At 41.8% G+C, this 461,373-nt stretch carries 445 protein-coding genes, 9 tRNA genes, 2 other RNA genes, 2 pseudogenes and 1 other annotated feature; of the genes and pseudogenes, 168 read left to right on the forward strand and 290 right to left on the reverse strand.

What is annotated here, in order from left to right; translation table 11 throughout:
- Nucleotides 1–36: 36 nt before the first annotated feature.
- From Q91_RS07235 to Q91_RS07255, 5 genes are read left to right on the forward strand one after another with little or no spacing between them, the layout of a single operon-like run.
- On the forward strand, nucleotides 37–786 hold the full coding sequence (locus Q91_RS07235; RefSeq protein WP_238538321.1) for a citrate/2-methylcitrate synthase: 750 nt from the start codon (nucleotides 37–39) through the stop codon (nucleotides 784–786).
- Nucleotides 787–843: 57 nt separating this feature from the next.
- Nucleotides 844–2,916 carry a TonB-dependent siderophore receptor gene (locus Q91_RS07240; protein WP_015006232.1) on the forward strand — a complete coding sequence of 691 codons (2,073 nt, stop codon included), beginning with the start codon at nucleotides 844–846 and terminating at the stop codon, nucleotides 2,914–2,916.
- 56 nt (nucleotides 2,917–2,972) lie between these two features.
- Nucleotides 2,973–3,944, forward strand: a complete 972-nt coding sequence (locus Q91_RS07245) for an ABC transporter substrate binding protein (RefSeq protein ID WP_015006233.1) — start codon at nucleotides 2,973–2,975, stop codon at nucleotides 3,942–3,944.
- The gene (locus Q91_RS07250; protein WP_015006234.1) at nucleotides 3,937–8,400 is read left to right on the forward strand and encodes an EAL domain-containing protein; all 4,464 of its coding nucleotides are present in this window, start codon (nucleotides 3,937–3,939) and stop codon (nucleotides 8,398–8,400) included. The genes Q91_RS07245 and Q91_RS07250 overlap by 8 nt, the downstream gene beginning before the upstream one ends.
- A gap of 26 nt (nucleotides 8,401–8,426) precedes the next feature.
- On the forward strand, nucleotides 8,427–9,950 hold the full coding sequence (locus Q91_RS07255) for a fumarate hydratase (RefSeq protein ID WP_015006235.1): 1,524 nt from the start codon (nucleotides 8,427–8,429) through the stop codon (nucleotides 9,948–9,950).
- A gap of 68 nt (nucleotides 9,951–10,018) precedes the next feature.
- Here the strand turns inward: Q91_RS07255 and parC are convergent, their stop codons facing one another.
- A complete protein-coding gene (gene parC, locus Q91_RS07260) occupies nucleotides 10,019–12,262 on the reverse strand; it encodes a DNA topoisomerase IV subunit A (RefSeq protein WP_015006236.1) in 2,244 nt (747 codons plus the stop codon).
- A gap of 9 nt (nucleotides 12,263–12,271) precedes the next feature.
- Nucleotides 12,272–14,158, reverse strand: coding sequence for a DNA topoisomerase IV subunit B (parE, locus tag Q91_RS07265; protein WP_015006237.1), 1,887 nt, complete (start codon nucleotides 14,156–14,158; stop codon nucleotides 12,272–12,274).
- A 373-nt stretch (nucleotides 14,159–14,531) separates the two neighbouring features.
- Here parE and Q91_RS07270 point away from each other — a divergent pair, with 373 nt between their 5' ends.
- Nucleotides 14,532–16,961 (forward strand): bifunctional diguanylate cyclase/phosphodiesterase, encoded by a 2,430-nt coding sequence (locus Q91_RS07270; protein ID WP_015006238.1) that lies wholly within the window; start codon nucleotides 14,532–14,534, stop codon nucleotides 16,959–16,961.
- A gap of 16 nt (nucleotides 16,962–16,977) precedes the next feature.
- On the opposite strand, the gene Q91_RS07275 is transcribed toward Q91_RS07270, so the two are convergent.
- The 3 genes from Q91_RS07275 to Q91_RS07285 form a co-directional block, all read right to left on the reverse strand.
- Nucleotides 16,978–17,559: a DUF3501 family protein gene (locus Q91_RS07275; RefSeq protein ID WP_015006239.1), complete on the reverse strand. Its 582-nt coding sequence runs from the start codon at nucleotides 17,557–17,559 to the stop codon at nucleotides 16,978–16,980.
- A gap of 16 nt (nucleotides 17,560–17,575) precedes the next feature.
- Complete coding sequence (locus Q91_RS07280) at nucleotides 17,576–18,901, reverse strand: heterodisulfide reductase-related iron-sulfur binding cluster (protein WP_015006240.1); 1,326 nt, start codon at nucleotides 18,899–18,901, stop codon at nucleotides 17,576–17,578.
- 61 nt (nucleotides 18,902–18,962) lie between these two features.
- Complete coding sequence (locus Q91_RS07285; protein ID WP_015006241.1) at nucleotides 18,963–19,382, reverse strand: rubrerythrin family protein; 420 nt, start codon at nucleotides 19,380–19,382, stop codon at nucleotides 18,963–18,965.
- Nucleotides 19,383–19,586: 204 nt separating this feature from the next.
- Between Q91_RS07285 and Q91_RS07290 the strand changes: the two genes are divergently transcribed.
- The 8 genes from Q91_RS07290 (at nucleotide 19,587) to mobA (ending at nucleotide 30,255) form a co-directional block, all read left to right on the forward strand.
- Nucleotides 19,587–19,811: an exodeoxyribonuclease VII small subunit gene (locus Q91_RS07290; protein WP_015006242.1), complete on the forward strand. Its 225-nt coding sequence runs from the start codon at nucleotides 19,587–19,589 to the stop codon at nucleotides 19,809–19,811.
- A gap of 21 nt (nucleotides 19,812–19,832) precedes the next feature.
- Nucleotides 19,833–20,717 (forward strand): polyprenyl synthetase family protein, encoded by an 885-nt coding sequence (locus Q91_RS07295; RefSeq protein WP_015006243.1) that lies wholly within the window; start codon nucleotides 19,833–19,835, stop codon nucleotides 20,715–20,717.
- Nucleotides 20,718–20,807: 90 nt separating this feature from the next.
- Entirely contained in the window at nucleotides 20,808–22,679 is a 1,872-nt protein-coding gene (gene dxs, locus Q91_RS07300; protein WP_015006244.1) for a 1-deoxy-D-xylulose-5-phosphate synthase, read from the forward strand.
- Between the two features lie 24 nt (nucleotides 22,680–22,703).
- Nucleotides 22,704–23,486, forward strand: coding sequence for a GTP cyclohydrolase FolE2 (gene folE2, locus Q91_RS07305; protein ID WP_015006245.1), 783 nt, complete (start codon nucleotides 22,704–22,706; stop codon nucleotides 23,484–23,486).
- A gap of 19 nt (nucleotides 23,487–23,505) precedes the next feature.
- A complete protein-coding gene (gene pckA / locus Q91_RS07310) occupies nucleotides 23,506–25,110 on the forward strand; it encodes a phosphoenolpyruvate carboxykinase (ATP) (RefSeq protein WP_015006246.1) in 1,605 nt (534 codons plus the stop codon).
- A 55-nt stretch (nucleotides 25,111–25,165) separates the two neighbouring features.
- Complete coding sequence (locus tag Q91_RS07315; protein ID WP_238538322.1) at nucleotides 25,166–26,902, forward strand: NAD(P)H-dependent oxidoreductase subunit E; 1,737 nt, start codon at nucleotides 25,166–25,168, stop codon at nucleotides 26,900–26,902.
- On the forward strand, nucleotides 26,903–29,617 hold the full coding sequence (gene fdhF, locus Q91_RS07320) for a formate dehydrogenase subunit alpha (RefSeq protein ID WP_015006248.1): 2,715 nt from the start codon (nucleotides 26,903–26,905) through the stop codon (nucleotides 29,615–29,617).
- On the forward strand, nucleotides 29,617–30,255 hold the full coding sequence (gene mobA, locus Q91_RS07325; protein WP_015006249.1) for a molybdenum cofactor guanylyltransferase MobA: 639 nt from the start codon (nucleotides 29,617–29,619) through the stop codon (nucleotides 30,253–30,255). Before fdhF ends, mobA begins: the two co-directional genes overlap by 1 nt.
- A 2-nt stretch (nucleotides 30,256–30,257) precedes the next feature.
- Here mobA and Q91_RS07330 read toward each other — a convergent pair whose 3' ends face one another.
- The 10 genes and pseudogenes from Q91_RS07330 to rlmE form a co-directional block, all read right to left on the reverse strand.
- Entirely contained in the window at nucleotides 30,258–31,064 is an 807-nt protein-coding gene (locus tag Q91_RS07330; protein WP_015006250.1) for a formate dehydrogenase accessory sulfurtransferase FdhD, read from the reverse strand.
- Nucleotides 31,065–31,150: 86 nt separating this feature from the next.
- A complete protein-coding gene (locus Q91_RS07335; protein WP_015006251.1) occupies nucleotides 31,151–32,128 on the reverse strand; it encodes a malate dehydrogenase in 978 nt (325 codons plus the stop codon).
- Nucleotides 32,129–32,225: 97 nt separating this feature from the next.
- Nucleotides 32,226–32,546 carry a DUF2818 family protein gene (locus Q91_RS07340; protein ID WP_015006252.1) on the reverse strand — a complete coding sequence of 107 codons (321 nt, stop codon included), beginning with the start codon at nucleotides 32,544–32,546 and terminating at the stop codon, nucleotides 32,226–32,228.
- Nucleotides 32,547–32,572: 26 nt separating this feature from the next.
- Nucleotides 32,573–32,658: transfer RNA gene (locus Q91_RS07345), tRNA-Leu, on the reverse strand.
- Nucleotides 32,659–32,849: 191 nt separating this feature from the next.
- Nucleotides 32,850–33,069, reverse strand: a pseudogene (secG, locus tag Q91_RS11855) (preprotein translocase subunit SecG); the annotation flags it as partial.
- Between the two features lie 68 nt (nucleotides 33,070–33,137).
- Complete coding sequence (tpiA, locus tag Q91_RS07355; protein WP_015006254.1) at nucleotides 33,138–33,884, reverse strand: triose-phosphate isomerase; 747 nt, start codon at nucleotides 33,882–33,884, stop codon at nucleotides 33,138–33,140.
- Nucleotides 33,885–33,976: 92 nt separating this feature from the next.
- Entirely contained in the window at nucleotides 33,977–35,317 is a 1,341-nt protein-coding gene (glmM, locus tag Q91_RS07360; protein ID WP_015006255.1) for a phosphoglucosamine mutase, read from the reverse strand.
- A gap of 7 nt (nucleotides 35,318–35,324) precedes the next feature.
- The gene (gene folP, locus Q91_RS07365; protein WP_015006256.1) at nucleotides 35,325–36,104 is read right to left on the reverse strand and encodes a dihydropteroate synthase; all 780 of its coding nucleotides are present in this window, start codon (nucleotides 36,102–36,104) and stop codon (nucleotides 35,325–35,327) included.
- A gap of 52 nt (nucleotides 36,105–36,156) precedes the next feature.
- Entirely contained in the window at nucleotides 36,157–38,079 is a 1,923-nt protein-coding gene (gene ftsH, locus Q91_RS07370) for an ATP-dependent zinc metalloprotease FtsH (protein WP_020162380.1), read from the reverse strand.
- A gap of 95 nt (nucleotides 38,080–38,174) precedes the next feature.
- On the reverse strand, nucleotides 38,175–38,795 hold the full coding sequence (gene rlmE / locus Q91_RS07375) for a 23S rRNA (uridine(2552)-2'-O)-methyltransferase RlmE (protein ID WP_015006258.1): 621 nt from the start codon (nucleotides 38,793–38,795) through the stop codon (nucleotides 38,175–38,177).
- 123 nt (nucleotides 38,796–38,918) lie between these two features.
- Between rlmE and yhbY the strand changes: the two genes are divergently transcribed.
- Complete coding sequence (gene yhbY, locus Q91_RS07380; RefSeq protein ID WP_015006259.1) at nucleotides 38,919–39,206, forward strand: ribosome assembly RNA-binding protein YhbY; 288 nt, start codon at nucleotides 38,919–38,921, stop codon at nucleotides 39,204–39,206.
- On the opposite strand, the gene greA is transcribed toward yhbY, so the two are convergent.
- From greA to grpE, 8 genes are all read right to left on the reverse strand, one after another.
- Nucleotides 39,197–39,673, reverse strand: a complete 477-nt coding sequence (greA, locus tag Q91_RS07385) for a transcription elongation factor GreA (protein ID WP_015006260.1) — start codon at nucleotides 39,671–39,673, stop codon at nucleotides 39,197–39,199. The genes yhbY and greA overlap by 10 nt on opposite strands.
- A gap of 23 nt (nucleotides 39,674–39,696) precedes the next feature.
- On the reverse strand, nucleotides 39,697–42,912 hold the full coding sequence (carB, locus tag Q91_RS07390; RefSeq protein WP_015006261.1) for a carbamoyl-phosphate synthase large subunit: 3,216 nt from the start codon (nucleotides 42,910–42,912) through the stop codon (nucleotides 39,697–39,699).
- Nucleotides 42,913–42,992: 80 nt separating this feature from the next.
- Entirely contained in the window at nucleotides 42,993–44,126 is a 1,134-nt protein-coding gene (carA, locus tag Q91_RS07395; protein ID WP_015006262.1) for a glutamine-hydrolyzing carbamoyl-phosphate synthase small subunit, read from the reverse strand.
- A gap of 140 nt (nucleotides 44,127–44,266) precedes the next feature.
- Nucleotides 44,267–45,556, reverse strand: a complete 1,290-nt coding sequence (locus tag Q91_RS07400) for an NAD(P)/FAD-dependent oxidoreductase (RefSeq protein ID WP_015006263.1) — start codon at nucleotides 45,554–45,556, stop codon at nucleotides 44,267–44,269.
- Between the two features lie 164 nt (nucleotides 45,557–45,720).
- Nucleotides 45,721–46,527: a 4-hydroxy-tetrahydrodipicolinate reductase gene (gene dapB, locus Q91_RS07405; RefSeq protein WP_015006264.1), complete on the reverse strand. Its 807-nt coding sequence runs from the start codon at nucleotides 46,525–46,527 to the stop codon at nucleotides 45,721–45,723.
- A 78-nt stretch (nucleotides 46,528–46,605) separates the two neighbouring features.
- Nucleotides 46,606–47,736, reverse strand: a complete 1,131-nt coding sequence (dnaJ, locus tag Q91_RS07410) for a molecular chaperone DnaJ (RefSeq protein ID WP_015006265.1) — start codon at nucleotides 47,734–47,736, stop codon at nucleotides 46,606–46,608.
- Between the two features lie 103 nt (nucleotides 47,737–47,839).
- On the reverse strand, nucleotides 47,840–49,774 hold the full coding sequence (gene dnaK / locus Q91_RS07415; RefSeq protein ID WP_015006266.1) for a molecular chaperone DnaK: 1,935 nt from the start codon (nucleotides 49,772–49,774) through the stop codon (nucleotides 47,840–47,842).
- A 68-nt stretch (nucleotides 49,775–49,842) separates the two neighbouring features.
- Nucleotides 49,843–50,481 carry a nucleotide exchange factor GrpE gene (grpE, locus tag Q91_RS07420; RefSeq protein WP_015006267.1) on the reverse strand — a complete coding sequence of 213 codons (639 nt, stop codon included), beginning with the start codon at nucleotides 50,479–50,481 and terminating at the stop codon, nucleotides 49,843–49,845.
- A 422-nt stretch (nucleotides 50,482–50,903) separates the two neighbouring features.
- Between grpE and Q91_RS07425 the strand changes: the two genes are divergently transcribed.
- Both Q91_RS07425 and recN read left to right on the forward strand, forming a co-directional pair.
- On the forward strand, nucleotides 50,904–51,788 hold the full coding sequence (locus Q91_RS07425; protein ID WP_015006269.1) for an NAD(+) kinase: 885 nt from the start codon (nucleotides 50,904–50,906) through the stop codon (nucleotides 51,786–51,788).
- Between the two features lie 9 nt (nucleotides 51,789–51,797).
- Nucleotides 51,798–53,468, forward strand: a complete 1,671-nt coding sequence (gene recN, locus Q91_RS07430) for a DNA repair protein RecN (protein WP_015006270.1) — start codon at nucleotides 51,798–51,800, stop codon at nucleotides 53,466–53,468.
- Here recN and fur read toward each other — a convergent pair.
- A complete protein-coding gene (gene fur, locus Q91_RS07435; RefSeq protein WP_015006271.1) occupies nucleotides 53,461–53,871 on the reverse strand; it encodes a ferric iron uptake transcriptional regulator in 411 nt (136 codons plus the stop codon). The genes recN and fur overlap by 8 nt on opposite strands.
- A gap of 104 nt (nucleotides 53,872–53,975) precedes the next feature.
- Between fur and Q91_RS07440 the strand changes: the two genes are divergently transcribed.
- Genes Q91_RS07440 through Q91_RS07450 form a run of 3 tightly spaced genes read left to right on the forward strand, consistent with a single transcriptional unit; the run spans nucleotide 53,976 to nucleotide 55,324 of the window.
- Nucleotides 53,976–54,446 (forward strand): outer membrane protein assembly factor BamE, encoded by a 471-nt coding sequence (locus Q91_RS07440; RefSeq protein ID WP_015006272.1) that lies wholly within the window; start codon nucleotides 53,976–53,978, stop codon nucleotides 54,444–54,446.
- 1 nt (nucleotide 54,447) lies between these two features.
- On the forward strand, nucleotides 54,448–54,876 hold the full coding sequence (locus Q91_RS07445; protein WP_015006273.1) for a PaaI family thioesterase: 429 nt from the start codon (nucleotides 54,448–54,450) through the stop codon (nucleotides 54,874–54,876).
- Between the two features lies 1 nt (nucleotide 54,877).
- Entirely contained in the window at nucleotides 54,878–55,324 is a 447-nt protein-coding gene (locus Q91_RS07450) for a PaaI family thioesterase (protein ID WP_015006274.1), read from the forward strand.
- A gap of 63 nt (nucleotides 55,325–55,387) precedes the next feature.
- Here the strand turns inward: Q91_RS07450 and Q91_RS07455 are convergent, their stop codons facing one another.
- The 6 genes from Q91_RS07455 to Q91_RS07480 form a co-directional block, all read right to left on the reverse strand.
- A complete protein-coding gene (locus Q91_RS07455; protein WP_020932297.1) occupies nucleotides 55,388–56,641 on the reverse strand; it encodes an aromatic ring-hydroxylating dioxygenase subunit alpha in 1,254 nt (417 codons plus the stop codon).
- A 15-nt stretch (nucleotides 56,642–56,656) separates the two neighbouring features.
- Entirely contained in the window at nucleotides 56,657–57,142 is a 486-nt protein-coding gene (locus Q91_RS07460; protein ID WP_015006276.1) for an aromatic-ring-hydroxylating dioxygenase subunit beta, read from the reverse strand.
- 239 nt (nucleotides 57,143–57,381) lie between these two features.
- On the reverse strand, nucleotides 57,382–58,935 hold the full coding sequence (locus Q91_RS07465) for a 2-isopropylmalate synthase (RefSeq protein WP_015006277.1): 1,554 nt from the start codon (nucleotides 58,933–58,935) through the stop codon (nucleotides 57,382–57,384).
- 244 nt (nucleotides 58,936–59,179) lie between these two features.
- Nucleotides 59,180–59,488 carry an RnfH family protein gene (locus Q91_RS07470; RefSeq protein ID WP_015006279.1) on the reverse strand — a complete coding sequence of 103 codons (309 nt, stop codon included), beginning with the start codon at nucleotides 59,486–59,488 and terminating at the stop codon, nucleotides 59,180–59,182.
- Complete coding sequence (locus Q91_RS07475; RefSeq protein WP_016390047.1) at nucleotides 59,481–59,912, reverse strand: type II toxin-antitoxin system RatA family toxin; 432 nt, start codon at nucleotides 59,910–59,912, stop codon at nucleotides 59,481–59,483. Before Q91_RS07475 ends, Q91_RS07470 begins: the two co-directional genes overlap by 8 nt.
- A 4-nt stretch (nucleotides 59,913–59,916) precedes the next feature.
- Nucleotides 59,917–61,269 (reverse strand): sodium-dependent transporter, encoded by a 1,353-nt coding sequence (locus Q91_RS07480; protein WP_050999774.1) that lies wholly within the window; start codon nucleotides 61,267–61,269, stop codon nucleotides 59,917–59,919.
- A gap of 109 nt (nucleotides 61,270–61,378) precedes the next feature.
- Between Q91_RS07480 and smpB the strand changes: the two genes are divergently transcribed.
- Together smpB and ssrA are read left to right on the forward strand one after the other, a co-directional pair.
- Nucleotides 61,379–61,855: an SsrA-binding protein SmpB gene (gene smpB, locus Q91_RS07485; protein WP_015006282.1), complete on the forward strand. Its 477-nt coding sequence runs from the start codon at nucleotides 61,379–61,381 to the stop codon at nucleotides 61,853–61,855.
- Nucleotides 61,856–62,080: 225 nt separating this feature from the next.
- Nucleotides 62,081–62,456: a transfer-messenger RNA gene (ssrA, locus tag Q91_RS11495) on the forward strand.
- A gap of 97 nt (nucleotides 62,457–62,553) precedes the next feature.
- Here the strand turns inward: ssrA and Q91_RS07490 are convergent.
- The 6 genes from Q91_RS07490 to Q91_RS07515 all read right to left on the reverse strand — a co-directional run bounded on the left by Q91_RS07490 (nucleotide 62,554) and on the right by Q91_RS07515 (nucleotide 67,061).
- Entirely contained in the window at nucleotides 62,554–63,207 is a 654-nt protein-coding gene (locus tag Q91_RS07490) for a cupin domain-containing protein (protein ID WP_015006283.1), read from the reverse strand.
- Entirely contained in the window at nucleotides 63,204–63,410 is a 207-nt protein-coding gene (gene nrtS / locus Q91_RS07495; protein WP_015006284.1) for a nitrate/nitrite transporter NrtS, read from the reverse strand. The genes Q91_RS07490 and nrtS overlap by 4 nt, the downstream gene beginning before the upstream one ends.
- Nucleotides 63,411–63,456: 46 nt before the next feature.
- Nucleotides 63,457–65,235 carry an FAD-binding oxidoreductase gene (locus Q91_RS07500; RefSeq protein ID WP_202948160.1) on the reverse strand — a complete coding sequence of 593 codons (1,779 nt, stop codon included), beginning with the start codon at nucleotides 65,233–65,235 and terminating at the stop codon, nucleotides 63,457–63,459.
- 464 nt (nucleotides 65,236–65,699) lie between these two features.
- Nucleotides 65,700–66,089, reverse strand: a complete 390-nt coding sequence (locus Q91_RS11430) for an MAPEG family protein (RefSeq protein WP_015006286.1) — start codon at nucleotides 66,087–66,089, stop codon at nucleotides 65,700–65,702.
- A gap of 37 nt (nucleotides 66,090–66,126) precedes the next feature.
- Entirely contained in the window at nucleotides 66,127–66,750 is a 624-nt protein-coding gene (locus Q91_RS07510; RefSeq protein ID WP_015006287.1) for a glutathione S-transferase family protein, read from the reverse strand.
- A gap of 41 nt (nucleotides 66,751–66,791) precedes the next feature.
- On the reverse strand, nucleotides 66,792–67,061 hold the full coding sequence (locus Q91_RS07515) for a glutaredoxin domain-containing protein (RefSeq protein ID WP_015006288.1): 270 nt from the start codon (nucleotides 67,059–67,061) through the stop codon (nucleotides 66,792–66,794).
- A 128-nt stretch (nucleotides 67,062–67,189) separates the two neighbouring features.
- On the opposite strand from Q91_RS07515, the gene Q91_RS07520 reads away from it, so the two are divergent.
- The gene (locus Q91_RS07520) at nucleotides 67,190–68,074 is read left to right on the forward strand and encodes a LysR family transcriptional regulator (RefSeq protein WP_015006289.1); all 885 of its coding nucleotides are present in this window, start codon (nucleotides 67,190–67,192) and stop codon (nucleotides 68,072–68,074) included.
- A gap of 348 nt (nucleotides 68,075–68,422) precedes the next feature.
- Here the strand turns inward: Q91_RS07520 and Q91_RS07525 are convergent, their stop codons facing one another.
- Both Q91_RS07525 and Q91_RS07530 read right to left on the reverse strand, forming a co-directional pair.
- Nucleotides 68,423–68,719, reverse strand: a complete 297-nt coding sequence (locus Q91_RS07525; protein WP_015006290.1) for a type II toxin-antitoxin system RelE/ParE family toxin — start codon at nucleotides 68,717–68,719, stop codon at nucleotides 68,423–68,425.
- Nucleotides 68,716–68,961 carry a type II toxin-antitoxin system ParD family antitoxin gene (locus Q91_RS07530; protein ID WP_015006291.1) on the reverse strand — a complete coding sequence of 82 codons (246 nt, stop codon included), beginning with the start codon at nucleotides 68,959–68,961 and terminating at the stop codon, nucleotides 68,716–68,718. The genes Q91_RS07525 and Q91_RS07530 overlap by 4 nt, the downstream gene beginning before the upstream one ends.
- Before the next feature lie 307 nt (nucleotides 68,962–69,268).
- Here Q91_RS07530 and Q91_RS07535 point away from each other — a divergent pair, with 307 nt between their 5' ends.
- From Q91_RS07535 to dmpG, 7 genes are all read left to right on the forward strand, one after another.
- Nucleotides 69,269–70,648, forward strand: a complete 1,380-nt coding sequence (locus tag Q91_RS07535; protein ID WP_015006292.1) for a TolC family protein — start codon at nucleotides 69,269–69,271, stop codon at nucleotides 70,646–70,648.
- Nucleotides 70,638–71,957, forward strand: a complete 1,320-nt coding sequence (locus tag Q91_RS07540) for an efflux RND transporter periplasmic adaptor subunit (RefSeq protein WP_015006293.1) — start codon at nucleotides 70,638–70,640, stop codon at nucleotides 71,955–71,957. The genes Q91_RS07535 and Q91_RS07540 overlap by 11 nt, the downstream gene beginning before the upstream one ends.
- Nucleotides 71,950–75,111 (forward strand): efflux RND transporter permease subunit, encoded by a 3,162-nt coding sequence (locus Q91_RS07545; protein ID WP_015006294.1) that lies wholly within the window; start codon nucleotides 71,950–71,952, stop codon nucleotides 75,109–75,111. Before Q91_RS07540 ends, Q91_RS07545 begins: the two co-directional genes overlap by 8 nt.
- Before the next feature lie 26 nt (nucleotides 75,112–75,137).
- Nucleotides 75,138–75,878 carry a response regulator transcription factor gene (locus Q91_RS07550; protein WP_041230524.1) on the forward strand — a complete coding sequence of 247 codons (741 nt, stop codon included), beginning with the start codon at nucleotides 75,138–75,140 and terminating at the stop codon, nucleotides 75,876–75,878.
- Nucleotide 75,879: 1 nt separating this feature from the next.
- Nucleotides 75,880–77,160 carry a HAMP domain-containing sensor histidine kinase gene (locus Q91_RS07555; protein ID WP_015006296.1) on the forward strand — a complete coding sequence of 427 codons (1,281 nt, stop codon included), beginning with the start codon at nucleotides 75,880–75,882 and terminating at the stop codon, nucleotides 77,158–77,160.
- A 189-nt stretch (nucleotides 77,161–77,349) separates the two neighbouring features.
- The gene (locus tag Q91_RS07560; RefSeq protein ID WP_269493162.1) at nucleotides 77,350–78,267 is read left to right on the forward strand and encodes an acetaldehyde dehydrogenase (acetylating); all 918 of its coding nucleotides are present in this window, start codon (nucleotides 77,350–77,352) and stop codon (nucleotides 78,265–78,267) included.
- Entirely contained in the window at nucleotides 78,267–79,337 is a 1,071-nt protein-coding gene (gene dmpG / locus Q91_RS07565; protein WP_015006298.1) for a 4-hydroxy-2-oxovalerate aldolase, read from the forward strand. Before Q91_RS07560 ends, dmpG begins: the two co-directional genes overlap by 1 nt.
- A 90-nt stretch (nucleotides 79,338–79,427) precedes the next feature.
- Here dmpG and Q91_RS07570 read toward each other — a convergent pair whose 3' ends face one another.
- Entirely contained in the window at nucleotides 79,428–80,015 is a 588-nt protein-coding gene (locus tag Q91_RS07570) for a hypothetical protein (protein ID WP_015006299.1), read from the reverse strand.
- Nucleotides 80,016–80,255: 240 nt separating this feature from the next.
- Here Q91_RS07570 and Q91_RS07575 point away from each other — a divergent pair, with 240 nt between their 5' ends.
- From Q91_RS07575 to galE, 7 genes are all read left to right on the forward strand, one after another.
- Nucleotides 80,256–82,040, forward strand: a complete 1,785-nt coding sequence (locus Q91_RS07575) for a DEAD/DEAH box helicase (protein ID WP_015006300.1) — start codon at nucleotides 80,256–80,258, stop codon at nucleotides 82,038–82,040.
- 8 nt (nucleotides 82,041–82,048) lie between these two features.
- Nucleotides 82,049–82,255 (forward strand): SlyX family protein, encoded by a 207-nt coding sequence (locus Q91_RS07580; RefSeq protein WP_015006301.1) that lies wholly within the window; start codon nucleotides 82,049–82,051, stop codon nucleotides 82,253–82,255.
- Between the two features lie 36 nt (nucleotides 82,256–82,291).
- Nucleotides 82,292–83,212, forward strand: coding sequence for a ribosome biogenesis GTPase YlqF (gene ylqF, locus Q91_RS07585; protein WP_015006302.1), 921 nt, complete (start codon nucleotides 82,292–82,294; stop codon nucleotides 83,210–83,212).
- 283 nt (nucleotides 83,213–83,495) lie between these two features.
- On the forward strand, nucleotides 83,496–84,938 hold the full coding sequence (gene nhaD / locus Q91_RS07590; RefSeq protein ID WP_015006303.1) for a sodium:proton antiporter NhaD: 1,443 nt from the start codon (nucleotides 83,496–83,498) through the stop codon (nucleotides 84,936–84,938).
- Nucleotides 84,939–84,942: 4 nt separating this feature from the next.
- Entirely contained in the window at nucleotides 84,943–85,485 is a 543-nt protein-coding gene (gene mobB, locus Q91_RS07595; RefSeq protein ID WP_015006304.1) for a molybdopterin-guanine dinucleotide biosynthesis protein B, read from the forward strand.
- Nucleotides 85,482–86,708, forward strand: coding sequence for a gephyrin-like molybdotransferase Glp (gene glp, locus Q91_RS07600; RefSeq protein ID WP_015006305.1), 1,227 nt, complete (start codon nucleotides 85,482–85,484; stop codon nucleotides 86,706–86,708). Before mobB ends, glp (Q91_RS07600) begins: the two co-directional genes overlap by 4 nt.
- On the forward strand, nucleotides 86,705–87,697 hold the full coding sequence (gene galE / locus Q91_RS07605; protein WP_015006306.1) for a UDP-glucose 4-epimerase GalE: 993 nt from the start codon (nucleotides 86,705–86,707) through the stop codon (nucleotides 87,695–87,697). The genes glp (Q91_RS07600) and galE overlap by 4 nt, the downstream gene beginning before the upstream one ends.
- 39 nt (nucleotides 87,698–87,736) lie before the next feature.
- On the opposite strand, the gene Q91_RS07610 is transcribed toward galE, so the two are convergent.
- Nucleotides 87,737–88,912: an aminotransferase class I/II-fold pyridoxal phosphate-dependent enzyme gene (locus Q91_RS07610; RefSeq protein ID WP_015006307.1), complete on the reverse strand. Its 1,176-nt coding sequence runs from the start codon at nucleotides 88,910–88,912 to the stop codon at nucleotides 87,737–87,739.
- 157 nt (nucleotides 88,913–89,069) lie between these two features.
- Between Q91_RS07610 and dksA the strand changes: the two genes are divergently transcribed.
- The 4 genes from dksA (at nucleotide 89,070) to phaC (ending at nucleotide 92,311) form a co-directional block, all read left to right on the forward strand.
- Nucleotides 89,070–89,510: an RNA polymerase-binding protein DksA gene (gene dksA / locus Q91_RS07615; RefSeq protein WP_015006308.1), complete on the forward strand. Its 441-nt coding sequence runs from the start codon at nucleotides 89,070–89,072 to the stop codon at nucleotides 89,508–89,510.
- A gap of 23 nt (nucleotides 89,511–89,533) precedes the next feature.
- Nucleotides 89,534–90,436, forward strand: a complete 903-nt coding sequence (gene gluQRS, locus Q91_RS07620) for a tRNA glutamyl-Q(34) synthetase GluQRS (protein ID WP_015006309.1) — start codon at nucleotides 89,534–89,536, stop codon at nucleotides 90,434–90,436.
- Between the two features lie 71 nt (nucleotides 90,437–90,507).
- Nucleotides 90,508–91,245 carry a poly(R)-hydroxyalkanoic acid synthase subunit PhaE gene (locus Q91_RS07625; protein WP_015006310.1) on the forward strand — a complete coding sequence of 246 codons (738 nt, stop codon included), beginning with the start codon at nucleotides 90,508–90,510 and terminating at the stop codon, nucleotides 91,243–91,245.
- A 19-nt stretch (nucleotides 91,246–91,264) separates the two neighbouring features.
- Nucleotides 91,265–92,311: a class III poly(R)-hydroxyalkanoic acid synthase subunit PhaC gene (phaC, locus tag Q91_RS07630; protein WP_015006311.1), complete on the forward strand. Its 1,047-nt coding sequence runs from the start codon at nucleotides 91,265–91,267 to the stop codon at nucleotides 92,309–92,311.
- On the opposite strand, the gene Q91_RS07635 is transcribed toward phaC, so the two are convergent.
- The 3 genes from Q91_RS07635 to phbB form a co-directional block, all read right to left on the reverse strand.
- A complete protein-coding gene (locus Q91_RS07635; RefSeq protein ID WP_015006312.1) occupies nucleotides 92,308–92,580 on the reverse strand; it encodes a DUF6489 family protein in 273 nt (90 codons plus the stop codon). The two genes, phaC and Q91_RS07635, sit on opposite strands and share 4 nt — an antisense overlap.
- 63 nt (nucleotides 92,581–92,643) lie before the next feature.
- Nucleotides 92,644–93,303 (reverse strand): phasin family protein, encoded by a 660-nt coding sequence (locus Q91_RS07640; protein ID WP_015006313.1) that lies wholly within the window; start codon nucleotides 93,301–93,303, stop codon nucleotides 92,644–92,646.
- Nucleotides 93,304–93,432: 129 nt separating this feature from the next.
- Nucleotides 93,433–94,179, reverse strand: coding sequence for an acetoacetyl-CoA reductase (gene phbB / locus Q91_RS07645; RefSeq protein ID WP_015006314.1), 747 nt, complete (start codon nucleotides 94,177–94,179; stop codon nucleotides 93,433–93,435).
- Between the two features lie 242 nt (nucleotides 94,180–94,421).
- On the opposite strand from phbB, the gene yaaA reads away from it, so the two are divergent.
- Nucleotides 94,422–95,198, forward strand: coding sequence for a peroxide stress protein YaaA (yaaA, locus tag Q91_RS07650; RefSeq protein WP_041230525.1), 777 nt, complete (start codon nucleotides 94,422–94,424; stop codon nucleotides 95,196–95,198).
- A gap of 243 nt (nucleotides 95,199–95,441) precedes the next feature.
- Here the strand turns inward: yaaA and rapA are convergent, their stop codons facing one another.
- Together rapA and Q91_RS07660 are read right to left on the reverse strand one after the other, a co-directional pair.
- Nucleotides 95,442–98,288: an RNA polymerase-associated protein RapA gene (gene rapA / locus Q91_RS07655; protein ID WP_015006316.1), complete on the reverse strand. Its 2,847-nt coding sequence runs from the start codon at nucleotides 98,286–98,288 to the stop codon at nucleotides 95,442–95,444.
- A 127-nt stretch (nucleotides 98,289–98,415) separates the two neighbouring features.
- A complete protein-coding gene (locus tag Q91_RS07660; RefSeq protein ID WP_015006317.1) occupies nucleotides 98,416–99,237 on the reverse strand; it encodes a pyruvate, water dikinase regulatory protein in 822 nt (273 codons plus the stop codon).
- Between the two features lie 119 nt (nucleotides 99,238–99,356).
- Between Q91_RS07660 and ppsA the strand changes: the two genes are divergently transcribed.
- Genes ppsA through Q91_RS07680 form a run of 4 tightly spaced genes read left to right on the forward strand, consistent with a single transcriptional unit; the run spans nucleotide 99,357 to nucleotide 104,406 of the window.
- Nucleotides 99,357–101,726 carry a phosphoenolpyruvate synthase gene (ppsA, locus tag Q91_RS07665; protein WP_020932264.1) on the forward strand — a complete coding sequence of 790 codons (2,370 nt, stop codon included), beginning with the start codon at nucleotides 99,357–99,359 and terminating at the stop codon, nucleotides 101,724–101,726.
- 8 nt (nucleotides 101,727–101,734) lie between these two features.
- The gene (locus tag Q91_RS07670; RefSeq protein ID WP_015006319.1) at nucleotides 101,735–102,916 is read left to right on the forward strand and encodes an alanine--glyoxylate aminotransferase family protein; all 1,182 of its coding nucleotides are present in this window, start codon (nucleotides 101,735–101,737) and stop codon (nucleotides 102,914–102,916) included.
- Between the two features lie 11 nt (nucleotides 102,917–102,927).
- The gene (gene asd, locus Q91_RS07675; RefSeq protein ID WP_015006320.1) at nucleotides 102,928–103,776 is read left to right on the forward strand and encodes an archaetidylserine decarboxylase; all 849 of its coding nucleotides are present in this window, start codon (nucleotides 102,928–102,930) and stop codon (nucleotides 103,774–103,776) included.
- 9 nt (nucleotides 103,777–103,785) lie between these two features.
- Nucleotides 103,786–104,406 (forward strand): DUF2238 domain-containing protein, encoded by a 621-nt coding sequence (locus Q91_RS07680; RefSeq protein ID WP_020162436.1) that lies wholly within the window; start codon nucleotides 103,786–103,788, stop codon nucleotides 104,404–104,406.
- Here the strand turns inward: Q91_RS07680 and epmA are convergent.
- Entirely contained in the window at nucleotides 104,380–105,354 is a 975-nt protein-coding gene (gene epmA / locus Q91_RS07685) for an EF-P lysine aminoacylase EpmA (RefSeq protein ID WP_015006322.1), read from the reverse strand. The genes Q91_RS07680 and epmA overlap by 27 nt on opposite strands.
- A gap of 7 nt (nucleotides 105,355–105,361) precedes the next feature.
- Nucleotides 105,362–105,931, reverse strand: coding sequence for an elongation factor P (gene efp, locus Q91_RS07690; RefSeq protein ID WP_015006323.1), 570 nt, complete (start codon nucleotides 105,929–105,931; stop codon nucleotides 105,362–105,364).
- Between the two features lie 60 nt (nucleotides 105,932–105,991).
- Between efp and epmB the strand changes: the two genes are divergently transcribed.
- From epmB to Q91_RS07705, 3 genes are all read left to right on the forward strand, one after another.
- On the forward strand, nucleotides 105,992–107,023 hold the full coding sequence (gene epmB, locus Q91_RS07695; protein WP_015006324.1) for an EF-P beta-lysylation protein EpmB: 1,032 nt from the start codon (nucleotides 105,992–105,994) through the stop codon (nucleotides 107,021–107,023).
- 81 nt (nucleotides 107,024–107,104) lie between these two features.
- Nucleotides 107,105–108,865, forward strand: a complete 1,761-nt coding sequence (locus Q91_RS07700) for a hypothetical protein (protein ID WP_015006325.1) — start codon at nucleotides 107,105–107,107, stop codon at nucleotides 108,863–108,865.
- A gap of 19 nt (nucleotides 108,866–108,884) precedes the next feature.
- Nucleotides 108,885–110,960: an EAL domain-containing protein gene (locus Q91_RS07705; protein ID WP_015006326.1), complete on the forward strand. Its 2,076-nt coding sequence runs from the start codon at nucleotides 108,885–108,887 to the stop codon at nucleotides 110,958–110,960.
- Here the strand turns inward: Q91_RS07705 and Q91_RS07710 are convergent.
- The 4 genes from Q91_RS07710 to prmB form a co-directional block, all read right to left on the reverse strand.
- Nucleotides 110,957–111,856, reverse strand: a complete 900-nt coding sequence (locus tag Q91_RS07710) for a 5'-nucleotidase (protein ID WP_015006327.1) — start codon at nucleotides 111,854–111,856, stop codon at nucleotides 110,957–110,959. The two genes, Q91_RS07705 and Q91_RS07710, sit on opposite strands and share 4 nt — an antisense overlap.
- A 203-nt stretch (nucleotides 111,857–112,059) precedes the next feature.
- Nucleotides 112,060–113,250 carry an MFS transporter gene (locus Q91_RS07715; RefSeq protein ID WP_015006328.1) on the reverse strand — a complete coding sequence of 397 codons (1,191 nt, stop codon included), beginning with the start codon at nucleotides 113,248–113,250 and terminating at the stop codon, nucleotides 112,060–112,062.
- A gap of 34 nt (nucleotides 113,251–113,284) precedes the next feature.
- The gene (gene aroC, locus Q91_RS07720; protein ID WP_041230526.1) at nucleotides 113,285–114,391 is read right to left on the reverse strand and encodes a chorismate synthase; all 1,107 of its coding nucleotides are present in this window, start codon (nucleotides 114,389–114,391) and stop codon (nucleotides 113,285–113,287) included.
- A 24-nt stretch (nucleotides 114,392–114,415) separates the two neighbouring features.
- On the reverse strand, nucleotides 114,416–115,336 hold the full coding sequence (gene prmB / locus Q91_RS07725; RefSeq protein WP_015006330.1) for a 50S ribosomal protein L3 N(5)-glutamine methyltransferase: 921 nt from the start codon (nucleotides 115,334–115,336) through the stop codon (nucleotides 114,416–114,418).
- A 110-nt stretch (nucleotides 115,337–115,446) separates the two neighbouring features.
- Between prmB and Q91_RS07730 the strand changes: the two genes are divergently transcribed.
- The 3 genes from Q91_RS07730 to Q91_RS07740 are packed head-to-tail and all read left to right on the forward strand — an operon-like array spanning nucleotide 115,447 to nucleotide 118,311.
- A complete protein-coding gene (locus tag Q91_RS07730) occupies nucleotides 115,447–116,685 on the forward strand; it encodes an HDOD domain-containing protein (protein ID WP_015006331.1) in 1,239 nt (412 codons plus the stop codon).
- 16 nt (nucleotides 116,686–116,701) lie between these two features.
- Nucleotides 116,702–118,018 carry a flagellar hook-length control protein FliK gene (locus tag Q91_RS07735; protein WP_015006332.1) on the forward strand — a complete coding sequence of 439 codons (1,317 nt, stop codon included), beginning with the start codon at nucleotides 116,702–116,704 and terminating at the stop codon, nucleotides 118,016–118,018.
- Nucleotides 118,018–118,311, forward strand: coding sequence for an EscU/YscU/HrcU family type III secretion system export apparatus switch protein (locus tag Q91_RS07740; protein WP_015006333.1), 294 nt, complete (start codon nucleotides 118,018–118,020; stop codon nucleotides 118,309–118,311). Before Q91_RS07735 ends, Q91_RS07740 begins: the two co-directional genes overlap by 1 nt.
- Here Q91_RS07740 and Q91_RS07745 read toward each other — a convergent pair.
- The 31 genes and pseudogenes from Q91_RS07745 to Q91_RS07890 all read right to left on the reverse strand — a co-directional run bounded on the left by Q91_RS07745 (nucleotide 118,308) and on the right by Q91_RS07890 (nucleotide 149,843).
- Complete coding sequence (locus Q91_RS07745) at nucleotides 118,308–118,700, reverse strand: DUF2802 domain-containing protein (RefSeq protein ID WP_015006334.1); 393 nt, start codon at nucleotides 118,698–118,700, stop codon at nucleotides 118,308–118,310. The genes Q91_RS07740 and Q91_RS07745 overlap by 4 nt on opposite strands.
- A 178-nt stretch (nucleotides 118,701–118,878) precedes the next feature.
- Nucleotides 118,879–119,892 (reverse strand): flagellar motor protein MotD, encoded by a 1,014-nt coding sequence (gene motD, locus Q91_RS07750; protein ID WP_015006336.1) that lies wholly within the window; start codon nucleotides 119,890–119,892, stop codon nucleotides 118,879–118,881.
- A 3-nt stretch (nucleotides 119,893–119,895) separates the two neighbouring features.
- On the reverse strand, nucleotides 119,896–120,633 hold the full coding sequence (locus Q91_RS07755; protein WP_015006337.1) for a flagellar motor protein: 738 nt from the start codon (nucleotides 120,631–120,633) through the stop codon (nucleotides 119,896–119,898).
- Nucleotides 120,634–120,725: 92 nt separating this feature from the next.
- Nucleotides 120,726–121,421 carry an RNA polymerase sigma factor FliA gene (locus tag Q91_RS07760; RefSeq protein ID WP_198003986.1) on the reverse strand — a complete coding sequence of 232 codons (696 nt, stop codon included), beginning with the start codon at nucleotides 121,419–121,421 and terminating at the stop codon, nucleotides 120,726–120,728.
- 32 nt (nucleotides 121,422–121,453) lie between these two features.
- Nucleotides 121,454–122,311, reverse strand: coding sequence for a MinD/ParA family protein (locus Q91_RS07765; protein ID WP_015006339.1), 858 nt, complete (start codon nucleotides 122,309–122,311; stop codon nucleotides 121,454–121,456).
- The gene (flhF, locus tag Q91_RS07770) at nucleotides 122,304–123,608 is read right to left on the reverse strand and encodes a flagellar biosynthesis protein FlhF (protein ID WP_015006340.1); all 1,305 of its coding nucleotides are present in this window, start codon (nucleotides 123,606–123,608) and stop codon (nucleotides 122,304–122,306) included. The genes Q91_RS07765 and flhF overlap by 8 nt, the downstream gene beginning before the upstream one ends.
- 23 nt (nucleotides 123,609–123,631) lie before the next feature.
- A pseudogene (gene flhA, locus Q91_RS07775) lies at nucleotides 123,632–125,721 on the reverse strand (flagellar biosynthesis protein FlhA).
- A gap of 24 nt (nucleotides 125,722–125,745) precedes the next feature.
- On the reverse strand, nucleotides 125,746–126,891 hold the full coding sequence (flhB, locus tag Q91_RS07780; protein ID WP_015006342.1) for a flagellar biosynthesis protein FlhB: 1,146 nt from the start codon (nucleotides 126,889–126,891) through the stop codon (nucleotides 125,746–125,748).
- Between the two features lies 1 nt (nucleotide 126,892).
- Entirely contained in the window at nucleotides 126,893–127,600 is a 708-nt protein-coding gene (fliR, locus tag Q91_RS07785) for a flagellar biosynthetic protein FliR (protein WP_198003973.1), read from the reverse strand.
- Between the two features lie 87 nt (nucleotides 127,601–127,687).
- Nucleotides 127,688–127,957, reverse strand: a complete 270-nt coding sequence (gene fliQ / locus Q91_RS07790) for a flagellar biosynthesis protein FliQ (RefSeq protein ID WP_015006344.1) — start codon at nucleotides 127,955–127,957, stop codon at nucleotides 127,688–127,690.
- A gap of 12 nt (nucleotides 127,958–127,969) precedes the next feature.
- Nucleotides 127,970–128,701, reverse strand: a complete 732-nt coding sequence (gene fliP / locus Q91_RS07795) for a flagellar type III secretion system pore protein FliP (RefSeq protein ID WP_015006345.1) — start codon at nucleotides 128,699–128,701, stop codon at nucleotides 127,970–127,972.
- Nucleotides 128,698–129,132 carry a flagellar biosynthetic protein FliO gene (gene fliO, locus Q91_RS07800; protein WP_015006346.1) on the reverse strand — a complete coding sequence of 145 codons (435 nt, stop codon included), beginning with the start codon at nucleotides 129,130–129,132 and terminating at the stop codon, nucleotides 128,698–128,700. The genes fliP and fliO overlap by 4 nt, the downstream gene beginning before the upstream one ends.
- Nucleotides 129,132–129,563, reverse strand: a complete 432-nt coding sequence (gene fliN, locus Q91_RS07805; RefSeq protein ID WP_015006347.1) for a flagellar motor switch protein FliN — start codon at nucleotides 129,561–129,563, stop codon at nucleotides 129,132–129,134. The genes fliO and fliN overlap by 1 nt, the downstream gene beginning before the upstream one ends.
- Nucleotides 129,564–129,568: 5 nt before the next feature.
- The gene (gene fliM, locus Q91_RS07810) at nucleotides 129,569–130,576 is read right to left on the reverse strand and encodes a flagellar motor switch protein FliM (protein ID WP_015006348.1); all 1,008 of its coding nucleotides are present in this window, start codon (nucleotides 130,574–130,576) and stop codon (nucleotides 129,569–129,571) included.
- Complete coding sequence (gene fliL, locus Q91_RS07815) at nucleotides 130,577–131,116, reverse strand: flagellar basal body-associated protein FliL (protein WP_015006349.1); 540 nt, start codon at nucleotides 131,114–131,116, stop codon at nucleotides 130,577–130,579. It abuts the gene before it with no gap.
- A gap of 241 nt (nucleotides 131,117–131,357) precedes the next feature.
- A complete protein-coding gene (locus Q91_RS07820; protein ID WP_015006350.1) occupies nucleotides 131,358–132,620 on the reverse strand; it encodes a flagellar hook-length control protein FliK in 1,263 nt (420 codons plus the stop codon).
- Nucleotides 132,621–132,743: 123 nt separating this feature from the next.
- Nucleotides 132,744–136,016: a fused isobutyryl-CoA mutase/GTPase IcmF gene (icmF, locus tag Q91_RS07825; protein WP_015006351.1), complete on the reverse strand. Its 3,273-nt coding sequence runs from the start codon at nucleotides 136,014–136,016 to the stop codon at nucleotides 132,744–132,746.
- A gap of 10 nt (nucleotides 136,017–136,026) precedes the next feature.
- Nucleotides 136,027–136,947, reverse strand: a complete 921-nt coding sequence (locus Q91_RS11800; protein ID WP_255347072.1) for an AMP-binding protein — start codon at nucleotides 136,945–136,947, stop codon at nucleotides 136,027–136,029.
- Complete coding sequence (locus Q91_RS11805; protein ID WP_255347041.1) at nucleotides 136,833–137,645, reverse strand: AMP-binding protein; 813 nt, start codon at nucleotides 137,643–137,645, stop codon at nucleotides 136,833–136,835. The genes Q91_RS11800 and Q91_RS11805 overlap by 115 nt, the downstream gene beginning before the upstream one ends.
- Nucleotides 137,646–137,831: 186 nt before the next feature.
- Nucleotides 137,832–139,124, reverse strand: a complete 1,293-nt coding sequence (locus Q91_RS07835) for an adenylosuccinate synthase (protein WP_015006352.1) — start codon at nucleotides 139,122–139,124, stop codon at nucleotides 137,832–137,834.
- A gap of 45 nt (nucleotides 139,125–139,169) precedes the next feature.
- On the reverse strand, nucleotides 139,170–140,342 hold the full coding sequence (locus Q91_RS07840; RefSeq protein ID WP_015006353.1) for an ATP phosphoribosyltransferase regulatory subunit: 1,173 nt from the start codon (nucleotides 140,340–140,342) through the stop codon (nucleotides 139,170–139,172).
- Nucleotides 140,343–140,355: 13 nt separating this feature from the next.
- The gene (locus Q91_RS07845) at nucleotides 140,356–140,544 is read right to left on the reverse strand and encodes a DUF2065 domain-containing protein (protein ID WP_015006354.1); all 189 of its coding nucleotides are present in this window, start codon (nucleotides 140,542–140,544) and stop codon (nucleotides 140,356–140,358) included.
- 36 nt (nucleotides 140,545–140,580) lie between these two features.
- Nucleotides 140,581–141,438 carry a protease modulator HflC gene (gene hflC / locus Q91_RS07850; RefSeq protein ID WP_015006355.1) on the reverse strand — a complete coding sequence of 286 codons (858 nt, stop codon included), beginning with the start codon at nucleotides 141,436–141,438 and terminating at the stop codon, nucleotides 140,581–140,583.
- Nucleotides 141,438–142,643: an FtsH protease activity modulator HflK gene (gene hflK, locus Q91_RS07855; RefSeq protein WP_015006356.1), complete on the reverse strand. Its 1,206-nt coding sequence runs from the start codon at nucleotides 142,641–142,643 to the stop codon at nucleotides 141,438–141,440. Before hflK ends, hflC begins: the two co-directional genes overlap by 1 nt.
- A 103-nt stretch (nucleotides 142,644–142,746) precedes the next feature.
- On the reverse strand, nucleotides 142,747–144,006 hold the full coding sequence (hflX, locus tag Q91_RS07860) for a ribosome rescue GTPase HflX (protein ID WP_015006357.1): 1,260 nt from the start codon (nucleotides 144,004–144,006) through the stop codon (nucleotides 142,747–142,749).
- Between the two features lie 44 nt (nucleotides 144,007–144,050).
- Entirely contained in the window at nucleotides 144,051–144,284 is a 234-nt protein-coding gene (hfq, locus tag Q91_RS07865; protein ID WP_015006358.1) for an RNA chaperone Hfq, read from the reverse strand.
- A 161-nt stretch (nucleotides 144,285–144,445) separates the two neighbouring features.
- Nucleotides 144,446–145,384, reverse strand: a complete 939-nt coding sequence (miaA, locus tag Q91_RS07870) for a tRNA (adenosine(37)-N6)-dimethylallyltransferase MiaA (RefSeq protein ID WP_015006359.1) — start codon at nucleotides 145,382–145,384, stop codon at nucleotides 144,446–144,448.
- Nucleotides 145,385–145,388: 4 nt separating this feature from the next.
- Nucleotides 145,389–147,173: a DNA mismatch repair endonuclease MutL gene (gene mutL / locus Q91_RS07875; RefSeq protein WP_015006360.1), complete on the reverse strand. Its 1,785-nt coding sequence runs from the start codon at nucleotides 147,171–147,173 to the stop codon at nucleotides 145,389–145,391.
- Nucleotides 147,174–147,238: 65 nt separating this feature from the next.
- Nucleotides 147,239–148,582 (reverse strand): N-acetylmuramoyl-L-alanine amidase, encoded by a 1,344-nt coding sequence (locus Q91_RS07880; protein ID WP_148271139.1) that lies wholly within the window; start codon nucleotides 148,580–148,582, stop codon nucleotides 147,239–147,241.
- Between the two features lie 12 nt (nucleotides 148,583–148,594).
- Nucleotides 148,595–149,011 carry a tRNA (adenosine(37)-N6)-threonylcarbamoyltransferase complex ATPase subunit type 1 TsaE gene (gene tsaE, locus Q91_RS07885; protein ID WP_015006362.1) on the reverse strand — a complete coding sequence of 139 codons (417 nt, stop codon included), beginning with the start codon at nucleotides 149,009–149,011 and terminating at the stop codon, nucleotides 148,595–148,597.
- Nucleotides 149,001–149,843: an NAD(P)H-hydrate dehydratase gene (locus Q91_RS07890; protein WP_015006363.1), complete on the reverse strand. Its 843-nt coding sequence runs from the start codon at nucleotides 149,841–149,843 to the stop codon at nucleotides 149,001–149,003. Before Q91_RS07890 ends, tsaE begins: the two co-directional genes overlap by 11 nt.
- Nucleotides 149,844–149,903: 60 nt before the next feature.
- On the opposite strand from Q91_RS07890, the gene queG reads away from it, so the two are divergent.
- Nucleotides 149,904–150,986, forward strand: a complete 1,083-nt coding sequence (gene queG, locus Q91_RS07895) for a tRNA epoxyqueuosine(34) reductase QueG (protein ID WP_015006364.1) — start codon at nucleotides 149,904–149,906, stop codon at nucleotides 150,984–150,986.
- A 10-nt stretch (nucleotides 150,987–150,996) separates the two neighbouring features.
- On the opposite strand, the gene orn is transcribed toward queG, so the two are convergent.
- Nucleotides 150,997–151,545, reverse strand: a complete 549-nt coding sequence (gene orn / locus Q91_RS07900) for an oligoribonuclease (protein ID WP_015006365.1) — start codon at nucleotides 151,543–151,545, stop codon at nucleotides 150,997–150,999.
- 56 nt (nucleotides 151,546–151,601) lie between these two features.
- Here orn and Q91_RS07905 point away from each other — a divergent pair, with 56 nt between their 5' ends.
- Together Q91_RS07905 and rsgA are read left to right on the forward strand one after the other, a co-directional pair.
- The gene (locus Q91_RS07905; RefSeq protein WP_015006366.1) at nucleotides 151,602–152,855 is read left to right on the forward strand and encodes a M48 family metallopeptidase; all 1,254 of its coding nucleotides are present in this window, start codon (nucleotides 151,602–151,604) and stop codon (nucleotides 152,853–152,855) included.
- 130 nt (nucleotides 152,856–152,985) lie between these two features.
- Complete coding sequence (rsgA, locus tag Q91_RS07910; protein ID WP_015006367.1) at nucleotides 152,986–153,915, forward strand: ribosome small subunit-dependent GTPase A; 930 nt, start codon at nucleotides 152,986–152,988, stop codon at nucleotides 153,913–153,915.
- On the opposite strand, the gene Q91_RS07915 is transcribed toward rsgA, so the two are convergent.
- From Q91_RS07915 to Q91_RS07940, 7 genes are all read right to left on the reverse strand, one after another.
- Nucleotides 153,912–154,256: a histidine triad nucleotide-binding protein gene (locus Q91_RS07915; RefSeq protein WP_015006368.1), complete on the reverse strand. Its 345-nt coding sequence runs from the start codon at nucleotides 154,254–154,256 to the stop codon at nucleotides 153,912–153,914. The genes rsgA and Q91_RS07915 overlap by 4 nt on opposite strands.
- A gap of 11 nt (nucleotides 154,257–154,267) precedes the next feature.
- Nucleotides 154,268–154,864, reverse strand: a complete 597-nt coding sequence (recR, locus tag Q91_RS07920) for a recombination mediator RecR (RefSeq protein WP_015006369.1) — start codon at nucleotides 154,862–154,864, stop codon at nucleotides 154,268–154,270.
- A complete protein-coding gene (locus tag Q91_RS07925; RefSeq protein WP_015006370.1) occupies nucleotides 154,865–155,191 on the reverse strand; it encodes a YbaB/EbfC family nucleoid-associated protein in 327 nt (108 codons plus the stop codon).
- A 24-nt stretch (nucleotides 155,192–155,215) separates the two neighbouring features.
- Nucleotides 155,216–156,955: a DNA polymerase III subunit gamma/tau gene (gene dnaX, locus Q91_RS07930; protein ID WP_015006371.1), complete on the reverse strand. Its 1,740-nt coding sequence runs from the start codon at nucleotides 156,953–156,955 to the stop codon at nucleotides 155,216–155,218.
- A gap of 93 nt (nucleotides 156,956–157,048) precedes the next feature.
- Nucleotides 157,049–157,145: signal recognition particle sRNA small type (gene ffs, locus Q91_RS11500), an RNA gene on the reverse strand.
- A gap of 256 nt (nucleotides 157,146–157,401) precedes the next feature.
- Entirely contained in the window at nucleotides 157,402–157,941 is a 540-nt protein-coding gene (locus Q91_RS07935) for a response regulator transcription factor (protein WP_015006372.1), read from the reverse strand.
- Nucleotides 157,942–157,950: 9 nt separating this feature from the next.
- The gene (locus Q91_RS07940; protein WP_015006373.1) at nucleotides 157,951–159,231 is read right to left on the reverse strand and encodes a GerAB/ArcD/ProY family transporter; all 1,281 of its coding nucleotides are present in this window, start codon (nucleotides 159,229–159,231) and stop codon (nucleotides 157,951–157,953) included.
- 167 nt (nucleotides 159,232–159,398) lie between these two features.
- On the opposite strand from Q91_RS07940, the gene Q91_RS07945 reads away from it, so the two are divergent.
- Nucleotides 159,399–159,863, forward strand: coding sequence for a diguanylate cyclase domain-containing protein (locus Q91_RS07945; protein ID WP_015006374.1), 465 nt, complete (start codon nucleotides 159,399–159,401; stop codon nucleotides 159,861–159,863).
- An 89-nt stretch (nucleotides 159,864–159,952) separates the two neighbouring features.
- Here the strand turns inward: Q91_RS07945 and Q91_RS07950 are convergent, their stop codons facing one another.
- The 23 genes from Q91_RS07950 to glyA form a co-directional block, all read right to left on the reverse strand.
- Complete coding sequence (locus Q91_RS07950) at nucleotides 159,953–162,184, reverse strand: NADP-dependent isocitrate dehydrogenase (RefSeq protein WP_015006375.1); 2,232 nt, start codon at nucleotides 162,182–162,184, stop codon at nucleotides 159,953–159,955.
- Between the two features lie 225 nt (nucleotides 162,185–162,409).
- Nucleotides 162,410–162,483: transfer RNA gene (locus Q91_RS07955), tRNA-Cys, on the reverse strand.
- Nucleotides 162,484–162,531: 48 nt separating this feature from the next.
- A tRNA-Gly gene (locus Q91_RS07960) sits at nucleotides 162,532–162,606 on the reverse strand.
- 54 nt (nucleotides 162,607–162,660) lie between these two features.
- Nucleotides 162,661–163,215 (reverse strand): CDP-diacylglycerol--glycerol-3-phosphate 3-phosphatidyltransferase, encoded by a 555-nt coding sequence (gene pgsA / locus Q91_RS07965; protein WP_015006376.1) that lies wholly within the window; start codon nucleotides 163,213–163,215, stop codon nucleotides 162,661–162,663.
- 40 nt (nucleotides 163,216–163,255) lie between these two features.
- A complete protein-coding gene (gene uvrC / locus Q91_RS07970; RefSeq protein ID WP_015006377.1) occupies nucleotides 163,256–165,097 on the reverse strand; it encodes an excinuclease ABC subunit UvrC in 1,842 nt (613 codons plus the stop codon).
- Nucleotides 165,098–165,234: 137 nt separating this feature from the next.
- The gene (gene phaR / locus Q91_RS07975) at nucleotides 165,235–165,696 is read right to left on the reverse strand and encodes a polyhydroxyalkanoate synthesis repressor PhaR (protein WP_015006378.1); all 462 of its coding nucleotides are present in this window, start codon (nucleotides 165,694–165,696) and stop codon (nucleotides 165,235–165,237) included.
- A 27-nt stretch (nucleotides 165,697–165,723) separates the two neighbouring features.
- Nucleotides 165,724–167,790, reverse strand: a complete 2,067-nt coding sequence (pnp, locus tag Q91_RS07980) for a polyribonucleotide nucleotidyltransferase (RefSeq protein ID WP_015006379.1) — start codon at nucleotides 167,788–167,790, stop codon at nucleotides 165,724–165,726.
- Nucleotides 167,791–167,817: 27 nt separating this feature from the next.
- Complete coding sequence (gene rpsO, locus Q91_RS07985) at nucleotides 167,818–168,087, reverse strand: 30S ribosomal protein S15 (RefSeq protein ID WP_015006380.1); 270 nt, start codon at nucleotides 168,085–168,087, stop codon at nucleotides 167,818–167,820.
- Nucleotides 168,088–168,190: 103 nt separating this feature from the next.
- Nucleotides 168,191–169,099 (reverse strand): tRNA pseudouridine(55) synthase TruB, encoded by a 909-nt coding sequence (gene truB / locus Q91_RS07990; protein WP_015006381.1) that lies wholly within the window; start codon nucleotides 169,097–169,099, stop codon nucleotides 168,191–168,193.
- Between the two features lie 3 nt (nucleotides 169,100–169,102).
- Nucleotides 169,103–169,468 (reverse strand): 30S ribosome-binding factor RbfA, encoded by a 366-nt coding sequence (gene rbfA / locus Q91_RS07995; RefSeq protein ID WP_015006382.1) that lies wholly within the window; start codon nucleotides 169,466–169,468, stop codon nucleotides 169,103–169,105.
- 10 nt (nucleotides 169,469–169,478) lie between these two features.
- Entirely contained in the window at nucleotides 169,479–172,118 is a 2,640-nt protein-coding gene (gene infB, locus Q91_RS08000) for a translation initiation factor IF-2 (RefSeq protein WP_015006383.1), read from the reverse strand.
- Nucleotides 172,119–172,144: 26 nt separating this feature from the next.
- Nucleotides 172,145–173,647, reverse strand: a complete 1,503-nt coding sequence (gene nusA, locus Q91_RS08005) for a transcription termination factor NusA (protein ID WP_015006384.1) — start codon at nucleotides 173,645–173,647, stop codon at nucleotides 172,145–172,147.
- A gap of 20 nt (nucleotides 173,648–173,667) precedes the next feature.
- Entirely contained in the window at nucleotides 173,668–174,126 is a 459-nt protein-coding gene (rimP, locus tag Q91_RS08010) for a ribosome maturation factor RimP (RefSeq protein WP_015006385.1), read from the reverse strand.
- A 133-nt stretch (nucleotides 174,127–174,259) separates the two neighbouring features.
- Nucleotides 174,260–174,336: transfer RNA gene (locus Q91_RS08015), tRNA-Met, on the reverse strand.
- A gap of 85 nt (nucleotides 174,337–174,421) precedes the next feature.
- On the reverse strand, nucleotides 174,422–174,907 hold the full coding sequence (locus Q91_RS08020; protein WP_015006386.1) for a phosphatidylglycerophosphatase A: 486 nt from the start codon (nucleotides 174,905–174,907) through the stop codon (nucleotides 174,422–174,424).
- Nucleotides 174,897–175,853, reverse strand: coding sequence for a thiamine-phosphate kinase (gene thiL / locus Q91_RS08025; RefSeq protein WP_015006387.1), 957 nt, complete (start codon nucleotides 175,851–175,853; stop codon nucleotides 174,897–174,899). The genes Q91_RS08020 and thiL overlap by 11 nt, the downstream gene beginning before the upstream one ends.
- 9 nt (nucleotides 175,854–175,862) lie before the next feature.
- Nucleotides 175,863–176,312 (reverse strand): transcription antitermination factor NusB, encoded by a 450-nt coding sequence (gene nusB, locus Q91_RS08030; RefSeq protein WP_015006388.1) that lies wholly within the window; start codon nucleotides 176,310–176,312, stop codon nucleotides 175,863–175,865.
- Nucleotides 176,309–176,788: a 6,7-dimethyl-8-ribityllumazine synthase gene (gene ribE / locus Q91_RS08035; RefSeq protein ID WP_015006389.1), complete on the reverse strand. Its 480-nt coding sequence runs from the start codon at nucleotides 176,786–176,788 to the stop codon at nucleotides 176,309–176,311. Before ribE ends, nusB begins: the two co-directional genes overlap by 4 nt.
- Before the next feature lie 100 nt (nucleotides 176,789–176,888).
- Nucleotides 176,889–177,992, reverse strand: a complete 1,104-nt coding sequence (gene ribBA / locus Q91_RS08040) for a bifunctional 3,4-dihydroxy-2-butanone-4-phosphate synthase/GTP cyclohydrolase II (RefSeq protein WP_015006390.1) — start codon at nucleotides 177,990–177,992, stop codon at nucleotides 176,889–176,891.
- A gap of 61 nt (nucleotides 177,993–178,053) precedes the next feature.
- Nucleotides 178,054–178,707: a riboflavin synthase gene (locus tag Q91_RS08045; RefSeq protein ID WP_015006391.1), complete on the reverse strand. Its 654-nt coding sequence runs from the start codon at nucleotides 178,705–178,707 to the stop codon at nucleotides 178,054–178,056.
- The gene (gene ribD / locus Q91_RS08050) at nucleotides 178,708–179,820 is read right to left on the reverse strand and encodes a bifunctional diaminohydroxyphosphoribosylaminopyrimidine deaminase/5-amino-6-(5-phosphoribosylamino)uracil reductase RibD (protein WP_015006392.1); all 1,113 of its coding nucleotides are present in this window, start codon (nucleotides 179,818–179,820) and stop codon (nucleotides 178,708–178,710) included.
- A 9-nt stretch (nucleotides 179,821–179,829) separates the two neighbouring features.
- Entirely contained in the window at nucleotides 179,830–180,327 is a 498-nt protein-coding gene (gene nrdR, locus Q91_RS08055) for a transcriptional regulator NrdR (RefSeq protein WP_015006393.1), read from the reverse strand.
- A 12-nt stretch (nucleotides 180,328–180,339) separates the two neighbouring features.
- Nucleotides 180,340–181,596 carry a serine hydroxymethyltransferase gene (gene glyA, locus Q91_RS08060; RefSeq protein WP_015006394.1) on the reverse strand — a complete coding sequence of 419 codons (1,257 nt, stop codon included), beginning with the start codon at nucleotides 181,594–181,596 and terminating at the stop codon, nucleotides 180,340–180,342.
- Between the two features lie 206 nt (nucleotides 181,597–181,802).
- On the opposite strand from glyA, the gene Q91_RS08065 reads away from it, so the two are divergent.
- Nucleotides 181,803–182,735, forward strand: a complete 933-nt coding sequence (locus Q91_RS08065) for a histone deacetylase family protein (protein ID WP_015006395.1) — start codon at nucleotides 181,803–181,805, stop codon at nucleotides 182,733–182,735.
- Between the two features lies 1 nt (nucleotide 182,736).
- Here the strand turns inward: Q91_RS08065 and Q91_RS08070 are convergent, their stop codons facing one another.
- Together Q91_RS08070 and Q91_RS11660 are read right to left on the reverse strand one after the other, a co-directional pair.
- Nucleotides 182,737–184,821, reverse strand: a complete 2,085-nt coding sequence (locus tag Q91_RS08070) for a GNAT family N-acetyltransferase (RefSeq protein WP_202948163.1) — start codon at nucleotides 184,819–184,821, stop codon at nucleotides 182,737–182,739.
- A complete protein-coding gene (locus Q91_RS11660) occupies nucleotides 184,733–185,440 on the reverse strand; it encodes a CoA-binding protein (protein WP_050999776.1) in 708 nt (235 codons plus the stop codon). Before Q91_RS11660 ends, Q91_RS08070 begins: the two co-directional genes overlap by 89 nt.
- 270 nt (nucleotides 185,441–185,710) lie before the next feature.
- On the opposite strand from Q91_RS11660, the gene ettA reads away from it, so the two are divergent.
- The 5 genes from ettA to Q91_RS08095 all read left to right on the forward strand — a co-directional run bounded on the left by ettA (nucleotide 185,711) and on the right by Q91_RS08095 (nucleotide 189,833).
- Complete coding sequence (gene ettA, locus Q91_RS08075) at nucleotides 185,711–187,378, forward strand: energy-dependent translational throttle protein EttA (RefSeq protein WP_015006396.1); 1,668 nt, start codon at nucleotides 185,711–185,713, stop codon at nucleotides 187,376–187,378.
- Nucleotides 187,379–187,463: 85 nt separating this feature from the next.
- Nucleotides 187,464–187,811 carry a DUF2834 domain-containing protein gene (locus tag Q91_RS08080; RefSeq protein WP_015006397.1) on the forward strand — a complete coding sequence of 116 codons (348 nt, stop codon included), beginning with the start codon at nucleotides 187,464–187,466 and terminating at the stop codon, nucleotides 187,809–187,811.
- A gap of 301 nt (nucleotides 187,812–188,112) precedes the next feature.
- Nucleotides 188,113–188,901 carry a hypothetical protein gene (locus Q91_RS08085; protein ID WP_015006398.1) on the forward strand — a complete coding sequence of 263 codons (789 nt, stop codon included), beginning with the start codon at nucleotides 188,113–188,115 and terminating at the stop codon, nucleotides 188,899–188,901.
- Between the two features lie 429 nt (nucleotides 188,902–189,330).
- Nucleotides 189,331–189,573, forward strand: a complete 243-nt coding sequence (locus Q91_RS08090) for a type II toxin-antitoxin system Phd/YefM family antitoxin (protein WP_015006399.1) — start codon at nucleotides 189,331–189,333, stop codon at nucleotides 189,571–189,573.
- Complete coding sequence (locus Q91_RS08095; protein ID WP_015006400.1) at nucleotides 189,570–189,833, forward strand: Txe/YoeB family addiction module toxin; 264 nt, start codon at nucleotides 189,570–189,572, stop codon at nucleotides 189,831–189,833. The genes Q91_RS08090 and Q91_RS08095 overlap by 4 nt, the downstream gene beginning before the upstream one ends.
- A gap of 161 nt (nucleotides 189,834–189,994) precedes the next feature.
- Here Q91_RS08095 and Q91_RS08100 read toward each other — a convergent pair whose 3' ends face one another.
- On the reverse strand, nucleotides 189,995–190,549 hold the full coding sequence (locus tag Q91_RS08100; RefSeq protein WP_015006401.1) for a glutathione peroxidase: 555 nt from the start codon (nucleotides 190,547–190,549) through the stop codon (nucleotides 189,995–189,997).
- Between the two features lie 203 nt (nucleotides 190,550–190,752).
- On the opposite strand from Q91_RS08100, the gene Q91_RS08105 reads away from it, so the two are divergent.
- Complete coding sequence (locus tag Q91_RS08105) at nucleotides 190,753–191,028, forward strand: hypothetical protein (protein WP_015006402.1); 276 nt, start codon at nucleotides 190,753–190,755, stop codon at nucleotides 191,026–191,028.
- A 239-nt stretch (nucleotides 191,029–191,267) separates the two neighbouring features.
- Here the strand turns inward: Q91_RS08105 and Q91_RS08110 are convergent, their stop codons facing one another.
- Entirely contained in the window at nucleotides 191,268–192,227 is a 960-nt protein-coding gene (locus Q91_RS08110) for an SdiA-regulated domain-containing protein (RefSeq protein ID WP_041230589.1), read from the reverse strand.
- Nucleotides 192,228–192,448: 221 nt separating this feature from the next.
- Between Q91_RS08110 and ppk1 the strand changes: the two genes are divergently transcribed.
- Nucleotides 192,449–194,518, forward strand: coding sequence for a polyphosphate kinase 1 (ppk1, locus tag Q91_RS08115; RefSeq protein ID WP_015006405.1), 2,070 nt, complete (start codon nucleotides 192,449–192,451; stop codon nucleotides 194,516–194,518).
- Nucleotides 194,515–196,023, forward strand: a complete 1,509-nt coding sequence (locus tag Q91_RS08120; RefSeq protein WP_015006406.1) for a Ppx/GppA phosphatase family protein — start codon at nucleotides 194,515–194,517, stop codon at nucleotides 196,021–196,023. Before ppk1 ends, Q91_RS08120 begins: the two co-directional genes overlap by 4 nt.
- A gap of 154 nt (nucleotides 196,024–196,177) precedes the next feature.
- Here Q91_RS08120 and Q91_RS08125 read toward each other — a convergent pair whose 3' ends face one another.
- Entirely contained in the window at nucleotides 196,178–198,736 is a 2,559-nt protein-coding gene (locus Q91_RS08125) for an Ig-like domain-containing protein (protein WP_015006407.1), read from the reverse strand.
- Between the two features lie 271 nt (nucleotides 198,737–199,007).
- On the opposite strand from Q91_RS08125, the gene htpX reads away from it, so the two are divergent.
- Both htpX and Q91_RS08135 read left to right on the forward strand, forming a co-directional pair.
- A complete protein-coding gene (gene htpX / locus Q91_RS08130) occupies nucleotides 199,008–199,880 on the forward strand; it encodes a protease HtpX (protein WP_015006408.1) in 873 nt (290 codons plus the stop codon).
- 55 nt (nucleotides 199,881–199,935) lie between these two features.
- Nucleotides 199,936–200,364, forward strand: coding sequence for a ubiquinol-cytochrome c reductase iron-sulfur subunit (locus Q91_RS08135; RefSeq protein ID WP_015006409.1), 429 nt, complete (start codon nucleotides 199,936–199,938; stop codon nucleotides 200,362–200,364).
- Between the two features lie 9 nt (nucleotides 200,365–200,373).
- Here the strand turns inward: Q91_RS08135 and Q91_RS08140 are convergent, their stop codons facing one another.
- From Q91_RS08140 to Q91_RS08160, 5 genes are read right to left on the reverse strand one after another with little or no spacing between them, the layout of a single operon-like run.
- The gene (locus tag Q91_RS08140) at nucleotides 200,374–200,973 is read right to left on the reverse strand and encodes a DUF2490 domain-containing protein (RefSeq protein ID WP_238538323.1); all 600 of its coding nucleotides are present in this window, start codon (nucleotides 200,971–200,973) and stop codon (nucleotides 200,374–200,376) included.
- Between the two features lie 45 nt (nucleotides 200,974–201,018).
- The gene (locus tag Q91_RS08145) at nucleotides 201,019–201,549 is read right to left on the reverse strand and encodes a PepSY-associated TM helix domain-containing protein (RefSeq protein ID WP_015006411.1); all 531 of its coding nucleotides are present in this window, start codon (nucleotides 201,547–201,549) and stop codon (nucleotides 201,019–201,021) included.
- Nucleotides 201,524–201,994, reverse strand: coding sequence for a hypothetical protein (locus Q91_RS08150; RefSeq protein WP_015006412.1), 471 nt, complete (start codon nucleotides 201,992–201,994; stop codon nucleotides 201,524–201,526). The genes Q91_RS08145 and Q91_RS08150 overlap by 26 nt, the downstream gene beginning before the upstream one ends.
- Nucleotides 201,995–202,045: 51 nt before the next feature.
- The gene (locus Q91_RS08155) at nucleotides 202,046–202,576 is read right to left on the reverse strand and encodes an FMN-binding protein (RefSeq protein ID WP_015006413.1); all 531 of its coding nucleotides are present in this window, start codon (nucleotides 202,574–202,576) and stop codon (nucleotides 202,046–202,048) included.
- Nucleotides 202,576–203,499, reverse strand: coding sequence for a DUF6662 family protein (locus Q91_RS08160; RefSeq protein WP_015006414.1), 924 nt, complete (start codon nucleotides 203,497–203,499; stop codon nucleotides 202,576–202,578). Before Q91_RS08160 ends, Q91_RS08155 begins: the two co-directional genes overlap by 1 nt.
- Nucleotides 203,500–203,649: 150 nt before the next feature.
- On the opposite strand from Q91_RS08160, the gene Q91_RS08165 reads away from it, so the two are divergent.
- Together Q91_RS08165 and Q91_RS08170 are read left to right on the forward strand one after the other, a co-directional pair.
- Nucleotides 203,650–203,928, forward strand: a complete 279-nt coding sequence (locus tag Q91_RS08165; protein ID WP_015006415.1) for a hypothetical protein — start codon at nucleotides 203,650–203,652, stop codon at nucleotides 203,926–203,928.
- Nucleotides 203,929–204,163: 235 nt separating this feature from the next.
- The gene (locus Q91_RS08170) at nucleotides 204,164–204,634 is read left to right on the forward strand and encodes a VF530 family DNA-binding protein (protein ID WP_015006416.1); all 471 of its coding nucleotides are present in this window, start codon (nucleotides 204,164–204,166) and stop codon (nucleotides 204,632–204,634) included.
- 213 nt (nucleotides 204,635–204,847) lie between these two features.
- On the opposite strand, the gene Q91_RS08175 is transcribed toward Q91_RS08170, so the two are convergent.
- From Q91_RS08175 to Q91_RS08190, 4 genes are all read right to left on the reverse strand, one after another.
- Nucleotides 204,848–205,042 carry a hypothetical protein gene (locus tag Q91_RS08175; protein ID WP_016389980.1) on the reverse strand — a complete coding sequence of 65 codons (195 nt, stop codon included), beginning with the start codon at nucleotides 205,040–205,042 and terminating at the stop codon, nucleotides 204,848–204,850.
- A gap of 181 nt (nucleotides 205,043–205,223) precedes the next feature.
- Nucleotides 205,224–207,503: a peptidase U32 family protein gene (locus Q91_RS08180; protein ID WP_015006418.1), complete on the reverse strand. Its 2,280-nt coding sequence runs from the start codon at nucleotides 207,501–207,503 to the stop codon at nucleotides 205,224–205,226.
- Nucleotides 207,504–207,628: 125 nt separating this feature from the next.
- The gene (gene cysK / locus Q91_RS08185; RefSeq protein ID WP_015006419.1) at nucleotides 207,629–208,657 is read right to left on the reverse strand and encodes a cysteine synthase A; all 1,029 of its coding nucleotides are present in this window, start codon (nucleotides 208,655–208,657) and stop codon (nucleotides 207,629–207,631) included.
- Nucleotides 208,658–208,693: 36 nt separating this feature from the next.
- The gene (locus Q91_RS08190; RefSeq protein ID WP_015006420.1) at nucleotides 208,694–210,136 is read right to left on the reverse strand and encodes an aminotransferase class V-fold PLP-dependent enzyme; all 1,443 of its coding nucleotides are present in this window, start codon (nucleotides 210,134–210,136) and stop codon (nucleotides 208,694–208,696) included.
- 415 nt (nucleotides 210,137–210,551) lie between these two features.
- Between Q91_RS08190 and Q91_RS08195 the strand changes: the two genes are divergently transcribed.
- Nucleotides 210,552–211,658 carry a hypothetical protein gene (locus tag Q91_RS08195; protein ID WP_015006421.1) on the forward strand — a complete coding sequence of 369 codons (1,107 nt, stop codon included), beginning with the start codon at nucleotides 210,552–210,554 and terminating at the stop codon, nucleotides 211,656–211,658.
- A gap of 358 nt (nucleotides 211,659–212,016) precedes the next feature.
- Here Q91_RS08195 and Q91_RS08200 read toward each other — a convergent pair whose 3' ends face one another.
- The 4 genes from Q91_RS08200 to Q91_RS08215 form a co-directional block, all read right to left on the reverse strand.
- Nucleotides 212,017–214,704, reverse strand: a complete 2,688-nt coding sequence (locus Q91_RS08200; RefSeq protein WP_015006422.1) for an HAD-IC family P-type ATPase — start codon at nucleotides 214,702–214,704, stop codon at nucleotides 212,017–212,019.
- An 83-nt stretch (nucleotides 214,705–214,787) separates the two neighbouring features.
- On the reverse strand, nucleotides 214,788–215,513 hold the full coding sequence (locus Q91_RS08205; RefSeq protein ID WP_015006423.1) for a bifunctional 2-polyprenyl-6-hydroxyphenol methylase/3-demethylubiquinol 3-O-methyltransferase UbiG: 726 nt from the start codon (nucleotides 215,511–215,513) through the stop codon (nucleotides 214,788–214,790).
- Nucleotides 215,514–215,536: 23 nt separating this feature from the next.
- The gene (locus Q91_RS08210) at nucleotides 215,537–216,532 is read right to left on the reverse strand and encodes a rhodanese-related sulfurtransferase (protein ID WP_015006424.1); all 996 of its coding nucleotides are present in this window, start codon (nucleotides 216,530–216,532) and stop codon (nucleotides 215,537–215,539) included.
- A 104-nt stretch (nucleotides 216,533–216,636) separates the two neighbouring features.
- Nucleotides 216,637–217,161 (reverse strand): YaeQ family protein, encoded by a 525-nt coding sequence (locus tag Q91_RS08215; RefSeq protein WP_015006425.1) that lies wholly within the window; start codon nucleotides 217,159–217,161, stop codon nucleotides 216,637–216,639.
- Between the two features lie 185 nt (nucleotides 217,162–217,346).
- On the opposite strand from Q91_RS08215, the gene Q91_RS08220 reads away from it, so the two are divergent.
- Complete coding sequence (locus tag Q91_RS08220) at nucleotides 217,347–218,660, forward strand: APC family permease (RefSeq protein ID WP_015006426.1); 1,314 nt, start codon at nucleotides 217,347–217,349, stop codon at nucleotides 218,658–218,660.
- Here Q91_RS08220 and Q91_RS08225 read toward each other — a convergent pair whose 3' ends face one another.
- The 17 genes from Q91_RS08225 to Q91_RS08305 all read right to left on the reverse strand — a co-directional run bounded on the left by Q91_RS08225 (nucleotide 218,661) and on the right by Q91_RS08305 (nucleotide 234,075).
- Nucleotides 218,661–220,250: a YdiU family protein gene (locus tag Q91_RS08225; protein ID WP_015006427.1), complete on the reverse strand. Its 1,590-nt coding sequence runs from the start codon at nucleotides 220,248–220,250 to the stop codon at nucleotides 218,661–218,663.
- Nucleotides 220,247–220,927: an ATPase gene (locus tag Q91_RS08230; RefSeq protein ID WP_015006428.1), complete on the reverse strand. Its 681-nt coding sequence runs from the start codon at nucleotides 220,925–220,927 to the stop codon at nucleotides 220,247–220,249. The genes Q91_RS08225 and Q91_RS08230 overlap by 4 nt, the downstream gene beginning before the upstream one ends.
- A complete protein-coding gene (locus tag Q91_RS08235) occupies nucleotides 220,924–221,367 on the reverse strand; it encodes a thioesterase family protein (protein WP_015006429.1) in 444 nt (147 codons plus the stop codon). The genes Q91_RS08230 and Q91_RS08235 overlap by 4 nt, the downstream gene beginning before the upstream one ends.
- Before the next feature lie 163 nt (nucleotides 221,368–221,530).
- Entirely contained in the window at nucleotides 221,531–223,072 is a 1,542-nt protein-coding gene (locus Q91_RS08240; RefSeq protein WP_015006430.1) for a long-chain fatty acid--CoA ligase, read from the reverse strand.
- Between the two features lie 531 nt (nucleotides 223,073–223,603).
- Nucleotides 223,604–223,993, reverse strand: coding sequence for a ClpXP protease specificity-enhancing factor (locus tag Q91_RS08245; RefSeq protein WP_015006431.1), 390 nt, complete (start codon nucleotides 223,991–223,993; stop codon nucleotides 223,604–223,606).
- Nucleotides 223,994–223,999: 6 nt separating this feature from the next.
- A complete protein-coding gene (locus tag Q91_RS08250) occupies nucleotides 224,000–224,647 on the reverse strand; it encodes a glutathione S-transferase N-terminal domain-containing protein (RefSeq protein WP_015006432.1) in 648 nt (215 codons plus the stop codon).
- Nucleotides 224,648–224,726: 79 nt separating this feature from the next.
- Entirely contained in the window at nucleotides 224,727–225,464 is a 738-nt protein-coding gene (locus tag Q91_RS08255; protein ID WP_015006433.1) for a cytochrome c1, read from the reverse strand.
- A complete protein-coding gene (locus Q91_RS08260; protein WP_016389963.1) occupies nucleotides 225,461–226,678 on the reverse strand; it encodes a cytochrome bc complex cytochrome b subunit in 1,218 nt (405 codons plus the stop codon). The genes Q91_RS08255 and Q91_RS08260 overlap by 4 nt, the downstream gene beginning before the upstream one ends.
- Before the next feature lie 8 nt (nucleotides 226,679–226,686).
- The gene (gene petA / locus Q91_RS08265) at nucleotides 226,687–227,280 is read right to left on the reverse strand and encodes a ubiquinol-cytochrome c reductase iron-sulfur subunit (protein WP_015006435.1); all 594 of its coding nucleotides are present in this window, start codon (nucleotides 227,278–227,280) and stop codon (nucleotides 226,687–226,689) included.
- A gap of 145 nt (nucleotides 227,281–227,425) precedes the next feature.
- Nucleotides 227,426–228,511, reverse strand: coding sequence for a histidinol-phosphate transaminase (gene hisC, locus Q91_RS08270; RefSeq protein WP_015006436.1), 1,086 nt, complete (start codon nucleotides 228,509–228,511; stop codon nucleotides 227,426–227,428).
- A 4-nt stretch (nucleotides 228,512–228,515) separates the two neighbouring features.
- A complete protein-coding gene (gene hisD, locus Q91_RS08275) occupies nucleotides 228,516–229,814 on the reverse strand; it encodes a histidinol dehydrogenase (protein ID WP_015006437.1) in 1,299 nt (432 codons plus the stop codon).
- A 3-nt stretch (nucleotides 229,815–229,817) separates the two neighbouring features.
- The gene (gene hisG / locus Q91_RS08280; protein ID WP_015006438.1) at nucleotides 229,818–230,447 is read right to left on the reverse strand and encodes an ATP phosphoribosyltransferase; all 630 of its coding nucleotides are present in this window, start codon (nucleotides 230,445–230,447) and stop codon (nucleotides 229,818–229,820) included.
- A gap of 4 nt (nucleotides 230,448–230,451) precedes the next feature.
- Nucleotides 230,452–231,717, reverse strand: a complete 1,266-nt coding sequence (gene murA, locus Q91_RS08285) for a UDP-N-acetylglucosamine 1-carboxyvinyltransferase (protein ID WP_015006439.1) — start codon at nucleotides 231,715–231,717, stop codon at nucleotides 230,452–230,454.
- A 32-nt stretch (nucleotides 231,718–231,749) separates the two neighbouring features.
- A complete protein-coding gene (locus tag Q91_RS08290) occupies nucleotides 231,750–232,049 on the reverse strand; it encodes a lipid asymmetry maintenance protein MlaB (RefSeq protein WP_015006440.1) in 300 nt (99 codons plus the stop codon).
- Nucleotides 232,050–232,077: 28 nt separating this feature from the next.
- Complete coding sequence (mlaD, locus tag Q91_RS08295; protein ID WP_015006441.1) at nucleotides 232,078–232,542, reverse strand: outer membrane lipid asymmetry maintenance protein MlaD; 465 nt, start codon at nucleotides 232,540–232,542, stop codon at nucleotides 232,078–232,080.
- 2 nt (nucleotides 232,543–232,544) lie between these two features.
- Nucleotides 232,545–233,327 (reverse strand): lipid asymmetry maintenance ABC transporter permease subunit MlaE, encoded by a 783-nt coding sequence (gene mlaE, locus Q91_RS08300; RefSeq protein ID WP_015006442.1) that lies wholly within the window; start codon nucleotides 233,325–233,327, stop codon nucleotides 232,545–232,547.
- Nucleotides 233,328–233,346: 19 nt separating this feature from the next.
- Nucleotides 233,347–234,075, reverse strand: a complete 729-nt coding sequence (locus Q91_RS08305; protein ID WP_015006443.1) for an ABC transporter ATP-binding protein — start codon at nucleotides 234,073–234,075, stop codon at nucleotides 233,347–233,349.
- Nucleotides 234,076–234,374: 299 nt separating this feature from the next.
- Between Q91_RS08305 and Q91_RS08310 the strand changes: the two genes are divergently transcribed.
- The 10 genes from Q91_RS08310 to mgtE all read left to right on the forward strand — a co-directional run bounded on the left by Q91_RS08310 (nucleotide 234,375) and on the right by mgtE (nucleotide 242,896).
- Nucleotides 234,375–235,352 carry a calcium/sodium antiporter gene (locus Q91_RS08310; RefSeq protein WP_015006444.1) on the forward strand — a complete coding sequence of 326 codons (978 nt, stop codon included), beginning with the start codon at nucleotides 234,375–234,377 and terminating at the stop codon, nucleotides 235,350–235,352.
- 20 nt (nucleotides 235,353–235,372) lie between these two features.
- Nucleotides 235,373–236,353, forward strand: a complete 981-nt coding sequence (locus tag Q91_RS08315) for a KpsF/GutQ family sugar-phosphate isomerase (protein WP_015006445.1) — start codon at nucleotides 235,373–235,375, stop codon at nucleotides 236,351–236,353.
- On the forward strand, nucleotides 236,350–236,889 hold the full coding sequence (locus Q91_RS08320) for an HAD family hydrolase (protein ID WP_015006446.1): 540 nt from the start codon (nucleotides 236,350–236,352) through the stop codon (nucleotides 236,887–236,889). Before Q91_RS08315 ends, Q91_RS08320 begins: the two co-directional genes overlap by 4 nt.
- A gap of 7 nt (nucleotides 236,890–236,896) precedes the next feature.
- The gene (lptC, locus tag Q91_RS08325; protein ID WP_015006447.1) at nucleotides 236,897–237,454 is read left to right on the forward strand and encodes an LPS export ABC transporter periplasmic protein LptC; all 558 of its coding nucleotides are present in this window, start codon (nucleotides 236,897–236,899) and stop codon (nucleotides 237,452–237,454) included.
- Entirely contained in the window at nucleotides 237,441–237,944 is a 504-nt protein-coding gene (gene lptA / locus Q91_RS08330; protein WP_015006448.1) for a lipopolysaccharide transport periplasmic protein LptA, read from the forward strand. Before lptC ends, lptA begins: the two co-directional genes overlap by 14 nt.
- Nucleotides 237,944–238,669, forward strand: coding sequence for an LPS export ABC transporter ATP-binding protein (lptB, locus tag Q91_RS08335; protein WP_015006449.1), 726 nt, complete (start codon nucleotides 237,944–237,946; stop codon nucleotides 238,667–238,669). Before lptA ends, lptB begins: the two co-directional genes overlap by 1 nt.
- Before the next feature lie 99 nt (nucleotides 238,670–238,768).
- The gene (locus Q91_RS08340; RefSeq protein WP_015006450.1) at nucleotides 238,769–240,217 is read left to right on the forward strand and encodes an RNA polymerase factor sigma-54; all 1,449 of its coding nucleotides are present in this window, start codon (nucleotides 238,769–238,771) and stop codon (nucleotides 240,215–240,217) included.
- Nucleotides 240,218–240,245: 28 nt separating this feature from the next.
- Nucleotides 240,246–240,536, forward strand: coding sequence for a ribosome hibernation-promoting factor, HPF/YfiA family (hpf, locus tag Q91_RS08345; RefSeq protein ID WP_015006451.1), 291 nt, complete (start codon nucleotides 240,246–240,248; stop codon nucleotides 240,534–240,536).
- Between the two features lie 44 nt (nucleotides 240,537–240,580).
- Nucleotides 240,581–241,438, forward strand: coding sequence for an RNase adapter RapZ (rapZ, locus tag Q91_RS08350; protein WP_015006452.1), 858 nt, complete (start codon nucleotides 240,581–240,583; stop codon nucleotides 241,436–241,438).
- 99 nt (nucleotides 241,439–241,537) lie between these two features.
- A complete protein-coding gene (mgtE, locus tag Q91_RS08355) occupies nucleotides 241,538–242,896 on the forward strand; it encodes a magnesium transporter (RefSeq protein WP_015006453.1) in 1,359 nt (452 codons plus the stop codon).
- Nucleotides 242,897–242,914: 18 nt separating this feature from the next.
- Here the strand turns inward: mgtE and pmbA are convergent, their stop codons facing one another.
- From pmbA to leuS, 15 genes are all read right to left on the reverse strand, one after another.
- Complete coding sequence (pmbA, locus tag Q91_RS08360; RefSeq protein ID WP_015006454.1) at nucleotides 242,915–244,270, reverse strand: metalloprotease PmbA; 1,356 nt, start codon at nucleotides 244,268–244,270, stop codon at nucleotides 242,915–242,917.
- The gene (gene tldD, locus Q91_RS08365) at nucleotides 244,263–245,705 is read right to left on the reverse strand and encodes a metalloprotease TldD (protein ID WP_015006455.1); all 1,443 of its coding nucleotides are present in this window, start codon (nucleotides 245,703–245,705) and stop codon (nucleotides 244,263–244,265) included. The genes pmbA and tldD overlap by 8 nt, the downstream gene beginning before the upstream one ends.
- A 12-nt stretch (nucleotides 245,706–245,717) precedes the next feature.
- Nucleotides 245,718–246,554 carry a carbon-nitrogen hydrolase family protein gene (locus Q91_RS08370; protein ID WP_020162502.1) on the reverse strand — a complete coding sequence of 279 codons (837 nt, stop codon included), beginning with the start codon at nucleotides 246,552–246,554 and terminating at the stop codon, nucleotides 245,718–245,720.
- A complete protein-coding gene (locus tag Q91_RS08375) occupies nucleotides 246,544–250,431 on the reverse strand; it encodes a YhdP family protein (RefSeq protein ID WP_041230528.1) in 3,888 nt (1,295 codons plus the stop codon). The genes Q91_RS08370 and Q91_RS08375 overlap by 11 nt, the downstream gene beginning before the upstream one ends.
- Nucleotides 250,432–250,447: 16 nt before the next feature.
- The gene (gene rng, locus Q91_RS08380) at nucleotides 250,448–251,899 is read right to left on the reverse strand and encodes a ribonuclease G (RefSeq protein WP_015006458.1); all 1,452 of its coding nucleotides are present in this window, start codon (nucleotides 251,897–251,899) and stop codon (nucleotides 250,448–250,450) included.
- A 343-nt stretch (nucleotides 251,900–252,242) separates the two neighbouring features.
- The gene (locus Q91_RS08385) at nucleotides 252,243–252,830 is read right to left on the reverse strand and encodes a nucleoside triphosphate pyrophosphatase (protein WP_015006459.1); all 588 of its coding nucleotides are present in this window, start codon (nucleotides 252,828–252,830) and stop codon (nucleotides 252,243–252,245) included.
- The gene (rlmH, locus tag Q91_RS08390) at nucleotides 252,827–253,297 is read right to left on the reverse strand and encodes a 23S rRNA (pseudouridine(1915)-N(3))-methyltransferase RlmH (RefSeq protein WP_015006460.1); all 471 of its coding nucleotides are present in this window, start codon (nucleotides 253,295–253,297) and stop codon (nucleotides 252,827–252,829) included. Before rlmH ends, Q91_RS08385 begins: the two co-directional genes overlap by 4 nt.
- A 210-nt stretch (nucleotides 253,298–253,507) precedes the next feature.
- Complete coding sequence (locus tag Q91_RS08395) at nucleotides 253,508–254,134, reverse strand: hypothetical protein (protein ID WP_015006461.1); 627 nt, start codon at nucleotides 254,132–254,134, stop codon at nucleotides 253,508–253,510.
- A gap of 74 nt (nucleotides 254,135–254,208) precedes the next feature.
- On the reverse strand, nucleotides 254,209–254,868 hold the full coding sequence (locus Q91_RS08400) for an OmpA family protein (RefSeq protein WP_015006462.1): 660 nt from the start codon (nucleotides 254,866–254,868) through the stop codon (nucleotides 254,209–254,211).
- Between the two features lie 137 nt (nucleotides 254,869–255,005).
- A complete protein-coding gene (gene rsfS, locus Q91_RS08405) occupies nucleotides 255,006–255,335 on the reverse strand; it encodes a ribosome silencing factor (protein ID WP_015006463.1) in 330 nt (109 codons plus the stop codon).
- A gap of 31 nt (nucleotides 255,336–255,366) precedes the next feature.
- Entirely contained in the window at nucleotides 255,367–256,002 is a 636-nt protein-coding gene (gene nadD / locus Q91_RS08410; protein WP_015006464.1) for a nicotinate-nucleotide adenylyltransferase, read from the reverse strand.
- Nucleotides 256,003–256,054: 52 nt separating this feature from the next.
- Nucleotides 256,055–257,314 (reverse strand): glutamate-5-semialdehyde dehydrogenase, encoded by a 1,260-nt coding sequence (locus Q91_RS08415; RefSeq protein WP_015006465.1) that lies wholly within the window; start codon nucleotides 257,312–257,314, stop codon nucleotides 256,055–256,057.
- 40 nt (nucleotides 257,315–257,354) lie between these two features.
- Complete coding sequence (gene holA / locus Q91_RS08420) at nucleotides 257,355–258,380, reverse strand: DNA polymerase III subunit delta (protein ID WP_015006466.1); 1,026 nt, start codon at nucleotides 258,378–258,380, stop codon at nucleotides 257,355–257,357.
- A 33-nt stretch (nucleotides 258,381–258,413) separates the two neighbouring features.
- Nucleotides 258,414–258,944: an LPS assembly lipoprotein LptE gene (lptE, locus tag Q91_RS08425; protein WP_015006467.1), complete on the reverse strand. Its 531-nt coding sequence runs from the start codon at nucleotides 258,942–258,944 to the stop codon at nucleotides 258,414–258,416.
- A gap of 11 nt (nucleotides 258,945–258,955) precedes the next feature.
- Entirely contained in the window at nucleotides 258,956–261,406 is a 2,451-nt protein-coding gene (leuS, locus tag Q91_RS08430; protein WP_015006468.1) for a leucine--tRNA ligase, read from the reverse strand.
- Between the two features lie 168 nt (nucleotides 261,407–261,574).
- On the opposite strand from leuS, the gene Q91_RS08435 reads away from it, so the two are divergent.
- The 3 genes from Q91_RS08435 to Q91_RS08445 all read left to right on the forward strand — a co-directional run bounded on the left by Q91_RS08435 (nucleotide 261,575) and on the right by Q91_RS08445 (nucleotide 264,032).
- A complete protein-coding gene (locus Q91_RS08435) occupies nucleotides 261,575–262,099 on the forward strand; it encodes a zinc ribbon-containing protein (RefSeq protein WP_015006469.1) in 525 nt (174 codons plus the stop codon).
- Nucleotides 262,096–262,863, forward strand: a complete 768-nt coding sequence (locus Q91_RS08440) for a ParA family protein (RefSeq protein ID WP_015006470.1) — start codon at nucleotides 262,096–262,098, stop codon at nucleotides 262,861–262,863. Before Q91_RS08435 ends, Q91_RS08440 begins: the two co-directional genes overlap by 4 nt.
- Before the next feature lie 98 nt (nucleotides 262,864–262,961).
- A complete protein-coding gene (locus tag Q91_RS08445) occupies nucleotides 262,962–264,032 on the forward strand; it encodes an NADH:ubiquinone reductase (Na(+)-transporting) subunit F (protein ID WP_015006471.1) in 1,071 nt (356 codons plus the stop codon).
- An 86-nt stretch (nucleotides 264,033–264,118) separates the two neighbouring features.
- Here Q91_RS08445 and lnt read toward each other — a convergent pair whose 3' ends face one another.
- The 9 genes from lnt to Q91_RS08490 all read right to left on the reverse strand — a co-directional run bounded on the left by lnt (nucleotide 264,119) and on the right by Q91_RS08490 (nucleotide 273,042).
- Nucleotides 264,119–265,633: an apolipoprotein N-acyltransferase gene (lnt, locus tag Q91_RS08450; protein WP_238538324.1), complete on the reverse strand. Its 1,515-nt coding sequence runs from the start codon at nucleotides 265,631–265,633 to the stop codon at nucleotides 264,119–264,121.
- Between the two features lie 30 nt (nucleotides 265,634–265,663).
- Nucleotides 265,664–266,515, reverse strand: a complete 852-nt coding sequence (locus Q91_RS08455) for an HlyC/CorC family transporter (protein WP_015006473.1) — start codon at nucleotides 266,513–266,515, stop codon at nucleotides 265,664–265,666.
- 8 nt (nucleotides 266,516–266,523) lie between these two features.
- Nucleotides 266,524–266,982 (reverse strand): rRNA maturation RNase YbeY, encoded by a 459-nt coding sequence (gene ybeY, locus Q91_RS08460; protein ID WP_015006474.1) that lies wholly within the window; start codon nucleotides 266,980–266,982, stop codon nucleotides 266,524–266,526.
- Nucleotides 266,979–267,941 (reverse strand): PhoH family protein, encoded by a 963-nt coding sequence (locus tag Q91_RS08465; RefSeq protein ID WP_015006475.1) that lies wholly within the window; start codon nucleotides 267,939–267,941, stop codon nucleotides 266,979–266,981. The genes ybeY and Q91_RS08465 overlap by 4 nt, the downstream gene beginning before the upstream one ends.
- Nucleotide 267,942: 1 nt before the next feature.
- A complete protein-coding gene (gene miaB / locus Q91_RS08470; protein ID WP_015006476.1) occupies nucleotides 267,943–269,280 on the reverse strand; it encodes a tRNA (N6-isopentenyl adenosine(37)-C2)-methylthiotransferase MiaB in 1,338 nt (445 codons plus the stop codon).
- Nucleotides 269,281–269,355: 75 nt separating this feature from the next.
- The gene (locus Q91_RS08475) at nucleotides 269,356–270,165 is read right to left on the reverse strand and encodes an ABC transporter permease (protein WP_015006477.1); all 810 of its coding nucleotides are present in this window, start codon (nucleotides 270,163–270,165) and stop codon (nucleotides 269,356–269,358) included.
- Nucleotides 270,162–270,896 (reverse strand): ABC transporter ATP-binding protein, encoded by a 735-nt coding sequence (locus Q91_RS08480; RefSeq protein WP_015006478.1) that lies wholly within the window; start codon nucleotides 270,894–270,896, stop codon nucleotides 270,162–270,164. The genes Q91_RS08475 and Q91_RS08480 overlap by 4 nt, the downstream gene beginning before the upstream one ends.
- The gene (locus Q91_RS08485) at nucleotides 270,896–271,849 is read right to left on the reverse strand and encodes a PQQ-dependent catabolism-associated beta-propeller protein (protein WP_015006479.1); all 954 of its coding nucleotides are present in this window, start codon (nucleotides 271,847–271,849) and stop codon (nucleotides 270,896–270,898) included. The genes Q91_RS08480 and Q91_RS08485 overlap by 1 nt, the downstream gene beginning before the upstream one ends.
- 8 nt (nucleotides 271,850–271,857) lie before the next feature.
- Nucleotides 271,858–273,042 carry an ABC transporter substrate-binding protein gene (locus Q91_RS08490; protein WP_015006480.1) on the reverse strand — a complete coding sequence of 395 codons (1,185 nt, stop codon included), beginning with the start codon at nucleotides 273,040–273,042 and terminating at the stop codon, nucleotides 271,858–271,860.
- A gap of 354 nt (nucleotides 273,043–273,396) precedes the next feature.
- Here Q91_RS08490 and Q91_RS08495 point away from each other — a divergent pair, with 354 nt between their 5' ends.
- The gene (locus tag Q91_RS08495) at nucleotides 273,397–274,206 is read left to right on the forward strand and encodes an alpha/beta hydrolase (RefSeq protein WP_015006481.1); all 810 of its coding nucleotides are present in this window, start codon (nucleotides 273,397–273,399) and stop codon (nucleotides 274,204–274,206) included.
- Nucleotides 274,207–274,287: 81 nt separating this feature from the next.
- Here Q91_RS08495 and Q91_RS08500 read toward each other — a convergent pair whose 3' ends face one another.
- Nucleotides 274,288–279,126, reverse strand: coding sequence for an NAD-glutamate dehydrogenase (locus Q91_RS08500; protein WP_015006482.1), 4,839 nt, complete (start codon nucleotides 279,124–279,126; stop codon nucleotides 274,288–274,290).
- 100 nt (nucleotides 279,127–279,226) lie between these two features.
- Entirely contained in the window at nucleotides 279,227–279,589 is a 363-nt protein-coding gene (locus Q91_RS08505) for a PilZ domain-containing protein (protein ID WP_015006483.1), read from the reverse strand.
- Between the two features lie 306 nt (nucleotides 279,590–279,895).
- On the opposite strand from Q91_RS08505, the gene Q91_RS08510 reads away from it, so the two are divergent.
- The 4 genes from Q91_RS08510 to glp (Q91_RS08525) are packed head-to-tail and all read left to right on the forward strand — an operon-like array spanning nucleotide 279,896 to nucleotide 283,382.
- Nucleotides 279,896–280,717, forward strand: coding sequence for a substrate-binding domain-containing protein (locus Q91_RS08510; protein ID WP_015006484.1), 822 nt, complete (start codon nucleotides 279,896–279,898; stop codon nucleotides 280,715–280,717).
- Nucleotides 280,710–281,411 carry an ABC transporter permease gene (locus tag Q91_RS08515; RefSeq protein WP_015006485.1) on the forward strand — a complete coding sequence of 234 codons (702 nt, stop codon included), beginning with the start codon at nucleotides 280,710–280,712 and terminating at the stop codon, nucleotides 281,409–281,411. Before Q91_RS08510 ends, Q91_RS08515 begins: the two co-directional genes overlap by 8 nt.
- Entirely contained in the window at nucleotides 281,408–282,112 is a 705-nt protein-coding gene (locus tag Q91_RS08520) for an energy-coupling factor ABC transporter ATP-binding protein (protein ID WP_015006486.1), read from the forward strand. Before Q91_RS08515 ends, Q91_RS08520 begins: the two co-directional genes overlap by 4 nt.
- 1 nt (nucleotide 282,113) lies before the next feature.
- Nucleotides 282,114–283,382, forward strand: coding sequence for a gephyrin-like molybdotransferase Glp (gene glp / locus Q91_RS08525; protein ID WP_015006487.1), 1,269 nt, complete (start codon nucleotides 282,114–282,116; stop codon nucleotides 283,380–283,382).
- 24 nt (nucleotides 283,383–283,406) lie between these two features.
- On the opposite strand, the gene Q91_RS08530 is transcribed toward glp (Q91_RS08525), so the two are convergent.
- On the reverse strand, nucleotides 283,407–284,201 hold the full coding sequence (locus Q91_RS08530) for a thermonuclease family protein (protein WP_015006488.1): 795 nt from the start codon (nucleotides 284,199–284,201) through the stop codon (nucleotides 283,407–283,409).
- Nucleotides 284,202–284,291: 90 nt separating this feature from the next.
- On the opposite strand from Q91_RS08530, the gene gshA reads away from it, so the two are divergent.
- Entirely contained in the window at nucleotides 284,292–285,875 is a 1,584-nt protein-coding gene (gshA, locus tag Q91_RS08535; protein WP_015006489.1) for a glutamate--cysteine ligase, read from the forward strand.
- Nucleotides 285,876–285,987: 112 nt separating this feature from the next.
- Entirely contained in the window at nucleotides 285,988–286,704 is a 717-nt protein-coding gene (locus Q91_RS08540; protein ID WP_015006490.1) for a phosphoadenylyl-sulfate reductase, read from the forward strand.
- Between the two features lie 14 nt (nucleotides 286,705–286,718).
- On the opposite strand, the gene cysB is transcribed toward Q91_RS08540, so the two are convergent.
- Complete coding sequence (cysB, locus tag Q91_RS08545; protein WP_015006491.1) at nucleotides 286,719–287,693, reverse strand: HTH-type transcriptional regulator CysB; 975 nt, start codon at nucleotides 287,691–287,693, stop codon at nucleotides 286,719–286,721.
- A gap of 103 nt (nucleotides 287,694–287,796) precedes the next feature.
- On the opposite strand from cysB, the gene Q91_RS08550 reads away from it, so the two are divergent.
- Both Q91_RS08550 and fdxA read left to right on the forward strand, forming a co-directional pair.
- On the forward strand, nucleotides 287,797–288,558 hold the full coding sequence (locus Q91_RS08550) for a sulfite exporter TauE/SafE family protein (RefSeq protein WP_015006492.1): 762 nt from the start codon (nucleotides 287,797–287,799) through the stop codon (nucleotides 288,556–288,558).
- A gap of 95 nt (nucleotides 288,559–288,653) precedes the next feature.
- Nucleotides 288,654–288,977, forward strand: a complete 324-nt coding sequence (fdxA, locus tag Q91_RS08555) for a ferredoxin FdxA (RefSeq protein WP_015006493.1) — start codon at nucleotides 288,654–288,656, stop codon at nucleotides 288,975–288,977.
- Nucleotides 288,978–289,038: 61 nt separating this feature from the next.
- On the opposite strand, the gene rplQ is transcribed toward fdxA, so the two are convergent.
- The 52 genes from rplQ to Q91_RS08810 all read right to left on the reverse strand — a co-directional run bounded on the left by rplQ (nucleotide 289,039) and on the right by Q91_RS08810 (nucleotide 325,954).
- Nucleotides 289,039–289,431, reverse strand: a complete 393-nt coding sequence (gene rplQ / locus Q91_RS08560; protein WP_015006494.1) for a 50S ribosomal protein L17 — start codon at nucleotides 289,429–289,431, stop codon at nucleotides 289,039–289,041.
- 15 nt (nucleotides 289,432–289,446) lie between these two features.
- Nucleotides 289,447–290,451: a DNA-directed RNA polymerase subunit alpha gene (rpoA, locus tag Q91_RS08565; protein WP_020932178.1), complete on the reverse strand. Its 1,005-nt coding sequence runs from the start codon at nucleotides 290,449–290,451 to the stop codon at nucleotides 289,447–289,449.
- A gap of 19 nt (nucleotides 290,452–290,470) precedes the next feature.
- Nucleotides 290,471–291,097, reverse strand: a complete 627-nt coding sequence (gene rpsD / locus Q91_RS08570; protein WP_015006496.1) for a 30S ribosomal protein S4 — start codon at nucleotides 291,095–291,097, stop codon at nucleotides 290,471–290,473.
- 13 nt (nucleotides 291,098–291,110) lie between these two features.
- Nucleotides 291,111–291,497: a 30S ribosomal protein S11 gene (rpsK, locus tag Q91_RS08575; RefSeq protein WP_015006497.1), complete on the reverse strand. Its 387-nt coding sequence runs from the start codon at nucleotides 291,495–291,497 to the stop codon at nucleotides 291,111–291,113.
- A 25-nt stretch (nucleotides 291,498–291,522) separates the two neighbouring features.
- Nucleotides 291,523–291,879, reverse strand: a complete 357-nt coding sequence (rpsM, locus tag Q91_RS08580; protein ID WP_015006498.1) for a 30S ribosomal protein S13 — start codon at nucleotides 291,877–291,879, stop codon at nucleotides 291,523–291,525.
- 76 nt (nucleotides 291,880–291,955) lie between these two features.
- Nucleotides 291,956–292,069: a 50S ribosomal protein L36 gene (gene rpmJ / locus Q91_RS11505; protein ID WP_016389921.1), complete on the reverse strand. Its 114-nt coding sequence runs from the start codon at nucleotides 292,067–292,069 to the stop codon at nucleotides 291,956–291,958.
- 23 nt (nucleotides 292,070–292,092) lie between these two features.
- Entirely contained in the window at nucleotides 292,093–293,427 is a 1,335-nt protein-coding gene (secY, locus tag Q91_RS08585) for a preprotein translocase subunit SecY (protein ID WP_015006499.1), read from the reverse strand.
- A gap of 3 nt (nucleotides 293,428–293,430) precedes the next feature.
- Nucleotides 293,431–293,862: a 50S ribosomal protein L15 gene (rplO, locus tag Q91_RS08590; RefSeq protein WP_015006500.1), complete on the reverse strand. Its 432-nt coding sequence runs from the start codon at nucleotides 293,860–293,862 to the stop codon at nucleotides 293,431–293,433.
- 1 nt (nucleotide 293,863) lies between these two features.
- Nucleotides 293,864–294,049, reverse strand: a complete 186-nt coding sequence (rpmD, locus tag Q91_RS08595; RefSeq protein WP_015006501.1) for a 50S ribosomal protein L30 — start codon at nucleotides 294,047–294,049, stop codon at nucleotides 293,864–293,866.
- A 5-nt stretch (nucleotides 294,050–294,054) separates the two neighbouring features.
- Nucleotides 294,055–294,564, reverse strand: a complete 510-nt coding sequence (rpsE, locus tag Q91_RS08600) for a 30S ribosomal protein S5 (protein WP_015006502.1) — start codon at nucleotides 294,562–294,564, stop codon at nucleotides 294,055–294,057.
- Nucleotides 294,565–294,572: 8 nt separating this feature from the next.
- Nucleotides 294,573–294,926: a 50S ribosomal protein L18 gene (gene rplR / locus Q91_RS08605; protein WP_015006503.1), complete on the reverse strand. Its 354-nt coding sequence runs from the start codon at nucleotides 294,924–294,926 to the stop codon at nucleotides 294,573–294,575.
- An 8-nt stretch (nucleotides 294,927–294,934) separates the two neighbouring features.
- Nucleotides 294,935–295,468: a 50S ribosomal protein L6 gene (gene rplF / locus Q91_RS08610; RefSeq protein ID WP_015006504.1), complete on the reverse strand. Its 534-nt coding sequence runs from the start codon at nucleotides 295,466–295,468 to the stop codon at nucleotides 294,935–294,937.
- Between the two features lie 13 nt (nucleotides 295,469–295,481).
- On the reverse strand, nucleotides 295,482–295,880 hold the full coding sequence (gene rpsH / locus Q91_RS08615) for a 30S ribosomal protein S8 (protein ID WP_015006505.1): 399 nt from the start codon (nucleotides 295,878–295,880) through the stop codon (nucleotides 295,482–295,484).
- Between the two features lie 15 nt (nucleotides 295,881–295,895).
- Nucleotides 295,896–296,201 (reverse strand): 30S ribosomal protein S14, encoded by a 306-nt coding sequence (rpsN, locus tag Q91_RS08620; protein ID WP_015006506.1) that lies wholly within the window; start codon nucleotides 296,199–296,201, stop codon nucleotides 295,896–295,898.
- Between the two features lie 3 nt (nucleotides 296,202–296,204).
- A complete protein-coding gene (gene rplE / locus Q91_RS08625) occupies nucleotides 296,205–296,750 on the reverse strand; it encodes a 50S ribosomal protein L5 (RefSeq protein WP_015006507.1) in 546 nt (181 codons plus the stop codon).
- A gap of 15 nt (nucleotides 296,751–296,765) precedes the next feature.
- Nucleotides 296,766–297,083, reverse strand: coding sequence for a 50S ribosomal protein L24 (gene rplX / locus Q91_RS08630; RefSeq protein WP_015006508.1), 318 nt, complete (start codon nucleotides 297,081–297,083; stop codon nucleotides 296,766–296,768).
- A gap of 15 nt (nucleotides 297,084–297,098) precedes the next feature.
- The gene (gene rplN / locus Q91_RS08635; RefSeq protein ID WP_015006509.1) at nucleotides 297,099–297,467 is read right to left on the reverse strand and encodes a 50S ribosomal protein L14; all 369 of its coding nucleotides are present in this window, start codon (nucleotides 297,465–297,467) and stop codon (nucleotides 297,099–297,101) included.
- A 19-nt stretch (nucleotides 297,468–297,486) separates the two neighbouring features.
- Nucleotides 297,487–297,747: a 30S ribosomal protein S17 gene (gene rpsQ, locus Q91_RS08640; protein WP_015006510.1), complete on the reverse strand. Its 261-nt coding sequence runs from the start codon at nucleotides 297,745–297,747 to the stop codon at nucleotides 297,487–297,489.
- Nucleotides 297,744–297,941 carry a 50S ribosomal protein L29 gene (gene rpmC / locus Q91_RS08645; RefSeq protein WP_015006511.1) on the reverse strand — a complete coding sequence of 66 codons (198 nt, stop codon included), beginning with the start codon at nucleotides 297,939–297,941 and terminating at the stop codon, nucleotides 297,744–297,746. The genes rpsQ and rpmC overlap by 4 nt, the downstream gene beginning before the upstream one ends.
- Entirely contained in the window at nucleotides 297,941–298,354 is a 414-nt protein-coding gene (rplP, locus tag Q91_RS08650) for a 50S ribosomal protein L16 (protein ID WP_015006512.1), read from the reverse strand. The genes rpmC and rplP overlap by 1 nt, the downstream gene beginning before the upstream one ends.
- A gap of 9 nt (nucleotides 298,355–298,363) precedes the next feature.
- Nucleotides 298,364–299,041: a 30S ribosomal protein S3 gene (gene rpsC, locus Q91_RS08655; RefSeq protein WP_016389918.1), complete on the reverse strand. Its 678-nt coding sequence runs from the start codon at nucleotides 299,039–299,041 to the stop codon at nucleotides 298,364–298,366.
- A gap of 14 nt (nucleotides 299,042–299,055) precedes the next feature.
- Entirely contained in the window at nucleotides 299,056–299,391 is a 336-nt protein-coding gene (gene rplV, locus Q91_RS08660; RefSeq protein WP_015006514.1) for a 50S ribosomal protein L22, read from the reverse strand.
- Between the two features lie 14 nt (nucleotides 299,392–299,405).
- Nucleotides 299,406–299,678, reverse strand: a complete 273-nt coding sequence (gene rpsS, locus Q91_RS08665) for a 30S ribosomal protein S19 (RefSeq protein ID WP_015006515.1) — start codon at nucleotides 299,676–299,678, stop codon at nucleotides 299,406–299,408.
- Nucleotides 299,679–299,687: 9 nt separating this feature from the next.
- Nucleotides 299,688–300,515 (reverse strand): 50S ribosomal protein L2, encoded by an 828-nt coding sequence (gene rplB, locus Q91_RS08670; RefSeq protein WP_015006516.1) that lies wholly within the window; start codon nucleotides 300,513–300,515, stop codon nucleotides 299,688–299,690.
- A gap of 20 nt (nucleotides 300,516–300,535) precedes the next feature.
- Nucleotides 300,536–300,829, reverse strand: a complete 294-nt coding sequence (rplW, locus tag Q91_RS08675; RefSeq protein ID WP_015006517.1) for a 50S ribosomal protein L23 — start codon at nucleotides 300,827–300,829, stop codon at nucleotides 300,536–300,538.
- On the reverse strand, nucleotides 300,826–301,425 hold the full coding sequence (gene rplD / locus Q91_RS08680) for a 50S ribosomal protein L4 (RefSeq protein WP_015006518.1): 600 nt from the start codon (nucleotides 301,423–301,425) through the stop codon (nucleotides 300,826–300,828). The genes rplW and rplD overlap by 4 nt, the downstream gene beginning before the upstream one ends.
- An 8-nt stretch (nucleotides 301,426–301,433) precedes the next feature.
- Nucleotides 301,434–302,072 (reverse strand): 50S ribosomal protein L3, encoded by a 639-nt coding sequence (rplC, locus tag Q91_RS08685; RefSeq protein WP_015006519.1) that lies wholly within the window; start codon nucleotides 302,070–302,072, stop codon nucleotides 301,434–301,436.
- Nucleotides 302,073–302,106: 34 nt separating this feature from the next.
- Nucleotides 302,107–302,418 carry a 30S ribosomal protein S10 gene (rpsJ, locus tag Q91_RS08690; RefSeq protein WP_015006520.1) on the reverse strand — a complete coding sequence of 104 codons (312 nt, stop codon included), beginning with the start codon at nucleotides 302,416–302,418 and terminating at the stop codon, nucleotides 302,107–302,109.
- A 5-nt stretch (nucleotides 302,419–302,423) separates the two neighbouring features.
- Nucleotides 302,424–303,614 carry an elongation factor Tu gene (tuf, locus tag Q91_RS08695; RefSeq protein WP_015006521.1) on the reverse strand — a complete coding sequence of 397 codons (1,191 nt, stop codon included), beginning with the start codon at nucleotides 303,612–303,614 and terminating at the stop codon, nucleotides 302,424–302,426.
- A 25-nt stretch (nucleotides 303,615–303,639) separates the two neighbouring features.
- Nucleotides 303,640–305,736 carry an elongation factor G gene (gene fusA / locus Q91_RS08700; protein ID WP_015006522.1) on the reverse strand — a complete coding sequence of 699 codons (2,097 nt, stop codon included), beginning with the start codon at nucleotides 305,734–305,736 and terminating at the stop codon, nucleotides 303,640–303,642.
- 28 nt (nucleotides 305,737–305,764) lie between these two features.
- A complete protein-coding gene (gene rpsG / locus Q91_RS08705; RefSeq protein ID WP_015006523.1) occupies nucleotides 305,765–306,235 on the reverse strand; it encodes a 30S ribosomal protein S7 in 471 nt (156 codons plus the stop codon).
- A 19-nt stretch (nucleotides 306,236–306,254) separates the two neighbouring features.
- Nucleotides 306,255–306,629 carry a 30S ribosomal protein S12 gene (gene rpsL / locus Q91_RS08710; protein WP_016391041.1) on the reverse strand — a complete coding sequence of 125 codons (375 nt, stop codon included), beginning with the start codon at nucleotides 306,627–306,629 and terminating at the stop codon, nucleotides 306,255–306,257.
- 243 nt (nucleotides 306,630–306,872) lie between these two features.
- Nucleotides 306,873–311,093, reverse strand: coding sequence for a DNA-directed RNA polymerase subunit beta' (rpoC, locus tag Q91_RS08715; protein WP_015006525.1), 4,221 nt, complete (start codon nucleotides 311,091–311,093; stop codon nucleotides 306,873–306,875).
- Nucleotides 311,094–311,149: 56 nt separating this feature from the next.
- Entirely contained in the window at nucleotides 311,150–315,229 is a 4,080-nt protein-coding gene (rpoB, locus tag Q91_RS08720; protein ID WP_015006526.1) for a DNA-directed RNA polymerase subunit beta, read from the reverse strand.
- 150 nt (nucleotides 315,230–315,379) lie between these two features.
- Complete coding sequence (gene rplL, locus Q91_RS08725; RefSeq protein ID WP_015006527.1) at nucleotides 315,380–315,754, reverse strand: 50S ribosomal protein L7/L12; 375 nt, start codon at nucleotides 315,752–315,754, stop codon at nucleotides 315,380–315,382.
- 43 nt (nucleotides 315,755–315,797) lie between these two features.
- Nucleotides 315,798–316,325: a 50S ribosomal protein L10 gene (rplJ, locus tag Q91_RS08730; RefSeq protein ID WP_015006528.1), complete on the reverse strand. Its 528-nt coding sequence runs from the start codon at nucleotides 316,323–316,325 to the stop codon at nucleotides 315,798–315,800.
- Between the two features lie 46 nt (nucleotides 316,326–316,371).
- Nucleotides 316,372–316,496 (reverse strand) — a sequence feature (ribosomal protein L10 leader region).
- Nucleotides 316,497–316,529: 33 nt separating this feature from the next.
- Entirely contained in the window at nucleotides 316,530–317,228 is a 699-nt protein-coding gene (rplA, locus tag Q91_RS08735) for a 50S ribosomal protein L1 (protein ID WP_015006529.1), read from the reverse strand.
- Nucleotides 317,229–317,660 (reverse strand): 50S ribosomal protein L11, encoded by a 432-nt coding sequence (rplK, locus tag Q91_RS08740; protein WP_015006530.1) that lies wholly within the window; start codon nucleotides 317,658–317,660, stop codon nucleotides 317,229–317,231.
- 51 nt (nucleotides 317,661–317,711) lie between these two features.
- Complete coding sequence (nusG, locus tag Q91_RS08745) at nucleotides 317,712–318,245, reverse strand: transcription termination/antitermination protein NusG (protein ID WP_015006531.1); 534 nt, start codon at nucleotides 318,243–318,245, stop codon at nucleotides 317,712–317,714.
- A gap of 10 nt (nucleotides 318,246–318,255) precedes the next feature.
- Nucleotides 318,256–318,624, reverse strand: a complete 369-nt coding sequence (secE, locus tag Q91_RS08750; RefSeq protein ID WP_020932174.1) for a preprotein translocase subunit SecE — start codon at nucleotides 318,622–318,624, stop codon at nucleotides 318,256–318,258.
- A 49-nt stretch (nucleotides 318,625–318,673) separates the two neighbouring features.
- Nucleotides 318,674–318,749, reverse strand: a tRNA-Trp gene (locus tag Q91_RS08755).
- A 30-nt stretch (nucleotides 318,750–318,779) separates the two neighbouring features.
- The gene (gene tuf, locus Q91_RS08760) at nucleotides 318,780–319,970 is read right to left on the reverse strand and encodes an elongation factor Tu (protein ID WP_015006521.1); all 1,191 of its coding nucleotides are present in this window, start codon (nucleotides 319,968–319,970) and stop codon (nucleotides 318,780–318,782) included.
- Nucleotides 319,971–320,039: 69 nt separating this feature from the next.
- A tRNA-Thr gene (locus Q91_RS08765) sits at nucleotides 320,040–320,114 on the reverse strand.
- A 16-nt stretch (nucleotides 320,115–320,130) separates the two neighbouring features.
- Nucleotides 320,131–320,204 (reverse strand) — tRNA-Gly (locus Q91_RS08770).
- 23 nt (nucleotides 320,205–320,227) lie between these two features.
- Nucleotides 320,228–320,312, reverse strand: a tRNA-Tyr gene (locus Q91_RS08775).
- Between the two features lie 71 nt (nucleotides 320,313–320,383).
- Nucleotides 320,384–320,953: an aminoacyl-tRNA hydrolase gene (gene pth / locus Q91_RS08780; protein ID WP_015006533.1), complete on the reverse strand. Its 570-nt coding sequence runs from the start codon at nucleotides 320,951–320,953 to the stop codon at nucleotides 320,384–320,386.
- Between the two features lie 3 nt (nucleotides 320,954–320,956).
- Nucleotides 320,957–321,607, reverse strand: coding sequence for a 50S ribosomal protein L25/general stress protein Ctc (locus Q91_RS08785; protein WP_015006534.1), 651 nt, complete (start codon nucleotides 321,605–321,607; stop codon nucleotides 320,957–320,959).
- A gap of 59 nt (nucleotides 321,608–321,666) precedes the next feature.
- Entirely contained in the window at nucleotides 321,667–322,602 is a 936-nt protein-coding gene (locus Q91_RS08790) for a ribose-phosphate diphosphokinase (RefSeq protein ID WP_016390629.1), read from the reverse strand.
- Between the two features lie 61 nt (nucleotides 322,603–322,663).
- Nucleotides 322,664–322,738 (reverse strand) — tRNA-Gln (locus Q91_RS08795).
- A 17-nt stretch (nucleotides 322,739–322,755) separates the two neighbouring features.
- Entirely contained in the window at nucleotides 322,756–323,649 is an 894-nt protein-coding gene (gene ispE / locus Q91_RS08800; protein ID WP_015006536.1) for a 4-(cytidine 5'-diphospho)-2-C-methyl-D-erythritol kinase, read from the reverse strand.
- Entirely contained in the window at nucleotides 323,631–324,221 is a 591-nt protein-coding gene (lolB, locus tag Q91_RS08805) for a lipoprotein insertase outer membrane protein LolB (RefSeq protein WP_041230529.1), read from the reverse strand. Before lolB ends, ispE begins: the two co-directional genes overlap by 19 nt.
- Complete coding sequence (locus tag Q91_RS08810; protein WP_041230530.1) at nucleotides 324,218–325,954, reverse strand: tetratricopeptide repeat protein; 1,737 nt, start codon at nucleotides 325,952–325,954, stop codon at nucleotides 324,218–324,220. The genes lolB and Q91_RS08810 overlap by 4 nt, the downstream gene beginning before the upstream one ends.
- Before the next feature lie 167 nt (nucleotides 325,955–326,121).
- Here Q91_RS08810 and hemA point away from each other — a divergent pair, with 167 nt between their 5' ends.
- From hemA to Q91_RS08830, 4 genes are read left to right on the forward strand one after another with little or no spacing between them, the layout of a single operon-like run.
- A complete protein-coding gene (gene hemA / locus Q91_RS08815) occupies nucleotides 326,122–327,372 on the forward strand; it encodes a glutamyl-tRNA reductase (protein ID WP_015006539.1) in 1,251 nt (416 codons plus the stop codon).
- 1 nt (nucleotide 327,373) lies between these two features.
- Entirely contained in the window at nucleotides 327,374–328,462 is a 1,089-nt protein-coding gene (prfA, locus tag Q91_RS08820; RefSeq protein WP_015006540.1) for a peptide chain release factor 1, read from the forward strand.
- 21 nt (nucleotides 328,463–328,483) lie between these two features.
- Complete coding sequence (prmC, locus tag Q91_RS08825) at nucleotides 328,484–329,317, forward strand: peptide chain release factor N(5)-glutamine methyltransferase (RefSeq protein ID WP_015006541.1); 834 nt, start codon at nucleotides 328,484–328,486, stop codon at nucleotides 329,315–329,317.
- A gap of 15 nt (nucleotides 329,318–329,332) precedes the next feature.
- Nucleotides 329,333–329,755 (forward strand): Mov34/MPN/PAD-1 family protein, encoded by a 423-nt coding sequence (locus Q91_RS08830; protein WP_015006542.1) that lies wholly within the window; start codon nucleotides 329,333–329,335, stop codon nucleotides 329,753–329,755.
- 27 nt (nucleotides 329,756–329,782) lie between these two features.
- Here Q91_RS08830 and Q91_RS08835 read toward each other — a convergent pair whose 3' ends face one another.
- From Q91_RS08835 to gatC, 4 genes are all read right to left on the reverse strand, one after another.
- Entirely contained in the window at nucleotides 329,783–330,133 is a 351-nt protein-coding gene (locus Q91_RS08835; protein WP_015006543.1) for a hypothetical protein, read from the reverse strand.
- Between the two features lie 49 nt (nucleotides 330,134–330,182).
- Nucleotides 330,183–331,616, reverse strand: coding sequence for an Asp-tRNA(Asn)/Glu-tRNA(Gln) amidotransferase subunit GatB (gene gatB / locus Q91_RS08840; RefSeq protein ID WP_015006544.1), 1,434 nt, complete (start codon nucleotides 331,614–331,616; stop codon nucleotides 330,183–330,185).
- A 2-nt stretch (nucleotides 331,617–331,618) separates the two neighbouring features.
- Entirely contained in the window at nucleotides 331,619–333,082 is a 1,464-nt protein-coding gene (gene gatA, locus Q91_RS08845; RefSeq protein ID WP_015006545.1) for an Asp-tRNA(Asn)/Glu-tRNA(Gln) amidotransferase subunit GatA, read from the reverse strand.
- Nucleotides 333,083–333,170: 88 nt separating this feature from the next.
- Nucleotides 333,171–333,458 (reverse strand): Asp-tRNA(Asn)/Glu-tRNA(Gln) amidotransferase subunit GatC, encoded by a 288-nt coding sequence (gene gatC, locus Q91_RS08850; protein WP_015006546.1) that lies wholly within the window; start codon nucleotides 333,456–333,458, stop codon nucleotides 333,171–333,173.
- 123 nt (nucleotides 333,459–333,581) lie between these two features.
- Between gatC and Q91_RS08855 the strand changes: the two genes are divergently transcribed.
- From Q91_RS08855 to lipA, 12 genes are all read left to right on the forward strand, one after another.
- Nucleotides 333,582–334,625 (forward strand): rod shape-determining protein, encoded by a 1,044-nt coding sequence (locus Q91_RS08855; protein WP_015006547.1) that lies wholly within the window; start codon nucleotides 333,582–333,584, stop codon nucleotides 334,623–334,625.
- An 88-nt stretch (nucleotides 334,626–334,713) separates the two neighbouring features.
- Entirely contained in the window at nucleotides 334,714–335,529 is an 816-nt protein-coding gene (gene mreC / locus Q91_RS08860; protein WP_015006548.1) for a rod shape-determining protein MreC, read from the forward strand.
- On the forward strand, nucleotides 335,519–336,004 hold the full coding sequence (gene mreD / locus Q91_RS08865; protein WP_015006549.1) for a rod shape-determining protein MreD: 486 nt from the start codon (nucleotides 335,519–335,521) through the stop codon (nucleotides 336,002–336,004). Before mreC ends, mreD begins: the two co-directional genes overlap by 11 nt.
- A gap of 6 nt (nucleotides 336,005–336,010) precedes the next feature.
- Complete coding sequence (gene mrdA / locus Q91_RS08870) at nucleotides 336,011–337,840, forward strand: penicillin-binding protein 2 (RefSeq protein ID WP_041230531.1); 1,830 nt, start codon at nucleotides 336,011–336,013, stop codon at nucleotides 337,838–337,840.
- Nucleotides 337,837–338,973, forward strand: a complete 1,137-nt coding sequence (gene rodA / locus Q91_RS08875; protein WP_020162530.1) for a rod shape-determining protein RodA — start codon at nucleotides 337,837–337,839, stop codon at nucleotides 338,971–338,973. The genes mrdA and rodA overlap by 4 nt, the downstream gene beginning before the upstream one ends.
- Nucleotides 338,974–338,982: 9 nt before the next feature.
- Complete coding sequence (mltB, locus tag Q91_RS08880) at nucleotides 338,983–339,996, forward strand: lytic murein transglycosylase B (RefSeq protein WP_015006552.1); 1,014 nt, start codon at nucleotides 338,983–338,985, stop codon at nucleotides 339,994–339,996.
- On the forward strand, nucleotides 339,993–340,850 hold the full coding sequence (locus Q91_RS08885; protein ID WP_015006553.1) for a septal ring lytic transglycosylase RlpA family protein: 858 nt from the start codon (nucleotides 339,993–339,995) through the stop codon (nucleotides 340,848–340,850). The genes mltB and Q91_RS08885 overlap by 4 nt, the downstream gene beginning before the upstream one ends.
- Before the next feature lie 96 nt (nucleotides 340,851–340,946).
- Entirely contained in the window at nucleotides 340,947–342,071 is a 1,125-nt protein-coding gene (locus tag Q91_RS08890; RefSeq protein ID WP_015006554.1) for a D-alanyl-D-alanine carboxypeptidase family protein, read from the forward strand.
- 8 nt (nucleotides 342,072–342,079) lie between these two features.
- Nucleotides 342,080–342,946, forward strand: coding sequence for a D-amino acid aminotransferase (locus Q91_RS08895; protein ID WP_015006555.1), 867 nt, complete (start codon nucleotides 342,080–342,082; stop codon nucleotides 342,944–342,946).
- A 1-nt stretch (nucleotide 342,947) separates the two neighbouring features.
- The gene (locus Q91_RS08900; RefSeq protein WP_015006556.1) at nucleotides 342,948–343,229 is read left to right on the forward strand and encodes a YbeD family protein; all 282 of its coding nucleotides are present in this window, start codon (nucleotides 342,948–342,950) and stop codon (nucleotides 343,227–343,229) included.
- A complete protein-coding gene (gene lipB / locus Q91_RS08905) occupies nucleotides 343,226–343,897 on the forward strand; it encodes a lipoyl(octanoyl) transferase LipB (RefSeq protein WP_015006557.1) in 672 nt (223 codons plus the stop codon). Before Q91_RS08900 ends, lipB begins: the two co-directional genes overlap by 4 nt.
- A gap of 4 nt (nucleotides 343,898–343,901) precedes the next feature.
- A complete protein-coding gene (gene lipA / locus Q91_RS08910; protein WP_015006558.1) occupies nucleotides 343,902–344,876 on the forward strand; it encodes a lipoyl synthase in 975 nt (324 codons plus the stop codon).
- 18 nt (nucleotides 344,877–344,894) lie between these two features.
- Here the strand turns inward: lipA and murU are convergent, their stop codons facing one another.
- Together murU and Q91_RS08920 are read right to left on the reverse strand one after the other, a co-directional pair.
- Nucleotides 344,895–345,560, reverse strand: a complete 666-nt coding sequence (gene murU, locus Q91_RS08915; RefSeq protein WP_041230532.1) for an N-acetylmuramate alpha-1-phosphate uridylyltransferase MurU — start codon at nucleotides 345,558–345,560, stop codon at nucleotides 344,895–344,897.
- On the reverse strand, nucleotides 345,557–346,579 hold the full coding sequence (locus Q91_RS08920; RefSeq protein WP_015006560.1) for an aminoglycoside phosphotransferase family protein: 1,023 nt from the start codon (nucleotides 346,577–346,579) through the stop codon (nucleotides 345,557–345,559). Before Q91_RS08920 ends, murU begins: the two co-directional genes overlap by 4 nt.
- A gap of 97 nt (nucleotides 346,580–346,676) precedes the next feature.
- On the opposite strand from Q91_RS08920, the gene Q91_RS08925 reads away from it, so the two are divergent.
- The 4 genes from Q91_RS08925 to rsmA all read left to right on the forward strand — a co-directional run bounded on the left by Q91_RS08925 (nucleotide 346,677) and on the right by rsmA (nucleotide 352,608).
- A complete protein-coding gene (locus tag Q91_RS08925) occupies nucleotides 346,677–349,403 on the forward strand; it encodes an LPS-assembly protein LptD (RefSeq protein ID WP_015006561.1) in 2,727 nt (908 codons plus the stop codon).
- 108 nt (nucleotides 349,404–349,511) lie between these two features.
- Nucleotides 349,512–350,810 carry a peptidylprolyl isomerase gene (locus tag Q91_RS08930; RefSeq protein WP_020932163.1) on the forward strand — a complete coding sequence of 433 codons (1,299 nt, stop codon included), beginning with the start codon at nucleotides 349,512–349,514 and terminating at the stop codon, nucleotides 350,808–350,810.
- 30 nt (nucleotides 350,811–350,840) lie between these two features.
- A complete protein-coding gene (gene pdxA, locus Q91_RS08935) occupies nucleotides 350,841–351,839 on the forward strand; it encodes a 4-hydroxythreonine-4-phosphate dehydrogenase PdxA (protein WP_015006563.1) in 999 nt (332 codons plus the stop codon).
- A complete protein-coding gene (gene rsmA / locus Q91_RS08940) occupies nucleotides 351,823–352,608 on the forward strand; it encodes a 16S rRNA (adenine(1518)-N(6)/adenine(1519)-N(6))-dimethyltransferase RsmA (protein WP_015006564.1) in 786 nt (261 codons plus the stop codon). The genes pdxA and rsmA overlap by 17 nt, the downstream gene beginning before the upstream one ends.
- 6 nt (nucleotides 352,609–352,614) lie before the next feature.
- Here rsmA and Q91_RS08945 read toward each other — a convergent pair whose 3' ends face one another.
- Entirely contained in the window at nucleotides 352,615–353,157 is a 543-nt protein-coding gene (locus Q91_RS08945; RefSeq protein ID WP_015006565.1) for a hypothetical protein, read from the reverse strand.
- Nucleotides 353,158–353,212: 55 nt separating this feature from the next.
- Between Q91_RS08945 and Q91_RS08950 the strand changes: the two genes are divergently transcribed.
- Together Q91_RS08950 and Q91_RS08955 are read left to right on the forward strand one after the other, a co-directional pair.
- The gene (locus tag Q91_RS08950; protein ID WP_015006566.1) at nucleotides 353,213–353,419 is read left to right on the forward strand and encodes a YdcH family protein; all 207 of its coding nucleotides are present in this window, start codon (nucleotides 353,213–353,215) and stop codon (nucleotides 353,417–353,419) included.
- Nucleotides 353,419–354,090, forward strand: coding sequence for a lipopolysaccharide kinase InaA family protein (locus tag Q91_RS08955; protein ID WP_015006567.1), 672 nt, complete (start codon nucleotides 353,419–353,421; stop codon nucleotides 354,088–354,090). The genes Q91_RS08950 and Q91_RS08955 overlap by 1 nt, the downstream gene beginning before the upstream one ends.
- A gap of 25 nt (nucleotides 354,091–354,115) precedes the next feature.
- On the opposite strand, the gene Q91_RS08960 is transcribed toward Q91_RS08955, so the two are convergent.
- Together Q91_RS08960 and Q91_RS08965 are read right to left on the reverse strand one after the other, a co-directional pair.
- Nucleotides 354,116–355,849 (reverse strand): carbamoyltransferase, encoded by a 1,734-nt coding sequence (locus tag Q91_RS08960; RefSeq protein WP_015006568.1) that lies wholly within the window; start codon nucleotides 355,847–355,849, stop codon nucleotides 354,116–354,118.
- A gap of 130 nt (nucleotides 355,850–355,979) precedes the next feature.
- A complete protein-coding gene (locus Q91_RS08965; protein WP_015006569.1) occupies nucleotides 355,980–356,741 on the reverse strand; it encodes a lipopolysaccharide kinase InaA family protein in 762 nt (253 codons plus the stop codon).
- A gap of 23 nt (nucleotides 356,742–356,764) precedes the next feature.
- On the opposite strand from Q91_RS08965, the gene Q91_RS08970 reads away from it, so the two are divergent.
- On the forward strand, nucleotides 356,765–357,583 hold the full coding sequence (locus tag Q91_RS08970; RefSeq protein ID WP_015006570.1) for a lipopolysaccharide kinase InaA family protein: 819 nt from the start codon (nucleotides 356,765–356,767) through the stop codon (nucleotides 357,581–357,583).
- On the opposite strand, the gene rfaP is transcribed toward Q91_RS08970, so the two are convergent.
- The gene (gene rfaP / locus Q91_RS08975; protein WP_015006571.1) at nucleotides 357,580–358,383 is read right to left on the reverse strand and encodes a lipopolysaccharide core heptose(I) kinase RfaP; all 804 of its coding nucleotides are present in this window, start codon (nucleotides 358,381–358,383) and stop codon (nucleotides 357,580–357,582) included. The genes Q91_RS08970 and rfaP overlap by 4 nt on opposite strands.
- Complete coding sequence (locus Q91_RS08980; protein ID WP_015006572.1) at nucleotides 358,373–359,506, reverse strand: glycosyltransferase family 4 protein; 1,134 nt, start codon at nucleotides 359,504–359,506, stop codon at nucleotides 358,373–358,375. The genes rfaP and Q91_RS08980 overlap by 11 nt, the downstream gene beginning before the upstream one ends.
- Nucleotides 359,507–359,616: 110 nt before the next feature.
- On the opposite strand from Q91_RS08980, the gene msbA reads away from it, so the two are divergent.
- The 4 genes from msbA to Q91_RS09000 are packed head-to-tail and all read left to right on the forward strand — an operon-like array spanning nucleotide 359,617 to nucleotide 365,551.
- On the forward strand, nucleotides 359,617–361,371 hold the full coding sequence (gene msbA, locus Q91_RS08985) for a lipid A export permease/ATP-binding protein MsbA (protein WP_015006573.1): 1,755 nt from the start codon (nucleotides 359,617–359,619) through the stop codon (nucleotides 361,369–361,371).
- 4 nt (nucleotides 361,372–361,375) lie between these two features.
- On the forward strand, nucleotides 361,376–362,929 hold the full coding sequence (locus Q91_RS08990) for a hypothetical protein (protein ID WP_015006574.1): 1,554 nt from the start codon (nucleotides 361,376–361,378) through the stop codon (nucleotides 362,927–362,929).
- A gap of 59 nt (nucleotides 362,930–362,988) precedes the next feature.
- The gene (locus tag Q91_RS08995; protein WP_232228627.1) at nucleotides 362,989–364,392 is read left to right on the forward strand and encodes an MBOAT family protein; all 1,404 of its coding nucleotides are present in this window, start codon (nucleotides 362,989–362,991) and stop codon (nucleotides 364,390–364,392) included.
- Between the two features lies 1 nt (nucleotide 364,393).
- Nucleotides 364,394–365,551, forward strand: a complete 1,158-nt coding sequence (locus Q91_RS09000; protein WP_015006576.1) for a hypothetical protein — start codon at nucleotides 364,394–364,396, stop codon at nucleotides 365,549–365,551.
- A 21-nt stretch (nucleotides 365,552–365,572) separates the two neighbouring features.
- Here the strand turns inward: Q91_RS09000 and Q91_RS09005 are convergent, their stop codons facing one another.
- The 6 genes from Q91_RS09005 to glnE all read right to left on the reverse strand — a co-directional run bounded on the left by Q91_RS09005 (nucleotide 365,573) and on the right by glnE (nucleotide 373,590).
- The gene (locus Q91_RS09005; protein ID WP_238538325.1) at nucleotides 365,573–366,217 is read right to left on the reverse strand and encodes a sulfotransferase family protein; all 645 of its coding nucleotides are present in this window, start codon (nucleotides 366,215–366,217) and stop codon (nucleotides 365,573–365,575) included.
- A 77-nt stretch (nucleotides 366,218–366,294) separates the two neighbouring features.
- Nucleotides 366,295–367,731, reverse strand: coding sequence for a lipopolysaccharide kinase InaA family protein (locus Q91_RS09010; protein ID WP_015006578.1), 1,437 nt, complete (start codon nucleotides 367,729–367,731; stop codon nucleotides 366,295–366,297).
- Entirely contained in the window at nucleotides 367,728–368,807 is a 1,080-nt protein-coding gene (waaC, locus tag Q91_RS09015) for a lipopolysaccharide heptosyltransferase I (protein WP_238538326.1), read from the reverse strand. Before waaC ends, Q91_RS09010 begins: the two co-directional genes overlap by 4 nt.
- Nucleotides 368,744–369,715 (reverse strand): lipopolysaccharide heptosyltransferase II, encoded by a 972-nt coding sequence (waaF, locus tag Q91_RS09020; RefSeq protein WP_015006580.1) that lies wholly within the window; start codon nucleotides 369,713–369,715, stop codon nucleotides 368,744–368,746. Before waaF ends, waaC begins: the two co-directional genes overlap by 64 nt.
- Before the next feature lie 56 nt (nucleotides 369,716–369,771).
- On the reverse strand, nucleotides 369,772–370,692 hold the full coding sequence (locus Q91_RS09025; RefSeq protein ID WP_015006581.1) for a branched-chain amino acid transaminase: 921 nt from the start codon (nucleotides 370,690–370,692) through the stop codon (nucleotides 369,772–369,774).
- Nucleotides 370,693–370,734: 42 nt separating this feature from the next.
- Nucleotides 370,735–373,590 carry a bifunctional [glutamate--ammonia ligase]-adenylyl-L-tyrosine phosphorylase/[glutamate--ammonia-ligase] adenylyltransferase gene (gene glnE / locus Q91_RS09030; RefSeq protein ID WP_015006582.1) on the reverse strand — a complete coding sequence of 952 codons (2,856 nt, stop codon included), beginning with the start codon at nucleotides 373,588–373,590 and terminating at the stop codon, nucleotides 370,735–370,737.
- A 273-nt stretch (nucleotides 373,591–373,863) separates the two neighbouring features.
- On the opposite strand from glnE, the gene Q91_RS09035 reads away from it, so the two are divergent.
- Nucleotides 373,864–375,690 (forward strand): EAL domain-containing protein, encoded by a 1,827-nt coding sequence (locus Q91_RS09035; protein WP_238538327.1) that lies wholly within the window; start codon nucleotides 373,864–373,866, stop codon nucleotides 375,688–375,690.
- On the opposite strand, the gene Q91_RS09040 is transcribed toward Q91_RS09035, so the two are convergent.
- On the reverse strand, nucleotides 375,687–378,080 hold the full coding sequence (locus tag Q91_RS09040; RefSeq protein ID WP_148271140.1) for a heavy metal translocating P-type ATPase: 2,394 nt from the start codon (nucleotides 378,078–378,080) through the stop codon (nucleotides 375,687–375,689). The two genes, Q91_RS09035 and Q91_RS09040, sit on opposite strands and share 4 nt — an antisense overlap.
- A gap of 89 nt (nucleotides 378,081–378,169) precedes the next feature.
- Nucleotides 378,170–378,580 (reverse strand): BphX family protein, encoded by a 411-nt coding sequence (locus Q91_RS09045; RefSeq protein WP_015006585.1) that lies wholly within the window; start codon nucleotides 378,578–378,580, stop codon nucleotides 378,170–378,172.
- Between the two features lie 177 nt (nucleotides 378,581–378,757).
- Between Q91_RS09045 and gstA the strand changes: the two genes are divergently transcribed.
- Nucleotides 378,758–379,369 (forward strand): glutathione transferase GstA, encoded by a 612-nt coding sequence (gene gstA, locus Q91_RS09050; protein WP_015006586.1) that lies wholly within the window; start codon nucleotides 378,758–378,760, stop codon nucleotides 379,367–379,369.
- Between the two features lie 48 nt (nucleotides 379,370–379,417).
- Here the strand turns inward: gstA and Q91_RS09055 are convergent, their stop codons facing one another.
- On the reverse strand, nucleotides 379,418–380,878 hold the full coding sequence (locus Q91_RS09055; RefSeq protein WP_015006587.1) for a 2-hydroxymuconic semialdehyde dehydrogenase: 1,461 nt from the start codon (nucleotides 380,876–380,878) through the stop codon (nucleotides 379,418–379,420).
- 315 nt (nucleotides 380,879–381,193) lie between these two features.
- Here Q91_RS09055 and Q91_RS09060 point away from each other — a divergent pair, with 315 nt between their 5' ends.
- Both Q91_RS09060 and Q91_RS09065 read left to right on the forward strand, forming a co-directional pair.
- Nucleotides 381,194–382,525 (forward strand): SRPBCC family protein, encoded by a 1,332-nt coding sequence (locus Q91_RS09060; RefSeq protein ID WP_015006588.1) that lies wholly within the window; start codon nucleotides 381,194–381,196, stop codon nucleotides 382,523–382,525.
- A 45-nt stretch (nucleotides 382,526–382,570) separates the two neighbouring features.
- On the forward strand, nucleotides 382,571–383,146 hold the full coding sequence (locus tag Q91_RS09065) for an aromatic-ring-hydroxylating dioxygenase subunit beta (RefSeq protein WP_015006589.1): 576 nt from the start codon (nucleotides 382,571–382,573) through the stop codon (nucleotides 383,144–383,146).
- Between the two features lie 150 nt (nucleotides 383,147–383,296).
- Here the strand turns inward: Q91_RS09065 and Q91_RS09070 are convergent, their stop codons facing one another.
- From Q91_RS09070 to Q91_RS09095, 6 genes are all read right to left on the reverse strand, one after another.
- On the reverse strand, nucleotides 383,297–384,184 hold the full coding sequence (locus Q91_RS09070) for an EamA family transporter (protein ID WP_015006590.1): 888 nt from the start codon (nucleotides 384,182–384,184) through the stop codon (nucleotides 383,297–383,299).
- A gap of 348 nt (nucleotides 384,185–384,532) precedes the next feature.
- Nucleotides 384,533–385,309, reverse strand: coding sequence for an HpcH/HpaI aldolase/citrate lyase family protein (locus Q91_RS09075; protein ID WP_015006591.1), 777 nt, complete (start codon nucleotides 385,307–385,309; stop codon nucleotides 384,533–384,535).
- 25 nt (nucleotides 385,310–385,334) lie between these two features.
- Entirely contained in the window at nucleotides 385,335–386,138 is an 804-nt protein-coding gene (gene hpaH, locus Q91_RS09080) for a 2-oxo-hept-4-ene-1,7-dioate hydratase (RefSeq protein ID WP_015006592.1), read from the reverse strand.
- Nucleotides 386,132–386,995: an alpha/beta fold hydrolase gene (locus Q91_RS09085; RefSeq protein ID WP_015006593.1), complete on the reverse strand. Its 864-nt coding sequence runs from the start codon at nucleotides 386,993–386,995 to the stop codon at nucleotides 386,132–386,134. The genes hpaH and Q91_RS09085 overlap by 7 nt, the downstream gene beginning before the upstream one ends.
- A gap of 117 nt (nucleotides 386,996–387,112) precedes the next feature.
- The gene (locus Q91_RS09090) at nucleotides 387,113–387,505 is read right to left on the reverse strand and encodes a limonene-1,2-epoxide hydrolase family protein (protein WP_015006594.1); all 393 of its coding nucleotides are present in this window, start codon (nucleotides 387,503–387,505) and stop codon (nucleotides 387,113–387,115) included.
- 334 nt (nucleotides 387,506–387,839) lie between these two features.
- A complete protein-coding gene (locus Q91_RS09095) occupies nucleotides 387,840–389,789 on the reverse strand; it encodes a hydantoinase/oxoprolinase family protein (protein ID WP_015006595.1) in 1,950 nt (649 codons plus the stop codon).
- A 153-nt stretch (nucleotides 389,790–389,942) separates the two neighbouring features.
- Between Q91_RS09095 and Q91_RS09100 the strand changes: the two genes are divergently transcribed.
- The 9 genes from Q91_RS09100 to Q91_RS09140 all read left to right on the forward strand — a co-directional run bounded on the left by Q91_RS09100 (nucleotide 389,943) and on the right by Q91_RS09140 (nucleotide 397,015).
- Complete coding sequence (locus Q91_RS09100) at nucleotides 389,943–390,875, forward strand: ABC transporter ATP-binding protein (protein ID WP_015006596.1); 933 nt, start codon at nucleotides 389,943–389,945, stop codon at nucleotides 390,873–390,875.
- On the forward strand, nucleotides 390,868–391,611 hold the full coding sequence (locus Q91_RS09105) for an ABC transporter permease subunit (protein WP_015006597.1): 744 nt from the start codon (nucleotides 390,868–390,870) through the stop codon (nucleotides 391,609–391,611). Before Q91_RS09100 ends, Q91_RS09105 begins: the two co-directional genes overlap by 8 nt.
- Nucleotides 391,608–392,957: a GldG family protein gene (locus tag Q91_RS09110; RefSeq protein WP_015006598.1), complete on the forward strand. Its 1,350-nt coding sequence runs from the start codon at nucleotides 391,608–391,610 to the stop codon at nucleotides 392,955–392,957. Before Q91_RS09105 ends, Q91_RS09110 begins: the two co-directional genes overlap by 4 nt.
- A gap of 3 nt (nucleotides 392,958–392,960) precedes the next feature.
- Entirely contained in the window at nucleotides 392,961–393,818 is an 858-nt protein-coding gene (locus tag Q91_RS09115) for a DUF4340 domain-containing protein (RefSeq protein ID WP_041230535.1), read from the forward strand.
- Nucleotides 393,811–394,626, forward strand: a complete 816-nt coding sequence (gene mutM, locus Q91_RS09120) for a bifunctional DNA-formamidopyrimidine glycosylase/DNA-(apurinic or apyrimidinic site) lyase (RefSeq protein WP_015006600.1) — start codon at nucleotides 393,811–393,813, stop codon at nucleotides 394,624–394,626. The genes Q91_RS09115 and mutM overlap by 8 nt, the downstream gene beginning before the upstream one ends.
- 98 nt (nucleotides 394,627–394,724) lie before the next feature.
- Nucleotides 394,725–395,459 (forward strand): DUF1538 domain-containing protein, encoded by a 735-nt coding sequence (locus Q91_RS09125; protein ID WP_015006601.1) that lies wholly within the window; start codon nucleotides 394,725–394,727, stop codon nucleotides 395,457–395,459.
- Nucleotides 395,459–396,253, forward strand: coding sequence for a DUF1538 domain-containing protein (locus tag Q91_RS09130; protein ID WP_015006602.1), 795 nt, complete (start codon nucleotides 395,459–395,461; stop codon nucleotides 396,251–396,253). The genes Q91_RS09125 and Q91_RS09130 overlap by 1 nt, the downstream gene beginning before the upstream one ends.
- 1 nt (nucleotide 396,254) lies before the next feature.
- The gene (locus tag Q91_RS09135; RefSeq protein ID WP_015006603.1) at nucleotides 396,255–396,605 is read left to right on the forward strand and encodes a P-II family nitrogen regulator; all 351 of its coding nucleotides are present in this window, start codon (nucleotides 396,255–396,257) and stop codon (nucleotides 396,603–396,605) included.
- The gene (locus Q91_RS09140; protein WP_015006604.1) at nucleotides 396,602–397,015 is read left to right on the forward strand and encodes a CBS domain-containing protein; all 414 of its coding nucleotides are present in this window, start codon (nucleotides 396,602–396,604) and stop codon (nucleotides 397,013–397,015) included. The genes Q91_RS09135 and Q91_RS09140 overlap by 4 nt, the downstream gene beginning before the upstream one ends.
- Nucleotides 397,016–397,056: 41 nt before the next feature.
- On the opposite strand, the gene ggt is transcribed toward Q91_RS09140, so the two are convergent.
- Genes ggt through Q91_RS09170 form a run of 6 tightly spaced genes read right to left on the reverse strand, consistent with a single transcriptional unit; the run spans nucleotide 397,057 to nucleotide 402,726 of the window.
- A complete protein-coding gene (gene ggt, locus Q91_RS09145; RefSeq protein WP_232228632.1) occupies nucleotides 397,057–398,745 on the reverse strand; it encodes a gamma-glutamyltransferase in 1,689 nt (562 codons plus the stop codon).
- Between the two features lie 4 nt (nucleotides 398,746–398,749).
- Nucleotides 398,750–399,007, reverse strand: a complete 258-nt coding sequence (locus Q91_RS09150) for a YfhL family 4Fe-4S dicluster ferredoxin (protein ID WP_015006606.1) — start codon at nucleotides 399,005–399,007, stop codon at nucleotides 398,750–398,752.
- A 4-nt stretch (nucleotides 399,008–399,011) separates the two neighbouring features.
- Complete coding sequence (coaD, locus tag Q91_RS09155; protein WP_015006607.1) at nucleotides 399,012–399,491, reverse strand: pantetheine-phosphate adenylyltransferase; 480 nt, start codon at nucleotides 399,489–399,491, stop codon at nucleotides 399,012–399,014.
- A complete protein-coding gene (gene rsmD / locus Q91_RS09160) occupies nucleotides 399,484–400,065 on the reverse strand; it encodes a 16S rRNA (guanine(966)-N(2))-methyltransferase RsmD (RefSeq protein WP_015006608.1) in 582 nt (193 codons plus the stop codon). The genes coaD and rsmD overlap by 8 nt, the downstream gene beginning before the upstream one ends.
- Complete coding sequence (locus tag Q91_RS09165; RefSeq protein WP_015006609.1) at nucleotides 400,065–401,384, reverse strand: pitrilysin family protein; 1,320 nt, start codon at nucleotides 401,382–401,384, stop codon at nucleotides 400,065–400,067. Before Q91_RS09165 ends, rsmD begins: the two co-directional genes overlap by 1 nt.
- Nucleotides 401,374–402,726, reverse strand: a complete 1,353-nt coding sequence (locus Q91_RS09170) for a pitrilysin family protein (RefSeq protein ID WP_015006610.1) — start codon at nucleotides 402,724–402,726, stop codon at nucleotides 401,374–401,376. The genes Q91_RS09165 and Q91_RS09170 overlap by 11 nt, the downstream gene beginning before the upstream one ends.
- A gap of 76 nt (nucleotides 402,727–402,802) precedes the next feature.
- Here Q91_RS09170 and ftsY point away from each other — a divergent pair, with 76 nt between their 5' ends.
- The 4 genes from ftsY to rpoH all read left to right on the forward strand — a co-directional run bounded on the left by ftsY (nucleotide 402,803) and on the right by rpoH (nucleotide 406,396).
- Nucleotides 402,803–403,801, forward strand: coding sequence for a signal recognition particle-docking protein FtsY (gene ftsY, locus Q91_RS09175; RefSeq protein WP_015006611.1), 999 nt, complete (start codon nucleotides 402,803–402,805; stop codon nucleotides 403,799–403,801).
- Nucleotides 403,802–403,806: 5 nt separating this feature from the next.
- Nucleotides 403,807–404,469 (forward strand): cell division ATP-binding protein FtsE, encoded by a 663-nt coding sequence (gene ftsE / locus Q91_RS09180; protein WP_015006612.1) that lies wholly within the window; start codon nucleotides 403,807–403,809, stop codon nucleotides 404,467–404,469.
- Nucleotides 404,462–405,421: a permease-like cell division protein FtsX gene (ftsX, locus tag Q91_RS09185; protein ID WP_041230536.1), complete on the forward strand. Its 960-nt coding sequence runs from the start codon at nucleotides 404,462–404,464 to the stop codon at nucleotides 405,419–405,421. Before ftsE ends, ftsX begins: the two co-directional genes overlap by 8 nt.
- A gap of 105 nt (nucleotides 405,422–405,526) precedes the next feature.
- Nucleotides 405,527–406,396 carry an RNA polymerase sigma factor RpoH gene (gene rpoH, locus Q91_RS09190; protein WP_015006614.1) on the forward strand — a complete coding sequence of 290 codons (870 nt, stop codon included), beginning with the start codon at nucleotides 405,527–405,529 and terminating at the stop codon, nucleotides 406,394–406,396.
- Between the two features lie 22 nt (nucleotides 406,397–406,418).
- On the opposite strand, the gene Q91_RS09195 is transcribed toward rpoH, so the two are convergent.
- The 5 genes from Q91_RS09195 to Q91_RS09215 form a co-directional block, all read right to left on the reverse strand.
- Nucleotides 406,419–406,943, reverse strand: a complete 525-nt coding sequence (locus tag Q91_RS09195; RefSeq protein ID WP_041230537.1) for a TIGR02281 family clan AA aspartic protease — start codon at nucleotides 406,941–406,943, stop codon at nucleotides 406,419–406,421.
- A gap of 97 nt (nucleotides 406,944–407,040) precedes the next feature.
- Nucleotides 407,041–407,931 carry a heme o synthase gene (gene cyoE, locus Q91_RS09200; RefSeq protein WP_020932131.1) on the reverse strand — a complete coding sequence of 297 codons (891 nt, stop codon included), beginning with the start codon at nucleotides 407,929–407,931 and terminating at the stop codon, nucleotides 407,041–407,043.
- A 14-nt stretch (nucleotides 407,932–407,945) separates the two neighbouring features.
- On the reverse strand, nucleotides 407,946–408,920 hold the full coding sequence (locus tag Q91_RS09205; RefSeq protein ID WP_015006617.1) for a heme A synthase: 975 nt from the start codon (nucleotides 408,918–408,920) through the stop codon (nucleotides 407,946–407,948).
- Between the two features lie 4 nt (nucleotides 408,921–408,924).
- A complete protein-coding gene (locus Q91_RS09210) occupies nucleotides 408,925–409,503 on the reverse strand; it encodes a hypothetical protein (protein ID WP_015006618.1) in 579 nt (192 codons plus the stop codon).
- Complete coding sequence (locus Q91_RS09215; protein WP_236886361.1) at nucleotides 409,496–410,161, reverse strand: SURF1 family protein; 666 nt, start codon at nucleotides 410,159–410,161, stop codon at nucleotides 409,496–409,498. The genes Q91_RS09210 and Q91_RS09215 overlap by 8 nt, the downstream gene beginning before the upstream one ends.
- Before the next feature lie 124 nt (nucleotides 410,162–410,285).
- Between Q91_RS09215 and Q91_RS11860 the strand changes: the two genes are divergently transcribed.
- Entirely contained in the window at nucleotides 410,286–410,534 is a 249-nt protein-coding gene (locus Q91_RS11860; protein WP_020162565.1) for a DUF2909 domain-containing protein, read from the forward strand.
- Between the two features lie 51 nt (nucleotides 410,535–410,585).
- On the opposite strand, the gene Q91_RS09220 is transcribed toward Q91_RS11860, so the two are convergent.
- From Q91_RS09220 to bioB, 8 genes are all read right to left on the reverse strand, one after another.
- Complete coding sequence (locus tag Q91_RS09220) at nucleotides 410,586–411,449, reverse strand: cytochrome c oxidase subunit 3 (RefSeq protein ID WP_015006621.1); 864 nt, start codon at nucleotides 411,447–411,449, stop codon at nucleotides 410,586–410,588.
- A 161-nt stretch (nucleotides 411,450–411,610) separates the two neighbouring features.
- The gene (ctaD, locus tag Q91_RS09225; RefSeq protein WP_015006622.1) at nucleotides 411,611–413,191 is read right to left on the reverse strand and encodes a cytochrome c oxidase subunit I; all 1,581 of its coding nucleotides are present in this window, start codon (nucleotides 413,189–413,191) and stop codon (nucleotides 411,611–411,613) included.
- A gap of 12 nt (nucleotides 413,192–413,203) precedes the next feature.
- Nucleotides 413,204–414,055, reverse strand: coding sequence for a cytochrome c oxidase subunit II (coxB, locus tag Q91_RS09230; RefSeq protein ID WP_015006623.1), 852 nt, complete (start codon nucleotides 414,053–414,055; stop codon nucleotides 413,204–413,206).
- Between the two features lie 406 nt (nucleotides 414,056–414,461).
- Nucleotides 414,462–415,160: a dethiobiotin synthase gene (gene bioD, locus Q91_RS09235; protein ID WP_015006624.1), complete on the reverse strand. Its 699-nt coding sequence runs from the start codon at nucleotides 415,158–415,160 to the stop codon at nucleotides 414,462–414,464.
- A gap of 6 nt (nucleotides 415,161–415,166) precedes the next feature.
- Entirely contained in the window at nucleotides 415,167–415,982 is an 816-nt protein-coding gene (gene bioC, locus Q91_RS09240) for a malonyl-ACP O-methyltransferase BioC (protein WP_015006625.1), read from the reverse strand.
- Nucleotides 415,979–416,695, reverse strand: a complete 717-nt coding sequence (locus Q91_RS09245; RefSeq protein WP_015006626.1) for an alpha/beta fold hydrolase — start codon at nucleotides 416,693–416,695, stop codon at nucleotides 415,979–415,981. Before Q91_RS09245 ends, bioC begins: the two co-directional genes overlap by 4 nt.
- A 62-nt stretch (nucleotides 416,696–416,757) precedes the next feature.
- On the reverse strand, nucleotides 416,758–417,915 hold the full coding sequence (gene bioF, locus Q91_RS09250; protein WP_015006627.1) for an 8-amino-7-oxononanoate synthase: 1,158 nt from the start codon (nucleotides 417,913–417,915) through the stop codon (nucleotides 416,758–416,760).
- 8 nt (nucleotides 417,916–417,923) lie between these two features.
- On the reverse strand, nucleotides 417,924–418,919 hold the full coding sequence (bioB, locus tag Q91_RS09255; protein ID WP_015006628.1) for a biotin synthase BioB: 996 nt from the start codon (nucleotides 418,917–418,919) through the stop codon (nucleotides 417,924–417,926).
- A 56-nt stretch (nucleotides 418,920–418,975) separates the two neighbouring features.
- Between bioB and Q91_RS09260 the strand changes: the two genes are divergently transcribed.
- Nucleotides 418,976–419,689 carry a ComF family protein gene (locus tag Q91_RS09260; RefSeq protein ID WP_015006629.1) on the forward strand — a complete coding sequence of 238 codons (714 nt, stop codon included), beginning with the start codon at nucleotides 418,976–418,978 and terminating at the stop codon, nucleotides 419,687–419,689.
- Here the strand turns inward: Q91_RS09260 and ubiA are convergent.
- From ubiA to Q91_RS09300, 8 genes are all read right to left on the reverse strand, one after another.
- Entirely contained in the window at nucleotides 419,686–420,573 is an 888-nt protein-coding gene (gene ubiA, locus Q91_RS09265; RefSeq protein ID WP_015006630.1) for a 4-hydroxybenzoate octaprenyltransferase, read from the reverse strand. The genes Q91_RS09260 and ubiA overlap by 4 nt on opposite strands.
- Nucleotides 420,573–421,127, reverse strand: coding sequence for a chorismate lyase (locus Q91_RS09270; RefSeq protein ID WP_236610537.1), 555 nt, complete (start codon nucleotides 421,125–421,127; stop codon nucleotides 420,573–420,575). The genes ubiA and Q91_RS09270 overlap by 1 nt, the downstream gene beginning before the upstream one ends.
- 15 nt (nucleotides 421,128–421,142) lie before the next feature.
- On the reverse strand, nucleotides 421,143–423,227 hold the full coding sequence (recG, locus tag Q91_RS09275; protein ID WP_083856994.1) for an ATP-dependent DNA helicase RecG: 2,085 nt from the start codon (nucleotides 423,225–423,227) through the stop codon (nucleotides 421,143–421,145).
- Nucleotides 423,228–423,252: 25 nt separating this feature from the next.
- On the reverse strand, nucleotides 423,253–423,642 hold the full coding sequence (locus Q91_RS09280; RefSeq protein WP_015006633.1) for a RidA family protein: 390 nt from the start codon (nucleotides 423,640–423,642) through the stop codon (nucleotides 423,253–423,255).
- Between the two features lie 10 nt (nucleotides 423,643–423,652).
- Complete coding sequence (locus Q91_RS09285) at nucleotides 423,653–425,815, reverse strand: bifunctional (p)ppGpp synthetase/guanosine-3',5'-bis(diphosphate) 3'-pyrophosphohydrolase (RefSeq protein ID WP_015006634.1); 2,163 nt, start codon at nucleotides 425,813–425,815, stop codon at nucleotides 423,653–423,655.
- A gap of 119 nt (nucleotides 425,816–425,934) precedes the next feature.
- Complete coding sequence (gene rpoZ, locus Q91_RS09290; protein WP_015006635.1) at nucleotides 425,935–426,207, reverse strand: DNA-directed RNA polymerase subunit omega; 273 nt, start codon at nucleotides 426,205–426,207, stop codon at nucleotides 425,935–425,937.
- A 63-nt stretch (nucleotides 426,208–426,270) separates the two neighbouring features.
- Nucleotides 426,271–426,888, reverse strand: coding sequence for a guanylate kinase (gene gmk, locus Q91_RS09295; protein WP_015006636.1), 618 nt, complete (start codon nucleotides 426,886–426,888; stop codon nucleotides 426,271–426,273).
- A gap of 9 nt (nucleotides 426,889–426,897) precedes the next feature.
- The gene (locus Q91_RS09300; protein WP_015006637.1) at nucleotides 426,898–427,764 is read right to left on the reverse strand and encodes a YicC/YloC family endoribonuclease; all 867 of its coding nucleotides are present in this window, start codon (nucleotides 427,762–427,764) and stop codon (nucleotides 426,898–426,900) included.
- Between the two features lie 65 nt (nucleotides 427,765–427,829).
- On the opposite strand from Q91_RS09300, the gene Q91_RS09305 reads away from it, so the two are divergent.
- The 6 genes from Q91_RS09305 to pyrE all read left to right on the forward strand — a co-directional run bounded on the left by Q91_RS09305 (nucleotide 427,830) and on the right by pyrE (nucleotide 432,239).
- Entirely contained in the window at nucleotides 427,830–428,741 is a 912-nt protein-coding gene (locus Q91_RS09305; protein ID WP_015006638.1) for a serine/threonine-protein kinase, read from the forward strand.
- A 103-nt stretch (nucleotides 428,742–428,844) separates the two neighbouring features.
- Nucleotides 428,845–429,561: a ribonuclease PH gene (gene rph, locus Q91_RS09310; RefSeq protein ID WP_015006639.1), complete on the forward strand. Its 717-nt coding sequence runs from the start codon at nucleotides 428,845–428,847 to the stop codon at nucleotides 429,559–429,561.
- A complete protein-coding gene (locus Q91_RS09315) occupies nucleotides 429,558–430,169 on the forward strand; it encodes an XTP/dITP diphosphatase (protein WP_015006640.1) in 612 nt (203 codons plus the stop codon). The genes rph and Q91_RS09315 overlap by 4 nt, the downstream gene beginning before the upstream one ends.
- Nucleotides 430,166–431,317: a radical SAM family heme chaperone HemW gene (gene hemW / locus Q91_RS09320; protein ID WP_015006641.1), complete on the forward strand. Its 1,152-nt coding sequence runs from the start codon at nucleotides 430,166–430,168 to the stop codon at nucleotides 431,315–431,317. Before Q91_RS09315 ends, hemW begins: the two co-directional genes overlap by 4 nt.
- Nucleotides 431,314–431,511 carry a CPXCG motif-containing cysteine-rich protein gene (locus Q91_RS11515; protein WP_015006642.1) on the forward strand — a complete coding sequence of 66 codons (198 nt, stop codon included), beginning with the start codon at nucleotides 431,314–431,316 and terminating at the stop codon, nucleotides 431,509–431,511. The genes hemW and Q91_RS11515 overlap by 4 nt, the downstream gene beginning before the upstream one ends.
- Nucleotides 431,512–431,597: 86 nt before the next feature.
- Nucleotides 431,598–432,239 carry an orotate phosphoribosyltransferase gene (gene pyrE, locus Q91_RS09325; RefSeq protein ID WP_015006643.1) on the forward strand — a complete coding sequence of 214 codons (642 nt, stop codon included), beginning with the start codon at nucleotides 431,598–431,600 and terminating at the stop codon, nucleotides 432,237–432,239.
- Here the strand turns inward: pyrE and Q91_RS09330 are convergent.
- From Q91_RS09330 to moaA, 3 genes are all read right to left on the reverse strand, one after another.
- The gene (locus Q91_RS09330) at nucleotides 432,236–432,532 is read right to left on the reverse strand and encodes a hypothetical protein (protein WP_015006644.1); all 297 of its coding nucleotides are present in this window, start codon (nucleotides 432,530–432,532) and stop codon (nucleotides 432,236–432,238) included. The two genes, pyrE and Q91_RS09330, sit on opposite strands and share 4 nt — an antisense overlap.
- Before the next feature lie 202 nt (nucleotides 432,533–432,734).
- Nucleotides 432,735–433,202, reverse strand: coding sequence for a 4Fe-4S dicluster domain-containing protein (locus Q91_RS09335; RefSeq protein WP_015006645.1), 468 nt, complete (start codon nucleotides 433,200–433,202; stop codon nucleotides 432,735–432,737).
- Nucleotides 433,203–433,315: 113 nt separating this feature from the next.
- Nucleotides 433,316–434,332: a GTP 3',8-cyclase MoaA gene (gene moaA / locus Q91_RS09340; protein ID WP_015006646.1), complete on the reverse strand. Its 1,017-nt coding sequence runs from the start codon at nucleotides 434,330–434,332 to the stop codon at nucleotides 433,316–433,318.
- A 310-nt stretch (nucleotides 434,333–434,642) separates the two neighbouring features.
- Between moaA and Q91_RS09345 the strand changes: the two genes are divergently transcribed.
- From Q91_RS09345 to Q91_RS09355, 3 genes are read left to right on the forward strand one after another with little or no spacing between them, the layout of a single operon-like run.
- The gene (locus tag Q91_RS09345) at nucleotides 434,643–435,629 is read left to right on the forward strand and encodes an ABC transporter substrate-binding protein (protein WP_015006647.1); all 987 of its coding nucleotides are present in this window, start codon (nucleotides 434,643–434,645) and stop codon (nucleotides 435,627–435,629) included.
- A 12-nt stretch (nucleotides 435,630–435,641) separates the two neighbouring features.
- Nucleotides 435,642–436,388: an ABC transporter permease gene (locus Q91_RS09350; protein WP_015006648.1), complete on the forward strand. Its 747-nt coding sequence runs from the start codon at nucleotides 435,642–435,644 to the stop codon at nucleotides 436,386–436,388.
- A gap of 6 nt (nucleotides 436,389–436,394) precedes the next feature.
- Nucleotides 436,395–437,126, forward strand: coding sequence for an ABC transporter ATP-binding protein (locus Q91_RS09355; protein ID WP_015006649.1), 732 nt, complete (start codon nucleotides 436,395–436,397; stop codon nucleotides 437,124–437,126).
- Nucleotides 437,127–437,287: 161 nt separating this feature from the next.
- Here the strand turns inward: Q91_RS09355 and Q91_RS09360 are convergent, their stop codons facing one another.
- Entirely contained in the window at nucleotides 437,288–437,650 is a 363-nt protein-coding gene (locus Q91_RS09360) for a phasin family protein (protein ID WP_015006650.1), read from the reverse strand.
- Nucleotides 437,651–437,957: 307 nt separating this feature from the next.
- Here Q91_RS09360 and Q91_RS09365 point away from each other — a divergent pair, with 307 nt between their 5' ends.
- Complete coding sequence (locus Q91_RS09365) at nucleotides 437,958–438,260, forward strand: antibiotic biosynthesis monooxygenase (RefSeq protein WP_015006651.1); 303 nt, start codon at nucleotides 437,958–437,960, stop codon at nucleotides 438,258–438,260.
- Here the strand turns inward: Q91_RS09365 and Q91_RS09370 are convergent.
- Entirely contained in the window at nucleotides 438,255–438,758 is a 504-nt protein-coding gene (locus Q91_RS09370) for an FxsA family protein (RefSeq protein WP_015006652.1), read from the reverse strand. The two genes, Q91_RS09365 and Q91_RS09370, sit on opposite strands and share 6 nt — an antisense overlap.
- Nucleotides 438,759–438,997: 239 nt before the next feature.
- Between Q91_RS09370 and Q91_RS09375 the strand changes: the two genes are divergently transcribed.
- The 11 genes from Q91_RS09375 to purD all read left to right on the forward strand — a co-directional run bounded on the left by Q91_RS09375 (nucleotide 438,998) and on the right by purD (nucleotide 449,775).
- Nucleotides 438,998–440,866 carry a protein-disulfide reductase DsbD gene (locus Q91_RS09375; RefSeq protein ID WP_083856995.1) on the forward strand — a complete coding sequence of 623 codons (1,869 nt, stop codon included), beginning with the start codon at nucleotides 438,998–439,000 and terminating at the stop codon, nucleotides 440,864–440,866.
- Nucleotides 440,867–441,409 carry a TlpA family protein disulfide reductase gene (locus Q91_RS09380; protein ID WP_016390554.1) on the forward strand — a complete coding sequence of 181 codons (543 nt, stop codon included), beginning with the start codon at nucleotides 440,867–440,869 and terminating at the stop codon, nucleotides 441,407–441,409. It begins immediately after the preceding gene.
- 138 nt (nucleotides 441,410–441,547) lie between these two features.
- Entirely contained in the window at nucleotides 441,548–442,000 is a 453-nt protein-coding gene (gene aroQ, locus Q91_RS09385; protein ID WP_015006655.1) for a type II 3-dehydroquinate dehydratase, read from the forward strand.
- Between the two features lie 2 nt (nucleotides 442,001–442,002).
- Nucleotides 442,003–442,452, forward strand: coding sequence for an acetyl-CoA carboxylase biotin carboxyl carrier protein (gene accB, locus Q91_RS09390; protein ID WP_015006656.1), 450 nt, complete (start codon nucleotides 442,003–442,005; stop codon nucleotides 442,450–442,452).
- 22 nt (nucleotides 442,453–442,474) lie between these two features.
- Nucleotides 442,475–443,815, forward strand: a complete 1,341-nt coding sequence (gene accC / locus Q91_RS09395) for an acetyl-CoA carboxylase biotin carboxylase subunit (protein ID WP_015006657.1) — start codon at nucleotides 442,475–442,477, stop codon at nucleotides 443,813–443,815.
- A 5-nt stretch (nucleotides 443,816–443,820) separates the two neighbouring features.
- Complete coding sequence (gene prmA, locus Q91_RS09400; protein WP_015006658.1) at nucleotides 443,821–444,702, forward strand: 50S ribosomal protein L11 methyltransferase; 882 nt, start codon at nucleotides 443,821–443,823, stop codon at nucleotides 444,700–444,702.
- 3 nt (nucleotides 444,703–444,705) lie between these two features.
- The gene (locus Q91_RS09405; RefSeq protein WP_015006659.1) at nucleotides 444,706–445,440 is read left to right on the forward strand and encodes a zinc-ribbon and DUF3426 domain-containing protein; all 735 of its coding nucleotides are present in this window, start codon (nucleotides 444,706–444,708) and stop codon (nucleotides 445,438–445,440) included.
- 114 nt (nucleotides 445,441–445,554) lie between these two features.
- A complete protein-coding gene (gene dusB, locus Q91_RS09410; RefSeq protein WP_026362656.1) occupies nucleotides 445,555–446,544 on the forward strand; it encodes a tRNA dihydrouridine synthase DusB in 990 nt (329 codons plus the stop codon).
- The gene (fis, locus tag Q91_RS09415) at nucleotides 446,541–446,789 is read left to right on the forward strand and encodes a DNA-binding transcriptional regulator Fis (RefSeq protein WP_015006661.1); all 249 of its coding nucleotides are present in this window, start codon (nucleotides 446,541–446,543) and stop codon (nucleotides 446,787–446,789) included. Before dusB ends, fis begins: the two co-directional genes overlap by 4 nt.
- A gap of 121 nt (nucleotides 446,790–446,910) precedes the next feature.
- Nucleotides 446,911–448,473, forward strand: a complete 1,563-nt coding sequence (purH, locus tag Q91_RS09420) for a bifunctional phosphoribosylaminoimidazolecarboxamide formyltransferase/IMP cyclohydrolase (protein WP_015006662.1) — start codon at nucleotides 446,911–446,913, stop codon at nucleotides 448,471–448,473.
- 15 nt (nucleotides 448,474–448,488) lie between these two features.
- The gene (purD, locus tag Q91_RS09425) at nucleotides 448,489–449,775 is read left to right on the forward strand and encodes a phosphoribosylamine--glycine ligase (protein WP_015006663.1); all 1,287 of its coding nucleotides are present in this window, start codon (nucleotides 448,489–448,491) and stop codon (nucleotides 449,773–449,775) included.
- A gap of 77 nt (nucleotides 449,776–449,852) precedes the next feature.
- Here purD and rho read toward each other — a convergent pair whose 3' ends face one another.
- Together rho and trxA are read right to left on the reverse strand one after the other, a co-directional pair.
- Nucleotides 449,853–451,109, reverse strand: a complete 1,257-nt coding sequence (gene rho, locus Q91_RS09430; RefSeq protein WP_015006664.1) for a transcription termination factor Rho — start codon at nucleotides 451,107–451,109, stop codon at nucleotides 449,853–449,855.
- 181 nt (nucleotides 451,110–451,290) lie between these two features.
- Entirely contained in the window at nucleotides 451,291–451,617 is a 327-nt protein-coding gene (gene trxA, locus Q91_RS09435) for a thioredoxin TrxA (RefSeq protein ID WP_015006665.1), read from the reverse strand.
- Between the two features lie 140 nt (nucleotides 451,618–451,757).
- Between trxA and rhlB the strand changes: the two genes are divergently transcribed.
- Complete coding sequence (rhlB, locus tag Q91_RS09440; protein ID WP_015006666.1) at nucleotides 451,758–453,020, forward strand: ATP-dependent RNA helicase RhlB; 1,263 nt, start codon at nucleotides 451,758–451,760, stop codon at nucleotides 453,018–453,020.
- Nucleotides 453,021–453,029: 9 nt separating this feature from the next.
- On the opposite strand, the gene yrfG is transcribed toward rhlB, so the two are convergent.
- A complete protein-coding gene (yrfG, locus tag Q91_RS09445) occupies nucleotides 453,030–453,683 on the reverse strand; it encodes a GMP/IMP nucleotidase (protein ID WP_015006667.1) in 654 nt (217 codons plus the stop codon).
- A 200-nt stretch (nucleotides 453,684–453,883) separates the two neighbouring features.
- Here yrfG and nth point away from each other — a divergent pair, with 200 nt between their 5' ends.
- The 7 genes from nth (at nucleotide 453,884) to Q91_RS09480 (ending at nucleotide 459,124) form a co-directional block, all read left to right on the forward strand.
- Nucleotides 453,884–454,519 (forward strand): endonuclease III, encoded by a 636-nt coding sequence (gene nth, locus Q91_RS09450; RefSeq protein ID WP_015006668.1) that lies wholly within the window; start codon nucleotides 453,884–453,886, stop codon nucleotides 454,517–454,519.
- A 177-nt stretch (nucleotides 454,520–454,696) separates the two neighbouring features.
- Nucleotides 454,697–455,050, forward strand: a complete 354-nt coding sequence (locus Q91_RS09455; protein WP_015006669.1) for a hypothetical protein — start codon at nucleotides 454,697–454,699, stop codon at nucleotides 455,048–455,050.
- 12 nt (nucleotides 455,051–455,062) lie between these two features.
- Nucleotides 455,063–455,917, forward strand: coding sequence for a DUF692 domain-containing protein (locus Q91_RS09460; protein WP_015006670.1), 855 nt, complete (start codon nucleotides 455,063–455,065; stop codon nucleotides 455,915–455,917).
- Between the two features lie 13 nt (nucleotides 455,918–455,930).
- Entirely contained in the window at nucleotides 455,931–456,671 is a 741-nt protein-coding gene (locus Q91_RS09465; RefSeq protein WP_015006671.1) for a DUF2063 domain-containing protein, read from the forward strand.
- Between the two features lie 144 nt (nucleotides 456,672–456,815).
- Nucleotides 456,816–458,096 carry a glutamate-1-semialdehyde 2,1-aminomutase gene (hemL, locus tag Q91_RS09470; protein WP_016390543.1) on the forward strand — a complete coding sequence of 427 codons (1,281 nt, stop codon included), beginning with the start codon at nucleotides 456,816–456,818 and terminating at the stop codon, nucleotides 458,094–458,096.
- Nucleotides 458,093–458,506 carry a group II truncated hemoglobin gene (locus Q91_RS09475; protein WP_015006673.1) on the forward strand — a complete coding sequence of 138 codons (414 nt, stop codon included), beginning with the start codon at nucleotides 458,093–458,095 and terminating at the stop codon, nucleotides 458,504–458,506. Before hemL ends, Q91_RS09475 begins: the two co-directional genes overlap by 4 nt.
- Nucleotides 458,507–458,518: 12 nt before the next feature.
- On the forward strand, nucleotides 458,519–459,124 hold the full coding sequence (locus Q91_RS09480; RefSeq protein ID WP_015006674.1) for a DedA family protein: 606 nt from the start codon (nucleotides 458,519–458,521) through the stop codon (nucleotides 459,122–459,124).
- A 74-nt stretch (nucleotides 459,125–459,198) separates the two neighbouring features.
- Here Q91_RS09480 and Q91_RS09485 read toward each other — a convergent pair whose 3' ends face one another.
- Entirely contained in the window at nucleotides 459,199–461,259 is a 2,061-nt protein-coding gene (locus Q91_RS09485) for an EAL domain-containing protein (RefSeq protein ID WP_083856996.1), read from the reverse strand.
- Nucleotides 461,260–461,373 lie beyond the last annotated feature (114 nt).

Raw genomic sequence — 461,373 nt, forward strand, 5'->3', positions numbered from 1 at the left:
ACATTAAAACAGGCCGAAGATAATTGGCATACTAGCATGGGTGCTTTATTCAATGGCGAACGAGTCGTTTTACGCGGAAAAGATTTATTTACAGAACTAAATGAAGTTTCTTGGTTTAAATATTTGATGTTTGCAATAACGGGGGAATTTTTTTCAGACAAAGAAATTGATTTAATTGAAAAAGTATGGACGCTTACTGTCAGTTACCCTGAACCAAGAATTTGGAATAATAGAGTTGCATCTATTAGCGGTTCGGCCCGATCTACGGGTGCACTTGGCGTTGCAGCAGGTATAGCTGTATCAGAAGCAAGTATCTATGGTAACCAGATCAACATTTCAGCCATTGATTTTATTCAACGCGCTAAAATTGCTATTGATAACAATCAAGACTTAAACATTATTGTAAAAAAAGAATTAAAAACCAAACGCATCATCTCAGGATATGGCCGCCCCCTAATAACAACAGACGAACGTATCGCACCATTGACACACGCTGCTAACAAACTCCAATTAAGTGATGGCCCTCATTTTAAGGCCGCTAAAAAAGTTGAAGAAATCTTAGCAAAAGGTAGGTATCGGATGGTAATGAATGCTAGTGGTCTTGCGGCTGCACTTTTGGCTGATCTTGGGTTCACTAAGGAACAGTACTACTACTATTCAATAATTGCTTTCTCAGCCGGCATTATTCCTTGTCATATGGATGCTGTAAAAAAGGAAGAAAGTAGCTTCTTTCCTTTAAGCTGCCAACGATTAAATTACACTGGACAAGAGCTAAGAAACTGGTAAGTTTTTAATATAAACTAATATCAAAACAAAAAAATAAAAACATTTATTGCTTCACTTATGAAAAAAATAATTGCTTGGTTGCTCTTAACTTCCCTCTCATTTCTAGGAGAGCCCGTATATGCATCTGACGAAGATAACGATACTTTAAAAAATATCTACGGAGATGAAGACTACCTCTACATCGCTACAGGACGAAAACAAACCGTGTCTCAAGCACCCGCTGTTGCCAGTATTATCTCTGCCAAAACCATCCGCCAGACCGGTGCACGCGACATTGATGAATTATTAGAGACCATACCTGGCCTTCATGTCTCATACTCAGCTGGTGGCTATAATCCTATATATCAAATACGTGGCATTTCATCTAGCACTAACCCACAAGTACTCATGTTGATTAATGGTACACCTGTTACTAATATCTTTGCAGGAAACCGTTCACAAGTTTGGGGTGGTATGCCCGTTGAAAACATATCTCGTATTGAGGTAATACGTGGCCCCGGCTCTGCTATTTATGGTGCCGATGCATTTGCTGGAACCATAAATATTATTACTAAAAACTCAACAGAAATTGATGGAGTAGAAATAGGTGCATCAGCAGGTAGTTTCGATGAATACCGTGGTTGGTTACAGTACGGCGGCTCTATTGCTGGTTGGAATACAGCTTTCTCTGCTCAAGTTTTAGACACGCACGGACAACATGAGAAAATAAATAAAGACATGCAAACAGGACTTGATACATTTATCGGAACCTCTGCTTCTTTAGCACCTGGCAGTGTTAATGTCGGCAGAAAGTCTCTTGATACCCGCCTTGATATATCTAAAAATGAATGGCAAATTCAACTTGGTTATCAAGGCCGAGAACTAGATGCAGGGGCGGGCTTACTTCAAGCATTAGATACCCTTGGAGAAGCAAAGGCTGATCGTTATAATGCTGATATCACATACCAAAACACTACTTTTTCTGAAAACTGGGACTTTAAAGCTCAATATAGTTTTTTTAACAGCATCACTCGATCCGACTTAGTATTGCTCCCACCAGGTGCTAATACCACCGGACTTCCGAGCCATACGTTTCCAGATGGTGTTCTAGCGAAGCCCGACATATACGAGCGCCATAACCGCATCGACTTATCAAGCTTTTATACCGGCCTAAAAAACCATGATGTTCGTCTTGGTATCGGCTTTCACCATCAAGATCAATACAAGATTGAAGAAAAGAAAAACTATTTACCATTTGGCCCAGCCTTAATCCCTCTTGGCGAACTAGTTGACGTCAGCGATACGACCCCTTTCAACCAAGAAAAAACACGTAAAATTTACTATGGTTTTGTACAAGATGCATGGGACTTTGCTCCTGATTGGACTTTAACTGCTGGCCTACGCTATGACCATTATTCAGATTTTGGCGACACATTTAATCCACGACTGGCCTTAGTTTGGCAAACCAGTTATCGCTTAACCAGTAAACTTTTATATGGACGCTCTTTTCGTGCCCCTTCATTTGCTGAACAGTTTAATATTAATAACCCTGTTGCTTTGGGCAACCCAGATCTGGACCCTGAGATTATCGACACCTATGAGGTAGCTTTTGATTATTCTGCATCCCACAATCTAAAGCTCAGTATGAACCTCTTCTATTATGAAATGGACGATATTATTCGTTTCGCCCCTACAACAGCTAACAATACTGGCAAACAAACAGGGCACGGCTTAGAAATGGAAGCAAACTGGAATGTAACAAACAAGCTTTCCATCTATGGTAATTATGCTTACCAGTCTTCTGAGGATAAAGACACTAATAGCGACGCCGCAGACGCCCCTCAACAACAACTTTATCTGAGAGCCAATTATGACATATCGCCCATGTGGTCAATCAACTCTCAACTAAACCATGTCCGTGATAGGCAACGTGCTGCAAGCGATTTACGCCCAGACATAAGCAATTACACCACCATTGATTTAACTCTACGTGCAAAAGGACTTAACCCTGACATAGAACTTGCTTTATCGGCTAGAAATTTACTCGATGAAACAGTCAAAGAGCCATCCGAAGCACCTGGAAGCATCCCCGATGACCTGCCTCTTGCTGGCAGAGCTTTTTTTGTTGAACTGAGAAAATCTTTTCATTAAACCGATAAAGCTGTCGATAATGGCAAATAAACAATAATCAGGGATGATTAAACAACATGATATATTTTAAGATATTTTATAGTACCGCTCTACTTGCCATACTTTTTTATACAACGACAATACTTGCTGATGACACATTAGAAGCTAGCGCTACCTTCAACATCACTGTTGTTTACCCTGATGTTAGAAAACCTTATAGTACACTTTTTGAATCTATTATTAGTGGCATTAAGGAACAGCCTAAGCTAAACGTACAAACACAATTAATGGATAACTCAATGCTGGAGACAGATATCCTAAATTCTCTTAGACAAGAGAGCCCAGACGCTGTTATTTTATTAGGTGGCGGCAGGCGAGCACTACAAGAAAAAATAAACTCTCTTTATAAAACAACCTATGGTGCCTTATTTCTTTCTGACCATGATATCAACAATGGCCGTTATGGCATTTCTATGACCCCAGACCCCACTCTTCTCTTTTCTGAATTAAAAAAAATACAACCAACAGTCAAGGAAATTCATGTTGTTTTTGATCCAAAAACTAATGGTTGGTTAGTTCAAAGAGCCATTGAAAACACCCCGAACACAGGAATAACCGTCATTCCATACGAAGCCTCAAGTTTGCAACAAGCGGCCCTAATTTATAAAGAGATTGCTCGCAATAATGACCATACTAACAGTGCTTTATGGCTTATACACCATGATCCCACCTTTGATAGTAAAAGCTTATTACCACGAATTTTATCGGACGCTTGGAAATATCAACAAGTCGTCATATCCACTAACCCCTCACATGTACGAAGAGGGGCTTTATTATCACTGCTACCAGATAGTCAACAAATAGGAAGAGATTTAGCCACCACCACAGTTCGATTATTAAGTGGGCAAAAAGCATCACCCGTTACGCCAATGCAGTCATCCCTAGTTGTTGCGAACCTTAGAACAGCCAAACATCTTCCAAACACCATTCGTTTAGATCAAAAAACTAATTTTGCTTTGACCTACCCAAGAGCCTCAGCAAATGATTAAAACGTTTTACAAATTTTTAACACAACGTAGTTTTAAAAACCTCCTAACGACAACCTACTTTATTGGCATCATACTTTTAATATCCATTGCCACTTTAATCACCTCCAATTTATCGTCTAAAAGTGTTCATGACAGCCTTAATCAAACTGGACTCCAGCTTGTTGAGTCATTAGGAAATAACAGTCGCATCGCCCTTCTCTATCTCAGTCAGGATGAAGCTGAATTAGTCGTAGAATCAATCCTCTCCTTCCCGGATGTTAAAGCAGCAGGGATCTATGATGACAAAATGCAAGTAATCTACCAAAGTAGTGACCTGTTAAGTGCAGGCACTAACACCTTACCAGTAGAATCAACGTCTTTAGATTATGAAAATGAGCATGAGTGGAGCTATAGCTCACCTGTTTATAGTACGCTCGATGAAGAAACATTACTTTATTCAGATAGTGAATTTAAGCCAGAACTTCTAGGTTACGTGCGCCTAACGGTTGGAAAAAATGTACTCAGGTCGCTTAAAAGTGATTTTTATAAGTACAACTTAATGGTGATAGGTAGCTTAGCCCTATTATTATTGTGGGCTCTTTTATTCATCACAAAACGTATTAGCAAACCAATCGATAATTTAGCTAAAAATATGCTAAATGCTGCTCAAGGCAAGCGAACTGAACGCAAAGGTATCGGTAGCACAGAAGACATTATGCGCATGGAACAAGCCTTTACAGACATGATGCATATTTTGGAAAATCGTGAACAAGAACTCATTACTACGCGTGACATCGCTATTGAGGCAGCTAAAGTCAAAAGCGAGTTTGCCGCCAATGTCAGTCATGAACTGAGAACGCCTTTAAATGGTATTTCAGGCATGCTAGAACTATTATCTGATATGGACCTTAACGTCCAACAGAAAGAATACCTAAAGGTTGCCTCTAGCAGTGCAAATTCATTACTAAGCCTTATCGATGATGTTTTAGATTTTTCCAAATATAACCAACAAGATGTCGACTTACACGAAGAATCGTTTAATTTACGTAACACGTTGGAAAACTCCATTACCCTACTCAGCGCTCAAACTCAGCACAAAAACATTTCTATCGCCTATTTTTTAGATGCCGATGTACCTCTTCATCTAATTGCTGATGAGTTGAGGCTCCAACAAATCATACAAAATTTACTCGGTAACGCCATTAAATTCACTCCGGCTGGTGAGGTGAGCATTTCTATCTCAACCTCAGCATTGAATGAAAACAACCTAACCTTATTATTTGAAGTAAAAGACACCGGCGTTGGTATCCCTCAAGAAGTTCAAAATAAAATTTTCACTGCCTTCTCTCAAGCCGATAACTCTACTACTCGAGAATATGGTGGAACAGGCTTAGGGCTTGCCATCAGCCGACAGCTAGTCACTATTTTTGGCGGTGAAATGGGCGTAAAAAGCAAAGTTGGTAAAGGCAGCACTTTTTGGTTTACTGCTAATTTTACTGTCGACATGCAAGCCGAAGCCTTTGAACTATCAAGCGCTGAAATATCACCCACTCAACCTAATGTTTTAACGGTTAGCGATGATGATTTTTCTCACCGTTTTATCGTTCAACAATTTCAAGCATCACCTTTTCATGCCGACCATGTCACTGATGGGATGACAGCTATAAAGAAACTACGTCAACACGAAACTTTATCAAAGCCTTACGATTATATTTTAATTGATAATCTTCGTTCAAACATTAGCCAAACAGCCTTAATTCGTATGATTAACGCTGACCATACTTTAGCCAACACAAAGATAATTGTCCTCATCGCTAACCAGTCAAGTCAGCTTAATGCAACAAAAGAGCTCAACGTATTTGGGCATATTACTAAACCAATTAAACAATCTGATTTATTATTGCATTTACGCTCAACCGTTGAATCAAAACCAACATTATTACCTGAACAGCAAGCACTCAAAGAACCCCTACCAGACTATTCATTTAAGAAAATTCTTGTTGTTGAAGACAATAAAGCGAATCAACTGGTTGCTAAAGCCATGCTAGAACGCTTCCACTGTAATGTAACCTTGGCTAACGATGGTCTTGAGGCATTAGAGCTTTTTTCCAGCCAGTCCTTCGACCTTATTTTGATGGACTGTCAAATGCCAGAGATGGATGGTTATGAAGCAACATTCCAAATACGTGAACTTGAAACTGTCGACAAACACACACCTATCGTTGCACTAACAGCCAACAAACAAAACGCTGACCGAGAACAATGTATCGCGGCGGGAATGGATGACTTCATGTCAAAACCATTAACACTGCCCACATTAAAAACCACCTTACTGAAATGGGTTACGCAAGAAGCTGCACAAACCAACCCTATCGAGGACAGTGAAGACAAACCTCTCATACAAACAGTCTTGGATGAAAAAACATATTTAAAACGGCAACAAAACCTTGGAGCTGAGTTCAAAACTACTTTACAGTCTTTCCTTGAGCAAACCCCTCTCAGCTTATCCCGCTTAACAGATAGTGTCTCAAAGCTCGATAGGATTGCTATAAAACGTCTTGCAGAATCTGTTAAAAATAGCGCTTTCGATATTGCTGCACTACGCCTTTCACAAGCCTGCAAGAAATTAGAAAGTGCTTGTGATGATGGAGAAGCTAAATTTCTAGGCCTTCAACATAAAATAATTCTATTTGAGGCTGAGTTAGTTATCAAAGAAGTCTCTATAAGACTAAACAACAGTGAGACTGAAAACCCAGTCGTCAGTCAACACCTTAACCCTGCTAGGGTTTTATTAATAAACGCTGACAAAAGAGACCGCTTTTTAATCAAAAATGCCTTGGAAGATAGTGGCCACAATGTAGATGAAGTAATTAACAATTATCAGGGGATGCTTTATTGCGAACGAAATAAACCTGATATCGTTATTTTAAATCATGATTTATCTCATGATGACATTGAGCTTGTCAAAACGTGTGAGGTTTTTAATAGCAGCGGTATTCCTTTCACTATCACCTCAAACTTAGAGAGTGAAACCTCGATTAATAATGCATTTAAAATGGGAGCACTCGATTATTTTTCAACACCATTAAACTTGTCTCTTTTTATTCATCGGATTAATCGAATATTAGCCACCAAACAAACTGAAAAACAAATATTTAACTTAGCGCATAAAGATCATTTAACAGGCCTAATGAACAGGTCTTTATTTACTAAGAAAGTTTCTGAGCTGATCAACAAACACGAGCGCGAGCATAAAATAATGGCCGTTATTTTCCTCGATTTAGACCGTTTCAAATTAGTCAATGATTCCTATGGCCATGAAGCCGGCGATTTACTGCTTAAAATTGTTGCTGAGCGCCTCTCAAGAAGTGTTAGAGATGTCGATATCATTTCAAGGTTTGGTGGTGATGAATTTGTTGTCGTTTTAACCGATGTTAAATCACATCAAATAATCGAAACCCTAGCACGTAAAATACAAAACAACCTCTCAAGGCCCTTTGTTTTCTTAGAGAAAGAAATGCACGTTAGCGCCAGTCTTGGCATCAGTGTCTATCCAAGTAGCGGCAAGACGGTCAGTAACCTGATAAAGAACGCCGATATTGCCATGTATTTATCCAAGCAATCAAAAAGCCCTTACGTCTTCTTTGACGATACGATGTCCGAGAGCATTAACCAACGTTTAGTCATAGAAAATGAACTACGTAATGTTATTTTACGCGATGAATTAAAGGTTTTTTATCAGCCACAATTTAGCGCCACAAACGGCGAGCTTATCGGTATGGAAGCCCTCGTCCGCTGGCAACACCCTAAAAAAGGCCTAATTCCACCGAATAACTTTATCGGTTTAGCTGAAGAAACAGGGCAGATTCATATGATTGGCGAGTGGGTTATGGAAACAGCCTGCAAAACGTTAAAAAACTGGATTGACCGAGGGGCAAAACCAATTAGAGTTGCCGTTAATTTATCTACACTTCAGCTAGAAGATGACGGCATCGTAAACAAAATATCGTCTATTCTAGAAACCACTCGGCTTCCACATAAGCTTCTTGAATTAGAAATAACTGAAAGCTCCGTTATGAATAACGAACAACTGATGATTGAAAAGCTAAACACATTAAAAGAGTTAGGTATCAAACTTGCCATTGATGACTTTGGAACGGGCTACTCTTCTTTAAGTTACTTAAAACGTTTGCCAATTAATTTATTAAAAATTGACCGCTCATTTGTTAATAACTGCCTGCTTAACTCAATAGATTCTGACATTATACGGACGATTATTATTTTGGCTCACAGTATGGGTATCGATGTCATTGCAGAGGGAGTTGAAACAGAACAGCAAAGCACGCTTCTAAAAAGCCTCAATTGTGATTTCGTACAAGGCTATTTATTTGGCAAGCCAATGCCTAGTGAAGAGTTCGAAAAGCTTATTTTCAACAACGTAAGAGATAACGTATACCCGATCACTTTGTTACAATAAGTTTTTTAACCAAACAGGGTGTTTTAATGACCATTATCAAACAAAATGACCTTATTGAAAGTATCGCAGCTGCTTTTCAATTTATCTCTTATTATCACCCAAAGGACTACATTCAAGCGTTAGGCCAAGCGTATGAGTTAGAAGAGTCACCCGCTGCAAAGGATGCAATGGCACAAATTCTTCTTAATTCACGCATGTGTGCGATGGACCACCGGCCCATCTGTCAGGATACCGGTATAGCAAATATATTTTTGGAAATCGGCATGAATGTCCAATGGGACAGCAGCATGAGCGTCGAAGATATGTGTAATGAAGGAGTAAGACAAGCTTACCTCCACCCCGACAATGTATTAAGAGCCTCTATCGTCTCTGACCCATTAGGCGCAAGAAAAAACACAGGCGATAACACGCCCGCCGCTATTCACATGAAAGTAGTGCCGGGTGATACCGTCAGCATTCATGTTGCCGCTAAAGGCGGTGGCTCTGAGAATAAATCTAAATTTGTCATGCTGAACCCGAGTGACAGCCTAGTAGATTGGGTACTTAAAACGGTACCTACCATGGGGGCTGGCTGGTGCCCACCTGGCATTTTAGGTATTGGTGTTGGTGGCACTGCGGAAATGGCCATGAAACTAGCCAAAGAATCGTTAATGGAGCATGTTGACATTCAAGAGCTTAAAGACCGTGGCCCCAGCAATCGTGCCGAAGAACTTCGCCTAGAGCTATACGAAAAAGTTAATGCTCTCGGTATAGGTGCACAAGGCCTTGGTGGTTTAACAACAGTGTTAGACGTAAAAATCAACCATATGCCCACACATGCCGCGTCTCTACCTGTCGCAATGATTCCAAATTGCGCGGCAACTCGTCACGCACACTTTGTTCTCGACGGATCTGGCCCATCCTATATAGAACCACCCAAGCTTGAAGATTGGCCAGAAATTGCCTGGGCACCCGATGCAAAAACTAAACACGTTAATCTGGATACTGTCACTGAAGAAGAAACGCATACTTGGCAGCCTGGCGACCGTCTACTGTTAACTGGTCACATGTTAACCGGCCGCGATGCTGCACATAAGCGCATTGCTGACATGTTTGCCAAGGGTGAAAAGTTACCAGACGGTGTTGATTTCAAAAATCGTTTTATTTACTACGTTGGCCCAGTTGACCCTGTGAAAGATGAAGTTGTTGGTCCAGCAGGCCCAACAACAGCAACCCGTATGGATAAATTTACCGAGATGATGCTCGATAAAACCGGCTTACTGGGTATGATTGGAAAAGCTGAACGTGGTCCTGATGGTATTGCCGCCATTAAAAAACATAAAGCCACCTATTTAATGGCTGTTGGAGGCGCTGCTTATCTTGTCTCTAAAGCAATAAAAGAAGCTAAAGTTATCGCTTTTGATGACTTAGGAATGGAAGCTATCCGAGAGTTTTATGTTGAAGACATGCCCGTAACCGTAGCAGTCGACTCTACCGGTGAATCAGTACATAAAACAGGCCCTGCTTTATGGCAGTCGAAAATTGCTGGTATTCCGGTCGTTAGTGAATAAAAAGTTCGACACACAAAAAAGCCAAGCGTTATGCTTGGCTTTTTTGTGTTTTCTCTTTTTTCTATCACTTAATTCTTGTTAAGTAATTCAATGGAACCTGGGTTTTGAAAACCACGTGGTAATTTAACACCACGCTGGGCCCGTTTTCCTTTATAAGCATCTAAATCAGATAATTTCAAATTAATATGTCGTTTACCCGCATTAATACGAATAGCTTGCTGCTCATTGACCACACAAAAACCGATCACTTTATCATCCCCTGATTTTAAATCTTTAGTCGGGATTTGAATCAGCTTATTTCCTTTACCGCGGCTTAATACCGGCACTTCACTCACAGGGAATATTAATAACCGGCCTTGTTTACTGACAATCGCAACCCAGCCCTCTTCAGCCTCGTATAACGCTGGTGATAGTAGCTTTGCACCTTCTGGTATTGTTAATAAAGCCTTACCTGCTTTATTTTTAGTTTGTAAGTCATTCAGATTTGTAACAAAACCATAGCCAGCATCAGATGCCAGCATAATATGCTCATCTACACCTGCAATAACATCCGTAAACATAGAACCGGCAGGTGGTTTCAAACTACCGGTGATCGGCTCGCCTTGCCCACGTGCTGATGGCAACCCATGAACTGGTAAGTTATATACCCTGCCTGTTGAGTCTAAAAAGTAAACCCAGTGATTGCTGCGGCCTTTTGCCGATGCTAAGTATTCATCACCTGACCTAAACGTTAAACTCTTTGGGTCAATATCATGGCCCTTAGCGGCACGAACCCAGCCTTTTTGTGAAATAACAACCGTCATAGGCTCATTGGGAATAAGCGCTCGCTCATCTAACGCCTGTGCTGCTGACCGATTGACAATCGGCGAGCGCCGAACATCTCCATACAATTGAGCGTCTGCCTGAATTTCTTTTTTAACCAATGTCCGCAAACGTTGTTTTGAGCCTAGAATTTTTTCTAACTCATCACGTTCCTTCGTCAATTCTTCCTGTTCTGCACGAATTTTAAACTCTTCTAACTTTGCTAACTGACGCAATTTAATCTCAAGAATCGCATGTGCCTGAACATCAGTAATATTAAATTGCTGCATTAATGCATCTTTAGGATGATCCTCTTCTCGAATAACCCGAATGACTTCATCAATATTTAAATAGACAATCAATAACCCATCTAAAATATGTAAGCGATCATTTACTTTATCTAAACGATGCTCCAAACGTTTTCTAACAGTTTCAAGCCGATAAGTTAACCACTCTGCTAATAATACTTTCAAGTTTTTAACTTGCGGTTTTCCACTTAAGCCGATTACATTGAAATTGACACGGTAGGTTCGCTCTAAATCGGTTGTTGCGAAAAGGTGCGACATTAATTGCTCGACACCAACTCGTTTAGAGCGCGGCACAATAACTAATCGTGTTGGGTTTTCATGGTCTGACTCGTCTCGTAAATCTTCTACTATAGGTAGCTTTTTGGCACGCATCTGTGACGCAACTTGTTCCAGCACTTTCGCCCCAGATACTTGATATGGCAGCGCAGTCACAATAATTTGACCCTGCTCCATTTCATAACGCGCTCTTGCACGTAGACCACCTGAGCCTTTTTCATACATTGCACGAATCTCATCACGCGACGTGATTATTTCGGCCTCTGTCGGAAAGTCCGGTCCTTTTATATGTTCCATCAGCGTATCGATATCTGCCTTTGGTTCATCCAATAGGCGGATACAAGCGCTCGCCACTTCATTTAAATTATGTGGCGGTATATCTGTGGACATCCCTACGGCAATCCCTGTCACACCATTTAATAACAAATTGGGTAAGCGTGCAGGTAACAACTTAGGCTCTTGTAAAGTGCCATCAAAATTATCGGTCCACTCAACCGTGCCGTGCCCTAACTCGCTCAACAAACTGTTTGAATAAGGCGCTAAGCGTGATTCTGTATAACGCATCGCCGCAAAAGACTTTGGGTCATCTGGTGAGCCCCAGTTTCCTTGCCCATCTACCAATGGGTAACGGTAAGCAAACGGTTGCGCCATGTGCACCATCGCTTCATAGCAAGCGCTATCACCATGCGGATGGAATTTACCCAGTACATCACCCACTGTTCGCGCTGATTTTTTAAATTTTGCGTTATTAGATAGGCCTAATTCAGACATCGCATAGACGATACGGCGCTGAACAGGTTTAAGACCATCTGCGATATGTGGCAATGCACGGTCTAAAATAACGTACATAGAATAATCCAAATACGCTTTTTCAGTAAATGTTTTTAATGGCAGCGTTTCAATGTTTTCAAAAGATGTTGTCGTCATAATGTTCTCTTATATATCTGCCAAATTACCACTTTCTTCTAACCATGCTTTACGGTCTGAAGCACGTTTTTTTGCAAGTAACATATCCATTTTGGCATGGGTTTGATCACCCGATGTCATATCTAGTCTCACTAAGCGACGTGTATCCGGGTCAAGTGTAGTCACCCGAAGTTGAGCAGGGTTCATTTCACCTAAGCCTTTGAAACGCTGTACATTAATTTTGCCTTTTAATTTTTCAGCCGCAATACGATCTAACACACCTTCTTTCTCGGCTTCATCTAGGGCGTAAAACACCTGCTTACCCACATCAACTCGGTATAAAGGCGGCATCGCCACATAAATGTGCCCTGCTTCGACCAATGCCGAAAAATGCCGAACAAATAAAGCACATAACAGAGTGGCAATATGTAGCCCATCAGAGTCCGCATCGGCAAGAATGCAAATTTTATTGTAACGTAAGGATTTTAAATCTAAGGAGCCGGGCTCCACACCGATTGCTATTGAAATATTGTGTACTTCTTCCGAGGCTAAAACATCAGCAGGGTCTACTTCCCAGGTATTTAAAATCTTTCCTCGTAACGGCATAATAGCTTGAAACTCACGATCACGCGCCTGTTTAGCAGAGCCGCCTGCAGAGTCCCCCTCAACTAAAAATAGTTCAGAACGATCGGAGTCTTGGGATGAACAGTCTGCTAACTTTCCTGGCAAAGCTGGGCCGCTGGTCACTTTTTTACGAATAACTTTTTTACCCGCACGTTGCCTATTTTGTGCACGTTGAATAGCAATCTGGGCAATTTCTTCACCTATAGCGGGGTGTTGATTTAACCATAGACTAAAACTATCTTTAGCCGTTCCCGAGACAAAAGCTGCACATTCTCTAGATGTTAGCCTTTCTTTTGTTTGGCCTGAAAACTGTGGGTCTTCTAACTTGATAGATAGCACATAATGACAGCGCTCCCAGACATCATCTGGCGTAATTTTAACCCCGCGCGGGAGTAACGATTGGAATTCGCAGAACTCTCTAACCGCTTCGGTCAATCCTGTGCGCAAGCCATTAACATGCGTACCACCTTGTGATGTAGGCACCAAGTTTACATAACTTTCAGTAATTCCTTCACCGGCATCGGTTGACCAAGCAACCGCCCACTCAACCGATTCGCGTTCGCTACTCGCACCCGACACAAAGCCTTCTGGCGGCAATAAAGTTAAATGTTTTAATTCACCTAATAAATAATCGGTTAGGCCATTTTGATAAAACCACTCTAATTTTTCAGCATTGATTTCATCCTTCAAATAAATATGCAAACCAGGGCAAAGGACGGCTTTGGCTCGAAGTACATGTTTCAACTTAGATAACGAAATCACAGCCGAGTCAAAATAAACAGGGTCTGGCTTAAAATGAACAGATGTACCGGTGTTTCGCTGTCCTACTGTTCCAAGCTCTGTCAAATCTGCTACTTTGATACCATTCTCAAAAGCCATGTGCCAACGCTTACCAGTACGCTTAACTTCCACATCAACCCGAGATGACAACGCATTAACCACAGAAATGCCGACGCCGTGCAAACCACCAGAAAATTGATAGTTTTTATTTGAAAACTTTCCGCCAGCATGCAAACGGGACAGAATTAATTCGACACCTGGAACACCATGTTCTGGGTGAACATCCACTGGCATCCCTCGCCCATCATCGTCAATTTTGACCGAGCCATCTTTATATAAAGTTACGACTATTTCACTTGCAAAACCTGCAATTGCTTCATCGACACTATTATCAAGTACCTCTTGTACTAAATGATTAGGTCTCACCGTGTCGGTATACATCCCCGGTCTTTTTTTAACTGGGTCGAGCCCCGTTAGGACTTCAATGTCAGAAGCTTCGTATTGACTATTCATAAACTGGGTTAATGACTCGTTAAAGTATAAATGAAGGCCGGATTCTAACCATTAAGTCTAATTCTAACAAGCTCACATGCCGGCTTATAATCATAATTGCTGGCGCGAATGATCACACCTCTAATTGATTCAAATGTTCACTTGAATAATAAAGGTTTTGAACTAGTATACATTGATAAAAAAAATTATTAACGTTAGGGAGATAGTTGTTTTGAAGGATAGGGATGAACTTTTTAATAAAATCCATGACACTCTGAAGTTGCCTCTGTCCGGATATCATCAACTTACAAAGTCACTCGAGTTAGTTCTAGAGTACTTGGAGGTAGATCGTTGTTCATTACTCTATCCTTGTACAGCCAATGCTTCAACACATATGATTCCTATTGAAGTAACCACAGCCAACTACCCTGGTGCCAATAAATTAAAAACCGACCTCTCAACAACCTCACTTTTTAAGCATATTAGCCAAACTGTTGAAAATACAACCGAGCCGGTCTCCTTTGACCTTAAAAATATCGAGTCAACTCAATTATCAAAGGTATATAAAGACTTCTCTATAAAAGCACAAATCGTTAAGCTTATTGAACAGGCTAATGGTGAAAAGTGGGGTCTCTCACTTCATCAATGTAATTCAACACGGATTTGGGACGCTGAAACGAAAGATATAATAAATACAGTCGCCGAGATGATCCGCCCTATTCTTTCAACGCTTGTAGATATTCCAACACTCTTAAGTCTTGTTGAGTCTGCAACAGAGGCGATAGACAATTCCTCATTGCCGCAAGTGCTATACAACATGGATAGGGAAATTGCTTATGCTAATGAAGCCTATTGCCAATTGCATAAACGCGATTTAAATGATTTGCTACACCAGCATGGTAAACAATTTTTCTCCGAAGAAGAGCACGATAGGTACGATCAGCTTTTTGACGATATTTTAAAATACGGTAACGCAAACAATAATAGTACAAAAACCACAGGGGATGGTGAAACTATTCACACCGAATTTCACGGCTCCTTATTGAATTATAATGGTAGCCGACACTATCATGTTTCGCTCTATGACCAGACCGAAAAAATTAGAAACCAGCAACAACTCCAATCATACAGTGATATCCAACACGCTATTATGGAAGCCAGTGATGACGGTATGCTGGTCGAAGATACTGATAGAAAAGCTATCGCCATTAACCAGACTTTTTTTAATACCTTTGATATTCCACCCAGCTTACTAAAAGAAAAGAACAACCAAACACTAGAAATGTTAAAGGCTGGCATGGATAAAATGCAAGACGCTGAAAAGATCGCGCAAAATGTGTTGTCCTTAAGCCCTTCTTCAGAGGTTAAGACATCAACACTCATTTATTTAAAAAATGGCACGATATTAGATTTAGCGTCTTTCCCTTTAATTCACGACAAGACCATCAAAGGGCGTGTTTGGTACTTTAAAGACATCACAGAAAACACACTCCTTACACAAAAGCTAGGCTTCGAAGCAACACATGACCCCCTAACAAAACTCGTTAATCGTCGTGGTTTCGATGAAGAACTTAGTCGCTCTATTAATGACTTAAAAGACAGTAATGCCGTTCATGCTTTACTCTACCTTGATTTAGACCAATTCAAAATAATTAATGATAGTAGTGGCCATGCAGCAGGAGATATGGCACTTATTGAAGTCAGTCAATTACTCTTGAAACAAGTCCGCTCGGCCGACCTGCTCGCAAGAGTAGGTGGAGATGAGTTTTGTATTTTATTAAAGGACTGCCCACCCGATGTAGCTCATGCATTAGGTGAACAAATCAGACAAGATATCGAAGACTTTATTTTCATATCCGGCGATAAAGAATATAACCTAGGCGTCAGTATTGGCATTGTTACCATTGATCAGAGCTTTAATTCATATGAAGATGTTCTCAAACTGGCTGACACATCGTGTTACCTTGCTAAAGAGGCAGGGCGTAACCAAATTCACATCCACACGAATGCAGATCAAGCAGTTGCGTTACGATTACAACAAAATAATATAGTCAGTCAAATAAATGATGCACTTAAGGCCAATCGTTTCGAGTGTTATGTACAAAAAATACGCACTGTTTCTAACGAAGACTCCAATACCAAAAATACGCTCTCAAATTATGAAGTATTGGTTCGTATGCTCGATGCAGATGGCAGTATTATCGCACCCAATGTGTTTTTGCCTGCTGCAGAACGCTATAAGTTAATGTATAAAATTGATCATTGGGTTATAAAAAACTCGATTCAGGCAATGGCAACCATTCAAGAGCAAGTCGACTGGTTTAGCATCAATCTATCAGGGCAGACCATCGCCCACCAAGGTAGCTTTGAGCTCATCAAAAAGTGTATCGATGACGCCAACATCCCTCCCCAAAAGATTTGTTTCGAAATAACTGAAACAGCCGCGATTACTAACCCTGAGTTTGGAGTGAGTTTCCTAAATAAATTACAACAACTAGGTTGCTTAATTGCCTTGGATGACTTTGGCTCCGGTCTATCATCGTATGAGTACCTCAAGCGATTGCCCGCTGACATTCTTAAAATTGATGGTCAATTTATTCAAAATATGCTCTACAATCCTTTGGACCTTGCGATGGTGAAGTCTATTAACGAAATTTCACACATCATGGGGAAAAAGACTGTAGGAGAGTTTGTTGAAAACGAAGCAACGCTCAAAAAAATGAAAGATATTGGGATTGATTTTGCACAGGGCTTCTATCTTGATACCCCAAAGCCTCTTCGCACCATACTAGAAGCCCACCCCATGCAAATCACTCTAGAGTAAACGTAGCGTTTACTTATTAATCCAAATCACTCGCCAACGAGTTTCGTATATTATCAGGCACCGTCACCTCATGTTTATATGCTGGGTGATCAACACCTGCATTAATAATCGCACCGTTTTGCACCGCTTCCACCATCGGTTGCGTCAACTCAAAGCGTAAAAAATGAACGGAAGATGTTTTCTCATTCGTTTCACGTTCTAAGTCTTCATTAGCAATGGGGTAAACCTTATCAAAACCCGCTACTTGAACCCACGTCGCACGTTCAATACCAATCAATTTTTCCAGCGCCACTTTACGATCACCAGCATTATCAAACTGAATCATCATTGTTGCTTTCCAGTTTTGCCCGTCAGGAATCAATGGGTTATAGGTTTCAATTTCTTCGATAATGCCCGCCGAGTCAAAGATTTTTTCGGCACGTAACATTTCTTGAACCTGGTAGCGCATGGTTAAATAGTCTTCAAAATGTAGGCTGACATTCTCCCCGATTCGCACTATTCGATTAAGTTTATGAGCACGAACCTTTTGCCTATATTCATCACGTTTATTCGAATACTCTTCAAGACCATACAGTTCTTCTTTAACTAGCTTTTTCATTTTCAACCTCTAATGTTCAAATGCCGTACGCTTGCTTTAGCAAACTAATAGGGCTCTTTACGTTTGACTCATCTTCCAAGCCACTTGCAATGTGATCAGCTGCCATAGGGCAATCGCTTGAAAACACATCGGCTTCAGCCTTTTTCACTCGGTTTACAACCGGCTTTGCAATTTTTTTAGCTATATCATGGAACTCACTTTTTAGCGCATACGTTCCATCATGCCCAGAACACCGTTCTATCGCATTTACTGATGTATTTGGAATTAACTCTAATACCTCTTTCGTCTTTAATCCAATATTTTGAACCCGTAAATGACAAGCAACTTGATAAGAGACCTGCCCTAATTCACCTTTAAATTCTGTTTTTAATAAGTTCGATTTATGGCGAAGCATCAAATACTCAAATGGGTCGAAAATAGCATCACGCACTTTTGCTACATCTTCATCATCTGGAAACATTAACGGCAACTCTTGTTTAAACATCAACACACATGATGGCACAGGGGCAATTACATCCCAGCCCTCATCAATCAATTTAACAAGTTGCGGAATGTTATTGTTTTTTAAACGCTCTACCTCTTTAAGATCACCCAGTTCAAGCTTAGGCATACCACAACAGTTCTCTTTACTTGCCATCGTTACCGCAACATTATTATGCTCTAGCACATCAACCAAATCATTTACTAAATCTGGTCGATTATAGTTACCATAACAGGTGGTAAAAATAGCCACTTTTCCGGTTGTTTCTCCGCAAGCTTGCACCCCCGAAGCATCATGTTTTTGCTGGGCAAATTTTTTCCTTGCTGTTTCGGTATGATAGGCTGGGATAACCGCTTCGTTATGAATCCCTAATTGGCTGTCTAAAACTCGTCGAATTGTCTTGTTCTGGTTCGCTGCATTCACCACATTAACAACGATGGGGATAGACGCTAATTTACCAATTCTATCGGTAGATGTAATTAATTTATCGCGTTGTTTGACTTCATTTTTTTCAAACTTAACGGCCTTCGCACGAAGCATTAAGTGTGGAAAATCCAAGTCCCATTCATGAGGAGGCACATAAGGGCATTTTGACATAAAGCACATGTCACATAGATAGCAATTATCGACCACATCCCAATAGACTTTTTTATCGACGCTATCGAGTTCCATTGTTTCTGACTCATCAATGACATCAAACAATAATGGAAACGCATTACATAAATTAAAACAACGACGACAACCATGACAAATATCAAACACACGATCTAATTCGTTGAATAAATTAGCCTCATCGTAAAAACTAGCGCCTTTCCAATCTATTGGATGCCTTGTGGGGGCCTCTAAGCTACCTTCTCTCATTTATTTATCTCCAAAAAAAAGGAGAGCACATGCGTACCCTCCTTTTGATCTAAATCAACACTTAAGCGTTTAAGCTATCTAACGCTTTTTGGAAACGATTCGCGTGTGAACGCTCCGCTTTTGCCAGTGTTTCAAACCAATCAGCAATTTCATCGTGACCTTCGTCACGTGCTGTTTTTGCCATACCTGGGTACATATCAGTGTACTCATGCGTCTCACCGGCAATCGCTGCTTTTAAGTTATCTTCAGTTCCACCAATTGGCAGACCTGTTGCTGGATCACCTGTTTCTTCTAAATATTCTAAGTGACCGTGTGCATGGCCTGTTTCACCTTCTGCAGTTGAACGGAAAACAGTAGACACATCGTTGTATCCTTCGATGTCTGCTTTGTTTGCGAAGTATAGGTAACGACGGTTTGCTTGTGACTCACCAGCAAACGCATCTTTTAAATTCTGTTCTGTTTGAGAACCTTTAAGTGACATAGTAATTCCTCTTAATAAGTTGAATGATATCAATTCTACCTTTAGACTGGGTCTAATAGTAAGCTCAAGATACGTTACCATCTATTTGATGTCAATATGATTACTTCGTGCTAACTAACACGACAAGCATTTTAAAAAAATAGTGACCCTATCCAGTCTAGTTAAGGTAACGTATTTCCTTTTACAAAATCAACGACAAAACTAATGGCCAAAGCAAAAAAACTCGATTTAGAATCATCCCTTCAATCCTTAGAAGAACTTGTTGACCGTATGGAAAATGGAGACTTGAGTCTCGAAGAATCACTAAAAGAGTTTGAATTAGGCATCAAGTTAATTCAATCCTGTCAAAAGTCACTTACAGACGCTGAACAAAAAGTTGAAACTCTATTAAACAGCTCCGCCTTGGCAAAACCCGTCGATTTCGATTAAATATTTAATTTACCCACAGCCATGACTGCTTTTAAAGACTTCCAAAGCGCCAAAACACAACAAATAGAAACCGCGCTAGCGCGCTATCTTCCCGCGAGTCATATTGAACCCAAGCGATTGCACGAAGCCATGCGTTATTCAACTCTTAATGGTGGCAAACGTATTCGAGCGATGCTCGTCTATGCGACTGGGAACTTACTTGAAATACAACAACCTATATTAGACAGCATAGCTAGCTCAATTGAGCTTATTCACGCTTATTCACTCATTCATGACGACCTTCCATCGATGGACGACGACGATTTACGTCGTGGCAAACCGAGTTGTCATAAAGCCTTTGACGAAGCAACTGCTATTTTAACCGGAGACGCGTTACTAACACTCGCCTTCAACGTGCTGGCAAAGGCGGATTGCAGCAATGAACAAAAAATAACCTGTATTCAACTGTTATCACAAGCTGCCGGTTCAAGAGGCATGGTCGGCGGCCAAGCCATTGATCTGGCTAATGAAGGAAAGTCCATTTCCATTGCTGAAATTGAAAATATGCACCTACATAAAACAGGGGCCTTGATCTGTAGCTGTATCACTTTAGTCGCAAGTTTAAAGTTTCAAACAACAGATAGCCAGTATCGCCACCTAAAACATTATGCAGAATGTATCGGACTGGCGTTTCAAGTACAAGATGATATTCTTGATGAAACCTCATCCACTTCAACACTCGGCAAAACACAAGGTAAAGACCGGCAAGCTGAGAAGTCCACCTACCCTTCTATTTTAGGCTTAAGGGCTTCGAAACACTTAACCAAAGATTTATATGACGAGGCTATACAAAGTCTTTCTAATTTTGACCACCGCGCTAATTACCTTAGGGATATCGCACAGTTCACTATCTCACGGATATCTTAAGCACATGGTCCTTAGACCAGTATTCACTTGCATAGTCTTTGCTTGCAAACGATAATACGCAACCTTAACCTAACGTATTATGAGCATTACGTGACGCCACTGGCAAAATACCCTATTCTCGATAAAGTTGATATACCAAACGACCTTCGTAACCTTACGGAAGAGGAGCTTATTGGTTTATCACATGAGCTGCGTGAGTTTCTAATTTCCTCCGTCAGTAAATCAGGGGGACATTTATCAGCCGGGCTTGGTACCGTTGAACTGACCATTGCCTTACATTATGTTTTCGACACCCCTTCTGATAAATTAATTTGGGATGTTGGACACCAGGCTTACCCACACAAAATTTTAACTGGGCGTAAAGATAAGATTTCAACAATTCGTAAAAAACACGGCGTTACCCCTTTTGTAACACGTGCAGAAAGTGAATACGACGCATTTGGCGTTGGCCACTCGAGTACATCAATCAGTGCCGCTTTAGGTATGGCCATTGCCGCCGCTATAAATAACGATGAAAAACGCACAGTTGCTATTATTGGTGATGGTGGAATAACCGGTGGTATGGCTTTTGAAGCGCTAAATCACGCCGGTGCCTTAGATGCAAATTTACTGGTTATTTTAAACGACAACGACATGTCTATTTCGCCAAATGTCGGGGCGATGAAAAACTATTTAGCTAAAATCTTATCCGGAAAATTCTACACAACCGTAAAAGAAGGTAGCAAAAAGGTGATGGCTAACATGCCCAGTGTTTGGGAGTTGGCAAGACGAACTGAAGAACACGTAAAAGGCATGGTTATACCAGGGACATTATTTGAAGAGATGGGCTTCAACTATATTGGACCTATTGATGGTCACGACCTCCCCACTTTAGTTAAAACATTATCCAACCTAAAAGACTTACAAGGCCCACAATTCTTACACATTGTGACCCAAAAAGGTAAGGGCTACTCCCCTGCTGAAGCGGACCCGATTGGATACCACGGCGTTTCAACCTTTGACCCAAGTAAAGAAAAGTTACCAGAAAAGGCACCTAGTTCAGCCACTTATAGTGAAGTTTTTGGCCAATGGCTTTGCGATATGGCTAAAGAAAATGACAAACTCGTTGGCATTACCCCTGCTATGCGTGAAGGCTCTGGCATGGTGACATTTGAACAGCAATACCCAGAGCGTTTTTTTGATGTTGGTATAGCTGAACAACACGCTGTTACCTTAGCGGCGGGAATGGCTTGCGAAGGCTTACAGCCTGTTGTTGCTATTTATTCAACGTTTTTACAACGTGGATATGATCAACTTATTCACGACGTTGCCTTGCAAAAACTCCCTGTTCTTTTTGCTATTGACCGTGCAGGCTTAGTTGGCCCTGATGGCCCCACTCATGCTGGTTCGTACGACTTTAGCTACCTACGCTGCATCCCAAATATGGTTATTATGGCGCCCGCTGACGAAAACGAATGTCGACTTATGTTAACAACAGGGATTCAACATAAAGGCCCAGTTGCAGTACGTTATCCACGTGGTAAAGGTCCTGGGGTCACTATTAGTAATACACTTGATAGCATTCCAATTGGCAAAGCCGTTACTCTAAGGGAAGGCAAAGATATCGCCTTATTAGCATTTGGCTCATCGGTAACACAAGCACTTGAAGTAGCCGAGGAATTTAATGCAACGGTGATCAACATGCGCTTTATAAAACCCTTGGATGAAGACATGATCAAACATATTGCTAGCACTCACAACACGTTGGTGACACTGGAGGAAAATGTTATCAAAGGTGGCGCAGGCAGCGGTGTTAACGAGTTTATTAACCAAGCTTCAATCGATACCAAGGTCTTAAACATTGGCTTGCCAGACCTTAATCTTGAACACGGTTCAAGAGAAGAACTATTGCAAGAAGCAGGTCTCGACACTCAAAGCATAAAAAACTATATAAGCAGCCGCTTAAATAAAACAAACACCTGATACAACACAGCCTACTTACTAAATATGACCATCGAAGACGTACAAAACCACCCAGATTCTAGAAATATGCCCATTAATAAAGTCGGCATAAAGGATATCCGCCACCCATTTGTTTTTGTCGATAGGGACGGTCACCAACGAGCAACTGTTGGCACCTTTAACATGTCTGTCAACTTACCTCATCATCAAAAGGGCACTCATATGTCACGTTTTGTGGCCCTTTTGAATGAAGATTGCCAGCAATTATCTATTAAGGGGTTCAATGCATTATTAGAAAAAATGACCCACACCCTTGAAGCGGAAACAGGTTACCTAACCACAGAGTTCCTATATTTTGTTAACAAGTCTGCCCCTATTACTGGCGTTAAAAGCTTATTAGACTATCAAATAAAGCTTGACGGGCACTGGTCAAAAAGTGATCAAAAAATCAAAATTACAGTAGTCATCCCCGTTACCAGCTTATGCCCTTGTTCAAAGAAAATTTCTGAATATGGCGCGCATAACCAGCGTTCTCATATCACCGTTACCGCAGAAATTGGTGACAATATTTGCGCTGAAGACATTATCCAGCTGGTTGAAAAGCAGGCATCGAGTGAACTTTTCAGCCTGTTAAAAAGGCCTGATGAAAAATACGTAACAGAGCTCGCCTACGACAACCCTAAATTCGTAGAAGATGTCGTAAGGGATATTGCTAGTGTACTTAACGATGACCAGCGAATTTTAGCTTATACCCTAGAAGCTGAAAACTTTGAATCCATACACAATCATTCTGCCTACGCAGTAATCGAAAACAACAAATTAACTTAATAATACCGGAGCTCCAACAATGTCTAACACCATAGACCTCACCCAATACGGGATAACCAACCCTAGCGAAGTTATCTACAACCCTTCTTTCGACCTTTTATTTGAAGAAGAAACTCGAGACGATCTAACAGGCTATGAAAAGGGAACTGTAACTAACTTAGGTGCTGTTGCAGTCGATACCGGTATTTTCACTGGACGCTCACCAAAAGATAAATACATCGTGATGGATGACGTATCACGTGATACCGTTTGGTGGTCTACCCAAGGCAAAAATGATAATAAACCCTTATCAGAAGAAAACTGGGGACACCTTAAAAATATTGTCACTAAACAATTATCTGGTCAGCGATTATTTGTTGTGGACACCTACTGTGGTGCCAATAAAGATACCCGTTTGGCGGTACGCTTTATTGTTGAAGTCGCTTGGCAGGCACATTTTGTAAAAAATATGTTTATTCGCCCAACAGAAGAAGAATTGGTTGATTTTGAACCAGACTTCGTTGTTTTAAATGGTGCCAAAACAAATAACCCCGATTGGCAGGAGCACGGCCTTAACTCAGAAAACTTCATTGCTTTCAACCTAACCGAAAAAATGCAGCTTATCGGTGGCACTTGGTATGGTGGTGAAATGAAAAAGGGCATGTTCAGCATGATGAACTACCTGCTTCCACTGCGCGGTATAGCCTCAATGCATTGCTCTGCCAATGTTGGTAAAGATGGCGATGTTGCAGTGTTCTTCGGTTTGTCTGGAACAGGCAAAACAACACTATCCACCGATAAAGACCGTCAATTGATTGGTGATGATGAACATGGCTGGGATGATGATGGCGTGTTTAATTTTGAAGGTGGCTGCTATGCTAAAGTTATCAATTTAAGCGAAGAAGACGAACCTGAAATTTATGGTGCTATTCGTCGCGATGCTCTTTTAGAAAACGTTACTTTATCTGAAGATAACGTCATTCAATTTGCTGATAATTCTAAAACCGAAAACACGCGTGTTTCTTACCCAATTGATCATATTGACAATATTGTTAAGCCAGTTTCAAAAGGTGGCCATGCTAAAAAGGTTATTTTTTTAACCGCCGATGCGTTTGGCGTAACACCGCCGGTCTCAAAATTAACAGCCGCGCAAACTAAATATTATTTCCTATCTGGCTTTACTGCAAAGTTAGCCGGTACTGAACGAGGCATTACAGCGCCAACGCCAACATTCTCAGCGGCCTTCGGTGCAGCATTTTTATCATTACACCCCACCAAATACGCACAGGAATTAGTGAAACGTATGGAGGCTGTTAATGCCGAAGCCTACTTGGTTAATACTGGATGGAACGGCACGGGAAAACGAATTTCAATTAAAGATACCCGCGCTATCATTAATGCAATCCTTGATGGTTCAATTGAAGAAGCAGAAACAACACATATTCCCTACTTCAATTTAGAAATACCAACCGCGTTACCAGGCGTTAACACGGACATTCTTGACCCACGAAACACCTATGAAAATGAAGCTGATTGGGAAAAACGCGCCCATGAGCTTGCTCACTTATTTGAACTAAATTTCGAAAAGTACACAGATAACGAAGAAGGGAAATCTCTCGTAGCTGCTGGGCCGCAACTAAAATAATAACGTCAATCACAAACGTTAACCTCAAAGGCCATGCTCATGCATGGCCTTTTTTGTGGTATCTTTGATAGCTACGTCACCACTGATCTCATCATTATTTATGCCCAATGATCCAAGCCATATCGTCAGACCTGGTAATAAAAAAAAGCGTAAAGGGAAATTTACTGAGAAAGGACGTCAACTCGATGCCAACGCTCAACAAGCGATAAAGCAATTACTTGCTAACAAACCACATCGAAAAGACCTTCTTATTGAGTACTTACACCTTATACAAGATACTTGGTCCTATATCAGCGAACAGCACTTAATGGCCTTGGCAGATATACTAAAATTACCTCAAGCGGCGGCCTATGAAGTCGCCACTTTTTATCATCATTTTGATGTCATCAAAGAAAATGAGGCCGCACCACCGCCTATCACAATTCGTGTATGTCAGTCCTTAAGCTGCTGTCTGGCCGGTGCTGATAATTTAATACTTGAATTAACCAAGCAAAACCCAGAAAACATTCGAATAACATCCGCCCCATGCATGGGTTTATGCAACCAAGCACCCGCTGCTGCTGTCGGCAAAAATTATCTCGGTCAGGTAACCTCCAGCTCGCTCCTGTACGCTGCACAGAACAACCAGACACAGGCCAATGTGCCTACATACCAACGTTATGAACAATACATAAACGCAAACGGGTATCAATTACTCGCATCGCTGAGCAAACAAACTCTCAGCGTCACTGACGCTATTAACGAAATTGAAAAAAGCAATTTAAAAGGTTTAGGTGGGGCGGGGTTTCCTACTGCCAGTAAATTACGTCTTGTAAAAGCCGAGCCCGCTCCTAAGTATTTTTGTGTAAATGCCGATGAAGGCGAACCCGGCACATTTAAAGACAGACATTACTTGTCCACCGCGCCACATCAATTTTTAGAAGGCCTGCTCATCGCAGCATATATTATTGATGCTAATAAAATCTTTATTTATTTGCGCGACGAATACCCTGCTATCCATCAATTATTGCACAACGAAATTCAACTCCTCGTTAATCATAAGATCATTAAAGAAGATTATATCGAGATTAGGCGCGGCGCTGGCGCCTACATTTGCGGCGAAGAATCTGCAATGATTGAATCAATTGAAGGTAAACGTGGCATTCCCCGCCAACGCCCGCCTTATGTTGCTCATCACGGTTTATTTGGTCGGCCGACCTTAGTACAAAACGTTGAAACCTTGTACTGGATTCCCACAATTTTAACTGATGGCGGTGAGCACTTTGCACAACAAGGTAAAAATGGGGCCAGTGGCTTGCGCACATTTTCAGTATCAGGTCGTATCAACAAACCCGGTGTCATTGTTGCCCCCGCTGGCAGCAATATTCGCGAATTAATTCATTTAGCAGGCGGTATGCTTAAGGGACATTCATTTAAAGCTTACCTACCGGGCGGTGCCTCTGGTGGTATCTTGCCTTCATCCTTAGACAATATTCCGTTAGATTTTGGCAGCTTAACAGAGCACGGCTGCTTTATAGGTTCGCATGCCATTATTGTTTTATCAGACAAGGATAGCATCAAGGCAACGAGTCAAAACCTACTTGCATTTTTTAATGATGAAAGTTGCGGTCAATGCAGCCCCTGTAGAGTTGGCTGTGAAAAGGCCAGCTCCTTGTTATCCGAACAGCAGTGGAATAAACCACTATTAAAAGAGTTATGTACAACAATGGCTGACGCATCAATCTGCGGACTAGGCCAAGCCGCTCCAAACCCAATTTTATCGAGCATTAAATATTTCGGCGATGAGGTCTAAATGAGCAATTTAGTTTCATTTGTAATAGATGGCAAAAAGGTTTCTGCTGAACCTGAAGAATCAATTTGGCAAGTCGCTAAACGACTCGGCACCACTATTCCGCATTTATGTTTTAACAATAAGCCCGGTTATCGCTCCGATGGCAACTGCCGGGCCTGCATGGTTGAAATTGATGGCGAACGCACACTCGCCGCTTCGTGTTGCAGACACCCTAGCGATGATATGGTCGTTCACACACAGAGTAAACGTGCCACAGCAGCTCGTCGGCTTGTCATCGAATTATTAAGTACCGATGTAAATCAGCAGACGGTTGCGGGATCAACTTTCGATAATTTGGTGCAATCCATGGAGATTGGGCCTTCACGATTTCCAAAAAAAGTAACTAACACCCCCGACTTATCTCACCCAGCCATCTCTGTAAAGCTTGATGCCTGTATTCATTGTACGTTGTGCGTTCGTGCCTGCCGAGAAATTCAAGTTAATGGTGTGATTGGTCTAGCTGAGCGAGGTCATGATGAAAAAATAATTTTTGATTTTGACGACCCAATGGGGCAATCCACCTGCGTTGCTTGTGGTGAGTGCGTTCAAGCCTGCCCAACTAATGCACTCTCACCTGCTTCAGCCAAAGTCACTAAGACAGACAAACAAGTACAATCCGTTTGCCCCTATTGCGGTGTAGGTTGCCAAGTTAGCTTAAAGGTTAACGATAACAAAATCTGCTCTGTCGAAGGTGCTAATGGCCCCTCTAACCAAGGCCGCTTATGCGTAAAAGGCCGCTTTGGTTTTGATTACATTACATCTGAACAGCGACTTACCGAACCGCTAATCAGAAAAGAGGGTATCGAAAAAGGCGTTAATATCGACCCAGCTAACCCCTACTCGCATTTTAGAAAAGCCTCTTGGGAAGAAGCACTTAATCTTGCTGCGAAAGGTTTTTCAGACACTAAACAACAGCATGGTGCTGATTCTCTGGCTGGCTTTGGCTCTGCAAAGTGCTCTAATGAAGAAGCTTATATTTTCCAAAAACTAATTCGAGCCGGCTTTGGCACTAATAACGTCGATCACTGCACACGTTTATGTCATGCTTCCTCCGTTGCCGCACTCATGGAAACAATTGGTTCAGGGGCCGTTACCGCACCATTTATGGCAGTTGAAGACAGCGATTTGATCATCGTTATTGGCGCGAATCCAAGTGAAAACCACCCCGTTGCAGCAACCTTTTTTAAACAAGCTGTCGAGCGCGGTACCGAATTGGTTGTGATGGATCCTAGGGCTCAAGCGTTAAAACAACAAGCAACGCATATGCTACAGTTTACACCGAGCACAGATGTTGCCTTACTGAACGCCATCATGCACGTGATTGTTGATGAAAAACTTTATAATCAACATTATATTGATCAACACACCTCTGGTTTTAAGCTGTTTGCTACACACCTTAAAGACTATGCGCCTGAAAAAATGCAGAGTATTTGCGGTGTAACTGCCGACACCATCAAAACAGTTGCAAGGAAATATGCAACCGCCAAATCTGCCATTATTTTTTGGGGTATGGGTATCTCACAGCATACACACGGAACAGACAATGCGCGTTGCCTTATTTCATTAGCCTTAATGTGTGGTCATATAGGACGCCCCGGCACAGGCCTCCACCCTCTACGCGGCCAGAATAATGTTCAAGGCGCCTCGGATGCTGCTTTAATCCCAATGTTTTACCCCGACTACAAGCCAATAAGTGACTGTGAAACACAAACCTTTTTTGAATCCCTATGGGACACACCCTTGAACCCCAAAGAAGGCTTAACAGTCGTTGAAATTATGCATGCGATACATCGCAACAGCATTAAGTCCATGTACATCATGGGGGAAAATCCCGCCATGTCAGACCCTAATTTAAACCATGCCCGTGCAGCACTGGCTAAATTAGAGCACCTTGTTGTACAAGATATTTTTCTAACCGAAACAGCTATGTTTGCAGACGTTGTTTTACCTGCTACCGCCTGGCCGGAAAAAAATGGTACTGTAACAAACTCAAACAGACAGGTACAAATGGGGCGACAAGCTGTTGAACCACCAGGCAATGCAAAAGCTGACTGGTGGATTACACATCAGATCGCTCAGCGTTTAGGTTTAGAGTGGCCCTATTCAACACCAAAAGATATCTATCAAGAAATGCTGTTAGCCATGCCCTCATTAGCTAACATCAGCTGGGAACGTCTTGAGCAAGAGCATTCCGTCACCTACCCTTGCCCGTCCCCTAAGGAAGCTGGTCACGATATCGTTTTTGCCGATGGTTTCCCCACTGAAGACGGACGCGGAAAATTTATCCCTGCAAGCTTTTTGCCGGCTAATGACAAATTAGACACCGAATACGACTTTATTCTGACAACAGGCAGACTACTAGAACATTGGCACACTGGCGCAATAACTCGACGCAGTGAAGTACTCAACACACTCGAACCAGAAGCTTTTGTTGAAATGAGCCCCACCGATTGTTCAGCGCTTAAGGTACAAGCAGGCGACATGGTTTGCGTTTCAAGCCGCCGAGGATCTATTAACATCAAGGTTCGTGTTGACCATAAAGTACAAACTGGCCTCATATTCATCCCCTTTGCTTACGTCGAAGCAGCGGCTAATTTATTAACCAGTCATGATCTTGATCCCTTTGGAAAAATACCTGAATACAAGTTCTCAGCTGTCAAAGTAGAGCCAATTTAATGCCCAGCAACTCAAATAAAATTATCGGCGTCATCCTATCAGGTGGTCTCTCGAGAAGGATGAACAACCAAGACAAGGGCTTCATTCAACTCGCTCATAAGCCTCTTTTTGAACACGTATTAGAGCGATTGTCTCCTCAATGCGACTCAATTATTATTAGTAGCAACAAGGAGAGCCAGCAACTGTCTTCTTATGACTTACCTATTATTAAAGATTCATTAGAAGGGTTCTTAGGACCTTTAGCCGGGCTTTTAGCCTGCATGCAGTGGGTAAGAAAGCATCAACCCGGTGTACAATGGATTGCCTCTGTGCCCGTTGATACGCCTTTTATACCCCAAAATTTAGTCTCCAGGCTTTGTCAATCAATGCTTGAAAACACCGCCGATATTGCCTGCGCTACTTCAAATGGTCGCACACACCCCGTTATTGCCTTATGGCCAATTAGGCTACTTGATGACCTGGAAGCTGCACTAAGCAAGGAGAATATACGTAAAATTGATTTATGGACATCTCGCTACAAAGTCTCCCTCCCAGACTTCAGTGATAGCTTGCTTGACCCTTTCTATAACATTAATTGTCATGAGGATTTAGTGCACGCCGAAGCGTTGCTACGTAAGCCGAATGAAAATACAGCCTAAACTTAAGCTGTTACATCAAACACTATCTGCTCGGCCCCATTCAAAACTTGAAAATGTTGCCCTTTTGCTCGCGAAATTAATGTTACACCAAACTCACAGGCAAGCTCAAACCCCATCTTAGTGGCCCCAGAACGAGACAATAATATAGGCACACCCATTTGCGCGACCTTGATAACCATTTCAGAGGTTAAACGCCCTGTTGTGTAGAAAACACAGTCATCACCTTTAATACCCTTCAACCACATATGGCCAGCAATTGTATCAACGGCATTATGACGCCCCACATCTTCAACAAAGAACAATACCTCCTTACCTTTACAAAGCGCACAACCATGAACAGCACCCGCCTTTTTATAGACTTGGTTACGTTGCCCAAAATGATTAAGCAAATAATACAATACAGATTGTTCAATACTACGTTTGGCTAACACCTGCTCCTTTAAACTCTCAACAACATTACCAAACATCGTGCCTTGTCCACACCCTGAAGTAATTGTTCGACGTGCTTTTAATTTCTCAATATTAGGGTTCTTTTTACTCGATACAATCACTGCAGCATTGGTTTGCCAATCAACTTGAAGTACCTTTATATCTCCGATAGTCTCAAAGAAGGTTTGATTTTTAAGGTAACCCAACACCAACAATTCAGGAAAAGACCCCATCGTCATTAAGGTTACTATTTCTTTTTTATCGATATAGATGGTTAGCGCACGTTCTTCAACCAATTCAATTTCAATCGACTGCCCCTTCTCGTTGACGGCAAAAACACAAGATGAATCCTTAATTTTTGACGCTGTCATCTCGATCATTATGTTTTCTCTTTTAGAATTACCCCCTTATAACACGCAAAAAAAAAGCCATGCAAATGCATGGCCTTTTTAAACGCATAGAACAATTAAAGCAGGTGCTTTACACCATCACGTTCTTCTTTAAGCTCATTTTCCGTTGCGATCATTCTTTCACGACTGAAATCATTAATTTCAAGACCTTGAACGATTGAATAGTCACCGTCTTTAACAGTCACAGGGAATGAGTAAATTAAACCTTCTTCAATACCATAGCTTCCATCACTTGGAATTCCCATACTCACCCAATCGCCGTCTGCTGTTCCTTGCACCCAAGTACGCATATGGTCTAATGCAGAACTGGCAGCAGACGCTGCGCTTGACAAGCCACGTGCTTTAATAATGGCAGCGCCACGTTGTTGAACAGCAGGAATAAAGTCATCGGCATACCAGCTTGCATCGACCTTAGATAACGCATCTTCACCGTTGATTAAGCAATTGTGAAGGTCTGGGTATTGTGTTGCTGAGTGGTTGCCCCAGATTGTCATCTTAGTAACGTCCGTATTATGATTACCCGTTTTTTCGGCCAATAAGCTCATCGCACGATTATGGTCTAAACGTGTCATTGCTGTGAAGTTACGTGGGTCAAGGTCTGGTGCATTATTCATCGCAATCAATGCATTTGTATTTGCAGGGTTACCCACCACTAATACACGAACATCACGTTTAGCAACTTTATTTAAGGCTTTACCTTGTACCGAAAAGATGGCCGCATTTGCTTCCAACAAGTCTTTACGTTCCATACCAGGACCACGTGGACGAGCACCCACTAAGAATGCAAAATCGATATCTTTAAAGGCAACTTCAGCATCATCAGACATTGAAACACTTTGTAATAAAGGAAATGCACAATCGTTCAATTCCATAACCGCACCCTCAAGCGCACCTAAAGCAGGTGTGATTTCTAATAGGTGTAAACAAATTGGCTGATCTGGGCCTAAAAAGTCGCCAGATGCTATACGAAATAATAATGAGTACGAAATTTGACCAGCGGCGCCGGTAACGGCTACATGAACAGGTGCTTTCATTTCTAACAATCTCCTTAATAAAAAAGATGAATTATAGCTGATATTCGACTTTTTTTACTTAAAAACCATCATTCCTTATTAGCTAGGCGGTATTAAGCTATTCTTTTTCTCGAGATTTAAGAATTTTTTTTAAATCGTAATGATAGATAAAGCTCGGCAAAGCAAAGACAACAAATAAACATATTGTAACCACGTAGAACTCCCAGTTCTGCGCAGTATTTGTTCCCATTATTTTGTATTCCAAAGCAAAGCCAACACTGAACGTCAGCACATACCAACATAGCCATTCAAACCAGCGAAACCAGCCTGATTTATGCGCGATTTGTCTAATACAAAAAAGTTTATCGCTTAACCATGGCAAATTAGCCATAAGAATCGAAAAAATCAGAAAGATAACAATTGTTAATTGATTACTCATCAATGAATTTTAATGCTTATAATTATTGGTGCCGAGAGCGGGATTTGAACCCGCACGTCCATAGGACACTACCCCCTCAAGATAGCGTGTCTACCAATTCCACCACCTCGGCAAATCCATTCAGTTAATCAGGAATGGGCAGGTCATCAGCAGGCTTCATACCATTTTGCTTAGCCAGCCCATCTGTTGGTTCCACAAGGTTGTTGATTAAGTCCGCAGGCGTAGCTTCTGTTGATTTTGCTGGTTGTGAAACCGTCAAGCCATCAATAATATCATCAGGTGCTGCTCTATTGCCTCCTAGATAAGCAAGCGCTAGACTTGTTGAAAAAAACAATGCGGCCAAAATAGCTGTCGAACGACTTAAAAAAGAGCCGGAACCTTTAGCACCAAATACCGTACCGGATGCACCACTGCCAAATGCTGCGCCAGCATCAGCGCCTTTACCATGCTGAATCAAAATCAACCCTATCATCAATGCTGCAATAACCACATGCACTGATAAAACTATTCCAAACACACTCATTCTCTTATCCTTCTATACCTAAACGGTATGAGTTTTATTACGGCAGAACTTACCCACCAAGTTTATTTTTACGCTTTTTGGCAAATTGAAACAAACGCTTTTGCATCCAAGGATGCGCCACCTATCAAACCACCATCAATATCTTTTTGTCCAAACAATGACATTGCATTATCTGGTTTTACACTTCCGCCATATAAAATGCGAAGCATGTTAGCTGCATTTACATCTCTCTCGCTAACCAATGCTCTTATAAAAGCATGCACCTTTTGAGCTTCTTCAGGGGAGGCCGTTAACCCCGTTCCAATGGCCCAAACGGGTTCATAAGCCAGAACCAGTTGCGTCAAATCTACAGCGCTATTATTTAATAACGCCTCAACCTGATCGTTAATTACATCAAATGTAGCACCAGACTTGTATTCTTCCTGTGTTTCACCAACACAATAAACAGGAGTAACTCCAGTCATTTGGGCTGCCAGCACTTTCTTAACCAGCTGCGCATTTGCTTCATTAAATAGTGTTCGCCTTTCTGAGTGACCTATTAGTACCCAGCTACAGCCAACATCTTCCAACATATGCGCCGACACTTCACCGGTATATGCCCCAGACTGATACTCTGAAACAGTTTGAGCACCTATGGTTATCACTGTCGGTTTAGTTATTTCTTGTGCAGCCGCTATATAGACGAAAGGCACGCAGACTCCTATATCACACGTTATTTTATCATCAATTGTCGTTTCAATTGCACGTAAAATTTCACTTGTTGAGTCAAGTGAACCATTCATCTTCCAGTTTCCAATAACCAGTGATCGACGCATCAAACTTCTTACCTTAAAAAACGAGCAAGGTTAGCGGCTATTCAGCAATAAATCAATCTTAATTAAGCGAGCACTCACGCACAATTCACCCCTTAAGCGTCAAGTAGGCCTTCGACTGTTTTACTAAGGTCCATCGCCAGTTTTTCCACTAACTTCACATCTTCGCCTTCAACCATTACCCTAACTAATGGTTCTGTGCCAGAAGGCCTTAACAATACTCTTCCTGCGCCTTTTAAAACCTTCTCGATAGAAGCAACGGCTTTATTAATATCATCCGTCATCGCAAACTTTTTAGCACCACTTAGCTTCACATTAATCATACATTGAGGATACTTTTGAATATCACTTTTTAGTTCATTCAAAGAGGTGCTCTCGCGCATCATAATCTCAATCACTTGTAGAGCTGAAATAATTCCATCACCTGTTGTCGTTCTATCAGCACAAATTATATGCCCAGACCCTTCACCACCCAAGATTGACTCTGATTCGTTCATCAACTGAATAACATGCCGATCTCCTACTGCTGAGCGTAATAAGTCAATACCTAATCTATTGAGTGCATGCTCAACGCCTAGATTAGTCATCAATGTTCCTACAACAGATGAACCTGAATAACCATTTGATTGACGACCTTTGGCTAAAATATACAAAATATCATCACCATCCAACACTTCGCCTAAGTGGTCAACCATGATTAATCGATCGCCATCGCCATCTAATGCCACACCAAAGTCAGCATTATTGGATAAAACCGCCTCGGTTAACGCCTGAGGGTTAGTTGCTCCACAACCATCATTAATATTAATGCCGTTTGGCTCAGCACCTATTTTAATCACCTCCGCACCTAATTCACTAAACACATAAGGAGCAATATGATAGGTAGAGCCGTGTGCGCAATCGACAACCATTTTTAAAGAAGATAAGTCGATCATTGAAGAAATCGTGCTTTTACAAAACTCTATGTATCGACCCGCCGCATCATTAATACGGTTAGCTTTACCTAACCGAGACGATTCCACAACGATGAGTGGCTCGTCCATTTTTTGTTCTATCGCTTGCTCTATCTCATCGGCAAGCTTTTCACCTTCACTAGAAAAAAACTTTATACCATTATCATAATGAGGGTTATGTGAAGCACTAATGACTATTCCTGCATTGGCACGGAGCGTTCTCGTTAAATATGCAATTCCTGGGGTTGGCATAGGGCCTAATAACTGAACATTTGCGCCTGCTGCAACTAAACCAGCCTCTAATGCTGATTCAAACATATAACCAGAAATACGAGTATCTTTGCCAATTACAATTTTACAATGCCCTTGTTGCTCGAACACTCTCCCGGTCGCCCAACCCAGCTTTAAAATAAATTCGGGAGTAATGACCCCTTCCCCAACTAAGCCTCTAATACCATCGGTACCAAAATATTTTCTTGTCATAGTTTCCTCATTTGGCAGCCTGAACAGCCATATAGACTTTTAACGCATCAGCTGTTTCAGCAACATCATGCACACGAACAATAGACGCACCATTAGCCACTGCTAACAACGCGGCACTAACACTGCCAATTAATCTCTCATCGACTTTTTTATCTAATAACTGACCAAACATTGATTTTCTTGATAGGCCGGCCAATATTGGGCAGCCATGGCTCTCAAACTCTTTAAGTTTCGCCAATAATGTCAGGTTATGTTGTAAGGTTTTACCAAAGCCAAACCCTGGGTCTAATATAATCTTCCCTTTAGCAATACCAACTTGCTCACAGGCCGCTATACGCTGAGCAAAAAAATCATTCAGTTCTTCAACCACATTAAGGTAATATGGTTGATCTTGCATCGTGGTAGGGTCTGCTTGCATATGCATTAAACAGACAGGCACTCCTAAAGAAGCCGCCATATCCAGTGAACCCGGTCTCTGTAAGGCATACACATCATTGATAAAGTCCGCTCCGGCCTCTATGGCAGCCTTCATAACATCAGCTTTGCTGGTATCAATTGAAATGGCAATATCCGATTTAAGTCGAATCCCTTCAATAACAGGAACCACCCTTTGGATTTCCTCGTCTGTAGAAACAGGTAATGCATTAGGCCGTGTAGATTCACCGCCAATATCAATAATTGTGGCGCCTTGCTCAGCCATCTTCAAGGCATGTTGCACCGCTGATTCTATCTGTGTAAAAGAACCTCCGTCAGAAAAAGAATCCGGCGTAATATTAAGAACCCCCATAATTTGGGGGCTCTTTAGATCAAATATTTGGTCAAGACGACTCTTCACAGCATTAAGGTTGTTCAGCAGGGCCTCCAATAGTCGGCTTTGACTCCTTATCTGTAGCGTCTTTATCTTCTATCGTCGCTTTCCCTGAACCAGATTGATCATCATTTTCCCAATCTTTAGGTTCACTCACTGGCTGACGAGCCATTAATTGGTCTAATTGATCGCTATCAAGTGTTTCATACTTCATTAACGCTTCTGACATAGAGTGTAAAATATCAATATTTTCAGTCAATAAGCTCTTAGCACGCTCGTAGTTTCTATCAATAAACACTCGAACTTCTTTATTAATAAGCTCGGCTGTTTCATCCGAAATCATCTTAGTTTGACCACCAGAATGCCCCATTGCATTTTCATCTTCTCCGTAATTTAATGCGCCAAGTTTTTCTGAAAAACCCCATTGAGTCACCATATTTCTAGCAATAGCGGACGCTCTTTCAATATCATTTGATGCACCAGTTGTTACCGCTTCTTCACCAAAGATAATTTCCTCTGCTAAGCGACCACCATATAAGCTTGATAATTGGCTTTCTAACTTCTGTTTACTGATACTAATTTGATCTTGCTCAGGTAAGAACATTGTGACACCTAACGCTCGCCCACGTGGAATGATGGTCACCTTATAGACAGGATCGTGCTCAGGCACTAAGCGACCAACAATTGCATGACCTGATTCGTGATATGCCGTGCACCTTTTTTCGTCTTCACTCATCACCATAGAACGACGTTCTGCGCCCATTAACACCTTATCTTTAGCGTTCTCCATGTCGTTCATATCAACTAACTTCTTATCAGCTCTAGCCGCAAATAATGCCGCTTCGTTTACCAAGTTAGCCAAATCTGCACCTGAAAAGCCCGGTGTGCCTCGTGCAATCACATTAGGGTTAACACTGTCACCGAGAGGCACCTTTTTAAGGTGCACTTTTAAGATTTGCTCGCGCCCTCTAATATCTGGTAAAGGAACAACCACTTGTCGATCAAAACGACCTGGGCGTAATAAGGCCGGGTCTAAAACATCAGGACGGTTAGTCGCGGCAATAACAATCACCCCTTCATTACCAGAAAACCCGTCCATCTCAACCAATAATTGGTTCAAGGTTTGCTCACGCTCATCATTACCACCACCAATACCAATACCACGGGCACGGCCAACCGCATCAATCTCATCGATAAAAATAATACACGGTGCATTTTTCTTGGCTTGTTCAAACATGTCTCGAACACGTGAAGCCCCTACACCAACAAACATTTCAACAAAATCAGAACCCGATATGCTGAAAAAAGGCACTTTAGCTTCACCAGCAATCGCCTTCGCTAACAAGGTTTTACCTGTACCAGGCGAACCCGACATTAAAATTCCGCGTGGGATTAAACCACCTAATTTTCGAAACTTACTAGGGTCTGTTAAAAAATCAACAACCTCTCCAACCTCTTCTTTTGCTTCTTGAACACCCGCCACATCAGCAAACGTTACTTTTATTTCATCTTCACTTAATAGTTTCGCTTTGCTTTTACCAAAGGACATTGCTCCACGACCACCGGCACCGCCTCCGCCACCTTGCATTTGGCGCATAAAGAATATCCACACACCAATTAACAAGAGCATCGGGAACCATGATATTAAAATTGACATAAGCACCGATTGCTCTTCAGGTGGTTTGGCAATAATTTCAACACCATTTTTTAGTAAGTCATCAACAAGGTGAATATCACCAGGACTACGTGTTGTAAAACGCTCACCTAACGTAGTTTGACCACTAATATTAGGCCCATCTATGGACACTTTACTAACCTGGCCTGCATTAACAGCACTGATAAACTGCGAATAACTTAAATTACTAGTTGATGATTGTTTTGATCCACCAAAATTATTGAATACGGACATCAGCACGACGGCGATTACCACCCACATAATAATGTTCTTAACCATTTCGTTCAAAGTGTTACTCCCTCGTGATGTTTATGACAGTGCTCAATTAAACTGTTATTTTTAAAATTCATTCAGTAATTTATGGGGTTAGATTACTACAATTTCAAGCCCTTTGCCAAAAGGTAAACCTCTCGACTACGTGCGCGTGAAGCTTTGGGTTTGCGAATCAGTACTGTCGAGAAAACTTTTTTAGCCTCTTGAACATACTGGTCAAACCCTTCACCTTGAAACAGCTTTATCAAAAACGAGCCCCGGCTATTTAAACTGTTTTTTGCAAAATCTAATGCCAATTCTGCTAAATACATGGATTTTGGTTGATCAATCGCCTTACTACCACTCATATTAGGCGCGATATCAGACATCACTATATCGACTGTTTGATAACCGATTAAGTTTTGTAAGCGCTCAAAAACCTCGTCGTCACTAAAGTCACCTTTAATAAAGTCAACACCATCAATAGGATCAATATCTAATAAATCTAACGCGATGACTCGCCCATCGCCTGCGATTTTTTTTATGGCATATTCTGACCAACCACCCGGCGCGGCACCTAAGTCCACCACAATTTGTCCAGGCCTCAATAACCGGTCTTTTTTGTCAATTTCTTCTAATTTAAATACGGCGCGCGAACGAAGCCCCATTTGTTGAGCTTTTTTTACATACTCATCGTTAAAATGCTCATCCAGCCACTTTTGTTTGTTTTTATGCTTGGTCATACCTTTGCATTATTATTTGTTTACCCACTGTTAACATAGGTACATCTACAAAACAGACGCACCTTCTTGTATCTTTTAAGTGTAGAATGCGCGACCTAACTTAACAGAATTTAATGAAACACTATGGCATTATCAAATCAGCAAAAAAAGAAACTAAAGGCACACGCACACTCTTTAAAGCCTGTTGTTCGTCTAGGTCAGTCTGGCCTAACCAGTAATGTATTAGACGAGATTGAGTCTGCGATCACGCACCACGAGCTGATTAAGGTAAAAGTGTCTGCTGATGATCGAGATGACAAAAAAGCGATCATTCAAGAGATTGCTGATAAAACCGCCTCAGAACTCATTCAAAGCATTGGTTTTATGGCTGTTTTTTACAGAGAAAACCAAGATAAAAAAGCTTATTCGTAACGAACATCCAAAATTTCAAACTCTGTGACTCCACCAGGCGCTCTTACCTCAGCAACATCCCCTTCTTCCTTTCCTATCAATGCTTTTGCAAAAGGGGATGCATAGGAAATTAAGTTTTTCTTTATATCTGCTTCATCTTCGCCAACAATCGTATAGACAACCAACTCTTCTGTCTCGATATTTTCTAGCTCAACGGTACAACCAAAAATAACTTTGCCGTTAGCGTCCATGGTAGAAACGTCTATAATTTGTGCATTTCCTAATTTGCTTTCAATATCACGAACCCGTGCTTCTATTAAGCCCTGCTCTTCTCTGGCCGCATGATATTCAGCATTTTCTTTTAAATCACCGTGCGCGCGAGCATCAGCAATCGCTTCGGTCACTTTAGGACGCTTTACATTTTTTAGCTCGTCCAATTCTTTTTTAAGGCTTTCTGCGCCTTTTTTAGTTAATGGTACCTTACTCATAAATAATCCTTAATTTTTACAACTTAATGACGTGCTTGCAATGCGTGAAGCTCTCTGACTTCTTTCACAGTAATATCTGCTAATGCATCAATTGTCGCTTTAGCACCCGCCATAGTAGTGCAATATGTCACCTTATTTTGTAACGATTCACGACGGATTGAAAATGAATCAAGAATCGCTTGTTTACCTTCTGTGGTATTAACGATTAGCTGAATAGGTTCATTTTTAACCACATCTACAATATGAGGACGGCCTTCGTTAACCTTGTTGACTAGCTCACATTCAACCCCAGCTGCCTTTAAGGCATCTGCCGTCCCTTTTGTAGCCAGTATTTGCTTCCCGCGTGAAACCAATACTTTGGCTAAATTAATCATTTTATCTTTGTCAGCATCTCTAACGCTAAACAATACTTTATCTTTATTTGATAATTCAATACCAGCAGCACGCTGTGATTTACCGAATGCCTCTCCAAATGTATCCCCTACACCCATCACTTCACCTGTTGATTTCATCTCAGGGCCTAATAACGGATCTACATTAGGAAATTTAACAAAGGGGAAAACCGACTCTTTAACCGAGAAATACTTAGGAATGATTTCTTGAGTGGTGCCCTGATCTGCTAATGACTGCCCTGCCATACAACGAGCTGCAATTTTCGCTAACGGGTACCCCGTCACTTTCGATACAAAAGGAACTGAGCGTGATGCACGGGGGTTTACTTCTAAGATATAAATATCATCCCCTTTAATAGCGAATTGAATATTCATCAAACCGACAACGCCTAATTCACGAGCAAGGTCTTTAGCCTGTACACGCATTCTATCTTGCACCTGCTGACTCAAATCAAATGGAGGTAATGAGCAGGCCGAATCGCCCGAGTGAACACCCGCCTGCTCGATATGTTCCATAATGCCGCCGATTAACAACTCCTTACCATCGAAAATAGCATCTACATCGACTTCAACAGCATCATCTAAGAAACGGTCCAATAACACCGGTGAATCATTTGAAACACTAACTGCTTCTCGCATATATGTACGAAGTTCTGCTTCGTTATAAACGATTTCCATCGCACGACCACCCAATACATATGATGGCCTTACAACTAGCGGATAACCAATTTCTTCTGCATGAAGTACGGCTTGTTCTGGATTTCGCGCGGTTCTATTAGGTGGCTGTAAAAGCCCTAGCTTTTCAACTAATTGTTGGAAACGCTCACGATCTTCTGCCAGATCAATAGCTTCCGGTGATGTTCCAATAATTGGGACGCCTGCAGCTTCTAAATCTTCCGCTAGTTTTAGCGGTGTTTGACCCCCGTATTGAACAATCACGCCCTTTGGCTTTTCAAGGTGTACGACTTCAAGCACATCTTCCAGTGTTAACGATTCAAAGTACAAACGGTCTGAGGTATCAAAATCAGTTGATACCGTTTCAGGGTTACAGTTAACCATAATGGTTTCATACCCGTCTTCACGCATTGCCAACGCTGCATGGACACAACAATAATCAAACTCGATTCCCTGTCCTATACGGTTTGGGCCGCCACCCAATACCATAATCTTTTCACGGTCACTTGGCTGTGATTCACACTCTTCTTCATAAGTAGAATACATATAAGCTGTAGAAGACGAAAACTCACCTGCACAAGAATCAACCCGTTTATAAACAGGGCGAATATTCATCTCGTGTCGGGCTGCCCTTACGGCACTTTCTTTAGCGCCCAGTAAAGCAGCTAATCGCGCATCTGAGAAACCTTTTCGTTTCAATCGATACATTGTTAAATTATCAATTGAAGCAAGCTCACTGTTTGATAAAACAGCTTCTTCATTTAACAAATCTTCTATTTGAATCAAAAACCAGCGATCAATTTTTGTTTGCTCAAAAATACTTTCTAAACCAAAGCCTTTCCTAAACGCATCTGCCAAATACCAAATACGATCAGCACCTGGTTGTTGTATTTCACGCCTTAAAATAGCATCAACCCCTTCTTCGTTTAAATCAACGATTGGGTCTAATCCATTCTTACCTGTTTCAAGCCCGCGTAAGGCTTTTTGTAGTGACTCTTGAAATGTTCGCCCTACAGACATTACCTCACCGACAGATTTCATCTGCGTAGTAAGACGGTCATCTGCCATTGGAAATTTTTCAAAGGTAAAGCGAGGAATTTTCGTAACAACATAATCAATAGACGGCTCAAATGATGCGGGTGTTGCGCCCCCTGTTATTTCATTACTTAGTTCATCCAAGGTGTAACCGATCGCCAATTTTGCAGCCACTTTAGCAATAGGAAACCCCGTTGCTTTTGAGGCTAACGCTGATGAACGGGAAACTCGTGGGTTCATTTCAATCACAATCATCGCACCATTTTCTGGATTGATGGCAAATTGAACATTAGACCCGCCTGTATCCACACCAATTTCACGCAATACATCGATCGATGCATTACGCATAATTTGATATTCTTTATCGGTTAATGTCTGGGCGGGGGCAACCGTAATAGAATCCCCTGTATGCACTCCCATTGGGTCAAAATTTTCAATGGAACAAATAATAATACAGTTATCTTTACGATCACGTACCACTTCCATCTCGTATTCTTTCCAACCTAAGACGGACTCTTCAATCAACAACTCATTAGTGGGTGATAAGTCCAAACCTCGCTCACATATCTCTACGAACTCTTCTCGGTTATATGAAATACCGCCACCACTACCACCCATCGTAAAAGATGGACGAATAATTGTTGGAAAACCGATATCATCCAAGGCTTCAAATGCTTGCTCCATATTATGTGCAACAAATGAACGTGGCGTCGACAAACCGATTTTAGTCATCGCCTTTTTAAACAGATCCCTATCTTCTGCTTTATCTATTGCTTGTTTTGACGCGCCAATCATTTCAACATTATGTTTTGCAAGCACGCCATGCCTATCCAAATCTAGCGCACAATTAAGTGCCGTCTGCCCACCCATCGTTGGTAACAGCACATCTGGCTTTTCTTTTTCAATAATTTTTTCAACCGTCTGCCAATCAACCGGCTCGATATAAATTGCATCGGCTGTTTCGGGGTCCGTCATGATTGTCGCTGGATTTGAATTAACCAAAATCACGCGATAACCTTCTTCTCTTAGCGCCTTACAAGCCTGCGTTCCTGAATAATCAAACTCACAAGCCTGACCAATAACAATAGGGCCTGCACCTAATAGTAAAACGGATTTTATGTCGGTTCTTTTTGGCATAATTCTCTTTATAAATTTTTATGGCTAATTGCCAGGTGTACACAAAAGGGTGTCAACGTTTTCATTGACCGCTCGCTTAATTAAGCTTTATATGAGTCCATCATTGTCGTAAACCGGTCAAACAGATACACAATATCTTGCGGACCAGGGCTCGCTTCTGGGTGCCCTTGGAATCCAAATGCGGGGCAATCCGTTCGCTCTATCCCTTGTAGGCTCTTATCAAATAATGAAGTATGCGTTGCCTTTAAATTAGCTGGCAAAGAATCCGCATTCACAGCAAAGCCATGGTTTTGACTAGTGATCATAACCCGTTGCGTTACTAAGTCCTGTACCGGATGGTTAGCGCCATGGTGACCAAATTTCATTTTTACTGTTGAGGCACCACTGGCTAACGCCAACAATTGATAGCCTAAACAGATACCAAATACGGGGACTTTCTCTTTTAAAATAGTTTTGATGGCCTCAATGGCATAATCACATGGCTCTGGATCGCCGGGGCCATTTGATAAAAACACACCATCTGGTGACATTGCTAACACCTCTGAAGCTGGCGTTTTCGCTGGTACAACACAGACTTCGCAGCCCGACTCCACCAACAACCTAAGAATATTTCGCTTAACGCCAAAGTCATACGCGACAACCTTGTAGTTTGCTTTCTTCGTTGCAGTCTTGCTTGTTTGCCCTAACTGCCAAACTGGGCTTGTCCAGTCATAAGGTTTTTTGCAGGACACCAGCTGCGCAAGATCAAGCCCTTTAAGTGGCGTCACTTCTTTTGCTGATGCTAAGGCATGCGCCTCATCAACTTCCTCACCGGCTATGATACAGCCTCGTTGCGCGCCTTTTTCACGTAGAATTCTTGTCAACCTACGCGTATCAATATCAGCAATTGCAACGATATTATTTCTAGCTAAATATGCAGATAAGGACTCTTCTGAACGCCAATTACTATGCAGTAACGGTAAATCCCTAATAACCAAGCCCTGCACATGAACTGCGGCAGACTCTTCATCTTCAGCATTTGCGCCAACATTACCAATATGCGGGTACGTTAGCGTTACAATTTGATGTGAATAGGATGGGTCAGTGAGAATTTCTTGGTAACCCGTCATCGACGTATTAAAAACAACTTCGCCTGTTGTCAGGCCTTGAACGCCAATTGATTGGCCGTGAAACACACTACCGTCTTCGAGAACCAGTATCGCTTTGTCAGACAAATTACACCACCTTTAGATATACAAAACGGGAAGAACCTTTACTGGCACCACCCGTTTTGATTGTTAATATGTATGACCGCGAATTTTACTGGATTAAGTGCCTCATTGTCCATTCCAACACGAGCATATTTTTTAGCAAATTATTTTGCGACATCCAGCGATTTCGACAAATACGCATTCATTATTAGCGTGGGGTCTTCTTTTAACCTTTCTTTCCATTCCCCTAAAGGTATTTCCGATTGAATCAATCCTCGCATAACACCAATAAAATCCGTACGACCAACTGTGATAGCACCCACCAGCAAATCATCTTTAAAGTTTAAACGAATATATTTATAGTTATCTTTATCTAGCAAAACTGCACTGTCACCACCTTCTACTCCGCCCCAACTGCCAAATGAAGTTGATACTAAACCAGATGTATCAAGAACATTCATGCTTAAACTACCTTTATAGGTAGAGTTACCACCCATCATATTAACCGCAGCTATCCGCCCATGATCAACGGCTGTTGGCTGAATAGCGTGCACTGAATTTCCACCTGTTGAAAAGTCTGGCCCCTGAGCAACATCACCAGCAGCAAAAACATCTTCAACACTGGTATGCAGCCCCGCATCGACAAGAATACCGTTATCCGTTTCAATACCACTGCCTTCTAAAAACTCAATATTTGAATAAACCCCTGTTGCAACAATAATCAAATCGTATTCAGTTAAGCTGTCGTCATCACGCTTCAAAGCTGGGCCAGGCTCAATTGATTTAATACTACTGGGCAGGATCATCTCCACCCCTTTTGCTTCACACCAAGACTGAATCATTTTGCCTGCGGTTTCATCCATCATCCGGCTAACCATAAAGCCAGTACGCCCCAGCATAACAGTCAGATTAACGCCTTTTTTTAGCATTGCCTCAATAATAATAGAGGCAACAAAGCCAGCCCCTAATAAAGCTACTTTAGAGCCTGGTTTAATTGAATCAAGTATTCGTCGACCATCCGCTAATGTCCAACAATTCACCACACCATCTGTTTCCGATCCCGGGAAAGGGCAATTTGCAGGACGCGAACCAGTCGCAATCATCAACTTGTCATACTCAAAGACATCACCACTATCAATAACAACCTGATGGCTTTTAGTCTCTACCTTTTCAACCCTTGCAATAACATGGTTAATATTCAAATCATCGAAATGGCCCGCTGTTTTTCTAAGGTGCGTGCCCGTATCTTGTATCATTCCACTTAAGTAATATGGCAACGCCATACGGGAATATGGTGACTCTTTTTCTTGACCAATCATCGTGATTGAACAATTTGCATCGGCTTTTCTCAGCGTCTCTGCTGCCCTCACAGAGGCTGGCCCAGCACCAATCAGAACGTACTTTTTAATATTCGATGAAGCCTGCGCCGGCTCAACTGTTTTAACTTGTGACATTACTTTTCTCTCCTATGTGTCGGCATCCGGCTTTATACTTTTAATTACCAGCTCCCAACAGTATTGATGTCCTGCTTTATTACTGATTCTTATAACAGTATTTACATAAACCCTTACGTTATCTTTAAATATTAACAGAAAACTATCAATACAAAAGACGGCATTTAATCTTTCAGACCTAGTACGTCTTGCATGTCATATAAGCCAGGAGGTTGATCGGCAAGCCAACAAGCCGCCCTGATTGCACCAGTAGCAAAAGTCATTCGACTTGTTGCTTTATGACTGATTTCAATGCGCTCACCTTCATCGGCAAACATAACAGTGTGCTCACCTACAATATCCCCACCTCTGATGGTAGAAAAACCAATGGTTCCCTCTTCACGCTCACCAGTAATACCTTCGCGCGCATAAACTGCACACTCATCTAATGCCTTACCCATTGCATTTGCAACCACTTCGCCCATTTTTAAAGCAGTCCCGGATGGCGCATCCACTTTATGCTTATGGTGTGCTTCAATCACCTCAATATCAACAGATTGGCCGATTGCTTTTGCCGCCAACTCTAAAAGTTTTAACGTTACATTGACACCAATACCCATATTAGGCGCAAACACAATTGGGATATTTTTTGACGCTGACACTATCTGCGCTTTATCCGCCTCGCTAAATCCGGTCGTGCCAATTACGATTGCTTTTTTCTGTGACTGACAAAAAGACACCTTATCCAAACAAGCCTCAGGCCGAGTAAAGTCAACTAAAACATCAAAGTTAGGCGCTTGGTTTGAAAAATCTGAAACAACGTGAACTTGCTGCTGGCTCAACCCTGCCATTTCACCTGCATCTTTACCGATTGCAGGAGAGCCATCACGCTCAATAGCGACACCCAGTGTTGCCAACTTATTTTGTTGGCACGCTTTAATTAAGTTAAGTCCCATTCGGCCACTTGCGCCAGATACCGCTATTTTTGTCATCTTTTCCCCTTATCAACATCACCTAGGCTATACACATCACTACAGCCTTTATTTTACTTTATAGAAACTCTAAACCTGTTAAGACTTCATTTTGTCAAAAAAACTTTTAACACCACCTAACCACGAATGCTCTTGTGGATTGTGCTTAGTGCCACCCGTTTTAAATGATGCTTCTAACTGTTCAACCAACGCCTTTTGTTCAGCTGTTAAACTAACTGGCGTTTCAACATTAACGCGACACATTAAGTCCCCGACAGGTCCTCCTCTTACAGGCTTAACACCTTTACCGCGCAACCTAAATAACTTACCTGTTTGCGTTTCGGGCGGAACTTTTAATTTAACTTTTCCAGACAAGGTAGGCACCTCAAGTTCGCCACCAAGTGTTGCTGTTGCAAAGCTAATGGGCATATCGCAATACAAATTTGCACCATCACGTGTAAATATGGCATGTTCACGAACATTAACTTGAACATATAAATCACCAGCAGGCCCACCATGATCTCCTGCTTCTCCTTCACCACCCAAGCGGATACGATCGCCAGTATCAACACCGGCAGGAATTTTTACCGATAATGTTTTTTGCTCTTTAGTTTTCCCTGTACCCCGACATTTACCACAAGGGTCTGTAATTTGCGATCCTGACCCATGACACGTTGGACAAGTTTGTTGAACAGAAAACATCCCTTGTTGCATACGCACTTGACCATGACCAGCACATGATGAACAAACACCTGACTTACCACTTTTAGAACCGGTACCCTTACAAGTCGTACAACTAACAGAAGTAGGGATTTTTATTTTGGTTTCCATACCAAAAACAGCCTCTTCTAAAGACAAATCCAAGTTATAGCGTAAATCCGCACCACGAGTCACTTGGCTACGATGACCGCCTCCACCACCGCCAAATATATCGCCGAAAACGTCGCCAAATACATCACTAAATGAATCGCCACCAGAGTGTCCTCTGCCGCCACCCATAGAAGGATCCACGCCCGCATGACCGAATTGGTCATAAGCGGCGCGTTTTTGCTCATCACTTAAAATAGCGTATGCTTCTTGAATATCTTTAAATTTAGCCTCGGCATCTGGGTTATCAGTATTTCTATCCGGATGATACTTCATCGCCAAACGTCGATATGCTTTTTTTATTTCGCGCTCACTGGCATTTCGAGCAACGTCTAGTGTTTTGTAAAAATCTGCTTTTTCCATGACTCTCAAACCTTTAATACGTCAAAGCCACCGATAAATCGGCGGCCATGTCGTAGCCCAACACGGGCTATAGTTAAGTAACTTAAAACTAATGTTTTAAGGCTTATTTTTTATCGTCTTCTTTTACTTCTTCAAATTCAGCATCAACGACATCATCAGCATTTGCATCAGAGTCAGACTTTGCTTCAGCAGAAGCGCCTTCTGCCGCCCCTTCAGCGCCTGCATCAGCGTACATTTTTTCAGCTAACTTAGCAGACAATGTTGTTAAGGCTTCAGTTTTTTGCTCAATCGCTTCTTTGTCGTCACCTTTAATAGCTTCTTGAAGGTCCGCAATAGCCGCTTCAATATCTGCTTTTTCAGAGGCATCAACCTTATCACCCATTTCTTCAATGGATTGTTCAGTTGCGTGAATCATGCCATCCGCTTGGTTTCTAACAGTCACAAGCTCATGCAATTTTCTATCTTCTTCAGCATGCGCTTCAGCATCGTTAATCATTGCTTCGACTTCCTCATCAGATAAACCACTTGATGCTTTAATAACAACAGATTGTTCTTTACCTGTGGCCTTATCTTTAGCAGATACATTTAGAATACCGTTTGCATCAATATCAAAAGACACTTCAATTTGCGGCGTACCACGACGTGCAGGCGGTATATCTTGAAGGTCGAAACGGCCTAAAGATTTATTGCCTGATGACATTTCACGTTCACCCTGTAGAACATGAATAGTAACCGCTGTTTGGTTATCTTCTGCTGTTGAGAATGTTTGACTCGCCTTACTAGGAATAGTCGTGTTTTTCTCAATTAGCTTTGTCATTACGCCACCCATTGTCTCAATACCCAATGAAAGTGGTGTTACATCTAATAAAAGCACATCTTTAACATCGCCAGCTAAAACACCTGCTTGAATTGCAGCGCCCACGGCAACGGCTTCATCTGGATTAACATCTTTACGTGGTTCTTTACCAAAGAATTCAGCAACAACTTCTTGAACTTTTGGCATACGTGTTTGACCACCAACCAAGATCACGTCATCAATCTCAGAGGCTGATAAACCAGCATCTTTAACAGCTGTTGCACAAGGCGCGACCGTACGTTGAACTAGATCATTAACAAGAGACTCAAGTTTTGCACGTGTCAATTTAACATTCAAATGTTTAGGCCCTGACGCATCTGCCGTAATGTAAGGCAAGTTAACATCTGTTTGTTGATTAGATGATAGCTCGATTTTTGCTTTTTCAGCGGCTTCTTTTAAACGTTGAAGTGCTAATGGGTCGTTGTGTAAATCTACGCTGTTTTCTTTTTTAAACTCATCTGCAAGGAAGTCGATAATACGTAAATCGAAATCTTCACCACCTAAGAATGTATCACCATTGGTTGATAACACTTCAAATTGGTGCTCGCCATCAATTTCAGCAATTTCAATAATTGAAACGTCGAAGGTACCTCCACCCAAGTCATAAACAGCAACCGTACGATCACCACTTTTCTTATCCATGCCATAAGCTAACGCAGCCGCTGTTGGCTCGTTAATAATACGTTTAACGTCTAAACCGGCAATCTTACCTGCATCTTTCGTTGCTTGACGTTGCGAATCGTTAAAGTAAGCAGGCACAGTAATAACGGCTTCTGTTACCTCTTCACCCAAATATGCTTCAGCATCTTTTTTAAGCTTCATTAAAATACGCGCGGCTATTTCAGGCGGCGCCATTTTTTTACCCTGTGCTTCAATCCAAGCATCGCCATTATCGGCAGCTAGAATTTTATAAGGCACCATGCTGACGTCTTTTTGCACAACATCATCTGTAAATTTACGACCAATTAAGCGCTTGGTAGCAAATACTGTGTTTGATGGGTTTGTTACCGCTTGACGTTTTGCTGATTGACCAACAAGCACATCACTTTCTGCTGTAAACGCTACAATTGAAGGCGTTGTTCTTGCACCTTCACTATTTTCAAGTACTTTCGCGCTGTCGCCATCTAATACGGCAACACACGAGTTCGTTGTTCCTAAATCAATACCAATAATTTTAGCCATTTAAATATCTCCGAAATTTAATTTATTCTATTCTGTTAGTTACGATATAAGGGCGTGAAATTTAATTTTCAAGCCTGCTCATCAATTTTCTTTGTCTCTGTAGGTGCTTGAGGTTGCGACACAATAACCATTGCAGGACGTAATAAACGCTCATTGAGCGTATAACCTTTTTGAAAGACTTGTATCACCGTATTAGGCTCATGATCAGGACTTGGAACCATAGAGATAGCCTGATGTAAGTCTGGGTTAAAACTTTCACCTTCTGGGTTAATTTGCTTAACGCCGGACTTTTCAAGCGAAGCTAGCAACTGCTTGTGTGTCAACTCCATCCCTTCTTTTATGGCTACAACATCACCTTCTGCTGCATCCACTGATGCCAGCCCCATCTCTAAACTATCGACTACTGGCAACATCTCTTTAGCAAACTTCTCAACAGAAAAACGGTGCGCCTTTTCAATATCTTTTTGTGTTCGACGGCGAATATTTTCCACCTCTGCCTTTGCCAGCAACAATTTTTCCCAGTTTTCATCAGCACGAGTGGTCGCCGCATCTAGCGCCGCCTGCAAATCAACCTCTTCTGAGGCAGCAGTTTCCCCTTCCGCCTCATCTTTCAATGCATCCTCTACTATTTCACCAACAATACTTTCTTCCGTTTCAACCGCTGGTTGTTCAATATTCTCTTGATCTGTCTGTTCTTCAGACCCCATAGCCTTTCCTCTTTTTTACACTTAAATTTGATTGATAGCGACTTACCATTAAGGCAAGCGCATAAACTGTTTTAGTTAAATGGTGATAGTTTTCTAAATTTCAAGGTTCCAACCAAAACTTTTACAGCAAAACCAAACAATAAGCCCAATTTGCCATAAAATTCACCGATTACTCCACCCTTCGGCACTTTGTATAGAAGCCAAACAGTCGAGTGGCATTCAGCAACGCATACCTTATCAATAAAGCAATAGAAATGATCTCCAGCAATTAAAATTGGATATCTAACACACGCTTAGCACGCGTAAAATTCAAATTGATCCTTAAAATGCCGACACTCAGTAAATAAGCCGTCATTTAGATTTAGATTCTGGTGTAAATCGCTACATTTCGTGTAAACTTTTACCTTCAACTGAGGAGTAAAATGAATACAAAATTTAAACGAATTGGGCTGATTTCCAAGCCTAATGCCACGGATATATCTGCAACAGTTCAAGCATTATATACGCTGTTAATTGACGCCAATATTAACATCGTTGTTGATGAAGAAACGGCTCACCATATCTCATTGCCCTCTGAGCACATCATGAGCATCAGTGAATTAGCCGACCAATGTGATCTCATCATGTCTATTGGCGGTGACGGGACACTCTTATCAGCTGCTCGCGCCTTGGTTGACAAAAAGGTTCCTCTCGTCGGTATAAACTTAGGTCGCATTGGTTTTTTGGTTGATATATCACCAGAAGAGATGAATGTTCAAATAAGGCAAATCCTCGAAGGCCATTACCATGAGGAAGAACGTATTATCCTCAACACTCAAATCATCCGTAACAATACGCTTATTCACGAACAGTCAGCGTTCAATGAAGTCGCCATTCACCGATTAAAATCCCCTGGTTTAATCGACATTGAAACCTATGTTAATCAACGTTTTGTGAATGCTCAGCGCTCTGATGGATTAATCATAGCAACCCCAACTGGCTCAACAGCTTATGCACTATCCGGTGGTGGGCCGCTAATGCACCCCTCGCTGGATGCCATTGTGCTGGTTCCTATTAACCCACACACCTTGAGCAACCGCCCACTGGTGGTAGATGGAAAAAGCGAAATTGGTATTCGCTTTAGCCAACGAGATAAGCACGAGGCGCAACTAACATGCGATAACGTCATTCTTCCAAGTATCCTTGAAGATGACCTTATAAACATAAGTCGCCATGAAAATAAAATTCATTTGTTACACCCAACGAATCATGACTTTTTCAATATTCTGCGCGTAAAACTTGACTGGAGCAAAGCTCCTCAAACATAAAATTTAGGTATGCTTAAATCCATCGACATAAAAGGCTTAGCTGTTGTTGATCAATTAAACCTCGAGCTTGAGCAAGGGATGACCGTGCTAACCGGTGAAACAGGTGCGGGTAAATCCATTTTACTGACAGCAATGAAACTGTGCCTAGGCGAACGAGCAGATGCTTCGTTATTGAGACCTGGGGCTAATAAGGCGGATCTTAGCTTAGAGTTTGACATTACCGATCTACCGGCCTCCCAGCAATGGCTTATAGACAACGACCTTGATGATCAAGGAGATTGCTTCATTCGAAGAACCATCAATGCTGACGGCCGTTCAAAAGCTTATATCAACGGTCAAGTCGTTAATTTAAAAGCCCTACAACAACTTTCTAAACACCTTATTAACATCCACGGCCAGCATGCACACCTAGATTTATTACACCCCGGCAAGCAATGTGAATTAGTCGATTCATCCTTACCCTCTCAGGCCTTGCTTCTTGAATGTCGCAAACAGTACTCACATTGGAAACGATTAACCGAAGAGCTTCACCACCTAACCGATGGCAATGAAGACAATGAGAGTGAAAAACAACTACTTAAATATCAAATCAATGAATTAGAGCAAGCAAATATTATCCATATTGACTACGATGAGTTGGTGCAAGAACACGCGTTAGCATCCAATATGCGTAAAATCATTGAGACCTCAGCACACCAAATAGACATATTGTATGAAAACGAAAACGCTTCTATATATAGTCAAATTAATAATGTCTCGCATGAATTAGAGTTACTGGCTGACTTAGCGCCTGAATTTACAAGCGTGGGCGAACAAATCAAAGAAGCCAGCATTCAAATTCAAGAAGCCAGTCGTGATTTGAGGCATCAAATTGATCAACAAGAAGATGACCCAGAAAAACTCAGCTTGCTCGACCAGCAATTAAGCAGCATTCATGAATTAGCTCGAAAACTGCATGTTGAGCCCTCGCAACTTTCCGACAAATATAATCAGCTCACTGCACGACTTGACTTGCTTGAAAACCGTAACGAGAAATTAAGCGCGCTTCAACTAGACATCGCTGAGGCAGAAACACTTTACCGCAAGCAGGCCGAACTTCTCCATAATGAGCGCAAGCAACATGCTTTAAAGTTAAGCCGTAACATTACCAACACTTTAAAAACACTTGGACTTCCGGATGGAAAACTAAACATAAGCGTTAACCATTTGGCGAAGCAGCCTCCACAAAAAAATGGTCTAGATGATGTCGTCTTCCTTATATCAACAAACCCAGGCATGCCAGATTCGCCGATTGGAAAAGTGGCATCAGGGGGCGAGCTTTCTCGTATTAGCCTAGCCATACAAGTGGTCACTAGCCGCCGCAATACGACACCTACCTTGGTGTTTGATGAAGTTGATGCAGGTATTGGTGGTGGTGTTGCTGAAACAGTTGGAATACGCCTACGCGAGTTAGCTTGCGACCGTCAGGTCCTATGTGTCACCCACCTGCCACAAGTCGCCTCTCAAGGGCATCAGCATTTATTAGTCAGCAAGCAAAAAAACCAACAACAAACCACAACGAAAATTGATAGCTTAAATCAAACACAGAGAATTAATGAAGTAGCCCGTATGTTAGGTGGTATTGATTTATCAGATAAAACCATCGCCCACGCAAAGGAAATGGTGGAAAAGGCTATTTAGCGCATGATGGGCAGACCCCATAGATATATAAACTATGGTCTGTTATTTTGTAGCCTTTTTCTTTAGCGATCACTTTTTGACGCTGCTCAATCATCTCGTCGTAGAACTCATCAACCCGGCCACATTTCACACATAAAATATGGTCATGGTGCTCATCTTGGCATAATTCAAAAACTGAGTTACCACCCTCAAAATGATGACGATTGACTAAACCCGCCGTTTCAAATTGCGTTAACACACGATACACCGTAGCCAACCCAATTTCTTCACCATCGTCTAAAAGAGCCCTATACATGTCCTCAGCTGACAGATGTTTATTCTCAGTACTTTCCAACATATCAAGAATTTTTAACCGAGGTAAAGTAACCTTTAAACCAGCAGCCCTTATATCTTTTGACTCCATTTCGACCTCTAATTTGGGGTGGATATAAAAGTGAGATGATGTATCATCTCACCATTGCAATCATACACAGAAGATCTTAAATGCGAAAGCGTCTCATTCTAATAATGATATTCATTTCAAGCTCAACCTTGGTGGCTTGTTCAACGACAGAAACCCTAAACGACAAGATGCTTGACGTTGCTGACACCCTACCCGGTGTTTATAAAATTGATGTCCATCAAGGAAATGTGGTGACTCAAAAAATGATTGACCAACTCCGTCCGGGCATGGATAAGCGGCAGGTAAAATTCATCTTGGGCACCCCTTTATTGGTGGATCCATTCCATCAGGAGCGTTGGGACTATTTCTACGATATAAGAAAGGCAGGCAAACCACATAAAAGAGAACGGATTACCGTTATTTTTAATGAAGGCAGTCTTGCTAGCCTAAAAGGTAATTTCAAACCTAGCAATGAGTTTAAGCCGATGACCATCGATACCAAGGTGATTGATGTCCCCAAACGAGAAAAAAAGGAAGTCGGTATTATGGAAAAAATACTTAAATTCATCGGCATCGAACCAGAAGCAAAACCCTAGCATGAGCATCCAATCTTATTTAAAAACAATTAACCAAACCCCTCACGCTAAAAAATTAAACATTACCTTGGTGAGCCATGGTGAAACATCCACCACATTAAAGCTTCCTTTTAGCAAACAGATTATTGGCGATTGTGTTAACAACTACATCCATAGTGGCGCTGTTTCCACTGCTATTGATACAGCCTGTGGCGCTGCTATTTTACAGGCACAAAACAATTTACGTGCTATGGCAACACTGGATCTAAGAATAGACCATATTCGCCCCGCTGCCTCCGGTGCCGATATAAACGTATATGCCGATTGCTACCATTTAACTCACACCATTGCTTTTGTTCGCGCCAGCGCCTATACCGATGATATAAATAGCCCTATTGCAACCGCCGTCGGTAGCTTTATGCGTTCTAACAAACAATTCCCAGTACAATAAAATGTCCTTAGTAGAAAAAATAAATGACATCAAACTGCGTCATGATTATGAGGCCATTGTAGAACTTATTCCGTATGCCAAAACAATCGGTGTAGAAACCAGCATGGTTGGCGAAAGCATCGTATCCAGCTTGCGCTTTATGGAAAGCAATATTGGCAACCCTGCGGTCCCTGCTTTGCATGGCGGCGTTATTGCTGGGTTTATGGAAAATTCCGCCCTGTTACATTTAATCTGGGAAATAGAACTCGTTAACATCCCTAAAATTATTGATGTCTCTATAGATTATTTACGCCCTGGGCAAACCACTACCACCTACTCAAAGTGCGATATTGTTCGCTTAGGAAGTCGTGTTGCTTTATGTAATATTATTGCTTGGCAAGAAGATATCAATAAGCCTATTGCGCAAGCGCGCGGACACTTTTTACTGTCAGAAAATAGACCTCTTTAATGCTATAAAAAAGCCTTGCTATCTATAGCAAGGCTTTACAGGTATCGACTTACTGTTTAACGCCTATACATCCATCATTTTCCTATACCCTTTCCACAAAGATCGTATCGCTCCCTCTGTCACAAAGTGATCATCTGTACCCGTTCCAACGCCACCCATTTCAAGTACATTAGTATAGTTTCCATCTCGCACAATAGCTTTTTGACACAACTCTGTTGATTCCCCATCTTCCATTGATATAAGCCCAGCAGGCCCGACAAGATTCAATTGTTTTAAGCGGAAGTTACGCATTTCTTCGGTATCATCGGCATAACCAAAAAACGTCCAAACTAGCTCAAACTCATTTTCATTCTTTGGCAGAATCTGCCGGAAAGCTAGTGTGTTTTGAATTTGGTGTACCACCAACGATGGAAAAAGCGAAAAAATGACGGTCGTGGTGTCATCATCAAATTCTTTCGCCCCGGCTAACAAAGACGGGTCAGCTAACTGGTAAGTACCTTCTTGATAGGTTCTTGTGTTATCACTCTTAACATCAGATAACTTACTTTCATCTTCTTTACTATTTTCCACCCACAACACGGAGTGCACATCATTATTTACGATAGTACCACCACCTAATGAAGCACGATAAATACCAAACGTTGGGTGAAATAAATGTAACAGACTCGCATGATAAGGGTCTTTAGTATTTTCTGAATAAAACTTCCAATTACCAGCTATGTATTGACGAGTATGCCCGATCACTTCAATAGGCCCTTTTAAGATGCGCTTGAAATGATACGCTACATCTTCGCCCATATAAGTTTCAATATCAGGCGTTTCATCACTAAAGGTGCCAAAAATAACGCCCAGGTGATTAACAACACGAACTTTACGTAAGCTGTGTTGATCCTTAGCAAAGTCTTTTGGCATCCCTCCCTTGCCGCCAAGGCCACGTTGAAAAGGGACTCCACGCAAATCACCTTTAGCATCAAATGCCCACTGATGGTAGACACATGTGTAAGCACCATCTTCTGATTTGCCATGGCGCTCTCGGCAAATTTCCGCACCTCGGTGAGCACAGCGGTTCACCCAAGCGTAAATTTCATTATCTTGACCACGGGTAACAACCACCGGAGTGTCACCAATATAAGTAGACTTAAAACTGCCTTTTTCAGGCAACTCTGCTTCCGTCGATAAATAATTCCATGTCGGGCCGTTATGTATCTTTTTTTGCTCAAGATCGTAAACTTCACGACTATTAAATATTGAGTAAGGAACCGCCGTATGGTCTGTGCCAGCTGGCCATTTTAAATGTGGGGGTGTTATTGCATTCATCATCTTTCTCCTGACTTAAATAGGGATAACCATCAAGGTGGTAATTCTATGCGTGTCATAAATGACTACACGTTCTTTAAATTTAAGAACGCCATTTTCGCGAACAAGGAGGTCAACATAGCGACCTACGTTATAAACGGTACTTTCACCATCATTACAGGTTTTAAAAACTGCGTAATTAGACTGCACCTTAATAGTGTCACCATCTTCTGTACTGATAACAGGGTTACTTGTGATATGGCGATACCATTGAACTTGATAAATATTAGCGTGCCTTAACGCCGTAATTCTATCTTGCAACATACCTTGGCTATCACACCACATAATAGCTGTCGGCATACCTATTTCATGGTTTTCTCTTGGAATAACCTTATACAAGCAATTTTCAGTAAAAAAATCTGGCCAACGTTCTAAATCATCATCATCGATACATTGAACGTAAGCATCAAGCAATTGACTGACTTCATGTTTTAATTCTGGCTCAATACTAGTACTTCTCATACCTTCTCCTCAATCTATTGGGTGCGCTAAAAACACCGGCGCGGATGAGTATCGCATTGAGCCTTAAATGAAAAAATGATCGAGATCAGAAAGGACGTATTACCTTTAATATCTTAAAATAAAAAAAGGCGCTCTGTTTAAATAACAGAACGCCTTTCGCGTGTGTTGCAGCGTTGCCAGCACATTAAAATATTAGTACTACTCTGCAAGCAAAGCCTCTAGTTTATTGGGCAGTCGATTCAAACCCCTTCATAGGCTTGAGGGTGAATCCGCACACTATCACCAAACAATCGATTGAGCGCATTGATATAGGCTTTTGCTGAGGCAATCACAATATCTGTATCCGAACCGTGGCCATTCACAATACGCCCTGCTTTTTCTAGCCTAACGGCAACTTCGCCTTGAGAGTCCGTCCCTTCAGTAACATTACTGACAGAATAAAGCTGAAGCGTCGCACTACTTGTCACGATTTTCTCAATGGCCTTAAATGTAGCATCAACAAGCCCACCACCTTGAGAGGTTTCTGTTTGCTCAACCTCATCTACCATTAACGTAATACAAGACTCAGGCATTTCCCCCGTTTCCGAACACGCTTTAACGGACACTAACTTAATCGCTTCACTAAAAGCTTCTTCCATTTTGAAGTCCGACACCAGGGCTTGAATATCTTCATCAAAAATTTCAGATTTTTTATCGGCTAAATCTTTAAAGCGACGAAAAGCATTATTTAACTCTTCTTGGCTATCCACCATTATGTTTAGCTTTTCTAAACGATCCTTAAATGCACTCCGCCCAGATAATTTCCCTAATACTAATTTATTAGAATTAAGACCAACATCTTCAGCCAACATAATTTCGTATGTTTCGCGCGATTTCAACACGCCATCTTGATGAATACCCGACTCATGGGCAAACGCATTAGCACCCACAATCGCTTTATTCGGCTGCACAGGAAAACCGGTTATACCCGACACCAACCGAGAGCAGGTCATAATCTGAGTTGTATCCAAGCCAACATCACAGGGAAATAAATCCTGCCGTGTTCGAACCGCCATCACAACCTCTTCAAGTGCTGCGTTTCCTGCACGTTCACCTAAACCATTGATTGAACACTCAACTTGGCGCGCACCATTCATAACACCGGCTAACGAGTTCGCCACTGCCAAGCCTAAGTCATTATGGCAATGTGTTGAAAAGATAGCTTTATCTGAATTAGGTACATTTTCAATTAACTGTCGAATCGTGTTGCCGTATTGGTCTGGCAAGTTATAACCCACAGTATCTGGAATGTTAATGGTTGTCGCACCCGCGTCAATAACCGCCTCAATAATCCGACACAAGAAATCAAGGTCTGAACGCCCCGCGTCTTCAGGCGAAAACTCAACGTTATCTGTGAAGTTTCTTGCCAATTTAACCGCATCAACAGCCTGTTCAAAAACCTGATCGGGGGTTAATAGCAACTTCTCTCTCATATGAAGTGGCGAGGTCGCAATAAAGGTATGGATCCGCGATGCATTTGCATCTTTAAGTGCTTCACCAGCACGTTCTATATCTGCTTTGTTTGCCCGCGCCAAACCACAAACCACACTGTCTTTAACGGTTCTTGCAATTCCTTGAACAGCGGCAAAATCGCCTTCACTTGAGATAGGAAAACCTGCCTCAATAATGTCAACCTTCATTTTCTCTAATGCTTTAGCGATACGAAGCTTCTCTTCTGCAGTCATTGCTGCACCGGGGCTTTGCTCACCATCACGTAAGGTTGTATCAAAAATTATTAACTTCTCTTTACTCATTTCTAAACTCCAAATGTCATCTTGATGACAAATTTTTACTTATACAATTAGCTAATTGCGTTTCACCTCGCCAGGTATATTCATTAGCCGCGTTGCGGCAGTCGAGCTAGGCTGAGAAGAAAAGACTTTGCAATGACAAAAAGGCGCACAGACACTTCACCAAAAGCGGCATTTAATGTTTTATTATTATCTGTGACTATCATAGTGACTAATATAATCCATTTCCTTGGTATTTCAAGGCAAATCATTCATTCGCTGAACGCGCACCTTTTTTGGTAACTTTTCCGGCTTCAGCACGTTGGCGTCTAACTTCTTTAGGGTCCGCAATTAATGGACGATAAATTTCAACGCGGTCTCCCACTCTCAATAGCGTATCTAGTTTACAAGGCTTACTGAAAACTCCCACCGCATTGTTGTCCAAATTAATATCCGGAAAATGTTTCAAAATCCCAGAGGCATCTATCGCTTTTTGAACAGTCAACCCATCATGAAAAGGGACAACTAAAATTAATTGTTTTTCTGGCGTTGCGTAAGCCACCTCTACATTACCCATAAACCTCATCTGCCCTTTTGATAAAACAATCCATTAGTGAACCACATATTTGACTAAATATGGCACTAAAAACAAAATTACTAACGGAACTTTTAAACTCAAAGTCCACTTCCATTGTTATTTTACAAGCATCTTCACGAAGGTGCTTAAAACGCCATTCACCAGTCATAGACTTAAAAGGCCCTTCTAACAACTCAAGTTTAATGCTTTCACCTGCCGCTAATTGATTTTTCGTACTAAAGACTTTGTGCAACACCTTCCAAGCCACTTCAAGTTCCGCCGTCATACTGTCTTGCGTTTCAGACAGTACTTTACTACTTTTACACCATTTCAAAAACAATGGATACGATGCCACATCATTGACAAGGTCAAACATGTCTGCAGCTGAATGCCGCACTAAAGCACTGCGTTCTACTTTATGCATCGCCTTAGATCACATCAATTGATTTTAAGAAGACAATAACGACTGCCAGAGGCGATATAAATTTTACTAAAAACAGCCAAGTTTTATACAGCCACTGCCGCTTAAGGCTTAATTCCTTTACGCTATCTTCTTCACTCATCACCCAACCGGCAAAAACAGCTATGCATACACCACCCAAAGGCAACATGATATTTGCTGTTAGATAATCTAAAATGTCAAAAAATGTTTTACCAAAAAAAGTAACATCTGCAGTTAGGTTAAAGGATAAAACCGTACCTATACCCACGCCCCATGTGACAAGACCCGCCCAGATACATGAACGCATGCGGCTCATTTTTTTATTTTCAACCAACCAGGCAACAGCTGGCTCTATCAGCGATATTGATGAGGACCATGCTGCAAACACAAGTAATATAAAAAACAGCGTACCAAATATTGAACCATACGCCATATGCCCAAAGGCAATTGGCAATGTTTGAAAAATAAGGCCCGGTCCACTAGCTGGTTCCATACTATTAGCAAAAACAATGGGGAAGATAGCCAAGCCTGCCAATAACGCAACCATCGTATCCGCCAACCCAATCAGCATAGTGGTTGAACCAATTGAAACCTTAGACGGTAAATAAGAGCCGTACACCATGATCGCCCCCATGCCCAAACTAAGCGTAAAGAACGCATGTCCCATTGCGGTCAACACACCTTCACTGGTCATTTTCGTAAAATCTGCCTTAAATAAAAACGAAACGCCTTCTTCAAACGCACCACGCTCCATGGCGTAGCCCACCAATAAAATCAAAATAGCCAACAACGCAGGCATCAAGAACTTCACCGTTCGTTCAAGTCCTTTCACACCTCTAGCAACCACAAGCATCGTCACAATCATAAACAAACTATGCCATGCTAGTAGCTTTTCTGGGTCTGCCACAAAGGTGGCAAAGATATGACTAACTCCGTCAGCCGTAGCACCTTCAAAAACGCCCGATGCAACACGTACAACGTAGGCCATAGCCCAACCAGCAATAACACTGTAGTAAGACAAAATTAAGAACCCTGCGATAACACCCAGCCAGCCTAACCACGACCAATATCGGCTCGCTTTCGCTTCTGTTGCCAACGTTCTCATTGAATTAATGGGGCTTTGTCTTCCACGACGGCCCAACATTATTTCAGCCATCATAATGGGGATGCCTATGATCAAAATGCACAATAAATAAATAAGCACAAACGCACCACCACCATTTTCACCTGCAATATAGGGAAACTTCCATATATTGCCTAAGCCAACGGCCGAACCTGTAGCTGCCAAAATAAAGGCCAATCGGGATGACCATTCTCCATGTTGCGATATCTGTCTCATAAACCTTGAACGTTTGTTATTGATAATAAATTAACCCAACTTTACTATTTAACCAAGTTATTAGCTGACTTTTATAGCGATAAATCAACGCCTCGCTTAGAATATCGACATGGCAAGCAAAAAGAAAAAAACACATCCTAATTCCATCGCATCTAACAAAAAAGCGACACACGATTATTTTATCGAACAACGTTTCGAAGCAGGCATGGTCCTTGAAGGCTGGGAAGTTAAAAGCATCCGTGACGGACGCGTTCAATTAAAAGAAAGTTATGTCGTTATAAAAAATGGTGAAGCCTGGCTGGCCGGTGCACATATATCACCACTTTTGTCTGCCTCAACTCATATCGACCCAATGCAAACACGTTTACGAAAGCTCTTATTAAATCGTCGTGAACTTATCAACCTTGTTGCACTAGTCGAACGTAAAGGCTATACGATTGTTCCCTTATCAATGTATTGGGTTAAAGGCCGCGTAAAACTAGAAATCGGTTCGGCTAAAGGTAAACAGCTACATGACAAACGCGCCTCGGCTAAAAATAAAGACTGGCAGCGTGAAAAACAGCGCATCATGAAGCATTCAGGCTAGGCATACCAGCTACTTCACTTAAAATATCTAAGGCATGCTCCCCTTTTTTCACCTTTAAAAATTAGAACTTGGCTAAAACACATCCTCCCTGTGTTAATAACGGGTTGACATCCCTGCTATTAAGCCTACATAAACGCATAACCACCTGTTTTTTCTTCTCAATGAAAGAATTATTCACTATATTTGTGAACCTTTCATAATGTATAGTATCGAACCATAACCAAAGGGGGTGACCTGGCTTCGACGTGGGTAGCAAAACCTTAGGTGCATGCCGAGCTTTCAGGAATCTCGTAAAACATCTGAAAAATTATAGTTGCAAACGACGACAACTACGCAATCGCTGCCTAAACACCAGTAGATTGCTGTCTGACTGGAGCCGTGCTTATGCGTCCAGCGATCTTCGGATCATCTCAGGCATCATAGCTCATAAGATCGTATTGAAGCTTGTTCGGGGCGGATGTACTAAAACTTAACCGAAATCGTCTTTGGTCTTCCTAGCCTATCGGGTAGCCACTGATTAAACTAAAAGTTATAGGATAAGCATGTAGAGCCGAGGGCGGAGTGCTTGCGGACGGGAGTTCGATTCTCCCCACCTCCACCAATTTTTTAAGCCCTAATGAGCCCTTACTGGCCTTTAGGGCTTTTTATTAACCCGCAAATTGAGTATGAAAAAAATTAACGAGCCAATTTCAAGTTGATCACTCTATTGGCAAATGCCCCGTCTTGACCAAAATGACTGTCACCTCATGAACATAAGAGTGATGTTGGCTCATGTGAGGGTTGCGAATCCATGTTTGCTCCGGATACATGCCATGCTCATCTCTAAATGTTCCCGAGAGAACCAGAATTTCTTCTCCACCAAAGTGTCGGTGTGGCTCAAACACCTCCCCCGCTGGCCACTTAACCAAGGCGACATGTTCACCTTCAAAACTGTGCAAGTACATTACGTCTAGGCTACCTATGCCCTGTTGCCAAGGAGATGTTTTTGTATCGACCCGAACTTGAATTGAATCTTTCTGATCGAATTGATTCAGTTTTACGAAAATAGTGCAGCCCTCTTTACTAAAAGGGGCGTGAACACTTCCTGGTGGATTACGAATATAAGTGCCCGGTCCGAAGTCGCCTGTTTCGTCCGAAAACACTCCCTCTAGCACATAGATTTCTTCACCCAAGGGATGTACATGCTCTGAAAAACTGGCGCCCGCTTCGTACCTCACAATACTTGTTGTATGCCCAGACTCTTTCGCCTCTCTTTCAAGTGGTTTGCGTGATACACCTGAAATTGGGCTTTCAGTCCATTTCATAGCTGCGGTTTCGATTACCAAGCGTCGGGAAAAATCCATATTGATCATTCTTCCCCCTCCTTATGCTTACCTAATAAAAAAACAAAAAACGGAACAATATAAGTAAGTGCAGCGGGCAACCAGCGAAAGGGCTGATCAGCAAAAATAGCATTAAATTGATTGATGATTAACAATATCGTTCCCACAATGAGAGCCACCTTAGCAGCCTTAAAACCGTGATTCCTAACTAGCTCTTGCAATTGAAATTTCATGGCTTACCTTTAATAAAATTTTCCGCCAGATAGCGCAAGTTCAACATCAGAGTTCAATAGAAATCCTAGCAACCTCTTCTCCTTCAACCCTAGCCGGAACCGAGCAGCACAATAAAACCTCTCCATCGTCCACCCCCTCGGGATATGCCGTTTCATAAGCGACTTTGCCTGACCTCAGTTTCACTTTGCATGCACCACATTGCCCGCTTCTACAACCAAAGTCAGGAGTAAACCCATGAGCTTCTGCAAATTCCAATAAGTTGCCATCTCCTTTCGACCAGGCCTGTTCAACTTTAGAACTGGAAAACTCAACAATAGCTTGATCGGCAACTGGTTGTGATACGACGCTTTTCGATGCCCCATCAGCACTTCGTTTCAATGACGCAGGGCCAAATGCTTCGGCATGAATACGAGAATCGCTGACACCTAACGAGCGCAACAAATCATAGCTTGCCTGCATAAATCCGGCCGGACCACAAAGATAACAATCGTATTCATCCAGTGGCAATATTGCTTGAAGCAGGTCTTTTGAAATATGACCGACGTGCTGAAAGTCTTTTCCGGGTTTTAAATCTGGACTGACTTCACTTAAAGCCCAATAGGCTTGTATCTGATTTTGAGACGCCTCAGCAATCTTATTAAATTCGTCAAAGAATGCCCTGTGTTGATGACTGCGCGCGCCACCAATGAAGGTGATCGAGCGCATTTTTCGTGTTCGAAGCCCCTCACTCAATGCATGTCGCGCCATCGAGATCATCGGCGTAATGCCGACACCACCAGCAAGAAGCAGAGCCGGACGATCACTCTCTGGATCATATTGAAATGCACCCGTGGGGGCTTTTGCGAGTATCGTATCTCCTACATTTATGCCTGAATGTAAGTAACTGGAAAAAGTCCCTTTAGGGCGTTTACTATCCAGTGAATCTTCGCGCTTTACACTGATTCGATACTGATGATCAGCAGGCGCACTCGACAAGGTGTAAGTACGTATTTGTTCTTTACCTTCAAGTTCAGCCTTCAGGGTAAGAAATTGCCCAGGGATAAACTTTAGTGCCTGATGCCCCACAGCAGAGAGATAAAAGGATTTGATGACACTGCTTTCCCGAACAATCTTTTCAACTTTGTAAGGCCGCCATTCGTCTTTAAGTCTCGCTGCATCTTCCGACGTTTTGGCTTCTTGCCAAGTACCTGTCAAAGAGGTGTTAGGAGAAAACGCCTGCAATTTCCATCTAAGTGGAAGTGCGTATTTAAGTTTTCGCCCATGATCAAGGTGGAATCTCCATAGCCGCTCTGCACCGTCAAAATACTTTATCTCAGGCGACTCCCACAGAATCTCTACGGTACCTGTCAGTGTAAGAAGATCACCATTTTCAAAATCGAGAAAGAGTAATCCTGCCTTACCGTTTTCAATGAAGTTTCCAAAGGTATTGTAATGGTTGTTACCTAAGTAATCTGGAATGGTCAGCGTCTTGTCATCATCCACCCGGACAAAACCTGGCCGACCTCCTCGATGAGAAACATCTGCACCTTCGCTGGCTTCTCCGCTACCATTGGCAAGGTAGCTAGCCACAAAAAAGGTATCACTATTTGAGATCAGCGCCTGCGCATCCTGATCAAGCAATGTTATTTCTTGAACTTCTGGCTTGGGCATTGAACCAGCATCCAGCCACTCCAATTCACGAGTTTGAATATATTGTGGACAGTTGCCAAACGCTTGATCTACCTTCACTTCGAACCCCTGTTCCGTTTTACGCTCAATCTGTGCCGCTAATCGGTTCCTCCGCCGTGTAGGCAATTCTATTCCGAGTAAACCGAGTCGAGTCATAGGCTCAATGGCTTCCTGGAGAGGGTCGCCTTCTACAGGCAGGGCATTAATCGATAGCGAGCGTTCATTTTTCGAGTGCATAAAACCAGGTGAATTGAACAAGATGGAAGCCCACGGCCAACCTTCACCATCGGCATGCCCGACAAAGACAAACGGCAACTGATTATAGAACTCTCGATGCTGATCTGGCATAAAGTCTCGAATGACCTTTCTCCCAAAACGTTCCATTTTTTCCCTGACGCCCATGCGAGCCTGGATTTTTTGCTCGCCCGAATGAAAGGGTGAAGGTTTAATATCCTGTATTGAGTTTGTCATAAGGTAATCCTCTCTACGCAGAATTTAACTGAACATACACTTAACTGACCAAGCATATGTACAAGATTGTTATTGGACCGAGCATCGAGGAACTACGCCTTAGCCCGACCCTTTGTGCAGTATTGGGTAAACCGTTTATCGGATAGGATTTATGTGAAAAGTGGAGCACCCACCATCACAATACCTATGACGCCGGCAAACCATGCAAGCGTACGAATCCAAGGTACTCCAAGTGTATAGACCACCGCATGCACAATGCGACTCACCAAAAAAATCTGAGCACCCAAGGCACTGAGGTCATTATTTAATCCTAGCCCGTGCACTGCTAGCACAATGGGGGCAAATATCGCGATCGCTTCAATCAGGTTTCGAATGGCTCGATTCAGCCTATCATTCCAACCTGACCAAGGCGCAATATCGTGTTGATTTCCAGCAGCAACCGGAAGCCCTAAGAGTATAACGTTGCGAGTACCCTGAATTAGGGTCAACGCGAGTAAAAGTCCAGCAGCAGCAGCAAGCATTTGAATTTCAGTGATCATAATTTCGTCTCCTAATCGTTTCGATATTTTGATTGTCTTACTGATTGAGGCCAACGGCGGTTCTTTGCATTGGCACGAATCCTTCAAGCGCTTCAAATCTATTCAACCACGCGACGATATTCGGGTAAGACTCAAGTGACACATCACCTTCGGGTGCATGAGCGATATATGCATAGTTGGCAACGTCAGCAATAGTCGGCGTACTACCCACTAACCAATCCTGCTCCGAAAGATGTGCATCAAGTAGCTCAAAAGTATGGTGTGCGATAGCTTTGGCGTTTTCATGATCCAAGCCAGCACCAAACACGTTAACCAGTCTTGCGGCTGCCGGACCAAAGGCGATCTTTCCTGCCGCTAGAGATAAGAAGCGTTGAACATCTGCAGCTGCCTTTGCGTCTTGAGGTAACCATTGGTGGTTAGCGTCGTACTTACTGGCCAAATAAACCAAGATGGCATTCGAATCTGAAATCGTGACATCTCCATCCTCGATTACCGGGACCTGACCAAAGCGATTCTTTTTCAAGAAGTCCGCTTGTTTGTGTGCGCCGTTTGCCAAATCCACATTCACTAATTCGGTCGGTAGACCAAGTAGTGACAAGAGCACCTCTACGCGATGAGAGTGACCAGAAAGTGGATGACGATGTAATTTGATTGTTGACATGTTTTAGCTCCTAAATGAGTTTGCGATTAAAAAGTTTTTACTTAAGTTTCTGTTGCTAGCGGCTTACTTTGCTTAGGCAATCTATTCTGCTGTTCAAGCTTTAAAAGGTCCTCAAACCCTCCTATGGCACAATCATCAACAAAAATTTGAGGAAAGGTTCGGGCTTGAGTGCGTCTACGTAACTCCTGGAATTTTTCCGGGTGTATGTAAGTGTCGTACTCGCTGTAATCCAAACCTTTGCTTTCAAGAAGGCGCTTAGCATGTGTGCAATAGCCACATCCTGGCCTTGTATAGATTTCAATTTTTTTCATATATCTGACCTCTTGTTGTTTCAGCACTCAACTTGTTGCTTACTGCTGATGAAAGTCAGTATCCAAAAAATCGACTTTAGGAAAAACAGCCTTGCTGTTGAATAATTATCAATGATATATTGACAATCATGGATACATTAGATGGATTAAAGACCGTTGTAGCCGTGGTTGAAACCGGCTCTTTTACCGCAGCAAGCGACCGACTAGGGCTTTCGAAAGCCTTGGTCAGTAAATATGTCGGAGAGGTGGAAAAACAATTGGGGGTGAGGCTATTTAACCGGTCTACCCGTCGATTAGCGCTAACCGAAGCCGGGCAAAATTATTATGAAAACGCACTTCCCCTGATTGATAGCTTTAATGCACTTATCGACGATGTCACAGGAGAACAGAGATCACCAAGGGGGTTGCTTAGGGTTAGCGCCCCGCAAACCTTTGGCGAAATGAAGCTATCTCCTGCCCTCCCCCGTTTTCTCGATGAACATAAAGAGATGCAGGTCGACCTGCTTTTGGGTGACAAGGCAGTTGATATGCTTGAAGAAGGAATTGATGTCCGTATTCTGATCGGTGGCGTTGATGATTCCAGCATGGTGGCAAGATCCATCAACACCTTGCCTTTGATTCTATGTGCGTCACCCTCTTATTTAAAATCAAAAAAAGCACCAGATTCTCCAAGTGATCTGAAAAATCACACTTGCATCATCGACAGTAATTTCCGTATTGGTAAAAAGTGGCCTTTTATCTCACCAAACGGCGAAACGGCATCTATTGATGTGATGTCTCGCGCTTCAGCAAATAGCCCGAGAGCCGTGAAGGAAATGACGTTAGCGCATGGAGGCATTGGTATGATTCCTCGATTTATTGTCGAAGAAGAATTGAAGAGTGGCACGTTGACTCAAGTATTACCCAATTACAGAACACTTGAATTTGGTCTATTCGCCATCTACCCCCATAGGAAGTACCTATCGAAAAAAGTACGCAGTTTCATTGATTTTTTAATGGATGAATTCGGATAGTTAGCGTTCGGCGATAAAAGTAAACTCACACTCAAAATAGGCTACACCTACAAACAAGTATTGTTCGGCTGTGTCAATCGAGTTTCTGCTAGGTTCTGACAAACAGAGTTCCGAAGCTGCTGCGTAAGCATAAACCCGCATTAGCTTACTCAAGCAATTGATGTTCAAATTCAGTTCCCATTGTGGGAACCAAACCCGCGTCCCGACCCACCACCAAAAGATAGTCCCATAAGGACTTAGAAAAACCCATAAAACCAATAGAAACAAGGTTTTGTGGGTTTTTTTATGCCTATAACATTCTAGGGGAATCCACCAAACCCTGGTTTTTTAATGACACTCGTAGTAACATCACGCCAAATACTTAACAATATCCATACTTTGATGAGGTATTCCAATAATCTCGACCTGATTGTTATTAATAACGTAAAAAATAAGGTGCATGCCTTCAGGGTAACAATAGTACCCTCTCTTCACATCATCTCTTGGTCTGCCTAACAAGGCATTTTCAGCTAACCACTCGAAACGTTTAATTAATGAGCCAAGGTAAGTATCTGCTTGCGTTATGCCCCATTCCTTATAGGTATAAAGCCAAATAGATTCCAGGTCATCTTGCGCAAGTGACCTTAACCGATAGGGGGTTGTCATTTATGGTGCTTGCTACGCAACCCCGACATAAACTTTTTACCATCAAAGTCATCGACTAGCGGGCTGTTTTCACCTGCTTGTAATTTATCTCTAAGCACCTGTAGCTTTGTTTCATCCTCTTCAAGTTTGCGTAGCCCTGCACGCACGACCTCACTTACCGATTGAAAACGCCCTGAATTAATTTTCTCATGCACGAACTCATCAAAATGTTCACCGAGTGTTACTGATGTATTTCTTGCCATAACTTCACCTCCATAAGATGCTGTATTAAATATTAATATAGCATGTGCTGCCGTATAAACAAATTAACGTGAGTGATTAGCAGTCATATCGATTACAGGTATTTTTGAGACTTAAAAGAACATCTTTACCATTTAACCTGTATTTCAATTAGTTAGATCTAGATTTCAATTCCTTTCGCCTTTCCCAAACTCCTACAACCTGCTAAATAAGCCTGAGTTTTCTATTTAAGTTAACTCTTAACCCTTCCTTAACCCTACTTTTGACATACTAAACTCAACAAAACTTTAAAACATGGGAGTGTTTTATATGAATAGAGTGATTCAATCGCTCGGCCTATTCGCAATATCTTTGGTATTAAACGCATGTGCGAACTTAGGTAATAAACAGCTTAGCGAATCGGCTCTGAATACAACGGGGCAAATGGTGACATGGCAAGCACAGGATGCTACTGCCGAAGATGCCAGCCAACTAACTGATTTGGTTGATATTGAGGCAATACCAAACCTTACGAATTTTATTCAAGAGGCATTAAACAATAATGCCAATTTACAACAAACATTAGTGACGTTACGAACGGCTCAGGTTGCTATAGATACCGCAGAAGCAAACCAAAATGTTAATTTAAGTGCTGGAAGCAGTGCTAGCAAAGCAAAGAATGAGAATTCTGGCTACAGCAACAACTTTAATATCAGCTGGGAGCTGGACTTATGGCAAAAGATCAGCAATGGTGTCAGCGCTGCTAACTTTCAGGCAGCAAGTGCTGAAGCTGCTTACCAATCAGCTCGCGACAGTTTGGTGGCCAATGTTTTACGTGAATATATTAATATTTTAAGCCAGCAACAGTTATTAAATATAGAACGCGCTCGGCTAACAGTATTTAAAAATAATGAAACAGTTATTTTAAACCGTTACCGCACGGGCTTAGGCTCATTAGACGATTTGGATACGGCCAGAACGAGTAATGCCACCATACAAGCGACACTTGCTCAATATGAATATAACTTAGCAACGGCTAGGCGTATGCTTGCGGTGTTGTTAGGTCGACAAGATCAAAGCCTAACTGAGCTAGATCAATCCTCTAGTTTTCCTGATGTACTGCTACCTTTAGCGAACCTACCTAAACAAAATCTATCGCGTAGACCAGATTTACAAGCGGCTTATTACACACTCAAAGCATCTGAATTTGAGGTTGATGTTGCTTATAAAGCTTTATTGCCCAGTATTAACCTGTCAGCGGCATTAAGCGATAGCGCTAGTTCTGCTACTGACGCCTTATTTACTAATCCATTATGGAGTTTACTTGGGCAGATGACGGCGCCGTTGTTTCAAGGTGGAGCACTACGCGCGCAGGTGGAAATAGAAAAACTAGCCTCTGTGAACGCTTGGTGGCTATATCAAGAGTCGCTATTAAACGCGGTACAAGAAACACAAAACGCACTAGACAATGAACGGGCATTAACTGAAAGAAAAAAATATACCAGCATGGCCATTGATAATGCCGAACGAAGCGTTAAAACCACTGAGGGCCAATATCGTCAAGGACTGGCTAACATTCTTGATTTAGTGTCGGTGTACAACAGCCGATTCGACTTACAAAGCCAGCTCATTCAGCTGCAAGCATCACAACTTCAAAATCGTATTAACTTAGGCCTAGCACTAGGCCTTGGAGTGCCCTATGAAAAATAAAAAACTTTTTGTCAGTTTAATTGCACTAGCAACTATTGTTATCGCCATCACTTATACCCTGATGAATATGGACGCTGGAAAAGCAAACAAGCCTCGGGGTAATCAGCCGGCAAATAAGGACAATAGCCGTGTTGAAGTTGATAGAAGCACAACTTCTGCCAAGCCGCCGCGAAACCTGTCAGCGCAAACCGAAAAGGATCGCAATAACAACGCTAGCGAAACCCAAGCTGATGCAACTAAAAGAAACAGTGATAACTCTCAAGCGCAAGTTGGTGTTTATAAAGTGTCTGCCGCTAGCTATCATGCCGTTGTTAAAGGCTATGGCGAAGTTCAACCCGTTGACAGCTTAAGCTTAATCGCCCAAGTAAATGGACAGATCGATAAAATAGCCGCTAACTTTAAAACCGGCGCTTTAGTAAAAGCAGGTGAAACACTGGCATTTATTAATAAGACTCCCTACTTAAAAGCCTTAGCAAGCGCTCAGTCAGACTATCAAGCAGCCGTTGTATCGTTGGAAGAAGAGCGTTTACTAGGCATACAAGCTCGTGATGAATGGAATCGTTCAGGTCTAGATGGTGACCCTGCGTCAGATCTGGTTTTAAGAGCACCACAATTAAAAGCTGCTCAGGCGGCATTAGAAAAAGCTCGGCAAAGCGTGGCATCGGCAACACGTGATGTAGCGTTAACTGAGGTCACAGCACCCTTTGATGCACTGGTTATTAGCCGAGAGGTATCACCCGGTAGTTATATTCAAACTGGAGGGGCTGTCGCAAAACTATATTCTGTCGATAGTGCCGAAATAGCCATTGGTTTATCGCCTAGTCAATGGACATTGCTACCCAGCTATACCTCGCAAGCTGAACTAGACTGGCCGGTTACCTTGTTGGATGCTTCAACAAATATTCAGTGGCAGGCCAATGTATCTCGTGTAGAACTTCATCAAGATATGACCACCCGACAACGAAATGCGATTGTTAGTTTAAACAAGCCACTTACCCAACAACCCCCACTACTTTTGGGTAGTTTTGTTAGTGCTCAAATACAAGGTATTAAGTTAGATAATATTTGGAAAATACCCGCTTCAGCTGTCTCTCAAAAACAAGAAGTCTGGTTTATTTCACCGAGCAACAACACCTTGCAAAAATTTACCCCAAACGTGTTATTTGAAAATAAAGGTTTTGCATTTATCAGCCCATACCAACAACTTAAAAATGCGCTCATCGTTTCGCGGCCCTTAAACAGTTATTTGGCAAACACTCGGGTACAAGCTGTTATTGAAGCAACAACTGGAGAATCAAATAATGACTGAGCATAAGGGCATTATTGCTTGGTTTACTCAAAACCCTGTTGCAGCCAATTTACTGATGGTTAGTTTAATCATTCTTGGTTTGGTCTCCATGAATGACATTCGAAAAGAAGCCTTTCCGAGTATGGAGCCTCGCTTTATTACCATCTCTATGGTCTACGATAGTGGTGACGCAGAACAGGCCGAAGAAGGCATTGCAATAAAAATTGAAAATGCTCTAGAAGCCCTCCCAGGTATCAAACGGATCACCTCAACTTCTCATGCCAACGGCTCAACGGTGCAAGTTGAAAAAGAAACCGAATATGACCTCGATGAGCTTTTTACTGACATTAAGGCCGAAGTAGACAGTATTTATAATTTCCCATCCGATGCAGAAAAACCTGTTATAGAAAAAGCCCGCCGTCAACAACACGCCATTTGGGTGCAACTTTATGGCGATGTAGACCACAGCACTTTGCAATATTTAGGTGAACAACTTGAACGTGACTTGCTTGCAAAGCCTGACATCAGAGACGTAAATGCCAGTAGCTTTATTGACCCTATGATCTCCGTTGAAATCGACGAAGCCAAACTACAGGCTTACGGTTTATCCCTTTCTTCGGTGTCGGAGATTATTAACCAAGAGTCTAATACCACACTAACCACCAGCTTGCGTAACAAAGAAAAAGTCATTCGCTTAAAAGCATCAGAACAAGCCTACTACGCCAAAGACTTTGCTGATATTCCGCTGATTACCCATTCAACTGGCGTGGTACTGACGGTTGGCGATATAGCCAAAGTGACTGATATATTCGCCGATGACAGCTACAAACTATCGCGCTACAACGGCAAAAATGGTTATGGCATTCAAGTGATGATGGATGAATACGGTGACATCACTAGTATGGTAAAGCAAGCCCATGAAGTGGTTGAAACATGGCATCAAAAAGGCTTGTTACCTGAAGGCGTTGAGCTGGAAACTTGGTACGACAAAAGCATCATGATCACCGAGCGTTTAAGCCTGCTAACCAATAATGCTTTAATGGGAGTAGCGCTGGTTTTTATAACCCTCGCGTTATTCCTAAATTTACGTGTCGCTTTTTGGGTTGCAGCCGGGTTGCCGTTCATCTTCTTCGGCACCTTGTACTTCATGACCGGCAACTACACCGACATGACATTAAATGAAATGACGACCTTTGGCTTTATTATGGCATTAGGTATTGTGGTGGATGATGCAGTTGTTATAGGCGAAAGTGTTTACTCTACGAGAAAACAGCATGGCGACACCGTGGATAACACCATATTAGGCACCCATAAAGTTGCTATACCGACGTTATTTGGTGTGCTAACAACGGTCGCCACGTTTTTTGCCTTATCTAATGTGTCGGGTGGTTTAGGTACCTTGTATTCACAATTCGGCACGGTTGTTACCCTGTGTTTATTGTTATCGGTGGTTGAGTCAAAACTAATTTTACCGGCGCATTTAGCCCATTTGCCCACCAAACAGCAAACAAGAACCGGCTTAGCAGGCATCTGGAATAAAATACAAACAGCCGCTGACAATGGCTTGCAGTGGTTTAACTATCGAGTATACAAACGGCTGCTTAAGCTTACTATTGCGTATCGTTATGCGGCCATTCTATTTTTTATTGCTTTTTTTATCATTGTTATCAGCTTGCCGCTTACCGGTGCGGTACGTGTTAGCTTCTTCCCCAGCATGCAAGGTGATACCGTCACAGCCAATATGGCTTTGCACAGTGACGCGAGTTTTGGTCAAAATGAAAAGAACTTATTAACGCTAGAGCAAGCAGTATTGGAAGCTGACAAACAATTATTGCAAGAAAAGAATAAATCAGGAACCGGCATTGGTAGTTTGCAAATATTAGCAAATGGCGACCAAAGTGGCAGCCTCACTATTTCGCTAGATGAAGCCAAGCCCTATTCTTTGGATGAACTATCCGCACGCTGGAATCAACTAGCGGGAAACTTAGAAGGCGTAAAAAGTTTAAAAATTCGCTCTCGTCGTGAAATGGTGGAAGGCTTTAAAGTTGAGCTTAAAAGCATTAATGAAGATACCCTGACGGCGGTGAACAACGCCTTTATAGAAAAGCTATCTGAAATCAATGGCGTGTATGCCATCGAAAGCTCTTTAACGCCAGGCGAAGCGATGATGCGTTTTGAGCTAACGCCTCAAGGACGCGCCATGGGGATGGACACCAGAAGCCTGTCCCAACAGCTGCTAAAAGCATTTGGCGGTGAAGTTGTTCAACGTTACCTGCGTGATAAAAATGAGGTTAAAGTGAGGGTGCGTTACCCAGCAAAAGACCGAATGAATCCCTCTGATGTATTAACAACGCAAGTACGGTTAGCCGATGGCACGGTTGTTCCTTTAAGTGTTGTTGCCAGCATTATTCCCGATGTACAACAAAAACAGGTGGTGCGCATTAACGGGCTACGAGCACTCACTGTAAGCGCATCGGTTGACGGCGACCTGATTACCTCTACTGAACTGGTCAACGACATAAAAGAAAGTTTTGCTCCTCAGCTGGAACGACAATATCAAGATTTATCCTTGTATTTTGCCGGAGAAGCCGAAGAGCAAGCCGAGACACAAAGCTCAATGCAAAGCGTATTTATTCTCGCTTTATTGTCTATTTTTGCGCTGTTAGCTATTCCATTAAAATCATATGTGCAGCCATTAATAATAATGACAGCCATCCCCTTTGGAATAGTTGGCGCCATTATTGGTCATTGGTCTAACGGGCTCATGTTGAGCTTATTATCACTCAATGGCGTCTTGGCGCTAAGCGGTGTCGTGGTGAATGATAGTTTATTACTGGTTTCGCGTTTTAATACCTTACGTCAAGAAGGTTTAGCGATAGAAGCCGCTGTTATCGAAGCATGTACAAGTCGTTTGCGCGCTGTACTGCTCACCTCTATCACCACATTTGCAGGCTTATACCCAATATTGGGCGAAACATCGATGCAGGCACAATTTTTAATCCCAGCGGCGGCATCACTGGGCTATGGTATTTTATTTGCCACGTTTATCACACTTTTATTAACCCCCGCTTTATTGTTAATTTACGATGATATCTTTCGTGTCTTTAACCGTGCGTTATCTAACCAGCCGTTAAGCAAAATGAAGCTGCCAACTACAGAAAATAACCAGAGCTAGAACGATCAATGCACACTGGAGAGCAGATGATACGAGTATTATTGGTAGAAGATAATTTAGGCCTTGCAGGCAATATTATTGACTATTTAGAGTTGGAAGACATGGCCTGCGATCATGTCGCTAACGGTATTGCTGCTTTGAACTTAATGAATGCACAAAGATTCGACGTTATCATCCTTGATATCAACCTGCCAAAAATGGATGGGTTTCGTGTCTGCGAACATGTAAGAAATCAAGGTGATGACACCCCTATCATTATGCTAACTGCCAGAGACAAGCTGGAAAGTAAACTAGAAGGCTTTCAAATGGGGGCTGATGATTACTTAGTGAAACCTTTTGAGATGGCTGAGTTAGTCGCTCGCGTGATCACACTGTCGACACGACGTTCTGGACAAATAAGAAAACTCCAATTTGGTAATGTTTCTTTAGATCTAAAAGCACAAATCGCCTCTGTTAACGAGAGCCTTTTAAAGCTCAGCCCAACCACCTTTAAAATCCTTCAAGTACTACTTCGTGAACAAGGTAATGCCGTCAGTCGCCAGCGCCTTATCGATGCCGTTTGGAAAGATGAAGCGCCCGAAAGTAATACCTTAAAGGTGCATATTCATAACCTACGAAAATTACTGGCTCAAGGCGGCTCTAATATAGAGGTAAAAGCACTTCCAAACGCTAGTTTCTGTATTGCTTTAACAAGCACCCCATCCTCAAAGAAGGTTGCAGACGATAATGACATTGAGCAAACCGATAACAAGCAGGAGCGCAGATAGTATGGTGAATGATTTACGACTTAGTTTACGCCGTTATATTTTGTGGTCATTATTTAGCCTTGCAGCCATTTTGATCATTCTTTTTTCAATTCAAAACAGTGATAGTTTTTTTGATGGCATGGACGGCATGCTAAAAAGAACCATGATTCGTGTCGCTGAAAGAGCTGAATTAGATACCAGCGGTAGTGCAAAAATTCTTGATTTTTACATTTCAGATCAATACAACGAGTTACCTGAAAAAATTCGCTCAAGCTTTAAACCAACGGACTTTCAGCCATACGTATTGTTAAAAAACATTAACAAACCGAATTGGTTTAAAAGACCGGAATCTGCACAGTTTGCCTTGCTGGCACGCTTACCAAATGGCGATATTCGCTATGTATCACAAGCTTTTGAGGCCCCACCCACTCGTCAAGCCAGACCTTTTCATATCAATCGCATTATTTATAACATACTGCTTGGCCTAATTGCTCTGGCTTCTTTTGCGCTTGCTTTGCAGTTTCTTATGCGCAGCGTCACAAGGCCAGTAGAAAAGCTTCAACAATGGGCCGCTAAGCTTGACGAGAAACAACTCGACTCACCCATTCCTTCATTTAAATACAAAGAACTAGATGCCCTTGCACATATTATTCATAACAGTTTGCAAGATGTTCGCACGACGTTATACCGCGAAAGAGAGTTTGTTAACCATGCCAGCCATGAATTACGCACTCCTATTGCCGTTATTCGCAGCAGCAGTGAACTTTTGCAAAGAGTCGTCGATCCTGACAATATTAAAGGCAATAATGCCATTGCTCGTATTGATCACGCCTCAAAAACGATGGCCGATTTAACCGAAACACTGTTATGGCTAGGAAGGGATACAAATGAAACCCTGCCGCTAAACGCCATCAATATTAAGTCAATGATAGAACAGATCAGTGAAAATTTAATGTACCTACTGTCAGGTAAAGAAGTCACCGTTAACTGTCATTTAGAAAACTGTGAGCTAACTTTGCCTAAAACAGCCACTGAAATAATCATAGGGAATATCATCCGTAATGCATACCAACATACTTATTGTGGCTCGGTAGAGATAAACCTTAATAGTCAAATACTTACTGTTATAAATAAAGAAAAAAGTAGCCCACATGCACCCAACTATATTGAAAAAGAAAATCTAGATGATGGCTATGGTATAGGTATTAAACTGATCGATAAATTAGCGACTAAATTGGGCTGGTCTTATCAACATCGAGCGTTGAATAACGGTTATCAAGTGGTTCTTTCGCTCAGCGATTAAGCAACTTAAAGTAAGCTTCGTGTCTGCCAAAAATAAGCCACTAAAACTGCCCAAACCCTCACAGCTACAAAAACCTAGTTTTTTAAAGACACGAATAGTAGAATCTTACTTTTAATTTTGGTTATTTAGTTAACATTAAATCTTCATAACCAAGCTTCATAGCGAATACCTCTCCACAAAAAAAGGACAATCATGGAAAAAATCAAGTGCGCATTGATTGGATCTGGCAATATTGGCACAGATCTTATCTATAAAATTCAAAGAAGCCCTTATCTTGAACCTGTTTGGATGGTAGGTATTGATCCAAAGTCTGAAGGTTTGCTCCGCGCTAAAAATATGGGCCTCAAGGTAACCTCTGATGGTGTCGATGGTTTATTACCTCATGTGCTTGAGGACAATATTCAAATAGCCTTTGATGCAACCAGTGCCTATGTTCACGCTGAAAACAGCCGTAAACTTAATGAGCTTGGCGTGTTAATGATTGATTTAACACCAGCCGCTATTGGCCCCTTATGTGTCCCACCCGTTAACTTAAGCCAGCATACTGAAAAGCTTGAAATGAACGTAAATATGATTTCATGTGCAGGGCAAGCCACTATTCCTATTATCAGCGCGGTATCAGGCATTCAATCTGTTGAGTATGCAGAGATTGTGGCCAGCCTTGCTTCAAAGTCTGTTGGCATTGGTACTCGTGAAAACCTTGACGAGTTCACCTATACAACCTCCGGCGCTATTGAAACGGTTGGCGGTGCTCGTAAAGGCAAAGCCTTAGCTATTATTAACCCTGCTGAGCCGCCACTTATTATGCGTAATACTATTTACTGTATTACCGATGATAAACCACAGGAAGACAAGATCGTTGAGTCCATCCTAAATATGATTGAAGAAGTTAAAAAGTACGTCCCAGGCTACAAACTTATTAATGGGCCTATTTTTGATGGCAATAAAATTTCTGTGTTTATGGAAGTTGAAGGGCTTGGTGACTATTTACCCAAATACGCTGGCAACCTTGATGTAATGACTGCTGCTGCCACTAGAACGGCAGAGATGTTCGCGGAAGAAATTCAAAATGGAACAATAACTCTTAAACCTGTGGAGGCTGCGTAATGTCAGAGTCAACAACCGAAAAACTAAGCTCATTAGATGGCCGCAAAGTTATTTTACATGACATGTGCCTGCGTGATGGCATGCATGCCAAGGGTGAACAAATTTCTGTTGAAGAAATGGTTCGCGTTGCAACCGCATTAGATGATGCAAACGTTCCATACATTCAAGTCACACATGGTGCAGGGCTGGGTGGTAATTCATTGCAGCATGGCTTTTCAATGGCCACTAATGAAGAATACATTTCTGCCGTCGCCCCTTTAATGAAGCAAGCTATTGTGTCGGTTTTGCTGATTCCTGGAATGGGCACGATGAAGGAACTTCAATCCGCTTATGATGCTGGCGCACGTAGTGTTCATGTCGCCACGCATTGCACGGAAGCAAACACATCACCTCAACACATCGCTTTTGCTCGCAAATTGGGCATGGATACTACCGGCTTTTTAATGATGGCCCATTTAAATACTGCTAAAGGCCTTGCCGAACAAGCAGCATTGATGGAGTCTTATGGTGCACAAACTGTTTACCTAACCGACTCGGCTGGTTATATGTTGCCTGAAGATGTTACGCGCTGTATTTCAGCCTTACGTGATACGTTAAAACCTGAAACAGAAATTGGCTTTCATGGTCATCACAACCTTGGAATGGGCATTGCAAACTCTATTGCAGCTATTGAAGCAGGCGCTAGCCGAATTGATGGATCAGCAGCCGGTTTGGGTGCTGGCGCAGGCAATACACCATTAGAAGTTTTTGCCGCTGTGTGTGAGCGCATGGGCATCGAAACAGGTGTTGATTTATTTAAGCTCATGGATCTGTCAGAAAATATTATTCTGCCATTAATGGATCATGTTATTCGTGTTGATAGAGAGTCATTAACCTTAGGTTATGCTGGTGTTTACTCAACTTTCTTATTGCATGCAAAACGTGCAGCTGAACGCTTTGGTATTCCTGCTCGAGATATTCTCGTTGAACTAGGCAGAAAGAAAATGATTGCAGGCCAAGAAGATATGATTGTTGATACGGCGATGACAATGGCTAAACAACGAGGCATAGAAATTACTACCAGCGTGTAAGAAACAACGCTAGGAACAGTATAAAAAAAGCCTTGCCATTAACATGGCAAGGCTTTTTTATTAGTTAATATAAAACTAAATTTAAAATACTTAAACGCCTAAAGCATCTCTGGCCAACGAACTGCCCGACCCTTGCAATGGCCCTAATGGGTTTTTGCGTGACTTTTCAGAATCTAGAAACGGCACGCCACTCCAAATTTTATAAACAGCTACGCCATTATCTAACACAATCAGCGCATCAAAACGCCAACCCGTTTCTATTGTTTTACGCTTAAAGCCCAACAAATCATTAAACACGCTACCCACGCGTTTTCTTTTAATAATACCCGGATGCGCCTCATAGGCAATACAGGCCTCTTGCTTCATCAAACAATTTCTAACACTTACTGGTAGGTGCTCCAATTTAACAGAATTAGTTGGCATAAATTTTTGCAGAATATCTAAGTACGACAGTATTTTTACATTTGGTGTTGAGTAAGGATTAAAACCCAATTGCTGTAACTCTTCGATTGTTGTTTGGTTAAGAATAATTTTATCGTATGCAGACATGGCCTGTTTGAAGCTATTCCAAGGCGATTTAGTCACATCTTCTGTTCTAGGAAGCGGGCTGCCGCAGGCTGTTAGGAAGAAAAAAACCAATAAACAAAGCAATAAACGATGCTCTCTCCCATTTTCCATTTTGCTAACCCTTTTTTTATTTGAATTTTATTAACTGCTTACCTTAAAGAATAGCTGATTCTTATTAATTTGCGCATCCTTTAAGCGCTTAATTCATCAACAAAATGGGTGATTACTGCTCTTGTTCGGTTAATCTCCAATTTTTAAGCATAAAAGTTTATAATAACCACTTTATCTCTGATAGAAGGTTTAGATGAATGCAATCTAACACCCCGACTATCCCAATTGAAGGCTCTAAAAATGACATCCCAACCTACCTTAGGCTTCGCTGACTTAGCGTTGTCTACTCCTGTAATGGACGCTCTAAAACGCATCGGTTACGAACAACCCTCTCCTATTCAAGCTGAAGCAATACCACATTTGCTAGATGGCCATGATTTAATTGGTACAGCACAAACGGGTACTGGTAAAACAGCCGCATTTGCTTTACCCCTTTTATCAAAAATTGACTTAACAGTCAGCGGCCCGCAAGTATTAGTGCTAGCACCCACACGTGAACTAGCCATTCAAGTTGCTGAGGCATTTAAAACCTATGCTAGCTCAATGAAGGGCTTCAATGTGTTGCCAATTTATGGCGGCCAAGCGATGGATACCCAATTAAGGCAACTGCGCCGTGGCGTACACGTTGTTGTTGGTACACCAGGCCGTGTAATGGATCATTTACGCCGTAAGACGTTAAAACTAGATAACCTAAAAACCATCGTCTTAGATGAAGGCGATGAAATGCTAAGAATGGGTTTTATTGAAGATGTAGAGTGGATTTTAGAACAAACACCAGAGCAACGACAGGTTGCCCTATTCTCTGCAACCATGCCTGCCCCCATTCGACGTGTTGCCGACAAATATCTAAGCTCACCAAAAGTCGTTAAAATTATTTCTAAAACATCAACCGTTGAACGCATTGAGCAACGTTTTTGGATGGTTAGCGGCTTACATAAACTAGATGCTTTAACGCGAATCCTTGAGGTTGAAGACTTTGACGGCATTATTATGTTTGTCCGCACAAAAGCATTGACCGTAGAGTTAGCTGAAAAACTCGAAGCCCGTGGCTATTCCGCCTCGGCTATTAATGGTGATATGACCCAAGCGCTTCGTGAACGAACCATTGGTCAATTGAAAAAAGGTCAAATTGACATTCTGGTTGCCACCGATGTCGCGGCCCGCGGCATCGATGTTGCCCGTATCAGCCATGTTGTGAACTATGACATCCCTTATGATACAGAAGCCTATGTTCACCGTATTGGGCGTACTGGTCGCGCAGGTAGAACAGGCAAGGCGATTTTATTTGTTGCACCACGCGAACGTCGCCTACTACGTGCTATTGAAAACGCTACCCGTCAGCCAATCAAACCCATGGAGTTACCAACTCGCCAACAAGTTAATGAAAAACGAGCTAACGACTTTAAAGCAACACTGACACAAGTGATGTCGAATAAGAAATTAGATTTTTTCCACCAGCTTATTCAGTCCTATATAGAAGAACACGATGCTGACCCGATTCAACTAGCAGGGGCATTGGCCTATTTGGCTCAAAAAGACAAACCATTGATGCTTGAGGAATCTTCTAAAAAATCATCAGCCAAAGAAGGGAAAAGCCCTCGTCAAGACGCCTCAATTAAAGGTGAAAGAAGAAGCAAATCATTGCGCCCAGATAAAGATGATTTACCCAAAAGTAAACGTGGCAACCCCAAAGTGCCGATGGACAACTACCGCATTGAAGTTGGAAAAAACCACAATGTTATGCCGGGTGATATTGTGGGCGCCATTGCCAACGAAGCAGATGTTGAACCAAGACACATCGGCCATATAGAGCTCAATGAAGACCACAGTTATATTGAATTGCCCGTTGGCATGCCAAAAATTGTTTTTCAAAGCCTGAAAAAAATTCGCGTTCGAAATCAGCCGCTTAATATCGAGCGAACCGATCATGTAGCAAAGCCTGCCGCAACCTCGGCGAAACCCGCTAAAGGTAAGAAAAAAACGTACACTAAAAAACCTAAAAAGAAAAAAACCAAGTCGTTTTAAACTTAAGTATGGACGAAAGAATTACAGAGCTTGAAATAAAAGTGGCATATCAAGAAGACACGATCCAACAATTGGATCGTGTTCTTTGTCAGCAGCAAGATCAAATAGACTCGCTCAAAAAACAAATCAAAGAGCTAACAAACCGCTCTCAAGACACATCCACGGACACGAAAAGCCTATTTTCCGCCTTGGATGAAGTTCCGCCACATTATTAGAAACAACCGATACTCAACTAACAGATAAACCTAATCATGAGCATAAACTGGTATCCAGGGCATATGCATAAAGCCCAAAAGGAGATTAAACAGCGCCTCCCCGAGGTGGATATGTTTATTGAAGTATTAGACGCAAGGATTCCATACAGCAGCGAAAACCCCATGCTGGCTAGTATTCGTGCTGATAAGCCTTGTATTAAAATTCTAAACAAAACGGATTTAGCTCAAGCTGATAAAACAAAAGCTTGGCAGGAATACTTAGAACGCAACAAAAACACAAAGACACTGGCATTAAACTTAAATCAACCGAATAAAAGTGAACAAATATTCTCACTTTGCCAAAAACTAGTGCCAAACAAAGGTACAAAAATATCCCCTATTACCTGCCTTATTACAGGTATTCCTAATGTTGGAAAATCTACATTAATCAACACACTAGCAGGAAGAACCATTGCCAAAACGGGCAATGAACCCGCCGTCACTCAAACACAACAACGGATTGACCTAGGCAATAATATAATCTTATTTGACACACCCGGCCTACTTTGGCCAAAAGTAGAAAACGAAGACAGCGGCTATCGTTTAGCCATCACAGGGGCCATCAAAGATACGGCTATTGAATATGATGATATCGCTTATTATGCCGCTGAGTATTTTCTAAAAGAACACTCCGATGCCTTAATGGAACGCTACTCGCTAGATGAGCCACCAAAAAATGAAACTGCCCTACTTGAATCCATCGGTAAAAAAAGGGGAGCTTTAGTCTCTGGAGGTCGTGTCAACCTCAATAAGGCTTCTGCTATTTTTATTCATGATTATCGAAGTGGAACCTTAGGCAACATCACACTTGAAACACCTAAAATGATTGAGCTTGAGATCGCTAAAACTGAAAAAATACTAGCCGAAAAAGCTGCACTAAAAGCCGCTCGAAAAAAGAATTGGAAAAATAAAAAATAATAGCTGATCTTAGTTTCATCTAATAACGCTTGTTAGATCAGTGCGCATGTTTTTCATTTCTTGCAGTTACCCCATATCCACCTATTTATAATGCCCTTTCAATGGCCGTTTGCGCCTATTACACAGGCTCAAAAACAAACTTGCCTACGTCGCCTGATCAGGTCGGGCACAATTAAATTCAGAGTCACATTTGCTAATTAGGGTTTGCGATCCAATAGCCTGTCAATGATATAATATGCTTTTCATCTCTATCCTACCCACCTGTATTACACCTAAGGAATCAATGAACTTATCTACACGCTTTGCTTACCTACTATTTATATTTTTTGTACCCACCATAGCGTTTGCTAGTAATACCAGCGAAACAAGTCATCTTGATCTAACCGACAATATAATTGGCTATTTAGCCCTTGGCGTATTTGCTATTGCCTACCTATTAGTTATTTTTGAAGAACAGCTTCATTTACCCAAATCAAAGCCTGTTCTTTTAGCAGCAGGCATCATCTGGATCATGATTGCCATTGCTTACCAACAACATGGTTTTGATGACTCCGCTGAAATTGCAATACGACATAACTTTCTTGAGTACGCAGAGCTATTTTTCTTTCTCCTAGTCGCCATGACCTACATAAACGCCATGATAGAACGAGGTGTGTTCGATGCGTTAAGAGGTTGGTTAGTTGAGAAAAACTTTAGTTATAAATCGTTGTTTTGGCTTTTAGGGATACTCGCTTTCTTTATATCCCCAATAGCTGACAACTTAACCACCGCGCTTATTATGTGCACAGTTGCCTTGACGGTTGGTACCAAAGAACCAAAATTTGTGGCCATTTCATGTATTGCTATCGTTGTTGCAGCAAACGCTGGAGGTGCCTTTAGCCCGTTTGGCGATATTACAACACTGATGGTTTGGCAAAAAGGACTTGTTCGTTTTACCGAGTTTTTCACCTTATTTTTGCCGTCTTTTGTTAACTACCTCGTGCCTGCGGCCATCATGCATTTTTTCATTCCAAGCGGCTCCCCCGACAAAGTTGACGGCGAACAACTTGTAATGCATCGCGGAGGAATAGTCATTGTCGTCCTATTCTTATTAACCATTCTAACGGCTGTGAGCTTCCACAACTTTCTTCATTTACCCCCTGCTATTGGCATGATGACCGGTTTGGCGTATTTAAAGTTTTTTGGCTACTATCTCAAAAGAACCTATCGTTTTAGCGGCAACCCCACAGAAGACCGATTTAACGAGGGCATGAAAGCGAGAAATACTGACTATACTCGTGATAAAGACTTTGATGTCTTTAAAAAAGTGGCTGGCGCAGAATGGGACACCTTATTCTTCTTCTACGGCGTTATTATGGCTGTCGGTGGATTAGGCTTTATTGGTTATCTAGGCATGATTTCTGAAACGATGTATGGTGAGCTAGGACCAACGGTTGCCAATGTCATCGTAGGCGTACTCTCGGCTATTGTCGATAATATCCCTGTTATGTTTGCGGTACTCACGATGAACCCAGATATGTCACATGGCCAATGGCTGTTAGTCACTCTTACAGCTGGTGTTGGTGGTAGCTTGCTTTCCATTGGCTCGGCTGCAGGTGTAGCTTTAATGGGGCAGGCTCGTGGCATTTACACGTTTGCTTCTCACCTTAAATGGACACCGATTATCGCGTTAGGCTATATAGCCAGTATCTATGTTCACCTATGGGTTAATGCATCACACTTTTAACCACATGAAGAACTCGCACACAGCGGATAACTCGTCACCACCCGCGCCTATTTTAGGTTTTGTAGCCAATAGCGGTACTGGGAAAACAACGCTTATCAGCCAACTCATTCCTATATTGAATGAACGAGGGCTGAAAACTGGCTTAATTAAGCACAGCCACCATGATTTTGAAATCGATCAACCAGGCAAGGACAGCTATCGCCTAAGAAAAGCTGGGGCCTCCCCTGTTGTGTTGGTTTCTAGTCATCGTCGCGCGGTGATTACCGAGTTAGACGGAAACGAGCCCACTCTGGCAGAACAACTGGGTTGCTTTCCTCCAGGCTCTGTTGACTTGGTGATTGTTGAGGGCTTTAAACACACGTTTTATCCAAAAATTGAACTGCATCGAGCTGAATTAAACGCCCCTTTTCTATACACTAATGACCCTTCAATTATCGCTATAGCCAGCAACACAAACTTATCGACAGAGCTTCCACACTTTGACATAAACAAGCCTGAACAAATCGCTAACTTTATCATCGACCAATTTTTAAAGGCCACAGAATGACTGACTGTTGTAGCACCCCTGGGGTATTAACACTGGAGCAAGCATTAACTCAAATTTTACAAACGCTTCAGCAAACTGATCGTTATGAGCGTGTATCGCTAAAGGACTCGCTTAATAGAATCACCTATGAAGATATAAAGTCTTCTGTAGATGTTCCTAGTTTTAGGAACTCATCCATGGATGGTTATGCCATTCGAACCGGTGACCAACAAGGTCACTCACTAAAAGTGATTGGTGTTTCTTGGGCCGGCAAACCTTTCACCAAAAAAGTGGCTAAAGGGGAATGTATCCGAATTTTTACCGGCGCCTATGTTCCAGATGATTGTGATTGCGTTGTCATGCAGGAAAATGTTCATCGAACCGGCGAACAGATTCAAATAACACAGCAACCAAAACACGGTGAAAACATCAGAAACATTGGAGATGACACAAAAAAGAATCAAGCAATACTCAATAAAGGCAAGCTCTTAAAGCCTGCCGACATAGGGCTACTTGCAGCTTGTGGCATTGCAGACATTAGCGTTTTCAAACAACTCACCGTGGGGTTCTTCTCAACCGGTGATGAACTCATTTCTATTGGACAACAAGCTCAACTTGGGCAAATTTTTGATAGCAATCGCTACACCTTGCAAGCCTTACTTGAACAAGCGGGTGTTACACCCATAGACTTAGGTGTCATTCCAGACAACCGCCTTGCTGTTGAAGAAGCGTTGGTATCCGCTTCTAAAAACTGTGACCTGATCATTACCACTGGTGGCGTTTCGGTTGGTGAGGCCGACTTTATTGCTGAAGTTCTGGCTAAAATTGGTACCGTTAATTTATGGAAAATTGCCATTAAACCAGGCAAACCGCTAGTTTTTGGTACTATCGGCGAGGCTGCTTTTTTTGGCTTGCCGGGCAACCCTGTCTCAGTCATGGTGACCTTTCAGCAAATTGTGCTGCCTGCATTACATAAAATCATGGGGCGAGCGCCACAAACAAGTGTTAATTTACAGGCCAAAACAACTGAAATCATCAAAAAACAGCCTGGGCGTACCGAATTTCAACGTGGGTTTGTTGAAAACAAATACGGCGAGCTATTGGTTCATTCAACCGGCGGACAAGGCTCACACATGCTAAGCTCTATGTCTAAAGCTAACTGCTTAATTGTCTTAGAGCAATCAGCTAGCGACATTGAGAAAGGCCAATATGTAACCATTCAATTATTGGAAAACACCCTATGACAGCAAAATCCATTTTAGTGACCGGCGGCGCAGGCTATATAGGTAGCCATGTTGTTAAGTTGCTTGGCGAACGAGGCGAAAACATCATCATATTAGATGATTTATCAACTGGTTTTGAACACTCAATTTTGTACGGTAAATTCATTCAAGGTAACACCGGCGACAAAAAACTTGTAGACCGCATCCTACAACAACACAATATTGATTCTGTCCTACATTTTGCAGCTCACACCATCGTCCCTGAGTCTGTTGAAAACCCACTGAAGTATTATGAAAATAATACCTGTTGCACGCGTAACCTGTTGGAGTGCTGCTCTAAAGCGGGCATAAAAAATATAATCTTCAGCTCTACTGCTGCTGTATACGGCGAACTTGAAACCGGTTTTGCTTCAGAAGAAACCCCTACCGCACCGATTAACCCGTATGGCAGTTCTAAACTGATGAGTGAGCAGATGATTCGCGACTTATCTAAAGCCACAGAACTCAATCACGTTATCTTGCGCTATTTTAACGTTGCCGGTTCGGACCCCGATGGAAAAATTGGTCAATCAACAAAAAATGCGACTTTACTCATTAAAGTCGCCGCTGAAGTTGCTGTTGGCAAACGTGAAAAATTATTTGTTTTTGGCACTGATTACCCAACACCCGATGGCACCGGTATTCGTGATTACATCCATGTGTCTGACTTAGCTGAAGCACATATTAACGCTCTGGATTATTTAAGAAATAATGGCGAATCAACAACCCTTAATTGTGGTTACGGCCATGGTTTTAGCGTTAAAGAAGTCATTAACGCTATTAATGAAGAACATGGCGTACCCATCTGTGTCGAAGAAATGCCCCGTCGTGCCGGTGACCCACCAGAACTCATCTCTGTGGCTGAAAAAATCCGTCAAACCATTGGCTGGCAACCTCAGTACGATGATTTAAACCTGATCGTTAAAACATCCTTAGCCTGGGAAAAGAAACTAATTACACACGGTAGCTAATAGGTTCAAGCGAGCCAACCCTGCACTATGCAGTTAATCTTAGCTACCACGTTCTGCTAAGAAGGTTTTAATTCGCTTTAAGCCCTCTTCAATACGTTCAATTGATGTCGTGTATGCAAACCGAAGATACCTTGCAGGTTCGCTAGAACCAAAGTCTTTCCCTGGCGTTGTTGCTACACCTGCTTTTTCCAATAACTCCAAAGCAAACGCATAACTATCATCCGTAAATAATCGGCAGTCCGCATAAATATAAAACGCACCTTGTGGCTTAGCCATCATTACAAACCCCAATGACTCCAAACCCTCGTAAAGCCTATCTCTACGCTGCTCGAACTCATCTCTACGTTGATTCAAAATCACTCGTGTATCCTCATCAAAGGCAGCTAAAGCGGCATATTGCGAAGGCGTTGGTGCAGAGATATATAAGTTTTGCATAAGCCGATTTGCAGCTGATATAGCGTATTCAGGCACCACCAACCAACCCAAGCGCCAGCCTGTCATTCCAAAAAACTTTGAAAAGCTATTTAAAACAAACACATCATCTGATATTTCTAATGCTGAAATGGCTCGTTGCCCATACACAAGCCCATGATATATCTCATCTGAAATTAAAAACCCTTCTCGCTCTGTTATTGTTTGAACAATATTTTGTAACTGATCAAAATTAACCGTTGCTCCAGTTGGGTTTGAGGGTGAGGCCATCATTACACCACGTGTTGCCTTCGACCATGCTTGTGCAATTAACTGCCCTGTTAGTTGAAAACCATGTTCCTCACCAACATTGATAGAGGTTGGCTGCCCCCCAAATAAAGTAACTATATTATTATTACAGGGATACCCCGGGTCGCAGGTCAGCACCTCATCACCTGCATCTATCAATGATGCTAAGGCAACCGTTAAGGCCCCTGATGCACCTGGCGTAATAAAAATACGTTCAGGCGATAGGTCAACGTTATACTCATCACGATAATACCTTGCTATTTTTTTTCGTAAGGCAGGTAAGCCTTGCGCTTTAGTATAGTGAACATCTCCTTTTTCCAAAAAACCTTGAGCAGCCTTTAAGATCGGTTCAGGGGTTGGAAAGTCTGGTTCCCCTACTTCCATATGAACAACATTTTCCCCTTGCTCTTCAAGCGCTTTAGCTTTCTCCATAATATCCATCACATAAAACGGAAAAACCTGTTCAACGCGCTTAGAAACTTTTCCAACATTCATCAAAAAACCTTTGTAGAAACCTGAAATAAAGTCTATATTTTAGAGCAATACAACTGAACGTACGAGCATTCAAATCGACGAAAAACATTGCTTATTTCCGCAATATCTGATATTTATGCGCGCTTGATTTTTTTAACCATTGGTAACAAATAAAATAATGGCTACAAACAAAGATAAAAATTTAGATGCAAGTCACCTAGAGTTTAAACCTTACAAAGCAAAGAAAGGTGAGGAACACATGAGTCCTGCTCAGGTTGAACACTTCAGATCTATTCTAATGCAGTGGAAAGAAGGCCTAATGGATGATGTAGACCGTACCGTTCATCACATGCAAGATGAAGCTTCAAACTTTCCAGATCCAACAGATAGAGCCAGCCAAGAAGCTGACTTTAGCCTTGAGTTAAGAACACGCGATCGTGAACGTAAACTGGTCAAAAAAATTGATGAGTCCATTAGCATGTTAAACGCTGGTGACTATGGGTTTTGTGAAACATGTGGCATAGAAATAGCTATTAAGCGTTTAGAAGCACGCCCAACTGCCACACAATGTATTGACTGTAAATCTCTTGATGAGATAAGAGAAAAACAAAAGATTTGATGCCTTTGCCTTAAGCCTATCTTTTGGTTGCTTTGGACCCAGCTTATAGGGGGCGATTTGCCCCCTCTCCAACCGGCCCTTTACATTACGGCTCTTTATACACGGCTATTGCTAGCTTTTTACAAGCACGATCTAAAGGCGGCAAATGGCTTGTAAGAATAGATGACTTAGACTCCGCTCGCTGTCAGCAACAGTATTCCAGCAAAATACTTAAAACACTCGAGCAATTCGGCCTTACATGGGATGAGCCTGTTTTCTACCAGCACACTCGCCATCATGACTATCAACAGGCGTTAGAACAACTCCTTGAACGTCAATTACTTTATCCCTGTCAATGCTCTCGCAAAGATTTAGCCAACAGAGGACTTCACGCAGGTCTTTATGACGGCCATTGTCTAAGCCATCCGCTAAAACCCAATCAACCTTCTGCATTACGTATCCGATTAGCAAATAAAAAAATATCATTTATCGATGCCGTGCAAGGTCCCTCCCACCATAAACTACAAACACAGCATGATGATTTTGTAATGTTTCGTAAAGACCGTGTTTATGCTTATCACCTTGCTGTTGTTATAGATGATAATACACAAGGCATTACTGAAGTATTACGAGGGCATGACCTTCTAGACAGCACCTACCAACAAATTCATTTACAACAATTATTGAACATACAAACACCTCATTATGCCCATATCCCTGTTATTACAGACACTAGCGGCATTAAATTGAGCAAACAAACTTATGCGAGCGACATCTCATTATCACCTGTTAAACCCACACTTTTAAGAACATTTGTTCATTTAAGCTTAAACCCACCCCAAGAACTGTTAGAATCAAGCACAGCAGACATTCTAAATTGGGGTATTAAGCATTGGTCACTTAAACAGATTATTGCGCAACAATCACTCCCCTTACAAAGCAACTAAACATCAAAGCCAGCATTACGTTTTAGTTTTATTTCAATATAATCATAGCTAGTTCATTAGAAACAACACAAATGACCACAGATACTAAAAGCCCTTATACTCAGTTTTTTACATTAATGAACAGTAAGCTGCCAGATGAGTACAAGGCCGTTTTGCAAAAGTTTCAAGAACATGGCGACTTTTATCAGCAGCTAATTAACAACGTAAATAATAACGAGACTGATTTATCAAAATTTTGGGACTTACCCAGCACTCTCGGATTTAACACAGCATCAAACCCACAAACTAAATGGCTCCAAAGCTTTTTTAGCCTCAATAACTTTCAATCAAGCACTGATACCCAGCTGATACAGCAATTTACCCAAGCAATCTGCGAACTTCCATTACAGGCCCAAGAAAATCTCTCTAGTATTCAAGCAGCGCTGTCTAAATTAAATCAGCTTTATGCCAAGTTAAGCCAATCAGCAATGAAGCACTTTCAAGCTTTGAAAGATGAGTCTCCAGACGCATCGAATGAACAGCTATGTATTTTTTGGTTAACTGCTGGAGAAAAGGCGTTTAGTGAGATCAGTCAAACAGATGACTATATAAATGCGCAAAAAAAATTGTTTGAATCATTAAATAACTTAAAAAATACACAACATGCTTTTTCTGAACAAGCAGCTGAGCTATTCGGCCTTCCAACACAACAATCATTAGAAGATTTACAAAATGGCCTGCATAAACTTAGAATGGAGTTTGCAGAATATAAAGCACAAACCGACGAAGTCATTAACGAACTTAGACAAACCATTTATCAATTAAAATAACGCCTGTTGAGCCGAGCAGATGCCGAATAAAACCAAAGATCACGAAAATATCTGGCAAGATGAGTTTGTGCTTCTTATGGAGAAGCTAGCTGACAAGGATAAACAACCCCCACCTGAAGTCGGCAGTAGCCTCAAAGAACTTATTTATAGTGAAAATAAGCTGCAACTTTTTCACTATAACCCTCTTGATGTTGCGCAGAAAAAACTCCCTATCCTAATAACCTACGCTCTGGTTAATCGCCCTTATATTATGGATCTTGAGCCTAAAAGATCCCTTATATTACGTTTATTAGAGAAAGGTTACCCGGTTTACCTCATCGACTGGGGATACCCCGATAGTAGTGATCGTTTTACAGACCTAAATGACTATATTAATGGTTATTTACACCGTTGCGTTCAGCAAGTAAAACACCACTCTAAAGAAGAAAAAATAGACCTCTTAGGTGTTTGCCAAGGCGGCGTCTTCTCCTTATGTTATACCGCGCTTCACCCAACTGAAATTCGCAAGCTCGTAACCCTAGTGACGCCCATAGATTTTCATACTAAAAACAACCCCTTAACAAGTTGGACCAGTCACTTAAATACACAAGCATTAGCATCTCATACAGGCAATGTGCCTGCTGAGCTTATAAGCCAACTTTTTAAAGCCATAAAACCTTTTCAATTAAACCGAGAAAAGTACCGTCGACTCAAGCATATTATTAACAACGCTGAAAGCTTAAACACGTTCCTACGCATGGAAAGGTGGTTACATGACGGACCAGATTTAAACAGAGCGGCTGCCGATGAGTTTTTAATTAATTTTTATCAACAGAACAAATTACATGAAAACACATTAACCATTGCTGGGCATGCTGTTTTACTGAACAAAATCACGTCTCCGGTGCTAAACCTTTACGCAACACAAGATCACCTTGTCCCACCCGAAGCAACACGCGCACTAAAGCAACATATAAAGCCGGAGCTTTATCAAGAACAAGCACTTGTTGGCGGGCACATTGGTGCATTCACTAGCCCAAGAACTCAACAGACACTGATCCAATCACTGGAACAAGGACTAGCTTAGGATTTGCCTTTGTCTGTCGATGTTGATAGCTCAACCGTTTTCATCATCGCATCCCACATAGTCTTTTGAACACCTTCCATTGCCAACATTTGTTCAGGCATTGGCATATATAGTTTCATGAGTTCAACCATATCACTCGACTCAATACCAACTAGCATTTTATTACGAATTTTCTCTATCGCTTCGCGCTGAATAGCTTGAACATCAGGCAGACCCAAGAACTCTCTCATTTCTTGAGGCGTTGCCTCAATTTCAATCGTTGCTTTCATATACTTCCCCACCTCATACCGCTAAGGTCTACCTAACATTGTAGACCTTAGCGCGAGACATAATTATTTTTTAGCATCACCTTCTGTTACAGGGCGACCTGATGGATTTGGTAGTTGAGTGCTTCTAGCTGTTGCTTTAGGTGCCGTTTGCTTGACAGCGGGTTTTGGTGCGGCTTCCTTAGCTGTAGGCTTCGGTGCGGCTTTCTTAGCCGCCGGTTTGGGGGGAGTTTTTTTAGCGGCAGGTTTCGGTGCTGTTTTCTTAGCCGCGGGTTTGGGGGGAGCTTTTTTAGCAGCAGGTTTCGGTGCTGCTTTCTTAGGCGCAGGCTTGGGGGTCGCCTTCCTAGCGGCAGGTTTTGGTGTTGTTTTCTTAGCCGCGGGCGTCATAACCATTGAAGGCGCCTCTGCTAAGCCTTCTTGGATAAGCTCGCCCATCGCCTTCCTTGTCTCCATTGCAACTTTGACTGACGATTGCGCATTTTTCAATACTTTTTCTGATAGCTCCTTGTACAAACTAGATTGTAAATTCATCAATTCTGTCATTGACTCAACTTTGTTCACTGAGGTAACTTTTTTTATACTTCCTTCAAGACAACTCGACACCAAATCCATTTGTAATTGGGTTAGTTGTTTTACCGATTGGGTATTTAACGTATTAATTTTCTTTAATGATTCATTGGCTTTTTTACTTAATTGAGCCCACTGTTTGATAAGGTCATTTTGCATTTTCACCGCTCCCTGAATTATTTAAAAAATAAAAACCTAGTCCAGTAATATCGATTACTTAACTAGCTGTCAATAAAAAAGGCAACCAAATGGTTGCCTTTTTCTCTCTAAAGAAGTATTTCAGACTCCTTAGAAACTAGTAAACAAGCCACCATTAACAGGAATATTTGCCCCTGTTATATAGCTTGCTTCGCTTGAGGCTAAAAAGTTGACCGCATTGGCAATCTCAACCGGTTCAGCCAAACGTTGCATTGGAATTTGCGAAATTAATTCATTACGAATGCCTTCATCAATCGCCATAACCATGCTAGTCGCTACATAACCTGGGCTTACTGAATTAACAGTAATCCCTTTACGAGCTACTTCTTGTGCTAACGCCATTGTGAAACCGTGCATGCCGGCTTTTGCCGCAGAGTAGTTAGTTTGACCAAATTGGCCACGTTGGCCATTTACTGAAGAAATATTAATAATCCGTCCATGTCCTCTTTTCAACATAAAGTCTAGAACATTTTTAGTCATGTTAAACACGCCATCTAAATTAGTAGATAACACAGCATCCCAATTAGACTCATCCATGTTTTTCAAAAAGCCATCGCGAGTAATGCCGGCACAGTTAACCAACACTTCAATTGGGCCGACTGTCTCTTCAACGTGTTTAATCATCTCAGCACAAGCGTCAAAACTTGTAACGTCTGCTTCTTCAACTAAAAAATCAAACCCTTCTTTCTTTTGAGCAGCTACCCATTCGTCTGCTTTTTCAATTTCTTTGTTAAACGTTGTTGCAATAACAATATAGCCGTTCTGTGATAACTTTTTAGATATCTCAGACCCAATACCGCCAATACCACCTGTTACTAAGGCTACTGAATTACTCATACTCTGGCACTCCAAATAATTAATTAAGAATAAACTTGTTTATTGCATTGCAATATAGTTAAAGTAACTGGCTAAGTCAATTTTTGGCCCGCCAACATACCCTCGCTGCGTGTTTATTATTATTTTGCTCATCACGTTTTATAATAGAGAGCCCTTATAAATAAAGCTTCTTTTCTCACTTAACTGAACCAGTATATTTACCGTACAATACGAACACACATCACTTAAAATGAGTTAAGGCTATGTTATTGATTATTTCTCCTGCGAAAACCTTAGATTTCGACACCCCGCCCGCTACAACAAGCCATTCACAACCGGCATTTTTAGATGATTCAGCGGAGTTAATTGATCAACTTAAAACCCTGTCACCATCAGACCTGTCTAGTTTGATGAGTATTAGTGATAAATTAGGCGTGCTCAATAGCAACCGGTTTATTGAGTGGCAACGACCTTTCACCGATAAAAATAGCAAACAGGCATTATTATCATTTAAAGGTGATGTTTACGAAGGCATGGATACAAGCTCATTTTCAGAGGACGATTTAGAGTGGTCTCATAAGCACCTACGTATTCTTTCTGGTTTGTATGGTTTACTTAAACCTTTAGATTTGATCCAGCCCTATCGTTTAGAAATGGGCACAAAATTTAGCAACCAACGAGGTAAAAACCTCTATGAATTTTGGGGTCATAAAATTACCGACAAACTGAATCAAGAACTTACCGAACAAAAAAGCCCTGTTCTTATTAATCTAGCTTCTAACGAATATTTCAAGGCTGTCAAACCAGCTCAGCTGAATGCTCAAGTGATCACCCCGGTTTTCAAAGACTGGAAAACTGATAAATATAAAATTATCAGTTTTTATGCTAAAAAAGCGCGCGGTATGATGAGCGCCTACATTATTAAAAATAGACTGGAAAGCCCCAGCGATATCAAACAGTTTGACACCGCTGGCTACGCATTCTCAGCAGAACAATCTACAGACAAAGAATGGGTGTTTTTAAGAAAAGTGGCTGTTTAATTTTCTATCGCTTTTGCTACTGTCATGCCAAAACCGGTTATTCAAGCCGCTGTTTTAGTGTCTCTGGTTATCTTTAAATATAATCACAAGGCAGCAGACTTGCTCTAAGGTAAAACCCCACTTCGGCTCCAGCTCATTATAGACTGCTCCAAATCAGGCGACTGGTTAACTGGTCAATAAATTATTAACGCTAAAACCTATTAGAGGGTGCCTTATTAGTACGATACCTTTCGCCCTAGTCAGCTAGTCTGTGGTCAAGATAACGCGAATTGCATCTAACTTAAATGAGGCTCTTTTAATGTAGCTACCTAAGTCGTTAATATTGGCTTTTAGTTGAGTAATCTCGCTATCGCGAATATTTGGGTTTACCCGCGCCAATGCAACAAGCCTTTCTAGATTCAACGATTCTTGTTGTTGCATCTCTTCAACACTTTGTTTTACTAACGCTTCTTGGTGAACAACAACCAGTTTCTCAGCTTTTTCAATCAGTGTTTTAATCGCCTCTTGACCATGCTCAATAATATTCAGTGCAATTGACTTTTTAACAAACGTCACCCTAGACTCAATATGCTCTGGCTTTAAAATATCAGTCATATCCAAGCCATTTGAGCCGACCACAATTCGCTTTACCGTTTTCGGCAAATAGCGGTGCAATTGTAAGCGTTTAGGTGCGGGACAATGCGTTGTAAAAATAGCTTCGAGAATCACCGTTCCAGCAGGAATAGGCGGTAATGCCATGGTACAAAACGTTGAATTACCAAACTCACTATTGATAATTTGCTCCATCGCGCCGGTCACCATGGGGTGTTCCCAGGTTAAGAATTGAAAATCTTCACGTGACAAGGCAATCTTTCGGTTAAACGTCGCCGTTAAACCGTCTTCAGGCAAACTAGGGAAAGCATCACTTTGCAAATGACCACTTGGCTTAATAACAATGCTGTCTTCGCTATGGTATTGCTGCTCAACACCAAAACTTTCAAAGACTTCTTCCATGTAATGAGACAGTTCTAAGTGGCTTGATGACAAACTAATTTCATCAATAATTTCTTGTGCCTGCTCTTTTCTGCAAGAGTTTAATTCCAACATCAAGTCACGGCCTGCATGCATATCCGCTATGCTCTGTTGCATTAACGTACTGGTTTTTTCAATGATCGCTGCAAATTCATCATCAGACGCATCACCCAGCAAGGCTTCTTTTAAATCCGCTTTAACAATCGCATAAACATGGTGCCCTGTTGAGCAGACATGGCTAAAGGCGTTGAGTCCTTTATCATACCAATTCATCAATCGATGTTGGCCGGTTCCCTCTATACATGGCACATGAAGGTGCACCGTATCGGTTTGACCAATTCGATCTAGGCGACCTATCCTTTGTTCTAACAAGTCTGGATTAAGTGGCAGGTCAAATAATACCAAGTGATGCGCAAACTGAAAATTTCGACCTTCACTTCCAATTTCAGAACAGATAAGAATCTGAGCTCCTTCCTCTGCATCAGAAAAATACGCCGCAGCCCTATCTCTTTCTATTAAGCTCATACCTTCATGAAAAACGGCAGACGCAAAAATTGTGCGCATTTTTAAATATTCATGTAACTCCTGCGCCGTTTGTTGCTGCGCGCAAATCAACAATACCTTTTCATTTTTATGCGTATCCAACCATTCCATCAACCAGGTGATACGTGGATCTAGCGTCAACCAGTCTTCGCCCAATAACATTTCAGGCAATAGCGTTTTGGCCAATGCAAGATCGGTGTCTAGCTCAAACTCATTTTCTACGCTAAGCGCAGGTAATTGATACGCGTGTAATTGCCTAGATGAAAACGCATCTATATTTTCTCGCGTGTTCCTAAACAACACGCGGCCAGTACCGTGCCGATCGAGCAATGCATCAATGAGCGAGTCCACAGATATATCGTCAGATAAAACCGCTTGCTCACCCAGTAGCTGCAACAGCGATTGCTTTAAATTAACATCAGCAAGTACCCCATCAATGGAGTTTGCCGCCATCAACTGTTTAATAAGCTGATTAATCTCCTGGTAACCGGCTTGTTCTTCACGAAAAGCGGCTAAATCGTAATAGCGATCGGGGTCTAATAAGCGCAACCTTGCGAAATGGCTCGTGACCCCTAATTGCTCAGGTGTGGCAGTCAATAACAATAAGCCCGGCACATGATTTGCCAATTCTTCAATACAGCGGTATTCGTTACTAACGTTATTCTCGTTCCAGAATAAATGATGTGCTTCATCAACAATCATCAAGTCCCAATTTGCTGCTACCGCTGAGGCATGATAATTCGCATTTTCAGATAAAAAAGATAATTGGCAAAGTACTAATTGAGCCGTTTCAAACGGGTTTATGTCACCCTCTTCTCTAATCGCATCACAACGTTCACGATCTAGAATTGTAAAAGACAAATTAAAACGACGTAAGAGTTCTACCAACCATTGATGAATAAGTGCATCGGGGACAACAATCAATACTCGCTCAATCGAACCGGTTAATAGTTGCTGATGTAAAATTAAACCCGCTTCAATTGTTTTCCCTAATCCGACCTCGTCGGCCAGTAAAACACGCGCTGCATTTCGCTCCGTTACTTTACTCGCTATATAAAATTGATGGGGTAGTAACTGAACACGTGGGCCCGATAAACCAAACCCTTTAAACTGATCTAGTTTGCGTTGAAAGTCTAATGTTTTAAGGCGCAAATCAAACAGCTTGTTTTTATCTAGCTGCCCAGTAAATAAACGACTTTGAGGTTTATTAAACGCCCCGGTACTATCCAAATCAATTTCGTGTAGCACCACTTGCTCACCCTGCCCATCAATACACAAATAAATCATGCAATGGTTATGCTCTTGGGTTTGCTCAATAGTTACTTCTTGACCACCTTGGTGGCTTACTGTGTCACCCACATTGAAAGTCACCCTACTTAGCGGTGCATTATCCAATGCATACACCCGAGGCTCTTCAACAGCTGGGTAAAACAATGTCACGTGGCGCCCTTCTATGCTCTCAACAACCCCTAGGCCCAATTCAGTTTCAGAATGACTAACCCAACGTTGCCCAGGATAAAAAATATGTTGACTCATCGACTGTTGACCTCACCACGGAATATAAAAGGCGTGGATGATAAAAGTAATCCCCCGTACTCGCAACCTAAGTTACACCTAAAATCATAAGATTACTTAAAGCCAAACAGGATTTCCATACTCGTTGTTAAAAATGTTTCACATCCAAATCTTTAGTTAAACGAACCTGCGCCGCAATCTCCTCAATCGAAATAGAGGTTACATTCAAAAACGGCACATTTTCCATATGCAATAATTCTTCTACTTGTGAAACTTCTCTTTGACAGGTTTTTAATGAAGCATAAGGACTACCTGGTCGACGCTCTTCACGAATCCTGCTCAGCTGCTCCGCGCTGATGGTCAAGCCAAATAATTTTTTCTTATACGGTTTTAATGCTCTAGGAAGCTCACAGTTATCTAAATCACTGTCTGTAATCGGGAAGTTAGCCGTAAAAATGCCATATTGAAGGGCAAGAAATAAAGACGTTGGTGTTTTCCCCGTTCTTGAAACACCAATTAAAATGACATCAGCCTGATCATAACGGTCTAAACGCGCACCATCATCATACTCCAGCGCATAATTAACCGCCCGTATGCGTGATTCGTAAGAGCTTGTATCACTCAAACCATGACTTTTCCCGACCTCATGAGATGACTCTTGTCGCAAATCATTTTCCATTCTAGTAATATAATCATTAAACAAATCATAGAAAATACAATTACTTTTAGACACTATCTCACGCAAATCATCATTAGTGAATGTGCTAAAAACAATTGGGCGGCCTTCATTAACCGTATAAGCTGCATTAATTTTATTACACACAGTCTGTGCCCTTGATACCGTATCTATAAAGGGAATAACGTGTCGTTCACGCTCAACACCTGTAAATTGTGTCATTAGACTATTACCCAGTGTTTCTGCTGTAATAGCCGTTCTATCTGATATAAAAAAGATTGTTCTGCTTTTCATTGAATATAGCGGTGCATTTTTTGTTAAAATATTGGATTAATTCGAATTTTAAACCAAAAGGTAGCTTCTCAGCAGATAGATTTGCAGTGTGGAAGGTATCAACATTAGGGGATCAGAAGTTGGAAGATTATATTGTTTGGCTAGACTCAACAGGTATGGACGACGTCGAGCACGTTGGTGGAAAGAATGCATCACTCGGCGAGATGATTAGCAATTTAGCCTCTGTAGGCGTTGATGTACCCGGTGGCTTTGCCACAACAGCAACGGCTTTTAGAGACTTTCTTTCGCAAAGTGGTATCGATGATAAAATTCACGAAAAGCTCAGCACATTAAATGTAGATGACGTTAATGCCTTAGCCGCAGCCGGCAAAGAAATTCGCCAGTGGATTATTGACACGCCCTTCCAACCAAGCTTAAAAACGGCTATTGAAAAGGCCTATGCAAAAATGCAAGCTGATGCAAATAGTGAGTTTTCTGTTGCCGTTCGTTCCTCTGCAACGGCTGAAGATTTACCCGATGCATCATTCGCGGGGCAACAAGAAACATTCCTAAACGTTGATGGTATTGACAATGTAATGCGTTCAATTAAAGAGGTATTTGCCTCATTATTTAATGATCGAGCCATTTCTTACCGTGTACACCAAGGATTTGAACACAGTGGCGTTGCCCTTTCCGCTGGCATTCAACGCATGGTTCGCAGCGACATAAGCGCTTCAGGTGTTATGTTTACACTCGATACCGAATCAGGCTTTCGTGACGCAGTTTTTATCACCTCAAGCTATGGTTTAGGTGAAATGGTCGTTCAAGGTGCCGTTAACCCAGATGAGTTTTATGTTCATAAGCCAACCTTAGAAGCTGGTCGGCCTGCTGTATTACGCCGCAACTTAGGTAGCAAGTTGATTAAGATGATCTATAACGATGAAGCAGGCGACCCTGTTAAAATTGTGGATACTGACCCATCAACACGCGGCGTTTATTCCTTGACCGATGCCGAGGTGGAAAAACTTTCCAGCATCGCTATTACTATTGAAAAACACTACCAACGGCCTATGGATATCGAATGGGCTAAAGATGGTTTAGACGGTCAGCTGTATATCGTTCAAGCTCGTCCTGAAACGGTTCAAAGCCGCGCCGGTAAAGAAATTCAACGTTACTCTTTAAACGAAACAGCTAAGGTACTTGTTGAGGGTCGTAGTATTGGCCAAAAAATTGGTTCTGGCCCTGCTCGCGTTATCGATAATATTTCTCAAATGGACCAAGTCCAAGAGGGCGACGTATTAGTCACCGACATGACCGACCCAGACTGGGAACCGATTATGAAACGCGCCTCAGCGATTGTAACCAACCGTGGTGGCAGAACCTGTCATGCCGCCATTATTGCCCGTGAATTGGGTATTCCTGCTGTGGTTGGCTGTGGTGATGCAACAGACCATATTACCCAAGACACTGATATTACCGTTTCTTGTGCCGAAGGAGATACTGGCTTTATTTACGAAGGTCTACTGGACTATCAAGTAGACACCGTTAACTTAGACGCCATGCCTGACATTCCAGTTAAAGTCATGATGAACGTCGGCAACCCTGATCGAGCCTTTGATTTCGCCTCATTACCCCATGAAGGAGTTGGCCTAGCACGCTTAGAGTTCATTATTAACCGAATGATTGGTATTCACCCTAAAGCACTCTTAGAGTATGAACAATTACCAAGCGACCTAAAAGAAACCATCAGCAAACGAATTTCTTGTTATGAAAGCCCTAAAGACTATTACGTTAAACGTTTAGTCGAAGGCATCTCAACCATCGCTGCAGCTTTCTCGCCTAAATCCGTCATTGTTCGCATGTCCGATTTCAAATCGAATGAATACGCCAACTTAATTGGCGGCGACCGTTATGAACCGGAAGAAGAAAACCCAATGCTTGGCTTTAGAGGCGCATCACGCTACATCTCTGACTCATTCCGCGAATGTTTCAATATGGAATGCGAGGCCCTAAAGTTTGTACGCGACCAGATGGGACTAACAAATGTCTGGGTGATGATTCCTTTCGTACGTACCCTAGACGAAGCCAAGCAAGTCACCGAGCTACTGAAAGAAAACGGTATTGAAAGCGGTAAAAATGGCCTTAAGCTCATTATGATGTGCGAATTACCTTCTAACGCTTTAATGGCTGAAGAGTTTTTAGAGTATTTCGATGGTTTCTCAATTGGCTCAAACGATTTAACACAACTAACGCTAGGGCTTGATCGTGATTCCGGCTTAATCGCTTCTTTATTTGACGAGCGCGACCCGGCCATTAGAAAACTTCTTTCTATGGCTATTCAAGCATGCCGCAAACAAAACAAATACATTGGTATTTGTGGACAAGGACCATCTGACCATCCTGATCTTGCCAAATGGTTAATGGAACAAGGCATTGAAAGCGTCTCGCTAAACCCAGACAGCGTTATTGAAACCTGGATGTTTATGGCGGGCCAAAAAATCGAAGGCTAAAAAAAACCATGACGATCACAACGTTTAACCCACCCGTTCGCACCTTGATGGGCCCCGGCCCATCTGATGTTCACCCACGTGTCCTATCGGCGCTTGCACGCCCAACGATTGGCCACTTGGACCCGAGCTTCAGCACCATGATGGATGAGGTTAAAACCTTGCTTCAATATGCATTCCAAACAGACAACCAATTAACTTTCCCGGTATCTGCGCCCGGCTCTGCTGGTATGGAAACTTGTTTTGCAAACTTATTAGAAGCAGGTGACAGCGTTATTGTTTGCCAAAATGGTGTTTTCGGCGGACGGATGAAAGAAAACGTTGAACGTTGTGGTGCTATTGCCATCATGGTTGAAGATGAATGGGGAAAAGCGGTTGACCCGCAAAAAGTTGAAGATGCTCTTAAAGCCCATCCTGAAGCTAGCGTGCTGGCTTTTGTTCACGCAGAAACTTCTACGGGCGCTTTATCGGACGCCAAAACTTTATGTGCATTAGCGCACCAATACAATTGCCTCACTATTGTAGATGCCGTCACTTCTGTGGGCGGTTCAGAATTACGGGTGGACGATTGGGGTATTGATGCCATTTACTCTGGCACACAAAAATGTCTTTCCTGCGTGCCTGGCTTATCCCCTGTTAGCTTTAGTGAACGCGCACAAGAGCGTATCAAACAACGTAAGGAGCGAGTACAAAGTTGGTTCTTAGATTTAAGCCTTGTTATGGGCTACTGGGGTAATGACGGCGGACGCTCATACCATCACACCGCCCCAGTTAACAGCCTATATGCCTTACATGAATCACTATTAATGCTAAAAGAAGAAGGCTTGGAAAATGCATGGGCTCGGCATTCAATGCTGCACCAGGCCTTAAAAGCCGGTCTAGAAGCAATGGGGCTTAGCTTTATCGTTCCCGAAGGCTCTCGGCTCGCCCAACTCAATGCTGTCACTATTCCTAGCAATGTTGATGATGCTGTCGTTAGAAAACGCTTGCTACACGAATATGACCTAGAAATTGGCGCAGGGCTTGGTTCCTTAGCCGGTAAAGTATGGCGTATTGGCTTAATGGGCCAATCTGCTAGCGCTAGTAATGTGATGTTCTGCCTTGCCTCGCTGGAGTCCGTCTTGAATGACATGGGGGCAACTATCAACACTGGTGTTGCACTACCTGCAGCACAAAAAGCAACTTTCGGATAACGGTATTTAAAATGGATAAACTCTTTATACTCCTTCAGCACATTTTGCCAAAGCATAGTTTATCGGCCTTAATGCATAAACTCGCCCGTTGTAAAACGCCTTGGGTAAAGCAATTTATCATCAATACTGTTATTAAACAGTTTGGCGTCAACATGTCTGAGGCAGCACAGCCAGATCCAGAAGCCTACGAAAGTTTTAATGCCTTTTTTACCCGTCAATTACGTGAAGATGCTCGTCCCCTAGAGCACGACGATACAACGATTGCCAGCCCTGTCGACGGCACCATCAGCCAAATGGGCAGCATTGAAAACGGCGAATTATTTCAAGCAAAAGGCAAATCATTTAACCTGTCTGCTTTGTTGGGCAATGACAGCCTAAGTAGCGAATTTGAAGACGGCCAATTCACCACGGTTTATTTATCCCCTAAAGATTATCACCGCATCCACTTCCCTGTCGATGGAACACTCAAAAAAATGGTACACGTACCCGGTGAACTGTTCAGCGTTAACCAAACCACTGTTGAAGCAATAGATGAATTATTTGCCCGTAACGAACGGGTTATTGCTTTTTTTGATACCCCTGCTGGCCCTATGGCGATGGTCATGGTTGGTGCTATTTTTGTGTCGAGTATTGAAACCGTTTGGTATGGAGAGGTTACCCCGCCTCGCCACAATCAAATTCGTCAATGGCAATATAGCGATAACAAGCAACAATATAAAAAGAATGATGAAATGGCTCGTTTTAATATGGGCTCAACCATCGTTATGTTATATGGAAAAGACAAGATCACATGGGCTGAAAATTTAGCAGCAGGGGACGCCGTTCAATACGGGCAAGTGATCGCTAAAATTAATAAGTAAACAAGCAAATTGAAAACCAACACGGTTTACACATCGGCTTGGCTTTTTATTTTTTTCAGCACATTACTATGGTCTGCCATAGCACCCAATGATGCCCTAACATGGTTACTTGAGGCCCTTCCGGCAATTATTGCGTTAATAATTTTAACCTTTACCCGCAAGACCTTCCCACTCACCACGCTGGCCTACCTATTAATCTTAATACACGCTGTCATTTTGATGGTTGGTGCTCATTATACTTATGCTGAAGTCCCTCTTTTTGATGCCTTGGCTGAGCTAATGGGCTCAGAAAGAAACAATTACGATAAACTTGGGCACTTTGTTCAAGGCATCACCCCAGCGATTATTACTCGGGAAATTGTCATACGACAAGATGTTATAACGTCATCACGCTGGATGAATTTTTTTGTCATCTGCGTGTGCTTAGCCGTGAGTGCATTTTATGAGTTAATTGAGTGGTGGATTGCATTAGCGTCAGGCAAAAGCGCAGACGCTTTCTTAGGCACGCAAGGCTACATTTGGGATACACAGTCAGACATGATGTTTGCACTAATTGGCGCCATCACTGCCCTGCTCACCTTATCTTATTTACACGATAGACAATTAAGCTCGATCAATCGGAAACGTTAAAACATCATCAATGGCGTTCGCGCCTGTCATTAACATCAACAGCCTATCTAAGCCCAAGGCAACGCCTGAACATTCGGGCATTCCATGTGCAAGCGCGGCTAATAAATTTTTGTCCATCGGCAAACCATCTAAGCCACCTTGCTCTCTTTGTGTTAACTCATCTCGAAAGCGCCTAGCTTGTTCAGCAGCATCGGTTAGCTCCTCATAACCATTCGCTAACTCCACATTATTAAAGTACACCTCAAAACGCTTAGCGGTCACGGGCGGGCCTTCATCTAATTGGGCTAACATCGCCATGCATTCAGGGTAATTGGTTACAAAATAAACAAGGTCTTTTTTAAGCTTCGGCTGAACATATTGACTGAATACGTAATCTAGGCCGTTGGATAACTTCCCGCCACAAATATCACTCGCCTCTGGGTTGCCTTGCGTAGTCGCATAGGCCATTAAATCACTGTAGGTAAGCTGATGAGGGTTTAACCCGGTTAATTGCTGAAATAGTTGTTGGTACGTGACCGTTCTATACGCCAAATTTTGCCCGAAACAGAGCATCAACAACTCAACCATTTCATTGATTAAATCAGCCAGCTTAAAACCCACTCGATACCATTCTAGTAACGTAAACTCAGGGTTATGAAAACGCCCCCGTTCAGACTGTCTAAATGATTTTGCTATTTGATAAATAGAACCCGAGCCCGCAGCCAGCAAACGCTTCATGGCAAATTCAGGTGACGTTTGCAAGTACAGTTTTTGAGACGCCGACAGGGCCGTACAAAAACTATCTAAATTAATATCACAACTTGCTGCTGCTGAAAGCACCGGCGTTTCGACTTCCAGAACAGCTTTTTCTATAAAGAAAGCCCTGATCGTTCGATAAAGCTCGGCACGCTGATGCAATAAAGCCGCTGAACAAGTCGGCGGCCATTGCTTATTGTTAAGGTCAGTCAATTAAAAACTAGTTTTTCACACGTGAAGTGTATTCGCCTGTGCGAGTATCAACCTTAATCACTTCGCCAATTTGCACAAATAAAGGAATTCGAACAACTGCACCTGTTTCTAATGTTGCGGGCTTACCACCACCGCCAGAAGTATCGCCTTTTAAGCCAGGGTCGGTGTCGGTCACTTCAAGCTCTACAAAATTTGGTGCCGATACCAATAAAGGCGCCCCATTCCATAAAGTCACAATACATTTATCTTGTTCTTTTATCCACTTTGCAGCATCGCCAACTGCGGTTGCATCACCGGATACTTGTTCGAACGTTTCATCATCCATGAAGTACCAAAAATCCCCATCGTTATATAAATAAGACATTTCAGTTTCCATTACGTCAGCCGCTTCAACGGTTTCGCCCGACTTAAACGTGCGGTCAATGACCCTACCTGTTTTTAAATTACGAATCTTTACTCGACTAAACGCAGGCCCCTTACCGGGTCTCACGAATTCATTTTCAACAATCGTGCATGGCGAATTATCCAACATAATTTTTAATCCGCCTTTAAATTCATTTGTACTGTAAGTGGCCATGTAAATTCTCGTTAATTAATATAGTTAAATTATAAAGTTCTTCAATTAATGGTCATTATAATGGCTAATATGATGAACACAGAAAAAACTTCTTTAATTCCGAGCTGGCAGCAAGAACTCCAATCGGCCTTTACAAACATCAATGACTTATTGTGTTTTTTAAACCTTAATATTGACGACCTTAGCCTTCATACTGAAGCAGCTAAAGATTTTCCACTTCTGGTCACAAAAAGTTACGCACAGCGCATTAAAAAGTCTGATTGGGATGATCCGCTGCTTCGGCAAGTTCTCCCCGACCCTAGTGAGCTTTTAACAAACCCAGATTATTTAAATGACCCAGTTGGTGACAGCCAAGCCAGTGTCTTGCCCGGCTTGTTACATAAATATTATGGTCGTATTTTACTGGTTAGCACGGGGGCCTGCGCAATACATTGTCGTTACTGTTTTCGTCGTGAGTTTCCATATACTGACAATAGTGCAAACCGCTCACAGCTTGACTCTATTAAACAGTACCTCATTGAACACCCAGAGGTAACCGAGGTCATTCTCAGTGGTGGCGACCCGTTAACACTAAGTGATACCAGACTTGAGCACTTATTTGACTTGTTCGAACAGCTGCCACAAATTGAGCGTATTCGTATTCATTCAAGAATACCCATTGTGTTGCCTAGCCGGATAAGCAAAAAATTATTGGAAATACTTTCCTCAACAAATAAAAAAGTCATTATGGTTATTCACGCCAACCACCCAAACGAGTTAGATGATAGTGTTTCTAACACTTTGTTTGCTATAAAAAAAGCGGGGCTTACTTTACTCAATCAAACGGTATTATTACGGGGCATAAATGATAATGCAAAAACCTTAACTAAGTTAAGCCACCGTCTATTCCACTGCGACACCCTCCCCTATTACTTACACGTTCTTGACAAGGTAAACGGTGCTATGCATTTCGATACACAGATGGAGCATGTGTTTGATGTATACCAACACCTTCAAAAAAAACTCCCAGGTTATTTAGTACCTAAGCTGGTACGCGAAGAAGCCGGCAAGCCTTATAAAACATTATTATCTACAAATATTAACTTTCCTTAAAATAAGGCGCATAATCAAACCTAACTTATAAAAAATAATTTAAAACACACCTTAAATAAATACTGACTTAAGAAACACCACATGGATATGCACAAAAAATTCACGGATAGAATTGGGCCTGTCGCAACTAAATCTCACGTAGATTTGCCTTTTGAGCCTAATACAAGATCCTGCCAAGAGTGGGTAGACGACTTGCCGATCTTAGACGCCGCATCGACAGCAGGAATGATGTTGACAGCAACGCAAGGGCTATTATCAACGACCGTTGCCCCCTACACTGAATTTAAAATTTCTGAGGTAGTTAGCCCTTATGTTATAAAACTAACAACTCTCTACCTTAAAGCAACAGAGGGAACCAAGTTACCGTTAAGCCAAAAGCAGGCTGAGCTTTCAACACAAACATTAAAGGTTTTAACAAACGCCCAAGCTGTTTATCAAAATATTATATGCTCCGCATACTTTGCTAAAAACAGCGCTGATGAGAGCGGTGACGATACTCCTATTTTTTCTAAACACCAAAAGGGCCTTATTATCCATAGGGCCGTAGAGCTACTGGGTATTATTCAGTTTTTTGAGTCCCTAGTTTACAAACCCACTGACGCTGGCTTTTGGAATGCGCTCAACGCCTTATTTACTCTCGCTGAAGACTTGCAAGTACATCAACTTGATTACCTTAAAGTAAACGGTAACAGCCACACTACGATAGAAAATGAATTCAAGAAAATTCATTTTTTTAATTTAGCTCGCCCTAACCGGTTTAGACAAGGTGATATCAAAACGATCCAACGTATTTTATCCTTGCAAGCTAATAATATAACAATGTCCTCAAACCAAGAGGTATCAACAAGCTTTTATATTGACCTTTCATCATCTAAACCGATTTCCCATGTGGCGACTTTAAAAGCGCATGATCAATGCCGTTTTATAGACAATAAGCTTCTTGTTCAATTCATACAAAGTGATCAACTTGTCGCCCCAGAAAGACAGGTCACTATTTCAATGACTCCTGAGAAACCTATTTTGTCAAAAAAAGTAATCCAGCAACTATTACCTAGCTGGAGCACTCAACAAAGCCGACAATCACCGAGGTATGAACAAACTGAGGAGTTAACCGTTTACCCTGGTTTCGACAGTGTTATTAGGGCGTTGGTTCTTAAACAAAACCCCGATTACTTTGGCAAAAAACCCGCTCAAACAACAAAACCTCGTCACGACTTCGGTATAGATAACCTACACTTAATACCAATAGAGGAACGCTACAAAAGCCAACATACAATAAATGATACCGACGTAAACAAAGCGCTTAAAGCTTCCGCCGAAAACTCACTGTCTGCAAACAGCATTTGGACTAAAAACCTTATAAAGCCAGGTGAAAAAGGTCACTCAATGGAAGCAACAATGAACGATATCAGCTTACAAGGGCTAAGGTTTCAAATTGCTGCTAATAACCAAGCCCTTTTAAATGCAAATGACCTTATTGGCATCCAAACAAAAACTGGCCCCCTTCAACTCGCTATCATTAGGCGCATCAATAAACTTGAGGACGGCGATATTTCTGTTGGTGTAGAAATGATGTCGCCTAATCTTAAAATTGCCAATATCAAGTTCCATAATAAGGAGCTCCCCCCTAAACCGGCTATTTTCCTCCAAGGCATTCCTAGTATTCATCAACCAGACTCAATTATCACCCCTCTACTACTAAACAATACAGCTAAAAGCATCATCTTAAAAACAAAGGACACCCTTAACACTTACCGCCTTGATAAAATAATAGAAACAAATCAAGTTTTTAACCATTACACAGTGTTAAAAGAATCAGATCTAGATTATGGTAAGCAGTAATCTAATAATTGGCTGAAAGATGACTAAGCGGACTGTATTAACTGTTGGTTTTTCAACAAAAGAAAGTAAGGCTTTAGAGCTTGCATTGAACACAACTAAAACCGATGTTGTTTTAACACCAACAACTGCTAGCCGCCTAAAATCTGAGTCATACGCTGATGCGAACTTAGTTGTTGTAAAACTAAACGACGATGACTCAAAAAACGAAGATTTAATACGAAAAGTAAAACAATACTTTCTTCACTTCCCCGTCATTCTATTGACAGAAAAACACTTAAGCAGTGATGAAGTCAAGCGTTACGATGCTAACAACATTATCGATATTCGCAGCTTTAACCCTGTTCTTTTGGTCGCTAAGTCTATCGCCCGTGAAGTAACCCTACAACATAATAAATATTTATTACACCAGGTTAATTCACAGTTTAAAAATGAATCTTACCGATTCGAGTCTTTTCTAAAACATACCGAAGACGGTGTCGCGCTTATCTACGATGGGCAATATTGGGCGACCAACTCAGCCTATAAACGTATTTTTAGCATCCCTGATGATGAGAACATTATTTGCACACCCGTCATGGAGTTCAGTAGCCCAACATCATGCCCTGTGCGTGGCAACCTGCCTAAAAGAAACTTCAATACGTCGCTAGAATCGTTACCCGATGAAACCGTCTTATCGGTTCTTATACAAACTCGAGATGGCGACTCATTTGTCACCACTCTCTATAAGACGCATTGCTTTGTTAAAGAGCAGCTTTGCACACAAATCCTGGTTCATAACCCAGATGCATGGAGTAGCGTAGAAAAAGGCTTCACCGACCTACGAACCTTTGACCATGAAACTGGCTTGTACAACAAAAGATTTGTGACTGAATATATTGATAAAGAGATAGCCAGTGAAGAAGCACATGGCTCGCTGGCCATTATTCTGATTGATGACTTCCGTACTATTCGAGAACAGCATGGTATTAATTATACCGACGACGTTATTCGCTCCCTAAGCCGCACGATTAACGAAACCTGCTCGCAAAATGATATTCTTGCGCGCTATGGTGATGCTGTCTTCACCTTGTTTTCAGATGAGCTTGGGCGCTCTGAATTTTTGTTAAGCTGTCAAAAAATACTAACCCAAGTTAACAACACCCTCTTTGGCGATGATAGCCAATACATTAAATTAACCTTAAGTATTGGTGTTAGTTTTATTGACCCGCGAGTCACCACCTCTAAACAACTCACCTCACAGGCTGATAAAGCCTGTGACAAAGCCAGTTCTCATGGTGGCAACCAAATTCATGTCTTTGATTCTGTCACGACACCCTTAACCGTTATCATCGATGAGGCAAAAAACACGCATTTGATACAATCTGCTTTAGAACAAGACAGACTTCACCCGTTATACCAACCCATTGTGGAACTATCCCAGAAAAAAACTGAAAATTATGCGGTGCTACTTAGGATTCTTGATAGCAAGAATGCACATATCCCACCTGATCATTTTATTTTAACAGCCGAAAAAACCGGCTTAATCAGCCAGCTTGATGAGTGGGTATTGAAAAGCACCCTAGAACAAATCAAAGAAGCCTCTCGCCAAGGGATTAAAAGAAAATTCTTTATTTCTATCTCTAATATTACCTACCGAAATACACCGTTCATAGAAACGCTTGTGAGTGAATTAAAGTTCTATAATATAGATGCCAGTTTATTGGTTTTCCAAATCAGCTTTTCCGATGTAAAAATTGAACCTACTGTTTTAAAGAATTTCATCACCGTCATTAAAAAAGAGTGTGGTTGTCAAATCGCTTTTGACCAGATTGGTTTTAGTCAAATCACTGACAGCATATTAAAAGAGTACCATGTTGATTACTTAAAAATAGACGGTACGTTTAGTCAAAACTTACTTAACAATGAAGAGTCACAACAAACCATTAAAGATCTTATTCAAGTTACTCGCAGAAATAACGTAAAAACAATTGCAAAGTCGGTTGAGAATGCAAATACACTCGCGCTACTTTGGAACCTTGGTATTGACGCAGTACAGGGCTATTTCTTACAAGAACCCTCCGACATCATGCGTTTTGACTTTGACCTTAACAACTAATCTTCATTTGCCACGCCATGAGGCACATGTCCAGTAGCAACGTGTAGTTGAGCAGACTCGCAGTGCGCTGCTTGATCATCAAAGAAAATATCAGCACCAAATGATTTTAAAAACTCACCTTTTGCTAGCCCACCTAAAAAAAGCGCCTCATCAATTCTAATATCCCAAGAACGAAGCGTTCGAACAACACGCTCGTGGGCTGGCGCTGAACGAGCCGTTACCAACGCTGTGCGAACAGGAGATATTTCTTCAGCAAACTGACTTTGTAAATTATGCAAGGCAGATAAAAAGGATTTAAAGGGACCGCCAGACATCGGTTCTTTAGCTGATACCTGCTCATTTTCAGTAAACGCATCCAGCCCTTTTTCCTTATATATTCTCTCCGATTCATCAGAAAAAATAACCGCATCACCATCAAAGGCTATCCGTAACTGATCATTAGCAGCATCCGTGCCTTTACCAGACAAAATAGTCGCTGCAGCATGCCCTACCTCCAACGCCTTACGTACATCTTCTGGAGAGGTTGAGAGAAACAAGTCCACTTCAAAGGCTGAGATATAACCAAACGGGCTATTACCACTGGTAAAAGCAGCACGCTTTATATCTAAATCATGTTCGCGTATTGAGTTAAATACCCTAAGTCCAGTATCGGCGCTATTTCTTGATAATAAAATCACCTCAACTGATGCCTCAGGTAATCGCTTGTTCAAGCCCAAAAGCTTTTTCACCAAAGGGTAAGCCACCCCGGGGTTTAAACTCTCATCCTCCCTAGCAATTTGATAAGCGCAGTACGCTGCTTTGCCTTCTGTTTCAAACACTTTATTCGATTCGACTAAATCAAATAATGCCATTGAAGAGATCCCAATCGTTAATTTTTTAGAACCTGATGATTGCATGATGAATACCCCTATTTCGCTCGTCCATATTAAATCATGTAGATAAGCCCCATAAAAGAAGCCCTTTACCGTGTACAACTAGTTGAAGATTCCAGCAGTACTGACGATATTAGTTGTTTATAAAGCCTCTATCAATAACACATATAAGCATAAACTAACTGCTAGTTTATTTGTTCATCTGTTGAAATCATATCAGCGCTTAATTAGACAGAACTAATGCCTTCGCCTGTGGCTGCTAAGTCCTCAGAATTACCTCGTTCCACCCAGTTCCATGCAACAAAAAATGCTATTGCACTCAAGAAAGAGGCCATAGTAAATACCCATTGCGAACCAAACCCATCCCAAAGAAAGCCCGCTAGCAGCCCACCAAACATGCCACCTGCCCCATAACCAATACTCGTATATAAAGCCTGGCCTTTATCTTGCGCCGCACCTTTAAAGTAGTGATGTGTTAACTGTATGCAAACAACATGAAATGAGCCAAAAGATGCGGCATGTAATAGTTGCGCCACTAACAGCGCGACCAAACTTTCTGCTAGCCAAGCAATAATTAACCATCTAATAATGGTTAAAAATATACTTAACAATAAAACAAACCGTAATTGAAGATGATGAAAAAGCTTCTGAATTATGATAAATATCGCAATTTCAGCAAAGACGCCTAACGACCATAACAGGCCTATTTCAGTTTCGTTGTAATCTAGCTTATCGAGTAATATCGAAAAAAATGCGTAATAGGCTCCATGTGAGGCTTGCATTAAAAAAACCACCATAAAAAATGCGACTATTGCCTTTTTGCTCAAAATGGAATAAATCGTAGGTCCCTTTGTTGGATGTTTTTTTCGCCCTTTTTCACTCAGCAGCAAGCTAGATAAAAAAATCATCACCAAGCACAGACTGACCAAGAGCGGCCATTCATCTAAACCGATGACTGTCAGCACATAGCCAACACCCAACACCGTCACAACAAACCCCACCGAACCCCATAACCTTATTCCGCTATATAGGTTTGTTCGCTGCGCCAATTTAGTTAATGTCACTGCCTCAAACTGCGGCAACATGGCATTCCAAAAAAAACTAAAAACAAAAAATATCAACAAGATAGCAACAAATTCTTGCTCAAATAGCACACAGGTATAAGCCGCCGCGGATACAAAAGAGGCCAACTGGATCAGTCTCATTCGGTCATTAAACCCTGAAGATATCCAAGCTAAAATACTCGGCGAAACCAGCTTAGTTCCCTGCATCACAGCAAAAACTAAACCTACTTGCACAGCCATATAGCCAATAGAATTTAAATACAGGCCTAAATACGGCGTCAGCGCACCTAAGGATGCAAAATAAAAAAAATAGAACCCAGATAACCGCCAATAAGGCAATTTTTGATTAGCCAACGAAATAAACCTTATGCCAGACTATTAGTGAACACTATAACGAGCTGTCTCCCGCTGGAATAATAGGTGCCGCTGATTTCACATCACTGTTTTGTCCTGTGTGTCTTAGCATATGATCCATTAACGTAATGGCCATCATCGCTTCTGCAATAGGGGTTGCTCTAATGCCTACACAAGGATCATGTCGTCCTTTAGTAACAACTTCTATGGGCTGCCCATGTATATCGACAGACTGACCAGGAATTCGTAAACTGGATGTGGGTTTCAAGGCGATACTGGCCGAAATCGCCTGACCAGTAGAAATACCTCCTAAAATACCGCCGGCATGATTACTGAGGAACCCTTCTGGCGTTATTTCATCTCGAAACGCCGTACCTAGCGCCTCCACACAGCCAAAGCCCCCTCCAATTTCAACACCTTTGACGGCATTAATACTCATTAAAGCATGCGCCAGTTCGGCATCAAGGCGATCAAAAATCGGCTCACCCAACCCTACAGGGACACCTGTTGCACTAACATTGACCCTTGCACCAACAGAATCGCCTGATTTTCTCAATGCATCCATATAGTTTTCTAATTCACCTACTTTACTGGGATCTGGACAAAAAAATGGATTTTCATGGACATAGGCCATATCAACCACATCAATTTTAATTGGTCCTAGTTGAGCCAAATACCCTTTAATTTCAACACCAAATTTCTCTCGCAAATATTTTTTTGCAATACCGCCAGCGGCTACCCTCATTGCCGTTTCACGGGCAGAAGAACGACCACCACCACGATAGTCACGAAAACCATACTTTTGCTGGTAGCTATAATCTGCATGCCCAGGTCTAAAGGTTTCTTTGATATTCGAATAGTCCTTAGAACGCTGGTCTGTATTTTGTATCAACAGTCCAATAGAAGTCCCTGTTGTTTTCCCCTCGAACACACCCGATAAAATTTTTACTTCATCAGCTTCACGTCGTTGTGTTGTGTGTCTTGATGTACCAGGTTTTCTTAAATCAAGATCACCTTGTAAGTCTGCCTCGCATAGCTCTAAGCCCGGAGGACAGCCATCTACAATACAGCCAATAGCCGGACCATGACTTTCTCCAAAACTAGTCACCGTAAAAATTTTTCCTATTGAATTTCCTGACATATTCGTATTATTACTGTTAATTAATTACGCTAGTTTAGCTTGAAATAGCGTGTGATATTTTAATAATTCTTCTTTCGTTAACATGAAAACACCATGTCCACCATACTCAAACTCTTGCCATAGAAAGGGGACTACTGGGTAACATTGTTGCAAAGCCTCATCTGTGTTTCCAACTTCAACATAAAGCACCCCACCTTCTTTTAAATATTCTGGAGCCTTCACAAGAATGTTATGCACCAATTCTAAACCTGATACTCCACCATCCAAACCAAGTTGAGGTTCTTTATAAAACTCGTCAGGTAAATTAGAAAGCTCCTCATGCCCAACATATGGCGGGTTACTAATAATCAGATCATATTGCCGATTCGCCAAGCCTTCAAATAAATCTGACTCTATAGCCTCTACCCTGTCTGCAAGTTTATGCCGCTGTATATTTTTATTAGCAACATTTAACGCCAACGCTGAAATATCAGCCAAATCAACCTTTGCCTCAGGAAAGCTAAACGCACTAGCAATCCCTATGCAACCGCTACCGGTACATAAATCTAGAATACTATTTATTTTTGAGCTATCCACCCAAGGAGCAAACCGGTCTTCAATAAGTTCTGCGAATGGCGAACGAGGGACAAGAACATTATTATCAACAAAAAAAGGTAGGCCAGCAAACCACGCTTCACCCACTAAATAGGCAGCAGGAATTCTTTCTACTATTCTACGCTCAAAAGCATCTAAAACTTTTTGCTGTTCATCAACACTCACCTCTGAAGATAATATCTGCTCATTATCTAACGGTAAATTCTTTGTGATGCCCAGCACAATATAACTGGCTTCATCTAGTGTATTATCTGTCCCATGGCCAAAATAAAGCCCTGCATCAGCAAATAAATTAGCGCCCTCAGTAATGAGTTCATTAATTGTCTTTATTTTTTGTATTTTAATTGTCATAAGGGCATAGAAAGGGCTATATTTAACTGAATAATAGGATGATTGGTGATTAATGATAATTTTAACTCAAATCATAACTTACAAAGCAGTTTAAAAAAGCAGTATAAAAAATGTCCATTAGAAGCTTAACAAACGAAGAAGTTAACACCTTATTTCCTATCAGAAACTTCTCTGATAATAGCAAGCAGCAACTTAAAGAAATGGTGAAAACGGAACAATATGATTCCAATAGCATATTGTTTTCTGAGGGTAGTAGTGATGACAAACAAACTTACTTATTAGAAGGTAAAATACAGCTAACGTTTAGTAACAAAAAAGAAAGAATTATAGAAGGTGGTCAAATGGAAGCCCGCTTTCCCATTGATAATACATCTCCTCACCAAGCCACAGCCGTTGCACTTGGAGATGTCACCGTTTTATCTGTTAAGCGCAACACATTAGATGATTTATTAAACGAGGTCCTGCCCAATAACAACGTTGAGATTCTTGATAATAGTCAGGACTCCTTACTGTATAACCAACTTTACTTTGAAGTTACCCAAGAAATGCAAGCGGGTAAACTAATATTGCCATCTATTCCAGAAACGGCGGTAAAAGTTCGCGCTGCTATCACAGACCCTCATGCAACGTCAGACACGATTGCAAAAATCACCCAACAAGACCCCGCTATTACCGCTCAGCTAATCAAAGTTGCAAATAGTCCCTTATTTAGGGGACGAGAAAAAATCGAAGCCCTCCCGCTTGCGATCACTCGATTAGGAATAAAAGCCATCAGCAACCTCATTACCACTTTTACCATGAGGATGGTTTTCACAGCTAAAACAAAAGACGTAAAGGATTTGATCTCAGCGTTATGGTTACATAGCCGAGATGTCTCAGGAATTTGCGCTGTCATGGCAAAAAAGCTTAAGGGATTTGATACTGACAAGGCTATGTTAGCCGGCTTGATACACGATATCGGATCCATACCTATTTTAACTCATGCAGACAAACACCCAAATTTAATACATAACAAAACCGAAGTACAACAGACGCTTGAAAAGCTCTCCCCTGTTATCGGCAAGATGGTATTAGAAAAGTGGAATTTCACTGAAGACTTCGTTGAGTTAGCCGTTAATGCTGAAAACTGGGAGCGCAAAAATGATCAACCCGCTAACTATACGGACTTAGTCATTGTTGCCCAATTACTCAGTTTTAAAAACACCCCTCACAAAAGTCACTACCCAGAAGCATCTTCTGTACCTGCTTATAATCGGCTGACCAAGTTGCTCCGAGACCCTAACGATTCGCTTGATGTGTTGGAAAATGCGCAAGAAGAACTGACTATCGTCAAACAACTTTTCAATTAAATAGCCACTAGCTTCATTGGAAATACCTAGCCTCCCAACCCACGTAACAACAGCAACTAGGGAGACAGCTTTAATTATAGACAAGCTCCAAACCGGTCAACCCTTACAAGTAAAAATAGTCGATCAATTAGCCAATAAGCATGACGTTATTATCCGTTTGGGTAATCAACTGATAGCGGTAAAAACAAATATTCCCGTCACTGTTGGTCAAACGATTAACGTGATAGTCGACAGAACGCCTACTGAACTGATCCTAAACGTTAAACAGCCACCACAAGCCAATCAACAAATACCGTTAAGCTTACGACACTTACTTCCAAAACAAACTCCCGTCAGTGATTTCCATCAGCCACTCGGCGAAGTGCTTGCTGGGATTAATAAGCAAACAGTTCAATCAGCGCTGACTCAGTCAAAAGAACTGGCGCTGCAATTACTTCAGCTTCGGCGTTTAGCCAATAATATTATTCACACCTTGCCCAAGCAAAAAAATATAACAACAGCTGCGGGACTAAAAGACGCAGTCCAGCACTCAGGTGTGTTTTTAGAACCAACCTTACAAAAAATGCTGTTGGACAATAAAGCCGCTTTAAAAAACCATTCTGATAACGCAACAACCAGACATCAGCTTCCACTCGAACATTTAGCCACTAAAGCATTAAACCAACAATCTACTGAGCTCTCTCGCGTTGATATAAAGGCAAACCTTATTAAACTCATACAATTATTGAATGCCTGGCCAAACTCCACAGCAAGCCAACAAAAAGCGCAGCCACAAAGACTAACGCAAGAAGCGGCACCATCGTCCTCAGTAAAACCTACCGTTATGACACAACAGGCAAGCGCAGCGCAATTATTCGACCAACAAATAAAGGCCTTACTCAATAAAACAGAAGGTGCGCTTTCTAAAATAACGCTAAACCAACTGGCAAGCAGCAATATCGATAACAGTACCGGTCGCCAAACATGGCAAATTGAAATTCCGTTTCTAAACCAACAAGCTACGGAGTCTGTTTTTCTAAAAATTGAACAAGAAGACCCCTCTCGTAAAAAAACGAATGAGACGAACCCTCAATGGGTCGTTTCGCTTGAAATGAACCCTCCAAAATTAGGCCTCATTAAAAACAAACTCACACTTCAAAACCATCAAATCAGCAGTCATTTTTGGGCAGAACAACTCGAAACACGGCAGCTAATTGATCGTCACTTAAATACCTTCAAAGAACAACTTAACCGCGCCAACTTAAAGACCGATAGTATTCAGTTACAAGAAGGGCCAGGCCCGATAATGCAAAACAACAAACCTAGCGAATCTATTTTAAGTGAGAAGGCCTAATGACTGACATAGTAAACCCTGCTGATATTGCCATTGCTTTAAAATACGACGGCCAACATGCACCTACTATAACCGCAAAAGGTAGGGGTGATCTTGCACAGGACATTATTGACCTTGCTATTGCTAATGACATCCCCTTTGATCACAACCCAGAATTAGTCAAAATACTCAGTAGTATTCCTCTCGGAGATGAAATTCCCGAAGCACTTTATATAGCCGTTGCAGAAGTCATTGCCTTTGCTTATTTACTATCCGGTAAAGTACCAGACAACTATACAGGGCAAGCAGACTAAGCCTTATGTAAGCGAATCAGTAAACTGGCTTCATCAACTGTTAGGTGGCACTTTTCAACAATTTCATCAGCGCTAGCCCCTTTTTGCGCCAACTCTATCGCACCTTGGAACTCTTGTAAGTGCTCAAACGTATCGCTTTCTTCTAATTCTTCTATACGGCCCATTAAACTACGAACACGCCGCTCTGCCCCACCCACGCGCTCATCAACACCTAAACCACTCGCACAAAGGGCTGAAATATCATGTTGAACCGTGTTAAGTTTCTTACCAAGGTGGCTAACTGTAGACTCCAGTGCTTTAGTTCTACACCATTGTTTATAGGTTAGAAAAAACAGCATCACCACCGCCAACAGCAGCGCGGTAACAACTATAGGTATATAAAATTCCATCAAACCCTTTCGTCTATATGTTTAGGCACTGAGTCATCCTCAGTATCTTTTGGTCGTTGCTTTTCAATTTTTTTATTTGTTTGAGCGTCTGGTTTATTTTTATTGTTCGGCTTAACAGGACGAACAGCTCTACTTGGTGTTATTTTATTTATACCGGCCATCTTTACTAACCCATATATTAATTCAAAAATTTATTAAACCGACTATTTTTGGCTTTCTCAAGCTTCTCTATTTTTTCAGCTGTCGATTCATTTGGTTCACTCACATTACCCATTGGCAACTCAATCGCTTCTTGCAATTCGACCGCTTTCTTCTCAACAACCATAGGCTCTTCAATAACCGCCTGCGCTGATTTTCTTTTTTCTGCAAAACGTGAAATAGCATTCGATTGAACCACAATAACCACTCGTCTATTCCTTTCACGCCCTTCTGGGGTTCGGTTATCCTCAACTGGATGGTGTTCGCCATAACCAACCGCCGCCAAACGTTGCGGATCGATCCCATATTTAGTCAATAAATGAACAACACTGGCTGAGCGTGCGGCAGATAATTCCCAATTAGAAGGGTATTCAAATGAATTTATCGGAATATTATCCGTGTATCCTTCTACTTGCACCGTATTATTTAATTTTCTAATTGGCTTGGCGACCTGCCATAAGACTCTTAACGCTTCATCAGACAAGCTCGCATTACCACTTCCAAATAACATTTTGCTGTTCAATTCAATTTCGACCCAAAGGTCATTTTTTTTAACCGACACAAGGTCACTATCTATTAGTGGGGACAAACCAGACTCCAAATTGTCGGCTAACTGGCCTAAGACTTTCGCTTCACTTATTGTTTGATCACTGTCAATGTCACTATCAACAATTTTAGCTGTTTGTTGTGGTTTGGCCTCAGAAAATAGCTCAGGAATCATTTTATCGCCCCCTCCTTCCAGCTCCATCAGCCTTTCAATCAGCGCTTTATTTTGCAGCACATCGCCAATTTCTATTGGATTCATGGTTCTAGGCTGACCTTTAAAAGCGCCATCTAAAGTGCTTGATAACACTCTATATTTCCCTTCATTCACCGACGAGACCGAATACATCACCACAAAAAAGGCAAATAAAAGGGTAATGAAGTCCGCATAAGAAACCATCCATCTCTCATGGTTTTCAACCTCTTCAAGCTTTTTTTTGCGTCTTGCCATTGACTATAAATACCCTTGAAGCTTTATCTCAACATTCCGTGGATTTTCACCTTCGGCTATCGCCGCAATCCCCTCTATCATCATTTCTCGAGATTGCGAGTATGCTTGAATTTGAACTTTTAATTTGGAGGCCATAGGAATAAATAATAAGTTAGCTAAGCCTACACCATAGATGGTTGCAACAAATGCGGTTGCAATACCAGCTCCTAATTTACTTGGGTCGGACAAGTTTTGCATAACATGAATAAGACCCATAACAGCACCAATAATGCCGATTGTTGGTGCATAACTACCCATCGACTCAAACACTTTTGCACTCAGCAACTGCCTTTCTTCTAGCGCTTCTAATTCAAGCATTAATATATCGCGTATTACTTCTGGTTCAGCTCCATCGACCAATAATTGCATTCCTTTTTTAGCGAACTCATCTTCTTCATCATCAACAACCGCTTCAAGACCGAGTAACCCTTCGCGTCTTGCAATTTCGCTCCATTCAATAATTTTAGTGATTGACTGTTTTAGCTTAAGCTCAGGAGGAAAGAGCACCCAGCTTAATAACTTAAGTGAACCAAAAAATATTTTTGCGGGTGATTGCAGCAAAACTGCGCCAATGGTTCCACCCAGCACAATCAAGGCTGCCGGGCCATTAATCAACGCAGACAGGTGGCCACCATCCATAAAATTGCCACCTAAAATAGCACCAAAGCCAATAATTACGCCCAAAATGGTCAAAATATCCAAATTACACTCTCCTGGTTTAGGGCGAATAACATCGAATGAAAAATCATCAATACAGCTCCCTTGTCTTAATTATTAGGCTTAATACCTGATGCTTATGAGGGCGCATAATTTACCAAACGTGATTTCAAGCGAAGCATTGCTTGATTATTAATTTGACACGCTCGTGATTCACTTACCCCTAATACACTGCCTATTTCTTTTAAATTTAGTTCATTATCATAATACAATGATACGACCATTTGCTCTCTTTCCGGCAAGCTAGAAATGGCCCCTGCTAGTGCCACTCTAAAGTCTTCTTCATTGATGTTTTCTAAAATATTTTCTGTAGAGACTTGGTCGCTTTCTCCCTCCATCTCATCGGTACTGAATAACCGACAACATGTACTATCTTGCAATATTTTATGATATTCCTCTATTGTGATATCTAGCAGCGCGGCTATTTCTGTGTCACGCGCATCTCGCCCAGTTTGCTGTTCAATACGTCGCATCGCTTCAGTAATTTGACGCGCTTTTCTATGCACCGACCTAGGCGTCCAATCGGTGCGCCTAACATCATCCAACATGGCGCCTCGTATGCGAATTCCAGCATACGTTGCAAAACTAGCCCCATAGTTATCTTTATAGTTATTAGAGGCTTCTAATAAACCTATCATACCTGCTTGAATAAGGTCTTCTACTAAAACAGTATCCGGTAGTTTCGCTAATAAGTGATAAGCAATGCGTTTAACTAAAGGCGCATGCGTAGCAACCAGTTCCCCAGCAGTTTTTGCTTGAAGGTTGGTATACATCGCAATGCCGTTCACTCCGTCAACTCTCCTATTTAACTCGCCTGAATAAGCCGTTCTACAAAAAACTCTAGATAACCTGCCGCACCCCGTTGTACAGGCCATCGATCGATTTTATTTGCTAGGTTTTTAATCGCCACGGCGGCGTGACTATTTGGCGCAGACTCAAGTACTGCTTGTTGTTTTTGAACTGACTTACGGAGACTTGGATCAAATGGAACAGCACCTGTAAAATACAGCGCTACATCAAGATATTGATCCGTGACTTTACAGAGCTTTTGGTACAGCATTTTCCCATGTTGAAGCGACTCCACCATATTGGTAATAATATGGAAGCGAGACAAGCCATGATCACGGTTTAACAACTTAATCAACGCATACGCATCGGTTAATGACGTTGGTTCATCACAAACAACAATCAACACCTCTTGACAAGCCCTTGCAAAATTAATCACACCGCCATGAATGCCCGCTGCGGTATCAACCAATAATAAATCAATTTCTTCTTGAAATTCGCTGAACGCATTAATAATCCCAGCTTGTTCCAGCGTGCCCATTTCTGCCATATGCTGAACACCTGATGAGGCTGGAATGACTTTTAAGCCCTGAGGGCCTTCAACAACAATTTCGTCTAACGTTTTTTCCCCACTTAACACATGGGTTAAATTAAATTCCGGGTGCAGCCCCAGCAAAATATCAACATTGGCTAACCCCATATCTGCATCAAGCAGCGCAACTTTTCGGCCTAATTTACAAAAAGCGATTCCCAGGTTTACAGATAAATTTGTTTTACCCACCCCACCTTTACCACTGGCTACTGCAATCACTCTCACAGGTTTTTTATTTGTCATCTGTTTCATTCCTGATGCTTGATTCAAGCCTTCTTTAAACATTCGCATGTCGCGAAGACCCATCTAATAACACAGATAAACCAATATCTTCTTCATCTGCTAATAATTCACTGGGTTCAATAAACGTTGCCATAAGCTCGCTGGCAGATGGGTAATGGAGATCTTCAGGTACTCGTTGCCCATCTGTTACAAAACCCAAGGGTATTTGTTGTTCAATAATGGCAGATAGTGCACTGCCAGGGCAATCTGTTTCATCCAATTTACTAAGAATGCAGCCTTTTGGCTCTGCATCTGCAAACGTTTTAATCACTTCGCGCATAGCCCTAGATTCGGTAGTCGCCGAAATGACCAAATAATTATCTATCTCAAACTTATCGTCTTGCAATAATTTGAACTGTTCTGTCATCCGAATATCTCGTTGACTCATCCCAGCTGTATCGATCAATACCAACCGTTTATCGACGAAATCCGTTAATGCATCTTGGAAATCCTCTTCGGTAGAAGCAACACGCATAGGCACACCTAAAATTCTAGCAAAATTACTCAATTGCTCATGAGCCCCAATACGGAAATTATCTGTTGTGATTAATGCTAATGAATCAGGCCCGTGACGCATTCTAAAACGTGCAGCAATTTTTGCGATAGTGGTGGTTTTACCCACACCTGTAGGGCCCACTAAAGCGACCAAACCACCGTCATCAAGTATTTTGTTCTCCATGATAGGTAGTGAATCGGCAGCTAGTGTTAAGCAATTAAGCCACGCCTCTTCAAGCTCTGTTTCTGTAACAACCGTTTCGGCCAACTTAACACTTAGTTTTTTTGAAAACCCGGTATCCAACAATCGTCTAATAACATCAATTCGTACTGGGTTTTGTTGCGTCCGGTCTGACCAAGACAATTCGTTTAATACGGTTCTAAACTCATGCCGCATCATGTCTAATTCATGTTTAACTGCCTTAATAGCTGGGTCTTCAACCCATGTTGGCTCGACCCCTGCCGGTTTGTTTTTTGCTGGTTTTGGTTTAGCTAACCGTTGTTTCAGCGCCGGTTTTTTGTGGCCCGGCGTATAGTCCTCTCTAAACGCCTGCTTAGGCGGCTCATTCCAGTCTATTGACACCCTGTCATCTTTTAGCTCCTCATCCAACCTAGCATCTAGCAACGTTTCTTTCTTATCGGCCGCTGCTTGAATGGCTTGCTCATCATAATCCTTAGCCGCCACAATTTCGACGCCACCGTCTACTCTATTATTTGATAGGATAACCGCATCCGCACCCAGCTGCTCTTTGACCAGCTTAAGTGCTTCACGCATATCAGGAGCAAAAAAACGTTTAATTTTCATCGAATATAACCTCGTAAAGTCTATTATCCATTTTGCCCAACACTCCCAACAACACGAACTTGTCTATCCTCAGGGATTTCGTTATACGACAAAACATTTAATGTTGATATTGAGTGGCGAACAAAATGAGCTAACCAAGGGCGCAAAAAGCCAGAGACTAGAAGAACGGCACTTTTCCCTTCCATTTCTAGTTTTTGAGTACTTTCTTGCAATGCATTTATCATTCTTTCTGCTAACCCTGGTTCCAATCCTGCGCTACCATCTTCTGACGCTTGTAAGCTTTGTTGCAATAGCGTTCCAAATCTGGATCTAAAGTAATCACTGACAGTTCACTGTCTAAGCCACTGATTTTCTGGACTATTGAGCGGCCAAGGGCAATTCTAACGGCCGCTGTTAATGCGCCAGCATCTTGACTGCTACGCCCATGTTCAATCAGTGTCTCGGCAATTGTTCGCATATCTCGAACCGGAATATTTTCCTGTAATAAATTTTGCAGCACTTTAACAACTGTACCTAATGAAATGGTTTCTGGTACTAAGTCTTCAACCAGTTTTGGCGCTGACTTTTTCAGCGTATCGAGCATTTGCTGAACTTCCTCATGGCCTAATAACTCATGCGCATGTGTTTGAATAATCTGACTTAAATGTGTTGCCACAACAGTCCCAGGGTCAACAACGGTATAGCCCATTGTTTGTGCTTGGTCCTTTTGCGATGAGTCAACCCAAACCGCGTCTAGACCAAACGCGGGGTCTTTTGTAGCAATGCCTTGAATATCACCAAATACTTGGCCTGGATTAATCGCCAATTCCCTATCAGGGTGAATTTCAACCTCGCCAATATTAACGCCCATCAATGTTAGGCGATACACATTCGGTGCCAAGTCTAGGTTGTCACGAATATGCACAGATGGAATTAAAAAGCCTAATTCTTGCGAGAGCTTTTTCCGTACCCCTTTAATTCTTGACATCAGCTCACCACCTTGCGTTTTGTCAACTAAGGGAATCAACCGATAGCCCACCTCTAGGCCAATCATATCGACTGGGGCCACATCATCCCAAGACAGTTCTTTTGGTTCATCTGGCAATGCTTGTACAGGCGAATCAAGCTCAACAGGCGTTAATTCTGCCTGTTGCTGTTTTTTATGCACTAAATAAGCAACATAACCTAAGGCACCGGCCAATGACATAAACACTAAGTTGGGCATTCCTGGAATCAACCCTAATACGCCAATAATCGCACCAGCAATAGCCAATGCTTTCGGGTTACTAAGTACTTGCAGTGACACCTGCTCACCCATATCTTGATTACTATTCACTCGCGTCACGATAATGGCTGTTGCGGTAGAGAGTAATAAGCCGGGGATCTGCGCCACAAGACCATCACCAATTGTTAGCAATGTGTAATATTCCATTGCTTGAGAAAAAGCCAAGTCGTGTTGCAACACACCCACACCAAGGCCGCCAACAATATTAATTAGTAGAATCAAAATGCCTGCAATAGCATCACCACGAACAAATTTACTAGCCCCGTCCATCGAACCATAAAAATCAGCTTCCTGACTAATCTCTGCTCGTCTGTCACGTGCTTCATCTTGGGTTAACAGCCCCGCATTTAAGTCTGCATCAATAGCCATTTGTTTACCCGGCATTGCATCCAAAGTAAACCGAGCGCTCACTTCTGAGACACGGCCGGCACCCTTTGTAACTACCACAAAGTTAATGATAATCAAGATGCTAAAAACTACTAAACCAACCGCGTAGTTACCACCAATAACAAACGCACCAAATGCTTCGATCACTTTACCGGCAGCATCACCACCATTATGCCCCTCAAGTAAAACCACCCGCGTTGATGCAACGTTTAAACTAAGCCGTAATAACGTAGCTACCAATAAGAAGCTTGGAAAAACAGCAAAATCCAGTGGCCGTAATGCATAAACCACTACCAATAAAACAATCAACGACAACGCAATATTAAAGGTAAACAGCATATCCAATAAAAAAGGCGGCAATGGCAGCACCAACATCGCCAAGATGACCATAATCAAAATGGGTGCACCTAAACCATTTCGCGCGAAATCTAATAAAATTTTTGAAATGTCGTTAAAATTCATCGTCTATTGCTACCTTGTTAAACGCTAATCGGTGTTGTTTGTATATTTTTTGTATTCATCTGGAATAGAAATATCACTTGGCGCGACTGGTTTCTTCCAGCGCTTTTGTGTTGCAATTCGTAATTGATAAACATATGCCAAGACTTGAGCTACCGCTAGGTAAAGCCCTTTAGGGACTTCTTGATCAATTTCCGTCGTAAAGAATAAAGCCCTAGCTAAAGGTGGCGCTGAAACCAGCGTAACCCCATTACCAACCGCAATATTCCTTATTTTCGCGGCTATTAAATCCGCACCTTTAGCAACAACGATGGGGGCATCGCTTCCACCTTCCTCGTATTTAAGTGCTACTGCAAAATGCGTGGGGTTGGTCACAATAACATCAGCCTGTGGTACCGCTTCTAGCATTCTTCCTTGTGACATTTCTTGTTGCAATTGACGTATTTTACCTTTTACTTCGGGCCGCCCTTCGGTCTGCTTCATTTCATCTTTCACTTCTTGAAGCGTCATTTTTAGCTTTTTCTTGTATTCCCATAAACTAAACGGCACATCAATCGCCACGACCAATAATAAAGACGAGCATAAAATGACAAAAGATAAGGTCATCACATCGCTGGCTCGAAGCAAGGCATTTTCTAACGGTAATTGACTAAGATAGATAAACTCGCGCAAGTAGATATCCACTAACAAAGCCATAATGCCTAATATTAAGCCAAACTTAAGTAAAGATTTAACCAGCTCTATTAGACTGCGCATCGCGAACATTCGCTTAAAGCCTTCAAGCGGATTCATTTTGCTTGCCTTAGGAGCAAAGGCTTCAGCACTAAATGACCAGCCCCCCATCGCAATAGGAGCCGCTAACGCAGCAACCACCATCGCCGCTAAAAAAGGGGCCACGAACATTAGTGCCTCCTGCATAGCGAACTGAAGGCTGTTAATTGATGCTAAAGGGTCAAACAAAGTGCTTCTTTCTATCGTAAAAGCCTCTTCCATCACGCGCCACATGCCTTTCATGATGCGCTCACCGGTCATCCAAATCATCACCGAGCCCACCATTAAAACAACGACCGTATTCAGTTCTTTAGAGCGTGCAATATCACCCTTTTTTCGGGCGTCTTCCTCACGTTTGGCGGTGGGTTCTTCGGTTTTTTCTTGGTCGTTATCAGTCGCCATATCAACGCCTTATCCGTAAAAAGTCGCCAATCACACCATAACTTTCTGCCAGCAAATTGGTAAAATTTCCAAGTACTGACGGAAGGGTAACCCACATTAATAATGTTCCTAAAATGAGTGTAATGGGAAAACCAACCGCAAAAATATTAAGTTGTGGCGCTGCTCTTGTAACAACACCGAAGGCAATATTGACCATTAATAACGACACAATGGCTGGTAATGCCATTAATAGCCCAGCTGAAAAAATTCTGCTTGACCAGGCAATAATGGACCAAATGTCCGAACGCTCCATGCCGATAGCACCAATCGGTAGGGTATTAAAACTATCGATCAACATTTCAATTAACACCAAGTGCCCCCCAAGTGTTAAAAACAAAAGAGTAGCCAGTACCAAATAAAATTGACTAACCACCGGTACGCTGACGCCGGTAGTTGGGTCCATCATCGAGGCAAAACCTAGGCCCATACTGTAAGCAATTCCCTGTCCTGCAAAAATAATAGCACTGAATACCAACTGCAAAACAAACCCCATTGACAGGCCAATCAATAATTGTTGCAACCCCGTCATAATGCCTTCATGACTCAACACATCAATCGCTCGGTGTTCAGGTAAAAGAGGAAGCGTAAAAAATGTCACCATCAATGCTGCGCCAACAAGAATTTTGTTATCAACAAAACGCCCACTAAACACAGGGATTGCAATAAACATGGCACTTATGCGAAGCAAGGGCCAAAAAAAACTCGATGCCCAAGCCATGATTTGTTGTTCACTATAGACCACGCTTAGAGTATCCGCTTAACCGATTAAATCAGGAATACTTAGATATGTTTGGCGCGTAAAATTAATAATTAAGCGCAACATCCATGGCCCGGCAATAGATAAAACAACAACGGTGATCAATAACTTAGGAACAAAACTTAATGTCTGCTCATTAATTTGTGTTGCTGCCTGAAACATCGCAACAATAAAACCTATGGCTAAGGCCGATAATAAAATAGGTGCCGATAAAAGGACCGTTACTTGCAAGGCTTGCTCGCCTAAATTCATCACGCTATCAGGTGTCATTAGTTCTACCTCCTAAGTAAAGAAGCTCGCGGCTAAAGTCTCCATAATCAGCGACCAGCCATCTACTAAAACAAATAACATCAGCTTAAATGGCAAGGAAATAATCAATGGAGATAACATCATCATACCCATCGACATCAAGACACTGGCCACGACCATATCGATGATAAGAAAAGGAACAAAGATCATAAACCCAATTTGAAACGCTGTTTTCAGCTCACTGGTCACAAACGCCGGTAATAACAGCGATAACGGCACATCTGACTCATCTGTGATAGGCTCCGCTCCAGAAATTCTGGCAAACATTTCCAAATCATCACTTCTGGTCTGGAGCAACATAAAGCCACGAAACGGCTCTATTGCTTTTGTAATAGCAATATCTGCCGCTATCTGATCGTTTAAATAAGGTTGCAGAGCCTCTTCATTCGCCTTTTCTAACACTGGCGACATAATGAAAAAAGTTAAAAATAAAGCCAGCCCCAACAAAATTTGATTGCTAGGTGTTTGTGGTGTGCCCATCGCTTGTCGAAGAATGGAAAAAACAATAATGATTCGTGTAAACGAGGTCATCATTACTAACAAGCTTGGTAAAACTGTCAGCAATGTCATAACTGCTAATATTTGCAGCGTGACCGAATAACTTTTACCGTCTCCAGCGATAGTAATGGCCTCAATGCCATTCGCCGCAAAACTCGTCATGGGAACAAGAGAGAAAAAAATAATAAACAATAGTGGCCTTTTCATTCTGCGCCCTTTTTGTTCATTACTTTTTTTAAACTATCTTGAAAAGCTGTCGGTACTGCTTCTTCCTGACTAAGGCTTTCAGATATTTCACCGGCCTCAAAGGTATGCAAAGTCACCACCCTACCCGGTGCAACGCCAAGTAGCAGGTGTTGATTACCCGCCTGTATCAAGACTGCTTTTTCTCGATGCCCCAACGACACACCAGACAGTACTTTCAAATGACCTTTATGACTAGAGGCTAGCCCTGTAAAACGCTTTGCCGCCCAAGCAACGATAAGAATCAGCAATAAAACAAAGAACAAACCTATCGTCCACTGCGTTAGATTCGCTGTAGACAACGGATCTACGCTATTCGAACCAATAGCAGTTGGCACCGATGAGAAAGCAGCTGTTGAAGTGAACATCAATGATAAAGCCCGTAAGTAGTTCATTACTTCAGCTTCTTTACTCGCTCGGCGGGGCTGATAATATCCGTTAAACGCAGGCCAAACTTATCATTCACAACCACTACCTCACCACGCGCGATAAGCGTTTTATTCACCAGCACATCCATCGGTTCACCAGCTAGGCGGTCTAACTCAATCACCGAGCCTTGGTTTAGCTGAAGTAAGTTACGAATACTGATCTTTGTATTACCCACTTCCATTGAAACAGTCACTGGCACATCTAAAATAACATCCAGGTTTATTTCGCTGTCCATGCTGCTAGGCGCGCTGGTATCAGAGACAGGTGCGAACGCTGCCGCTTGTGCATCATCATGTTCATTAGTACTCTCATCGCCCCAATCAGCATTGTTATCTGATGGCTCATTTGCTGTCCCACCTAGGTCAGAAGTGTCATTAGTATTATCTTCATCACTCATTTTCTTTATTCCTCATCATTGACCAAAATCTTCACTTCTTCACGTTCCATCTTCTCTTGAAGTTTCACCGCAAAGTGTCCATTACTTTCACCAAGCTTGCCTCTAAACAATGGCATTTCTCCAGACTCAACAATGACCTGCTCTGGTAAGGTAATCGGTAAAATATCGCCTTCCTTAAAGGATAAAACCTCTTTAAGTGAAACTTCTTTCTTTAGTAATACACAGTTAATATCCACATCTGCTGTTTTAATGTCGTTCCTTAATGCAGACTTCCAACGTACATCAATATCACCACGGTCACTTTGAATACCGGCATCTAACAGTTCACGAATCGGTTCTAACATGCTGTATGGCAAACTAAATTGAATATCTCCGCCACCCCCTTCAAGCTCAAGATGAATAGTCGATACCACCATCACCTCTGTCGGGCTAACGATATTGGCAAATTGGGGGTTTACCTCAGAATTAACATACTCAAACTCAAGTTTTAAAACCGGCTCCCATGCTTTCATCAAGTCTTCAAAAACAATGTCCAAAACAATTCGAACTACGCGTATTTCTGTTGCTGTAAATTCGCGTGCTTCGCTCGTATTATGAAATTTTCCAGAACCGCCAAAATAACTATCCACAATCATAAAGACCAAGCTTGGGTCAAAAACAAACAAGGCTGACCCACGTAAGGCCTTTATTTTTATAATATTTAAGTTAGTTGGTACAAACAGGCTTTGAACGTATTCTGAAAACTTCAACATTTGAATGCCTGATACAGACACCTCTGTTGAGCGCCTTAAGAAGTTAAACAGGCTAATGCGGAAATAACGTGCAAAGCGCTCATTAACCATTTCAAGTGTTGGCATTCGCCCACGCACGATTCTATCTTGGCTATTAAAGTCATAATTGCTCGCCTCACCGTTTGGCGCATCAACGCCTGTTTCTGTTTCAACATCGCCACCATCGACACCTTGCAATAAGGCATCAATTTCATCTTGCGATAATAAATCCGAATCAGACATTTACTGCATGACCAAGTCTGTAAAAAAAACTTCTTTTACGTTAGAAGAGACACTTCTCTTAACTAAAATTTTATTAATTTCTTCTTTAACATCTGATTGCAGCTGTTCTTTTCCTTTTGATGTTTTAAGTACTTCAGGATCTTGAGCAGACAGCATCATTAGAATATTGTTTCGAATCACAGGGTCATGTTTTTTTACCGCATCAATAACGCCTTCATCATCGACCATAATACTGATAGCCAGTTTTAAGACCTTTATATTGCCGTCTGAAAAATTAACCATAAACGGCGGCGTCAATGCTTGATAAACGGCTACCGCTTCAGCCTCATCAGCATTCTGTTCATCTGCTTTTTCTTCAATAGCTTCTGTTGACTCACCCACAACCGGATCTTTTTCTGCTTCAAAAAAACCTGTGAAATACAAGCCAGCGCCTAGCAGTATAATGGCCAACACAACACCGCCCGCGATCATGATTAACTTCTTTTTAGAACCCGCCGCATTTTCAACTGCTGTTTCTTGCTCTTGCTCTTCGTCTGCCATAATATTTACGTCCAAAAGTTATTACATAAAAACAGTATTAGCAATTGCTGTGCCATATATTAAATCGATATTTTTCAATGACTTGCAATAAATTAATACTCGGACGTCAAAATCAAGTCATTAAGCAACGTAGTATTTTTGGTGTTTGTCAAAATTTAACCACCCTAAACGTAAAAAAGCCTAAGTGTTCTTAGAACAACTTAGGCTTTTAAAACATCCTAACTAACTGTCTATTTAAACGTCAGGCAAAGTCACTAAATAAACCAGTGTATCGTCGTACTTGTTCAGCATCTTGTGAATCAAACATTGATTCACCGGTGTCCCGATTAAACTCATCTGATTGAGCCATTCCACCTTCTTGGCTATTGGAAGCTTGTTCACGTTGATCACTAAATGAATGTTGCGATACATCAATATCCACCACGTTGACGTTTTGCTCATTCAACATATCGCGTAAGCGGGGAAGAGCCGCCTCAATGGCTTCTCTTGTTGCACCATGTTGTGCAGTAAATGACACCATTGCTTGATCATTTTGCATTTGGACTCTGACCTCAATAGGCCCCATATGCTGAGGGTTCAACCTAATCTGTGCGCCCGACATGGATTGGCCCACTACCCACTGTACTCGCTGGGTGAAGTGCTCCCCCCACTTCTGACTGTTCATTGGCGTATCAAGCTGCAAATTTGCCTTATCAATTACGGCATGTTGTGTTTGCCCAGCAACCGGTGCCCCTACATTTAATAACAAGCCTTCTGTTGCTGGTAAAGCTTTACTGCCTGCCGTTTGCTGAGTAAACATGGAGTTTACCGTATCAGACACTGTGTTTTTTAAATCACCTACAAGTGCATCAGGCAGACTTGTAGATTGAGGCTTATTTAAGGATGGCAGCGTAGCCGACGAATTCAAAAAATTCACTTCGCCACCTTTCCCATTCAATCTACCCCTCTGGTCCGGCAACCGTCCGGCCGTTAGTGGGTCAAACACTATATCTTTGTCGCGCACATTAGCATTAGCCAATATATCGCTGTTTAATGGGCCGCCCAAAGCTGCCGCTGGTGGCAATTCATTGCCGCTAATCGCAGCCATAGCTTCCCCTGCTTCAAGCTTAGGCTCAACTAATATTACGCCTACCTCTGTGGGTATCTCAGCTGTATTTTCTACGATAATGACGTCTTCATGCAGTTGCCCTGAAGCGTTAGATAGCACCTCGGTAACCGTTGCCGTTTGTTCTGATTGAGTTTCATCAGCCGTTACAATCTTGGAGGATGAAGCAGCTTCCGGCGCATTAGTCTTATTAACAACAACCGCCGTGTTACCAGTGTTTTCAGCATGTTTATCCGATGATGCTGGTTCATGAGTCTGCCTATTAAGACGGTCTATATTTTTTTCAAAATGTTTTGAAAACCCGTCATCGTTTGAGCGACTGGAATCACTTATAACCGAATCAGCAGCACCCTTCGAGGCGCTACCCATCTGTGGACTTAATATAGCTGGTACGTCCATTGCCATCTCCATATTGCTTTAAATATGTTTACAACAGAGCAATTGGCATGCCAGATCAATAAAAGCCTTAACAACTAGGTCTTAGCTTTAGTTTTATCAAGCTTATTTTTAGATTACTACCGCCTACATATTCCGGCGGTACTGTCCGCCGACCTCAAAAAACGCCTCTGTAATTTGGCCCAATGAGCAATAGCGACCTGCCTCCATTAACACCTCAAAAACGTTCTCATTATTTTGCACCGCCTGTTGTAAATCATGCAGTGCTTCTACGGCCTTATCTTCGTTTGCTTCGTGGGTAGCCTTTAATCGATGCAATTGACTTTGTTTTTCTTCTTCCGTGGAGCGCGCCAATTCGATAGACGTTACGGACTCATCAGCCGTTGGATTTTTAAACGTGTTTACCCCAATAATTGGCAGCTCACCTGTATGTTTCAACATTTCATAATTCATTGATTCATCTTGAATTTTCCCACGTTGATACCCCGTCTCCATTGCACCGAGCACACCACCACGTTCAGAAATGCGTTCAAATTCGCGTAGCACTGCTTCTTCGACTAAATCAGTCAGCTCTTCGATAATAAAAGCCCCCTGCAAGGCATTTTCATTTTTTGCAAGGCCGTACTCTTTATTGATAATAAGTTGAATTGCCATCGCACGGCGGACAGACTCTTCGGTTGGTGTTGTCACCGCTTCATCATATGCGTTGGTATGAAGGCTATTGCAGTTGTCATTAATGGCAATCAATGCCTGCAAAGTAGTCCGAATATCATTAAAATCCATCTCTTGAGCATGTAATGAACGGCCCGATGTTTGGATATGGTATTTTAATTTTTGTGAGCGATCATTTGCCCCGTATTTAAAACGCATTGCAACGGCCCAAATTCGCCGCGCTACTCGGCCCATAACGGTATATTCCGGGTCCATACCATTAGAAAAAAAGAATGACAAATTAGCGGCAAAATCATCAATATGCATACCTCGTGACAAATAGGTTTCTACATAAGTAAAGCCATTTGACAAGGTAAAGGCCAACTGGGAAATAGGGTTCGCGCCCGCTTCAGCAATGTGGTAACCCGAGATCGAGACTGAGTAGAAATTACGGACTTGTTTATCGATAAAATATTGTTGGATGTCACCCATCATTTTCAGGCTAAATTCTGTCGAAAAAATACACGTGTTTTGACCTTGATCCTCTTTAAGAATATCTGCCTGAACGGTACCTCGTACATTCGATAAAGCCCAATCTTTAATCTCATTGCGTTCGTCCTCTGAGGGGCAGCGTCCTTTTTCCTCTTCAAATTTATCGCACTGTTGATCAATAGCGGTATTTAAAAAGAACGACAATAAGGTTGGCGCTGGGCCGTTAATCGTTAGCGAAACGGATGTTGTTGGTGCGCATAAGTCAAAACCATCAAACAAAACTTTCATATCGTCTAAAGTAGCAATAGAAACGCCTGAATTGCCAACTTTCCCATATATATCGGGCCTCACACCTGGGTCATTGCCATACAGTGTTACCGAATCAAAGGCTGTTGATAGCCGTGTTGCCTCTGAACTTTCAGACAATAATTTAAAACGTCGATTGGTTCTGAAGGGGTCGCCCTCACCCGCAAACATACGGGCTGGGTCTTCACCTTCGCGCTTAAAACTAAACACACCGGCGGTATACGGAAAGCTTCCCGGTAAATTTTCTTTTAATAAAAAGCGTAATCGTTCGCCATCGTCTTCATAAGCGGGTATTGAGACTTTTGGAATACGGGTGCCTGACAAAGAGTATGTTGCTATATTCGTTGTCACTTTTTTATCCCGAATAGTGTTCACATAGGTGTCTTCTTTATAGGCTTTTTTTGTATCTTCCCAAACATCAAGTAACCTTTTACAGCGTGGATCGAGCGCATTTTCACGCTTCAAAATTTGTCTATTGAAGGCTTCGTCGCTTGCAGGCTCACCCAACATACGTTGCACTTGTTTCAATTGCTGACGTTCTCGTGCAACGGTGACTTGCTGTTCGATTTTTTTATGGTAATCACGCACTGTTTCGGCAATTTCAGCTAAATAACGTTGCCGTTCAACAGCAATAATCGCGCTACTTGTTGTTGAGCGTTTGATGGCTACTTGAGCAAAAAAGGCACCTTCCCAGGTGTTAAGCTCTTTGCTCTCGAAGATTTTTAATAAGCCCTGATACAACGCCGTTACCCCATCATCATTAAATTTTGATGCGATGGTGCCATAAATTGGCAGTTCTTCGATCGGGGTTGTAAAGAGTTCGTAATTACGTTGATACTGCTTTCTAACATCGCGAAAAGCATCGTCACTGCCTTTGCGATCAAATTTATTAATTACCACCACATCAGCAAAATCCAACATATCAATTTTTTCTAACTGACTGGCTGCCCCAAACTCAGGCGTCATCACATACATCGATACATTAACAAACGGAACAATACCCGCATCACCCTGCCCAATGCCTGGGGTTTCTACAATAATTAAATCAAAATTTGCAACTTTGCAGGCATCTATAATGTTTGGTAATGCTTCAGGAACTTCGCCTTTCGTGTTGCGCGTTGCGATCGATCGAAAATAAATATTCGGGTGATTAATCGCATTCATACGAATACGGTCGCCTAATAGGGCACCACCCGTTTTACGTTTGGTAGGGTCAATGGCAATAACCGCAATTTTTAAATGCTCAAGCTCAATATTAAAACGTCTAATAAGCTCATCTGTTAAGGACGACTTACCAGCACCACCGGTTCCCGTAATACCCAACACAGGGGTTTTTGAAAACGCCTTAGCGCGCACATTGATTGCATCAGTAGATTGTTTTGAAACCGTATTTTCATCGAAGCCTGTAATAAGACGTGATAATTTTCGATACCCGTGTTCATTCAAATCATCAAAATCATCAGGTATACCTACCTGTGCAAGGTCATAGTCCGATGTTTCGATCATCTCATTGATAATCCCTTGTAGCTGTAATGATTGCCCATCGGCTGGACTAAATATATGAGACACACCATAGGCATGCAACTGTTCAATTTCTTCTGGCACGATAACCCCACCGCCGCCTCCAAAGACCTTGATATGCGATGCCCCCTTTTCTTTTAACAGGTCAATCATGTATTTAAAATATTCAACATGTCCGCCTTGATAAGAGCTTATTGCAATACCATGCACATCCTCCTGAATAGCTGCATTAACCACTTCTTGTACCGAACGATTATGCCCTAAGTGAATAACTTCAGCCCCCGTTGATTGAAGAATACGGCGCATAATATTAATCGCCTCATCATGACCGTCAAACAAACTGGCTGCGGTAATAAAACGCACGTGGTTATTAGCTTTATATTTTACAAGTTTACTGGGGTCAACGACCGTCTCTTGTGCTACTGACATGCTATAACTCCTAACTGTTTTGCCTTAGTTCAATACGCCTTATTTTTCCTGAAATTGTTTTTGGTAATGACTCAACAAATTCAATTTCTCGTGGGTATTTATAAGGTGCTGTCTGTTTTTTCATGAAGGCTTGAATGTCTCGTCTCAGCTCATCACTAGGTTGATAGTTACTGGCTAAAATAATAAACGCTTTAACTACTTCGCCACGTGCTTCATCTAGCTTTCCAATGACCGCTGACTCAAGAACGGCAGGGTGTTCTAATAAAGAACTTTCTACTTCAAATGGGCTAATTCTGTATCCCGATGAATTAATCATGTCATCTGAGCGCCCAACAAACCAAAAATACCCGTCTTTATCGACGCTACCATTATCTCCCGTATAGTACCAACCGTTTTTGAAACACATTGCCGTTGCTTCATCATCTTGCCAATAGCCCTCAAACATACCCGGCTGAAGCGGCTCTGTTAGTTCAATGGCTATACTGCCAATGCAATCTACCGCACAAATATCACCTTTTTCATCAACAACTTGCACATTAACACCCGGTACCGGCTTACCCATAGAGCCTGGTTTAACAGGCATGCATGGGTAGTTGGCAACAATATTAATGGTTTCGGTTTGACCATAGCCATCGTAAATTTTTCCACCCGTGGCGTTATACCAAACTTTAATCACTTCCGGGTTTAACGGCTCACCTACTCCTAACGCATGACGAACTGAACTTAAGTTATAGCTTGATAAGTCCATTTGAGCAAATACTCGGTAAACGGTTGGCGGCGCGCAGAATGTTGTTACTCCTAACTTTTCAATTAATTTCAAGTGTAATTCGGCATCAAAACCCACACCATCAAACAACACCATTGCAGACCCCATTTGCCATGGTGAATACAACATTCCCCAGGCTGCTTTAGCCCAACCCGTGTCAGACAACGTCCAATGGATATCATTTTCTTGCTGATCCATCCAATATTTACCCGTAATCGTATGGGCGTGTGCATAGGCGTTATCTCGGGCACCATTTTTGGCATTCCTGTCGTACCAGAGGTAAAGTAAATCATCATTAAATCTGATGCTTTGCTCGGTGCTAATTGCGACCTATCTAAATGAGTGCTTGCAGGTTGAGTAAGTGATTCAAATGTACACCAACCTTCTTTTGGTTCTCCAATAACAATCAGCGTCTTAAGACTAGGGCAGTTCTTTTTAATCGCCTCAACCTTATCTGCGTTATTGGCACTCACAATTGCCATACTGGCCTTTGAGCGATTGATACGATATTCAATATCTTGCGAGGTTAACAAATTAGTACCTGGCATCGTTACCACACCTAATTTGCAACAGCCCAGCATTACTGAGTACCATTCACCAACTCGGGGAATCATAACAAAAGCCAAGTCGCCTTTTTTAGCACCTAAGCTTAGCAAGCCATTTGCAAATTGATTAGATCGTTTAGAAAGATCGCTAAATTGATAATATCGAATATTCTCGCCCGTACTATCGACTTCGATATACGCCAATTTATCGGCTTCTTGCGCTCTTTTATCAATGACATCAAAAGCAAAGTTATAAAGTGCCGGCGTTTCTAATGTGAATGATGCTTTGACATCATCATAATTTGTCATATTAAACATACGCTTCCCCTATTTTTATTATTATTCTTTTAATCAGTTTAACACTGACCAATTATGAGTCAAAAATAGTAAAACTAATGCTTGAGCTATGTATATAGTCCATAGATCACTAATGTCGTGCAAAAAAAAGCCCTTATAAATATACTTTATAAGGGCTTTATGTATTAAGGCATCAATTGTTTAGCATTAACTGAATGGGTTATTCAGAACAATCGTCTCTGTCCTTTCTGGTCCTGTGGAAACAATATCAATAGGCACCTCTACGAGTTCCTCTAATCGTTTAATATACGCTAGCGCTTCTTTTGGAAAGCCGTCTAACGATTTACACCCTTCCGTTTGACCTTGCCAGCCAGGCATTGTTTCAAAAATTGGCTCACACTGTGCATAATTTTCAGCACCAATGGGTGGTACGTCAATAATCTCACCGTTTAACTTATATGCGGTGCATATTTTTACTTCCTTGAGTCCATCCATTACATCCAGTTTGGTTAAGCAAATACCCGTTAAACTGTTCAAGCGGGCAGAGCGTCGAAGTGACACAGCATCGAACCAGCCACAACGCCTTTCACGACCAGTTGTTGCACCAAACTCATGCCCTTTTTTACCTAAGTACTCCCCCACTTCATCATTTAACTCGGTCGGAAACGGTCCGCTGCCAACACGCGTTGTATAAGCTTTAGTGATGCCTAAAATATAATCCATATCACAAGGCCCCATTCCACTGCCACTGGCCGAACTACCAGCAGTAGTGTTAGACGAAGTAACATAGGGGTAGGTGCCATGGTCAATATCTAATAATGCGCCTTGTGCGCCTTCAAATAAAATATTTTGACTGTCGCGACTGTATTTATGCAGTTGATCGGCCACATCAATAAGCATTGGCTTAATGATCTGTGCCTGCTCCATTACTTGGTCATACATTGTTTGAAAATCATACGTTTCGGCATTGAAATAATGCTCCAACACAAAATTATGGTACTTCAATAGTTCTTGCAGCTTTTCCGCAAAAATCTTTGGTGTTAATAAATCGCCGGCACGCAAACCTCGTCTTGCAACCTTATCTTCATAAGCAGGCCCAATTCCACGTCCTGTGGTGCCAATTGCTTTATTACCTCGTGCTCTTTCGCGCGCTAGATCTAAACCTATATGCACAGGTAATATTAATGGACAGGCTTCACTAATCTTCAAGCGTCCATCCAACTTAACACCGGCTTTTTCTAAAATATCCATTTCAGTCAATAAAGCTTCGGGCGATAACACAACACCGTTACCAATTAAACACTGAACATTTTCTCTTAAGATACCTGATGGAATCAGATGCAATACTGTTTTTTCATTTCCAATCACTAAGGTATGGCCAGCATTATGCCCCCCTTGAAAGCGCACAACTGCAGCAACATCATCAGTTAATAAATCAACCAATTTACCTTTGCCCTCGTCACCCCACTGGGTGCCAATTACGACAACATTTTTTCCCATTTTATGTCTCTATCTAAACTATGATTATGAATTGATACAAGTGCGTTATTCACTCACTTGCCATTGACCGTTTATCTGTTTGATGGTCAACGTATGATCGGGTTGTTGCGTATCACCGGGTAGCGCTTGTATAACAATTCGGCCCGATGCTCGCAATTGACGAATAAGATCATGCAAATCAGCATCCATTACATCGGGCGCTAAAATAACATTGTCAGTTTGTTCTTCGCTTAACTGACTTAAGCGTGATAACACTTTGACATCTGCACTAAACCCAGTGGCTGGTAGCAAATCGTCCATTTGTTCTGTTAAGTTATCGTATCGGCCACCACGCGCCACTTCTGAGCCAAAGCCCGGCACAAACGCAGCAAACACAATACCTGTTTGATATTGATAACAACGCAGCTCACCTAAATCAAAGTATAAAGGTAACGCGGGGTAAATATTCTGCAGTAATTCAGCGGTCCGTTGAAGCTCGTCTATCGCTTGTAAAACATCAGCGCCGCCAATTGCTAAATTAGTTTTTGCATCATTAAGAACAGATATATCACCATTTAGGTTTAACAACTGATAAAAAGCCTCATACCAAGCTTTATCTAACTGGAAGGTTGATAGCAATTCTTCTAGCTCTTCCGTCGCTTTTCGTTGCAATACTTCAAATAACTCAGCTTCTTGCTCAACCGTTAAGCCGGCGTTTTTGGCAAGCTCTCTAAAAATGGCCACGTGACCTAAATCTAAGTGAACTTCTTGTAAGCCAGCTATTGCTAAGGTTTCGAGCATCAACCGTATAATTTCCACATCACTTTCAATGTGCTGGCTGCCGTAAAGCTCTACCCCTACTTGAATTGGGCTACGTGATTTTTCAATCTTAGCACCTCGCGCCTGTAGTATTGAGCCGAGGTAACAAAGCCTAGTAGGTGCCTCTTTATAAAGGTGATGTGAGGCCATACGAGCCACTTGCGGCGTCATATCGGCTCTAACCCCTAAAGCTTTACCACTGATCTGGTCAGTTAAATTAAACGTCTGAAGCGCTAATTCACTGCCCGTTCCTGTTAGCAAGGTATCGCGAAATTCAACCATTGGTGGAATAACATACTGATACCCCCAAGATCGAAACAAATCTAACAATTTGCGCCGCATGGTTTCCAAACGAGCCGCCTCATTCGGGAGTAAGGCATCAATACCTTCTGGTAACATCCAATTATTTTTCTTAGCCATTAACTTGTTAACCTTATCGCACCAGCGTTAATAAAATAACACCCGCAATCATGCTTAAAAGCCCTGACATGCGAATCGTTTTATCATCCATTTCTATTAACCGCTGATAGGTTTTGCGTAGTGCATCGGGGCTTATAAATGGAACAATCCCTTCTAAAACCAACACCAATGCCATTGCCGCAAATAGTTCTTGCCACGCCATTACAAAACCCCATTAGCAATTACTGCTTATATAAACTTACTGTTTCTTAAAATATTTAAAGAAATCAGATGTCGGTTCAAGCACAATAAGGTCATCTCCTGCCCCCATACTTTTACGATAGGCATCTAAACTACGGTAAAAAGCGAAGAACTCTTTGTTCTTATTATATGCACCGGCATAAGTTTCAGCCGCTTCGGCATCACCCCTACCACGTAATTCTTGCGACTCCCTATAGGCTGTCGCTAAGATAATTTCACCTTGTTTATCAGCATCCGCTTTAATTCTCTCAGCTGCCTCTTTACCTCTTGATCTAAAGTCACGTGCCACACGCTCACGCTCTGACTCCATTCTTTTGTATACAGACGCGCTAACTTCCTCTGGCAAATCAATTCGTTTAATTTGAACATCAATAATATCGATGCCTAGACCATTTGCTAACTCATTAATTTCTTTAACAAGCCCTAAACGGATTGTATCTCTACCTACCGAAATTAACTCTTTAATTGTTTGCTTACTAAACGCTGCTCGCATGCCTTCTTTTACAAATTGATTTAATCGTGTATCAACTTGCCTAGGGTCGCCACCAACAGCTCGATAGAAATTATCCACATTGGCGATTCTCCATTTCACGAAAGTATCAACAATCACATTTTTCTTTTCAGAGGTTAAAAAACGCTCTGCCTTAGAATCAAGCGTTTGAAGACGACCATCATATTTTCGAACGTTATTAATAAACGGAAATTTGAAGTGTAACCCTGGCTCTAGGTCTGTTCGAACAATTTCACCCAAGCGAAAAACGATTACCCGCTCTCGTTGATCGACCGTAAAAATACTTCCAGAGCCAATAAAAAGAACCGCTGCTAAAACAACCAACATCATTGGATTCATTTTCATTATCTTCCCCTCCCTCTATCTCTGTAACTTGTATCTCGCCCTGTGTTATCAGGCGTGGTTTTTTCTGGCGGTGTAATAAAGCGATTCGGGGCAGCCGATGCTTTAGCAGCGGTTGATTCCATCAATTTATCAATAGGCAAATACATTAAGTTATTGCCACCTTTAACATCCATGATGACTTTTTTAGAATTACCCAACACATCTTCCATTGTTTCTAAATAAAGTCGTTTACGAGTCACTTCTGGAGCTGCTTCGTACTGAACAAGCAGTTGATCAAAACGTGAAGCATCACCTTTCGCCTCTGATTTTACACGTTGTTCATAGGCTTGTGCTTCTTGCACAATTCTTGATGCCGCACCACGTGCTTTAGGTATGACTTCATTAGAGTAGGCTTGCGCTTCGTTGATAAACCGCTGCTCATCTTCTCGAGCCCGAATAGCATCGGAAAACGCACCTTGGACTTCTTCAGGGGGTTGTGCTTCGACAAGGTTCACAGACAAAATGATCAGACCGGTTTCATATTCATCCAGCATGGTTTGCAGCTTTGTCTCAACTTTTGCGACAACCTCACTTCTACCTTCAGTTAAAACAAAGTCCATTTTATTTTTGCCGATAACAGATCGTAAGGCACTTTCAGCAGACTGTTTTAGCGTAACCTCAGGCGCTCTAACGTTAAAAATATAATCTTGTGGATTTTTAACTCTATATTGCACTGCTAAGCGAACATCAATGATATTTTCATCTTCTGTCAGCATTAATGCTTCTTTTCGGACACCGCTGGCTGCTTGCTGGTTAGCACCAGAACGGTAACCAATTTCAATAAATCTTTGCTGATCGACATTAACAATAATCGCGCTATCGACTGGGCGAGGGAATCGCCAGTGGGGCCCGGGTAATGTTGTTTCATGATATTTACCGAAACGTAATATAACGCCTCTGTTACCTTCATCAACGATATATATCCCTGTGGCGAGCCAAATTAAAGCGGCAATTCCAACCAACACACCAAGGTTAGCGCCTGATGGGCCATTTGAAGGTTTCTTATTAGACGTTCCTTTTGAACCGCCCCCACCAAACAAGCCACCAAATTTTTCTTGTAAGGAGCGTACTAACTCGTCTAGATCTGGAGGAGTTTGTTGTTCTTTTTTACGCCCACTCCATGGGTCTTCCTTCTTTTTATCGTTACCTGAGTCATCCCAAGACATAGTTAAAACCTCAACTTTAAAAATTTATTTATTTCAGCACACAATTTTAGGGTGCTACGCCATGCTAAGCAAGAATTTAAACCACTAATTCAATGATGCCCTGCTAGATGGTCGTCAGCAAATGTTTATATTTATTGGATATATTGAGCTCTATAACCCAGCAACCATCATCCCGGTTTTCTTCTTTAAGAATTTGTGCAACTTGGAATAACTTCGCTCGTAGTTTAGCCTGCTCGGGCTTTAAAACGACACTCATTCGTGTGTTTTCATCATGACAAAGCGTCGATAGTGTCTCTAACAATAGGTTTATTCCATCACCGTCCATTGCTGATAACCAGACCGCGTTGACACTGTCTGTTTCGTCTTTATCTACATGCGCATCGACGGCTGGTAAGCAATCAATTTTATTGTAAACCATCACCTGTGGGATGTTGTCTGCTCCAATTTCTTTCAGGACAGAATTTACTTCGTGGATTTGTTCTTGCCTATTAGGACTACTTGCATCAACTACATGTAATAGCAGGTCAGCCTCAATCGTTTCTTGCAGGGTAGAACGAAAAGCTGCGACTAATTCATGCGGTAAGTTTTGAATAAAACCAACTGTATCAGCTAATACAAGCTCACCGTAATCAGGCAATTTCACTTGACGTAATGTTGGATCTAATGTGGCGAAAAGCTGATCCGCTGCATAAATAGCAGAGTTTGTCAGTACATTAAAAAGCGTTGATTTTCCGGCATTTGTATACCCCACTAAAGACACCGTGGGCACATCAGCGCGTTGCCGACTTCGCCGCCCTTGATCGCGCTGCTTATTAACTTTTGTTAACCGTGTTTTAATTTGACGGATACGTTGGCCTATTAGTCGGCGGTCTGTTTCTAACTGTGTTTCGCCCGGCCCACGCAAGCCTATCCCACCCTTTTGTCTTTCTAGGTGAGTCCAGCCTCTAATTAAACGCGTCGATAAGTGCTGTAATTGCGCCAGCTCGACTTGCAGCTTACCTTCAAAAGATTGTGCTCGTTGGGCAAAAATATCTAGAATTAAGTTCGTCCGATCTAATACCCGAACTTCTAATTCTTTTTCTAAATTGCGTTGCTGACTTGGACTTAGGGTATGGTTAAACAACACAATATCAGCGCAAGTTTCATGCAACTGATGCTTCACCTCGTCTAACTTACCCTTCCCCACAAAAAATCTAGCGTCTGGCGAACGTCGTGAGCCAGTCACCGTTGCCAGCGGCTCAACATTGGCCGATATAACCAATTGCTCAAACTCGCTTAGATCATCTTCTGAAAAACTTTCATTAATCGATAAATGAACAATAAGCGCCCTTTCACCCGTACCGGGGCGATCAAACAACTCCATTAATTAGGCCCAGCGCTAATCATTAAATCAACCGAATAAATAAACTAAGCCTCCTCACCAGCACGAGGCATCGTAACCGCTCTAGCAGGCACAACTGTGGAAATAGCATGCTTATAAACCATTTGATTAATCGCATTTTTTAAAATGACGACGTATTGATCAAATGACTCAATTTGCCCTTGCAATTTAATCCCATTAACTAAAAAAATCGCCACAGGAATATGTTCCTTTCTTAATGTATTTAGAAAAGTATCCTGTAAGTTATGCCCCTTAGACATCTTGTTTCTCCTTATTATTTTGAATATTAACTTAATGACTCCAAAACGATCGAATCCATTCTATCTTGCAGTGCAACAAATTGTACCTCAAAACATCTCAATTTTGTTTATTAATATTGTCTATTGCTTATAGATGATGACGTCATCACAATATTTCAAGCCTACCGCGTTGTTTTTTTGTTAACCTCGCTCAACACCTGCTCTAACAACCTTGGAGCGGCTATGTCCAAAAGGGTTGTTTTAGTCTGTTGTCGCAACCAGGTAAACTGCCTTTTTGCCAATTGTCGTGTGGCTATAATCGCTTTTTCACGAAAAGTCACTTCGTCATATTCGCCCAATAAGTGTGACCATGCCTGTCGATATCCAACTGCTCTAATAGCCGGCAATGATGCCGTTAAATCACCTCGTTCAAACAAGCAACGAACCTCATCAAGAAACCCGTTTTCAATCATCTTATCCATTCTTAAGGCGATCTTGTTATGTAGCTCTATACGATTGCTTGGCATGATAGCAAATTTAAATACTTCAAACGGTAGCGGTTGTTTTGCCTGTTCTAACAACCAATCGCTTTGACTTTTACCCGACACCAAAAACACTTCAAGCGCACGTTGTATTCTTTGCGTGTCATTCGGGTGAATTCGCTTAGCCGCCTCCGGGTCAACTTTTTTTAAATGATCATGAACCGCCTCCCAACCTTCACTCGCTGCTTGCTGATCAATCTCTTGACGAATCGCTGCATTAGCATCGGGCAACTTAGCCATACCATTTAATAAAACATGAAAGTACAGCATGGTACCACCAACTAAAATCGGCATTTTCCCTCTACTCGCTACCTCATTAATCAGCCCGAGTGCCTGCTCTCGAAATTGCCCTGCCGAAAAACTTTCAGAAGGGTCTAAAATATCAATTAAATGATGTTTAACACCTTGCCTTTCAGCTAAATCTGGCTTTGCTGTGCCAATATCCATCCCTCGGTAAACTAACGCCGAATCAACACTGATCACTTCACCATCTAAGGCCTTTGCTATTTCAACCCCCAAGGCTGTTTTACCAGAGGCAGTTGGCCCCATCAACATGACCACACGAGGTAAAATTGACATACGTTTATTGACCTCTTAAAAACAATGAGTCTAATTGTTGAACATTAAGTAGCACCCATGTTGGTCGCCCATGATTGCATTGACCGCTATTCTCGGTCTGCTCAATGTCTCTCAACAAGGCATTCATTTCCATTTCTGTTAGGCGTCGATTGGCTCTAATGGAACCATGGCAGGCCATATTACCCAAAACGGTATAACACGCCTCTTGAATACTTTTTGTTTCCCCTGTTTGTGCCAAATCTTGAATTAGTTTCCTAACCAACACCTCAGCATCATCTTGTGCCAGCAAAACAGGTATAGCTCGAACCAAAAGCGTATTTGGGCCTGACAAACTTAAGTCTAACGCTAAGCCTTCAAGCATGTCTTGGTATTGCTCAAAAGCCACCACCTCTTCATCCGATAAATGTATCTTCTGTGGAATCAACAACGGTTGCGATGGTATCTCACCCGCGTCATATTGTTTTTTCATCTTTTCGTACACAATCCGCTCATGGGCCGCATGAGTATCTACCAATACCAAGCCTTGTTCCGACTCTGCAAGAATATAAGTATTGTGCAAGTGTGCAATGGCATACCCTAGCGGAGGCGCACCCTCTGCTTGCTGAACACGATTATCAACTGCTGGAGCCGCCATTGACATTTTTGGAGCGGTGTATGATGTTCCTTTAGCGTAATGAACAGGCGATTCAGAAACTGACATTGGCATTTGACGCTGCTGCATATCGCTGTAACTGGGCACAGTATTTGACGTAGTCGGCGTTAGTGTTTTAACCGAATGATGGTCTGAGGGCCGAACATCCGTCAATAATTGTTTTATTCGCCGATAAACAAAGTCATGAACCGCTTTACTTTCGCGAAAACGCACTTCTAATTTAGCTGGGTGCGCATTGACATCAACTAACCTAGGATCAATACTCAAATACAAGACATAAACCGGGTGACGCCCATGAAATAAAACATCCTGATAGGCTAAGCGAACCGCGTGATTAATCAATTTGTCTCTGATCAAACGGCCATTGACATAAAAAAACTGCATATCTGCCTGCGACCTTGAATAAGTTGGTAAACCAGCCCAACCTTGCAGACCTAAGTCTCCATTGATGACATCCACTTCTAGCGATTCATGGACAAAACCATCACCACACAATAAGCCCACTCGTTCGCTCTTTTCAGCATTAGATAAGGCCGGTTTTAAATCCATAATTTGACGCTGATTATGCCTAAGGTTAAACCCTGTATCAAAGCGACTTAACGCCATCCGCTTAAGCACTGTTTCAATATGGCCAAATTCTGTCTTTTCTGTTTTAAGGAATTTTCGGCGTGCAGGCGTATTGTAAAAAAGATCACGCAGTTCTACGCATGTGCCAAAAGGGTGTGCGGTGGGCACAGGGTCTAGTTCTTTTTCTGTACCGTCTGCCTTAACAGACCAGCCTGCATTATCACTTTCTTGTCGTGAGGTTAACGTTAATCGTGACACCGAACTCATACTCGGTAAGGCTTCGCCGCGAAAACCAAAGCTAAGCACTGACTCTAAATCATGCAAGGAACCAATTTTACTGGTTGCATGACGCGATAAAGCGAGCTCTAGATCCACTTTAGCAATACCTAAGCCATTATCGGTAACACGTATTAACCGCGACCCACCTTCTTCAATTTCTATCAAGATTTGAGTAGCACCGGCATCCAGTGAGTTTTCTACTAATTCTTTCACTGCAGAGGCGGGGCGCTCGATAACCTCACCTGCCGCAATTTGGTTAATCAGCTGTGGAGGTAGTTGCTTAATGAGCATAAGGCATTCGATACGTTTGTTGTTTTGCGTCTATATGAAGGTAGACACATTGTATCGAAAAAAAACTAACTGGGTATTTGAATAACTTGACCAACTTTAATTTTACTGCTGCGCATGTCATTGGCTTTTTTCAAGGAACTAAGAGAAACCCGATGGCGTTGCGCAATGCCCGACAAAGTATCACCTCTTTGAATTTTATAAGTTGCCGCAGCCATACGAATCGTTGGTTCTGACGGTAAGCGTTGATGAGCAAAATATGTCTTAACGCCTTTCATAATGGCATTCGCCATTTTCATTTGATGCCTTGGGCTTCGTAGCTTAGCTTCTTCATCTTTATTTGAGATGAAGGCCGTTTCAACTAAAATCGACGGTATATCTGGCGACTTCAATACCATAAAGCCCGCTCGCTGGACTTGTTTTTTATGTACATGGCCAACGCCTTTTAAGTTTTTCAGCACCTCACTTGCCACTTTTGCACTGGCATCTTCAGTATGGTTTTGCGATAAATCCAGCAGTACAGAGGCCAACATGCCGTCTTTATCATCCAAGCTAACACCACCCACTAAATCGGCTGCGTTTTCACTTTTAGCTAACCACCTCGCCGCTTCACTACTAGCACCTCGGGTAGACAACACATACACGGACGAACCTCTCGCACGTTGGTCTTTAAACGCATCGGCATGAATAGATACAAACAAATCGGCTTTAGCCTTACGAGCCTTTTCCATTCGCTCACGCAAACCGATGTAATAATCCCCTGAACGAACTAAATAAGCTTGCATATTGGGCTGTTGGTTCACCAGCGTCGCTAATTTTTTAGCAATCGCTAACACCACTTCTTTTTCACGCGTCCCTCTATGACCTTGTGCGCCCGGGTCTTCTCCACCATGACCCGCGTCAATAGCAACAACCCACTTGTTATGCTGAGCAGAACTCACTGACTTTTTGACGACTGCCGACGGCTTAGCCACTGCATTTTGTTTAGGGTATAAATCAACCACTAAACGATGTCCATAATTATCATTCGGTTTTAAAACAAAACTTTTTGCCTTAACCGCTGTTTTCAAATCAATGACAACACGCAAATCATTTTTATTACGAGACGCTTGGCGTATTTGGTTTACGACTTTGTGATTGGTCGTAAATGCTGGCACTACCGCGTCAAACTTTGCGTTATTTAAATCAACCACCAACCGAGAGGGGTTATCGAGTGAAAACACTTTATGCACAACCGGTGACGACAAACCAAACACTAAACGCGTATGATCCGGTGCAGTCCAATAACGCAGTGAGTCCACTTTTTTACTTGCAGCGGCGATTGCCGTAGTACTTATTGATAAGGCAAAGACAACCAACATCAGCATTGACACATGCTCTATCAGTTTAAAATTATTCGAGAATAGTTTCATAACCAACTGTTTTTATGAGTCTTTATAGTTAGATATTAACAGTTCTCTCTCCGTTCCGTAAATATTTATTTTAATCAGTAAATCTGGTTCTGTTAATAAGTCTCCGCCATTAACTGGCCATTCAACAAAACAAATTGATTCGTTATTAAAATAATCACGTATCCCCATGTACTCGAGCTCTTCAGCATCCTTTACTCGATACAAATCAAAATGAAAGACTGGTTGATCGTTGATGATGTAGGGTTCAACTAAATTATACGTCGGGCTTTTAACGGCTCCTTGGTGCCCCAGGCCTTGTAAAACACCTCGAACTAAGGTTGTTTTTCCTGCACCTAAATCACCCTCTAAAAAAACAATCATTCCCGCTTTCAACTTCAATGCCAGCTGCTTTCCCGCTGCTAACATGCCCTGCTCATCTTTAATAATCATTCACTAACTCACGAATTGGTTGCATCAAATCACTTGCCAACAGGCCTCTTTGACCCTTTTGAGCCGCACAATCGGCTGCCATCGCATGAACCATTACAGCCATTTTTGCGGCGTCTAAAATCGTTAAGCCTTGAGCCATTAAACCTGAAATAACCCCTGTTAAGACATCACCCATACCGCCTGACGCCATGCCTGGGTTACCGGCTTTACACATGTAAATATCATCACCGCCGCCATAAACTAAACTACCAGAACCTTTTAAAACAACCACCCCTCCATATTCATTCTGGAGCTCTTTAACAGCTGCTTGCCGATCTAGTTGAATATCCGCAGCTGAACAGCGCAGCAGGCGCGCAGCCTCACCGACATGCGGCGTTAATACCCAATTGTTATTTTTCCGAGGCGACCTAGACAATAAATTCAGCCCATCTGCATCAACCACTGCTGCTAGCCCCGTTTCTAAGGCCGCTTCATAGAGACTGCTTGACCACCGTGTTTGACCAAGCCCTGGACCGATACCAATAACATCACAGGCCGTCGCTATTCGCCTTAATTCTCTTTGATCAGCGACCCCATGGCACATTAATTCAGGTCGTGACAAAGTAAGGCTTGCCGCATGTTCTTTTTTTGTCGCAATACTAACTAAACCACTGCCAACTCTTAGCGCTGCTTCTCCAGCCAACCGTATCGCACCACAAAACCCACGATGACCACCCACTAGCAAAACATGGCCAAAATCACCTTTATGTGATTCCTGTTCACGAGGCGGCAATAAGGTCATCAGCTCAGCATGTGCCAATACCGATATTTTATTTTGTACTTTTTCGGGCATATGAGGACATTCGAAATTGAGATATAAATTCACTGATCATTTTAAGGTATCCTACCGCAGATGAACGAAAACAACATCGACTTACAACAATTAGCCAAGGAAATAAAATCACTTGGCCAGTCCCTTGGCTTTCAACAGGTCGGCATTACTGACACCGAATTATCTGACGCTGAAAAACAGCTAAATCATTGGCTTGAGGCGGGCTTCCATGGCGACATGGATTATATGCACAAACACGGTACAAAACGTACACGTCCCAGTGAGTTACATGAAGGCACGATACGTGTTATTTCATGCCGCATGGATTACTTACCAGAGCACATGGAGCGCACTAAAGACTTAATGAAAGACCCCGTTCGCGCCTATATTTCACGTTATTCGTTAGGACGAGACTATCACAAACTCATCAGAAAAAGACTTCAAAAACTGGCAACCCTCATTGAACAAAAAATAGGCCCTTTTGGCTACCGTGTGTTTGTTGATAGCGCACCAGTTATGGAAAAAGCAATTGCTGAAAAAGCCGGCTTAGGTTGGATTGGAAAACACAGCAATGTATTAAATAAAGAGGCCGGCTCTTGGTTTTTTTTAGGCGAACTCTACATCGACCTGCCACTGCCCATTGATACAGCCGCCGAAAAACATTGTGGCCGTTGTACCGACTGCATTGATATTTGCCCAACACAGGCTATCGTCGCCCCTTACACCGTTGACGCTAGACGCTGCATATCATACCTGACTATCGAACTGAAAGGCTCGATCCCAGAAGAATTTCGCGCTCCAATGGGTAATAGAATATATGGTTGTGATGACTGCCAACAAGTTTGCCCATGGAATCGATTCGCCAGTTTAACGAACGAAGAAGACTTCCTAGCACGCCAACATTTAGATACCACGTCTCTCATTGACATCTTTCGCTGGGATGAACACACTTTTTTAAAAAACACCGAGGGCTCTGCTATTCGTAGAATTGGTTATGTCAGCTGGATTAGGAATATTGCCGTTGCCCTAGGTAACGCGCCCCACGATAAGAAAATCATTAAAACCTTGAACGAAAAACAACATGACGACAACCCAATTATTCAAGAACATGTGCAGTGGGCCATCACACAACAAAAACAGAAAAAGCCTTTAAGTAATTGCTAAGCAAAGTCACTTAGCCAATTTTTATAAAATGCTCTCTGTAGTACTTTAATTCTTCTATTGACTCGATAACATCGTCTAAAGCCTGGTGCGTCGCTTTTTTCTTAAAGCCCTTCATTATTTCTGGTGCCCAACGGCCTGCCAATTCTTTTAACGTGCTCACGTCCAAATTTCTGTAATGAAAAAATGCCTCTAGCGTTGGCATATAGTTCGCCATAAAACGCCGGTCTTGGCAAATACTGTTTCCACACATAGGTGAAGCACCTTGTGGGACCCATTTCTCCAAAAACTCAATGGTTTGCTGTTCAGCATCGCGTTCTGATAATGAACTTTTTAAAACGCGCTCAATCAAGCCAGACTGGCCATGATGTTGCTGATTCCAATCATCCATTGCATCCATCGTTTGTTTTGTTTGACGTACTGCTAACACCGGCCCTTGTGCAAGCACATTCAGTTCCTTATCGGTGACAATCGTTGCTATTTCAATGATAGAATCGCTGGCAGGTTCTAAACCCGTCATTTCAAGGTCTATCCATATTAAATTCTGTTTATCTTGAGACATTTTATTACCTTATATAAATTACAAATATTAATAACACCCAGCATGCTAGTAAAATTATGAATGAGTTTAGCTATATTTTTTTATTTTTCTTAGTCGCCTCAACACTACTAACACTGTGGTTGAATAAACGCCAAATAATGCACATCATGCACCACCGGAATAGCGTACCCAGTGATTTCAGTGACAAAATTGATTTAACCGCCCACCAAAAAGCGGCTGATTACACCATTGCTAAAACAAAAATAGACAACTTACAAACCCTGCTAAGTGCTGGCATTTTAATCATTCTAACCTTAGGCGGCTTGATTAATGTCATTCTTGAAACAAGCCAGACTTACCTCTATAGCGATATTTGGGCTGGGGTGAGCTTAGTTCTTTTTGTTTTTGTTCTCTCCCATCTTATTGGTCTACCTTTGAGCGTCTATCAAACCTTCAAGGTCGAACAGTACTTTGGTTTCAATCGTACAACGGTAACGCAGTTTATCAAAGATCAGTTTTTACAACTGAGCCTAATGTTTGTGATCGGCATTCCGCTGCTGTACGCGCTGTTATGGGTCATGGATAAAATGGGTACATATTGGTGGCTGTATGCTTGGATACTAACCATCAGTTTTACATTTTTTATGACTTGGTTAGTTCCTACAGTTATCGCCCCCTTGTTTAATAAGTTCACCCCGCTTGAAGAAGGCGAATTAAAATCAAAAATCACACAACTTTTTGAACGGTGCGGTTTTAATAGCAAAGGCATTTACATCATGGACGGGTCAAAACGTTCAGGGCACGGTAACGCTTACTTTACAGGCATTGGAAACAATAAGCGTATCGTTTTTTTTGATACCTTAATTGACGCCCTAAGCCCCGATGAAATAGAGGCCGTACTTGCTCATGAGCTCGGTCATTTTAAATGCAAACATATTCTCAAGCAGATGCTCACATCAACGCTCATTACCCTGATAGGGTTTGCTATCTTGGGCGTGTTAAAACAACAAAATTGGTTCTTTGAAGGTTTGGGTGTCTTGCAAAATAACAACGCTGTCGCGCTACTACTTTTCATCTTAGTGATGCCGGTTTTCACTACTTTTTTACAACCATTTAGCAGTCATCTTCAGCGTAAGTTTGAGTTTGAAGCAGATGCCTTTGCAAGCACAATGGCTAACCCAGAGCACCTAATTCAGGCCCTTGTGAAGCTCTATCGAGAAAATGCCAGCACACTAACGCCAGATCCACTTTATTCAAGCTTCCACCATAGCCACCCGCCTGCTGGCGTGAGAATTAATCACTTAAAAGAATTAGCCCATAAAGCTTATTAACGCTGCCTATGAACGTAAACGCCCGCTGCACGCTGTTTTTGCCTGTTAAGCCTTACTTTGTAAAAATGCTAACAAGCATTCAACGAATTGTTTCGCAAACAGCTTATCATTCACCTAAAACCCGTATTCTGTGAAGACTAACAAACGCGCGCAACACACTAAAAAGGAGCAACAAAAGCTTCTTAAAGGTCGCATTATTGCTCACTTAGGAAAGGCGTTAATTGTAGAGGACGAGCAAGGTCGAACGGCTCGGTGTAAAAAACGCACACAGCTACAACAGCCTGCTGTTGGCGACTATGTAGAATGGATAAAAACTGAAGATGATGCGGGGCGCGTTGAAAATGTATTAGAACGTCGTTCGCTACTGTCTAGACCTGCAAAAAATGGCCAAACACGGCCTGTCGCTGCTAATCTTGACCAAATTGTTATTATTATTGCCGTTAAACCTACAATAGATCCGCTGCTACTCGATCAATACTTGATTGTTTGTGAGTTCCAAGAAATAAAACCACTTATTGTATTGAATAAAGTTGACCTGCTTGATGAGGGCTCGAGGAAAAGCACTGATGAGTTGATCCTACTTTATCGAAACCTTAGCTATGAAGTTATCGAGGTTAGCGCTGTAGAAAAAAGCGGGCTAGACAAACTAAGAAAACGGCTGAAAAATGAAACCAGTATCTTAGTTGGACAGTCTGGCGTGGGCAAATCAACCATCACTAATTCATTACTACCTGACCTAGACCTTCAAACAAAAGCTCTTTCCACGGCATCAGGCTTGGGCAAACACACAACCACCTCATCCACTTTGTACAAACTACCTGAGGGTGGTGACATTATTGATAGCCCGGGTGTTAATATTTTTGGTTTAGCGCACATTACCGAACAAAATTTGGCTTATGGCTATCGAGAAATCAAGCACTTAGCAGAGCATTGTAAGTACTCAAACTGTCTGCACCTAAAAGAGCCCAAATGTGCCGTTAAAGATGCCGTTGAAACAGGTGATGTTTCAAAAAAACGCTATTTACGATATTTAAAATTACGCGATAAACTTGCTTACTAGCCTGGAGGCCACTGCATTGCTCTTCCACCTAGCACATGCAGGTGAATATGGTAGACCTCTTGGCCAGCATCTTGTTTACAGTTAAACACGGTTCGATAACCTGACTCCGACAACCCCTCCATCTCAGCCACTTTTTTAGCCGCCTGCATAATTTCACCCATTAACAAAGTGTCCTCCTCGCCCATATCTGCCAATGTCGGGATATGCTTTTTAGGAATAACTAATATATGCGTTGGTGCTCGCGGATTAATATCTCTAAACGCTAAAACAGACTCGGTTTCATACACAACATCCGGTGTTATTTCACCATTCACCATCTTACAGAATAAACAATCCGTCATTTATTGCTCCTTTAAACTTCACTACGTCCACTAAACGCGTGAGACAACGTACCACTATCAATATATTCCAACTCGCCGCCAAAAGGCACACCGTGCGCTATACGCGTAGCCCTAACGGAGTATTTTTTTGCCATCTCACTAATATAATGCGCTGTTGCTTCACCTTCAACCGTTGGATTAGTCGCCAAAATAATTTCTTTAATGACGCCCATTTTCAGTCTATCAACCAATTTATCCAAACCGATGTCCGCTGGTCCCAAGCCATCGAGCGGAGACAAGCGGCCGTTCAACACAAAATACACCCCTTTAAAAGAGGTTGCACCGTCTATCGCCATCACATCAGCAGGTGTTTCCACAATACATAATAACTGTTGATCACGGCGATCATCTGAACATAATCCGCAAATATCAGCAGACGACAACGTTTGACAAACCGAACAGTGTCCAATTTTATCCACCGCTTCTGCAAGGCTTTGCGCCAATTTAAAGGCGCCCTGACGGTCACGTTCTAGTAGATGAAACGCCATTCGTTGGGCCGACTTTTGACCGACACCCGGTAAACAGCGCAATGCCTGAATAAGGTCTTGAAGAATGGGTTCAGATTGCATTTAAAAAGGTAATTTGAAGCCAGGAGGTAGTGGAATGCCTGCGGTCATCCCCGCCATACTCTCTTTATTTTCACTTTCAACTTTACGCACCGCATCATTAATTGCTGAGACAATTAGATCTTCGAGCATTTCTTGGTCATTATCAGCGATCAAACTTGGGTCTATCGATAACCTTTTGGCTTCGTGTTTTCCTGTCAGTACGACCTTAACAAGACCTGCTCCGGACTCGCCCGTCACTTCAAGTTCTGCCAGCTTTTGTTGCGCCTCTTGCATCTTTTCTTGCATTTTTTGCGCTTGTTGCATTAAGTCGCCTAATTGGTTCTTCATTTCTTTCTCCGTACTATACCGTGGTTAATCTATTGGCTTAATTGAGCCCTCTATAATAGTAGCGTCAAACAACTCCATTATTTTCTTTACTGCGGGGTTGTTTCTTACTTCTTGCTCTGCCTGACGTTGCCTTTCAGCCACTTTATCATTAGCAATACTATTCGGTGTAACAATGTCTTTAGCCCCTTCGGTGAGCTGAAGCTGCAACTTGCGCCCATAATAATCAGACAATGCCTGTTCTAAGTTTAGCTCTGATTTTTTATTTAGAGAAACATGCCCGCCCATTAACATCAACTCACAGACGTGCTCGTCCAGTTTCACCAATGTTGCATTATTCGCTAACTGAAGTGTCATGGGATCCAAGCCTAATGTTGGCACCAACTCATGCCAAGGCAGATCTACATTAGCAGCTGGTTTTACTGTTTCAACAGGTTGTATAAGAGCCGTGGGGGCTGCTTTTTTAGCGACAGAAACCGGTTCTACCGGACGCTTTGTTACTGGCGCTATATTTTCAGGTGTTTTTTTTTCAGGAATAATCAGTTTAGGGGCTTTTTTAGCTTTGCCCGTCTCTTTGCTGTCCTCTACTGTGACCTTTTTTGGCACCGCTGCTACTTCTGTTAATTTTTGAGCCGCCACTGGTGGCTTTGGCTTAAGGCTAGCTTGTGCGATGGGTTTATCACCCCCATTAGCAATATCAACCGGTGCAAAGGCTAGCATCCTCAATAACACCATTTCAAACCCAACTTTTGGCGTAGGTGCCAACGGCAAGTCTTTTTGGCCCATCAGTGCTATTTGATAATACAGCTGCACATCTTCTTTGCTTAACTGCTGGGCCAACATGGCCAACGCTTTATCTTCTGCGTCAGTTCCAACTATTTGACAGACTGCTATTTGATGCAGGTGAATCAATAACGACTGCAACACTTCTGCATAGTCTGGGGCAAATTCATCCAGTGTTTGAATGCTAGCTAGCACTTCTGATCCTTGCTGAGTTAATAATGCCTTTAGTAAATCTAATACCGGTTCGCGTGCAACGCTACCCAGCATATCAATTACATCAGCTTCATTCAGCTCACCGTTGCCGTGAACAATCGCCTGATCTAATAAACTAAGACCATCACGCATACTTCCGTCAGCTGCACGTGCCAATAACTCAGTTGCTTGTTGTTGATATGCAATGCCTTCGCTTTCAAGAATTAGCTTAAATTGACCTTCAATTTGATCTGGCGATAAGCGCTTCAGGTTAAACTGCAAGCAACGAGATAAAACGGTCACTGGCATTTTTTGTGGATCTGTCGTTGCTAAAAGAAACTTAACATGAGCAGGCGGCTCTTCTAATGTTTTAAGCAGCGCGTTAAAACTACTTTTGGAAAACATATGCACTTCATCGATCAGGTAAACTTTATATTTACCGCGACTCGGCATATATTGAACGTTTTCTAACAGGTCTCGCGTGTCATCGACACCGGTTCTAGACGCCGCATCAACTTCAATTAAATCGGGGTAACAACCTTGATCGACTTCTAGGCAAGTTTCACACTCGCCACAAGGCTCTGCATTAGTAAGATTAGGGCAATTTAATGCTTTAGCTAATACGCGGGCAATTGTTGTTTTCCCTACTCCGCGTGTTCCTGTGAAGAGATAGGCATGATGCAAGCGGTCATTTTCTAAGCCATTGACCAAGGCACGCACGATATGCTCTTGCCCAACCACTTGAGCAAAATTTAACGGGCGCCATTTTCTTGCAAAGACTTTATAACTCATAAGTTTTTATAGGGTAACAAAGGCAATGGGATTGTGCGAATTTTTAGCCCTTTAAGCTAAAACTAAAGAAGCCTCTAAAAAATGGGTGGTAACCCATGCCAGCCGCACCCCGGCACATGACTCCATCGCTACCGTTGCTCCCTTCCGGGCCTGGCGGAGTTCACGACTTCACATTGCGAGGGGACCAACATGAGTCACCATTGTTCGTTGCTTTCAATCAGGGTGGGGATTGTCCATCATTGTGTGCGATCAATCAAGAAGGGAGAATAAAGTTTATTCATTATTTTTAAACCAGGAAGCCTCGTTATGCTAAATATGCTTAGTAAGAACTTCCTTTAAATGCTAATTTACCGGAGAGTAGAAGTATACCTTGGCCCAATTCTGCATTATTGCGCATGAAGAACTCACCAAACTCCCTCTTATTACAAAATTTAAGCTACAGCACGCTAATGCCTAACTGGCCGCTTTGCTAATTTACGCTGCAAGGTTCGCCGATGCATATTAAGTCGCCTTGCTGCTTCCGAAATATTCCCATCACAGTCCAATAAAATTTTCTGCATATGCTCCCACTCAACGCGTTTAACAGAAAGCGGTTTATCAGATGGTGCGACATCAGAGTCTGCCTTTTCTTGCGCAAAGGCCGCTAGAATCTCATCCGCATTTGCCGGTTTAGTAATATACTGAATAGCACCCAATTTAACCGCTTCTACTGCTGTCGCAATACTTGCATAGCCCGTTAACATCACTATGCTTATGGCCGCGTCTTTATCTTTCAAGCGTCGAATCAGTTGCAAACCAGAACCGTGCTCTAACCGCAAATCCACTACTGCCATATGTGGTTTAAACACCTCTGCCTTATGAATAGCTTGCTCTTTTGTCTGTGCCGATGCCACCTCAAAACCACGACGCGTAAAGGCATCACATAATACTGAACAGTAAACTTCGTCATCATCAATAATCAGCATTCGTTTATGAGTGTCTTCCATGCTCTTTGCCTATGCTATTACGGGAATACAAATACTCACACAAACACCCTTTGGCTGGTGATTTTCCCATTTAATACTCCCTCCTAATCGTTCTAGAGTTGCCTGCGTAATATAAACACCAAGACCTAACCCTTTGTCTTTAGAACTCATCATATGTTTGCCTAATTTAAGTAATTGCGCTTCATCTATTCCGCAGCCTCTATCTTCAATACGAATATGTATATTGCTATCAGTCCAGCTCAATACAAGTTTCACATACTCTGGGGAGACTCTTGCTGCATTGTCTAACACATTGATTAATGCACGCGTTAATGCAAGATCGGTTATCAACTTTGGGGCGTGCCCAACTCCTTTAACCTTTTCAATTAAAGGCACATTTAAATTAGATATTCGCCATTGGGCAACAACATTAGCCAAGTATTCATCAATCTCTAATAATTGCCCAGAGTCATATTTTTCAGACGTTGCTCTTTCAGTAATCGTCGACAGAACCTTTTTACAACGTTTGATTTGTCCTTGAAGAATCGATAACTTAGAGCTCGCAGCCTTATCTCCCGCTGCCTGAAAATCAAGCTCAAGCTCATGTGCCAACACGTCCATTGTCCCTAATGGCGTTCCAAGCTCATGAGCAGCGCCTGTCGCTAAGGTCCCCAGCGCAATTAAACGCTCATCTCGAAACATGCGTTCCTTCATAGTCGATAACAGCTCGTTTCTCTTACGTAATGATTGTGCCATCCCTGCTACAAAATAAGCCAGTAAGAATATAGACAATAAAAACCCTATCCACATACCGATCACATGGTCTTTAAAATGCCCACCTGCTTCCACTTCCACGGGGTTATTAATGTGAACAAGTGGCTGATAATAAAACACAATTAAGCTATACGATAGTGATGTCAATAATGCCATTAGCCAAACATAACGTTGTGATAACAGTGTTGCCGCAATACTGTGGGGGACTAATAAAAACCAAGCAAAGGGGTTTGTCGCACCGCCTGTGAAATACAAAATACCGGTTAGCGCAACCACATCACTAATCAATTGGTAGAAAAATGCCTCATCTGTAATTCTTGATGAATCCTTTAATAAAAAAAGAGTCGATACACTCCAAATAACTTGACCTACTAATATCGCCGCTAACGGTTTAACTGGCAATGCCATTTCTAAATAGTAAATCGTTGTTAAAATAGCAATCAATTGCCCGCTTATATTCAGTGCTCGTAACGATAATAAACGCTTTAGGTTCTCACCAGGTGCTGAGGTTGTTGTATTGGCCGACAAAGTAATCATTAAAATATTTAAAAAAATAAGCGCTTCTTACTTTAACAGCTAAATCTATTAACGAAGAGTCCTTGCGTCAATTTGACTCAGTTAATCACTCATTATTTTTTCTTTCCCATCTAGTAAATTCTCAATATCCTGCCATCATTAATGTATTTATATTTGGAACTTAACTTATGACCCTTGATCAACCAGAAAGTCGTTGCTCTATTACTGGCTTGCCCGATGCTGCGACTTTTTCAGAGCAAACAGAACAACTACTAGAATTTTGTACCCGTACTCATGCTAACGCCCTTATGCTTTTTATTACTTTTGATACGAGTGTTAGCGAGATCAATGGCCAACAAAATGACCTCGCCCTTAAAGCCATTGCAAAGCGATTACTCTCTAAAGCCCGTGATTCAGATATTTACGCCCATTTAGGTGAAATGAACTTCGCTAACCTAACTATTGAAACCAGTGAAAAACATACGCCGATCTTAATTGAAAAGCTCAAAATAGAACTCGCACAACCGATCACGTTAATGGACGGCTCTTCTATCAAACTAAACACTAAAGTGGGCCTTGCCGAGTATCCTAAGCAAGGAAAATCTTATGCAGAGCTGATTGAGGTTGCTAGAAAAAACACTCAAACGTTATAGCTTAGAAAGCAACATACCCCAGATACAAAAAAACCTGGCACCTATTGAATTAGGCGCCAGGTTCAACTCAATATTAACTACTTAAGTTGTTATTTCAATGAAGCAAGCGCCTCATTAAATATCTCTGAAGGCCTCATAACCTCACGCACTTTATCAACATCTGGCTTGTAATAACCACCAATGTCTACTGCATGCCACTGCTCTGTAGTTAATGTACCAACAATTTTCTCTTCATTCTCAGTTAGTGATGCTGCTAATGGCTGAAAATGAGCTTGTAAGGCTTCATCTTCTGTCTGTTCAGCAAGTGCCTGTGCCCAATACAACGCAAGGTAAAAGTGACTACCACGGTTATCAAGCTCCCCCGTTTTACGTGACGGCGATTTGCCAGTATCGAGTAATTTAGCCGTTGCTTCATCTAATGTTTTTGCCAACACAGCTGCCTTCGCATTGTCATCTGATATCGCTGTATGCTCAAGTGAGGCGCACAGAGCTAAAAACTCACCTAGCGAATCCCAACGTAAATGATTTTCTTCTATCAATTGTTTAACATGCTTAGGCGCTGAACCACCTGCACCCGTTTCAAATAAACCACCGCCTGCCATAAGCGGCACGATAGACAACATCTTTGCACTCGTCCCTAACTCAAGAATCGGAAATAGATCGGTTAAGTAATCACGCAAAATATTACCCGTCACAGAAATTGTATCTTTACCACGTAAAATACGCTCAAGTGTGTAACGCATCGCCCTTGTTTGCGACTTAATTTTAATATCTACGCCGGTTAGATCATGATCTTTAAGGTATTTTTCAACTTTTTTAATCAATTCATTTTCGTGCGGACGGTACTTATCTAACCAAAAAACAGCCGGCGTATTTGATAAACGTGCGCGCTTCACAGCCAATTTCACCCAGTCTTGAATAGGTGCATCTTTAACTTGGCACATTCTCCATATATCACCTTCTTCAACATCCATTTCAAGTAAGACATTGCCTTCTTCATCAACAATACGGGTGCTGCCATCCGCCTTCATCTCAAAGGTTTTATCATGGGAACCATATTCTTCAGCTTTTTGAGCCATTAGGCCAACATTAGGGACTGTTCCCATTGTGGTTGGGTCAAACTCACCATGCGTTTTACAAAAATTGATTATTTCTTGATAAATTCGAGCGAAAGTACTCTCCGGCATCACTGCTTTCGTGTCTTTCATTTTACCGTCAGGGCCCCACATTTTGCCGCCTGCGCGAATCATTGCAGGCATTGATGCATCAACAATCACCTCATTAGGCGTATGTAGGTTAGAAATCCCTTTAGCGGAATCCACCATAGCAAGCTCTGGGCGCTTTTCGTAACAGGCATGCATATCACTAAGAATTTCTTCTTTAATCGATGCAGGTAGCTTCTCAATATGTTCATAAACACTGCTCAAACCATCATTAGGGTTAACACCTAATTCATCAAACAGCTTGCCATGTTTTTCAAACAAGTCTTTGTAATACACTTTTACCGCGTGTCCAAAAACAATAGGATGAGACACTTTCATCATGGTCGCTTTTACATGAAATGAAAACATCACACCGGTTTCTTTCGCGTCGTTCATTTCATCTTCTAGATACGCACACAATTGCTTCTTGCTCATAAACATACTGTCTATGATTTCACCTTCTTGTAGCGCTAAACCCTTCTTTAATACGGTGACTTCACCATTCTTAGCAACAAATTCAATGTTCACCTTGCATGCTTTGTCCAGCGTTAAGCTTTTCTCACTAGAATAAAAGTCACCTGAGCGCATATGAGAAACGTGTGTTCTAGACGCCTGACTCCACTTACCCATAGAGTGTGGGTTTTTCTTGGCATATTCTTTAACTGCCTTAGGTGCGCGACGATCAGAGTTACCCTCGCGTAGTACCGGGTTAACCGCACTTCCTAACACTTTACCGTACTTTTGTTGAAGAGCTTTTTCCTCATCAGTTTGAGGATCTTCTGGATAATTTGGAATATCAAAACCCTTTCCCTGCAATTCATTAATAATTGCTTTTAACTGAGGAACCGATGCACTGATATTCGGTAATTTGATAATGTTCGTCTCGGGATTTTGCGTTAAACGTCCTAATTCAGACAATGCATCGGGGACCTTTTGATCATCAGGTAGCTGATCAGCAAACGTAGCAAGCACTCTAGACGCTAACGAGATATCACTCACCTCAACGTCAATGCCAGCTGCTCCTGCGAACGCTTCAACAATAGGAAGAAATGAAGCAGTCGCTAATAAAGGCGCTTCATCCGTTAACGTATAAATAATTTTGGACTTTTTGACAGTCATTCTCTCTCCGTGCATTGATAGGGTAATTTAAAGATGCCTGATTATACGACATTTTAAAGCCCTTCTAACTGTTTAGAGCACGAAAATTCAGCAATGACTAGCTGAGTGTATTCCAGCTAGTTTGAACTTAATGCAAAACATCATCATCAAAAACCGCTTAGCTTTGGTATTGTAATTGAAATACGAGTAACCTTTTAGAGACACCGTTCTGTTTTAATTCCGACATGGAGGCTGAGAGCGGAATCGAACCGCTGTACACGGCTTTGCAGGCCGCTGCATAACCACTCTGCCACTCAGCCAGAGAGGACTTTATTGATAAAACCGTGGTGGTATCACGGCTTAAAATTTGGAGCGGGAAACGAGATTCGAACTCGCGACCCCAACCTTGGCAAGGTTGTGCTCTACCACTGAGCTATTCCCGCTTTGAGGCCGTGTATTCTATCTTTCGTAGCAACTCTGTCAAGTCAGAATCCCTACTATTTTCTAAATTGGGGTAAAGCAAGCTGAATATATTGCCACATTGACCAAAGCGTCAGCACTACAGAGATATAAATCAACACCACTCCTAACATCCGAACCGGAATCCCATAAAGGTCTGCGTTAAATAACAAACACACAATCGAAACCATTTGGAACCCTGTTTTATACTTTCCAATCCATGAAACCTTTACAACAGAGCGTTGCCCAACCTCTGCCATCCACTCACGTAATGATGCCACTGAAATTTCGCGACCTATAATGATGGCGACTGGTATTGCGATATAAATAGCTGGATCGGCTTGCACAATAAGCACCAATACAACCACCACCATTAACTTATCAGCCACAGGGTCGAGAAACTCACCAAACGCGGTCTGCAAATTCAACTTTCTGGCTAAAAACCCATCAAACCAATCTGTGATGGATGCCACTATAAATATTAGCGCACACCACAATCTAGGCTCTTCAATTGGCAAGTAAAAAATCACCATTATTACCGGTATAGAGGCAATACGGAATAAGGTCAAAATGGTTGGAATATTAAGAATCATTCAACTAAAAAGTATTGATGTAGCCACATATAGTACCACTTTATCCAGCTGGTCCGTCATGATAGAAGTTATACACTCTTTGCGCTAATGATTTACTGATCCCCTCAACCGTACAAAGGTCATCCACCCCAGCAGATTGAATTTCACGCAAGCCTCCAAACTGTTTAAGTAATTGGCGCCTACGTTTCGGACCTAAGCCATCAATTTGCTCTAGGGTCGACTTTTTCTTCTCTTTACCACGCTGTTGACGATGGCCACTAATAGCGAAACGGTGCGCCTCGTCTCTAATTTGCTGAACAACCAATAAGGCCGGTTCATCTGCTGGAAAAATAAGCACCTTACCGTCCTTTGCACGATAAATTTTTTCCATCCCAACTTTTCTATCACTACCTTTTGAGATGCCGATAACAAACACTTCAGGGCTATCAATATCGTTTAGTGCTTTTAAAACAGCATTAACTTGGCCTTTCCCACCATCAATTATCAGCAAATCGGGCACTACATGTTCATTTTTTTTGGCACGAAGGAAGCGACGTGATACTGCCTGAGACAGTGCAGCATAGTCATCACCCGGCGTAACTCCGGTGATATTGAAGCGACGATAATCTGATTTCAAAGGGCCCTCCTCATTTAAAACAACACATGAAGCAACGGTTTGATCCCCCTGCAGATGACTAATATCAAAACATTCCATACGCGCAATACCTTTCTCAACGCCTAATAGCATTGATAATTTACTGAGTCTATCCCTTGTATTTTCTCTACTTTCTAGGCGCTGAGTTAAGGCCGTTATAGCGTTACTTTTCGCCATCTTCAGCCAACGCGCCCTTTCCCCTCTGGGGTTAGTAACTAGACTTACTTTCCTCTCTGCTTTCTCATTGAATACTTGTTGGATTAATTCTGCTTCAAGCAAGGCATGACTCAAAATAACCGCCTTAGGTAATTTTTTATCTAAATAAAACTGCAGCAAGAAAGCATTTAACACCTCTTGCTCTGTTTTTCCCTGCGGAATTTTAGGATAAAACGTACGATTGCCTAAATGTTGACCTTTTCGTATGAAAAACACTTGAACACAAGCAACATGCTGCTGTATTTCACACGCAACCACGTCAAGGTCCCCATCATTACCACTAACATATTGGCGCTCCATCACCTTTCTTAACTGAGCAATTTGATCACGGAATTGAGCTGCTTTTTCGAAATTCAACTCATTTGCTGCACTTTCCATTTTCTTAACTAGATCACTGATTAGTTTGCTATTTTTGCCCTCAAGAAATAACACCGTGTGAGCCACATCATCATGATAATCTTGCTGGCTAATAAGGCCAACGCAAGGGGCTGTGCAACGTTTAATTTGATGCTGTAGGCACGGTCTAGACCTATTTTTAAAAAAACTGTCATCACATTGCCTAACGGGGAAAAGCTTCTGCAAGACGTGTAAGCTGTCGCGAACCGCGCCTGCACTGGGGTAGGGACCAAAATACTGCCCTTGCTTTTTTTTAGCACCCCGATGGAATGTAAGTTTGGGAAACTCTTGATGTGTTGATAAATAAATATAAGGGTAACTTTTATCATCCCTTAAACAAATATTATATCTAGGCTTCAATTTTTTGATGAGTTGATTTTCTAACAGCAGCGCCTCACCTTCAGTATGCGTAACAACTATCTCGATCTGTTGCACATAAGACAACATCAGTTTTTTCTTAGCGTCTTTATCTGTTTTATTAAAGTAACTCGACACCCTTTTTTTTAGGTTTTTCGCTTTACCTACATAAATACACACACCACGATGATCGAGCATTTGATAAACACCCGGTTTTTGGGTCAATGTTTTTAGAAAATGCTCGCTATCAAAAGTCGTTAATTTGTCCTTACCTTCCATAACAATCAGTTTACTTATTTATTCAACTTAAGGGCAGCCATATTCATTTTAAATTAACCCTACAGGGTATTTTTATACTAAATGAACAGCCAAAAAAAACCTCGTAAACGAGGTTTTTTCTTTTAGCTATTAACTGCTTATTTCTTTTTGCTGGCTTTAGCAGGCATCACACTTTTGAACAGCCCTTCTTGCATTTCTTTAAAAACTTCCATATTTCTATTTGCTAATGAGGTCATCATTGCAAAAGGATCAGCTGCTTGCTCCAGTTTGCTCCTTACCTTGGCTCTTTGCTCGGCGATTAACTTCACCGAGTTTTCAAGGTAACTTGCAAAATTATGTTGAAATGGATCACCATAAAAACGAATCAATTGCTCTAACATTTCAGCACTCATTATCGGCTCACCATCCTCTTCTTGCTCAAGAATGATTTGCAATAATACGCTTCGAGTTAAATCTTCTTTTGATTTCGCATCAACAACTTTAACAGGTTCCCGTTCAATAATAAGCTGACGCACATCATTAAGCGTTACATACTTACTAATCTCCGTGTCATACAAACGACGATTAGGGTACTTTTTTATGATTCGAGAATTAGCCATAGTTATTAACCGTGAACTGATGAGTCGTTAATCTATTTCCTTCATGCTTAATCTAACACGTCCTTGGCGATCAACCTCAAGAACTTTCACATTAACAACATCACCTTCAGAAAGCTTGTCACTAACCTTCTCAACACGCTCTTCAGAAATTTGTGAAATATGCACAAGGCCATCTTTGCCTGGCAAGATCGATACAAATGCACCAAAGTCCATTAAACGAACAACTTTACCTTCGTAAATTTTGCCCACTTCAACTTCTGCAGTAATATCTTCTATGCGTTTTAACGCTTTTTCGCCAGCTTCACGATCAACTGAAGCAACTTTTACGATGCCTTCATCAGTAATATCAATAGATGCGCCTGTTTCTTCGGTAATTGCCCGAATAGTGACACCACCTTTACCAATAACATCACGAATTTTTGCTGGGTCAATCTTAAGTGTAAGGATGCGCGGAGCAAAATCAGACATCTCTTCGCGTGCTTGTGAAAGATCAGAATTCATTTTTTCTAAGATATGCAAGCGGCCTGCCTTTGCTTGCTCCAACGCATTAGACATGATTTCATGCGTAATCCCTTGGATTTTGATATCCATTTGAAGTGCAGTCACACCAGAATCTGTACCAGAGACTTTAAAGTCCATATCACCTAAGTGATCTTCATCGCCCAAAATGTCAGACAAGACCGCAAATTCATCACCTTCTTTGATAAGGCCCATCGCGATACCAGCAACAGGTGATTTAATCGGCACACCTGCATCCATTAGCGCCAAACTAGTACCACATGTGCTCGCCATTGAGCTTGAACCATTTGATTCTGTCACTTCGGCTACAACACGTAGTACATAAGAGAAATCTTCTTGGCTTGGTAGAACCGCTTGAATACCACGTTTTGCTAAACGACCATGACCAATTTCACGTCTTTTTGGTGAGCCAACAAAGCCTGTTTCACCAACACAATATGGAGGGAAGTTATAGTGCAACATGAAGTGATCACGGTACTCACCTTCTACTGCATCAATCATTTGTGCATCACGGTCTGTGCCTAACGTTGCAACAACCAATGCCTGCGTTTCACCCCGAGTAAATAGTGCCGAACCGTGTGCACGAGGTAAAACCCCTGTACGCACATGGATAGGACGAACAGTTGACAAATCACGTCCATCAATACGTTTTTTAGTCGATAGTACTAACTCACGAACATGTTTCTTTTCTAGAGAAGAGAAGATTTCTTTTACTTCTTCAGGGTCTTCGTCTTCAAGTTGGGCTAATACACTTGTACGTAGCTCTTGTAATTTAACTTGACGATCAAGTTTAACAAGAATCGTATACGCATCTGCAATGCCAGCTGTTGCAAGATCAGCCACTTTTTCAAGTAACGTTTGATCTTTTTCGGGTGCAACCCATTCCATACGTGGCTTACCCACCTGTTCAGCTAGCTCATTAATGGCCTGAATAGCCGCCTGCATTTGTTCGTGGCCAAAGGTCACGGCGCCCAACATAATATCTTCAGGCAAACAATCAGCTTCTGATTCAACCATTAAAACAGCATCTTCAGTACCTGCAACAACTAAATCTAATTTAGACTCAGCCAAAGCATTTTTTGATGGGTTTAATGCATATTCACCATTTATATAACCTACTCGTGCAGCACCAATTGGACCTTCAAACGGTAGACCTGAAATAGCCAATGCAGCTGATGCACCTAATAAGGCAGGAATATCTGGATCAACTTCTGGGTTTAGTGAAATAACAGTCGCAATAACCTGAGTTTCGTTTTTGTATCCTTTTGGAAACAGTGGACGAATAGGACGGTCGATAAGACGAGAAGTTAGAGTTTCTTTCTCACTTGGTCGCCCTTCTCTCTTAAAAAAACCACCCGGTATTTTACCAGCAGCATATGTTTTTTCTTGATAGTTTACGGTAAGCGGAAAGAATGAATTATTTTCTCCCCCTTCACGTTTACCTACTGCTGTTACTAAAACAATCGTACCGTCTATTTCTACTAGTACTGCTCCGTCTGCTTGACGTGCAATCTCACCTGTTTCAAAAGATACAGTCTGATGACCGAATTGAAACTCTTTTTTTACTGAATTCACTATTTATGCCTACCTATTATTTATCTTTTACTTTCTCAATCCTAAACGCGCAATCAATGCACGGTAACGTTCTACGTCTTTGCCTTTTAAATAGTCTAATAACTTACGGCGACGGTTAATAATTCTTAATAAACCTTGACGTGAATGGTGATCTTTTTTGTTCTCAGAAAAATGCGGTGTCAAATGATTGATTCTCCCCGTTAACAAAGCAACTTGAACCTCTGGAGATCCTGTATCACCTTCTGATAACGCATATTCTTTAACAATTTCTTGCTTTTGTTCTGTACCGAACGACATATTTCTTACTCCACTTTCTATTATATTAATCTTAAGTAACAGTTCATTGTACTCTTCGTAATGTATGCTAACAAGCTTTAAGACAAATGCTTAAGCAAGCTTATTATGCAAAAATCCTGATAGGCGCCAAATAGTTACCCTCACTCCACTTACCAAGGCCAAAAATATTTCCCTTTGGGTCATTTAAACGAATAATAGGGGTATTTTCTAGACCGTCGACGTATATTTGCCGACCCAAACATAAATCACTCACCGCTTTATCATTACAGTTGATGATAGGGTATTGTTGAAGCGCCAAATCTAGACTATTCAACTGGCAATCTAAACTAGCCAAATCACCTTTATCAGCCTCTAATTGCTCTATGGTAACCGCATCATTAAGGTCAAACGGACCAGTTTTAAGGCGCCTTAAAAAGGTCACGTGAGCCCCACACCCTAACTGCTTACCAATATCTTCTGCCAAAGTGCGAACATACGTACCTTTAGTACACGACACTTCAAACGTTAGGGTTTCTTCGGATTGTGACAGCAAGCTCAATGAATTAATCGTCACCTCACGAGCTGGCCGCGGCACTACCTGCCCTGCGCGTGCTATGTCATACAACCGCCGACCGTTATGTTTAAGCGCCGAATACATTGGAGGGATTTGTTTAATCTTTCCGCTAAATGTTTCCAAGATTAAATTGAGATCATTTTTATTTATAGATGGCACAGGGCGCTCGGCTAGGACCTCACCCTCAACATCACCTGTAGTGGTGGTTTGCCCCAATCTCATTGTAAATTGATAGGTTTTATCTGATGCCAATAAATATTGCGACACTTTTGTTGCATGGCCTAAGCATATCGGAAGTACACCAGATGCAAGCGGGTCTAAACTGCCGGTATGCCCTACTTTTTTTGCCCCATATAGACGTTTAATAATTTGAACGGCGCGACTGGATGAAATATGAAGTGGCTTATCTAAAATTAGAATACCGCTGATATCACGGCCTTTCTTTTTTCGTTCTGACACTCGTTATTTCTCGTTATCTGGGTTTGTTGCTTTCAGCAGCGCATCCATTTTAATACCTTGTTCGATAGACTCATCTAGAAAAAAACGTAATTCTGGCACCATCCGCATGCGCATCCGCTTTGAAACGATACCGTGGATGTAGTTTGACGCACGATTTAAAGCCGCAACACTAGACTGCTTATCTTCTGCTTCTTGCGTTGTTAACACGCTGACAAAAACTTTGGCGACCGCTAAATCTTTCGTGACTTCAACATCACTAACGGTGACAAAGCCAACGTCAGGGTCTCTCAAGTCACGCTGAATAATTTCAGCCAACTCTCGTTGAAGTTGACGTGAAACTCGTTGGAAACGTAAAAACTCTCTAGGCATTAATCACTGCTTATAATTTGCGTTTAACTTCTATGCGCTCAAAAACTTCAATTTGATCGCCATCTTGTACGTCATTGTAGTTTTTCACACCAATACCACATTCCATACCCGACTTAACTTCCTGAACATCATCTTTAAAGCGCCTTAATGACTCAAGCTGTCCTTCATAGATAACAACATTGTCACGTAACACACGAATAGGTAAATCCCTCTTAACGTAACCTTCTGTCACCATACAGCCTGCAATTGCGCCTAATTTAGGTGATTTAAATACGTCTCGTACGTTTGCAATCCCCACAATTTGCTCTTTAATGTCTGGAGCTAATAGGCCTGACAATGCATCACGTACATCATCAATCACATCATAAATAATACTATAATAACGAACCGATACACCTCGGTTTTCAATCATACGCCTTGCACTTGCATCGGCACGTGTATTGAAGCCGATAATTAACGCATCTGACGCAGCAGCAAGGTTAACATCACTTTCATTAATACCGCCAACACCTGCGGCCACAATTGAAACCTTCACTTCATCTGTTGAAAGATTTGTTAGTGATGATTTAAGTGCCTCTAAACTGCCATGTACATCTGTTTTAAGTAGTACATTAAGTGTAGCGCTATCCCCATCTTCCATTTGTGAGAATGCTTGCTCTAGTTTCGCCGCTTGCTGTTTTGCTTGCCTTGCTTGTTTCGATTTATTTTGGCGGAATTCCGCAATTTCACGTGCTTTTCGCTCGCTTGGTGCAGCATATACTTCAACGCCAGCTTCAGTTGCACTTGAAAGACCCAGCACTTCAACAGGTACCGCTGGCGTTGCTGATTTCACTGCTTTAGCATGTTCATCAAACATCGCCTTAACTCGACCATGCGCCTCACCGGCAACTAGATAGTCCCCCATATTCAAGGTGCCTTTTTGCACAAGAATAGTTGCCACTGGGCCTCGGCCCTTATCTAGTCGTGACTCAATTACAACGCCTGTAGCCGCCACATCAACTGGTGCAGACAACTCTAATAATTCAGCTTGTAGCGCAATTGCTTCAAGTAACTCATCAACACCGTCGCCTTTTAATGCTGAAATATTAACAAATTGCGTATCACCACCCCAATCTTCAGGTGTCACCTCAAGTTGAGACAACTCATTCCTTACTCGATCAGGCTGCGCCCCTTCTTTGTCCATCTTATTAACAGCAACAATCATCGGGACACCCGCTGCTCGCGCATGCTCAACGGCTTCTTTTGTTTGCGGCATCACTCCATCATCGGCAGCAACCACTAAAATAACTAAATCGGTTATTTGCGCACCCCGTGCACGCATTGCAGTAAACGCGGCATGCCCAGGTGTATCAATGAAAGTCACCATGCTATCGCCTTGTTTAACTCGATAAGCACCAATATGCTGAGTAATACCACCTGATTCACCCGCTGCTACACGACTTTCGCGAATATAATCTAATAGCGATGTTTTACCATGATCTACGTGCCCCATAATCGTCACAACTGGGCCACGCGGCTCTTCTTTACCGTCTTTTTCTATGACATCTGCTAATAACTCAGCTTGGATGTCTTCATCGCTGCGTAAAACAACCTTATGACCCATTTCTTCAACGACAATTACCGCTGTTTCCTGGTCTAATGGTTGATTGATGGTAGCCATAGTGCCTAAGCCCATCAATGTTTTAATAACTTCTCCTGCTTTCACATTCATGCGCTGAGCAAGGTCAGAGACAATAATGCTTTCAGGAATTTCTACACTATAAACAATACTTTTTGTTGGTACTTCAAAGCCGTGCTTACCATCGGATTCTAGTCGTATATCACGTGTCTTACCGCCACCTTTCTTTTTATTTCGACGTGGTTTCTTGTCTACGTGCAAGATGCCTCCACCGAACTTAGAGCCCGCCTTCTTCTTGTCTGTCTTGCGGCCCAGTTCTTTTGCTTTTTTAGCGTCAGCTTCTGCCTTCACTCTGGCCATAATCTCAGGTGAGGCTATTTTAATCTTAGGCTCCTCAACTGGCTCACTTTTTGGTTCTGGTTCTGGCTGCGGCTCTGGTTTTTGCTTTGCTTCTAACTCAGCACGCTTAGCCGCCTCTTCTGCTTCAGCCGCTGCTTTTTTTGCAGCTTCTTTAGCTTGTTCAGCTTCTAAAATTGCTTTTTCTTCAGCTAACTTAGCCTGTTTTTCAGCTTCAATTTTATCTAAGGCTTCTTGTTTTTTGCTCGCTCTTTCTTGTTCTTTTTCACGAGCGGCACCTTGTTCCTGCACTAAGTCTTGATGTGCTTGGGCCGCTCTTTTTGCTTCTTCAAGTTCATCAGAACTCAACCCCGTCGCAATTTCTTCAGCGGAGCGTCCAAGTGTTTTCTTTTTTCTAACCTCGATACTAACCGAACTTGCGCCACGGCCTTTTGCTTGCTTCAGCTCTGTGACGGTAGTTTTACGTTTAAGAGTCATCTTTTTTGGTGCGGAGATGTCTTTTTTAGCTTTCCCGTGACTCTCACGAAGATATGTGAGTAATTTTACTTTATCGTCTTCACTAAGCGTTGAGGTTATTGTCTTACCTTTTACACCAGCATCTTTTAGTTGCTCCACTAGCTTTTCAGCGGAGGTACCAACTACTTTTGCTAAATGTTGAACTGTAATATCTGCCATACTTCTTTCTCCAGAGAGTTTATTGCTTACTCAGCGAACCAAGGTTCACGTGCTTTCATAATTAATGTTGTCGCACGCTCTTCATCAATACTTGCTATTTCGAGTAGTTCATCGGTTGCTAAATTAGCTAAATCTTCCATTGTGACAATTTCTTTGCTCGCTAATTTAAAGGCTAACTCACGATCCATCCCTTCCATATTAAGAAGGTCTTTGGCTGGCTCATGTTCTTCTAAGACTTCTTCAGAAGCAATTGCTTTTATTAAGTAAGCATCCTTAGCACGTTGTTGCAGCTCTTCAGCAATATCTTCATCAAATTCTTCAATATCAGTTAGATCATCTAAATCTGCGAAATTTATTTCTTCAATTGAGGTGTAACCCTCTTGCACTAAAATGAGTGCAACATCTTCATCAACATCAAGATCAAGCATTAATTGTTGAGCATAACCATCTGCTTCTGATGAATTTTGCTCATCTGCTTGCGTCTCGCTCATCACATTAAGCTTCCAGCCAGTTAACTCACTTGCCAAACGAACATTTTGTCCACCTCGACCAATTGCCTGCGAGAGACTATCGTCTTTAACTGACACATCCATGCTGTGCTTATCTTCGTCCACGACAATCGCAACCACTTCAGCTGGCGACATCGCATTAATCACGAACTGCGCTTCGTTTTCATCCCAAAGAATAATATCTACACGTTCACCTGCCAGTTCATTTGATACTGCTTGAACTCGTGAACCACGCATCCCAACACAGGCACCCACAGGGTCTAGACGTTGGTCTCGTGTACGAACGGCTATTTTTGCTCTTGAACCTGGGTCACGCGCAGCCCCCAAAATTTCAATTAAACCGTCTCCTACTTCAGGCACTTCTAGTTTAAAAAGCGCTGTTAGTAATTCTGGTGCGCTTCTTGAAACCGTCAGCTGCGGACCACGTGTTACTTCTTCTACTGACTTTAAGTAACCACGAATCCTATCGCCTGTTCTAACGGGCTCCCTTGGAATCATTTCTTCACGTGGAATAATGGCATCCGCTGTCCCTTCTAGGTCTACAAACACATTACCACGCTCAATACGCTTAATAACGCCTGTGACCAGCTCGCCCACTTTATCTTTATAAAGTTCGTATACTTTTCTTCGTTCAGCTTCTCTAACTTTTTGAACAATCACTTGCTTTGCAGCCTGCGCACCAATTCGGCCAAAGTCAGCCGACTCAATTGGCTCTTCTATAAAGCTACCCACTTCTAAAGTTGGGTCTTTTTTCTGTGCATCTTCCAGTAGGATTTGAGCATCTGGGTTTTCTAAACCATTTTCAAACTCAGGGTCAGCTTCAACAACCTCCCATTGACGGAAAGATTCATAATCCCCACTCACGCGATCAATAGCTACACGCACTGCAATGTCGTCACGGTATAGTTTTTTCGTTGCCATCTCTAAAGCAGCTTCAATTGCTTCAAAAAGAACACTACGATCAATTTCTTTTTCGTTAGAAACAACGTCTACAACCATTAAAATTTCTTTATTAGCCATCTTTAACCCTGAAATATTTTTTAATAATTAACTACTAGCCTAGCTTTCTTTATGAGAGAAAACGGAATTTCTATTTCCTCGTCATCAACATGTAAGTGCACTGTCTCACCTTTCACTTCTAGAATTTCGCCTGTAAACCGACGTTGCCCTTCAAGTGTTGATTGACGCAACTCCAATTTGACTGTTGATCCTTTAAAGCGTTCAAAATGAGCCAACTCAAACAATGGACGTTCCAAACCAGGCGATGAAACTTCAAGCCTGTATTGCCCTGTTATTGGGTCTTCAACATCCATAATACCGCTAATTTGATGACTCACTTTAGAACAGTCATCCACCATAATTCCTTTTTCCGAATCGATATAAACCAATAAAGTCGCCGCCTTACCTTGCCCGGTAAACTCCGCACCAACAAACTCATAACCAAGCCCAGTAACTGCGGGCCTAATCAACTCTAATATTTTAGCGGGTGCTTGATTCATCTCTATCCATCACGTACAAAAAAAGGGCCAAAGCCCCATTCAACACTTTAATTTTTGCCTTAAATCTTTTAGTCTTATTTAGATTCATAAGGGGCCAAACAAAAATACCCCAAATGGGGTACCGTATATTCATTGGTAGCGGGGGCAGGATTTGAACCTACGACCTTCGGGTTATGAGCCCGACGAGCTACCAAACTGCTCCACCCCGCGTCCATTTAAGAGAAGAATAATACTGGATTTAGCTTTCTTTTACAATCACTATTAACGTTTTATTTACTGTTTTTAATTCTTCGTTTTAAAGCAAGCCTGTTAATACGTATAAACAGCCGGCAGACATCAGCCCTGCCAATAGATCATCGACCATAATACCGAGGCCACCTTTTACTTTTGTATCTAACCAATTAATGGGCCAGGGTTTCGCAATATCAAATAGACGAAATAAAACAAACCCCAGTATTACGTTTTGCCAACTAAACGCCACCCAATACATTGTTAGTAAATAACCAGCAATTTCATCCCAGACAATACCACCATGATCATGCACACCAATATCATCCGCCGCCTTACCACATATCCACACACCTGAAACAACGACCAATATCAACGCCGCTGCATAACCATTTTCAAAAAACTTGATTAGTACATAATAAAAAGGAATCGCCACTAATGTTCCCATCGTGCCGGGTGCTTTTTTAGATAACCCAGAACCAAACCCAAAAGCCAACATTTGCACAGGGTTAGCTAATAATTGTTTAAATGACGGGGTTTTATCAGCTCGCAAAATGATCGTACCCCTTATTAAGCGTAAATATTTTTCCGTTTTTCACTTCGACTCTCAAGCCCGCCTCTTTCTCAATAACACCAATTTTTGTAATGTCATACTTATGTAATTTACTTAATTCATCAGCATTTAGGTTCGAGGGTAATGTAAAGCATAACTCATAATCATCACCTGTCGAATAAGGCCATAAATCGTCACTCAGCTTACTTGCATGTTGGCGAACGGACTCAGTCACAGGTAAGCACTCATCCCATACGCTTGCCCCAACACCGCTTGCTTTAAGTAGGTGACTCAAATCTGCAGACAAGCCATCTGAAACATCAATACAAGATGTCGCTACATTGAGCAGCTCGCGCCCTAATGCCACTTGAGGATTTGGCTTTAAATATGAACCCAGTTCTGAGTCCATCATGTTGAGATAACCCTGGCGGGCTTTTTCTAAGCCTAAGCCGGCGCTACCAATATGACCGGACACATAAATATCATCACCAACGTTTGCGCCTGAACGCATCAATCGTTGCTGTTTAGGTAATAGGCCCATCACATTCACTGTAATAGAAAGGGGGCCTCGAGTAGTATCACCGCCTATTAACTGTAACGAATATCGATCAGCCAATTCAAAAAAACCTTTTGCAAACGATGCAAGCCAAGCTTTATCTATTGCTGGTAGTGTAATCGCTAACGAGGCCCATGCTGGGGATGCCCCCATCGCGGCTAAATCACTTAGGTTAACAGCCAGCACTTTATGCCCTAACAATTCTGGTTCACTATTCGCTAAGAAATGTACATTTTCAACCAGCGTATCCGTGCTAACAGCTATTTGTTTATGGCTAGGCACATCGATTACAGCGCAATCATCCCCGATACCTAGCACTAAGGATTCGTTAGGGCCACCTGCTCTTGAGGCAAAGAACTCTTCAATAATCGAAAACTCGGGGGACGACATCTTGCAAGGTTAACCGGTTTTTTTCTTGCCTTTTGATTTTGCGTTTATTTCAACGGCTCGACTTTTTTGCGCTAATTTGTCCATGATGCTATTTACATAAGCATGACTTTTTTCAGAACCAAATTTTTTCGCCAAGTTTATCGACTCATTAATAGCCACTCGGTACGGTACTTCTGGCTTGTAAAATAGCTCATATGCACCCAAGCGTAAAACAGCCTTTTCAATGGGATCAATCTTTTCTAAATTTCGCGTAGTGAACTCACTAATTGCTTCGTCTAACTCACCCAGTTTATCAACGACACCGATCAATAGGTGCTCAAAATAGGCTGTTTGATATTTAGGCGTTTCTGAGTCTTCTTCAAATTGTTTACAAATTTCATTAAGGTTTTGACCCGTAATTTGCCACTGATACAAAGCTTGTAACGCGACTAATCTTGCATTGCTTTTTGGTGAACTCATTCGGCGTCTATCACCTTAAGCACATTAACCATTTCAATGGCCGCAAGGGCCGCTTCTGCCCCTTTATTTCCAGCCTTTGTGCCCGCACGTTCTATCGCTTGCTCGATAGAGTCAACTGTTAACACACCAAACGTAACAGGGATATTCGCTTGCAATGACACAGTGGCTAGGCCTTTGGTGACCTCGGCTGAAACATATTCAAAATGTGGCGTACCACCGCGAATAACCGCGCCCAAACCAATGATTGCATCGTAATTTTGCTTCGCTGCTAGACGTTGCGCTGCCAAGGGCATTTCAAATGCACCAGGTACTTTGACAATATCAATGTTTTTAATATCCGCACCATGTCGAACTAATGTATCAATTGCACCGCCTTCTAGTTGGTCAACAATAAAACTATTAAAACGCCCCACCAATAAGCAGAAACGTGCATCACGCACGACCATATTCCCTTCTATTACCTTTGCATCTGACATATAAAACCCTTGTTATGTGTACGTATAAACTTAAATTTAAAGAACCATTTGTATCGTTCGAAAAGCGCTTAAGCTGCTGCACTCTTCATTTATCAGCAACTTAATCTAATGGCACATGCTCAACAATCTCAATATCAAAACCAGTCAGTCCTGAATATTTCGTTGGCGTACCAAGCAATTTTAAGTTTTTAATACCGAGCGCTGTTAAAATTTGACAACCTACACCCACTTCTCTTGAGTCAACCAAGGGTTGTGGCGCCAAATTAGACACCCCTTTTTCTTTTAATTCTTGCTCGTGAATAAACTCAACAATCGATTGATTATCTTCTTTATTACGAATTAAAATCAACGCACCTCGCCCTTCAGCAACAATCTTTTGCATCGCACTTGGCAAGGGGTAATGATCACTCTCTTTCGCGTGTAATAAGTCGGCTAATGTGCTTTTTGCATTAATTCGAACCATTACTGGCTCATCTGTGTTGACATCACCATACGTTAAGGCCAAATGCAGCTTATTATCTATTTCATCTTGAAAAGCATGAAGTCTGAAATCACCGTATTTAGTCGGATAATGGCAACTACTGACAAGCTCTATCGTTTTTTCATTTTGTATACGGTAATGAATTAAGTCGGCAATCGTCCCCATTTTTAATTCATGTTTTTCAGCAAAAACGCTCAAATCTGCTCGTCTTGCCATCGTTCCATCATCATTTAATATTTCCACAATAACAGCAGCAGGCTCTGCACCTGCCAGACGCGCAAGGTCACAGCCAGCTTCAGTATGCCCTGTACGATTTAAAACCCCACCCGGTTGCGCCATCAGCGGGAAAATATGCCCCGGCTGAACAACATCGGTTGGCTTTGCAGTTGGATTAACCGCGGCTAAAATAGTTTTTGCACGATCAGCCGCTGAAATACCGGTAGTTACGCCTTCGGCCGCTTCAATTGACACCGTGAAATTGGTTGAGTAGGCTGCTTGATTATCATTAACCATTAACGGCAACCTTAATTGCTGGCAACGCTCACGCGTTAACGTTAAGCAAATCAAACCGCGGCCATAACTCGCCATAAAGTTAATGTCTTGCGGGCGCACATGCTCAGCAATCATTAGCAAGTCACCTTCATTTTCACGATCTTCATCGTCCATTATGATGACAATTTTGCCTTGCTTTAGGTCATCAATAATTTCTTGAGTCGTATTCATAAGTATTTTTAGTTGGTCAGTGGCACGTATTGTAGCCGATTCAACTCAGTTTCTTTTCAGATTATTTAACAAAGCCACTGCTTTCAAGTAATTTTTTATAATCAACTGATGACGAGTCCTGCGCATCCCCCATCATTAAGCGCTCTATGTAACGCGCAATAACGTCTACTTCAAGATTCACTGAATCGCCAATTGTTCGCTGGCCTAATGTTGTCATCTCTAACGTGTGCGGCACAATATTAACGGAAAACGAAGAATCATCCACGCTATTCACCGTTAAGCTAATACCATCAATACAAATGGAGCCTTTTTGCGCAACATAACGAGCTAATTGTTTAGGCATACTAAAACGAAAACGAACTGAACGTGCATCGGTTTTGCGCTCAAGCACCTGCCCAACCCCATCAACGTGGCCACTAACCATATGCCCACCTAAGCGAGTGTGTGCTTGTAACGCACATTCCAAATTAACCGCCGTACCGACTGTTAGTGCCCCCATCGTTGTTGCCGATAATGTTTCATTTGAAACATCCGCAACAAACTGGCCTGCCGCCAATTCAATGGCCGTTAAACAGACACCATTAACAGCAATACTGTCACCAAGCTGTGCATCATTCAAATCTAAATGAGCTGTAGCAACCGTCAAGCGCACATCACCTTGCTGTTGTTCAATACGCTTAATTTCACCAACTGCTTCGATAATTCCAGTAAACATTTAGCCTTCCCTTTTAACCCGATAAGTTAATTTAATATCGCTATCAAGCTCATGCATACCCACATAGTGTAGTTGAACTCTATCTGACAACGTTGATACTTGAGGCATAGAAAAAGCACCTCTTGCATCCGACCCTAAGGCACTTGGCGCCATATAAATGATTAACTCATCAATAATACCTGCTTGCAACAGTGCACCATTTAACAATGCACCGGCTTCAACCATTACACTATTAATATCCTGCGACCTTAGCCACTCATGAACGGCGTATAAATCAACTTGTCCCTGAGCATCGGCAGCAATCACCTGCACAGTACAGCCAGCTTGCTGCAAAGCCGTCATAGCGTCTTGATTATTACTACAGGTTAAAATAGTGACCTTAACGTTCGACTTAAAAATACGAGCATTCACTGGGGTTTTTAACTGCGAATCTAGAATAACTCGATGCGGTTGCTCTACCGCTATATGCTCCAAACCATCTCTCGCTGTTAACTGGGGGTCATCAGCAAGGATTGTTCCTACCCCTGTTAAGACAATATCACTTTCAGCACGTAGCTGATGTACATCCTTTCTCGCCGCTGCTCCTGTTATCCATTGGCTTTCGCCCGATGCCATCGCTGTTTTACCGTCCAGACTCATTGCCACTTTACTAAAAATATACGGCTGGCCTGTAGTCATCCTATGATAGAACGCTTGATTTAGCGCTATTGCTTGCTCTTCAAACAAGCCAACAGCCACCTCAATACCTGCAGCCTGAAGTTTAGCAACACCTTGCCCGGACACAATAGGATTAGGGTCTTGCATAGCAATAACCACGCGAGATACCCCCGCGTTAATTAAACCATCAGCACACGGTGGTGTTCTGCCATGGTGGCTGCAAGGCTCTAATGTCACATACGCAGTTGCACCTTTCGCTGCTGCAGCAGCACTCTGTAACGCATATACTTCAGCATGTGGTTCGCCAGCTTTTTTATGCCAACCTTCAGCAATAACGTGCCCCTCGTCAACAATAACACAGCCGACACAAGGGTTTGGTTTTGTGCTGTACCTACCAAGCGCCGCCAGTTCTAGCGCTCGGTTCATATGGCGTTGATCATCAGACGTAAACGTCATAGCATCATATTATTTTTTGCTAACAACGGCTGATAACATCAGCTGTTCGCTTTTATCTTCTTTTTCAAGCTCATCAATTACTTTTCTAAATTCATTGATGTCTTCAAAACTTTTATACACAGACGCGAAACGAACATAAGCAACATGGTCTAGGTTTCCTAGTTCTTCCATCACCAGCTCACCAATTTTCATCGAGGGGACTTCGCGCTCGCCCAGTGACAGCAAGCTTTTTTTGATGCGACTCAAAGCAGCATCAATATCTTCGCTGCTAACAGGCCGTTTCTCTAACGCACGCAATACCCCGACACTAAGCTTTTCTTCCCAAAAGGGCTCGCGAACACCATTACTCTTCACTACCCTCGGCAGATTCAGCTCGGCTGTCTCAAAGGTGGTAAACCGCTCTTTACATGCTTGGCATTCACGACGCCTACGCACGCTATCCCCTTCACCCGCTAAGCGCGAGTCAATAACACGTGTATCACTGTCATTACAAAAGGGGCATTGCATATGGCTTAAACCTTAATCTGCGTAAACAGGTAAACGTAAACAAATGGCCAATACTTTTTCCTTAACCGCTTGTTGAACGCTTTCGTTTTCAATGTCATCAAGAATGTCACACATCCAACCAGCAAGGTCTTTGCTGTCTTGTTCGCTAAAGCCGCGTGTTGTAATTGCTGGCGCACCTAAACGAATACCACTGGTCACAAAGGGTGACTGAGGGTCATTCGGTACAGAGTTTTTATTAGTCGTGATGTTCGCCGCTTCTAGGGCTGCTTCAGCTGCTTTACCGGTTAAGCCTTTGTCGATTAAATCAACCAAGAACAAGTGATTGTCTGTACCACCTGACACGATGTTATAACCACGTGCGATAAAGGTATCGGCCATCGCACTAGCATTTACTTTAACTTGTTTTTGGTAAGCTTTAAATTCAGGTGACAACGCTTCTTTAAAGGCCACTGCTTTCGCTGCAATCACATGCATCAGTGGGCCGCCTTGAGTACCTGGAAAGACCATTGAGTTTAATTTTTTCTCAATCTCAGGATTGGATTTGGCCAAAATTAAACCACCACGTGGGCCACGTAATGTTTTATGTGTGGTTGATGTAGTAACATCAGCAATCCCTACTGGGCTTGGGTATTCACCCGCCGCCACTAAACCGGCAACATGCGCCATATCTACAAATAAATACGCACCAACAGAATCCGCAATATCACGGAATTTTTGCCAGTCCATTACACGAGAATACGCAGAAAAACCGGCTACAATCATTTTAGGTTTATGTTCGTTTGCCAGTGCTTGAATTTCTTCATAATCTACCTCGCCGGTTACTTCATTTAAGCCGTATTGAACGGCATTAAATATTTTGCCCGAGAAGTTTACTTTAGCTCCATGCGTGAGGTGCCCACCGTGTGCCAAACTCATCCCTAAAATGGTATCGCCTGCTTGTAAAAGTGCGAAATAAACTGCTGCATTGGCTTGTGAGCCCGCATGAGGTTGCACATTGGCATAATCTGCACCAAACAACTCTTTAACACGGTCAATAGCTAACTGCTCAGCAATATCCACATACTCACAACCACCATAATAGCGTTTACCTGGATAGCCTTCTGCATACTTATTAGTCAACATAGAACCCTGCGCCTGCATCACACGAGGACTCGCGTAGTTTTCAGATGCGATCAGCTCAATATGGTCTTCTTGGCGTTGCTCTTCTTGTTGAATAGACGCCCAAAGTTCGTCATCAAATCCTTCAATGGTCATGCGCTTGTTGTACATTTAGTTTCCTCGTGCCGTTTCCAACGTCGTTAATTAAATAAAAAAGCGAATTCTACATCATATTGTGGTTACAAGGCTATTTTTAGCAGAAAGCACACAAGAACTTTGAAAAACCAACACCAATTGGCATCCTAAAGCCTGATCAACGCATGCTCAAGTTCTTTAATGTATATTATTAACATCATAAACTACCGGACCAATGTTGTATGAGAACGGCCTACATCACGCATGCTGATTTAATTAAACATGACATGGGGGATGGACACCCAGAAAGGTCAAGTCGCCTATATGCCATTCAAGATCAATTAAAACACCAACAGCTTTGGGACCTTTTAGAGCATATTGAGGCGCCAAATGTCGAGCAAGCCGCTTTATTGCGAGTTCATAGCCAGCAACACCTTGAATATATAGTTGATAACGCCCCTGGCAGCAGGCAAGCGCTCTTTCAAATCACCCCTGATACGCTAATGAACGAACATAGCCTAGACGCTGCGCTAAAAGCTGCAGGCGCAGGCACCACTGCGGTTGACCTTATTATGGACAAGCACATAGAAAATGCTTTTTGTGCTGTTCGGCCACCGGGGCACCATGCGGAAAGATCCAAGTCGATGGGCTTTTGTTTTTTCAACAATGTTGCTGTTGCGGCTGCGCACGCTCTTGAAAAACACACACTAGATCGTATTGCCATTGTTGACTTTGATGTCCACCAAGGTAATGGCACACAGGACATTTTTGAGGCAGATGATCGCGTGCTATTTTGCTCAAGCTATGAGCACCCTCTGTTTCCATTTTCTAATCGCCCGAGCATCCCCAACAAGCTCATTAACACGCCTTTAAAGTCAGGCTCAACAGGGGCAGAGTTCCGCGCTCAGGTACAACAACATTGGTTACCCGCCTTACATGCTTTTAAACCACAGTTTATTTTTATATCGGCCGGCTTTGATGCACACTGGGAAGATGATATCGCGACCCTGTGTTTTCAAGATCAAGACTTTGCTTGGGTAACACAGGAAATTATAGCGATTGCACGGCGCTACTCGCACAATCGCATTGTTTCTGTACTCGAAGGCGGTTACGCACTAAAAGCATTGGGACGTAGTGCCGAACAACACATACGTGCTTTAATGCAACTGAGCTAAATCAACTGTTTGACGCTTCGCGATTTAATAACAGCTTCACCGTCACCACCCCGGGTTCATTATGCTGACTTTGCATCGTAAAGCCGGCTCTTTTACACAGATCTAGCATGACTTTGTTTTCTGCCAACACTGAACCATACACCTCCTTAAGCCCTCTTGATTCGGCGTAATGAATAATCCTCTTCAACAATAACGTACCCAAGCCTTGTCGGCCAACGACATGATTAACAATTAAAGAAAACTCGGCCCTTGGTTCAAATGCTTCTGATATTAAGCGCACCACGGCGTACAGCTTCCAGTTTTTTTGTGTTCTTGGGTCCGTTATAACCAACGCCATTTCACGGTCATAATCAATTTGCGAAAAACGTGCTGCCATGGGGTGACTCATCGTCTTTATTGCATTAAAAAATCTAAACCGTATCTCTTCTTTGGTTAACTGATTAAAGTTTTCTATCAGCGCCGGTTCATCCTCTGGTCTCACCGGTCTCAATTCGTAGGTTTTACCGGACGCAAGCGTTATTTTCTCTTCAAGATCATGTGGGTAAGGGTGTATAGCCAGCCTGTTCGTCTTCACCTCACTTTTTATAGAAATACGTATGCGGGCATCGAGCGCAACAACACCCTGACTATTAACCAGCAACGGATTAACATCCAACTCAACTAAGCGATCAAAATCCACAACTAATTGAGAGAGTTTAATCAGTGTTAGCAAAAGTGCATCCATATCAACAGCTTCTCGATCACGATAACCTTTTAGCAGATGATAAATTTTCGTCCTCGCCACCATATCTTTTGCTAACTTAAGGTTCAATGGAGGCAAGGCTAGCACTTTATCGTTATACACTTCAACCGCTGTACCCCCCTGGCCAAACATTAAAACCGGACCAAATGTTGGGTCATTTAACACACCTAAGATCACCTCATGCGCGTCTTTATAATTAGCCATATTTTGAACAAAAAAGCCTTCTATTTGCGCATCTGGCCGGTGATGTTGAACAGTATTTTGAATATCCAACACAGCTTGTTTTACCGCTGCTTCACTCGCCAAATTCAGTGCCACCCCTTGAACATCCGACTTATGAAGAATGTCCGGAGAACATATCTTCACCGCTACTGGATAACCCAGTTCTTTTGCAAAGCTAACAGCTTCTTTCGCCGTCTTGGCCAAGCGTGTTGTTACCGTCGGAATACCATAGGCTGCCAACACCTGCTTTGCTTCCATTTCATTAAGCCATTCGCGCTTTTGCGCTACCGCTTTGTCAACAATAGACTGTGCTGTCTTAACGTCAAACTCTAAATCTTCTGTCAGCGCGGGCGGTGTTTCCATCAAAATTTTCTGGTTTTGACGATAATGTACTAAATACATAAATGAATTAACCGCCGATTCAGGCGTTGCATAACTCGGAATACCTCGCTCAGCAAACAAGGAACGACTTGCTTCGGCGGTTGCACTACCCACCCAACTGGTGAGCACACATTTTTTACCTGTTGCAGCAATATCAGCCACAACCTTCGCTATATCAATGCTTGATGAAACAGCCGTCGGACAATTCAAGACCAATATCGCACCAATATTTTCATCCTCTTGAAGAACACCCAAGGCGGCAGCATAACGGTCTGGTCCAGCATCACCAATAATGTCGATAGGGTTTGCACCCGACCATGTTTTTGGCAACACCTTATCAAGCTTTTGTTTGCTGACATCTGACAGCTGCGCTAACACCCCACCTGATTGAACCAATGCGTCTGTTGCCAATACACCCATACCACCACCATTTGTCAAAATGGCTAAGCCACTCTTATCCAGTGGTTTAACCGATGTCAGTGATGCAGCAGCATAAAAAAGCTCACTCATCCCATTGACCCTAAGTAAGCCTGAACGATCAAAAACAGCTTGATAGACATCGTCAGAACCTGCCATTGCTCCCGTATGAGACGCTACTGCTTTACTGCCCGCATCTGAGCGACCCACTTTCAGCACAACAATCGGCTTCGTCCTAGAGGCGGCCCTTGCTGCTGAAATAAAGCGCCTCGCATGCTGAACCGACTCCATGTAAATAACAATAGCTTCCGTTTCTGAGTCCATTGACATCGCATCTAAGACCTCTCCAAAATGTAATATCAGCCATATCCCCCAGCGACACTAGATGAGAAAAACCGATACCGCGACCACATGCCCAGTCAATAATCGAGGTTAACATGGCGCCTGATTGAGAAATGACCCCAATCTTTCCTTTGTTAGGCATTAAATGACTAAAACTCGCATTTAATTTGTTAATCGGTGAGATAACCCCTAAACAATTCGGCCCTATAATTCTCACATTATATTGACGCGCCTCTTTCAACATTTGCGCCTCAAGATCTTTACCACCGGTGCCATTGCCTTCAGAAAACCCAGCGGTAATGACAACAACACTTCTTGTCCCTTTTTGCCCTAGTTCAGCAATTAACCCCGGTACAGTCTTAGGTGGTGAAACAATAACCGCTAAATCCACTGCAGATTCAAGTTCATCTACCGAGGCACTACAAGGAAGGTCGAGTACACGTTTATACTTAGGGTTAACAATACTGATATTGTCTTTCGCCATACCGCCAGACAATAAGTTTTGAACAATGATCTTACCGAGTGAGCCATCACGTGAACTGGCGCCGATAACAACAATTGTTTGAGGAGCAATAAAGCTCGACATTCTGTTTTCAGTCATGTTCCTTCCTTAAAATAAAATTATTTGTGCAATGCAATATAATAAGATTGTAATACGCATTTATCTAATTTATAAGAAAAAACCACCTATATCGCTACCTAATCTGATATTTACGCCTATAACGCCATCCAATCATTGTATAAAATATCTATCAATAACTATGCGCGCCAACTCGCCATTAAACGAGCCGCGCCATAAACGATTAATACGCGTTTAACTATGTTTACTACCCTTAGAACAAGTCTTATTTAAATAATAAACGGATTACAAATGGCTCAATATATCTACACCATGAACGGCGTTAGTAAAGTCGTTCCCCCAAAACGTAAAATTCTTACTGATATTTATTTATCGTTTTACCCCGGCGCTAAAATTGGTGTTTTGGGTCTAAATGGCTCAGGTAAATCGACCCTGCTAAAAATTATGGCTGGGTTAGACACCGAAATAGAGGGCGAAGCGCGCCCACAGCCAGGCATTAAAATTGGCTACCTCGCCCAAGAACCGCAATTAGACGAAAGCAAGGACGTACGCGCTAACATTGAAGAAGCGTTAGGTGACCTCACCAATGCTCAAGCTGAATTAGACGCTGTATATGCCGCTTATGCCGAGCCCGATGCTGACTTTGACGCCCTAGCAAAAAAACAGGCCGAGTTAGAAAACATCCTGCAAGCTGGTGATGGCCACGACACCGATCGCACCATGGAAATTGCCGCAGATGCCCTACGCCTACCGCCATGGGATGCCGATGTTAGCAAACTATCAGGGGGTGAAAAACGCCGCGTTGCGCTGTGTAAATTATTACTTTCAAAACCCGATATGTTGCTGCTTGATGAACCAACCAACCACTTAGATGCTGAATCTGTGGCATGGTTAGAACGCTTCTTGCACGATTTTACCGGTACCGTAGTTGCCGTTACCCATGACCGTTATTTTTTAGATAACGTTGCCGGGTGGATTTTAGAACTCGATCGCGGACGCGGCATTCCTTGGGAAGGCAATTACTCATCATGGTTAGAACAAAAAGACGCACGACTAGAGCAAGAACAAAAAGCCGAAGCCTCGCAAAAACGTTCCATTAAAAAAGAGCTAGAATGGGTGCGTTCAAACCCGAAAGGCCGCCATGCTAAAAGCAAAGCACGTATGGCACGCTTTGATGACTTGCAATCCAAAGAGTTCCAAAAACGCAGCGAAACACAGGAAATTTACATACCACCCGGCCCACGCTTAGGTGATTCGGTGATAGAAGCCGTTAATATCAGCAAAGCCTTTGGTGACCGCGTGTTATTCGACAACCTAAACTTTAATCTGCCACAAGGTGGCATCGTGGGGATTATTGGTGCCAACGGCGCAGGTAAATCCACCCTATTCAAAATGATGGGCGGGTTAGAAGAACCCACCAGTGGTGATATTAAGATAGGTGAAACCGTAAAACTCGCCTACGTAGACCAATCACGCGAAAACTTAGACGACAACAAAACCGTATTCGAAGAAATATCAGAAGGTAACGACGTGATTACCGTTGGCACCTATGAAACCCCATCACGCGCTTATGTTGGACGCTTTAACTTTAAAGGATCTGACCAACAAAAACGCATGGGCGACCTATCCGGTGGTGAACGTAACCGTGTGCATTTAGCTAAAGTACTGAAAGAAGGCGGTAATGTATTACTGCTGGATGAACCGACTAATGATTTAGACATTGAAACCCTGCGCGCACTAGAAGAAGCCCTACTCAGCTTCCCCGGTTGCGCCGTGGTCATCTCGCATGATCGCTGGTTCTTAGACCGCATAGCCACCCACATGCTTGCCTTTGAAGGCGATAGTAATGTAGTCTGGTTTGAAGGAAATTATGAAGAATATGAAGCCGATTTAAAACGCCGACTGGGTGTAGAAGCAGATCAACCTAAAAGGTTAAAATATAAAAAGTTGGCGGGGTAGAAAAATTCATTCATGGGGCTATCGAATATCAATTTGATTGCCCCTATGATTTCGCACCATAAACACCATTAAAAAAGGACGATTAATGCTCAACTCATCCAAAAGCCGTCAAATAATCTATGCTTTATTTGCTTTAACGGGCGTCACGTTAACGTCGTACTTTAATATTCAATATATGCTTGAACAGGGTGGGTTTTCACTTAGTCATTTTATTCATCAGGCCTATATTAACAATGCCTCAAGCTCTTTAACCAATGATGTGCTGGTTATCTGGGGCGCTTTTATTGTTTGGTCATTTGTTGAAGCTCGCCGCCTCTCAATGGCTCGATGGTGGGTGTATATTCTACTAACGGCTACCGTTGCGGTCGCTTTTGCAGTACCCGTTTTTCTATTAATGCGCGAGCGACGCTTAGCAGAGATAAATATCGATTGATAATAAATGAAGAGTACGAGGCTGTTTAAAACGGAGATTGGGTGCTGAGATGGATCAACCTAGACGGCTTAAATATAAGAAGTTGACTGGGTAAAAAAGCTTATTGATATGTGGGATTAATTCCCACTATTTAAACTCAAGAGTCCAATGGAATGGAAATAATGTATAAATATTACAAGAAGTTAAGCTCCTTTATTAAAATCAACCAAATAAAACTATCGGGATTCCCGGTAATACTGTTTTGTGGGATGCAATCCCATAAAACATGCTGTTAAGCCTCTAGAGTCACTAAGGAGATAAAGTGATAGATATCAATAATCCAGCTGGTCGCTATTACGAAATTTTGCGTAAAGCGAAAAGCAAAGGAGACGACCTAAAAGTTCGTCAAATGTGGGCTCAGGTTCTAGATGAAGACGAAAGTGATGACTTTGCGATTACCAGAAAGGTAATTGAGGTGTATCAGCTCGGCGAACAGGTTAAAAGTCTTGTCAGCATGGGTGAAGGTGTGAACAAAGAATTGTACCTTTCTTCATTCCCACAAATTGAAAGGGCAATATTTCCCCTCAATCTCAATACAACATGGAAAGCGCAAAAGCAGCAGTTAAATGATGGCGTAATGACAAGGCTCCAATTTTGCTCCGAACTTTTGTTATCAATTTATAATGAAGAGCAGCTGGAAGATGAAGACTTAGCGCAAGTTGCTAAGTTAATCGATGAGTTATTTAATTCAGTTCTAAATAGTTCATTAGAAGGAGGAATAAGAATTACCCTCCTAGAAGAAATAGAACGCTTGCGCGCGGCCCTTTCTATGTATCAGATCAACGGTGCTAAGGGCCTTAAACAGTCTCTTCAGTCAACCATAGGCATGGTAGTCGCCAACCAAACAGAATTATCAAATGTGGCTGATTCAGAGCCCGATGTCATAGAGCGACTAGGAAAGCTAATAGACAAAGTTGATTCATTTACAGCTAAAGCGCTGAAAGTTCATAAGGCACTTACAAAGCCAGTGCAATTTCTCATTGGCCTTGTCACTGACAATGAAGAATCATCTCCAGAGCAAGTCGAACCTGAAGATGCTACCGAGGCTTAACAAGCGCATGTTGTCGGACTGGTTTTCCGCTGCGCTCCAAACCAGCCGCAAATGCGGGCGTTAAGCATCTAAACGAAATAATAGGGTCAGGTCTTGCAATCACGCATTTCTGTTTTCAAATGACACGACGAAATCAAAGGGGTGGCCAGCTTGATTTTCTTCAAAATAAGCTGCCTTTTACTCTCAACTTAGCGTTAACGTTTTGGTTTTAAAAGACTTGAATTTGCGTACGAAAAAATAATAGGGTTCAGGTCTTGCAATCACGCATTTCTATTTTTCAAATTACTCGACGAAATCAAGGGGCGGTCAGCTTAATTTCTTCAAAAATAAGCTTCCCTTTACTCACAACTTAGCTTTTAACGCTTTGATTTTTAAAAGACTTGAATTTACGTACGTTTAGGCGTACGCTTAGCTTGGAGGTAAAATATTATGACCATATTAAACGTTACTGAGGCTAGATCTAAACTGTATAGTCTTATAGATGAGACTACTGAAACACACCAACCTGTCATCATTACAGGAAAAAGAGGTAATGCCGTTTTAGTGGCAGAAGAAGACTGGAACGCCATCTCTGAAACGCTTAACTTGTTATCCGTTCCAGGCATGCGAGAATCTATCCAAGAGGGATTAAAACAAGACTTATCCGAAAGCTCTAAGGAGCTTGATTGGTGACTTGGGAGCTACTCTATACAAAACAAGCTCAAAAAGATGCTAGGAAACTTTCTTCTTCTGGGCTTAAGAATAAAGCAAAATCTCTTCTAAATATAATTCAAAAAGACCCTTACCAAAACCCACTACCCTATGAAAAGTTGGTTGGCGATTTATCTGGTGCATATTCGCGTCGTATCAACATTCAGCATAGGTTTGTTTATCAAATACACGAAAAGGAACATACTATAAAAGTAATCAGGCTTTGGACTCACTATGAATAAAGGTGCATTCAAGTTGCAAGCGCAACACTCAATAAACTAAAAAAACATCGCAAGCATCTGATAAATTTAAAATCACTACAACTTAAATATCTGGAACTCACGATGTCTTATACTCATTTAACAATAGATAAGCGCTTCAGAGAGACTAGCCTATCAAACCCTTAAGCGTTCAACGCTTCCTCAATCGCGTTAATAAGGCTTGCATCATCAGGCTTTATATCAGGCGCAAACCGGCCTTTAATTGAACCATCACGCGCCACTAGAAATTTTTCAAAATTCCAGCTGACATCGCTTTCTACCGCTGGCGATAAACCCTTTTCTGCCAGCCGGCTCATTAACTGACCACCTTCCAGCTGTTTGCTTGTTGGCTGGGCATTAATAAGCCATTCGTATAGCGGATGCCTTGGGCTGCTATTTATGTTTACTTTACTGTACAGCGGAAAATTGACGGCATAGTTTGTTGAACAAAATGCTTGAATTTCAGCCTCACTGCCCGGTTCTTGCCCTGCAAAATCATTACAAGGCAAACCCAATACCACCAAGCCTTTGTCTTGATATGCTTGATAAAGCGCTTCTAAACCTTCATATTGAGGGGTTAAGCCGCATTTAGAAGCCACATTAACAATCAGCATAACCTTTCCCTGGTAGTCAGAGAGGGTTGATTCGTTACCGTCAATTTTAGTTAGCGCTATATCGTAAATTGAGTTACTCATCATCTTTTCCTTGTTCGTTTAGTTGTCGTATCTTAACCATTATTTTGATAACTTGTACCTTATAAATGCAGTTATTCCTAGTACCCTAAAAGAACGTGAATATCAAAATAGAGTGAATTATGGGGGTCAGTCTAGCTAGCGCCCACTCTTAACAAAGAACCAATAAGTTCTTTAACGGTTATTGGTTAAATTAATCATTAAAAAACATGCAATCAGACCCCCAAAAACTAATTGAAAAACACCCCAGCCTTACTCACTCAGAATTAATGAAGGTTATGTCACATGTTCAACGCCCTCAAGGCGACTGGGTTTTACATACGTTGATGGTAGAAGGTTGCACTGTGCCCTTTAAATTCAAGCGCAAAGGTCAATACCAGAGCTTAAAAGGCGCCCGAGTAAACATGACGTATTACCCAACAGAAGAAACTGTTGCTGGCATTGATTTAGAAATTATGAAAGTAGTGCGTATAAAAAGAGGCTGACCTACAACTTAAAGAAGGCGCTAGTTTAAGTTCGTGATTGTTATGCCTAACACAAGTTTTAGCAAAATTGCTTGCAGCTGTACCCAACAGGTCCTGTATCGGTTCTTGATAGGTAAAAAACAGTTGAAAGATAACAAGAACACCAAGGCTAACCAGCACATAACCGTTGCCGGTAAACCTTGCCCAGTTAAATACCGAAGCCATGGTATAGATGGGGTAGCCAGTTTGATTTAACTCAATTAGTCATTTTTTGACGCGACTTTTAACAGGCGATTTTTACTCTTGAGACGATAAAAAAAATTCGGCTCGCTGATGACATAAATATCACCGTCTTTGTCCATTGTTATACCTTCAGCCTGCGGTACATCATCGTGCAAACCAGCATTCCCTCTACTCAAGTCCAATCGGCTGATTTCAATCCCTTCTTTATTGACTTCAACCATTTGACGAGATTCGTCACTTAAGAGTATTAGGTGGCCTGTTTGATCGTCATAATGCACCCCTGAGTAATCCTCACCGCCAAAAGAGGTTTTTTCTAAAGAAAACGGCGTTGAAATAGCAATATCAGATGATTCAACAAAACCCGACAGCTTTATCAGTTGACGAGGTGTTTTCTCGTTAATGATAAATAAATCCCCACTGTCTTGGTTATAAGTTAACCCTTCAAATCCTTTGTTTTTACCTGATGTTATGGCCAACTGAAGGCTCTTTAAGCCCGCCCTATTAACAACCTTTGTTTGCGCATTAATATCGAACATTACCAAGGTTCTTTTTCGCTCTTCAACCACGGCATATCGTTCGCCGCCGAGATACATCACCCCTTCTGTGTCTTCGAAGCCAATTAAATCAATACGACGAATTAGCTCACCGTCTTTTGTCAGCTCCAGTAGCGTTTCTGGGTTATTAACAACAGCAAATAATGTATTGGTATTGCTGTTATAGGTTAGGCCAGATGCATTATCTTTAACACCCGCTATCATCTTGGGCGTTGCGTGAATTTCATAGCCACTTAAGCCAATTTGCTGTCCAGCAACTATGGGGGTTTCTTCACCGCTGAAGAGGCCGAATGAAATGACTAACATTAACAAGAGATAGATCAGGTTTTGCTTATTACAAACTTTTAAATCACCAATACGAGACTGCTCCAAAACAATTTTGAAGCAATAATCTAAACGAGATATTCGTGTGGTATTCAGCATGGCATTCATCCTTAGAATTTGCAGTGAATGTAACCAATGATGATGACAACGAAGTGTCAGAACGATGACAATATGCAGGCGCAAGGCACAAATACCCATCCCAGCCCTTTCCGTGTAACAGGAAAATTTCGCCCCATAAAATCAAAGGATTAGATACTGTCACGAACCTGTCATCTTGCCTCTACATAATAAAGTTTTAGTAAACAGCTTAGGTGGGTGAGGTGATCAAAAAATTAGAGGCGAAATATATTGCGAAAGAACTCAGCTGGCTGTCCTTTAACGAGCGCGTGCTACAAGAAGCAGCTGATAAATCCACACCTATTATAGAAAGAGTCCGGTTTTTAGGCATTTTTTCAAACAACCTAGATGAGTTTTTTAGGGTGCGCGTTGCCAATGTTAAGCGTCGGGTTCTTATTGAGAAAGACCTTGATGAACAAACACCGACCAAAAACTTGTTACGTGATATACAAAAAAAGGTCTTAAAGCTACAAGAAGAATTTGATGTCACTTACCATGAGGTATTGAAAGGGCTCGCGCATAAAAACATTTTCTTAATTAATGAAGATCAACTGAGCCCCGAGCAAGGAAACTGGCTACAAAAATACTTTACCAATCATCTACAAGGTTTTATTGAGCCTATTATTATCAATAAAAATACTAATTTAGCGGCCTTATTAAAAGATGACCTCAGCTATTTAATTTGTGAAATGCTGGGTGGTAAAAACATACAGTATGCAGCCATTGCGATACCAACCACAGACTCTCCTCGTTTTATTGAATTACCACGTGAAAAAGGTAAACGACGACGAGATATTATTATGTCCGACAATATTATTCGCTATTGCATAAACAATATTTTTGCCGCCTATTTTAATTACAAGGTCTGCAATGTTTACGCTATGAAGGTAACGGGAGATGCTGATTTCGGTCTAACCGATGATATTGATTTATCGGTTTTAGAAAAATTATCTATCGGTTTAAAGCAGCGCCTACATGCTAAGCCTGTGCGATTTGTGTACGAACGAGCCATGCCCGATCATGCTATCGACATGCTGAAATCTAAACTTGGCATTACACGTCATGATAGTGTGGTGCCAGGTGGCCGTTATCATAATTTCCGAGACTTTATTGACTTCCCTAATGTGGGGCGTAAACACCTTGAAAACCCTCCGTTAACACCTTTGGTTTCTAGGCAATTTTCCCGTCATGCCTGCCCTTTTGATGCAATAAAGCAGCAAGACATTTTGCTTTGTTACCCTTATCATAAGTTTGATCACTTTACCGAATTGATACGTCAGGCAGCTTTTGATCCAAATGTATTTGAAATAAAAATCTGCCTCTACCGTGTAGCCAACAACAGTAGGCTTATCAAGTCACTGATCAATGCGGTTAGAAATGGCAAAGAAGTTTTTGCTGTTATTGAGTTACACGCACGTTTTGATGAACAAGCCAACATGGAATGGGCGCGTATCTTAACCGAGTCGGGTGTTAAGGTTCACTTTGGCTTACCCTCATTAAAATGCCACACTAAATTATGTTTAATTGGCCGACATGAACATAAAAAACAAACCTATTACGCTCACGTTGGCACCGGTAACTTTCACGAAAAAACAGCTAAGGTTTACACCGACTTTAGTTTATTTACCAACAAACAAGCGATTACCAAGGAAGTTGCGCTTGTTTTTGACTTTATTGCGCACAGTTATAAAAAAACCACGTTTAAACATTTAATTGTTTCCCCTATCGGCACAAGAGATTGGATTAATAAATCGATTGAGAATGAAATAAAGATGGCCAAAAAAGGGCATAAGGCTGAAATTCTTATTAAAATGAATAACATTGATGATAAGCAAGTTATTGATAAGTTGTACGAGGCCAGTAGTGCCGGTGTGAAAATTAAAATCGTCTTGAGGGGAATGTGCAGTTTAGCTCCTGGGGTTGTAGGGCTTAGTGACAATATTGAAGTTATTTCTATTGTCGACCGATTTTTAGAACATACACGATTTACGATTTTTCATAATAATGGAGACCCTCGCGTTACCATTAGTTCGGCAGACTGGATGACGCGTAATATAGAGCGGCGTGTAGAGGTTGGCTGCCCTATTTATGACCCTGCCATTCAGCAACAAATTATCCATATCTTTAACCTCCAATGGTCCGATAAGACAAAGGCCAGAATTATAGATAAGAAACAACATAACAAATATTTGCCACGAGGCAATAAGCGAAAAATTCGCTCTCAAATATCGGTGTATAACTATCTAAAAGACCTTGAGTCTAACAAGAAATGACTAGCCTTAACGCCGATACCCAATCAGAATTAATTGCTGCCTTAGATTTAGGCTCTAATAGTTTTCACTTAATTATTGCTCGCTTAAATGCCGGTAAGCTTGAACCTCTGCATAAGGTAAAACATCGAGTACGCTTACGAGCGGGGTTAAATAAGGCTAATGAATTAAGTTACGAGGCGATGCTAAGAGCAGCAAGCAGTCTTAAAGAAATGGGCGCTACAATAAAAACACATCAAATTAAAAAATGTCGTGTCGTGGCCACTCATACCTTGCGAGAAGCTGTTAACCGTAATGCTTTTCTCTCACTGGCTGAGTACTCATTGGGCTTTCCTATTGAAATAATTTCAGGCTCTGAAGAGGCCAGATTAATCTACCAAGGGGTCGTTCGTAGCGAAGAAATCAAAGACTCATGTTTGGTGGTTGATATAGGTGGTGGCAGTACTGAAATAGTGCTGGGTGAAGGCACTGATACTCAATATAGAGACAGCAAAAACATGGGCTGCATCAGCTTTACAGAACGTTACTTCAGTAAAGGCGTGAATCAAAAATCATTTAAACGGGCCGAGGTATCCGCACTGCAAAAACTTGAGCAGTTTTCCCATCATTTTAGGACAAGTCACCCAAATAAGGTCTTTGCAACATCAGGCACCGCCAAAGCCCTTTTTAAGGCGATCGGTTTAGTCAGCGAAACAACCGACCATCTAGAATTAAATACCTTACTCAAATTACAACATTTATTATGCCAAATAGACGGTGTCTCTAAGCTCTCATTAGTTGGTATTGACGAAGCTAGAGCCATGGTTTTACCTGCTGGCTTAGCCATTATGATTGCCCTTATGAAGAGCCTAAACCTAACTGCTTTGACATTCTGCTCTGCTGCCTTGCGCGAGGGCGTCTTGTTTGAAATGGAGCAACAAAATAAACAAGGAGACACACGACTGCGTACTCGCCAACATTTACAACGTCTTTACAACGTTGACCGTAGGCAGGCCCAACAAATAGCAGAAACTTGCGAGCAATTTTGGCACCAAACTTCAAAAAGCTGGAGTCTAACCTCAACGAAACTTAAGACTCTATTACTTGAGGCCGCTTATTTATATGAGGTTGGCCAGCAAATTAATGTGACTGACTTTCAGCAACATTCAGCTTATATTTTGGCTAACAGTGACCTTGCGGGCTATAACCAAGACGAGCAGCTTCTGCTTTCAACCATCGTCATTGGGGCTAGAAAACGGTTTAGACGAAGACGGCTTCCCGACATTCGAATTATCAGCCATAAAATGTTAACGCGGTTAATTCGCCTATTTCGCTTAGCTGTTATTTTAAATAATAGCCGCCAGCCCTTAGTTATCGATTTATTATCACTTCAGGTTGATGGGCGCGAAATGATGCTAAGCATTGATAAACAGTTCTTTCTTGAACAAGACGTGACCATGGCTGACTTAAACAAAGAGTCCAGTGTTATGGCAAACCTAGGCTACACCCTGTCTTGCCAAATCATATAGCCAGCTACTTTAATAGTGATACTGGCTTTGTACGTTATTTAGCTAGGCTCTATGGCTTTACCTTTTTATGTAGCGCTTTTTATGGCTAAGATCTAACATTCAAGTAAACTCAATGACGCAGTCGTTATAAAAACCAAATAACTTGGATTTGTATTTATGCCATTAAACTGTCTAATTCTGTTGAGCCTAAATCAAATGCAAATTTTTGAGACGTTACTTCCTTGCTATATGCAGTACTCACAAGCGTCCCATCTAATTCGTAAACGGGACCTAGCGTCGGTGTCGAGTAACTAACCGGACCAGCATTCAGTGTAATATTCCCTTTCAAAATATCTAACTCGTCTTGTAGACCAACTATTAAATTTGTCTCTGTTTCAAACAGAGCATCAGGTGTGAGTGTCAACGCATATTCAACCACCCCATCACCGTTGAGATCATGTTGACTCGCATCAAATACATCAATGGTGTCACCAAATTCAAAGAAAATTTCTGACTCATCCTCCAGGGTTAATAGGCCATTCAAGCCCTCAAGATCCAGCTCATAGTCTTGACCAAATTTATATGGATTGACCAAGTCATAGTCGACCACTTCAACATTAAAGTCCGCTGATACTGTGTCATTGCCTAGCTTATACGTTAAATCAAGAGGGTTTGGCTTACCGGCAAGAGATGCAGCAATACCATCCAAATCGTAACGAAGCTCTAAAAAATCATCTGAATTGGAGCCGTATAAAGATTGATCGCTATAATTAATACCACTACTACTTGTGCTGAACTGTGGGGCACTGAATTTCCATTCAACCAAGGTATTTTGCAAGGCATCATCAATCGTACCAGAGAGACTGTCTTTCGTATAAAGGCCATTTAATAAATGCAGTTTGTCACCATCAAAGCGAACTAAGCTCTGGTTATCAATTCCAAACGAGGGGTATAAATGCATATCAGCAAAAGGTTGTTGATTAAAAATGTCATGCGAAGAGCCTCCCGTATGAACTTGCATATACGCAGCGCCACTTATTTGAATATCGGCCGCTGCTGCAAATTTAAGTAACTCTTGCTCAAAGGTAAGCTTAGGTGTTGAGGCCCAAAAGCGACTGCTCATTAAATCGGGGGTTGCTGATGTCTCAAACTGTAACCAATCGGTCGTGTGATTATAAAAACTGTTAATGTTGCCATCATATTTCACATTAGCATCAACGGTTCCACCATTAATATTAAAGGTGTTTTTTATACTCACTTCAAAATCTAGTTTTTCTGAAATTTGCCCACTGGCCGCGGCTGTTACCCCTACGCCAGCTACACGAGTATCTATATCCTTATAAGCGCCTATTGTATCGGTAGGCTTGAAATCATCTATTTTTAAACTCGCCGTATACGATGCGCTGGCATTAAAGGCATCACCACCATGCCAAATACTGTGATCATCAGCAATAAACGTTTGGCTAAACAGTTGAGACTGTGCATTCGACGAAATATGAAGCGATGCATCAGCATATTGCTCATCTGCGTTGCTCTTTTCTTTGGCTATTGCACGTATATTTAGATTAAAGTCAGTATCACTAAATTTTGGCAGGCTGATCAAAAAATCATGTGTTTCAGTAAGGCTTTCAGCATCAGGGTTATATATGGTTTCGGCTATATACGAAGATAAATTAAAGCTAGAACCATCAGGGTTAGTAGCGGTTAACTCAAAACGATCAATAAATTCAGAGCCATCCGCATCCGTTTGCGCGCTATCAACTCGAAGAATAATTTGATTAACTGTTGGCCCCCTCAGCACTTGATAACTTAGATCTGGAGTATCGGCAACGGCTTCAATGTTCACGCTCACAGTAGCAAAGTCAGTTCCGCCATTGCCATCATCAATGAGGTACTGAAAGCTATCTACACCACTGTAATCTTCATCGGGTACGTATAAGACAGCATCGCCAACTAAGTCATCTGCATCATTACCATCAATAATCGTCACTGTGCCGTGTTGAGCACCACGTGTATTTATGATGGTTAGCTTGTCTCCATCAGCATCTGTATCATTATTTAATACATTAAATTGAATACCATTTGGCACGGTAGATGGGTCACCTAACCCAATCGCTCCATCTTCAAAAATATTTTCTACGTCATCGTTAGCATCAGGCGATGCCGGCGCTACTACATTTATTTTTGACGATTGATGCGTTAACCCATTCACTCGAGCCGCAAACTCAACATTAGCAATATCATCTAATGTTAAGTCCCCTGCACTGTTCGACAAGTGAAATTCTGTTTGAGTAATCGCGTCTTTAGCTTTACCAGCGCTTCCAAACTCTATCCCAATATCAAAAGTGTCTGCTTTACCTTTAACATTAGCGCCGTTACCTAAATCGTTTGCCCCACCTAATTGCTGATCACTAACATCATTACCAGTAGCAACTAATCCAGACAGTTTTAAGGCGTCATTGATATTAAAAAACAACCCCCTTACATCGGTGGATTTCCCTGAGCCGTCCAAAGTGCTAACGATAAAACTTAAACCGTCTTCAACTTCTTTAACAAGAATATGTAGGCCCGAGGTGGGCGCATCTCCAGGAATTGTAAATTCAATTTTACGAACATACTCGAAGCTTTCTGACTCTATAGCTTGGGGTACAAACAAAAGCTCCTCGTTTACAAGCAAATCTGTCAAATCGTTTGATAAATTCTTACTTTTAAGCAACGCATCCGTTTTAGCCATCCTTAATCTTCCTGTGATAATAAAGTATGTTGAGCATTATTTCTCAAAAATAAAACTCCGTCAAATTACCCCATCACGGTGCTGCGCGCCTGTTACCTATGGTTAAATTAACTACCTTTTAAATGTTGATAAGGTGACGCTTTAAAGCCCCCTATTTGTTGCTTTTTTAGATTTTTCGCATACCAAGCAACCAACCGACAATGCACGACTTGAATTTAAGCTTTATCAACCCCAATATACGTCTTACATACAGTTTAAGGATCTTATTATCATGACTCGAATTGCTTTATTTTTAGCCACTAATGTAGCCATTATGGTCGTTATCAGCTTGGTATTTAGCCTATTTGGTTTATCAGGTACTTTGCAGGCAAATGGGGTCGATTTAGACCTGAATGCTTTATTAATTATCTCTCTGATCGTTGGCATGACCGGTTCGGTCATTTCCTTGGCCATGTCAAAATCCATGGCAAAACGCTCCATGGGTGTTCAGGTTATTGATCAGCCTAAAAATTCAACAGAGCAATGGCTTGTTTCTGTGGTCTCAAAACAGGCGGAAAAAGCAGGCATTGGTATGCCAGAAGTCGGCATTTTTAATAACCCTACACCCAATGCCTTTGCAACTGGGATGAATAAGAATGATGCTTTAGTGGCCGTGAGTACTGGTTTACTTAATGCAATGAACAGAGATGAAGTAGAAGCCGTGCTTGGGCATGAAGTCAGCCATGTTGCCAATGGTGATATGATCACGATGGCATTGATGCAAGGTGTGGTGAATACTTTTGTATATTTCTTTGCCTCTGTCATTGGTCATATTGTGGATAGGGTCATTCTTAAAAATGAACGTGGGCATGGCATTGGTTATTTTGTGACCCAAATGTTAGCTCAGGTCGTGTTATCCTTTTTAGCCTCCATGCTTGTTATGTGGTTCTCGCGCTATCGTGAGTTTCATGCCGATAAAGGCGGCGCCAATTTAGCCGGCAAACAAAAAATGATTAACGCATTAAAAGCCCTACAGCGTAGTCATGAGCCAACTGATATGCCAGAAGAATTAGCCGCTTTTGGTATTAATGGTGGACAAGTCAAAAAACTCTTTATGTCTCACCCACCGCTTGAAGAACGCATCGCTGCGCTACAAAGAAACTAAGCTATCAAATAGATAAGGCAAACTGTACACATTATTAAACTAGGGAGCACCTTAAATGGATAGGCGATCTTTTATTAAAAAATCCAGCAGCTTCGCCTTAGCAAGTAGCTGCGGCGCCTCCTTATTAGTGGGCTGCCAAACATCACCCAATATCAAAACCACTCTTTTAAAAACGCAGCAAAACAATAAAATAATTGCTCATAAAACTGTATTAGAAAACGATGACTTTGCTATTTTGCAGGCCACGACTGTCAAGGCACCGATCTTTCTACATCAACAAAAAAATGGAAAATATGTTGCCTTGCTCTTAAGCTGTACACACCAAAAGTGCACCGTTTCTGTGGCGCCAGACAAGCTAGTTTGCCCCTGTCATGGTGCTAAATTTGATAAACAGGGGACGGTTCTTCAAGGGCCCGCTGATAAAAACCTTCTTGCGCTTGAACTTTCTGAACAAGGCAATGAAATTGTTATCTCACTTCCTTAATAACTGCTTTTAAAAGGCCAGGCTCAACACGATTGCCGATGAGGTTTGCCATTTATCCTTTTGCTTTGCCACTATTTTAAAAGATAGTTGCGGCACCAATGTTTTGAATTTATCGAAGGTAACACCCATGTCTACCCGTGTTTGCGATAATTGATGCGCCGTTAAATCATAATAATATTCATGGCTCACAAACGGTTTAGCATTAAAAATTCGCTTGGGTAATACAACCTTAGCTCTCACTCGGCTGCGTTTAGAGTGTCCTTTTCCTTCTCGATCTCTAAATTCTTGGCGAACTCTCAATCTCCAATCAAGCTTATTGTTCCCTTTGAATTTTTGCTCTAATTGAACATAGGGCCTATTTTCTAGCGCCCAACCATCTTCTTCTAAGCTATAAACCCTTCGATAATGAACACCTAGTGTTAAGTCTTTTATCGCCAAAGGAAGTCTCACGCCAATATCTGCATGCTTTCTATGCAATATGCCTTTATCTCTTCGGGCTTCTATATCACCTTTAAAAGCCACTCCTTTTATGACGGCTTTTTTATTCACTTTTAACTGGCTTTCAGTTGCTAAGCAGCTAAAAGAAAAGCACCAAACAACAAGGCTCATTAATATGAATCGATTTAAGTTAACGAACATATAAACACCAATCTTTTATCCTGCAGTGTGTGTTATCCGCTTTCTGCTTCTTTTTTTAAAATGCATCGTTAAAAACAAATATAGCCCCGTTACCCACAAAACAAATAAAATCAATGAGCTAGGTAAAAAAACCCATAGCTTTACAGCATCATGAAAGAACGTACCATCATGAATTGACTCAATGAAATCTGACCGGCGATGGGCCACTTGCAATATTTCATTAGATTGAGTGTCTATTTGAATTTCCCAATCGCTCTTCGCTCGAACTTTAACAATGCCTTTATTGGGCCTTACATCCAGTCGGTCAATATCCGCCCAACCGTTAACCTTTGCTTGTTTTACTGTTTTTGAAGTTGCTAGAATTTCATCAAAAGTAATTGAAGGAACAGAACTCACTCCGCGAGTGCTGGGCGGCTGGATCCAATCTACATCTTTTTTGAGCAGCAACAAGACGCCTGAGCCTATAACAACCAAAATAGGTAAGGCACATAAAATTGATCCCCAATAATGCGTTTTCCGATTAAATTTTTTCCAATTTACTTTCATTATTTCGCTTTTCATTTTTCTGTTTAACTTTCAACAACACATGAAGAGATAAACTGACAGGCAACACGAGACCTATCGCTAAGTGGGTGTACTCAAGCCATTGTCGTAACGTATCTTCTGCTACGTAATACAATAAATAGCCACTAATTATCAAAAGGCAGGGCATGGTAAGCAGCAAAATACCTGTCTTTCTTTTCTGTTTTGTTTTCCAACTTTTGGGTAGGTGGGCTCCTATAACAAAGCCCACGCCAATCATCATTAAAAATGCCATTGCACCGTGAACTTGCAATGCAGGGTATTGCCAAGCATGTTTTACCAGTCCATATTTGCCTTCTTGAAGAAACCAGGTTTTAAGAATAAAAAACCCACTGCCCGAGAACCAACTTAAGAAAAACAAACTATAAAGGCCGTAACGATATGGTTTAGGGAAATAGACAGTTACCATGACGTAAATAACTCATATTTATTACTAAATTAATTGTTAAACGAGTAGGTATTACAAGTGCTGTAAGACTTGTTGCCAAGTATGCGTCCAACGGTTTACTCCATCGGTAATATGTCGGCATGACAGCGTTGCACCCGAAATATTGTCAATCTGCTTATCTAACAATAATTTTTCAGAACTATCCCGACCATTAAACTGATCTAACCATTTAATATATCGAACTTCACTGCCATAACTTTCAACATAACGCAGTACCCTAAGCCCCTTTATCTTGCCTGAACTATCGATACCCACAGCCATATCAATCATTTCATGCTTACCAATAACTTGGTCTACAAGAAACCACTCGTTGCTTTGTGTTTTCCATGCATTCAATTTATTACTCAGCACACGCATATCCGACGCATCTTCTATTGCCTCAACTTGAGCGTTAGATAATGTTAAATCCATTTTTTTCATCGGTGTGTTAGAAAATAACTCACCTTTTGCTTGCTCAACCGTTAAAAAAGTTTCCGCGTGTCCTGTTGAAATCAGGCTTAACAGCATAAAGCCGAGTATGCACTTTACGTTTAACGCTTGCATTAAAACTCATAACCGAATGATACGCCGGCATGGTATTTCTCATGCTCATCAAAGTTTTTACCATCTTCACTAAAGCCGCCGCCCCCTTGGAACTGAAACAACACACCGCCTGTTGCCCACCATCGCTGAGTCGCATAATGAAGCGTTGGACCTATGTATTGGCCACTTTGATACCTATCGCCTAATCTAAAATCTGTTAAATCAAAACTAGAGCGCTGCACACCTTCTTCGAATTCTCCGTTTTCTTGCACACTTAAATAATCAGATTGAGAGCGATACTCAAGGCCGACCGTCCATTTAGGCATAAATCGATATGAAACAGCCGCCATCAACTCTAATGAAATCTCTTCCTCTAATACATCGGGGGACTTTCTTCTTTCAAGCTCTACCTTAGGGTTAACAACAAATATAAGTGTGTCATCTAAAAAGTCTTTTTGAAAATAGAATGTCGTTGTTAACGAATCTTGATCGATATCTGCGCCATCTAATCTGTACGCATCTCTATGCTCAAAAGCCAAGCCTACAGATAAACCCATGACATCTTTATAAGGGCTCAAAATATTATATTTAAGCGCCGCTTCATACCCTGCAAACTGAAATTTATCAAAGCGCTTGCCAGCCCCTCCCTGTGTACTAAACATAGGGTCATTGTCTGAATTATTCAGTGAGTAGTTATGATCAAAAAACACCAGCTCAGCGCTTACAGTTAATTTATCCGTTATTCCATACTCAATTTCTGGCCTAATATCATGTGCAACATAATCACCTGAGTTTTTTCCAACTTTAATTGTGTCACTCAGTTTGAACTCATAACTCCCTTGCGGCCTCGTGTCTGTACCTTTTGCATATAGCCATTGGTTTTCTCCTGCCACTGAAGCACCACTGGCTAACGTCAATAGACTGACTGCATACAACTTTTTCATAAAATTAATCCCTCTCCATAATTTTAATGAATAGGAATACGAATCATTATCATTAGCAATAAGATTATTAAAAGTATTCTCTTGACAGCGCCAATCCATTTGTTTTAAATATTAATGATAATCATTCTCATTAACAAAAAAGGTATTTGTATGAAATCCAATAGCACACCATTAGACCCTTCATCAAACATTGCAGATATGGCGACAAACATAAGCATTGAAAAACTACAGACGACTGTTTTGTTTTTAACAACCAAATATGCACAAACTAGGGAGTTAAAATTTGCTCAAGCAACCTATCAACACCTCTGTATGATTAATGATCACACCGATGCCAGCCCTGAACTAAAATACTTTGCCCAATCTTTAATTATGAAATGGCGGTTAATCGCATGTAATACTAGTTCACGCTTTTCATCACTTAATTAGCCCTGCTCTACCCTAATACGGTTTGCTTATTTGGGTGCCTATGCCATGCGACTCCAGCTGACCAAGCATTTATTAAGCAGGCCGTATTTAATAGCATTGAACATATGATGTAGCGATTTTCTCGGTAGTGCCGGCTGTGTTAGTACAGCTAAACGAAAAGTCTTATCGCTTCACTCTATCGCCGGTTGCTGACAGGTATAATGGAGGCCTAACCCACCTGATTAAGACAAATATCATGAATGACCCAATTGATTACACAAATAACCCGCTGCATGGCCTTAGTTTAAAGAACCTGCTGCTCGAGATCGTTGAGCATTACGGCTTTGAGATTCTCTTTGCTTATTTGAATATTAATTGCTTTAAGACTAACCCGAGTATTGCGTCGAGCCTTAAGTTTCTAAAAAAGACAACTTGGGCGCGTGAAAAAGTTGAGGCATTTTATCTATATGAATTTAAAAACCTGCCCAAGGTATCATCTAAAGAATTCTCAATACCACCTAGAGACCGACTTGTTCCAGCAAATCAAACGCCCGGGAAACCAGCTGACCTAAGTTTGGAAGACGCGGAACAATTACAGACTAAACGTGTTAATAAAGCCTCTACCTATAATAAAGGCCAACACACAACGCACGAGAATAAGCGCCCGCCCGTCGAAGATAGCTATAGCCCTGAAAATACTGAGGATCCTTGGGCAAAATGGCGATAAAACCCAGCTAGGCTATCGTCTATTTAGGTGACATAAAATGGGCTGGCTGACTGCTTTATATTACCCTTAAAGCTCGATGTCTAAACCCATGTGGCGTTGAACAGCACTACTCAACTACTAAAAGCGAAATATGCTAATTACACGCCTAGACTAAGGAAACCAGTATCATTATTTGCAACAAACACGCAGCCTGCCAGTGTGTTTGGGTATCGGCTATTCGCTATTTTTTTTAAACGAATCGGAGATGGCTGAACCGTACGCTGTTTCTTGTTCACGGCCTGCAGCCTGTTCTTGCTGGTGCTCAATGTCACGTGCCTTAGCCCTTAGTGGGTTTGAGCCCATACCATCTTGTCCATCACAACCGATCAAGAAGGAACTTGTTACGATGATAAATAATATCTTTTTCATACTTAAATACAGTTATTGATGAGCCTAATGACCTATTAGTATAACCGTTATTCCCACTAAAATTTTAGCGTGAAGGGCTATTTTAAAAAAATACTTTTTGAGTGGTTCAACTGCTTAAGCGCACAGTATTTTTAAACTACTGCATACACAAAGCAACCAATACTACAAGCTCAGCTGCTTGTTATAAGCCTTGTCTATATTGCGCCATCGTCGAGACAGGAACCATTTGATTAAGCTGTTGTTTTGCTGCCTTTTGACCGCTTATTATTTGCTCAAAAGAATCTATCAATTGTCTTTTGTTCTGCTCTTCTTTTGACCCTGCACCGATATTGGTTAAATCTATAAAAAATTCATCAAATAAATCAGCCAAATCATTCACTACATCTAGGTTCAAAAACTGCTCATCATTGTAAATGCTGGGGTAGCCACCTTTTTGCTTATCAATGGCAAACGACACACCTTTTACATTGGTAATAGTCGTTGCCTTTTGACACTTAAGCATGCAGCCATCTTCAATGCTCGGTTTTTTACACCCCACAGTTTGTTGAAAGAAACATTGTCGACTGGTCATCATTAAAATGGGGTGATAAATACTGTAGAGCAATTTGAAATTTTTGGGTCGCGCAATATTTTTAATTTGCATACGATTAATTTCATTAGAAATAAACGCACCCGAACAGTTAAGCGTTTCTTGCAAGGTTAACAAAGCATATGAATTAGTGGTGTTTAAAAACGGTCCGGCAACCCAATCTATTCCCATTTCAAACGCTTTATAGGCAATACCCGTATTATTAGTAACAATACGTTTAGGGCGCACATGTTTTAGGACATTAACGGCTTCTTGGTAATCTTTACCAATTAAAACAGCGGGAAACCACGGTATTAAACGTGGGTTTTGAAGAAATAAATCAATGTATTTCGTACAGCCTTTTTTAAAGCTTTCTGGCAACTTAAAGTAAATGTCCGCCTCTGTTACCTCACATAAATGCAGGTCTTTCTCATCCGCTATTAAAATAGACATAGACGGCTTCTTATCTATCGATGAACCTTCTTCTACTTTTGGGTGATTGAGCAGTGGCGGCACATCGACATCCCGCAATATCTCAACAGAATCATTCAGCAGGAAAGCGGCTTTATTTTTTAGCCGTGCCAGTTCTTTGAATGGCAGGCTAATATTGTCTGCTAAACGACTAAAGTCTATGGCTTCAATCGTATATCTCGCCTTATTGAAGCCTTTAAAACGCTTCTTGATCGCATTGGTATCCAGTGTTGACTGTGTTGGGTTTTTCAGTGGCTCTGCAGATTCGATCACATGTGTTGTCTCATCTTGCCCATTTGCAGTCTTTACCTGAATAGTTAGCACTAATGGCTCACCCACTTGCCCAGAAAAAACCAAATTCAATTGCTGCTTATCGATATTTAAGCCTTTAATTTTGTCGGCTAATTCATCACCAATTTTATTTTTATCTTCATACAAATCTTGTTTTGCTTTATGAATATGGACAATCGATACAGCCTGGCTTTTCGTCACTGCGTGTTCAACACTGTGATCTCTGGGATTATCAATAAACATGTCTTTGGTCAGATCACCCTTTAAAAAGGAATTGGTGAAATCACGATTAAAGACCTTATGTAAATTTGAATCGTCTTCTAATAAGCGCCCTGTTTGTTCAAATTTATCCATTTGTTTACGCCAGCTATCCACCACCGTATAAACATAATGCGCACCCTTAATACGTCCTTCTATTTTTAACGAGTCGACGCCCGCGTCCACTAATTCAGGTAAATCAAAATAGGCTGAATTGTCTTTTAAATTAAGTGGGAAATTATTGCCCGTGGCAGTGGTTTCATACTCATCTCGGCACGCTTGGCTACACCGCCCACGGTTACCAGAGTTGCCGACACTTACCGAGCTTGAATAACACTGACCAGAAAAAGCTATACAAAGCGAACCGTGTACAAAAACTTCGGTTAATACATCATGATCATGTGCAAAACGGGTCAGGCTTTTCACCTCATCAAGGTTTAGTTCGCGCGATAAATTAACCCGAGAAGCGCCAATTTTGCTTAAAAACTGTATTTGCCCTTCATTGTGCGTCGTTAACTGCGTTGAGGCGTGTAAATCAAGACTTGGAAAATACTTCTTTACTAAATTAAATGTGCCAAGGTCCTGCACAATAATGCCATCCAGACCGCTATTCACTAATTTATTCAACAGTTTGATTAGGCTTGGTAATTCTTGCTCCAATATAACGACATTGAGCGTTAAAAATACCTCGCAATCGTGCTGATGCGCTAAACGTAATACGCCACACAACTCATCAAAAGAAAGGTTGGTTGCGCGATTACGTGCATTAAAAACATCTAAACCGCAATAAACAGCATTTGCACCGGCAACAATGGCCCCTTTAATTGCTTCTACATCGCCGCCGGGTGCTAATAACTCTATTTGCTTATTCATTCAATTCATCGTGTCTGACTATAAATGCTCATTCTACTGTATCCAGCACTTGCACCGGCTATTAGTCGTCACTCTTCAACTCATTGCTTGATAAGCAAAGCCCTAGTCGTGAGACCAATAATGAATTAAAACTGATAACCCGGTGTAGACTTAGACACAGCTATTTCATCCTCTGACATCTCAATCGAAATATCATCAAACAAAGGCGTACTTAAGTAACGCTCGCCAGTGTCTGGCAACATACATAAAATATTCGCACCTGGCTTCGCTGTTTCGGCTATTTTCAAAGCACCAGCCAAGGTAGCACCTGCTGAAATACCCACAAAAACACCTTCTTGTTGCGCTAAATCTTTCGCACACTGAATGGCCTCTTTGCCATCGATAGATAGCAGTTCATCAATACGTGAGCCAGCATCCACCACTTCTTTTGTTAACACGGGAATAAAGTCTGGCGTCCAACCTTGTATTGGGTGAGGGCTAAAGCTGGGGTGGCTTTCGTTTTCAACTTGCGCAATACCACCACCTAATAAGGCGGCATTAACCGGCTCACAGACAATAACTTTGGTTGCTGGGCTTTTTTCTTTTAATACGGCTGATACACCGTTTAACGTCCCGCCTGTTCCATAACCGGTGACCCAATAATCAAGCGTTACATCGGAGAAATCTTCTAGAATTTCTTCTGCCGTCGTTTTCATATGCATTTGTGCATTTGCTGGGTTTTCAAACTGTTTTGATTGCCACCAGCCATTTTTAGCCGCGAGTTCTTCCGCCTTTTTAACCATGCCCGTGCCTTTTTCATGCGCCGGCGTTAGCACCACTTTTGCGCCTAAAAAGCGCATCAGTTTTCTGCGTTCCACGCTAAAACTCTCGGCCATGGTTATCACCAATGGGTAGCCTTTTTGTGCACAGACCATTGCTAAACCAATACCGGTATTGCCACTGGTCGCTTCTACAATCGTTTGACCTGGCGTTAGCTCACCTTTACGCTCAGCATCTTCTATAACACCGAGGGCCAGCCTATCTTTAACCGAGCCCATTGGGTTAAACGCTTCTATTTTGGCAAAAACATTCACCCCTTTTGGGCCAAGCTTATTGATCCGTACAACCGGCGTATGACCTATTGTTTGTAAAATATTATCGTAGCGTTGAGCCATATCAATCTCCTTATTTAAGAACTACTTTAGTTAGTATTAAATGCGTGCCTGAGCAATTTCAAGCACTTCATTGACCAAATCATCAGCATGATGCCAATCTGTTCTAGCACCCAAAAAGCACGGCCGGATAACCAGCTTATTATCCACCATGGTGGTGCTCGGAATATTGGCACCATTTTTCATTAGTTGACGGTGAATTTTTTTATTTAAGCCATTTAAATCATCTACTTTTTCATTAACATAACGGAAACAACATACCGATAACGTCGGCTTTAATGCTAATTCTAAATGAGGGTGTTTTTCTACACGTTCAGCAACACGTCGCGCCATAGCATTGTGTCGACACACACGCGCCTTCATTCCCTCTACACCAATTTCACGAATCAAAGCCCATACAATGGCACCTCGAGCAGGTGCAGATAGCTCAACACCTAAATCATGATACGGAAAACCAATGGTATCCATTGAGTTCTCAATGTGTTCATTTTTTACCGTTGTTGTTTCTAGGTAAGCTGCTTCGCCTTGGTTAAAGGTTTTATATTGCGCTTGAACATCGCGCACAAAAGTCGCCCCAATACCAACCGGTGCACCTAACCATTTATGAGCATCAACAGTAATAGAATCGGCTAATGCCAGCCCCTTATATAATTCATGTACTTGTGGATCTAATGTGCCGGGTAAACCATAAGCACCATCAACATGAAACCAAATATTATGTTCACGTGCAATTTCGCCAATTTCTTGCAAAGGGTCAATCGAGCCTGTGTTCGTGCTGCCTGCATTAGCCACAATAGCCACTGGTAATGCATCGGACTTTTTATCTTCTATTAATAAACGTTTAAGCTCTCTCGGTGAAAGCCTCATCATATTATCAACAGGCACATGCACCATCGCCTTTCGCCCCATACCCAACACAGCAGCTGCACGGTGTATGGTGTGGTGACTATGCTCAGTGGCATACACTTTACAATCGCGCTGAACACCGTCATTTGCTGGGTCTAAACCAACTTTTTCAAAGGCAGACTGCCTAGCCGCGCCTAAGCCTATTAAATTAGCCGTAGAGCCGCCACTGCTAAAAACGCCTTGCATACCCTTTGGCAAATCAAACATTTCAGTTAACCAATTTAAGGCAACCTCTTCTAAATGGTTAAAAGCGGTCATGCCAACACGTTGTGGTGATGCCACTATTCCAGCCAATGTCGCAATAGACCCCATATCCGTCGCGGCTGTTGTTATATAGGATGTACAACCGGGTTTAGCCAGTTGCGACCCATTCGGCATCACATGTAAACCCAATTCACTAATCACCTGTTTTGCACCAATACCTTGCGTAGGTACTGGACGATTTAATGCTGTAGTCCAACTGTCCACGGTTGACATGGCATCAGGCTGTTCAAATCGCTGGCATTGTTCGATGGCACTGCTTAACTGTTGCAATAACTCAGGCAGGTGATTACATTCTGCTTTTTCTTCAAACATTAAAATATCAAACGTTCCGAGTTTTAAAGGGCTACTTTACCATTGCAGCATTCATCGCCAACATAGTTTTTTATTATCAGTTTCGCAAGACATGTTATAGCCTTAAATGACCCTTTATCGTCTCCTTTATCGCACTAATGATGGCAACACAGCTGTCCTTTTAGCCCCCACTTAAACCGATACTTGCTCTGCAAACTATTTACAAACCTCTTTATGGGATCGTTACTTGAACAAGTGTTATCGCTTGATTATTGAAGTATTCATCAATATTGAGCCCGTTGCTGAATTGGAATACTAGTATTGATTGGCGTAACCCTAATTAATACCCACGAGCCTATTTATCGTTAAATTCAACTTTAATATGACTTATAGATAGTCTATGGTTATGTGATAAAAATAATATCAAAGGAGCCTCATGAGCACTCAAGCAGCAAACCAGTCACTTTCATCTACCCTACTATCAGGGAGCATGGGTATCATTGTTGTATTAACCCTAGCCGCTCTTTGTATTGCACCTTTTGAGCAACACTTTTTTACCGGTTGGGTGGGTATCGCATTTATGTGCGCAACACCCACACAAGTCATTTTAAATTTGTTTTGGCATAACAACTTACCCAAACGAATCGGCGATATGCCACAGCCACTAAAAGGCATTTGCTTAACCCTTATTACTGTTGCTGCAGGTGCATTCTTCACCTTGTTATTGTCTGTCTTGGTTGGGCAAAATTATGGCGATACCCCGATGTTTATCCAGTATACGATACTAACGGTTGTGACTGTTTTGTGGCTTATTCCGATATGGCATGCTTGGCCTTTTTCTTTACTGAGTAAAAACCCTGTCATCATTGGGCTTGTTACTTTAGTGGCCACGTATGTCATAGCCTATATAGTCTGGTTTATCTTTTTTGACTACACCGCATTAGCACATATTCCTACACCCAACGGCGAGATTGTTCACCCGCTTTACCACCCAGAAATTGACCCGAAAGGCTTATTCGACTCATGGGTTGCTATGACATTTGCCGTCACAACGGCAGGGGTGATCGTTATTCATTCTTTATTTGACTTTTGGCCTATTAACAAGCTGTCGATGGGCCGCCCGCAGCCTATTCGCGGCCTTATTGGAACGATCTATGTTTTACTTTTTGCATTCATCGTACGCTGGTTTTTTACTGATTTTATCGGCATGGAACAGGTCAGCTATATGATTCAAGTACCGGTCTGCATGCTTTTTGGTGCCTTTTTGGTTAACAATATGATGCAATTTAGCCTCTTCCCTAACCTAAAGCAGCCTTACCGTGGTTTTGCGCTATTAGCTTGTGCGGTTATAGCAGGCTTAGTTATGTACCGAGTCTACAGTTATGCTGGATATTTATTCGTAGGGCATGAGCTAATCTCTGGCCCAACTGGTGGCTGGGAACTTGAATTATGGATTGCCACAGCCATGTTAGGTGTAACCTTTCCTATGGTATTCCTCGTATCCGGTTTTTTTGATTTTTGGTTACTTAAAAAAGCAAAATAAAACCAGCCTTTAACTAAAAAACAGCGTCACCAAAAGAAATAACAGTGCCTTCTCTCAAGAAGAAAGAAGGCACTGTTTCTCAACAACTCAACAATCTGGATTCAAGCTTAATTAATTTTATGGCTTAGTTAGTTTATGACTTATTAAGTGGCTATATTATGTACTGGCAGCCCAGCGAGCTAGATTTCAAATCTCAACATTATTTAATAACATCACCAGCAGCCGAACAAAATCAGTGTTGATACATCAAAATCATCAACTGACCTCAGAACAAACGTCATCAATCAAAAACAACCCTAGAGCATGTTAACTCATCACTCTGTTTGATTTTATACCCATTATTCTTGGCATAGTAGTATCACCATGTCAGCCATTTCAATACAAACCGATTCTCGCGCCTTACAAATACTCGCCGTATTTCATCCGCAATAATAATCGTAATGGCAAACGGAATGCTCAAACTTAACTCCCATAATTCCAGCGGCGCGGTACCAAAGAACGTATTCATCAAAGGTACATAGGCAATTAAAGCCAATAAGATCAACTCTGACACAACACCCAGTAACACGAGTTTATTGGCAAAAATACCTACCGTTAAGATACTTTGTCGTCGTGTACGACAAATTAATACATCGGCAATTTGGCAGATAATGATGGACGCAAAAAAAGCAGTAATCGCTTGTCGATACAGCGGATCGGATACGGCCAACGCCTCGCCCCATTGCCAGCCGCCATCCAGCAGGATATAAAAATAACTAAAAAAGCCGGCAGCCGCTTGAATCATGCCGACAATGCCATAGCTCATAAACAATAAATTTCGCGTTAAGAGCCGCTCATGTCTCGCACGTGGCGGTTTATTCATCACATCGGTTTCAGGCTTTTCTGAACCTAAGCCCAGCGCTGGAATAATATCGGTGCCTAAATCAATCGCCAGTATTAACACCACGGTGAGTGGCAGCGGGATATCCAACAAAACATAGGCGATAAAAGGCAGAATTTGAGGAATATTACTGGTTAAAATATAAGCGATAAACTTTTTGATATTATCAAAAATAGTCCGGCCTTCTTCAATCGCCGTCACAATGGTGGCAAAGTTATCGTCCATTAACACCATATTACTCGCTTCTTTCGCGACATCTGTCCCCATCAAGCCCATTGCTACGCCCATATCTGCATTTTTAAGCGCAGGCGCGTCGTTCACCCCATCACCGGTGACCGTGACAATTTGATCTTTCTTTTGCAAGGCTTGGACTATTTGCAACTTTTGAGCTGGTGTAATACGCGCAAATATCAACTCATTTTCATCCAGCAAGCTCGATAAGCCAGCCTCATCTAATGCTGATAATTCATCACCATTTAGCACCTTGCCTTTATCACTAAACAAGCCAATTTGTTTACCTATCGCTTTAGCTGTAGGCCCAAAGTCACCGGTTAGCATAAACACACGTATGCCAGCCTGCCGACACTTTAAGATCGCCTCAGGAACTTCTGCCCGAGGCGGATCAATCATGCCAACAACCGCCACAAATACGTAATGATCGTCTGGGATGCCATCACTATCGAGGTTTCTATAAGCTAAGGCTAAGCCACGCTCTCCACGCTCAGCCAGCGACATGTATTGCTCAACAACCTGCTTTCGGTAAGCATCGGTAAACGCCACCTTTTGACCATTTAAATGAATCTGATCACACATCGCCATCACCACTTCAGGCGCCCCTTTTAAATAGGCATGAAAATGATCGCCCTCTGGTGATTCATTAACCGTCACCATATATTTATCTTCAGAGGTAAACGACTTTTCAGCTAGGCGTTTAGTCTGCACAATGTCTTTAATTGAGGTTAGCTTTTCTGCGTAAGCCAGCAGCGCCACTTCTGTTGAATCACCACTGTATTTCAGCTCACTGTCTAGGTGTGCGTTATTACAAAGGGTCATCACTCGACGGGCTATTTGTAATTCCACATCATCAGCAGTCAACGATAGCTCCGTATCGTATTCACGTTGGTTAGTAATCAAGCTGTTAACACTGATTTTATTCTGCGTTAGGGTGCCAGTTTTATCGGTGCAAATAACGGTGGTGCTACCCAGTGTTTCAACGCTTTCTAAATTTTTAATCAGCGCATTTTTACGCGCCATTCGTTTACTGGCCATGGTGAGTGCTAATGTGACCGTTGGCAATAAGCCTTCGGGTACATTCGCGACGATGATCCCAATCGCAAAAATAAGGCTACTGATCTCCCCTTTCCCAATCGCCACGCTCACGGCAAAAAAGCTAATACCAAGCACTATCGCAATACTGCTGATTATTTTTATGAAGTAATTTAGCTCTTTACCAATGGGAGTTTCAACGTTTGAGGTCTGCTTGGTTAACTCAACTATTTTACCAATTTGAGTCGCCATACCTGTTTCACAAACCAGCACCTTAGCATTGCCACTTTGTACCAAGGTACCTGAAAACACCATATTTCGGCTTTGATATGGGTTCTCGCTATCAGCCTCTAACTGTAAGGTTTCGGGCGTACTTTCACCCGTTAAACTACTCATATCGACTTGCAGTTGATTAACGCGAATTAAGCGCCCATCTGCCGAGACTTTATCGCCCTCATACAGCAACATGATGTCACCAGGAACCACTTGGCTAGCGGCGATCTGCTTAACCTCACCTTCACGTTCAATATTAACCATCGTTGGTAACATTTTCTGAAAGCTTTGCATGATTTTTTCACTTTGATACGCCTGTATAAAGGTGAAAATAGCGTTGAGTAATACCACGCCATACAGGGCACAACCAATATAAAAGTTACCTTGCTCTGGGTCCAAGTAATCAGCAAAGAAAGCTAAACTGCCCCCAACCATCAGCAAGATGGCAAAGAAATTTTTAAATTGTAAGAGGAATTTTATATAGCCAGGTGTTTGCTGCCGAACGTGTAGTTCATTCGTACCAACAATTTTAAGCCGCCGCTCAGCCTCTTCATCTGACAAGCCTGTTTCATGGCTATCAAGTGATTGATAGAGCTCACTAATCGGGCATTGATGAGGCTTTTCCATAATCACACTCTTAGCAATTTACACTCAATTAGCCGCGAAACTAACAAACCATTATGATTATCTTGGCAGTTTTATCGTTCAACTCAGCCATCAATAAACGTTAACTTAGCTAAATAATCATAGTGCGGCCCTTGCTGAACTATCTCGCAACTAAAGCCATTTCTGTCAGCTGCATCTTGTAATAATTCCTCAGCAACATATAACCAATTAAATGGCTTTCCAGTAATATCTTTATAAGACAAGTTAAACTCGACCTCACCATGATATTTATCATTTAAATCAATCAGGTAAGAACCATCGTCTTGTTCGTAAAGGTAGATAAGATCTGAGCTATCTAACAATATTTGTCCATTCGGTGCCAACAAACTTTTTGCTTTTGAAAAAAAGGCATCAAAGCCCTCTAATGTTTCAACTAAGCCGATTCCATTCATTAATAATAATAAGGTATCAAACGGTTCTTCAGGTAAATCATAAAAGTTACACAATTTAACCGTTGATAAACCGCGCTTTTTCATCAACGCCACTGAATGAGGCGATATATCTAAAGCAGTCACATCGAGTCCTTGATTCTGCAAATACAAACTATGTGAGCCTGCACCTGCGCCTACATCTAACACTTTTCCATAGGCTAACTGAAGGGCTGCTTGCTCTAACGCGGGGCACTGCTCATAGGAACGGAAAAAATAGCTGGGCGCTAGCGTATCTTGCTCTGCAATATCCATATCAACGAAGATAGGCGTATCATCTTGCGTTTGATAAAAATTTATCAGCGCAGACCCTATCGGGTCCTCATTTTTATTTATCAACACAGTTTTAAGAAGGGTGTTTTCATTTAAGTGTCCTGTGTTTCGCTGTTGGCTTCGCGTTTCTTTTTAAGTTTATCTTGCCGATGCTGCTCAATCAATTCAGCCATTTCACCACCAATATGTTCCTCGCCGCGTTGTTTTGCCAGTTCAATTTGATGTTGACGTTCAATAAACCGTGCTTTTTGCTCCTCATCCGTTTTATCAAAACAATGATGGCAACTGATTCCCTGCTGATAGTGCGGATGCAATTTATCTTCTTCGGTAATGGGCATTCTGCAACCAAAACACTGATCAAAACTGCCTTTTTCTAATTGATGATCCACCGACACGCGGTTATCGAAGACAAAACATTCTCCTTCCCATTGCGTTTGCTCCTCTGGCACTTCCTCAAGGTATTTTAGTATCCCACCTTCCAGGTGATACACCTCATCAAAACCCTGTTGTTTGAGATAAGCAGTCGATTTTTCACAACGAATACCGCCGGTACAAAACATCGCTACTTTTTTATGCTTCGTTGCATCTAAATTTTCTTTTACGTAATCAGGAAATTCGCGAAATGTTTGCGTTTTAGGGTTTAGCGCCCCTTTAAATGTACCAATCGCCACTTCATAGTCATTGCGGGTATCCACCAATAACACATCAGGGTCGTTAATCAGTGCATTCCACTGTGTTGGTTTAACGTACGTACCCACTATATCGTTAGGGTCAATATCCTCGACACCCATCGTGACGATTTCTTTTTTAAGCTTCACCTTAGTGCGGTTAAACGGTTGCGAATCGACATACGATTCTTTGTGAACAAGGTTTTTAAACGCTTCTTGATTTCTTAGCCACCCTAATAGGTGGTCTATCCCATTGCGTTTTCCTGCAACGGTGCCATTAATGCCTTCAGCGGCGAGCAGTAAAGTACCCTTAATACCCTGATGTTGCATTAGCTTAAGTAAAGGCTGTTTTAATGCGGCGTGGTCAGCTAATCTAACAAAGTGATAGAGCGCACAAACAACGTAGTCTTGATTTTTCATATGTATCCTCAATGAGCTGGCTGGAACGTAAATCCAGTGCCTTGGTTGATTATTATATCAAACCGGCCAAAAACTTAGCGCAAACTCTTAAGAACCCACTCTGTTTAATAGCCTTTTAGGTTAACTATTTGATTTAAGTCATTATCACTTAAGTACATTTCACCGTCTTGGATATTACACTGTAAATTCATCGTTCGGCCCGCCAATGCTTCTACCCCACTGGCTGTAATGTGCACGATACTGAGATTTTTAAACCGTGCTAACTTTTCGCCGTGTTGTTGCCACCAAACAGTCGCCTTACCTTCGTGATAGGTATAAATAATCACTTGTTGTGCTCGTCCACAAGCCTTACGGATACGTTTTTCATCTGGCTGCCCAAGCTCAATCCATAATTCAATCTCACCTGTTAATGATTTTTGCCATAATTCCGGCTCATCATCGGTTGATAAGCCTTTGGTCAATGTCAGGTTTTCATTAGCATTGGCTATAAAGGCAATTAATCGAACCATCAACCTGAAATCATTTTCTGATGGGTGTTGGGCTACTGTTAACTCGTGAGTTGCATAATAATGGCTATCCATATTAGCGATACTTAAAGACACTTTATTAATGGTTGATCCGATAGCCATCTACGTTAATAATTTTTTTTAATCACAAAAAAACAGGCTAACAGATTAAATCATTTTTGACACAGCTCATTGACGCATTCCCCTCTAATGATTGATAGTTATTACACCTTTCAATCATTAGCTCCAAACACAATAGAAAACCTACCAACGAAAACTATAGCGTTATTAACTAATCAATAGCCATCATGACACTAGCTGAAAAAAAAACCATCCATAGAGCAAGAGAAAAAACTCTTGGCGTGCCAGAATTAATTGCCATTGCATTGGGAGGGATGGTTGGCGGAGGCATTTTTACCATTTTGGGCATTTCTGTTTCAATGGTCGGTGCGTATACACCCGTGGCTATCTTTATCGGCGGAGGAATTGCCTTATTAGCCTGTTATTCATATATAAAGCTGGGCGTTTACTACCAAGATGAAGGAGCTACGTACTCGTTTTACAAAAGAACCTTTCCCAAATCGCGGTTTGCCGCCTCATTAATTGGTTGGTGTGTGATTTTTGGTTATATCAGTACACTTGCTTTATATGCCTATACTTTTTCTTCTTACGCCGTTAGTGCTGTTGATTTTGCAAACAATGAATGGGGGCGAAAAATCGTTGCTGGACTGATCATTTTAAGCTTCACACTAATCAATATATGGAGCGTTAAAGGTATGGGTAAAATTGAAGACATTATGGTCTATAGCAAATTAATTATCCTAATCGTGATCTCCTTTGTGCTGATTAACAACAGCCAGACCTCCCTGCCTGAGCTTCTGCAAAACGAACAAAACACTAGCCTTCTATCAATACTTATTGTGGCATCACTGACCTTTGTCGCCTACGAAGGGTTTCAACTAGTCATCAATGCGGTGAATGAAATGGAACAGCCTGAGGTCAATATTCCAAAATCAATTTATTCTGCTATTTTTTTAGCTATTTTGATTTATGTTGTGATTTCACTTGGCGCCATTTTAGCTATCTCATTTGAAGAAATTATCGAGAACCAAGAATATGCACTCGCTGCTGGAGCAAATCACACACTCGGCCACTGGGGCACAGACCTTGTTATTATTGGTGCACTGTTAGCCACCAGTAGTGCAATTAGTGGCACCTTATTCGGTGCTTCAAGGCAAATGGCCGTCATTGCTCAAGATGGTTACTTTCCTGCCATTCTCGCCAAACGCTCTGGCCAAATACCCACTGCGTCCATTATCGGTATGTCGATAATGGCATTTTTATTAATATTAGCTGGAAGTCTGCGCATTATTCTTGAGTTTGGTAGCATTACGTTTTTGCTTGTCTCTGTATTGATGGCTTATGCAAACTTTAAAATTCGGCAGCTAACAAAGGCTTCCCCGTTAATAACAATAAGCTCCATCGTCGGGCTTGTTTTAGCCACCGCACTGATCATTTATTATGAGTTTACGCATCAACCGCAGCAATTAGCTTTTATCGTAGGAATATATGCTTTGCTGACCTTAAGCGCTTGGCTTTATTCTAAAAAAAACCAACCTTAATTAAGAGCTACACGACAGCATAGAACAACCTACTTTATGCTTCGCCCAATCTGGCCTTTTTTGATTGAGGTGTTCTTTATCAGGTTGTTCATCATATGGGTGCCTTAAAACCTCTAAGAGCTCATTCACCATGCTGTGATCGCCTTTCTCTGATTTATCGATCGCCAGTTGAGCTAAATAATTACGTAATACATATTTAGGGTTAACGCTGTTCATTAAGGCCCTTCTTTGCACCGCATTTTGCGGCTCTTGTTCGCACCGTTTCACATAGCGAACTAACCACTCGGTGATCGCCTCTTTCGCCTGCAGCTCAAGCTCATCAATATAAAACGCTGGCTTTAAATGCTCTATCGCTGTTGCGACGTTAAAGTCATCAGAAGTTGTCTGAATATCTGCTAATCGCCTAAAGAAAATCGTCATATCTGTTTCATGCAAACTAAAAAATGACAGCAATTGTTTAACCAACTCACTATCAGTCTCTTCTTCAAGCTGCGAGAAACCGAGCTTTTTAGACATCATTAATAACCATTGTTGACCGTAACGCTCAGCATACTCGTTAAGCGCTTTTTCCAACGGTTCTGCCTCCTCAATCAACGGATAAATCGCATTTGCTAATTGATATAAATTCCAGTGCGCTATTTTTGCTTGTTGAGCAAAGGCATAACGATGATGTGTTGCATCGGTGGTATTAGGTGTCCAGTTAGGGTCATACGATTCAAGCCAACCATAGGGACCATAATCAATGGTTAAACCGAGTATCGACATATTGTCGGTATTCATGACCCCGTGAACAAAACCAACTCGCATCCATTCTATGACCATATCGCAAGTTAATCTGCAGACCTCTTCAAACCACTTCAGATAAATCTGCTTAGACGGCACTGAGTCTTTTTCTAGTAAGTGCGGAAAATCGGTTTCAAGCGTGTAATCAACAAACTGTTTTAATAGCTCTGTGTTTTGCTGAGCATAATATTGAAAATGCCCGAAACGCGTAAAGGATGGTGCGAGCCTACACACGACAGCCCCCGGTTCAGGCGCTGGGTTACCGTTGTACATCACATCACGCATAACATGCTCGCCAGTACTTGCTAGACTAAGTGCCCGCGTGGTTGGCACGCCAAGATGAAACATCGCTTCACTGCACAAAAATTCTCTAATCGAAGAGCGTAAAACAGCTAACCCATCTGCCGTTCTAGAGTACGGTGTTGGCCCGGCTCCTTTAAGCTGCAAAGCCCAACGTTCACCCTTTTTATTAACAATTTCTCCTAAATTAATTGCTCGCCCATCGCCCAGTTGCCCTGCCCAATTTCCAAACTGATGGCCGCCGTAACAAGTAGCATATGGCTGCATGCCATCGAGTTGTTCATTCCCTGAAAAAGTATTGAGAAACTGTTCTGATAAGCAATCGTCTTCATCTAAGTCTAATAATGCCGCCGCTTCTAGAGAGTAAGAAACCAGCGATGGCGCCTTCATCTGTTTTGGACTAACCCATGAAAAACAAGCTCCCTGAACCTGCCGCGGGTAATTCTCGCTAACATTATCGGCAGGTAACTGGCTTACAAATTTATTACTAAAGGTTAAATTATTCATACTGCCTCCTCGGTTGGCATTAAGTCGGCAAATACAAAGCCATCACGTTCCACGACTTCACCCAGCAACACCCCAATGGAGTACTTAAACATCGGGCCAGCATACGCAAAACTATGAAACTCACCATTTTCACCGCATGGATCAACTCCAATCGGTAAGTCATCTAAAAACTGTTGGTTAAAATCACGCCCTACAAAACTGGCTGGCAACTGCTTAGGGTCAATACAAGTAATGTGCGTTTTTAAGCCAGCTGCTAACATCTGTTGAGCTAGTTGATCGGTCGGTTTCAACCAGAGTGGGAATAAAGGCTCTATCCCAGTTGGTTTTAAGTTGTCTATTCGGTATTGGCGAATATCCTCTAAAAATAAGTCGCCAAAGGCCATATGCGTGGCACCCAGCTTTTCGATGGATTCAAAAAAAGCACTCATTGCTCGGTTATATTCATTATTACTACATGGCGATGGAATGGGGATAATATATAAGGGGAGGTCTGCCGCCGCCGCTTGTTGCTTTAGCAGTTCCACACGAACTGCATGCATCGCAACACGTTGGTGTGTTTGATTGACCGTTGTTACTAAACCAAGCAGTTCAATATCCTCATCTTGCTGAAGTTGATAAAGTGTCCACGCGCTATCTTTACCACTACTCCACGATAATAAGGTTTTTTTCTTTGTCATGGTAGCGTTACACCTTCTACCGATTGTTCAAAAGAAGCAACTTTTGCTTTAATATCGTTGGGAATTGGGGCTGTTTGTTGACGTTTCATATCAAACCAAACTATCACTCCTCGGCTTGTTAGTACGGGAGTATCCTCACCTTTGTGATAAATATCGACTAACATTGTTGCGCTTTTATTACCCATTTGACTAATGCGCGTATGAACCTCAAGTAAGGCTGGATAATGGACTTGTTTTAGATACCTACATTGCATATCCGCTAATACCCAGCCCGACTCTATACCCGCTTTAAGGGTTAAGCCCATCACCTCTTCGCAGTAAGCAACTCGACCGGATTCAACATAACGAACAAATTCAACATTATTAATATGTCCATAAACATCTGCGTCACCCCAGCGAACAGATAATGGAAAGACATGGTTAAATTCTTGTTTACTCATCAACAGCCCTTTGAACCTTATAAATTATTCATTACGTTTGTCATTATAACGACTTGGACACCGCCGCTTTAGGACAATATATTTCAATATTCTTAACGCTTAGAGCTATAGAAAACATACCCATCATTTAAGTGCCCTATTGAAAACAACCATAACAGTCGAACTATTGAACACCCCTTTCTATTTCACCGCGCTTATTTAAAACCCGCTTCACGATCTTACCAGCACCATTTTTAGGAAGTGTATCCATAAAAACGACTTTTCTTGGCACTTCATAACTGCCTAAGTGTTGACGACACCAACGACGTATATCGGCTGAGCTCGCCTCAACGCTCTCTTTTAACACGACATAGGCAACGGGGATTTCACCATGTAGTTCATCTGTTTGCCCAATTACCGCTGCTTCTAATATTCCGTCATAGCGATACAGCACCTCTTCAATAATCCGCGGATAAACATTCATACCGTTAACAATAACCATATCTTTTTTCCGATCGAGAATACTAAAGTAACCCTCTTCGTCAACGTTACCTAAGTCACCGGTTAAGAACCAATCTTCATAAAAAGACTCTTTGGTCGCCTCTGGCAATTGCCAATAGCCTTTCATCACATTATCGCCACGAACGGCAATTTCACCAATTTCACCTACCGGCAACTCCACACCCTGTTCATTAAGAATTTTCATTTCAACATTGGGTACAGGCAGACCAACCGTGCCTATTTTTCGAATGCCGCCTACTGGATTTACACAAGTTACCGGTGAACACTCTGTTGGCCCATCGCCTTCATAAATGGGCACGCCAAATTTTTGTTCAAAACGATTTAATATGTCTACCGGCATCGACGCGCCACCAGACACACATAACTTAATTGAACGAAAGCGTGCACACTTATCGTCACGAGTATTCAGCAACACGTTGTACATACTAGGCACACCAAGAAAAACGGTACTGTTAGTTTTTTCGATGATGGTAAGCAAATTATCAGGTTCAAACTTGGCAACGGGAACAAAAGCACAGCCATGGGTCAGAGGGGTCAGCATGCCCACAGTCGCTGCAAACGCATGAAACATTGGTAACACAAGAACAATCACCTCTTTACCTGCTTGCCATTTCATTGCCTGAAAGACACTAGATGTGTTGCTCACTAAATTGTGATGTGTCAGCATCGCACCTTTTGGTTTCCCCGTAGTACCGGACGTGTATAAAATAGCCGCTAAGTCATTAACTGGGTCAATTTTTATATTTGGTAATGAGCCATCATTATCACAAAGTTGCTTCCAATCGGCAGATTCTTCACGATTAGCGCGGATACAAATATTAAATAACGGTGCTGATATCTCTGCAGCAATGTCATCCATATTCGCCTGAAAAGCTTCATGGTAAATAACACCTTTAACCTGTGCATTTGTCATCACATAAATGATTTCAGCCGCTTTTTGAAGTAAATTAATAGGAACCACAACAGCTCCAGCCTTAACGATACCCATATAAGCTATCGCAAACTCAATACTGTTTATGCAATACAAGGCGACTGTGTCGCCTTTTTTAATACCCCGTTTTAGCAGCCCGTGAGCAAATTTATCTGAAGCAGTTTTTAACCCTATGAAAGTACATGACGTATCATTATCAATAACCGCAACACTATTAGCATAGGTGCTTGAAGTGGTGTTAAACGCTTCTATTAAAGATATTTTATGGCTCATTTATGCTCTCTTTTATTGCCATTTAATGGCTTATATTTATTAATGAGTAAGCGGTAAGTTATTTACTCTACGATGTTAGTTATTTATCACACATATTATTAGCAGCCAACCATAACGTGACAATATACTGATGGCAACCTAGAAGCGCTAAAGCAAGCATTTCATTTTAATGGACTAAAAAAATAGTTTAAGTAGGTTTAATGATTGTCGTTAGCTTTTTGATCGAACAGCTCTGTTTAACAGCAAGTAATTACAAGGTAGCTTACCGATAAGACTTAGCCGAACCAGATGATAAGAAAGCTAGATTAGCACTGAGATAACAGGGTAGTCTATTAAATGGACTTTAGTGAATAACCCGTAATCCCAACTGATGAGCAACCGTAAAATAAACACCAGCAGGCAAAGCATTTTGACTGATACCGTTATTACCACGAATAGATTAGCAATAAGTGCTACTTACCACTGAGGTCGAGAACTGAGATGGTTTTATGTCTAATTCATGCCACTACGTTTAAGTAGCCGGCATAGACATTATTTAACTATTTTTAACACCGGTTTTTTAGTTTCTTTTTTTGCCGGCGATTTATCAGGATCTGGTGGCACGTCATCTTCAAAGCGTTCATCAAACATCATCCCTTTACCATTTTCTTTTGCATACGTCGCTAAAACAGCATTGATCGGGATATATAGGTTTTCAGACTGACCAGAGAACCGAGCAGAAAAAGAAATAGCCTCATTATCTAAAAACCAATTTTGTACTGCGCTCGGGTTAGTATTTAAAATAATACGCTCATCCGATACATATGCAGTCGGAACAATGACCCCCTCATAGCTTGCATCAACTAAAAGATAGGGAGTCATTCCGTTTTCAAGTATCCACTCATGTAAAGAGCGTACTAAATAAGGCTTGAGTGGCGTCATTGATAATTAAGAGGCCATTAATATATGACTTTCCATCATATCAAGCTCTTCTTTGCTCATGCTTTCTTGGAAGGTGTCACGTTTTGTGACTCGAGCAATATAGTCCTTAATGGCCTTTGCTTCTTTAGGTAATTCAATACCATATAGTGGTAGACGCCAAAGTAAAGGAGCCAATACACCATCTACCAATGTAAACTCATCACTTAAAAAGTATTTATTTGATTCAAACAATGGAATAGAAGCGATTAAGTTTTCTCTAAGTAGTTTCTTTGCTTTTGCCGCTTTTTTCTCACCTGCGTTAACAATATCATCAAGTAGGGTATACCAGTCTTGATCAATTCTATGTATTAACAGACGAGAACGTGCACGGGATACAGGGTCAATAGGATATAACGGTGGATGCGGAAAGCGTTCATCCAAATATTCCATAATAATTCTTGAATTAAATAAGGCTAAATCCCTGTCAATTAAAATAGGTAAGGTTCCATACGGGTTCAACTCTTGTAAGTCTTCTGGAAACTCCTTGCTATCTACAAATTCAACTTCAGCTGATGCACTTTTTTCGCACAATATAAAACGAGCACGGTGACTATAGTGACACACAGGGTCTGCAAAAAGCGTCATGATGGATTTTCTATTCAGTGCATTTATCATTATTTTGTCCGTTTTATTATATGTGAAAGAGCTTTGTGTTAAATACAAAGCTCCTCAACTAGTACCGCTTATTATATTTTTAGTGAACGTCTTTCCAATATTCTTTCTTTAAGAAATAGAACACGACAATCATCAAGAAGATAAACATCAAGACTTTCCAACCAAGGCGTTGACGTTCAAGTTTTGCTGGCTCGCCCATGTAGGTCATAAAATTAACAAGGTCATTCATCGCCTTATCAAATTCTTTTTCAGTCATTCGACCAGGCTCAACGATTTCTAATCGATCTATCACTTTACGAATAGAACCATCTTCAAGCTCAACATCTTTATAGACTGCTTGCTGCATACCTTGTAAGTCTGCCAATACATGTGGCATCCCTACTTTTGGAAACAACGCATTGTCCACTCCAAACGGGCGCGATGCATCTACATAGAAGCTTTTTAGGTAGGTGTATAACCAGTCAGAGCCACGAGACCTAGAAATCAATGATAAGTCTGGTGGGTTAACACCAAACCACTTTACTGCATCTTCTGGACGCATTGAAATGGTCATACCATCAAATATTTTTTCACCCGTGAACATTAGATTAAGCTCAACTAATTCAGGCGGGATTTCTAAATCCTTCGCCATTCTTGAGTATCTAAGTTGCTTAGCTGAATGACAACTTAAACAATAGTTAACAAAATACTTAGCACCCCGTTGTAAAGACGCCTTGTTATCTAAATCTATCCTCGCCGACTCAAGTTCAATTGCCCCACCTGCAGCAAACAATTGTGATGAAAATAGTACTAATAAAACCAAACTTAGTTTTTTCATTTCTCTTCTACCCTCTCTGGAACATATTTATCTTGGCCAAGGTTTGAATAAAATGGCATTAATAAGAAAAAAGCAAAATAAACAATCGAGAAGAGCCTAGAAGCTATGGTGCCTATTTCTGTTACAGGCTGCATTCCAAAGTAACCTAAGCCAATGAAACTAACACAAAATGCAACTATCGCCGCTTTAAATATAGGGCCTCTATAACGTATTGATTTATTCACACCCCTATCTAACCAAGGCAATAGGAATAAAACAAAAATTGCACCACCCATTGCAACAACGCCTAGGAACTTATCAGGCACCGCTCTTAAGATTGCGTAAAACGGTGTGAAGTACCATACCGGGGCAATATGCTCAGGTGTCTTCAATGGATCCGCAGGTATAAAGTTTGCGTGCTCAAGGAAGTAGCCTCCCATCTCCGGCATATAGAAAATAATTAATGCGAAGACAAACATGAACACCGCGACACCTACTAAGTCTTTGACTGAATAGTATGGGTGGAATGGTATTCCGTCTAACGGTACACCTTTATCATCCTTGTGCTTTTTAATCTCGATACCTTCTGGGTTGTTAGAACCCACTGCATGCAATGCCACAATGTGCATAAACACCAAAATAACCAGTACTAATGGAATCGCAATCACATGAAAAGCAAAAAAGCGGTTAAGTGTTGCATCAGAAATAACATAGTCACCACGTAACCATAGTGCTAAATCTTCACCAACATAAGGAATCGCTCCAAACAAAGACACAATCACTTGTGCTCCCCAATATGACATTTGGCCCCATGGTAATAAATACCCCATAAAAGCTTCAGCCATAAGAGCGACATAAATAATCATGCCGAATACCCAGACTAATTCACGAGGTTTTTTAAATGAGCCATAAATCAAACCACGGAACATGTGCAAATACACAACGATGAAAAAAGCAGATGCGCCTGTTGAGTGCATATAGCGAATCAACCAACCCCATTCGACATCACGCATGATGTACTCAACAGAGTCAAACGCTAACTTTGCATCTGGCTTGTAGTTAATTGTTAAGAAAATACCGGTAATAAATTGATTAATTAGCACCAATATCGCTAACGAACCAAAGTAGTACATCCAGTTGAAGTTTTTAGGTGCATAATATTCTGCAAGATGCTCATTCCACACTTTGCTTAGTGGGAATCGTTCATCCACCCACCCTAACGCATTTTTTAACATGCCACTCATTATGCTTGCCCTCCTGATGAACCAATTAATATTCTGGTGTCTGTTATATATTCATGAGGCGGCACCACAAGATTTAATGGTGCAGGTACGCCCGCGTAAACTCGACCGGACAAATCAAACAACGAACCGTGACATGGGCAGAAAAACCCACCCTTCCACTGAGGACCTAAGTCTTCTGGAGCCACTTCGGGTCTATAGGTTGGAGAGCAACCCAAATGTGTACAAATACCAACTGCAATAAAAACTTCTGGCTTAATAGAGCGCGATACATTTTTACAAGACTCTGGTTGCTCAGATTCATTTGAATCTGGATCCCTTAATATATCGGTCATTTCAGCCATCTCAGCGAGTGCTTCTTGACTACGTTTCAACACCCAAACCGGTTTCCCACGCCATTCAACACGAATCAGCTGCCCGGGTTCTAACTTACCAATATCAGCCTCAACTGGAGCACCCGCCGCTTTTGCACGGTCACTTGGGTTCATTGACGCTATAAATGGAACCGCCACATAAGCCGCACCCACTCCCGTTACCGCAGTAGCTGCAGCGGTTAAAAAAAGACGCCTGCGCTTATCTACTACTTGTTCGCTCATCTAAATCTCCATAAAATCATCGTAAATTACACATGCACATTTTGCACGGCACTTATTCGCAGGATTTTAGCATATTTTATTTTTTTAGGGTCAGCTAACAAAGCCTAGAAGAGAAATTGTATGCCATATACAACTCTTTTTTGATTTACTGCTTTAGTATTGAAGCAAATTTTTCAATAAATAAATCATTTTCCGAACGTGTGCCTACTGTGACGCGAAGACATTCCGCCGGCAAACCGGGATTACTAGCCATTTTTTTAATTAACACACCGGCTTGCTTTAATTGCTCAAAAACACGCTCCGCAGAATCGGATAACAATGAGAATAATATAAAGTTGGCATCACTCGGGAAAACTTTCACCCCAGTAAATGACGTTAAGCCGCTCAGTAACCGTTCGCGTTGTTCGCGAATAACGGCGGCTTGCTGATTTAGAGTATCAATGTGTTTAAATGCAAATGTAGCCGTTAATTGTGTAAAAACATTAATATTGTATGGCAGGCGTATTTTTTCAAGCTCGTCTGTCAGACATGGGTGGCCCACTACAAAACCAAGCCTCAACCCTGCCAAACCTAATTTAGACACTGTCCGCATCACTAATAAATTTTTAAAATCTGGCGTTCGATTCATAAACGTTTTGCATGCGAAAGGCTGATACGCCTCATCAATCACGACTATGCCATTAGCCAATTCTAAAATTTGAATTAAATCATCATCATCAAATAAGTTTGCCGTCGGGTTATTTGGGTATGATAAAAATATAACAGCCGGGTCTTCTTGTTTAATTGCAGCCTTCATAGCCGACATATTCAAGCTAAAGTCTTCGTTAAGCGGCACACCGGTGAAAGGCAAACCGAGAGAATTTGCAATGTGCTGGTACATAACAAAACTTGGTGTTGGCGCTATGACAGCACTTCGATCGTTCATCGCCATTAAAATAAGTTGTATCAGCTCATCAGAGCCATTACCAAGCACTACCCCTAATTCTGCTGGCACATCAAAGCAATCACGCAACCCAGTTATCAATTCCCTAGCTGATGGATCTGGATATCTATTAGGCTCAACATTTGAAAGTAGTTGTAACCACTCTTCTTTCATTGCCTTAGGCCACGGAAATGGGTTTTCCATCGCATCCAACTTAATCAGCCCTGTTGCTTCTGGCACATGATAAGCCGCCATTTGCTGTATTTCTGGGCGAATTAAGTCTTCAACTATTTTGTTTTTTTTTGACATCCTACTAGCCGTTTATTTTACGGTATTCTGCAGATTTTGCATGGGCTGTTAAAGCCTCACCGCGCGCCAAAATAGACGCTGTATCAGAGAGTGCTGAGGCCCCAGTTTTACTGCAATTAATCATGCTAGTGCGCTTTTGAAAATCATAAACGCCCAGTGGTGATGAGAATCTCGCTGTGCCAGATGTCGGTAAGACATGGTTAGGTCCAGCGCAATAATCGCCCAGTGCTTCCGGCGTGTATCTACCTATAAATATTGCACCCGCGTGTTCAATCTCTTCAGCCCACTGCTCAGCATTATCTACTGATAACTCAAGATGCTCTGGCGCTATTTTATTAGCAATGCTTATCGTTTGTTCTTTTGTTTCTGCATAAATAAACCCACCCCTACCTTCTAATGAGGCTTTTATGACCTGTGAACGCTCAAGCGTAGGAAGTAATTTTTTTATGCTCGCCTTAACCGCTTCAATGAACCCTTCATCTAGTGAAACGAGTATCGACTGCGCTTTTTCGTCATGTTCTGCTTGCGAAAAAAGATCCATCGCTATCCAATCTGGATTGGTTTTTCCATCACAAACAATAAGAATTTCAGACGGACCAGCAATCATGTCTATACCTACTTGGCCGAAAACCATCTTTTTTGCTGTCGCGACAAAAATATTGCCCGGCCCAACAATCTTATCAACTCTCGGCACGGTTTCTGTTCCATAAGCAAGCGCTGCCACGGCTTGCGCCCCACCCACTTTAATCACCTTATCTACGCCCGCAAGCCAGGCAGCCGCAAGAACTAATGCGTTTAGTTCGCCCTTAGGAGTCGGGGTAACCATTACAATCTGTGATACGCCCGCTACTTTCGCAGGAATAATATTCATCAACACTGAAGATGGGTATGCCGCTTTACCGCCCGGCACATATACACCAACACGTTCAAGTGGGGTAACTTTCTGACCGAGCGTATTACCCATCTCATCGACAAAATCCCATGATTGTGCTTTTTGCTGTTCGGCATAGTGACGAATCCTATCAGCGGCGACTTTAAGTGCCTTTGAGTGCTCATCCGGTAATTGATCCCAAGCACTAGCGAGCTGCTCTTGTTCAACAACAAGGTTATCGGCGCTGGCTTCCCATTGATCAAACTCTTGAGTATATGACAATAGCGCCGCATCACCATGCTGGCGGACAGCCTGTATTATTTCACTGACGGTTTGATTAACCGAGCTATCTTCTACATCATCCCAAGCCAACAAATCAGCAAGTGATTGATCAAAATCAGTACTCGATGCGTTCAACGTTTGTATATTCATTTATTAACGCCTGTTATCAACAGCCACTTCTAATGTCTTAATCAGCGTTTTAATTTGTTGATACTTCATTTTCATTGAGGCTTTATTAATGACCAGCCTAGAGCTAATGTCCATAATAAAGTCTAGTGGCTCCATACCATTAGCTTTCAATGTATTACCAGTATCGACTAAATCCACAATACAATCGGCCAAGCCTACAATAGGTGCCAACTCCATAGAGCCATATAACTTAATAATTTCTACTTGTTGGCCTTTTTTAGCAAAATATTGTTCCGTTAACGACACGTATTTAGACGCCACTCGAATTTTACCGATTGGTAGTTTTTTTCCCGTTACAATCGCCGTCATTAAACGACATTTTGCAATATTTAAGTCTAACGGCTCATAAAGGTTATCGCTACCATGTTCAACCAGCGTATCCTTACCCGTCACGCCGACATCTGCTGCGCCATACTCTACGAAGGTTGGCACATCAGTAGCCCTTATGATGACTAAATTAACCTTACCACAAACACTTGGCACAATCAGTTTCCGTGTTTTAGATAAATCCTCAGATGGCTCGATGCCCGCCTCAGCCAACAACGGGAGCGTATCTTTTAAAATCCGGCCTTTTGAAATTGCTATTGTTAACATTGAACTAGCTAGGTACTCGGCGTATTTGACCGCCTAATAAAGCGGTTTTTTCTTCAATACATTCATAACCACGGTCGATATGGTAAATCCGCTCAATAATTGTTTCGCCTTTAGAGACTAAACCAGCAATAACCAGGCTCGCAGATGCTCTTAAATCTGTTGCCATCACTGTTGCGCCTTCCAGCATTTCTTTACCGACACAAATAGCTGTATTACCTTCTAATTTAATATCAGCACCTAAACGCTGTAACTCATGAACATGCATAAAGCGATTTTCAAAAATCGTTTCTGTAATAACCGATGTCCCTTCAGCCAGTGTATTAAGCACCATAAATTGTGCTTGCATATCTGTTGGAAAACCTGGGTATGGCGCTGTTTTAAAAGACACAGCTTTAGCACGTTGGCCCTTCATATCCAACTCAATCCAATCGTCGCCTATGGTCAATTCTGCACCGGCTTCTTGCAATTTTGACAACACCATATCTAAGGTACCAGGGTCAACGTCTTTGATTTTAATCTTCCCCCCGGTTGTTGCAGCCGCCACCAAATAGGTGCCCGCTTCAATCCTATCTGGAAGAATGTCATACACTAAATTTTTAGTTGCTAGCGATTCAACACCTTCGATGGTCAAGGTGTCTGTTCCAATACCTGATATTTTTGCACCTAATTTATTTAGAAAGTTGGCTAAATCACTCACTTCTGGTTCACGTGCAGCATTTTCTATAATGGTTGTTCCTTCTGCTAACGTCGCAGCCATCATCAAGTTTTCAGTCCCTGTCACTGTCACCATATCTAACACAAGCCTTGCACCTTTAAGCCGATCGCATGACGCATGAATATACCCATTCTCAACTCGAATATCAGCGCCCATTGCCTCTAAGCCTTTTAAGTGAATATTCACCGGTCGTGAACCAATTGCGCAACCACCTGGCAAGGAAACTTCTGCTTTACCAAAACGCGCTAATAATGGGCCTAAAACAATAATTGATGCCCGCATTGTTTTTACCAGTTCGTAAGGTGCTTTAAAGCTGGAGATCGTAGATGAATCCACTTCAATTCTTACTTTTTCATCGACCGATAAGGTAACACCCATCTGTCCTAGCAGACTCATGGTGGTTGTAATATCATGCAGATGAGGAACATTCCCAATAATAACTGGGTTTTCGGCAAGCAACGCACCTGCCAAAATTGGCAAGGCCGCATTTTTTGCACCTGAAATACGTATTTCTCCTGAGAGCGGCCCACTGCCTTGAATAATCAACTTATCCATTTTCTACCTACCTATTATATTTACTAACGCCACTAAACGATTGGCAGAATTCCATCAAGACCACTAACTCGGGCGATTTCTAACATTTGCTCAGGTATTTCTTGAAAACAAATACCCTGACCAGACCTCTGCGCCATGGCCATCCACTCAACCAATAAAGCCAAGCCTGCGCTGTCTGTTTTTTCAACTGAGTTTAAGTTAAACGCTAGGTCAGCCTGACCGGCAAAAAACGGCTCAGACGCTAATAACAACGCCGCAACATGATCAAACCCTAAGGTACCTGAAACACATATTACACCTTCATCATTTTGCTCTAGTCTTGCATTACTCATTGATAAATCCAGCCTGCTGTAAAACTTATTATTCTTCGGAGCTACTGCTAAACAAAAATTGACCAATAATCTGTTCAAGCACTAACGCTGATTGCGTCATCTCAAGTTGACTGCCGTGAACAAGTACTTCTTCTTCACCGCCAGGCTCAAGCCCAACAAACTGCTCACCCAACAAGCCTGCTGTTAAAATACTCGCATTACTGTCAGAAGGTAATTGATTGTACTTTGCATCGATCTTCATCGTGACAACAGCCTCAAATGAGTCTGGGTCAAAATCAATCGCCTTTACTCGGCCTATGTTGACGCCAGCCATTGATACTGGCGCACGCACTTTTAGGCTACCAATATTTTCAAAGTTAGCAATAACATCGTAACCTTCGTCACTATTTGCATTGCTTAAATTGCTCACTTCCATAGACAAGAAAAACATCGCAACAAAGCCAATGGCTACAAAAAAACCTACTAAAATCTCAATCGATCTTGATATGTGCATACCTAGATATCTCCAAACATCAATGCAGTTAAAATAAAATCTAACAATAAAATAGCAAATGCAGAGTGAACAACCGTTCTCGTTGTTGCTCTCCCCACTCCTTCAGAAGTAGGCACCGCATCATAACCTTCAAAAATAGCAATCCATGTGACTACCCAACCAAACACTACACTTTTAATTAAGCCATTAATAATGTCTTCGTTGAAATCAATCTTAGCCTGCATTTGAGACCAAAAACCACCTTCGTCAATGCCAAGCAAGCCAACGCCGATAAAGTATCCACCTAAAACACCAACCGCACTAAACAATGTCGCTAAAATAGGCATTGAAAGCAAACCTGCCAAGAAACGTGGCGCCATAACCCTTTTGACCGGGTCAACAGCCATCATCTCCATTCCAGACAATTGCTCAGTGGCTTTCATTAAACCAATTTCTGCGGTTAGTGCTGACCCCGCACGACCAGCAAATAACAATGCCGTTACCACTGGGCCTAACTCTCTAACCAGTGACGCGGCAACCATGACGCCCAGCATGCCTTCTGCGCCAAAGTCTGACAGCGTATAAAACCCTTGTAATGCCAGCACCATACCGACAAAAACCCCTGAAATAATAATCAAAGAAAAACTCAGCACACCAACCGAATACATCTGTGCAATTAACAATCGCGGCCGCATCAAAACACTTGGGATGCTCAGCAAAATGTTAACAAAAAAAACAGATCCTCGACCCAAACGCTCAAGCATACTCAATGATGCAGCCCCTAAGCGTTGCAAATAATCTAGCATGCTAAAGTCACCTTCATTCTCACGTCTCTATTCCCATTAAATCTTTTGCATACTCTTTGGCTGCATAATGAAAAGGAACAGGCCCATCAGCCATTCCCTGCATAAACTGTTGCGTCCATTCAGAGTCTGATTGTGCTAATTGCTCCGGCGAGCCGTGCTCAACCACTTTGCCCTTTGATACCAGATAAACATAGTCTGCAATGGCACAGGTTTCTTTCACATCATGTGACACCACAATACTCGATAGGCCTAATGCATTATTCAACAAGCGAATTAACTGCACCAACACACCCATCGAAATGGGGTCTTGCCCAGTAAATGGCTCATCGTACATAATCATCATTGGGTCTAGTGCAATAGCTCGAGCCAATGCAACACGTCGTGCCATACCACCGGACAACTCGGCCGGCATCATATCCCTTGCGCCGCGCAAACCAACCGCATTTAACTTCATTAATACTAAATGGCGAATTAACGACTCGGGAAGCTGAGTGTGTTCACGTAGCGGAAACGCCACATTGTCAAACACCGAAATATCCGTTAGCAATGCACCACTTTGAAAGAGCATTCCCATTTTTTTACGCAGTTGATAAAGGTGCTTATGTTTTAGCTGATGAACATTCTGCCCATCTACTTCAATAGAACCAGATGAAGGTTTCAACTGACCACCGATTAACTTCAACAAGGTAGTCTTTCCTGTCCCACTAGGCCCCATAATGGCCGTGACTTTTCCACGCTGAATATCCATATCCACGCCATCAAAGATAAGCTTTGATCCGCGAGAAAAATGGACATCTCTAACTTTTATTAATGAAGTCGTTTCCGTCAATGACGTTTCCCTAGTTTCTTTCAACACTATTATCAGCGTTATTGAAGATAAAATAAATCAGGCATTGTCCCTACCTTATCAATGCACGTCAATCCGAACTTTCACTATTTATGGCGCAATCTTTTAAAACCCAATTGTTTTTTTTCGCTTAAACTATCCACTTTTTATGCGACAATAAATTTCGCGTTAACTTAACCTATTCTCCTTACCTTAATCTTATGCTTGTATTTTCTGTTGCGCTGCTTGCAGGCTTTTTCTTTTTAATTTTTTCTGCTGATTATTTTGTTAAGGGCACTTCCGCTATTGCGCGAAATATTGGAATATCGCCGTTAATTATTGGTCTCACCATCATTGGCTTTGGCACTTCGGCCCCTGAAATGTTGGTTGCTGGAATAGCCTCTGTTCAAGGCAACACTGGTCTTGCAACAGGCAATGCCGTTGGCTCAAATATCGCTAATATTGGTCTAGTACTCGGTGTTACCGCGTTAATCAGCCCCATTTTGATAAAGTCATCTTTACTTAAACGCGAACTACCTATTTTATTGGTCATCTCTATAATCAGTTACCTTTTACTCGTTGATGGCCACCTATCAAGATTTGACGGACTTATTTTAATTGCTGGGCTCATTGCTTTCCTTTACTGGTTATTACGCAGCGCTCAACAGAACAAGCAGCAAAAAAAAGACATCTTAGCAGCCGAGTTTGATGACGAAATCCCAAGCGACCTAAGTACAAAGACTGCCTCTTTTTATGTCATCATCGGTCTTACTATCCTCATTATTAGTTCAAAACTACTAGTTTGGGCAGCCGTCAATATTGCCATCCTCTTTGGTGTTAGTGATTTAGTCATTGGATTAACCATTATCGCCATAGGAACTAGCTTGCCAGAATTAGCAGCTTCTATTATGAGCGTTATTAAAAAAGAGCCTGATCTTGCTGTAGGAAACATTATTGGGTCGAATGCCTTCAACTTATTAGCTGTCTTATGTTTACCTGGGCTTCTTCACCCTGGCAATGTAGATCCACAGCTCGTTTCACGCGACCTCCCCATTATGCTTGGCTTTACTTTATGCCTATTCATTTTTTCATATAGTTTTAATGGCCAACCTAAGATCAACCGTTTTAAAGGTGGGGTTTTTATGCTATTTTTTGTCGCCTACCTTAGCAAGGTATACTTAGATACTCTTGGAATTTAGCACAACTGAACACCGACCTAATGCCTGATAACCATCATCGAACTCAACTTAAGCAACTAGGCTTGGCCGTTGTAAAAACCGAAGCAGACGCTATTGCTAATCTCGCCGGACACATTGACGAACATTTTATCGATGCGTGTGAACTGATGCTTAAATGTGACGGCAAAGTTGTCGTCATCGGTATGGGAAAATCAGGCCATATTGGTAATAAAATTGCTGCCACGCTAGCCAGCACCGGAACACCTGCTTTTTTCATTCACCCAGGGGAAGCCAGCCATGGCGATCTTGGCATGATCACTAAAAACGATGTGGCTTTAGCGCTTTCAAATTCAGGCGAAACCGGAGAAGTGCTCACCATTTTACCCATTCTTAAACGTTTAGGCATTCCACTCATTTCTATCACAGGCAATACAAGTTCAACCTTAGCAAGCCTTTCTGACGCACCCATTAATGCCAGTGTTGCTAAAGAAGCTTGCCCATTGGGCCTTGCGCCTACCTCCAGCACCACAGCTGCGTTGGTTATGGGCGACGCCTTGGCCATTGCGTTACTTGAGGCACGCGGCTTTACCGAAGCGGACTTCGCTCTTTCACACCCAGGCGGCAGCCTAGGAAGGCGTCTATTACTTCATGTTAGTGACATTATGCATCAGGGTGATGATATTCCAATCACTGAAGAAACAGCGCCGGTAAGCGCCGCCTTGCTTGAAATGACAGAAAAAAAATTAGGAATGACGGCTATTACAAACCAACAAGGTGATTTAACCGGTATTTTCACCGATGGCGATTTACGACGCATGCTTGAAAATAATATTGACATCCACGGCACTGAAATCAAACAAGTGATGACCCGTGGAGGCGCGACTATTAGCTCAACACAACTGGCCGTCGAGGCCTTACAACTGATGCAAGATAAAAAAATTAACGCATTATTGGTCACCGATAACAACCAACTGGTTGGTGCTCTTAATATGCACGATATGCTAAAAGCAGGGCTATCATGATTGAGCTAACTGATGATTTTCAGCAACGGGCACAAGATATCCGATGCGTTATTTTTGATGTCGATGGAGTGTTAACAGACGGAAAATTGTTTTTTGACCTAAAAGGCAATGAGTACAAATCTTTTCATGCACAAGATGGACAAGGCTTAAAACTACTCCAGCAAAATGGTATCGATGTTGCCGTTATTTCTGGCCGCTCATCCCCCCTTGTCGAGCAAAGAATGAAAAACCTTGGCGTGACAAATATTTACCAAGGCCAAGAAAACAAAACCGCCGCGTTTAACCATTTACTAAAAAAACTTAACATTACCCCAAATCAAGTGGCGCACGTTGGTGACGACTTACCCGACTTAGCGCTAATGACACGAACTCGCTTAGCCATTGCCGTTAAAGACGCAAACCCTTCCATACTTGGATACTGCCAAGGCCAAACAGAACGACTCGGGGGACACGGTGCCGCTCGAGAAGTCTGTGATACTATTTTAAGCATTCAAGACAAACTCACGCCTTCTGTGCAACTGTTCTGTGACACCTAACACCCTAATGAAACCCCTTAAAATCCTTGCCTTGGCTCTATTTGCCGCTGGCACTTGGTGGATTGCCTTCACACAAGAGCCAGAAGCGCCTGTACAAACGGCAAAACCAGGCCATAAAATTGATTATTTTTTAAAGCATTTTGAAGCCCTCAGCATGACCTTATCGGGCGAACCAAAACAACGAATAAAAGCAGAATACATGCAACATTTTGTTGATGACGACAGCACCGAGCTTACTCGCCCTATCATGACCATGTATTCATCAGACAAACCTGATTTACACATTAATTCGGAGACTGGTTATTTATCTTCAGACGGTGAACTTGTTTTACTCAATGGTGCCGTAAACATCAGACGAGAGGCATTAAAAAATATTGCGCCACTTGAAATCGACACGCATAATCTACGCATTCAATTGCCCAACGATTTTGCAGAAACCGATGAGTTTGTGAAAATAAAATCTGGCACTAACGCCATTGAAGGCATGGGCTTACGTGCCCACTTTCGAGAACCCATTAATATTAAAATACTAGAACAAGTTCGAGGCCGCCATGAAATCAACTAAACAAACGCTTCTTTTTTTAACACTGACATTAATCTCAGTGACAACACCCTTGTGGGCGCTCAGTACAGATAAACAAAAACCGGTAGAGGTTGAGGCCGATAACTTTAATTTAGATGACGCGAAAAAAATTACCGTCTATTCTGGTAACGTTATTATCACCCAAGGCAGCATGGAAATTATAGCTGATAAAGTCACCATTTATGGCGTTCGCGGTACCACCGATAAAGTTATTGCCATTGGAAACCCAGTTAAATTCAAACAACAACCTGATGGTAACCAAGGACTTATTCGAGGTGAAGCTAATCGGTTTAACTACTTGGTAACCAAAGACACTTTGGTGCTATTAGACGATGCCACTTTATGGCAAAACGGTAACACCTTCGCCAGCGATCGAATTGAATACGACAGCAAGCGCTCTATCGTCAAAGCAGGTGATAAAAAAGCAGGCTCTAAACGTGTAAAAGTAACCTTAGAGCCTGCAAAAAAATAATGAGCACCTTAAAAACACATAATATCTGCAAACAATTCAATAATAGAAAAGTTGTTGATAACGTTAGTATTAACGTAAAAAGTGGTGAAGTTGTTGGTTTATTAGGCCCAAATGGTGCAGGCAAAACAACCTCTTTTTACATAACCGTTGGCCTCATTAAACCTGACAGTGGCGATGTCTTTCTTGATGACGAAAACATTACTCAAAGCCCTATGCATGTTCGCGCACGTCAGGGTCTTGGCTATTTACCACAAGAAGCCTCTATTTTTAGAAAATTAAGCGTAGAAGACAATATTCGCGCCGTTCTACAAACACGAAAAACACTCTCACCCGGCCAGCAAGAACTGGTTCTTGATGAGTTATTAAATGAGTTTGCAATCGATCAATTACGTACTCAAAATGCCTTAGCACTTTCTGGCGGTGAAAGACGCCGATTAGAAATAGCCCGTGCGTTAGCCACTGAACCTCGTTTTGTATTGTTAGATGAGCCTTTTGCCGGCGTTGACCCCATCTCTGTTATTGATATTCAAAAAATCATCCATCACTTGACCGAACGAGATATCGGTGTCCTCATTACCGACCATAATGTTAGGGAAACCTTAGGTACTTGTGATCGTGCATACATCCTAAATAATGGTCGTGTTATCACCGAAGGATCAGCTGAAGATATCTTAGAACACCGCGAGGTACGGGACGTTTATCTAGGGCATGAATTTCGCATGTAATTTCCAATTAAAAGTCATTCTTTTTGTTGAAATATGGGCTAAACTTACAACATGAGATGTCAGCAAGTTTTTAATTCTTTTGTACAACAGGCGGTATAAATGAAGCAGTCATTACAGCTTCGAATAGGTCAGCATTTAACAATGACCCCTCAATTGCAACAGGCTATTCGCTTGCTGCAATTATCGACAGTAGAGCTTCAACAAGAAATCCAAACCGTCCTAGATGGCAATATGATGTTGGAAGTTCCGGACGAAGAGCTTCCTGCTAATCAAGATGCTATAGACAAGAAAAATCTCCCCGCCGATGAAAAAACCAGCGAAGGTTCACAGGATCTTCTACCTGACGAGTTAGCCGTCGACACTTCATGGGATGACATTTACGACCTAACCCCCTCACCCGGACTTAATCAAGCTTCAGACAGTATCGCCCCTGACCCTGGTAGTATCAATTCTGCTAAGCAGACTTTACATGATCACCTGACGTGGCAGATGGAGTTAACCAATTTCTCAGATACTGACCGTGTCATAGCCACCACCATTATCGACAGTATCAACGACAACGGTTATCTAAATTCAAGCCCTGAGCTTATTCACCAATACCTGTCAGAGCAACTAGACAATTTAGATCTAGATGAAGTTATTGCTGTTTTACATAAAGTGCAGTCATTCGACCCCATAGGTGTTGGAGCACTTGATTTACAAGATTGCTTGCTCATTCAATTAAAGCAATTGCCAGAAAATACGCCGTTTTTGTCACTTGCTATCGAACTGGTCAGCAACTGTATGCCAGCACTTGGCTCTCAAGATAGTACAAAACTTAAACGCCAGATGGGCGTTGATGACGATACATTAGGGCAGATTATTGCTCTTATTCAGCAGCTCGATCCACGACCAGGGTCAGGTGTTGAAGAAACCAGTACCGAATACGTCACACCTGATGTTTATGTTAACAAAGTAAAAGGTCGCTGGCAGGTTTCTATCAATGGAGAGATCGCGACAAATATTCGTATTAATCCTTATTACCAAACGCTGATTAAACACGGCGATAAAAGCACCGACACTCAGGCCATGAAAAACCACTTGCAAGAAGCGCGTTGGTTTTTAAAAAGCCTACAAAGCAGAAATGAAACGTTGATGTTAGTCGCACAAGAAATTGTTAACCGGCAGCATGAATTCCTTGAGCATGGCGCTATCGCCATGAAGCCGATGGTATTACGTGACATCGCTGAAACCGTTGAAATGCATGAATCAACCATTTCACGCGTTACGACAAACAAATACATGCATACACCCAACGGTATTTTTGAACTCAAGCATTTCTTTTCAAGCCATGTTTCAACTGACACAGGTGGAGAGTGTTCCGCTACTGCGATTCGAGCCTTTATTAAAGAACTTGTTAGTAACGAAAACCCTAAAAAGCCTCTTAGCGACAATAAAATTGCCGTTATACTGGGAGAAAAAGGCATTAACGTTGCGAGAAGAACGATCGCCAAATACCGCGAATCCATCTCAATACCCCCTTCTAGTCAAAGGAAGCGAATTCTTTGATTTTTTACCACCAAAACAGGAGAGTTATATGCAATTAGATCTATCTGGACACCACGTTGAAATTACCGATGCAATTAGAGAATATACAAATACAAAATTTGGTAAAATTAAACGTCATTTTGATAAAGTTATCGATGTACATGTTGTTTTATCCGTTGAAAAACTTGAACAAAAAGCAGAAGCGACTATTCAGCTAAACGGCTCAAAAATTTTTGCTGAAGATACGCAAGAAAACATGTATGCAGCCATCGACAACTTGGTTGACAAGTTAGATAGACAAGTTATAAAACACAAAGAAAAGACTAACGCTCACCGCTAATTAATTAAGGCCGACTTCACCGTCGGCCTTTTTACTGACTTATTATGAAATTTATTATCGTTAGTGGTTTATCCGGATCAGGAAAAAGCGTCACTTTAGATACCTTGGAAGACGCCGGTTTTTACTGCACGGATAATTTACCTGTTGCCTTATTATCAGATTTTGCAACATTGCTGACAGATTCAAAAAAACCTCTCTTTAGCAAAGCCGCTGTTGGCATCGATGCACGTAATGACCCGTCGTCCTTGGAGCAGTTTAGCGGTTTTATTGAACAACTAAAAAGCAATAATATCGATTATGACATTATCTTTCTTAGAGCCAGTAAAGGCAGTTTAATTAAGCGTTTTAGTGAAACTCGACGAAAACACCCCTTATCTGACAGCAACACCTCGTTAGATGAGGCGCTAGACTTAGAACTTAACCGACTTAGCTTAATCTCAAGTCATGCAAGCATCCAAATTGATACAACGCACAGCAATGTGCATGAGTTACGCGGAATCATTCGTGAACGTGTAAGCTTTGATAACAGCACAGGTTTGTCGCTTCAAGTCATGTCCTTTGGGTACAAACACGGGGCACCCAATGACGTCGACTTTGTATTTGATGCTCGATGCCTCCCTAACCCATATTGGGAACCAAGTTTGCGTGAATTCACCGGGTTAGACAAACCTGTTATCGAGTTTCTAGATGATAAACAACTCGTTCAAGATTTTCTTCAAGATACCGCTAAATTCTTGACTCGCTGGGTGCCAGAGTTTATCAATACAAACCGTAATTATTTATCCATTGCTGTAGGCTGTACCGGTGGACAACACCGCTCTGTTTACCTCACAGAAAAGTTAGCAAAATACCTTACTTCTCAATCACTTAACGTAATCACTCGACACCGCGAATTAACCTAAGTCTATTCGGCCTTGACAGTTCGCATAAATAACAAAGCAGTCAACAAATGATTACGCTAGAATATTAGGTGTTTACAGTACCTGATTTTTATTATTGATATGTCAGCTTCTCCACAACATGAGAACACCCATGAGCACCTACGTTTACTCGCCGGTAACCTCGACAGCGGTGCTTTATCAAAAATTGAAGCCCAACTAAACGAACTTCATCCTGCTGAAATAGCTAACCTTCTCGAATCACTACCACTACAAAACCGACGTATTGTCTGGGAGCTTACCAACCCTGAACTAGCCGGTGACATTTTAGTTGAAGTAAATGATGAGGTACGCCTAGGGCTTATCGAACATACCGATGAAGACGACTTAGTTGCAGCTGTCGGCTCACTAGATACTGATGATCTGGCTGATATTTTTGAAGACCTTCCGAAGGTTGTTTTGCATCAGGTTGTCCGTGCCATGTCAAACCAAGACCGACGACGACTACAGTCTGTCATGTCTTATGATGAGGATAGCGCGGGGGGGTTAATGAACCCTGACATGGTCACTATTCGCCCAAATGTGGATCTTGGTGTGGTTTTAAGGTACCTAAGACAACGCAGTGAATTACCGGCGAATACTGACAAATTATTTGTTGTCGATAGAGATGATCGTTATTTAGGTATTTTGAACATCTCAGACTTACTGACAACCAATTCTAAAGAGTCGGTGAGCAACACCATGATCACTGACCAAAAAGCCTTACTGCCTACCTTATCTGCTAATGAGGTGGCCCTATTCTTCGAAGATTACAACCTCGTTTCAGCGCCTGTTGTTGATGAGGACAATCGATTACTTGGGCGCATTACCGTTGATGATGTTGTTGATGTTATTCGTGATGAAGCCGATCGCTCCTTGTTAAGCTTAGCCGGTCTAGATGAAGATGATGACATGTTTGCACCTGTCACAAGGAGCGCTAAACGTCGTGCAGTTTGGCTAGGAATTAATTTATTCACCGCTTTTCTAGCCGCTTGGGTTATCGGTATATTTGCAGCAACCATTGAACAGGTCGTTGCCCTTGCGGTTCTTATGCCAATTGTTGCCAGTATGGGTGGAATTGCCGGTAGCCAAACATTAATGCTGGTAATACGAGGCATTGCACTGAATCAAATTGGCACTACCAATGCTCGTTGGCTATTATGGAAAGAATTAGCCGTCGGCAGTTTAAATGGTATTCTATGGGCTTGCGTTGTCGCCGCAATAACTGGGTTTTGGTTTCAAAGCCAATCCCTCGGCCTTTTGATTGGTGTCGCTTTGGTTATTAACTTAATCGTTGCTGCACTGGCCGGCGCCACCATTCCGTTAACGCTAAAGAAAATGAATATAGACCCAGCTATTGCTGGGGGCGTTATTCTGACGACGGTCACCGACGTTATCGGCTTCTTTTCTTTCTTGGGCCTCGCAACCGTTTTTCTAATTTAAATCAGTCCAAACGCTGACTTACGAACCAGCAATGGTCATTTCACTAACTAAAATAGACCCTGTCCGCGTATTCCCTCTAAGGTCTACATCATTACCCACAGCAACAATAGATTGATAAATATCTTTTAAATTACCCGCTATCGTCACCTCTTCTACTGGGAACTGGATGACCCCATTTTCAACCCAAAAACCTGCGGCTCCTCTGGAGTAGTCACCGGTCATTGTATTCACTCCCTGACCTATCAATTCAGTCACTAGCAAGCCTGTATTCATTTCTTTAAGCATGCCATTAAAATCCAGCTCACCGGACTTAACGGTCAAATTATGTACGCCACCAGCATTAGCCGTGGTTTTCATCCCTAGCTTACGCGCTGAGTAACTACTTAAAACATAACCTTCGACTACGCCTGCTTTAACAATGTTCCTTGCCGATGTGGCCACACCTTCAGAATCATACGTTGCACTACCCATTGCTTGAGCTAACAAAGGCTGCTCATAAATATCAATAAATGAAGGAAAAACTTGCTGACCTAAACTGTCCAAAAGAAATGATGATTTGCGATATAAATTTCCACCTCTAATGGCTGATATAAAATGGCCGATCAGGCCACCGCTGACTTCAGCAGCAAACATAATAGGGCTTTTTCTAGTGCTAATGGCTTTAGCTCCAAGACGGTTTATGGTTCTTTTAGACGCCATTTCACCTACTTTTTTAGCATCATCCATTGCACTAGCCTGACGAGCAACGGTGTACCAATAATCGCGCTGCATAGTTCCATTACGTTCACCAATAACTGAGCAGCTCATGCTATGGCGACTAGCCGGATAACCATGATTAAACCCAAGGCTATTGGCTAGCACACGGGTGCCCTCAAATGTTTGAATACTGGCACCCTCTGAGTTGCTAATGTCTTTATCATAAAAACGTGCGGCATCTTCACACCTTACCGCCATTTCAATGGCTTCATCCGCACTAATAGTCCATGGGTGATATAACGATAAGTCAGGAAAAGTTGTTGCCAAATACTGCTGTTCTGGCAGCCCAGAAAATGGATCTTCTTCAGCATACTTCGCAATTGCACACGCTGCAGACACCATTTCTTTAATTGCCGCAGAATCCAATTTTGTGGAACTAGCAGAGCCCTTCTTATGGCCCTTATAAACGGTAATACCAATACCCTGATCACGATGATGCTCTATCGTTTCAACTTCCCCCAAGCGTGCATTCACAGAAAGGCCTTGCCCAACACTAATAGCCGTTTCTACTTGGTCTGCACCCTGTTTTTTTGCTTCTAATAAAATATCGGCTGCAATATTTTTCAATTGCTCCGTTTTTTGTTCACTGTTAGTTGATGTATCCACTGACTTAGGCATGCGTCCCTCCTACTGTCAAGCCATCAATTTTTAGTGTTGGCTGGCCGACTCCAACCGGAACACTTTGACCTTCTTTACCGCAGGTTCCAACCCCTTGATCTAATTTGAGATCATTCCCCACCATGCTGACTTTGTTCAAGACATCTGGGCCATTACCAATTAACGTTGCGCCTTTGACGGGTTGGGTTATTTTTCCGTTTTCAATTAAGTAGGCTTCGCTGGCTGAAAACACAAACTTACCCGAGGTAATATCCACCTGCCCCCCTGCAAAATTGACTGCATACAAGCCATTTTTTACCGATGACACTATCTCAGCTGGCTCACTTTTACCCGGCAACATATAAGTATTTGTCATTCTAGGCATTGGTAAATGTGCATATGACTCACGTCGGCCGTTTCCAGTTGCTGCATGCCCCATCAGGCGCGCATTCATTTTATCGTGCATATAGCCCTTCAATACACCATTTTCAATTAATGTTGTACACGCCGTCTTAGTACCTTCATCATCCACCGACAGTGAACCACGCCGACCTTCCAACGTTCCATCATCCACCACAGTGCATAATGGCGAGGCCACCTTTTCACCAATTCGGCCACTAAACGCTGAGCTGCCTTTGCGGTTAAAATCACCCTCTAAGCCATGCCCTATTGCTTCGTGTAGGAGAATCCCCGGCCAACCAGGCCCCAATACGACTGTCATGGTACCTGCTGGAGCCTCAACTGCTTCTAAGTTCACCTGCGCTAAACGCACAGCCTCTCTTGCATAACTCATTGCTCGGTCTTCTTCTAAGAAGTATTCATAACCTTGTCGCGCGCCACCACCCGAACCACCTTGCTCACGTCGCCCATTTTCTTCTATGATAACCGACACATTCATTCTTACTAAGGGTCGGATATCGCTGCTTAGACTGCCATCATCCGTTGCCACCAGTACAACTTCGTAAACACCCACCAAACTAATAACGACTTGTTCAATACGTGCATCCAGTTGACGTGTTTGCTGATCAATACGTTTTAATAAAGCCACTTTCTCTTCACGAGTCATGGTATTTAATGGGTCAATGGGTGCATACAAGCTAGGCATATCATTGAACATAGTAGCCTTTAAAATACCCGAACGTCCCCCACTCGCTATTGCTTTGACGCTGTTCGCGGCGGCTAACATATTCGGCAGTGTTAGTTCCTCACTGTAGGCAAAACCTGTTTTTTCCCCGCTCACCGCTCGAAGACCAACGCCTTGTTCTATATTGTAATTGCCATCCTTCACGATACCATCTTCAAGAACCCACGACTCACTGCGTGACGATTGAAAGTAAATATCTGCCTGATCAATGTTAGTCGACAGTAATGACCCCATCACATTGTCTATATCGTTAATTGATAAACCGACAGGTTTAAGAATCAAACTTTCTGCTTGTTGAATTAAATCGCTCATAATGTCTCGTTATTAAAGTCGTCTATGCTGAATCGCCGGTAGACTTGTTCTGACCTTGTTTAGTTCTGATTTTTTGAATGTCGCTAGGGCAATACCATTGTCGATGTCTAAGCTCGATAGCACATCACCCCAAGGACCGACAATCATACTATGTCCGAAGGTTGAACGGCCATTATTATGCTGACCACCTTGGTTAGCCGCAATCATATAACACGAATTCTCAACGGCCCTAGCCCTACATAATAATGACCAATGTGCTTGACCTGTGAGTTCAGTAAAAGCCGACGGTGCGACCATAAACTCCGCCCCTTGGCGTAACAGTTCACGGTAAAGTTCGGGAAAGCGTAAATCATAACAAATAGACAACCCCATCTTACCAAACGGCGTATTAACTACCACTGGGGAATCACCTGCTAAAAAGGTCTCTGATTCACGATAACGCTTCTTGCCATCCGCTATGTCTACATCAAATAGGTGCATTTTATGATAATACGCCTGTCGCTCACCCTTAGCGTTATAGACCAAACACGTCGCATATACTTTGTCTTGTACCGGCGAGCTTATCGGTAAAGAACCCGCCACTATCCAACACGCCGTCTTTTTTGAGAGTTCACTTAAAAAACTCTGGATTGCCCCCTCCCCTAACGTTTCAGCAATCGATAGAAGTTGCCCCGAGTGCTTGGCCATTAGTGCAAAGTTTTCCGGCAACACAACCAGTTTTGCTCCCTCAGACACCGCTTGGTTCACCCAATATTCAACGGCTGTTAAATTATCTGCAAGTTGGTCAGATGATGTCATTTGAACAGCCGCCACCGTTAACTCTTTTTTCATCATGGCATTACGGCTCATTAGCCTTCTGCCCTGAAAGAGGTAACTGGCCAAGTGTTGCATCAAAAACAGGCGTTAACACATTATCCATCATGCCAAATATTTTACCCCCAGGTTGACTAATTTGTTCTATCGTCGGGTCACGCCATGGCCCGGTAACACGATATTGATAGCCGGCCAATTTATTCACTGTTTTGCCAGCAATTTTTTGAGCGATAAATACCGCTGCGCCGACCAAAGGACCACCAGCGATAGCACCGGCTAAAGGTAAGCTTTCCGTTGTTTTTGGTGTCACCGTAATCAACTGATCTAATTGTTCGTTAACTAAACTAACATCCCCTTGAAAATCTAAGCGAGCCGACGGGCTTTCTAAATAAAAACGCTTTGTAGATGCCTCGCCTTTTAGCAAGTTAAAGCGCCCTTTTATTTTATCAAAACTCAAGCCTTTTTGTACCAAATCACTAAAGTCGAGCTGCAAGCGCCTTTGCAGTGTATTTAGACTCAACAAACCAAAAATCCGCCCAATGCCAGGCTCGACATCTAACAAACGCCCTTGACCTGATTTTATCTCTGCATACCCACTGAGCGTATCTTTTGAGAAATCTTGCGGCTCGCCTAACCAGTTCAAATCAAAATAAAACTCGACGGGCGCATCTTTCAGTTTCTTGGTGATGTGCATATCCGCTAACAAAGAACCTAATGACTGACTATTAAGCGTTCCTTTTAAACCCGTTATACTTTGCCCATCCAGAACTTCCCACGCGCCGCCCGCTTTAAAGTCATCACGATCTGATTTTAAAGATAATGTTTCAATCACGACTCCATTATCTTTTTGACGAAGCTGCAATGTCAGCGTTCCTAGTTTTGAGCGCCCAATAAAAAACTCTTTGCTACTCAAATCTAGATTTGGGATATCAGTAGGGCTCATTGGCGGTATTTTGCCGCTATATACCTGCCCCTCATTAGAGAGTAGTTTCAAGGTATCTAACTCTAGACTTATTGTGCTTCCATCAACAAATTTGTCCGGCACTTTATATCGACCTATAACAGTTGGGCTGTTGACCTCGCCCGACCAAGTTGAGTGCTGATGCGTGCCACTAACAAGCACATTATCAAAAATTCTATCTAGCCATTCTAGCGTTCGAATATTGAGGTTAAATTGGTTGATCATGGGCGGCTCTGATATACGACTTGTGTCAACACCAAGAGCTTGCTGCCACTGTGTAATATTTAACACCTCGATTTCCCCAGATAACTGAACTCCCTGCTTTACCGGTAGTTTCGACTCGTCTTTACCAAAATGAATATCTGCTTTTTCTAGGGCCAGTTTTTTATCCTGACTATTGGTTAATCGTATATAGGTTTTAAGGCTGTCTCCATACCAGGCTTTAATTGGTAATGAGGACTGACCCAGCTGCACTATCGCCTTAAAGGGCTTTACTTGATTTTTTTGCTTACCTACCGGCGCGGGTAAGTCCACCCCTACCCCTTTGAGAGAACTGCTTAATGTGATCGTCGATAACCTTCCAGTCGCTAACCCCTTATGCGGTAACTCAACCTTTACCTTGGCCAAACCAGCACCCTTAATATGCCTCCAAAAGTCTGACGGGTACTGTTTTGCAAGACGCGAAATAGTTAACGGGCCCTTACCTTCAATGACCGTACTATCTTTTTCCGTCTTGATCGCTAGACTAAGTTTTTCATCTAAGAAATGCCCAGTAATTGAGTCCCCACGTATGCCTTGGTCGTCATATTCAATTTCACCTTCAATAGCATTAATAACCAGCCCAACATCAGGAACCGTTAGGCGATTATCTTTTAATTGCGCTTTCGCTTTCACCTTTGTTTTAAGGTTTTTCCTAAGCGGTATATCAAGGTTTAAATCTAAAACCGAGGACCCAGACACAGTGCTGTAGTCTAATAAGCCACTCATCTGTTCATTAAGCGGTGACTGCTTAAAAAAGGTATATAAGCCTTGAATATCATTCTTAACCTTACCGCTTAGGTGTAAGTATTTATCTGTTTTAAAATCTGCGATATTAACAAGAACATGATCAATTTCATTACCCGCTATTAAGCCTTCATGCCCATCAATCTTCATCCCTTCATTTTTAAATTCAATATCCGCTGACACGCCTAACGCATCTGGCCACTTATCTGCATAATGTAAGCGGAGATTTTGTGCGCTAAATAGCACTTGAAAAACACCTTCATTTTGACGATATGGGAAACTTGATAATGGACCGCTAAGTAATAACCCACCTCCTTGAACCTCACCTTCTATAAAAGCTGCATCTAACCAATTAACAACCTGTTTGCCCATGATACCAACCGGTAAATAAAGCGCTGTATAGCGGCTATCCGCTGCACCAAAATTTGTTTGCAAGTCGATCGAAGGTTTTTCATCGCCATCAGGTAACGTAACGTTCACCCGTGTTTGTGTCGCAATATGCGGTGAATTCATCGTGATATGATCAGACTTTATTGACCAGCCATACGCGTCTTTATGCCACGTTAATTGACCATTTAGCTGATCAACCTTTATCGGTTCTCTAAACAGCGGCGTAAAGTGTATCGAGCCGTTATCCACATCAAGCTGTAACCAACCTTTATCTTGCGTTGCACAGCCTGTTCCAGAAAAATTATTAATACTTGGAAATGCTTCATACGCCTCGCTCGTCAAGCCTTGAAGCTCGCCGCAAGTAGCCCAGCTAAGCTGTGTGTCTCGGCGTTGAATAGAAACACTTGCATGATTTAATAAACCCGTTGGTTTAACCTCTTTAAGAATAGGTAAGACAGAATCGTCTGTCACATTAACAGACTGAAAAATACTGGTAATGGCCTTTAAATTAAGCCCATTTGCTGTTACATCAAAGGAATAATTATCCGCATTATCCGAGCGATATTGCACATTAAATTGGCTTTCCTTCTGCATGCTGTTCTGTGTTTTAAACACAACATCTTGGGCTTTTAATGTCCAACCATTCAAAATGGTTTCCCAAGCAAAATGACTACTAAAGTCAGACACATTGATTTCATTATCGCCCTGCCTAAGGCTGGCTCTTCGTACCAAGGCATTGCCTTTAACCTTTGACAATTTAGCGGCTTTCCACGTACTCCAAAGCTCAACATCACCTTCACCTTGGTCAATAGACAACGTTTCTACTTTTAACCGCGTCAGGTATTCAGCTATATCAATGCCTTCTGCCTTAAAGTAGCCTTTAGCATCCCAGTTTGTTGTTGATAAAACATCCCCTCTAACTTTAATAGCTAAAACAAAGGTTCCCCCTTTTTCTGTTGGCAATGCCGCAGTCACTTTGAGTGCATGTTCTGGCCCCTTGTTTTGAAAAATGATATTTGCCTTTTCAAGGGTAATGTCTGGCAAGTCTCGTAAATCGTCTTGCCATATGATCTGACTATCCATTACTTCATAACGTCTACCCTCTAATAACCAAGAAAAGTCACCTGATGAAGCATCCGTGTTTTTTGCAGTTGTCAAACCAACGAGAGAAAAACGCCCATCAGCAAGCCGCTGTATTTTAATATGACTATTAACGATGGTTATTTTATTTGGCTTGGTTTCCCCCGTCACCAAATCAAGTGGATTAAACGATAAGCGAATTTCACCCACCTTGAGTGCGTTTGTTTGTTTGTTCAGCCCATTTATTGTTATCCCTCTTAGGCTTAACTGTGGATTGAAACCAGACATTCTCGCCGACAAGCTGGTAATACCAACCTCAGCACCTATTTCTTCAGACAAGTACACTTCTAAATCATGTTTGTACTCGGGCACCTCTGTTAAAAAAAATCGTGCCGTCATTAGCAATACCGCAAGCACACCAAGACTTACGGTAAAAAACCATAATAAGGAATGTCCAAATAAACGTACTTTACTCACTATTAATACTCTAGTTTTATACTAGCACCACATCATATTGTTCTTGGGTATATTCATTTTCTGCTCTAAAACGAATGCGTATACCAACAAAAGATTCTAAGTCTGCCAATGTTGTTGATTCTTCATCGAGCATCATGTCGACAACTTCATTTGACGCCAACACCAATAGCTCCTTTGCTTCGTATTGCCGAGCATCTCGTATAATTTCACGAAAAATCTCATAACACGTCGTTTCTGGTGTTCGCACCATCCCCGTGCCTGAACACGTAGCACAAGGTTCACACAACACTTGCTCCAAACTTTCCCGCGTCCGCTTACGTGTCATTTCGACCAAACCTAACTCGGAAACATTACTAATTGTATATTTTGCATGATCCTTAATCATTGCTTTTTCTAAGGCATTCAACACCGCCGCTTTATGCTCTTCGTTATGCATATCAATGAAATCGATGATGATAATGCCACCCAAGTTTCTCAGCCGTAACTGGTGTGCAGTAACTTGAGCCGCTTCCATATTAGTTTTAAAAATAGTTTGCTCTTGATTACCTCGTCCTAAATAACTGCCAGTATTAACATCAACCGTTGTCATTGCTTCTGTTTGGTCAAGTATCAAATGCCCACCTGACTTTAACGGCACTTTTCTTTCCAATGCTGCCTTTATGTCACTTTCAATGCTGTACATATCGAATAAGGGCCGATGGCCTTTATACAATTCTAATAAGTGTTCTACTTCCGGCATAAACTTGATTGAAAAATCCAGCATTCGATCAAAGTTACTCTTCGAATCTATAACAATTTTAGTGACTGATGTTTGATACCAATCCCGTAATATCCTCAAAGCCAAAGGTAAATCTTCATAAATAAGCCCAATAGGCACTTCTTTTACTTGAAGACTGATCACTTCCCAAAGTTTGTTAAGAAACAGCATATCAGCGCGAATACTCTCTTCACTAACCCCTTCTGACGCAGTTCTTGCGATATAACCACCTGAGTAACCTTGCTCTTTAAAAATCTCCATACACGCTAGCAACCGTTCTCGCTCGGCTTCGTCTTCTAATTGTTGGGACAGCGCTAATTTTTCAGAATAAGGCAAAAAAACTTGGTAACGAGATGGAATTGAAATACTCATCGTTAAACGCGGGCCTTTTGTACCAATGGGGGCTTTCAAAACTTGTACGACAACTTTTTGACCTTGCTGCAAAAAATGCTCGATGCCTTTGTCTTCCGAAGGAGTTTCCCCCGCCACCAACACGTCAGATGCATGTAAAAAACCAGCCCGGCCGATACCAATTTCCACAAAAGCCGCTTGAATACCTGGCATAACACGACATATTTCACCACGATATAAATTTCCAACAACATCTCGTTTACGCTGGCGCTCAATAATCAGTTCTTGCAAGACACCATTTTCAAGCACCGCCACCCGTGTCTCAGGCGGCGTGATATTTATCAGAATTTCATCGCTCATTTTTTCTAAACCATTGGTTATTTAGTATTGATGAATATAGTTAGGGTATCGACCACTTTACTATGAAAAGCCTTTTTTACTGCGTTGATTTTACGCTTATTACACCGCCGCATTTATCAATTTGCTGATAAAAACAGATAACCAACTTGCAAATAAAAAATGTAAAAACTAGTCCCACACAAACATTAATAGTTTTACCGCTATGGGACGGAAAAGTTGCCGATAAACCTGAGGCTGACTAAGGCTTTTGTGTTATGCCTAATAACGACCCTCTATAAGCGCCTGTCATGGAGCCATTCAACAATAGCATCACGTTTTGCCCCTATCATTCCAGTTGAAAAAATTAAACAGTTTTACCTTGGCTTACATCAAGTCCATGTTGTTTAAGTAACTGAGCTGTTTCATAGATAGGAAGCCCCATAACACCTGAAAAACTGCCATTCAGTTCGGTAATAAAAACAGCGCCTTTACCTTGTATTGCATAGGCGCCGGCTTTATCTTTTGGCTCCCCTGTTAACCAATACCATTCAAGCTGATGATCTGAGAGAGTTGAAAATGTCACCGTGCTTTCACTAACGACACACGCATTTTGTTGCCCCATAACGGCCACCGATGTTAACACTGTGTGTCGCTTACCTGACAGTTTCCTTAACATTGCCAAGGCATGTTCTTTGCTATCTGGTTTACCTAAAATCTCCCCCTCGATAACAACGGTCGTATCCGACCCTAGCACCAATACCTCTTGTTCCGGATGAAAAACCTTTGCTGCTTTGGCTTTCTCTATTGCCAAACGCTGAACATAATCATATGGCAACTCACCCTTTAACGGAGTTTCATCTATATCGACAGGTTTTACATTAAACTCAACACCCAACTGACGCAGCAATTCAGCCCGCCTTGGTGATGCCGATGCTAATATTAATCGCTTCATTCTCTATGGTAGGGATGGTTATTCATCAGGCTCCAGCCTCTATATAATTGTTCAGCAAGAACAACACGCACAAGAGGATGAGGAAACGTCAAGGCGGATAAGCACCATTGTTCATTGGCTCTTTTTAAGCACTCGGCGGAAAGACCGTCTGCACCACCTATAATAAAAATTATTGACGGTTGAACACCTTGCCAAGCAGATAACTTATTTGCAAGCTCTTCTGTTGACCACTGCTTTCCTTTCACCTCAAGGGCCACGACATAATCAACATCTTTAATCATGGATAAAATCTTTTTCCCCTCCAGCTCCACCACTTTCGACACATTACTTTGCTTAGTCCTTTTTACAGGAGGAATTTCAATCATTTCAAGTGAGCATTCCCGAGGCATTCGCTTTGCGTACTCCTGATAGCCATGACTCACCCAGCTGGGCATTTTTTGCCCTACTGCTAAAATTTTCAGCTTCATATACGACCTATGATTTATGAAAAAGGCGGCTCAACTGAGCCGCCTTTATACTTTCTTTTGAGCCCTTATCGTAACAAGCTCCTTAAAATACGCTGTAAGCTAACGCCCACATAAAAGGCGGAGCGTCAGCGACGTCCAGCGCAACAAAGTGGAGCGGTTTTTCATGTGCTTGTTATGTGCCATTAATGCTATCCCTTCGCATGATAAGAGTTATCCTATTTGTGATGATTGTTGATATCTCAAAGATAAATCTTCTCTTAGCGTATCTAGTTTTTTTTGAAATTTTTTAGACGGAAGATAACTGAGTAACTTAGCCAGTAGAATTAATAGCACAATTCCTGGAATCAACCCTATAAGAATTGCGATGAACCAAGCACTAAAATCGTACAAACTACTAGTCGAGACAAATGTAAAAAATCTAATGTATAAGATAGGTAATAGCACGGCGGCGATGGCATACAATGCGTTAAGGACGAATAGTTTTTTTGTTTCTGTTAGAGTGAAATATCTATCTAATGTATGATTTATAAAAAGCACATTACGTTGACTGCCACCATCAGAAATAGCTCTTATTAGGCTAACATTGTGACCGTCTCGTGCAGGGAGGTCTACAAATAATTTCACATATTCCTCCAAGCCTTCCTTTGTCTTGATAATAAAGTCTAACTCTGTATATGAGTCGTGACGAACGTGGCTAGTTTCATACGTTTGATCATAAGTGACTCTGGACGCTACTTTATTCTGCTTCTCTCGACCGACCACTACTCCATTAACATGCTCAATTCGCCAATTAGAAAACCCCGACTTGAAGTCGAAATCATGTTCGTATAATCCCATAAAGCTATTCTCCTATCGATCAATCGATGAGGTTGGTTTTAAAATTTTCGAGCCAGACGATACATAACGCATTGCTACCTAACATTTAATGGTGTTAATGTTATTTCCACTCGCCTGTTTTGTGCTCGCCCTTCTTTTGTAGAGTTACTTGCAATTGGACTTTGCTCACCATAGCCCATTACATTAAACCGTTGGCCAACCACACCTTGTGAGCGTAGGTAGCTCGCTACACTTTGTGCGCGCTGTTCAGATAAACCTTGGTTATACGCTTCATCACCTACACTATCTGTATGGCCAATGACCGTAATGGTCGTATCTGAATATTCTTTAAGAATAATCGCCACTGAGTCCAGCACTTGATAGAAGCCTGCATTAATACTTGAGTTACCAGTTGTAAACGTAACATTGCCGGGCATATTCAATATAAGGTTGTTTCCAACACGGCTAACGCTTACCCCTGTTCCACTTAGACGTTGACGTAATTTCGCCTCTTGCACATCCATATAGTAACCAACACCACCGCCTGCTGCCGCACCCAAGACTGCACCTTTCAATGCCGTTTTTCGGTCCCCTTTCATTGCGCCTATTATAGCGCCTGTTACAGCACCCGCTCCTGCACCCATCGCCGCTTTACTGGTTTGTTGTTCTTGTGTATATGGGTTTACTGTCGTACAACCAGCTAATGTAAACATTAAACCAGCTGCAATGCCTGTTACTAAGGTTTTATTATTCATCCAAAATCTCCCTATTAATACGTATGGTTAAAAACCATTGATTCATAAAATCGAGCATTTAAAATCATTGCCATTTCTTTGTTTTGTTCCTTATCTTAACTCACTTAAATGAACAAACAATGAACTTAAATCAATCTTTAAGTATCTGTCTCGACCGTCCAAAGCTTTTCAAGTTGGTAGAACTCACGAATATTCGGCTGCATAACATGAACAATCGTATCACCCAGGTCTATTAGCACCCATTCACCCGCATCCATTCCTTCAACACCGAGGGGGATTAATCCGTGCTTTTTAGAAACCATCGATACTTCCATTGCAAGAGACTTTACATGTCTATTTGATGAGCCTGTCACAATCACTATATGATCAGCAAAAGAGCACTTACCGCTCACATCAATCACTTCAATGTGCTGACCTTTTTTATCATCCAGCGCTTCGGTGACTTTTGTTAATAACTGCTGAGCCATATTTTCTATACCTTATTTTCTAATTATTGAGTTATCTATAAAAACTGTTTTTGTTAATCACGTCTAAACACTGACTCGTCAGCATTTCTTTTACAGTTTTTTTATCTTTAATGCGTTGTCTAATCTGTGTTGCCGAAATATCGAGAGGCTTCACTGACTGACAGTAAATTTTACCATGTGTTTGCTGCTTTAGTTGCGACTTATCCTTTGTTAAAAAAGGAGTAATATAACTTTTTACTGCTGCTTCAAACTGGTTATCAAACCCAGCACGATCGGTCACCACGATATGCGTCAATTTTATTAGCTCTTCCCAGCGATGCCACGACATCAAACCATTAAAAGCCTCCATGCCTAACACCAACACCAGCGAGTCATTTGGATACTTTCGACGAAAATCCGATAACGTATCTACCATATAACTCGGCCCACTTCGCTCCATTTCGCAACTATCCGCCACTAGCAAGGGGTACTCACTCACTGCCAACTTCAATAAAGAGAATCGTTGTTCCGCTGATAACACCGGCGCAATACGATGCGGTGGATTAGCTGATAAAACCATTCTCACCTCATCTAAGCCTATCTCTTTTTGCACTGCGCTTGCCGCTGTCAAATGCCCCAAATGAATGGGGTCAAACGTCCCGCCATATATTCCAATAAATTTGGCCATCACTCACAGCATCTCAAAACAAGCAAACAACAAGCCCATTAATGAAGCAAAACTACTGACGAATATGCCCATCACCTAACACAATATATTTTTGCGTCGTCAAACCAATCAGCCCAACAGGGCCACGCGCGTGCAGCTTGTTGGTGCTGATACCTATTTCACCACCCAAACCATACTCAAAGCCATCTGCAAACCGTGTCGAGGCATTGACCATCACAGAGCTCGAATCAACCTCACGTAAAAATTGCATTGCCTTAGAATAATCGGCCGTCACAATTGACTCGGTATGCCCAGACCCATGCTGATGAATATGATCCATAGCAGCTGTCATATCATCAACAACCCGAATTGACAAAATAGGGGCAAGGTACTCTTCGTCCCAATCAGCCTCAACAGCTTTCTCGCAACTGGGTATAATTTGACAAGTTTTTTCACAGCCACGTAACTCCACTCCCTTATCAGTGTAGAGTTTCGCTAATTCCGGCAAGATATCTTTTGCAATACCTTCGGCCAGCAATAAAGTTTCCATTGTATTACAGGTACCATAACGCTGTGTTTTTGCATTGAGCGCAATCGATTTCGCCATTTCTTTATCCGCCAAATCGTCAATATAGACATGACATACTCCATGCAAATGCTTAATCACTGGCACCCGTGCTTCTTTAGTGACCCGTTCAATCAGGCCCTTACCGCCTCGTGGGATAATAACATCCACAAAATCTTCCATACGTATTAACTCACCAACCGCATTACGGTCCGTTGTTTCAACAACTTGAACCACCTCGGTTGGTAAGCCTGCTTGATTTAAACCTTTGGTAATACAAGCTGCAATGGCTTGATTTGAGTGTTTTGCTTCCGAGCCGCCACGTAAAATACTTGCGTTACCTGACTTCAGGCATAACGCAGCCGCATCGGCAGTTACATTAGGACGTGACTCATAAATAATACCGATCACACCTAATGGGACACGCATTTGACCAACTTTTATTCCCGAAGGTCGTGAGTTAATTTGACTGATTTCCCCTGCAGGATCAGGTAAGGCGATTATCTGCCTTAAGCCTTCTGAGATGGCCTGTACACGTTCTTCATTCAACGCTAAACGATCTAATAAAGCAGCATCAAGGCCACTGTCCTGGCCAGCTTTTACATCTAGCGCATTGGCCTGTAAAATAGCACTTTGTTGATGTTCTATTTCATCAGCTATAAACGCCAGAGCTTGATTTTTAACGCCAGTATCTGCATTAGCAATAACACGGGCAGCACGTTTTGCCCGCTCACCCACGCTATACATATAGTCTTTTAGTTCACTCATTTTTTTCCTATAAAAATCATTATTTTTGACATTAATTATACTACGGTTGGTTATTGAAACGTTTCGGCTCACAAAACGCTAAACAAATTTGCTCAATCATCAGCCATTCATCCCCTGTCTCAACACCTTTTGTCACCCGTTCGGCCTTTGCGCAAGCCTGAATCATCGCTTGCCACTGACCAAACCCTCCTCTAGATAGAGCCTTCATATAAGTGTTTTTTTTACTGTCCCAAATCCGGTGCTTTTTAAACGTTGCGTCACGTCGACCCATTGTTTTTTCTTCAAAGCTTAAGCTGGCAAGAATCCGTAATTCGCGCATTAAAGCCCATAAAACGACAGGTGCCGCCAGCTTTTCCCCTAACAAGCCTTTTAATATTTGAAGTGCTCTTGCCGCGTCACCCAACAGCAAGCTATCGGTCAGCTTGAAAACATCATACCGTGCATTATCTGCCACCGTATTTGAGATGTCTTCTATTGATAATTCTACTGGGCCAAATAATGTGTGAAGTTTTTCAATTTCTTGATCAGCAGCCAGCAAATTCCCCTCAACACTGTCTGCTAGCAATTTAACACCTTGGGCGCTTGCCTTTAAGCCTTTTCGCTTCAGACGATGGTCCAACCATCTCAACAATTTATCATCAACCAGAGGCCACACTTGCACCACTACCCCATGTTGATCTATCGATTTAAACCATTTTGACTTTTTTGCAGAACCATCTAACTTGCCGGCGACAATAATCAGTAGATTGTCGGCAGACAAATCATCTAGCATTTTTTCTATCGCTTGTGATCCTTCTCGCCCCGGTTTAGCCGTTGGTAAATTTAATTCAATTAGGTTCTTTTCGGCAAATAATGACTGGTTCAAACTAACGGCATAAAGCTGGTTCCAATCAAACTGCCCCTCAACATGCAACACCTGACGGTTCACAAACCCCGCGTTTCTGGCCTGCTGACGAATTAAGTCAACAGCCTCACCTTGCTGTAATGGCTCAGCACCGGACACTAAATACACCGGTGCTAGTTTTTTATTCAGCGAAGAAGATAATTGATTAACGTCTAACTGCATAGGCTCTGGCCCAACACAGGCCAGCTAATTGAGTTAATGAACCACCGCGTCTACTTTTACTGCTTGTATATGCCTTAAAATTTGTTGGGCCGCATCTCGTTTTAAATCACGCGCAATAACCGCTGACTCATTGGTTCGACCTATAATGTCATTTTCATCGTTGATGAAATCACGCACTAATAATAGCGCTTGGTCATCTAAAAGCACCTGACCATTCGCCATCACCAAACTATAAATGACGGAGTACTGCATTTCTGACTCACGAACTTTACCTCTTGAGTCCACACTCAAGGTTCTATTTTCTGACTCTTCTTTTTTAATCGTTAATATCGCATCGGCATCTGAACGCTGGCTTACCACTTCTGCGGAGTACCCAAGCAGCTCTTTCAAATCTCTTACTAAGTCAGTGTGCTGAGGGCCAGCCACATAAATTTTCTGAAGTTCAGCAGGTAGCTCGAAAGCTCCTCGTAATTTAAAACCGCACGCCGTTAATGAAACTGACAACAGGCAAAGTATTGTCATTAAACGCAGTATCACAAAAAAGTGTGTTCGAGTGTTCATCATATTTTAGTCCGCTAAATAACAATATTAACCAGTCTCTTCGGCACAATAATAACCTTTCGAACAGGTTTTCCGTCAATAAATTTATTAACATTGTCCTCTGATAACGCTAACTTTTCTATGCTTTCTTTAGATGCATCGGCCGCCACCATCAGCTTAGCTCTTAATTTGCCATTTACTTGCACCACCATTTGCACTTCGTCCAACACCAACGCCGTCTCATCAAATTCTGGCCACGTTACGTCGATCAGTGGATCCTGATGACCCAAGGCTTGCCACATCTGATCACAAACATGAGGAATAATCGGCGACAACATCAATACAATGCTTTCTAACGCTTCTTGTAGCAAGGCTCGAGAAGCATCCGTTTCGGCTTTAAATTTAGACACTGAGTTTAACAATTCCATATTAGCCGCAATGGCTGTATTGAACGTTAAACGGCGACCATAATCATCATTGACCTTATTTAAGGTTTCATGGACCTGTCGACGAAGCACCTTATCTTCACTGCTTAATTGATCAACTGTATATCCGCTGATTAAGCCGCCATCGACATGCTCTTTGACTTGACGCCATAAGCGACGAATAAATCGAAATGAGCCTTCGACTGCGCTGTCAGACCATTCTAATGATTGCTCTGGAGGCGCAGCAAACATAGTGAATAGGCGCACCGTATCGGCACCGTACTTTTCAATTAAACCTTGCGGATCAACCGTATTGCCTTTCGATTTTGACATTTTCGTGCCATCTTTAAGCACCATCCCTTGCGTTAACAAGTTCTTAAACGGCTCATCGCAAGACACCAAGCCAAGGTCACGCAATAATTTTGTATAAAACCGCGAATACAGGAGATGCAAAATAGCATGTTCAATACCACCGATATATTGATCAACCGGCAGCCAATAGTTAGCTCGTTCATCTAACATCGCTTGATCATTATCTGCACAACAATAACGTGCAAAATACCATGAAGACTCCATGAACGTATCAAACGTATCGGTTTCTCTTTTAGCTTGCTGACCACACGTTGGACAGCTTGTATTAATAAATTCTTCGTGCCTTGCTAAGGGCGACCCGACCCCTTCCAAGGACACATCCTTAGGCAAAATAACCGGTAACTGCTCATCGGGCACTGGCACAGTACCGCAGTCATCACAATAAATAACCGGCACAGGTGTTCCCCAATAACGTTGACGTGAAATACCCCAATCACGCAAACGAAAGTTAACCGTTTTTTTGCCCTTACCCTTGGCACTTAATGATTCAGCAATTGCATCGAAGGCCTGCTGAAAATCTAAACCATCAAATTCCGCTGAATTAAGTAACGTTCCTTTGCCCGTATACGCTTGCTTTGTAAGATCAATCTCACCAGGGTTATCGGTAGCTATAACTTGCTTGATTGCTAAGCCATACTTGTTCGCAAACTCGAAATCACGCTGATCATGAGCAGGCACTGACATCACTGCTCCGGTTCCATAATGCATTAATACAAAATTTGCGATCCAAATAGGTACCGTCTCACCCGTTAATGGATGAATCGCCTTAAGCCCCGAATCAATGCCCTTTTTCTCCATTGTCTCCATCGCAGCTTCCGATGTTTCCATGGTTTTACATTGATCTAAAAATTCAGCAATATCGGTATTATTTTCTGCCGCTTGGAGAGCCAGAGGGTGCTCTGCCGCAACCGCAACATAGGTAACACCCATTAAAGTATCTGGTCGTGTCGTATAAACAGGTAAGGTACTATCACTGCCTTCAATATCAAACGACAGTTCAACACCTTCTGAACGACCAATCCAGTTTTGCTGCATAGTGCGAACCTGCTCAGGCCAGCCTTCCAACTCTTTCAACGAGCTCAATAATTCGTCAGCATAGTTTGTAATTCGCATAAACCATTGTGAAATTTCGCGTTTTTCAACCTCGTTATCACAACGCCAACAGCAACCATCAATCACCTGTTCATTTGCTAACACCGTATTACAATCTGGACACCAGTTAAGCGGTGCTGTTTTTTTATACACCAAGTCTTTTTCAAGTAAGCGCGTAAAGAACCACTGTTCCCAACGATAGTAATCATCATTACAAGTGGCTACTTCACGCTTCCAATCATAGCCAAAACCCAATTGTTTAAGTTGGGTGCGCATATAATCAATATTATCTGAGGTCCAGCCACCAGGGTGCACTCCATGTTTCATCGCTGCATTTTCCGCCGGTAACCCAAAGGCATCCCAACCCATCGGTTGCATCACATTTTTACCTTTCATCCGCTGGTAACGGCTAACTACATCACCAATGGTGTAATTACGAACATGTCCCATATGTAACCGCCCACTCGGATACGGAAACATAGACAAACAATAGTATTTTTCCTTTGTTGTGTCCTCGGTTACTTCAAAAGCCCCCGTTAATTGCCATTTTTCTTGAACACTCTTTTCAATAAGAGAAGGTTGATATTCTTCTTGCATTTTTTTACCGTCGGACACACTATTTAATAAGGTGGGTAGAATACCTTAGCTACCTATAAATCTAAAGTTGAATTAAATAGAAGGTTACATCTTCTGTTTGTATAAACTTTAAGCCCAATGGGTCTGAAGTTGAATTGAGAAGACTAGACCTTCATACAGGGAGATCTTATGAACAACTCAATACAAGATAAGTTACTTCAAGCCTACGATAAGATGATGCAACGCCTCCATGACACCGTTGAACGGGCTGAAAAAATTGCTATTCCAACTCTTAGTGAAAACCTAAAACATGCACAAGAAAAAGCCGTTGAACTAGGCGAACTGACAAAAGAGGAAGCAAGTAAAGTTGCCGACTATTTAAAAAGGGACTTAGAAGACGCCTCAGCCTATCTACAAACCACAAAAAAGGAGTTCTCTGACTGGCTATCTTTTGAGTCAAATTTGATAGAGGGTAAAATCGGTGACTGGACCCATTCGGTCGTCGATAAAGCAAAATTAGAGTGGGAGAACTTAAACTTAGATACCATAAAGGGAACGCTTTACCATTCAGGAGAGCTTACAGGCCCTGGCACTCTTGAGTGCACCCAATGTAAACAGACACTGAACTTTAAAAAAACCGGACATATTCCCCCATGTCCAACCTGCCATAAAACTGAATTTAAACGTCGCAAAAAGAAGGTGGTTAAAAAATGAACCGTGTTATTTTTAATAAAAAAGGTGGTGTTGGCAAATCTACTATTACCTGCAATTTAGCCGCAATTAGTGCGTCGAAAGGTAAAAAAACCTTGGTCATCGACCTTGATACACAAGGCAACTCAACTCACTATTTACTCGGCCAGCAATCAAATACGCTTGAATCCACATTGGCAGATTTTTATACCAACACCCTTAACGTAAGCCTATTTCCAAAAGATTTCAGCGATTTTATCTATGAAACTGGTATGCCAAATTTATATGTCATGCCATCACACCCAGACATGGACAATCTACACGCAAAGCTTGAATCTCGTTACAAAATATATAAATTGAAAGAAGCGTTAGACACCATGGGAGAGTTTGATAATATTTTTATCGACACGCCACCAGCGCTCAACTTCTACACCCGTTCGGCACTAATCGCCGCAAATAGCTGCATCATTCCCTTCGATTGCGATGTTTTTTCAAAACAAGCCTTGTATTCCTTACTCGATACTGTCGCCGAAGTTAAAGCTGACCATAACCCAAACTTGGCGATTGAGGGTATTGTTGTCAACCAGTTCCAAAAACGCGCAAAACTACCGACCCAGCTACTAGAAGAACTTATTGACGACAATTTAAAGCTTTTCAAAAGCATGATCTCCCCTTCTGTAAAAATACGAGAATCCCATAGCGCAAGCCAACCCATGATCCAATTCGCGCCAAACCATAAAATCACCGAGGAGTTTAAAAGCCTTTATCAGGAATTAAAGAAAAAATAATTGGATTCTCCCCTAACGTTAGGTTTACACTCTACGGCGGTTATAAATTACCTACATTTAACACTTTTTAAAATCAACACAGCAAACGTAAGGTCACAATGAAAAAACTATTTGGCTTATTTGGTGGGGCAAAAAAAACCCCTTTAAAGGCAACTATTCAGCCATCTGGCAAATCATTTGAAGTTCCAAAAAACAACACTTTGTTACAGACTGCGCTCAATGAAGGGGTTAATTTTCCGTTTCACTGCACGGTGGGCACCTGTGGAAATTGTCGCTGCAAATTACTCGATGGTGAGGTTAAAGCCATCATGGATTTTTCATACACCTTATCAGAACCAGAACTTGATGAAGGCTACATTCTTGCCTGCCAAAGCTTATTGAAGACCGATGTTATCATTGAGCTTGAAGCCGACGCTAACCAACCCAAACACTCAGTAAAAACCTATAAGGGAACCATTACTGACACCCACATGCATACACATGACATTATGGAAGTGACGGTGGAATTAGACCAAGCAATTTCATTCACCGCAGGGCAATTTGCCGATATAGGACTTGAGGGGTTTTCTCGCCACCGCAGTTACTCTTTCGCCAATGCGCCGGCTGCTAATGGCCAAAAAACGCTAAGTTTTCATGTTAGAAATGTGCCCGGTGGCGACTACACCCAATGGCTGTTTGAAAAAGACCGAAAAGGCGAAGCCTTTGAACTGCACGGCCCTAGCGGTGCGTTTTGGTTAAGAACTTCAGATGCGCCAATTCTCGCCATCGCAGGTGGTAGCGGCATGGCACCACTAAAATCTATTTTAGAAGATGCCTTAAAAAATAACATTAATAGACCCGTTACCTATTTATTTGGTGCCCGTGCTCAACGCGATCTCTATTGTCTTGATGATATGAAAAAACTAACAGAAAAGTGGTCCAACTCTTTTAAATTTGTACCCGTGCTGTCCGAGGAGCCTGAAGATTCAGACTGGACTGGAAAACGTGGTCTGGTCACCGACTTTATTGACGATGAAACTATCGGTTTTTCGGTGTCTGATAGTCACGCCTACCTATGTGGCCCGCCAGGAATGATTGATGCAACACTGGTAAAGCTTGAAGAGGCTAATATCAGTTTAGATAATATTCATTACGACAAATTTTTGGACTCTAGGCAGTTAGAGAGCTGATTTTCGAACTACCCTAGAGTTAAATCTGTTTCGCCTTCAGCAAACCAGCATAAGAGCGTCATGTTCATCTGGCCGCCTTTAGTCTGTTAAGCACTGTAGGCGGGGCGATTTTTTATACGGTCCCTTTTTAAAAAACTCACCAGTACCATCACCACAACAAAACCTAAAAAGCCCCACCAACCACCTTGGACAAAAGGGGTAGCGCCCTTTAACGGCGTTATCTCCCCAGTTAATGCAGTGCGTCTAAACATCGGCGCTTGTTTAATAACTTGCCCCGCAGGGTCAATAATTGCCGTAATACCCGTATTGGTAGACCTTAATAAAAAGCGCCCACTTTCCAACGAACGCATCCGAGCCATCTGAAAATGTTGGTACGGTGCAATCGTGTCGCCAAACCAGGTATCGTTACTCACGTTCACTAAATACGCTGCCTCAGGAAGCCCATCAATGGATGTTTGCTGAAAAGCATCTTCGTAACAAATAGACGATGCAAACGGAAAACCCGCCCCTTGTAAAAGCGTTTGCTGATCACCTCCGGCTGAAAAATCGGACATGGGTATTTTTAGAAAATTTAAAATAATGGTCGATAGGGGCTTCAATGGCATATATTCACCCAGAGGCACTAAATGACGCTTAAGGTAAAAATCATTCGAATATCGAACACTGTATAAGCCATTATAATAATCGCTGCCATCAGTAGACATGACGGGTAGCCCTAGAACAATATCTATATCACGTTCATCTACTTCCCTTTTTAGTTGTGGTATCAACGTGTTTTCCACCCGATGCAAAAAAGCAGGTACAGATGTTTCAGGCCAAACAATTAAATCAACACCATGCTGTTGCCTTGTCATTTGCAGATAAATGTCGATGTTTTTTTGCTTAAATGACGGCAGCCATTTTATTTCTTGTGGGATATTACCTTGCAATAAGGCTACTTTAATCGGCGCTCCTGCAGGCTCCGTCCATTCGATGTTTTTAAGCATAAATCCACTGAGCCAAACGGACACAATTAAAGTACTAGCAAACATCATCTGCCTTTTTCCTAACTTATGAAGGCAGTATGAAATCGCCCCAACCATTACGACTAACAACCAAGAAACCCCCAACACCCCAACGATAGGGGCCCAAGCAGACAGCCAAGTATCGACTTGGCTAAAACCCAGTGACAACCATGGAAACCCAGTAAACAAGACGCCTCGTAACGCTTCTAACCCAACCCATAAACTGGGCAACGCCAATAAATACCGAACCGCAAGGCGCCGGTAAAAAAATCGGTTCATCAAATATGCAAATAACGCCATATAAAGCGCAAGAATGGCCACCATTCCTAACATGATAATGATGGCTAACCACAATGGAGCATTTGCAAAGTGGTGAATACTAAAGTAAACCCAATAGACACCATGAGCAAAATACCCCCAACCAAAGGCATAGCCCATTAACGCTGCTGTTGATGGCCTTAATTGGCGTAAGGTCAATAGAAATAAAACGGGAGACAGCACCGCCATAAGCGGAAGGTCGTAAGGTGAAAACGCTAGTGGGAGTAAGGCACCAGAAAAAATTGCAGCAATAACACGCATGCCCTGCTTAGGATTCATCAGCATTATTCGCCCTGCATTTTCCTGACTTTATTCTTCCTCAACCGCATCTAGAATGGTCATACGAAGTAAATGAACACGACGATTATCAGCCCTTAACACCTCAAATAAAAAGCCATCAATTTGTGTTTTTTCACCATGTTCAGGCACATGACCGAAGCTTTTAACCACCATACCACCCACTGTATCTACATCGTCTGGATAATCGGTTTCAAAACGTTCATTAAAATCGGCAATTTCGGTTAAGGCTTTAATGTTGTATTCATATTCGCTACGCTGAAGAATAAACGCTTCTTCTTCAAAATCATGCTCATCTTCAATCTCACCAACAATTTGCTCAAGCACATCTTCAATCGTGATAAGACCCGCAACTGAACCATACTCGTCAATCACAATCGCCATGTGATTTCTATTCGCACGAAACTCATGCAACATCACATTTAAACGCTTACTTTCAGGCACAAAAATCGCGGGGCGCATGACATCCTTTACGTCAAACTTTTCATCCTTATTAGTAACAACATAGTTCAATAAATCTTTCGCCAACAAAATACCAGCCACTTGTGAGGTTTCTTCATCTTGAACAGGAAAACGAGAGTGTGCTGACTCCGTCACGCGAGGAAAGATATCTTTCAATTCTGCTTCTCGAGGAATAAAAACTATCTGCGAACGAGGAATCATAATATCTCGCACCTGTAACTCTGAGACTTGCAAAACACCTTCAATCATCGCTAAGGCATCCTGCCCTAATAAATCTCTTTTCTCCGCATCACGCATTAACTGCACTAGGTCTTCACGATCTTTTGGCTCGCCCATTAGCGCCTGCCCTAATCGTTCTATCCAAGATCGATTTTCAAGTGTGTCATTTTTTGTCTGGTTCATATTATTGCTCAACCCTCATAAGGGTTCTTAATCCCGATACTATTCAAAAGTTTTATTTCTAACAATTCCATGACCTGAGCATCATCGTCATTAATGTGATCATAACCTTGAAGGTGTAAACAACCATGGATCACCATATGCGCCCAGTGTGCAGCCGCTTGCTTCCCCTGCTCTTCCGCCTCACGCAACACCACAGGTGCACAAATAACTAAGTCGCCTAGGGTTTCTTCCGATAAGGCACCGTCAGGCAAACCACTTGGGCTTTCGAACGGAAAGCTTAAAACATTCGTTGGCCCTTTCTTTTGACGATAGGCTTCATTTAAAGCAGCTGACTCATCTTCGTCTACCAATCTTATAACGACTTCAGCATCTTTTTGCTGTTGGAGTCCAAGTTTAACCCAATCAATCAACGATTGTTGCTCAGGCAATTCGCTACAGTCACTGGCTATTTGTAATTCAACACTCATGATTTAGCGTGCTTTTCATAGGCCGACACAATTTTTTGTACGATCGGATGCCTCACCACATCTGTATTTTTAAACTGCGTAAAACTAATGCTGTCTATGCCCTTTAAAATCTTCATGACCAATTTCAAACCCGATTCGGTATGCCCTGGTAGGTCTATCTGAGTAATATCACCCGTCACCACCACTGTAGACCCATAACCAATTCGTGTTAAAAACATTTTAATTTGTTCTGGCGTTGTATTTTGCGCCTCATCTAAAATAATAAATGCTTCGCTCAATGTTCGGCCTCGCATAAAAGCCAATGGCGCAATCTCTATTACATTTCGTTCAATAAGTTTTTCGACTCGCTCGACACCTAACATCTCATATAAAGCATCGTACAAAGGTCTTAAATATGGATTAATTTTTTCACTTAAATCGCCCGGTAAAAAACCCAGTCGTTCACCCGCCTCTACCGCTGGGCGAGCTAGAATAATTCGTGATACTTTCTCTGCTTCTAAGGCTTCTACTGCACAGGCTACAGCCAAATATGTTTTACCCGTCCCTGCCGGCCCAATGCCAAAAACAATATCATTTTTTGGAATACTTTTAACGTAAGACTGTTGGTTACCACCACGTGGCTTAATTACTTTTTTTCTAGTATGGATAACGGCGGTGTCATCTAGATCCACCGGTTGCTCTACAGACATCTTTGTTTCCTGCATTAATAAATGTACCTTTTCAGGTGTTAATTGATCGCTTTCGGTACTTTTATACAGCGCTTTTAACGCCGTAATCGCTACTCCAACCCCAATCTCCAAACCGGTCACGCTAAAATGATGCCCTCGATGTTTTACATCAACATCTAAACGCCGTTCTAACTGTGTGATATGCTCATTAAATTGGCCGCACAAACTGGCCAAACGTTTATTGTTGGCTGGCGTTAAGATCACATCAGTGGTTTTAAGTTTGCTACTCAATTTATGAAGCTGTACGCCTTTCTTGAAGAGACTGACTAGCCTCCCTATCTGCTGCTGTCACTACCCGTCCCCTTAGAGAGTATGGCAAGGCTTCTGTAATTAACACATCAACAAATTGCCCTTTTAGCCGAGTATGGCCAGCAAAGTTTACAACGCGATTATTCTCTGTACGCCCGGTCATTTGTAAAGAATTCTTCTTTGACTCACCTTCCACCAAAAGCCGTTGAACAGTGCCAACCATGCTTTTCGAAATATCTGCCGTTTGCTGGGTAATAATATTCTGTAGTCGCTCAAGACGTTGCTTTTTAACATCCATATCAATATCATCTGGCATTTCTGCCGCTGGCGTTCCTGGACGAGCACTAAAAATAAAGCTAAATGAAAAGTCGAAGCCTATTTTTTCGATTAGCTGTATGGTGTCTTCAAACTCCTCATCGGTTTCTTGTGGAAAACCAACAATGAAGTCTGATGAAAAGCTCATATTCGGACGAATCTTTTTAAGACGTTGAAGTTTTTCAATATATAAATCTATTTCATGCCCGCGTTTCATTCGTGCCAACACGCTATTGCTGCCGCTTTGCACTGGCAAATGAAGGTGATCAACTAACTCTGGAATATCCTCATACGCTTGAATTAAACTTTCTGAAAACTCCTTTGGGTGTGATGTGGTATATCGGATACGATCAATACCATCAATTGCTGCAACGTAATGCAGCAGTAACGCAAAATCAGCGATATCTCCATCGCTCATTTCTCCGCGATAGGCGTTAACATTTTGCCCCAATAAATTAACTTCTCTAACCCCTTGCGACGCTAAACTCGATACTTCTGCAATCACATCATCTAAAGGTCTACTGACTTCCTCGCCGCGTGTATAGGGAACAACGCAAAAGGTACAATATTTACTGCACCCTTCCATAACTGATACGAAGGCTTTCGGCCCTTCTGCACGAGGTTCTGGCAAATTATCAAACTTTTCAATTTCCGGAAAAGAAATGTCCATTACCAGTTTCTTTTTTGTTTGCGCCTCTTTCAACATCGCTGGTAAACGGTGCAAGGTCTGTGGACCAAACACTACATCAACATAGGGTGCTCTTCGCCGTATAATTTTGCCCTCTTGACTGGCAACACAACCACCTACGCCTATTAATAAGTCGGGGTTCTTTTCTTTCAATGGGCGCCAGCGCCCTAATTGATGAAAAACACGCTCTTGTGCTTTTTCTCTAATTGAGCAGGTATTAAGCAGCAATACATCTGCTTCTTTTTCATTATCTGTTAACCGTAGGTCATGCGATTGCGCAAGCACATCCGCCATTTTTTCAGAATCATATTCATTCATCTGACAACCATGGGTGCGTATAAAAAGTTTTTTAGTCATATTCGTTAATTTTAACACGCAACGAGAGGCCGTTGCTCAACTTGGTCCACCAGCTTTTCTTACCATCATGCCCTTTGATGGGTTATAACCCCAAACGGCCACTAACAAAAACACAATAAACGCCACTAAGGTATACACAAAAGCAGCTAGGTTAAACTGCCCATACAGCGCAAATCGAAGCAACTCAACCGCTTGTGAAAACGGATTATAACTTGCCAAGGTATGCAATAACTCGCTTGATTCTTTAATTTTCCATAACGGATAAAGCGCCGTAGACATAAAAAACATTGGAAAAATAACAAAATTCATCACCCCTGCAAAGTTTTCTAACTGTTTTATAAAAGACGACAGCAACATTCCTAACGCTCCTAGCATTAAACCCGCTAGGACCAACGCCGGAAATAAAGTCAGATAGCCCAGCCATGGTGCTTGAATGTCATAGAACCACGCAATCAGCAAAAACACATACGCTTGAAGGATCGAAACAAACGTCCCGGCCATTAATTTTCCAGTGAGTAAAAACCAACGTGGCAAAGGGCTAACTAAGAGTGTTTTCATGCTACCCATTTCGCGATCATAGACCATCGATAAGGAACTTTGCATGCCATTGAAGAGTTGAATCATGCCAATCAAACCAGCAGTAATATACACCTCATACAATATGTACGTTTCATACGGTGGCATAATCGCAATTCCCAAGGTAGAGCGAAAACCCGCTGCAAAAACAAACAACCAAACCAAGGGCCTAACTAACGCCGCAATAAAACGTTCACGTTGAAGCAAAAATCGCCACAACTCTCGTTTTATAATACCTTTCAATGCAATAAAGGCATGCTTAAGCCTCATGATGATATCCCCTGTGTTAAGCGCTTAAACGCACGGGAGATGTCATCTGTAGAGTCCCCACCACATACTTGGCTCACCGGCCCTTGTGCTTTGATTTCCCCTTGATGCAAAACAAGCAACTTATCAGACGGATACACCTCATCGATCAAATGCGTTGCCCAAAGAACCGACAACCCATCATCTTTGCATAACGCATGCACGTGCTCAACAATCCCTTTACGGCTTGACACATCCAAACCAACAGTGGGCTCATCTAATAACAATAAAGATGGCTTATGTAACAGCGCTCTGGCTATTTCCACACGCCGACGATGCCCGCCATTGAGCTGACGAATTTTTTCATCTTTACGCGCCAACATACCCTGCCTTTCTAGTTCTTCACTTACTCGAACGGAAGCCTGTTTACGCGACATACCGTGCAACGAGGCGTGATAATAAAGATTTTGCAGAACACTTAAATCCATATCTAGTGTTGTTTGCTGAAACACCACCCCTAAATTCGCCAAAGCCTGACAAGCTTGCGTCTTAACGTTAAACCCATTAATGCTAATTTCACCGGAACGACTGTCGTACAAATGCGTTATCAACGAAAACAAGGTCGACTTACCCGCACCATTAGGCCCTAACAAAATAGCGCACTCACCAGCTGCTATTGAAAAATTAATGTCCGATAAGGCTGCTGTATTTCCATACGCATAACTTAGCGTTTTAACAGCTAATGAAAGACTCATTATTTAACCGCAATACCCCAAGGGTAACGACCAACCCGTACAGATTTTGTTACTGTTAAGGTTTCCACATCAATAATCGAAATGTCATTACTGGCACCATTAGTTGTATACAACCGCTTTAAGTCTGGCGAAAACGCAAGGTTCCATACCCGCTGGCCAACTAATAAATACTTGATGACCGTCATTGTTTCAATATCCAAAACAGCAACACGGTTCGCAGGACCCAACGCAACAAATAAAAATTTATTATTCGGGTGCGCCAACACACCGACCGGTTGAATAAGCGCCTTATCAACCCCGGCTATTTCAAACTGTACTTTACTGACAATTTGCTTCGTCGACACATTAATACGAGACAAAGAACCTGCTATTTCAGAGCTTACAAACAGCGCTTGACCGTCTACAGAAAACTCTGCTGCCCTAGGACGTGAATCGACCAAGGTATTCTCTTTTATCGTTTGCTCTGTAGGATCAATCCAATGGACCATATTAGTTGTTTCAGATGTATTAACTACCCACTTTCCATCAAGAGACACAGCAATACCTTCAGGTTCCACGCCAACCGGGATCTCAGCAATTACGTTCTTTGTTTGCAAATCAATCACTGTGACAATATTGTCATCTTCATTAGATACGTACAACCAAAGGCCATTAGGGTGAATCTTGAACAATTCCGGGTCATCACCTGATGGCAGCTCACCCACCACCTTTAAGCTTGCGGTATCTATAACCTGAATGGTGTCATCGTCACTCGCTGCGACATAGAGTTGTGTTTTATCGTTGTTGAAGGCTACACCACGTGGGCGCTGACCCAACGGCACTGTTTGCAACAACTGCCCTGTTTCACCGTTAACCACAGCCAAGGCGTTGTCTTTTTCTAATGTTATATAAAGTGTATCTGCAAAACTGACTGTCGAAAAAATTATTAAAAACGCGAAGAGGTATTTATTCATTATTATTTTTAGCGTAATTCACATGTTGATTCGAGCTTATCATACCCTAGCGTATCTAAATAAGTCCGCGGGTGTAAAAACTCTTTAAGCGGCAATACCGAGACAATTGAGCGTGGCGTTGCCAATAAAACAGGCTGACGTAACTGTTGATTCCAACGCCTAAATGTAAGCTTTACACCTTTAAAACCGGCCAAACTAAAACGATCACTGAGGATATATTTTTTTACTTCAGCTGGCTCCATTTTATTGGCTCGTGTCACCGCCTCACCTACCGTACGAACGGCTAACCATGACGAGTAATCAACATCATTCATCCAGCGGCCAGCTTGCTTATAAAACCTATTTTGCATTTGAACTGCGCCCCATCGCTCGTGGGTTCTATGCCAAGCACTTGGCACTAAACCCTGCGTGCCAATAATAGGTCGAGGTAACCAAGTATTCATCGTTAAGTATTCACCAAATAAACCTTTTACATCCGCTACCGCTAAAACATCATACTCAGCGCCCTGAGTAAATACAGGGATTTCTGCTTGCGCTGTGCGACGAGCATCATGATCAAAATTCCACGTTTTTTCTTTTACGATTTTTATCCCAAAACGTTTTGCAGCACGCTTAATAGCATTAGCAAAGCGTTGGTCTTCTTCATCGTTCCCCTTAACCAAAAACCAATTTTGCCAGCGTTTTTTCAGCATCCATTGAGCAAGTGCATCTGCTTTCATAGCATCACTTGGAATAATATGAAAGATGTTTGCACTACAACTGTTATTCCTTAGCCTGTCATCTGTCGATGAAACATTGAAGAGCAATATATTCTTCGGCTTGGCCAAGGCAGAGATTTTTTCCAGTGTTGATGCTTGAACATCGACGAGGATATAGCGATAACCTCCTTCTACCAATAGATTGAAGGCGCTAATTACATCAGCATGAAGAGGCACCTCAATGTGCTTCAAGTCATAATGATGTCCTGTAAATTGCCCTGTGGTATTATTATCCTTGATGCCTAAGGTGGCTCCTTGAATACCTTCATCCGTTAGTATTGGGTCAAGGTTTGATAAGGCCGGCGGCACTGCTCTTTTTTCCGTAAGCAAGGCCAAACTCACCTTAACATCATTTGCTAGCACATGATTGGAGCCCATCACCATTAAGCAAGTTAAGAAAAAAACCACGCGCTTGTTTAATACCATATTATTCATTTTTTAACCGGCTCTTTAGCAATGGACACTGCCCTTTCAAGCGCTTCATGCGCCATCTGTGTGCAGCTTGACTTGTTTTTGATTTTATTTTGATTAAAACAGCACGTCTAGTGCAATTAAAGTCTAGAATGTGAGGCAAAAAAAAGCGACTCATAAAGAGTCGCCAAGAGGAGGAGAACATTATTACATTGGGCAGCGATCTGAGAGCAGAGCTGCAGTAACAATGTGATATGAATATTATATTGCTTTGCAGCATACGTCAAGACTTATTCTAAAATTTACACATAAAAAGTTAGCCCGCTTTAAATAAAAGGAAAATAATGATTAATACATCTAAATATAATCGAGGTAGCAATGAACATTGAATCCTCGGCAGAAAACCCAGCTTTAGATGTTATTGAGCGCCACCCTAACAAAGCGACTCGCAAACCCATCTTATTTATTCATGGTGCGAACATGTCTGCATGGTGTTGGGACGAATACTTTATGCCTTTTTTTGCAGACCTGGGGCATCCAACCTATGCCATCAATCTACGCGGCCACGGGAAAAGCGGCGGAAGCGCCATGCTCGCTTCAAATAGCATTGCCGATTATGTTAATGACATTCAACGAGTTATCGATGAAATTGGCGAACCCCCAATTCTGATTGGTCACTCCTTAGGTGGGCTGATTATTCAAAAATATATAGAAAAGGAAACCGTTCCTGCCTGCATACTGATGGCTAGTGTTCCTGTTGACGGTCTTATTCCATCAATTATTGATTTGGCCTTGAACCCAACTTTTTATATGCAAATGAACCTTGGCGAACTTATCGGCACGTGGTTTTCACCGGTTGATCTAACGCGTAAATCTATATTTGCTGGCCACGTTAATGACGATGTTGTAATCCGTTATTGTGCTGAAATGCAACAAGGCTCTCCAAAAGCTTTGCTTGATACCTTATGGCTTGGTCTGCCTACGTACAAAAACCCTTTCGAGATCCCGATGTTGGCGCTCAGTGCTGATGAGGATACTTTCTTTAGGCCCGCACACATCAGAAAAACAGCAAAGGCATACAAGGCAGACTTCATTAATATGAAAAAAATGGGGCATACCATGATGATTGACGCTCACTGGCGTGAAAGTGCTGAAACCATTCAGCATTGGCTAGAAAAAAACCTTTAGCCGCTCATTAACGACATATACCTTAATAAAAAGGGCTGAATACACAGCCCTTTTTACGATCACTTAAAGCACCACAGCGATTTAAGATATCATCGCTTTGCTTTTCTCAACAATTAAGTGAAGTTTCTTCAAAATGACTGATAATTGCTCAATTTCCATTTCACTTTCAGCTTGAATTAATGACACCAAGTGCAAATAACGATCAATATCAGCGCGTTGAGTAGAGCACCACTCAGTGAGCCTTTTTTCCGTAGTATCGCCTTTATCAAATGATTTAAGTATAGCCGTTAACAAGGCACGATTTTCAGCATGCAATTCATCTCGTAAAGCCGACCGAGCCAAGGATTGCCAGTAATTTTTCCGCGGTAAATAACTAATACATCCATGCAACCAACTGAGTTTAAGTTCGTTACTAACCACCGAATACACAGACAGAACATCCTCTATACCTCGATCAACAATACTGTTCACCGCAATAATATCTAAAGCAACAAACTCCAACTCTAGACAGGCAATCTTGTTAGCTAATACCTCATCCACGCCGCCTTCTTGGTAGTAAGCAGCTCGCTGCTCAACATGCTCTTTTTCAACGTCTGAAGCATGCGTTATCATCTTTTCCCCTATTAGGGAAACATTCTTAGCAAACTCATCAGTCACGTCGGTAACTGAAACGACTTGCGAACGGTTTCTCTGCAACCAATACATCGTACGTTCAACCAGCTTTCGTACATTCATCAACATATCGATCTGCACTTTGGGCGATACTTTATTATCTAGCGCCTCAATCTCGCTCCATATCACTTCTATATTAAAAATCTCGCAAGCAATCTTATAATTTTTAATAACCTCATCAATACAGGCACCCGCTTCATCTTTCATTCTAAAGGCAAATGATGGCCCTAGCCGGTTTACCATACTGTTAACTACCTGATTAACAATGATATCGTCTCGTAAGCGATGCTCCTCAATAGCGCTTACAAATTTATCCCGTAAGTTTGATGGGAAGTATGCCAATAACTCTTGTTTAAAATTTTCATCTTGTATAACTGAAGCGCCCTTCATTAAGTCCTTTAAAAGTAACTTGCTATAGGCAAAAATCACCGCCAACTCTGGGCGATGCAAGCCCTCGCCTTTAGCCTTCCGTTCTTCTATTTCTTCTTGGTTTGGTAAGAACTCAACTGTACGGTCTAACCGACCCTCTTGACCAAGTTGGTTGATCAAACGCCCATGCACTTCCAGCATGTCTGAGGATTGGCTTTCAACCATCGTAATGGCTTGTGTTTGCAGGTAATTATTTCTTAGTACCAACGTACTGACCTCATCGGTCATCTTGGCAAGAAGAGCATTACGCTGCTTAATGGTCATATCGCCTTGCTCAACCAATTTATTAAGTAAGATTTTAATATTCACTTCGTGGTCTGAGCAATCCACACCTGCAGCATTATCAATAGCATCGGTATTAATGCGCCCTTTAGCCGCGTATTCAATCCGGCCTAATTGGGTAAACCCTAAATTTCCGCCTTCACCCACCACTTTGCAAGCAAGCTCTCGACCGTTAACCCTTAGTGCATCATTGGCCCGATCTCCTACATCAGCATCCGTCTCGATGCTAGATTTTACATACGTTCCTATACCACCGTTCCACAACAAATCTACCGGCGCTTTTAGCATCGCTCGAATAAGATTATTAGGCGTTAACACCTTATCGCTAACGCCTAATAACTCCTGTATTGGTGGCGTGAGGGCAATAGATTTATCTGCCCTTGAAAAAACACCTCCACCCTTCGAAATCAACGCCTTGTCATAGTCACTCCATGATGAACGTGGCAATTTAAATAACCGCTTACGCTCTTCAAATGAAGCACTGATATCGGGGTCTGGGTCTAAAAAAATGTGCATATGATTAAATGCACCGATAAGCCTAATCTTTTCAGATAACAACATTCCGTTGCCAAACACATCTCCGGCCATATCGCCAATTCCGATCACGCTAAAAGGAGTTGTTTGAGTATCGACGCCTATCTCTCTAAAGTGTCGCTTTACCGACTCCCAAGCCCCTTTGGCGGTAATGCCCATTTTTTTATGGTCATACCCGACAGAACCTCCTGATGCAAATGCATCACCCAGCCAAAAGTCACGCTCAATAGCTATATTATTCGCAATATCAGAGAACGTTGCTGTCCCTTTATCTGCCGCCACCACTAGATAAGGATCATCATCGTCATACCGCACCACATCATGTGGCGGTATCACTTTTTCACCTTTCAAATTATCAGTGATATCTAACAAGGCACCAATAAAAATACTATAACAAGCAACCACTTCTTCCATCATCTCGTCACGCGTTAAGCCGTCTAGAGAACGCTTAACGATAAAACCACCTTTAGCGCCAGTTGGCACGATCACCGCATTTTTTGACATCTGCGCTTTCATCAAGCCTAAAATTTCTGTTCTAAAGTCCTCTTTTCGATCTGACCAACGCAAGCCACCACGCGCAACTGAGCCCCCTCTTAAATGTACCCCTTCAACACGAGGCGAATAAACAAATATTTCAAATTTTGGTCGCGGAGACGGCAACTCGGTCAGCGCTTCTGGGTTTAGCTTAAACGAGAGATACGGCACACCCGTACTATCGACAGTGCATTGGTAATAATTTGTCCGTAATGTTGACTGAATTAAATTCAAATACCGCCGTAGAATTCGATCTTCATCTAGCGACACGACCGTCTCAATTTCAGCAAGAATCTCTGCTTCCTGCTGCCCAATTTTTGTTTTTTTAGCGTTAATAGATGGGTCAAATCTAAGCTCAAATAAGCGCACTAAATGCCCCGCAATAATTGGGTTACTTTGCAAAGTTTGCTGAACATATGCCTGGCTAAAGGTTATTCCTGCTTGCCGCAAATACATATAATAGGCACGCAGTAACATAATCTGTTTCCAATCAAGGTTTGCCTTAATGACAAGCTGATTAAATCCATCGTTCTCAATATTTCCAGTCCAAACCTTTTCAAAAACCAATTGAAAGTTTTCTTTTATACTTTCTATGTCAGGCAGTTCTGTGTTGTACACCAAACCAAAATCATGCACCCAGTAACTCGACTGTGATGATAGATCAGTCACTTCAAACGGTCGCTCATCAAACACCGTAACACCCATGTTTTCTAGTACCGGTAACGTTTGCGATAAAGGAGCTGGCACCCCCTTATTAATTAACTTAAATTGTAAACCCTCGCCGTGCGACTCTAATGGTTGATACAAAGACATTTGAATTTGTTGGTCGGCACTGACTTTTAAACGTTCGGCTTTTTCAATATCGGCCACAGCAAACCTAGCTGGATAGTTATCTTTATAAGCCGAAGTAAAACCATCACCATAACGATTCCAAAGCTCTGTGCCTTTCGTTTCCCCATGTCGATGAACTAAAGAAGATAATAAATCGTCCTTCCAATCTCTGAGCGCTTCAATGATTTCACTTTCCACTTCAGATACATCAAACTCACCCACCCAATCAGTATTGGTATGCACCATAAAATGAATCCGTGCAAAAATAGACTCGCTAAACTGGACATTAAAATCTACGCTATCGGTTTGCAGTTTAGCGCAAATGATCTGCTCCATTTTTTTCCTAGCCATCGTGTTGTAGCGATCTCTAGGCACATAAACAAGCATTGATACGAAGCGCCCATACGCATCAATTCTTGCAAACACCCGAGTCCGTTGACGTTCTTTTAATTTTAGAACCCCCAGCGCTAAACTCAGTAATTGCTCATCATTTGAATGAAATAACTCATCTCGAGGCAAATCTTCTAGCACATTCATTAACGATTTGCCGCTGTGACTATTTTCCTTGAAGTTTGATTTAGCAAAAACTTTGCTGATTTTTTTGCGTATTAAGGGGATTTCTCTCACCCTGACAAGGTAAGCGGCTGATGTGTATAGCCCTAAAAATCGATACTCGCCAACCACCTCACCGTGTTTATTGAATTTTTTTACCCCAACATAATCCATATACGCAGGACGATGAATAATAGATTTTGTGGTTGCCTTAGTCACAATTAATGGGCATGGCTCACTCATAAAGTCGCATGCCTTATCCGTTATAGGAATAACATCAGCTTGTGGGATAGCCGCTAGCTTATCTCTTAATATGCCTTTACCGGAACCTTCTACAATTTTAAAACCATCCGATTCATTACCTTTAACCAACTCATATTCCCGACAGCCAAGAAATAAAAAATTATCGTCTTTAAGCCAGCTTAAAAAGGCTAACGATTCGTCAATATCTTCATTATTATCTTTTGGCGAAAACTCTTTTAGCATCTCGGCAGACTGCTGAAGTGAATTAATACTAGCTTTCCAGTCTTCATTAACCGCCGTATTGTAGATGATCACTTTTTGAACTTGATCTGCCAACACCTCAAGCCCGCCTCCCTTTGAAGCCTGGCGATCAACTTCTAATCGAATCATTGACTCACTGACAGTGCGCTCTTTACTTTGCCCAGGCTTAAGAAGGCCATTTTCATCACGCACGACTTCAATAATGGGGTGAACAACCAAGTGACAAGTTAAGCCGCTTTGATTTAAATTCATTGTTAACGAATTCAATAAAAACGGTCTATCCATGGTGACTATTTCTATGATGCTATAAGGGGATTGCCAGCCATGAGTTTCAAAGTCAGGGTTATAGACATTGACTTTAGACTCTTCACCGTGCCTAGACTGCGCTAAATTCCAATGCGCAATCGCCGCTCCATACAGGTCATCCAGCTCTCTTTCTGCTAAATCCTCCCAAGCCACGTCACGATAATATTCGTTAATAAAGCTCCGAATAATAGGCTCTTCTTTTTTATCAAAACGGTGATTGATAATTTTTTCTAGCTGAGAAAAAATTTGTTCTTTTTCTTTTAACTCTGTCACCATTAACAGCCTCTCTATTGATCGATAAAATTAAGTATAGGAGATTTTCTTTAAGATGTGCTTATTTTGCTGGCTACTGGGTAATAGATAAGCTTATCGCCCCCTACAACCGTTGCTGCTGTATGAAGTTTTCTAATTGTTGCTGCCCCTGTTGTTCAAGCCGTATGAACTTAAGGTTAAAACAAAATAAATCCTGTGCTAAGCGGTAACTATTTTGTATGCTGCACGTGGCTTTAAGCGAGTTATCTTCCATCTCAAATTCAACACCCAAGTGCAGTGGTTTTGCTGGATTTAATTGATAGCCTTTCGGCATAATCATTTGCGCGGTCATTTGGTCACAGCAGATGCCTAACCCACCTACAGAAATATTTTCCCCTCTCACTATCAACGTTATACGCTCGGCTGTTTCCAACTTCACCTCTTGTTGATAGTCAACTCTTACATATTGTCGTTCATAAACTCTCACTGTAGATCCACCTTACTCTAAGTAAGTCGCAATTAAATAGTTTCTAAGGTTTTCGTGTACAACAGTTTTAGCTCTGTACCTGCCCAACCAACAACAATACAGATCACCTTACCGCTAATGTTAATAACCTTATTGTGTTTTTCTTCATACCCTCAGCCATCTATTGTACAGGCCTGCAAATAAAGACAAAATACCTTAACAACACGGCTAATTGCTGCGACTAAGCGATAAAATAATGCTTTCCCTTGCTCCGTTAGCATCCCAACGTTAACATTGAATTTTTAAACTAAAGACTCTCTATATAAAGTGAAAAAAAGCTGTCTACTTATCACTCTTCTATCGCTGATTTTTAGCGCCATAAGTTATGCTCAAGACCCCTTACGCCTAGCAACGACAACAAGCACTGAGAATTCAGGTCTTTTGGCACAATTACTACCCGCCTTTACTCAGCAAACAGGCATCCAAGTTGATGTAATTGCCGTAGGAACCGGCAAAGCACTTCAAATGGCCCGCAAAGGCGATGCCGACGTTGTGATGGTTCATGCAAGACAAGCCGAAAATATTTTTATTGCCGAAGGTTTTGGCGTTAATCGACGTGATGTGATGGAAAATGACTTCGTCATCGTCGGCCCTGTTACCGACCCTGCTCATATTAAAAACCAGAAAAACACACTGAATGCACTCAAGCAAATTGCCGCTAAGCAAGTGTCTTTTATTTCTCGTGGAGATAATTCTGGAACACATAATAAAGAACGCTCCATATGGGGCCAAGCTAATTTGAAGCCCCGTGGCCCTTGGTATAAGGAAGCAGGACAAGGCATGGGAAAAGTATTGTTAATGGCTGATGAATTGGGCGCTTATACCTTAACTGACCGAGGCACTTGGCTGGCCTATAAAGACAAACTGTCACTCACTATTTTAAATCAAGGCAGTGTTTTACTAAAAAACCCTTATGGCATTATTGCGGTAAATCCTGCTTTGCATAAAGACATTCAATACTTAAAAGCCATGTCACTTATCGCTTGGGTAACCTCGCCAGCAGGACAACGCCTTATCGATACCTTTCAAAAAAACGAGCAACGTCTTTTTTACCCAACCGCCATTAAAGACGTCATGACCAGTGAATGATTTAAGCCAAGCTTGCATAAATGCCTTTCAGTTGTTACTGAGCGGTCATGATGATATTTGGGAAATTATCTCGCTCTCATTTGGCGTATCTATGTCGGCTATTTTGATTGCCACGCCCTTTGCGATGCTGATTGCCTTTATATTGGCTTTTTTCGAATTTCCCTTGCGTAGAGTGCTCATTTCTTTATTCAATACCTTTATGTCTGTCCCCGCCGTCATTGTTGGCTTAACACTTTATTTAATTTTATCGCGTAGCGGCCCATTAGGAGATTTGAGGCTTTTATTCACCAGCCAAGCAATGGTTATCGGCCAAGTTATGCTGAGCTTTCCATTATTAGTCGCAATGGCTCATGCCTCTTTTCAAGCTGCAGACCGGCGCGCTTGGGAAACGGCTATCACCTTAGGCGCAAAGCCTTGGAGGGCTTTTTTCACACTAATATACGAAGTACGTTTTGGCTTAATTGCTGCTGTTGTTGCCGGCTTTGGTCGCGTGGTTGCTGAAATTGGTTGTTCTATGATGGTTGGCGGTAATATTCTTCACTCCACACGTAACATTCCTACCGCTATCGCCTTAGAAACCAGCAAAGGCGAGTTCGCTCAAGGCATTGCACTTGGCATGGTTTTACTGTTACTGTCCTTAAGCTTGAATGCAGGCATTTCGATCTTTCAAGGTAAAGGGGAATTAAAAGCATGAGCACATTAGTTAGTTATAAAAACCTCGCCATTACCTTGTCTGGAAAACTGGTTTTAAATATCAAGCATCTCGATATACCCGCCCACCAATGCACACTCTTAACTGGTCAAAATGGATCGGGAAAAACCACGTTATTAAAAATAATGAGTGGTTTATTAAAGCCTGATTCAGCCAGCATTAACTACCAAGGTTTAACGCTCAACTGGAAGCAAGCCAAAGCTTACATCCAAAAAGACATCATCTATTTACATCAACAACCGTATTTATTTGATGCCAGCGTTACTGACAATATTGCTTATGGACTGTATCGATCAGGCGAACGCAAAAGCAATGTGCATAAAAAAGTCACGCAAGCATTAGATTGGGCAGATTTATCGCATCTTGCCCACCGCCCAGCCAAACAATTATCTGGCGGTGAAAAACAACGTGTTGCGTTGACTCGCGCACGTATTTTATCGCCGCGCTTATTGCTGCTAGACGAACCAACCGCAAGTATGGACAGTACTGCAAAACAACAAACAGCCAAGCTATTACAGCGACTCAAAGATGAAGGGGTTACCATTATGATCAGCAGCCACGAAGCACATACTGTTGAACATATTGCCGATCACCATATTCATATTGAGCATGGTAATGCCCTAATACGTCCACCTAATTCAAATAACGTGACAATGATAAACACCGCAAAAAAAACTTCATAATATGAATAGAGTAGACGTACAAAGTAGTTGTAGCGACGACAATGAAGCAGACACCTTAAGCGTCGATGCCGCCTTGCTGAAAATGTTAAACGCTGTTGCAGAAAAAAGCGGCAGTGAACATATTCCATTAACTTCGGCTGTTGACCGAATACTCGCAGCCCCCATTCTTTCGCCAATCAACGTTCCTTCACACCGCAATGCAGCCGTTGATGGCTATGCAATAATACATACTGATTTACCCAGCAGCGGGGAAATCAAAACATTAAACATTGTTGGTCGTATTGTTGCTGGGCACCCTTATAAAGGTCGCTTAAAGCAAGGCGAGTGCCTACAAATAATGACTGGCGCACAAATGCCTGACGCTGCCGATACCGTTATTATGCAAGAACATGTAGAAATACATGACAACACCATTCATATTGATGCACGGCATAAAAACGGACAAAATGTTCGCCAAGCAGGCGAAGATATCCAACAAAATCATACTGTTTTGGAAGCAGGCATTAAATTAACACCGCCACAAATTGGTCTCATTGCCTCTTTAGGTATTTCAGAAGTTCATGTTAAAACGCCACTAACCATTGCTGTTTTTTCAACCGGTGATGAACTTCTTAGCCTTGGAGAGCCTCCACGTGAGGGCTGTATTTATGACAGTAACCGCTACAGTATGATTTCTGCATTAAAGAAAATAGGCTGCAAGGTATTAGACATGGGCATCATTGCAGACGACCCCGAACAATTACGCAGCGCTTTTAAACTAGCATCAAACAGTGCCGATGTTATTTTCACCTCTGGCGGCGTGTCTGTTGGAGCCGCCGATTACACCAAACAAATACTCGCAGAAACTGGCTCTATCAATTTTTGGAAAGTCTCTATAAAACCCGGTAGGCCCATTGCCTTTGGCCATATAGACAATACAACGTTTTTTGGCTTACCCGGTAACCCTGTCGCAGTAATGGTCACCTTTTATCAATTTGCCTTACCCTGCCTACAAAAAATGATGGGGCTAACAACACCATTAATTTGCCCAACTATTCAAGCCAAGAGCACACACTCTATTCGAAAAATTGCAGGACGTACTGAGTTCCAGCGTGGATTTTTATCAAAGAACAATAACGGCGAATGGGAAGTCAGCACCACAGGAAAACAAGGCTCTGGTATCTTACGATCAATGAGTGATGCAAATGCCTTTATCATTCTTGAACACGAGCGCCCCTCCATCAATAAAGGCGACTGGGTAATAACGCAGCCATTTTCGGCCCTTTTTTAAGGCTTTATAAGCCCATAAAACATGCTAAGTCTCAATTAAAATCTGGCTTGAGTGAATGACGTTAATTGACCACAACTGGCCTCTCTTTCTAGGCCAACCACGAACCTCAAGTTGTTTACCTTTATAGCTGTCTAACGTTAAAAAATAACGCTTGTTTTCAACGCTAATCCAAATATACACTTCATCAGATAGCCACAACTTTGCACCTTTTTTACCCCTCGTTATTTTTTGGACTTGCCCACTAAAACGCCCCCAGCCCTGAGCTCTATTTTTTGCAATATCCTCAACCGCCTTTTTCTGATAAGCCTGCAGGGACCATAAACCAATTTTCTTTTTCTCGGCCTGTCGTTGCATCGCCTTAAAACGATGGGCATATCGAAGATTAGGTGGATGAATACTCAAGGTCGCTTGACCACTACGAAGCATTTCTAAATTAATGTGTTGGCCATCGTCTAAAAATAGATGCGCCAATATACGACCATAGCGATCTTTTTGTTCGACATCGTATTCAACTAAAACCATTTTGTTTAATACCCATTTTTTCAACGCCTTTTTTGCCGCAACGGCCCCTGCTTCAATAGCCCGTCCCTTGTAACCCATTTCAGGCGTATTAATGCCTAATAAACGAACCGTCAAACCATTTTTAAGCATAACAGTATCACCATCAATAACATTGATTACTTTTAATAACGACCCAGCCTGAACGGTAGAACACGCGACTAGATACAGCAGCAAAAAAGTAACGAATGTAAATTGCCTGATAGAAACAACGCTAAAAGCCCGACTGATAATGTCTTTTTTAATATGATCAATTAACATATTGCACCGCCCATTAGCCTATAATTAGCTCAGCCATAATACCTATGGCTATTAACTTTTTAACAATAAATAATAACAGGTAGGTGTAGGTTGTATTTACGCATACAAAAAAGACTCAAAAAATTTCTTGATCACCAGCAAGGTGACGCACTTTGTGACGGATTAAAAGGTATTGAAAAAGAAAGTTTGCGCGTAACCCCTGAAGGGAACATAGCTCAAAGCCCACATCCTACTGGCCTTGGATCTGCCTTAACAAACCCTTACATCACCACTGATTATTCAGAGGCATTGCTCGAATTTATCACCCCACCTTTTAGCAAGACGACCGATACCTTAAACTTTATGGAGGCCGTACATTCCTATACTTACCAACACCTTGGTAATGAAATGTTATGGGGTACCAGCATGCCGTGTATTGTTGATGGAGACATGAGTATTCCTATTGCCAATTATGGCTCATCCAATATTGGCCAAATGAAACATATTTATCGAATTGGCTTATGGCACCGTTATGGCCGAAGCATGCAAGCCATCGCAGGCATACACTTTAACTACTCTCTGCCAGAGAAGTTTTGGCCCATTTACCAATCTTTAGAGCAAGACACGCGGCCTAGGCAAGATTTCATTTCACAGTCATATATGGATATGGCACGAAACCTACACCGATACGGCTGGTTAATTTTATACCTATTCGGCGCCTCACCTGCTATTTGTAAATCGTTCGTTAAAGGTCAAGAACACGACGATTTCGAAGAGTTTGATGCCGGCACACTGTACAAACCTTATTGCACCTCTCTTAGAATGAGCGATATTGGCTATAAAAATGACAGTCAATCGAACATCAACATTTCATACAACAGCCTTGACAAGTATGTCGCTCGACTAATAGCTGCTACGCAAACGCCTTTTGCTGAATACGAGGCCTTTGGCGTTAAAGACGCTAATGGACAATACCAGCAACTTAATACCAATATTTTGCAAATTGAGAATGAGTACTACAGCAACGTTCGCCCTAAACAAATTACTCGCTCAGGGGAAAGCCCTAGTCAAGCGTTAAAAAAGCGCGGTATACGTTATGTTGAACTTCGTTCAGTGGACTTAAACCCATTTGACCCTGCCGGTATTAATGAACAACAGTTACACTTTTTAGAAGCCTTTATGATCTTTTGCTTATTGGCTGACAGCCCTTCCCTTTCATCAGAGGATAAAGCTTGCGTAGATAAAAACTTAACCTTAGTCGCCTCTGCTGGTCGACAGCCAGGGTTAAAGTTACGCCGTAATGGTGACAGCATCAGCTTAAAAGATTGGGGATTAGAAATTTGCCAAGAAATGACTCTGCTTTGTGAGACGCTTGATGCCGATGATAAAACCAAACCATACAGCAATTCACTCGCCGCACAGATCGCTAAATTGAATGATGTGGAACTTACCCCTTCTGCAAAAATACTCAAGGCCATGAAAGAGCAAAAACTTCCATTTTTCAAATTTGCAATGAAACAGGTCAAGAAACATCATACCTTCTTCAATCAGCACAGCATCAACAATGAGCAACAGCAGTGTTTTGAAAAAGCAAGGCAACAGTCTATCGACGAACAACGAGAGATAGAAAGCAGTGATACAGTCGAATTTGATGAGTTTTTAGAACGCTATTTAGCGCAAACTAAAAATGTTTAGTTATTTTATCTAATATCAACACACCATTACTTCTATTCATATCTCATTTTAGAATTTTTGAAATAGATGATTCTTGCTACACTGACAGCTAGCCATTTACTAGAGCCTTAATATGAACATCCAAACACTCCAAAGCCAACTGGACAATAAGCAACCACGAGACATTCTTAAAACCATTTACACGCAGCTAGATGACCTCGCTATTTCATTCAGTGGTGCCGAAGATGTAATATTGATTGATATGGCATGCAAACTTGGATTAAAACCAAATGTCTTCACCTTAGATACCGGACGACTTCACCCTGAGACATACCAGTTCATCCAAACAGTGATGGACCATTATAAAATTAAAATTACCGTTTTATCCCCCAACCAAGATGCTTTACAAGCTTTAACCCACGAAAAAGGCTTATACAGCTTTTACCAAGATGGCCATAAAGAATGTTGCGGCATTAGGAAAGTTCAGCCATTAAAGCAGCATTTAACGGCTTATTCTGGCTGGATAACAGGCCAACGACGTGACCAAAGTAAAGCCACTCGTGATAGCCTTAATATTGCTGAAATTGACACTGCTTTTAGCGGAAAAAACACGGAACTGCTAAAGTTTAACCCCTTGTGTCATTGGACTTCAGAACAGGTCTGGTCGTATATACGTGCTCTGGAAGTCCCGTTTAACCCGTTACATAACCAAGGGTTTATTAGTATTGGTTGTGAACCTTGTACAAGGGCCACCTTACCGCACCAAGATCCTAGGGAGGGGCGATGGTGGTGGGAAGCTGCAGAGAGTAAAGAATGCGGATTACACTCAAGTTTAAGCAAACCTCGCTAGAAAGTTATTGCCCCTTAGAAATGAGGCAAGCTTACACCCTCAAATAGCTTATCAATAGCCGATTGCTCCTTAAGTTCCATCGCTTGATTGATAACTGCTTGTGTTAGATGCGGCGCAAATAAATGAATAAACTCATACATATAGCCACGTAAGAAGGCATCTTTACGGATACCTATTTTAGTGATGCTGGTGCCAAAAAGATGTCCAGCATCTAATGCCACCAGATCATTATCTACTTGTTCGTCATAGGCCATCCGCGCAACAATCCCTACCCCAAGTCCAAGCCTGACATATGTCTTAATGACATCCGCATCTACCGCTGTTAAAGCAATATCTGGACTTAAACCTTGTGCTTTAAATGCATCATCTAATTTAGATCGCCCAGTAAAGCCAAACACATAAGTTATCAGCGGGTGTAGCGCAACATCAATAAGGCTTAGCCGATCAATTTTAGTTAACGCATGGCCCTTCGGAACCAATATGCACCGTTCCCAAGAATAACAAGGCATCATGACCAAGTTATCAAATAACTCTAAAGCCTCCGTTGCAATGGCAAGATCCACTTTCCCTTGCGATACCATTTCAGAAATTTGTACCGGCGTACCTTGTTGAATATCTAAGCTAACATCTGGCATTTCTTGCATAAATGTTTTGATGATAGACGGTAAAGCATAACGTGCTTGAGTATGTGTTGTTGCAATCGATAGCAAGCCCTTTGTTTGATTTTTATATTCTTTAGCAATATTTTTGATATTCTCTGCCTTCATTAACATTTCGCCCGCTATGCTAATAATTTTTTTTCCGGCCGGCGTCATGTCAGTTAAATGCTTGCCATTACGAGTGAAAATGGGAATACCTAACTCATCTTCTAAAATACGAATTTGTTTACTTATACCCGGTTGCGAGGTATAAATTGTTTCAGCTGTCGCTGACACATTAAGATTGTTTTTTGAAACTTCCCAGATATAACGGAGTTGTTGTAACTTCATAGATTAATATTCTTTTGTTATAAATATAGAAATATATATTCCTTTTTATTATAAGAGAATTGATTTATATTACAAGGTTATATTAATAGCTCGGTTTCTCCCATTGGATTACTTATATATATTAGCAGGCGCAGCTGTAGGCTTCGTAATTGGCCTAACGGGTGTAGGTGGTGGTTCTTTGATGACTCCTCTACTTGTTCTTGGCTTCAACGTTCAACCAGCGATTGCTGTTGGCACAGATCTTTTATACGCAGCCATTACAAAAGCAAGCGGCGTTTGGTCACATCAAAAACTTAAAAATATTGACTGGATGATTGTAAAAAATCTATGCCTAGGTAGCATCCCAGGCTCAATATCTTGCATATACATCATCCAATACTTTAATTTATCAGCAGAAGCATTTGAAAGCATTATATCGATTAGTCTAGGCATCATGCTAATCTTGACCTCAGCAGTTATAGTTTTTAAAGACAATATAGCAAGGCATTTCAAAAAACCTGCTGACTACACACCAAGCCCATTTATTATTATCTGCTTAGGCCTTGTGCTAGGCATACTGGTCACCTTATCGTCAGTTGGGGCAGGTGCTATTGGTGGTGCGCTTTTATTACTCCTCTACCCTCGTTTAAGAACCAGAACCATAGTAGGCACCGACATAGCACATGCCGTACCGCTAACTGCAGTAGCTGGCCTAGGACATTTTCAATTAGGGCATATAGATTTCCAATTATTAATCAGTTTGATCATTGGCTCATTGCCAGCAATCTATCTAGGCACTATGGTCGGTGAAAAATTGCCTGAGAAAACTTTAAAATATATCGTCGCAACCATTTTATTATTAATTGGCATTAAGTTTGCGATTTAACACGGCAATTAAATCACAGTACATTCAATTTTATGTGAGCTAGATTCTCAAATTGAATATAATAACAACAGAAACAAACCAACAAGGATTATAAAATGACATTCGTAGTAACCGAATCATGTATCAAATGTAAATACACCGATTGTGTAGATGTATGCCCAGTAGATTGCTTTCATGAAGGGCCAAACTTCCTAGTCATCGACCCAGATGAGTGTATTGATTGCACACTATGCGAACCTGAGTGCCCTGTAGAAGCCATTTATTCAGAAGATGAATTACCCGAAGGGCAAGAAGAATTTATTCAGATTAACGCCGACCTATCCCAAACTTGGCCTGTTATCACTGATGTAAAAGATGCACCTGAAGATGCTGATGAATGGGCAAACAAAGAAAACAAATTAGACTATTTAGAAAGATAAATAAATAGTTAAGCATAAAAAAACCGGGCTAAGCCCGGTTTTTTTATGCTTATCAAGCAGATCAAGATTCGATAATTTCTTCCGAACCAGATTCCAAATCACGATCAACTAATTCAACATACGCCATAGGCGCAGCATCACCAGGTCTGAATCCACATTTAAGAATTCGTAGATAACCACCAGGGCGATCTTTATAACGAGGAGCTAGATCATTAAACAGTTTCGTAACACTGTCTCTATCTCTTAACCGTGCAAAAACTAAACGTCTTTTAGCAACGGTATCTTCCTTAGATGATGTAATAAGAGGTTCAATGAAACGACGAAGCTCTTTGGCTTTAGGTAATGTTGTACGAATAACCTCATGACCGATGAGAGAGTTAGCCATATTTTTAAACATTGCTTTACGGTGGCTGCTATTACGATTAAGTTGCCTACCTGATTTACGATGACGCATAGTTAAATCCTTAAATTAAATTGAACCTACAGCTCTATCACTAGTAATTAAACTAGATGGTGGCCAGTTTTCAAGACGAATACCTAAAGACATGCCCTTTGAAGCAAGAACATCCTTAATTTCTGTTAATGATTTTTTACCAAGATTTGGTGCTTTTAATAATTCAACTTCAGTACGTTGAATTAAGTCACCAATGTAGAAAATTTGTTCAGCTTTCAAACAATTTGCTGATCGAACCGTCAGTTCTAGATCGTCAACAGGACGTAATAGAATAGGATCGAACTCAGGTTCTTTAGGTTCCTCAGGAACTTCTACAATGTCTTTAAGGTCAACAAAAACAGCAATATGATGATGTAGAATCGTTGCAGCCGCTCTAATCGTTTCTTCAGGATCAGTCGTACCGTTTGTTTCAAGCTCAATAATTAGCTTATCAAGGTTAGTACGTTGCTCAACACGAGCTGTATCTACATTATAAGAGATGCGCTTAATAGGGCTAAAAGAAGCATCTAATAAAAGCGTACCAATCGGCAAATCTTCATCATCTTGTTTACGTGAAGCGGCTGTCTGATAACCTGAACCCCGCTCAACTTTAATTGACATGGAAAGCTTACCATTAGCAGTTAAATTGGCGATAACAAGTTCTGGATTCGCTATTTCAACATCATGATCAATTTGAATGTCAGCAGCAGTAACTTGACCTTCTCCAGATTTTTCGATTGTCAAATAGGCTTCATCTTTTGCATTAAGATTAACCGCAAGATTTTTAAGATTCAACATGATATCAATAACATCTTCTTGGACGCCATCGATTGTTGTGTACTCGTGTAAAACACCGTCAATTTTAATTTCGGTCACTGCGCAACCTGAAATTGAAGATAAAAGAACACGTCTTAAAGCATTACCTAAAGTGTGACCATATCCGCGTTCCATTGGTTCTATGGTAACTTTAGAACATGTAGGAGATATAGATTGAACTCCTGTAACCTTAGGCTGTAAAAAACCTGAAAGTAAATTTTGCATTATATTTCCTCTTTAAAGATTACTTAGAGTACAGCTCAACAACAAGATGTTCATTGATTTCTGCAGGTAAGTCAGAACGCTCAGGTTTGACTTTGAAAATACCTTGCATTTTTTTAATATCAAGCTCTATCCACTCAGGCACACCACGTTGCTCAACAAATTCAAGAGCAGATTTGATACGGTTTTGGTTCTTTGAGCTTTCCATTACTTCGATAACATCTTCAGATTTAACCTGAAACGAAGGAATATTCACACGAACACCATTAACAACAATTCCGTTATGTCTAACAAGCTGCCTTGCTTCAGAGCGTGAAGCAGCAAAGCCCATTCTGTAAACGACATTATCAAGACGGCATTCTAACAATTGCAATAAGTTTTCACCTGTAGAGCCTTTAATACGGGCTGCTTCAGCATAATAACCACGGAACTGTTTTTCAAGTACGCCATAAATACGACGTAGTTTTTGTTTTTCACGAAGCTGTAATGCATAGTCTGACAAACGAGTACGACGTTGCCCGTGTTGACCAGGAGGGTATGCTCTTTTTTCCATTGCACATTTAGCTGTGTAGCATTTTTCGCCTTTCAAGAAAAGCTTCTCGCCTTCACGACGACATAAACGACATTTTGAATCAGTATATTTAGCCATAATAATTTCCTAGTTATACACGTCGTTTCTTTGGCGGACGACAGCCATTATGTGGAATAGGTGTTACATCTTCAATAAAAGTAATATTAAAACCAATATTGTTTAATGCACGTACTGCAGATTCACGACCAGGACCTGGACCTTTAATCTTAACTTCAAGATTTTTCATTCCAAAATCTTTCGCAACTTCACCGGCACGTTCAGCGGCAACTTGAGCTGCAAAAGGTGTACTTTTACGTGAACCTCTAAATCCAGACCCACCAGCAGTTGCCCAAGATAGTGCATTGCCTTTACGGTCTGTTATGGTAACGATCGTGTTATTAAATGTAGCATGTACATGGACAATTCCATCAACTACATTTTTTTTAACTTTCTTCTTACTACGACTTGGTTTAGCCATACTTCAAATATCCTTTAATTGAATCTTACTTTCTAATTGGTTTCCGAGGGCCCTTGCGGGTTCTAGCGTTTGTTTTAGTACGCTGGCCTCGAACAGGTAAACTTCTACGATGACGGATTCCACGGAAGCAACCCAAATCTAGTAAGCGTTTAATATTCATAGAAACTTCACGACGTAAATCGCCTTCTATTAAATATTTTCCGACTTCTTCACGTATCAGTTCTAATTGATCTTCAGATAGTTCGCGAACTTTAGTTGTTGTATCAATTCCAGCTGCAGCACAAATAGCTTTTGATCTAGTAAGACCAACGCCATATATAGATGTCAGTGAAATAACAATGTGCTTATTATCAGGTATATTAATACCAGCGATACGTGCCATTAATTCTCTCCGTTATTTTGGCCAGTAGAAAACCGGCAATTTTAATCTTTATTTCGAATAACTACAAGCTTAAATATTAGCCTTGACGTTGCTTATGTCGCCCATCTTTGCAGATAATGCGTATTACTCTATTACGACGAACAACTTTACAATTGCGACAAATTTTCTTTACTGATGCTCTTACTTTCATAATTTACTCCTACTAACCTTAACTTATTTGTTTTTAAGGTTCGCTTTTTTCATTAAACCTTCATATTGCTGTGACATAAGGTGACTTTGCATTTGCGCAATGAAATCCATGACAACAACAACGATAATTAACAATGATGTTCCACCAAAATAAAACGGCACATTCCAATAAACAATCAAAAACTCAGGTAACAAACAAACAGCCGTAATATACATAGCACCAAGCAACGTTAATTTTGTAATAACCGCATCTATATATTTAGTAGTTTGCTCACCAGGTCGGATACCAGGAATAAAAGCACCTGATTTTTTAAGGTTATCCGACGTATCTCTTGAATTAAATACTAATGCAGTATAGAAAAAACAAAAGAATATAATCGCTGCTGCATAAAGCAACACATAAATTGGCTGCCCAGGAGATAACATACTAGATACATCTTGCAACCAACCCATTCCTTCACTGTTACCAAACCAACCTGCAATAGTTGAAGGAAATAAAATTATACTTGAAGCGAAAATGGGTGGGATCACACCTGCCATATTAAGCTTCAACGGTAAAAAACTAGACTGACCCGCCATCATTTTATTACCTTGCTGACGTTTAGCGTAATTTATAGTGATTCTTCGCTGAGCACGCTCAACAAAAATCACAAATGCCGTCACAGCAACAGCTATAAAGAACAGCATAATAACCATAAATGCGTTCATTTCGCCTGTTCTAACTAATTCGAGTGTACCACCAATAGCACTCGGTAATCCTGCAACAATACCACCAAAAATGATAATTGATATACCGTTACCAATTCCACGTTCAGTAACTTGTTCCCCTAACCACATAAGAAACATCGTCCCACTGACAAGTGTAACTACTGCAGTAAACATAAAAGCAAAACCTGGATTAAATACCACCGGTAAGCCGCCAGCAGATTGCCCTTGAATTGCTGTAGCAACACCAAACGCTTGAAACGTTGCAAGTACTACCGTGAAATAACGTGTATATTGAGTTATTTTACGTTTTCCAGATTCACCTTCTTTTTTAAGTTGCTCAAATTTTGGAACAACAGACGTCATTAACTGGATAATAATAGACGCAGAAATATACGGCATTATTCCAAGCGCAAAAATACTCAGTCTTTTGAGCGCACCACCTGAGAACATGTTAAACATATCAAGAATAGTTCCAGCTTGTTGCTCGAACATTAATGATAGTGCCTTAGGGTCAATTCCAGGAACTGGCACATGCGCGCCAATACGAAACACGAACAAAGCACCAAGAACGAAAAACAATCGTTTTCGTAGTTCAGGTAATTTGCTTAACCCGCCAGTTGCGCCTGAGGCTGATGAACCAAGTACAGACATTGATTAAGCTAAACTGCCGCCAGCTGCTTCGATTGCCTTAACGGCACCAGCAGTTGCAGAAATTCCTTGTAATTTTACCGCTGAAGTCAATTCACCAGATGAAATAATTTTAACTTTTTTAGTAAAAACAGGAACAATATTAGCGGCGATCAATGATTCAATTGTAACAATCTCATCATTTAAGTTATTTAACTCATGCAACCTAACTTCTGCTGTTAATTTCTTTTTAGCAGAGGTAAATCCAATTTTAGGAAGCCTACGCTGTATTGGCATTTGACCACCTTCAAAACCGATTTTAGGCATTCCACCCGATCGTGATTTTTGACCTTTATGACCACGACCACAAGTTTTACCTGATCCAGAGCCGATACCACGGCCAACGCGTTTTGCAGGTTTTGTACTACCAGCAGCTGGTTTAATTGTATTTAGTAACATTTTAAATCTCTTCTACGTTAAGCATGTAATGAATTTTATTGATCATGCCTCGATTTTCAGGTGTATCAATAACTTCAACTGATTGATTGATTTTGCGTAAGCCTAAACCAGCAACACATGCTTTATGTGATGCTAATCGACCATTCTTACTACGAATCATTGTTACTTTGATTTTCTTTTCACTCATTATTATTACCCGATGATATCAGCGACTGATTTTCCACGTTTCATAGCAACTTGTTCAGCATTCGTCATATCAGACAAACCTTTAATAGTTGCTCTAACAACGTTAGCAGGATTGTTACTTCCAACACATTTTGCAAGCACATCATGCACACCAACAACTTCAAATACAGCACGCATTGCGCCACCAGCAATAATACCAGTACCATCAGAAGCAGGTTTCATAAAGACTTCTGCAGCGCCATATTTAGCAGTAATTGGATATTGCAATGTATGCTCACTTAAATTAACTGTAACCATATTTTTGCGTGCTTGTTCCATCGCCTTTTGTATAGCTACAGGAACCTCACGTGCTTTGCTAATACCAAAACCAACACGACCGTTACCGTCACCTACAACAGCAAGTGCAGAGAACCTAAATTGACGTCCACCTTTAACTACTTTAGAAATTCTTCTAACGGTAATTAATTTTTCTTGTAAATCGTCTTGTTGATTATTTTGTCCAGGTTGTGATGCCATAATTGCCTCTAAAATTCCAATCCATTTTCACGTGCAGCGTCAGCTAGTGCTTTAACGCGGCCATGATATTTATATCCAGAACGATCAAAAGCAACTTCTTTTATACCTGCTTCTACGGCACGTTCAGCAATAGTTTTACCAACTACGCTGGCTGCTTCAATATTTCCACAATTTTTTACTGATGATTTAATATCACTTAATAGTGTAGATGCGGAAACAAGCACCTTAGATCCATCAGCAGTCATTACTTGTGCGTATATATGACGTGGTGAACGGTGCACGCTTAAACGTGCTTTTCCACTTTCTTTAATACGTGACCTTGTTTTGGTTGCTCTACGCAAACGTGAAGTTTTCTTATTCATTATTCCGCCTATTTCTTCTTAGCTTCTTTCATAACAACGTGCTCACCAACATACCTAATACCTTTACCTTTGTATGGTTCTGGTGAACGATATGCACGAATATTAGCAGCAACTTGACCAACTAATTGTTTATCACAACCCTTGATAACAATTTCAGTTTGAGAAGGTGTTTCAATCGTAATACCTTCTGGAATATCATATTCAACAGGGTGAGAAAAACCTAAGGTTAAGTTAAGAGTTTTTCCTTTAACCTGTGTTCTGTAACCAACACCACGTAATTCTAATTTCTTTTCAAACCCATCAGTTACGCCAACGACCATATTGTTAACAAGCGCTCGTTGAGTACCGGTTAATGCGATAGAACCTTTCACTTTATTATTTGCTTTAAAGGAAAGAACGTTATCGTTAACATCAATATCAACACACTTAAACAATTCACAGCTAAGCTCGCCATTTTTACCTTTAACAGATAAGTGACCGTTAGCATTGTTGAACTCTACACCTGCAGGCAATACAACTGGATTATTCGCAATTCTTGACATAATAAAACCTAACCTAACTTACGTAACAAAGAACTTCACCACCATGACCTTCAGCTCTCGCTGTACGATCAGCTAACAAGCCTTTAGATGTAGAAATAATAGCCACACCTAAACCACCCTTAACTTTAGGAAGTTCATCTTTTGATTTATAAATACGTAAACCAGGTTTGCTGACACGGTCGATTGTCTCAATAACTGGTTTACCTTGAAAATATTTCAACGTAATCTCTAACTCAGGCTTACTTTTTGAGTCTTCGATTTTAGTCGAACCACTTACAAAACCTTCTTGTTCTAAAATGTTAGCTAATGCTTGTTTTTTAGTAGAAAAGGGCATTCTAACTACAGCTTTTTCAGCAGACTGCGCATTACGAATGCGAGTTAACATATCTGCAATTGGATCACTCATACTCATTTTAATACTCCTTCTTTACCAGCTAGCTTTAGATAAGCCCGGTACATCACCGCGCATCGTAGCTTCACGTAACTTGTTACGTCCAAGACCAAACTTTCTATAGTAGCCATGTGGTCGACCGGTCATATTACAACGGTTACGAACACGAGACGCACTTGAATCACGAGGTAAAGACACTAATTTTGTTTGTGCCTCTGTTACTTGTTCAAAAGTAGACTTAGGGTTTCTAATAATTTCTTTAAGCGCTGCTCTTTTGGCAGCATATTTAGCCACTAAACGAATTCGTTTATTTTCTCTAGCTATCATTGATTTCTTAGCCATTTCTTAACCTTGTTGTTTAATGGGAAAATTGAATGCTTTCAATAAAGCACGACCTTGCTCGTCATTCTTAGCACTTGTCGTAATAGCAATATCCAGCCCACGTAGCGTATCAATCTTGTCGTAATCAATTTCAGGGAAGATTATTTGCTCAGTTACACCAAGAGAGTAGTTACCTCGTCCATCAAAAGATTTATCACTTAAGCCACGAAAATCCCTAATTCTAGGAATTGCAATTGAGATAAGTCTCTGAAGAAAATCATACATACGCTCATTTCTTAAAGTGACTTTACAGCCAATTGGCATATCGTCCCTTATTTTGAAACCAGCGATTGATTTTTTTGAAATCGTAATAATTGGCTTCTGGCTTGAAATCTTTTCTAGGTCAGAGACAGCATTTTGGATAATTTTTTTATCAGCAACAGCCTCACCAACACCCATATTAAGTGTTATCTTAGTGATCTTAGGCACTTCCATAACAGTCTTAAGATTCAATTCCTTTAATAAAGCAGGAATGATTTCTTTTTTATAGCGTTCTTCTAAATTTGACATAAAATTCTCTATTTCTTAAGCGTCAAGCACTTCATTATTTGATTTGAAGTAACGAACCTTCTTACCATCTTCAAGTACTTTAAAACCAACTCTATCAGCCTTGTTAGTTTGAGCATTATAGATAGCAACATTAGAGACATTGATTGGCATTTGCTTCTCAATAATCCCACCTTCAATACCTTTATTAGGATTAGGTTTTTGATGTTTTTTTACTGAATTAATTCCTTCAACCAAAACTTTTTCATCAGAAACAACAGAAAGAACTAGGCCTTTTTTACCCTTATCTTTCCCTGTTAAAACGATTACTTCATCACCTTTCTTTATTTTATTCATAATTAATTCAATCAGTTAAATCACTTCAGGCGCTAAAGAAATGATTTTCATAAACTTTTCATTTCTTAATTCGCGAGTAACAGGGCCAAATATACGAGTTCCAATTGGTTGCAAGTTTGCATTTAAAAGCACCGCCGCATTACCATCAAAACGAATAGCTGAACCATCTGGACGACGTATTGCTTTTCTTGTTCTAACGACGACTGCATTATGAACATCACCCTTTTTTACTTTGCCACGTGGGATCGCATCTTTAATGCTGACTTTGATGATGTCACCAATTTTAGCATAGCGTTTATGAGAACCACCTAGTACTTTAATACACATAACATTGCGGGCACCGCTGTTGTCTGCCACATCAAGTCTTGTCTGCATCTGAATCATTACTTAACTCCCACTCACTCTATTTAGTTTTTTCAATGATTTCATGAAGTTTCCATGATTTCGACTTTGAAACAGGTCGACAAGAAACTAAAGAAACGATATCGCCTTCAGAGCATTCGTTACTTTCGTCATGAGCATTATATTTAGTTGATCGTTTAATCACCTTGCCATACAAAGGATGTTTAACTTGACGAGTGACTTTTACAGTGATGCTTTTATCACCTTTATTGCTTGTCACAACACCAGATATAGTTCTTAGAGTCTGCTCTTTTGCACTCATTTAGATTCACCTGCTTGATCATTCAAAATAGTTTTAATACGAGCAATATCACCACGTACTTCACCAAATTGATGAACTTGATTTAATTGACCAGTAGCATTTTGCATACGTAAATTAAATTGCTCTTTTCTTAATTCAAGCAATAATTCGTTAAGCTCCTGAACTGTTTTTTCTCTTAATTCTGATGCCTTCATTACATTATTGTCCGTTCAGCAAATTTTGTTTTAAAAGGGAGTTTTGCAGCAGCTAAATCAAAGGCCTCAACTGCTAACTCTTTTGATACACCCTGCAATTCAAATAACATAGTTCCTGGTTTGATTTGCGCAACCCAGAATTCAACACTACCTTTACCCTTACCCATACGTACTTCAAGAGGTTTTTTTGTAATTGGTTTATCTGGGAACACGCGGATCCAAACCTTACCACCACGCTTAATATGACGTGTAATAGTACGACGACCAGCTTCAATTTGACGCGCAGTCATTCTACCGCGTTCAATAGATTTCAAGCCAAATTCACCAAAACTAACACTACTACCACGATGTGCAAGTCCAGTGTTTCTGTTTTTATGTGCTTTTCTAAATTTAGTTTTTTTTGGTTGTAACATATCGCTTACCTATTCTCCCGTCGCTTCCTTATTACCTAAGATTGGTAGGGCAGACTTTTCGTCAAAAACTTCACCTTTGAAGATCCACACTTTGATACCTAAAATACCATATGTAGTTAGTGCTTCAGTAAATCCATAATCAATATCAGCACGAAGTGTATGTAGTGGAACACGTCCTTCTCTGTACCATTCGTTACGAGCAATATCTGCACCGTTCAAACGACCACTTACTTTAATTTTGATACCTTCAGCACCTAATCGCATGGTGTTAGTAACCGCTCTTTTCATTGCACGTCTGAACATAATTCGACGCTCAAGCTGTTGCGCAACACTTTCAGCTACTAAAAGAGCATCCAGTTCAGGCTTACGAATTTCCTCGACGTTTATCTGGACAGGCACACCCATGATATTACTTACTTCCGCACGTAGCGAATCAACATCACCACCTTTTTTACCAATAACAATACCAGGACGAGCCGTATGTATTGTAATTTGTGCATTACCAGCAGGACGATTAATTTGGATTTTGCTTACAGAAGCTGCCATTAATTTCTTTTTTAAGAAATCACGTGCAATTAAATCTTGTTTTAACATGTCAGGATACGCTTGTGAACTAGCATACCAACGCGAATTCCAATCTTTAACTATACCAAGGCGTATACCAGTTGGATGTACTTTTTGACCCATATTTATTTACTCTTTTATTTAGTATCACTAACTTCAATAGTTAGATGGCAGTTTCTTTTAAGAATTTTATTACCACGACCTTTAGCACGCGCTTTAAATCGTTTGTAAGTAGGTGCTTCATCAACAAATACTGTTGAAACATATAACTCATCTACATCAGCACCTTCATTATGTTCAGCATTAGCAATAGCAGAATTAAGAAGTTTCTTGAAACTATCTGCTGCTTTACGTGTACTAAAACCCAATAAATTCAAAGCACTCTCAACATCCATGCCTCTGATTTGATTTGCAACTAATCGGCCTTTTTGGGCTGAAAAATTAGCGTTTTTTAATTTAGCTTTAACTTCCATCACTGCACCAATGTTTATCTGGATTTTTTGTCAACAACATGACCACGGTATGTACGCGTTAACGCGAACTCACCTAATTTGTGGCCAACCATATTTTCAGTAATCAATACCGGCATATGCTGTCTTCCGTTGTGAATAGCTATCGTCAAACCAACCATAGTTGGCGAGATCATTGAACGTCTAGACCAAGTTTTAATTGGTCTACGATTATTACTTTCTGCGGCTGCTTCTACTTTCTTCATTAAATGAAGATCAACAAAAGGGCCTTTTTTTATGGATCTTGGCACAATATATCCTTAACGTTTTGTTCTATTTCTAACTATTAATTTATCAGTACGCTTATTTTTACGCGTCTTATAACCCTTTGTTGGCATACCCCATGGAGATACCGGGTGGCGACCACCAGAAGTACGACCTTCACCACCACCATGCGGGTGATCAACAGGGTTCATAGCAACACCACGTACAGTTGGTCTAACACCTCTCCAACGTTTTGCCCCGGCTTTACCAAGGGAAATCAAGCTATGCTCAGAATTACCAACTTCTCCGATAACTGCTCGACAACCAGATAAAACCTTGCGCATTTCGCCAGAGCGTAACCTTAACGTAACATGGTCACCATCTCTCGCAACAATTTGCACAACAGCACCTGCACTACGTGCTATTTGGGCACCTTTATTTGGTTTTAACTCAACACAGTGTACTTGTGTACCAACAGGTATATTCCTCATTGGTAAACAATTGCCTACTGTAATTGGGGCTACTTCAGAAGAAATCACTTCATCACCAACATTTAAGTTTTTTGGTGCAATGATGTATCGTCTTTCGCCGTCATTATATAGTATCAGCGCAATATTGGCAGATCTATTTGGGTCATATTGCAGACTTTCTACCTTACCAGGTACATCGAATTTGTTTCTTTTGAAGTCGATAATACGATAATGTTGCTTGTGACCTCCACCACGATGTCTTGTAGTGATCCTTCCGTTATTATTGCGCCCGCCTGACTTGCTTTTTTTAGCTAAAAGCGGCCCATGTGGTGCAGACTTACTAAGCTCAGCATTTTTTAATCTGATTACAAAGCGTGAGCCTGGTGAAGTTGGTTTTGATTTTACAATAGCCATAAGATTAATTTATCTTCCAGTTAGGCAGAAACAAATTCTATTTCTTGCCCAGATTTAATACGAACATACGCTTTTTTTACATCTGATCTTTTACCAAAACCTTTACCAAAGCGTTTAACTTTTCCTTTTACATTCAATGTTTTTACAGACTCAACATCTACACTAAATAGTTTTTCAACGGCAGCTTTGATATCAGCTTTATTAGCACTGCTATCAACCTTAAAGACATATTGATTATTAAGGTCAGCAGCAATAGAGCTTTTTTCCGTAACAACAGGCGCAGTAATTAACTGCAATAAGAATTCCTGATTCATTTTAAGCGCTCCTCTACTAATGCAATTGCATCAGCTGTTATACAAACTTTTTCATATGCTAGTAAAGAAACAGGATCAATTTCATAAGCAGTACAAACATCAACTTTATGTACGTTTCTACTAGCTAATTGCAAATTAACGTCTTCAGCCGCTAAAACGATTAAAACATTACTTAGGCCATTTTCAGCCAATTTAGCATTTAATAATTTTGTTTTAGGTTCTTCAATACTTAGCTCATCAACAACTACCAATCTATCTTGACGGATAAGCTCAGATAAAATTGACTTCATACCAACAGCGTACATTTTTTTATTTAATTTTTTGCTGTGATCTTGAGGTTTAGCTGCAAACGTTACACCACCAGTTCTCCAAATAGGACTTCTGATTGTTCCTGCACGAGCACGACCAGTTCCTTTTTGTTTCCATGGCTTGATACCACCACCGCTTACTTCTGATCGAGTTTTTTGCGCACGTGTTCCTGCTCTAGCATTCGCCATATAAGTAACAACAAGTTGATGAATTATCCCCTCGTTATATTCTTGGCCAAAGACCGCTTCAGAAACATCTTTACCTACGACAGGCGTTTGAATATTCATAATTTTGCCTATTTATTTGTTTTAATAGCAGGTGTAATAACAATGTCACTATTCTTTGAACCCGGTATCGCACCTTTAATTAATACCACAGACTTGTCTGTATCAATTTTTACGATTTCAAGGTTTTGAGTAGTCACTCTTTCGTCACCCATGTGACCTGACATTTTTTTACCCTTTAAAACACGACCTGGTGTTTGACATTGCCCAATTGATCCAGGCGCACGATGTGATAAAGAGTTACCGTGTGTAGCATCTTGCATTTGGAAATTATAGCGTTTGATAACACCCGCATATCCTTTACCAATACTTTTACCACGCACATCAATTTTTTGACCAGCTTCAAATATATCAAGTGATAAATCAGAACCTACTTCAAGGTCAGAGTCTTCTTCAAGTCTAAACTCCCATAAACCTCTTCCCGCTTCAACACCAGCTTTTTTGAACTGGCCCGCCTCAGCTTTATTAACTCGAGAGTTCTTTACATCACCCGTTGTTACCTGCACTGCAGAATAACCATCGGATTGTTCATTTAAAACACGTGTAACACGATTTGGCAAAATTTGTACTACAGAAACAGGAATTGACTCACCTTCTTCTGTAAACAATCTTGTCATTCCGCATTTACGGCCTACTAAACCTAAAGACATGATTTATCCTTTATTTTATATATTTAAAACTGATTTAATTCAGTTTAATTTGAACATCAACACCAGCTGATAAGTCTAGCTTCATCAGCGCATCAACAGTTTTATCAGTCGGCTCAACAATATCCATCATACGTTTATGCGTACGAAGCTCATATTGATCCCTTGCATCTTTATTAACATGCGGAGAAATAAGCACTGTAAAACGTTCTTTTTTTGTTGGTAAAGGAATAGGACCCATTACTTGAGCGCCTGTACGTTTCGCAGTCTCAACTATTTCACGTGCCGCATGATCTATTAAACGGTGATCAAAGCCTTTTAAACGAATTCTTATGGATTGTTTTGACATTTCAATTACTCAATAATTTTAGCAACAACACCGGCACCAACTGTTCGGCCACCTTCGCGAATAGCGAAACGTAAACCTTCTTCCATGGCAATCGGGTTGATTAATTTGACGGTCATTTGCACGTTATCACCTGGCATCACCATTTCGATACCTTCTGGCAAGTCACATGCACCTGTTACGTCTGTCGTTCTAAAGTAGAACTGTGGACGGTAACCGTTGAAGAATGGTGTGTGACGACCACCTTCATCTTTACCTAACACATAGACTTCTGCTTCGAAGTGTGTGTGAGGTGTGATTGATCCAGGCTTAGCTAATACTTGACCACGCTCTACGTCTTCACGTTTTGTACCACGTAGTAAGATACCAACGTTATCGCCAGCTTCACCTTGATCTAATAATTTGCGGAACATTTCAACACCGGTACACGTGGTTGTGACCGTGTCTTTGATACCAACGATTTCAATTTCTTCACCAACGTTGATAACACCGCGCTCAATACGACCGGTTACAACTGTTCCACGACCTGAGATTGAGAATACGTCTTCAACTGGCATAATGAAGTCGCCGTCTACAGCACGTTCTGGTAATGGGATGTATGAGTCAAGTGCTTCAACTAGTTTAAGCACAGATGGAACACCAATGTCTGATGTATCGCCTTCTAGGGCTTTAAGTGCTGAACCTGTTACGATTGGTGTGTCATCACCTGGGAATTCGTACATGTCTAATAGTTCACGTACTTCCATTTCTACTAGTTCTAATAGCTCTTCATCGTCAACCATATCCGCTTTGTTAAGGAATACGACGATGTATGGAACACCCACTTGACGTGATAACAAGATATGTTCACGTGTTTGAGGCATAGGGCCGTCTGCAGCTGAACATACTAGAATGGCACCATCCATTTGCGCCGCACCTGTGATCATGTTTTTAACGTAATCGGCGTGACCTGGACAGTCTACGTGAGCATAGTGACGTGTATTTGATTCATATTCAACGTGTGATGTTGCAATGGTAATACCACGCTCACGTTCTTCTGGTGCATTGTCAATTTCATCAAAGGCTTTAACTTCTCCACCCATGGCTTCAGCCATAACTTTCGTTAACGCAGCCGTTAATGTTGTTTTTCCGTGATCAACGTGGCCAATTGTGCCTACGTTTACATGGGGCTTATTTCTTTCAAATTTTTCTTTAGACATTGTAAATACCCGTCATTACTTAATATTAATAAAAAATTCTGCTTTTAATCTTTTCTTCTAACGCTTTAGGCACTTCAGCATAACTATCAAACATCATGCTGTATGTAGCCCTACCTTGCGTTGCAGACCTAAGGTCTGTTGCATAACCAAACATCTCGGCAAGCGGCACATCTGCATCAACCATCTTTCCAGCAGGACAATCATCCATACCATGAATAATCCCCCTACGCTTATTTAAATCTCCAACTACGTGACCCATGTACTCTTCTGGTGTCACCACTTCTACTTTCATCATTGGCTCTAGCACTTTAGGATCTGCTTTTGCTGCGCCATCTTTAAAACCAAGTGAGCCGGCTATTTTAAACGCCATTTCATTTGAGTCAACATCATGATACGAACCATCGTACAAAGTAACTCTAATATTTATCATGGGGTACCCTGCTAAAACCCCATTTTTCATTTGTTCTTTGACACCAGCCTCGACCGCACCAATATATTCGCTTGGTACTGAACCACCGACAATCGCATTTACAAACTCAAACTCTTGATCTTCTAGTGGCTCAATCTTCAACCATACATGGCCATATTGACCCTTACCACCAGACTGCCTTACAAACTTGCCTTCTTGCTTCACGACTTGACGGATAGTCTCACGGTAAGCAACTTGTGGTGTTCCAACATTGGCTACCACATTAAACTCTCTGAGCATACGATCAACGATTATCTCAAGATGAAGCTCACCCATTCCAGAAATAATTGTTTGCCCTGACTCTTCATCAGTATGCACTTTAAATGATGGATCTTCTTGTGCAAGCTTTCCCAATGCAACTGCCATTTTATCTTGATCTTGTATGGTTTTAGGCTCTACCGCAATTGAAATCACGGGATCCGGAAACTCCATACGCTCAAGTGTAATGGGTGCATTAATTGAACATAAAGTATCACCAGTAGTAACATCTTTTAGTCCAATTGCTGCCGCTATATCACCAGCATATACTTCTTTAACTTCTTGCCTATCATTCGAATGCATTTGCACCAATCGACCAATACGCTCTTTCTTATTTTTAAGTGGGTTATAAACAGTATCACCTGCTTTTAACACACCTGAGTACACTCTAAAAAATGTTAACGTTCCAACAAATGAATCCGTTAAAATTTTAAATGCTAATGCTGAAAATGGTGAGTCATCATCAGCACTTCTTATTTCTGGCTCTTCACCCTCAGATACTACTGAGGAAATAGCCGGCACATCTATCGGTGATGGTAAAAATTCCACAACCGCATCCAGCATTGCTTGTACACCTTTGTTTTTAAATGCACTACCACATAATACAAGCACTAACTCATTATTGAGAGTTCGTAAACGCAGTCCAAGCTTAATTTCTTCTTTAGATAACTCGCCAGAGTTAAGATACAGCTCCATTAACTCATCATTACCTTCAGCTGCTGCTTCAACTAACTGTTCACGAAGCGCTTCACATTCATCTTTTATTTCTTCAGGTATTTCACCTGTTACATGTGAAACACCCTTATCACTTTCATTCCAATAGATCGCTTGCATACTTATTAAGTCTACAACGCCTTTGAAAGCATCTTCAGCACCAATTGCATATTGCAAAGGCACTGCATTACAACCTAATCGAACTTTTAATTGATCGACCACACGCATAAAATTTGCGCCAGCCCGATCCATTTTATTCACAAACGCTATACGAGGCACTCTGTATTTATCTGCTTGCCGCCAGACCGTTTCCGATTGCGGCTCAACACCACCAACAGCACAGAAAACAGCACATGCTCCATCTAAAACTCTTAACGAGCGCTCAACTTCAATGGTAAAGTCAACATGCCCTGGTGTATCGATAATGTTGATACGATGCGTATCATACTGCTTATCCATCCCAGACCAGAAACATGTGGTGGCCGCTGAAGTTATCGTTATACCACGTTCTTGTTCTTGTTCCATCCAGTCCATGGTAGCTGAACCATCATGAACCTCACCCATTTTATGCGACACACCCGTATAAAACAAAACACGCTCTGTTGTTGTTGTCTTACCAGCATCAATATGAGCCATGATGCCTATATTCCGATAACGCTCAATTGGAGTACTGCGAGGCATCTTTATTCCTAAATTATTCTAAATATAATTACCAGCGGAAGTGAGAGAATGCTTTGTTCGCCTCAGCCATACGGTGAGTATCTTCACGTTTTTTAAATGCAGATCCTCTACTTTCTAAAGCATCAATAACTTCACCTGCCAATCTAGCAGACATAGATCGCTCACTACGTTTACGAGAAGCATCTATCATCCAACGCATTGACAAACCCATTCTACGATTTGGACGTACTTCTACGGGCACTTGGTAGGTAGCACCACCTACACGACGAGACTTAACCTCAACTGCAGGCTGAACTTTCTCTAACGCCTTAATAAGCGCATCAACAGGTTCCGCATGACCCTTGCCTTCAATCGTATCAAGAGCGCCATAAACAATCTTCTCAGCGATTGATTTCTTACCATCAACCATGATCATATTCATAAACTTTGCTAACACTAAATTACCAAACTTTGGATCTGGGAGGATTTCGCGCTTTATCGCTTTTTTTCTTCTAGACATTATTTAAACTCGTTTAATATTAGTTTTTAGGGCGCTTAGCACCATATTTAGAACGGCCTCTACGACGCGCTTCTACACCAGATGTATCCAGGCTACCTCGGACTACGTGGTAACGTACACCAGGTAAATCTTTCACACGACCACCACGAATAAGTACAACCGAGTGCTCTTGGAGGTTATGGCCTTCACCACCAATATAGCTAGTTACTTCTGCGCCATTGGTCAGCCTTACACGAGCTACTTTACGAAGCGCTGAGTTTGGTTTTTTTGGTGTTGTTGTATAAACACGCGTACAAACACCCCGTCTCTGAGGACAAGCCTCTAGTGCTGGCACATTGCTTTTTTCTACTTTACGCTTTCTAGGTTTACGAACTAGTTGGTTAATAGTGGTCATATCTAATTTAGAGCTCCAAAAACTCGTGCAAAACATTTTCCACACATCCTATGACGTGCGTTTAAATTCTTATTTAGGTTATTTCAGTAAATATAAAAAATCCAATCTACCGAAGAGCGGGAATTTTAGGCAGATATCACTTATCTGTCAAGCATAATGAGTGCGTAATTATTCTTAGATAAGAAAATGCCAACCCATGGTTCAGGTTGGCATTCTTTAATCCCGCTACAATAGAATAATTAATTATTCTTGCATGTTAAGCGCTTGCTTCAACGCCTCTTCTGCCTCGTCATGTGCTGCTGCTGTAGTCACTTCTTCAACAATCTCTGGGCTCATCGATGCTGCTTTATTTTTTCTGCGTTCTAGGTGATGAGCCAAGCCTGTTCCAGCCGGTATAAGTCGACCAACAATGACGTTTTCCTTCAAACCATGCAAGTCATCTCTGGTACCTCTTACAGCTGCATCTGTTAGCACTCTTGTTGTTTCTTGGAAAGATGCTGCAGAAACAAACGATTCAGTCGCTAAGGATGCCTTTGTAATACCGAGTAGTACATTATCAGCTGTCGCAGGTACTTTACCTTCTGCTTCTAGTTGATCATTAACTTCAAGGAAACGAGTCTTTTCAACTTGCTCACCTTTGATGAATGAACTATCTCCACCAGACGTAATTTCAACTTTTCTTAACATTTGCCTAATAATTACTTCAATGTGCTTATCGTTGATCTTCACGCCTTGTAAACGATAAACATCTTGAATTTCATTTACCAAGTATCTCGCTAACTCAAAAACACCTCTCAATCTTAAAATATCATGTGGCGTTAATTCACCTTCAGCAATGGTTTCACCTTGCTCGACGTGCTCACCTTCAAATACTGTGATGTGTCTCCATTTTGGTATAAGCAATTCTTTAGTTTCACCATCTTTATCAGTGACCACTAAACGACGTTTACCTTTAGTCTCTTTACCAAAACTTACTGTACCAGTCATTTCAGCTAAGATAGCCGGATCTTTTGTTTTACGAGCTTCAAATAGATCGGCCACACGAGGAAGACCACCGGTAATATCACGAGTCTTACTTGATTCTTGTGGAATTCGCGCCAAAATATCAGCATTTTCTACGCTCATTCCATCAGTGACATTAACAACAGCGCCTGCAGGCATAACATAATGCGCAACAATGGTTGTACCAGGAATATAGACCGGCTCACCTTGTTCATCAACCAAGGTAATAGCTGGTCTTAAATCTTTACCGCTACTTCCACGCTGTTTCGCATCTGTCACTACTAAAGATGTTAAGCCTGTGATTTCATCCGAATGTTGTTGAACAGATACACCTTCTACAAAATCGGTAAAGATAACTTTACCATTTACCTCTGTAATAACAGGGTGAGTATGCGGATCCCATGTTGCTAAGACCGCACCGGCTGATAAGGTGTCACCTTCCTTAGCTGATAATTCAGAGCCATAAGGTATCTTATAGTTTTCACGAGTACGACCATATTCATCAACAACACTGATCTCACCGGAACGAGAAATAACAATCAGTTTATTCTCTTTGTTCTCAATTGTTTTTAGCTTGTCATTAAACGTTAGTGTACCTTCAGATTTTATCTGAATACTATTGATCGCAGCTGAACTAGACGCCGCACCACCAATATGGAAAGTACGCATAGTAAGCTGTGTACCAGGCTCACCAATTGACTGCGCTGCTACCACACCTACCGCTTCACCTAGGTTAACTAATTGTCCTCGGGCTAAATCGCGGCCGTAACACATCTTACAAATACCCTTACGATTTTCACAACTAATCGCAGAACGGACCATCACCTTATCTACACCCATTTCTTCAAGACGTTCTACCCATGCCTCGTCAATTAGTGTATTCCTTTCAACAATAATTTCATTAGTTGCGGCGCTAATGACATCTTGCGCGATAACTCGACCCAGTATTAAATTACCCAGTGGCTCAACAACCTCTCCACCTTCAATTAGCGGTGTTACTTCAAGGCCATTTTCAGTACCACAATCATCTGTTAAAACGACCATATCTTGTGCCACATCAACCAAACGACGAGTAAGGTAACCAGCATTCGCAGTTTTTAAAGCCGTGTCAGCCAAACCTTTACGAGCACCATGTGTAGAAACGAAGTACTGTAGAACGTTCAAACCTTCTCTGAAGTTAGCTGTAATAGGTGTTTCAATAATTGACCCATCTGGCTTAGCCATCAGGCCACGCATACCAGCAAGCTGTCTAATCTGCGCTGCTGAACCACGAGCACCAGAATCAGCCATCATGTAAACAGAATTAAATGATTTCTCCTTAACTGTTTCACCTTTGGCATCAACGACATCATCGCTACCTAAGTTATCCATCATTGCCTTAGCAACTTGCTCATTAGTATGAGACCAGATATCAATGACTTTATTGTAGCGTTCGCCATTAGTCACAAGTCCAGATGCATATTGACTCTCAACATCTTTAACTTCTTTTTGCGCTGATTTGATTAATTTACTTTTACTTTCCGGGATAACCATATCGTTAATACCAAACGATACCCCTGACTTAGTAGCATTTGAGAAACCAAGATACATAAGCTGATCAGCGAAAATAACCGTTTCTTTATCACCCAATTGGCGATAAGACGCATCAATTAACTGCATAATCGCTTTTTTAGTTAAATCTTTATTAACTAAATCAAAGTCTAATGATTTTGGAACAATATTCCATACTTGAGCACGACCCGTTGTCGTTTCAACAAGACGTCTGGTCACTGTGGTTTCACCGTTTTCATCGGTGTGCATTTCTTCAATACGAATTTTAACCTTTGAATGAAGACCAACAACGCCTGACTGGATAGCACGTGCCGCTTCTTCTACATCACTGAACGCCATGCCTTCACCAAGACCATTGATACGTTCGCGTGTCATGTAGTACAAACCCAACACAACATCTTGTGAAGGCACAATCACTGGCTCACCGTTTGCTGGAGACAAGATATTGTTTGTCGACATCATTAATGTTCTGGCTTCTAACTGTGCCTCTATCGATAATGGAACGTGGACAGCCATTTGGTCGCCGTCAAAGTCAGCGTTAAACGCAGAACAAACTAGCGGATGTAATTGAATCGCTTTACCTTCAATCAAGGTTGGTTCAAATGCTTGAATACCAAGACGGTGAAGTGTAGGAGCACGGTTCAGCATGATAGGATGCTCACGAATCACTTCAGCAAGAATATCCCAGACTTCTGGCCCTTCACGTTCAACCTGTTTCTTAGCTACTTTAATGGTTGTTGCTTCACCACGTAATTGTAATTTGTTAAAGATAAATGGCTTAAATAATTCAAGCGCCATTTTCTTAGGTAAACCACACTGATGTAATTTTAAGGTAGGTCCAACAACAATGACTGAACGCCCAGAATAATCAACACGTTTACCTAGTAAGTTTTGGCGGAAACGACCTTGCTTACCTTTAATCATATCAGCTAAAGATTTTAACGGACGACGGTTCGTACCTGTAATAGCACGGCCTCGTCTACCATTATCTAACAATGCATCAACAGATTCTTGAAGCATACGCTTCTCATTGCGAACAATGATGTCTGGCGCACTAAGGTCTAATAGACGATGTAAACGGTTATTTCTATTAATAACACGGCGATAAAGGTCGTTTAAGTCTGATGTCGCAAAACGGCCCCCATCTAATGGCACCAAAGGTCTTAATTCAGGTGGAAGTACAGGAAGCACTCTTAAAATCATCCATTCTGGTTTGTTTTTAGATTCAACCAGAGCCTCTAAAACTTTTAGACGCTTAGATATTTTTTTAATCTTTGTTTCTGATTTAGTTGCATTAATATCTGTACGACACGATTCCATTTCAGCGTTCAAATCAAGGGCTTTCAAAAGCCCATCAACCGCTTCCGCACCCATCAGCGCTGTAAATTCATCACCATGCTCTTCAAGGGCATCTAAGTGCTCTTCTTCTGTCATCAAAGTACCGGCTTCAAGCGCAGTTAAACCCGGATCAACAACAACAAATGATTCGAAATACAATACTCGCTCGATATCTCGTAATGTCATATTGAGTAATAAGGCGATACGTGATGGTAGCGACTTAAGGAACCAGATATGAGCAACTGGAGAGGCAAGGTCAATATGACCCATACGTTCACGTCTCACTTTGGACAATGTGACTTCTACACCACATTTTTCGCAAATAACACCGCGATGTTTTAGACGTTTATATTTACCACACAGACATTCATAATCATTAACTGGGCCGAAAATTTTTGCACAGAAAAGGCCATCTCTTTCTGGTTTAAATGTACGGTAATTAATCGTTTCAGGTTTTTTAACCTCGCCATATGACCATGATCTGATCATATCAGGTGAAGCTAGACCTATACGAATGGCATCAAACTCTTCAGTTTGGTTTTGTTGCTTTAAAAAATTGAGTAGATCTTTCAAGACCGTATCTCCTTGTTATCAGTTTTTGTTCAGCTAAATGCTAATAGAAAAAGAAATTAATCTTGTTCTAACTCTATATTGATACCCAGCGCTCTAATCTCTTTAACTAACACGTTAAATGACTCTGGCATTCCTGGATCCATTGTATGATTTCCATCAACAATGTTTTTGTACATTCGTGTACGTCCAGAAACATCATCAGACTTAACTGTTAGCATTTCCTGCAAAGTATATGCTGCACCGTAAGCTTCTAGTGCCCATACTTCCATCTCACCGAAGCGTTGGCCACCAAATTGTGCTTTACCACCAAGTGGTTGTTGAGTCACTAAGCTATAAGGTCCTGTTGATCTAGCATGCATTTTATCGTCAACCAAGTGATTAAGCTTTAGCATATACATGTAACCTACCGTCGTTTCTCTATCAAACGCTTCACCTGTACGGCCATCATAAAGTTGCACTTGACCCGTGTCTGAACGTCCACCAAGTTTCAACATTTGCTTCACTTCTGTTTCTGATGCACCATCAAACACTGGCGTAGCCATCGGAACACCGCCCTTTAAGTTTTCAGCCAATTCTAGAATCTCATCATCACTAAATGAGTCTAAATCTTCTTTACGACCACTGGTGTTATATACTTTATCTAAAAATTTACGCACTTTATCGACATTGGCTTTTGCTTCAAGCATTTTACCAATTTCATTACCTAAACCTTTAGCAGCCCACCCTAAGTGAGTTTCTAGCACCTGTCCAACGTTCATCCGCGAAGGAACACCCAATGGGTTTAGGACAACATCTACAGGGGTACCATCTTCCATATAGGGCATATCTTCTTCAGGTACAATCATTGAGATAACACCTTTGTTACCATGACGACCCGCCATTTTATCACCCGGTTGAATGCGTCGTTTAACAGCTAGATACACCTTAACCATTTTCAATACACCTGGCTGAAGGTCATCACCCATTGTAATTTTCTTACGCTTTTCTTCAAATAATTCATTAAGATCAATTCGTTGCTGTTCAATTTGTTCAGCTACTGCTTCAAGTTGAACATTAAGCCCTTCATCTTTGAATTTAATTTTTAACCAATCATGATTAGAAATACTAGATAGGTATTCTTTCGTAACTTTAGTGCCTTTTTTCAGTTTCTGTGGCCCAGAAACGGCCTCTTTGTCTAAAATAAGCTTTTCAACACGTAAAAACGTATCACCTTCAACAATCCTTAATTGATCATCAAGGTCTTTCTTAACACTGGCTAATTCTGCATCTTCAATTTCAATTGCACGTGCATCTTTATCAACTCCATCACGTGTAAATACTTTTACATCGATGACAGTACCTTGCATGCTTGAAGGAACGCGTAATGAAGTATCTTTTACGTCAGAAGCTTTTTCACCAAAGATCGCTCTTAACAATTTTTCTTCAGCAGTTAACTGACTTTCGCCTTTAGGTGTTACTTTACCAACAAGAATGTCGCCACCTTTAACTTCGGCACCGATATATACAATTCCAGATTCATCAAGCTTAGATAATGCACCTTCACCTACATTTGGAATATCAGCTGTAATTTCTTCAGAGCCTAATTTCGTGTCTCGTGCAACGCAGACTTTTTCTTCAATATGAATGGTAGTCAGGCGATCTTCCTTAACAACTTTTTCAGAAATAAGAATCGAATCTTCAAAGTTATAGCCATTCCAAGGCATAAACGCGACCATCATATTTTGACCAAGCGCTAATTCACCCATGTCAGTCGATGGACCATCTGCAAGAACGTCACCTTTAGCAATCAAGTCCCCTGGTTTAACCAATGGACGTTGGTTAATACAAGTGTTTTGGTTAGATCGTGTGTATTTTGTACAATTGTAAATATCTACACCCGATTCACCTGTTAACGTTTCTTCATCATTAACACGAACGATAATTCTTGACGCATCAACGTCATCGATTACACCACCACGCTCTGCAACAATTGTTACCCCTGAGTCAACAGCAACAGCACGCTCCATACCGGTACCTACTAATGGCTTGTCTGCCTTAAGGGTTGGAACTGCTTGACGTTGCATATTAGAGCCCATCAACGCACGGTTAGCATCATCATGCTCGAGGAAAGGAATAATAGAAGCCGCAACAGATACAATCTGTTTTGGTGATACATCCATATAGTCAATTTTATCAGCTGTAGCAATGGCAAACTCTTCTGCATGACGACATGTCACCATGTCTTCTACAAACCGGCCATTTTCGTCAATTTCAGCATTCGCCTGCGCGATATAGAAACGACCTTCTTCAATAGCTGATAAAAAGTCAACCTGATCAGTTAATTGGCCATCAACAACTTTTCTATACGGAGTTTCTAAGAAACCGTACTCATTAGTACGCGCATAAACAGCTAATGAGTTGATCAAACCAATATTTGGCCCCTCAGGTGTCTCAATAGGACACACTCGACCGTAATGAGTTGCATGCACATCTCGAACCTCAAAACCTGCTCTTTCACGAGCTAAACCACCTGGGCCTAAAGCAGAAACACGACGTTTATGTGTGATTTCTGATAACGGGTTATTTTGATCCATAAACTGCGACAATTGGCTTGAGCCAAAAAATTCTTTAATCGCAGCCGCTACAGGTTTTGCATTAATGATTTCCTGAGGCATTAAACCTTCAGAGTCTGCAATTGAAAGGCGCTCTTTAACAGCTCGTTCAACACGAACTAAACCGACTCTAAATTGGTTCTCAACCATCTCACCAACAGAGCGAATACGTCTGTTACCCAAGTGGTCAATATCATCAACTGAGCCTTCACCATTACGGATACTAATTAGCTCTTTAAGTACATCAATAATATCTTCGTTACTCAGTACGCCAGGACCTGTTATTTCTTCACGGCCAAGACGAAGATTAAACTTCATACGCCCAACTGTTGAGATGTCATAACGGTCTAATGTGAAAAACAAGTTCTGGAATAACTTTAGCGCTGATTCCTTCGTTGGTGGCTCACCTGGTCTCATCATACGATAAATTTCAACCAAGGCATCTAGTTGATCTACGGTTGAATCAATTTTCAACGTATTTGAGATAAAAGCACCTTTATCAAGATCATTTACATACAGTGTCTCAATAGTCGTTGCACCGCTATGTACAATATCGTCGATATTATCTTCAGTAACCTCTTCATTCAAATCGACAATAATCTCACCTGTTTCTTGGTTAACTATGGGCGTAGCCATAATTTTACCAATCAGGTATTCACTCGGCACATCAATTTGTTTAACACCAGCTTTGCTTAAGTCACGAATGTGTTTAGCTGTTACTCGACGCCCTTCTTCAATAAGGGTTTTACCATTAACCTTAACATCAAAACCAACAATTTCACCACGTAACCTTTCAGGCACGAGTTCCATTGTGAGTCCATTTTTGTTTAGGTGAAATACATTCTTTTCAAAGAACATATCTATAATTTGATCGTTAGTAAACTCTAACGCTTTAAGTAATACAGTGGCCGGCAATTTTCTACGACGATCGATACGTACATATACGATATCTTTATGATCGAATTCAAAGTCTAACCAAGAACCACGGTATGGAATAACACGGGCAGAAAAAAGTAATTTTCCAGATGAATGCGTCTTACCTTTGTCATGATCAAAGAACACACCAGGAGAGCGGTGCAGCTGCGACACTATAACGCGTTCAGTACCATTAATAACGAACGTACCATTATCAGTCATTAAGGGTAATTCACCCATATAAACTTCTTGCTCACGTATATCTTTTACGCGCTTAGAGCCAGCAGGAGAGTCTTTATCATAAATGACAAGCCTGACCTGTACTCTTAATGGTGATGCATATGTAGCACCACGTGATTGACATTCTTTAACATCAAACTTGGGCTTACCCAATCGGTAACTCACATATTCCAAAACAGCATAACCGGTATGACTAGTTATTGGAAACACACTACCTAACGCAGCGTGAAGACCAACAGAGTCAAGTTCATCTGCTTTTGCAACTTCGGATTGAAGAAAACGTTTGTAAGAACTAATTTGTGTTTCTAACAAGTAAGGCGTTTCCATTGCACCTTCTTGTCGACCAAATGTTTTACGAATACGTCTTTTCTCAGTATATGAGTACGCCATTTTTAAACCCTTTTTAATCAATTACTTCTAAATTTAGACTACATTCCAATTTAGAAACTTAATACCCTACAACGGGAAATAGGCCGACAGTTAACAACTGCCGACCCTATTCTTTTAAAAGCTTTTATAGCTTTTTAGTAACAACAAGAATTACTTAATTTCAGCAGCAGCACCTGCTTCTTCAAGTTGTTTTACTGTTTCTTCAGCTTCATCTTTTGACACTGCTTCTTTAACTGGAGCTGGAACACTTTCTACTAATGTTTTCGCTTCTTTCAAGCCTAGGCCAGTGATACCACGTACCGCCTTAATAGCAGAAACTTTGTTATCACCGAAGCTTGTCATAATAACGTCAAACTCAGTTTTTTCTTCTACGGCAGCCGCTTCGCCACCCGCAGCTGGTGCAGCCGCTACAGCAGCCGCTGCAGACACACCAAATTTTTCTTCCATCGCTTCAACTAGTTCTACGACGTCCATTACACTCATGTTTGAGATTGCTTCTAAAATATCTTCTTTGGAGACAGCCATTGTCTTAACCCCTATAATTTAAATTTGTTTGAAAAAATAATACCTATGCAGCCTGCTTTTGAACGCGGACAGCATCGACAGTTCTAACCAATTTCGCATGTGGCTCAGCAAGTGTTCTGACGAATTTCTCGACAGGTGCTTTCATCACAGACATCAACATACTGATTGCTTGGTCTTTTGTCGGTAGTTTAGATAGTCGTTCGAGTTCTGAAGCCTCAAGTAATTGGCCACTGACAGAAACAAATTTTGTTTCTAGCTTTGCATGGTCTTTACTAAAGGTTTTCACCAATCGAGCCGCACAACCTGGATCTTCCATCGAGAACGCTACAATTAGCGGGCCCGATAAAGCGTCTTGAATACATTCAAAATCTGTATTTTCAACTGCTTTTCGTACCAACGTGTTTTTTACCACACGTAAATACACACCAGATTCACGAGCTTGTTGACGAAGCTCAGTCATCTCAACAACAGTCAAACCACGGTATTCTGCTGCAACCACTGAAAATGCATTTGCAGCTACCTCAGCCACTTCAGCAACTACCGCTTGTTTTTGCTCAAGATTTAGTGGCATATATACCTCCTGACTACTGTATGTAATAACCTAAGTTATTACGGTTTATAAAACCCAAAAAGGGCACCCTAACGGGGCCATCCTTTAAAATAAAATTAAGGACTTTACCGCCTGCGTAGGAAATTAAGCAAAATCTGCTCCTACGGTCTTTGACGATTGTTAATTATTTTAACAATCCAAAGTTTTGCTTCGAATACGAAGCTTCTAGCCAATAGAAACGCTAGATTGATCAACCATCAGACCAGGGCCCATTGTGGTTGACACACTAATTTTCTTTAAGTAAACACCTTTAGCAGCAGCTGGTTTAGCTTTGATCAAATCAGACAACAGTGCTTCCATGTTTTCTTTAAGTGCATTTTCATTAAACGTTGTTTTACCTATACTGCAATGGATAATGCCAGCTTTATCAGTTCTATAACGCACTTGACCACCTTTAGCATTTCTTACAGCGGTTGCCACATCTGCAGTAACTGTTCCAACTTTCGGGTTAGGCATCAAACCACGTGGGCCCAATATCTGCCCAAGTGTACCAACAACACGCATAGCATCAGGTGACGCAATCACAACATCAAAATCCATCTCGCCCGCTTTTACTTGGGCAGCCAAATCATCCATACCTACAACATCTGCACCTGCTTCTGTTGCAGCTTCAGCATTTGCACCTTGAGTAAACACTGCAACGCGAACAACTTTACCTGTACCATTTGGCAATAATGTAGACCCTCTAACATTTTGCTCAGATTTACGTGAATCAATGCCAAGGTTGACGCTTACGTCTACTGATTCTTCAAATTTACTGATGGCCAGTTCTTTTAGAATTGAGAACGCATTGTTTGCATCATATGCTTTTCCGGGCTCAACTTTCTCTTTAATTAGTTTTGCTTTTTTGGTTAGCTTAGCCATTTACACACCCTCCACATCAATACCCATACTACGAGCACTACCCGCAATCGTTCTTACAGCAGCATCCATATCAGCTGCAGTAATATCTGCATCTTTTACTTTGGCAATTTCTTCAAGCTGTTCACGTGTCACCTTTGCAACTTTTACAGTATTTGGTGTACCACTACCTTTTTGAATACCGGCTGCCTTTTTTAATAAAATTGAAGCTGGAGGTGTCTTGGTGATAAATGTAAAGCTTTTATCAGCGAAAACTGAAATAACCACAGGGATAGGCAAGCCTTTTTCCATACTCTGAGTTTTAGCGTTAAACGCCTTACAAAACTCCATGATATTTACACCGTGCTGACCCAACGCTGGACCCACTGGTGGACTTGGATTTGCTTCACCTGCTTTCACCTGTAACTTAATATAGGCATCAATCTTTTTAGCCATCTTACTCTCCTAATTGGGTCAAACGCCTTACGGCTCCCCCGTTAATAACAATCAGACCTTTTCGACCTGACCAAATTCTAAGTCTACCGGTGTGGCACGACCAAAGATCAATACGGATGCGCGTAACGAGCTTTTATCATAATTGACTTCTTCGACTGTACCATTAAAGTCTTTGAATGGCCCATCGTTAATGCGAATAACCTCACCTACTTCAAAGAGTACTTTAGGTCGTGGCTTCTCAACACCTTCTTGTATTCTATTAAGTATTTTATTTGCTTCAGCTTCTGAGATAGGTGCTGGACGATCACTTTTACCACCAATAAACCCTAATACTTTATTTGTGTCTTTTACCAAGTGCCAAGTATCATCATCTAGTTCCATTTGAACCAATACATAGCCTGGAAAAAACTTGCGCTCACTTCTTTTTTGCTGACCTTCACGCATTTCTACAACTTCTTCAGTTGGCACTAAGATCTCACCGAACTTATCTTGCATACCTTCACGTTCAATCGCCTCTTCCAATGAGCTTTTTACTCTGTGCTCAAAGTTTGAATAAGCGTGAACCACATACCAACGCAACGTCATATTATTAGCCTTAACCTGTTATATAGCCAATGCCCCACATAAGCAGGCCATCAAACATCCATAATAAAATTCCAACAAACAAAACCATCACTGCAACAATTAACGTCGTCTGCATGGTTTCTTTTTTAGTTGGCCAAACAATCTTTTTAAGCTCAATTTTAGAGCCCTGAGCAAATTGCCACAATGATTGCCCTAAGCCTGTGCTATACACCAAACCAACTGCAAAAGATAACGCAACAAGCAAGCCTATTACTCGAAACAACAAAGACTCATCTGCGTAATAATAAAACCCAGCTATTGACGCGACTATAACTACAACTGCTAACGCTAATTTTGCTACATCCAGTTGACCAGAGCCTTGATCTGTTTCTGCATTCATAGTGATTAATTTCTCTCGATCAAAGTAAGAAAGGTCAGCACCTTCCAAATGGCAGGCCAGGAGGGAATCGAACCCCCAACCTGCGGTTTTGGAGACCGCTGCTCTGCCAATTGAGCTACTGACCTATACTTATTGAATTAAATTTTATTATGTTATTACTCAATAATTTTAGCAACAACACCGGCACCAACTGTTCGGCCACCTTCGCGAATAGCGAAACGTAAACCTTCTTCCATGGCAATCGGGTTGATTAATTTGACGGTCATTTGCACGTTATCACCTGGCATCACCATTTCGATACCTTCTGGCAAGTCACATGCACCTGTTACGTCTGTCGTTCTAAAGTAGAACTGTGGACGGTAACCGTTGAAGAATGGTGTGTGACGACCACCTTCATCTTTACCTAACACATAGACTTCTGCTTCGAAGTGTGTGTGAGGTGTGATTGATCCAGGCTTAGCTAATACTTGACCACGCTCTACGTCTTCACGTTTTGTACCACGTAGTAAGATACCAACGTTATCGCCAGCTTCACCTTGATCTAATAATTTGCGGAACATTTCAACACCGGTACACGTGGTTGTGACCGTGTCTTTGATACCAACGATTTCAATTTCTTCACCAACGTTGATAACACCGCGCTCAATACGACCGGTTACAACTGTTCCACGACCTGAGATTGAGAATACGTCTTCAACTGGCATAATGAAGTCGCCGTCTACAGCACGTTCTGGTAATGGGATGTATGAGTCAAGTGCTTCAACTAGTTTAAGCACAGATGGAACACCAATGTCTGATGTATCGCCTTCTAGGGCTTTAAGTGCTGAACCTGTTACGATTGGTGTGTCATCACCTGGGAATTCGTACATGTCTAATAGTTCACGTACTTCCATTTCTACTAGTTCTAATAGCTCTTCATCGTCAACCATATCCGCTTTGTTAAGGAATACGACGATGTATGGAACACCCACTTGACGTGATAACAAGATATGTTCACGTGTTTGAGGCATAGGGCCGTCTGCAGCTGAACATACTAGAATGGCACCATCCATTTGCGCCGCACCTGTGATCATGTTTTTAACGTAATCGGCGTGACCTGGACAGTCTACGTGAGCATAGTGACGTGTATTTGATTCATATTCAACGTGTGATGTTGCAATGGTAATACCACGCTCACGTTCTTCTGGTGCATTGTCAATTTCATCAAAGGCTTTAACTTCTCCACCCATGGCTTCAGCCATAACTTTCGTTAACGCAGCCGTTAATGTTGTTTTTCCGTGATCAACGTGGCCAATTGTGCCTACGTTTACATGGGGCTTATTTCTTTCAAATTTTTCTTTAGACATTACGCACCTTTTATTCGAATATTAATTTAAATTAAAAACCACAATCACTTCTTAACAACTAGATACAACTGGAGCCCATAATCGGAATTGAACCGATGGCCTCTTCCTTACCAAGGAAGTGCTCTACCCCTGAGCTATATGGGCTTGACCCATGCCGCAATGGAGCGGGTGATGGGAATCGAACCCACGTGTTCAGCTTGGAAGGCTGACGTTCTACCATTGAACTACACCCGCGGTCATTTCGGCTCTACCAAAAATGGTGGAGGGGGGAGGATTCGAACCTCCGAAGGCTGAGCCGTCAGATTTACAGTCTGATCCCTTTGGCCGCTCGGGAACCCCTCCGAAATTAGCCGACTATTGTCTTTGATTTAATTTTGGCTGTCAACAACCAATATACTTCTTAATAAAAGATTTTAGTCTGTATGTAAACTTTGCATTACCGACTGGATATCACCGGCACAAATACCCGGTATTTTCTCAATTGCACGATCCATTGCAGCCTCAATTAATACATTATCCGCTTTACTGGGCGCCTTTAATACATAATTTACAACTTTATTGCGATCACCTGGGTGCCCCACCCCAAGTCTAAGCCTATAAAACTCTTTGGATGATAAATGCGCGATTATATCTCGAAGACCATTATGCCCGCCATGACCCCCTCCTTTCTTCAATCGCACTATGCCAGGCTCCAAGTCCAACTCATCATGCACAATCATGACATTTTCTGGCTGGACAGAATAATACTTTGCATAGGCCGATACTGACAAGCCACTTTTATTCATAAATGTTTGCGGCTTGATTAACCTAACCATGCTGTTACCAATTACGCACTTTGACACATCGGCTTTAAATTTAGCGTCATAATTAAAGCGCACACCTTCTCTTTGAGCCAAAGCATCTAACAATAAAAACCCGACATTATGTCGGGTTTTTTTATACTCATCGCCCGGATTGCCCAGACCGACTATTACTGAAATCATTTATTACTCGCCAGAACCCTCTTCGGACTCACCTTCAGCTGATTCAGCACCTTCAACATCTTCGTCTACTTCTGCTGCTCTGTTGGCATGAATTGCAACCACCTGCAGATCGTGGTCTTCACCTTGCAACAAGGCAACCATTTCTAGACCATCGGCCAACTTAATGTCGGACAAGTGCAAACTATCACCAATTTCTAGAGCCGATACATCCACTTCTATAAACTCAGGCAAATTATTAGGTAAACATTGGATCTCAACATCCACTAGGCTATGCGTTACCACACCACCCTGTTTAGCGCCTGGAGCCTCTTCTTCACCAATAAAGTGAATAGGCACATGAACTTTTAATTTTTCCTTCATGCTGACACGCATAAAATCCGCATGCATTAAAATATTTTTCGCAGGATGACGCTGTAACGCTTTGATAATAACGCTTTCTTTCTTTCCATCCACATCAATAGATAAAATATGCGAGAAAAAGGCTTCATTTTCCGTGCTATGCATTAATTGATTATGGCCCAAAGTTATCGAAACAGGTTCTTCACCCGCCCCATAAATTACAGCTGGAACCATTTCTTGTTTGCGTAAACGACGCGTTGCACCTTTACCTAAGTCATTACGAATCGATGCCGCCAATTCAAAGCTGATACTCATCTAACTTTCTCCAAAAATAATATTTAATTTGCGCTAAACAGCGTATTTTGCCACATTTTTTAATCTACGTATAGCGAACTTACTGAATCGCCTTCTACCATTCGACGAATTGTTTCTGCCAGCATCTCAGCAATACTCAATTGTCTTATTTTTTCACAACCCAATGCTGTTTCACTTAAAGGAATTGTATCTGTAACAACCAATTCATCAAGCACTGAACCTGATATATTTTCTATTGCCTTTCCTGATAACACAGGGTGCGTACAATACGCCTTTACACTTATTGCGCCATTATCTTTTAGCGCCTTTGCAGCCAAACACAAGGTACCCGCTGTATCCACCAAATCATCAACAATAACGCATTCTCTGCCGCTTACATCGCCAATAATATTCATCACTTGCGAAACATTAGCCTTTGGGCGACGCTTATCTATTATTGCCAAATCTGCATCGTCTAAGCGTTTTGCAATAGCCCTTGCCCTTACTACACCGCCGACATCAGGCGACACAATCATTAGGTCTTTTGTTTTTCTCTTCCATATATCGCTCAACAAAAGAGGTGACGCATAAACGTTATCAACCGGGATATCAAAAAAACCTTGGATCTGATCGGCATGCAAATCAACTGTTAGTACATGATCTGCACCGGCAGTATCAATCATTTTTGCTATTAATTTAGACGTTATAGGCACCCGCGCTGAACGTGGGCGGCGATCCTGTCTAGCATAGCCATAATATGGAATAACCGCAGTGATACGATTTGCGCAAGCTCTTTTCAGCGCATCAATCATCACCAATAACTCCATCACATGGTTGTTTGTTGGTGCGCATGTTGGCTGTATGATGAACACATCTTTACCACGAACATTTTCGCCAATTTCAACCATTACTTCGCCATCGCTGAATATCTCAACGCTGGCACGGCCAAGCCTCATATTAAGATGACGAACGATATCTTTAGCTAACGATATATTTGCGTTACCAGTAAACACCATGATGCCATTATCTAGCACTATGAACTCCCACTAAAGTATTGAATGATATAAGTATAAAGAATGGCTGGGGCGCCAGGATTCGAACCTGGGATGCGGAGATCAAAACCCCGTGCCTTAACCACTTGGCCACGCCCCAAACTTTATGGCTGCAGATTATACCTGATTTAACCGATTAAAAAACTGTTTAAGCGACTTCTGTAAAGGTGATTCGCTTACGCCCTTTACTACCCACTTATTCCAGCCATCAGGTAACCTTTCTGACAGCAGCACCGCCTCTTGCCGAGTATCGCATTTAGCAAACATACTCGAGCCAGTGCCTGTTAAATAAACCTTAGAGAATTCAGAAAATTGCAGATAAACAGCATCCAACTCTTGACTTATTTCTCTAACAACCGGCAAGCAACTATTATCTTCTTGCCCGTCTAAAAAGTCGCGTATTGTGATGGCTGAATTATCCCGTGTCAAACTGTTATGTGAAAAAACTTCTTTTGTTGAGCAATGATAAGGAGGATTTACCACAACAAACCACTTTTCAGGCAAGTCAATCACTGTCATTTTTTCACCAATACCTTCCGCCCATGCTGACAAGCCCCTAACAAAAACAGGCACATCCGCCCCCAGTTTAAGGCCCAACATTTCCAACTCTTCAACTGAATAACCGAGCCCCCAAACTGCATTAAGCACAATCAACGTAGTGGCCGCATCAGAGCTACCTCCTCCTAAACCGGCACCCATTGGTAATATTTTCTTAAGTATTATCTTTGCACCTAAACTTGCATTTGCTTGCTGCTTTAGTAAATTAGCCGCTTGAACAACCAAATTAGTATTTGTTGCAAGACTGACCGAATTGCAACTTAATGTGATCTCACCATCCTCTGTAGGCACGACGTTTAACCAGTCAGAAATACCTATTAACTGGAAAACTGTTTGCAACTCATGGTACCCATCAGGTCTTTGTCCAACAATATTTAGCATTAAATTTAACTTTGCCGGTGCTGGCCACCAATGCTCTTCCCACTCTGTCACCGCTATTTTTCCATCCACCATTTATCTACAACCAATTTAATTTTTAAGTCTTCTTTTATAAGCGTCACCCTAGCGGGCAATACAACTTCCCCATAAGTCTGAAACCGTTCTAATTGCACATTCCAGCCACCCTGCTTAAACAACACGGTATCATCGAGATATTCCCTGCTTGATGGTCCTTGAAACTCGGGGGATAACACACCTCTCACCCAATATTTCATATGCTTTAAAGGTGCTGAATACCCCAATAATGAAGCCAACTCCTCCTCCGAAACATGCTGTAAAACACCCTCTTCATCGGTCAGTAAAATACCTTGCTTTGAATACAATATTTTTGCAACCACGCCCCCTAATGAGGTGCTTAAGGTCAGGTCATCTATACCCTTTCGATGATTCCACTCTAGCGTTGTAAACCAAGACTGCCGCATATTTCGAACAGATAAACGACCCAGCAAACGCCACTCATTAATAGCTAAAACCTTCTCTGCGTTGTGTAAGGTCGGTAAAGAACTTTCCTCAGTTTTTATAATGCTTGTAGAGGCACAGGCCATCAATTGCGAAACTAACAGAAGACAAACAAGACAACGGGTCATTTTAGTTTCTGCAATACTTCAAGTAGGTAACGGTTATCTTTATCCCGTTTTAGTGCTTCCTCCCAGATGGTACGCGCTTCTTTTTGACGCCCTAGCATCCAAAGAGTCTGACCAAGGTGAGCAGCTATTTCACCTTCAGGTGTTTGACTGTATGCTCTTTTTAACAAAACCAGTGCGCTTTCGTAATGACCTTCACGATAATCCAACCACCCCATACTATCTAAAATAGCGGGGTCATCTGGCTTTAATGAAAGCGCCTGCGTTAGGTAACCCCTCGCTTCTTTAAAGCGAAAGGTTTTACTCGCCAATGCGTAACCCAATGCATTTAAGGCATTAACATCCTTAGGCTCTTTTTCTAATACAAACAATAAGTCTTTCTCTGCAACGGACAATTTATCTAGCTCCGTGGCTGCGATTGAGCGCGCATATCTGAGCGATAAGTTATCCACATTTTCACTAATTGCCGACGATAATAAGTCATAAGCCAGCTGATAATTCTGAACATCCACCAAAAGCTCCGCCTCTAACAGGTAAAACCGTGCTGTATTTTTTGGGTATTCATTGCGCAACTGTTGCAAAACACTCCTGGCGCCTTGCAAATCTCCCATTTCTGACTTAATCATCGCGATTGAGACCCAAGAATCTACATGGTGAACACCATTATCCACCTTCTCAAACCACAACAAAGCATCTTGGTACTGTTTCTGATAATAATATATTCGCCCTAAATAAAAGGCTGACTTCGAAGCAAACACCTCTTCGTTATATAAATTTTCAAATACTTTCGCCGCTTCTATAGGGTTATCCAACTTTAAATAAACAAGGCCCAATGCAAAACTTGCCTCTGGGTAGCTTTCCCCATCAGACAACAACTTTAAAAACTGCTCTTTTGCCTCTTCGTACTGTTCATTCTTGGCTAACAACTGACCATAACCCATCAGCAAAGGTTTCGCTTTAAGGTTCTCGACAGCGTTTTTTAAAACCTCTAACGCACGCTCTGTCTCACCTTTTTGCTCCAACACTAGGGCAAGCTGAGCAAACCCCACAGGCCAGGTCGAATCCAACTCAGTAACCTTCACCGCATCCTTTTCGGCTTGAAGCAGTTGCCCTAAATGAGACATCATTTGCGAGCGAGCAAGATAAGCTCCAGCCTCTTCAGGATAATAACTCACCAACTCATCGATCAGATGACCAGCCAAGTCTTTAGACGCATGACGGGAAACAATGTCGCCAATGGCCAGCAAGGTATTTCGTTGAGGCATATCGCTTTCTTTAAGGATTGAAGTAATCAAATCCAAACTCTTCTCTGCCTCACCCGCGCGCAAGTAAACTGTTAGAGCAAGTCGTTGCGATTGAAGCGATAGCTTTCCTTTTGCCACCAATATATCAACGGCTAACTTAGCTCCAACGATATCATTACTATACAACGCTATTTGTGCAGCCCTAAGCGCTACCAGTGGATCATTCGAGCGCTTAGCCGCATCAACATAGAATGCAGAAGCCATTTTGACATCCCCACGTTGACCTGCCACCTCGCCACCTAACAAACTATACAATAAAGCAGCATCTAGCTGGCTCGGTTGTACCTGCTTCGTTTTAACCTCAGGCGCTTCTTGCACAAGATTCGATATTGCTTTGCTTGGCTCTACCACTTCAACAGCATCGTTTTTACCTACGTGTGTACAACCTATAGATAAAACAACAAAAACCATCATCACGAACTTTAGAATCATATTTTTCTCACCCACACCCTAATCAACATCAGCCGCCTATAAAACTAACACCTCATTCTCTTTTTACAAGGCAAATCGAAAACTACCTGTTTAAACATATAGAACATTCATAGGGCTAAAACGCTTATAATAACCCAATTAACCTAAAGTAAAACTACCAAAAGCGCATGCTGCTTACGCTCGGACTCAATCACAACACAGCACCTATCGAGATTCGAGAGAAACTCGCTTTCTCTCCTGAGCGCCTCGGTCAATCGCTTCAGTCATTAGCGCAGCTTTCATCCATTGAAGAAGCCGCTATTTTATCCACCTGTAATCGCACCGAAATATACTGTGATATAGCAACGCAACAAACAGATGAACTGATCGCTTGGCTTGCCAGCTACCATCGCCTAGATGAAAGTAGTATTAGAGACTATCTATACAGCCACATTGGTCCCCAATCAATAAAGCACATGTCACGAGTCGCCTGTGGGCTTGACTCCTTAGTGCTTGGCGAACCACAGATTCTTGGTCAAATGAAAACGGCTTATCAACATGCCTCTGAGGCCGGCACCCTGGGAAAGTATCTTGGTCGCTTATTCCAGCACACCTTCCAAGTCGCAAAGAAAGTGCGTACCGATACAGCCATTGGCTCTAGCCCGGTATCGGTTGCTTTTGCTGGCGTAAAATTAGCACAACAAATATTTGGTAAATTACAAGATCAAACCGCCTTACTTATTGGTGCGGGGGAAACTATCGAACTATCAGCCCAACACCTAAAAGAGCAAGGCATTGGTCGATTAATTGTTGCTAATAGAACCCTTGAAAAAGCACACGCCATTGCTTCTCAAGGTAATGGATACGCCATTGAAATTAAAGATATCCCTGAGCATCTCGCCGAAGCAGACATTATCATTTCATCAACGGCTAGCTCGCTACCCATTCTTGGCAAAGGGAGTGTTGAAACCGCCATTTCAAAACGTAAACACAAACCCATGTTTATGATGGATTTGGCAGTACCACACGATATAGAAAAAGAAGTTGGTTCATTAAGCGACGTCTATCTTTACTGCGTAGATGACCTAAAAAATATAGTTGATGATGGACTTCAATCACGTCGCGAAGCGGCCGAACAAGCTGAAGATATAATCGACATTCAAATCTCGCACTTTCAAACATGGCTACGTGCGCAAGATGCTTCAAAAACCATTTACCAGCTTAGAACCCAATCGGACAATATACGTGAGGAACTCCTTCAAAAGGCGATTAGTGCGGTAAAAAACGGCCAGCCCGCTGAACAAGCCCTAGAACGTTTAGCAAACGATCTCACGAAAAAAATATTACACGCACCTAGCAGCACCCTGAAGAAAGCTGCATCCGAAGGTAACAACGAATTACTATTAGCCGCTCAACAACTTTTTAACTTAAATAAATAACGTGAATATAACTATCCTACAAAAGCTAGACACTCTGTCTGAACGTTTCGAAGAAATTGCTGGGCTACTCTCTGAACCCAGCATACAAAGCGATCAAAATAAATTTCGCTCTTTGAGTCAAGAGTATGCCCAATTAGATCCCATTGTTAGCACCTACCAGAACTATCTAGCGACACTAGAAGATAATGAGTCTGCAAAAGCCATGCTGAATGATAGCGACCCGGGTATTAAGGCTATGGCAAAAGATGAGTTAAAGGACACTCAAGCAGCCCTTGAAAAACAAGAAAATGAATTGCAAATCCTTTTGTTACCTAAAGACCCTAACGATGGAAAGAATGCTTTTCTTGAAGTTCGTGCGGGAACAGGCGGTGATGAAGCAGCTATTTTTTCAGGCGATCTTTACCGTATGTACCTACGATTTGCTGAGAAAAAAGGCTGGAAGTTTGAAATCATGAGTGAAAACCAAGGCGACCACGGCGGATACAAAGAAATTATCGCTCGAATAGAAGGTCACGACGTGTATTCACAACTGAAATTTGAATCCGGTGCTCACCGTGTTCAACGTGTCCCAGAAACCGAATCTCAAGGCCGCGTTCACACCTCTGCATGCACGGTAGCTATCATGCCTGAAGCCGATGAAAAAGATGATATTGAAATCAACGCTGGCGACTTGCGTGTCGACACTTTTAGAGCATCAGGATCTGGCGGGCAACATGTTAACAAAACAGACTCTGCTATACGTCTTACTCACCTTCCCACCGGTACAGTTGTAGAGTGTCAAGACGAACGTTCACAACATAAAAATAGGGCTCGCGCGATGTCCTTATTAAAAGCCAGAATCATGACCGCTGAACAAGAAAAAGCTGATGCTGAACAAGCTGAGTCTCGTCGTTCGCAAGTTGGTAGCGGCGATCGCTCTGAACGCATTCGAACCTATAACTACCCACAAGGCAGAGTTACCGACCACCGCATCAACTTAACACTGTATAAACTAGATGAGATCATGCAAGGCGCACTAGATCAGGTGATCGACCCATTAATTCAAGAACACCAAGCAGAACAACTAACACAGTTAAGCGCAGAAGAATAAACCCTCGTTTTGAAGCCCCCCTTGACAATAAAAGAGGCTCTTACAGAAGCTGCAAAAACACTGGTTAGCAGTGACAGCTGCGTGCTTGATAGCGAAGTATTACTAGCCTTCGTACTGAATAAAAACCGTAGCTATTTTAGAGCTTGGCCTGACGAGCTTCTAACTACCGAGAAGCTGGACAGGTTTCAGCGACTTGTTAAACAGCGACAAAAAGGGCAGCCGATCGCTTACTTAGTTGGCGAACGAGAGTTTTGGTCACGACGATTTATCGTTTCAAAAGACGTCTTAATTCCTCGACCCGACACCGAGCTACTCATAGAAATTACCCACGAAACGTTCGCTACCGACCAATATTTCTCAGTATTAGATTTAGGGACTGGTAGCGGCGCCATCGCTATCACCTTGGCATTAGAGTTTCCAAACGCCTCGGTGACAGCCGTTGATAACAGCCAAAAGGCCTTAGCGATTGCTGAAAAAAATGCCCTGCAACATAAGGTCCACAATATTCAGTTTTTGCGTAGCGATTGGTTTGAAACAGTGCCCAATACGAGGTTTGATTTAATAATAAGTAACCCACCTTATATTTGCCCAAATGACCCTCACCTTTTAGAAGGCGACCTTCGTTTTGAACCCTCTTCGGCATTGATTGCTCAACACGAAGGCCTACAGGATCTTGAGCATATTACCTCGCAAGCAAAGTCTTTCCTTAAACACAACGGACTTATCTTGTTTGAGCATGGCTTTCAGCAAGGCACTTTGGTCAAAAACTTGTTAGAATTGTACGGATTTAAATCAACCCAACATTTCCAAGATATTCAAGGGCACGTTCGGGCAACATTAGGCACAAAACCATAAACATTAGGGTTAAAAATGCACGAAAAAGAAATTGTCTTACCAAGAAAACTCGTTAATGAATTACTTCATAACGCACAATTATCAGAACACCTCGAGGTCTGTGGTTTTATCAGTAAAAACAAAACGGGGCAGTACACCTGCCATCCTGTTCAAAATATAGCTGAAACACCTAGCAAGCGTTTTCTAATGGCGCCTGAAGAACAAATCAGCGTAATGAAAGAAATCCGCGATAAGGATGAAGAGGTTTTTGCTATCTACCACTCGCACCCCACCGCACCCGCTAGGCCTTCAATAAGCGATACTGAAATGCCTTCACACCCCGAAGCCTATTATTTAATTATTTCGCTAAACACCAAAGGTGTCTTAGAGATGCGCTGTTTCAAATTATTACACGATGAAAATATTGTTGAGATAACCCTAAGAATGGTTGAGGAATAACAACCAGACCGGGTTATCCCTTATTGGCTATTTACTTAACGCTATCGTTGCCAAAAACATTGCTCGTTTTAGTTTTCTTTTGGGCTCCTCTGCATAGTCGCTCAATATATATGCTTCTCTGTAAGCTGAAACAGCTTCATCATATCTTTTCAAATACATGTTTCCATCGCCGACTAACAACCAGTCTTTAACCGTTGGTTCATCTTTTAGTTCTTCAGATATACGCGCAACCTGCTGCTCAACTTCCGCTTCCTCTGCTGACAAAGTCTTAGTCGCCAGCCCTTCTTGAGTTGGTTCCACGCCATTTTTAGTCGCGTGGCCACAGGCAGCCAACCATAACGCGATAATAAAAACACTCAACGCCTTCAATATACTCATAACATCCTTGCTATTTATTCTAATAATTAACGTAACACTTTAAGAGAAACTACCCTTTTAGTTTACTTTCCAGCAATTTATTTAATTCTTGTGGGTTCGCCTTACCCTGGGTTTGCTTCATCAACTGACCAACAAAGAAGCCTATCATTTTTGTTTTACCGGCTCTATATTGCTCAACTTGCTGAGCGTTATCAGCCATTAGCTGATCAATCATTTTTTCTAAGGCACCTGTGTCAGAAATTTGTTTCAAACCTTCTCGCTCAATCACGTCGTCTGCAACATCCTGACTATTCCACATAAACTCAAGGACTTGCTTAGCGATTTTTCCAGAAATTGTCTTATCTGCAATGCGTCTAACCAAGCCTCCTAATCGTTCAGCACTCAAGGGACTTTGCTGGATATCTAAATTATTGTTATTCAAGTTTGCGCTCAATTCGCCCATCACCCAATTAGCAACAAGCTTCGCCTCTCCATCTGAAAAGTTAACAGCATCTTCGTAGTAATCTGCCATCGCCCGTTGTGTTGTTAATACGTCGGCATCATACTCACTTAAACCATACTGCTGTTGGAAACGTTGTTTTTTAGCCGCAGGTAATTCTGGCAAGTCATTACGCACTTCATCCAACAACTCTGCTGTGATTTCGACTGGTAATAAATCAGGACACGGGAAGTATCGATAGTCGTTCGCTTCTTCCTTAGAACGCATAGAGCGTGTCTCATCTTTATTAGCATCATACAAACGAGTCTCTTGAACCACTTGTCCGCCTGTTTCGATCACATCAATTTGGCGCTCAACCTCATGTGCAATGGCTTTTTCAATAAAACGAAATGAGTTTAAGTTTTTTATCTCTGCACGGGTTCCAAAGGCTTCTTGCCCTACTGGTCTGACTGATACATTAACATCGCAACGAAAAGAACCTTCCTGCATATTGCCATCGCAAATTCCTAAATACTGCACAAGAGTATGTAGTTTTTTAACATACGCTACTGCTTCTGCGGCAGAGCGCATATCCGGCTCAGAAACAATTTCAAGCAACGGTGTTCCTGCTCGATTTAAATCTATTCCCGTCATCCCATGATAGTCTTCGTGCAACGATTTACCCGCATCTTCTTCTAAATGAGCCCGCGTAACACCTATTGTTTTTGTTTTACCATCCACCTCTATATCTAACCGCCCTAAACCAACAATCGGCTTATCAAATTGACTTGTTTGATAACCCTTAGGCAAGTCAGGATAAAAATAGTTTTTCCGTGCGAACACTGAATATGGAGCGATATGCGCACCAATGGCCAAACCAAATTTCACCGCAAAACGAACGGCCTGCTCGTTCAACACCGGCAATGTACCCGGTAAACCAAGGTCCACCGCACAAGCCTGCGTATTAGGTTCTGCGCCATAAGCCGTTGAAGCACCCGAGAAAATTTTAGATTGAGTCGCTAACTGAGCATGAATTTCAAGACCTATAACTGTTTCCCACTGCATCCTTATACCTCCTGCTCGTATCCAGCCGGCACCGCAAGATGCCAGTCAGTCAGTTGTTGATATTGGTGCGCTACATTTAACAAGCGAGACTCTTCAAAATAATTTCCTATCAACTGCATACCTACCGGCTTGTTCTCCACAAAACCACACGGCACTGACATTCCAGGCAAGCCTGCTAAATTAACACCAATGGTAAAAATATCTGAAAGATACATTGAAACAGGGTCTCCCTTCTTCTCATCTGATTTAAAGGCAACAGAAGGTGCTGTTGCACTAGCGATCACATCTACTTCTTTAAACGCTTCTACGAAATCTTGTTGAATCAAACGACGAACTTGTTGAGCTTTTTTATAATACGCATCGTAATACCCCGCAGACAAAACATAAGCGCCAATCATAACTCTTCGTTTTACCTCGTCACCAAACCCCTCTCCACGCGAACGCTTATAAAGATCCTCTAAGTCTTTTGGCGATTCGCAGCGATACCCAAATCGAACACCATCAAAACGAGACAAATTAGCAGAACATTCAGCGGGGGCAACCACATAATAAGCAGGCACTGATAGGTTAATATTCGGTAGGCTAATTTCTTTCACATGTGCCCCTGCAGACCGAATGGTATCAACCGCTTCTTCTACTTTTTCTCGAATATCACTATCAAGATCATCGGTAAAAAACTCTTTGGGCAAGCCAACGGTCAAGCCTTTGATCGAGTCACCCAAGCCGCTTAACAAATCATCAACGGGTCTATCAACACTGGTTGAATCCCTCTCATCAAAACCAGACATCGCTTGTAGCATGATCGCTGCATCTTCAGCACATTTCGCCATCGCACCACCTTGGTCCAAACTAGAGGCGAACGCAATCATGCCGTAACGTGACACACGGCCATAGGTTGGTTTAATGCCCGTCACCCCACAAAAAGCTGCTGGCTGACGGATCGATCCCCCTGTATCTGTACCACTAGCCAACGGCGCCAAACGTGCCGCTACCGCCGCTGCTGATCCACCCGATGAGCCACCTGGAACCGTTTCCAAATCCCAAGGGTTTTTTACTCCACTATAAAAACTGGTCTCATTTGACGAGCCCATCGCAAACTCATCCATATTGGTTTTACCCAACATCACCGCACCAGCTTGTTCTAATTTACTAACCGCTGTTGCCGAATAAGGGGCAATAAAATTATCCAGCATCTTTGAGCCACAGCTTGTTCGTAAGCCTTGTGTACAAAAGATATCTTTATGTAACAAAGGAATCCCCGTTAACAAGCCGGCATCCCCTGATGCAATTAGTTGATCCGCCTGTTGAGCTGCAAGTAATGCGCCGTCTTCATTTAATGTAATGACGCTATTTAACGCCCCATCGTATCGATTGATACGCTCCAAAAAGTATTGACTAAGCTCAACACTGGATATTTGTTTGTTGTGAAGGTCGCTGGACAGTTCTTTTAATGATTTGTTATACATTGATTACCAATACTGTTTAAAAGACATATATGCTTATCGCTATAAGCCTTTGTTTTAATAAATATGACACCGCCTCGTTAAAGGGCGACTAATCGATCACTCGCGGCACTAAAAACAAACCGTCTTCAATAGATGGCGCATTGTCCTGCAAAATATCACGTTGATTGCTTTCTGATACCACATCCGCCCGTAAACGTTGAAACTGATCAAGTGGGTGGGCCATAGGTTCAATATCAGTTGTATCAACTTGATTCATTTGCTCAACTAACAGCATTATATTCGACAAGTCTGACGCATATGACTCAAGCTGCTCGTGCTGAATACCGAGCCTCGCCAAGTGTGCGATTTTCAGTACATCTTCTGACTGAATTGGCATAAAATAACCCCCTTGTTTTATTCATACTTTAAAACAGTGCAAATTAACACAATTCGCGCCTTGCCCAAAGAGGTAAAGGGTTGTTAAAGTACAAAATTCTCACCACCTACATTTATAAAATTCATGTTTAAAAAAATACGCGGCATGTTTTCCAACGATTTATCCATCGATTTGGGCACAGCGAACACACTAATCTATGCACTTGGCAAAGGCATTGTGCTAGATGAACCCTCTGTTGTTGCCATTCGAGAAGATAAAGTGCGTGGCGAAAAAAGCTTTGCCGCTGTCGGCAGCGAAGCAAAAGCAATGCTGGGTAGAACACCTGGTAATATCACCGCGATTCGCCCAATGAAGGACGGTGTTATTGCCGACTTTACTATCACTGAAAAAATGCTTCAGTACTTTATCCATAAAGTACATGAAGGTAAATTTCTACGCCCTAGTCCTCGTGTGCTTATTTGCGTACCGTGTGGCTCTACTCAAGTTGAACGAAGAGCCATTCGAGAATCGGCATCAGGTGCTGGTGCACGTGAAGTATATTTAATTGAGGAGCCAATGTCAGCGGCAGTTGGTGCAGGCTTACCGATAGATGAGGCACGCGGCTCCATGGTGTTAGATATTGGTGGCGGCACATCAGAAATCGCCGTTTTATCACTCAATGGTATCGTCTACTCGGAGTCAATTCGCGTTGGTGGTGACCGTTTTGACGAAGCGATTATCAATTACGTTCGACGTAATTACGGCACTATCGTCGGTGAATCGACCGCCGAAAGAATTAAACACACGATTGGCTCAGCTTACCCAGCGAATGAAGTTAAGGAAATGACCGTTACGGGTCGAAACCTAGCAGAGGGCATTCCCCGAAGCTTTACGCTTAACAGCAATGAAATTTTAGAGTCATTACAAGAACCTGTTACCGCCATTGTTAGTGCTGTGAAACAAGCTCTCGAGCAAACTCCCCCAGAGCTAAGCGCTGACGTTGCTGAAAATGGCATTGTGCTAACCGGTGGCGGTGCATTACTGTATGGTTTAGATGAGCTTATCCATGAAGAAACAGGCGTACCTGTTCGCACAGCTGACGACCCTCTAACTTGCGTTGCGCGAGGTGGGGGCAAAGTACTAGAGTTGATCAATGAAAAAGGGCCTAATACGTTTGCATTAGAGTAAGAATAAGAGGTTATTCGCCATAAAACCAATTTTCTCAAAAGGTCCTGCTACCAGCACACGCTATATTGCCGCCGCCGTTATTTCTATTTTGCTTTTGCTACTTGCACAGCAAACGAACCAACTCACGCGCCTTAAAGACAGCCTTTCTTTTATCGTTCACCCTGTTCTCATCGTTGTGGACCTGCCTAGCCAGCTCTATGCCTGGCTGACTGAAAGCACAACAGAGTTATCTGAATTAGCTGACGAAAATCAACGCCTAAAAGATGAGTTATTATTTCTTAAAGTCAAACTGCAAAAATTTGAGGCGCTTGAAACAGAAAATACCCGGTTGCATAGCTTATTGGAGTCTTCATTCAAAATTGGAGAACAATTTATTTCAGCGTCTCTTATTAAAGTAAACCAACACCCAAACACAACCAATATTGTGATTGATAAAGGCAGTCGTTTCGACCTTTATAAAGGACAAGCCGCCCTCAACGAAGACGGTGTACTCGGTCAGATTACCAACGTTCACCCGCTCACTTCGTCTATCATCCTGATTACTGACCCCAATCATGCTATACCTGTTGAAATAAACCGAACAGGCTTAAGAACCATTGCCTCTGGTAGCGGACTAAAAAATACATTAACGCTACCATACCTACCCCATAATGCTGACATCAAGATAGGCGATTTATTAACGACATCTGGACTGGGCGGTGTTTTCCCATCTGGTTACCCTGTTGCCACCGTCACCAAACTGGCCCCGCTGCCAGGAGAAGCTTTCATGCATGCCGAGGCTAAAACTGTCGCCAAAATAGACAGCACTCGTGACATTTTATTGGTATGGAGCCAACAACAGCCCATTCCTATTTTATCAGGCGCCCCTGAAGAACCAGAAGTACCCACAGACAATGCACGCTAAATCCTCTGGCGGTACCATCATTGGCTTAACTTTATTTTTTTCCATGGCCCTTAGCATTGCACCTTGGCCTGACCATTTGGCTATATTAATGCCCAGCTGGACGTTGCTAACATTAATCTACTGGAGCATCGCTTTACCGCATAAAGTTAGTATCTTGACTGGTTTTTCAACCGGCCTACTGTTCGATGTTTTAACAGGCAGTTTGCTCGGACAAAATGCGCTAATATTCAGTACCGCTTCTTTTTTTAGCCACTCTCTTTATTCACGCCTAAGAAATTATCCTGTGTGGCAACAATCTACGCTTATTTTAATGTTCTTAGGGTGCATAAAACTACTCTCTTTATGGCTTAACCACTTTATTGTTCACATTGAGTATACTTACCAACATGGGCTTCAAGTTCTTTTTAGCGCGCTGGTATGGCCTGCTATATTTGCTGTCTTACGCCTCATCAGAAGACACTTTAAAGTACAGTAACCTCACATGAACACTCGCTTCGACCTCAAGAGCTCACTCCAGGAAAATCGCCTTTTCCTATTGCGAGCCACCACATTGATCGTTTTTGTTCTTATTTTATTTTTTGCGCTGATTGCCCGTCTTACCTATTTACAAATTGCAACACATGAGAAGTATGTAGACCTCGCTCAAAATAACCGCGTAAAACTATCAGTTATTAGTCCTGTTCGTGGTTTAATTTTCGATACAAAAGGTCGCGTTCTTGCTGAAAACAACCCTACTTATAGTCTTGAATTAGTACCGGAACAAACGCCAGACCTTGCGAACACCCTCGAACGCTTGAGCGCCTTATTACCCATTTCTAAAGATGAACTGGCGTTATTTGAAAAACGTAGAAAACAGCAAAAACGCTTCGCTAGCGTCTCCATTAGAAATCGATTAAACGATCAGGAAGTGGCTATTTTTTCTGCCAACCGTCACTTATTTCCCGGTGTTGACATACAGGCACGTCCATTAAGACACTACCCTTTCCCTGAGCTAACCGCACATGTAGTGGGTTATGTCGGCGCCATTAATGAACAAGAGCTGAAAACTATTGAGCCAGCCAACTACCGAGGGACTCGATTTATTGGAAAAACCGGCATTGAAAGAACTTACGAAACTGAATTACATGGTTATGTTGGATACCAGCAAACCGAAAACACAGCACAAGGCAGATCATTAAAAGTCCTCAGCTACACACCACCATTATCAGGTAGCGATCTAACTTTGAATCTAGATATTGAGCTACAAAAAATCGCTCACGACGCACTCGGTGATTACACCGGAAGTGTTGCCGCAATAGATACTCGTACTGGCGCAGTTCGCGCCTTGGTGAGCAAACCAGGCTTCAATGCTAACTTGTTTGCTAAAGGTATCGATCAAGCCTCATACAGCCAATTACAAAACTCTTCAAAACGCCCTTTATTTAACCGCTTTCTTCGAGGGCAATATCCCCCAGGGTCTACCTTAAAGCCATTTTTAGCGCTCGCCGGCCTCGATTACAAAACCGTTCACCCACATCAAAGAATCTTCTGCCCAGGCTTCTATCAACTACCCAAACAAACACATAAATACCGTGATTGGAAAAAAACTGGGCATGGTATGACCACGCTTCATGACTCAATCGTTCAGTCGTGCGATGTTTATTACTATATATTGGCCCATGAGTTAAAAATTGATCGGATGCATGACTTTCTGCAAAAATTTGGTTTTGGGCAAAAAACAGGCATTGACATTCTGGGCGAAAGATCGGGCTTATTGCCCTCAAGAGAGTGGAAGAAACGCACACGAAATCAGGTCTGGTATCCTGGCGAGACATTGATTGCTGGCATAGGGCAAGGTTTCAATTTAACCACACCCCTTCAGTTAGCCCATGCAACGGCTCTTATTGCTAACAAAGGCTCCACACATATTCCATCACTCGTTGCTAAAATTAATGATAAGCCTCAGCAAACATCAACCACCCCGCCAATTACATTAAATAACCCTCAGCATTGGAATACCATTATTGATGCCATGTATGATGTCGTTAACGGTACGCGTGGCACTGCTCGAAAAATTAGCGAAGGTGCGCCCTACAAAATAGCTGGCAAAACGGGAACTGCTCAAGTGTTTACCATCAAACAAGATGAAAAATATGATGAGGAAAATGTGCAAGAACACCTCAAAGACCATGCCCTTTTTATCGCTTTTGCACCCGCACGTGAGCCTCAATTAGCCGTTGCTATCGTGGTAGAAAACGGTGGTCATGGTGGCTCCGTTGCTGCGCCTATTGCCCGTTCTATTTTCGATCAATATATACAAGTTACCCCATGAATTGGTCTTTCCAAAAAGCCTCACAAATGAGCCTCTATCATCATCGCAAAGAGAGCCTCTTTCAGCGATTGCATATTGACCTCACCTTGCTCATTCTACTGGCCCTCTTATCGTCTATTGGCATTCTTATTTTGATGAGCGCCGAACACCAAAATATTGGATTATTAAACAGGCAAGCCACTCGATTAGCTGTTGCCTTTTTTGCCATGTTTATCATTGCTCAAGTGCCACCTCATGCGTTAAAAATGTTTGCTCCTTGGTTATTTTTTCTCGGCACGCTCTTATTACTGGGCGTGTTATTTGTTGGTGATATGGGGAAAGGCGCTCAACGTTGGCTAGACCTAGGCTTCTTTCGCTTTCAACCCTCTGAATTACTGAAACTGGCAACCCCCATGATGGTGGCTTGGTACCTAGCAGAACGGCGACTACCTCCCAGTCACAAACATGTCGGTCTCGCCACTGTTTTTATAGCTATCCCTACCGTCTTAATTGCCAAACAACCTGACCTCGGTACCGCTATCTTAATAGCCAGCTCGGGATTAACCGTGCTGTTTCTTGCCGGCATTTCATGGAAGATCATCATCGGCGTCATAGCAACTGGCGCAGGACTCGCCCCTGTTCTATGGAGTTTTATGAAAGACTATCAAAAACAACGGGTTCTTACCTTTTTGAGCCCAGAAGAAGACCCATTAGGGGCTGGTTACCACATTATTCAATCAAAAATCGCCATTGGCTCAGGTGGTATCAATGGCAAAGGCTGGATGCATGGCTCGCAAGCACGCCTAGAGTTTTTACCCGAAAGTTCTACCGATTTTATTTTTGCCGTCTTCTCTGAAGAATTTGGCTTGATGGGTTGTGTCGGCTTATTAACCATTTATTTGATTATTTTCATCCGCTCCATTTACATTGCGATTCAGGCACAAGACACCTTTTCACGACTGCTTGCAGGTAGCTTATCGCTAACATTTTTTATCTATTTATTTGTAAACGTCGGGATGGTCACGGGTATTTTGCCAGTCGTTGGTGTACCCTTACCTCTAGTGAGTTATGGCGGTACATCAATGGTGACATTATTACTTGGATTTGGCATATTAATGTCGATACATACTCATCGAAAATTACTTTCTTCTTAAGGACAAACGATGCGCAACATAAAACTTTTTTCTTTTCGATTAGCATTAACCCTTCTATTAACGCTAGTCTCTATTAGTGCTTGCGCCTCAACATCGTCGTCGCCTAGCAACCCTAGCCTTTATCACGACTTTATTGAAAAAATGGTCGAAGAGCACCAATTTAATCGTGACGAATTAACAACCTTATTAAATAAATCGGTTGTTAAAGAAAGCATCTTAAAAGCCATGTCATCACCGGCGGAGAAACGCCTAGAGTGGCACAGTTACCGTAATATTTTTCTTAAACCTAATCGCATTAATGGCGGTATAAAATTCTGGAAAGAAAACAAAGACCTATTGGATGCCGCCACCGAAAAATATGGCGTACCAGCAGAAATCATTGTCGCCATTATTGGTGTTGAAACACGTTATGGTGGCAACACAGGGTCTTATAAAGTCCTCGATGCCCTAACAACCCTTGGTTTTCATTTTCCAAAACGCGCTAAGTTCTTTCAACGTGAGTTAGAGCATTTCTTATTACTGTGTCGTGAAGAAGGCTTTGACCCTTATGAACCCAAAGGGTCTTATGCTGGAGCCATGGGGAAGTCTCAATTTATTTCAAGCAGCTACCGTGCTTACGCTGTTGATGGTGATGGCGATAACAAGCGGGACTTGTGGAATAGCCAGGCTGATATCATTAACAGCGTGGCCAATTACTTTTCAAGACATGGTTGGAAAAACACAGACCTAGTCACACAACAAACTAACGTTACAGGTGATGCTTATAAAACCTTACTCAATCGTTCACTCAAACCAAAGAACACCTTAAAACAACTGGCTGAACATCAGGTGCAAACACCACCTAATCTTGCAGATGACACTATCGTCAGATTATTGGAACTTAAACAAAAAGACCAATCGGAATTTTGGCTAACATTTCATAATTTTTATGTCATCACCCGCTACAACCATAGTCACTTATACGCAATGGCCGTTTATCAACTTGGTCAAGAAATTAAAAAGGGCTTTATAAATAACACATGATCCGCCTTCACTTTTTTTTATTATGCTGCTTGTCTGCTTACTTTTTAATAGGCTGCACAAGCCAACAACCTTTCGTTACCGATAGCGCCCCATCCGTTCACCCTGCCGGTATTGAACTAACCCCAGATGCGATCCCTAAAATAGAAGCTAAGAGCCGTGGAGGCAACCCCAGCTCCTATGAAGTTTTTGGCAAAAAGTATTACGTACAAGCGTCCAGTAAAAACTTTGTTCAACGCGGCCTCGCCTCTTGGTACGGCACTAAATTTCATGGCAATAAAACTTCGAACGGTGAAACCTACGATATGTATGCAATGACTGCCGCGCATAAAACCCTGCCTATCCCAACCTATGTCGAAGTCACTAATCTTTCTAATGGCAAAAAAATCATTGTTCGCGTTAATGACCGTGGCCCTTTTCATGATGAACGAATTATAGATTTATCGTATGCCGCTGCCGCTAAACTCGGCACCCTTAAAAACGGCACATCAATGGTAGAAATCAAAGCCCTCGACCCTCACACCTATCTTTCAACCTCTTTAGATGAGCCACCTGCCGCACCAAAAAGCGACCTCACCTTAAGGTATACTGTTCAGCCACCCCAACCCTCTACTGAACAAAAGGGTTTGTTATTTATTCAAGCGGGGGCCTTTAGCTCTGAAGAAAATGCCAATAAACTCAAGTATGAATTGACCAATTTACTAAAAACCCCAGTCACCATAGAGTCTGGTGGTAGCACGTCAAAACCCTTGTATTTTGTGCGTGTCGGCCCTTATATACGAATGAAAAGTGCCGACTCAACAAGATCAAAACTTTACGAGTTAGGCTATAAGAGCACTTTTTATACCTCTAAATAAGCCAGCTAAAACAGCCTTCCTCCTAGCCCTTAATGATACGTTTTGCATGATATAATCCGAGCTTATCGTTACCCTAATACCTAACATTGCATTAATATGAAAAGAATTATCCTGCTGCTGAGCTTTTTTCTCTCTTCTCAAGCCATCGCGTTACCTATTCCTTCCGCCCCAAATTTAAAAGCGAGAAGCTACCACCTGACCGACTTTCACAGTGGAACAGTTTTAGCCTCTAAAGACCCTGATTTAAAACTAGCCCCCGCCAGCATGACAAAAATCATGACTGCGTTAATTGTCTTTCGTGAACTAAACCATGGAAATTTGAATTTAGACGATCAAGTTCGTATTAGTGAAAAAGCATGGCGAACTCCTGGTTCTAGAATGTTTGTGGAAGTTAATAAATTCGTTACGGTCGATGATTTAATTCACGGAATGCTTGTGCAATCAGGTAACGATGCCACTGTTGCATTAGCCGAACATATCGCAGGGGATGAATCAACTTTTGCACAATTAATGAACCAAGTTGCTAAAGACCTTGGCATGAAAAATAGCCACTTTACTAATAGTTCTGGTCTGCCCGACGAACAGCATTACACTACCGCTAGAGACCTCTCAGTTCTAACTCGCGCCTTAATCATTGAGTCTCCCGAGTTATATAAAATAAATGCGATCAAATCATTTTCTTTTAACGGTATTACTCAACAAAATAGAAACAAGCTGTTATGGCGTGATAGCACAGTAGACGGCGTTAAAACAGGGCATACAGAGGACGCTGGTTATTGTTTAGTTTCATCTGCTGTTCGCGACAATATGCGTTTAATTTCTGTCGTTATGGGCACAGACAGCGTAGCTGCACGAAATGATATCAATCAGGCCTTGCTGAATTATGGTTACCGTTTTTATAAAACTCACTTGCTGTATAAAGCACAACAATCACTAACCACCACCCGCGTCTGGAAAGGCGCGATTAAATCTTTACCAGTAGGCTTGGCGAAAGAGCTTTACCTGACTATTCCTCGCAATGAATATAAATCATTAGATGCGAGCCTAGAGTTAAACCCCCAGCTGATTGCACCCATAAAAAAAGGCCAACTTGTTGGCAACGCGGTTATTCAACTTAAAGGTGACATTATTGCCAAACGCCCACTCATTGCTTTACAAGATATTCCGGAAGGGTCATTTATGGACATCCTAAAAGATGAAGCATTGTTATTGCTTGAGTAGGAGAATTGATGGTGTCGCACAAAACTGATGTTTTCCTTAATGGCCAATTTCTGCCACTAGCTGAGGCTAACGTTTCTGTATTAGACCGTGGTTTTTTATTTGCCGATGGTGTGTATGAAGTTATTCCTGCATACGGCGGCAAGCTTTTTCGCCTTCAACAGCACTTAGACCGCCTCAATAGTAGCTTAGCCGCTATTCGCATGAAACCGGTCATGAGTGATCAACAATGGACAAAAACACTCTCCCAACTGGTTTCACCGCATACGCAATCTGACCAATCGGTCTATGTTCAAGTAACACGTGGTGCTGGCACAAACCGTGATCACCAATTGCCAACTGAGTACTCCGCAACAACTTTTGCAATGTGCCAAACAATAGACCCCAAGAGTCTCGATTCTATTGCTAACGGCATTAACGCTATCACTTTAGATGATATTCGCTGGGATTGGTGCCATATAAAATCCGTCGCCTTACTTGGCAATATATTATTGAAGCAACAAGCCAGTGATCAAGGTTGTACTGAGGCTATTTTATTACGTGATGGTTTTGCAACCGAAGGGTCTGCTAGTAACTTGTTTATCGTTAAAGACCAGCAACTTATTACGCCACCCAAAAGCCATCATTTATTGCCCGGCATTACACGTGATCTTGTTTTAGAGCTTGCTATCAAAGAAGGCATTTCATGCATTGAGCAAGAAATATCAGAACAACAACTGTTTGATGCTGATGAAATTTGGTTAACCAGCTCTACCAAAGAAATTATGCCTGTAGTTAAATTAAACCGCCAAGCGGTCGGCAACGGACAACCGGGGAATTTATGGCAACAAGTCTCAACCAGCTATAGTCAATTTAAGAACCAATTGAGAAACCAGTAAAATGACTGATAACCCAGACGATCAACATAATGCATTAATGGACTACCCTTGTGAGTTCACCATCAAAACAATGGGGCTATCAAACATTGAGTTTGACGTAATCGTTGTCGAGATTGTGCGTCGCCACGCGCCTGATCTGAGTGAAAATGCGGTATCGTCGAAATTCAGTAAATCTAAAAAATACGTGTCTGTTAGCATCACCCTTACTGCTCAAAATAAACAGCAAATGGATGCCATTTATCAGGACTTAACAGACTGCGAACACGTTTTAATGTCTCTGTGAGCATTGACACAACACCCCCAGATTTACCATTAGTTATTCGTCAGCTTAACAAGCAGGACTACCTAGCAACCTGGGAAGCGATGAAAGCCTTTTGCATTGATCGTACCGGCGAAACACATGATGAAATTTGGTTTGTTGAACACCCCTCTGTTTTCACCCAAGGGGTGAGCGGTAAACCCGAACACGTCTTGAGTGCCAGTGATATTCCTATTATTCAAACAGACCGTGGCGGTCAAGTCACCTATCACGGACCTGGGCAATTGGTCATGTACGTTTTATTGGATTTACGCCGCCTAGGAATAGGTGTTCGTGCACTGGTTGATGTGCTCGAAAATATTACTATCTCAGGGTTAAAGAAATACGGATTAAAGGCTGCTGCACAAATAGATGCGCCGGGCGTCTATCTTAATGATAAAAAAATTGCTTCCTTAGGTTTACGGGTAAAAAAAGGCTGTAGTTATCATGGACTCAGCATAAATGTTGATATGGACCTAACACCCTTCAGCTTTATTAACCCCTGTGGTTATAAAGGTCTCGAAGTTACCCAATTATCCAAACATGGCGTAAAATGCACTACTGCAGACTTTTCAGCCGTTTTATTGCATGAATTAAAAGAACAACTCAATTATTCCCAATTAATACTCGGCCCCAATACACTACACGTTTAACACTATGTCACACGATACTGATACTTTAAAAGCGCCCTCTCGCGCTACGCCCGAAACACATCAACGCAGTGAAGCAAAGTTGGCTCGCATTCCGATTAAAGTTGAGAAAAAAGCTGACATTTTACGCAAACCCAAATGGATACGTGCAAAAGTACCCAGTGGAAACCGCGTTAACGCCATAAAAAAGGCTCTTCGTGAACACGGTTTATATTCCGTTTGTGAAGAAGCGGCTTGCCCAAACCTTGGCGAATGTTTTAATAATGGCACCGCCACCTTTATGATTATGGGTGATATCTGTACGCGGCGCTGCCCATTTTGTGACGTTGCTCATGGTCGGCCAAACCCGCTAGATAAAGATGAACCACAAAAACTCGCCGACACCATTAAAGATATGAAGCTCCGTTATGTGGTCATTACATCGGTAGACCGTGATGATTTACGTGATGGTGGCGCCGACCATTTTGCCCAATGTATTAGTGCCGTGCGTGAAAAAAACCCTACTATACAAGTTGAAGTGCTAGTCCCTGACTTTAGGGGCCGTATGGATATCGCGGTCAACATATTAGCGCAAACACCACCAGATGTTTTTAATCATAACCTAGAGACCGTTCCACGTTTATATAAAAAAGCGCGCCCCGGCTCAGACTATCAGTGGTCGCTTGATTTATTAAAGCGTTACAAAGACGCCCACCCTGATATTCCAACTAAATCGGGACTTATGCTTGGTTTAGGGGAATCCAACGAAGAAACCTTAGCGGTAATGCGAGATTTACGCGCGCATGGATGTAACATGCTGACATTAGGCCAATACTTACAACCTAGCCAAGGGCATTTAGCTGTGGAACGTTATGTCACCCCAGAAGAGTTTGATGAATTAGCCAAACTGGGCAAAGAGATGGGCTTTTCACACGTCGCCAGTGGACCGATGGTTCGCTCTTCTTACCATGCCGATCAACAAGCCTCCGGGGTCATCGACTAGCCTAACGTTTGAGTGGCGTTAACGCTGTTTAAGCTTTAACGCCAACTCAGCAAGCCTTTCCGGTGTTCCTACATCAACCCACTCCCCCCGATGAAGCTCGCTGCTCACTCGCCCTTGTGCTATAAACTGACGAATAATCGGTGCTAAAGGAAAAACACACTCTGTTTGCTGTTCAAAAACAGCGCGGCTAAACACGCCGATTCCACTGTAGGTATAACGTTGACTGTCTTGATTTTTTTGCTCGCCATCCAGCAAGCAAAAATCACCGTGTTGATTATGATCAGGGTTATTAACAAGCACCAGATGAATATCTTTCACTGTCTTTTTTCTTAAACGCTGGAATGGAAAATCAGTCCATACATCCGCATTGACCAATAAAAACGGTTCATCACCTAATAAAGGCAAGGCCCTAAAAACCCCACCGCCTGTTTCTAAGGCGTTATCGCCTTCATCTGAATATTCAATGTGAACGCCCCACTGCTCCCCTTTTCCTAAGGCCGTTTTTATTTGATCGCCCAAATAGGCCACATTAATAACAAAGTCATTAAAACCTTGCGATTTTAACGCCAATAGGTGATGCACAATTAACGGCTGACCCGAAATTTCAAGCAGCGGTTTCGGGCAATTGTCGGTTAAGCGGCCCATTCTTTCGCCTCGACCTGCCGCTAAAATCATGACCTTCATGCTTCTTCACGCTCTTGTTGAAGCGTTGTAAATCTCTTCATTAATTGGTACTTATTAATCAAATCTGCTAATGGTTTTAATGTTTCATAACGTGAACACACACGGGTTATATACGCCAGTGTGCGCGGTATATCCTTTAAGTAGCCTTTTTTACCATCCCTTAATAGCAAACGAGAAAAGATACCTACTGCTTTCATATGTCGTTGAACACCCATCCAATCAAACCATTGGTAAAAACGAAGCGAGTCAAAATCATCGCTACAACCACGTTGCTTACGTTGTTGTAGAAACGCATCCAGCCAAGCATAAATTTTTTCATCTGGCCAATTTATATAACAATCCCTGTATAAAGAGACTAAGTCGTAGCTTATTGGCCCGACAACAGCATCTTGAAAATCAATCACCCCTGGGTTGTTCTTCTGTGTCACCATCAAGTTTCTTGAATGGTAATCTCTGTGTACAAAAACCTGTGGCTGCTCGAGAGCAGAGCCTGTTAAGGCGTTTTTAACAGTCACTAGTGTTTTCTTATCTTCAGATGATAACTCTACACTTAATAGCTGACTGATAAACCACTCATCAAACAAGCCCATTTCTTTGTGAAGCAACTGAGAGTCATAATGCGGAATTGACAGTTCTTTCAGCGCTATAGCATGCATCTTATGTAGAACAGTCGCAGCATCTTGGTAGAGCCCATTAACAGACATTTCGTTCAATTTATCCAAATAGCTGTCTGTTCCTAAATCACTGAGCATGAGAAACCCTTCTTCAAGCGATTTGTAAAAAATTTCCGGTGCATAAATGCCGTTTTCGCGTAATACCTCAGCTATCATGATAAAAGAGGTACAGTCTTCTTGAGCAGGGGGCGCATCCATCACAACAAAAGATTGTGCCTGACATTTAACCCGAAAATAACGTCGAAAACTTGCATCACTTGAAGCAGGCTCACAACTAAAATCATCGGTTAAGAGAACCCCCGACAACCATTTAATTAAACGCTGCTTACGCTCATCTCTTACCATAAAAAATACTCTATCAGACCTAATTAACGCAGACCGAAAGTTGCGTGTTAATATATCGAAAAAATTACATGCTATCGTTGAAGATAAGCACCATTCTATGCGATTTTATACAACTTACGTTAGACTCAAGCAAAAAGGTTCAGCCATTATCTGCTCATACAAACACTTTCTTTTAGCCCTAGTGCTTTTATTGATGGCAAGCCAGGCATTTGGTTTCAGTAACTCTCAGTGGGATTGTAAATTAGCGAATGATGGTCAAACCTGGGATTGTTCCGCGTCTACCAAACCGATTGAAAAAAGTGCCAAAGTAGATAGTCCGCAACAACCCTCTAAGGATCAAACAACCGTTGCAGACAACACGACTGATAAACCAGCGCCCCCCTCTGTTCCAAGGGTTCGAGTTGCTGGCCAACCAAAAGTCATACAAACAAACAAAAAAGCACCGACTCAGACTCAAGTCACAACATTAAAAAACACTGGCTCATGGGATTGCAAAACTGGTGAGAATGGAACTTGGGACTGCTCACAAACCAGCGCGCCTTCTACAATGGTAGCCACCCTAGATAATAGACAGAGCATTGCCTTGTATGATGATAATGCAGGCCGGGTTAGAAATAATGCGCTGTTTCATCAAATGGTTAGGCAACTTAAAGTTGACCCTTGGGACACTTGTGAAGTCACTACCGACTCACTTCGCGAAAGCAGAAACAGCATTCAGCAAAATCGTTTAAATTCTGAGGTAAACATACAATCAGACTACGCCGAAGTCCTTGATAAAAGTAATGCCAAATTTAGCGGCGATGTCTTGGTTAATCGTGCTGATCAATCTATTACCGCCGACCAACTGACATATAATAATCAACAAGAAAGCGCCTCTGCTTCAGGTGATGTTTTCTACCAAGAAAATGGTTTCGCCTTGCACAGTGACCAAGCTGAACTACAGCTTGCTAAGGATACCGGGCAATTTAAAAACAACCAATTTATTCTTGAAACCACACACGCTCGCGGCAGCACCCAAACAACAACACTGGTTAACCGTAATATCACCCAGTCAACAAACGTTACTTACACCACCTGCGCACCGAGTGTTAGTGACTGGGAGTTACAGGCAAGAACACTTGAGTTGAACAAGGAAACTGGTCGCGGAACTGGACGTGACGTATGGGTTGAAGTATTTGATATTCCATTGCTTTATACGCCTTACATTAGCTTCCCTATTGATGACCGACGTCAATCTGGGGTCTTGACACCGACCTTTGGAAGTTCTGACACAACAGGCGTTGATTTCTCTCTCCCTTACTATTGGAATATTGCGCCAAACTATGATGCAACTATTACTCCTCGCATCATGAGCAACCGAGGGTTTATGCTCGGAGGCGAATTTCGCTACCTAACAGGTAGCAGTGAAGGACAGGTATCTGCTGAAATTCTAAGCGATACAGAGACGAGCGACTTACGAGGTCAATTTTCATTACAAAACCAATCAACCATTACATCTCGTTTGAGCTCAGATATAGACTTAAACTACATCTCCGATGATGATTATTTTGAAGATTTTGGTAATAGCCTCATCAGCTCTAGTAACCGTTACCTAAAAAGCCAAGCCAGTTTAAATTACCGTGCCGATCACTGGAGCTTACTCACTAAAATAGATAACTATGACTCTATTGATGAATCCCTCTCTAGCACCGCACGTCCTCATCGCCGTTTACCTCAGGTGCTGTTTAATTTACGTGAAACAGACGTATTTGGTATCGCTAAAGTCGATATGCGCAATGAGTTTGTTTACTTCGACCATAGTTCAGATGTTGATGCCAAACGTGTAGACCTTCACCCAGGCATTAGCGTTCCTTTAAGAAACGCCAGTGGCTTTATAACCCCTAGACTAAGCCTAAGACATACCGAATATCGGCTGAGCGATCAAGCCAGCACCATTAACAGCGGTCAAAGTAGAACGCTTCCAATACTCTCTGTAGACTCTGGATTGTTTTTTGAAAGAAACCTTAATTTTGCCAGTGGCATGATACAAACACTGGAACCACGCGTATATTATTTATACGTTCCCCATGAAGACCAAGATGATATTCCATTGTTTGATACCTCTGAATATGACTTTAGCTTTAATCAATTATTTAGAGAAAACCGTTTCTCCGGCGCTGACAGAGTAGCCGACGCTAACCAGCTTACCTTAGCAGTCACTTCACGTTTTATTGAGTCTAATACGGGTAATGAACGCCTAAGAGCCAGTATTGGTTCCATTGTTTACTTTGACGACCTAGATGTACAACTTAAACCAACCAACAAGCCTATTACCGACGATACTTCTGACTTAGTAACAGAAGTTTCCGCAAAAATCACAGATACATGGTCCGCTCGTTCAGCCTTGCAATACGACCCACATGCTGGCAAAACAGAAAAAGCAACTCTGGGTCTTCACTACCAAGATGGGGCAAATCGTTTATTTAACGCAACCTACCGTTCACGCTATGAAGGCACTACTGACTTCAGAGGAAACTCTAATGATATTGAACAAACCGACTTATCATTCAAATGGCCAATTAGCAAAGAATGGAGTACGGTTGGCCGCTGGAATTACTCACAAGAGCATAACCTAGCACTTGATACCTTCTTAGGGTTAGAGAAAGACACCTGTTGTTGGCGCTTAAGAGTCATCGCTAGGCGCTACGTTAACGACGCAATAGACGAAGAAGCTAAAGAAGGCATTTTCTTTCAATTTGAACTAAAAGGCCTTACCAGCTTTGGTGAAAAACTAGACTCTTTCCTTGAAGAAGGCATATTAGGCTACCAAATACCCGAGCAATAACGTTCAGAAAAATCACTCTCAACAGTAAATAGAAGGTTACATAATAGCAATCCAAATGTTATTTTAACCTTCTATTTAAGCCCCTTTTAACTTGTGAATCTTTCCATCATGAATAATCTTAATCGCGCTCTCTTTATTAATGCAATCGTGCTATGTAGCTTCCTTTCGCCTGCTGTCTTCGCACAAGAGTCTATGAACCGCATTGTCGCCATTGTTGATAAAGGCGTTATTTTAAAAAGCCAATTAGACGAGCAAGTTAAACAAACCTACCAACGCCTACCCGCTGAACAACGTGCCTCAATATCAAGAGACGATATTGAAAAACGCGTATTAGACCGTATGGTACAAACCGAACTACAACTACAAATTGCTAGACGAAGTGCAATGAAAATCTCTGACGCGGAAATCGAAGACTCCATGCAACGTATCGCAGCCGCCAATAAACTTTCAACAGAAGAATTTTTAGACGTTCTACAAAAAGATGGCGTTACGCTGAAGTCTTTTAAGAACTCAATTAGAGATCAGATGTTAGTCAGACGTGTACAAGCAAGTTATGTACATCATGAAGTTAAAGTTTCAGACCAAGAAGTCGCCAGTTTTCTAAACTACCTAGAACAAAGCGAAGGAGATCAGTCGACAGAGTATCATTTAGGACATATCCTCATTGCTACGCCTGAAAACGCATCACCACAACAAATAACAACCGCTCGTAACAAGGCCGAAAAAATTATTACTAGCCTTAAACAAGGAAAGAAATTCTCTACGCTGTCCATTGCAAATTCAGACGCCAGCAATGCATTGGATGGTGGTGACCTTGGGTGGATGAAATTAGCGCAAATGCCGTCATTATTAACGCCCTTCGTTGAAAAAATGCAAGTCAATGAGTTTTCAGACCCTATTGAAAGCCCTAGTGGGTTCCATATTATTAAACTGTTTGGGACACGTGGCCAACAAAAGGTAATGATTACTAAAACACATGTTCGTCATATTCTTATTAAAATTAATGCATTGATTACCGATCAAATTGCGCAGGACCGATTGCTTAATCTTAAACAGCGTATTGAAAACGGCGAAGACTTTGCTGCATTAGCAAGAACAAACTCCGAAGATAGAGGGTCAGCCATTAATGGCGGCGACTTAAATTGGGTGCAACCCGGTGCTCTGGTGCCTGCTTTTGAAGCCGCCATGAACACACTCGAGATCAATGAAATTAGCCAACCTGTACAAACCCAATTCGGCTGGCACTTAATTCAAGTGTTAGGTCGCGAGGAACAAGATAACACCCAACTGATGCGCGAAGCTCAAGCACGTTCTCAACTTCAAAAACGTAAAGCAGATGCTGCGATTGAGTCGTGGTTAACTAAGTTAAGGGATGATGCTTACATTGAATATCGCTTGGATAACTAATTATCTTTTTTATCCAGTGATCATGTAATCATGCCATTACCTCGAATTGTTATTACACCTGGCGAACCTGCCGGTATTGGGCCTGATATTTGTCTGCAAATCTGCCAGAAACCATGGCCCTGCGAGCTTATTTTTGTCGCTGACCCTAACCTGTTAGCCCGTAGAGCTACTAAACTAAACCTTTCCATCGACATTCAACAAGCAGACCTAAGGCAAGCCTCTAGCGCCCATAAACCCGGCACTATCAACGTGTTTCCTATTAAACTCGCTAAGCAAGAAATTAGTGGGCTCTTGGATGTCAGCAATGCCGCGTATATCGTTGAAACGCTCAAAGCCGCCGCTCAACTTTGTCTCGACAATCAATGCCAAGCACTCGTTACTGGGCCTGTCCAAAAGAGTGTTATTAATGATGCTCATATACCCTTTTCTGGCCACACTGAGTTTTTAGCTGATTATTGCGGCAGCTACCCAGTAATGATGCTAGCGACCAAAACCTTACGAGTTGCTCTTGCAACAACGCACCTTCCACTAAGCAATGTTAGCGCAGCCATTACCCCTACTTTACTGGAAAAAACGATTACAATTTTAAACCATGATCTTCAACGGCAATTTGCCATCGCCAACCCGCGAATCGCCGTCTGTGGGCTCAACCCCCATGCAGGTGAAAATGGTCACTTGGGCAATGAAGAAATTGACACCATTATTCCTTCACTTGAAAAATTACGCCTAAATAATATCTGCCTGACTGGCCCCCTGCCGGCTGACACCGCGTTTACACAACCCGTGCTTGAAAAACATGATGTGGTGTTAGCAATGTACCATGACCAAGGCTTACCAACCCTTAAGTTCTCTGGCTTTGGCGACGCTGTTAATATCACCTTAGGTCTACCAATTATTCGCACATCTGTTGATCACGGCACAGCTCTTGATTTAGCCGCTACAGGAAAGGCCAGCGCAAGCAGTTTAGCATCTGCTTTAGACACTGCCATACAACTCGCACAAAGGTCAACCCTTGAACAAACAACATAAAGCTCGTAAACGCTTCGGCCAGAATTTTCTACAAGATAGCCAAATTATTCATCAAATAATCATGGCCATAGACCCTATAGCCACTGAACACCTTGTTGAAATTGGACCAGGTCAAGGCGCTATTACAGAACCACTCCTTGATGCTCAATGTGAGCTTGATGTTGTAGAGTTGGATAGAGATTTAGTAGAGCAACTAACTAGCCGCTTTTCTCATATCGACCGCTTTACCCTTCACAGTGCAGATGCCTTAACCTTTGATTTTGCTGCTTTAGACCATGGCCAGCCATTGAGAGTTATTGGTAATTTACCTTACAATATTTCAACGCCCTTATTATTCCATCTATTAACCCAAGCCTCGCATATCAAAGATATGCATTTTATGTTGCAAAAGGAAATTGTTAATCGGCTTCAAGCACAGCCTGGCAGCAAGCAATTTGGTCGCCTAAGTATCATGGTACAACTTCATTGTCAGGTTGAAACACTATTTGATGTCGAACCAGAATGTTTTCACCCACAACCTAAAGTCATGTCGAGTATCGTCCGTATTACTCCTTACCGCCAACAAAAATACCTGATTGATGATATGCAGCTATTTGAAACCATAGTAAAGGCCGCCTTTTCTCAGCGTCGTAAAACCATTAAGAACACATTAAAAAATATTTGTGATGACAACGCACTTGACGCCGCTAACATCGCCCCCAGTCTTCGAGCAGAAGCCCTAACAATTGATGACTTCGTTAACCTTAGCAATCAACTCAGTCGTGCTTAAGTTAAATTACTGAGCAACCAACGCTGCTTCAACAGGATATATCAGCTGTATTACGTGGTAGGACAAGTACAAGTAACAAAACGTTAATAATAAACTCACACCCAAACTCTTTTGTATTGTTTGTCGAATAATATTTGCCAGCACAGCAAAGCTCCAACAAACAATTAGAAAGACGACCAAACCCAGCACGCCGGTTGAGCCTTCACTGCCAGTCATACCACCCATCAAAAAAACAAATGGAGCACTGATTACGGTAATTAAAGCACCGCTTCCGTAAATCGCTGTTACTGATTGATTAAAACGATTCTTGAGTGCAAAGAAACTCAATAATATATAGACGAATAAGCCCAACAATATGGTTTCAATGAAGGATTGAACAACTGCCTCACCGAATGCCATAGAACTTGAAAGCAGTAAACTACCTGATAGAAAATAAATAAAAAATACGGCTTTCAATAATATTGTAGAGTCCGGCACATCTTGCGGTCCTTTCTTGATGAGACAAAGATCAACAAATAGCCGTAACACTGTTTTAAAATCATTATTCATGCCGCAAGTATGCTGTACCATAGGCGTTTATTCAATGCGCTTTGTGTAAATCGAAATGATATTAAGTGAAAATGATCAAATAGAGCTCAGGATTATTGAACTCAACCAAGAACATCAAGATTTACACTATATCATCGACCATTTAAGTGAACAAATTCAGCCTGATCAACTGAGGATTCGTCGATTAAAAAAAAGGCGCCTATTTATAAAAGATCAAATCGTACACTTGAAAAGCACCTTAATCCCCGACATTGATGCCTAATGGAAAAAATTAGTTACGAACAATACCTACAACTGATTGACGGTGCGCAGGTAATAGAAAAAGATGGCGCCGGTATAAAAGTACTGGATACTCAGCAAGGTGAAATCATTAAATTATTTCGCCGAAAACGATTCTTTTCGACTGCTCTTTTAAAACCTTACGCAGTTCGTTTTGTAAACAACGCTCAACAGCTTGACACCCTTGGTATTCCAACGGTTAAAATTAATCGACTACTTTGGTGTCACAGCATTAAGCGTCATCTCGTTGTATACCAACGCTTAGACGGCTTATTACTGCGCGATGTCTTAAGCGATAGCACACTCAATAGCGATGCCCTCTTTCGACAATTTGGAAGCTTTATTGCCAAGCTACACAATAAAGGAGTTTATTTTCGCTCTGCCCATTTAAAAAACATTCTTGTTTGTCCTAATGGGGACTTTGCACTGATTGATATTTCAGATATGCAAATCAAGAAAAAAGCCCTCAAGTTAACGTTACGCATACGGAATTTTCAACACATACTTCGTTATCAGGCAGATAAAGACTTACTCAAAAAACACACTGAAGCCTTTCTTTCAGCTTACCTTGAGGCCAGCCCGTTAAACAAAACCGATGCAGCAGCTCTAAACCGTGGCTTACAGTCTAATTTGAGTAATACCTCAGCGACGTAAACAAAGTACTGCAAGAACACATCACCTAGTCGACGTTATGTTTTCTCACTAAAATATCTTCCATCACTAAATATTCCAAGTCAGACCCATAAAACATATTTAGGGCATCGGTTGGTGAACACACCATTGGCTCTCCACGACGGTTTAGCGAGGTGTTTAACACGACCCCATTGCCGGTGAGCTTTTCAACTTCGCTAATCAGCGAATAATAACGAGGGTTAGTTTTTTCAGTGACAATTTGTGCCCGTGCTGTTCCATCTTCATGCACTACTTCCGGAATACGTTGTTTCCAACTTTCTGCCACATCAAAGGTAAACGTCATATAAGGGCTTGGGTGATCGGTTTGCAATATATCCTCAGCCACTGTATCTAAAATACTTGGGCAAAAAGGTCGCCAACGTTCGCGGTATTTGATCTGTGCATTAATTCTATCTGCCACACCTTTACTACTGGGGTTACCAATAATACTTCTATTACCTAACGCACGAGGGCCAAACTCCATACGGCCTTGGAACCATGAAATAGGGTTACCCTCAGCCAACAACTTAGCTGTGTATTGCGTCGTATTTTCCAACACTTCATACTTTGGTTTATTCGGGTGATCTAAACAGGCCTGAATACACTCTTCATTGGTGTATTTTGGCCCAAGGTAGACATGTTCCATTTTTTCAATCTCATCACCTAATTCTTGAGCCGCATAACTCGCCGCACCAATCGCTGTTCCTGCATCACTTGCAGCAGGTTGTACAAACAGTTCCTTAACATCAGGTCGAGCAATAATGCGCTGGTTCAATTTAACATTAAGAGCAACTCCACCGGCGTAACATAACTTGCCAGTTTCTTTTAAGGTGTCGCCTAGATAGGTATCAATTAGGCCCAGCGCTACTTTTTCAAGCAAGGCTTGAATGCTTGCAGCATAATCAATATACGGGTCATCAATCTCATCACCTTCACGCTTTGGCCCCAGCCACTCAATCAACTTTGGACTAAAGAAATAGCCTTTGCCATTTTCTTTATAACGACGTAAGCCCAAGCAATTAACCAACTTAGTATTCACTCGGAAATCCTTACCATCGGTTTCAATTAAACGTGAAAAATCAAACCGGGAAGGGTCGCCATAGGGTGCCATCCCCATTACTTTAAACTCGCCATCAAGCATTTCAAAACCGAGAAATTCGGTAATTGCGCCATAAACACCGCCCAGTGAATCAGGATCATAAAATTCTTTTATTTTATGAATTTTTCCATGTTCACCGTAACCGAAAAAGGTGGTTGCGTACTCACCTTTTCCATCAATTCCAAGAATAGCCGTTTTTTCTTTAAAACCACTTAAGTGATACGCACTACTCGCGTGCGCTAAATGATGTTCAACTGGAACATACTTAACACGCTGAGAGCCAATGCCAAGGTCATCGAGCATTTTCATAACACTATTGAAGTTGCGCTCATATCGACGGTTACCATTAAACAATGCCATCAGCGCACGATCTGGCGCATACCAATGCCGTTTTGCATAATGCCATCTCGCTGGACTAGATAAGCCTATTTTCGCGTACGGAAACGCCACTACGTCGACATCGCTTGGTTTAATACCCGCGTACTCTAGACAGAACTTGGTAGATTCGTAGGGAAACTGACCTTTTGCGTGTTTATCTCGTAAAAAGCGCTCTTCTTCAACCGCCGCAACTAATTTCCCATCAATGTATAACGCTGCTGATGCGTCATGACTAACTGCACCCGACAAACCTAAAACTATCATAAACAATCCGTTTTCAATTCCTGTTATTTCACCTAGCTTGGTGATTCTTTTTGCAGCATTTTACAGGATCCAAGGTTCTTGCTGTTTATAATTTTAACCCACAAGACAGCCTTTTCAGCGCCCATTAAATTTATTTTTTATTCAACTTATTCCAAAGCCGTTTTGAAGCACTGCTCAAATAGCTCTCACCTTGGTAGGTCTTATAAAATGCTAACTTATCTTCATCACTCCACGTCTTAGCATGTCGTAATAAGGTATCTAAATCCCTATACATAGCTTGCTTCTTTGTCAGCACTTTTTTTACTTTTTCCAAGTCTATAACGCGTAAATCCACCCCACCTGTTGCTAATTGCTTTGCGAAAACATGCTTTGGATATAAGCAGTTATGCTGAAACTTATGCTTATGCATGCTATGGAGTAGTTCAGCCAGTTTTTCAAATAGTGCCGTTTTTTGTTGTTCGTTTGCTAACAGTGCCGAGCCCATCCTATAGTCTTCGGACGATAGCGGAGCATAGCCAGACAATTCCTCGGTCATAATAAAAGCACGTTGATGCCCATCTTGCTTCCATTGTTCAAAAAAAACGACTTCTAACGATGGAATATTATGCTGCTGAAAAGCACGAATAACATTGAATTCTCTAGCAAATGTGGAAAACCCTTTAATGGGGTGCCCCAGTGTACGCGTCACATGGTCCTCTTGACGTTTTAAAAACACCCCGACTGAACCACCTAGCGGCAACTTTAACTCAACCCTAGAAACTCCGCTCCAACCACCTCGGCGGTAATTAGGCTCTTCAAACCAATCTGCTTTCAGTGCCCATACTTTTTCATAACTGTCTAAGTCATTAAAAACGAGTATGTCCCGCCATTTTTCAGCTATATAATGTTTCATTTGATCACCAACTTACACATCTAATGTCCTCTAGGAAATCATTATATCGGTATATTTTTCACGGTACTCGATTAAATATAGTCCCTCAATACCGCTCCACTTTATCGACTATCGGGCTCAATGATGCATCGAACTGGCTAACGTTTAATACTGGTAAAACTTTATCATCAGGCAAAACCACCTGCCTAAAAATTACTCTGCCAAGCAATCAAGGAGTTTTTTATTTCAAAAGGTATGTCTATAAAAAAAATCGCTGGGAATTTTTCTTACGCCGAAGCAAAGCCGCTAATGAGTCAATTAACTACCAACGTTTTAAGAATCTTGGCATTCCTACCTTAGATACAATTGCCTTATATGAACAACGCTCCTTTGGTCGCTTAGATACTGCTTGCATCGTGACAAAGGAACAACCTGATACCATGCAATTAGATCACTTTTTCAAAAAAGTCCTGTTAAAAATGCCCAACAGTGAGCGCAGACTTATACTTAATAGTCTTAAGGAGCAATTATTCCAACAAATAAGAACCGCTCATGACACTGGGCTGTTTCATTTAGATCTCAAATGGCGGAATATCCTTATCCAACAAACAGGACAGACTTACACACCTATATGGATAGATTGCCCACGAGGCATTCAGCGTAAATTTTTTAATTACCGCCTTAAGGTGGCCGACTTAAGCGGCTTAGCCCGCAAAGCACTCTCCTTCTTTACCACCCAACAATTATACAGAATGCTTTATTCTTACCTTGGTCCCTCCGCATCAAAAGCAGAGGCTAGAAAGCTGTTTTTGGATATTGCCAAGCATTTAAGCCGCCGCCCACCTAAAAAGATAACGCCTTAAGCTTTTATCGGTTTAGCTTTTAAGATCCGTGCTTTTCTTTTTACTTCAGCCCAAAACTTTTTGTTCCCGGTTAATTCTTTAGTCGCTTTATTCCCAGTGTAGTGATGAATAAAGTAAAACAAATCCTGACGACTGAGGCCAAGATCCATACTTGAAAACCACAAAGCGGCCAAATCTTTTACTAACCAGCGCATCGGCGTTTTAGCTCTTATTTGTACCCGATGTAAGTCTATTAAATAAAGATCAACATCTTTATTGCCATTAAGGGCTTCAAGTTCATTCTCTTTCAATAAAAAATGGCAAATATACAAATCTCGATGATTAATGCCATTTTCATGCATTTTCCGCGTTATGCTAGCCACACGTCTAATCAATGCTCGCTTTAATTTTAGCGAAGGCTTATCTACTGCCCAATTTGCACAGAAATCTTCTAAGCTTATGGCCGGTTCAAGTGACCGTGTTAGCACAAAGGATTCTTGCTCGGCGATATTCCACCCACGCCGCCCATAAGCTGCAAGTGTCATCGTCTTAATGCCAAGCTTTGTTAGAGCACGAATGGCATCATATTCATTTTCGGCACCCAATATAGGTAACCGCCCCTGAATAATGTTTTTTAAAATCTCCCTCCAACCAACACCGTGGTGAATTTTTGCAAAGTAAAACGTCTCCTTAAGAAGAAACTTAAATGTTTTACGTCGTGCCACTTGTCGATACATTTCACCGTCAAGTGCCATTAACTGATCAAAGCTAGGGGTGTCGCCCCAGTCTTTTTGAAACTCTTCCGTTACTTCAAGTTTCATTCCGTTTCCTATTTATGACAGTTTCAATCGCCTCTACTGCTTTTTCAGGCATGCTGTATAAGTCTTCTTTGTTTGCAAATGCTAATGCATGGTCACGCCGTTCATTGGTTTTACCATCCGTTAGCATGCTCACTAACTGTTCATTAAGTAACTGCTGATTAAAGGGTGACGACATTACTGCACCTGCTTTAGACTGCGTAACATACTTTGCATAACCACACACATCCGTTACCAACATGGGTAGACCTGCAACCATTGCTTCTAAAATAACCGTTCCCGTATTCTCCTTACGCGCAGGATGTAACAGCAGATCAGCCGCTAATAAAAAATCAGGCACATCTGACCGCCCTCCCATTAAGTGAACCCGTTCACTTACCTTGTTTTCTCGGGCCAAACGCTCATAGCTAGAAAGGTCATCTTCACCAACAACCATTAAAGACGTTTTACTCTTCAACCCTTCAGGTAACGCCGCTATTGCTTTTATCGCTCGGTCAACGCCCTTGGTTTTAAACCCAGTTCCAACCATCAAGACCATTAAATCTTGCTCAAACATGCCTAGCTGTTGACGAAAAGCTGCCCGTTTATGTATTGCATCTAATGGTCTACGTCGGTTGATATCAATGCCTGGCGGTAACATCACTAACCTTTCAGCAGCAGTCTGGTAGTGCTTTTTAAACAGTGCCATTTGCACATCTGATATCATCAAACATACCGTACGACTGGGCGCTTTGAAAACAGCTTTTTCCACCCCAGCGTAAAAACGATATCGCGGATTGAGTTTATTGAAAAACGACCGGGCAGAAAAGCGATCGATGTAACAAGGATCCGCGGCATAATACACATCAACACTAGGAATTTTATTAAAACCGATCACTGCCTCATACGATTGTTGCTCCAACCTTGATCTCAATTGCTGGTGAAAGTCAGCAACTTTGGCATGATTACTCCACCCCGAGGAACGCAACACAGAGACATTATAGCCAGCCTTTTGATCACCTTGCCATTCCATTACATACACATCAACTTGGTAACCTTTTTCAAGGCAAATATCCGCAATACGCATAAAATCACGCGCTAGTCCGCCGTACGGGAAATACTTATAAAGTGCAAAAGCTAAACGCATGGAAGCTAAAATAAAATCCTATTGAATTAAAATAATTTTACCCCTAAACACCCTACCAATGGTCAAACTATGCGTTAAAATGTTGGATTGTTAAGCGCAACGGTTAAACATTGAACAAGCAAACTAAAAAAGCCCCATCAAGCACTAGCATTAAAATTTACTTAAGGCTGCTTGAATACGTTTGGCCTTATTGGAAACCTTTTTCCGTTAGCCTCTTAGGGTTTCTCATTTTCGCCCTCACGCAACCCGCTCTTGCTGCCTTGATGGAGTACTTAGTCGATTCATTACAGGCTGAAAATAGATCGGAAATTTACTGGGTACCTTTAGCAACTATCTGTATTGTCTTTTTTAGAGGCATTGGTTCATTTTTAGGTAGTTATTACATTGCAAAAGTCGCTAACAACGTCGTACATAATTTACGTTGTGAAATATTCAACAAATACACTGCCCTGCCTAACTCATATTTCGATGACCAAAACTCTGGGCACTTGCTCTCACGTGTTACCTATAACGTCTCTCAAGTCACATCTGCTGCAACAGATGCCATTAAGGTTGTGGTCAGAGAGGGCTTAACCATTATCGGTCTACTCGGCTATTTGTTGTACATGAACTGGGCTTTATCTTTAATCTTTTTAGCCATTGCACCCATCATTGGCTTACTTGTAAGGTATGCCGGCAAGCGCTTTAAAGCCATTAGTAAACGCATTCAAACCTCAATGGGCGATATCACCCATGTCTCGTCCGAGCTGATCAACAATTACCGCGTTGTTCGAAGCTTTGGTGGAGAAGACTACGAAAAAAAGCGTTTTAAAGAAGCCAGCTTTTCAAACTTCAAACAAGCAATGAAAATGGTACAAACAGGTGCTATTAACACACCTGTCCTACAGCTTATTGTTGCGTCTGCCTTGGCCTTAATGATCTATTTAGCTTTATTGTTCATGACTAATGCAACTCCTGGGGAATTCATTGCTTACATCACTGCCGCCGGTTTAATGCCCAAACCCATCAGACAGCTTAGTGAAGTCAATGCAAACATTCAAAAAGGCATTGCTGGAGCAGAAAGTATTTTTGAAATCTTTGATACACAACCAGAACAAGACGATGGTGAATATAGTGTCAACAAGGTTAGCGGACACATTAAAATCAGAAACTTAGACTTCTCTTACCCAGGTACAAATAAAACCGTTCTGAAAAATATTAATATCGATATTAAACCGGGCATGATGGTTGCGTTAGTTGGTAGGTCCGGTAGCGGAAAAACAACGCTAGCAAACCTCATTCCTCGTTTCTACACACATCAACAAGGTGATATTTTGCTAGATGATGTCGACATTAATCAATATACCCTTAAAAATCTAAGGCACCATATTTCTCTGGTTACTCAGAACATTACCCTCTTTAACGACACTATTGCCAATAACATCGCCTACGGCACCCTTAAAAACACACCGCTAGACGAAATTAAACAAGCCGCTAGAGATGCGAATGCCGCAGAATTTATCGAACAACTGCCAAATGGTTGGGATACCTTAGTGGGGGAAAATGGGCTAAAGCTCTCTGGTGGTCAGCGTCAACGTATTGCAATTGCTAGGGCCTTACTAAAAAATGCCCCCATTCTCATTCTTGATGAAGCAACATCTGCTTTAGATACCGAATCAGAACAACTGATTCAAAATGCATTTGAAAAAGCCGTAAAAAACCGTACGACTATCGTCATAGCCCATAGGTTATCAACCATTCAAAACGCCGATGAAATCTTAATTATGGATAAAGGCAAGATTATTGAATCTGGAACACATAGTACTTTGTTGGCAAACAACGGCGCTTACACAAAGCTTTTAAAAAACCAAGTGACTACCCCCTAGACACATGAAGGAAAAAACCATTCACTCGTTAACAGCAGCGAATGAAATAACTCACGTTGAATTACGAAACCTTCTTATATTTACAGTCGTCATAAGTCTATTCTTATCATTATCACAACATATAGCTGATTCAGTAATAAATAGTGACGGAATACTCTATCTATACCTAGCATCACTCATTCAAGAAGGTGACTGGCAAAGTGCGACAAAAGCCTATAATTGGCTGTTTTACCCCTATCTAATCTCACAAATTTCCACACTCACTACCCTTTCTTTAGAATATTCCGCCTATATTTTAAATTCTTTCTTAACAGCGCTGACCTGCGCTGTATTCATAATCATCGTAAAAGAATTTGCTGGTAAAAACAAAATACTCCTATATTGTGCCAGTCTCGTGATTTTATGTTACCCAAATTTAAATGAATACCGTAACATGGTGATTCGCGATCACGGTTATTGGGCATTTTATTTACTAAGCGTTTACTTCTTCCTTCAAGCCTACAAAAAAACAACGCTAAGGGCCGTTATTTCATTAACTTTCTTCACTACTTTAGCTACTTTATTTAGGGTAGAAGGCATTATTTTTCTTCTTCTTCTACCGCTGCTATTATTATTCCGTTCTGTTTCCTCAGCAGGCAAACTGACCATAGCAACCACTTTAATACTGCTAGTAACGTTACTTAGCACCCTCATCTATAGTCATAACTATGAACACATAAACCTTAGGGGCTTTACAAAATTCGATCAAATTGAACATATATTAAGCTCATTCGGTACAAGCGTTTCATCCGCTTTAAATTCAACTGAAAAATTCATTAACACCCTTTCCCCTCAAGGCTTTTCCAATGATTATGCCTTTGCTGTTCTTGCCTTTCTTTTCATACTCATTTTACTGACTGAAATTGTTTCCGCGACAAGTCCTCTTTATGCCATTTTCTTAGTTCCCGCACTTTTCTTCAGTAGAACCACTGTAAACCATCAAGTTATACGTCCTTGGGCTTACTTAATAGCGATTCATATTATTATATTAGTTGGCTTTTTATCATCCAGATACTTTCTTGCTGGAAGGTACCCAATCCCACTAGCTCTAACGCTCATCATTCCCTTACCTTTTTTGCTTCAACTAGCTTATCAACAACTACAAAAAAAAGCTTTTTCACCAATTCAAGCTAACATTGTAAAAATTACAACAGTGCTTTTTATCATCTTAACTCTTGATAGCCTAATATCGACCGGCGCAAGCAAAGCGTATCTGAAAGATGCTGGACAATGGATTGCTGCTTCAAATAAAAACCAAGACATCTCGTTATTTACCAACGATCAATTTGTCAGCTTCTACTCTGGTCATCAGAATGGGAAACGAATTAGAGAACCGCGCTTTAAAGCTGTTATTCAAAAAATAAACAATGGAAAATTAAATCAATTTGACCTTTTAGCTATACAAGTAAGCCGAAAAAACACCACCGGGGTCTCAACCTTGCTTAATTCATTAAAGACAAAACCAGTAAAGATTTTTAACAACCGTAAGGGTGATAGCGTTTTAATTTTTAAACAATAAAATTATTTATGCTCTTTAATAGCTACGAATTTATTTTTGCTTTTCTACCCGTGTCAGTCATGGTCTTTATTCTATGTCAGCGGGTTGGCAACAAGGAGCTGACATCACTTTGGCTTATTGCATGCTCACTTTTCTTCTATGGCTGGTGGAACCCAAGCTATTTACCTTTAATTCTTCTTTCAATTTTCGTTAACTTCAGTCTTGCTAAGAAAATACTTTCTTTAAATACAAGCAATAACGCACTATCTTCAAAACTCTTTTTATTACTGGGCATTAGCCTAAACCTAGTCTTATTGGGCTACTTTAAATATGCTAACTTTTTTATTGAAAATATTAATGCAGTCATCGATACAGAACATTCCACACTGAATATAGTCCTTCCTCTAGCAATTTCATTTTTCACCTTCCAACAAATAACTTATTTGGTTGATACATATAAGAAAGAAGTTGAGTCTCATAGAGTTTTAGATTACCTGCTTTTTGTTACATTCTTCCCACAATTAATTGCAGGCCCTATCGTTCATCATAAAGAGATGATGCCGCAGTTTTCCAACCCAAAATTTTTAATACTCAACACATCAAACATTGCCAAAGGCCTCTCTATTTTCAGCTTAGGTTTGTTTAAAAAAGTAATTATCGCCGATTATTTCGCTTCTCTCGCTAACCCTATCTTTAATCAGGCTAGCGCTGATATGATTGCCAACTCAACCACAGCTTGGACAGGGGCAATAGCATACACATTACAACTATATTTTGACTTTTCAGGGTATAGTGATATGGCAATAGGTTTAGCCTTAATATTTGGCATTACACTTCCATATAATTTCAACTCTCCATACAAAGCAAAAAATATCATAGATTTTTGGAGGCGTTGGCACATGACCCTTTCACGCTTCCTAAAAGATTATGTTTATATCCCGTTAGGTGGAAATAAAAAAGGTGATGCAAGACGTTATATCAATTTGATGATAACGATGCTTCTAGGAGGCCTGTGGCATGGTGCAGGGTGGACTTTTATACTTTGGGGGTTGTTGCACGGAATATATTTGACCCTTAACCACAGCTGGCAAACACTAGTAAACTCAAAGCCTCATCGCTTAAGTTTCCTCTCCTCAACTTTTGGAAGGTTATTAACATTTCTTTCTATTGTTCTTGCTTGGGTTATATTTCGTTCAGAAAATATACCTACCGCTATCAATATCATCCAGCAAATGCTTATTATCAATCCCGAAGGCTTCAGCCAACATCTCGAATCAATCTCTTCACTTATAATTGGACTCTTTTTAGTATGGTTTGCACCCAACAGTAACGATATTTTTTCTAATAAAGTCAAACCTGACGTTTACCGGCTTGACTACCGCTGGCATCCAAGTAAAGCGTCAGCATTAACCTTCTCCATCATCGGCTTTATTTCGGTTATCTATTTAGCTAGAGCTCAAGAATTCTTATACTTTCAATTTTAATATGCAATATAAGCAATACCTTTTAATTTTTCTTAGTCTATTTTTTCTACTTTGCTTGTCTGCCCTATCACTCTCTTTTTACGCCAACCCATACGATATAGACTCTTTTTTGTCTCCAAAAGGCTCCATTAGTTATTTTGGAGGGACAAGAACAGCTAAAGCAGTTCATATTGTTAAAGGTGATTACGATGCTTTTATTTTGGGTTCATCACGCTCAGAAATCGGCATTAACCCTAGACACCGACTTTGGGGCTCACTCAAAGCATATAATGCATCGTTAGCTGGTAGTAACTTTATAGAAACACATAAAGTATTCCAGACCATTATCAAGCACAAGCAACCTAAATTAATCATGCTTGCTCTCGATTACGGCCTTTTTTCCGAAGCACGTTCAACCAGCGCAGATTTCACTCTCTCTAGATTTGACGATTCAAACAACGCTTTCTCATCATTTTTCAAAGAGCATTTCAGCAAAGAGTCTATCGAAAAATCATTTCGAACCTTAAAGTACACCGCAAAAGGATTACCCGCTAAACATAAGCAAGGCCAAAAGTTAGGCGAACTCACTTTTTCAGATACGATTGATAACGGTGAGCAGCACGAACTAATTCTCAATACCCTAGAAAAAAAAGTCATCAATAATAATGAAACTTATTCTTCAAAGGGCTATTCCAGTGATAGGTTAAGATTATTAAAAGAATTAATAAAAACCTGCCTTGATCATGAGATTAACCTTATGATCGTTATTTCACCGGTCCATACTCTACAATTAATGACTTTTAAACAAATGGGCATATGGGAGAACTTTCTTACTTGGAAACAGGAGATCGTCTCTCTAACAAGCGCCCCCAATAATATTCCTCTTTACGATTTTACTGATTTAAGCACGGTTATATCTGAAACCGTTCCAACCGAGAAAACATCAACACCGATGAAATGGTTTTGGGAAACATCTCATTACAAAGAATCGATGGGCGATCTCATCTTAAGTAGAGTCATGGCACCATCATCGCCAATAGAGCCAAGCTTTGGCGTCAAATTAACAAGTGAGAATATTGATTTTGAAATTGCCAAACAACGTATCAAATTAGAGGAGTACGAACAAAAAAATAGCGAGTTATACTCAACGGTTCTTTCATTAATAAAACCGAACAGCTAAAACTCGTTTTTTACATTAAATTTAAAATTTCAATCTTTCGTAGCCAAAAAAATTAAAGTCTTCTTTATAACGCTCATACACTTTTTCTTCTAGCTCCCTAGAATACTTCATACGATAATCATCAATATTTAGACTTTTTGTACTATTTTTATGTACTGGCTCCCCTAGGTTAAATCGCTTATCTAATGACGCCCAATCTTTTTCAAAGCACTCTAATTGCCCTATAAACTTTGGGATAACGTTTCCTTCATAACTTAGAAACCATGCCTGCGAGCGTAAGTGTCTATCTATTCTGTTGTCTGTTAAACCACAAACAATATCAACAAACTCATCAAACTCCATTGCTAACCTAACACCATGATTACTAAAAATATTTTTGCCCCCTATTTCTAGTGGCTGTAATACCTTGTTTTTATATGCCGAATATAATCGATCGTAAGGGTTTCTCACAAAAGCAAAAATATAATTTTCTTTTGATAGCAGACTTAGTACTTTCTGTGATGCATGAAATGCAGTTTTTTCTTCAACCTTTTTGATTGTTTTTTTATCCCACACTATTGGCCTATCAAGAGATTCCTTTTCAACATAGTAATTAGCTAAACACTGTTGAATTGACCGCGTTGCTACTTTAGGGATTTGAATATAACCCACACGTATATCTTTCATAAGCCACACTTCTGGCTTTTCACGCTGGATTTTATTATTACGCTTCCAATGCTCAAACCTCTTTTTTAGTGTTAATTTCATTTTAATAATAAGTGTGTGAATTTAATGAAATAAGGGTTTTCTTTCCACTTATCCGGCCAACTTATCTGAAAGCGCCGAAGGTCTTTAGAAATTTTTTTCTGAAATCTTTTAAAGTTCTGGTTTGACTTAAGACCGTCTAAGTCTATAAAAAAAGCGCCTTCAGCGGAGCACAAAATATTATGTGCTTTTAAATCACCATGGCTGATCTGACTGAGTTTTAACAGTAAAAACAATTCGTAGATTTTTTTTGCCCACTGCTTTTTATTCTCTTCATCATATTGATCATCTTCATAAATATCCCACGCTCTAGGCGCATCAATATATTCTGACAACAGGTATGAGCGCCGTCTTAGTGCCCTCTTACGCTCCTCAATCATCGCATACGATTTTGCAGTTGGGATGCCCAACATTTCTAAGAGCAGACCGTTCTTCCACGATATTGCCGCTCTAGACCAACAAAAACCTCGTAATAAAGCATGAATAGGTTTTTTTATATTGTAACGTTTTAACACATACGGCTGTCCAGCAATCTCCACCTGGGCTACCGTGGCAGTGGCGCCATCTTTCAACAATCGGCCCTTAGCAATAAGCTTGTCTGGATCAGATAGCGCTACGGCCATTTGTTCAGAGTAATCAGCCCGTTTAGCCATCAAAAAACGTGATGTATTTTGCTCACAAATATAGGCTGTACATGAGCGAAAAACCTTTTTATTAATAAATCTTTTTTGTCGCCAACGTCGTTGTTTAAGTAACGCTTGCCGCCAAGATTGTTCGCTCAAGCCGTTCCAGTCAGCCAAACTTTCTAACATTTTTGTTAACAATTGATACGCTTGTTGATCTAACGTTACCGGTAATTGCGCATAAAATAATGCTAAATTTTGCATCGCTGCTTGAGCGCTAAGCTTGTTTTTTACTTTTTTTATATCACCTGCATCAATAAGATACACATCACCTTGGCAACATAAAAAATTATCTAAATGAGGGTCTTTAATCTCAAACCCTGCCTGTTGGCACAACAACACTAACTCAGTAACTGCGAGTAATTTAGTCTCAAGCTCGGCTTGTTCAGGCTGCGACCAAAAAAAGGAAGAAAGCGTTTGCACGTGCTCTATATACTGAATAACGAGCACCCCATAATCAGTATGTTGTTCACTATGCAGTAACTCGGGCACCTTGATAGATGACTTCTTTAAAGCCTGTAACATTAACGCTTCTTTAAACATTAATGCCTTAAAACCAGTACCGTAAAAAAACTTCGCGATCACTCGCTTATTCTGCCATTGCGCACGACACGTTAATCGTCTTGTAGGTAAGTGCCTTAAATTCGCCTCTAACTGAATAGGTCCATGCTGAGTTGTTAATGCCAACATGTCAGCTGAACTGTTCGCCCAATTCTCAAGTTCCTTCACTGTATTTAGCTTTTCTATATTCATACCATTAGCTCAACTAAGTTTTGCCAAACCAAGTCCGCTGGTAAAGTCTGATAACAGGCGGGGGTTACAGTTGTTTGTTGATTGTAACAACAAACCTTTTTCAAACATGGTGAGCAAGCGAAATTTGTTTGTAAACAGGCGTTTTTTTCTCCCATGGTGCCGGTTAAGTCAGCACTCGTTGAGCCGTAAATCGTCACTGATGGTGTCTCACATGCCGCCGTTAAGTGCGCTAAACCACTATCCACACCCACTACCCCGCTGGCATTCATTAGGATTTCAGCGAGCTGTTTTACGGATGAACGTTTTAACACATATGCTTTTTCTGATAAGCGAGAGAGTTCATCAGCACGCGTTTTTTCAAACTCGTTCCCCCAAGGCAAATAAATATTGAAGCCTTTAGCGGTCGCCAGTGAAATTAATGTTTGCCAGTATTCATTAGGCCAATGCTTGCTTTCCCATGTGGTGCCATGAAGAAAAACCAAATACGGTGCTTCCAGACCCGACGAGTCACTTATACTTGCTTTATTCAGGCCATATGAAAAAAAGTTACTTGGAACGTCATAACCTAAGCTTTTTGCAAATAACTGCCGAACACGGTCAATCGCATGCTGCCCTTTTGCGACATCGACCTTATATTGGTAAGCCAGTGCTGCTAGCGGTTCTCGACAACTTGTTTTAGACAGACCGTACCTTTTACCTTTTGCATAACGTGTAAAAAAAGCACTTTTTATTAAACCCTGTGCATCAATCACAGCATCATATTCACCTGCCTGAATATCGCGAATACTCGCCTTAATTTCAGCACGATATTTCCAAAAGTTCTTTCGCCAACGCCGAACAGACACCGGTATCACACGCTGCACATTAGGGTGTAAGGCTGGAATATCTTGAAATGATTCTTCTACAACCCAATCAAATGAGATACCAGGAATAGCGTGTACCGCATCGCTTAACGCTGGTAAGGTATGAACAACATCACCCAAAGACGATGTTTTAATGATAAGCACCTTCATCAAGGCACTGATGCCACGTCCAAGAGCGCTAACACACGCTCTGGTAAAATTTTTGTAAGACAATCTAAGTGCCCAAGTGGACACTCCCGCTTAAAGCAAGGCGAACACTCCAATCCTAACGTAATCACCTGTGCATCTGGGTGCAATGGTGGAGTAAACGTTGGGTCGGACGAACCATACAGTGCAATGGTTTTAATGTTAAGGGCCGCGGCCACATGCATTAAACCAGAATCGTTGCTAACGACCGCATCACATAGTGACATAAGGTCTAACGCTTGAGTCAAACTTGTTTTACCAGCAAAATCACTACAGGCTCCACCACTTAGTTCATTAATAGTTGCCGCTACGGCCTTATCTTTTGCTGAGCCGAATAGATACACTTGCCAGCCATTTTCTATGGCTTTTTTTGCCACCTCAGTATAATGCGTTTCAGGCCAACGTTTTGCCGGGCCATATTCTGCACCTGGGCAAAGCCCAAGTATTTTCCCTGCCTTGGTGGGCAATAAAAACGTTTCAGTTGTTTTAGCAACACTCGCTGGATCAACTAATAAACGTGGCTGTGGAATAACCGGCAAAATAGCACACGGCTCGGTGGCCAAGGCCACAAAACGTTGCACCGTTTTAGTCAAAAAATCTTTATTAAGCTTGCGTGCATTATTCAACAAACCCCAACGCATCTCACCTAAATAACCGGTTCGTTTCGGTATCCTAGCAAAGTAAGGAACTAAGGCCGATTTCCATGAATTTGGCAATACAATCGCTTCGTCATAATTTTCATCACGTAGCGATACACCCAAATTTTTGCGGCCCTTGAAATTAAACTGTCCATGCCCCAATGGCATAACAATCGCTTTACGTACTTCAGGCATCCGCTCCATCAACGCTAATGACCATTGCGGTGCCAGCACATCTATTGAGCAATGTTGATATTGCTCTTTAAGTGCTATAAATAAACTTTGTGCCATCACCATATCGCCGACCCACGAAGGACCTACGATTAGTATGCGATAAGGGTTACTCAAGCCTATTATACGTAAGTTAGCCAGTCACTATGCTGAGCGGAGCGACCTTGGACGGCATCAAAATACATTGTTTGCAAGCGTTCGGTAATTGGGCCACGACCCCCATTGCCAATGGTTCGATCATCCACTTCACGAATAGGCGTCACTTCAGCAGCTGTCCCGGTGAAAAACGCTTCATCGGCGACATAAACTTCATCACGTGTGATTCTTTTTTCAACGACTTCTAAGTTACACTCCTCAGCCAGTTGGAAAATTGTTTCGCGCGTAATCCCTTCTAATGCAGAGGTTAAGTCGGGCGTAATTAACTTACCATTTCGAACAAGAAAGATGTTTTCACCGCTGCCTTCTGCCACATAGCCTTCGTGATCGAGCAACATCGCTTCATCGTAACCGCATGAAATAGCTTCTTGCAGCGCCAAAATAGAGTTCATATAGTTTCCATTTGCTTTAGCTTTGCACATCACACTATTCACATGGTTTCTGATATAAGAAGATGTACGAATGCGAATACCTTTTTCTATACCGTCTTCACCAAGGTATTTACCCCATTCCCATGCCGCAACCATGACGTGAACTTTCAGGCTATCGGCACGTATACCCATTCCTTCAGAACCGTAAAAACACATCGGACGCAAATAAGCAGACTTTAACTTATTTTTAGCCACCGCCTCGCGCTGCACCTGGTTTAGCGTAGCTTTATCAAACGGAATTTGCATATTTAAAATATGAGCCGAGCGGAACAAACGGTCAGTATGATCCTGCAATCTGAAAATAGCGGTGCCTTCATTTGTTTCATAGGCACGTGTGCCTTCAAACACACCCATACCATAATGCAGAGTATGCGTAAGCACGTGGACTTTGGCGTCGCGCCAATCTACCCATTCACCGTCCATCCAGATGACGCCATCTTTGTCATCCATTCCCATAGTTAACTCCTAATTTATTTGTGAAACTAAACGACCATTCGTTTAGTTATTTATCATTATTTCATCCCAAACTAACGCCACCTGCCGAACCTGCTCTTCAACCACATCAACTGGTACCATTGTTGGCTGTTCTGCTAATGAAGCATGATGCGAGGCTTCTCGATAGGCTTTGTATGCCCCATCAAGATTCTGCTGTTGTAACGTCGATAAGAAACCAATCTTGTTCAATTCATGTAACAGACGAATATTGTCTGTATACGTTAATAGACTGTCATGTTCATTAGCATTAGCCAATACACCGAATTGTACAATAAACTCAATATCGACAATACCTCCAACACCATGTTTAAGATCAAAAAAGCCCTGCTTTTTAGTCAGTAACGTTGAACGCATTTTTTCTCGCATTTCAACCACCTCATTTCTCAAGGTTGTTATATCTCGTCGAAGCCCTAACACCTCACTTCGAATCTTGTTAAATCGCTCAGCTACGTCAGAACATCCAGCAACAAATCGCGCACGTACTAGAGCCTGATGTTCCCACGCCCATGCGTTTTTTCGCTGATATTGCTCAAATGATGACTCACTGCTAACTAACAGACCAGAATTTCCATTCGGCCGCAGTCGTAAATCCATTTCATACAATAAACCAGAAAAAGTGCGCGTTACCATGTAAGTAATAATTTTTCGCCCCAAGCGCATATAGAACTCACCCAATGAAATCGCACGATCACCCACTGTCATCTCATCTATTTGAGCCTCTTTATGCAAAAAAACCACATCAAGATCTGACCCAAAGCCCAGCTCAATACCCCCCATTTTTCCAAAGCCAATCACCGCAAAACCACTCACCGACTGCGCGCTTGCATTCGCGGGCGTTCCATATTGTGCGCAGATCGATTTCCAACTCAATGTCACCACTTTTTCAACAATGACCTCTGCTATCTCCGTCAGTTTATCGCTCACCACCATGACCGGCAAAGTACCTGTTAAATCTGAGGCGGCAACATGTAAAACACTGGTCTGCTTAAACAACCTTAATGCTTCCATCTGAGCTTCAATATCGTCCGAGTCTATAGATAATAAGGCATTATCTAAATCAGCTTGAAGCTCATCTTTTGACGGCACCTGATATAAACTATGAGGATCAATCAATTCATCCAATAGAATGGGCGATCTTGTCACCTGCGTTACAATCCAAGGGCTCAATATCGCCAACCGAGTTAACTGATTAAAGACACTTGGGCTTTCAACCAAAAGAACTAAGTACGCAACACGGTTACAAATCTTTTCAAGCATAGCCAGAAAAATGAGTACTGTTTTTTCTTCTGGCTCCACTATGAGCAAACGCTCTAACAACATGGGCAATAACCGAACGATGTATTGCCGACCTTTCTCCTGTAATTGTCTAACCGGATAACTGTGGCAAAAATGGATAATGCCTTTTCGCGTTTCCTCACTCACTGAGCCACCTTTGGCGGCTAAAAAGCTATCCAGCCCCTCCTCAGTTAAGTCTAACCAGTCGGTATTATCAGTTTGTTCGGTAGGCTCATCAAAATCGACCAGCCTGTCAAAATATTGATGTACTCGCTTCATCGTTTGTTGTGTTTTTTCAAGCAGCTCAAGCCAGCTTGAAAAGCCCATTGAAAGTACTAGCTGCAGTTGGTTTTTAGTATCGGTGGGTAAATCATGTGTTTGCCGATCATCTATCTCTTGAATATGATTTTCTAAACGACGTAAGTAGCGATAATCTTCGCTAAGTTCTTGCGCTGCTAATGGTGAAATTTGATTCCTATCAGCCAATAAGCCTAACACTTTCAAAATACCACGCGCTTGCAACGCTTTATCCCGACCACCTCTAATCAGCTGAAACGCCTGGCCAATAAATTCAATTTCCCGAATACCACCCGGCCCTAATTTAACATTATGCTCAACACCCTTTTTTTGTAACTGCGCTTCAATCTGTCGCTTCATCACGCGAATAGAGTCGAACACGCCATAATCTAAATAACGGCGAAAAACAAAAGCCTTTATCATCGTCGTAAGTTCAGCCTTACCTTCTTTACTTCCGGTGATCAGCCGTGCCTTCACCATCGCATAACGCTCCCACTCTCGCGCATGGCTTTGGTAATAAATTTCCATGGCATCGTGGTTTAGCACTAATGCCCCACTTTCACCAAAAGGGCGTAACCGGGTATCTACGCGAAAGACAAAACCATCCACTGTAACCTTGTCTAGCAAGCGAATAACCATTCTGCACATTTTAGTAAAGAACTCTTCATTACTTGTAGGCCGTGTACCATCGGTTTCACCCCTTGATGGGTAACAAAATATAAGGTCTATATCCGAGGAAAAGTTAAGCTCCTTCGCACCCAGTTTCCCCATACCAATCACTATTAACTGCTGCTCTTTGCCTTGCTCATCACGGGGAATACCCGAGCGTGCACAAGCCATCGAATACGCCCATTCCACTGCACATCGGATCAACGCATCAGCCAATGCAGACAAATACTGCAAAATTGAATCGACCTCAGCGCCAGCGAGATCAAGCCAAGCAATCTGTAACATGTATTGATTGCGAAACTGGCGAAGCAGGGGCATCATAGTCGCTTCATCAGTAACTCCATCGACCCTGCCCGTTAACTCTTCAAATAGGCTATCGACACACCAGTTAATTGGGTCTACCCCTTGCAATAGCTTCTCGCTTATCTCAGGAAAGCGTACTGCTTGGCGTTGAATAAACGAACTACTCGCCAGAACTCGGCCAGCTAAATGAGCATCCATTTCTGCAAGCCTACGTTGATCAAATAAATCCGGCAGCTCACTGACCATATGCGTTATATCTGCATGTAATTCGCTAGGCAATTGAGCCAATAATTCACTACTGTCTAATATTGTCATAAAGTTACTTTAATCGTAAATATCTCTGTCATAGTCTAATATCATATCCTTTCTATAAATTTAGTCTAAAATCATTGTACTTCTTTGCGCCCTGGTTTATAACGGAGTAATAAATCAAAACTCAATAAAATCAATCATCTATTGAGAATCTTGTCATTTATAAGGTTACCCACATGATCACTACATTAGCTGTACAGGTTGCTAAAAAAACCACTCAAAACTGTGCCGCTGCGTTATGGCACCTTAAACATAACTAAGCCAATGAAAGACGATATGTTTAACCAAAAGGGTTTCTTAATAAATGAACAAAAGCCTCTTTCTAACCCTTCGTCAACCGTTAAGGCTCAAAAGAAACTGAAAGACCAACAGGCTCGCATTAATCAACCAGAAAAAGAGACTTCAAACATTAAAGAAAAACTAAGCATCGAGAGAGATTTTCTTCAAGCAACGATGGAGTCAGTGCATGAAGGCGTTATCGTTACCGACCTCAACGGTATCATTCACTATAGCAACCCCGCTGCCCATAAGTTATTAAACACTCAACAAAAAGACTGTACCCACCAAGCTATTGATGAGGTTTTAATATTAAAAACCAATGAATCGTTGCCCATTGAGTTGGTTAATATCAATAAAGAAACGTTGGAAGCAAAACAACAAGTTGCTTTTATTGAGCACGAAGATGGCAACAAATCCACGATTGAGTGGTCTCGCACTTTTATAACCAACAAAAATGCCGAACGTTTAGGGCTTGTCTTTACTATTAACGACATCACAACGGCTTATCATTTAACCAACCAATTAAAGCATCAAGCCTCTCATGACACCTTAACCGGCTTATTAAACCGTGGTGAATTTAGCCGCCGCTTAGCAAACTGCCTATCTGCAACTCAAGAAGCCAATATTAGGCATAGCCTGATCTTTATAGACCTCGATCAATTTAAAATAGTTAATGACACCTGTGGACACCAAGGTGGAGATCAATTACTCAGGCAACTCTCCTCCATTCTTTCGCCTTTAGTCCGAGGACGAGATACCTTAGCGAGACTTGGTGGCGACGAGTTTGCCATTTTATTGGAAGCGTGCCCGAAAGAGGCTGCACTTAAAGTGGCTAACGACGTCTTATCCACCATACAAAAGTTTCGTTTCACCTGTGATCATAAAACGTTTAATATCGGCGCCAGTATGGGCATTGCACACTTTTCTTCCGGATTACAATCTGAAAGTGACCCACTAACAGTCGCTGATGCTGCTTGCTATAAAGCAAAAGAAGAAGGTAGAAACTGTATTATAGAAATGGATATCTCAAATGTTCAGCAACAGCCGGGCATACCTCAACACCAAATGCAATGGCTTAACAAGCTAAACACTGCGCTCGACACCGACCAATTCATTCTCTATCAACAAAGAATAGCCCCAACCAACCCTGGTAGTAACCAATCTTTACATTACGAAGTCCTACTCAGAATAAAAGATAATGAAAGACTCATCAGCCCCGGCGCTTTCTTACCACCAGCTGAACGTTACGGGCTGATACACCGAATTGATCATTGGGTCATTAAAAACACATTGGCATGGCTGTCTGAACACCCTGATGTGTTAGCGAAAACAAAATTATGCAGCATTAACCTATCAGGCCTATCGTTGTCAGACGAGGATCTTTCCCATTATGTCACTCGATACCTCAAACAATATGCGATTGATTGTAAAAAAATATGCTTTGAAATAACCGAGTCATCGGCCATTCAAAACTTATCGTTGGCATTTGAGTTCATACACAATATGCACGAGTTGGGCTGCTCTTTCTCATTAGACGACTTTGGTACGGGCATGTCATCCTTCTCTTACCTTAAGCAATTACCCGTTAATCATTTAAAAATAGACGGTAGCTTTATTCGTCATATTGAGTCAGACCCCATTGATTTAGCGATGACCCGCTCCATCAATGAAATTGGTCATGTCATGGGCATGAGTACAATTGCTGAGTTCGTTGAAAATGAAGAAATTTTTCAGCTGCTTAGGCAACTCGGGGTAGATTATGCTCAAGGCTACCACATAGCTAAACCCGCACCCCTAGATGAACTGCTTGATCACCTAACTTAAAGCCTTACTATTTTTAACCGCAGCGCATTGGCAATCACTGATACAGAGCTTAAACTCATCGCTGCGGCGGCAATCATCGGCGACAATAAAATCCCTAAGAAAGGGTACAACACGCCTGCTGCAACCGGCACACCTAAGCTATTGTAAAGAAAAGCAAACACAAGGTTTTGCCTGATATTTTTCATCGTTGCTTTACTCAATTTACGCGCGCGGACGATACCTCTCAGATCACCTTTAACCAGTACAACACCGGTGCTTTCAATAGCAATATCCGAACCGTTGCCCATTGCAATACCTACATTTGCTTGCGCCAGCGCGGGGGCATCGTTAACACCATCCCCAGCCATCGCTACCACATGGCCATCAGCTTGAAGACTTTTAATAACATCCGCTTTTTCTGCCGGTAAAACACCCGCTTTAAATTCATCAATCCCCAACTGATTGGCTACCTGCTCAGCTGACGTCTGCTGGTCACCCGTTAACATCACGACTTTTACACCAGCTTGGTGCAGTTGATCTATCGCCTCATGTGTTGAAGGCTTTATTTCATCCTTTAATAAAAACACTGCACAGGCCTGATCATTTACCGCCATATACAATAAAGTTTCTCCTGCACTGTTATCAGATAACGACAAGCTATTAAAATCACCCGTATCGATCCCGTTATCATCCAGAAAACGTTTATTCCCCAACAATACAGGCTGCTGATTAATCTCACCAGACACTCCTTTTCCAGTAGTAGCATTAAAATCAACCACCTCAAGCAGAGTTAACTCTTGCGCTGCATTCACAACCGCCTCCGCCAGTGGATGTTCACTGACTTTTTCAAGGCTTGCCGCCAATAAGAGCGCCTCGTCAGTCGTCATCTTCCCTAGTGTTTTGATACCCGTTACACTGGGTTTCCCCTCTGTTAATGTGCCGGTTTTATCAACCACCAAGGTATCCACCTTTTCCATCAACTCTAACATTTCAGCATTTTTGATTAACACGCCCATGTTCGCACCACGTCCCATACCCACCATAATCGACATCGGTGTCGCTAAACCTAGGGCACACGGACAGGCAATAATTAACACCGCAACGGCATTAACAACAGCCAAACTTAGCGCATATTCGGATGCCAAGGCATACCAGGCAAAAAAAGTCACCACAGAAATACTAACAACAATCGGGACGAACCACGACGCTACAACATCCGCCACACGCTGAATCGGCGCACGACTACGCTGTGCCTCGCTAACCATATGAATGATTTGTGACAACAACGTCTCATTGCCCACGTGCTGCGCCGTTAAGGTAAAGCTGCCAGTGCCATTAACTGTACCGGCAATAACTGAGTCTCCTGCTGTTTTCTCCACCGGCACAGGCTCACCGGTGACCATCGACTCATCTATTGAGCTACCGCCATCGAGTAAAACACCGTCCACAGGCACTTTATCGCCTGGGCGAACACGCAGCACATCACCGACAACAACATCTTCTAATAAAATTTCCTCTTCATCGCCATGCCCATTCACCCGTCGCGCTGTATTAGGTGATAGCCCCACCAACAAATGAATTGCTTTGTTGGTTTGACCGCGTGCTTTTAATTCCAACACTTGACCCAACAATACCAAGGTAATAATCACTGCAGCCGCTTCAAAATAGACAGCAACAACACCCTGTGCATTGAACATTGAGTCCGGAAAGGCATTAGGGAAGAACACCGCCACGAGGCTATACAGCCAAGCGACGGTTACACCCAAGCCGATCAAGGTGAACATATTAAGGTTCCATGTTTTTATCGACTGCACGGCGCGTTCAAAAAACGGCCAGCCCGCCCATAATACAACCGGGGATGCCAGCAGTAGCTGAATCCATTGCCATGTTTTGGCCGATAAAAATGATAAAAACAAATCCCCTACCACCATTTCTGACATGGCTATAATAAATAACGGCACCGTAAATATAAGACTAAAAGTAAACCGTCGACTCATATCATCTAATTCTGGGTTTTCCTCTTCCAAAACCACCGTTCGCGCTTCTAAAGCCATACCGCAAACCGGGCATGAACCCGGTGACTCTTCCACCACCTCTGGATGCATAGGGCAAATATACTCGGTCTTTTTAGATGGAGGTACAAAGGCTTCCGGCTCCAATGCCATACCACATTTTGGGCAAATATCTGGGCTATCACTTTCAACACCCGGACACATTGGACAGATATATTTAGCCCCTAGAGCAGCAGTAGGTTCAGGTCGTGCTTGACCCGACAGGTACATGTCTTGATCTTTGTTAAATTTTATCAGGCAGCCTTCACAACAAAACCCATACCATTGGCCCTTATATTCCGTCTGGTACTGAGTATCTTTAGAAACATCCATGCCACATACAGGGTCTTTATGGCTCATTCCCTTCTCCTGTTGAGCTTCATGACAACAATCATGCATGTTAGCAACTCCTCATAAAAAAACTGATCAAGATTATTTATAAACTATATTCACACATCTAAGGCTTTAGCGTTCTTCCAGACCACAAGCCCTGTTGCGATAATAATGACATGAATAACCAGCGTAATCAGTGCCACAACAACATCCTCATGGTTCATCGCACTGTAGATATCCCAAATGCCAAAGATCGTTTCTGTGATAAACACCACAGGAATCAACGCAGGATAGTAGCGCATTGGGTTTCGTGCGCCAGCAATCAACACCACGCCTATTGCTGCTAAACCAAGCCCTACAATCAACCAAGCATCTAGCAACAATTGAAATATAACCTCATCTTGATATAGCTCAACACCTGGATACATCAAAGGTACTTGCGGCCCCCAAAGGCTTGGCCACAATAACACCAAGTTTAATATATAAAAAATACCAATACCGACCATCCAAACTTTTAAGCCTTTCATCAGATTGCTCTCCTAGATTTTGATTAATTTTTTAAAGCACGAATACACTAGCATTTACTTAACAATAATCAAAGAACGGCGTTACAATAAAACTAAGCATATTGATGCTTTTAGTAGACAATGACCCACATTTATTTTGGGATTTTTAACTAACGATAATTATAAGGAATAACACGTATGAAACTTTATTACTCCCCAGGATCATGTTCTTTATCTCCACATATTGCTATTCATGAAGCAGGTTTAACAGCTAAAACAGAGCTAGTAAAAGTAGACTTGCAATCACACACTCTCGAGAATGGTGATAACTATCTTGACATTAACCCTTGCGGTTATGTGCCTGCGTTACAGCTTGATAGCGGTGAATTTTTATTCGAAGGTCCTGCTATTGTGCAATACATCGCAAGCTTAGCACCTGAAAAAAACCTAGCACCTGCTGCTGACACGTTTGAACGTGCAAAGTTACAGCAATGGTTAAACTTTTTATCAACAGAATTACATAAAGGACTTGCGCCTTTATTTAACCCTGCTCTTTCTGATGATACAAAAGGTGTTTTTATTGAAGGTTATAGCAAGCGCCTAACTCAATTAGTTGAGTCAATGGGTGATAGTGAGTACCTAGTAGGTGATCAGTTCTCAGTAGCAGATATCTACTTATTCGTTATCTTAAGCTGGCACCCATACTTTGAATTTGATGCCTCACCTTGGCCATCACTTAAAGCATTCCAAGAGCGTATTGGCTCTCGCCCTGCTGTACAAGAAGCACTTAAGCATGAAGGTTTAGCTTAAGTCTTAAGCAAGTAATCGAGGTGCCCATAAGGCACCTCGGTTATTTCATTACAATTTAACGCAAACATTCCGTGTTTCAGTATAAAACTCTAAGGAATGAACACCACCCTCTCGTCCAATACCTGATTGCTTAGAGCCACCAAAAGCGGTTCTTAAATCACGTAAGAACCAGCTATTAATCCAGGTAATACCCACATTAATTTTGGCAGCCACGCGGTGAGCGCGTGACAAATCCCGTGTCCATACGGTTGTTGATAAACCATATTCTGTATCATTGGCCCAGTTAATCACTTGTTGCTCATCGTCAAATGGCGCAATGTGGCAGCAAGGACCAAAAATTTCTTCCTTCATGACCGTTGCATCTTCTGCAAGCCCCGTCCAAATGGTTGGCTCCACCCAAGCACCCTCTTTTAATTCTTCTGGCATGCTGGGAACGCCACCTCCCGTGACAACTGTTGCGCCTTCCTCAACTGCTTTTGCATAATAAGACAGTACCTTTGCTTGATGCTCATGGCTAATCATTGGGCCAAAATTACAGTTTTCATCATCCGGCCTACCGTGGCGCACTTTTTCGACTTTTTGCTTCAGTGCTTCCACAAATTTATCAAAAATGGGCCGCTCAACATAAACACGCTCCGTGCCTAAGCAGACCTGCCCAGAATTCAAGAATGAGGACTTGTATATCCCATCAACCGCTTTATCAAAATCACTATCTGCAAAGACAATACCCGCATTTTTACCACCCAGCTCAAAGGAAACATCTCGCATCCCCTCCGATGCGGCTTTCATAATAGCCGCTCCTGTAGTCGTTTCACCGGTAAAGGTAATAGCGTCTACCTTTGGATGATGTGTTAAATACTCACCGGCAGAGTCAGGCCCAAAACCGTGAACAACATTAAACACGCCTTTTGGTACGCCTACTTTATTCATGACTTCACCCAATAAAGCAGTGGTTAATGGCGTCTCTTCAGAAGGCTTAACCACCACCGTATTTCCACAAGCCAGCGCCGGCCCTACTTTCCACGTCATTAACAAAAAGGGTGCATTCCAAGGCGACACCACACCAACAACCCCTTTTGGTACACGAATAGCATAGTTCAGCGCACCTAAACCATCGGGTGTTGTCGTTTGAAATGACTCATTCGGAACATTCTTAATGACATCAGCAAAAATTTTAAAGTTTGCCGCGCCTCTAGGAATAAACGCATGCGTCATAATACTTTTAGGTTGGCCCGTATCTGCCATTTCCGCTTCTACAAAATCATCAAAACGTCGGGTAATCTCATCGGCAACACCATATAAAATCTCAACGCGTTGCTCCATGGTAAAAGCTCCCCATTCACCATTTAAAGCTGCACGCGCTGCTTGGACTGCACGATCAACATCAACCTTACCCCCTTCAGATACCTGAGCGATAAGGCGCCGGTCAACAGGGGAGCGTTTTTCAAATGATTTACCGTCAACAGCGGATACAAACTCGCCATTTATGAAATGATTAATATGTTGCATATGCCTTCCTTAAATAGTTAACTGAATGATAAAATAATTTATTCTACCGTGGCTAAATACACCACGCATTGATCATCATCAATCATAGTCTTTAAACGACTTAAAATTAATGTCATCAAAACACAAGCTTATCTAAAATAAGCCAATATCTGAGTTTTAATACCTTACTTTAAAGCTTTAAACCCTGCATTATCAAACAACCTGTCGCTCAAATCTAACTAAAGATAGATTTTTTTAAATTTTTTAAACTACAATGACTTTAATCAATATTTTATTCTAAAGAACTTAAAAATCACTTTTGGAGAACAGTAATTCATGAATAATGAGGAAAAAAGCACGTCTAATTGGTCTATCAATGAGATCAAAAAGTTAGTCAGCGACAAAAACGGAATTATAGATGCACGCATCTATAATGATGAGGCACTCTATGAACTTGAGCTTGAACGTGTATTCGCTCGTTCATGGATCCTACTTGGACACGAGAGTCATGTTCCTAATACCGGCGACTTCCTAAACACTTATATTGGTGAAGACCCTGTCATTCTAGTGCGACAAAAGGATGCTAGCCTTCGTGTTTTCTTAAACCAGTGCCATCATCGAGGCATGAAATTATCCCGTGATGACGCAGGCAACGCCAAAGCATTTGTTTGCACATACCACGGCTGGGCTCACGACATTTCTGGCCAGTTAATTGATATCCCCTTCGAGAAAGAAGGCCATTGTGAGCCCCTAGACAAATCAGAGTGGAGCCCCTTGCAAGCACGTGTTGAAACCTATCGCGGACTCATTTTTGCAAACTGGGATGAACAAGCACCTTCGTTAGACGAATACCTATCTGACTCAAAACCTTATATCGATGTGATGTTTAACCGGACCGAGGCAGGCACAGAAGCCATCGGCGGCATTCAAAAGTGGGTTATCCCCACCAACTGGAAATTTGCTGCCGAACAATTTTGTAGCGATATGTATCATGCTGCCACTATGTCTCACTTATCTGGTTTTACCGCTGGTTTACCTGAAGAGCTTAACTTGAACGATATTGATATCCCAACTCAAGGCAACCAGTTCCGCGCTAAATGGGGCGGTCATGGCACCGGGTACTATGTAGATCAACCCGGTCTTTTGCAGTGCATTATGGGCCCGGCCATTACTGAATATATTACCACCAGCCCGCAGGCCGAGATAGCTTCAAAACGCCTAGGCCCTATGTTTGGTCAACGTATGATGGGGCAACACATGACCATCTTCCCTACTTGCTCCTTTTTGCCGGGCGTTAACACCATCCGTACTTGGCACCCTCGTGGCCCTAACGAAATCGAAGTATGGGCATTTATTGTGGTTGATGCTGATGCACCTGATCATATTAAAGAAGAGTTCAGAAAACAGAATATTCGCACCTTTTCTGCCGGTGGTGTTTTTGAACAAGACGATGGTGAAAACTGGATTGAGGTTCAAAAGCTTTTCAGAGGCAATAAGGCTCGAAAAACTAAGCTTAATATGCAAATGGGGTTAGGTGACTCAACTACCGATCACCCTGACTTCCCTGGCCGCATTAGTGGTGTTTACAGTGAAGATGCCGCTCGTGGCATGTATCAGCACTGGTTAAGAATGATGACTGAGCTCAGCTGGGACACCTTAAAACCTTAACTTTAAGAGCTGATCTTAACCTAAAAATTACTTTTGGAATCGACTATGGCCTCACCTATTAACATTAAAGAAATTATTTCAAGCCCTGCGGCTGACCTTGCACTACAAAACGAAATTGAGCAGTTTTATTACCGCGAAGCGCTACTATTAGACAACATCAAATACGAAGATTGGTTTGCCTTATTAGATGACGACATTCACTATTATATGCCCATTAGAAGAAACGCTATGCAACGACGTGGACGCGTTCGAGCTAGTGATTTAGTTGAATATACTAACCAGCATGAATTCGCTCATTTCGATGAAGACAAAACCACAATGAACGGACGTTTAAGAAAGCTTCTCAGTGACTTTAGTTGGTCTGAAAACCCAGCTTCGCGAACACGTCACACCGTTTCAAACGTGATTATTACCGAAGGTGAACAGAAAGACACCTTCAATGTTTGCTCATCATTTATTGTTTATCGAAACCGCTTAGAAACGCAGGTGGATATTTTTGCAGGCGAACGTCACGACGTGCTGCGCCGCTCAGATAATACATTAGGCTTTAAAATAGCCAAACGTACCATTTTAGTAGACCAAAGCACCATCCTATCAAACAATATTAGTATCTTTTTCTAGTTAGATAGAAACCAGACTACCATGAGGTTGTTGCCAATATTCGCAGCGACCTCATGGCATAATAAACTCTGCTCTAAAATACCCTTGATCCAAAGAGTAGCCGAACCGACAGCCAGATTCTTTCGGCCTTAGCGCATCACCACTAAACCCTCATATACCTGCCACAGCAACCGCTAACGAGCCAAACATTAGCAAACCGCCTGCTAGTCGACTAATTAATTGTTTACGCGTCAGTTTTTCCATTTGGCTCAAACCAAACCGGGCTAATACATAAACCACACCTACGGCAATAAAGCCTCTTGACGCTTGCACAATATTTATCATGGTTGCCTCTTGCGATAACTTAAACGCATACATCAAAATAATAAGCCCCATGAAGTGCGCTAACGCATATATAAGCAATGATTTACCAAACGGTTTTGAAACCTTCCAGTCATTTTTAAACAAAATTGGTGAAAGTGGCATTAATAATACGGCTGGAACAACAAAAACAAACACCGCCAATTCCAACCCCCCCATGCCATTTTTCAATACATGGACGACAATTATATCGGCCAAGGCAAAGAAGAAACACGTTAACAATACAAAGAACAATGCCAACGGCGAGCCATGTAATTTACCGTCATTTAAAAAAAACAAACTAACGAAAGCACCTAGCCCTGCAAGATAGACACTCGGCGGATAGGTTTGTTCAAAAAACAGTACCGACAAGCCAGCCACTGCAAAAATTTTACAGCCCAACATCGGCACTACAAATGACGCATCACCATGCCGCATTGCATTGAGATAACTTGTTTGTCCCAATAGCACGAGCACACACATCGATAAGACTAGCCAAAACTGCTCCCATAATTGTGCTAAATCAACAAACGGCAATAATAGTACCGCTAGAAACCCCACTGCATACTGACTGTAAAAAGCTAACTTTTGGCGATTCAAAGAATGCGCTAAGAACTGTTTAGTATACGTAAAGCTAAACGCATGAAAAACAGATGCCAGCAATGTTAGCCAGACATAGGAGGGGATAATTGATATCAAAATGATGTCCTAGGTAGGAATAAACCAGAATATTATTACAAGCTAATATAATACCAATATTCAGGCTCTGTATCAGCTTTATTAATGACAGTTTACCTTAACATCCGCATCAATATGACTGACTGTGATTCACTACTCATTCGCTAACACTTTTAATACTTAAACAGCATATACAAATTTATTTAATACGAACCAACCATAGCCACATTAGCCCATAACAACAAGGCGCTGGGTTAAATGAAAGAGCGACCTCCTTTAATATCACCTATCTCATTTAAATTTTTCATGGCGCATTAAAAAAGCTTATGAGCACATCACCCATAAGCTTTTTATAAAACAAGAAAAAGGCTAATCCTTATTAAAGCGATCTAGCAAAGAGCCAGCAGCTGCCTTTAACAATAAGGTATCTGCTCCAATCAAGAAAAAACTAGCTCCCATTTGTTGGTAGCGCTCTGCTTGTTCAGGATCACCACAATAAACACCCACCGGCTTTCCAAGTTCATGAACACGCTTAATTGATCGCTCAACGACCTTACAAACTTCAGGGTGTCCAGGTTGACCTATATAGCCCATTGCAGCCGCTAAGTCTGCAGGGCCTATAAACACCGCATCTACACCATCAACTTGAGTAATCGCATCAAGATCCGCAATGCCTTCTTTACTTTCTAGCTGTAAGACTAAACAAATATTATCGTCTGCTTGTTGAAGGTAATCTTTGATGCTCCCCCAGCGAGTTGCTCGGGTCAAAGCCCCTCCCATACCTCGCACACCCTTCGGTGCATAACGTACCGCGTCGACTAATTGCTTCGCTTGCTCAGCCGTGTCAACCATAGGAATAAGCAATGTTTGCGCACCAATATCAAGCACCCTTTTAATATCGCCAACATTATGATCTTGCAAGCGAACAACTGAGTTAACGTCATACGCACTCATCGCTTGCAGTTGATGCATAATATTTTTGATATCATTCGGGCCGTGTTCGGCGTCGATCAACAACCAGTCAAAACCGGTCGTCGCCATCAGCTCTGCTGCCGTAGAATCGGCCAGTGCCATAAAGGCGCCCAGTTGTTTTTTATTCGCCTGTATCGACTGCTTAAATATATTCTTTGTCATCGGTAATGACATATTTCTCTACCTCTTAAATATTTAATTAGACGAAACGGAATCCAATGCTACCCAAAGTGCCAAAATCAGCATGAAAAGTATCTCCACGTTCGACTGACAAAAGGCGCGTAAATGAGCCACCTAATATCACTTGCCCCGGTTCCAGCGATATACCATGCGGAGCAAAACGCTTTGCCAGCCATACAATCCCATTACCTGGGTGATTAAGCACGCCCGCAGAAACGCCCGTTTCTTCGATTAAACCATTACGCGAAATGACACCACCTATCCATCTTAAATCAACATCCATTGGCTTTACTGGTCGGCCACCAGTAATTAAACCAGCACAAGCAGCATTGTCCGCAATAGTATCAAACACTTTGCGTCGTTTGCCGGTTTCTGGGTCTACACGTATTACCCGTGAATCAACTATTTCTACAGCTGGACAAACATAGTCAGTAGCTTTCAGCACATCCGTTAGCGTAATATCTTCACCAACAAGGCGTTTCCCTAAAACAAATGCTATCTCTACTTCAACCAACGGCGCAATAAAACGGTCAAATGGAATTTCAGAGTTATCTGAAAATACCATATCATCCATTAACGTACCGTAATCAGGCTCGGTTATTTGCGATGCCATTTGCATAGCACGGGATGTTAAACCAATTTTTCGCCCTACAATTTTTCGCCCTTGAGCCAACCTAATTTTTGTCCATTCAGCTTGGATGGCATAACCATCTTCAATGGTCATTTCAGGATACAGCTGAGAGAACTGCGGGATAGTCTCACCACTGGCTAGCGCTTTATCAAGCGCTAGCGCAGAGGCTTCTAATATTTTTTGGTCTAACACCTGATTTCTTTACCCAAGAAGTGAGACATAATAATTGGATACATACCGTCCCAACGTTGCGTTTGAGCCCAGTGACCACAACGATCCAATACATGTAGCTCAGCACGTTTCAAATGCTGTAAGAAGTACATGCTAGTTTCTAGTGGTACCACTTTATCTTGACGACCGTGAATAATCGCCCATTCATGGTCCATAGAAGCAAGGATAGGTGGTGGAATAACGAGCACTGTATTCATCTCTTCATTCATCGCTTTAAACATTACTTCTTGAATAGGACGCATTTTAGGGTCCATTGCTTTATCAAAACGATCTTGCATCACTGCTTCTAAATCTTCAAAGATACTTGGATCATAAACAAAGCTTTGAATTAACTCACGGTAACGCGCTTTTCTTGGATCATCATAAAAAGTCATCATACGTGTAAGCGTGGATGATTTTTCGAATGGCGCACCGATAGCGCCCATCAACATACACTTATCAAAACGATCTGGCATTTCAACAACACACTGCATAGCAAGCGCACCACCCATTGAATTACCAATAATATGTGTTTTTTCAATGCCTAACTCATCAAGCAAGCCTTTAATTTGCTCCACGCGATAGCCCATCCATCTAGCAATTTTTGTCGGCACTTCTTTCGGTAATTCTGATTGGCCAAAACCAATCGCATCCGGTGCAATCACATAAAAATCTTTTGCTAAAATAGGAGCACATTGCGCCCAATTTGACATCGCACTGGCTCCTGGGCCTGCACCATGTAATAACAATAGCGGTGGATTTTTAGGGTTTCCCGCAATAATGCAGTTACTTGCAAGCTCCCCAGAAGGGATCATTTTCTCAACCATTTCAAAACTCATATTTCTCTTCCTCTATATTAATTTATAAAAAACTTCTACAACTCTAAAAACGATGGCCCTTAAAAGGCCCTTTAGTTTATTCACCACTATAAAATAACAGTATTCATTTAACGTCTGCTATAACACTGGTCCACCACGTTTAAGCCAATCTTGCATATCCCAATACTCACGCCACGAACTTATTTTGCCATTATTATCAAACTCAAATATACCTAATACTGGCAGTTCTTCCATCATCGTGCCATCTTTAAAAGCAAAGGTATCGACTCGTTCGGTTACAACACGCTTACCATCTGCCACCAAGGTTAATATTTTAAATTCAGTGCTTGCTGTCATCTTTAAAAAACCTTCTACAGAGCCTGCTATTTGCTCGCGGCCCTTTAATGGCCCTAGCGGTAAGTTATGGTAAACAGCATCATCACTCATTAACGATAAGATTGTATCCTGATCCATTTCATCCCAAGCCTCACAGAATCGCTTAACCGTTTCCTCATTATTGGTTACCAGCATGCCCCTCCTTCTTATTTATGAGAACCGCGCTTTTCATACCACTTAGGGCTAGCATTCAACATGCATGACACAAAACGCAGATGTTGGCGACTCAAAAGAAAACTAACACTTGTTATTTTTACAGATCGGCATAATGCTAACCACTTACAGCGACTAAATCAATGCTTTTTATGCTTGAGATTTAGTAAAAATCTACTCTTAACTTTAATCTAATTCTCAAGTCGAAGCAAAGCTAGTTGATTCTCCTCATTATTGTATTTTTTTTAAAACTTTGGCAGGCCATCATCATTCAGCTGTTCTTGTTTTAGACTGAGCTTTTAAAAAGCAATGTCAGCTATAGTTTCGATAGAACCAAGTTACCTATATGATCAACCTGACATTGCCAACCAGCGGCTAGGTACGTGGTTGCCACCTGTTCAACAATGAGCGCTTCCCCATTAATTACGTCATTCGACATTAACTCTTTTCGTTGGTAAATGTGCATTCCATCATCCATTTCAACAGGCACCTTACCGTCTTTATCACGTGAACACTGTTCAACTAACCTAGGCTTCGGCATTTCACCCGATAATGACACCCTCAGATTAACTAATTCAACGGCCAGCTCTAGATCATGCCCATAACGGCTCTTATGCATCGTATGAAAGTCTTTAATCACTGTCGCCGAATCACTCCATTGTATTGGCAACGTATACGACTGACCGACATACCTTAGATCAACCAGGTAGTTTATTTTTATATCGTCTAAGGACACGCCTTCCGCCATTAACTCTGCTTGGCCTTGCCTCACTAAAGTTAAAAAACCATGCTCTATTTGCTCAACAGCTACATCATCCAACCGCCCTAGTAAGCTTCGGGACAACTCACGCGAGCGTGGCGCTGCTAACATCCCAAAGGCAGACAGCACACCCGAGTTAACAGGGACTATGGCTGTTTGCATTCCCAAAGCCTCCGCTAAAGCACACACATGCAAACTGCCTGCCCCACCAAACGTCATTAAGGCATATGGCCTTGGATCAATACCACGCTGAATTGAAATAACACGTAACGCTCGTGCCATATGTTCATTCGCTAACTTAATAACCCCTTGCGCTGCCTCTTTAGGTTCACATCCCAAGTCTGCCGCTAAGCTCTCCATTGCTTGATTTGTCGCCTTTATATCTAAGGGCATATCACCACCAAGAAAATAACGCGTATTAATTCTAGCCAAATATACATTGGCATCAGTTACTGTTACTGCCTGCCCACCTTTGCCATAACAAGCTGGCCCAGGTGAGGCACCCGCAGATGCAGGTCCAACACACAGCAACCCACCTGCATCAACAGATGCAATAGAGCCACCGCCTGCACCAATGGTATGCATATCCACCATTGGAACCGCAACGGGATAACCCTCAATTTGCCCCTCGTTTGTTAACGCTATCGCACCATCTAATAAGGCCACATCCGTAGACGTCCCCCCCATATCCAACGTTAACAGACGATCAAACCCTGCTTTTTCACCTATGTGTAATGCGGCCATTAATCCACCAGCAGGGCCAGACAAAAGCATTCGAACCGCTTGTTTACCTGCCTGTTCTGCGGCTATCGTTCCACCAGAACTTTGCATCACAGAAACGGATGATGCTTTAACTGCTGCTCTTAGTCTATCTAGATAACCAATGACTAACGGCCCAACATAAGCATTCAACCAAGTCGCCATACCGCGTTCATATTCTTTATATTCAGCCAAAACCATCGATGAACGCGATACAAATAAACCTTCAGGCATGGCCGCCTCTAATCGCCTTTCTGCTGCATCATCTAAAAAAGAGAATAATAAATTAATCGCAACTGCTTCTGGTTCTGGTTCTAGATAATTTATTTTTGAAATCAATGTTGCGATCTGCTCATCGCTTAGCGGTTCAATCACTTCACCCTGCGCTGAGACACGCCCGCCCGTTTCCAAACACAAGTTTGAGGGCACCGGCGGCTCTTCCGGTTTTGGGTTTAAGTTGTAAAGCTCTTTCCTTGCTTGGCGACCTATCGTTAACATATCCGCTAAGCCATGGTTTGTCACAAAGCAGCAACGGACACCTTTTTTTTCTAATACAGCATTGGTCGCCACTGTTGATCCATGCACAATCAACAAACTTTCATTATCAACGCCTAAGGCATTAATGCCTTGCAAAATAGCTTTTTCAGGAGCCTCTGGGGTTGAAAGCACCTTATGAATACGCACGCCTTGATCGTCTATGTAAACAAAATCGGTGAAAGTGCCGCCAGTATCTATACCTAATAACATGAAAAAAGCTCAACCTTTTAAACCTGTATTTTTACATGCCTCTATAATAGATTCATCCCTATTTATCTGACCATCGTTGCTTGAAAGGAAGTCAGGCACATATTAGACTCCTTCGTTTAACCCCCTAAACTAAGATCACAGATACTAAATTTGATGAGCAGCCTAATAGAAGTTAACCATTTATCGCGTCAATTTGGTCACCATTGTGCTGTTGACGATGTAAGCTTTTCGCTTAATAAAGGCGAGGTTCTTGGCTTTTTGGGGCCAAATGGGGCTGGTAAATCAACCACCATGAAAATGATTTGTGGCAACTTAACACCCACCGTCGGTGAAATTAAAATTAATGGTTATGACATTATCGACCAACCCAAACTTGCCAAAGCTGAATTAGGGTTTTTGCCTGAAATACCCCCTGTTTATCCAGACCTGACGGTAGATGAATACCTGCGCTACTGCGCCAAACTGCACGGTTTACGTAAACACGCCATTAAACTCTCTGTAGAACGTGGAAAGCTAAAATGTGGTTTAAGCGACATGGGGCATCGTTTAATTGGCAATTTATCAAAGGGTTATCAACAACGCGTTGGTATTGCTCAAGCTATTTTACATAACCCATCGGTGATTATTTTAGACGAACCCACGGTTGGCCTAGACCCTATTCAAATTTTAGAAATTCGTGAACTCATTCGTGAACTTGGCAATGAACACAGTGTCATTTTATCCACTCATATACTGCCCGAGGTTCAGCATTCATGCAGTAGAGTACAAATCATTCATCACGGAAAACTGGTATTAAATGAGCCTGTTGAAGGCTTATCTCGCAGAATGACGTCTTCGAGCTTAATAGTGCGCTTTCGTCAACAACCGAACGAGGAAGTACTGCAAAACGTGCCCAACATAACAGCCCTTGAAGCCCTCGACACCGGGCAGTACCTGATTCAGCATACCCAAGGCACTAGTATCTCAGAAACGATAGTCGAGCTGTCGGTAACAAATAACTGGGGCTTGCTAGAGTTGACACCTCAGCAACACGATATGGAACAAATTTTCCTTTCACTCACTCAACATTCAAATAACCATGAATAGTTTCACGATTGCCAGCCGAGAACTGCGCAGTTTATTTCTGTCACCACTTGCGTGGACCATTCTCGGTGTTAGCCAGCTTATTTTGGCCTACATGTTTTTAACACAAATTGATTATTATTTAGCGATACAACCCAAACTTATTGGTATACCGGGTGCGCCTGGCGTAACCGATCTGATTGTCGCACCGCTGTTTGGTAATGCTGCTGTCATCTTGTTACTTATTATTCCACTGCTAACCATGCGAACCATCAGTGATGAACGCCGCAACAAAACCATTAGCTTGCTGTTTTCTGCTCCCGTCAGTCTAACTGAAATTGTGCTTGGTAAATTCCTTGCCATTTTTGCTTTCTTACTGATTATTCTTTTATCCATCACCCTAATGCCGCTCTCGTTATTGACTGTAGGCGAACTCGATATAGGCAAGCTTTTCGCCTGCCTACTTGCCATGGTCTTACTGATGGCTTCGTTCAATGCGCTAGGGCTTTACATGTCTGCTATTGCCTCTCAACCAACGGTTGCAGCAATCGGAAGTTTTGGCGCTTTATTACTCTTATGGATTATTGATTGGGCTGGTAACAGCAGCAGTGTGCTTGAATATATTTCTATCATGCGACATTTCGAAAACTTACTACGCGGCTTAATACACTCGACTGATATTTTTTACTTTATTTTGTTTATAGCCGGGTTTTTAATTCTCAGCATTCGTCGATTAGATAACGACCGTTTACAAAAATGAAAATATCCCGCAAAGCACACCAATTTATTCGGCTGCAAAATGTCGTTTTCACACTTTTATTTCTTGGCGTACTTGGCCTACTCGCTTGGCTAAGCACACAATATACCGCCCAATTTGATTGGACAGCCAATAGTAGAAATTCGTTATCTACCCCGAGCATCCAATTACTGAAACAATTAACACACCCCATAGAGGTAGACGCGTACGCCACTGAAAATGATATTTTACGCCAACAAATCTCTGAGCTTATCGATAAATACAGCCACCATAAAACAGATATTACATTAACCCTTATTAACCCCGATATACGCCCTGACCAAGCACGTGAAGAAGGTATCACCGCCGATGGTGAGTTAGTGATTCGCTATAACGGTAAACGCGAATCACTACAACAGTTAAACGAGCAAGCCTTTACCAATGCCCTACAAAGGCTTGCTAATAGTGATCAGCGTTGGGTTGTTTTTCTCACCGGGCACGGCGAGCGCAACCCAGCAGGCCATTCAAATTATGACTTTGGCCTATTCGCAAACGAATTAAAAAACAAAGGCATTAATAGCCAAACCATTAATCTAATGGATACGCCATCCATACCAAACAATACATCCTTGCTCGTCATCGCTGACCCACAGGTAAATTACCTAGCCGGAGAAATCGACGTGATAAAACAATATCTTGCTAAAGGTCGGGCATTATTATTGTTGGGCGAACCTAATCAATCCGAGCCTCTTAAGCCTTTAACTGAACTGTTAACGATTCAACTCTTGCCCGGCACTGTGGTCGACGCCACTACCCAAGTCTTTGGTATTGATGACCCAACCTTTGCCTTGGTCACCGCATACCCTAACCATTTAGCAACCAAACATTTAAAGGCTATGAGCTTGTTTCCAGGCGCCGCTGGACTCAGTCTATTAGCTAACAGCCCTTATCAAGCCGCCCCCTTATTATCTACGCTGGAACGTTCATGGACAGAAACAGGTGATATTGAAGGGCAAATACAATTTGACCCCGATACGGATGAAAAGCAGGGCCCCATTACAATTGGTTATGCGCTGAATAAAAAAGATGACAATACCAAAGAGCAGCGCATTATTGTTTTGGGCGATGCGGATTTCTTATCCAATACTTTTCTTGGTAATGGCGCTAATTTAGACCTTGGTCTTAGCCTGATTCAATGGCTAAACCACGATGACTCCTTTATTGATATTCCTGCAAAAACAGCGCCTGATACCACACTAGAAATAAGCCAACAGTGGTCGCTTATTTTTGGTCTTGGGTTTTTGTTTCTGCTACCGACCCTCTTTATCGTCAGTGGCCTGCTTATTTGGCTTAAACGCAAAAAACGTTAAGCTATGAAAAATCGTCTACTTATCAACTTGCTACTAATTACCTTAGTGGTCTGTCTAGGCATGATTGCCTGGCTAAAGCCCGGGCATGAAGCCCCTAAAAAAAACAACCTAGCTGGGTTAGACATCAACACTATTCAGCACATTAAGATCGAACGAACAGCGGCTAATACCATCGAATTAAAGCGCCTACAAAACCAGTGGTACTTAACCCAGCCTGTCAACACACTAGCCTTAGCAGGCAAGGTAGAAAGGTTACTTAAAATATCTCAAATCAAACCAACCACTAGCTACCCATTAGAAAAACAGCCACTCAGTCAATTTGGCCTAGATACACCAACAGTTAAGGTCTCTTTTAACAAAAAAACACTCCATATTGGCAAAACAGAAAGCGTTCAATCACGTCGCTACGTCAGCAACGACACACAATTATTTTTATTAGACGACACTTTTTTACATCATCTAACCGCGCCTGTTGATGCTTATATTGACACTCGGCTGATACCCAATAACGGTCAGATTATTGGCTTAAAAACACCCGAGATAACGCTTCAACGACAAGAAGATAATACTTGGAAAAATATCCAATCACCCACTGACGAGCTCTCATCAGACGCGGTTCAAATGCTTCTCGATGAATGGCGATTTGCCCGCGCTATTACTGTTACTACAAAATTCGACGCCACACCTACCGAACAGATTATTATTTCTCTCTACGAGCAGCCAAACTTGACCTTTCATTTAATAAAGCAAAAAGACAGCGTCTTGCTAGTCTCCAATGATAAAAAACTTGCATATCAGTTTAGTGATACAAAATATAAGAAAATGACAACTCTACCGAGATTGGAGACACCCGATGCCTGAGTTACCAGAAGTCGAAACGACTCGTCGCGGAATTGCCCCTCATATTGAAGGCAAACAAGTTTCACAGGTCATTGTCCGACAAGCAAAATTACGTTGGCCCGTTAGCCCAGAAGTTTCCACCTTATTACCGGGTCTTTGCATTAACCATGTTAAACGTCGTGCAAAATACCTATTGCTTGAAACCGATAAGGGCACGTTAATTATCCACCTGGGCATGTCGGGTAGTTTACGCATCGTTCAGGCTTCAACGACACCAGAAAAACACGAGCATATTGACATTATTTTTAGTAATAACACCTGCTTGCGCTATAAAGATCCGCGCCGTTTCGGTTCGCTGTTATGGTCAACAGATGTCATTGAAAATCACAAATTAATACAACACCTTGGGCCAGAGCCTTTATCCGACGCATTTAATATTGACGATTTTTACCCAAAGGCTCAATTAAAAAAAACACCCATTAAAAGTTTTATTATGGATGGGCAAGTCGTTGTCGGCGTTGGTAATATTTATGCTAGCGAAGCATTATTTCAGGCAGGCATTCACCCTAAACGTGCCGCTAACAAGGTTTCTAAAAAGCGCTTGATTAACCTCGTTTTTGCCATTAAAAAAATCCTAGCGCAAGCTATACAACAAGGCGGCACAACGTTAAAAGATTTTGTTAACAGTGACGGCAACCCTGGTTATTTTCAACAAACACTTAATGTTTACGGGCAAAAAGACAAACCTTGCCCAAGGTGCAAAGCACCCATTAAACAAATCATTATTGCTCAACGATCGACCTTTTACTGCACCCACTGCCAACGTTAAATACTTGACGAGCTAACGCCTGCCAATAACGTTTTTTAATTCTTTATTAGGCATACCCTCCTAATTCCTATAGAGTTATAGCTCTAAAGGGAGTTTGCTTGTTTCAGTTAAAAAATAAATTTATTAACCAATTATTCGGCAGTTTTATGGACCTGCTGCCAATTTTTTCAGTGGTTCTTTTTTTTCAGTTATTTATTCTGCGCCAACCCATCCCCAATATAGCGGATATAGCTATTGGTACAGCTTTTGTTGTACTCGGCTTAACGCTGTTTATTCAAGGTCTTGAAAAAAGCCTATTCCCCATTGGTGAGACCATGGCCTATGCGTTTGCTAAGAAAGGTAGCTTATTGTGGTTACTAGTCTTTGCCTTTTCATTAGGCTTTGGCACCACTGCAGCCGAACCCGCCTTAATTGCTGTTGCCGACGAAGCAGCACGTATTGCAGCGGAAGGTGGCATGATCGAGAAAACTAACAAAGCAAAAGAATCTTATGCTTTTGGTCTTCGGTTTACCGTTGCCTTCTCTGTGGGCTTTGCCATTTTGTTAGGGGTACTAAGAATTATTCGTGGCTGGCCTCTGCATTATTTGATTATTCCAGGCTATATCGGCGTTGTGGTGATGACTTTTTTTGCACCCGAATCAATTATCGGTATTGCCTACGATTCAGGTGGCGTTACTACGTCTACTATCACAGTCCCCTTGGTAACCACTCTCGGCGTTGGCTTAGCCTCAGCCATTCAGGGCCGCAACCCAATGACTGACGGTTTTGGCTTAATTGCCTTTGCATCACTCACCCCGATGATTTTTGTGATGGCATACGGGGTCATTTTATAATGATATTGCTGGCGGAATTGTGGAGCACTTTCTTAAGTACCTTACGTGATGTCGCGCCAATTATTTTTGTTATCCTTTTCTTTCAATTGGTCATTATCCGACGACCATTTAGTCATTTGAATAACTTAATAACCGGAATGGTTTACGTAGTTCTAGGGATGACTTTCTTTCTTGTGGGTTTAGACAAAGCCCTTTTTCCTTTAGGCACCAGCATGGCCGAACAATTAACCAGCCCAGACTTCATCAACCCAACAACCGATCAACGTATTTCTATTGCTTGGCAAGACTATTATTGGGTTTATATTTTCGGGGGCTGTATTGGCTTTGCTACAACATTAGCAGAACCTGCTCTTATTGCTGTTGCTATCAAAGCTCAACAAATTTCTGGTGGTACTATTAAAGCTTGGTACCTAAGGTTGGCTGTGTCTATTGGTGTTGCAGTTGGTATTTCACTAGGGACATTTCGAATTGTAAGCGGCATTGATTTATATATGTTTATTATTGCTGGCTACGTCGTTGTCATTATCCAGACTATTTTTTCACCAAAACTCATCATTGGCCTTGCTTATGATTCAGGTGGCGTTACCACATCAACCGTCACCGTACCGTTAGTTACCGCATTAGGTATCGGTTTAGCTTCAAGCATTCCTGGCCGAAACCCATTGATGGATGGTTTTGGCCTTATTGCCTTTGCCAGCCTGTTTCCCATCATGGCTGTGTTAGCCTACGCACAATTTGCTGAGTGGGTAAATCATCGCGCACAACTTAAACAAGCAGACCAAATAGGAGAATAAAATGCACTTTAAACTCATTATCGTCTTTGTTGATGACAACAAAACTGACAAAGTCCTTAAAGCGGCTAGAGAAGTAGGCGCCACCGGCGCTACTATTATCAATAATGCACGCGGCGAAGGTATTAAACAGCAAAAAACATTCTTGGGTCTAAATTTAGATACTCAACGAGATGTTTTGCTTTTCTTGGTCGAAGAACATTTAAGTCGAAAAATTATCGAAGAGGTATCACGAGCGGGTTTATTCGATGAAGAACCGGGCAGCGGCATCGCCTTACAAATAGATGTTGAAGATGCTATTGGCGTGCTACATCAAGCAAAAAAAATTACCCAATCAATAGAGACAGAACTATGAATGATGCAAAACTTATCACCGTACGCGATGTGATGAAAACCGAGTTTTATATGATTGATGGGACAGCCACCATCACAGAAGCTATTAGAATGATGAAAAAAAATAAAACCTCGGTTTTATTTGTCGATAAATTTCACGAACATGATGAGTATGGCGTGATTAATGCGGGCATTATTGCAAGACTTGTTTTAGCAAAAGATAGAGCTCCCGACCGTGTCAATGTATACGAAATAAATGAAAAGCCACTCATTAACGCACACCCCGACATGGATATTCGTTACTGTTCTCGTTTATTTGCGCGCTATAATTTGATGCGCGCACCGGTTATGGAACAAGGCAAAATTATTGGTGTTGTCAGTCCTATTCAGCTAGTGCTTGATGGTTTATGTGAAATTACTGGCATTTGTTAATTAGCCGTATAAAAAGCTCATCAAAAACGCAGCAACGCGATTTATTTTGCTGTGCTTAAAGGTACTGACTCAACAATAGCTGCCCCAGATCCTCTACGGTCACTGGCGGCAACAAGTTTATTAGACTTTTTATCCCACAAGACTGCGTGCATATTGCCATAATGCCTTCCAACAGACTTTAGTTTGTGGCCTTTTTCGGTCAACTCCAGCAAAGTTTCTGCTTTAAAAGTATCTGGCTCATGTTGAATAACATCCGGTAAGTATTGATGATGATAACGTGGCAAGTTGACCCAAGATTCAGGACTATGTCCTTGCTCGGCATCCAAAATACCCAATAACACCATACTAATAATTCGGCTGCCTCCTGGTGTACCCAAAACGCCCACTTTTTCCTCTGTTTCAATAAAAGTTGGAGACATGCTCGATAACATTCGCTTACCTGCTGCGATTGCATTTGCCTCTCCGCCCACCAAGCCGTATACATTTGGCGTGCCTGGCTTAATAGAAAAATCATCCATTTCATCATTCAACAAAACACCCGTCCCTTGAGGCACAAATCCAGAACCAAATGGGTAATTAATCGATAAAGTTGCCGCCACACGGTTACCCCTTTTATCGATCACAGAGAAATGCGTTGTATCATGTCCTTCAATTTCGTTTAAACCACTAATGTGTTGACTGGGTGTAACCTCATCTAGCCTTAAATCTTTAGAGATAGTATGAGCATACGACTTTTCACTCAGCTCACTTACTGGCACGCTGACAAAATCACTATCGCCCATATGTAATGCGCGATCACGGTACGCTCGTTTCATTGCTTCAACCACAACATGAATTCGTGTGGCTTCGTCCATCGTTGACAAGTCATATTGTTCTAAAATATTTAGCGCAATAGACAACACCAATCCACCCGATGAGGGCAAAGCAGCACTGGTCACCTTGATATTTTTATAATGCGCAACCACCGGCAAACGCTCTTTCACTGTGTATCGAGCCAAATCCTCTTTGGTCCATATGCCCCCAGCTTGTTGCACACCTTTTACTAACTTATCTGCAAGCTCTCCACTATAAAACCCATCAAAACCTTGTGTTGCCAATAACTGCAAAGTATTAGCTAAATCGTTTTGTATAATGTTTGCGCCCAAGGCAGGTACCTTTCCATCACTTAGGAAAATAGCCTTCGCAGAGTCATTTGACGCTAAAACCGCCTGACGAAATTTAGCCAATCGCTGGTAATGCTCGTTAACTAAAAAACCGTCTTTAGCCAGCTTTATCGCCGGCTGCAAACTATCCGACAGTGCTAATACTCCATAATGCTTTGCTAAATGATCTAAAGCAGCTGGTAAACCCGGAATACCGGCAGCTAATGCCCCATCGACCGAGGCATTCTTAATTGGCTCACCCTGACTGTCTAAATACATATCACGTGTGGCGGCCAAAGGCGCTACTTCACGCCCATCTATCATCACTTGTTTACCATCATGTTGGCGATGTAATAACCAAAATCCACCACCACCCAGTCCAGAACCGAAGGGTTCGACAACTGCCAGTGCCGCACTAACGGCAATGGCTGCATCAAAAGCATTACCTCCTTGGTTGAGCACACTAAGTCCTGCTTGAGTTGCCGCCGGGTGTGCACTTGCTACTGCTTGTTGATGCAGCTGTGTGGCAGGGGTTGCATACGCTGTTATTGCAAATAAAATACTGGTGAAAAAAAGAATTTTTTTCATTTTTTTAATCCTCATTTGTCGCCATTAATTGCTGATATTTCAATAAAAGCTGATCGTTAGTTTCTTCGTTATTCGGATCTTTTGGTATACATTCAACGGGGCAGACTTCCACACACTGAGGCGTATCAAAATGCCCGACACACTCTGTACAAAGGTGAGAGTGTATTTCGTAAATTTCTTCGCCCATAAAAATCGCATCATTCGGGCATTCAGGTTCACAAACATCACAGTTGATGCACTCATCGGTAATAATTAATGACATTTTTCTAATTCACCTTAGCTAAAATAGCTTTTTCAATCTCATGCGGAACAAAATCACTGACCTGCCCACCAAGCCGTGCAATATCGCGCACCAAGGTCGAGGAAACATCACACCAGTCAGGGTCGGTTGTTAAAAATACCGTTTCTAATGCTGGCATCATTTTTTTATTCATACCTGCCATTTGTGATTCATATTCAAAATCCGCAATGCTGCGAATGCCTCTAACAACAATATTGGCTTTATGTTCTTTTGCTAAATCAACCAGCAGGCCATCAAAAAACACCACATCAATATTGTCATATTCACATAATGCTTGTTTTGCCATATCCAAACGCTCTTGGCTTTCAAATAAAGGTGACTTACCTGCACTTTTTGCAACCGCCACCACTATCGTATCGAATAATTTGCTGGCTCGCTGGATACTATTAATGTGTCCATTTGTCATCGGATCAAACGTTCCAGGGTAAATTGCTTTTTTAATCATTTGCTTCTCGATGATATAGGTAATAGGCCACTTGACCTGTTTTTTTTTGTCGGTGCTCTGTCCAGTTTTTTGGCAGAAAATCTAAATTTAGCGCGTTTTCGCATTCCAAATAAATAACAGCATCATCCGATAAGCAGCCACTTTCTTCAAGCCGTTTCACGCATTCACTAAGTTCACCTTGCTTAAACGGTGGGTCAAGAAAAACAACATCAAATAGCGCATCTGTTTGTTTACGCTTATCGTTTAAAACATCCAACGCCATTCGTTGCATTAATTGAATATTATCTGCTTTTATCAGTTCTTTATTCGTCCTTAGTGCCTTTATTGCCTTAATATCTTTTTCCACCATTAAAACAGAACGCGCACCACGCGATGCCGCCTCAAACCCTAATGCACCACTACCTGCATATAAATCTAAACAATTAGCTTGCGGTAAGTAAGGTTGCAACCAGTTAAATAGTGTTTCACGAATTGGGTCTGTAGTTGGACGCAAACCGTCAATACTAGGAAATTCGAGTTTACGCCCTCGCCATTGTCCACCAATGATACGAACACGGTTTCCCTTAGCAGCCATTAATCTTTTTGTACGACAGATTGGCCAGCAGTTACCATGACCATTTTTTCCATCTTCAGATGTCTTTGGAAAGCTTGTTTTATTTGCTGCTGTGTGACCGCTTCTATTTTCTGCATATAGCTATTTAAATAATTTAAGGGCGCACCACTAACAACGATTCTCACCACATTTCCTAACAATTTTTTATTGCTGTCTAACTTAAGCGCGAAGCCCCCTATGATATTTTTCTTAGCGGCCATTAGCTCTTCATCTGTTGGTCCGTCCTGTATAAAAGTTCGCAACGTTTGTTTAACAGCCATTGACGCTTCCTTTGCTTTTTCATTACGTGTCTGTAGGCCCATTACAAACGGCCCCTTTTGAATCATCGGGTGAAAGTAACTGTAGGCACTGTAGGCCAGCCCTCTTTCTTCACGAATTTCTTTAACAATGCGTGAGCTAAACCCGCTGCCACCGAGAATATGGTTACCCACATACAATGGAAAGTAGTCTGGATCATTATGCTGTAATACCGGCAAACCATACAGTAAGTGCGTCTGCTCAGATGGATATTCTAGATGAATAACCTTACCTTTTTGCGGCGTCAGCACCGCTTCAATCGGCGCCGCTTTTTTACCCGCTAACAAATCAACCACCAACTCCTCCACCATGCGTTCGGCCTGATCACGCGAAATACCGCCGACTAAAACAACCGCAAGGTTATTGGCTACATAATACTGCTGATAAAACTGCTTTAAGTCGTTAACTTGAATCTCTTTCACCGTACTTTCGACACCTTGTATTGCATGCGAATAAGGGTGGTTTTTATATATTTCTTGGTAGAGCGCCAATTGCCCCAGTACTCCCGGTGACTCTTGGCGCTGCTTAATCCCCAGTAATGTACGAGCCTTAATTCGATTAAAGTCCTGCAGAGGAAAGCTCGGTTTGCTTAATACTGCTTTCAATAACTGCCACGAGGTTTGTAGCGCTTTTTCATCTGTTAAGCTTCGGTAACTAATTGTTGTTAAGTCACGCGATGTTGATGCGCTGAGTTGCGCCCCAACACTGTCTAGTCGCTCTGCAATATCTTGCGCATTAAGCCCCGCTGCACCTTGAGTCAGTAAAGCACTGGTTAACGCTGCCACGCCATTTTTATCTCCGTCCGCTGAACTGCCTGCCCGCAAGACTAGTTGTGCGTCTAAAATTGGCAACCCTTCAGTTGGCACAAAATATACCTGAACGCCGTTATTTGTTTGCCAATGTTGAATACTTGGAAGAGCCAGCGATAACGGGCTGAGTAACAACAGAACACTGCTGACTATAACCTTTATTTTAATTTTCATTAGCGTCCCCCATCGGCAGCATATGAACGACTGTTAAATGATCTTCAATCAAATATTGTTGTGCAACGGCACGAACTTGCTCAGCCGTCACAGCGTTTACTTTTTCAACATAATCATGCGCTTTTTGCCAACCAACACCTACAGTTTCAAGCATACCCAACTGCATCGCCTGATAAAAATTGGAATCTTTTTCATACACCGATGCAGCTATCACTTGCGCTTTAACCCTGTTCAATTCTTTTTCCTCAATTAAATCCGTTTGCAAGTTTGCTATTTGCTCCACTAAGGCCTCCTCAAGCTGTTGAATGCTTTTATCTGCAGCCGGCGCACCATCAAACAAAAACAATGTCGGTAGCCGAGCATTCATGTCGTACCCTGCACTGGCACTGGAGGCAACTTGAGAACCCCGTACTAAATTTGAGGGCAATCGTGCGCTACTACCGCCGCTTAAAATACCGGATAACACCTCTAATGCGTACACATCCTCTTCATTCTGCACAGTGTTGAGCACAGGTACTTTATAGCCCATCAATAAATAAGGGACTTTAGCATTCTGCTTCACAATACTACGTCGCACACCCACCTGTGGCACTTCTGTTCTTTTTTTAATCGGCTTAAACGCGACCGCAGGAATAGGCTCAAAATATTGTTCTGCCAACTGAAAGACCTGCTCATGCTGAACATCACCGACAACCACCAGTGTTGCGTTATTTGGCGAATACCACTGTTTATACCAAACCGCTAAATCCTCTAGTTCCATATCTTTTAAGTCCTGCATCCAACCAATGATAGGGTTTCGATAGGGACTACTGGTGTAAGCCAGTGCTTTAAAGTATTCGTACGCCTGACCTCGTGGTTTATCTTCAGTACGCATACGGCGCTCTTCCATAACCACTTGCAGCTCTTTGCTGAACTCCTTTTCTTGCAACTTTAAATTTTGCATCCGTTCTGCCTCAAGCCGCAGACTTACCTCAAGGCGTGAGGCCTCCATGGTTTGAAAATACGCCGTATAATCAGCACCGGTAAAGGCGTTTTCACGACCGCCATTTTCAGCAATTATTTTAGAGAACTCACCCGGCTCTAGGTTTTCTGTTCCTTGGAACATCATATGTTCTAGTACGTGCGATACACCGGTAATACCATCATGTTCGTAACTAGCCCCAACTTTATACCAAATTTGCGACACCATAACGGGTGCTCGCCGATCTTCTTTAACCAACACTTTTAAGCCATTTTTTAGCACTTTTTCGTGTACCATATCAGGCAGAGTTTCTGGCGAAGCAAAACTGTTCAGCGAATAAACGATATTCAGAATAAAAAGTGCCACAAATAACTTCTTCATTTAGTTCTCACTTAACTTTAAAACGAATTTAGAATAGGGATTTTACGATAAAGTTCCCACCAATAGACACAATATCATGTTTGGATTTGGCAAAAAAAAAGATACCGACACAACTAAGCAGCCGCCTGTCGAAGAACCTAAAGAAGGTTTTTTTGGCCGCTTAAAAAACCAGTTAACAAAAACACGCAGCGGATTGACCGGTGGTTTAGGTAATTTATTTTTAGGGAAAAAACAAATCGACGACGATTTGTTTGAAGAATTAGAAATGTTACTGCTAACAGCTGATGTCGGCATTGAAGCCACTCAACACATCATTTCAAATTTAACTCAGCGAGTTGCGCGCAAGCAGCTAGCCGACCCACAGGCTCTCACCCAAGCACTTCAAGAGGAGATGCTATCGATCCTTGAGCCAAACCAACAAGCTTTAACCATTCCTGACAGTGACGGCCCTTTCGTTATCTTAGTGGTCGGCGTTAATGGCATGGGTAAAACGACGACCATTGGTAAACTGGCTAAACGTTTACAAGCCGAGGGCAAAAGTGTCATGTTAGCGGCTGGCGATACATTTAGGACCGCTGCGATTGAACAACTACAAGAATGGGGAAAGCGTAACGACGTTGAGGTTGTTGCTCAACATACTGGGGCTGACTCTGCTTCGGTTATTTACGATGCCTTTGAGAAGGCAAAAGCGCGCAACATTGACGTCTTACTGGCAGACACTGCTGGCCGCCTACATACCCAAACAAACCTAATGAATGAGTTAAGCAAAATCAACCGTGTTATTAAAAAACTGGATGACAGCGCGCCACACGAAACCATGCTGGTTCTTGATGCAGGCACCGGACAAAATGCCCTCGCCCAAGCTAAGAATTTTGATAAAGCCACTCCACTAACTAGCATCACTCTTACGAAATTGGACGGCACCGCAAAAGGTGGTATTATTTTCGCCATTGCCAATCAATTCAAACTACCCATTCGTTTTATTGGTATTGGTGAAGGCATCAATGACCTACGTCCTTTTGATGCCGCCGAGTTCACAATGGCTCTATTTGAAAAATCTGAAACTGACCATTAGCGCTCATGCTTCAATTTATCAACGTCAGCAAACGTTACCCTGGTGGTGCCGATGCGCTTAAAAACGTTAATTTCGAGTTAGAAAAAGGCGAAATGGCCTTTCTTACCGGCCACTCTGGCGCGGGTAAAAGCACCTTGCTAAAACTTATCGCGATTCTTGAACGTAGCACGCAAGGTCAAGTGATGCTCGACAACCAAAACATTGGCCGCCTTTCCAAACGGCTTGTTCCCTATGCTCGACGTAAAATTGGCATGATATTTCAAGATCATCGTTTACTGCATGACCGTACCGTTTTTGATAATGTCGCCTTACCTTTAATTATTGCTGGACTGGATCGTCATGAAATTCAACGCCGTGTTCGCGCAGCGTTAGATAAAGTCAATTTACTTGGAAAAGAAAAGCGCTACCCCATCACTTTGTCTGGCGGTGAGCAACAACGTATTGGTATTGCACGGGCAGTTGTTAATAGGCCGCCAATGATTTTAGCCGATGAACCAACAGGAAACTTAGACCCTGCTTTATCCGAAGAAATAATGCAATTGTTTGAACAGTTTAACCAAGTGGGCGTGACTGTACTGGTCGCAACTCATGATATTGCCCTTATTGAACGCATGAATTATCGAACATTAGTACTTTCTCAAGGTGAAATAGTGAGCAATCATGGCTAGTCGTCGACAAAACGTACAAAGACCTACTAGTCTATTTAGTTTACGTGCTTACGTGCTAATTCACTTGCATACTTTTTTTGCCAGCCTTGGTCGTTTTTCAAGAGCACCCTTTAACTTTATGATGACGGTCAGCGTCATTGCCATAACATTATCCCTGCCGTCCGGTTTATTAGTTTCTATTAACAACCTTCAATCACTTAGCGGGCAAATTGACTTAAACAACAATATTTCATTATTTCTTGATCAGTCGGTCAGCCTTGAGCAAGCGTCGAAACTCAGTCAGGCACTACATGAACATGATCAGATCACCCAATCGCTTTTAATTAGTAAGCAAGCAGCTCTAGAAGAGTTTCAGCAATATAGCGGATTTGGTTCAGCCATTAACGCACTTGACAGCAATCCATTACCGCATGTTATCCAAATCACCCCTATTATTCAGCTAAACAACCGTGAGGCACTAGAGGCCCTGGTTAATGAACTTAAACAACGAGCCGATATCGAACTGGTCCAACTGGATATGGGCTGGCTCGACCGGTTAAATGGCATCCTCAACATAGCCCAGCGTGGTGTTAGCATTATCACTGTATTACTGGGTTTTGCTGTACTCTTAATCGTTAGCAATACTATACGATTAGAACTGCAACACCGTCGTGATGAAATTGACATCACTCGACTAGTGGGTGCAACACGCAGTTTTATTATGCGCCCATTTATCTATAGTGGTTTTTGGTATGGTTTTCTGGGTGGTATTTTCGCTTGTTTGCTGGTTAATTTATCTGTGTGGCTAATTGATGGTCCCACCAGTTCTTTATCTGCCTTATATAATAGCTCGTTCAGCCTTAGCTTTATGCCTTTAGGGCATGCTATTTTATGGGTTATCTTCTCTATCAGCCTTGGTATTATTGGTTCATGGCTGGTGGTTAGTCGATACTTATCAGAACTAGAAAACTGAGTATCATAAAGCCTTTAAATTGCTTTATAAAATGAACCTTTGTTATACTTGCTGGTCTTATATTGTGAGTGTTAAGTTATTCAAGCACACAAAAGGAGGGATAGTATGACTCATGCTTTAGCATTACCTAATCAATTATCAGCTGGATCTTTAGATGCTTATATAGCCTCTGTTTCCTCTGCGCCTGCGTTAACGGTAGAGCAAGAAAGAGATTTAGCAAATCGTTTACGAAATGAAAATGATTTAGAAGCTGCTCGCATGCTCGTTTTATCTCATATGCGTTATGTTATCCATATTGCCAAAAGCTATAGTGGCTATGGCCTTGCACTGCCAGATCTCATTCAAGAAGGTAGCATTGGCTTAATGAAAGCCGTTAAACGCTTTGACCCTGACATGGGGGTTCGTCTTGTCTCGTATGCCGTACACTGGATTAAATCTGAAATTCATGAATTTGTAATCAAAAACTGGCGTATTGTTAAAATTGCGACGACAAAAGCTCAGCGCAAACTGTTCTTCAACTTAAGAAAGCACAAAAAGAACCTAGCATGGCTAGACGAAAATGAAGCTGACGCTATTGCAAATGACCTGGGTGTCGATAAATCTGCCGTTTATGAAATGGAAAAGCGTTTGAGCAATTTTGATATGGCTTTTGACGGCCATCAAGATGACAACACAGAATCAGACGAATTGATTCATACGCCTGCGACATTTGTGACTAAAGAAGAACACGACCCTGCTACTTTACTAGAAACATACAACGAAGAGGCTCACGATGCTTCTCGCTTAAATACTGCCCTTAGCAACCTTGACGATAGAAGTCGATCAATTTTAGCAGAGCGCTGGTTAAGCGAAAAGAAATCAACTTTGCATGAGTTAGCAGATAAATATCAAGTCTCTGCTGAACGTATTCGTCAATTAGAAAAAAATGCGATGAATAAGGTAAAGCAAGAATTAATTGAGTATAGAGCCTCTTAAAACCGCCTAAAGCCCAAGAATATCACCTTGGCTTTAGGCGTAGAGTCAGCTGTTTCCCGACTTGTATCATCTCGACCTGCTTTAAAAAACTCATCCCTAATAAAACAACCTCACCATCCATATGTGGGTTGATATGTGCCGCAACATTTTTTAGTTCAATCGACCCAAGGCTAACCGACTCAAGCGTAACCCGATACACCACAATATCACCATTGGCGGTTCGCGTTCTTTGCGGGTAACCTTCCGGCAATCCCATCTGTTTAGCAACTTTAGCGGGAATACTGATATTGGTGGCTCCAGTATCCAAAACAAACATAACCCAATGACCATTCAATTTGCCATTCGCTACATAATGACCTTGTTTATTTTGTTGTAACGTTACCTCAGCCACACCATCCAAGTCATAGATAACATCAGGGCGCTCGTTGGGGTTCGCTTGCAAGTCAAGGTATCGATCGAAGCCTATCACTAACATGGCTAAAAGGCCCAACCATGTTAGCCAGACCATTATTTTTGAAAGCTTAGTATTCGGTTCTACACTTTTCATTAGCAAATATTACACACACTTACGGCTCACCGCATTATGACAGGTAGTTATTTAACTCGCTGTTGTGTAACGGTATTAAATATTTTGCTTATTTAAATCAAAGATAATGATCGATAAGTAAGGCGGCGAATAACAGCATTAAATATAGAATTGAGTATTTAAATGCTTTCATTGCAATAATGTCATCCGCTGTTTTCTTAAGCAGCACCGCATAATATAAAAAACCGAAACCTAAGCCGATAGCACTAACCAAATAGAGCATGCCACTCATGCCTGTCAAATACGGCAATAAACTCACTAATATTAATAAAACCGTATAAAAAACAATGTGTAACCTAGTAAATTCGGCGCCATGAGTCACCGGTAACATCGGAATATCTGCTTTAGCGTATTCCTCTCTTCGCGCAACAGCCAGTGCCCAAAAATGTGGCGGCGTCCAAATAAAAATAATTAGGAATAACAATAAAGCATGTGGGTCAATTGTCGATGTAACCGCACTCCAGCCCAATACAGGAGGCGCTGCACCCGCAGCACCACCAATAACAATGTTTTGCGGAGTAGCATGCTTCAAATAAACGGTATAAATAACTGCATAACCAATTAATGAAAGAAAGGTTAAAAAGGCTGTTAACTCATTTACCAGAAAGATTAGCACTAGCATTGCAATAGCACCAATCGTAAAGGCAAATCCAAGCACCTGTGTACCGTTCAAATCCCCATGTGGTAATGGTCGCCCTTTTGTACGAGCCATTTTGGCATCAAATTTTTGATCTAGGTAATGGTTAATCGCTGCTGCTGAAGATGCTGCCAAACCAATTCCAATCGTGCCGAATACCAATGGTTGCCAAGGCACCATGCCCGGCACTGCTAAAAACATTCCAACCACTGCCGTAAAAATAATCAGCAGGACTACCTTAGGCTTACATAATTCGTAATAGCTTTTCCAACTAATAGTGTTAGTGGAATCATTAATCATCTGTTCACTCAAAATATAACCCTAAATTATAGTACTGGCTTACCAAGCCTAAATCTTACATACACTACACTTAATAAAAGTAATGCTGCTACTGCATTATGCGCGACAGCAACGTGTAGAGGCAAATTTAGCAACACATTTAATATGCCCAGCATTACTTGCATAAATAATAAAGCACCAAGCATTATTGCTTCTTTGATGGCACTTAAACGGATCAGTAAATATATCAAGAAACTAAATAATATAGTCGTTATTAAGGCGCCTATACGATGCACCCAGTGTATAGCTGCACGCGCTTCATTACTTAACACACCAAACTCATAGTCCACACCCAAGCCACGCCATAACACAAACCCTTCTTTATAATCCACAGCTGGGGTCCAGCTAGTACCAAAGCATGTCGGAAAGTCTGGGCAGGCCAACGCTGCGTAGTTTGTACTTGTCCAGCCGCCTAAGGCAATTTGCACGACTAGTACTAACAGAGCAACTGATGTAACACTCCTGACAGTGTTTTTTTTGTCTGTCTGTGCTAACCGTTTTGTCTGAATACGCAACAACAGCAACAATAACAAACTAAGTGTTGCTAACCCACCGAGCAAATGACTCATAACAATCGCCGGTTTAACCAACAAAGTTACTGTCCACATTCCAAGCGCCCCTTGAAACATAACTAACAATAATAATAACGTCGTTAAGCCTCGCTGACCAAGCTCTGGTTGCCTCCAAGCCATAATCGTTAATATTAGTATGACAAGACCTAGGCCACTAGCAAAATAACGGTGTATCATTTCCTTCCACGCTTTAGATACCTCTAGAGGGCGCTCAGGGTAATGCTCAGCGGCATGCGCAACACCTTCATGCGATTCGTCGACAATGAGGCTTCCGTAGCAACCAGGCCAGTCTGGGCAACCTAGCCCTGCATCTGATAAGCGAACATATGCGCCCAATACAACGACAAACAAGGCCAAGAGTATTGCAAAAATAGTTAAGTTTCTGAACATGTTATTAACCTATTTGGGAGGCCTTAAATAAAAGTTTAAGGTCTTTTTGAATACCATATGGGTCTGCGTCTTGCGAATATTTCATCATGATGTTCCCAAGAGGATCCAACAGCAACATATCACCATCGTTGATGTTTTTAACATTAGCTTGTAACTTTGCAAGATGCTGATCACTCCAACGTAAAACAAACAACTCAGGAGCCTGTGAAAGAAACACATTATCTTGATGTTCGGATTTGTCTAAATATACTCTTTTTAATCGCTTCGCATCTTTGTTTAACAATACGTGCAGTTGTTGAACAATATGAACAGACTGTTCACACAATTCAGAACACTCCCCATCCGTATCAATATGCACAAGAACCCATCGCCCCTTCAAGTCCTTGATCTCATCTTCTGAACCAACAAAGTAGTCACTTAATTCAGAAGGTATTGCTGGTACAATTAATTCACCATAGTTTTTAGTACTGCCACCGTCAAGCCATTGTGGATTATTGAACAATAGCCAGGCCGTTAAAACTGGCACAGCAAACATACTTGCAATAAATATAAGTTTAAGTCTATTTTTAATGACGTTATCCATTCTTTTTTCTACCTAGTTTTATGGTTAATACAAAATAAATAATGACCCAAGCCGTCGCTAAAGCAAACCATTGAAATGCGTAGCCATGGTGTTTTTGTGGGCCCATCTTCATTGGAACCCAACGACGATCATAGCCATTAGGTTCTTGTTGGTTTAATAACAGTTGATATGGCAAAACAGTATAACCTAAGCGTTCCGACACCTTATCGACATCAATTAATTGCGTTACCGAAGGCCAACCATTAGACAGTGTATCTGCTCCATCTAGCTTTATACCAACACTGGGGAAATGATCTAGTTTCCCACTAATTGTAACCCCATTAGCCGGTAAACTGACATTTGGTAAAATATCTCTAGTCGGTCCAGCAGGCACCCACCCTCGATTCAATAAAATTGCTTCTGAAGCATTTAATTTTAAAGGTGTTAATACAAAGTAGCCCTGTCGACCATCTTTCACTTGATTATCTATTAAAATTTGTTGATCTGTGTCTAACAAACCAGTTGCCTTAACTGGCCAGTAACGTAAGCCTTTATTAGCTCTCAACTGCAACGTTGACAACTCAACAGACTCCATGTTCATTCTGATGGACTGCAAATCTAATATATCTTGCTTTTCTTGAGCTCTATTAAGCTGCCAATTACCCAAACTTAGAAGCAATAACAAAACCAATATGGCAAGTATTGTTAAATATATATTCGCTTTGAATTGCATAATAAAATATTGTTAGTCTTTACACTAAGTTTAAATGACAATAGGAACATTATAATTTGAGAAATATGCAATGAACCCCTTCATTAAATACCTAATTGTTTTTACATTATGCGTCATTATTTACAGCCTCTTTAAAGCTTTCTACCATTTGTCTCGTAGAAAATCTTCCCCTAAAGAAGTGGTGAAGTCACTCGCACTACGAATTGGCCTATCATTAACGCTATTCATTTCATTATTATTATTTTCTTATCTTGGCTTTATTAAGCCTCATGCTGCCATACCCACCCAGCAAAGTAATCAACAACCATTAAATCAATGACAATAAAAAAGGCGCTATCTTGTAGCGCCTTTTTTAAATAAACCTCAGTCTCTATAGCCAATAGACAAAGACAAATAGTCCCAACCAAACCACGTCAACAAAGTGCCAATACCAAGCCGCTGCTTCAAAAGCAAAATGATTTTCTGGCGTGAAGTGTCCCTTCATACTACGAAAAAGGATAACTGCGAGGATAATAGCACCCATTGATACATGAAACCCATGGAAACCAGTCAACATATAAAAAGTAGAGCCATAAACGCCCGAAGCCATGGTTAAGTTCAAGTCATTATAACCGTGACTGTATTCAAGGGCCTGTAAAGCAACGAATACGAAGCCCAAAATAACCGTTAACGCCAATCCGATAATAAGCTGTTTACGTTTATTAGCAATTAAACCCCAATGTGCCCAAGTCACCGTCACACCACTTGTTAACAGAATAAGTGTGTTGATCGCTGGCAAACCCCATGGGCCCATTTTCTCATATTCACCACCTACATTTGCTGGTCCATTTGTTGGCCACATCGCCTCAAAGCCATCCCAAATATATTCATTGGTACTCGCTCCTGAGCCTTCGCCGCCTATCCAAGGCACTGAAAATGTTCGAATATAATACAAAGCACCAAAGAATGCGGCAAAAAACATTACTTCAGAAAAGATAAACCAAACCATGCCGCCACGAAAAGAAGCATCTTCATTGCTTTTATAAGCACCCGATTCACTTTCATTAATAACTTCGCCGAACCACCCAAACATCATATAAACCAAGACTAAAAAACCTACCGTCATGATAATAGATGCAGAAGGTGCATTATTTAGCTCGGCAGCAAAACCACCAAAAAATAACATCAAACCAATAGAGCCAATAATCGGCCATTTGGCATCGTGAGGTACGTAATACGCGTTTTCAGAAGACATAAATTTACCTATTCTAATTATTTATTCTGTAAGGAACATAAAAGAACCTATATAAAAGCTTAATGCCATAGCGACCAAAATAGCCACTGTGATTAATTTTTTTTTGCGTTGTTCTTTCATATTAATAATGCGTCTAGCCCTTAAGCTAGACGCTCATACCTTTATTTAATTTCAGGTGCCGTTGAAAAACTATGATACGGCGCTGGAGAAGGCAATGTCCATTCAAGACCTTCAGCCCCTTCCCAAACTTGATCCGTTGCTTTTTCCCCGCCTTTGATTGTTTTATAAACAATGAAGCAGAAAAATACTTGCGACAGGCCAAAGGCAAAACCACCAATACTCGACCACATATTAAATTCTGCAAACTGAACTGAGTAATCAGGAATACGACGAGGCATTCCAGCAAGCCCTAAAAAGTGTTGAGGGAAGAACAATACATTCACAGATATCGTAGATAGCCAAAAGTGCCATTGGCCCAATTTTTCGCTATACATATTGCCTGTCCACTTTGGAATCCAATAATAAACAGATGCCATGATTGAATACACCGCACCGGTCACCAATACGTAATGGAAATGAGCGACAACAAAATAGGTGTCATGGTATTGAAAATCAGCAGGGGCAATCGCCAACATTAAGCCTGAGAACCCACCAATCGTAAACATAATGACAAAACCAATCGCAAATAACATGGGTGTTTCAAATGTCATCGAGCCTTTCCACATAGTGGAAATCCAGTTAAACACTTTCACCCCTGTTGGTACCGCAATCAACATCGTTGCGTACATGAAAAACAATTCACCTTGCAGCGGCAAGCCCACTGTGAACATGTGATGCGCCCAAACAATAAATGAAAGGAATGCGATCGACGAGGTCGCGTATACCATTGAGCTGTAACCAAATAGAGGCTTACGAGCAAACGTTGGAATAATCGCAGAAATGATACCAAAAGCTGGCAAAATCAAAATATACACTTCTGGATGACCAAAGAACCAGAAAATATGCTGGAACAACACAGGATCACCACCACCCGTTGCACTAAAGAACGTTGTATCGTAAAAGCGATCTGTCAAAAGCATTGTGATTGCCCCTGCTAACACAGGCATTACGGCAATTAATAAATAGGCTGTAATGAACCAAGTCCATACAAATAAAGGCATTTTCATCAATGTCATGCCAGGAGCACGCATATTAAGGATGGTAACAATAACGTTTATAGCGCCCATCACAGATGAAATACCCATCATATGAATCGCAAAAATCATAAATGGAAAGCCGTTACCACCTTGTAGTACTAACGGTGGGTACATAGTCCAGCCACCTGCTGGCGCACCACCATCCATAAAGAATGTTGCCAATAGCATTGTAAATGCAAAAGGTAGTATCCAAAAACTCCAGTTATTCATCCTAGGTAATGCCATATCAGGGCCGCCAATCATAATGGGCAACATCCAATTGGCTAAACCCACAAAAGCCGGCATAACAGCACCAAAAATCATGACTAAAGCATGAACAGTTGTCATTTGATTAAAGAAGCCTGGATCAATAAATTGTAAACCTGGTTGAAATAATTCCAAGCGTATAACCATTGCCATTGCACCACCAACCATAAACATCACTAGTGCAAATACTAAATACAGTGTGCCAATGTCTTTATGGTTTGTTGTTGTTACCCAACGCATAAAGCCTTTTGCTGGACCATGATCGTGGTGATCATCATGTGAATCTATAACAGTCGCCATTATCTGAATCTCCTAATTATCTTTTAAGTCTCTTGGATTAAGCGCGTCAAGTGCTGCTATTTTCGCTCCCTTAACCCCTGATTTCTGTTCGGCTAACCACGCTGCATAATCTTCTTCAGATTTGACTTCAACAACGATAGGCATAAAACCATGGTCACGACCACATAACTCAGCACATTGACCTCGGTAAATACCTGGTTTATCCACTACAACCCAAGCTTCATTAATATAACCAGGGATCGCATCTTTCTTCCAGCCAAAATCTGGTACCCACCAAGAGTGGATAACATCACTTGCTGTTAATAAGAAACTTACTTTTTTGCCCACAGGCAGCACCAATGGGTTGTCGACATTTAACAAGTAATTCTCAACAGTGGCTGGATCAATTTCTGAACCAACTTGACGTGCTTCGTTACTGGCAACATCTAATGTGCTAAAGAAGTCTACGCCTTCACCGACATACTCATAACGCCATTTCCACTGGTAGCCGGTTACTTTGATTTTCATATCAGCTTCAGACGTGTCATGCATTTCAATCAACACTTTCGTCGCTGGAATAGCCATAACAATCAGAATGATGAATGGAATAATTGTCCACACCAATTCTGCCGCCATGCTTTCATGAAACTGTGATGCCACTGCACCGCGTGATTTACGGTGATAAATCATCGAATAAATCATCGCACCAAAAACAACCACGCCAATCGCTACACAGACCCATAGGATCAACATATGCAAATCATGAACTTGCTTGCTCGTCTCAGTTACACCCACCGGTAAATTCAACCCATAGTCCGCTTGGGCGATGCCTGACATCAACGTCAATACAGTGCCACCAGCAAAAAGTTGCTTTAGTTTAATCACAGAAACTGCCTCCCTTATTTTTTATCTTTCAAAACTAATTTGATATTGACACGATTAGCATTTTCAAATGTCGCATCACCAACTTTTCGTTTACTTTTAGTTACAAAAGCATCCGACCTCAATTTAATGTTACTACCTTGTAAGACAAGGTCTCTGGGCGTCAGTTATATAGTGACGTCTCCAGTAATATTTATTTAACAACTAACGATTTTACTTTTATCCGAGTGAGTTAGTTCTCCTTCACTCACTTAAAGATATACAAAGTAAAATCAATTAAAAATATATAGTATTTTCAGAATACCCATGAAAATCTGAGTGTTAGTGTCAGGCATTCTATCAATGACTTCTACCGACTTAACCCATTAATTTTCATCTATCCAAGCATAAGACAGTATGGCCTCGCAATTTAACGAAATTCAATCAAATAATCAAGTAGACCCTTTATCTTTCTTTGATCCACAGCACTCTTTTTGTCTTTATCTGGTTGATATTCAATATTGCCTATAAATTTAGATTTCATTCGCTGCTTTAATGTCCGTATATTTTCATTTATCTCCATAAACTGACCGTTTAGGTCATTACCGATCCAACCTGCAATCCGACACCCCTTGTTCAAAATTGCAGCCTCGGTCAATAACGCATGATTAATACACCCAAGCTTTAAACCAACGACTAGAATAACCGGAGCATTAAGCGCTAACGCCAAATCATCAAAACCAAGCTGATCATTTAGCGGAACCATCCAACCTCCGGCTCCCTCCACTATCACCATATCAGCTGCCAACTTATGTTTTGCGTAAACCGCCTCAATGGCTGGCAAGTTAATGACCACGTTTTCTTGTTCCGCCGCAATGTGCGGTGCTATGGCTGGTTCAAAACAATAAGGGTTTACATCCGAATAGCCGAGCCCTGCCGTAGATTCCCGCATTAAATCAATTGCGTCTTCATTTTTAAATTGACCATCCTGCCATGTAGCACCAGCAGCAACCGGCTTAAAACCAGACACCGTCAACTGACGCTCTGCTAAACCCCTTATTAAGGCAGCCGCGACATAAGTTTTTCCAACATCCGTATCGGTACCCGTAATAAAAAAACTCTTTAACATTAAACTTTACTCACTTTTTTTAGCATAAACATAAACTGCCTGAAAAGTGGCAGGGACCCCTTGCTCTGTTCGTAAACTTTCATACACTTTGAGCATAGCCTTAAATGATTTAACACCTGTTAAACCAAGCCGTCGTCCTTGATTCATATTGTGTGCTCCCATCCCTTTCAGGCTTACCATCAATTGTTTTGGTGATGAGTAATAATTCACAATATTATCCGTCAGTATCGTTATGTCGTAAAAACCAGCACGTTGAAGCGCTTGCCGAATCACTTCTTCACCCACAAACGAATTAACGTGTACCGCCTTATCACTTTGCTGCCATGAGCTTTTTAACTCAGTCAATGTTGCAGGCCCAAATGTGCTGAACACAAACAAACCTTTCGGCTGTAACACCCTATGTGCTTGAGCAAACACTTTCTCCAAGTTTTCACACCATTGAAATGCCAGATTAGAATAAATCACATCCATAACGCCATCATTCAGTGGTAACTTTTCAGCATCGGCACATATAACGCCTTTCGCCTGCAAAGTCCCTAAATAATGGCGTGCATGCTTCAACATACCAATTGCAATATCTAAAGCATACACATCCTTCACTTCATTTAACTCAAATAATTTCTTGGTTAAATAGCCCGTTCCAGCGCCAATATCAAGAACACTTTGATTCGCATGATTTTGAGCTTTTTTGTGTAAAAGTAAGTGATCACCAATCAGCCGTTGAAGAGAGGTATGTTCGTTATAGTTTTGTGACGCTGAGTCGAATGATTGACGCACCATTTCTTTACTATAAGTAACTTTTTGAAACCCGCCAACGCTCATAACTCCCTATCTCCAGCAGACATAAATCGTACTAACTCTTGTGATACCTCATTCGGGTGTGACAAAAAAGGAACATGTGTGGCGCCCTCTATGACACACACAGCAACACGAGGATTAATTTGTACGAACTCATCTGCTACCTCAACTGGCACCAATTGATCCTTCTCCCCAAGCAACAGCATAGTCGGACAGTTTAGTTTTTTTAACGCAAGCCGATAGTCAGCCTGAGATAAAATATCCAAACCGCTAATCAATCCTTTTGTTGATGTTTCACTGCGCACCTGTAACACCGACTTTAGAAACCTCTCGATTGTTTGAGATGGTTCACCACCGCCTGTTTGCAATTTAACAAAGCGTTTCATTGTCGGCAGCGGCTTTCTTTTCAAGTGACTAGAAAAAACATCAAATACTGCTTTAGATTGGGCAGGCTGCCAGTCGGCAGATTGTACGAATTTTGGTGTGCTCGCCAGCATGACAAGCCGATTAACACGCTTCGGGAAGTGATTTGCATAAGCCAAAGCAACCAATCCACCTAACGACCACCCCAAAAAACTACACTGCTGAGGTAATTGTGCCGCCATCATCTCCAGCAAGTCACTCATCTGCCATGGCTCGTTATACTCGCTGTTTCCGTGCCCCGGCAACTCAACACAAAAAACACGAAAGGACTGCTCCAAAAGAGCTAACCAATTATTCCAAACCAAGTTATTCATGGCCCAGCCATGTACTAACACAAGATTTGGCCCTTCACCCGATTCTTGTATATTTAATGCTGTTAACAGAACAATTCCTCCAAACCCAGCAGTAAATTATCAACTTGTGAGTCCGTATGGGTTGCCGATAACGTAATTCTTAGCCGCTCACTCGCTTTTTTAACCGCTGGATAACGAATAGCGCCCACTAAAATACCTTTCTCTTTTAAATACTCACCCGCAGCCATGACCGCCTCATTACTACCAAGAATAATCGGCTGGATAGGTGTCTGCGAAGGCATCAAGTTAAGCCCTAATTGCTCGGCGCCTTTCCTAAACCTAGCGACCAAATGCCGTAACTTTTCTCTGCGCCATGTTTCTTGTTGGCAAATTTTTAAACTTTGTCTGGTGGCTGCCATTACCGCTGACGGCATTGCAGTGGTAAAAACGTAGGTACGCGCTTGCTGTATCAACGTTTCGATAAGTTCTTCACTACCTGCAACAAAAGCCCCTGATGTTCCCAAGCCCTTGCCTAACGTCGCCATCAAAATGGGGACTTGTTGCTGATTTAAGTCGCATGCTTCCAACAATCCACCACCTTTTTCACCCAACACCCCTAGCCCATGCGCATCATCAATCATCAACATTGCATTTGAGGTTTCCGTTAGACCAACCAAGCCCTGCATGTTGGCTTCATCACCGTCCATACTAAACACGCCATCACTAACGACCAACTTTCTGCGAGTTGATGAGCCTTCGAGCAATTGCTTTAACTGCCCCATATCACCATGAACAAACCGTTTAACCTGAGCACCAGAAAGTCTTCCGCCATCAATCAGCGATGCATGATTAAGTTTATCTTGGAAAATCTCATCGCCTTTATGAGCCATTGCCGATATTGCGCCTAGATTTGCCATATAGCCAGTTGAAAAAATCAACGCACGATCACGCCCGGTAAATTCTGCCAGTTCTTCCTCAAGCGCATGATGTTCGGCACTATGGCCACAAATCAAATGCGCAGAACCACTTCCAACACCGTAACGTTCAGCAGCTTGTTGAAATGCTTTAATAACCGACGGATGATTTGCTAACCCCAGGTAGTCATTGCTCGAAAAGTTATCGAACATTTGCCCGGCCATTTGAACACTTGCACCTTGAGGACTTTCAATTGTTTTGCGCAAGCGATAGCGCTGCAGACGCTTTAAGTCATCGAGCTTTGTTGCTAACTCCCAAGGGTCCATACAAAAAACTACACCGTTGCAGGATAAATACCTAATCGCTTAAACAATTGATGGTCTGCACTTTCTTCTGGATTTTCTGTGGTTAACAGTTGATCACCGTAAAAAATGGAGTTTGCGCCTGCAAAGAAACACATCGCCTGCATTTCATCGGTCATATCAGAACGACCAGCAGACAACCTGACTTGAGAAGTTGGCATTAAAATTCGAGCCACTGCGATCGTTTTTATAAATTCAAGCGAGTCTATCGCCTCGGCACCGTCTAATGGCGTTCCTTTTACTTGCACTAATTTATTAATCGGTACGCTTTCTGGCGGATGCTCCATGTTCGCTAATGTTTGCAACATCTTTGCTCGGTCATCACTGGCCTCACCCATGCCGACAATTCCGCCGCTACACACGTTAATGCCGGCATTTCGAACCGTATCAATCGTATCTAAGCGATCTTGATAGGTTCGCGTCGTAATCACCTCTTTATAGTAGTCTTCTGACGTATCAATATTATGATTGTAATAATCTAGCCCAGCGTCTTTTAACTGTTGCGCTTGGCCATCTTCCAACATTCCCAAGGTAACACAGGTTTCCATTCCCAAGGCTTTTACCTCTTCAACCATTTTGGTGACTTTATTTAAATCACGATCTTTAGGGCTACGCCATGCCGCCCCCATGCAAAATCGGCTTGCACCATTCGCTTTAGCTTCTTTAGCCGCATCAACAACTGCTCTAATTTCCATTAATGCTTCTTTTTCCAGCCCCGTATCGTAACGAACACTTTGTGGGCAATAGGAGCAGTCTTCAGGGCATGCGCCCGTTTTAATACTCAATAAGGTGCTAATTTGAACCGCATTTGGGTCAAAATTCTCACGGTGGATAGTGTGCGCTTTAAAAAGCAAATCGTTGAATGGCAAATCAAACAGTGCTTGAATTTTCTTTAACGGCCACGTGTTCCTAACTATATTAACGGCAGCTTTTTTTTGCTCGCCAATCGCTTCTGATGCTATGCTCATTCAAAAATACCTTTTCAACTGGATATAAATTGACAATGGTACATTAGGTTAAAAAGTTGTCAAAATTAATTTATACAAAAATGGACAACTGGTCAAATATTATCCAATTTAACCTTTACCCGCCCACTTGTTTTATTTGTGATCAGCCAGGGCATAATGCATTAGACCTATGCACTGAATGCCTACAAGAACTAAAACCATCAACACACGCATGCCCAGTCTGCAATATAGAGCTCAGCGCTGTATCATCCATTTGTGGCCGCTGCCTACAAAGGCCACCCTGTTTTGACCATGTGTTTTCGTTATACCGATACGAAGGTATTGCACAATTTTTAATTAAATCATTAAAATTTCAAGCAAAACACAGTTGCGCAAGAACCATCGGGCACTTAATGGGGCAGCACTTCAAAACTCTCGAAAAACTACCTGACGCCCTAATAGCTGTTCCACTACACCCAAAACGCCTAAAAGAACGAGGGTTTAACCAAGCAGAACTTATCGCTCAACATATACATAAAGAGCTCAACATTCCTCTGGTTTCGCCCGACCTGACTCGAATCATTAATAGCACGAGCCAAACCAGCCTTAAAGCCAGCGAACGTCGAAAAAACTTAAAAAATGCTTTTTGCTATGAGCCATCAATAGAACTTAGATCCATCGCTGTTATTGATGACGTGGTCACGACTGGATCGACAGCAAACGAAATTGCCAAAACGCTGAAGAAAAAAGGAGTGCAACAGGTTGAAATTTGGGCTTTTGCTCGGGCTTAAGCAACAATACCTTTTACTGCATAGTCCGCAGCTATACCTACAAAAACGATTAAACCGAGCCAGTTATTATTTAAAAACGCCGCCATACACTTTGAGCGATCTCGATCTTTGATCAAATACTGATGGTAAATAGACAGTAAAAACGCAATGAAGACGGCTGTAAAATAAAGGCTGCCCAAATCTGCTTTTTGCCCAATCATAATCAACGCTATAAAAAATAATAACTGGAAAAAACCAATCAATACTTTATCCAAATCACCGAACAAAATGGCCGTAGATTTAACCCCAATTTTTAAATCATCATCACGGTCAACCATTGCGTACATCGTATCGTAGATCACTGCCCATATCACTGTAGCGGTAAAGATCAGCCAAGCCATCGCAGGCACAGTATTTGTTTGAGCAGCAAAAATCATAGGAACGGCCCAGCCAAATGCCATGCCTAAGAATATTTGCGGCAAATGAGTATGGCGTTTCATAAAGGGATACAACGAGGCTAAAAAAACAGCACCCAATGATAAATAAATTGTCAGCATGTTCATCAGTAACACCAACAGCGACGACGCAAAAACCAAAACAAAAAATAATTGCAATGCTTCAGTGGGCTCTACTTGCCCTAAGGCTAGCGGTCGATCTTTTGTTCGCAACACATGCGGGTCAAGTTTTCTATCTGCATAATCGTTAATCACACAGCCAGCCGAACGCATCAACACCACGCCCAACGTAAACACGATCAAAACCAGAATATCCGGCTTGCCATTACTGGCGATCCAAAGCGCCCAATACATCGGCCAAAGTAATAATAGGCTACCAATTGGCTTATGCATGCGTGTTAAACGCCAATACGCCTCAATGTTTTCTTTTTTTAATTCTAATTTCATCATTAATTAAACAAAGCTGGTAAAAAAAACTCGCTAACCAAAAACACGTGTTTATTAAGCTGATAAGCATTACGACGTGCCCAGATATGCGGCTGACCTTCAAGCATTTTTTGAGTTTGTAGGTTTAACTGATGGCAGCCAATTTTAGCCAGGTCAAGCCCTACTCTTTTTAACCTTGGGTCACTAAAAATGACTTCGCCCAGCGGTTTGTCCCCTAGGTGTGTTAATTCTTGCAAGTGATGGGCCGCTTTTCTTGGCAAAGTGGTCCGTGCAAATACAAACGGTTGATTATTAATATTCAGCTGCACCTCACGAATAAGCGCATACCGATACGGGCGCTGATTTAAATAGCGGGCATCCGCCAATAAAGGTTTTGCCAGTCCTTGCCCTAACACATTGACACTAAAAGGCTCATCAAATGTATTTTTCATTCGCACAGTAAGTGAATTAGGCTCTAATAACCAGTCTACCACCTGTTGCGGCATCGAGTGTATTGGCCATCGGCTTAACGCACGCCATACGGGTTCTTGTAGGAAAAAGTTATTAATGTTCTTCAACACAGCCTGACTCAATTAAACTTGCGCATATTCTACTGAATTCGCTATCCAACGGTGAACTAATGGCTCAACTAACTCCGGCTGTATTCGCAAAACCTCCTCCGCAGACAGTGCCACTTGATCTAACAACTCAGCATCTCGCACTAAGTCAGCCACTTTAAACCGCATAAAACCAGCCTGTCGCTGACCTAATATTTCCCCTGGACCACGCAATTGCATGTCTTTTTCGGCAATTTTAAAGCCATCCGTTGTTTCACGCATAATTGATAACCGCTCACTGGCGTTTTTTGACAACGGCGCCTTATACATCAGCACACAATGACTTTCTCGTTGCCCCCTGCCGACCCTACCTCGCAGTTGATGTAGTTGCGCCAAGCCCAAACGTTCGGCATTTTCAATGACCATTAGACTTGCGTTAGGCACATCAACACCTACTTCAATAACCGTTGTCGCCACCAGAACCTGTAATGCTTGCTGCTTAAATTGCATCATCACAGTCTGCTTTTCTTGTGCTTTCATCCGACCATGTACCAAGCCAATTTTCAACCTTGGTAAACACTCTCGCAGCAAATCAGCCGCTACTTCAGCTGCCTGACACTGTAAAGCCTCCGACTCTTCAACCAGCGTACAAACCCAATACACTTGCCGGCCATCCTCAACCCCTTTTTCAATTCGCTCAATAATTTGTTCTCTTTTAGAGACCGGAAGCACCGCCGTGGTCACTGGTGTTCGCCCGGGTGGTAGCTCGTTAATAATCGACAAATCTAAATCTGCATACCCTAACATTGCTAGGGTTCTTGGAATGGGGGTTGCTGTCATCACCAACTGATGCGGATAAACCCCTGTCTTCGCTCCTTTATCGCGTAACGCTAATCGTTGATGCACACCAAACCGATGCTGTTCATCAATAATGACTAGACCTAGGTTTGCAAAGATTACTTTTTTTTGAAACAAGGCTTGTGTGCCAATTACGATGTTAGACCGACCTTCGGCAATATCGGCAGTAATTGACTCGTATGTTTTACCCTTATGTTGCCCAACAAGCCAATCCACTTGAACACCTAGATCTTTTAGCCACAATTGGAAGTTTTTGAAATGTTGCTCTGCTAATAGTTCTGTTGGTGCCATCATTGCTACCTGATACCCCGCCTCTGTAGCTGCTAAGGCAGCACACGCTGCAACCACTGTTTTCCCTGAACCAACATCCCCTTGTAATAAACGTTGCATCGGGTGTGAACGTGCCAGATCTGACAATATTTCTTGAATCACTCGGTTTTGTGCATTAGTCAGCTCAAAACCCAATGATGTTAAAAAACGCTGTCGACTTTCCCCAGTCGATTTAAAACTCGGCGCAACATCACAACGAACGCCTTTTTTTAACCGACTTAAACTAAGGTGATGAGCCAGTAATTCTTCAAATATTAAGCGTTTAAATGCCGGTCGCTGACTGGCATCCAAGCTTGGCATTGTGTCTGGGTAGTGTAATTGCTGCAAACTGTCTACTAACGTAGGCAGACCGCGTTGACTCAACATGGACTGCGGCAAACAATCACGAATGCCCATCCCTTGTTGAAGGAGCAAAAAAGCCTGCCTTATCAGTTTCCTAAATGATGCTTGATGTAAGCCATCTGTTACTGGGTAAACCGCAAGCAAACCTTCTTGAATTTCACCGCGTTGCGCTTCATTAATCAGCTGATATTCAGGGTGGACCACATCAGCAACCCCTTGTTTACTATAAGATTTAATATCACCAAAACAACGTAGCCACTGACCACGCTGCATAGCTTGTTTTTGACTGTTTGAAAAGTGAAAAAAACGTAATGTGACAAAGCCCGTCCCATCACTCAAGCGAACGAGCAAAGAGCGTCGCCCCCTAAAAACCACCTCTGCTAACTCAACTTGACCTTCAAATAAAGACGACTCCCCTGTTTTCAACGAGCCTATCGCAACCACCTTGCTTCTGTCTTCATAACGAAATGGCAAATGAAACAAGATATCTGCAACACTCACGATCCCTAGCCGACTTAATTTTTCGGCTACTTTTTCGCCAACACCTTTAAGGTAAGTTATGGGCAAATCATCCAAATAACTATCCACCACTATGACAGCCTTCTATGCAATAGTATTAATCGTCAACCAATACCATGACAGCGTCCATTTCGACACGACTATTTTTTGGTAATTCAGCCACGCCTATTGCCGCTCGTGCTGGGTAGGGCTGCGAAAAGTGGGCCGCCATTTTTTCATTGACCACCGGAAAGTCCGCCATATCAGTTAGATAAATATTTAGTTTTACAATATCTGCCAAACCACCGCCTGCCGCTTGTGCCACAGCGGTTAAGTTTTTTAATACTTGTTCAATTTGCTCTTCAATGCCGCCGCTAACCAGCACCATAGTTTCTGGCAATAGTGGAATTTGACCGGATAAATAAACCGTTTGGTCCACCTTAATCGCCTGCGAATAAGTGCCGATAGCATCTGGTGCTAAATCTGTATGAATGACTGTTTTTTGCAAAGCGCCCTCCTTAGTTCCTAATTCGTGCTATTTTTATAACCGATGCAAGTGCATGTAAACGACGCATCACCCTTGCTAAATGCTTCCTATCCCGTACCGTTATGGTAAAAACATCACTAGAAGCATCTGCAGAACGTGAGGCTATTTTGATGTTTTCAATATTACAATCATACGATGATAATATTGACGCAATCTCTGCTAAAACACCCCGCTCATTCTTTAACTCTAAGCCTATATCGGAACTAAACTCGCCTTCCACAATATTGGCCCACTGAACACTTAACCAATTTTTGTGTTTGCGTTTATATTCCCGTGTGTTTTTACAATGCACCCGATGTACCACCACACCACGCCCAGGGTTAAAAAAACCAATAATTTTATCGCCTGGAATTGGCCTACAGCAGGTACCCAAATTAATCAGCATCCCATCTGCACCGTGGATATTAAGCGTGGCTGTTGCTTGCTTACCCTTGGCAATGTCGATGAAGGAGTCTTCATCCCCAGCTGCTGCAATTAAATGTTGCGCAACCAACAAAGGCATTCGATTACCAAAGCCCAAATCCATCAATAAGGCATCAAGCGAACCAATTTGCTGTTCGCTTAAAAACTTTTGTAATTGTTCAGGGTCAACATCATCAAAATTTAAGCCGACACTTTTAAACTCTGCATTCAACAGTTGACCACCAAGACGAATAGCATCACGCTCTTTAAATTCTTTAAGGTGATTTCGAATAGCGTGCCTTGCTTTGTTGGTTACAACAAAATTTAACCAATTGGGGTTACAGACTGCGAAATCACTGGTCATAATTTCAATAGTTTGGCCATTTCTAAGCACTGTGTGCAACGGCTCCATTATTCTATTTATCTTCACGCCAGCACACGCCATACCAATATCGGTATGAACCGCAAAGGCAAAATCAACCGCCGTAGAGCCTTTAGGCAATTTAACAATTTTGCCTTTCGGCGAGAACACAAAAATTTCTGTCGGAAACAGATCCACCTTTAACGTATCAATAAACTCAAACGAGTCATCAGAACCCTTTTGCGTTTCTAACAGGTTCCTTAACCATTCATGCGCTCTCACTTTTGCATCATGCGCAACATCTGTTGTTTTATAAAGCCAATGTGCGGCAATCCCTGACTCAGCCAAACGATCCATTTCTAAGGTTCTAATTTGAAGCTCTATTGGCACTCCAAAGGGCCCAACTAATACGGTATGTAATGACTGATAACCATTCGTTTTTGGCAAAGCGATGTAATCTTTAAACCGACCCGGTACCGGTTTGAATAAATTATGCAGCAAGCCTAAGGCTTGATAGCATTGCTCAATTGTCTCGACAATCACCCTAAAGGCATACACATCAAACACTTCGTTAAAGGGTATGTTTTGCCGTTTCATTTTTCGATAAACGCTGTATAAGTTCTTTTCACGCCCGTAAATAACGCCCGGAAAGTCGGTGTCTAAAAACTTTTCTACCAGTAATTTCTCTACTTTATCGACGACCTCTTTTCGGTTGCCTCGAGCTTTTTTAATACTTTTATTGATAATCGCTCTGCGACGAGGGAACATTGCTTCAAAACTAAGGTCTTCTAATTCAAGCCGAAACTCATGCATCCCTAGCCGATGTGCAATAGGCGCATAAATATCTAATGTTTCTTTGGCAATCCTCCGTCTGCTAGCGGGTTTCATCACCTTAATTGTTCGCATATTATGCAAACGGTCAGCTAATTTAATAATAATCACTCGCAAATCTTTTGCCATTGCCAAAAACATTTTGCGCATATTTTCAGCCTGCGCTTCTTCACGAGTTTTAAAGTTGATTTTTGTGAGTTTACTCACTGCATCAACAAGGCCAGCAACATCATCATTAAATAACGAGGCCAATTCCTCATAGGTCGTGTCTGTATCTTCAAGAAGATCATGCATTATGGCAGCCATAATGCAGTCAACATCCATTTTCATATGACTTAAAATGAGTGCGACAGACACTGGGTGACAAATATAATCTTCACCACTCAATCGGTATTGTCCAGCATGTGCTTCACTGGCCACTTGGTACGCCTGATGAACCTGATCCAATTGCTCCTGCGATAAGTACTCAGACAACACTGACATTAGCTCTGCTAACAAGGCCGTTTGCGGCAATTCAACGTTTTCTTTTTCTACATCCATCTACAATTATTTTCTTTTTCACATAAAAAATGCCCATGAGAGCATCATGAGCATTTGAGTCTATCACCAAAACTCTATTGGCGAATAGGCAGCGTTTCTAATTTTTTAGTTGGCCAACCTTAGTTTTCTTCAACAGTCACTTGCTCAGTTGAATCAGCGTCTTCAATAAACAGCTCTTCAATCGGTGGATTATCAACCAAGTCCAACGCTTCTTCGGTGATATGACCGGCTGCGATTTCTCTCAGAGCAAGAACAGTTGGTTTATCATTTTCAAGCTCAAGGCTTGAATCAGCACCATCCATTATCTGGCGCGCACGTCTTGAAGCTAATAAAACCAACTCAAAACGGTTGTCTAATTTTTCAAGACAGTCAGAAACTGTTACACGTGCCATTTGAACCCCTTTTAAATATGAAATAATTTGAATAGTCGAACATTATACTATATTTTTAAATAATTAATTAAGCAACTGATTAATCAAAGCCGAGTGGGTGAGTTTTCCCCTTTTCATGGCTAATCGTTGAGTCTTTACAATCATGGCTAGCTCGTCCAAAGCCACTTCAAAATCATCATTGACCACCAAGAAATCATATTCTTCATGATGCACCATTTCATCCACTGCTGTACGCATTCGTTTATTGATAACCTCGTCGCTATCTAACCCACGTCCTCGCAACCTTTCCTCGAGAACCTGTTTGGACGGTGGCAAAATAAATATTGAACAGCTATCCTTCATCACACGGCGAACTTGTTGCGCCCCTTGCCAGTCAATCTCTAGAATAATATCCACCCCTTGTGCTAACTTTTCATCAACTAAGCGCTTGGACGTTCCATATGAATTGCCAAAAACAGTCGCGTATTCTAAAAAGCCATCTTGCGCAACAACCTGTTGAAAGCCTTCCTCGCTGATAAAGTGATAATCAATACCACTCACCTCACCTGACCGTGGTGCTCTCGTTGTACTTGAAACAGACACCTCAATATCTGAGAGTGTCTCTAATAACGCCTTCACTAAACTTGTTTTACCAGCCCCCGAGGGTGCAGATACGATAAATAATTGCCCTGTTCTCGTCACTTTTGTCCTTTATTCTATGTTTTGAATTTGTTCTCGCATTTGTTCTATCAGAACTTTTAACTCAACAGAAACATTCGTTGTTTGGATATCTGCCGACTTTGATCCCAAGGTATTCGCTTCTCGATTAAGTTCTTGCATCAAAAAATCTAACCGTCGTCCAACCGGTTCTTCTTGGTGCAAAATCCTACGTACTTCCTTAACATGTGACTCAAGCCTATCTAGCTCTTCTTCAACATCCATTTTTTGTAAAAAATAAACGAGTTCTTGCTCAAGCCTTGCTTGCTCAGGCTCATCCATCAAGTCCTTAATTTTCTTTTCTAGCTTTTCACGCAGTAAGCCCTGCACTTCTGGTAACCGTGTTTTAGCTATGTCCATTTGTTCTTGAATCAGCTCACAACGCGAATCAACCATTTCCAATATATTGGCGCCTTCTCGTTCACGCGAGTCAATCAATTGCTCTAACGCTTGATTTAATAATAACATCGCACCATCATGCACCGGCTCTAAGTCCTCCCTTACCTCTGCTTGCACACCCGGCCAACGTAAAATATCTAACGCAGACAGCTTCTGAAACTGTTCCATATTCGTTTCGATCTTCGAGGTTGCTGTTAGCAACTGCTTCAAGCGTGCTTGATTTATTTCAATGCTTTCTTCGCCTTGCTTTTGTTTTCTGTAAACCAAGTTACAATCAACTTTGCCACGCTTTAGCCGCTTGCCAACTGCCTCACGAACTAATGGTTCAATCGTACGAAATATTTCAGGCAACCGAGGTGAAACATCTAAATAACGATGATTAACTGACCGAATCTCCCAAATCAACGTGTATCCTTCAACTTCACACTCACTACTTGCAAAAGCAGTCATACTTCTTATCATTTTGTCGCCTATACTTAACGTTAAACAATAAATATTAGGCTGTTTTTAAAAAGATTAATACCCTGATGACAAAAAACACCTTCTCACTTCCTGCACACGCAACAACAAATCATACCGAGACCTTACCCTCTGGCACTGTTGTTGATGAATATATTATCGAACGCGTCATTGCACAAGGCGGTTTCAGCACCGTCTATTTAGCTCGCCAACTAAAAGATCAGCAACAAGTTGCTATCAAAGAATACAAGCCTAAACACCTAACTAGACGCGATGGCAACGCTGTCATGCCTATTGACTCGGCGGCACTAAACTTATTCCAACGTGGCCGCCAGTTATTTATGAAAGAAGCCACCTTATTAACAACCATCAAACACCCAAACATTGTTAGCGTGCTTAATTTTTTCCTCTGCAATAATACCGCTTACTTAGTGATGAATTATGACTACGGTATAACCCTTGGAAATTGGTTAAAAGATTCAACAAATATCGCGACCACTGAGTTTTTACTGGACGTTTTTCTACCCGTAATGCGATGTATTAAAAACATGCATAACAGAGGGGTACTTCATCTCGATATTAAACCCGATAACATTCTATTAAGACCCTCATGCAACCCTCTCATCCTCGATTTTGGTTCAGCACTGTCTTACAAAAACCAACAACAGCTAAATTCACATAGCATGACAAAGGGTTACGCTGCACCAGAACAACACGAGCAAAGCAAAACATTAGGCCCTTGGAGTGATTGCTATGCAATAGGCGCTAGCATGCGCACTTGTTTAGATAGAACCGCCCCTATAAGCTCATCAGACGTTGTCGCTATTGAAAAAAGGCAATCGGCCCACCGTCTTTATAAGAAGCAAATTAATGAAAATATTCTTTACGCTATCGACTGGGCCATGCAAATGTCACCCTCTAAAAGGCCCCAGTCCATCGACGACTTATTGAATATCATAAACTACCGCCAGAATTCTTAATTCAGTCAGATAAAGTGATTTTTCTGGCCTATAATGCGCATATTATCAAACGTGGCATTTTCAACGTTGCCCGTCATTCAATATTATTATCATAGGAAAAAACATGAGACCCAGTGGACGTAACCCTGACCAACTTCGCGAAGTAAAAATAACAACCAACTTTACGATTCACGCCGAAGGGTCTGTATTAATTGCCTGTGGTGACACCCAAGTCCTATGCACCGCTTCGGTTGAAAGCCGTGTACCAAGGTTTTTAAAAGACAAAGGTCAAGGCTGGGTCACTGCTGAGTACGGCATGCTTCCGCGTTCAACACACAGCCGTATGGGTCGCGAAGCTGCGCGCGGCAAACAAAGCGGTCGCACACAAGAAATTCAACGTCTCATAGGTCGTTCTTTGCGTGCCGCCGTTGATCTAAACGCACTAGATGGCTACACGATCACTATCGACTGCGATGTTCTTCAAGCAGATGGCGGGACACGCACCGCCTCTATTACGGGGAGTTTTATTGCTTTGTCATTGGCTATTGAAAAATTACTCGATGAGAAAAAAATCAAGAAAAACCCAATCCATGGTCAAATTGCTGCTGTCTCTGTAGGCATTTTCAACGGCGTGCCAGTACTAGACTTAGACTACCCCGAAGATTCCGAAGCGGAAACTGACATGAATGTCATTATGAATGAAGCAGGTGCCTTCATCGAAGTTCAAGGCACTGCGGAAGGGCATGCTTTCCGTCGTGAAGAACTGGATGAAATGTTAAACCTTGCCGCATCTGGCATTAGCGAATTAATGCAGCAACAGCGTGACGCCTTAGCAAAATGATCCAACAACTTGTGCTGGCCAGCAGCAATAAAGGGAAAATAGCAGAAATTCAGGCGATGCTTAAACATCAAAACATTGAGATTGTTTCACAATCACATTTTGATGTGCCTGATGCCGAAGAAACCGGCACTACGTTTATTGAAAACGCTATCATTAAGGCTAGACAAGCAACAAAAATTTCAGGTTTACCTGCCATTGCGGATGACTCTGGACTAGAAGTTGATGCCCTTAATGGCGCGCCTGGCGTCTATTCTGCCCGTTATGCAGGCTTACCCAGCAACGATAAAAAAAATACCGCAAAGTTACTCAATGCGTTAGCCGACGTAGCTCAGGAAAAACGTACAGCACGCTTTCATTGCGTGATGGTTTTCATGGCACATGCTAATGACCCTTCCCCTTTGATCTCTCATGGTGTTTGGGAAGGGCGTATCGCATTTCAAGAAAATGGCGATAATGGTTTTGGCTATGACCCCGTTTTTTTTACCCCTGAACACCAGTGCCTCTCTGCTGAGCTAGCGCCCTCTATCAAAAACACAATCAGTCATCGCGCCAAAGCATTGAACCAACTCATGCCTCAAATTTCTGATTACTTCACGACGCAAGCATGACAAAAGGCTCAACAGATTATAGCCTCTATATTCATATCCCTTGGTGCATTAAAAAATGCCCCTATTGTGACTTTAATTCACATGAAAAAAAAGGCGACTATAACGAAGAACTGTACGTTAACGCGCTGATAAAAGATCTCTCAACCGAAATAGAAACTGTTAACAATAAGTCATTAAAAAGTATCTTTATCGGTGGCGGCACACCCAGCCTCTTTTCCGCTGCTAGTATTCACCGCATTCTAGAGGCAACCGATAATGCGCTGGGTATTAATAAACAGACTGAAATTACCTTAGAAGCTAATCCTGGTACAGCCGAAGCCAAGAAATTTTCTGACTTTCACGCAATTGGTATTAACCGCCTATCCATTGGCGTGCAAAGCTTTAATAACGAACATTTGAAAAAACTGGGCCGTGTTCATGATGCTGAGCAAGCGCATAATGCCATCCAACTAGCACAAAAAGCTGGTTTTAATAGAATCAATCTTGACCTCATGTTTGGCTTACCCGGCCAGAACATCCAACAAGCCATTGACGACGTTGAAATGGCACTAAGTTACCACACAGGCCACCTGTCTCATTATCAACTCACCCTTGAAAAAAACACCTTATTTTATAAACACCCACCAGCGTTACCGCATGATGAGTTAATTTGGGATATGCAAGTTGCCTGTCAAACAAAAATTGATAACGAACTTAACCAATACGAGGTATCTGCCTATGCTGCCGAGGGGCAGCAGTCTCGTCATAACCTAAATTATTGGCAATTTGGCGACTACATTGGAATCGGCGCGGGCGCACATGGCAAGTTAACCGATGAACAAGGTACTATCTCACGCTATTGGAAAAAAAAACTGCCTCGAGACTACATCAAGCTGGCGGGCACTCAAGATGTTATAGGTGGAAAAAGTATCGTTAAAGACGCTGAGTTACCTTTTGAATACATGATGAATGCTTTGCGCTTAAAATCAGGCTTTACAGTTGACCACTATCAACAACAAACACATCAAAACGCTTACCAAATACAAGCCATCTTAGACTCACTGGTTAACAAGAAATTATTACAGCGGAACGCTTCAAGCTACCGCTGCACCGAGCAAGGATGGAACTTTCTAAATGATACCGTAGAACACTTTTTACCCAGCGAATGAACGAATTACTGATTAACAAAACTTACAGTTGTCCATACTGCGGAGAACGAATCGATACCTTCATCGACACCTCTCAAGGCAACCATCAAACAGTCGAGGACTGCAGTGTCTGCTGCCGCCCGATTGAGTTAAACATAGAAATTGATATCAGCAGCCAAGAAGTTAACCTAACTGCACAAACTGATTCAGAATAATATCGCGCCAAAAGATTGCTTCGTTCCTACGAAATAGAGCACCTTTCAGTATAAAATAGCCCAACATTAACCCAGATAATCAGACCATGAAAAATTACAAACGCGAGTTTATTGAATTCGCCCTGCAATGCAACGCACTCAAATTCGGACAATTCACCCTAAAGTCTGGCCGAATTAGCCCTTACTTTTTTAACACCGGGCTATTTAACACGGGCTATCGTTTACGAAAATTAGGGCATTTCTATGCACATGCCTTGATAGACTCTGGCATGGATTACAATATTTTATATGGCCCCGCTTATAAAGGCATTCCACTTGTTTGCGCTGTGTCTATTGGCTTATCTGAGGTGTCAAATCAAGATATACCCTATGTTTTTAATCGTAAAGAAGTCAAAGACCACGGCGAAGGTGGCTTGTTAGTCGGCTCAGAACTGAAGGGTAACGCTATCATTGTTGATGATGTTATTAGTGCCGGCACCTCGGTTAGAGAGTCTGTCGATATTATTCGATCAGCTAATGCGACTGCATCCGGTGTTCTAATCGCGCTTAATCGGCAAGAAAAAGGTCGTGGCGACACCTCAGCAATCGACGATGTGGAAGAAAGCTATGGCTTTAAAGTCGCTTCTATTATTGGCTTAGCAGACATTATCGATTACCTCAAAGAATCAGCTGAACCTGAGCATTTAAACAGTATTCTTAAGTATCAGGAAACTTACGGGACTGGCTAGCCCCCACCACGAAGAAACTTAAGCAAAAACACGTCCATAAACTGCGCTTGCTTTTCATCATCCATCGTTGAAAAATCAAAGCTCACGGGCAACATTGGTAGGCGCGTAGAGGATACTTTATGCGTACCCTCATGACCTAAGCTAAGACGCGCCTGTTGATCAGCCACTGTAAAGATAATGAGGTTTTCATCGCGTTTATAAACCAACTTATTTTGGTTCTCGAGCAATGAAAGAAACTCTTTGCGCGAGAACCCCATGTCTAATGTAAATTGTTTTTTTTTAAATAGTTTCATTATTCAGCCCCACTTGTTGTCAACTCAAAGAACACTGGCTTTGCTGTTCAGGTTGCAACTTTTCGATTCATCACACGTTCCTTTAAAGCTAAAATCAAGCATAAAAAAAGCGAGACTTTTGTCTCGCCCTTTCTATTAGCACTTTGATCAGCTAATGGATATCAAACGCCGATGAATGCCATTTATCTTATAACGTCAGTCGTTATTTTGCTGGCATCGCTTTCGCCGCATAACCTTTCATTTTGTCATACCCAGTCCAATTCGCATCTTGATAAGTAATAGCATCCGTTGGGCATGCTTTTGCACACTCTGGGTCACCGCCACATAAATCACATTTAATCACTTTGCCACTGTCTGCATTATAGTTAACCGTTCCGAATGGGCAGGCAATCGTACAAACTTTACAGCCAACACATAAATCATTAACAATTTCTTTTGCGCCTGTTTCTTTATTCAACTGAATCGCTTCAACAGGACAAGCATGCATACACCACGCTTCATCACATTGGGTACACGTGTAAGGTACAAAAATACCTTCTTCATGAAATGGGAAGATTTTAATTCTGGATTTTGCTGGGTTAAAAACACCCTCGCCTTCATAAGAACAAGCCATTTCACACTGCAAACAACCCGTACATTTATTTGCGTCAATAACTAATGACATCTGCATAACACCCTCCTGTGGGTTCTATTTACTTTTAATAACATTAACAAAAAATTTATACCGTAAAGACATAAGGCCTAATTTGATTGGTAAAACTTACCTCTTTGCCACACTCACACTTAACCGCCCGTAACACTCATATGTCGAAAAATAACAGGTTGTTCTGTCATATCAAAATCATGCCCTTTAGGCTTTATGTCCATTGACTCTATAAGCGCTTCTTTGACCTTATTTAAATCTGTTGGGTTCGCTCTTAGTACCTGCTTTAAATCCATTGAGTGCTCTTGCCCCAGACACAATAACAACAAGCCCGATGCTGTAACACGCACTCTATTGCAAGTATCACAAAAGTTATGGCTATGTGGAGAAATAAAACCTACCAAATTATCATAACCTTTTACGCCGTAATAACGTGCTGGACCACCCGTATTTTTTGTACTTGGTAGCAATTCAAATTGTTGTTCTATATCGCGCTTAATTTCATCACTAGAGTAATACGCCTCTTGTCTCGAGTGACTTTCTATGGCCCCTAAAGGCATTTCTTCAATAAAGCTGATATCGAGCCCCTCTTTCATTGCAAACTGAACTAAGCTGTTTACCTCATCGTGATTCCTATTTTTAAGAATCACCGCATTTAGTTTAATTTTTTCAAAGCCCGCTTTTTTAGCAGCTTGAATACCTTCTAAGACAGTATTAAGGTCACCCACTCGCGTTACTTTTTTGAATTTATCCGCATCAAGACTATCTAAGCTGATATTGATTCGTTTGACGCCAGCCTCTTTCAATGGGTGTGCTAATTTAGTTAATTGCGAACCATTTGTCGTAATAACTAATTCTTCCAAGCCCTCTAACTTAGCAACATCTGCCAGCATATTGACGATATCTTTTCGTACCAAAGGCTCACCCCCTGTTATACGAATTTTCGTCACGCCCATTTCTACAAAAGCCTTCGATAAACGAGTTATTTCCTCTAAGCTCAATACCTCTTCGCGCGGTAAAAACTCCATATCCTCGCTCATACAATACACACAGCGAAAATCACAACGGTCTGTCACAGAAATTCGCACATAGGTGACTTGTCGACCAAATTTGTCGATTAACTTATTTGTGTTTATTATTGGCGATACGGCATTCATACAATCTAAACTGCTTCTCCTAATTTTTCTTAAGAAACTCCCGCACTTCAAAAGGTTACGAGCTTCTTGAGAATTACTTTCAATTGAAAATTATTCTCATTTATAATTAATGACTTACAGCCACATTCGTACTTTGTACACCTTACCGCAGTTTAAATTTATAGGTCAATAAATTAGTTCATAAAGCTAACTCCAAACTAGGGCTTTTATATACCTCCCAAGGCCTATTTCATCATTCACTTCACCTTCACCGTAATTAAGATAAACTAGCTTCTATAACAATTATTACAACAGCCCCCCTTTACTATAGATGCGACTATCATTAAAAACATACCTCACCAGCTACGTACTGATTACTGCATTTATTTTATCTTATAGCGCTGTCGCCGATACAGGCACGCCGATAAAAATATCTGTCCTTAAGTTTGGTACTGTTAACTGGACATTAGAAACCATAAAGAAAAACCGACTTGATAAAAAAAATGGTTTTGAACTCATCATCCAGCCTTTAGCCAACACTCAAGCGGGCAAAATTGCACTGCAAGCAGGTGCCGCCGATATTATTGTCTCAGATTGGACATGGGTTGCGCGCCAACGCCAATTCTCATCTGATTATTTATTTGCCCCCTATTCATCCGCGGCAGGTTCTATTATGGTGCCTAATGACTCAGCTATTCATTCCATCAAGGATTTGAGCGGTAAGAGATTAGGGATCGCAGGAGGCGAGCTAGATAAAAACTGGCTGTTACTCCGAGCATTAGCATTAAAAAAAGGCATCGACCTTCAAACAGGCCTCGATACATTTTTTGGCGCCCCACCGCTGCTCAATAGCCTCATCAAACAAGGCCAGTTGGACGCCCTAATCAATTATTGGCACTATAGTACGCGTTTAAAAGCAGATGCTTATCGTGAAATTATTAATACGCATGAGATTATTCAGCAACTCGGTATCAACAAAACCGTTCCCATCCTTGGCTACGTTTTTAGTGAAAAATGGGCACGAGAGCAGTCAATCAGCCTCAATAATTTTCTCACCGCTAGCCATGATGCCACTCAGCTCTTATGTACTTCCGATAAACACTGGAAAGCCATCTTGCCGCTAACCAAAACACACAACACACTGACTCAACAACTGTTACGCAAGAGTTATTGCGAAGGACAAATTAAAAAATTTTCAGCTGAAGAGAAACAAGCCATTGCTGATATTTACTCTATATTAGCCGATATTGGAGGTGAAAAACTTGTCGGGACAGTCAAGCAATTTGACCCTAATTTATTTTGGAATAGCGGCCATTAATTAATCAACCTCATGATGCTACGCTCCTCATTCTTAAACTCGGTGTTATCATTAGGGCTGCTGATATTAATTTGGCAACTTGCCGCGGTCACATTTAACAGCCCCGTCTTACCCTCACCTTTACTGGTTTATAAGACACTGGCACATGCTATTCAAACCCATGAATTACCACATCACCTTGGCGTAACTTTATATCGGTTAATAATTAGTTTTTTTCTGGCCATGCTTATAGGAACCGCCATTGGGATTCTTTTAGGGCGGCACAATTCACTCAATCAATTTTTTGATAGTTGGCTAATCATTCTGCTAAATATCCCTGCTTTGGTGACTATTATCTTGTGTTACATTTGGTTTGGTTTGGTTGAAACAGCTGCTATTTTCGCTGTCGTTATCAACAAGATTCCCAACGTTATCGTCACCATTAGAGAAGGCACTAAAAACCTAGATGAGCACCTTATGGAAATGACTAGGGCTTATCGATTTGGGCGCTACAAGACATTGCGTCATGTAATTCTCCCCCAGCTCTTTCCTTACATTATGGCTGCCGCCAGAACCGGGCTTGCTCTAATATGGAAAATAATTTTAGTCGTTGAAATGTTAGGCAGAAGCGATGGCATGGGTTATCAAATACACCTGTTTTTTCAACTTTTTGATATCCCCAGCATTATGGCTTATACCGTTTCTTTTATTATTGTTATTCAATTGATAGAAAGCATGATATTAAAACCCTTGGACAAAAAATCTCAACGCTGGAAATAACGTACGATGAGCTCTCTTACCGTCGATATAAAAAAGAAAAACTTTCCAAAAAGTGGGCTTAAGGAAACGTTCACTGTCATAGAAAACCTTTCTTTCGATATAACAAATAATGAGTTTGTCTGCCTTGTCGGCCCATCAGGCTGTGGCAAAACAACGCTGCTTAATATTATCGCGGGCCTTGATAGTGATTATGACGGTACTATTAATAGTCAAAGCAGCAAGCTTCGACCCAGTTACGTTTTCCAAACTCCCCGTTTATTACCATGGCGAACTGTCTTGGAAAACATTCAATTAGCAACCCAGCCCGATGCTTCTTTAGCCAGCATAATAAAAACTCTTCAATCCTTAAACTTAGGCGACCATCTACATAGCTACCCCCATCATTTATCACTGGGAATGCAACGACGGGTTTCACTTGCAAGAGCTTTTTGCTTACCAAGTAACTTGTTGTTAATGGATGAGCCTTTCGTTTCGCTCGACCAGGCCAACGCGAACAAAGCCAGAGGGGCTTTATTAAACTTATGGCATGAAAAACCAAGGTCTATATTATTTGTTACCCATGATTTAAGCGAAGCGATAACACTAGCCGATCGCATTTTATTTTTATCCTCCCCCCCTAGTCATATTATCGCCGAGGTCAACATTAGCCTGACGAGAACTGAACGCACACCCAATCAAGTTAACGCATTTAAAGAGCATCTGAAAACCAGCCAACCAAACATTCGCCCATTTCTGTAAGTTAAACGCCTAAACTGGCTATAAAAAATATAACCTCTGTTTTCTTAAGATACTCATAAACAAAAAAAATCCGCTACCAAATTTGGCAGCGGATTTTTATAGCTATTAAACCATCCTCAAAAAGAGGACTTCTCACAAATGGTCAAGCAATTAGTTTCACTTTAAGCTGCTTTTTTAGCTGCTTTTTTTACAGTGTCTTTAACTTCTTGAGTTACTACTGAGTTGCTTTCTTGAACAAGCTTAATCACTTCTTCGTTATAAGCCTTAACCTCTTCAATCAATTCTTTACTATCAGCTTGTACTTTTTCAAAGCTACTTTGGGCCAGTTCAACCTGATCTTTAACAAAAGCACTTAGGCCTTCAAGATCTGTAATGGCAGTAGCCGCTTTAATGCGTGCTTCAGTGAGAGCAACATATTCTTTAGCTGCAGCTTGTTGTGCGGCAATAGCTTTTTCGAACTGTGCTTTATTTAATTCAACTAATTTTTTAGCAGGAGCGAATAAAGTTTCTAGATTATTTAACATGTCATATCCTTTTATTTGTTTTAAGGTATAAGCAATAACTTCTTCTTTGCTGAGTTGGATTATACAGTGTTTTTATTGCGGTGCAACACTTATCTAACTATCGCATTTTGCACGCACTGTCAACACCCCTTGAACCACTAGTGGTATTAGTCCCCTTACTAAATATTTATATTGCAGTCTTAAAAGAACATACGCTAACCTCTTTAGTTAACGTATCATTAACGACGACGATATCCATTTAATAGTCTCGATTATTCAGCGTAATGAATGGTAAAAAAGTCTTATTTAACCAAAAAGGAGCAGTGTTATGTTTATCGCAATGAACCGCTTTAAAGTAAGCCTTGGCAAAGAAAACGAGTTTGAAGAGGTTTGGCGTTCACGCGAATCTCGCTTAAATGAAGTCCCTGGTTTTAAAACATTTCACCTTTTACGTGGCCCAGCACTTGAGGATCACACCCTATTTGCCTCACATACAACATGGCAAGATAAAGCGGCTTTTGATGACTGGACTCACTCGGACGCGTTTAAACAAGTGCACGCTCAAGCCGGGCAAACAAAAGGTTTATATATTGGGCACCCTAACTTTGAAGGGTTTGAAGTCGTTTTATAGCTTAGGTGGTTTAGTTGTTTTTTTTGTTACATCAGTCTCGTCTTCCCGCTTGAACTCACCTTCGATGATATCCCCATCCAACGCGTCTTCACGGCTGCCTTGTTGAAACGGGCCATCTTGTTGGAAAGAGGCTTGGCCCATTAACGAGCTCTGCAGAATAGAGCGCGCAAAGCGATATCGTAACGACGGCACTAAACAAAGAAAACCAATAATGTCCGTCAAAAAGCCTGGTGTTAACAGCAAGGCTCCACTGACCAGCAACATAGCACCCTCGACCATCTCCACTGCTGGTATCTCAGCTCTAGACAGGCTTGCCTGTATGCGCTGTAGTGTTGCTAGGCCCTGCAATCTAAACAGGTAAGCACCTAATACCGCTGTCAGCAAAATCAACACAACGGTAGGAAACGCACCGATTATGCCTCCCACCTGAATAAGAAAATAAATTTCCACCACAGGGACAACAATTAAGAGTAACAAAAAAACAGAAAAGGGATTCATAGCCAACAGCTTACACAGGAACGATGCCTTTGTAAAAACTGGCATACAGATAAACAGCACAATAACAACATTAAAAAGAAAGATATCAGGAGCTCTTCAGGTCCTAATCTCTATGCAAAACAAAATCAGCTCCTTTGTATTACCGGTGGCGTTATAATGCCTACAAATAACAATGAACAACAAGCACCTGAGCAATGCTTGATATTTCAAGTTAGCATACTGACCCAATCAATTACTCAATGAAAACAAGAAATGTAATTATTTTATGTCTTCTCCTTTGCGCTGTATTTTCTACATCAATGGGGCTTGCAGCTGAGGCAGACCTTAATAAAAAAAATATTGCCGATACAATAGGTGATTTATTTGATCGATTCAGTACTTCCCCCTCTGATGCATTACTGGAACCAGATGATGCCTTTAAATTTTTTGCAGAGGTAAACGATCAACAACACATTATCTTAAATTGGCAAATTGCTGACGGTTATTACTTATATCAACAACAGGTTGAGGTAACAGTAATCACCCCTCAAGGCGTTCAGTTAGAAGCAATAAAATTCCCAAAAGGCAAGCGCAAAGTAGATGAGATATTTGGTGATACGGTGGTTTATTACCATGATCTACGACTCACCCAACGCTTAACCAATCCACTTGTTAAACCCACTAACGTAACGCTCAACATTCAATTTCAAGGCTGTGCTGATACTGGGGTTTGCTACCCGCCCATGAATAAAACGGTGAGCTTATCCCTGCAACCGACAAACCACCTAAATATTACCCAGCCGACAAAACCTACCCCTAGCAATATTTCGGAACAGGGCCGAATCGCCAAAGCCCTTGTGGACAATACCGTTTGGTTGACCGCTTTAACCTTCCTTGGGTTTGGTCTATTACTCTCATTGACGCCTTGTGTATTTCCCATGATCCCTATTCTGTCTGGCATTATTATCGGGCATGGCAAAAGCCTTACTACACGTAAAGCCTTTTATTTATCCTTTAGTTACGTGTTTGCCTCGGCAATAACGTATGCGCTTTTCGGCATATTAGCGGGCCTATTTGGTAGTAACTTACAAGCCACCTTTCAAAACCCTTGGATTCTCAGCATTTTTAGTGGGCTTTTTGTGTTACTCGCTTTATCGATGTTTGGCTTGTATCAAATACAGCTGCCTAATGCACTCCAAAGTAAACTATCTCAACTGTCACAACACCAAAAACACGGCTCCTTATGGGGCAGTGCAATCATGGGTATTTTATCGACACTTATTGTTGGCCCCTGTGTTGCTGCGCCACTCGCCGGGGTGTTGATTTATATAGGACAAACGGGCGATGCTGTATTAGGCGGCCTTGCACTATTCTCGTTAGGCCTCGGTATGGGCATTCCCTTACTAATTATCGGTGTTTCTGCGGGTAAATTATTACCTAAGGCCGGGCACTGGATGGAACCCATTAAGTACTTCTTTGGGGTGTTATTATTGGCTGTCGCTATCTGGCTTGTTGAGCGCATTTTACCGGCCAGCATCACACTCCTTTTGTGGGCAAGCTTATTTATTATTTGCGCGATTTACCTTAACGCACTGGATCGGTTACCAGAAAATTCTTCGGGTTGGCAAAAACTATCCAAAGGAGTCGGTGCTATTTTGATGATCTATGGTGTTATTTTAATGCTCGGTGCAGCCTCCGGCGGAAGCAACCCCTTAAAACCTTTAGCCAACTTTAGTCTTTCGCAAAAAAATAACACTCTACAGCATAGCCTGCCATTTAAGAGAATCCAAAATATTGACGACTTACAGGCTGCTTTACAGCTTGCCTCTCAAAACAAACAATTCGTCATGTTAGATTTTTATGCTGACTGGTGTGTTTCCTGTAAAGAAATGGAAGCCTTTACCTTTAGTGAACCATCTATCCAACAGGCTTTAAAAAACACCCAGCTGTTACAAGCAGATGTCACCAAAAATAATGAAGAAGATCGAGCATTATTAAATGCTTTCTCACTTATTGGGCCACCAGCCATTTTATTTTTTTCGCCTAACGGCACTGAAATAAAACAACATCGAGTCATCGGCTATATGGCAGCTGACGATTTTCTAAAACAACTACAAATACTGAAATAAATGAAGAAGAAGGCTCTATTTTCAATTGGTTTTATACTTATCTTCGCTACCGTTGCTATCACTTTGTTTAGCAAGAACCCTTTAACTATTAGCTCTAACGACACAACAGCTACTCAGCAGGCCCCAACCATGCGGCCAGAGTTTTCTTTTCCCGACCTTCAAGGCCAGTTACGAAACATTAAGGAATGGGACGGCAATTATATCGTGCTTAATTTCTGGGCAACTTGGTGCCCACCTTGTCGTGAAGAAATCCCTGAATTCATTGCCATGCAAAAAGAATATGGTGCAACCAACCTACAGTTCATTGGAGTTGCCATTGATAACACGGTCTCAGTTAACAAATTTGCTTTAGAAGTAGGCATCAACTACCCAAATTTAATTGCCGAAATACAGGGTCTGGATCTAGCAAGGCAATACGGCAACACCATGGGCGCCCTTCCTTTTTCTGTTATTATCAACCCTGAAGGCCGCATTATTACTCGTCAAGTAGGGCTTCTTGAACGATCCAAAATTCTTAAATCCATTCAGCTTTCAAAAGGCTAACTCCTGCTAACTTGCTTATATTTGTCTTTATCTTTCGCGAAATAACATTTTATATAGACTTTATCCAAAAGCTTTGGCAAAATCCCCCCTTATTGCAAGATGAAATTGCATAACCAATTATTTTTAAGTTAGTACATTATGGCAATTATTTCAGTCATCAACGGCCCAAACCTAAATATGCTAGGCACACGAGAACCTGGGATTTATGGTGCTCAAACTCTCGCAGATATAGAGCATTCCTTAACTCAGCTGGCCGAACAACACGGACACGAATTGCTTTTCTATCAAAGTAATGCAGAGCATGACCTTGTTAATAAAGTACAACAAAGTAAGCATGATAAGGTTGCTGTTATCTTATTAAACCCAGCGGCTTTTACGCATACAAGCGTTGCCTTGCGTGATGCCCTATTAGCAAGCGACACACCTTTTATTGAGCTTCACTTATCAAATGTTCATGCTCGCGAGTCATTTCGCCAACACTCTTATTTTTCAGATATTGCCAAAGGTGTTATCTGTGGCTTCGGCCCCGACAGTTATAAATTAGCGCTGCTTGCAGCTCTCCCATTAATACAAAAACCATCAAGAGATTAATTATGGATATAAGAAAAGTTAAAAAACTGATCGAACTCATCGAAGAGTCCGATATTGCAGAAATTGAAATTCACGAAGGTGAAGAGTCTGTACGTATCAATCGTTACTCTTCAACACAACCTGTTGCCGTAACACAAATGCCTGCACCTGCTGCCGCTCCAGCCGTTGCCAGCGCTGCGCCTCAAGCAGCTGCAAGCGACAATACTGAACAGCCGTCTGGACATGTTATTACTTCTCCAATGGTCGGCACGTTTTATGACGCACCTGCGCCAGGCTCGGCCCCTTTCGTCAAAATAGGTCAATCCGTTCAAAAAGGCGATACCTTGTGCATTATTGAAGCAATGAAAATCCTTAACCAAATTGAAGCGGACAAATCTGGTGTTATTGCATCAGTGTTGACTGAGAATGGCCACCCAGTCGAATTTGATCAGCCACTTTTCATCATCGAATAACCGCCCCTGAGACGAGAAAAATATGTTCGATAAAATTCTTATTGCCAACCGTGGTGAAATTGCTTTGCGTATTTTGCGTGCCTGTCGCGAAATGGGCATCCAAACAGTTGCCGTTCACTCCTCTGCCGACCGTGATTTAAAACACGTTCGTTTAGCAGATGAATCCGTTTGTATTGGCGGTCCTTCATCTACAGAAAGCTACCTAAACGTACCCGCCATTATTAGTGCTGCAGAAATTACCGATGCCCAAGCTATTCACCCCGGCTACGGCTTTTTGTCTGAAAATGCGGACTTTGCTGAACGCGTAGAACAAAGCGGCTTTACATTTATTGGCCCTCGCTCGGAAACAATTCGCCTAATGGGTGATAAAGTCTCAGCGATTGAGGCAATGATTAAGGCTGGCGTGCCTTGCGTTCCCGGTTCAGATGGCCCGTTAAACGATGACAAAGAACGAAATGTCAGATTAGCCCGTGATATTGGCTACCCCATTATCATTAAAGCTGCTGGCGGTGGTGGTGGCCGCGGGATGCGTGTGGTTCATACAGAAGCAGCCCTTTTGAATGCCATTTCACTGACCAAAACCGAGGCTAAAAACTTTTTTGGTAACGATATGGTGTATATGGAGAAATTCCTTGAAACGCCACGCCATATCGAATTCCAAGTGCTGGCCGACCAACACGGTAACGCCATTCACTTGGGAGAACGTGACTGCTCAACTCAGCGTAAGCACCAAAAAGTAATTGAAGAAGCGCCCGCAATTGGCATCAGCGAAGAGGTTCGCCAAGAAATTGGTACTCGCTGTGCGAAAGCCTGTACAGATATTGGCTACTATGGAGCAGGAACCTTTGAGTTCTTATATGAGAAAGGTGAATTTTATTTCATTGAAATGAATACACGGGTTCAAGTAGAACATCCAATTACAGAAATTGTCACTGGTGTCGATATTGTTGCTGAACAACTGAAAATTGCCGCTGGTCTACCACTTGGTTACACGCAAGATGATATTAAAATTTCAGGTCACGCTATTGAATGTCGTCTAAATGCTGAGCATTCTGAAACCTTTATGCCTTCACCAGGGAAAATTACACAGTTACATATCCCAGGCGGTCCTGGCATTCGCTTTGATAGCCATATCTATAACGGCTACACCGTGCCTCAATACTATGACTCGATGATCGGCAAACTGATCGCATCAGGCCCCTCTCGCGACTCTGCACTTGCTCGCACAAAAACAGCTCTTAACGAAACGGTTATTGATGGCATTCACACCAATATCCCGTTATTAAAGGACATTGTGGTCGACAAAGATTTTGCCTCAGGCGTCTATAATATTCATTACCTTGAAAAGAAACTGGGGATGTAATCGGCATGGCATGGCAACAATTGACCATTGCAACAACTCAAGAGTTAGCCGCAACGATTGAAGGCTTATTAGAAAACCTTGGCGCTCTGTCTGTGACCATCACAGACAGAGCCGACCAACCTATTTATGAGCCGCCATTAAATAGCACGCCTCTATGGCAACATGTCTCCATTACAGGTTTGTTTGACGAACAAGACGACCTTAAAAATATCGAGCAATTTTTTAACCAACAACTTGGCCATCAGGGCGAGTGGCAATTAACTATTGAGCGTCTAGAAGACCAAGTCTGGGAACGTGTTTGGCTTGAAAATTTCCAACCCATTAAATTTGGCGATAACTTTTGGGTTTGCTCTACCGAACATGACGTTGCAGATTCCAATGCAACCTTATTACGACTCGACCCTGGTCTAGCATTTGGCACCGGCACACACCCTACGACCGCCCTTTGTCTCGATTGGTTAGCCAAACATGATCTTACAAAAAGCAATATTATCGACTTTGGATGTGGCTCTGGCATACTCGCTATTGCAGGTCTTTTATTAGGTGCAAAAAGTGCTATTGGCATAGACATTGACCCTCAGGCACTTATCGCCACAACGAGCAATGCCGAACAAAACAATGTACTTGATAAAGTCAAAGTTTATGCCGCTGATCAATACCCTCGAAAACCCCAAGCCATTGTTATTGCGAATATTTTAGCTGAGCCGCTTATCTCACTATCAAGCGATATTTCAGCCTTAGTTAAACCCAAAGGCCATTTATTATTGTCTGGCATCCTTAGCGAACAAGTAACGCAAGTTATTAGCGCCTACCAACATGAATTCATCTTCTGCCCTGCCACCATTAGAGACAATTGGGCTTGCCTCCATGCCGTTAAAAAAACTTGAGCAATGCCTTATGCACTTTGTCCTTTTTGTTTTAGTACACTACATGTCACCCCTGAACAATTAGCAGTTAAGTCAGGCGTTATTCGCTGCGGCCATTGCCATAAAGTATTTAATGCACGGGAAAATGAACTCAGCGCCGATATTGAGCGAACTGTTCCCATTAAGCCCAATGAAGACATCACTCAGTCATCGACTGCTACCCAAGAGCACTCGTCTGAAGCTGATTCTCCTCCAATTATTGCGGCATGGGAGTCTACAAAAACCACCCATCACTATAAACTGCCATACGGTCTGCTTTCATTTGTATTAGTGTTAGTGCTTCTCACTCAAATTGCCTTCATTGAATCAACACGATTAACTCAAAACACACAATTACAACCCTTCTTCAAAAAACTCAATAACACCTTCGACTTATCAATTCCTAGCTACCAAAACCTGGATGAAATTCACATCATTGCACGCCAGCTTACGCCTCACCCAAAGCTAGATGAGCTGCTGTCTTTTCAACTCACAATCAAAAATTCCGCCTTAGCCGAACAACCCTATCCAAGCATAAAATTGCTACTAACATCGACTCTCGGTGAGCCAATAGCTCAAGGAGTTTTTACTAAAAATGATTACCTAGCAGACAGTGAAATCAATGATTATTTCGCACCTCAATCCCTAAGGAACATTACGCTTACCTTCCAAAAACCTAGCAAAACTGCCTTTGGTTTTGAAATATCCTTTCAACCTTAAGGTAAAATGCTTGCGATAAATCGCCGCTAAGGATTGACTCAAGATCAGACAATAGCGACACTAAACACCTGAGAGTGTCGCATAAAACTCTCAACTCAACCCCTTTAAGTTCTTATGAAAATTGGTCCGTATACATTAAGTAACAACTTAGTCTTATCCCCCATGGCTGGAATAACCGACAGACCTTTTCGTCAACTTTGTCGGGAATTAGGGGCTGGCTTAGCGGTGTCTGAAATGACTGCGTCAAACCCTGCTTTACGCAAACACCGACGAACCTTATTGAAACTCGATCATAATGGCGAGAACGAGCCTCGCTCGGTACAAATTGTTGGCACAAATCCCAAACAAATGGCTGAAGCGGCTCTCTTTAATCAAGCCAATGGCGCACAAATTATTGATATCAACATGGGCTGTCCTGCTAAAAAAGTATGTAATGTCGCTGCTGGTTCAGCCTTATTAAGAGACGAACCTTTGGTTGAAGAAATTTTAAAGTCTGTGGTTTCTGCCGTCCACATTCCGGTAACGCTAAAAATAAGAACCGGCTGGGATCCACTCAGTAAAAACGCCCCCACCATTGCTAAAATTGCCGAGCAAGCCGGCATACAGGCCCTTGCGATTCATGGTCGGACACGTGCTTGTAAATATGATGGAAACGCTGAATTTGACACCATTAAACTCGTTAAACAATCCATCAACATTCCGGTATTTGCCAATGGAGATATAACTACCCCTCAACGAGCACGTGACGTATTACATCACACCAATGCAGATGGTCTGTTAATAGGCCGTGGTGCCCAAGGGCGACCTTGGATTTTCAGAGAAATTGACCATTTCTTGAAAACAGGCGAGACCTTAGCGCCACCTGACTTTGAGGAAATAAGACAGGTTGTTATTCGCCATATTACGCAGCTACATCAATTTTATGGTGATATTATGGGCGTCAGGATTGCCAGAAAGCATATAGCTTGGTATTTTAAACACCTAGATACATCATTACTGCCTCTTGTTAAGAAAAGTTTTTCCATCCAAGAGCCTCAGCAACAACTAGATTTTATGGATAAAATTTTTCATGCCCTTACACAAACACAACACCAAGTAGCATGAGTTTAGATAAATCAAAACAACCTTTATGTCACCAAGTGACACAAGCACTCGAAAACTATTTTGCACAACTTGACGGTCAAGAAGTCGTTGACCTACACGCACTAGTCATCAGTGAAGTTGAAAAACCATTATTTGAAGCAGTGCTAAACCATACTAAGTCTAACCAGTCTAAAGCTGCGAAGATGCTTGGTTTAAGCCGTGGCACGCTGAGAAAGAAATTAGCCAGCTACAACTTGGATATTTAACCCTAGTTCAGTTCTAAGCCGAGTAGCAAAAAGCTCAGCAAAAACACACGACTTTCTATAGAATACCCTGTTTTCAGATAGGCCAATTAGGCCTGACACTCTTTCACAAACAGGTCAAAAAATGAGCAATAAAATCACTCGCGCTTTAGTTAGCGTTTCCGATAAATCAGGCATTATTGAGTTCTGTCAACAATTGAGCAGCTTAGGTGTTGAAATCATTTCAACCGGCGGCACCGCTAAATTACTACAAAACAATAATATTCCTGTTGTAGAAATCAGTGATTACACCGGGTTTCCAGAAATGATGGATGGCCGCGTCAAGACGCTGCACCCAAAAGTTCATGGTGGTATTTTAGGTCGCCGTGATATTGACCAAACCATTATGCAAGATAATGATATCAAGCCGATCGACCTAGTTGTTGTAAACCTATACCCTTTCCAACAAACAGTGGCAAATCCAGATTGTGATCTTGCAACGGCCATCGAAAATATCGATATTGGTGGGCCCACTATGATTCGCGCTGCTGCTAAGAACCATAAAGATGTCACCATTATTGTTGACCCTAATGATTACCAACAAACCATTGAGTCTATTAAGGCAACTGGCGGAGTCGATGCGCCTAGTCGTTTTAATTTTGCCGTTAAGACGTTTGAGCATACTGCTCAATATGACGGCGCTATCGCAAATTATTTAGGGACCATTCAAGAAAACGGCGATAAAGCCGACTTTTCTCGTACTATCAACCTACAATTTAAACAAAAACAAGTGATGCGTTACGGTGAGAATCCTCATCAAAAAGCAGCCTTTTTTACCGAAGAGGCCTCTCAACCCGGCACAATTGCTTCAGCAGTTCAGCATCAAGGCAAAGAGTTATCCTATAACAATATCGCCGATACCGATGCGGCGCTTGAGTGTGTTAAACAGTTTGATGATTCGCCAGCCTGCGTAATCGTGAAACATGCAAACCCCTGTGGCGTAGCCCTTGGTGATAACATTCTGGACGCATACAACCGAGCTTACCAAACAGATCCTGAATCTGCGTTTGGCGGCATTATTGCGTTTAACCGCCCACTTGATTTAGCAACAGCTAAAGCCATCACAGATCGTCAATTTGTTGAAGTCATTATCGCCCCAGGTGTTAACGAAGATGCCTTGGCCGTCATCGCTGGCAAGAAAAACCTTCGCCTACTGGACAGCGGACCATGGGAAAAAAGCGACGAAGATCGCTATGATTTCAAGCGTGTTAATGGCGGCCTACTTGTCCAAACTATTGATAAAGAGTTATTCACAGATCTAACCGTTGTTACCAAACGACAACCCAGCAAACAAGAAATGCAAGATTTATTGTTCAGCTGGAGCGTTGCTAAGTTTGTTAAGTCAAATGCTATCATCTACGGCAAAAACAACATGACTATCGGCGTAGGCGCCGGTCAAATGAGCCGTGTTAATTCTGCGAGAATAGCCGCGATTAAGGCTGAACAAGCAGGTCTAGATGTTACTGGCTCTGTCATGGCATCTGATGCATTCTTCCCCTTTAGAGATGGCCTCGATAATGCTGCTCAAGTGGGTATTCGAGCAGTGATTCAACCTGGTGGGTCAATGCGTGACGAGGAAGTTATTCAAGCGGCTGACGAGCACGATATTGCCATGGTCTTTACGGGCATGCGCCACTTTAGGCACTAATCAAGGAGTTCTATAATGAATGTACTAATCGTAGGCGGCGGTGGGCGTGAACACGCCTTAGCGTGGAAAGCAAAGCAATCTTCTAACGTAGATACGGTCTATGTAGCACCCGGTAATGCAGGCACCGAACAAGAACCCGGCATTACCAATATTGACATTCAGGCTGAAGATATTGATCGCTTATTAACCTTTGCCTTAGAAGAAAAAATTGAATTGACCATTGTTGGCCCCGAAGCTCCGTTAGTGGCCGGTATCGTTGATCAATTTACCGCTAACGGTTTACGTTGTTTTGGCCCGACCCAACTGGCTGCACAACTTGAAGGATCCAAAGCCTACTGTAAGGACTTCTTAGCACGCCATAATATTCCTACCGCTGACTATCAAAGCTTTAGCGATATCGAACCTGCTTGCGACTACATTCGCAGCAAAGGCGCTCCTATTGTTGTAAAGGCTGATGGTTTAGCCGCTGGCAAAGGCGTTATCCTTGCGGAAACTGAACAAGAAGCCATTGACGCGGTCAACGACATGTTAGCTGGCAATGCCTTTGGTGAAGCAGGTCATCGCGTTGTGATCGAAGAATTTTTGCTCGGTGAAGAAGCCAGCTTTATTGTCATTGCCAATGGTAATCAAGCACTGCCCATGGCCTCATCTCAGGACCATAAAGCACGTGATAATGGAGATTTAGGTCCTAACACGGGTGGTATGGGTGCTTACTCACCTGCACCTGTTGTAACACCTAAAATGCATGACCTCATCATGGATACCATTATTCAACCAACATTGGATGGCATGATAAAAGACGGTATTCCATACACCGGGTTTCTATACGCAGGCGTAATGATTGACGCTCAAGGAACACCCAAAGTACTTGAATACAATTGTCGATTTGGCGACCCAGAAACCCAACCCATCATGATGCGCTTGAAGAGCGACCTGACTGAGCTGTGTAATGCCGCCCTTGATAATAAATTAGATACCATCTCAGCTCAGTGGGATACTCGCACAGCTATTGGTGTGGTTCTTGCCGCTGGTGGCTACCCTTTCGACTATCACAAGGGTGACATTATTACTGGTATTCCAACGGAAACCGATGATGCTAAAACCTTTCATGCTGGTACCAAAATGAGCAATGGTGATATCACCACTAATGGCGGCCGTGTCCTGTGCGCCTGTGCCCTAGGTAACAGCGTACTCGACGCGCAATTAAAGGCCTATGAGACGGTCGGTTCAATTCAATGGGACAATGTATACTTCCGAACTGATATTGGCCACCGCGCTATAAAGCGCGAACAATCGGCCTAGCCTAATAAAATATCAACACGCAAAAAAAGAGCGTTTAAATATAAACGCTCTTTTTTGTTTCTTAAAATTATTAATTGCTAACGCTTCATTGAATCAAAGAACTCGCCATTTGTTTTTGTTTTCTTAAAGCGTTCTAACAAAAACTCAATCGCACCCATTTCATCCATTGGATTAAGAATTTTGCGGAGAATCCAAGTTTTTTGAAGGATATCAGCGTCCACTAAATATTCTTCTCGACGTGTGCCTGAACGGTTAACGTTAATCGCTGGGTAAATACGTTTTTCAGCAATTTTACGCTCAAGATGAAGCTCCATATTACCCGTGCCTTTAAACTCCTCGTAAATCACATCGTCCATACGCGAACCGGTTTCAACGAGAGCTGTTGCAATAATTGTCAAACTACCGCCTTCTTCAATATTACGTGCCGCACCAAAAAAACGTTTAGGACGTTCAAGTGCATTAGCATCCACACCACCAGTCAAAATTTTACCTGATGAAGGCGCTACAGTATTGTAGGCTCGACCCAAACGGGTAATAGAGTCTAACAAAATAATAACGTCTCTTTTGTGCTCCACCATTCTTTTTGCTTTTTCAATAACCATTTCGGCCACCTGAACATGGCGAGAAGCAGGCTCATCAAATGTACTGGAAATCACTTCACCTTTAACGGTACGTGACATCTCTGTCACCTCTTCAGGCCGCTCATCGATCAATAGAACCATTAAATGGCTTTCTGGATTATTTGCAGCAATAGAGTGCGCTAAATTTTGCAGAATCATGGTCTTACCAGCTTTAGGCGGTGACACAATTAAGCCACGTTGCCCCTTACCAATGGGTGATACCAAGTCAATAACACGGGAAGTTAAATCTTCAGTGGTACCATTCCCCATTTCTAAAGTTAAACGTTCATTGGGGAAAATAGGCGTTAAGTCCTTAAACGCTATTTTGTTTTTTGCATGTTCTGGTTTTTCATAATTAAGCTTATCGACCTTCAATAGTGCAAAGTAACGCTCACTATCTTTAGGTGGGCGAATTTTTCCCGAAATGGTATCCCCCGTTCTTAAACCAAACCGACGAATCTGACTCGGCGAGACATAAATATCATCTGGACCCGCTAAAAACGAACCATCTGCCGACCTTAAAAACCCAAAACCATCTGATAATATTTCAAGAACCCCATCACCATATACATCATCGCCTTTTTTGGCTATTTTCTTAAGAATTTGAAAGACAGTGGTTTGTTTTAATGATCGTCCAGTGTTATCAACACCAAGTTCTTTCGCAAGTTCAAGGATTTCAGTTGCGGGTTTACGCTTCAGCTCAGTTAGGTTCATATAGATTTAAGGTTGGAATAAAAAGGTATAAACGTGCACATTTAGCACTAGAGGTTTTTTAATTGATTTTTTTGATTGTTTGCACGGCAAGTGGCGTGCTTAAGGGGTTCTTACTTATGGAAGTAAAGGTAGCATTAAAAAACACCCTCGTCTACCTTTAAGGCGAAGGCGTTGTATTTTTTTAGATATTACTGTCAATAAATGCTGATAATTGTGATTTAGTCACGGCTCCTACTTTGGTCGCTTCCACTTCACCAGCTTTATAAACCATTAAGGTTGGAATGCCTCGCACACCAAAACGCCTTGGCATCGCTGGGTTTGAATCTATATCCAACTTAACGACTTTCAACTTACCGGCATATTCGTCTGCAATTTCATCGAGGATCGGTGCTACCATTTTACAAGGACCACACCATTCAGCCCAAAAATCTACTAATACTGGTTGTTCAGACGCCAAAACGTCCTGTTCAAAACTATCATCGGTGGTATGAACTACATTTTCACTCACTATTTATCTCCGTTCGGTTAATACTACGCACTATTACATCATAATAGAGTACGATATCAGATGCATAGCTTACCATGAATATTTCATTCCTAACTAAACTTCCAATTCACTCCTCTATTTCTTCAACAATTACATAACTTATGTCCGACACCCATCTTACTGATACTCAATTTTCTTCACTTGGGCTCACTGCCCCTTTAATTCAAGGTTTAGACGAGGCTAATTTCATAAAGTGCACGCCTATTCAGGAACAAACCTTACCCATCAGTTTGCTCGGCAACGATGTCGCAGGACAGGCGCAAACAGGCACTGGAAAAACCATTGCTTTTTTACTCGCCACGTATCACACCCTACTAACAAAAACGCCTGCCGATAATAAAAAAGGTGTTAGGGCGCTTATTCTTGCTCCAACGCGTGAACTGGCGATACAAATTGCAAATGATGCAAAAATTATTGGTAAACACACTGACATTAAAGTCGGCCTTGCCTACGGTGGAACAGATTACGATAAACAACGTAAAACCATAGAGGATGGTGTGGATATTTTAATTGGCACCCCGGGACGAACCATCGATTTTTTCAAACAAAAAGTATTTAACCTTAGAAACACCGAGGTCCTAGTACTAGATGAAGCAGACAGAATGTTTGACCTTGGGTTTATAAATGATATTCGCTATTTATTACGACGATTACCTAAACCTGAAAACCGTTTAAACTTATTGTTCTCGGCAACACTTTCGTTCAAAGTTACCGAATTGGCTTACGAGCATATGAACAACCCTGTAATGGTTCGCGTTGAACCCGAACAAATAACTGCAAAACAAGTGGTTGAGTCTGTTTATTACCCTGCTGATAATGAAAAAATCCCCTTACTTCTTCATCTGCTGACAAATGAGAAACCCGAAAGAGGGATTATTTTCATTAATACCAAACACACTGCAGACCGTTTACATCGTTACCTAAAGGGCAACGACTTTGATAACGCCGTGCTTTCAGGCGATGTACCACAAAAAAAACGACAAACCATTTTAACTCGCTTTCAAGACGGCAAACTACCTTTATTAATTGCCACTGATGTGGCCGCTCGTGGATTACACATTCCTGCTGTTAGTCATGTATTTAATTTTGACCTACCTCAAGATGCCGAAGACTATGTTCACCGAATTGGTAGAACCGCCCGCTCAGGCGCCAGCGGTAAAGCCATTAGTTTTGCCTGTGAAACCTATGCTTACTCACTGCCTGACATTGAAGCCTATATATCACACAAAATTCCTTTCGAAAATATTGATGGCGCCTCCTTACCGGATGTTAAACCAGCTACTAAAAGAACCGCTAAACCATCTACTCACAAACGCCCAGCAAACGCTCGAACACAACAAAAATCACGCTCACATAAACGGTAATTAAGCCGTTTATTTTGGCTGAATAGCGCCAAGACTTTCGACTGCTAAATAGTCATGTACGATACGCGGTGGCTCAGCGCTATCGGGTTTAGTAATAGCGACGATGTATTGAATGCCAAATGTATCGGCTGCCTTCAACACACTTAAACTATCATCCACCATCACGGTTTTAGATTTATCAAACTGCTCCAGCTGATGAAAAGCATGCCAAAAACTTTGCTGCTCTTTGGGGTAACCAAAATCATGCGCAGAAACAATCGCATCAAAAAACTCTACCAAACCTGTTTTTTGCATTTTTAGGTTTAAACTCTCTGCATGTGCATTTGTTACCAACACACAGCGTTTACCCGATGCTTTTATAGCTCCTAAAAAATCGCGTGTATGCGGCAATTCTTTAATATGTTCCTGTGTTTCAACTTTTAGCTTAACAATATCAATACCTAATGCCTCGCTCCAATAATCTAAGCAATACCAATTTAACAAGCCTTCTTGGGCTTTAAAAAGAGGCTCTAGCTGTTTAATTGCTTCATCAAATGAAATACCTTCCTTATTAGCAAAATAATCAGGCACAACACGTTGCCAAAAATGGTTGTCGAACCGTAGATCCAACAAAGTACCATCCATATCCAATAAAACAGTTTCTATATCCGACCAATTAATCATCTGGTAACCTAACCTTTACAACGTTAAACTTTTCGACTTACCTTCAAAAGGCATACCGGTATGTTAAACCATTTCAGCAAACGCTTATCCCTTTTCCTAATAAGTGGTTTATTGCTTACCATCAATGCCTCTCAACATTCCCCCACCCATGCTATTTAAGCGCTAACAAACAGATACTTACACAATAACTCAACTCACTTATGAACAAAGCTAAACGCCTAGAAATATTCGAGCGACTCGCTCAAGCTATCCCTGAACCTGAAACCGAACTTAATTACAGCTCACCTTTTGAGCTTTTAATTGCAGTTATCCTTTCTGCTCAAGCTACCGACAAGGGAGTTAACAAGGCGACCGATAAATTATTCCCTGTTGCCAACACGCCTGAAGCTATTTTTGCACTCGGTGAAAAAGGACTCAAAGAATATATTAAAACTATCGGGCTTTTTAACACCAAAGGCAGCAACGTTATCAAAACCTGTAAAATGTTAATGGAACAACATAATAGCCAAGTCCCTCAAACTCGCGAGGAACTTGAAGCCTTACCGGGCGTTGGGCGAAAAACGGCAAACGTTGTTCTAAACACTGCCTTTGGTGTTCCGACTATCGCTGTTGATACGCATATCTTTAGGGTCAGTAATCGCACTAAAATTGCCACCGGTAAAAATGTCTTAGAGGTTGAAAAGAAACTTGAAAAAAACGTACCAACAGCACACAAGCTTGATGCCCATCATTTACTGATTCTTCATGGTCGATACACGTGTATTGCTCGAAAACCACGCTGCGGTTCATGCGTCATTGAAGATTTATGTGAATTTAAAGACAAAACCATCTATTAGATCATTTTTAAATCAAGCTTATTAATTCTAGTAAAACTAAAACAAGCTGTAAGTTTTTTAAACTTTGCTTGGTCTATTAAAGCGCATATAGTAAACTGGCTTACTCTTGTCGGTACTGCAGACAAACGCACTGAAATAAACAGTGACCCGAGAATAAAAAAACAACAGGATATTCTTATGAAAAACCCTACAAAAAAACCAATCATCACCGCGTTAGGGGCTGCCTTTGTCACCTCAATGGCATTTACTCCAGTCGTAAACGCAGACACAAACCCATTTGGCGCAACTGAATTAAAAACTGGCTACATGGTGCTTGCCGAAGGTAAATGCGGTGAAGGCAAATGCGGTGAAGGTAAATGTGGTACTGAAAAAGCTGCTGACAAAGTAAAAGAAGCAAAATGCGGTGAAGGTAAATGTGGCGCTGAAAAAGCTGCTGACAAAGTAAAAGAAGCAAAATGCGGTGAAGGTAAATGTGGCGCTGAAAAAGCTGCTAACAAAGCAAAAGAAGGTAAATGTGGCTCTAAGAAGTAACGCTAGCTAGCAATGATTAATACCTTTCCCGTTCATGGAGTTGGGCTTGGATTAAGGCGGGCCTTTATAGGCCCGCTAGTTGAAAAGCCGCCTAGCAATATAGATTTTTATGAAATCGCTCCTGAAAACTGGATAAAAATCGGTGGTCGATATGGTAAGCAGTTACGCGCCTTAACCGAACAGTTTCCTTTTGTAGCACATGGTTTGTCACTCAGCCTAGGTAGCCCAGACCCACTAGACGTTAAGTTCATTCGCGACATTCGAGATTTTATTAAACTACATCAAATTAAGGTTTATACCGAACATCTCAGCTATTGTAGTGATGGCGGTCACCTATACGACCTGATGCCCATCCCGTTTACTCAGCAAGCAGTTGAATACGTAGCTGAGAGGATTCTCCACGTACAAGATATTCTTGGCCAACAAATTGCCATTGAAAATGCCTCTTACTATGCTGCCCCTGGTAAGGAAATGGAAGAAATTGATTTCATTAACGCAGTGATAAAAAAAGCCGATTGCAAGTTACTGGTCGATATTAACAATATATATGTCAACAGCGTAAACCATAAATACAGTGCGGAAGAATTTTTGAAAGCACTACCCGGTGACCGCATAAGCTATGCACATATTGCAGGACACTATAACGAAGCCGACGATATTATTATTGATTCTCACGGTGCTAATGTCATTGATCCTGTCTGGCAATTACTCGATAAAGCTTACGACAATTTTGGCCTATTTCCCACCCTATTGGAGCGTGACTTTAATATTCCACCACTACCTGAGTTACTCGACGAGGTTCACCTTATTCATCAAGCCCAATTAAATTATTCACCCCAATCAGGTCAAAAACGTGTCGCAAAATAACGCGCCTTCTTTCATGCAAACTCAACATGCATTCACCCGCTATATTCGTGACCCAAAAAATGCGCCAAAACCGAGTGATATTGAAGAACGACGCATAAATATATACCGCGACCTTCTGTTCACCAATATTGCCAGCGCGCTTAGTGATGGATTCCCGGTTGTTAAGACTATTTGCTCTGAACAACAATGGGAAAATATCTGTAGAGATTTTTATCATCGTCACCCAAGTCAAAGCCCCTACTTTTCTGACATTCCCCAAGAGTTTATCCACTATTTAGAGCACGAACGCACAAGTAATTCAGACGCCATTGATGATACTCCATTCCTACTAGAGCTAGCTCATTATGAATGGCTTGAGTTTATCGTTTCCATTACTGACGATGAAGCCTACCCTCCCATTAGCGACCCTTTCAATCAAGCTTTAACCGTTGCGCCAACAGCCTTAGTTGCTGCCTATACCTACCCCGTACATAAAATTTCGCCTGACTTTTTACCCGCCGAACCACCCGATCAGCCAACATACCTAGCCGTTTACCGCAATATTGAGCACACAATATGCTTTTTAGAAATAACACCAACAACACATGCCTTGCTTATCGCATTAGCCGACAACACAAGCCAATTAACCAAAGACATTTTGTCAACATTAGCTAAAAACCTTCAACACCCAGACCCTAGCGTTGTTATACAAGGAGGGCTATCCATAATTAATGACTTTATTCATCGTGGTATCGTCGTTTCTGCCCCTAATTAATTTAACCCTCAGCACTTAAAACGAGCTTGCGATAGCCGCCTGAGCTATTTTCAAAACTTTTTAACCCGCTAATGCCTGCTTTTTTTAAGTCCTTCATCTTTATTGCTTATAATGTTCCGTTATTCAAATAAACCACCCATTGATATGAGCAACTCTTCTCTTTTTGATCAAGCACAACAATCTATTCCTGGCGGGGTTAACTCACCGGTTCGCGCCTTTAAAGGTGTCGGTGGAGACCCTGTTTTTATCGACCATGCAAAGGGCGCATACCTTGTTGATACTAACAATAAACAATATATCGACTATGTTGGTTCCTGGGGCCCTATGATCTTAGGCCATAGCCACCCCGATGTTGTTAAAGCCGTCCAAACAGCGGCCGAAAAAGGGCTTAGTTTTGGTGCACCCACCATTATTGAAACCACGATGGCAGAAAAAGTGTGCCAACTAGTACCATCCATTGAAAAAGTACGCATGGTCAGCTCCGGAACAGAAGCCACCATGAGTGCTATACGTTTAGCTCGTGGTTACACAGGCCGTGACAATATCATTAAATTTGAAGGCTGTTACCACGGTCACTCCGATTCATTATTGGTAAAAGCCGGTTCTGGCGCACTCACTTTTGGCGTTCCCAGCTCACCGGGTGTACCAGCCTCACTGGCCGACCACACCCTAACGCTTCCCTATAATGATGCTGAAGCGGTCTCGCAATTATTAAAAACCAACGGCAATGACATCGCCTGTATTATCGTCGAACCAGTCGCTGGCAATATGAACTGCATACCTCCAGAAACCGGCTTCCTTGAGTGCTTACGAACATTATGTGACCAATACGGCATTGTGCTGATTTTTGATGAAGTGATGAGTGGCTTTCGCGTCGCGCTTGGTGGCGCACAACAAGTGTATGGCGTAACGCCCGATTTAACCACACTAGGCAAAGTCATTGGGGGTGGTATGCCTGTCGGTGCTTTTGGCGGCCGCGCTAAAATCATGGCTGAACTTGCACCTGATGGCCCTGTCTACCAAGCTGGCACCCTATCAGGCAACCCCCTAGCTATGTCTGCTGGGCTCGCAACACTTGAGCTTATTAGCCAACCTGATTTTTACCACCAACTATCACTCCGTACCACGCAGTTATTGGATGGTCTAAACAACATTGCTAAAGAAGCCAACATCCCTTTTTCTACCAACCAAGTGGGCGGTATGTTTGGCCTATTTTTCTCTGAGCACAAAAATATTCGCCGCTTTAGCCAAGTCATGGCATGCGACCAGGCACGCTTCAAACAATTCTTTCACCTTATGTTAGAACAAGGGATCTACCTCGCCCCTTCTGCCTTTGAAGCTGGGTTTGTCTCTGCTGCGCATAGTGAACAAGATATTAACGACACACTTCATGCTGCCAAGGTCGCCTTTGAGAAATTAACATGATTGACACATTAAAACCTGGCCAAACCTATAAACTCACCCAATACGAAAAACTAGGTGGTGAAACAGGTATTCGTCAACTTGTTAAGTACTTTTACGAGGCCATGGACAACAACACTGACGTTAAAACAATTCGTGACATGCATGCGGCCGATTTAACGGAGGCTGAAGACAAATTATTTCTTTTTTTAAGCGGGTGGCTCGGCGGCCCTTCGTTGTATATTGAAAAATATGGTCACCCACGATTACGAGCGCGCCACTTACCTTTTTCCATTGGCATTAAAGAGCGTGATCAATGGCTACACTGCATGGATAAAGCTCTCCACAAAATGAATATCGAAAAAGCCATGCACGATGAATTGATGCAAGCATTCTTTAACACCGCAGATTTTATGCGCAACCAAACTGAGTAACAACTGAACTGAATGTTTGCCGAACTACTTGACACCTTCACACAGCTAATTAACCAGCACCCAACTTGGGCAGGCCTTATTGTCTTTCTAGTTGCCATGGTTGAATCACTGGCTATTATTGGGGTAGTTATACCAGGTGTCGCTATTATGTTTGGAGTCGGCACACTTATTAGCAATGGCACATTAGATATGGCTAGCACTGTTATGTGGGCGGCAGCAGGCGCATCATTTGGCGACGGACTAAGCTTTGCCTTAGGTAAGCACTACGATAAAAAAATTTACACCATCGCTTGGTTTAAAAACAATCCGGATGTATTAAAAAACGGCCACGAATTTTTTGAAAAGTATGGCGCAATTAGTATTTTGATTGGGCGTTTTATTGGCCCTATTCGCGCGATTATTCCACTTATTGCTGGTATTTTAGACATGCCTACTAAACATTATATTCCTACTAACCTTATTGCTTCGGCTTTATGGGCGCCTGCTTATCTCATACCCGGCTTTTTTTTTGGAAAATCGACGACCCTCATCACCACTAACCTTGAGAATGGATGGCCTTTCACCCTGCTCTTTGTTGTGCTTATCTGGGCTTTTTACAAAATACTCAAACAACGTTAATAAACTGATGGCTTAACCCTTACTAAAACCCGTTAAATCGTACTATCAAAAGCCAACCCTTTGCTTGTCAGCCTTTATAAAACAACCACATTTCTAAATAATAAATCATCCATCTCTTTTGCTGGCATTGGTTTGTGAAAATAATACCCTTGAAAGACAGAACACCCGTGATAGGTTAAAAAGCTCAATTGGCTTTCCTTTTCAACACCCTCGGCGACCACATCCAAGCTTAAACTTTTAGCCATCGCAATAATCGTAGCGGCAATTTCCGCATCCGATTGATCGACGTGCAAATCTCGAACGAATGACTGATCGACTTTTAATTCACTCAGCGGCAGCTTCTTCAAATACATTAGCGACGAATACCCCGTCCCAAAATCATCCATCGAGATTTTAAAGCCGAGATCTGTCAACGCATGCATTTTATCAATAGTCAGATGTATATCTTTAACAGTGATGCCTTCAGTCATCTCTAACGTCACATAACTTGCAGACACACCTGACTCATTCAATAAACTTGTTATGGTCTCAAGAAAATTATCCTGATCGAATTGATATGGACTGATATTTATTGATAACCTAAAGTCTGGGGTAATGTCGGCTTGCTTCCATTTTTTCAATTGCCCGAAGGCTTCTTTTATAACCCACTCACCAATCGGTAAAATAAGACCTGTCATTTCAGCTATTGGTATAAACTCCGACGGAGACACTATTTCTCCATCTTTTTTAAACCAGCGTAACAATGCCTCAGCCCCTGAAATTCGGCCAAACTCATCTACCTGAGGTTGATAATATAATTCAAACTCATTAGCACTGAGAGCATGTCTTAAGTCCGTCTCCATTTGCAATTTAGCATCTGCATCTGCTTGCATCTCAAGCTGGTAAAAACGATAACCATCACGACCACCTTCTTTGGCACGATACATTGCAGTATCAGCCTGCTTCATCAGCCCTTCAGGGGTCGTGGCCATATTTGGGAATGTGGTAATGCCAATACTCGCTGTTAAATGATAAACCTCACCTTGAATAATGAATTTTTCACTTAAAACATGTCGTAACTTCAACATTAACGAATGAATTTGGTTAATGACCGCCTCTTCAGAGCCTTCCAGCTGACCTGACAAAATAACAAACTCGTCTCCGCCCAATCTAGCAATCGTATCAACCCCACGGAAAACCTGCTTCAAACTAGCGGCTACTTTTTTTAGTAGTTCATCCCCGGCTGCATGACCACGTGAATCATTCAGTGTTTTAAAGTTATCTAAGTCAATAAACAGTAATGCACCGTGCCGGTGTTCTCTGATAGCAATATCGAGAATGTACTCCATGTGTTCTGTTAACAGCCGTCTATTCGCAAGGCCTGTTAATTCATCATAATAAGCCAGCTCCTGAGCCACTTTTTTTGATTGTTCAACCTCATTCAACGTTGCATTCATCCGTTGCAATAAACTATTAAAGTGCTTCGCCATTTCAGCATACTCACTGCTATCTGCCTTATTGACGAAGATTGTCTTGGCATAAGCCTGTTCAAGTGTAATGTCTTTGATATCCTCCATTAAATCCTGTAATGGCTTGACGAAAATACTTTGCAACCAGATAGACAAAAGAATTGCCAAAACAAACGCGATAGGAATTGAGATCACAATCAACTTCTTTAGCGCTATTAGAAGCTTTTCAGAACTATCAGTAGAAATGGCATAAGTGACAGCACCTACTTCCTCATCTCCAGACACTACAATACTTTTGTATAACAGTAGGTTGTCGACTGCTTTTATTGTATCCGGCTCAACAAGTTGAATATTTTGATGTGGTTGCGCAGATTTTGAATAATGCAAAATAGTCTGCCCAGCCCCCCCCGCAAGGTCGGCATGCTCAAGAACAGGAAACTGTTGCCATTTGCGCAATAATTCCTCACGCAAATTTGGAGCCCCATTCAATACCAAGGTAGCATAATCATTTTCTAAGACCTGAGTGATAGCTTTCAGTTCGCTAACTGACTCTTTAGCATACTCAGCCTTTTCATGCTGATAGGCAAACACAGAATAAAAAACAATCAGTGCTGACGCCATCACCATCATTAACAAGATAAATTGATACCTGACAGGGAGATAAGAAAGCTTCACTGTATTTAACAAGCTTATCCCCTTTAATTAATTGCTTTTTGTAGTAAACAGACAGCAGATTGCTGCCACTCAAAAAAGGGGGTCAGATTGGCGCGCACAGGTACAGCTATTAGGCAACGACCCACA

Source organism: Cycloclasticus sp. P1 (genome assembly GCF_000299965.1).
Lineage (GTDB): Bacteria > Pseudomonadota > Gammaproteobacteria > Methylococcales > Cycloclasticaceae > Cycloclasticus > Cycloclasticus pugetii.

What these genes read in the sequence shown, in the direction of transcription:
- Q91_RS07235 (WP_238538321.1), top strand. Translation starts at nt 37, where the DNA reads ATGGGTGCTTTATTCAATGGCGAACGAGTCGTTTTACGCGGAAAAGAT.
- Q91_RS07240 (WP_015006232.1), top strand. Translation starts at nt 844, where the DNA reads ATGAAAAAAATAATTGCTTGGTTGCTCTTAACTTCCCTCTCATTTCTA.
- Q91_RS07245 (WP_015006233.1), top strand. Translation starts at nt 2,973, where the DNA reads ATGATATATTTTAAGATATTTTATAGTACCGCTCTACTTGCCATACTT.
- Q91_RS07250 (WP_015006234.1), top strand. Translation starts at nt 3,937, where the DNA reads ATGATTAAAACGTTTTACAAATTTTTAACACAACGTAGTTTTAAAAAC.
- Q91_RS07255 (WP_015006235.1), top strand. Translation starts at nt 8,427, where the DNA reads ATGACCATTATCAAACAAAATGACCTTATTGAAAGTATCGCAGCTGCT.
- parC (WP_015006236.1), bottom strand. Translation starts at nt 12,262, where the DNA reads ATGACGACAACATCTTTTGAAAACATTGAAACGCTGCCATTAAAAACA.
- parE (WP_015006237.1), bottom strand. Translation starts at nt 14,158, where the DNA reads ATGAATAGTCAATACGAAGCTTCTGACATTGAAGTCCTAACGGGGCTC.
- Q91_RS07270 (WP_015006238.1), top strand. Translation starts at nt 14,532, where the DNA reads ATGATTCCTATTGAAGTAACCACAGCCAACTACCCTGGTGCCAATAAA.
- Q91_RS07275 (WP_015006239.1), bottom strand. Translation starts at nt 17,559, where the DNA reads ATGAAAAAGCTAGTTAAAGAAGAACTGTATGGTCTTGAAGAGTATTCG.
- Q91_RS07280 (WP_015006240.1), bottom strand. Translation starts at nt 18,901, where the DNA reads ATGAGAGAAGGTAGCTTAGAGGCCCCCACAAGGCATCCAATAGATTGG.
- Q91_RS07285 (WP_015006241.1), bottom strand. Translation starts at nt 19,382, where the DNA reads ATGTCACTTAAAGGTTCTCAAACAGAACAGAATTTAAAAGATGCGTTT.
- Q91_RS07290 (WP_015006242.1), top strand. Translation starts at nt 19,587, where the DNA reads ATGGCCAAAGCAAAAAAACTCGATTTAGAATCATCCCTTCAATCCTTA.
- Q91_RS07295 (WP_015006243.1), top strand. Translation starts at nt 19,833, where the DNA reads ATGACTGCTTTTAAAGACTTCCAAAGCGCCAAAACACAACAAATAGAA.
- folE2 (WP_015006245.1), top strand. Translation starts at nt 22,704, where the DNA reads ATGACCATCGAAGACGTACAAAACCACCCAGATTCTAGAAATATGCCC.
- pckA (WP_015006246.1), top strand. Translation starts at nt 23,506, where the DNA reads ATGTCTAACACCATAGACCTCACCCAATACGGGATAACCAACCCTAGC.
- fdhF (WP_015006248.1), top strand. Translation starts at nt 26,903, where the DNA reads ATGAGCAATTTAGTTTCATTTGTAATAGATGGCAAAAAGGTTTCTGCT.
- mobA (WP_015006249.1), top strand. Translation starts at nt 29,617, where the DNA reads ATGCCCAGCAACTCAAATAAAATTATCGGCGTCATCCTATCAGGTGGT.
- Q91_RS07330 (WP_015006250.1), bottom strand. Translation starts at nt 31,064, where the DNA reads ATGATCGAGATGACAGCGTCAAAAATTAAGGATTCATCTTGTGTTTTT.
- Q91_RS07335 (WP_015006251.1), bottom strand. Translation starts at nt 32,128, where the DNA reads ATGAAAGCACCTGTTCATGTAGCCGTTACCGGCGCCGCTGGTCAAATT.
- Q91_RS07340 (WP_015006252.1), bottom strand. Translation starts at nt 32,546, where the DNA reads ATGAGTAATCAATTAACAATTGTTATCTTTCTGATTTTTTCGATTCTT.
- tpiA (WP_015006254.1), bottom strand. Translation starts at nt 33,884, where the DNA reads ATGCGTCGATCACTGGTTATTGGAAACTGGAAGATGAATGGTTCACTT.
- glmM (WP_015006255.1), bottom strand. Translation starts at nt 35,317, where the DNA reads ATGACAAGAAAATATTTTGGTACCGATGGTATTAGAGGCTTAGTTGGG.
- folP (WP_015006256.1), bottom strand. Translation starts at nt 36,104, where the DNA reads ATGGGGGTTCTTAATATTACGCCGGATTCTTTTTCTGACGGAGGTTCT.
- ftsH (WP_020162380.1), bottom strand. Translation starts at nt 38,079, where the DNA reads ATGGTTAAGAACATTATTATGTGGGTGGTAATCGCCGTCGTGCTGATG.
- rlmE (WP_015006258.1), bottom strand. Translation starts at nt 38,795, where the DNA reads ATGACCAAGCATAAAAACAAACAAAAGTGGCTGGATGAGCATTTTAAC.
- yhbY (WP_015006259.1), top strand. Translation starts at nt 38,919, where the DNA reads ATGGCATTATCAAATCAGCAAAAAAAGAAACTAAAGGCACACGCACAC.
- greA (WP_015006260.1), bottom strand. Translation starts at nt 39,673, where the DNA reads ATGAGTAAGGTACCATTAACTAAAAAAGGCGCAGAAAGCCTTAAAAAA.
- carB (WP_015006261.1), bottom strand. Translation starts at nt 42,912, where the DNA reads ATGCCAAAAAGAACCGACATAAAATCCGTTTTACTATTAGGTGCAGGC.
- Q91_RS07400 (WP_015006263.1), bottom strand. Translation starts at nt 45,556, where the DNA reads ATGTCACAAGTTAAAACAGTTGAGCCGGCGCAGGCTTCATCGAATATT.
- dapB (WP_015006264.1), bottom strand. Translation starts at nt 46,527, where the DNA reads ATGACAAAAATAGCGGTATCTGGCGCAAGTGGCCGAATGGGACTTAAC.
- dnaJ (WP_015006265.1), bottom strand. Translation starts at nt 47,736, where the DNA reads ATGGAAAAAGCAGATTTTTACAAAACACTAGACGTTGCTCGAAATGCC.
- dnaK (WP_015006266.1), bottom strand. Translation starts at nt 49,774, where the DNA reads ATGGCTAAAATTATTGGTATTGATTTAGGAACAACGAACTCGTGTGTT.
- grpE (WP_015006267.1), bottom strand. Translation starts at nt 50,481, where the DNA reads ATGGGGTCTGAAGAACAGACAGATCAAGAGAATATTGAACAACCAGCG.
- Q91_RS07425 (WP_015006269.1), top strand. Translation starts at nt 50,904, where the DNA reads ATGAATACAAAATTTAAACGAATTGGGCTGATTTCCAAGCCTAATGCC.
- recN (WP_015006270.1), top strand. Translation starts at nt 51,798, where the DNA reads ATGCTTAAATCCATCGACATAAAAGGCTTAGCTGTTGTTGATCAATTA.
- fur (WP_015006271.1), bottom strand. Translation starts at nt 53,871, where the DNA reads ATGGAGTCAAAAGATATAAGGGCTGCTGGTTTAAAGGTTACTTTACCT.
- Q91_RS07440 (WP_015006272.1), top strand. Translation starts at nt 53,976, where the DNA reads ATGATATTCATTTCAAGCTCAACCTTGGTGGCTTGTTCAACGACAGAA.
- Q91_RS07445 (WP_015006273.1), top strand. Translation starts at nt 54,448, where the DNA reads ATGAGCATCCAATCTTATTTAAAAACAATTAACCAAACCCCTCACGCT.
- Q91_RS07450 (WP_015006274.1), top strand. Translation starts at nt 54,878, where the DNA reads ATGTCCTTAGTAGAAAAAATAAATGACATCAAACTGCGTCATGATTAT.
- Q91_RS07455 (WP_020932297.1), bottom strand. Translation starts at nt 56,641, where the DNA reads ATGAATGCAATAACACCCCCACATTTAAAATGGCCAGCTGGCACAGAC.
- Q91_RS07460 (WP_015006276.1), bottom strand. Translation starts at nt 57,142, where the DNA reads ATGAGAAGTACTAGTATTGAGCCAGAATTAAAACATGAAGTCAGTCAA.
- Q91_RS07465 (WP_015006277.1), bottom strand. Translation starts at nt 58,935, where the DNA reads ATGAGTAAAGAGAAGTTAATAATTTTTGATACAACCTTACGTGATGGT.
- Q91_RS07470 (WP_015006279.1), bottom strand. Translation starts at nt 59,488, where the DNA reads ATGGGTAATGTAGAGGTGGCTTACGCAACGCCAGAAAAACAATTAATT.
- Q91_RS07475 (WP_016390047.1), bottom strand. Translation starts at nt 59,912, where the DNA reads ATGCATAAAGTAGAACGCAGTGCTTTAGTGCGGCATTCAGCTGCAGAC.
- Q91_RS07480 (WP_050999774.1), bottom strand. Translation starts at nt 61,269, where the DNA reads ATGAGACAGATATCGCAACATGGAGAATGGTCATCCCGATTGGCCTTT.
- smpB (WP_015006282.1), top strand. Translation starts at nt 61,379, where the DNA reads ATGGCAAGCAAAAAGAAAAAAACACATCCTAATTCCATCGCATCTAAC.
- Q91_RS07490 (WP_015006283.1), bottom strand. Translation starts at nt 63,207, where the DNA reads ATGATCAATATGGATTTTTCCCGACGCTTGGTAATCGAAACCGCAGCT.
- nrtS (WP_015006284.1), bottom strand. Translation starts at nt 63,410, where the DNA reads ATGAAATTTCAATTGCAAGAGCTAGTTAGGAATCACGGTTTTAAGGCT.
- Q91_RS07500 (WP_202948160.1), bottom strand. Translation starts at nt 65,235, where the DNA reads ATGACTCGACTCGGTTTACTCGGAATAGAATTGCCTACACGGCGGAGG.
- Q91_RS11430 (WP_015006286.1), bottom strand. Translation starts at nt 66,089, where the DNA reads ATGATCACTGAAATTCAAATGCTTGCTGCTGCTGCTGGACTTTTACTC.
- Q91_RS07510 (WP_015006287.1), bottom strand. Translation starts at nt 66,750, where the DNA reads ATGTCAACAATCAAATTACATCGTCATCCACTTTCTGGTCACTCTCAT.
- Q91_RS07515 (WP_015006288.1), bottom strand. Translation starts at nt 67,061, where the DNA reads ATGAAAAAAATTGAAATCTATACAAGGCCAGGATGTGGCTATTGCACA.
- Q91_RS07520 (WP_015006289.1), top strand. Translation starts at nt 67,190, where the DNA reads ATGGATACATTAGATGGATTAAAGACCGTTGTAGCCGTGGTTGAAACC.
- Q91_RS07525 (WP_015006290.1), bottom strand. Translation starts at nt 68,719, where the DNA reads ATGACAACCCCCTATCGGTTAAGGTCACTTGCGCAAGATGACCTGGAA.
- Q91_RS07530 (WP_015006291.1), bottom strand. Translation starts at nt 68,961, where the DNA reads ATGGCAAGAAATACATCAGTAACACTCGGTGAACATTTTGATGAGTTC.
- Q91_RS07535 (WP_015006292.1), top strand. Translation starts at nt 69,269, where the DNA reads ATGAATAGAGTGATTCAATCGCTCGGCCTATTCGCAATATCTTTGGTA.
- Q91_RS07540 (WP_015006293.1), top strand. Translation starts at nt 70,638, where the DNA reads ATGAAAAATAAAAAACTTTTTGTCAGTTTAATTGCACTAGCAACTATT.
- Q91_RS07545 (WP_015006294.1), top strand. Translation starts at nt 71,950, where the DNA reads ATGACTGAGCATAAGGGCATTATTGCTTGGTTTACTCAAAACCCTGTT.
- Q91_RS07550 (WP_041230524.1), top strand. Translation starts at nt 75,138, where the DNA reads ATGATACGAGTATTATTGGTAGAAGATAATTTAGGCCTTGCAGGCAAT.
- Q91_RS07555 (WP_015006296.1), top strand. Translation starts at nt 75,880, where the DNA reads ATGGTGAATGATTTACGACTTAGTTTACGCCGTTATATTTTGTGGTCA.
- dmpG (WP_015006298.1), top strand. Translation starts at nt 78,267, where the DNA reads ATGTCAGAGTCAACAACCGAAAAACTAAGCTCATTAGATGGCCGCAAA.
- Q91_RS07570 (WP_015006299.1), bottom strand. Translation starts at nt 80,015, where the DNA reads ATGGAAAATGGGAGAGAGCATCGTTTATTGCTTTGTTTATTGGTTTTT.
- Q91_RS07575 (WP_015006300.1), top strand. Translation starts at nt 80,256, where the DNA reads ATGACATCCCAACCTACCTTAGGCTTCGCTGACTTAGCGTTGTCTACT.
- Q91_RS07580 (WP_015006301.1), top strand. Translation starts at nt 82,049, where the DNA reads ATGGACGAAAGAATTACAGAGCTTGAAATAAAAGTGGCATATCAAGAA.
- ylqF (WP_015006302.1), top strand. Translation starts at nt 82,292, where the DNA reads ATGAGCATAAACTGGTATCCAGGGCATATGCATAAAGCCCAAAAGGAG.
- nhaD (WP_015006303.1), top strand. Translation starts at nt 83,496, where the DNA reads ATGAACTTATCTACACGCTTTGCTTACCTACTATTTATATTTTTTGTA.
- mobB (WP_015006304.1), top strand. Translation starts at nt 84,943, where the DNA reads ATGAAGAACTCGCACACAGCGGATAACTCGTCACCACCCGCGCCTATT.
- glp (WP_015006305.1), top strand. Translation starts at nt 85,482, where the DNA reads ATGACTGACTGTTGTAGCACCCCTGGGGTATTAACACTGGAGCAAGCA.
- galE (WP_015006306.1), top strand. Translation starts at nt 86,705, where the DNA reads ATGACAGCAAAATCCATTTTAGTGACCGGCGGCGCAGGCTATATAGGT.
- Q91_RS07610 (WP_015006307.1), bottom strand. Translation starts at nt 88,912, where the DNA reads ATGAATGTTGGAAAAGTTTCTAAGCGCGTTGAACAGGTTTTTCCGTTT.
- dksA (WP_015006308.1), top strand. Translation starts at nt 89,070, where the DNA reads ATGGCTACAAACAAAGATAAAAATTTAGATGCAAGTCACCTAGAGTTT.
- Q91_RS07625 (WP_015006310.1), top strand. Translation starts at nt 90,508, where the DNA reads ATGACCACAGATACTAAAAGCCCTTATACTCAGTTTTTTACATTAATG.
- phaC (WP_015006311.1), top strand. Translation starts at nt 91,265, where the DNA reads ATGCCGAATAAAACCAAAGATCACGAAAATATCTGGCAAGATGAGTTT.
- Q91_RS07635 (WP_015006312.1), bottom strand. Translation starts at nt 92,580, where the DNA reads ATGAAAGCAACGATTGAAATTGAGGCAACGCCTCAAGAAATGAGAGAG.
- Q91_RS07640 (WP_015006313.1), bottom strand. Translation starts at nt 93,303, where the DNA reads ATGCAAAATGACCTTATCAAACAGTGGGCTCAATTAAGTAAAAAAGCC.
- phbB (WP_015006314.1), bottom strand. Translation starts at nt 94,179, where the DNA reads ATGAGTAATTCAGTAGCCTTAGTAACAGGTGGTATTGGCGGTATTGGG.
- yaaA (WP_041230525.1), top strand. Translation starts at nt 94,422, where the DNA reads ATGTTATTGATTATTTCTCCTGCGAAAACCTTAGATTTCGACACCCCG.
- rapA (WP_015006316.1), bottom strand. Translation starts at nt 98,288, where the DNA reads ATGAGTCAACATATTTTTTATCCTGGGCAACGTTGGGTTAGTCATTCT.
- Q91_RS07660 (WP_015006317.1), bottom strand. Translation starts at nt 99,237, where the DNA reads ATGAAAAGCAGAACAATCTTTTTTATATCAGATAGAACGGCTATTACA.
- Q91_RS07670 (WP_015006319.1), top strand. Translation starts at nt 101,735, where the DNA reads ATGACGATCACAACGTTTAACCCACCCGTTCGCACCTTGATGGGCCCC.
- asd (WP_015006320.1), top strand. Translation starts at nt 102,928, where the DNA reads ATGGATAAACTCTTTATACTCCTTCAGCACATTTTGCCAAAGCATAGT.
- efp (WP_015006323.1), bottom strand. Translation starts at nt 105,931, where the DNA reads ATGGCCACTTACAGTACAAATGAATTTAAAGGCGGATTAAAAATTATG.
- epmB (WP_015006324.1), top strand. Translation starts at nt 105,992, where the DNA reads ATGGCTAATATGATGAACACAGAAAAAACTTCTTTAATTCCGAGCTGG.
- Q91_RS07700 (WP_015006325.1), top strand. Translation starts at nt 107,105, where the DNA reads ATGGATATGCACAAAAAATTCACGGATAGAATTGGGCCTGTCGCAACT.
- Q91_RS07705 (WP_015006326.1), top strand. Translation starts at nt 108,885, where the DNA reads ATGACTAAGCGGACTGTATTAACTGTTGGTTTTTCAACAAAAGAAAGT.
- Q91_RS07710 (WP_015006327.1), bottom strand. Translation starts at nt 111,856, where the DNA reads ATGCAATCATCAGGTTCTAAAAAATTAACGATTGGGATCTCTTCAATG.
- aroC (WP_041230526.1), bottom strand. Translation starts at nt 114,391, where the DNA reads ATGTCAGGAAATTCAATAGGAAAAATTTTTACGGTGACTAGTTTTGGA.
- prmB (WP_015006330.1), bottom strand. Translation starts at nt 115,336, where the DNA reads ATGACAATTAAAATACAAAAAATAAAGACAATTAATGAACTCATTACT.
- Q91_RS07730 (WP_015006331.1), top strand. Translation starts at nt 115,447, where the DNA reads ATGTCCATTAGAAGCTTAACAAACGAAGAAGTTAACACCTTATTTCCT.
- Q91_RS07740 (WP_015006333.1), top strand. Translation starts at nt 118,018, where the DNA reads ATGACTGACATAGTAAACCCTGCTGATATTGCCATTGCTTTAAAATAC.
- Q91_RS07745 (WP_015006334.1), bottom strand. Translation starts at nt 118,700, where the DNA reads ATGGAATTTTATATACCTATAGTTGTTACCGCGCTGCTGTTGGCGGTG.
- motD (WP_015006336.1), bottom strand. Translation starts at nt 119,892, where the DNA reads ATGGCAAGACGCAAAAAAAAGCTTGAAGAGGTTGAAAACCATGAGAGA.
- Q91_RS07760 (WP_198003986.1), bottom strand. Translation starts at nt 121,421, where the DNA reads ATGTATACCAACCTTCAAGCAAAAACTGCTGGGGAACTGGTTGCTACG.
- Q91_RS07765 (WP_015006339.1), bottom strand. Translation starts at nt 122,311, where the DNA reads ATGTTTAAAGAAGGCTTGAATCAAGCATCAGGAATGAAACAGATGACA.
- flhF (WP_015006340.1), bottom strand. Translation starts at nt 123,608, where the DNA reads ATGAAAATTAAACGTTTTTTTGCTCCTGATATGCGTGAAGCACTTAAG.
- flhB (WP_015006342.1), bottom strand. Translation starts at nt 126,891, where the DNA reads ATGGCGACTGATAACGACCAAGAAAAAACCGAAGAACCCACCGCCAAA.
- fliR (WP_198003973.1), bottom strand. Translation starts at nt 127,600, where the DNA reads ATGTTTATTGCAATCCCTGTGTTTAGTGGGCGTTTTGTTGATAACAAA.
- fliQ (WP_015006344.1), bottom strand. Translation starts at nt 127,957, where the DNA reads ATGACACCTGATAGCGTGATGAATTTAGGCGAGCAAGCCTTGCAAGTA.
- fliP (WP_015006345.1), bottom strand. Translation starts at nt 128,701, where the DNA reads ATGAAAAGGCCACTATTGTTTATTATTTTTTTCTCTCTTGTTCCCATG.
- fliO (WP_015006346.1), bottom strand. Translation starts at nt 129,132, where the DNA reads ATGAACTACTTACGGGCTTTATCATTGATGTTCACTTCAACAGCTGCT.
- fliN (WP_015006347.1), bottom strand. Translation starts at nt 129,563, where the DNA reads ATGAGTGATGAAGATAATACTAATGACACTTCTGACCTAGGTGGGACA.
- fliM (WP_015006348.1), bottom strand. Translation starts at nt 130,576, where the DNA reads ATGTCTGATTCGGATTTATTATCGCAAGATGAAATTGATGCCTTATTG.
- fliL (WP_015006349.1), bottom strand. Translation starts at nt 131,116, where the DNA reads ATGGCAGACGAAGAGCAAGAGCAAGAAACAGCAGTTGAAAATGCGGCG.
- Q91_RS07820 (WP_015006350.1), bottom strand. Translation starts at nt 132,620, where the DNA reads ATGGACGTACCAGCTATATTAAGTCCACAGATGGGTAGCGCCTCGAAG.
- icmF (WP_015006351.1), bottom strand. Translation starts at nt 136,016, where the DNA reads ATGTCAGTAGCACAAGAGACGGTCGTTGACCCCAGTAAACTTGTAAAA.
- Q91_RS11805 (WP_255347041.1), bottom strand. Translation starts at nt 137,645, where the DNA reads ATGTTTAATATGACAAATTATGATGATGTCAAAGCATCATTCACATTA.
- Q91_RS07835 (WP_015006352.1), bottom strand. Translation starts at nt 139,124, where the DNA reads ATGGGAAAAAATGTTGTCGTAATTGGCACCCAGTGGGGTGACGAGGGC.
- Q91_RS07840 (WP_015006353.1), bottom strand. Translation starts at nt 140,342, where the DNA reads ATGGCTAAGAAAAATAATTGGATGTTACCAGAAGGTATTGATGCCTTA.
- Q91_RS07845 (WP_015006354.1), bottom strand. Translation starts at nt 140,544, where the DNA reads ATGGCGTGGCAAGAACTATTTGCGGCAATGGCATTGGTGTTGGTTTTA.
- hflC (WP_015006355.1), bottom strand. Translation starts at nt 141,438, where the DNA reads ATGAAAATGAATCCAATGATGTTGGTTGTTTTAGCAGCGGTTCTTTTT.
- hflK (WP_015006356.1), bottom strand. Translation starts at nt 142,643, where the DNA reads ATGTCTTGGGATGACTCAGGTAACGATAAAAAGAAGGAAGACCCATGG.
- hflX (WP_015006357.1), bottom strand. Translation starts at nt 144,006, where the DNA reads ATGGAGTTGTTTGATCGCCCCGGTACGGGTGAAAGGGCGCTTATTGTT.
- hfq (WP_015006358.1), bottom strand. Translation starts at nt 144,284, where the DNA reads ATGTCTAAGGGGCATAACTTACAGGATACTTTTCTAAATACATTAAGA.
- miaA (WP_015006359.1), bottom strand. Translation starts at nt 145,384, where the DNA reads ATGTCAATTTTACCTCGTGTGGTCATGTTGATGGGGCCAACTGCCTCT.
- mutL (WP_015006360.1), bottom strand. Translation starts at nt 147,173, where the DNA reads ATGCTCATTAAGCAACTACCTCCACAGCTGATTAACCAAATTGCGGCA.
- Q91_RS07880 (WP_148271139.1), bottom strand. Translation starts at nt 148,582, where the DNA reads ATGAAACTATTCTCGAATAATTTTAAACTGATAGAGCATGTGTCAATG.
- tsaE (WP_015006362.1), bottom strand. Translation starts at nt 149,011, where the DNA reads ATGATTATTAAAGATGAGCAGGGCATGTTAGCAGCGGGAAAGCAGCTG.
- Q91_RS07890 (WP_015006363.1), bottom strand. Translation starts at nt 149,843, where the DNA reads ATGCCCGAAAAAGTACAAAATAAAATATCGGTATTGGCACATGCTGAG.
- queG (WP_015006364.1), top strand. Translation starts at nt 149,904, where the DNA reads ATGAACGAAAACAACATCGACTTACAACAATTAGCCAAGGAAATAAAA.
- orn (WP_015006365.1), bottom strand. Translation starts at nt 151,545, where the DNA reads ATGTCTCAAGATAAACAGAATTTAATATGGATAGACCTTGAAATGACG.
- Q91_RS07905 (WP_015006366.1), top strand. Translation starts at nt 151,602, where the DNA reads ATGAATGAGTTTAGCTATATTTTTTTATTTTTCTTAGTCGCCTCAACA.
- Q91_RS07915 (WP_015006368.1), bottom strand. Translation starts at nt 154,256, where the DNA reads ATGACGGATTGTTTATTCTGTAAGATGGTGAATGGTGAAATAACACCG.
- recR (WP_015006369.1), bottom strand. Translation starts at nt 154,864, where the DNA reads ATGCAATCTGAACCCATTCTTCAAGACCTTATTCAGGCATTGCGCTGT.
- Q91_RS07925 (WP_015006370.1), bottom strand. Translation starts at nt 155,191, where the DNA reads ATGAAGAACCAATTAGGCGACTTAATGCAACAAGCGCAAAAAATGCAA.
- dnaX (WP_015006371.1), bottom strand. Translation starts at nt 156,955, where the DNA reads ATGAGTTATAAAGTCTTTGCAAGAAAATGGCGCCCGTTAAATTTTGCT.
- Q91_RS07935 (WP_015006372.1), bottom strand. Translation starts at nt 157,941, where the DNA reads ATGGAAGACACTCATAAACGAATGCTGATTATTGATGATGACGAAGTT.
- Q91_RS07940 (WP_015006373.1), bottom strand. Translation starts at nt 159,231, where the DNA reads ATGATTACTTTGTCGGCCAATACAACAACCTCAGCACCTGGTGAGAAC.
- Q91_RS07945 (WP_015006374.1), top strand. Translation starts at nt 159,399, where the DNA reads ATGACCCTTGATCAACCAGAAAGTCGTTGCTCTATTACTGGCTTGCCC.
- Q91_RS07950 (WP_015006375.1), bottom strand. Translation starts at nt 162,184, where the DNA reads ATGACTGTCAAAAAGTCCAAAATTATTTATACGTTAACGGATGAAGCG.
- pgsA (WP_015006376.1), bottom strand. Translation starts at nt 163,215, where the DNA reads ATGATTCTTAATATTCCAACCATTTTGACCTTATTCCGTATTGCCTCT.
- uvrC (WP_015006377.1), bottom strand. Translation starts at nt 165,097, where the DNA reads ATGGAAGGTAAGGACAAATTAACGACTTTTGATAGCGAGCATTTTCTA.
- phaR (WP_015006378.1), bottom strand. Translation starts at nt 165,696, where the DNA reads ATGGCTAATTCTCGAATCATAAAAAAGTACCCTAATCGTCGTTTGTAT.
- rpsO (WP_015006380.1), bottom strand. Translation starts at nt 168,087, where the DNA reads ATGTCGTTCGGTACAGAACAAAAGCAAGAAATTGTTAAAGAATATGCG.
- rbfA (WP_015006382.1), bottom strand. Translation starts at nt 169,468, where the DNA reads ATGCCTAGAGAGTTTTTACGTTTCCAACGAGTTTCACGTCAACTTCAA.
- infB (WP_015006383.1), bottom strand. Translation starts at nt 172,118, where the DNA reads ATGGCAGATATTACAGTTCAACATTTAGCAAAAGTAGTTGGTACCTCC.
- nusA (WP_015006384.1), bottom strand. Translation starts at nt 173,647, where the DNA reads ATGGCTAATAAAGAAATTTTAATGGTTGTAGACGTTGTTTCTAACGAA.
- rimP (WP_015006385.1), bottom strand. Translation starts at nt 174,126, where the DNA reads ATGAATCAAGCACCCGCTAAAATATTAGAGTTGATTAGGCCCGCAGTT.
- thiL (WP_015006387.1), bottom strand. Translation starts at nt 175,853, where the DNA reads ATGTCGTCCCCCGAGTTTTCGATTATTGAAGAGTTCTTTGCCTCAAGA.
- nusB (WP_015006388.1), bottom strand. Translation starts at nt 176,312, where the DNA reads ATGAGTTCACCAAAAAGCAATGCAAGATTAGTCGCGTTACAAGCTTTG.
- ribE (WP_015006389.1), bottom strand. Translation starts at nt 176,788, where the DNA reads ATGTCAGATGCAAAGGTAATAGAAGGGAATATGGTCGTGCGTGATGCA.
- ribBA (WP_015006390.1), bottom strand. Translation starts at nt 177,992, where the DNA reads ATGAATACGACTCAAGAAATTATTGATGACCTAAAGCAAGGCAAAATT.
- Q91_RS08045 (WP_015006391.1), bottom strand. Translation starts at nt 178,707, where the DNA reads ATGTTTACTGGAATTATCGAAGCAGTTGGTGAAATTAAGCGTATTGAA.
- ribD (WP_015006392.1), bottom strand. Translation starts at nt 179,820, where the DNA reads ATGACGTTTACGTCTGATGATCAACGCCATATGAACCGAGCGCTAGAA.
- nrdR (WP_015006393.1), bottom strand. Translation starts at nt 180,327, where the DNA reads ATGCAATGCCCCTTTTGTAATGACAGTGATACACGTGTTATTGACTCG.
- glyA (WP_015006394.1), bottom strand. Translation starts at nt 181,596, where the DNA reads ATGTACAACAAGCGCATGACCATTGAAGGATTTGATGACGAACTTTGG.
- Q91_RS08065 (WP_015006395.1), top strand. Translation starts at nt 181,803, where the DNA reads ATGAGAACGGCCTACATCACGCATGCTGATTTAATTAAACATGACATG.
- Q91_RS08070 (WP_202948163.1), bottom strand. Translation starts at nt 184,821, where the DNA reads ATGGACTCAGAAACGGAAGCTATTGTTATTTACATGGAGTCGGTTCAG.
- Q91_RS11660 (WP_050999776.1), bottom strand. Translation starts at nt 185,440, where the DNA reads ATGACTGAAAACAGAATGTCGAGCTTTATTGCTCCTCAAACAATTGTT.
- ettA (WP_015006396.1), top strand. Translation starts at nt 185,711, where the DNA reads ATGGCTCAATATATCTACACCATGAACGGCGTTAGTAAAGTCGTTCCC.
- Q91_RS08080 (WP_015006397.1), top strand. Translation starts at nt 187,464, where the DNA reads ATGCTCAACTCATCCAAAAGCCGTCAAATAATCTATGCTTTATTTGCT.
- Q91_RS08090 (WP_015006399.1), top strand. Translation starts at nt 189,331, where the DNA reads ATGACCATATTAAACGTTACTGAGGCTAGATCTAAACTGTATAGTCTT.
- Q91_RS08100 (WP_015006401.1), bottom strand. Translation starts at nt 190,549, where the DNA reads ATGATGAGTAACTCAATTTACGATATAGCGCTAACTAAAATTGACGGT.
- Q91_RS08105 (WP_015006402.1), top strand. Translation starts at nt 190,753, where the DNA reads ATGCAATCAGACCCCCAAAAACTAATTGAAAAACACCCCAGCCTTACT.
- Q91_RS08110 (WP_041230589.1), bottom strand. Translation starts at nt 192,227, where the DNA reads ATGCTGAATACCACACGAATATCTCGTTTAGATTATTGCTTCAAAATT.
- Q91_RS08120 (WP_015006406.1), top strand. Translation starts at nt 194,515, where the DNA reads ATGACTAGCCTTAACGCCGATACCCAATCAGAATTAATTGCTGCCTTA.
- Q91_RS08125 (WP_015006407.1), bottom strand. Translation starts at nt 198,736, where the DNA reads ATGGCTAAAACGGATGCGTTGCTTAAAAGTAAGAATTTATCAAACGAT.
- htpX (WP_015006408.1), top strand. Translation starts at nt 199,008, where the DNA reads ATGACTCGAATTGCTTTATTTTTAGCCACTAATGTAGCCATTATGGTC.
- Q91_RS08135 (WP_015006409.1), top strand. Translation starts at nt 199,936, where the DNA reads ATGGATAGGCGATCTTTTATTAAAAAATCCAGCAGCTTCGCCTTAGCA.
- Q91_RS08140 (WP_238538323.1), bottom strand. Translation starts at nt 200,973, where the DNA reads ATGAGCCTTGTTGTTTGGTGCTTTTCTTTTAGCTGCTTAGCAACTGAA.
- Q91_RS08145 (WP_015006411.1), bottom strand. Translation starts at nt 201,549, where the DNA reads ATGAAAGTAAATTGGAAAAAATTTAATCGGAAAACGCATTATTGGGGA.
- Q91_RS08150 (WP_015006412.1), bottom strand. Translation starts at nt 201,994, where the DNA reads ATGGTAACTGTCTATTTCCCTAAACCATATCGTTACGGCCTTTATAGT.
- Q91_RS08155 (WP_015006413.1), bottom strand. Translation starts at nt 202,576, where the DNA reads ATGCAAGCGTTAAACGTAAAGTGCATACTCGGCTTTATGCTGTTAAGC.
- Q91_RS08160 (WP_015006414.1), bottom strand. Translation starts at nt 203,499, where the DNA reads ATGAAAAAGTTGTATGCAGTCAGTCTATTGACGTTAGCCAGTGGTGCT.
- Q91_RS08165 (WP_015006415.1), top strand. Translation starts at nt 203,650, where the DNA reads ATGAAATCCAATAGCACACCATTAGACCCTTCATCAAACATTGCAGAT.
- Q91_RS08170 (WP_015006416.1), top strand. Translation starts at nt 204,164, where the DNA reads ATGAATGACCCAATTGATTACACAAATAACCCGCTGCATGGCCTTAGT.
- Q91_RS08175 (WP_016389980.1), bottom strand. Translation starts at nt 205,042, where the DNA reads ATGAAAAAGATATTATTTATCATCGTAACAAGTTCCTTCTTGATCGGT.
- Q91_RS08180 (WP_015006418.1), bottom strand. Translation starts at nt 207,503, where the DNA reads ATGAATAAGCAAATAGAGTTATTAGCACCCGGCGGCGATGTAGAAGCA.
- cysK (WP_015006419.1), bottom strand. Translation starts at nt 208,657, where the DNA reads ATGGCTCAACGCTACGATAATATTTTACAAACAATAGGTCATACGCCG.
- Q91_RS08190 (WP_015006420.1), bottom strand. Translation starts at nt 210,136, where the DNA reads ATGTTTGAAGAAAAAGCAGAATGTAATCACCTGCCTGAGTTATTGCAA.
- Q91_RS08195 (WP_015006421.1), top strand. Translation starts at nt 210,552, where the DNA reads ATGAGCACTCAAGCAGCAAACCAGTCACTTTCATCTACCCTACTATCA.
- Q91_RS08200 (WP_015006422.1), bottom strand. Translation starts at nt 214,704, where the DNA reads ATGGAAAAGCCTCATCAATGCCCGATTAGTGAGCTCTATCAATCACTT.
- Q91_RS08210 (WP_015006424.1), bottom strand. Translation starts at nt 216,532, where the DNA reads ATGAAAAATCAAGACTACGTTGTTTGTGCGCTCTATCACTTTGTTAGA.
- Q91_RS08215 (WP_015006425.1), bottom strand. Translation starts at nt 217,161, where the DNA reads ATGGCTATCGGATCAACCATTAATAAAGTGTCTTTAAGTATCGCTAAT.
- Q91_RS08220 (WP_015006426.1), top strand. Translation starts at nt 217,347, where the DNA reads ATGACACTAGCTGAAAAAAAAACCATCCATAGAGCAAGAGAAAAAACT.
- Q91_RS08225 (WP_015006427.1), bottom strand. Translation starts at nt 220,250, where the DNA reads ATGAATAATTTAACCTTTAGTAATAAATTTGTAAGCCAGTTACCTGCC.
- Q91_RS08230 (WP_015006428.1), bottom strand. Translation starts at nt 220,927, where the DNA reads ATGACAAAGAAAAAAACCTTATTATCGTGGAGTAGTGGTAAAGATAGC.
- Q91_RS08235 (WP_015006429.1), bottom strand. Translation starts at nt 221,367, where the DNA reads ATGAGTAAACAAGAATTTAACCATGTCTTTCCATTATCTGTTCGCTGG.
- Q91_RS08240 (WP_015006430.1), bottom strand. Translation starts at nt 223,072, where the DNA reads ATGAGCCATAAAATATCTTTAATAGAAGCGTTTAACACCACTTCAAGC.
- Q91_RS08245 (WP_015006431.1), bottom strand. Translation starts at nt 223,993, where the DNA reads ATGACGCCACTCAAGCCTTATTTAGTACGCTCTTTACATGAGTGGATA.
- Q91_RS08250 (WP_015006432.1), bottom strand. Translation starts at nt 224,647, where the DNA reads ATGATAAATGCACTGAATAGAAAATCCATCATGACGCTTTTTGCAGAC.
- Q91_RS08255 (WP_015006433.1), bottom strand. Translation starts at nt 225,464, where the DNA reads ATGAAAAAACTAAGTTTGGTTTTATTAGTACTATTTTCATCACAATTG.
- Q91_RS08260 (WP_016389963.1), bottom strand. Translation starts at nt 226,678, where the DNA reads ATGTTAAAAAATGCGTTAGGGTGGGTGGATGAACGATTCCCACTAAGC.
- petA (WP_015006435.1), bottom strand. Translation starts at nt 227,280, where the DNA reads ATGAGCGAACAAGTAGTAGATAAGCGCAGGCGTCTTTTTTTAACCGCT.
- hisC (WP_015006436.1), bottom strand. Translation starts at nt 228,511, where the DNA reads ATGTCAAAAAAAAACAAAATAGTTGAAGACTTAATTCGCCCAGAAATA.
- hisD (WP_015006437.1), bottom strand. Translation starts at nt 229,814, where the DNA reads ATGAATATACAAACGTTGAACGCATCGAGTACTGATTTTGATCAATCA.
- hisG (WP_015006438.1), bottom strand. Translation starts at nt 230,447, where the DNA reads ATGTTAACAATAGCAATTTCAAAAGGCCGGATTTTAAAAGATACGCTC.
- murA (WP_015006439.1), bottom strand. Translation starts at nt 231,717, where the DNA reads ATGGATAAGTTGATTATTCAAGGCAGTGGGCCGCTCTCAGGAGAAATA.
- Q91_RS08290 (WP_015006440.1), bottom strand. Translation starts at nt 232,049, where the DNA reads ATGAGTAATGCAAGACTAGAGCAAAATGATGAAGGTGTAATATGTGTT.
- mlaD (WP_015006441.1), bottom strand. Translation starts at nt 232,542, where the DNA reads ATGCACATATCAAGATCGATTGAGATTTTAGTAGGTTTTTTTGTAGCC.
- mlaE (WP_015006442.1), bottom strand. Translation starts at nt 233,327, where the DNA reads ATGCTAGATTATTTGCAACGCTTAGGGGCTGCATCATTGAGTATGCTT.
- Q91_RS08305 (WP_015006443.1), bottom strand. Translation starts at nt 234,075, where the DNA reads ATGGATATTCAGCGTGGAAAAGTCACGGCCATTATGGGGCCTAGTGGG.
- Q91_RS08310 (WP_015006444.1), top strand. Translation starts at nt 234,375, where the DNA reads ATGCTTGTATTTTCTGTTGCGCTGCTTGCAGGCTTTTTCTTTTTAATT.
- Q91_RS08315 (WP_015006445.1), top strand. Translation starts at nt 235,373, where the DNA reads ATGCCTGATAACCATCATCGAACTCAACTTAAGCAACTAGGCTTGGCC.
- Q91_RS08320 (WP_015006446.1), top strand. Translation starts at nt 236,350, where the DNA reads ATGATTGAGCTAACTGATGATTTTCAGCAACGGGCACAAGATATCCGA.
- lptC (WP_015006447.1), top strand. Translation starts at nt 236,897, where the DNA reads ATGAAACCCCTTAAAATCCTTGCCTTGGCTCTATTTGCCGCTGGCACT.
- lptA (WP_015006448.1), top strand. Translation starts at nt 237,441, where the DNA reads ATGAAATCAACTAAACAAACGCTTCTTTTTTTAACACTGACATTAATC.
- lptB (WP_015006449.1), top strand. Translation starts at nt 237,944, where the DNA reads ATGAGCACCTTAAAAACACATAATATCTGCAAACAATTCAATAATAGA.
- Q91_RS08340 (WP_015006450.1), top strand. Translation starts at nt 238,769, where the DNA reads ATGAAGCAGTCATTACAGCTTCGAATAGGTCAGCATTTAACAATGACC.
- hpf (WP_015006451.1), top strand. Translation starts at nt 240,246, where the DNA reads ATGCAATTAGATCTATCTGGACACCACGTTGAAATTACCGATGCAATT.
- rapZ (WP_015006452.1), top strand. Translation starts at nt 240,581, where the DNA reads ATGAAATTTATTATCGTTAGTGGTTTATCCGGATCAGGAAAAAGCGTC.
- mgtE (WP_015006453.1), top strand. Translation starts at nt 241,538, where the DNA reads ATGTCAGCTTCTCCACAACATGAGAACACCCATGAGCACCTACGTTTA.
- pmbA (WP_015006454.1), bottom strand. Translation starts at nt 244,270, where the DNA reads ATGCCTAAGTCAGTGGATACATCAACTAACAGTGAACAAAAAACGGAG.
- tldD (WP_015006455.1), bottom strand. Translation starts at nt 245,705, where the DNA reads ATGAGCGATTTAATTCAACAAGCAGAAAGTTTGATTCTTAAACCTGTC.
- Q91_RS08370 (WP_020162502.1), bottom strand. Translation starts at nt 246,554, where the DNA reads ATGAGCCGTAATGCCATGATGAAAAAAGAGTTAACGGTGGCGGCTGTT.
- rng (WP_015006458.1), bottom strand. Translation starts at nt 251,899, where the DNA reads ATGAGCGATGAAATTCTGATAAATATCACGCCGCCTGAGACACGGGTG.
- Q91_RS08385 (WP_015006459.1), bottom strand. Translation starts at nt 252,830, where the DNA reads ATGAAGCGATTAATATTAGCATCGGCATCACCAAGGCGGGCTGAATTG.
- rlmH (WP_015006460.1), bottom strand. Translation starts at nt 253,297, where the DNA reads ATGAAGCTGAAAATTTTAGCAGTAGGGCAAAAAATGCCCAGCTGGGTG.
- Q91_RS08395 (WP_015006461.1), bottom strand. Translation starts at nt 254,134, where the DNA reads ATGGGATTATACGAACATGATTTCGACTTCAAGTCGGGGTTTTCTAAT.
- Q91_RS08400 (WP_015006462.1), bottom strand. Translation starts at nt 254,868, where the DNA reads ATGAATAATAAAACCTTAGTAACAGGCATTGCAGCTGGTTTAATGTTT.
- rsfS (WP_015006463.1), bottom strand. Translation starts at nt 255,335, where the DNA reads ATGGCTCAGCAGTTATTAACAAAAGTCACCGAAGCGCTGGATGATAAA.
- nadD (WP_015006464.1), bottom strand. Translation starts at nt 256,002, where the DNA reads ATGGCCAAATTTATTGGAATATATGGCGGGACGTTTGACCCCATTCAT.
- Q91_RS08415 (WP_015006465.1), bottom strand. Translation starts at nt 257,314, where the DNA reads ATGAGTGAACTAAAAGACTATATGTATAGCGTGGGTGAGCGGGCAAAA.
- holA (WP_015006466.1), bottom strand. Translation starts at nt 258,380, where the DNA reads ATGCAGTTAGACGTTAATCAATTATCTTCTTCGCTGAATAAAAAACTA.
- lptE (WP_015006467.1), bottom strand. Translation starts at nt 258,944, where the DNA reads ATGATGAACACTCGAACACACTTTTTTGTGATACTGCGTTTAATGACA.
- leuS (WP_015006468.1), bottom strand. Translation starts at nt 261,406, where the DNA reads ATGCAAGAAGAATATCAACCTTCTCTTATTGAAAAGAGTGTTCAAGAA.
- Q91_RS08435 (WP_015006469.1), top strand. Translation starts at nt 261,575, where the DNA reads ATGAACAACTCAATACAAGATAAGTTACTTCAAGCCTACGATAAGATG.
- Q91_RS08440 (WP_015006470.1), top strand. Translation starts at nt 262,096, where the DNA reads ATGAACCGTGTTATTTTTAATAAAAAAGGTGGTGTTGGCAAATCTACT.
- Q91_RS08445 (WP_015006471.1), top strand. Translation starts at nt 262,962, where the DNA reads ATGAAAAAACTATTTGGCTTATTTGGTGGGGCAAAAAAAACCCCTTTA.
- lnt (WP_238538324.1), bottom strand. Translation starts at nt 265,633, where the DNA reads ATGAATCCTAAGCAGGGCATGCGTGTTATTGCTGCAATTTTTTCTGGT.
- Q91_RS08455 (WP_015006473.1), bottom strand. Translation starts at nt 266,515, where the DNA reads ATGAACCAGACAAAAAATGACACACTTGAAAATCGATCTTGGATAGAA.
- ybeY (WP_015006474.1), bottom strand. Translation starts at nt 266,982, where the DNA reads ATGAGTGTTGAATTACAAATAGCCAGTGACTGTAGCGAATTGCCTGAG.
- miaB (WP_015006476.1), bottom strand. Translation starts at nt 269,280, where the DNA reads ATGAATGAATATGATTCTGAAAAAATGGCGGATGTGCTTGCGCAATCG.
- Q91_RS08475 (WP_015006477.1), bottom strand. Translation starts at nt 270,165, where the DNA reads ATGAGGCTTAAGCATGCCTTTATTGCATTGAAAGGTATTATAAAACGA.
- Q91_RS08480 (WP_015006478.1), bottom strand. Translation starts at nt 270,896, where the DNA reads ATGAGTCTTTCATTAGCTGTTAAAACGCTAAGTTATGCGTATGGAAAT.
- Q91_RS08485 (WP_015006479.1), bottom strand. Translation starts at nt 271,849, where the DNA reads ATGAATAAATACCTCTTCGCGTTTTTAATAATTTTTTCGACAGTCAGT.
- Q91_RS08490 (WP_015006480.1), bottom strand. Translation starts at nt 273,042, where the DNA reads ATGAATAATATGGTATTAAACAAGCGCGTGGTTTTTTTCTTAACTTGC.
- Q91_RS08495 (WP_015006481.1), top strand. Translation starts at nt 273,397, where the DNA reads ATGAACATTGAATCCTCGGCAGAAAACCCAGCTTTAGATGTTATTGAG.
- Q91_RS08500 (WP_015006482.1), bottom strand. Translation starts at nt 279,126, where the DNA reads ATGGTGACAGAGTTAAAAGAAAAAGAACAAATTTTTTCTCAGCTAGAA.
- Q91_RS08520 (WP_015006486.1), top strand. Translation starts at nt 281,408, where the DNA reads ATGAGCACATTAGTTAGTTATAAAAACCTCGCCATTACCTTGTCTGGA.
- glp (WP_015006487.1), top strand. Translation starts at nt 282,114, where the DNA reads ATGAATAGAGTAGACGTACAAAGTAGTTGTAGCGACGACAATGAAGCA.
- Q91_RS08530 (WP_015006488.1), bottom strand. Translation starts at nt 284,201, where the DNA reads ATGTTAATTGATCATATTAAAAAAGACATTATCAGTCGGGCTTTTAGC.
- Q91_RS08540 (WP_015006490.1), top strand. Translation starts at nt 285,988, where the DNA reads ATGAACATCCAAACACTCCAAAGCCAACTGGACAATAAGCAACCACGA.
- cysB (WP_015006491.1), bottom strand. Translation starts at nt 287,693, where the DNA reads ATGAAGTTACAACAACTCCGTTATATCTGGGAAGTTTCAAAAAACAAT.
- fdxA (WP_015006493.1), top strand. Translation starts at nt 288,654, where the DNA reads ATGACATTCGTAGTAACCGAATCATGTATCAAATGTAAATACACCGAT.
- rplQ (WP_015006494.1), bottom strand. Translation starts at nt 289,431, where the DNA reads ATGCGTCATCGTAAATCAGGTAGGCAACTTAATCGTAATAGCAGCCAC.
- rpoA (WP_020932178.1), bottom strand. Translation starts at nt 290,451, where the DNA reads ATGCAAAATTTACTTTCAGGTTTTTTACAGCCTAAGGTTACAGGAGTT.
- rpsD (WP_015006496.1), bottom strand. Translation starts at nt 291,097, where the DNA reads ATGGCTAAATATACTGATTCAAAATGTCGTTTATGTCGTCGTGAAGGC.
- rpsK (WP_015006497.1), bottom strand. Translation starts at nt 291,497, where the DNA reads ATGGCTAAACCAAGTCGTAGTAAGAAGAAAGTTAAAAAAAATGTAGTT.
- rpsM (WP_015006498.1), bottom strand. Translation starts at nt 291,879, where the DNA reads ATGGCACGTATCGCTGGTATTAATATACCTGATAATAAGCACATTGTT.
- rpmJ (WP_016389921.1), bottom strand. Translation starts at nt 292,069, where the DNA reads ATGAAAGTAAGAGCATCAGTAAAGAAAATTTGTCGCAATTGTAAAGTT.
- secY (WP_015006499.1), bottom strand. Translation starts at nt 293,427, where the DNA reads ATGTCTGTACTTGGTTCATCAGCCTCAGGCGCAACTGGCGGGTTAAGC.
- rplO (WP_015006500.1), bottom strand. Translation starts at nt 293,862, where the DNA reads ATGTTACTAAATACAATTAAACCAGCTGCTGGTAGTACAAAACCTGCA.
- rpmD (WP_015006501.1), bottom strand. Translation starts at nt 294,049, where the DNA reads ATGAGTGAAAAGAAAATCAAAGTAACAATGATTCGTAGTAAGAATGGT.
- rpsE (WP_015006502.1), bottom strand. Translation starts at nt 294,564, where the DNA reads ATGGCATCACAACCTGGACAAAATAATCAACAAGACGATTTACAAGAA.
- rplR (WP_015006503.1), bottom strand. Translation starts at nt 294,926, where the DNA reads ATGAATAAGAAAACTTCACGTTTGCGTAGAGCAACCAAAACAAGGTCA.
- rplF (WP_015006504.1), bottom strand. Translation starts at nt 295,468, where the DNA reads ATGTCAAGAATTGCGAATAATCCAGTTGTATTGCCTGCAGGTGTAGAG.
- rpsH (WP_015006505.1), bottom strand. Translation starts at nt 295,880, where the DNA reads ATGAGTATGAGTGATCCAATTGCAGATATGTTAACTCGCATTCGTAAT.
- rpsN (WP_015006506.1), bottom strand. Translation starts at nt 296,201, where the DNA reads ATGGCTAAGAAATCAATGATAGCTAGAGAAAATAAACGAATTCGTTTA.
- rplE (WP_015006507.1), bottom strand. Translation starts at nt 296,750, where the DNA reads ATGTCAAATTTAGAAGAACGCTATAAAAAAGAAATCATTCCTGCTTTA.
- rplX (WP_015006508.1), bottom strand. Translation starts at nt 297,083, where the DNA reads ATGAATAAAATAAAGAAAGGTGATGAAGTAATCGTTTTAACAGGGAAA.
- rplN (WP_015006509.1), bottom strand. Translation starts at nt 297,467, where the DNA reads ATGATTCAGATGCAGACAAGACTTGATGTGGCAGACAACAGCGGTGCC.
- rpsQ (WP_015006510.1), bottom strand. Translation starts at nt 297,747, where the DNA reads ATGAGTGCAAAAGAGCAGACTCTAAGAACTATATCTGGTGTTGTGACA.
- rpmC (WP_015006511.1), bottom strand. Translation starts at nt 297,941, where the DNA reads ATGAAGGCATCAGAATTAAGAGAAAAAACAGTTCAGGAGCTTAACGAA.
- rplP (WP_015006512.1), bottom strand. Translation starts at nt 298,354, where the DNA reads ATGTTACAACCAAAAAAAACTAAATTTAGAAAAGCACATAAAAACAGA.
- rpsC (WP_016389918.1), bottom strand. Translation starts at nt 299,041, where the DNA reads ATGGGTCAAAAAGTACATCCAACTGGTATACGCCTTGGTATAGTTAAA.
- rplV (WP_015006514.1), bottom strand. Translation starts at nt 299,391, where the DNA reads ATGGAAGTTAAAGCTAAATTAAAAAACGCTAATTTTTCAGCCCAAAAA.
- rplB (WP_015006516.1), bottom strand. Translation starts at nt 300,515, where the DNA reads ATGGCTATTGTAAAATCAAAACCAACTTCACCAGGCTCACGCTTTGTA.
- rplW (WP_015006517.1), bottom strand. Translation starts at nt 300,829, where the DNA reads ATGAATCAGGAATTCTTATTGCAGTTAATTACTGCGCCTGTTGTTACG.
- rplD (WP_015006518.1), bottom strand. Translation starts at nt 301,425, where the DNA reads ATGAATATTCAAACGCCTGTCGTAGGTAAAGATGTTTCTGAAGCGGTC.
- rplC (WP_015006519.1), bottom strand. Translation starts at nt 302,072, where the DNA reads ATGTCTTTAGGTTTAGTAGGCCGTAAATGCGGAATGACAAGATTGTTT.
- rpsJ (WP_015006520.1), bottom strand. Translation starts at nt 302,418, where the DNA reads ATGTCAAAACAATCCATAAGAATTCGTTTAAAAGGCTTTGATCACCGT.
- tuf (WP_015006521.1), bottom strand. Translation starts at nt 303,614, where the DNA reads ATGTCTAAAGAAAAATTTGAAAGAAATAAGCCCCATGTAAACGTAGGC.
- fusA (WP_015006522.1), bottom strand. Translation starts at nt 305,736, where the DNA reads ATGCCTCGCAGTACTCCAATTGAGCGTTATCGGAATATAGGCATCATG.
- rpsG (WP_015006523.1), bottom strand. Translation starts at nt 306,235, where the DNA reads ATGTCTAGAAGAAAAAAAGCGATAAAGCGCGAAATCCTCCCAGATCCA.
- rpsL (WP_016391041.1), bottom strand. Translation starts at nt 306,629, where the DNA reads ATGACCACTATTAACCAACTAGTTCGTAAACCTAGAAAGCGTAAAGTA.
- rpoB (WP_015006526.1), bottom strand. Translation starts at nt 315,229, where the DNA reads ATGGCGTACTCATATACTGAGAAAAGACGTATTCGTAAAACATTTGGT.
- rplL (WP_015006527.1), bottom strand. Translation starts at nt 315,754, where the DNA reads ATGGCTGTCTCCAAAGAAGATATTTTAGAAGCAATCTCAAACATGAGT.
- rplJ (WP_015006528.1), bottom strand. Translation starts at nt 316,325, where the DNA reads ATGCCACTAAATCTTGAGCAAAAACAAGCGGTAGTTGCTGAAGTGGCT.
- rplA (WP_015006529.1), bottom strand. Translation starts at nt 317,228, where the DNA reads ATGGCTAAGCTAACCAAAAAAGCAAAACTAATTAAAGAGAAAGTTGAG.
- rplK (WP_015006530.1), bottom strand. Translation starts at nt 317,660, where the DNA reads ATGGCTAAAAAGATTGATGCCTATATTAAGTTACAGGTGAAAGCAGGT.
- nusG (WP_015006531.1), bottom strand. Translation starts at nt 318,245, where the DNA reads ATGACGTTGCGTTGGTATGTGGTTCACGCTTATTCAAACTTTGAGCAC.
- secE (WP_020932174.1), bottom strand. Translation starts at nt 318,624, where the DNA reads ATGAATGCAGAAACAGATCAAGGCTCTGGTCAACTGGATGTAGCAAAA.
- tuf (WP_015006521.1), bottom strand. Translation starts at nt 319,970, where the DNA reads ATGTCTAAAGAAAAATTTGAAAGAAATAAGCCCCATGTAAACGTAGGC.
- pth (WP_015006533.1), bottom strand. Translation starts at nt 320,953, where the DNA reads ATGATTTCAGTAATAGTCGGTCTGGGCAATCCGGGCGATGAGTATAAA.
- Q91_RS08785 (WP_015006534.1), bottom strand. Translation starts at nt 321,607, where the DNA reads ATGAGTATCAGCTTTGAATTGGCGGCATCGATTCGTAATGACTTAGGT.
- Q91_RS08790 (WP_016390629.1), bottom strand. Translation starts at nt 322,602, where the DNA reads ATGGTGTTTACTGGTAACGCAAATATATCGTTAGCTAAAGATATCGTT.
- ispE (WP_015006536.1), bottom strand. Translation starts at nt 323,649, where the DNA reads ATGGTGGATGGAAAAATAGCGGTGACAGAGTGGGAAGAGCATTGGTGG.
- lolB (WP_041230529.1), bottom strand. Translation starts at nt 324,221, where the DNA reads ATGACCCGTTGTCTTGTTTGTCTTCTGTTAGTTTCGCAATTGATGGCC.
- Q91_RS08810 (WP_041230530.1), bottom strand. Translation starts at nt 325,954, where the DNA reads ATGATTCTAAAGTTCGTGATGATGGTTTTTGTTGTTTTATCTATAGGT.
- hemA (WP_015006539.1), top strand. Translation starts at nt 326,122, where the DNA reads ATGCTGCTTACGCTCGGACTCAATCACAACACAGCACCTATCGAGATT.
- Q91_RS08830 (WP_015006542.1), top strand. Translation starts at nt 329,333, where the DNA reads ATGCACGAAAAAGAAATTGTCTTACCAAGAAAACTCGTTAATGAATTA.
- Q91_RS08835 (WP_015006543.1), bottom strand. Translation starts at nt 330,133, where the DNA reads ATGAGTATATTGAAGGCGTTGAGTGTTTTTATTATCGCGTTATGGTTG.
- gatB (WP_015006544.1), bottom strand. Translation starts at nt 331,616, where the DNA reads ATGCAGTGGGAAACAGTTATAGGTCTTGAAATTCATGCTCAGTTAGCG.
- gatA (WP_015006545.1), bottom strand. Translation starts at nt 333,082, where the DNA reads ATGTATAACAAATCATTAAAAGAACTGTCCAGCGACCTTCACAACAAA.
- gatC (WP_015006546.1), bottom strand. Translation starts at nt 333,458, where the DNA reads ATGCCAATTCAGTCAGAAGATGTACTGAAAATCGCACACTTGGCGAGG.
- Q91_RS08855 (WP_015006547.1), top strand. Translation starts at nt 333,582, where the DNA reads ATGTTTAAAAAAATACGCGGCATGTTTTCCAACGATTTATCCATCGAT.
- mreD (WP_015006549.1), top strand. Translation starts at nt 335,519, where the DNA reads ATGCACGCTAAATCCTCTGGCGGTACCATCATTGGCTTAACTTTATTT.
- mrdA (WP_041230531.1), top strand. Translation starts at nt 336,011, where the DNA reads ATGAACACTCGCTTCGACCTCAAGAGCTCACTCCAGGAAAATCGCCTT.
- rodA (WP_020162530.1), top strand. Translation starts at nt 337,837, where the DNA reads ATGAATTGGTCTTTCCAAAAAGCCTCACAAATGAGCCTCTATCATCAT.
- mltB (WP_015006552.1), top strand. Translation starts at nt 338,983, where the DNA reads ATGCGCAACATAAAACTTTTTTCTTTTCGATTAGCATTAACCCTTCTA.
- Q91_RS08885 (WP_015006553.1), top strand. Translation starts at nt 339,993, where the DNA reads ATGATCCGCCTTCACTTTTTTTTATTATGCTGCTTGTCTGCTTACTTT.
- Q91_RS08890 (WP_015006554.1), top strand. Translation starts at nt 340,947, where the DNA reads ATGAAAAGAATTATCCTGCTGCTGAGCTTTTTTCTCTCTTCTCAAGCC.
- Q91_RS08895 (WP_015006555.1), top strand. Translation starts at nt 342,080, where the DNA reads ATGGTGTCGCACAAAACTGATGTTTTCCTTAATGGCCAATTTCTGCCA.
- Q91_RS08900 (WP_015006556.1), top strand. Translation starts at nt 342,948, where the DNA reads ATGACTGATAACCCAGACGATCAACATAATGCATTAATGGACTACCCT.
- lipA (WP_015006558.1), top strand. Translation starts at nt 343,902, where the DNA reads ATGTCACACGATACTGATACTTTAAAAGCGCCCTCTCGCGCTACGCCC.
- murU (WP_041230532.1), bottom strand. Translation starts at nt 345,560, where the DNA reads ATGAAGGTCATGATTTTAGCGGCAGGTCGAGGCGAAAGAATGGGCCGC.
- Q91_RS08920 (WP_015006560.1), bottom strand. Translation starts at nt 346,579, where the DNA reads ATGGTAAGAGATGAGCGTAAGCAGCGTTTAATTAAATGGTTGTCGGGG.
- Q91_RS08925 (WP_015006561.1), top strand. Translation starts at nt 346,677, where the DNA reads ATGCGATTTTATACAACTTACGTTAGACTCAAGCAAAAAGGTTCAGCC.
- Q91_RS08930 (WP_020932163.1), top strand. Translation starts at nt 349,512, where the DNA reads ATGAATAATCTTAATCGCGCTCTCTTTATTAATGCAATCGTGCTATGT.
- pdxA (WP_015006563.1), top strand. Translation starts at nt 350,841, where the DNA reads ATGCCATTACCTCGAATTGTTATTACACCTGGCGAACCTGCCGGTATT.
- Q91_RS08945 (WP_015006565.1), bottom strand. Translation starts at nt 353,157, where the DNA reads ATGAATAATGATTTTAAAACAGTGTTACGGCTATTTGTTGATCTTTGT.
- Q91_RS08950 (WP_015006566.1), top strand. Translation starts at nt 353,213, where the DNA reads ATGATATTAAGTGAAAATGATCAAATAGAGCTCAGGATTATTGAACTC.
- Q91_RS08955 (WP_015006567.1), top strand. Translation starts at nt 353,419, where the DNA reads ATGGAAAAAATTAGTTACGAACAATACCTACAACTGATTGACGGTGCG.
- Q91_RS08960 (WP_015006568.1), bottom strand. Translation starts at nt 355,849, where the DNA reads ATGATAGTTTTAGGTTTGTCGGGTGCAGTTAGTCATGACGCATCAGCA.
- Q91_RS08965 (WP_015006569.1), bottom strand. Translation starts at nt 356,741, where the DNA reads ATGAAACATTATATAGCTGAAAAATGGCGGGACATACTCGTTTTTAAT.
- Q91_RS08970 (WP_015006570.1), top strand. Translation starts at nt 356,765, where the DNA reads ATGTCCTCTAGGAAATCATTATATCGGTATATTTTTCACGGTACTCGA.
- rfaP (WP_015006571.1), bottom strand. Translation starts at nt 358,383, where the DNA reads ATGAAACTTGAAGTAACGGAAGAGTTTCAAAAAGACTGGGGCGACACC.
- Q91_RS08980 (WP_015006572.1), bottom strand. Translation starts at nt 359,506, where the DNA reads ATGCGTTTAGCTTTTGCACTTTATAAGTATTTCCCGTACGGCGGACTA.
- Q91_RS08990 (WP_015006574.1), top strand. Translation starts at nt 361,376, where the DNA reads ATGAAGGAAAAAACCATTCACTCGTTAACAGCAGCGAATGAAATAACT.
- Q91_RS08995 (WP_232228627.1), top strand. Translation starts at nt 362,989, where the DNA reads ATGGTCTTTATTCTATGTCAGCGGGTTGGCAACAAGGAGCTGACATCA.
- Q91_RS09000 (WP_015006576.1), top strand. Translation starts at nt 364,394, where the DNA reads ATGCAATATAAGCAATACCTTTTAATTTTTCTTAGTCTATTTTTTCTA.
- Q91_RS09005 (WP_238538325.1), bottom strand. Translation starts at nt 366,217, where the DNA reads ATGAAAGATATACGTGTGGGTTATATTCAAATCCCTAAAGTAGCAACG.
- Q91_RS09010 (WP_015006578.1), bottom strand. Translation starts at nt 367,731, where the DNA reads ATGAATATAGAAAAGCTAAATACAGTGAAGGAACTTGAGAATTGGGCG.
- waaF (WP_015006580.1), bottom strand. Translation starts at nt 369,715, where the DNA reads ATGGTGATGGCACAAAGTTTATTTATAGCACTTAAAGAGCAATATCAA.
- Q91_RS09025 (WP_015006581.1), bottom strand. Translation starts at nt 370,692, where the DNA reads ATGGGAATGGATGACAAAGATGGCGTCATCTGGATGGACGGTGAATGG.
- glnE (WP_015006582.1), bottom strand. Translation starts at nt 373,590, where the DNA reads ATGACAATATTAGACAGTAGTGAATTATTGGCTCAATTGCCTAGCGAA.
- Q91_RS09035 (WP_238538327.1), top strand. Translation starts at nt 373,864, where the DNA reads ATGTTTAACCAAAAGGGTTTCTTAATAAATGAACAAAAGCCTCTTTCT.
- Q91_RS09040 (WP_148271140.1), bottom strand. Translation starts at nt 378,080, where the DNA reads ATGAGCCATAAAGACCCTGTATGTGGCATGGATGTTTCTAAAGATACT.
- Q91_RS09045 (WP_015006585.1), bottom strand. Translation starts at nt 378,580, where the DNA reads ATGAAAGGCTTAAAAGTTTGGATGGTCGGTATTGGTATTTTTTATATA.
- gstA (WP_015006586.1), top strand. Translation starts at nt 378,758, where the DNA reads ATGAAACTTTATTACTCCCCAGGATCATGTTCTTTATCTCCACATATT.
- Q91_RS09055 (WP_015006587.1), bottom strand. Translation starts at nt 380,878, where the DNA reads ATGCAACATATTAATCATTTCATAAATGGCGAGTTTGTATCCGCTGTT.
- Q91_RS09060 (WP_015006588.1), top strand. Translation starts at nt 381,194, where the DNA reads ATGAATAATGAGGAAAAAAGCACGTCTAATTGGTCTATCAATGAGATC.
- Q91_RS09065 (WP_015006589.1), top strand. Translation starts at nt 382,571, where the DNA reads ATGGCCTCACCTATTAACATTAAAGAAATTATTTCAAGCCCTGCGGCT.
- Q91_RS09075 (WP_015006591.1), bottom strand. Translation starts at nt 385,309, where the DNA reads ATGTCATTACCGATGACAAAGAATATATTTAAGCAGTCGATACAGGCG.
- Q91_RS09085 (WP_015006593.1), bottom strand. Translation starts at nt 386,995, where the DNA reads ATGAGTTTTGAAATGGTTGAGAAAATGATCCCTTCTGGGGAGCTTGCA.
- Q91_RS09090 (WP_015006594.1), bottom strand. Translation starts at nt 387,505, where the DNA reads ATGCTGGTAACCAATAATGAGGAAACGGTTAAGCGATTCTGTGAGGCT.
- Q91_RS09095 (WP_015006595.1), bottom strand. Translation starts at nt 389,789, where the DNA reads ATGTTATTAGGTATAGATACTGGCGGCACTTTCACCGATTTTGTTTAC.
- Q91_RS09100 (WP_015006596.1), top strand. Translation starts at nt 389,943, where the DNA reads ATGAGCAGCCTAATAGAAGTTAACCATTTATCGCGTCAATTTGGTCAC.
- Q91_RS09105 (WP_015006597.1), top strand. Translation starts at nt 390,868, where the DNA reads ATGAATAGTTTCACGATTGCCAGCCGAGAACTGCGCAGTTTATTTCTG.
- Q91_RS09110 (WP_015006598.1), top strand. Translation starts at nt 391,608, where the DNA reads ATGAAAATATCCCGCAAAGCACACCAATTTATTCGGCTGCAAAATGTC.
- Q91_RS09115 (WP_041230535.1), top strand. Translation starts at nt 392,961, where the DNA reads ATGAAAAATCGTCTACTTATCAACTTGCTACTAATTACCTTAGTGGTC.
- mutM (WP_015006600.1), top strand. Translation starts at nt 393,811, where the DNA reads ATGCCTGAGTTACCAGAAGTCGAAACGACTCGTCGCGGAATTGCCCCT.
- Q91_RS09130 (WP_015006602.1), top strand. Translation starts at nt 395,459, where the DNA reads ATGATATTGCTGGCGGAATTGTGGAGCACTTTCTTAAGTACCTTACGT.
- Q91_RS09135 (WP_015006603.1), top strand. Translation starts at nt 396,255, where the DNA reads ATGCACTTTAAACTCATTATCGTCTTTGTTGATGACAACAAAACTGAC.
- Q91_RS09140 (WP_015006604.1), top strand. Translation starts at nt 396,602, where the DNA reads ATGAATGATGCAAAACTTATCACCGTACGCGATGTGATGAAAACCGAG.
- ggt (WP_232228632.1), bottom strand. Translation starts at nt 398,745, where the DNA reads ATGAAAAAAATTCTTTTTTTCACCAGTATTTTATTTGCAATAACAGCG.
- Q91_RS09150 (WP_015006606.1), bottom strand. Translation starts at nt 399,007, where the DNA reads ATGTCATTAATTATTACCGATGAGTGCATCAACTGTGATGTTTGTGAA.
- coaD (WP_015006607.1), bottom strand. Translation starts at nt 399,491, where the DNA reads ATGATTAAAAAAGCAATTTACCCTGGAACGTTTGATCCGATGACAAAT.
- rsmD (WP_015006608.1), bottom strand. Translation starts at nt 400,065, where the DNA reads ATGGCTGCTAAGGGAAACCGTGTTCGTATCATTGGTGGACAATGGCGA.
- Q91_RS09165 (WP_015006609.1), bottom strand. Translation starts at nt 401,384, where the DNA reads ATGAAAATTAAAATAAAGGTTATAGTCAGCAGTGTTCTGTTGTTACTC.
- Q91_RS09170 (WP_015006610.1), bottom strand. Translation starts at nt 402,726, where the DNA reads ATGAAGAAGTTATTTGTGGCACTTTTTATTCTGAATATCGTTTATTCG.
- ftsY (WP_015006611.1), top strand. Translation starts at nt 402,803, where the DNA reads ATGTTTGGATTTGGCAAAAAAAAAGATACCGACACAACTAAGCAGCCG.
- ftsE (WP_015006612.1), top strand. Translation starts at nt 403,807, where the DNA reads ATGCTTCAATTTATCAACGTCAGCAAACGTTACCCTGGTGGTGCCGAT.
- ftsX (WP_041230536.1), top strand. Translation starts at nt 404,462, where the DNA reads ATGGCTAGTCGTCGACAAAACGTACAAAGACCTACTAGTCTATTTAGT.
- rpoH (WP_015006614.1), top strand. Translation starts at nt 405,527, where the DNA reads ATGACTCATGCTTTAGCATTACCTAATCAATTATCAGCTGGATCTTTA.
- Q91_RS09195 (WP_041230537.1), bottom strand. Translation starts at nt 406,943, where the DNA reads ATGAAAAGTGTAGAACCGAATACTAAGCTTTCAAAAATAATGGTCTGG.
- Q91_RS09205 (WP_015006617.1), bottom strand. Translation starts at nt 408,920, where the DNA reads ATGTTCAGAAACTTAACTATTTTTGCAATACTCTTGGCCTTGTTTGTC.
- Q91_RS09210 (WP_015006618.1), bottom strand. Translation starts at nt 409,503, where the DNA reads ATGGATAACGTCATTAAAAATAGACTTAAACTTATATTTATTGCAAGT.
- Q91_RS11860 (WP_020162565.1), top strand. Translation starts at nt 410,286, where the DNA reads ATGAACCCCTTCATTAAATACCTAATTGTTTTTACATTATGCGTCATT.
- Q91_RS09220 (WP_015006621.1), bottom strand. Translation starts at nt 411,449, where the DNA reads ATGTCTTCTGAAAACGCGTATTACGTACCTCACGATGCCAAATGGCCG.
- ctaD (WP_015006622.1), bottom strand. Translation starts at nt 413,191, where the DNA reads ATGGCGACTGTTATAGATTCACATGATGATCACCACGATCATGGTCCA.
- bioD (WP_015006624.1), bottom strand. Translation starts at nt 415,160, where the DNA reads ATGTTAAAGAGTTTTTTTATTACGGGTACCGATACGGATGTTGGAAAA.
- bioC (WP_015006625.1), bottom strand. Translation starts at nt 415,982, where the DNA reads ATGAGCGTTGGCGGGTTTCAAAAAGTTACTTATAGTAAAGAAATGGTG.
- Q91_RS09245 (WP_015006626.1), bottom strand. Translation starts at nt 416,695, where the DNA reads ATGAATAACTTGGTTTGGAATAATTGGTTAGCTCTTTTGGAGCAGTCC.
- bioF (WP_015006627.1), bottom strand. Translation starts at nt 417,915, where the DNA reads ATGGACCCTTGGGAGTTAGCAACAAAGCTCGATGACTTAAAGCGTCTG.
- bioB (WP_015006628.1), bottom strand. Translation starts at nt 418,919, where the DNA reads ATGAGCATAGCATCAGAAGCGATTGGCGAGCAAAAAAAAGCTGCCGTT.
- ubiA (WP_015006630.1), bottom strand. Translation starts at nt 420,573, where the DNA reads ATGATGAAATTAGAATTAAAAAAAGAAAACATTGAGGCGTATTGGCGT.
- Q91_RS09285 (WP_015006634.1), bottom strand. Translation starts at nt 425,815, where the DNA reads ATGGATGTAGAAAAAGAAAACGTTGAATTGCCGCAAACGGCCTTGTTA.
- rpoZ (WP_015006635.1), bottom strand. Translation starts at nt 426,207, where the DNA reads ATGGCACGTGTAACAGTTTCTGACTGTCTTGAAAAATTAGACAACCGT.
- Q91_RS09300 (WP_015006637.1), bottom strand. Translation starts at nt 427,764, where the DNA reads ATGATAAGAAGTATGACTGCTTTTGCAAGTAGTGAGTGTGAAGTTGAA.
- Q91_RS09305 (WP_015006638.1), top strand. Translation starts at nt 427,830, where the DNA reads ATGACAAAAAACACCTTCTCACTTCCTGCACACGCAACAACAAATCAT.
- rph (WP_015006639.1), top strand. Translation starts at nt 428,845, where the DNA reads ATGAGACCCAGTGGACGTAACCCTGACCAACTTCGCGAAGTAAAAATA.
- Q91_RS09315 (WP_015006640.1), top strand. Translation starts at nt 429,558, where the DNA reads ATGATCCAACAACTTGTGCTGGCCAGCAGCAATAAAGGGAAAATAGCA.
- hemW (WP_015006641.1), top strand. Translation starts at nt 430,166, where the DNA reads ATGACAAAAGGCTCAACAGATTATAGCCTCTATATTCATATCCCTTGG.
- Q91_RS11515 (WP_015006642.1), top strand. Translation starts at nt 431,314, where the DNA reads ATGAACGAATTACTGATTAACAAAACTTACAGTTGTCCATACTGCGGA.
- pyrE (WP_015006643.1), top strand. Translation starts at nt 431,598, where the DNA reads ATGAAAAATTACAAACGCGAGTTTATTGAATTCGCCCTGCAATGCAAC.
- Q91_RS09330 (WP_015006644.1), bottom strand. Translation starts at nt 432,532, where the DNA reads ATGAAACTATTTAAAAAAAAACAATTTACATTAGACATGGGGTTCTCG.
- Q91_RS09335 (WP_015006645.1), bottom strand. Translation starts at nt 433,202, where the DNA reads ATGCAGATGTCATTAGTTATTGACGCAAATAAATGTACGGGTTGTTTG.
- moaA (WP_015006646.1), bottom strand. Translation starts at nt 434,332, where the DNA reads ATGAATGCCGTATCGCCAATAATAAACACAAATAAGTTAATCGACAAA.
- Q91_RS09345 (WP_015006647.1), top strand. Translation starts at nt 434,643, where the DNA reads ATGCGACTATCATTAAAAACATACCTCACCAGCTACGTACTGATTACT.
- Q91_RS09350 (WP_015006648.1), top strand. Translation starts at nt 435,642, where the DNA reads ATGATGCTACGCTCCTCATTCTTAAACTCGGTGTTATCATTAGGGCTG.
- Q91_RS09355 (WP_015006649.1), top strand. Translation starts at nt 436,395, where the DNA reads ATGAGCTCTCTTACCGTCGATATAAAAAAGAAAAACTTTCCAAAAAGT.
- Q91_RS09360 (WP_015006650.1), bottom strand. Translation starts at nt 437,650, where the DNA reads ATGTTAAATAATCTAGAAACTTTATTCGCTCCTGCTAAAAAATTAGTT.
- Q91_RS09365 (WP_015006651.1), top strand. Translation starts at nt 437,958, where the DNA reads ATGTTTATCGCAATGAACCGCTTTAAAGTAAGCCTTGGCAAAGAAAAC.
- Q91_RS09370 (WP_015006652.1), bottom strand. Translation starts at nt 438,758, where the DNA reads ATGAATCCCTTTTCTGTTTTTTTGTTACTCTTAATTGTTGTCCCTGTG.
- Q91_RS09375 (WP_083856995.1), top strand. Translation starts at nt 438,998, where the DNA reads ATGAAAACAAGAAATGTAATTATTTTATGTCTTCTCCTTTGCGCTGTA.
- Q91_RS09380 (WP_016390554.1), top strand. Translation starts at nt 440,867, where the DNA reads ATGAAGAAGAAGGCTCTATTTTCAATTGGTTTTATACTTATCTTCGCT.
- aroQ (WP_015006655.1), top strand. Translation starts at nt 441,548, where the DNA reads ATGGCAATTATTTCAGTCATCAACGGCCCAAACCTAAATATGCTAGGC.
- accB (WP_015006656.1), top strand. Translation starts at nt 442,003, where the DNA reads ATGGATATAAGAAAAGTTAAAAAACTGATCGAACTCATCGAAGAGTCC.
- accC (WP_015006657.1), top strand. Translation starts at nt 442,475, where the DNA reads ATGTTCGATAAAATTCTTATTGCCAACCGTGGTGAAATTGCTTTGCGT.
- prmA (WP_015006658.1), top strand. Translation starts at nt 443,821, where the DNA reads ATGGCATGGCAACAATTGACCATTGCAACAACTCAAGAGTTAGCCGCA.
- Q91_RS09405 (WP_015006659.1), top strand. Translation starts at nt 444,706, where the DNA reads ATGCCTTATGCACTTTGTCCTTTTTGTTTTAGTACACTACATGTCACC.
- dusB (WP_026362656.1), top strand. Translation starts at nt 445,555, where the DNA reads ATGAAAATTGGTCCGTATACATTAAGTAACAACTTAGTCTTATCCCCC.
- fis (WP_015006661.1), top strand. Translation starts at nt 446,541, where the DNA reads ATGAGTTTAGATAAATCAAAACAACCTTTATGTCACCAAGTGACACAA.
- purH (WP_015006662.1), top strand. Translation starts at nt 446,911, where the DNA reads ATGAGCAATAAAATCACTCGCGCTTTAGTTAGCGTTTCCGATAAATCA.
- purD (WP_015006663.1), top strand. Translation starts at nt 448,489, where the DNA reads ATGAATGTACTAATCGTAGGCGGCGGTGGGCGTGAACACGCCTTAGCG.
- rho (WP_015006664.1), bottom strand. Translation starts at nt 451,109, where the DNA reads ATGAACCTAACTGAGCTGAAGCGTAAACCCGCAACTGAAATCCTTGAA.
- rhlB (WP_015006666.1), top strand. Translation starts at nt 451,758, where the DNA reads ATGTCCGACACCCATCTTACTGATACTCAATTTTCTTCACTTGGGCTC.
- yrfG (WP_015006667.1), bottom strand. Translation starts at nt 453,683, where the DNA reads ATGATTAATTGGTCGGATATAGAAACTGTTTTATTGGATATGGATGGT.
- nth (WP_015006668.1), top strand. Translation starts at nt 453,884, where the DNA reads ATGAACAAAGCTAAACGCCTAGAAATATTCGAGCGACTCGCTCAAGCT.
- Q91_RS09455 (WP_015006669.1), top strand. Translation starts at nt 454,697, where the DNA reads ATGAAAAACCCTACAAAAAAACCAATCATCACCGCGTTAGGGGCTGCC.
- Q91_RS09460 (WP_015006670.1), top strand. Translation starts at nt 455,063, where the DNA reads ATGATTAATACCTTTCCCGTTCATGGAGTTGGGCTTGGATTAAGGCGG.
- Q91_RS09465 (WP_015006671.1), top strand. Translation starts at nt 455,931, where the DNA reads ATGCAAACTCAACATGCATTCACCCGCTATATTCGTGACCCAAAAAAT.
- hemL (WP_016390543.1), top strand. Translation starts at nt 456,816, where the DNA reads ATGAGCAACTCTTCTCTTTTTGATCAAGCACAACAATCTATTCCTGGC.
- Q91_RS09475 (WP_015006673.1), top strand. Translation starts at nt 458,093, where the DNA reads ATGATTGACACATTAAAACCTGGCCAAACCTATAAACTCACCCAATAC.
- Q91_RS09480 (WP_015006674.1), top strand. Translation starts at nt 458,519, where the DNA reads ATGTTTGCCGAACTACTTGACACCTTCACACAGCTAATTAACCAGCAC.